This window comes from Metallosphaera sp. D4-4, from assembly GCF_046245145.1.
GTDB lineage: Archaea > Thermoproteota > Thermoprotei_A > Sulfolobales > Sulfolobaceae > Metallosphaera > Metallosphaera sedula.
Genome location: NZ_CP176412.1, coordinates 1,234,508 through 1,688,865 on the forward strand (window position 1 = coordinate 1,234,508; position 454,358 = coordinate 1,688,865).

Consider the following 454,358-nt stretch of genomic DNA (forward strand, 5'->3'; position numbering starts at 1 on the left):
ATATGGACCAGAGGGCCTTTCCCTCCTGGAGAGGTACGACGCGAAGGAAGTGGTGAGGAGGCTCACCGAGGCCGACCCCAAGAGGGAGGTTAGACAGTTAGGTGTGGTTGACTCAAGGGGTGGATCCTACGCATTCACGGGAAGGCAGTGTCATGAGTACGCTGGGCACATAGTTGGAACCTATTTCACTGTCCAGGGAAATATCTTGACGGGAGAAGACGTTCTGGAAGCCATGGCCAGGGTAGCGGAGTCGAGAGGCCCCATTCACAGGAGACTGCTGGAAGCCCTAAAGGCTGGAGAGGCAAAGGGTGGTGATAGGAGAGGTAAACAGAGCGCAGCGATCCTGGTGGTGAAGAATAGCGACGAGGAGACAGGGCCCATGGCTGTAGGGAGATACGTGGATCTAAGGGTGGATGACGATCCTGAACCGTTGAGGAAATTGGAGGAGCTTGTTAGCATGTGGGAGTCCACGTTCATGAGAGATGAGCTCGTCAGCGTGAGTGACCATATTAAGGAGATAGAGGAAGCGTTGAAGAGGCTTGGCTACAGGGATCTAAGAACGTGGGTGGAAGAGAATAACTACGAGAGTAATTTTACTGGTGATAAGATAGGAGTTAACGTGTTAAAGGACTTGCTTAGAAGGAGTGGTTTAAGGTAGATCGTTGACTCAAGTTTTCGAACTGTCTTGGTTTGGTTAATTCTCAAGCCAATAAACAATTGGATCTCGTAAGGACCTTTGATTCTAGAAGGTCTAACACGCATCATGTTCAACAATTCCTGTTGACCTCTGTTTACCAGTGGTAATTTTTCGTGTTGAATCAACTGGGTAACTTCCTACAAAAACCAACAATAACTTAATCTCTTATATAAAAAATGATAAGATGAAAGCCAAAGCCTCAACCACGCCAACGAACGCTAGACCTGCCTCTCCTCCTCCCACGAATAATCCTCCGAGATAGCCTGGGATAAGCGCTACACCAAGGTTTGACACTACACTGAACATTGAAGTAGCTAAACCTGACCTGCTAGGATCGTTCACATACTTATTAAGAGAGGCCATGGCCATGGACCAAAGGGCATTACCGAACAGCCCGTACAGTAGGTATGAAGCCAGGAGAATTATCACGTTAAAGGGATTGATTAACGTGTAAGCAATTAGCACAGCTGAAAGCATGGTGAGAAACCCATTAACTATTAACCCTATCCTGACCGCGTGCAAGTTCTCGAAGACCGTGGGTAGTATTATGGCTCCTAGGGCAGATCCAATGAAGGTTAAACTGCTAGCCTCTCCACCAATAACTTCTGAGTTAGCCAGATGATGGGAACCCAGCACTGCAGAGGCTATTCCGCCCAACCCTACGGAGAGTGACGCGACCGCAAGTCCAATGTACCAATTCATTATCATTCTCGGATTGAAACTACCTCTCAAGGATCTTTGAACCTTGACGTTCTCGTATTTCCTTACAAATGTAAACACTAGTATCAAGGAGATTATGGAGAGAATAAATGACGCAAGGAACGCTTGACTCAGTCCTGAGAAGTATGGGCCAATCAGGGATCCAGCTGACATTCCCCCAAAGAGGATTCCAACGCTTATTCCTATGAGGGTATGGGATCTTCCCTGCATGACACTCTCTACCACTCCGCCCACTGGGGCTATGGCCATGGGATAGCCTATGGCAGATATTGTTTGAAATACTAGTAGCTCTTGATAGTTTGTGGAGAAAATCCTACCTAAGAACCCTAGTGTCGTGAGAATTGCAGAGATATAGAGGGAGAGCCTCACTGAAAACTTTGCTGAAATGAATCCGGCAATCAGTCCTACTATCACGACAGCGTATCCGTAAATGGAGATGAGTAGTATTGCCCCTGATAATGAGGCGTGGAAAGTGGATATCACAGACGGTACCAAAGGAGCTATTATGAACCAGCCGAAACCTATAACGAAGAGTAGAACCCAGTACGGTACCAGGGAAACTATCCTTCCGTTCATGGGATCGAGTTAAGGATTCAAGTTAAAAGCATTCCGGCCCATACATGTTCCTCGCCTAACTTAAAGTCTCAGTTATGGAAGAAGGTTAACGAGAAATGCCAGGATTATACCTAGAGCCAATCCCAACTCTGCCAGGTTCTTCCCAGAGACATTTCCATGCCTCACTATACCCTTGTACATTTCCAGACTGACGAAGAGTATCCCTCCAAGAGCTAAGGAGTTGAAAACTATTACTAGAGGTATAGATGCCACGAAATACGACAACATCGACCCCACAAGAGTTGGTGTCCCCCCTAGAATATACATGGCGAAGAGGTAGGAGTAATTTACCTTACCGCTCCTCAGGAAGGGAGAGAGGATTGGAAAACCCTCTGTAACGTTCTGCAACGTTAACCCTGTCACTAGTGGTATTACCACCGAACTTAATCCTATTCTTAGGGATCCACCGATCGCTAGCCCTTCGGTGAAGTTCTGCAGACCTATTCCTAACGAGATGACAAGGGATAGGGTTCTAGCGTAACTCTCCTCCGTTGTTTTCCCAAGTCTCAAGTTTGAGTAAAAATGGAATCCGAGATACGAGAGCACAAAGGGCATTACTAGTAGAAGGGAAAGGGAAATGTTACCCTCAGCCAAAGGATATGTTCCGGAGAAAATGTCCATAATTAAGTAGATAAGTATCCCAAGTCCCACTCCGGTTAACAGTTGAACTCCTCTTGGAGACAAACCCTTAAACGCTATGGGGAATGTGAGGAAAATGGAGTATGCCACTAGTACTGACATCAATAGTAGCTGAAGAAGCTGATTCATGCTCTATCAAGCTAGTATTGCTAGAAGGCTTAAAAGATTACGCCATGTCGTAAAATCAACTACAAATTGAAATTGTTTTGGGATAGCCTATTACACGTTTGGAAAGAAAAGTTAAAAGGTTGCTATATTAACGAGACATATGCCCAGAATAGAGGATCTTCCATGCTCCGCAAAGTTAGTGTATAAGGTACTCGAGATGAAGGGAAAGGCCACTTTCCAGGAGTTAAAAACTGAGACGTACATGCCAGATAGGACCTTAAGGGAGGCTTTAAGGATATTGAGAGATGCAGAACTGCTTAGCGTGGAACCATGTTTAGGCGATACTAGATCCAGGATATACTCGCTGAACGAAGTATGTGTAGGGCTCAGGGAAGTTGAACGGGGAAAAGACGACTGACTTCCTACCCGCATAGAGGCGAGACTGCCAGTGCTTTTGTTGAGGACTCTCTTCAATACCTTCCTAGAGCGGGTAGATTTAGCTATCTTGCATCCTTGGTTATTACGGCGAAAATGGTCAATATCAAGGAGTATCTTTCCTCACTGCCAACATGATCCCTTAAGATCTGCTTCCTCAGTATCAGAAGCGCTAAGTAAAATAGCCTACGTCCTCTCAATCTTCGAGATCCTCATGCTTTAACAACTGAATTGGCGACCTTGACCAGTTTAGCCCCTCGTTTAGACGTCCTAAGACAATCTTTTAATTATTCTGTATTATCTCAATGGTTATGAAAGGGACGGCGGTGGGATGGTTTGGAACTTTCCTGCAACTCACGGTAAGATTAAGCTGGGGGATCATCGTGGTACCCATTTCGGCTCTCCTTCACCTTAATCCTGTGCAGATGGGGCTCGTTGCCACGTTCTTCTATGTGGGCTACGTTGCTTCCTCTGTTCCTTGGGGGCTAATGATTGACAAAGTGGGCCCAGTCAAGGCCATGCTAATCGCCTCCTTCCCGCTCGCAATCTTGAATCTCTTCCTCTTCTTCTATCTGAGTTATCCGATTCTGCTAGGCGTCTACCTCGTGGAGGGGCTTATTGCTTCAGCTATCTTTCCCTCTGCCATGAAAATTGTGTCTATCCTTCACAGTAAGGATGAAAGACTAACCTTTTACGTGGCACTACTTGAGACGGCATCTCCAATCACCATACTGGTCCTAAGTCTAGTGGCAGGTCTCCTTCTGAACTTCTGGAGATTTTTCTTCCTAGGGATGACGGCGATGTTCCTGGTATTTGCAGGGCTGACCCTGTCCCTCAGAATGAAGATCGAGTCCAGTGAGATAAGGAGATCCTTTAGGGTAATACTTAGAAGGGAAATCTTCCTGGCCACGCTTCTTCGCCTTGGTGAGCTCTGGGCCACATGGGGAACTACCACCTGGATTTTCTCCATGCTCGTGTTATACAGGCACTTTCCCTCAACACTTTCAACGCTCTTCCTCGGACTATTTGGTTTAGGTCAGCTGGTAGGAATAATCTCAGTGGAGAAGGCTGTCAAGAGGATAGGTGACATAAACTTGATCTTCCTCAGTTTGGTTGGATTCATCATCATAAGCCTTTCCATAGTGTTTTCCCCTGAGATAGCGGTGATAGGAGAGGCACTCCTTCTGGGCATATTCTCGTTCTCATATAGACCTCCCACCGATTCCCTCATCATGAAAATAGCTGGGAGCGGAAGTGCTGCAACGTCAATAGGTTACGCGAACGCGGTTTCCCAGGTAGGTACCATGATAGCTCCAGTCTTCATTGGTATTATTCTCTATTTAACCAAGAGCTTCACGCTTTCGGTTCTGGGGCTAGACACGGGTTGCGCCATAGGAATAGCGTCACTGGTGGTCTTGAGTAAGATCCTTAGTGGAAACCTTTCCAACTACAGGTCGGATCGAGAGTGAAACTGGATTCTCGTAAGCTTGAGACGAAGCGTCGAGGCGGTTCTTGCAAATATTGCTTGATATTTCGTTATCTCTAGATTGTGGAGTTTCTCGAGGTCAACCTTGAGACCACATAATATCCACGAATCTCCCCTGAGAATAAGGAGATACACCAGGGATTGTGCGAAGTACGAAACTCATGACCAGTACGAGATTATTCCCCTCACATGTTTGAGCACTGGTACTTCTTGAGGAGGACAGGACGGGAAGACGAGGCCGTATAGGGCGCCCGTCAACGAGTTCCTCACCTTCCTTTACGCGTTCACGTATAGGGGAGAGGGGATAGGGCGCTCCACGGGATGGGGATACCGGTCTACCTCGATTACAGACCTGAGGTTGAGGAAGCCACTGAATTTCGAGACGAGAAAGAGATTGAGCTCGTGAGCGATGGGAATAAGCGGAGCAGGGAGCACATAAGGACAAGTGTGGAGGGGGAGGTTCCTGAAGGTCGTCACATTGACGCTAAGTCCTTTCGTAAAGGCTGAGGTTGAGAACTCCGAGCTTGATTCCGTGAGGAGGCTATCAAGGATGCGAGGAAGGTGGACACTCGCGAAGTTTTACGGTGACAAGGCCTAGACTTAAACGCGATCCACGACCTCGTCCCTGAGGTCGTGATTCCGCCGAAGAAGTCGGCCAACGCCGATAAGACGAACCCGCAGAGGAGGGACAATCTCTCGAGTATGGGGAGTCACACTACTGGAGCAGGAAAAGGGGTTACGGCAAGAGGTGGAGGGTCGAGATCGTGATATCCGCGATCAAGAGGATGTTCAGACGGGATAGGGGCGAGGGGCGTCTTCCAGGGCCTGGCTGCCTTCCAGAAGTTCTGGCTCTATCACCACATGAGAAGGAAGGCCGACTTCCTTGTGGGGGAGGTCCACGCGAACCGCGTGGCGTGAAGTGATTTTGTGAATCAGATCATTTGGGCGAAATTTTGTGAAGCAAATATATAATCTATCAAGAGTGAATTCAGATCATACACACACTAACTCAGTATCATAGATTACTCTTAAATAGCAGAATTTTTATATGAATCAATAAACCCCGTTATAGAATTCAGTAACTATCATTATAGTTCTATATGTCTTTTTCTATAATGAGAACCTTATACAACTATTTAAAGGAGTTTCATTTGTTGAATTTGTTCTTCGTTTAGTTTTTACGCAAATAGAGTGGGAAATGGCTTTAATCAAATATTACGATAACTATCTATGTCCTCTGAAGTTAGCTACGTGAGGATTACTAAGCCTATTATGGTGAAGGAGGTCACTTTAGCCTCTAACGTACTAGAGCGTATGAAAAGGGAGAACAAGTCTATCGCCTTGGTTATGGGGGAGAAGGGGGTAATTGGGAGCCTCTCTAGGGAGAGGATAGAGAGGGCTCTTTCCACGGGGCATGACGTACCAGTCAGGGAGATCATGAGCACAAATATACTCACGGTGACGGGCAATGAAGACTGCCTGGACTTATTGTCTTTGATTGTTAAGAACAAACTTGACTGCGTAGTAGTGATGAGGGGAAAGAAGGTAGATGGTGTCATCACCCTCCACGACGTACTTTACACCATACAGAAAAGGGCCTTAACCTAGTACGGCCTAGATGGGACTATCAAGATGATAATGCATTGACGTTAGAAATGCATGGAATGCGCAACAAGTTTGAGTCTCGCCTAGAGAGGAGCTGAGGTTGTAAGGACAGACGTGCCCTCCAAGCGAATGGCTAGGCTTGAATCTCTTCCTGTATATGGCTTGAGACTTCCCTAGGGAAGGACATGTTAAGGATTTCCTCTATTGGTCTCGAATTTATAATGTCCACCACTACGTCACCTGCCTTCTCCACCACGACATATCTCCATTCCCTTATTCCCTTGAATTTTACGGCAATGATGGGAATACCCTTCATGGGAAACATTGCTAAAAAGTTAAGTAATTTCTCGACTTGAAGAGATCTCACCTTAACCTTGTTCTCCCACGTGCTCTTAGCCTCCACTGCCACCAGTAGGTTTCCCTTCGTTGCAAATAGGTCGGGTAGGGGATTACTCGAAGAGTTGGAGGTGGGTATCCTCACCGCGTTAAATCCGGCCTCCCTGAAAATTGAGACAAGTTCCCTCTCCGCGTTTCTTCCCACTTCCTTATTCATGCCAGATGTGTTGAGAAGTAGGAATAAAAAGACAGAGGGCTACCTCAGGTCAATTGTGGCATCCTAGACGAACCGGTGATTTGCCTACCTAAAAATCGTAAATGAGGGTTACGAGAAAAGAGATGCAAACTTAATTTCAGACCCATGATGTATTACCATGACGACATGACGAGATTTTGGAAACTTTAATCAAGTTTCAAGAAAATGTATTTAATAATATTGCAGTAATCAAGCTCGATATACCTATAATATAAATGTAGTCGAAGTTATATGACGTAATCATCAGCAGTACCCTAGAACTCCTACAGCACAGAACTGTCACCATTTCCTTAACTACAACCGAAATCATTAGAAAAATTATCATGTCAATGACATTCACCGCGTAAATACCCATGGGTAGTATGAAGCTCATTTGCGTTATTGAGTTAATAATTGTCCACTTGCTTAGCTCTAATATTGATGGCCTGAAGCTTCCAGAGTAGTGCAGAAACCTTCCCATGATAACCTTTAAAAACGCGTGAACAATAAGTAGGTAAATGATAATATATTTTATAATATTTGTATTTAGTGGTATTACTAGTAGTGGCATACCCATCGAGTAGTAAAGTAAGGTCACGAGAGGAGGCAGTGCAAATGCCAGCTTTCCCCTTCCGAAGGACCTGAAGAACAATGAAAAAAGAATACCCCTGTGTGGATCCATCCCCTCCACTAGACTAAGAATAACAATAGGAATCAGAGGAAGCGTCTCCACCCTTAAGCCTCACCTGGTGTGCCCTAGCTTCTCCGAAATCCACTAAAAATTCCTTGTCAACTTCTAGTCCACCGTCTTGACTTGAATTTATCTTTACCATCCAGCCCTTCAACCCTTCAGGGTAGAACTGATTGTCCCATGTGCTATATAGGGAATTAGTCACGTATATCCTTCTTCCATCCCTACTTACCTCGAGCATCTGCGGTCCACCAGTTAACCTGAAACCTGAGGGATGATCGGCCCTATGAAGAATTCCCCCTAGCCTAACTTTTCCTGCGAGTCTAGGTCTAAATGGGTCACTAACGTCATATTGCCTAACCTCTCCTATGCCCCACATACTTACGTAAAGGAACTTATCGTCAAGGGATAGATCGATATCGGTCACGAGAGGCGGTACAACCTTAAACTGCTTAATTATCTCGGGTAATCCTTCACCAGGTTCAGCGGGAATCTCTATCACCTTCTCGGCGTTCCACTTTCCATCTTCAAAATACCAAAGCCATATGGAACTACTTAAATCCTTAAGGCTTACAACCATGTTAATGAAACCCATCAACTTTGTGGGATCGTGGAGAGGTCTTAGTTCCAATGCCATTCTGTTTTCTTCCCCCAAGGTTATGGAACTTACCCTTTTCCTTCTCCGTAAGTCCCAGAAGTGAATTCTGTTTCCGTAGCCCTTCTCCAGATGTTCCAACCTTAGGCCATCCTCGATGGTGTTCGGAACTGCCCATTCGCTGGTGACCATGACCTCATTGGGGAGATTCCACCAAAAATCATACGCGAAGTATTGGTCTCCTCTGTTTATCTCCCACTTTCCCAGGGGTTCAAAGGTGAAATGATCTAGTAAAAGTATTCCTCCAGGCCCTTCACCTATCTCGTTCCCGAATGCGCTTATGTAAATACCATCTGGACCGCAGTGTACGGTGTGAAGCCTCGTGTAGCCTGTTACTTTACTAACCTCTGACGGTTCCACAACCTTTACTATCTTGGGCTGTCTGGGATTATCCTTTGTGTCTATGACATGAATTCTTGACGATCTCAGACCTGGCACTATTAGGAACCTTCTTTCCAAGTCTGTCCTGCCGTTGGGACAGAGAGAGGAACTACACGCGTTCCAGCCGAAATGGTGGAGCTCATCGTTGAGATTAGGCATTTCCACTTTACCCACAATCCTAGAGTAAGTTTCGGATTTCGGATTAACATCTACTACAGCTAGAAAATCTGGCCTGTTAATACCAGTACCCGTGTAAAGTGATGCCACGTATGCCAAATCCTCTGGGGGAGAGTTCATGGCCATCCTTGGGGATGGATAGAACGTTGGATCCCTCCTGAATGGTGGCAGTATTCCCATTAAATGATGTATATATCATTATCTAATAAACATGTGTTATAAAATTATGTAACTCTCGGAGAGAGTGTCCGGGCACAAAATTCAGCTTTTTGATTAGCATTGAAATGATCACCTCTCTCGTTGACGCGAAATACTACTGATGGAGACTAACGTGCATTTTAATTTTCTTTCCCATGTATAAGTAAATACTTCGTACTAGATTCTCTACACACTTTATAATAATATTATCAAGATTACTCCTACTATAACAGGAGGCCTTAACAGGAGGCCTTTAAGATATAAGGGAGATTACGTCATTCCCTATCATTGACCATCACATAATTGCATGTAAATGCACATACCATACTTAATAACTTCCTTACTAAAATAATACACATGAAGAGAGTTCTTGTAATTTTAATTATTGGAATAATAGCGGTGGTCGGTATAGTCACATACACGTACGCTAATATTTACCTTCCCAATTACTACTCTCAGCAATCTGTCGCGTACTATAACGGACAACTATCCATGATGGGGTACGGTCCTCAAGGTTCACAAGGGATGATGGGAGGAATGATGGGTGGATATCGCATGATGGGATATCATGAGGGATACGCTTACGGATATCTTGGATCTACCTCCATCCCTCAAGCAGTGCAAGCAATAAGGAGCGTCCAACCATATGCCAGAGTATTCCCACAAAACGACACAATAGTATTCTACTCAACCCAGATCAACCTAGTTGTCTTATCCATGGGACACCAAAGGGCATTCAATTTAACCAATTATACAGCACCTCTCTCAGCCCATGCTCAGGACAACGTCTTTGTTATAGATGGACTAATCAATCCTACCTTAATTATGCCAGGTAGGTCAGTCCTGAACATAGAGCTCATAAACCTAGATGCCGGAGATTTTCATAACCTAGCCATAACTCCAGTACCTCCTCCATATCCCTACTATTCCATGATGTATATTAGAATGAATGTGATGGGAATGACGCCAATGATCCCCTACGCGAATTACAATGATGGGCAAGCTTATGAGTCAAGTTTCAGCGTGTCCCTTCAACCTGGAACCTATTACTATGTATGCGAGTATCCTGGTCACGCCGAAATGGGAATGTACGGGGAGATCGTGGTGACGTAAAAATGGAGACCTATCAAATTCTAGGACTAATAGGTTCCATGTTGCTAGTCATGGCAATTGTAACTCCACTCTTCTTCTACCCACGATACGCTCCTGCCATGATGTTCGGAGGTATGATGGGGTTTGGAATGATGCCCGGAATGGCCTTTTTCCTAGTAATACCGTTCGCACTGGGCGTCGTGGGCTCGCTAATTTCAGACGAAACCACCGCAGGCATACTTCTTATTCTGGCTTCGGTGTTTTCATTAATAGCAGGTTTTATAGGAATTATCTCTTTCATTCTTCTCTTAATATCTGGAATCCTCGCACTGCGTCAGAGAATCTAATTTAGAAGATAAACTTGGAATCGCTATTACGCATTAACAGGTAGTATCCTTAAGCTCCGTAATCGTAGCCATTCTAACAATCTAACAAAATAACTATTATCTCATCTGACTTCCCCCAAAGGGCGAGGGTTCCCCTCATCGATTCGGGACTACATCTCTCATCTGAGGGGCAGTCGAGAGGCTCAGAGAACCCCTCCCACATAGCTTGTACACCGCCACATGATCACGATGAACCTCAAAACTGCATTGAGGGCATTTGAGGGTGCGGTGTCCAGTCTCCTTCATCGCGTGTCCGCACCTGGGGCACGTCGTGGACGACTGAGCTGGATCCACGCAAATCACGTTGAGGCCACGCTTTCTCGCCTGCTACTCGACCCAGTACTGAAGGCGAGCATACTGCATGAGGTACAACTTGTCCCTACTCCTCTTCAACGACTTCACGCGCAGACCATCTTGTTGAGGTCCTCAAGGACGATGTAGTTCGCGCCTAACGTCTCGGCAACGTCGACGATCCACTTCCCGACCTTTCGGGCGAAGTCCGTGAGAATTCTCTTTCCCTTCGTGTGGTAACCCCTGATCCTGTTGAGTATCCTCGGGTTCTGCCACCACCTCCTCGCGTTTCTCTGCAGGCGCCCAACGAGTTTCCTGTGGTGAAGAGCCTCGTGAAGACGCGTGGGTATTTCAACAACTTGTGCATTGTTACCGACGGTGATGAAGTCCATGTTGAGTCCACGGCTACGACGACTTTGGCTTGCGTGTTTTGAATCTACCTCTTCATCACTACGTTGAGGTACCACTCGTGTCTCTTCACGAGCCTGGCCTCCCTCACCTTGAAGTCCCTGTACTCGCATAAGTTCCTTTACCCGACTACCTTGACCTCATGTCTTAGAACCATCGCGGTCATCTTCTCGAAATCGACGTCGTAACTAGCCCCTCGAGTCAACCACAGCAACACGCTTTGCATCACGGGGAATCTCCCTGTCCTCGGTTCCTCTCCCATCCCTTGTAAAGGGAGATCGCGTCGCGATAGCAGTTCTGCGCAAGCTTCGAAGGCAACTGAAACTTCTCCCTTATTGCCCTGTACACTCCACGGTGGACGTCCTTCAAGAACGTCTTCTTATTCTCGTGGATCCATTGAAGAACGTCTCTTTGCCCCCATATAACGATCAGCCACAGGCCCGAGGGCCGCGGAGCTGAGCTTCATCCTAAGCGTTAAGGTCATCTCCGTGATGGAACTACCCTCGCGGGTGGCTCGCTCTCGAGCCCGTGGCATGATGAAAAATTTCTATTCATGTTTTAAAATATTGCGAATATCATCCTCGCCTCGAAGAGGCGAGGCTTTCAGTATTTTTGTAATATCTTTTTAGTATGGAAGCTATCTGTGGCCTAATGATTTCCCTTGGAGGCTCTTCGCCCTGACTTAGTAGTTTTCTTATGAGAGTCATGGATATCTTCTTGCGAGCGTTATGGTCGCAGCTCCTTTCACTCACAATTCCCTCGCAGATGTCACAATAAAATGCTTCTCCTACAGGTATTATCTCCACTCCCAAATCCATCTCCCTTAACATTTTCTGTGCCCCATAGGGATCGTAAAAGTTGCCTACACCTGCCATATCCCTGCCCACCACGAAATGGGTGCAGCCGTAGTTTCTCCTTATGATGGCGTAGAATACTGCGGCCTTTGGGCCAGCATATCTCATGGGTATTGTCAGAGTGTCCAGGAGAGCTCTGTTCTTGGGGAGGTAATTTTTCACAAAGTAGTCATATGCCTCCACAATTGCCTCTGGTGGAAAGTCGTCATTCTTTAGTTCCCCCACCACTGGATGAATAAAGACTCCATCTACAAACTCCATGGCAACCCTTATCACATACTCGTGTGCCCTATGAGGCGGATTTCTGGTTTGGTAACCGGCAACATCCCTCCATCCTAGTTTCTTGAAGATCTCCCTAGTTTCAGCAGGAGTCTTATCTCTACTAACCCTTCTAAATATCCACACCTTGCCCGAGACTGCCGTTTCTGGTTCACTCATTACCTGAGCTACCCCCGGATGTTCAGGAGAAAGGGTTGAGTATACCTTCTCCGCTATCTCCTTCTTGTTAAAACGAAATACTTCCTCGACCTCAAGGAATCCAAACCTGTTCCCATTAAGGTTGAGATATACCCTCTCCCCCTCCTCTGGAGGAGCCATGACTGGAAGAATTATAGGTATCGTCCACGGCAGGCCATTATTTAGCTCGTTTTTATAAAGCACGTTCTCTAAATCAGAGGATCCCATGAAACCTTCCAGGGGAGAGTATGCCCCAATACCTATCTTTTCAGCATCCAATGCATACCTTCTCCCAATTTCCAGCATCGGAAGATCCTCGTGCGGCTCCTCTATCACGTTCTGAATTAGCCTACCCCCATATGGAGATGCGACCATCTCACTCGCCTCCGACATGAATCCCGCATTCCTTGTTCCCTTGCTCCCACCACCACCTTCCAGCCCTGGGATGCTCTCCAGGCCTGACCGGTCTTGTACATGGAAGGCAGCCTATACTCATGTAGCCCTTATTATAAAGGGCGTTATATGGTACGTCTTTCTCTTTTACGTATTTCCACACCTGTTCCCAAGTCCAGTCCGCAAGCGGATTGATCTTGACGATATTTCCGTGAATTGTGTCCACTTCAATCTTCCTCACAGAACTCCTAGTCTCCCACTGTTCTCTTCTTAAACCAGTCATCCACGCGTCTATCCCCTCAAGGGCCCTCTTAAGTGGCTTCACCTTCCTATTCCAGCAGCACATTTGCCTGAGCTTCACGCTATTGTAAAACAGATTTACCCCATGCTCCCTTACCATCTTCTCTACATCCTCAGGTTTAGGGAAAAATACCTCCACTTTGATCCCATATCTTTCCCTGACTACATCGATAAGATCGTAGGTCTCCTGAGGTAGCCTTCCCGTGTCTATGGTGAAAACCCTAACTTTCCCGTACCTTGAGGCTATGTCTAAGATTACCATATCCTCCACCTGAAAGCTAGAGGCTATTGCTAACCTGTCCTGAAAGTTCTCTACTGCCCACCCTATGATGCGTTCTGCACTCATGGTCTCCATTTCGCGAGAAAGCACGGCTATCTCCTCTTCCTTGAATCTAGACATAGGCTAATTGAAAGATGAAAAACTTAAAATCTAGCGATATATGCAAAATTTGCAGTGCAAAAATTGCACGTAAAGGTATCTTTTTTATAGATAATGAGAGTTGTGGGTTATGATATTAAGGGATAGGCTAATAGAGCCTGAGTTTAGGACTTCCCCGGATAGGTGGAGTGAGGAAGAGAAAATCAAGTATAAAACAAGGGGATTTACCGAGATTCCTGACTCGGTCGTCCACGAATTGAAGGACGAGAAGGACGAGTTGAGCTATGAAACCTCGATTATAGCCAAGTCATGTGGAATATACCTTGAGTTCAACAGGGATAAGTTCAGGGAGACCAGAGAGAAGGACTACATCTACATGATAAGGATAGTAATCCCGGGCGGAGGACCAATAACGGCGAAACAGTGGGAAATCCTAGATGAGATAAGCAACAGATATACGATATCTGATGCATACACAGAGGACCCTAAACCCTCATTAAGGCTCACCACGAGGCAGGATATTCAACTCCATCATGTTAAGAAGAGAGACCTGCTCAACGCAATTCAAGATATAGTTAGATCTGGATTTTTCACCCTAAATGGTTGCGGGGATAACGTTAGAAACGTTGTGGCCTGTCCCCTATCCTTCTTTTCCTCAGTATTTAACTCCAATTCTCTCGCAAAGGAAATAGCCAGCTACTTTAGGTTGCCCACTGGACCATATATCCAGGTCTTTGAGCTAGATACTTCAATTGTGCATGAGGAGAGATTCCGTTACTCGGCAAGTCTTCTCAATAGGAAGTTCAAGATTGCGATCTCTGCCCTCCATTTGATGGAGGGAAAGGTAGTGAGGGACAACTGCGTAGAAGCGACCACTAATGACATAGGTATTGTTCCGGTGAATGGAAAGCTCTTTCAGCTATACGTAGGAGGGGGACAGGGGGAGAACCAGGGATTCTCTACTTTTTCCACTCTCGGAAAGCCTCTGGGGGTATTTAACCAAGAGGAATTGGTGAGGGCCCTGGACGTTCTAGTGAACATTCAACAGGAGTGGGGTGATAGGAAAAACAGGCATTGGGCGAGAATGAAGTACCTAGTCTACAAAATGGGGATAGAGTGGTTGAGGGAAAAGATTAGGGAATCAGGTTTAGATCCCGAGCCTCCCTTGGATCTAGACGTGGGGGATAGAATGCTTCACCTGGGGCCTATTAGAACAGAGGTAGAGGCTTACGGAATATTTGTGGAAAACGGTAGAGTAATAGATAGGGAAGATTCCAAGTATAAGACTGGACTCCTAGAGATGGTGAGGAGTTACCCAGATGCCAAGATTTTCATCACGCCAAACCAACATCTCATTGTGACTGATATAGATGATCTTAGGGGATTTGAAGTCTTTATGTCAAGCTTTCTGAAAAAGCCGACTAACCTAAGGATGCACGCTACTGCATGTGTTGGCTTCCCCACCTGCAAGCTATCGTATACTGACAGCGAGAGATTTCTCCCAAGGTTAATTGGGGAGCTCGAGAGGAGATGGGGGGACCTGAAGGAAACCATAGGTGTTTCAGGATGTCTAGCTCAGTGTTCCAGGCCTGGGACCAAGACCTTAGGATGGGTAGGGACTGGATATAATCTGTACATGCTCAAGGTTGGAGGCGATTCGTCTGGGAGATTCCAGGGGAATCCCCTAATTGATCCAGATACAGGGGATGTATACCTTACTCATGTACCTGGAAACAGGTTGGCGGATGTAACTGACGCGCTATTCGAGCTTTACTCGACTCATGGTAATGGAGAGGGAATGGGTCAGTTCCTCAGAAAGTTGGGAAATAAAAGAATCATAGAATATCTGAAGAACAATCCCAGAACATCTGACCTTATGACTCCATCAAAACTAAGGGCGACTTTGGATTGAAGGTATATCTCATTGGAGCAGGCCCAGGAAATCCTGACCTCCTAACCTTAAGGGGGTACAGAATTGCCCAATCAGCAGATATAGTGCTCTGCGATAGGCTCATCCTGGACGAGATGTGCAGGAGCTTTAGGGGCATATCGATTACCACGATAGATGATGTGGTTCAGTTCATAACTGAGGCGAGTAAGATGGGGAAGACTATTGCTTGGTTAAAGAACGGAGATCCCCTTGTGTTCGGTGGAAGTATCGAAATATGTTCCGAACTATTCAAGTTGGGAGTTAGTTGCGAGGTAGTTCCTGGTGTATCTAGCTCGACTGGAGTAGCCTCTGGTGCAGGGATTCCGCTCACTTCCCCAGATACTCCACTGTTTACCGTGATAACCGCTATATCCAAGGACGGAAACCTAGTTGACTTCAATGCTATTCCTAGAAAGGGGACATTAGTTATTGTTATGGGTGGAAAAGTAATCAGTAAACTAAAAGGAGAACTTCTGAAGGTGAGATCTGAAGATGAGCCTGTTGCTGTGATCTCCAAGGGCTCCATGGAGGAAGAGAAAATGAAGATAGGTAAGGTGAGAGAACTGGACCTAATTGCTATGGGATTAGATCCTCCTATCACAATTATTGTTGGAGAAACGATCAGGTGTGCAAACATATTTTCTGTGCACATCGAACCTTAATATCATTTTATATTAAATGAATAAAATTCATTTAATATAAATTATATATTATTAAATATTCTAAAGTATAAATTAAGTTTTCTCGTTATTTTATAGACTTATAGAGAATTTAGTAAAAGACATATACCAATTGTTGTTCTATATAATTACACATTGTTAAAAAGTTCATTGTATCTCCAGTTCTTATCTAAAATTGTTCAATCCATCTAAAGTCATCTCTATAAATAGATAACTTAGATCACGAACTCGTTTGATATTTTCTAGAGAAAGATAAAAATATTTCTTAGCTAATTGAAAGGTAGATAAAACATGTTCGTTCTACCCATAAATCCATCCACGGAAATATATGGTCTACTGGGGTCCCTTTTGGGGTCCCTAGGAAACACCCTAGACGGACTATTGCAAGGCCTAGTTGGTCTTCTAGGCGGTCTTCTATCGACCCTAGGAGGCACATTATCTGGTATATCAGGGGCTCTGGCAACTGCTAATGCAGGCCTGCTTGGATCTCTTCTTGGTTCTGTTGGATCATTATTGGATTCGATACTGCAATCACTGTTGACTCTACTGGGAGATCTCCTAACATCATTGGGGCAAGTAGCCTTAGTATTACCCTCGATGGTTCACTCCCTGTTAGTATGAGATGTAGAGATAAAAAGGTAAATCAAAGCAAAAGTTTTTTTAACATTTTAATTAAATACCTTTATCATTCTATTGGTTATGACTTTTAGGTGAGCTAGATGAAACTCGAAAGAGTATTTTCGACATCTAAACCGACCAGTATTTTAAAAGTCATACTTTCCGATCCAGCGTTCATCATTCCTAAAATATTTAGATCAACTCAAGACTATGAGATCCATGGAAATTCATTCAATATAACTGCAAAATATTCTCTGCTAAGGTATAAGGTTTATGGCAATATATATATTCGCCGCCAAATGAAATCATCTATTCATTTACGTTAGTATTTAGTAATCAATTGGGTTCGGGTAGACTAAAATTTCATATTGGCGAGGGCACACTTACTATTAATGTAGACTACAGAGGCTGGATGGAGAGATATTCAAGCTTTATCTTTAGGCAATGGATAGATGGATTCTGTATAAATTTTTAGAAAACTATTAATAATAAAAGAATTAAAAGAGGGCTTTGATCCTGTTATATAAGAATTATATTACTAAGTAAAAAGATAAATATTATGGATTTTATAGATTCTTTAAAATTTATATATTATTACACCCTATAGATTAATATTTTACATATTATGCAATTAATGCCTTTATGCCCTTTTGGTGGCTAATAACGCCGTTATAAGATAATGAGTAAGATTTTTAAAATATAAATGGGTATATATTTGTAGGTTCTCCATGAATAACCCAATAACCTCGTTTATCTTAGTAGTGATAACTTTGATACTCGCAATCAGCGTGTTCACACTTGCCTCGTTTTATCTTGGGGCTCAGTGTGTGTCCAACAATATTGCTAAATTAGACAAAATAATATTTAAGGGTCAGGACGGGTCTATCACGTGAGCAGACGTGAAGAGGAGCGTACCTCTTCCCGTCCTGACCCAGGTAATGATCTACCTTCTCCAACTTAATAACCTTAAGCCCCGGTTCTGGTCCCTTCAGGAGTTGGCGGAAGCGTTAGCTAGTTATTTCCTTGGACTATCCCTCAGGAGGTTCAGGGTCCCGAGGAGCACGGTTCACTATTATTGGAGAAGAGCGACGAGGACGACGCTCGACCTCCCCTTGACCGGGGAGTACGCGGTGGACGAGACGAAGGTACTTCTGGTGAAGGGGGTGATGTACTACCTGTGGGTCGTGAGGGACGTCAACACGGGAGTTATCCCGTTCTTCATGATCACGAAGGCCAGGTCGGGCCTCGACGTGATTATCCTCGTGAAGCGAGTGAGGCAGGTGGAGATAAGGACGAGAGGAGAGTTCCTGAGGGCCAAGTACATACACGACGGCCTCCCCGCGTACAACTTCCTCTCGATAGCGGGGGTCGACCACGAGCACGTCACCTTCGGGATTAGGAACAGGGTTGAGCAGGTGTTTAGAACCGCGAAGCATAGGCTCTCGACCATGGACTTCCACTTCCCGTGGAACGCGAGCAAGAGAAGCCTTGAATCCTGGTTCTCGGCCTTCTTCACGGTCTACAATCTATTGGAAATTTGGAGGGAGAAATAAATTGTTGGACACACACGGGGCTCAGGCAGTTAATGCAGGAATTGCGCGGGAAGCCGAAAATACAGCCAGTGGTTTTTACATACAAAGAACTCCGTCTGTCATAGTTTCTGGAAATAAGTCTATAGGGGTTAGCTTAACAAATTTCAACTATAATGGTACAATATATCTAACTGCGTTCTACTTTGAACCGTCTTTTTATGGAAATCCCTCCATTAGTCCTCAGTTAGCTATTGGCTATTCATTGGTAAACGGTACTCCAGGAAACACAGCATATGGTAAGTTCTACTCCACATCACTGAGCAATGAAATCTATCAAGGTAATGTAAGAATTTGGGCCTCATCAGCAAATTCTATTTTCAATGTTTCGTTCCCATCTCAATATGATGGAGTTGTACTCCTATTCCAGAAATTTGGAAATAAATATGTGGAGGTAGGTTACGTATGGTTAAGCTAAGAAGTAAGGGATTATCTGAAGCTATAGGCTTCTTAATTATTTTGATATTAATGGTGGCTGTTTTGATCCCTGTGGGATTTTTGATTCTAGGATTACCTTCATCGCAAGTCGAGTCAGTGAACTCAGCTACACAATATAAATCTGTTGCTCAAGAGCAATACCAAGATTTTGAGGTGGATACATTAACAAATACCGGAGGCCCAGCACAGCCTATTTACTTTGTTTACAACGGAACTGGGAAAGCATACATTGTTTTCATAACAGATCAAAATCCTCCTGTTCCCCTTCTAATAAAGTCTTTACTGGTTGACAGTAACGGTTGGAAAATCTTTCACATGAATCTTAATGTGTCATTAGGAAAGGTGAATTCGTCCCTTCTAGGATACAAGGCGATAGAGATCCCTGTACCACTCGATCCAAAGGAAGCCCAAGATGTAGCTATTGTAACTCAATATGGGAACATTTTCTATGCATCTCCCGTCACCATCATTCCATCTCTGGCCCTAAGAGAACCTATAGGTATTGCAGCACTCAGCCTATCTAGCTACGATGTAATACAAGAGCCTAATTTTGTGTCGGCACGAGTTGGAACCAGTTCAAATTCATTCAGTTTAAATCCGCCATCGGAATCACTTTCAACTTTCCTGAAGCAATATGGCGGTAACGGTATCACGTTTACTGATGGAGAACTGATTGCGAGTCATGGTGAGAGCGCAAGTTATAATGGATCTTGGTTTGGTCCGATTGATTTTGTTCCCTCCAACACTTTCTCATTCACTCAACCTCAACCTACGTTTGAAGGTAAAATGCAAGGACAGTTTAGAGACGCAAATCTTACAGTTAATCAGGGTTACTTCGCTGGAACGATGAAGCTAGTACAAGGGTTTTCCTTTTCCCCTAATGGGTTATGGATATCTGATGTATCAACGGACCCAATTTCTATGACTAACCTAGAAATCTGGGGAGATTTTAGTGGTAATTTCAACAACATTAATCTGACACTGATTCCACCATTATTTTTCATCACTCCACCAGCATTGGGTATTCAGTTATCAGGTTTAGGAACATTTTACTTTAATAATGTAAGCGTCTCATCTGCGAAAATTGATGGTAAGTTTACGGGTTATATAAATGGTAAGTTAAACGAACTTACGGGCAATTATAGTATAAATGGTATAATAAATAATGGTACCTTTACAGGAAAGATTGAAAATGCAGATGTTGGATTTGCAGTACAGAATAATTTTTTGCTGACAACAATACTACCAGGTTATATCTCGGGAACTTTCAATGGAAACATAACGTTACCTTCTTCGTCTCTTGGCTATGTGGCACTAAATGGACAATTCGACGGAACTATTAATAATGGATTCTTCGGACCACAAGGAAACGGATATAGTGGATTTAATGGCGAATTGGAGGGGACATTCTCTCTATCTGCAGGATATGGAGATGGTACATTCGGTACATTATCCAATGGACAAATTGATTTTCCCACAAGTAATTTTCTAGGTTCAAGTTTGGCCTTCTCAAGCTTCGATGGTAATATCGATGGGACGTTTGACTTAAACGGTAACTATATCCAGCTAGGTGCTTATGGAACCTTTAACATTATTTCTCTAAATGGGCATACCGACATGAACATTACATCTGGTTCGATCTTCCCCTACGTTTCGATAATCCAGCCGTTAGTAATTAATGTCTCTATGGCTATAGCTAATCCAGGTAATGAAACTCTAATTATCTCTAGTTTAGTAGCAAATATCGAAGAGGAAGCTACTTTCACTCAGTCTGGCGGTTCAAGTTTTAGTGGAACCATTTACGGTTCAGCTAATGACACCTTAAATCCACAAATCGCTGTTCCTCCCATTAATGTCCAATATTATAACATAAAAATTATAATTCCGGTAACCAGCATATTCTCCTCAGGACTAAGCCAACAGAAATACTTTAATGCTTCCTCTTTCTTTTACACACCTGGCTTCATTAAATTAGATCTATCTCTACTTGAGTCCAATGGGTATTCGGTGAGCTATTCTACGATTATTCCACCACTGACTGTACCGGTTCAGACAAACGTAACCGAACCATAACTTTATAATATTTACTCAATAATAGCTTCTCCTTTTTTAGATACTAGATTTACTCAATAATAGCTTCTCCTTTTTTAGATACTAGATTTACTCAATAATAGCTTCTCCTTTTTTAGATACTAGATTTACTCAATAATAGCTTCTCCTTTTTTAGATACTAGATTTACTCAATAATAGCTTCTCCTTTTTTAGATACTAGATTTACTCAATAATAGCTTCTCCTTTTTTAGATACTAGATTTACTCAATAATAGCTTCTCCTTTTTTAGATACTAGATTTACTCAATAATAGCTTCTCCTTTTTTAGATACTAGGAATCTACACATCGGGGAACCAATAACCTGCCTATGAGTGCTCTGCACCTCAGCATCTAGAACTTTGGCAAAGAGGTTTCTTTCAAGTTGGCATGCTTCTCCATAAACAGATGCAACTTTATAAATAGGACAATTAAGCTCTATTAATTCGAAAGAATTTCCCACTCTTTTCACCTCAGCCATATATCCGTCCCTGCATCTAAGCTCTCTTAAGACCTCAACCCTTTCCTCTAGCTCCTTGTTCTTCATTTTCTCCATATATTCCTTCGTCAGATGCCTAATTCTTTCTTGTAGAAATTTTATTACTATATTACCGTAACCTTCCCTTTCTAAGAAATTCAATAATTCATTCAGAATTAATGAGTCTGAATTCTGGAAAAATTGCTTGCCCTTATCTGTTAGTTCGAATACATACTCTGGTCTCCCAATGGGTTTTTTAGTCACTTTCCTTGATACTAGTCCCTCGTCTTCAAGTTTAACCATATGCTTGTAGGCTCCCATCTTCGTCATTCCTAAGTGATCAGCGATAGCTTTCAAATTCGCGCGATTATTCCTCTTAAGGAAAATAATAATCTCTTCACGGGGTAACTGATCATTCATGGTAATATTTTATATCTGGAGGTTTATAAACACATGATAATATCGTTTCCATAGTGACCTAATGATAATGAGGAAGTATATTTCTAAACTTTATAAACGGAAATGTTGAATAAAGTTAGTCTCAACATTAAATCATGAGATGGTTTAAGCGGAACAAAAATGACGGAGTGTCCAAGAGAGATGTCGTGATATGTGATTATCCGATAGAATATATTAGAAACGAGTTTCCTAACGATTATGATTTTTGTAGAAAGATAAGACGCTCTGATAGGTAACATCATCTTCACCGATTAAAACGAGGACCTAATTTATCTAGAGAGAATCTCCATATCTAAAATAACGTATTATATCTTCTTTTTGTTTCGTAGATCCAGTCTTCTTGCTCTGAGTGACACTGGACTCCTAGCTCTTCGCACATTTTCCTGATCTGTTCTTCAAGTTGCTTCCACGTATTTTTGGACACAGACCTGAACGGAAGGCCTGGATAATAATTAAAGACGTCATATATCACCCTAACCCCAATTTTTCCAGCCTCCTCAAGCACTCCAAAGAAGTTGTGTCCCGGTATCACAGGACCAAGAAACATCCAGACCTCCACTCCGTTCTCCTTCAACTCCTTCAAGGTCTCAATCCTAGCCTGGGGGAGAGGAGCTAGTGGCTCAATCTGCCTAGCCTCCTCAGGGCTCATCGTAGTCACGGTCACTCCCACGTCAACTCTTTCCCTATACCTGGTGAGTATGTCGAGATCCCTCAGCACTAGGGGTGACTTGGTCTGTATCGAAACCCTGAACCCACCTTCTAAAAGTAATTTCAAGGACTCCCTGGTTAATCTGAAGTTTCTCTCGACTGGCTGATACGGATCCGTTATGGTAGAGATTCCCACAACGCCCTTCCTCTTTACCTTGACCTCCTTCCTGAGGACCTCCAATAGGTTTTTCTTTACTAGAATCACTTCTCCCCACCTTTCCCCTACTTCCCTTGGGGAGAAGTACCTAGCGTAACAATAACTACATGAAAATCTGCATCCAAGGTATGGGTTGAGGGAGTAATCAAGTTCCCTCAATCCAGATTTAGTGAGAGCGCTCTTTACCTCTATTTCCCTTATCATGGGAACAACCTCGACCTTATCATGGGGATCAATCCCGAATGTTTAGACCACTCGTGAGGACTTACTTTGAGTACTCCCTCAAGGAACTTCAACGCGTCATTAACGGTGTCGAACTTCATGCTCTCACTCTTCAGCAATTCCCTGATGTTTTCTCGGACGAACCATACCCCAACAGGGAAGTAGAAACCGGGATAGATCTCCCTCCACAGGATCGGAATTGCCTGTCTCCTTCTCCTTTCCAGGTGTTCGGCAACAGCCAACCTAGAGGAGTAATAACATCCCCCTATATCAGGGTAGGTTTTTCTCCCTAAATATTCCTCGTAGTCAACTTCGACCTGAGGCGAGCTCCCCCACATGTTCCACGTTGTTGATGGGAACCATGCCTCTCCCCACTCAAATGCCCACTCGCCTGGAACCAGGATTGCCACGAAGGTGTTAAGCCTGAACTTCCTCACGTATACCTCTACCTGATCAATTGATGGGTATTCCTTGATCTTCCTTACAAGGAGGTCTGACAGGGTTTTGTCCACTGCCGTAATACTCCATCTAGTTGGAACAAGTTTCCTCTCCACACCTAGGTTACCCACACTGAGAAGGCGAGCTATCCTCTCCACGGGAATGCCGTCACTGTATAACCTCTCTATTGCCTTTCCTGCTTTCATATCCCTCTCCTGAAAGACTTTCTCCACTACCTTTTCGGGAGGAGGTAAAGTGCCCAGGTTAAGCCTCTTCAGGGGAGCTGAGGGACCGAGAGGGGGAACTGTCTCGCTCAGAACTCTCCCCCTTGGTACGACCTCCAGGTTAAGCTCCATCTCCACAGGCCTAGGTGAGAGGGAGGCCACCTGAACGTCGTATAATTCCCTTCCAGGAGACCTAGCCTCACTAACCTTGAACTGAATACCACCTCGTACCACAGACATTCTCATGGCCAAGAACCTGTTGATGTCCATGGTTAACCAGGCTCGAGGATCCTCGTAAATGGAGGTGTCCCCAAACTCTGGGGGAGTTGAAGGATATACGGTAATCCTGGGATAACCAAACCTGCCCACGAAGACGGAGGGAGGAGAATCTCCGTTGACAATCTTCCCCACCTTTACCTTCATGGAGAGATTTTTAACTAGGATAGGACAATAACCGAGACCGCAAAGGTACTTGGCTCCCCTACAGGCAATACATAGGTGGGGATCCACATACATAAGTACCAATTGGAATCGAAGATTATTAACTATGAGATCATGAACTGGGTATTTTCACCCTGGGGGACATGTCCAACGTCATTAACTCTCGTTAGTAGTAACCTCAGCATGAAAGGGAGCTTAATGATTATACTACGAGGAGCTAAGCAACAGGAGAAAGCCTCTCTCGCTCACATAGAATATCCACCCACCTTAGGTAACTGAAGGTAATACCTCCCAAAACAAGCGGAGATTCGTGTGATGAGGATCCAAGAGATGATAAGGTTAAACCCATGCCATTAGAGATTCCAGTTAAGATGGGCAAGGATTTTGTTAGGAGAAAAAAGCAGGTACTATGTATAGATTTTTATCTTTATCATTGCGAGCTGTGTATTCAGGATTGCTTATACTGGCGCCTCCAGATAAAACAGATCCCGCCAAGTCTCTTATGAACTTAAAAACTCCCTTTGTACCTTACATCACCGTGGTAACCTAACAGCTAAACGTTAACGGAGTATTAATGTTCCAAACTCTTGTCCCTAATATATGGGACTATTCTAATTAGCCCGTTCCTTAGTCCATTGGGCCTGAAAAGGTCATAATAGAACCCAACATCCATATTATTGACTCTTATGTGGAAGTTTCTCCTTTCCACTTCCTTATCCTCATCCAGACTCACAGGCTCGTCACTAACCTTACTTACGCTACTACCCACTGCGTGTGCCAGTTCCTCTACCTGTTCTAAGAACTCCGTCTTTAGATCTTCCAGGATATATAGTTCAGATTCCCAATAAGCCGAACCATTAACGTATAGAACCCCTTCTGTCTCACTTACGTAAACCATAGGGTTTTCAGGTACCTCAAAAGTGAACGTTGCGCCACCTATTGGAACTTCTAGGGATTTACCTACCACCTTTTCCCTCTTCAATTCCTCTAAGGGCAACCATTTCTTTTCAATTATCTGAACGGACATGTATGCTCACAAATAACTCTCTCTTTCATCATAAAAAAGGAAGTACCCTTATCTATAAGGGTATTAATAAAGACACGTTTGTAAAACTACGTAAATCACAGGATTTCTGGAGTAGATATTACTAAAACCATACATGCTTCCAGTTTAACGCTAATTTGAAAGTAGAACCCTTACATTACTTTCCAATTTAAAAAGAATATTTAAGTACTTACATCAATAAGGTAATTCATGAGGCTGTCAATACGTAGCTCAAAGGGTGGAGTTGGAAAGTCCACTGTTGCGATATCGCTCGCTAAGGTCTTCGCATCTGAAGGACATCATGTACTTCTCATGGATAGGGACATTGTGGGTTATGCGTCCTACCTTGCTGGGATAAATGGGTCCGGGTTGGTAGCCAGCCTTGCGGATAGTAAGGACGTTGACGTTATCAGGGAATTCCCCGTAGGGAAAGGGAGTATCACGGTTCTAAAGTACTTTGGGGATGGGCCCAGGTTTAGACCAGATCTGGAGAAAATACATAAGAACAAGGACTTGATGAATCTTGGATGGAAGTACTACAACGAGTTTTTGACCAGAAGGAAATACTCCTACTTTATAGTTGATAATGCTCCCATGGTCATGCCCAATGACGAAATTAGCATTTACGAACATATGCAATTTAGATCTTTGTTTCCTACCATCCCGCTAAAATATCTAATTATATCAGATAGTTTGACTCAGACCATTGAGGATAACTTGAGGTATGCCAAGGCCATAGAATCTCAGGAAACGCAGATCCTGGGTTTCATTATAAACATGATTAAACCACAGGATCTAAAAAGTCATGAAGATATTATAAGAAAAGTAATAAATGAGCTAAAATGTAGAATTGGAGTCTTGATGCCCTTCAACGAGGAGCTCTTTCAGTTTAGCGGTAGTATAGAAGATTTCCCAGTTCCACAGCAGATGAAGGAACTAGCGAAGCGTATAGAGACGGAGGAGCATGGCATTATAGCGTAATTTTAATCGTGATGTTATGAGCTAAGGGATACACGATAGACACGTTGTCACAAAAGTCTCACGAATCCCCCTCCAAGAGGAAGTTATCTCTTGTTGGCAAGGTCGAAGAATGCCCTCCAGAAGGGATCCTCGCTGGGCTTCTCGATCCTCTTTCCATCAACATATACTCCTTCCCCGCTCTCCACTCTCCCAACTATCTCAGCCTCTATTCCGTTTCTGAGTAGCTCCTCCTTCACCTTTTCCTTATCTGTCACAATGACCATGGTTCCCTCACTTATTGACGAGAAGGGGTCGATCCCCACAATCCTCGTAACCTCCCTTACGGCTGGATTAATGAAGAGCCTTTCGCCGTTAACACTTATCCTCTTTCCTGTTACCTCCGAGATCTCAACGAGGGCGTTCCACAGACCTCCCTCAGTGGCGTCGTGCATCATGTGAATCCCTACCTGGCTCGCTATCAGTCCATCCTTCCAGCACGACATCTTCCAATACATGTCCTGGGCCTCCTTGAAGAGGTCAGCCCTCATTCTCTCCCTGAAAAACTCGGGGTAGAGATTCGCAAGTAGGCCAGTGGCCTCTATTGCAGGCCCCTTAGTAACTATGACGTAATCTCCAGGTTTTACCTTGGAGGGATGACCAAGTCTCTCCTTCTCCCCTATACCCATCATGGTAAACCCGCCAACCATGGGGTAGTTGACGCCCTCATACCTACCTGTGTGACCTCCCACTACCATTACCCCAATCTCCAGCAAAGCCTCGTGTATTCCCACCCACATCTCCCTAAATTCCTCGTCTGTCATGGAGGGTGGCAGGTTAAGGTCAAGTAAGGCGTACCTGGGAGGAATACCTGAGGTCATAACATCACTCGCAAGGATGTGAACCGCAAACCAGGAGGCCTTTTTCATCCCAAATTGAGGGACAATGAACACAGGGTCGGTCTTGACAACGAGGACCCTATCCCCCAAGTCTATCGCGCCAGTGTCTACCCCAGTTAGAGGGGGAACTATTACCTCGTCCAGTCTCTTTCCAAGATGGGGATAGATCACCTCGTCGAATATCTTCCTATCTATTTTGCCTAACATGAAAGGAAGTATTGGATCGCGTTAAATATTTCTTTCACTAGTTTTAGGGGTTCAAGTTGTCGTGAACTAAGCCCTTCGACTATCTTAGTCCGTCACTATTATGATGTGAAGTCGAACATCCAGTTCCTGTGAGCTCAAAGCTCACTTTGAACTAGGAATAAATAAGACCTTGGAATTGATGATACACGCCTTTCTCCATCGAGGTGCCCGATAACCAATCCGTTAAGGACTAGACCAGGAGTTTTGAGTTACTTTACATGAACCTACGTTGATCCCAGATGGTGTTCTTCACTCATCGAGGTAGACATATCAAAACATGTGAACTTACCTATTGTCCACCCAAAACGTCCTAACCACCAAACATTCACGCAAAGATCACACGAAACTATCTCGGTAGAGGTAAAAAGGAGACTGCAAGTACCATGAGAAGGACCGTTGTGGTAAGTAAAACCATTCCCACCAATGAGTAGAACCTGAGCCTAGTCTCCAAGATCTTGATCTCGTCAATCTTAGACGGATCCACAGACTTATACAACCTGAACAAGCTCTCAAAGGTAGAGGCAATCTTCACGCCGACCAGAAACCCAACCAGTCCTATTAATGCTCCTGAGAACACGCTAGCCCCCCAGGGTGTCGAAAACAACACGTGATAAACCTCAGCAACTCCTCCTGACCTATAGAACTCGAGCATGTAATAGAGGAACTCTCCCGCGCCAAAAACCATGGTGAGCAACCCTACAGCCTCAGCGAAACTCAGAACTGAGGGGAAAACATCCCTCATGAGCTCAAATACCGTGGAATTCGACAGTTTTGCCAGTTTAGGCGCAAAGACAGCGCCAAATAACATGACTCCACCGAAGTATATGAGTGCGGAGAAGCCGTGTACCACGTTAAGCAGGATTGAGATCGGTACCATTTATGTCATCCTCGGACCTGGAAAAGCTAAAACTGGTAAAATTTAAGCTTTGTTTTAAACTAGTGTAAATTTTTATAATTATTCTAAAATTGTTTTATTAAGATTAAATATTCGTCACCATTTCTTGCCATCGGCGAAGATGTGGGTTACGCCTCTGACGGAGTGATTCGGAGAAGAGACAGGGACGAAGTCAAGGTTATGCGTCCTTAACCAGGCTTCGACGCTTTCCCTGCTAGAGAGTTCACTATAAGATCCTTACTGAACTATGGATGTGAGTCCCTCAACAGGATCGCGAAGTTAACAGTTCGCATGGATCAGCTTTAACTCATCGATGAGCAAATTTACATGAATCTGTGGAACGAATGGCAAAATCTAGGTGAGATCTCCGTAGTAGAAATTTTGTTGACTACATGGTTAAAAATTTATTATGAGAAAGATCATATTAATTCATATGAGCGATATCGTCGATCGGCTGAAGAATGACCCAGAGTTCATAGAGTTCATAAAGAAAGTTGCGGAGTCTGTGAACCAGAACATAGTGATCCCTTACATTAATCAACTTAATGAGAAAATAAATACAGTTATTAGCGATATTGTGGAGATAAAAGAGAGAAGCGGAGAGGGATAATAAAATAGAGGAGTTAACCAAGTCAATAACAGCGATCGTGGAGGAGATGAAGAGGAGGGATGAGGAGCTCAAGGAGGAGAGTAAGAGATTGTGGGAGGAGATGAAAAGGATGAGGGAGGAGAGCGAGAAGAGAAACGAGGAGTTCAAGAGGAACTTTGAAGCAGTTCAGGCTGAAATTAGGAGCACAATCATGAGATATTCCATGAGCCTAGAAGACGAGGCTAAAGCTGCATTGGAGTGGAAACTCATGCCTTGGTTACTCGGTAAAAATCAAGGAACTCGAGATTCCCTTCGTGGCTGATCTATTTGCCGTGTTCGATAACTACGTTCTCATAGGAGAAGTAAAGATCACGGCTAGATCTAGCGTCATAGAACAGTTGGAGATCACGATAGAGTCAATCAGAAGAAATAGGCCAGAACTCCTTGAGAGTAAAAGGATAATCCCAGTGATATTCTCCATGAGACCTAAGTACATTCGGAGGGAATGTGGGGAAAAGGGAATATTCCTGACTGATGGATAACGAATACACAGATCTCAAGAAGATTATGATGAAGTGATGGAAAAACTTACGAAGCCTTGAGCTTGATGTGAGCTCACTTCCGTTACGGTTTTCATGATTTGACTGAACCAGGGGTAATTGAGACCCTCTTCATGCTCTTCTGCGTTTTTACCCTTTTCTGTCATTTTTCTTTATGTTTGAACCAACAATCACAGAGGAAGGAGTCAAGTTCACGCTTTGGGCCCCCTACTGCTCTAAAGTGTCGCTTAAACTGGGACAGGAGATAACACCGATGACCAGGGATGAAAAAGGCTACTTCACCGCAGTGGTTAACGCTAAGCCAGGCACACTGTACAAGTTCGTTACGGATAAGGGCGAGATACCCGATCCGGCCTCTAGATACCAGCCCGAGGGAGTTCATGGGCCCTCACAGTTAATCTCAACCGAATTTCCCTAGGAAGACCAGAACTGGAAGGGGCTGTCCAAGGAAGACCTAGTTATCTACGAACTTCACGTTGGGACTTTCTCGTCCATGGGAACATTTGATGGGGTCGTGGAAAAACTGGATTACCTATCCGAGTTGGGGGTCACTGCCTTGGAGATAATGCCAGTGGCTCAATTCCCAGGGAAAAGGGGGTGGGGCTATGATAGGGTCTATCTGTACGCTGTCCAGAACTCATATGGTGGTCCATCCGGATTAATGAGGCTTGTCAATGAGGCCCATAAACGAAACCTAGGCGTCATTCTAGACGTGGTATATAACCATGTTGGTCCTGAGGGGAACTACATGAGCCTCATTGGGCCCTACTTTTCCTCTAAGTACAGGACTCCCTGGGGGTTGACCTTCAATTACGACGACTATGGAAGTGATGAGGTAAGGAAGTTCATACTGGATAACGTGGAATACTGGATTAGAGAGTTCCACATTGACGGATTTAGACTGGACGCAGTACATGCTATCGTGGATACGTCCCCAAAACACATTTTGGAAGAGATAGCTAACCAGGTTCACAGTCACGGTAAGCTAGTAATAGCGGAGAGTGACCTTAATGATCCAAGGATAGTTAATCCAAAAGAGAAGTGCGGTTACGGAATAGATGCGCAGTGGGTGGACGATTTTCATCACGCGGTTCATGCATACGTGACAGGCGAGAGACAGGGTTATTACACAGACTTTGGTGACGTAGGAGACATTGTGAAGAGCTTGAGGGATGTGTTTGTATATGACGGTAGATACTCTAAGTTCCGGGAAAAATCTCACGGAAGACCTACAGAACTTCCAGGTTGTAGCTTCGTAGTTTATATTCAGAACCATGACCAGGTAGGTAACAGGGGTAGAGGCGAAAGGCTATCGAGACTGGTTGACGTAGAGACATTGAAGATAGTATCGGCTCTCTATCTCCTTTCTCCTTACATTCCCATGATATTTATGGGGGAAGAGTACGGAGAAGAAACCCCCTTCTATTATTTCTCGGACTTCTCTGAACCTGAGTTAGTAAAGGAGGTGAGGGAAGGAAGAAGGAGGGAAAATGGTCAGAGTACTGATCCTCAGTCAGAGACCATCTTTACCTCATCCAAGTTAACATGGAATATCAAAGGTGAGATACTCGCTTTATATAAACAAATGATTAAGGTGAGGAAAGAGTATCTGAATTGCAAGAGAGATAGCATAGTAGACAAAGGAGATAAATGGCTCATTGTTAAAAAAGGCAAAATAATGATCATATATGCATTCGAACAAAGCACCATCAGGGTTAACACAAATGGAAGGTTAATTCTGTCGTCTGTTCCCTTTCCCCAAGAGCTTAATGGAGAAGAAATAAAGGTGAATAGGGGTTTTGGAATTTACGTTACTTGGTAGAAAACTATGTTCGGAGTCAGCTCTGATGATATGCTTTGCTATGTATAAAGAACTATTATCGAACTCGCTCGGATTTTCTCTCATTCAAACAAGCTAGTACCAGTACTTGAACACGATGAAAGGAAACATTATCTCGTACCTCGTCACAAGGTTCTTGTGGTACTTTGATCAATCCTTGTATATCTCCTTTCCTCCGAGGACATTATCACCTGGGTATCACGCTAGCTTAAGGTTGACCCTCGAGATACTTCAGAAACAGAACTAGTGTGTGTAGCATTTGATTACTTAACGCCAATTCTACGAATTGTTCTGATCAAGAGAATGATGTTAATTTTAGAATACCCCACACACTAAAACAGAACTCAAATTATTGAGTTATTAGCGACAAAACTAAGTTATTATACCCGTCTCTCCTCTTTCCATCTTGGAAACAAACTCCTCCAATTGTTGAGGTACTGGAAAGTCCTTAATTTCGCCGCTAAATTGGAATAGTTCTTCCTGGAAAGCTATAAGCACTCCAAGTTTGCAGTTGAGTTCTAACATAATTTCCTCTATCCTACTCCGATAGGAAGGCATGTCATATGGTTTAATCATGTTTATTACAAATGCTAAAATCTCATAACCCTTAGATGCCAACAGTTTGGCATAAGTTACGCTGGTACTTATTGTACCAGCTATACTATCGGAGACAACTATACATTTCATTGAAATTTGAGATAGCCCTCCTCTGCTCTGTTTCGTTATACATTTATTTATTTCCTGGTCAGGTATTACCGCAGGCGGATTATCCAGTATAAAAAAAGAGTATTTCTTTTCAGATAGGAAATTGTTACAATATTTCCTCCATCTTCCCGTTAACTCATCGTCGCGACGGATTATCTCGAGATCAACTCCGTACCTTGGTCCGTCTCCAAGGTACTTTAATATCGTAATGCCTCCGTTTTCTATGTATACTTCCCTCATCACGTCAATGCTCATTGCGCTTATCAAACTTTCAATAAGACCTGGACCGTCTATACCCGCCGAGTAGGATGCATATCCTGCAATATCTTTATCAACGAAAAGTACTTGATGGCCCTTTGAGGCCAAGAGCTTAGCCAGAGATATAGCTATTACCGATTTACCTACTCCACCCTTTAAACTGTGCACAGACAACGCGATCAGACTCTCACCTTAAAGTCTTATTGATGATAAATTTATTGTCTTAATGCTAATCATTCCCAGTTCTTCTATTACTTTTTCTAATTTCTCCGCCTCTCTTGCCACATCCATGACACTGAAGTATTTGTCGTCCCTCTTTATTACGCGGATTTGATCATCAAACTGAACTACGCATAACTTTCTCTGGTTCAAATCCATGTTTTTCACGTTAGAAAATACTAGTCCTGAAAGCAATACGTTTCCCACTAAAGGAAGTGAAGATGGAACACCCAGTCTTAAGGCCTTAGATTTAAGCGCGCATTCCACATGGTAAGTCCAGACTACTTCCTTAAGGTCTGATTTTAAGGATAATCTTCTTATAAAAAAATCAAAGGATTCCTGACATTTATCCTTTTCACTAGAAAAAATAATGGACTTAATATATTTTTGTACTCTCTCGTCTTCTTCTAACGAGATCTCCACTCCTGGCCTTCTCGATTCCTCGATAATGGGGTTAAGCAATTCTTCAGGATAAGGCCTTACGAAAATTATGCCAACTGCGCTTTTAATGATTTCCACTTCTTTTCACCCTGAACCTCTGAGCAATTTCCCATAGTATATCTTCAGGATTTTCCACCTCTATTGGAGTTACGTTAGCAGCCTGTGCTGCTGCTAACCTTCTAAGGTCTACTTGACTTCTTTCACTCCTTTGTACCTTAATTCCCAAGTTTTCTGCGATCTTTAGCATTTCCGAAGTACCATCAATCGGTGGGATTCTTTTATGATATAGTAATTTAAGAACCTCTGGATCGGAACCTATCGCGTCATTCATGGCCTCCTTTATTGTAGAGTCTATCCCCGTATACTTAATCAGGAATCTAAGAAGATTCATCTTTTTATCGCCTTGTCTAGAATGTTAGTGTAATAATATGCGTTTTTAATTCCCTGCGAGTCCCTTATACCATTCCTCATGGATAGTAGGCAATTCGGATCGAACGTAACCACAGACTCGCCCCAACTTGCCAGTTGCTTTATCGAATACGCTCTAGCCCTTTTCACTGTATCAGATTTCTCCTTTATTAACTCTAGGTGATGACCGCAGGTAAATAGGTTATGGGAAGACGGAGAGAACTTTGGTTCCCTGTAGTTGAATATTGAGGCTTTCATGAGTTCCCTTGGAGGCTTCTCCACGCCTCCCAGTTTACTCATGAACTCTGAATCGTGCACTGTAATTTGATCCTTAAAATCCGCAACTTCTATTTTTACCTTACCCTTCTTGTAAGCATCGTAAATTAATTCTGTCAGATGATAGATGGGTATATCAATTTTATGTCCCAAGGTCTTGGGTGCTTGCCATCTGAGGAAGAAGAGTCCAGCTCCGTCCGAGACCACTATTTTCTTTGCTTCAACCTGCTTGGCAATCTCCAAGATCTTGGTAAAGTGGTCACGGGCTGTCTCAAAATCACCTGCCAGGTAGGAATAGTATCCTACATCACTTATCTGTGAACTTGCAGTGAACTTTTCTCCAGTAGCTATTATTGAGTTGGCTACCTGTTGCAAGATCTCTCCTTCCCTTGATTCCAACGCACTCGGCACATACAAGATGTCAGCCTTTTCATTCAGTGGGAGTCCCGCAGATTTAGCTGTCTCTTCCCACTGTTCCGTGGAAATTCCAAGAGGGTTTCCAAGTTTCTTAGTATTATTCGCCCACTCCTCGACTTCCTCAAGGTTCATTCCTGCTAAATGTAACATTCTCCTGAGAAGAATGGCCGTATACCAGTTAGGTATTTCGAGCGGAGAAACATCGGTACATGCCCCGCAAGCTGTGCAGTTGTAGGACGATTCTCTCCATTTTAGAAATTCTGATGACTTAATTCTTCTTAGTCTTAAGAATCTTGCAACGTTCCCATACCCAGTATAATACATCGAGTAAACCTTGTTAACCTCGTATGTTCTCCACGCGGGTATATCGGTTGCCTTTTGGGAATCCAGCCAGAAAGGACAGGCATATCTACATATCCCACACCTCATACATTCCTGTAATCCCCATACATCATACGGAGACAGCTCATCCAGTGCCCTGGATACCATGCGTCTTTCCATTTTCACATTCTTACCTTCCACCCTAAATCCCCCGCAAACCCTATTCTCTCTTTCTCCCGTATCCGTATCCCCTCATTCCCTTTCCAATATAGTATCCGAACATATGCCATCCCTTGCTAAATGGAACGTAACCTATGAATGCTCCGACCAGCGCAATATGTAATCCGTACCAATTGGCCTGATTTGGCACACCTAGATATGGTATCTGGAAATCATACATTGCTGCAAGGCCCGTGATTACAATAGCAGCTAGAAGAATCAAGAACACATAGTCCCCAGAGGAGCTCAGCCTCTTATGCCCAGTAACATCATCCACTATCCTAGTTACCAAGTATCCTAAAATCCCTGCCATGGCAAGTAGTCCCATTACTGTTCCATTAACTAAGACAGCCAAGAAACTCCAAGGATCAAACGTTGAAGTTGAAACCTCCGCCGAGTTCCATGCGCCTAATGGATTTAGTATTCCCCCATGCGAGTAGGAGTTGCTCCCCAACAATCCTAGCTGGTATGCTGAGGTAAACTGCTCTGGAGTGGATATCTTAAACAGGAACCATAGCGGATTGGAGACGCCAAATATCTGACCAAATATGTAGTTCCATGCTAGGATATGTATACCTACGATGACCACTACACCTAACATGAAAACATGCCAGAATATAGTCTCAACAATGATAAAAGGATCCCTCTTAGCGGCAGCTCCGAAGGGTACGGGAATTGCTGAGACTCCCTCCTTGAATTGTGTCCCGAAACCAGCCATAGTAGGTGCAGGAACTCTCCTTCCCAAAAAATACCTAGAAATTCTATATATGGCACCAAACACGAATATTAGCAATCCTAATGGGAAAATTACATTTAGTCCCCACCAATACAGGGAGTCAGAGCCAAGCGAAGCACCTATTGCAAGGACTATTGGTAACATCTACTTCACCTTCATGGCAAACCTGTAGAATGCTTTAATCGCGTTACTTAAATCAACTGGAGCTCCAAGAGTCATGTATCTAGCCCTTCCATTTGGCAATACCATATGCACTCCGCATACAAAACATGGATCAAATGATCGTAGGGTTTGAGCAAACTCGAAGCCATCCCACTGTTCCGTAGGAATAACTGTTAACCTAGGAGTACCAGGCATGTTATAGTCAGGGTTCCCCATTAGCACTTCCTCAAAAGTTCCTGCGCCGTGTGTTGGAGATGCGGGTTTAATTGTTTGAATACCGTCGTCATAGGAATTCTTCACCCTTGGACCGGAGTTCACTGTAGTTGGTTGCATTTGTTGCGGGTTAATTGTTGGGACATTTACGCCAGTTCCGGTAGCGAACACCTCTGAATGATACTGTGCACCTCGTGGGGCCTCTTTCATTCCCACACCTAGTGCTACCCCCGTATTTGTATTGGACTTGTAGGTCCAGCTCGATGGAGGCATAGTACTCACTTGCGTAATGCCCTTCTTCAAGTACGTGATAGCAGACATCCAGGCTATCCACATTCCCATCCCATCTAGACCCGCCTCAAATGCCCTGGCTCTCATCCTTTCTATGGCATTAGTAACTATCTTTCCACCGGAAAGCGCGTATGGTGCCACATACTTGAACTCTATTTCGCTCCCCTGCTGAAACTCAGGAGGCAGTGATATCCTTGGACTGTTCACGGTGGGCAAGTAGAAGGTGGCACTCATCTCGTTACTGTTGTATGAGACTTCAAAGCCCGAGGGATAGCTAGAAGTGTATATAGGTGTAGGGGCCTGTGGCTGAAGAACTTGGGCATACATCACGGCCATGGGATCCGCTTCAACGTTGTAGAAGAGATTAGTAATTGGTTTGTGATTCTGGTACGGAACTATTCTAGGTGAAACCGCCCATGAATAGGGTGCAGGATAGGCCATTGGAACCGGTCTAGGCTGCGGGTTAGGCATAGTCCACTTTCTCCATGGATGGTAGTAACTAACCTTATTTCCAATGGGATCTTCCTCTATTCCGCTCACTGAGGATGGAACTTCACTATTGAAGGATCCATTTTCGTACCACGGCGTGTAGAAGGAGGACTCCACGAACTCCCTTATTCCGAGATTTATGTCAATAAGGCTGTTGGTGACAAGCTGTGGAGGAGAATTGGAATTGGGTTGAATAACCAGTCCAGGTTTCACGACCCTAGCCCTACCCCAAGCGCCCATATTCTCATAGGTGCCATCATAGGGCATCACTGATGTACTGGATGGTGAAACTGAGGGAGCTTCTGAAACGTCGCTCTGACCATAAGAGACAAAGTTTCCAGGTCTGTTTCCCTCCTCAGCAAATCCAAGAGTTCCATTCAATTTGTCATATAGAGCCTGTATTCCGAACGTGTTGTTATAATCTGCAAAGAATAATGTCAAATATTCATATACGGCCATCTGTTTCATTAACCAAGCCGTTCCATCAACCATCCGTTGGAAATATCTTTGTAGGTTTTCCACAGTGGCAGGTACACCAATTCCTCCAGGTACCATTGTTATTGGATGAGGTATTCTGAGATAGTACAGCAATTCAGCCTCGTGAAGTATTCTCCACGAGTAGGCACCCTCAAGGAAGTAAGCGCCAATTATTGGAACTAGCGCATCCATAAGATCTGAAACGGTTTTCAATTTGACGCCTGCCATTTCCAGTTGCGTTGGTGCGCCCATTGGGAATGCCTGAGACTCTTGCGCTACTTTACTCAGAGGTGTTTGCTGAGCTATTTCATAAATTTGGCTTGGGAAATACCCGGCCACCTTGAAGAATAGGGAGCTCCAGTCTGGTCCTCCTAAAGCTGTAAGATGGGCTGTGGCATCGTAGGTCATAGCCGCGTCATTAGCTAGAATAATGGTTTCAAGACCTAACGGTGGAGGAGCGTTACCGCCCTGAGCCATTTCCTGTGCAATTCTTTCAATGAATTGGTGATGTTCTCCACATATTCCACACTCCCTACTGGAAAGCATTATGACGTCTGGTCCTGGCTTATTTCTCATGAATATCTCGAAACCTCTGAACATACCTGCTGCTGCATAGGCGTCCGTAACCCTGTTACTAGAGGAGTCGTAGGTGACTTGTATTCCCAACTCAGGCTTTATCCTCACTATGGGTTCTATGAGAACTGGTTTAGTCCAATCAAACGTGAAATAGTATGGTGAACTACTTGCCATATCTCTCACCTCTTGCCTCCTTGCATCTGAGGTAGTCTCTTCCTCCTAGAGAAGGCATAGCTACCAACACCTACTATTATACCTGCGGCTGCTGCAGCTGCGAACAATGTAGTACTAGGAATTGTGGGAGCGTTTGGTGGAGCATAAAATGGTTCATATAGATCTGGAAATCCTGGAGCAGTACATGCAATGCATACTCCGCCTCTAGTACATCCGCCAACTCCACCCACCCACCCCAGTCTAGGTGCTGGGCTATTGGCCTCAGTACCCTTACACCCAAGGCTGTAGGTGCATTGAGGGTCTCCAAATTCATAGGCAAAAATGCCCTGTGCGAAGAATCCCGCCCTAGGGCAGTTCTGATGGGTCTCATTTCCGTAGAAGAATTTTGGTCTATTGAACACGTCTAGATCATCGGCAGGATTAGGACCTAAACCTCTCAGATAAAGCACTGCGGAGACAAGTGTGCGCATAATCCAATCTCCAGCAGGAGGATCTGCAGCTATGGAAATTATTGGTAGACCCGCGGTAGAAAGCCAGTGATAGCTGGGCCCAGGCCAAGAAGTGTTAACTGGGGAATTCGTGACTGAGTATATGTCTTGGTCGATGATATCTGGTGCTAAATCCTGTGTATAAACTTGGTGAGCATAGTATGGAAAACCATATATCCCTCTGTACGGGTCGTCAAGCATTCCCATGGCATATGTGGGACTTCTCTGCCCTAGCCCATTTGTAGTGGCTGGAATCCCACCATAAGTAGCGCAAGCCCCAGTTGCTACCACAGCCGCAGCTTTCTTCATAAGATTGAAGACGAACTCATCGCATAGCAGAACGCTTCCGTCTGGTTTCCTTCCCGCTGAACACCAGAAGGATCCACTTGGCTTCTTATAGTAAACGCCGAATTCGTCAAACATAGTCCCCTCGACTACCAGGACGAATGGATCTAACTCCCCGTTTAATGCCATCTCCATGGTTGCGTAGGCCATGCTATCCTGAGGCATTAGTATGGGGTGATAAACCAGGTTTATCATTCCTAGGTCCTGAATGCTTGGCTGCCTTAATGTTATGGGCTTGCCGTTAAAGTACACTCCTGTTACCACATCCTCCACTGATGGGTTCATTGCATCTACAAAAGCTATAGTATTTCCTCCACACCACCCATTACCGGTCCATACTATGTTTATCGGTTGGTCTGCTTCCTGAGCCTTAGACAATAGTTCCTCGTATGAGAGACCGGATAAAGCTAGACTTGTACCTAGGGCTGTCACGCCTGAAACTTTTAGGAAGTCTCTTCTCGTTAGACCCATATATACCACTCTATCTGGTATAGTTTGTTATACCATATTTATAAACTTTTTTCATTAAACTTCCCAATAGATCTTTTACATGGTAATTAAGATAATCATGTGTACAACAAGATCAATATTATAGCAAAATTAATGAAAGAGATATAAAGAATCAATTCTTTATGTAACATGGGCCTTATAATGGACGTGACATCAGAATGGAATAGACTCTCTGATATAGCGGGAGAAATTGGAGCTAGAACTGTTATATTATTTGATTCATTTTTCTATCCATTTATGGATAAATATCTTGATATTTTAAAACGCAACTATGTGAAGGCATTCGTAGAATGTTTCCCCTCAGGAATATTGCTTCGACAGATTCTCAACGAGAAGATATCTATTGGAAGACTGGTACTGGATAAAAGCCCCACTATGATCTCCCTCCCCTCTGTGGATATGAAGGTGCTCAAGGAGTGGGATATCTTGCTTGTTAGGAAAACCTTCATGGAAGTGAAACCTGCACTTGTGTTTAAACATGTTGAAAAATGTGAGAAGTTCATGATTCCAGACCCAGAGTATTATGTTCTAGGAAAAGTAGGAATTGATTACATCAAAAGGAAATGCCAAGATAGCGTGGACATAATAATAGCAAAGGATTACAGAGAGATACCGAGAGCAATTTACGAAGGAGTGGCGGAAATGGGAGTTACATGGTCACATGATAACATGAGCTGGGAGTTAAGCAGGAGAACCCTAGAAAAGGGAATAACGATGGAGGTAGGTGTAATAAAGGGTGCTGACGAGATGTCCATGAAGGCATTTAATCTACTCTTCTCAGAAGAGATGATGGAGGTCACCAAGTCCTTTGACGTCAAATGGATTGGGAAATAGATTAGTCCCCCCTCCTAAGGTAGCCGCTGTGGGATATCTATACCAAGGAGATTATGCAATACCTATCTTGGCAATGGAGGAACTGAGAAAAGAGGGAATAGATGTCCTAGACCTCAGTCTCGGTGCACTAAAGGGTAGTTCTGAGTTAGGGTTCCTTAATCCAGGTTCTCTTATTTTAATGGCTGCAGAAAAGAGAGGCAAACAGGAATTGAGAGTCTATAGACCAAGAATAGCTAGGGGAGCAATGGAAACTTGGCTAGAGATATATTCCAATGTCAAGGGATATTACATGGATATAAATTCGTTCCTTAAGGTAGGAAGCTCGCTCGGAGTTCTTCCTGATATGGTTACTGTAGTTGAGTGCGAAGTGAATAATACCGAAGGATTTGAATTGAGCGCTTGGGGTCGCGAGTGTTTAGAATTAATGAAAAATAAGACTAAACAATTACTAAATATCATGGACTACTCAATTTCTGAAATGGAAATAGAGTAAGAAGCTAATCAGATAGTCTGTTTTATCCTATCTTCACAGGCTAAAAGGATACATTATTTTCGGCTTATCATAAAAATAACCTTAGAACATTGGACGAAACATGGGCTATTATGCATGGAAATACACCGAATCTTTTAGATATAATTCCAAGAAGTATTCCTAGTATAAAGGTATAAGCAACGAACACTGGTCCATCGAGAGCGTGATTTAGGGACCATAGAAAGGCCTGAATATAGTTATCATACTTCCCAGTTTCCAATGTGTAGTCTCTATAGATAAGCTCCTCACATATCCCTCCAATAACTCCTGGGGTCACAAGGAGAGGATACCTGAATCCTATTGGTGAGGGAGGAGGAAACGCGATCATGAGTAATATAACTGGAATGGAAAATGTCATTCCTTTATTTATACGAAGATTAGCTTTCCTATGAGTTATCAGCCTAGCAACATAAAGAGCAACCATTTCCCCTACTACGACAACTATGCCTCCTGCGTATAAGCTTCTTGAGAACGAGTATGCTAGGAATTCCCAAGGAATTACAACTAATGGTAAAACCAATCCCGCGAATATGGACGAGACCTTCATCCCTACTTCATCTCTTAATTTCTTCTTTACTCCATTTTCTGAAGAGAAGGAAAACATAGATTAACGGGAGTACATTAAGGACATCGGATATGGACAAGCCTAGGGTAAAGGATTTCAAAATAGGTATATTGTATAGCGATTGAGGAACCTGTAGGAACGTAGATGAAAGGAATCCAGCAGTAAAAAGGACTAGATATATAGCAGTAAGGACAATTTTTCTCTGTTTCGATAAATAATATATCAGTCCTGCCTCGGTTAACTGGCCCAATACTGGTACAAAGAGCAAAATCAGTATATACTTTAATCTAGATGAGATAAACTGCAAAAAATTTAAAATAACAATCGTGTCTATAAAAAATGCAAGTAAATAGTTAATAAAGGAGAAATACTGAAAAAAAGAAATAAATGTATTTGAATAAAACAGAATTAATGTAACTTCAAATACAAATATTCCTTGACCAAGAATAATGGCTATCAAATAAAAGTCACGTATGTTCATTCAACATCCACACCAACAAACCAAAATCTGCTTGATTGAAATATGTAAAATTCCAGTATCTAGTCGAAAAATAACTAGCTATCTGCCTCGCAGGTTCCATTAGACCCAGTTTCACTAACCCTTGGCCTAAAATAGAGTTATCAGTTATTAACTTGAACCTGCCTATTCCGTTTGATAGCGCGTGAGGTAAACTAACGTCATAAAACGCGTCCCCTCCGAAGAACTGATCAAAGGCCACCTTTACTACTTCTTTTCCCTTACCTAGAGAAGAGAGAAATCTGATCAGATACGCTAAGTCTAATAGAAATGGATTCCCATCCCCTATTACGTGGGAAGGTTTGAGCAATAAGGATAGTCTTTCAGCTTCGTCTCTAAAACTTTCATCGTTCGTGAACTCATATAGATAAAACATTGCCTCCCCTATTACGCTGTTAACCGTTAACAGCGGTTTCCCAACCATTCCCTGTGAGGTTTCAGCTATTGGATAGAAGTCTCCTTTTTTACTTCTCATTAGCCACTTGCCGGTTTCCACAGCGTAATCGAGATAGTAAGTATCCTTGGTTTTCGCAAACGTCTCGAGTAAGGCTATTATCATTTCCGCGTTCAGATCTAACAGCTTTACTTTATAGGGGTTTTTCCAGTTATAGGTTTTAGAGAATGCATAAAAACCATTATCCCAAAGATTGTAAATTACAGCATCAAGGGTGTATTTTACAATCTCCATGGAATACGAATCTTTAAATCTGAGAAGAAACCTAAGCACGTTGGGCAAATAATACTTGGGTTCTTTTTCAAATCCACCCTGGTAGATGTCAAAAAACGAGATGCATTTAGACCTGATGTCATTTAATATGTTCTCATGTCTCTCGTTTTGCAAGATATAGTCAGATCTAGGTACCTTACGCAAGTCTCTATTAAATTTAGGAGAAACCAGTTTACCTCCTCCAAGAAATAGGTCTAGTGCCATGAGAAGGGTCTCTCTTATTTTCCACTCTTCGGAGAAACCGTATAATCCGCCCACAACATTTCCCTCCGTCACTATGGCTAAGCTGGGGTAAATCTGTGGTGAGTATCTAATGGCGAGGTCGGGTCTCTCATCAGCATTAACGTTCGCGTATCCAAATCCTTCCCAATCCTCTATCTTGCTTAACTCCTTGTATTGAGCGCCACACTCCTCGCACCAATCTGTCCAGAAGTAAATAACCTTCAACGGACTTGTGTCCTTGACTATCTCGTTCCACTCCCTAAATCGCATTAAAGATAAATCTATTTCTTCGTTTAAATATTTTCATTATCGATATCCAGGCGATATATCCCTGACCTTAATACGAGAACTAACCCTATCGGATTTGAAGAAAAGTTGAAACATGTTACGAGTAAAGTAATCCCGTAATAAACACATTAACGTGATCAGATAGAGCATATCCTTCATCCCGGCAATAATCTCCTGCCTAAGAGAGCCGTCCATATCTAGAAAAGTTCTCCATCTAAGGCTGAGATGGACATTTCATTATATTTTCCTTTTAATTCTTTCCATTCTAACTTTTTCCTCAAGATCATTAGAAAATTTCTTTACCCATCCCCTCAGTAAGCCTCCAGCTAACCTTTCCATCCAACCTTCGTATTCTAGCCTGATCAATACTCTTCCCGGGATCAAATAGAAAGTGAGTTTACCCGCACCTAGATTCTTCCCCTTGGACAGAGTAAATGGATAGGTTACCTCATTCTTGGAGATATAGATGTTTCCGCTAACTTGATGCTCAATGCCTAAGTAGTTGGCGTAGCCTTGAAAGGAACCACCTAGGATCTTCAATCCTTTTATAGAGGGGAATATTGTAGGTAATACAAAGTATGGATCGGAAAGTATAATTCTAAGAGATTCAACGTCATGGCTAGTTCCAACGCTTAACTCCAATATCACAAAAATAACTTGTAACTTTTGAATAAAAACCTTTCTACTTCTTGCTTTCCTCAGATTTAGAACTTGAAGATCGACGCGCGATTAATGAACATGGAACCTCTGTCGATACTATAGACGTATCGTACAAATATTCTTTTTAGAGAAGCTTGATCTTATAGTACACCTAAAATCGTAATGTCTGAATACATTTTACTCTTAACGTCGGTTTTATCGTTAACATAAATATCTTGAAATCATGTAGACAAGTATTAATATCATGAAATACAAGATTTGATTAATGTCGGGAATCACTCCATTCGATGTAAGTCAACAGAAGGGGATTAAATTTGAAAGTATTTCTCTAGAATACCTAAAACTTTATGAAAGGATTTACTCTGAACTTAAAAAAAGAGATGGAAAAGCACTCCTGTATGGGTCGATCGGAATATTTCATAGGGTTGGGGACATCAAGGAGGCTGTAGAGCTCCTGAAACTGTACAGGAAATCCGGTCCTCAAGATGTTAATGTGTTAGTACCAATCAAGTATAGAGATGTCTTTAAGGAAATACTGAGGGAGCAGGGCTGGACCCCCTATTACCATCTAGAGAGGTTAATGGGGGACATTGCTGGAATGTTCTTTTATGAGAGCTTTGTACTTAAGGCCTACTACATGGATAAGGTAAAATTCAACCATGAGTTCGTGGTTGATTGGAATGAGGAATTTTCGATGAATTTGACCGATCTTCTTCTCACGAAACTTCAGATGCATTTTCCCACCGATAAAGACAGCGCCGATATAGGAGCAATACTCATGAAGGCTAACCTCATTGACATTAAAAGAGTAATAGAACAGGTTTCTGCATATGAAGGGTTTTGGAAGGATGCTACTGATAACCTATCTAAAGTGAAGTCGCTTATCGGAAGACTTGAAATGGATAACGTGAAGACAAGAGATCAACTAAGGCAAGTAATAGTAACTGTTACTAAACTTCACGGTGAACTCATGAAAGTGGCTCCTAACCGTCAGTTTAAAGAGGATGAGAAGTACTGGTTGGACTTCTAATGGGATGTATATATGCGTGTAGCAAGCTCCCTTTTCGTCTTGTTTTTCTTAGCATGTTCACTGACCTGTTCTTCATGTGTCGGTGTACTTAAATATACGGTAAATTTGGCAACGTCTACTATAGAAAATGGTGGACCCTATAACACGTTTTCCCAAATTTCTCCTACTAGAATGGTAGCAGACAATGAGGGGAGAATATTCGTTGCTGCGGTCAATACAGTATTCGTGCTAAGTCCCAATGGATCAGTTGTTAAAAACATAAACGTAAGTGGGGCGGAATATATGGCATTTAACAACAGAACAAACATAGTATATGTAACTAGTGGCACGCTTCCAATCCATACCATAACAGAAATAAGCGATGCTAATCTAAGTGTCATTCGACAGCTAACCGTATCCGCTTATCCCCTTGCCTTAGCTACTGACCCAACTACTGGAAAGGTCTTTATAGCGATAGGGAATGAAGTGTATGCTCTTAACTCCACTAAGTTGGTTCCGTTATTTAATTTCCTTGGAGTGCCTACAGATATGGTAGTCTCTCCATCAGGTAATATTCTCGTCTCAGCTTATAATTTTACTGAAAATAAAGGATACATCTTCATGAATTTTCAGGGAAGGACCAATTCCCTCGAGTTGAACACGTTCCCAAACTCTCTCCTTTTAAAGGGGAATGAAATCCTTGTAGGAACAGACGGCTACATCTTGGAAATAAACCTCACCCTAAATATAGTGGGGAATATATCGCTTTACGGTAGCAAGATAGAAGGAATAGCCTACGACAGTAATAATGATCTGGTATACGCTGCCGTGGATAGCCTTTACGGCCAAGACTACGTTTTAGTGCTGAATAATTTATCACCAGCCGGAGAAATAAATGTTGGAATAACTCCCGTTGATATAGTATTTGATCCTGTGAGCAATTACGTCTTTGTAAGCAATTTCTTCGATGGAACCGTAGCTATCATCTCGCAGGGGTGTCCTACTCAGGTAAACTCAAGCGTAAGTTTACCTATAATCAGGTCTCCAACGGTCTCTCCACAAGTGCCTGTCATCTCTTCGTTTCTGCCTTTTTATGTAACTTTTGTATTGTTAGCCTTGTTTTCTGCTTTAATTCTGAGAAAATATATCAGTAAGAATAGAGGAGAATAACATGACAGATGTGGGTCGATGTAATCATTTTTCACGCAGTCTTCCTTGTCTTTCCTCTCTCATTAGCCAAGGAGCAACCACGGTATTGGCCCTATTGCCTCTACGAGAAAAGTAGATTCCACCAATTACAATTAAAACTGAGATAGTTAAAGCATAGATGTCGGCAGGAATTCCAAATGCAGGACCAGCATCAATTATTCCCATAATAACGATAAAGAGCATTCCTCCTGCTGCGACTGGAGATAGTATTCTATAATACCACTCTGTTCTCCCTTCCCACGCTATTTTAGAGGCTGTAATTGAATCCATAGCGAACTCAAGGAGGAGAAACGCCCCTGCACCTGTGAGCACGATTCCGAACAAACTACTGACAGAGGGGAACCCTAGTTCCACTCCTTGGACTAAGATCTCGAGAGACGTCATTACCGCCACTGCTACCCACGGACTTCCATATTTGTTTAGCTTTCCAAAGATATAGGGTAATAATCTCTCCCTGGAGGCCGAATACCAAACTCTACTTAAGATGAAGGCAGTAAGCCAGAGGGAGCTTGCGGTGGAGCAAATTATTGCTATGTCCATTGCCCACGCATAGTTGGGAATAACATATGAGGCCCAACGAGCTAATGGATCTACGGACGATGATATTGCAGATAATGGAGTTTCCATGGTCATGAGAGGCATTACTACCATGTAGATGAAGAATACCGAGATCAATCCTATCACGCCAGCACTACCTGGCCAACTAGTTGGCCTCTTAGACTCTTCCGATGCGTAACTGTCTATTTCCCAACCGTCTAGAATCGTTGCCACAATGACCATACTTGCAGCTAGGCCTAAGAAGAGTGGTAAGGAAGTCAAATCCTTAGCGCTAAAGAACCATGAGAGATTTATCTTATTCACCGTATGAAAAGGGAGAGAAATGAGCCAGATCACTATGAAGCTCACCATAACTATTAATTCGATAACCAAGAAAGTCTCAGTGGTTCTAGCGGTAGGTTTAACTCCTAGGACCAGGGGAATTGCTGCCAAGATTGCCCAAATCATTCCCACTATCGAGTCCCAGAACACGCTTATTTCCATTGACCTTGCAATTAAACCTAGCCTATATAGTAAATCCAAAGTATATTCCCCCGCAGGTATAATGATTGGTGGTAGGGACAAGAAATATGCCAGAGTTATGATCCAGAACTGAAACCCACCATATCTTTTTCCCATGAACTTACTTCCCCAATGATATGAGGCTCCACAGTGAGGAGCTACCCTATTCAGCTTTCTGAAAATGAGAGACGCCATAAGGAAAAGCGGAAAGGAAATAACCACTGACATTATAGCCTGGGGACCGACCAACGCCACCATGCTTCCATAGGCTGCTGCAATACTAAATGCGGGAGCGACGCTAGAGGTAGACATAGGGACGAGGTCCAGAAAGTGAAGCACTTCCCTTTTCAGCCACTGAACACCCATGAGAACACCCTATTTCAGTAATGAGCATGATAATAGATGATATAATACTAATAGAAAGAAGAACTGAATTAAGCTAAAACGCACCAGGTATGAATTGGGTCCCTTATCTATTGCTACCATCACATAGTCGTGTTTTAGTTTATTTATAAACTTTTGGTATAATAGATTGGATCTCATCTATTGAAATAATTCGTTGTGTCGTGATGTAGCAATGAATGAGTTGTCATGAAAATTCGCGTCTAATTACCCGGACGTCTCATCTTTTTCCATGACATATCCGCAAACACTACCCCAGTGTAAATCAAGAACATGGCCGTTCCCATCAGGTACGCCAAGTTGGTCAAGTTGAACCAATAGGCTATTGCCATTCCCCACAGATATTGTGGAACACATGACAATACCACCAGCTTTCTATTCGAGATATTTATCCTTGGATTCTGAAACGACATAAAGAGAGTCACTAACGTGGCCATCCCGTAGGGAATCTCATTCAAGGCAGTTGAATAAAATATTTCGGCTAAACTTAGGATAAAATTGGAAGCCAAGAATATCATGTATCTGGATTCGGTCACTTTGCCAATAATAAACCCGCGGGAAATATAGATAGAAAGGGATAGGGAAAGTAAGGCAATGAATACGCTGGCCTCCCTAATTGGATCATATGGAAGAGGGAGAATTGAGTGAGTCATTTCCGAGGCTATGTTGGGCCCTCCAAGGGCCAACGATGATACAATTAATGGGAAATAATCTTTGTTCTTTATAGAGAAATATATTATCTCTGGGAAGATCATAAGGAAAAACATGAACGAATTAGCAAGTTCAATAACTGCATAGATAACATCCACGGGAGTAAAGGAGATGGAGGGAATGTCTGTCCCGTAAACCTTTAGGGTAACTATCGCGTTTCCGAGACCCCTAAGAAGGACGTAGTAAAGGAGACTCATTAAAAGTTCACTGGTAAGAAGTGCTACAACGCTGGTTACCTGGGACCTCATGCCGACGTTATATAGACTGACAGGAATCACGACCAAAATGATGGAAATAGCTACCGAGACTAGGCTAAGGGAAAAGATTACGAGAAAAGTGGCTGTGGAAATGGATGAAAGAACTAATATCCAGAAATACAACCCCCCACTATGATATGCTCTCTCAAAGGATATGCTTAGGATCACTGTCATTCCCACAACATAAAAAATATACGCTCCCACCACAGGTGAAACCATTAAGGCTCAACAAATATCGACTTACCCATTATTTATACGTTGATGGAAGTTAAAGATGGCATCTACGGTATATTTGAGTATAGCTATTCATTATTGCCCGTGGTGTGGATATGACCTTCACAAAGAGTTACATTTCTTTATTAAATATTTTTTAAAAAAAGAGATGTATGTCATTGGTTATATACATTTATTATCCTCAAAATTAACTATCTATTGATGGAACTGCCCGATAGAAAGAACGTAATTACCCTACTCCACGGGGCTGGAGGGACGTACATGCATTCCCTGATAAGGGACGTCTTTTTGAGACTAAATGACGGATTTGGCGAGGTGGGACTAGAAATGATGGACGATGCAGCCGTGGTTAATGGAATAGTGTTCACTACGGATTCGTTCGTCATTAGGCCCATTTTCTTCAGAGGTGGAGATATAGGAAGATTAAGCGTGAGTGGCACAGTAAATGATATAGCGATGATGGGGGGAGATCCTCAGGCCCTGAGTCTTGGAGTAGTATTGGAGGAAGGATTTGCCAAGGATATGTTGGAGAAGTTAGTTGAAAGCATTAAGAAAACTGCTGAGGAAGCGAACGTCCACGTAGTTACTGGAGACACGAAGGTCATGGAGAGGGGAAACTTAGATAAAATTGTCATTAACACCGCCGGAATAGGTACAAGACCTAGGCAATTGGATCACAACATTGAGACCTTGAGGAAAAGTAGGCAACCTTCCCGCTGGTTAGTTCCCACTAACCTTAGGGATGGAGATAAAATTGTGGTCACCGGTACCCTTGGGGATCATGCCATAGCGGTCCTATCTTCAAGGGAAGGAGTGGGATTTGAGTCAAATGTCATGTCCGATGTTGCCCCTCTCAATAAGATGATCATGAACCTACTGGAAGTAGGAGGAATAGCTGATGCCAAGGATCCAACGAGAGGAGGACTGGCAGATCTGCTTCAGGACTGGTCGGAAAAGTCTGGACTTGGAATCTTCATAAGGGAGAGTGACATCCCAGTGAAGGATGAGGTCAGAGCTGCCGTCGAGTTTCTAGGAATGGACGTTCTAGAGTTGGGTAATGAGGGAAAGGCCGTCTTAGCAGTTTCGCCTGAATATGTTAAGGACGTTATGGACGCGTTACATTCAGATCCGCTTGGGAAGGACGCAACAATAATAGGAGAGGTCAGAAAGGATTTAGAGGGGGTAATAATGGAGACTGTGGTCGGGGGAAACAGGTATGTTGGAAGACCCTTAGGGGATCCAGTTCCTAGAATATGCTAGGTGAGTGAAATGGAGAAGTTGATATGCATTATATGCAAGTCCGAACTTCCGATCCCTACGCATTGTGGAATGAACATGAAATACCTTCAAAGGGGTAACTTCAGAAAGAAGGAAATATTGAGATGTGAAGTATGCGGTAAGGAAATTGAGATGCCTAAACATTGCCACGCTCCGATGATATATTTTGACGAGGACTACTTCCCCCTCTACGAGCTTAGCGAAGCTGAGAAAGAGGAACTTAAATCGGTCTATGGTGAGTGAAATGTGTGTTGCCTTTCCTGGAAAAGTTATCGAAATATCAGGTGATTTTGGGAAGATAGACTTCGGAAACGGAACAATAAGGGACAATATTCTCCTGTCACTGGTTAATGCTCAGATAGGGGACTACGTGCTGGTTCATGCAGGTTATGCCATACAAGTAATAGACGAGGACGAGGCCAGAAGGACGATAGAGATATGGAACGAAATGACCAAGGATCTGTCACACGAGAAGAAGAAACAAGATTTTTACGAAATTATAGGTGGTAGCGAATGAGCGAGTACTTGTCATTGCTAAAGTATTACAGGGATCCGACACTAGCTAAAGCCCTAAGATTGAGAATAGAGGAATTGGCGAAGAAAATCCAGGAAAACATAATGATAATGCACGTGTGTGGAAGCCATGAGTGGACAATAACCCACTATGGTATAAGATCTCTCCTACCTGAAAACGTGGAGGTTAGGGCAGGCCCTGGTTGTCCTGTCTGCATAACGCCTGCTACTGACATAGATGACGCTGTCAAGCTCGCCATGGATGGCGTAGTGGTAACGACCTATGGTGACATGAGCAGAGCCAGGGGTACAAAAATGTCTCTAGAGGAGGCTAGAGCTATGGGAGGAGATGTGAGAGTGATATATGGGGTGCAAGATGCGGTGAAGATGGCTAGAAGGGAACCAAACAAGGATTTCCTTTTCTTCGCAGTGGGAATGGACACTACGGCCCCGGCCACTGCCTTTGAAATGATGAAGGGTGTTCCGGACAACCTGAGCTTCCTTGTTTCCTATAGATATACCCCGGCTATTCAGGGCTCAGTAATGGATTCGAATGTCTTAGGGATAGATGCCTTCATATCTGCGGGTCATTCGGTAACTGTGACTGGACTTAGACCTTATTACGAGTATTTCCTGAGATCTAAAAAACCCATGGTAGCTACTGGGTTTGAACCCATAGATGTACTTATGTCCATTTACATGATTCTAAAGCAAATTGATGAGGGTAAACCAAAGATAGAGAATGAATACACCAGATCAGTAACTTGGGAAGGTAATGTGAAGGCACAACAGGTTATGGAAAGAGTTTTCGATCTAGAGGACGGATATGTTAGAGGAGTTGCGGTTTTCCCTAAGGCGGGATTCAGATTAAAGGAGGAGTTCAGTAAAAAGGATGCCAGAGTTCAATACGGCTTAAAGGACAGGACGAAATCTAAGGACGAATATGTAGCTGGCGCGAGATGTGGAGAGGTCGTTATGGGACTTATAGATCCTCCAGAGTGTCCATTGTATGGGAAAACATGTAAGCCTGAGGATCCGAAGGGAGCTCCAATGGTATCACAGGAAGGAACCTGTTGGATCTGGGCAACGCATAGAATTGTTAATGTTAGCCCTAGATGTAGGAGGTAAAAAAATGGTATACATGTTAGGTAACACGTATTGTAGACTTTGCCAAACTAATGATGAACAGCTTAAACGAGCCCTAGTTCTCAGCGTGAGGACAATGTATTGGAGGGGGATGGTGAGTAATGCGGGGGGTAATCAAAGCGCCAGACTACCAGGTTCGGATAAAATATGGATAACCCCCTCGGGTTATCCCAGATCTGAACTTGAACCTGAGGATCTAGTACAGATTGATTTGGATGGGAATGTTATAAAGGGAGACTTGAGGCCGTCCATTGAAGTAAATATGCACCTCCAGGTTTACAAGAATAGACCAGACGTCAATGCGGTTATTCATGCCCATCCTCCCTATACCATGGGAGCTGCCCTTTCCGGATATCTTGAAATTACACATGGCGAGGCTGCGGCTATACTGGGAGATATAAAGATAATACCGTATTCCCATCCAGGGACAGTGGAGTTGGCTAGAAATGTGGGAGAGGCAGTAAGAGGAGAGGGGGCCAAAGTACCTAGAATCGTGATCCTGATGAATCACGGTATCATTTCAGTGGGCGCTTGTGTTCATGAGGCGCGGGCCTTCGCAGAGATAATGGAAGAATGGTCACGATTTAACGTAGCGTCTTTGGCCTTGGGTGGAATTAAGTACAAGCTTTCGCAAACAGATTTAAGAAAACCTGGAGCTAGGTATATAAGGGCGGTGAAGTTTGGGGGAAGACCTGGATCTCATTGAAGCTTTGAGTCATGTAATAGAGCCTGAGAGCGGGGTTTCTGCCGTTAAACTGGGACTGTTGAGGATAGAAAGATCTGAAAAGCTGAGGATTATTTACACTCCTCCGTCTCCGTTTGTTCCACCTATACTTGTAATAAAGGTGGCAATGGATATAGCCAGGAGGATACAGGGAGCTGAAGTAATTGTAGAGAGATATTTCTTGGGGAAGGAGATAAATGAAAGAATTAAGAGGCTAGGCAACAATGGATCAATATAATTATTTACTGTCTAAATTCATTCTTCAATTTGCCAAGGAAAGCGATGACGAAGTTATCGCCTTATCATTCTTGCTAAGTAGCGTCATAAGATTAGCCTTGGCCATAATGGATATCCTAGATCCGGAAATCGAGTTAAGGGAGGATGTAGTTAAACTGATAGAAGAGTCTGGTCTTTACACAATTTTCTCTGATATCTTAGACGAAATGTTCTCATTAGTTTCCAATGGGAAAACGGAAAGAATCGCTGAAATAGTAAACAGGTTAGACAATATCTTTGCAAAATACTCCGATCTTGATGCAAACAATATCCAGCATTCTCAGCTATAATTTTTAAGCTGTTAACCAGTTGTAACCTATGGATTGTTGCCTCAAAGATGACGGAGATCTTTGCACCACATATACACCCGCAGTATACGATTTGATAACCAAGAAATATACGTTAAGTATCTTAGTACTTCTAGACAAATATGGAAAAATGAGATTTAGCGAAATACTAAGAAAGGTAGATGGATTGACACAAAGGGCTCTATCCATAAGACTCAAGGAGCTAGAACATAACGGTATTGTGCAGAGAGAGGTTGTCAATAGTAGGCCTGTTGCCACTATCTATTCTCTCACTGTCCAAGGAAGGGCAATTAAGAATGCGATGTTAATTCTCTTGGAACTCTCGAACTTGATTAGCCCTAATTCCCCGAAGGACTATTTCTGTTGACCGTTATTAAGCACTGGTTCCGCCGAACTACCAAGTTCCTTTAACATGTACCTCAAATAGGCTAAGGTCTTCTTAACATCTGGATCATCAAGGGACGCTAGGAATTCCACAATGTTAGATTGTCTATTACTCCTAACCATAGCTTCGGCAGCCTTTGAGAGACCTGAAGTTATTACATCTAGTACGCCATTCTTGTCGAGAATTGTTATTACCTTTCCTATCTTGTCTAAGTGCTTAGCGATGGCGATTAACCCGTTGGTAAAGTCCTCAGAGTCTACCTCACCCCTATCTATCATGTCCTTAAGGGTGCCGAGCATTTCGACGATGGCCCTATATGTACTTGATCGCAGAAAAGATCTAACTTTCTCCTCGTCGCTAACAAAATCCAATACACTATCTAGAATTCCTGTCGAATTTAAGTATGCAACTATCTCCTTTAATTTTTCTACTCCTTCCCTGTAGTCATCGTCTCTATTTGACATATAAATATATTCGAACCCTAGTATTTAAAAATTTTCGTCAAAAGAATAAAAGTTGAAACATTTAATGGGGATGCGATAATGTATTCAATAATGATATAGTTTATTCACCGCACCCAGCCAATTTTCACTTTTTAAATCATTGCGTGAATTACCAACACACCTGTCGTTATACATACATAAAATATTAGAAAGACGATATGAGGCAGTTCACATCTAGATAAAAACTAATTCGCATAAAATCACTTGAGTTTATGCACTCCAAATTCTGGTAACATCCCATTAAACTAAACCTTATTATTTTGAGGAGTTAGTAGATAATAATGAAGAACCTCTTGTGGCTACAAGGGGGAGCGTGTGGAGGGAATACTCTCTCTGTCCTAAACGCATCTGATCCCGATATACTATCCTTCCTCTATCAGAACAATGTGAAACTTCTCTGGCATCCGTCGCTCTCACAGGAATGTGGCAGGGATTTAAAGAAAATATTAGAATCGATAATCGAGGGGAAAATAAATCTAGATATTCTCCTTTTTGAGGGTTCTATTGTGAGGGGACCTGCAGGAAAGGGCACATTTAATATGTTTGCTGGAAAGCCAATGATGTGGTGGGTCAGGGAAATTGCACCCCAAGCAAACTACATTGTGGCTGTGGGTGACTGCGCCAGCTTTGGTGGAATACCTGCAGCAGATCCGAATCCAACCGAATCAACCGGGCTGCAATTTCACAGAAAGGAGATGAGCGGTTTCTTAGGAAAGGATTTCAGGTGTAAGTCGGGGCTTCCAGTTATAAATCTCTCAGGTTGTCCAGTTCATCCTGAGTGGCTTATCACTACCTTGACACTCATCCTAAGGGGAGAGATGAATCAAGAAATGTTAGATGAATTTAATAGACCTAGAATATTTTACGCCACAACTACTCAATTCGGTTGTCCCAGACAACCATATTTCACTTATAAAATATCAACTAAGGAATTTGGACATAAAGAAGGATGTCTGTTCTTCGATCTAGGATGTAGGGGATCATACACTAGAAGCTCGTGCAATAACATTCTCTGGAATAATCAGAGCAGTAAGACCAGGGTTGGCACACCGTGTATGGGATGTACAGAATTTGATTTTCCAACCTTTAACTTTTTCAAAACAGAGAAGAACAGATCAGGAATTCCAAGGAGATTACCCTTGGGTGTTTCCAAGGGGGCATATGTAACCTTTGCAGCGATAGCTCGGGGAGCTGCTCCACAGTTCTTGGAGAGACCACTGATAAGAAAGAAGGGAGATTGGATTGAATGAGAAAGTAATAAGTCCACTCAATAGGGTAGAAGGGGACTTGGACCTTAAGGTAGTTTTTGAGGGAAAGAAAGTTGTAAAGGCCTTTCCCATGTCTAGGCTGTTCAGGGGAATAGAGATAATCCTTAAGGGAAAATTCCCCATGGATTCCTTGGTTATAACCCCGAGAATATGTGGTATATGCGGGGGTTCACATCTGCTTTCTGCGGCGAAGGCCCTAGAGATGGCCTATGGGGCGAGTGTTCCGCCCAACGCTGTGAGGTTGAGAAATGTGATGACGTTAGCCGAAATGGGACAAAATGACGTCAGACATACCTACCTCATGTTCCTTATAGATACGGTCAATCTGAAATATGAAAAGATGGGGTTTTACAGGGACATAGTGCTTAGATGGGCTCCATATCTAGGTCAGTCATACAAACAGGCAGTAGCCTGGTCTAAAAGATACACCGAGATCTATGCAATATTTGGTGGACAGTGGCCACATGGTTCAGCTATGGTTCCAGGAGGCGTTACCACTGATCCGCTCAGCAATGACATAATAAAGGCCAAATCTATTCTCGCATCTATTACTGCAGAGTTCCTGGAAAAAGTGATTCTGGGAGGTCCCCTAGACCAGTTTCTCCAAGTGAAGAGCAAAAGGGATCTGGACCAGTGGGCCAAGGACTATCCCAATGGAGATATTTCCAAGATCTGGAACTACGGGCTAGAAATGAAATGGGATAAGATAGGTAGTGGCTCACAGTACCTCATGAGTTACGGACATGTGACGCTTCCAGAACATTATGACCCCGCATCACACGTAGAAAAAAAGAGGTTTAGGGAGGGTTTACTGGATCTTAGGACTCGCGAGATTCATCAAATTAAAGAGGAGAACATAGTGGAGTTTGTTTCCCACTCTTTTTACTCCTATGAACAGGGAGATAAGGTTGGGCTTCATCCTTATAATGGCGAAACAACGCCCCTACCACCGGAATCCAAGGGAAAATACACTTTTACCAAGGCTTTTAGATATAAACTAGGTGGGAAGTACGTGGCTCCGGAAGTTGGAGCCTTAGCAATGATGGTAGTAGCAGGAGACCCATTAATGACAGATCTAGTTTATAGGATTGGAACCAGCGTTCTCGCTAGGGAAATAGCTAGAATTGTTAGACTCGCCCGAATCCATGAGATCATGAGAGAGGAGTTGGAAAGCTACGAGTACGATGAAATTACGTACATAAAACCTGAGGAAAAACTATCTGGAAGAGGTTATGGTCTGGTTGAGGCGTCCAGAGGTTCCCTAGGTCACTGGCTCGTGATAGAAGAGGGAAAAATTAAGAACTACCAGGTCGTTACACCAACTCAGATTAACATGGGGCCAGAAGATCCCTTCGGTAACCCAAGCCATTTATCCATAGCACTTCAGGGAACAGAGGTGGAGAATCCCAACAATCCCATAGAGGTAGCTCATATTGTCAGGTCACATGATGCATGTATGGTATGCAACGTTCATGTCTTAGACGGCGGAAAAGAGATACTCTCGATGAGACTATGAAGCTCGTAGGTATAGGAAACGAGATCTTCGGTGACGATGCGGGGAAGATTGTGGAAGAGTTCGGAGGTACATTTGTTGGATCTAACTTGGAAGCCCTTGAAGGTTTTATGGACGATGAAGTAATTATAGTAGATTCCTCAAAGTCAGTTAAGTTCTTAGTTGTGGGACTCAAGGACCTTTATCCTGGAATACTTTCCTACTCCGAGTTGGAAGACTACTTAATTAGAGCAAGGTTAAGGGGAAGGAAGGGAGCGATAACAATAGTAGCGTTCTCCCCTGAGTACAGGGAGGTGGCAAGATGCTTTCTGAGCTGCTTGCTCTCGAAGAAATAAATGTGGCTCCTAGAAGGAGGGAGGAGCTAGTCATGGAAAAGGTAGATGTGGAAAAGTTGATAGAAGATGGATTAATAAAACAAGAGGGCCAATTTTTATACCTAACCGAAAAGGGACTTAGGGAACTCTCAAAACTCTATGGTCTCCTTGACGCGTTACAGACCATCTATATGAACATGGCATTTAATAAGGAGACTAGAAAGGAAGAGATAGGAGAGAATACCCTCAAGGACTTACTCTCGGCAGGACTAATTGAGGTAAATGAAAACACTATTACGCTTACCTTTGAGGGTATTAAACTGGTTGCTCAGAGAATTGTGGAGAAAATGTCTAGGGCTCACTAGATTTTCACCCCAAAAAAAGGCAACAAGGACCCATACCCTGTATTTCAGGTAAAATTCTAGAGTTAAACTGAGTAATCCAACAAGTCAGCAAAACCCTCCTACTCTCTTGGTAAATAGGTATTTGTCATCCAGATAAACCTCAACATTAGTAATGAAACAGGAATCCAAGGAGCTCACGGCTAGGGAAATCTCCCACGGATTTCTATAGTTACGAACCGGAATTCCCAAAACGGCATTTTCCAACGCTCCTCCAGGAGAGGCATTAAATGTTGTGGGTTGAATCACTCTGTACTCAACCACCTTGTCCTTTACCTTCACCTGATGAACTAGAACTCCCCTTATGGACTCTAGATATCCAATTCCATCTCCGCGTATATGCAATCCTTCGGACTCAATTTCTAGATCCTGTAAACCAAGTATCAATTTAGCTGCTACCCTAACTCTAGCCAATTCCCTCAATAGAGGCGATGGTCCCATATCCCTATGTAGTTTAACTATCATGTCGTCAAATGTGAGAGCTTGTGCCAGCGGTCCAACTTCAACCAATGTCCCGTCATACAATACCCTATCACCCTGGTCATCTATCTTGGAGACATCCAGTTGGGCCCACGCTGACGCGTATCTTCCTAAACCGGCTCTCCAGTACTCCGCATTAAGATATCTAATATCCCCTCTAAGCTCCTCTAGCTCTTTAATACCCAAGAAGTCCTGGAGACTCATGCCCAGCATGTCGCTTTCGAGGAAACTTATTACATCCTTCAGTTCCTCCCTGGTAAAGGATAGCTTAGTGCCCTTTTTGACGTAGTCCACTGAGGGCCATTTTCCGCCTATTTTCTCCATTATAGCCCTTATTTTTCTGCTTGCGTGGGATACCTTCCTGAATTTCTTCCCCCCTGGAAACTCATACTCTACCCCACCCAAATACGGCAGCCAATACGCGTAGGGATGTTTTATGTTACTTTCGATTATCTCTAGACTCACCATTAGATTTCCTATAAGATCCAAGTTATTGTTTCCCACAGCCTTGATGTAGGCAAAGGTATGGGACTGCGCGCATGTAGAGAGTACCCTAGGGATAATATCTGGGAGTTCCCTCGGATCCTTACCGATAAACATCCTTTCGTATCCCCTCAGTTTATTTCCAGATGACTTGGCATATACTACCTTACCATCGCTAATTTTCACCTTTAGATCGATAGTATCTAATGCTAATGGATTTAACATTAAAGTATTATTTGGGAACTATTTTATAAATGTTGGGAATGGCGCCAGTATCTCCTAAACTATACAGTTGGTTTTAAAGGTACTGAAGAAAGATGTTCAACGTTAACTACGATATTTACGCTAAAAAAGATAAGTGTAAGGCGTGGCCTTCGTGACAAAACTAAATATGTATAAGATCGCGAACATAGCTTACCATGTTATTTACTATTTTCTCCTTTACCATTTCTCTGTTAGACCAACTGAACAGAGATGGTTCAAGATAGCAGGCCAGAGCGCATTTGTTACAGTTTTCATATTCACTCCAGGGGTACGTATTCCACAGCTTAACTATGTCTATCTCCCAGACCTTATATTTTCCACTATACTCGTTTAGCACGTAACATGGTTGAACTATTCTTCCTTGAGGATCCACGTTCACGGTCAGCCAAGGCTTACATTTCCACGGTATTCGATTGTACCAAGAGTTAAGTATAGCTTCAAAGTAGTCTAGCGACTCAACTATTGGATAACCTCTTCTTTTCAGCTCGATGAGCATCTTCAGTGCGTCGTAAAGTTGGCTCTTATCCGGGCTCAACTTCTCAGCAGTGGAATAGTCATACTCCACCTGGACGCTTATTCCCACACCGAGCTTTCTCGAGAGTTCCACGACATCCCTGACTTGATCTATGTTCTTTTTGGTTATTGTGAAGCTAATTGACACGGGCAAATATCTTTTGGCCTCCCTTATACCCTCTACAGCTCTCTCAAAGGATCCTGGAATGCCTCTCATCTTATCATGTACTTCACCTATTCCGTCAATGGATACGAATAAATGATCCAGATATTCACTCAAGCTTCTAACCCTTTCCTTTAGTAACCATCCATTGGTCACAAGAGAAGTATGAAACCTTATGTACGACTCCTCCAGAATTTGCTCCAGGTCTTTTCTCAATAACGGTTCCCCTCCCTCAAACCCCATGAATAAGACGCCGGCTCTCTCCAGCGATTTCAACATTAAAATTTCCTCCTCTAGAGAGAGCAGTTTCTCATCCTTTCTTCTCCAGAAGGGACACATCTCACATCTAAGGTTACAAGTGTACAACAGCTTATGCCCGCCTATGAGGGGTAATTTCCTTATTCCAAGGCCCAAAAGACCCCTCTTCAAATTACCTAGAATCATTGGTCTAAAAATAGACATGAATTAACATTAGGCGAAAAGGTAAATTAACGTTTTCTATATGAGATTCGACGAGACTAAAATTGTACACCTATTCTTCTCATAGTGCAGCAAATTTATATTATATTCCTGGCCTTAACACCGTCATAAGCGTAGTTATGTCTCATACATAATGACAGGCTAAAGGTAGTTAATCGACTTTAGACTCTAGATAAAATTTGAAAACAATGTCAGATGATACAACCTCAAAGAAAGCTTTTATCCTTAAACTAGAAGTAAAAAGTAATGTGTCTAAGTTTCCCAGCAAGAGTGGTACAGGTAGAGGATCCTATAGCTTTCGTCGATTATGGAAACAATGTCATTGAACCTGTCTTACTTAACGGTTTTGAAGACATTAAAGAGGGAGATTATGTCGTGGTTAGTTATGGAATGATAATGGAGAAAATAAGCGAGGAAGAGTTTAGAGAGATGCTCAAATATGAGGAAGAATTGGCGAGAGTGGTTCAAGATGTCTGAGTACGACCCCTACGACATGGCTATTGTGGGCTTAATAGTGGAAGCGAACGGCGAGACTGCAGTGGTTGACTTCGGTGGAATTAGAAGGGAAATAGAGTTGGGGCTTGTGGATGCTAAGAAAGGTGATCTCGTACTAGTTCACGGCGGTTACGCCATTAAAAAGATAAGCCCAGATAAGATAGAAGAAAGCCTTCTATCTCTACTAAATCAACTGAAGAGAGATCTAGATTAACCCTTCAAACCCAACAGTTTTGTCCTAGCTTTTTCCAGGTCTATTTCCACATTAAATTTTGAGCCTAACCTTGCGATCTCATCCAACGCCTTAAGACAGTTCGCTGTCATACCCTCCGAAAGACCCATTCTAACCTCCACGCTTATGGGCCTACACCCCACTATTAGGACCTTGGGTTTTCTCTCCCTTATCTTTAAGAAATTAAGTAAATCCATTACCCCCAGACCATGCGATCCCCCGAATAAAAGGGACAGAACTCCTTCCCCTACACTATCTGGGTTCATCTCATCGGTAACTTCTATAACTTTAACATCCTCATCAATTACGGCAGCGTCTACTAGTATAACAACGTCAAAGTTCTCCAAGTAATCCGTGAGCGGAAGTCCACCCGTTCCAATATCAATTACCTCAGCCCCACTAACGCAACCCTTAAGGGCCTCAGCCACGATACTTCCACATCCATCATCTCCCATGAAAATATTTCCAACCCCAGCTATGAGCACTCTCATGAATTATGATGGTGTTTTAAGATTAATTAGCTCTATCCCGCTGCAGTAGATAATGGGCTTGCCCCAATGCAATCCCCCCATCATTAGATGGAACTCTCCTTGGCGTTATCACCTCTATGCCTTCCGAATTTTCTCTTAAGCCCCTTAAAATATACTCATTTACAGCTGCGCCTCCTGAGACCAGGATAACTTGAGGATTTAGCTTCAATGCAGCCTTCGCTAAGGCTTCACCTAGCCTATACTGAACTGTTAACGCAATGTCGTTTACTTTACCCTCTTCAGAGATAAGCCACTCGAACGCCTTGAGAGTGTCTATCTCGTTACCTACTACAGGTATATCCAAGTCCAGCAACTTTCCATTGCTAGCTGAGGCCTCTAACCTTATCGCAGGCTCTCCCTCGTATGTCCTCCTATCACATACGCCAAGGAAGGCCGAAACAGCATCCAGGAATCTACCGGTACTTGAGGTGTATATTCTATTTCCTCTCAGAGAGCTTCTCAGCATTATTACCTCATTCTCATTGAGGCCTGCAATTTTCCCGGCCTCCTCTAATGTCATTACCTGAGAAAGGAATATGGCCAACATTCTCCTAGGTCTCAGCGCATTAACGTCACCCCCAGGATATGGAACGTATTTCAAATGATAGGACCTTTCGTATTCGCTGCCTGTAAATAGCAAAATCTCCCCTCCCCAAGCGTTACCATCGTCTCCGTATCCGACACCGTCAATGGCGATAGCCACACCTTCGTCTGAGCCATGATCTGCAGCCACGCTTAGTGCGTGGGCAAAATGATGTTGTACCTCGACTATTTCAGCCGAGAACTTCTCCGATAACCTATTGGCAACGTATCTAGTCTGATATCCAGGGTTCTTGTCCACAAGGATTACCCTAGGCCTTACATCATACGTGCTCATTAGGAAGTTGAGCATTTTCTCCATTTCTTGAAGATTTTCCAGTTTATCAGTGTCGCCCACATATTGAGTTAATATAACCTTGTCGTCAAACATGAGTGCGCCAGCATTTTGGAGTTCAGCACCTAGGGCTATTGCGGGGGTTTTAAACTTACTTTTCATTCTTATCCAGAGAGGTGCGTAACCCCTTCCTCTCCTCAGAATATGGAGACGATTTCCTGCGAATTTAATGACGCTATCGTCCACCCTGTTCACTATCTCTCTATCATGATAGAGCATGTAGTCTACTATACCACTGAGTTTTTCCTTAACGCAAGACTCGGTAGTACACATGGGATACCCATGTCTGTTGGCACTAGTCATTACCAGCGTGTTACCCTTAACTTCGCTAAGTAACATGTAGTGTAGTGGCGTGTAATATAGGAAAAAGCCTTCCCTATCGAGTCCAGGAGATACGTGCTTGGAGATCGGCGAATCCTCCCTCTTCTTGAGGAGGACTATTGGCCTTTCAGGGGATTCTAGGATATCCTTTTCAAGCGGATTTATTTCAGCGAAATTTGATATAATATCACTGGAAATCGACATAACTGCAAAGGGCTTAGAGGGCCTTCCCTTCCTGGCTCTCAATGTAAGAACAACATCGTCATCAAATGGATCGCATGCTATATGAAATCCTCCTATTCCCTTAATGGCGATGATTTTACCCTCTGTCAATAGCTTTCCAGCAAGTTTTATGGGGTCGCCTTCTAAACGATTACCGCGCATATCCTCTATATAAAGCCTAGGTCCACATTTTGGACAACTTATACCTTGGGCGTCAAATCTCCTTTCATTATCTGGATCATTGTATTCCTGGGCACACTCGTCGCATAGGGGGAACTCCACCATAGCTGTGTTTTCCCTATCATATGGAACCTTCCTCATCATGGAAAATCTAGGGCCACAATTTACGCAACTGTTAAAAGGATATCTATAACGTCTGTTCCCAGGGTCTAAAACCTCCCTGATGCATTCCGAGCACACTGAAAAATCTGGGGGGATTTGACTTGCCTCGTATCTCATTTTCTCGCTCTTTAGTATCTTAAAACCTTGAAGAATATCTCCCTCAAGTGGCGTTATTGTGATTTGCTCTAATCTGGACTGGGGAGGGAGATTTAGGAAGAACAGCGAGAAGAACTTTGAAATACTATCCTGACTTCCCTGGATTACAATTTCCACTTCACTTCCGCTCAGATTTCTTACAAATCCACTTACACCGCTTTTTAATGCAGTCCTAAATACAAATGGCCTAAATCCCACTCCTTGGACTATCCCCGATGCTGTTATTCTAAACGATTTCACATTAAGATTGTATATTTGTGGTAGATAATATAATCAACACTCAGTAAGGAACGTTGTGTCAGTATATCTTAGGAGGCGAGATTAAGCCCCTTTCAAATAGCGCCCAACGCGAGTCCTTCGTTTGAGAAGCTACGAATTCTGTCCAGGGCATATCTAGGTTTGGTGCATTCTCTCGTTTATCATTATACTCAGCTTATTTATTCCATCCAATAGTTCCCCTTTGTACTCATGGATCTTACCTATAAATTCATTTAGAGTTTCATCCATTGGTAGCTCAATTATTTGAGGTTGCTTTCTCCCCATTCCATGTAGACTCAAATTTCCAAAAGGCCTAATTATCTGTGACCCGCATTTAATATATGACATATTCGCAACTAGTAATGGATCTTTTCCCAGTTCGGCTAGGTAATCCAGAAGATACTTCACTACTTTAACTGAGAGCTCTGACGGATTGGTAACAACCACTGGAAGGAAATCCGTAACCTTCTCCAGTACTAAGATTTCGTCCCCTAGACCAGGTGGTAAATCAAAGATTACTAGCTCCTCATTAATGGCCCCTGTTCCCAATAGAGATTCCATAACCTTTTCCTGGTTCCTCCCCGGTAATATCACCGTCTTATTCCTGACCACTCCACCCAACGTTAGTAATTTCAATTTCTCATTTATCGTGAAAGGTACTATACCCTCTTTTCTAACTTCATGAAGCGATCCCTCATATCCGAACAGCTTTGGGAGTGCCATAGTGTGTATGTCAAGATCAATAAGTAAGGTGTTATACTCCCTCGAAAGCGCGATGGCAAGTAAAGAGGAGACTACACTCTTTCCAACTCCTCCCTTAGCACTCATGACTGCGATGGTCTTCCTTCCCTGAAGTTTTTTCCTAGCTAGGTTCAACAGTGGGTTCAAATTCAACCCTCTCCACAACTATGTCATCGTTCCCCGAAATGTCGTGGGAACCACAGTGGGGGCATCTTAAGAACGAAGGGCCTAACATGGGAATGAGATGAAGCGGATACTCCTCGCCAAATTCAGACCTCAAGCCGTCTACTTGAGATTTTATCTCGTCTAAGGAGAAGGTAGATCCACACCTGTGACATGTAAAAACTGGCGCCCTTATCTTAACCTCCAGCCGAGAGTTGCTTAAACTTGTGTTTTTCTTAAGTTCATCAAATGCTTCAGTTAATATCTCCACGTCCAGAAAAGATATGCTAGGAATACCCAGTACTATTTTGGAGACTTTTCCCTCCTTTCCCTCTATCATATCCTCTACCGTACGCAAGATAGCATCAGCTATGGACCACTCATGCATGTCAAGTTCTACAAAGGTGGCCTTTAAGTAATAATGTTTTCTCTAATGTCCTTAGAGTGCGTTCGTAGCATCATAACGCTCATGGTGTCACATTGTTATGGATAAATGCTCACCAAGAAAGGGATGCAATCTGATTGTATTGAAAATATATCACAATGCCGAAGCTATGGAGACGCATACCCATAGAAACTTAGAAAATTCTACATTGAAGGCTGAAATAGAAACATAGCCAAATACCGGAACCGTGACTCCCAAAATTGCGTTAATTTCATGTCCACCGTTGGAAGTGAGAGATCGACCTAAGTCGGAATGCGTTATGATCGGGAGCCCAAAAAGAATTATGGTTCCTCTTGGTTAAAGAGATCAGAGACATAGAAATCCTTTGCCTTACAAGGATCATTGATGAGTCCATAACGAGATCTTAGCTAAAAGTAGAGAAGTTTGCTCTAGATCGTTTACAGTAATTTCGCCCTTCAGACCTCGTACCCTACCCTTACATTGACGGTAATAACATAAATTTAGAAGCTTGAAATGCATTTCATGCTCAAAACTAAGGATAGGCCATTAAGACCTGGAGAACCGTTCCCGCTAGGAGCGAATTGGATCGAGGACGAAGACGGAGTTAATTTCTCAATCCTCTCAGAGAACGCAGAAAAGATAGAGCTAGTCCTCTACCTCTCAGATCAGAGATACCCTAAGGAGGTGATGGAGGTAAGAAATAGGACGGCGGATATTTGGCATACGTTCCTAGGTATAAGGTCTAGTCAGCTTTACGGATACAGGGTCCATGGCCCCTATAAGCCCTAGATGGGGCCCGGGTTTACTCCGCACAAGCTCTTACTGGATCCATAAGCGAGCCTACTCTAAGGTGGATCGTATTCCTTCTAAAGACGAAATTCGTAACGCAGACATGTCTTAACTCGAGAAATTCATAAGTAAAATTTCGCTTTAATGTAATACAATTAGAGAGATTATTCGTAGGAATGTTATAATGAGATCATAAATTCAAACTCACGATATTATACTATTGATTCACTGTTCTAGTCAATATCATTGACGATCATAACTATTCAACGAATAGAATCACGGATAAATGATAAGTTCTAGTTCGAAAATTGATCCATACGAGTTTCATCTCTCGATCTAGTCTAAAGAGTAAACCAGAAAGTTCAAGATCTCCCTCATCCCATTTCTCCCATGATAAAGGCTTTTGAGAAGGAAGGAACTTACCAGTTCCTTATAAACGATCCCTTCCCTCCAGTTGATTTCCAATTTCAGGGAAAGCTTAGCTACAAATCCCTGCAGGATTTCGATCTCGAGCTCGAGGAGGAGGAAGGGCTAACCCTCATCAAACCCCTAGGCATCAAGGATCACGTTTTAGGACACGGAGAGAAGGCCTTTGAACTGGATAGAAAACGAGGTAAATACGTGATGTATAACGTCGATGCTGGGGCATATCACAAGTACTCCGACCCCATGTACGTGAACATTCCCTTCATGATAGTGGTGAGAGGAGGAGTTGCCACAGGCTATTTCGTCAACTCGGCCTCCAGGTTAGTCTTTGACGTGGGAAGGGATCACTACGACGAAATAAGGATAACCATACCCGAGGATTACGTGGAACTCTACGTCTTTGAGGGACCTAGAATAGAACAGGTGATCGAGAGATATGTATCCCTCACGGGGTTACCCTTCCTTCCCCCTGAGTGGGCCCTTGGTTACATGATATCGAGGTACTCATATTACCCTGACACCCACATCCTAGAACTTCTTGACCTACTCAGGAAGGATGGGTTTCCCGTGTCGGCAATCTTCCTGGACATCGATTTCATGGATCAATTCAAGTTGTTTACCTGGCACCCCAAGAGGTTCCCTGACCCGAAGAAATTCCTTGAGGAAGTTCACTCGAGAGGGGTCAAGGTAATCACGATCGTGGACCACAGCGTGAGGGCAGACCAGAACTACGAGGTATTCAAGTTGGGACTCGGTAAGTACTGTGAGACGGAGAACGGAGACCTGTTCGTGGGGAAACTGTGGCCAGGTAACTGTGTGTACCCTGACTTCTTCCGAGAGGATGCCCGAGGGTGGTGGGCAGAACTAGTAAGGGAGTGGGTGGAGCAGGGGATAGACGGAATCTGGTTGGACATGAACGAGCCAACGGACTTCACGGAGCTTTTCAGGTTGAGGCAAGCCTGTAGGGACTTCCAGGTTAGGGAGACTCCTTTCTCCTACGTCTTTCCCGAGAACGTGGTACACGTCCTGAAAGGGAGGAAAGTCAAACACGGGAAGGTCAGGAACGCGTATCCCTATTATGAGGCCATGGCCACCTTTGATGGGGTGTCGAGGGCGAGAAGGGAGATGTTTATCTTAAGTAGGTCGGGCTACGCAGGGATCCAAAGATACGCGGGAATCTGGACAGGGGATAATACCGCCTCCTGGAATCAGCTGAAGTTACAGCTACAGCTAGTTTTAGGGCTTTCGATGTCCGGTGTACCTTACGTCGGAATGGACATAGGAGGATTTCAGGGTAGAGAATTTCCAGAGATCGAGAACTCGCCTGAGATGCTCGTTAGGCACTTTCAGTTGGCGATGTTCTTTCCCTTCTTCAGGACGCATAAGAGCAAGGATGGAGTAGATAGTGAACCTGTGTTCCTACCTAGCATGTACAAGGAGAAGGTGAAGAGGGTCATGGAGACCAGAAAAATGTTCCTGCCCTACCTTTACGCACTGGCTGAGGAGGCGCATAGAACTGGACATCCCATAATCAGGCCTCTCTTTTACGAGTATCAGGAAGACGAGGACACCTACAGGATCGATGACGAGTATCTAGTGGGGAAATTCCTATTGTATGCCCCTCTCATGGGGAGAGAGGATAGCAGGGACGTGTACCTTCCTGAAAAGTGGGCAGACTTCTGGACTGGGGAAGTAATGCAGGGATGGGTAAGATCCAAAGATGAGTTGCCAATCTACGTTAGGGAGGGAGCCATAATTCCCCTGTCAGATCATGGACTGTTAGTGTATGGAAACGGGGAGTACGAGTATTGGGGAACCAAGATAGTTTCCACAGACAACATAGTTACATTCTCACCTCCAGTCTACATCAAGTCGTTGATACGTATTGATGAAAACGGTAGAAGAATGATTAGTGTTAATTCCGAGGTTACAGCAATAAGGATTAAGTAACATAGAACTTGCCTATGCCTTTAGAAGGGAGGGTTTTGATCATGATACTCAAATAATTTCAGTTATGAACATCGACACGACTTTCTATCCCACGCATCATGGTTCAAATTCCTAAAGCTCTACCTAAATAGGAGCCTGCGTACTAAGGTGTATGTAGGTCTTCTATGAAACATAGTAAATAAAAATTATACTAATTAAAAACTGTGAACATACCATTAGTCTTGGAATATTGTTGCAACTCTCAATGCGATCTCTTCAGCTAGAATGGATGAACCCGATAGCATGGCCTCCTTCACCAGTTCCTTAGGATCCTGATCGTATAAGCCAAGATAATGCTCAGAAGGTAAGGCGAGGGACGTCCCCCAGGGCATTGCTGTCCTTACAGAAGTTCTGGCTCTATAACTACATGGGAGAGCCGACTTCCTTGTGGGGTCCATGTAGTTAGCGTGACATGAAGTGATCTTGTGAGTCAATCGGCTAGGCAAAATTTAATGAAGTAAATATATAATCTATCAAAAGCAAATCTGGATAGTACGCTATCAGGCTCTAAAATAGTTTTCATAAGGGATTCTCATGATACAAAAATTTATCCTAGACTATGTTTTCCTGGCCTTTATACATACATAGTCTCCCCTATCATAACCCTGCGAGGGATCCTCTGCCTCATCGTTAGAGTACTTTGGATGTCTCGTTAAGGTCTGCATTATCAACACCTCCTCAAACCCTGCATTCCTGAGAAGTGACCTGACTTCCCCCACTGTTTGCCATTTAGCTTCCCTCACAAATTCGAGAGGATAAGGAGATTTTGGCGAAACTCCCTCTAGCTCTTTCCAACCCACTAGTGACGCCAGCCTATACAGGAGTCCATATGATCCTTCTCCGGCAACCCAGCAGAGGATTAGATGTCCTCCTTCCCTGAGCACCCTGTTAGCCTCAAGTAAGGCCTTCGCTGGATCCCTGAGGTAGTGAATAACCCCGTTCATTAACACCGCGTCATATTTCTCATGGACAGGAAGCTCCTCCGCGTAACCTCTCTTCACCCTCAGGCCCCTAGCCTCGGCAATCTTACCCATCTCTGAGGGTTCCACACAGTCCTCTATCATTATCCCCCTCTCTCTTAGAAGCGATTCAAAGAGCCCGCTACCGCATCCAACGCTGAGTATTTTCCTTTCCCCTCTCAACATTTTCTCGACAAGCAAGAGCTCTGACATTAACACATTCCTGTTATTGAGGAACCACGTGTCGTATTTTTCAGAGAACTTATCAAAGCTGGACATGATATAACTTGCTTTATAACTAGGTTATAACTATTGCTTGCCCTCTAGGGGCACACAAAATCAAGTGGACTTAAATTATCTTAATCATATAATTACATAATGACTTACACTACAATTGCCGTAAGCGAGGACGTGAAGTCACAACTCGAAAAACTAAGGAGGAGAATGGAAATAGAGAGGGGTATGGCCCTTAGCTGGGACGACTTTTTCAGGGAAGTTTTCAAGAACATGATCGCGTCGCCAAATCTTACCCTGAGCGAGAACGAGGCTGAAACCCTGATCCGACTAACTAGAGAGGGAAGGAGATCGTGGAGAAGGAGAAGTGCCTAGACACTGACGCCCTAATACTCGTATACTCAAGGAATCTCAAGGGAAAGGTTTCAGGATACTATACAACTTGTATCTCGCTCTTTGAATTTCTGAGGGGAATAGCGTTCCTGGGAAAGGATGTAGCAGACTTCAAGCGAGATCTCGAGGAGAATTTTACGGTTCTCTGTCTAGATAACAGGTCCGTGATGACGGCCTCCAAAATTTACGCTGAGCTAAGGAGAGAGGGAAGACCCTTAAGCGACCCAGACCTCATCATAGGTAGCATCTGCATCGCAAATGGGCTCACGCTGGTCACGAATAACGCGCGCCACTTTTCTAGGTTGAAGAAATACGGACTAGAGGTTCTCAGCTCAGATGACCTACTCTAATCTCACTTGGCCTCAACTACCACCTCCTTTGTTGGCTTAGCCTGGAACCTATAGTTCTTAACGGTCAAAGATATTAACAGGTTCAGGATTGCCATCCCTATTCCCACGGTAAATATGAGGTCGAAAGCCGTTGAACTTGGGAGTATCTCAACCATGTAAGTCCCGTCGAAGGGAAGAACAAAGGCCCCCTGATAGCTCGACATTATGGAGGTCGTGATCACTGGCCCAACAGCGCTACCTATGTTCCTAATCAACGTGTTCATCCCTATGCCCACTCCCCTATCCTCGGGAGGTAGAGACACGGATATCATGTTCACTATGGGAATCATGAGGCAGAGAAGGCCTAGCATGCCCACCACAGTGTCCATGGTAACGTCTAGGGGAGTTGCCCTATTTACTATTAAGAGATAGAAACCTAGCATCATGACCAGGGAACCCACGGCAATGATGGGTTTCGGCCCAACCCTATTTATCATTCTTCCTAGAATTGGACCCACCACGAACATCACAAGGGTAGAGGGAGCCAGGGTCAACCCGGCTGAGATTATGTCGAGGCCGAGGCCAAAGGGGTGAGGCAGTTGGGTGTAGTATATTATCCCGTAAAACAGGGCCAGGATCATAATCCCGGAGATAAGGCCCGCGATGTTGGCCACCATAACGTTCCTGATCTTAAGGAGCCTAAGCTCTATTACGGGATTCTTAACTCTCTGCTCATACCATCCAAAGAAGCCAAGGAAAACCATACCAGGGATCAAGAGCGACAATGACTGCGGGGAAAACCATCCCCAACTTGACTCCTGGGTTAGGTAAATCAGGATCAGCGTGACACCGGCAGTGAGGGTCCCAAACCCCACGTAATCTATCATCGCCTTCTTTCTAACCCCCGTCTCTGGAACTAACTTCACCGCAGCGAATAGGAGGATGAGGGAAATCACGAACGCGATGTGAAAGGCGTACTGCCAGCCTAGATCCTGATCAATGAAGGCACCCACGACTAGTCCGAGCGCAGTCCCTATCCCCATGGTTCCACTTATGATACCCTGTGCCGTTGCTATCATCTCAGGCGGGAGAATGTCCGTGATTATTGCCAAGCTCAGCGGAAACATGGCGAAACCAAGTCCCTGGATAGCCCTAGCCGCAATCAGAAAGTAAATGTTTGGGGAGAAACCAGCCATTACCACCGCGAAGGTATAGAAAACCATGGAAAGGAGATAAACTCTCCTCTTCCCGTAAAGATCTCCGAGCTTACCGAAAACCGGCGAGACCACTGCCCCCACGATGGTAAATGCCGAGGTTACCCAGGCTACCAGGGTCTCTGTGGTCGCAAAGTCCTGTTGAATTTTGGGGACGGCCGGGACTACCATGGTCTCAACGTAGTTAATGAGAAGCGACACGGATATTAGAATAATTAAGGTCTCCCGAGCTTTCCTGTCCATAGGATTTGCCAGGTAGTCACATATTAATAGTTTTCGATATATCTTTTTAACAGTACATTTAGCCTGGAATAAATTGTAAAAAACTAGTTTGATGATCGTAAGATTTTCCTTAAAATTTAGGTTAGGATTTCGTGAATAGATTCAATTGTCGTATTAATAGCTTGTTGAAAACAGCGTAATTTAAAAAGAATTAATTAGAACTTTTTACTAAGACTTTTCATTGAGATTTTTACTTTTCGATTTAAGGATCATATACATCCTCGACTTTCATAATCTCACATGATTTGAATAGAACCTCCCGTTTTGCATGAAGAACTTGCCCTTGTCCTCCATGTCCTGGTTCAATGAGAAATAAACTATTATCTAATGATCTAACTAGACGATATTCTTATAACTTACTTTATAATGTTATTATATATGACACAAATCCTCGAGGCGAGAAGGGGAAATGTCACCGAGGAGATGAGGAAGATCGCTGAAATCGAGGGAGTATCTCCGGAAAAGATTAGGGATAGGGTCGCTACAGGCAGAGTAGTAATTCTCAAGAACTTGAAAAGAAACTTGAGGAAGTACACCGCAGTAGGGGAGGGGCTCTCAACGAAGGTGAACGTTAATATTGGTGCCTCGACTGATCATTACAATATAGAAGAGGAACTGAGGAAGGTGGAGATAGCGAATAGATACGGAGCGGATTCCCTAATGGACCTAACCGATGGCGGTGACATAGATTCCATGAGGAGGATGGTAATAGAACACGCAGAAATGCCCGTGGGGACGGTCCCCATTTATCAGGTATATTATGAGATGGTCACAAGAAGGAAGTACGTAATCGACTTCACGCCTGATGAACTTTTCAGGGTGATAAGGAAACAGTTAGATGACGGAGTTGACTTCATCACTGTTCACACTGGAATTACCCTCGAGCTCTCCAGAAAACTAGTTGAGAAGAAAAGAGTGGCAGGTATCGTGAGCAGGGGTGGAACTATCATGGCTGCATGGTCCCTACATAATCAAAGGGAGAACCCGCTTTATTCAGAGTTCGATTATCTCCTGGAAATAGCAAGGGAATATGATGTTACCCTGAGCCTTGGAGATGCGCTCAGACCTGGAGGAATTGCTGATGCGCATGACGAGTTCCAGGTAGCTGAGCTCATAAATAACGCTAGGTTGGCCAGGAGGGCGGTCGAAAAGGGAGTCCAGGTAATGATAGAGGGACCTGGTCACATGCCCTTAGATCAGATAGAGATGGACATAAAACTTGAGAAGGAACTCTCTGGAGGAGTTCCATATTACGTCCTAGGAATTTTACCTACCGATATAGCTGCAGGCTATGATCACATTGCCGGAGCCATAGGAGGTGCAGTCGCCTCAGCTCACGGAGCTGATATGTTATGTTATCTTACACCTGCAGAACATCTTTCCTTGCCTACCCCAGAACAAGTGAAGGAGGGACTCATAGCATTTAAGATAGCTGCCCATGTGGGGGATACGATTAAACTCGGGGAGAGGGCTAGGGAAAAGGACAGAGAAATGAGCGTGGCTAGGGCCTCTCTCAATTGGTTGAAGATGTTCTCGCTCACCTTCGATCAGGATAGGGCGAAACAGATCTACACTCAATACAAAGACAAGCCTCTCGGTTCATGCACCATGTGTGGAGACCTTTGCGTCTACCTGGTACTACCCAGAGTTACCGAGAAAATGAAGAGAACTTGACGTGATCATGGAAGAAAACATAGGTCACATTCATTGGATCTTCAACATTATCCTTCCATCCCTACCTCCAGAGTTGAGCTCCCTAAGTGCCTCCGCTGCCTTCTCCAGAGGGTACTCCCTGTGAACCTTAACCTTGCAGTCGGAGCAGATCTCTGCCAACTCCACAAGCTCTGCCCTGGTTCCACCAGTAGTCCCCACAATTTGTCCATGAGCTGAATATACTGCTGATAGGTTGAGCTTGACCTCAGCCCCGGTTAGGGTGCCGAAGACAACCAGTTTCCCCCTTCGTCCCAAGACGCTCATGGAAGCGTCCCAGGCCGAGGTACCCAGCGAGTTAATCACCACGTCGGCCATCCTCCCGTTCGTGGCCTTCTCCACAACCTCTTTCATGTTGGAGTAATCTGCGATCTCGTCTGCCCCAAATTCCTTAAGCCATGACTTTCTTGACACCGCTATCACCCTCGCTCCCATCTTCTTGGCCAACTGAACTGCGAACATACCGGTGTTCCCTGAGGCCCCAAACACTACCACTGTCTTCCCGACTCCAACCTCAGTCTCCTTAAGGGCGTGGTACGAGGTGAGTGCTGCTACGGGTAAGCTTGCGGCCAGTGCCGAATCCAGGTTTACCTTCACGAGGTTCTTCTCCGGTACCACCATCTTTTCTGCCCAGCCCCCTTGGGTCACCAGGCTCATGATTCCACCATTTCTGCACAACATCTCATCCCCGCGTAGGCACATATCACAGTTGCCGTCAAACACCCTGTTATACACCACCACCTTGTCCCCAGGTTTCACGGTCTTCACGTGATCCCCTACCTTCTCTACCTCTCCATACACCTCTGCACCTGGAATGTGGGGCATGGGCTTCACCTGTATACCTGCCACGACAAAGTAGTCGATGGGGTTCACCCCAGATTCCTTTACCCTTATTACAACATCATGTGATCCGGGTTCGGGATCTTTTACCTCACCTACCCTTAGGTTTTCCAATCCAGATTTCTCAAATAGAATAGCTTTCATAAGTAAAGTGTATCCTTGTTGGATAGTTAAAGCTTTCCGCCCTAAAGTTGCTTTTTTCGCCATTTTGTAGTGGGTCCTTCGGGAGACTGCGGAAGGGATTATAGAGACTTTAACGCTTCCCTAAAAGCTGGGAAGTCTACTTCAACCCATGAACAGAGCATTCGTCATTGGGATAACTCTGATATTCTTGGTCTCCGTGATCACAGAAGTTATCGTGACCCACCTTCCCAACCAGGTCCCAGTTCCCTCCAACTCGAGCCTTGGCGGGAACCTCAACGTGACTACCTTGGTTCCGGGAATTTACGCCCATGAGGGGGTGGTTTGCCTGGTGTATTTCAGACCCTTTCAAACCGTGACCATCGAGGGGGTGACCTACGCTCCCATGAATCAGGGTCCTCCGAACGGCGTCTTCAGGCTTCAGAACTCCACTCCCCTGATCCTTCACAAGAACATCACCGTTGAGCTAGTGATAGACAACGTACCGCAAAACGTCACCCTGCCCGTTTTTCTTGAGCCCGTAGGGGTCCAACCTCACTCAATCCTCGTGATGAACGCAAGTAAGTCTTGACTTGAGGAAATTAATGCAATTAGGACATCCCTAAAGAAAGTTTATATAATTTGAAATCAAGCTTTATCCATGAGAAGTCTTCTGGGGTTCTGGTCAACCACTGCGTTTCTGCTGGTTCTCTCCTTCGTGGGTAGGAGCGCGACCTTGGGCTCGGAGTCCCTTCACTCCGTGCTGGATGCGATCGTGGTCACCCTGACCTGGATGGCGTCAAGGGTTCTGGACAGGAGGGACAACATCTACACCTACGGCATGCACAGGCTAGAGGTGCTGTACTCGCTCCTGAACGTGATTACCGTCGTGGTGGGAGTGGTGATCGGTTTAGTGTTCTCCGTGACTCTGCTGGTTCTCAGGGTGAGCGATAACCCGTGGATCGTGATGATGGCCTCCCTCGTGGCGTTGGGATTCTCGATCCTCTCGTCAACGGAACACGGAGATGAGATCAAGGAGGGGATAAGGATTCACGCACTCCTTGACTCCCTTACCTTTGCCTTAGGGGCAGTCGTGGGGTTCGTAGTCCTGATCACTGGACTTCCGTGGGTTGACCCCCTCGGCTCATTCCTAGTACTGGGAGTTTTGGCACTAACTAGCCTTGGAAACGTTAAGGAGGGGATCTACACGTTGATGGAGAGATCTCCCGTGAACGTGAAGGAGGTTGAGGACAGCCTCAAATCAGTTTTCCGGACAGTTCACCACGTTCACGTATGGAATATATGCCCTCACATGAGGGTGGCAACCCTGCACGTCATTGAGGAGCCTAATGTAACCCTTGGACAAATTGACGAAAAGAGAAGGGAGGTCGAGAGGATATTAAGGGACAAGTTCAACGTGACCCACGTGACCATCCAATTTGAGTCTAGGGATGAAGAGATCGAATCAGGTTTTGGTTCCTTAACTGGATGAGCTAAGGACAACGTAAACCCTTACGGATGTCCCATCACTGAGGGTTAGGTCCACGTAGTAGCTACCAGCCATCAACTGTAGGGGACCGAAGTTGACCTCGATAACGTTTGTACCAGGGTTAAGGTTTGACGTGGAAATTGATTGAGCCACGACCTGTTGATTGAGCAACCCAAGCGACGCGGAGGTTATACTCACACTCCTTACAGAGTACAGCGTGAACCTAGCTACCCCGCTCGGTGAGAGGGTGCCCAGGCCTACCTGATAAACCGGTTGAGATTGTTGGGGAGCTTGAAAGGTCCCTGATCTCACCTTGTTAACTGAGTTAGAAAATCCAAGGTAGAGTAGAATATATCCAATAAAATTGAGGAAAGGAATTACCTGAAGGATCGATCCAAGCTTAATGAATCCCTCTCCGTACCTAGTTCCAAGGGAATACTCGCTTATGATGACTAAGACGAGCCCAACAAATCCTACTATAGCGAAGATCAAGAGGGCTATAGCCAAGATTCCCAACAGTATCAGAGATGAGGGTGACGGAGGAGGCCCTGGCCTAACAAAGGTCAGAGATGGTAATGCCACAGATTGTAAAAAGATAAGTGATGGCACCACCCCCAGAAGGCCCACTATGGCAAATATCATGAGGATCGTGGCTCCGGTTATCCCATTCTTGGTTGGAATGTTAAGGCTAGAGAGCCCCTTGAATCCTTGCCTGGCATGATAGAAAACCAGTAGCTGAATTACTCCAGCTATCAGATCAACTACGATGTTAGGGATTATCAGGAACCTTGTGATGGGTAAAGGTTGAACTTGACCTTGGACAAGGGCATTTGGCAGAAATACCAGGTAATACGTTATAGAGTACACTGCCACTATCACTGAGCCCAGAATGCCGAGAAACGCGGAGGTCTTTAGCCTGGAGAGCGATTCCACCTCGATCTGATTAAAATTCACACTTGACTTTACTGCAGACGCGATTTAAAACCTTTCATAAGTCATTAATTAATCAGAGAGCGTGTGAAAACCTGAAATTTATGGCTTTGGAAGACCGGGATCTTCCAGAGTAGATATAATTTTGAGTTAGATTCTTTTGTCTCAATGTCGAAATCATCATGTGGATCCCAAGATAATAATAAGACTACTGGAGGAGAGGCCTAGATATAGAGGTAACAAGGTGTCAGAGGCTGGCCTGAAAAGGCTCGCTAAACTCGCTGAGGAGAACGTGGAGCTTATGAAGGAACTGGGATGTTTCAGGGTTGGCGGGGAAGTGTATTGGAGGACGAACTGTATAGGAGGATATTACTGAGCATTAAGGAGTTAAGGGGAAGCGAGACCGATAGGTTCCTAAAGTTCTTGGCGATCCTTAATTCCTTCCTTGAGGAGAAGGGTGAGGGTAGAGTAACCATTGTTGGAGGATTCGCAGCATAGATATTCTCGGGAAGAGGCTACAGAACCGGGGATGTGGACATCATTGTGGAGGGAAACGTTGAAGTTGTTAGGAGGGTATTGTCCAGGATCTCCGACCTTGGATTGAAGATAATGCTGCCCAGAATTAGAGAGATTTCGGAAAGGGGAATAGACATTGTATCTAACGTTTATGACAGGAGAAAGGAGCCTCTAAAACTGGTGGTGGACGGGTCCTATTGGGTGTATATATCCCCTCCCGAGGAGGTTATTATCAGTTACTTGGAGGCCTGGAAGCTCCAGAGGAGCGAGGAAGACAAGATGAAGGCGGTTCTAGTTTATTGTGCTCAGAGGAATTCCCTGGATCAAGGATATCTCCGTGACGAGTCCAGCAGAAGGAACGTTAATGATTACCTTAGGAAACTTGAGGAATACTGTTGAACTGGCTCCTCATTTCCCAAGTGCCTGTTGAACCGTTATGGCTCCCCTTCTAACCAGGTCATTGTCTTCACTTATTAGCTGAAGTCCTCTCCTCCTACTGAGGTAAAGGTAGACCGCGTCATAGTAGGTTAACCTCTCGTCATTGGCGATCTTGAGGACCTCATGGTTCAACCCAACGCTCTCCAGCGGTATGAACTCAAGGACATGTCTAAATGGCTCCAGAAGTTCAGAGTATCGCGTCTTCCAAAGGAAGTTACCAATCTCGTAAAGCACCAGATCCGCGCTGACGCATTCCTCCAGAAAAGATATGGCATCCTCGCGTAATCTCATCACAACCTCAATGATCGAGCTTGCATCAATCACGTACCTTGCCATCCTTGTCCCTGCTCTCCCTGATTATGCGGATCACGTCTTCCCTTGACACGCTAAGCCTTTCAGCAATTAGGGCAGCGCTCCTTCTGGCCTGTTCCCTCTCCCTCTCCCTCACCTCGTTCTCTAACGCCCTCCTAAGCACTTCAGACACGTTAACTCCGTACTCCTTGGCCTTTTCCAGCAGTTCCCTTCTCACCTTGGTAGACACTGTGACCCAGCTCATATCATTACTACCTCGTGGAAAGTAAAAAGTGTTACTACCTCCCTTGAGATCCCTGGCTCATGTGCACGACGAGAATTTAGCTTTGTCCCACGATGATACAATGTGACCATCAAGGACGAACTTAACAGGATCCTGTGGACAAGGCGGGATCTGGAGAATTACTCGGTGTTGATCGTGGATAGATTCAAGGGGCTGGTGGAAATTCCGTTTCCAAGGATAGAGAGAGTGGATAACACCTACATTTACCTAGATGATGATACCGTGATACCCATTCATAGGGTTATGGAAATCAGGATGAAGGGGCAGGTAATATGGAGCAGAACCGCCAATAGACGGTGAGCAATCACGCGGTCGCAAACCCCGTTTATCCTTTGAGAGCCGAGCTCTCGTGTGGTTACACGGGGAGATCTTTTCGCTCAAGCCGGGAGGCATCCTGTTCTCCGAATCCGCCTGACTACATCGACTGGTCCCCTGTGATTGAGACACTTCACGTGATACGTTGGGTCACCCAGATCCCTCCGGGACACGCTCCCAGGCCTAGCTTACAAACTGGACTAACCTGAAGAAGGACGCCGAGAACAGGTCCTTAACCAGATTAAGCCTGTTCAATCTCCTCAGATTCTCTCCCCTCGTTTCCACGGCCTTTCTCAGGACGTAATCTACCACGTACGAGAAGGGTACCTTCACCAGGGTCCTGTCGTGTTGCCAAACCCTGTACAGGACCTCGTAATACCTCTCAGTTTTGGGAAGTGGCACGATTATGGCCCTATACTCCAGGAACTCGTCGGCCCTTTCCTCATCAACGTAAACCATGGGGTAAATGTAGTTTTTATTCAGGGACTTCAGCACCTCTGCCTCAAGGGAGTACACGCAGGATCCCTGGACGCTGTTGAGGACGGGTGAGATCCAATGGTTCTCATTGAGGTTCAAGGCCTCCCTAATCTTTCCCAGATCGAAGTTCATTGCCGTCAACGAGTTCAGGTTGGAGAAGGTGACCTCCCCGAATCTCCTGGCTCTGAGCAGAAGGTTCACCACTTCCCTCTCCTCCCCGTAGCTCAGGAGGTCAGTCGTGATCAGATTAACCTTTCCGTGGGCCAAACCCTGTATTCTCATCTCCTCCTCGATCACGTGCTCGGGCACTCTTCTATTCCCCCTGTTCACCTCAACTTCCGCTAGTCCTGAGGGTGCCCTTATTGCAACGAAATGTTCAGCCTTCCTCCCGTAAATTATCCCACTCCCCTTCAAGGCCTCCTCCAGGTTCTCCTCGGCCTCTCCAATGAGTATGGAGTCAATCCAATCCTTACCCGTGAGTTGCCATGCCCCGGGTCCCCCAACCACAACCTTCAGGGAATTCCTCTCCTTGATCTCCCTCAATCTCCTCCCAAAGAGCTTGAAGGACTTCACGTAGGGAGGATCGTCCTGAATAACGTAGGATATTGCCTTACCGATCTCCGATTGACCCAGCGGATCGTTCACGTAAAGGCCTAGTATCTCGTTACGATATTTCCCCAGTTGCTCTGGGGGCACTATCTTACCTCCGGAGATCGACTCGACTTTCCTCAGCCCGTAGGGAGGGTACCTTAGCCGACGCCAAGTGCCCCTGAACGTGGAGGGATCGGCAGTGAGAATCATTGAGGAGATGTGGTTTTCACGACTAAATAACCTAGCTTATCCAACTCCCCAACTCCACAGGATCTCGTTACGTGCAACAAACGTGAACATATTTTTACTCCCGGACACATCTACCTTCATGGACTTTCACATCTCTAGGATTTCCCAAGTCCCACGATCAGAGGTCAAGATAAAGGGGTCCAGGGACGCGTTCATTCAATGGTTGGTCACCTCCGATCACGGTGCCCATTACGCTGTGAGGAAGTTCACCCTCCTTCCCCACGGCAGAATTGGAATGCATGTACACAAATATCAAGAGACAGTGGTGATCACGAAGGGGAAATGCGCAGTATGTGTTGGGGACCAGGTATACGAGCTACACGAGGGCGATTTCATTTTCATAAATGGTGGGGTGAAGCACGGTTTCCAGAACAAGGACGAACATCTGGAGTTCTTCTGCATCATAGATTATACCGACGACATGAGCATAACACTCCTTGAGGATGATTGTCCATAATCTTGTTTTTATCAAAACGAGATATTTCCCTTAAAAATGGGAGAAGCTTAATATTTGAAAGAAAGAGTTGATACCATGAGTAACGAACTTCAGGATAGGAAACCAGATGACGTTCTGGACCTGAGGGGGGAGGCATGTCCGGAACCTCAAATTGAGATAGTGAAGAAGTTGAATCACATGAAACCGGGCCAAGTTCTGGAGGTAATTAGCGACGAGGAGCCCATGAACGTGACAATACCAAAGATCTGCGAAAGCAGGGGTTACCCCTGCGTGTCAGTCAAGGAGGGAAACACGTACAGGATCAAGATCCTGAAGACTAAATAGATAAAGGGGAGAATACCTACTGAGTGTATGCCACAATATCAGATAATGGGGGACGATCTCCAGTACCTGAAAGTTCAACTTGCACCTCAGGAGGGTTTTTACGCCGATGCAGGTCACATGATAATGAAGACCGCATCGGTGAACATGCAGACCAGAATGAGGGGAGGTTTCCTTTCAGGTCTTAAGAGGGTGTTGACGGGAGGTTCTTTCTTCGTTACGGAGTTTTACGGACCGGGAGACGTTATACTCTCAGGGATATTTCCCGGGAAGATTGTACCAATACAGTTACAGGGCGGATCAATTCTGGTAGAGGCCCACTCCTTCCTAGGGGCGGAGACTAGCATTGAATATGACGCAACAATGGCCAGACTTACCGCAGGATGGTTAGGTGGAGAGGGGCTTTTCCTAGCTAGATTCAGGGGAGTGGGGAATGTATTCCTTCACTCGTATGGCGGGTTAATTGTGCGTGATCTTGCGCCGGGCGAGACGATCCAGGTGGAGGCCTCGCACCTAATGGCCTTTCAGGAGGGAATGAACTATTCGGTCCAGCTAGTTGGAGGCCTGAGGTCAGTGTTCTTCGCCCACGAGGGACTGTTCTTCGTGACCATTACTGGCCCAGGTAGGGTATGGCTTCACACGCTGACCGCAGAACAGTTAGCTAGCGCCCTAATCCCATACCTTCCCACAGGCCAGCAGGGAGGAATAAACATAAACTTCTGATTTTCTTGGATTTCTGGTCTGTTCACTTCATTTAATTCCCTTCAACAGCTCACCAAGTATCCTCACACCTTCCACTATTTCTTCCTCCTTAGCGAAACTGAAACTAAGTCTAAAGGAATTTCTTCCCTGTTCGCTAGAGTAGAAGAACTTCTCTCCAGGAATGAACTTAACGTCCCTTTTCAAGGCCTCCTTGAGCAGGGATGACGAGTCTAGTGCCTCTTTTCTGCATAGAGTGAAGAAACCTCCCTCTGTGTAACTGCACCCAGTGCTGGACGGGAAATATTCCTCTATTGCGTCGAGCATGACGTTCCTCTTTTTCCTGTAAAGGAGTACGGAGTTCTCGACTACGGCGTCCACGAGGTCTCTCCTGAGCATTTCCCCCACGATAAGTTGATCCAGTGTAGAAACTTGATGATTAATTTCGCTCTTGATAGTAGCTAACTTTTCGATCTCCCTTCCCTCATAGCCTATGAAGCCTACCCTGAGCCCTGGAGAAATGATCTTACTAAAACTTGAGATGTAGATTACTCTTCCTTCCTTATCAAGGGATTTAAGTGCAGGATAGGGAGGATCGTCATACATGTAGAACCCATATATGTCATCCTCAATGATCTGAAAGTTGAAGTCACTGGCCAACTCAAGGAGGTGTTTGCGCCTATCCTTGGTCATGACTCTCCCCGTCGGGTTGTGAACTGGGACTACGTAAAAGTACTTCACTGGGTCTGCCCACATTCGAAGTGCCTTTAACCTCTTCTCGAGGACGTCGGTCATGGGACCGTATTCATCCCAAGGGATTGGATATGCCCTTAACCCTCTGTAACTCATGGTACTTATGAATCCCTGAAACGTGGGTTCCTCAGAGGCTACCATGTTCTGCGAGAAAAGTTCAGAGAGTAAGTATATGGCCTCCTTAGCTCCTCCCGTTATAAGTATCTGATCCTCCTCCAAGGAGAATCCTCTCTTCCTAACAAAATTGGATATCTCTTTCCTGACCTCCTCTATACCTTCACTTGGGGCATACTGCAGGGTTGTTTCGCTCCTTTCTCTGATAAGGTAATCTACAATCTCACCCATACGCTCCCAGGGGAACGTTCTGGGATCAGGCAATCCTCCTCCTATGTTTATTGGCATATCTTTTTTCGATACTATGAATATAAGTTCTTTTTCTGTTGTCAGACTAATTCCAGATGATTCAACATTATTTTTAATTTTTATCCCATCTATATAAGAAGATTTTTATTGATGCAGATGACTGTAAACGAGAACGTGAGGATTCTCCTCACTGTTCAGATAAAAGGGTGAATTTGTTTTTATACTGTTCAATTTACATCTAAACATCTTGAAGAGTTCTCTGCTTTAGGAAAACTACTTACCGCTTTACACCCGGGCGGTTAGGACAGAGAAGGTAACAAGAATCTGCTTCAAGTTTTGCCCTAATCCGAGAGTTACCGTCGTGAGGATCCGTGCCGACCTTGAAACGTCTCAAAATCTGTATAAACGCCTAGATGGAAACGCATAAATTTGTAGAATTTACACTATCTTGCTATTTACACCCTGTTAAGAGTTAAAGTTATTACTAAAATAGTTAATAATTAAGTAGTTAAGTTTTTAAGCTAGTGAGGTCCCCAATTTACTTATGAATAGAACAGTAATCCTTCTAGTACTTGTCCTTGGGACGTTAATGGCCGCGGTTGACGGAACCATTGTTCTCTTGGCCTTACCTCAAATTGCTCAGGATTTACACGCAGATCTCTTTACGGCAATTTGGGTTCTCTTGGCTTACCTGCTGGTAACGGCCATACTCACAACTCAGACTGGAAGAATAGGGGATATTTACGGGAGGGCCAAGATCTTTAACCTGGGTTTCGTAATTTTCACCGTTGCCTCAGCGTTATGTGGATTGTCAAACTCCATTTATCTGTTAATTGCATTTAGACTAATTCAGGGGGTTGGAGGGGCGATGATGACTGCAAACAGCGGGGCAATAGTTGCAGATCACTTTCCCCCTAACATGATGGGGAGGGCTTACGGTTACACTTCACTGGGTTGGAACATAGGAGCCCTTCTAGGAATAGTCTTGGGAGGAACCTTGACCACTTTCTTTGGATGGCCTTACATCTTTTACATTAATGTCCCCATAGGGGTTGTAGCAACTATCCTTGGTGTGAAGTACATTAAGGACGTCAACAAGGTGAAAAGGGAACTTGACGTCACGGGAGCAGTACTCCTTGGAGTTGCACTGGTTCTCGTTTCCTATTCTTCCATTGTAATGGCGAGCGTCGGGGTTGATTCCCTGAATCTGGGAATACTGGTCGTGGGGATAATACTCGTTGGGGCCTTCATCTTTAACGAGAGTAGGGCGAAGAGTCCCGTGATAGACCTAAAGATGTTTAGGTACAGGCTCCTGGGTTACTCCTTGACCGCTACCTTCCTGCAGGCAATAGGGGGACTAGCCATCACCTTTCTCCTCATCATGTACCTTCAGGGCGTAAGGGGGCTATCTCCCCTAGATGCGTCCCTGTTACTTCTTCCAGGTTATGTTGTGGCCAGCTTCCTAGCACCCTACATGGGTAAGTTAACCGATAGGTATGGTTCCAGATGGTTTGCCACCGGAGGGATAGCCATCATCATGCTGTCTGTGATAATGTTCTATTTCGTGCTAACGCCGGAAACTCCTTACACATGGATACTGCTAATTTCTGGGATTAATGGTGTGGGTTCAGGGATGTTCTGGCCATCTAACACCAGTGCCATAATGTCAAGTGCTCCCAAGGGATACTTTGGTTCAGTCTCAGGTCTCTCGAGGACCCTTGGAAACGTGGGAATAATTCTGAGCTACGTGATAACACTTTCGGTGGCAGCGGCTGCAATTCCTAAGGAGGTGGCCTTTAAGATATTCTTGGGAACCTCCAAGTTAGATGGTGGGCTCTCCTCTATTTTCGTGGTAGGGCTTCATTACGCCTTCTTGATCTCGGCAGTGGTGCTGGCTGTGGCCACGTTCTTCTCCTTCCTTAGGGGGAAAGAGATACGTATGGAGGAGAAAGCCTAGAGGGGCCATCTTGGGGGACCGCTAATCCCATGGGAAACGTAAACCCTCTCCACCTTGAACTGCTTCACCTTCTCCACGCTTTTCCTGAGTTGCTCAAGGTCCTCGTAAATCAGGGGTAACCTGAGGCCATTTTTAGTGCCCTGTAGCATGTCTCCGACTAGTAGGGCCTTTTCATCCTCGACGTAGATGGAGATGGAGTCGTCGGTGTGACCTGGGGTATATATCACTATAACTCCCGGGAAGACCTCTCCCTCCTTCAAGGGCTCTGCCCCAAACACGGGGGTGAGCTTGGAGTTGAAGAATGGCGAGCCGAGAGCGAAAGCCAACTTAAGCAGTGAGGAGTGAAGAACTGGTTTTCTTCCCATTCCGTTAGTGAGGTACTTTATCCCGTTCTCATGTATCAGGTTTCTAGATAGCCTCAGTTCCCCCGCACTCCCTATATGATCACCATGGGAGTGAGTGTATATTACTGCCTCAATCCTTTTTGGATCCTTTCCCACTCTTCTTACCTCTTCCAGTATCCTGGCCCCATTACCGCGAGTCCCGGAATCTACCAGTATTAGCTTTCCCCTGACGTCCAGTAGGAATGCCTTAACGAACCTCAAATTAATCTCGTGAATCATATGAAGTGTAGTGTGAGAGGAGTAATTTGTCTAACGGAAATCTGGAGTTGGAGACCAACTAGACGGAGTAACGCACCTATTACGGTCTCGAACTCTAATGTATCAATCTTAAAAATCCCTAAAATCCATGAAAAATACAGCGTAAAATTATGAAAACTACAAGTAAGATCTATTAATCAATCGACTTTCCCACATCTGCCTGTTGTCGACAACAGGAATACTAAGTATCTTGAAAGCCACAGGTATTGGTAAGACTTCGCATGGAAAACTAAAATTCTTCTTAGGGTAATTATTAACTAGTCAATAAAAATGGAAGAATCAATCGCCAACTCACGATTCCTTTGAAGGACAAGGAGCTCAAAAACTTTCCGCGATAGAGGATTGAGGAGTATAAATCAATGGTAGAACATCATTGATCTTCATCATGAGACCCAGAATCGTCAAAGGAGACACGTATCTCCTCCGAAACAATTCTCCAGCCGTATACGAGATAAACTAGATAAAATCATATTATCATTATGTTTAAACTCTTCACTTCCGCTATAATTAATTAGAGATAACAATAGATAGTATTCAATAACTTCACCTTAATAATGAATGTCTTTAATAAATCTACCGTATAATGCTTATTATCTATCAATTATTGACCATATTAACATGGAAACTAAAAATTACTTAAACAGAATCGTAGTAGATAATCCTAATTTTCGTAAGTCAGCGGGACTTCTCTCCATGATAGCCTTTTCCTTGGGCAATATCATAGGATCGGGAATTCTGCTCCTGCCCGCTGTAACCGCATCAATGGCAGGTGGTCTAACTCCACTTGTGTGGTTAGCTGGAGGAATAATGTTACTTCCCTTAGTTTTTGTGTACTCTCAGCTTGCGAAAATGTATCCGGTAGTGGGTAGTAAGGTAAGATTCGTTAATGTAACCCACGGCAAAGTTCTTGCCTCTTCCGTAGGATGGCTCTATCTCATAGGAACGTTGTTTGTGGTACCGATTGAGGCTGAGGCTTCCCTACAGTACCTTTCCTACATCTTTCCATCTTTATGGAGTAACGGTTCCCCAACCTTAGCGGGTGATCTCGTCGAAATAGGCATTGTTTCCGCAATTTACTTCCTAGTTTACATGGGAATTAGAACTCAGTCCCTAAGTGTGAATGTTATAACTTACACCAAGCTTGGGATATTGGCACTTTACGTAGCTCTTGTGGGGATTCTCGCGTTTCATCCTTCAAACTTTACCATTCCAACCCAATCGGGCACATCAACCTTCCTAGATGCCATAGCGTTAACGATGTTCGCGTACGGAGGATTTAGAAGCGCTATGGTATATGCTGGTGAAAGCAAAAACAAGAACCAGACCGGAAAAGCCATACTGATTGCCTTCCTGCTTTCCATGATTGTCTACACCCTTGTTCCCATAGTTTTCATAGGTTCCCTCACGCCTGAAATTCTAGGTCACGGATGGGGATACGTTTCAAAGATGAGTGCGCCTTTAACTCAAAGCGCTTTAATAGCCGGTATACCAGTGCTTGGAGCACTCTTCATCATAGATGGTGTAATCTCGCCCTCCGGTGCATCTTTAATTGGCGCTGGAGACATCAGCAGGTACATGTATGCTCTGGTCAAGGTGGGCAGTGCTCCCAAGGGACTGGGAAAGGTAAGCGAAAAGCGTGGAATTCCTGTTATTCCAACGTTACTCTCCCTCTTAGCTTCGATAGTGCTGTTATTTGTTTCTCCTACGTTTGAGCAGTCAATTGGCTACCTCATTGCAGCTCATGTGCTGGGTTACGCAACAGGGCCTATTAGCCTGTATGTTCTCACTTCCAACAGAGGATATAAGGCCATTTCCATGGTTGGATTTATAACATCTGGCCTCATATATACTTGGCTGGGATTCCCTAAGACTCTATTTGGCACCCTGATCATAGGGGTATCCATGCTAGTAATGGCCATGATAAACAGACCCGTGAAACCAGCATTATGGTACGTGGGATATGCTATGGTATTAACAACTATAAGTGTTCTGGTTTCTAACACCATTTATGAGATTATTGCAACTTTAGCTCTGGCACCCGTATTCTTTGCTCTAGCCATAAAATCGGCTAAGGGATCTGGAGAAGTAGAAGCCTAGATGAAAAATGACCACTCTTTACCCCTTTAGATCTGCCTTGTTAATAGAATCTTTTTAATATAGCGCAACCTCTTTTAAAATAGTTCTAAGAAATTTCCTTTAATATTTATTTTTTGATTGTGTAATCTCCATAATGATCAAAAATGTTTCTCACACCAAGGGAACAGGAAAAACTACTCATCACTGTAGCAGCGGAAGTGGCAAGGAGAAGAAAGGCTAAGGGGCTTAAGCTAAATTATGTGGAGGCTCTCTCGATAATAACGGACTTTGTGCTGGAGAGTGCAAGAGAGGGTAAACCGATGTCTCAAATAATTAAGGAGGCACAGAACCTGCTCACAGAAGATGACGTTATGGAAATGGTACCCTCCATGCTTGAGGTGGTTCAAGTTGAAGCCACTTTCCCCGATGGGACCAAGTTGGTGACCATCAGAAATCCCATACCAGGGAGGTCTAATCACATAATTACCGCTGAAGGAGAGATAGAGATAGCAAAGGACGAAGTAGAGCTAGAGGTAACTAACACGGGAGATAGACCCATTCAAGTGGGCTCCCATTATCACTTCTTTGAGGTCAATAGGGCTTTGAAATTCGATAGGGAAAAGGCATTTGGGATGAGACTGGCCATTCCCTCTGGGACATCTGTGAGATTCGAGCCTGGACAGGCAAGAGTGGTAAAGTTAAGGCCTATAGGTGGGGCCCGCAGGGTCGAGGGTCTGAACGGCCTCACTGAAGGAAGCTTGCATAGCAAGGAGCAGGCAATACAAAGGGCTAAGGAGAGGGGGTTCACTTGAAAATTTCAAGGGAGAGATACGCAGAACTATACGGACCAACAGAGGGGGATAAGATCAGACTGGGTGACACAAACCTAGTTATCACGGTCGAGAAGGACATGATTAGAAAGGGTGATGAACTTGTGTTTGGTGCAGGCAAATCCGCCCGTGACGGATTGGGTCTTCTTCCGACGGTGAAGGAAGAGGAGTCCATGGATCTCGTTATCACAAATGTGGTGATAATGGACCCTTTACTTGGAATAGTTAAAGCCGACATAGGAATAAAGGACGGAGTCATCGTGGGGATAGGTCATGGTGGTAACCCATTTACCATGGATGGAGTTGACTTCGTGCTGGGACCGTCGACCGAGGTAATTTCTGGAGAGGGGTTAATAGCCACTCCAGGTTTCATAGACACTCACGTTCACTGGGTTGCCCCACAGCAGGTATACGATGCGATCTCCGCAGGCTTCACGACCTTAATTGGCGGAGGTACCGGTCCGGCCGAGGGGACCAAGGCAACCACGGTCACCCCAGGATCTTGGAACTTGAGAGTGATATTTTCTGCCCTGGACCAGTATCCCGTAAACTTCGGTCTAACTGCGAAGGCGTCATCAACGTCAGTTAGCATGGAGCAAGTGCTGAACCAGGGCGCGTGTGGATTCAAGATTCATGAGGACTGGGGAGCCATGCCGAGGGTAATTGATGAAACCTTAACCTTGGCTGACCAGAGGGACGTGCAGGTCACTATTCACACAGATACATCTAATGAGAGCGGATTCCTCGAGGACACCTTAAGCGCGATTGGCGGTAGGACTATTCACGCCTATCACGTGGAAGGTGCGGGAGGAGGTCACGCTCCAGACATCATTAAAATTGCAGGAGAACCCAACATACTTCCGTCCTCAACTAATCCCACTAAACCCTTCACAGTCCACACATATGAGGAACACCTGGAGATGCTCATGGCAGTTCATCACCTGAACCCAAAGGTACCTGAGGACGTGTCCTATGCGGAATCCAGAATCAGGGCTGAAACCATGGCTGCCGAGGATTACCTCCACGATCTTGGGGCAATAAGCATGATGTCTTCGGACTCGCAAGCCATGGGAAGGATTGGGGAGACAGGAATTAGGACATTCCAGCTTGCTCATAAGATGAAGGAACTTAACCTGATCCCCATGCCTGACAATCAAAGGGTCCTGAGATATCTCGCAAAAATAACCATAAATCCTGCCATAACCCACGGTATATCAGAGTACGTAGGATCCCTGTCCCCTGGAAAGCTGGCAGATATTGTTCTGTGGGACCCTAGGTTTTTCCCCGCGAAGCCCTACATGGTTATCAAGGGCGGAGCCATCTCATGGGCCCTAATGGGTGAAACCAACGCCTCTATTGCATATGCTCAGCCTGTGCTTTACAAACCCATGTTCGGATTTACAGCGCCGGTATCCCTGCTATTTTCCTCACTGGATGGGGTAAACGAAGCGGGGAAAAATGTCAAGAGGAGAGTGGTACCAGTAAGAAATACTAGGACCATCTCGAAATCTCACATGAAACTTAACGATGCTACGCCTGAGATAGAGGTGGACCCTGACAAATATGAGGTTAAGGTCGATGGGGTAGTCCCGAAGATCCCGCCTTCTAAGGAATTGCCTCTAACCAGATTATACTTCCTGTTTTAGGTGAGGTACATGGAGAACGTGGTGAGAATAACTTCCCTTCCTGTCAGGGAAGAGGTGAGGGAATTGGTGACAGACAGAAGATCAATAGAGATGGGCAGAGTAAAGATCACCCTAGAGGACGGGATACACGTTCTAAACATTAAGGGACTAAAAGACGGGGATGTATTCGAGTTTAAAGGTAAATATTGGAGACTAGTTCAGAGGGAGGAGAAAGTAATACGGATAGTCCTGAGAGAACCTACGGAGAGTTTCAGGGTTGGATTTGCGGTGGGTAACCTTCACATGAAGGCAATGGTGTTGGGAAACGAACTATATATCCCGCTTGAAAATCCCAACCTTCCTAACTTACTCTCTCAATTCAAGCCAGAGGTCACGGAGAAAAAATTCATTCCCAATGTGGAAATACCCATAGAGGGAGAGGTAGTCCAGTTTGTCGATCCCGATCATTAGGGCCTTTCACCTTTTCGACGGTTCACTTCCTCTAGGTGGTTTCAATTACTCCTTCGGGGTTGAGGAAGCCTATTACGAGGGAATCGACGTGGAGGGCTTCATTGTCACAACTTTCAGGAATGTGATTGAGAAGGGAGACATCCCAGTGGCTAGGATTGCCTTCACTGATCCGTGGAAGGCCAACGATATCTCTATTGCATCCAAGCTTACCAGGGAGTTGAGAGAGGCATCAATAAACATGGGCAAGTCCCTAGCCATGTTGGGACTTTGTAATGACGATTTTGTTAATGAAGTTAGAAGAGGTCTAAGGGGAAGCTATCCTGTGGTGATAGCTAGGTGTTGCGTCGCGATGAAGATAGATCAAGTAGCCTGTCTGGCAGGGCTAGCGTATTCTGAGTTAGCACAAATGGTGTACTCGGCGGTCAGATTGGGAGCGCTAAACTTCATACAGGGACAGAAACTGATTACGCGGGTACTGGAGACTGTATCATTACAGGAGGAGTTCGAGCCATTCTCCCCTTTACTTGACGTGTTGTCTAAGAAACATGAGGAAAGGGAGCCAAAGGTGTTCATGTCATGATCAAGGTAGGTATTCTGGGACCTGTTGGATCTGGAAAAACTAGCTTGATTGAGTTTCTCGCTAAGGAGTATTCGGAAAGGGGAATCAAGGTTGGAATCTTGACGAATGACGTGGTATCTGCTTACGATGCCATGAGAATTTACCATAACCTAGTGGAAAGGTTAAGGATTCTACCTAGGGAAAACGTGCTGGGCTTGGTCACCGGAGGGTGCCCACACACTGCCATAAGGGAAGATCCGTCCCTCAACCTCAGGGCTCTAGAAACACTTGAGGAGAGAGCAAATCCAGATCTCGTGTTCATCGAGAGTGGGGGTGATAACGTTATGTCGACCTTCAGTTCGTCATTGGCCGACTTCACAATTTTTGTTTTAGACACGTCGGCAGGAGACAAGTATCCGGGGAAGGGTGGAATTGGGATAACCGAGAGTGATCTCCTAGTGGTCAACAAGATAGATCTTGCCCCATATGTGCAGGCGGATCTAAATAAGATGAGAGAGGACTCACTAAGGGTTAGGAGAGGAAAACCCAGCGTATTTATCAGCCTTAAAACCGGCGAGGGCACACGAGAGCTCATAAGAATACTGGACGAGGAGCTTGGACTTGAAAGGGTATTTGGAAATAAGGGACAATGAAGATAGCCTAATCATAGAAAGGAAGGGCACACTTAACGCTATTCTCACGCAAGATCTTGTGATACTGGTCAATCCTTCGGAAGTGCTGGCCAATGACGACGAGTTGGAATATGACATCGAAGTTAAAAGGAAAAGGGTCACTGATCAAGCATCTACAAAAGTTCTCTCAGACTCAAACGTTAAAATAAGGGCCAAGGTTAGGCTCCTTAACTCGGACTACCTAGTACATCCCTTCATCTTCTACAATAGGGCCAACTTACTAATCGAGAGTGACTTTTACGTTGAGGGAAGTGCCACCATTGTGGAGGCGTATATTCCAGGTAGAAGGGCTACGGGAGAGAGATTCCTTGAGGGAAGTGTTAAATCTGTTACCAGGATATATAGTGGAGATAAACTCTTGATTTACGACGTATTTAGAATGAAGGATGGGGATTACCTTAATCCCTGGCTAATGGGAGACGAGTGTCTCCTGACAATATACACCGTAAAGGATGGGGATTTCTCGTTCTCAAGGGAGATATTGCCATACACCAAAATTTTTCGTAGATGGACTGAGCTCACCAATATCTGGTTCTAGACTAGTCCTACTAAATATACTCGAATCCAGTCTAGATAGGATTTATCTATCTAATGTTCCAAAAACTATACTATCATAAACATATCGTGATAAAATTCAAGCTTTCCTTACAAAGGCCCTCAACATTTTATAGGCTGGTTCCTTGCTCATGGGATCGGCCCTCCAATCCATTATCCTGTTAGCCCTTCCCCAATGAAATGGCATGAAGGCAGTATTATTGGATACCCAGTCAACGCATTTGACCAACGCCTTTATCTGCCCTTCATTAGTATTTATTTCAACTTCCTCTCCACTTTCTACGCTCAATTTGGAACACTCTTCTTGTCCTAGAAAGATGTAATCGTCTTGTCCTAAGCTAGATAGTAACCAGCTCTTAGAGGATCTACTCCTTGTATTCCAATGCATTTTAGTTCTGCCTGTAATAATGAAGAGATTATTTGTTTCTATTTCAAGGTCGGTCTCGTATTCGATCCCCTTGGTTCTAAACAATCTAGGTTGAATTACTGATTGATTATTTGGCCATCTATGCCCATACTTCAAATCGTCGTAAGTCATGTCAGATATATCATCCATTCTTCCTCTCGTGAGCTCCTTGAACTCGTTAAAAATTTGCTCCACTGACCTGTACTCCAATTCAAATCCCATGGCAACACCCAACTCCCTGACTATTTCCCAATCAGGTTTAGCTTCCCCAGGAGGATTTCTCAGCTTGGATAGATATCCTACAGTTCGATCACCTGCAGTATGTATTCCTTCCCTTTCGGACCAAGTAGCTGCAGGAAGAACTATATCTGCCTCCCTCGCCGTTTCTGTAAGGTAAGAGTCCTGTACAATTACCAGATCTAGATAGGAAAGGAGATCCTTAAATTTACTGGCCTCGGGCAAGGAGATAACGGGGTTTGTCCCTATTATCCATAGGGCCCTAATTTTCCTTTCCTCCATTAACTTATACATGTCGGTGATGGTGTTATAGCTTCTAGGTATGGAATACCTTGGTATACCCCAATAATCCTCTACCTCTCTTACTTCCTGCTCGTTATTAACGTACCTTAATCCCGGAAGCATGCCTGCCAACGCGCCCGCTTCCCTGGCTCCCATTGAATTATGTTGTCCAGTCAATGGTAATACACCAGTACCAGGTACGCCTAAGTTACCAGTGATCATGGCGAGAGTTGAGATCAGGATACCAGTATCGACTCCCCTATATGTTTGATTTACCCCCATCCCCCACATAAAGATGGTCTTACTCTCCATTATTCTCTTAGCTATGGATATAATTACATTCTTATCAACACCTAGTAGTTGCGATACCCTTTCCGGTGGAAACATAGTGGCTATCTCTCTGAATTCCTCAAACCCCTCTGGAATAATTTTAGCAGAATCCAATATTACGCTAGCTATGGAATTCAAGAGGACTATGTCCCTTCCTGGTTTAATTTTCACGTGAATGTCTGCCTGTAATGCGGAATCCGTTGTCACAGGATCAACTACTATCACCACTGCTCCCTTCCTTCTTCTAGAGATAATTCTTGTCCATAGAACAGGAAAATTGGATGCTGGATTTACTCCCACCAAAAAGAAAGTCTCGGCTCTCTCTATCTCGTCATATGATGCTGTAGGGGAAGGATCACCGAAGCTAAATTTCAAAGAATGAGCAGCGCTGGCCATGCATAGCCTAACATTCGAGTCGAAGTTAGGGGTTCCAAGAAGGCCTTTCCCCAACTTTACGGTCAGGTATTGATCCTCTGTCGGTATCTGAGCCCCAATGTAAATTCCTAGGGATCCCTTAATTCTCAATATTTTCTTTAATTTTCTTGAAATAATCTCCTTGGCCTCAGACCACGTAATTTCCTTGGAATCTTGAAGGGGATATGTTACTCTTCCCGAGTCTAAGGTATCCAACAGTGTGGCTCCCTTAACACACATGATTCCTCTGTTAGTCACATAATTTTCAGGAATAACCTTTCCATTGACACGAAGTTTGCAGCCCACCCCGCAGTAAGGACATATGGTGCTCATGCCCTCATCGCCTCACTCGCTCTAAGTAGAAGGACCGATAGAACTAAGGAGATGATTGCAAGGATAGTAAAGACTAGGAATGAAGCAGGAAAGTTCAGCAACGTAGCTACGTAACCCATTATGGGTGGAAGGAGGAGACCGCCAGCGGAACCTAATCCGCCCACGAGGCCTGAAGCTCCGCTGACTGCAGTGGGAGAGTACCTAGGAACCAGTTTAAACACTGCGCCGTTAGCCATTCCCATTCCCACAGCAATTATAATTTCCGCAACTACTGCTAGGGAAAGGGAAAACGCGAAGAGGAAGACCAAGCTTCCTACTATCATTGTTAGGTAGGCTATAGTTGACACTAGCTCTCCATTAATCCTATCTGAAATCCAACCTCCTGGTATCCTTACTACAGCAGTCAGTAGCGAGTAAATAGTTCCAGTAAGGATACCAGCTTCCACTGGAGTTAGGTGAAGGAAGCTTTTCCAATATAGGGGAAGCCATTCTGTTAAGGCCTCAAATCCACCGAATGAGGTCAAATACATGAAGACTAGAGCCCATATTCTAGGGCTCCTTAACGCCTTAACCAGGGATCTTGATAAGGAATGAGACGGAACGATGTCCAAACCCATGGATTTAGATAAGGCCTCAGCGTCTTTCCTAGTCTTCCCCTCCTTCAGGAAATGAAGAAATGGAGGATCTATGGATACCAATATGTAAATTAGTATCATTATACTAAGAAAAAGGGCCCAGGCCACATAGGAATATACTAATCCTAGGTATGATAGGGCAAAGGGAAGAAGTGTAGTGAAAATGCCTGGGGCTGTGTTACCCAATCCCGCAAAAATGCCCAGGGCCTTTCCCTGCTCTTTCTGGGGAAAGAAATAGGAAACGTATGTGACGCCACTCGAAAATGTGGAGATTCCAGTCCCCGCCAAGGCACCAAAGAGCAGGAGTAGATAGTAGATAAGTTGGCTGGAGAGAGAATTTAGATGCATTAGAGTGAAGATGATACCCAAGAGACCTAGCAATCCCAAGAGCAACTGTAATAGGATGGTTTTGCGCCCTAAATTATCTACTAGAAGCGAAAAGGGAATTCTCAGGAAGGCACCAGTTAAGGTTGGAATTGCAACCAACCAAGACACTTCAACCAGGTTAAGATGAAGGAGTGGCCCTATCCTTAAGGCTGTCGTTCCAAACAGGGCAACTGCTGCGAAGCCTGCAAAGAAGGCTAAGGTACCTGAAACCAATCCCCTATTCCTCACTCTGACCACCAGCTTTAAAGGAAGGAATTTCCATTAATTTTCTCCTTATTTCTTCAATATTTTCTAAGTCTATCCCCTTTAACTTGTCCACAACTAGAAGGTAATCCTCGTAGTCGACTTCACCTACCACTTTTCCTATGCTATAATTATTGCCATTTACATATATTTTCAGAGCTCTTTTCCCGTTTCTCATAACTGCTCTGAATCCTAAATCCGCAACCTGATGCCTTCCACACGAGTGGGAACAGCCGGAGATATGAATACGCATTTTACTGTCTGAGGCAGTTTTTAACAGATCCTCGGCCATTTTTGTAGTAGAAATTATTGCAGGAGGGCAATAATCATCTCCAATGCATGCCTCGACAACATTTTTAAGGTAAGGATATTCAACGGACTCTGCACCTTTAGGTAACTCCCTGACAGGAATGAATATCGCCTGCGAATTAAAGAGCGAGACAAAACCTAAGTTCTCCCTTGCAATCTTGGCAACTTCTTCGACTTCCTCCCAATTCAGCCAACCACCCCTAGTTCTAACAACCATTAACTTTGCGTTGAGGTGTGAGGATGGTATGCCCTTAATCCGCTCTATCTGAATCTTTTCAATTTCATTCAGGATCATTTCCTTAACCCTTTCGGAACCGTATTTTTGCACTACCCACTTGAATCCCCTTTTCTCATTCTCTCGCTTCAGGATGTTGGTAACCGCTATGGAGATCCTCTTGGCGTCAGCGAGCGTAACTCCCTCAAATAGCTTGATGCCCTGAAAATCATGGTCTCCAATTCCCCCACCCACCCACACGTCGAAGAGATCTTCACCTCTGGCTACAATTCCCACATCCATTATTACGGGAACCGAACATCCCTTTTCACATGCCGAGACAGAGATCTTTACCCTTTTTGGAAGTTTGGGAAATTCGTACTCTGGATTATGTCTGAAGAAGGAAGCTATCTCAAGGGAGGCCTTAATTGCATCTGTCTTAGCAAAGGGGCAAATGTAAGATGGACATGGAAGGACGTTTCTAACCGATGCCCCACAGGAATCCCTTGGATCCAACTCGACACTCTCAAGCTCTCTCAGCACCTTCTCCTTATCAGATAGCTGAATTCCGTAAAGTTCTACATCTCCCCTTGTTGTAAAATGAACTCTTCCATCTCCTTTCTTAGATATATTGGCTAAGACCTCTAGTTGCTGGTACCACCATCTAGAGGGATCCCGTTCTTTTCCTTGCCTTATCCTTATGGAGATAAGATCGTTATCTCCTCTGCTTGAATAAATTCCCTTAAATCTTTCTGGGTAGAGTGATTTAAATTTCTCACTATATTTCATATATAAGCCCTCAACATAAAATAGATTTTATATATTCTCCCCTTTCATAGTAAATACTTTCTAATTATAATGATATTTAACCTTTAATTGCCAAGGCATAAAAGAGTCATGTTTACATTTTATAGTTGGTCAGAACGTTTTGTCCACGTGTCAGTTGTAGACATACTATAAATGTGGAGGACCTGATTCACTTAATTCTCTTTAATCTTCTACGCTGGAAATACTTAAAGTTGTCAGAATCTAGTATGAACATGTGAAAATAAGGAGGATAATTAGAGACAGAACCTACAATGAATTCCTGATGGATCCAATAAATCGCAGACTAATGGATAACATTACCGTCCTAGAGAATAAAATTTTTGATTTAAGCAGGTTGGTGAACTTACAAGCTTACATGGAAGGCTTCACGTTCTATACTTCTTCAAGGTACAGGGGTATACCCATCGACGTTATTCCTAGAGTTATTAGTTCAGATTTTTACTCTAGGATATCCGATTATCTAGTTAAAAGGAACCTAGTTCTTAACCACTTGGTCAAGGAAATTTACCAGGAGAAATCCGTGCACATACCTGATTGGATAGTCAAGACTACACCCTTTTTCAAACCGGAAATGATGGACTTCTCCCCACCCAAGGGAATATACATCTATGTGAATGGTGCTGATATTGTTAGAGTAAATGGTGAACCCTACATTCTTGAGGACAACGTAAGGGTGCCCTCAGGAATAGCCTATTCTTATAGGGCATTCGAATACGTTCATCGATTTTTACCTGAACTATCTCAGGGTTACAGCGTGGAGGAACCATCGGGTTTAGAATATCTTTACGATACACTTCGCTACGCGAGTGGAAGCAAGGATCCCGTAATCGTGCTTTTAACGGACGGTCCCCTAAACTCCGCTTACTTTGAACACAGGTTCATTTCTGACAAACTCGGGTTTGTGTTGGCAGAGCCCAAGGATATACAGGTGAACCAGGGAGAAGTTGTGGTAAAGACGTTAGATGAGGGGGAAGTTCACGTTGACATAATATACAGGAGAATTGAGGACCTTGAGTTGCTCACTCCAGATTTGATGAGGGCATATCTACGCGGGTGGGTTACCATTGCCAATGCCCCAGGCGTCGGAGTAGCTGATGACAAGGCAACCTTCGTTTGGATACCATTCCTAGCTGAGAGATATGGAATTTCCCTTAAAGAGGTTACACAGCCCTTTACCATATGCCTATATGAAAGGGAGAACCTTCAAAGGGTGATTAATAACCCCTCGAGTTACGTGATAAAGAAGAGGGAAGGCTATGGAGGCATTGGTCTCTCCATAATGAAGGATGAGAACGCCAGTGTCCTAAAGGAGTTGGTAAAGGAGTATGAGAACTTCATAGCGCAAGAGGTTCTCGATTTCGACACCGTGGTCTCTGCGATAAATGACTCGTTTTACGAGACTTTTGCAGATTTCCGCTTCTTCACATATTACGATAGGGTGGCCACAGCAGTTTTAAGTCGAGTCGGTGTGGTTGGAAGTAGGGTAACAAATAACTCTTCTGGAGGGATGGTGAAACCGGTGTGGATTACGAGGTAATCTATAGGAGCGTTTACGAGTACGAGGCGGACGTAATCGTGAACGAGAACACCTGTAGGATAGTGCCCTACGACGGTGATAATCAACGGCTTTTGAAGCACGAGGTCGATTCCATTCCACAGGGTTATAAGACGTATTTTAGGGATATTTTTGACAATATAGTTTATAAAATAAAGGTTACAGAAGTCCACAAAAGATTGGAAATTTATTCTGAGAGCCTGGTAAGGGTGGACACCAAGGCGATAAGAGTTAACTACGATTTTCCTTACGATTACGGATTCAATCAATTTCTCTTGCCCACAAAACTTGTGGATCCTGAACCCTTTCAAAAAATCGCTAGTGAACTGACAAAGAATGTTAAGAGCATGGGTGAAGTAATAGAGACCGCCGTGAAGTTTGTAAGGGACAGAATAAAGTATGCCCCTGGAGCAACTGACGTCACCACGACCGCATATGATGCCTTTAAACTGGGTATGGGGGTTTGCCAGGATTACACTCACGTTACCTTAGCGATTTTAAGGGCTCTGAAAATTCCCGCCAGATACGTCATGGGAGTGGTTAACGATAATCCAAGGGCTACTCATGCGTGGGTTGAGGTCATGATGCCAGACGGAACTTACGTGGACGTTGATCCAACAAGAGGAAGGTTTTACAACCTAGGATATGTGAAATTTGCCATAGGAAGAGATTTCGCTGACGTAAGTCCAATAGTTGGGAGCTTCATGAGCTCTGGTAAGGGTCAACTGAAGAATGTGATGATTAAGGTGAGGAAGGTTGCTGACTAAGAGTTTAGCTTACAGAATTTACTGGACGGGAAGGTACCTGGAAAGGATAGAGAACATTTGTAGGATCTCGATAATAGCGGTCAACAATGGCAGCAGTTTGGACTCGATAGCCAAGGGATATGGATTGAAAGGTGAGAAGGAGCTCTTCGAATATGTTAGGATGTCCTTAGAGCTACTTCGGGAGAACATAAGAAGTTTTGCTAATGAGAAACTGATGATCGAGGTTAACGAAATGGAGTCAAGGATAAATTCACCTAAGGATAACCTGGTAAGTTACTTCAGCGATATCATCTCTAGTGCCATGAGGCTGGGGAATAGCTTAGAAGGATACTTCAATGAAAGAATATACAACTTGAGGATGAGATCTCAACAGGAGAATCAGCCTGAACCCAAGTGAATTGTGATCGGGTTCGTAGAACAAAATCTAGAAGTAAGGTCGCGACTAATTGAGTGACTTCGATATAACTACGCTTGAAGGTCATGTGAGTACCTTTCTAAGACGCGGGGACAATTCTTAGCGAACTAGTTTTCATGCCATCTTTCGATCATGGAGTGAACATTTTACATAGACTCTATCCATGAATGAGACTTATCGCCTTTACCTTAAATGACCTCAATAGACCCTTTTCGAGTTGCCTCTCAATAACTACTAAGACTCCCCTAAATATTCCGCTTTGATATTCGCTTCCTGGGTTTGCTATTTTCGTTTCTCCAATCTTGTCTACCCCGGGAGACTCATGAATGTGGCCGTGAAGTCCCACTAAAGGCTGATATTTCTGTATCAGGTCATGCACTGATCTAGAACCTACGTGTGATCTTTCCTTTCTCTCATTTACTGCCAGATCCAATTTTGTATTGAAAGGCGGAACGTGAACATTCAATACCGTTTCCTTAGGATTTACCTTTTCAATTAATCTCTCAAGCCTTATGTAAAGGGTGGAGTCTGGCACTTCCCTGTACGTCTGAAAGGGAGTTGGATTCACAAAACCTTCACATATCATTTTGAGGTCGCCCAACTCTATCACCTTACCCTGACACGTCTCGATGCCATAGGAGTTCAGTAGAGAATCCAACTCCAATGGATCATCATTTCCCAAGTTCCATACTACGAAGAAATTAGAGTTCTCCATTTTCTCCCTCTGTATCTTTACCCACCTATCTACCTGTGCCTCCAGCCTCTCTAGTACTACCTTCCTCAAGGCTTCCCTATTGCCTAGGGTAAAGTCTAGTTCCTCTTTACTCATGATTATGGGCATCCTACCCGTTATCATGTAGTTCTCCTGAAGGGCTTCCAGGTTTACTTTCTTTCCATCAACATAATAATCTCCTCCTTCCCTCATAACAAAAATGAAATCCTTTGAGAACATGTCTCCCCCATATACTAGATAATTTACATCGTACATCTTGGCTGCGTTCAACGATTTTCTAAAGGCAGTTTCTGATCCATGAATGTCACTCGTAAATAGTATTTTAGTTTGCAATGGCATAAGTGTTAAAACGTGGACGTGAATTTAAGCCTTAAAACAAAAAATTATAAATATATAAAAAGTCGTGATAAATCTTAACTTGGAGACGTTAAAATTTTCACGAATGACTAGTTTCGATTTTAAGAGAAATTATGGATTCAATGCATAAGGAGATCAGGATCTTAAGAAAACAGGTCGTTTCCGAATAAAATTTTTACGCTAAGGGTGGGAAAAGGTGTAGAATAGGATATCCCGAATTTCCTTTAACAAAGATCAGCCCACTATAAACTGGTTACCTTTAACTCTCCCATCTTCTAGCAAGATAAGTGTAGAGTGAAGTATGCCCTGGTTAAACTCACTACCTGGATTTATTATCACTGTCCTTCCGATCTTATCAAACGCTCTGGACTCGTGAATATGTCCGTGTATGCCTAGCATTGGTTGATATTCCTCTATTATCTTGCGAATAGCCTTAGAACCTACGTGAGTCATGACCACATCGCCTCCCTTTACTACTGGTTTCAAGTCGGCAGAGAGTAACGGTGCATTATCAAGGGAAGTATTATATGGAGGAGCGTGAAAATTGAAAATTGCCTTTTCTGGCCTCTCTAACTTCTCAGCCATTCCCCTCAGATTATACATCAGCTCGTCCTCGGACATTTCTCTAGGTGTTCTCCAAGGTGTGGGATTAACATATCCGAAGGATATCATCTCGTGACCGCCTATGTCTATTATATTTCCTTCACTTTTTCTCATTAATTCGCTCTCCTCAATAACTTGAAAGAGAAACGAAGGATCATCGTTACCTAGGTTGATGAAGACTGGAATCCGTCTTTCCTTCAGCTTTTCCTGAGCAATCTCAACCCAACTCCTTAGGTTTTCCTTCATCTTTTCGTGAAATAGCTCGTCAAGTTTCTTTTTGTTATTGATTAATTCCTCATGCTCAGCCTTAGAGAGAATCGCATAATACGCGCCGCTCTTTCGGAATTCCGCGACAACGTTGTTAAGAGAGCTACCGCTGATCTCCCTATCCTCAACAACAAAATAACCATTTCCCTTATTTATGATAGGTACCAATGACTTTCCTGCAATATCTCCACCTATGATAAGGCAATCAACTTTCTGCATCACTCCGGCATTCAGAAATTTCCTAAAAGCAGTCTCGGACCCATGAAGGTCGGAGGTGAATAGAATCCTTGTTTTGTTCTTTCCGCCTACACTTTCGTTGTTTCCTCTTCTTTTAAACAGGGGCATGAATTGTCTAAAAGTTATTCTATTAAAAAGGGTTGCTGGCAAAAACATTAATAGTATACTAGGCTAATCGTTAGAACACTCTCTAAAAATTAAAAAGTCTTATTACAACCGTCGTTAACTACTGAAAACTTAATAATTGTACGGGTAACTACAGAACCTTAAGAATTAATTTTCTAATACTAATATTTTATGGAATTTATAGCCTTATTGGATTTATAAAAATATAAAAATAGTTTAGATAATTTTATGATAAAGTGCTTTTGATGTATTGAAGCACTTAGATTTCAATACTTTTGCAGTGGGAGTGTCATGCATCTAGGACCGCTCCGCTCTCCGCCCTCCTTTATAATTTCATTTCCTTTGAATGTTATAATCTCTATACCCGCCTCCGTCATGAGCCTATTGGTCAGTCTGTTATGTTCATAGGCTATGATCTTGTTTTTACCTACTACAATAATATTACTAGCTAGAAGCCAATGTTCCCTCTCTTCAGCATAATATTCAGCATTCCCTATATTGACAATCCTTAGATCGTGACCCAAATAATCCTTCATCACTTCGCTGAGAACCCTATTGTCCCGCACTATCTCCTTCCCTTTATATAGGTAAACGCTCGATTTATCAAGAAGAGACTTGTAATAGACTATAACGTCCTGGGCTGGGATACCCATAACAGTGTCTAAATGACCTATACCCTTGTTGGGATGAAGTTCTGGTGTGTCCAGCTTTACCAGTATAGCCTCATCAATTTCTCCACTCTCCATGAGTTTAGGGACAGTGTAACTAAGTCCTAACCCACTACTTCTGGTTCCAAATCCCATGAGAAGCCTCCCGTCTAGTGGAAAGAAATCTCCTCCCTCGAAGAATCCTTTTTCCACTTTCAATACATTTTTAGGTTTAAGTATCGCGGTGAAGATCTCTGGCTCCCTTCTTCTCGACTCCCATCTCATCTTTCCAGAGACATACGTGCCTCCCAGTACCATCCCTGGATCCCTTGTAAACATGATATTAACTAATGGTTTTACGCAAAATTCTTCATTTTCGGGAATTAAGACGTTGGCTCCCATTTCCTTTGCCTCCTTAGCAGTCAGGCCGGAGATCAGTATCTCGGCCATCAACTCTTTATCGAGGTTGTCTAGTAAAATATCACACTCGCTACTAGACTTTATTAGAGCGACCAATTCTTCCTCCTTAAGCTTCATGACCTCTTCCCTCAGGTTTATGACCTCAGCTCCGTTCTCCCTTAACTTCTTCACAAACTCGTCGTGCTCCAGTTTCAGCTCTACTGGATCGGGAATTTCTGCATATTGTAGCTCGTAAAGCGTCTTTGGAGTTAACCTAGTTTTCTCATTTCCTGGAGTTGCCACGACTACTTTCCTAAGTGGGCTATACTCTGCCTTAACCTGGACCTGTATCATTAAATGGTGCTTTAGGAAAAGGTTAAAATTTATTCCTCTCAATATTCTAATATTTATTCATTATTCAAGATACTGCATCTAGAAAAGGTTAAATATAATTTAGATAACAACGCCATATACTTTAAAATAATTTAGATTCTTTCCCGATATCCATCATGGTAATATGCTAGGAACTCTTATCGTTGTTAAGGAGAATGTGTTACATCTGATTCCATTTAATTAAAACATGTATAGCCAGTTCATTGTTGATCCATTCTTATTAATGAATACTTTTCATATTTCTACTTATATTATTATACTCTTTTTATGTAGAAAATAAAGAACTTTTTAGGGGAGTCAATTGAATTTTGAACCAATGGCAAGCGGTAAAGAAGATCAAAAAGGAATTAAGGGTTCCCTTTTTGCAAGGGAGTCCTCAGGTTTAGTCAGGGAAATAAACTGGCTAACTGCCATGTTTATTAGCATGGGCTTCATTGCATTCTACGTCCTTCCAATATCCTACCTATCGGGTCTCTCAATCTCTCCGAACGGGCTTGTGGTTATTGGCGCCCTACTCAGCTGGATAGTTCTTCTCCCCCACGGTTATTTATGGACAAAAATAAGCGAGAAATTTCAGAGAACTGCTGCAGATTACGTTTTTGCGAGTAGAGTGTTACATCCTGCTATCGGAGTGGGAACAGGGCTTGTCTTCGGCATCTCCCAGATGATATTTGACGCTGCCATAGTTTACGATGGCGTGGGCCAGCTACAGACAGGTTTTTCGGCACTGGGGACAGATTTTGGAGGCTCCTACACGTCATTGGCAACTACCTTAGGGAACCCCTTCACAATTCTCGCGATAGGAGCAATTACCTTCACAGGAGTAATTGCAATAAACATCTTTCTGCCAAAGTATACCAATCAAATAATGGGTGGAATAACTATTGTAGCCTTAGTAACCTTTGTATTAACAGGGATACTGATGCATTACGTTACGCCCGCATCGATAACTGCGTCTGGATACGATTACAGCTCCATAGTGAAGGCGAGTTCTTCTGCGACACCACTCTTCAGCAATCCGATCTTAGCTACAATTGGTCTTATGGTGTTCACTGCGAGTTTCCTTCCATTTGTTAATGGAGCCACTTCAGTCGCTGGGGAGGTCCGAGGGGGAAGTAAGGCGTTCAGGATCGGAGTACTAGCAGCTCTTGTTGTTGCGGGTCTGCTAATAACCTTCTTCATCTCTTCGTCAGTTAGTACGCTTACTTCAGAGTTTTTCATAGGAGCTGGAGTCTTGGGACCGAACTATTCTAATCTCCTAAACCCAATATTTGATGTAGTAGTGAGTTTCAGGAACTTGCCTTTAGATCTCTTTCTTGTGATAGGGTCTTACTTCTGGTACCTTGCCATAATGTTCGCTGTCGCCCTCTTCGTATCTAGGTATTTTATGGCTGTGGCCTTTGACAAGGCCCTACCAACAATTGTCTCATATGTTAGTGAGAGATATCATTCCCCTGTGGTGGCACATCTGATCGACGAAGCAATAACAATTGGTAGTCTCACCGTTATCACTGTCACACCTCTCAGCTCTGCCTTCTTTTATGGCATGGATACTGCTGATGCCATGGCTCTGCTCTTCGGCTTCATAGTGGTCATTCTGGCGTCCATAGTCGCATCAATCAGAAGAAATGGATTAGAACTAAAGGGAAACAGGGCCGTAATACTAGGAATATCCATTGCTGACCTAATAGTCATGAGTGTATACGGTTTCTATTGGTTTGGAAATTCCACAATTTACCTAGGAATAAACATGAATCCGGTCACCTGGCTCATAGTCTCTTCTCCTTTCATTGCGTGTGTGTCCAACAATATTGCTAAATTAGACAAAATAATATTTAAGGGTCAGGACGGGTCTATCACGTGAGCAGACGTGAAGAGGAGCGTACCTCTTCCCGTCCTGACCCAGGTAATGATCTACCTTCTCCAACTTAATAACCTTAAGCCCCGGTTCTGGTCCCTTCAGGAGTTGGCGGAAGCGTTAGCTAGTTATTTCCTTGGACTATCCCTCAGGAGGTTCAGGGTCCCGAGGAGCACGGTTCACTATTATTGGAGAAGAGCGACGAGGACGACGCTCGACCTCCCCTTGACCGGGGAGTACGCGGTGGACGAGACGAAGGTACTTCTGGTGAAGGGGGTGATGTACTACCTGTGGGTCGTGAGGGACGTCAACACGGGAGTTATCCCGTTCTTCATGATCACGAAGGCCAGGTCGGGCCTCGACGTGATTATCCTCGTGAAGCGAGTGAGGCAGGTGGAGATAAGGACGAGAGGAGAGTTCCTGAGGGCCAAGTACATACACGACGGCCTCCCCGCGTACAACTTCCTCTCGATAGCGGGGGTCGACCACGAGCACGTCACCTTCGGGATTAGGAACAGGGTTGAGCAGGTGTTTAGAACCGCGAAGCATAGGCTCTCGACCATGGACTTCCACTTCCCGTGGAACGCGAGCAAGAGAAGCCTTGAATCCTGGTTCTCGGCCTTCTTCACGGTCTACAATCTATTGGAAATTTGGAGGGAGAAATAAATTGTTGGACACACACTTCATTGCTGGAATAATCATTTACTTCGTAATGAGATGGTACAGGCTAAGAAAAGAGGATATCGATATCAAATACTCATTCCAGGAAATTCCGCCAGAGTAGAGAAGAATCTTAATCTTTTTTAATATACATTTCTTACATGCCTCCTGCCTTTTATTATAAGGCTCCTTGTGTACCCGGTTACATGATTCATAGAAAAGGCGCAGATCGTGGTTCAAAATAACTTTAGATCAAAGAAATTAATAATATAATAGAAATTGAGTAACGTCATGATAAAAGAGATTATATTTAAACTATAACTAACAAGGTTTTGGAAATAACCTGATATCTATTTAGTCACGCCGTCCTCTTGTCCAGAGAAAAGATTAAAAGTCATCAATAACTTAATCTTACTTCAGAAAACTATTCATTTGGAATTGTCAGTATATTTTTTAGCTATTTAACAAGATCCCTCTCGAGAAAAAAATGAAAAAAGTCCTGTTAGGTATACTCCTGATTCCTCTCCTGTTAGGTTTAAGTGTTTTAGGGGCTACAAATTCCACCCTAGAACAGTTAAATTCCACAGTTACTGCCTTAGCAAATCACACGGCGGATTATCCTGCAGTGGCAGTTCCCTCCTGGCTAGATACTGGAAGTAACGCATGGATGCTCACCGCAGCGACTTTTGTGGGACTTCAAAGCGTGCCAGGCGTTGCCCTATACTACGCTGGCCTATCCAAGAAAAAGTATTCCATAAATAGTGCGATGATGGTTTTCTACGCCTTCGCTGCAGTTCTAGTAGTGTGGATGATTGCGGGATACAATTTCGGATTTGGAAAGCCTCTCCTCGAGATAAACGGATTTGGAATTCTCGGGTCCCCTACACCTGCAACTTCCGGACTCTATGAGGGTTCTCAGACCATTTATGGGCCTGCAAACACTCCGCTCGACATACCCACCTCGACTTATATCTTCTTCCAGTTCGTCTTCGCGGCCATAACCCCTGTTCTCTTGGCTGGTGGAGTTCTGGAGAGAATGAACTTCAAGGCGTGGATGGTGTTTGTGCCCCTCTGGTCCCTCCTAGTTTACAGCCCTGTAGCTTACTGGCTATTCGCTGGTGGTTGGTTGAACCAGCTCGGTGCTGTGGACTTCTCTGGGGGATACGTTATCCACGTGGATGCTGGCGTGGGAGCTCTCGCGGCTGCTCTGGCAGTAGGACCAAGAGTTGCCTCTGAGAGGAAACTTGAGGCCCACAGCTTACCCCTAATTCTCGCAGGTGCGGGACTTATCTGGCTAGGATGGGATGGATTCAACGGTGGCGATCCAGGAGGGTCCACGATAGATGCCGCAATAGCTGTCCTTAACACTAACATAGCTACTGCAGTGAGTGCCATAACTTGGATGTTGATGGACATGAAGTTCTTTGGAAAGCCTTCCCTCATTGGCGCAACATCCGGTGCCATAACCGGACTGGTGGCGATCACGCCGGCAGCTGGTTACGTCAATGGCTCCTACTCCATGTTAATAGGGATTGCGTCTGGTTCCCTGCCTTGGTTGGCACTATACAAGTTGGAGCCCAGGCTTAAGGTAGATGACAGCCTTGGCGTCTTCTCTACCCACGGTATTGCGGGAATTGTGGGGGGAATACTCACTGGAGTATTCGCTGATCCAAACGTAACTAAGTACGTGGATCCTGCCCTAGTGGGAGCCCTGTATGGCAACGTAGCACAGGTGGGTATTCAGGCTCTTGGTGCACTGGTAGTTTTCGTGTATGACTTCGCCGTAACGTATGGACTCTTGAAGGCTATAGGACTATTCATACCGCTCAGGGCACCTCCAGAGGAGTTGAAGGTCGGAGATTACGCAATGCATGGAGAGAGAGCCTACGCTGAAGTGGTGGCGACTGAGGGAAAGGGAGAGGAAGTCAAGGAGGAAGTTAAGGATAAAGAAGAAAAGAAAGAGTGACGTTTTTTATTTAAGCCCTTTTCCCCTACTTTTCAGTTCCTCTTCCACGTATTCCTTCAACACGACTGCGTTGTTTCTTTCCCTGTCCCTGGCTGAGAATAGGAGCGTCACATCCCTGTTACTGGCAAGCTCCACTAGATCCTTCACGGCGGGGTTGTTTCTCAGCTCATCTAGATATCTTCGCTTGAACTCTTCCCACCTTCTAGGATCGTGACCAAACCACTTCCTCAGCTCATCTGAAGGAGCGACTTGCCTCATCCAGAGGTCAATCTTGGCCTCCTCTTTCCTGAGTCCCCTGGGCCACAGCAAATCAACCAATACCCTGACTCCATCGTCGCTCGAGGCCTCGTCGTATACCCTTTTGATCTTTATCATGTGATGTAAAGAGATGTACAAGTATAAGTTAACCTACCCTCACTGTTTAGTTAATACTCGCTCAAGGTTCCCTTTCTCCTGGACCTGTTAAAGGAGTAAAGGTAGAACCATCCACCCAGCGGTAAGAGAACTGCGTTGAAGAGCACGAGAACTAACACGATCTCCCCCACTCCGCCTATTCCGTAACCGTCTAACATTGTGAGTCTGAGACCGTTTAGGGCCCAGGTTAGGGGTATGGCTAGGCTAATCTCCTTTATCCAGCTTGGCAATACCGTGACTGGAAAAACCGTCCCCGACATCAGCGTGGTAAAGGTAGAGAAGAAGAAGGAGATTGGGTTTCCCTGCTTCACCAACATGGTGAAACCTGCAGAAATCATTGAGAGCCCCAGGGCAGATGACAGGAGTAGGGCGAAAACTACCAAGGTTGATACTGGATTAATCTCGAAGTGAACATGTAGCATCTCCCCAATCCCCAGGATGACTCCCGCATTAACGGAATTTATTGTGAAACCCCACAACGCGGAGTAAACAAGAAAGGAGAGAACTCCACCCTCTGATAGCACGTAGTACTCTATGGTGCCGTAAAGCTGTTCGTTTCTAAGTCTCTGACTTATGGTGGTTATGGTTGATGACACGTAACCTTGAAACGCCAGTCCAATTACCACGAATGCCGTGTAGTTCGTAACGCCCGTGAAGTTCTCAAGGTCTCCGCCCAAGGAAGTGCCCACAAAGTAGTAGGTGAAAACGGGTAGGACCCACGATAGAACGTTTAGAACCATCTGAGTCTTGTAACTGCTCCAGATCCTGAATCCTCTCAGGTAGATGTAGGCATATAACTTGGTTAGGATGCCCATCTTCTCCAACCTCCACCTCCCCTAGATCTGTTGGTCGTGGAATCCGCTTCATCCGTGAGAGACACGAAAACGTCCTCCAACGTGGCGGGTTCCCTTCCAACCTCATCTCCCTCGACGTTGAAGTGCTCCGGGACCCGTACCAAGAAGTACTGATCTGATAGCCCCACAACGAATTTTCTCAGCCTCGCATCGGATGACCTTGTTCTAACCAACTTCATGGTTCCCACCTTCTCCTTTAATTCCTGGGGAGAACCGCTGGCAACTACACGACCCCTGTTCAGGATCACTACCCTCTGGGCAAGGTCCTCTACCTCGGCCATGTTATGCGACGTCATTAGTACGGTCTTTCTCTTGGCTAACCCCTCAACTAGCCTACGAAATTCCCTCGAGGAGATTGGGTCCATTCCTAGAGTTGGCTCGTCCATGAGGATCACGGGAGGGTCGGTGATCAATGCCCTGGCAAGAGCCAGTTTTCTGGCCATCCCAGTACTATACTTCATGTAAGGGATGTCCTTCCACTCCAGGAGTCCTACCATTTCCAAGAGTTCCTTCGCCCTTGACCTTGACTCTCCTAGGGAAAGACCTTGGATCGACGCGAAGAACATGAGGTTCTCTATTCCCGTGAGCCTATAATAGAAGGCCCTCTCGCTGACAGTCATAACGCCCAGTAATTTCCTGACGACGTTGGCCTCTTTAACCACGTCATGACCCTCCACCCTGGCCTCTCCACTATCTGGAATTATTAAGGTGGAAAGGATCTTTACAAGGGTAGTCTTTCCTGCCCCGTTATGTCCCACAAGTCCACATATCTCACCCGTCTTCACCTCGAACGTTACATCGCTCAATGCGTGAATCTCTTTCCCCTTCACTTGGAAGGTCTTCGAGAGGTGGGACACATCTATCACTTGAGAATCGCCTCCATCTCCTCGAGGATCCCCTTCAATTTCTCCTTGAGATCTGGGGTGAGGAGATCCCTATTGTCTAGGAGATACCTAACGTTATACTCCAGGTCTCCTATTACTACCTCCAGGCTTCCCTGAGGCGAGAGCAACCTCCTCCCCTTTTCCGTGATTGCGTAGTAACGCTGTGACCTTTCCACCTTTGATACCGTGATGAGACCCTCTGACTCCATTTTATCCAGTGCCGGATAAACCGCTCCTGGAGAGGGCCTCCAGATACCCTGCGTGACCTTCTCGATCTCCCTCATTATCTGGGCTCCTGTCATCTCCCCCTTAGAGTCCAGAAGCGTTAGAATAAGGTTCGCGAGCCCTCTCTTCCTATGCCATTGGCCAAACATGATATCAAATACGATATCGAAAATATTAACGTTTGAGGGCTAGTACCAGGTAGCAACTCTCGAGTTCTTTTCTCCTTCCCTGAAGGCAACATAGGTAACAATGAAACCTATGGTCAAGGCCAGAGCTGCTATGGCAAGTACGTCCACAATGGAAAAGTCACTGCTGTCGATGGCTCTACGTACGCTCTTCCAGGCAGAGAAAAAGCCTGAGATGTATTCCCAAGCATCAAAGATCGTGACCACTGCGTCATAAATGGTGATAAGACCCGAGGTCCAGCTATGGGTCCTTGAGAATGCCATGGCCGAGGTTACTGTCGCGATAATCCCCCAGATTATGAACGTAAGGCCAAAGAACAGGAAACTGAAGGAAAAGAGGAAAATGAAGGTAGAGAATGAGAGATAACCTAGGTAACCCAGTATTAGGGTAAGGGCGAGCAAGACCATGTAGCCCATGGGAAGGAAACCGCCGAAGAAGTAGAAGATAGAGCCCAACGTCCTCCTTGCCCTAAATATCTGTCCCGCGTTGTAGCTGTTCCATAGGGATATCAGAATATCAATCACGATGAAAATGATTGATATAATGAGACCAATATCCATGACCCTAGACCTGAGCCCTAGAATAAAAGTCTGATCGAGATCTGCGATTTCTCTGTTGAAAATATAGCTTCTAGATCATGATTTTACAAAACCTTTTTGTCCAAGCAGATATCATATACATAAACTATATAGCAACTAGAGAGTTATAGAGTCATATATTGATTATATACAGAATGCTAAAAAATATAGAAAATACGTTAGATGTATGAAGGATGTATTTAAACCGTTAGACGAGAAAAGGCTTTCCTTTTTCCACGTTAAGTCGCTCATAACCACGGGCATGGGTGTTTTCACCGATGGATATGACCTTTCCTCCATTGGTATTGTCCTCCTACTGGTCCTGTCGGAGTTCGGAATAACGTCAAAGAGCCCAGATTACGTTTCCCTTACCGCGGCAATTTCCGGATCTGCGCTGGCAGGGGCTGCAATAGGTGCCATAATGTTTGGTTTGCTGTCTAACCAGGGAAGGAAGAAGTTTTACGGGATCGACGTAGCTCTCATGACAGTGGGGGCCCTCTTACAGGCCTTCGTCACAGATCCTACAGAGTTGATAATAGTTAGGTTCCTTCTAGGAATAGGTGTCGGTGCCGACTACGTTCTATCTCCCATAATCATGGCCGAGCACGCCAACGCTAAGGACAGGGGAAAGATAATTGCTCTAGGCTTTGGTTTGTTTTGGGGGTTTGGCGCGACGCTAGCAGCTATTCTATATCTCGCCCTACAGGCAGCAGGGGTACCTCCTTCACTAGTCTGGAGAATTGTGCTAGCAGCAGGTGCGATACCCTCAGCTTCTGTGATCTATCTACGAAGAAAGATTCCTGAAACTGCTAGGTTCCTTGGGAGGATAAGGGGAGATACTGAAGGTGTTAAGGAAGTGATTAGGGAAGTCACGAGAACTGAGGTAAATCTCACCTCTAATCTCAAGGATAATACTAGCTTCAGCGAATATTTCAGGAGGAACTGGGCACTTTTCCTCTCGGCATGTATGCTTTGGTTCCTCTTTGATATTGTGGCGTACTCGGGAATATTGTTTGGTCCAAGCCTCATTGCGAGCAGCCTAGGAATTAATTCAGGAGTATTTCAACTTTTAATTGAAGGAGCCTTCACCATACCTGGAGGGATAATAGCTCTCTCCTTGATTGACAGAGTTGGAAGGAAACCACTGCAGGTTGTGGGATTCGTGGTAATGGCAGTTGCCTTAATGTCCTTCGCCTTTTACAAGAGTTCAGCTGGGACATCTTTCTCACCTGTTATAGCCTTCTTCCTTTACGGACTGCAGAACTTGGGATCTCAGGCTGGACCTGGCTCAGTATCCGCATCAGGAATTCTTGGGGTAGAGCTTGCCCCAACCAAGGTAAGAGGACTGGTGCAGTCACTAACAGTGGCATCAGGAAGAATAGGAGCTACTCTGACATCCTTCGTCTTTCCATCACTTTTCCATGAGTACGGCGAGTCGTTTGCTGTGTATTTCCTTGCAACCATAGCGGCAATTGCTGCGGTCATAACTTTAGTAGCCATACCTGAAACGAAGAGGAAACCATTGGAAGAGTCTTCTAGGGAAGTAAGTATAGAGACTACGTGATTTTATCGCTTTAGAACTTTTTTGTATTTCCAGTCATGTTCACACATTCTTGGATTGCACGAACTGAAGCATGTCACAGTCAGGCTTCCTTGTCATGAGTCCAACTTTTCTTCACTCTTTAGCAAGACCTTTAACTTAGTCTGACTAATTAACAATGATGAAGACACAAGTAAAATTGGGCAAGAAATACATGATAAGGATTCCCAAGGGGATTGCTGAGGAATTGGATCTCAAGGAAGGGACCAGGTCATTCTTAGGGTGAGGGGAGACGAAATGATCCTGAAACCCATTAGGGATCCTGTGTGGCTGGCAATTCACGGCAAGAAGTTCGCCACCATATCGCCCGAAGAAGTGGAAAGAATTAGTGAGGAAGAACAGTCCAGGACCGAGGGGGAATGAGGGTTCTTCTCGACACCAGCTTCGTTCTCCCCGTGTTGGGGGTTGAGGTTAAGGGCACGGAGAGCTCTCTGGAGAGGTTCTCCTCCCACGAGGTCTTTTTCTCCGAGATATCTATGCTCGAGGCCCTTTGGGTGCTCAAGAAGATGAGCAAATCCGGAACTCGGGTGGACATGAAAAGGGTGAAGGAAGGGCTCCTCAGCCTCTCAGGCTTCAAACGCGTCAAAACTCCCCTTAGGGTGTTCTCTACCTAACGAGGCTGAACCAGGATAGACATAGGGACATGATAGACCTTACCCTTTACTTCACAGCCCTTTCCCTCAACATGAAATTCCTTACCCTGGATAAGGAGCTCGAGAAGATAGACGACAAAGGTGTCATCATCCACGATCTCCCGCCCTAGTACACTAGTGACGTAAAGAAGTTAAAAACCTCTAAGGTACTAGGCCTCTTGTCCCTATTCTCTGACGTCATATCCTTAATGAACTTCACTATCCTTGAGTCTAGACCAACAATCTCAAGGGTAGAGTAATCCCTCAACGTGTACACAGAGTTGTCCAGGCCTCCGCCTCCTAGCGCCTTCTCCATGAAGGGTATCATGGGGGAATTAAGGTACCTTTTCGTGAGAAGGTAATAGATCGTGGCCCCCAGGGAGTACACGTCGTCCCGTGGATTGACCCCACCCTGTCTCGTTGAGGCTACCTGTTCCAACGACGAGTATTCCAGGGTAACTCCTGGAGGAACTCCTCCTATCTTTTAACCGCCGATCCCAGATCTGCGAGCTTGGGGTTGACCTCCCTCCTCTTCATTCTCTCGTATAGCTCGCCCGCTGTAGGGGGAGGTTCCCTGTCTAGAAGGATGTTCGATGGCTTCACGTCACAATGAACGTAACCCTTTTCATGTATTTTGAGCAAACCGCTGGATATCCTTGAAATTATCATGAAAACCGCGGTCTTCCAGTTGTCAGAGTAAAACTGGACGTCGTCCTTAACTAATCTACTCACAGATCCTCCTGCCATGAACTCCATAAGTATCATGGGTGGATACTCTAGATAGTATCTAGGTTCAGTCAAGGCCCTCCTCACTGAGTCCCGATCCAAATGAACGCCAACAAGTTTAACTAGGTAGGGGGAGTCGCTCAACTCTAGGAGGGCACTCTGCTCCTTGAACAGGTCATCTAGGACATTGATCACGTTTCTAGTTAGACCTGAGGTGGAGGACTGGGCCAGTTTTGGTATCTTGAGTGCCACAACTCCTCCGGGAGAGGAGGCTTTCATGACGTAACTGAAACCCCCTTCGCCGAGAAATTCCATCACCTGATAGCCGTAGAGGTTCCTCCCAACCCATACTGACGGATCCCAGTCACTCAAGGATAGGTGTGGCTCCACGTTTATGATCGACCTCTTACAAATTCCCGAGATGCATACCTCAACTTCAGCCACTCCACGCTCGGTGATATCAATCCTATACTCCCCTGGACCTATACGCGATGGGGTTAGAGGAGTTCCGTTCAATTTAACTGAAATCGTGTCAGGGTCACTATATCCTAGAAGCTTGACCAGTAAGGAATTCTTATCCAGGGAGAGGGAAATATCGAAATCTATGAGGGGAACATTTTCCGTCTTCACGATTCTCCTCCCTCCATAAATGGCCTCCACGCTAACCCTGTGAACTCCTGGAGGAGAGGAGACCTTACACAGGTAGTTCCCCCTGGTGCCCGTGGGCAGACATGAGACTAGCTTACCGTCCCAGGTCACAAGAAGTTGATCCACATCAACTGGAATCTCCGTGAACAGGAAGGTGTCACTGAAGAAAAGATGAAGGATGACATCAAATAGATTTCCAAACTTCCTTGAGCTCCATTTAATCCTGGGATTAAGCACCTGATAAAAATAGATGGGCCAAATTTGAGCTAAGCTGTGCTCTCTACAGGGGTTTGCCCTGCACCAGGTAAATCTTGAAGGGGTCTAACTATCTCCCTGAGAATTTCACCATCCCCTCTAAGTATACGCACGGCCTCGAAGGTTGAGATCTCAATTTTGGTCACGGAGCTGGGCACCTTCAACTTGACTGAGTTAGTGATCACGAACCTCTTACCCACGGGATAATTCTTTTTCTCATGCTCCACCGTCCTTACCTCGGATAGAAGGTTGATCTCATCATCGCTCTCCCTGTCATCATTCATGAGCTTTACCTGACCCAGTACCGCCTGTTCGTCCTTCACGAAGAATATCCCCACCACCATGAACTTACCATTGGCCTCAACCCTTTTCCCCCTTGGATGGACGTAAGAGATACCCATCTCCTTTCCCTCGGATGACAGAACCTCCCTCACCATCTTCTCCATCTCCCTTGAGTCTTCTTCAGGGTTCTTAAGGGAGTGTGAGCTTCTCAGTTTCTCCCTGAAACAATCCAGGTTATCCCCACATTCCCTCTCAAAATTCTCAACTTGTGATTTCACGTACTGCAACATGGAACTGACTGTGTTGAGTTCTCCCCCACTCCATAGGGAGTATATGATGGGGAAGAGGTCCTCTGCTAGGGGATGACAGTAAGCATCTATGATTTCCTTGATGTCCTCCTGGGTAAGCACCGTATCGAGGGATACCCTGCTTTCATCCAATCTTCTTCTCACGGCCAAATCGGTAACCTTACTGTAGGAATCTGTGGGAATTGCCATGATCACTGGAATACCGAGACCAGCGTTAATCAGCCTGTGGATCTTGGGTATGTGAGAGTCCCTCACCTCATCTACCATGAGGTTAACGTCAGTCACGTTCTTCAGGTCCCCGAGGAACTTCAACATTCCGTCAAAGTCCTTGGGGTAATTCGAGCAGAATAGCCTGAGATGTATGTCGTCATACTTATTGCAGACCTTGAGTAACCAATCCTCTAGCTTAACACCAGTTAGCCTCTTGAGGAAACCGTAACCTAGCTTGCTAGCTTTGCTCCTAAGAGTGGGGAGAACTAGTTCCCTTATCTTGAATTGGTCCACCTTACCCCAGAACTCGTCCTCAATTTCTGCCTTACTGGCTAGGTCTAGGAAGAAGGTGAGACCTGGAGCTTCCTCCTGAGTCTTCCTGAGGATGGTGGTCTTTCCCATTCCAGGTTGCCCTATCACTGAGGCAATGTCCTTATTCTTGACCGCAAGTAAGGTCTTCTCAAGATATCTCCTGTACGTTGGTCCAGCCAGAACTATGTTCTTAGCGTTCCACGTGGTTACGGTAACCTTGGGTACAGTACATATCATGTTCCTACCTCTTTCTCTTGACTATCCCGTAAATGGAACCCTTTCTTACGTACCCCTCGTCCCCTCCGGCGATTAGGTCATAACGGCTCTCTATGTGGTCGCGGAGGGTCGAGTAGAACTCCTCCTTACCCAAACCCATCTCCACACGAATCGCCTGAAGATGGGCATAGCCCAGGTTATCTCTCACCCTTTCATAGATCTCGTCAAAGGAATCTGTACTAACCTTGGTTCTCTCTAACAGGTATTCTTGTAATTTCCTTATCTCATCCCTCAGGTTAGAGATCTCCTTGAGCACTTGATCCAACTTATCGAGAGATGGCTCGTAAGCTTTCCCACCCTTAACGGGGATAGATCTTATCTTTCCCTGTTCCTCTAGCCTCTTGAGGACTTCCTCTAGTTCCTCTCCCTGGAACTTCTTCTTCAAACGGGACACGGTAACTGGTTTACCGTCGTAGAGTCTCTGGATCTCGTTAAGGACGTCACTATCCTGGACCATGTTAATTAGCTTCATGGAATTACCTTAAATACCGGAGTATACCGTATTACCCCTACCTCCTCACGGTTTCAGGGAGACCGATAACCGAACCTAACACCAGTAAAGACGATGCAATCAACGCAATTCCCAGGTCATCCTTGAGCCCAAAGGGCATCAAAAGGACTATGCTAACCCCGAAACCTCCGCCTACAAGTCTACCCAGGAAAAACACCAGGTTTGTTCCAGTGGCCCTCATCTCAGGCGGAAAGACCTCACTCATCCAGACCCCGAAATACGCGAAGAATGAGGAACCAATCATGAGCATGATCAGGGAAATGCTCAGCAAAAGGGAGTTGGCAGTGAGTAACATTAGGAGAGAGAACGGGACTGAGATAGCGATGAATAGGAAGGTGGTCCGTTTCCTTCCAATCTTGTCCGAGATTCTCCCTGCTATGGTGAAGCTGATCATGCCCACTGCCAACGCAATCGAGATGATAAGAAAGGCATCTAACCTGAGTGAAGAAAGTAGTGTGAAGGAGAGCGAGACCAAGGGAACCACAAAGAGGAAGGAGCCTACGGCAAAAATCGATCCGAGTATAAGCACCTTGAAGATGCTTACCTTTCTTGAGGTAGAGTGACTTCTCCGCGTTGATTCAGGAATAAGAAACCAGAGGATAAACGAGACCAGTGACACGAGTCCTAGAGATAGGAAGTAAATCTCTAGATTCCTAAAGAGAAATGCCCATAGCAGGCCCAAGAGACCCCCTATAAAGTACAATCCCTGCATCACACTCCCCACAAATCCCCTATACCTTGGGGGAGAGAGCTCCGCCGCGTAGGCGTAACTGATTCCGTTTTCACCATTAACGCCAAAACCTATGAGAAACCAGAGGACGTAAATCAGGAACAAGCTCTTCACAAAGGCATTCAAAAGAAGGGGGACCACGAATAAGACGATGGAAACCAGAAGAGAGAGCCTCCTGCTCCACCTATCGGCTAACACGGAGAGGGCAACTCCGCCTATGGAACCCCCTATCCAGCTTAATGGAACGGTAAAGTATACTCCTTGCCCGTAAATCGAGGAAAGAGAGGGCAAGACAAAGCTAATGGAGTAAACGGATAGGGCAGCCAAAAGGAAAATGAAAAGGAGGGAGATAATGGCCTTTAACATATGGACATGAATGAATTATCTCAAGATAAATTTTCGCAATGAGACGCACTGGGCGTTCTCGTTAACTCGTTAATCATCTGAAACCAAAGGATTTAAGGATTGAACTCGAATTAAAGCTATGAATAGATCGATTATTCTCTTTGTCCTAGTGCTGGGAACGTTAATGGCTGCCGTAGATTCAACCGTCGTCCTTTTGGCTCTTCCCACGATCACCACCGACTTAAGGACTAACCTCGATCTCGCCATTTGGACGATCTTAATTTACCTGTTGGTGGTCGCAGTGATGACAACTCAGCTTGGAAGGATTGGGGACATCTTGGGAAGATCTAGGATGTATAATCTAGGTTTCGCAATTTTCACAGTTGGATCTGCACTCTGCGGTTTATCTCCTACCGCCGACACGTTGGTGGTCTTTAGGGCTGTACAGGCCTTTGGAGCCTCCATGCTTCAGGCCAATTCTGGGGCAATCATAGCTGACACCTTCCCTCCAAATCAAAGGGGAAGGGCTTACGGTTACACCTCCATAGGCTGGAACGTGGGGGCAACGCTGGGGATAGTGGTGGGTGGAATCCTGACAACCCTAGTTGGATGGAGATACATCTTTTACATCAATGTTCCCATCGGAATTGTGGCAATCCTTCTAGGGGTAAAATACGTCAAAGACGTTCAAGAGAGAAGGAAGCAAAAACTTGACATTCCAGGAATGGTCCTATTGCTAGCTGGACTTTCAGCAATAACCTATGGAGCGTCTGACATGGCTGGGAGAGGCATAGATCTGTTTAACGGATCTCTAATCGGTGTGGGGGCAATATTAATTGCGGTGATGTTGGCTTACGAGAGGAGGGCTGAGAACCCCATAATTGACCTGAAGGCATTTCAGAACAGGGTGCTCTCCTTTTCCATATTGGCGTCCTTTTTCCAGAGCACCGGATACCTCTCTGTGGTTTTCGTGATCATCATGTACCTCCAGGGAATTAGGGGTTTGAGTCCGCTGAACGCTTCGCTTTTACTTGTCCCAGGTTACGTGGTTGCCAGTGCCCTAGGTCCCATTGCTGGCAGGCTTTCCGATAAAATAGGTGCTAGGATACCGGCTACGCTGGGTATAGCGATGATGATGGGGGCCATACTAGTTTACCTCACACTCACGGTTACTACCCCACTGTACGTAATCATTATAGCCTCAGTTATAGGTGGTTTAGGTACAGCCATGTTCTATCCAGCAAACAACAGTGCAGTTATGGCAAACGCTAGGAGGGGGTTCTACGGAGGGGCTAACGGTCTTCTCAGGACTCTCGCCAATCTAGGAACGCTGTCCAGTTACGTTCTAACCCTAACTGTTGCGTCACTATCAATACCCAGATATGTGGCCTTCGAGGTGTTTCTAGGAACCACGAATCTGTTAGGTGGTGTGGAGCAGTCTTTCCTCAACGGTATTAAGGCAGCATTGGTGGTAGCGCTTTTCATCCTACTCGTGGCCCTAGTACTCTCAGCCTCTAGAGGGAAGGAGGTTAGGGTCGAGAAGATAGAGGGAACAACTAAACCTAGCACAACCTAACCTTTAAGGGTCATGTCTTATCTTTTCCTGCGAGAAAGTTTGCACATGCAGAGGACGAGAAATCACGCTGCATATTTCATGTTACTTTTGACTTACATACTAGCTCTAGCTGGTTCGCCCAAACCATTCCTTCTGCTCTTTGTTCCCCTTGTAGCGCTTCATGCCGTCACTGTGGACCTCACGTACAGTAAAATGTTGGCCAGAAAGCTCGGAAAGTTTGACGTGGGCCTGATGATCATTAATGCGGTTCCTTATCTTTTCTTCTTCAGACCTTACTTCTTGATTCCAGCCACGATATTCCTTCTTTCCATCGCCTTATCATACTCCAAGGTTAACGTGTTACCGCAGGTACTGGGAACGTTGGGTCTGTCCTCCTTGTTGTTACCTTGGATCTCCGTGGTCAAGAACGTGACCCTCCTGGACGTCTCAGTCTACATGGTGTGGTGTGCATACACCCTGGTGGAAGCACTCTACGTCGAGTATAAATTACCGTCCAGGAAAATTGGGGCTAATGTGGTTAGGGGAATGTGGGGCATTTCCCTGATCGTGACAGGAGCCCTCTCCCTTCTCTATCCTCCCCTGGCAATCAGTCTGATCGAGCCTAGCGTTAGATTCTTCAGACCTGGAGAAAAGTTGAGAAGTGCCTCAGAAATAAGGGATCTGGGAAAGAGGGGAAGCAAGAGGACCATAACCCTGTTCACGCTTTTGGTAATCACGTTAATTCTGTATCACGTTGTGGGAATAGTTGGCGCGACTATACCCTCGTTACCTCTTTTATCAGGACTTCATGGCACAGGTTCCTAGACCTCGGGAAACGATAGAACCCTAAAGGTTAAGGGTATTAATAGATATTTTGTTTTTCCCACACTGGACTCATGAAACCAGGATTTATATTGCTGATAATGGGGATCGCCCTCCTCCTTCTGGGCGGAATACCAGCAGTACTTAACTTCATGGATAATCAAGGCTTCCCTTACCCGCTTCCCACAACCTTCTTTCAGGCCCACTGGTTCTTGATGGTCTATGGTTTCTTTCTTCTGCTCATAGGAAACGAGTTACTTGTTGCCTTGAGTAACGAGTGGAGAGGGACCTCAGCTCCCACTTGGTTAATCGTGTCCTTTGGGATATTAACCTTGATATCGAATTTGCTTGACGAACTCAACAATCCTCTGTCCTATTACCTAGTGATCGTTACACTTGTTCTCGCCATGAACTACTCAAGGGTGTACCTCTCTCCCTCAAGGATTGGACTTAAGCCCACGGCCTACAATTACCTCCTTTTCTACACGCTTATCATTACCACGATTATCGTGAGTTTCCAGGCAGTCTTCGGCTTACCTTGGCTAGGATTGACCTTTCCAGCTCTAACCATTTTCGCGGTAATGAGCAGGGACCTGGGGCTCGTTCTTGGGGGAAAGAGAATTAATCAGGATGAAATGATCTTGGCATACGTTTCGCTAGCCCTAGGTATCTTGAGCTACGGTACCGTGGTCTCTCCGGCTCTCGTCGTGATAGGGTGGGCTTTATCACTTCACAGTTCGGGAATTCCTTGGTCAAGGGGGAGGCTCTATCCTAGGATAGCCTTAATCACTGCATGGACATGGCTCTTGATCTCCGCACTTGTGCAGGGAAATTACGACGCCTACATTCACTCCATTGCCCTCGGTTTCCTGTTTAACACGGTTTTTGGGGTCGACTCGGTCCTCATAGACATGCTCGTGGGGATCACGGGGAAGAGACTCAGTGTAAAACCATCTTACGTTCCCCTCATCCTACTCAACATGGGACTCGTAATGAGGGTTGCCTTCGATCTAGGCATAAGCTCACCCCTACTCCTCCTCTCCGCACCCCTACAGGGGATAGGGATACTATCATTTTACGTGCTCACCTTTAGGCAAGTAATTCCGCAGATGAGAAAGGTTGATAAGAATGAGACCCTTATTGTTAAGGGTGAAAGGACCACTAGAAGTTGAGCTATACGTTAGAAGGAGCGATTGCAGAGTAATGCAGGTAATGGGTGAGACGCATACCGTGATAGAGAAGGTATCACCGAGGACCGGGTTTACGGACCACCTCATAAAGACAGAAGTTACTCCAGAGCTTAAGAAGGAGCTAAGAGACAAGGGAGTCAGGGTAATTAACCTAGGGGATTCGAGGATATGGGCGAGGGCACCAAGCTGTTCAGCATGTAGGTTCTTTACGGGATCAGACGCCATGATACTGAACGCCTGGCCCCTAAGTAAGGACGAGATGGTGTATAGGTTACTGGTGCCCTCTATGGGGTACCTGAGGGAGTTACTGTCGGAGCTCAATAAGCTGAACATGAAACCCAGGGTTATGAAGTCGAGGGAGGCAACGGAAAATGATACCGGACTTACCCCAAGACAGTTACAGGCCCTCATGTTGGCCTACAAGAAGGGATTCTTTAACGTGGAGAGGAAGTCCTCCCTCACCGATCTGGCAAAGGTCATGGGAATAAAACCCTCGTCTGCCGAGGAGCTTCTTAGAAGGGCGTTACAAAAGGTCGTGGGGGAGTACCTAAAGAGCCTGGAGAAGGATGGTTCTTAGCCTTAAAGATTAGGGTCCATCCTTATATTCGAGGGAACAGATTAGTCAAGTGTCGTCGCTGTTTGAGAGCATTAATTCCTGGGAGTTCAAGCCGTATAGGAGGATGGGCGTCACCATAGATGAGGAGATGTTTTACGCCAAGATCCTCGCGAGATTTGTGGAGGGCCTAAGCCCTAGGAAAGTCCTGGATGTGGGTTGCGGGAACTGTCTTTTCAGTCTCGTTCTCAAGAAGAGTTTCCCCCACCTCGAGATCACCTCTCTTGATCTATGGAACGATGAGATTTCGGTGACTGAGGTCAGGGGCTATCTTAGGGACGTTGACACCAACCTCGTTCAGAACCTCTTCCCTTTGCCCTTTAGGGACGACCAATTTGACCTGGTATACGCTCCGCTTTACTTCTACAATGTGATAAAGAGCAAAAGGGATGAACTTGCCATGGAAATCTTTAGGGTATTGAGGAAAAACTCCTTCCTAATACTTGTGGACTTAGAAATCGTGAGAAACCTCAGGAGGAGCTTTCTGAAGGCAGGGTTCGTCGAGAGGAACTATTACGCAAATCAGGGAGTATTCTTCTCATTAATGCAAAAGACTTGAGTCAGCCTTCTTTTTCTCCTCACAACTCAGCTGAAACACGGATCATCATTACCCAACTACACATCTTTGCCATAATATTTCTTGCAGATCTCCCTTGCCATCATCTCAGGATCGTCAAAATAGTGGATCTCCCCAAACCCCCTCTCATCGAGTCTGTCTGGAAAGGCTTGAGCCAACCTATCCGTGCTCTGACCGGTTCCGGTCAGAACGTAAACCGCCTTGCCCATGGCGTAGGCCATCATTATCTCGGTCATGGTTCCCGTCTCTCCCCCAAGGCTGACTAGGATATCTCCCGATCTGGCTATGAAAACCGACCTGCACCTGGGATCGCATCCCGTGTCAATCCTGATGACCTCGCTTGGCATAATGACATGCTCGACTCCCTCAGGGATTATTGCGACAACCTTGTGTCCATCACGTATGGCCTCGTCGACAACAACAGCCATCAGACCCCAGTAACCGCCTAGGATAAAGACCTGCCTGTTGCACTTGGTCATGGTACTAACGAACCTTCTTGCCTTCTCCTTGAGCTCATCCTTTGGCTCTGTTCCCAGGGCAGCTATGGCAATTTGCATGGTTATTGAATGTATACTGAATATATAAAAAATAGTGTTTCTAGTATCATCGGACTGCGCGGAAAGGGTCAAGGTGTGAACGCATCTAGGTCTGAACAACATTTAATCCCATGGCTCAACTTCAGGGCATGGACAGGAGATTTTTCCTGGCTACAGGCCTAGTCACAATGCTGTTCAATTCCGTGTATCAGTACTCATGGAACGCCTTCTTTCCGTTGCTCGTGAAGGGTTTCCATGCATCTCCAAGCTCCGTAGAGGTCGGCTTTGCACTGTTCGTGATTTCCTCGACGTCATTTCAAGTGTTAGGTGGAAGGATTTCAGACCTCAGAGGACCTAGAGTGATGGGTTCCCTTGGTGTTCTCGCCTTCTCCTTTGGCCTTATCCTGAGTTCGTTGACACCAAGTCTCCCTCTCTTTTACGCCACCTGGACCCTAGGTAGTGTAGGTGAAGGAGTTCTTTACGGGATTTCCTTGAACCTAGCCATCAAGTGGTACGCGGAAAGAAGGGGGTTGGCCTCAGGTCTAGTTTCCATGGGCTTCGGCTTAGGGGGAGCCCTAGCCAATCCCCTTATTGAGCTCTCCAACAATTTCAGAAGTTCCATGTTAGCAATTGGCGTCGCCTCTTTGATCCTTCTTCCGCTCTTTCTTCTCTCAAGATACCCAAGCGATATGAGGGGTTCACCTCCAGGGGAGACCTTGAGGGAGACCAAGTTTTGGCTCATCTACGTATCCTTCGTTCTAGCCTCTCTTCCCCTACTTGTCACCTCTTCTTCCCTAGGAGAACTGGGTCAGTACCTCAACAGCGTGGAATACACGATTGCCACCGTGTACTTTCCAATAGCTAGCGGAGTGGGAAGGCCTATCATGGGGCACCTCACAGACCGTCTCGGGAGATTAAGGGGAATAGATTACATGACTGCGGGTATCCTGATAGGAACATCCCTCGTGGTTATTGGGTTCCTGGGAAGAAACCTGCTCCTACTGGTAGGGGTAGCCCTGGTGGGAATAATGGGTGGGACTACATACCCCCTTTACTCAGCTCTAGTGGGAGACCTGTACGGGCCTAGATACTCCACCGCAAACACCTCCCTCCTCTACACTGGTAAGATAGTCTCAGGGGTTCTAGGAAGCCTAATCTTCTCCTCGCTATTCCAGTACAGTAATGTCCTTGGATTGAGTTTTATCATGGGGGCGACAGCCCTGTCTACGGTTTCGCTCACACTACTTCATAGGATCACAAGAGGAGCAAGTTAAAGTGAAAAGTGAAAAGAAGGGGAAAAAGAGCTACCTTCTAAAGCCCAGGGCTATCCCGTAACTGGAAATGATCAGCGGGAATAGGAAAGTCGTAGTTAGTACCCTAAGTCTTCCTGACATGACCGTAATTCCCTGAGTTATACCCCTTATCTCAGCTGGGAATAGTTCAACTCCCCAGAAACCGACCACAGTACTAGGTCCCAGCTGGGAAAAGACAGTGCTCAAACCGTAGAGTAGGAGTGACTCCAATGCCTGAGTTCTGCCGAAGAGTAAAGCGAAGAGCAGAGTGAACGTTCCCATCCAGCGAAACCTATAGCCTGCAGGGCTCTCCTTCCAAGTCTGTCGTTTTGGCCTGCACTCACCAGGTTACACGGAACTGCGAAGCCTCCCAGGATAATTAGCTCGAACAAGAGGCCATTAATACCTAGATCCTTGGCTATGTCGCTTGGCCCAAAGAAAATTCCTGAATAGGCAGAAACGTCGAAGAGATACCATGTCACTGAGGCAAGTACCAAGGTTGGGAGGAAGGCCTTGATAACCACCTTTCCTAGGCTGAGGTTGCTGGCGGATAGGTTGTACTTCTCCTCAAGTTCCTTGACGTCCCCCTTTACGAAAGCGAGGTATTGCGGTGTCTCAGGGAACTTCCTCCTCCCGTATATGACAGCTATGGCCGGAATTGCGCCTGAGGCTAGGACTATTCTCCACAACATGTCCTGTGGAACGGCCTGCGACACGGCCAAGGTAACCACGACCGAAACTAGGGCCCCAACGTTCCACATGAAACCGCCCGACAGGGCAGAAGCTTATCCCTATCCTTTCTGTTTGCATATTCCGCGATGATCAGGGGAGATAGAACGTAGTCTGCACCTATTCCTACCCCTAGGAGGAACCTCAGGATCGCCAGCTGATAGGGATCTTGAACGAAGGCTTGAAGGAGGGCCCCGAGTGTCATGAGAGTGGCATCTATCCCGTAAAACCTTTTCCTCCCATGTTTAACCAGATACCCAAAAACTAGTCCTCCAACTAAGTTTCCAAGGGTTATACTAAGGAAAAGAATGAGAGAAACCTCTGCAAGATTGTAACCCGTGAACGAGGCCTCCACTAGTGATAGCACCAGGGCAGCTGCCGTGAGATCGTAACCATCAACTATCTGTCCCGCCCCTGCGAGAAGGGTGGTCTTAAGATGAAAAATTCCGAGCTTCTTTTTCCTCATAATCCCTTAAAGGACTCGTAGGGTTCATATCATCTCTCGTTAACTTATAGAAAAAAGAGTGATCTACATAAAATATTTAGAACTTGTAGGTCTATTTAGTTTACGGAGAGTATATAGTCGTTGTTACGTAAAGTAGTGTGGTTAGTTCTCACGTTACGCGATAGCGCCATACGTGAACTGATCAACTTCATCTATCTAGACTCTATATTTCTATATAGTTTACTGATGCTATTTAGAAAATTCTTTTTAAGACTGATTTTATTCACGCATATGAACGTCGAGCCTAACCTTAATCGAAGCATCTACACACTAGCCCTTGAAATAAGGAATGCGCTCTACGGGAGGTCTCCCGTAGGCATCTCCGACCTCGATAAGGACAGGATAGCCCTCGTCCTTGTGGATGGGCTGGGTTACTCCCTAGCAGAGAAGGTAGGAATAAGGGCAGAGAAAATACATTCAGTCTTTCCCACGATAACAGTCACCGTTCTAACGACGTTATTGACTGCTACCCCACCAGGGATTCACGGGATTATGGGGTGGAGAGTAACAGGAGAGAGGGGAGGATAGATAACCCCCTAGGAAATCAAGACGTTGAGTTAAGGAATCTGGTGCAGGCAGAACCCTATCTCCCGAGGGACTCCGTGATACTGGCACCTGCCGATAAGCCTTCTCCTACCCTGTTTAAGTCATTACTGGGTAACGTAACAGCTTACTACTCACCATGGGACGCGTTCACGCAGGCGAAGGAAATAGCTGAGAGGAGGAATCCAAGGTTCATGTTCATCTATCTACCCTTCGTGGACTCCGTGAGTCATCACTTAGGGCCCTACTCTGAAAACACAATGAGGACTGCAATAGAGGTATATAGACTTGTCGAGACCTTTGGAAGAGATCTCTCAGAGAAGTACAGTGTCGTGATGACTGCAGACCACGGCCACGTGCCCATAGAGGGTAACGTGATGATAGGTAACGACATACTTGACCACGTGGATCTACCGCCCTTTGGGGATCACAGGAACCTGATGTTGATGTCAAGAAGGGATCCTAGTGAATACCTTTCGAAGTATGGCCTAATCACGCTGAACAGGGAAAAGCTAAAGGAGCTAACAAGGGGAGAGAACGTTCCTGATTACGCAGGTGTACCACAGGATAACAGGCTATACTCCTACTGGAGAGACGAGGAGGAGATGGGTTACAGGGGATCCCACGGTGGAATGACTAGGGAAGAGATTGAGATACCCCTCGTCGTGTGGCAAAAATGACACGGGTTTATCCAACCTTTTTCGTGATTAATCAGTCTCGATCCGCTACCTGGGGTCTTGATGATTAACCTTCTGGGGTTAGGGAGGAACCATCTCACGATGTGGATGCTCTGCCTGTATGATGAGTTCACTTAGTCCTAACCTTTAACTCAGGGGTCCTGAGTACTCAGGAGTGCTGAGTAATCCTGTTCAGCGTGAAATCCAGGGATGGTCAGAAGGAGTTGTTCGGAATTAAGAGGCCGATTGAGGAGTCTATTGGAGCAAGTGATATGGACCGTTCTCTCACTTTCTGAGGGACAAGAGGAACAGGGATATGTACCTGGAGATCTTAAAGAGACTGCCGGGTAGATGGGTAGAACTGAGGAAAGGCCTCGAGGCGAGCGATGAGGCTCCGTGCAAGAAGCTAAGGGTACTTCAAGACCTGTTTTACGTAAAGAAGTAAGCAAGTGTACGACTTTCCCGCCAGGATGATCAGATACTGTTCATTGAATGACTTTCTCTGAGCAGATCATACAAGCACTACAATCCTTCAAATCTGCAATCATGAATTCTCTTGTAGCATGTCTCTAGATGCGAAAATAGGTAGGCTTAAGAGACTTTACTTGTCTCGCGAGAAGATGCTACTATACACTAAGCACACGCGATCACGGCATCTAGGAAACTGTTGTCTACCATTATTCGGTTCCAACGCCAATATCCCTCCGAATATCTGTGAACCCGTGAATGTCTACCTTCGCCTACCCCTCTAGGTCCATGAACCCTGAGGCCGGTACCTTGGATACTCCGGGTCCAGGATCACCTAGTCCCCTGGGCCAAGGCATCCCATACTCCCTCCTCAAATCCCTGTAGACCCTGTATAGTTCAAGGTAATATTCGAGCGGAGGCAATGACACTCCGTGAACCCCAAACCATGACCTGGGTTCAAGTCCCCATGTGTCAAACTTCGGGGTCACGTCCCTCGACATCAGGTACTCTATTCCCTCCGCAGTGGACTTGACCGCATCCTCAACCCTCCTGAAACCATAGGGGAAGTCTGGGGAGTAGGCCATCTCTATCCCAGCGACGAAGTTTGGACTCACGTTTCCAACGCCGAACACCCTCACTGCCTCAACTGTCCTCCTTATCCACTCATCCCTTCCCACATTCTGACTCTTACCAGGGGAGATTAGAGAGAACAACCTCTCGTCCCAGACCTCCAGGTTTGGATGGTAGTAATCAACCCCAGCCTCGTAAAACTTGGGTAAGACCTCAACCTGCAAGGCCTGTGTATTCAACCTCGCAGGGAGCGAGGAGGCCCTCTCCTCAACCTGCCTCATGTACTGAAGGTAGAACTCGGCCTCCTTTACCCCATCCCTGATGGTTCCACCAGTGATCAGGTACCTCTTCACGTTGGGATCCCTGGACGCAAGTTCGATGGCCTCCGCCACGAGTTCCTTGGGAACCACGGCACCAATCCCCTTTCTAATGTAACCCCACGCCTTAAAGTTCTCGTTGATATCGCAGAACTTGCACTGCTGATTCACGTTCCAATACTCACAGATACGATAGGCCGTCACGTCGGCCGTCTCTCCCCAATAGATGGCCGGAGCGACCTCCTCTACTCTAGATCCATTGCTCAGGGATTTCCCGTAATAGGAAGGCCTTGAAACGAACTCAACGTTGGCTATGACCTCCTTTCCCACAAAGAGCTTGAGACCATCCTGAAGCTCCACCCTAAAGGGCGAACTTGAGGAGTGCCTGGACTGGATCACTGTTGGCCTCAAACCGAGAGGTCCTCCTGAGACCCGAATCTCCTGCGGTATAACCTTTCGCCTGGCCTTAACTCTCTCAGGGTCGTCTGGGTCGAAGGTGAACAGGAAATAGGCCTTCTCCTGGTAACTGGCCTCTAGGGCCTCTTCGGAAAAACTTGTACCGTGGAGAAGGACGCTTTCCTTCAGGACCACCTCCCTAGGTAGGTCGGGGTAGCGGTCCATAACATCTAGAAGATATTGGAGCATGAGCATGTTGAGATAGAGAACAATTTAAATCAAGATAGAGTAGACAAATATTGCCTTGTAACTTCAGAGGATGAGGCAAATATTGCCTAGGCGACGTTAAGATAGTAGAGCAGTTCATGGTGAATTTGAGAGGTGTATATAGCGAACTTAAATTGTAGTGCCCATCGAGAGTTATCGTAACAACACATGTAAACCATGGAGTTGCATGGAGTTATAATTATTATGGTCGAGATAGTGTCCAGAGTAAGAAAAATTTATTGAATAATCATTTACGTTACTGCATTTTATTAATCACATGAGAATGCTAAAGTAAAGGAATCCAACACCTTATTTCGAGCACAGAAACCGTCCAACAACCAATGCATGGGGTGTACGTAATTCCTTTCGAGAACATATTATCTAGGAAGCCTTTTCCTTTAGCTGATGATAGAGATAACCAGGAAAAGGCTGAGAGATAGATAAACCAGGAAACCATCCTTGGTCTTAACTATCTCCCAGTGACCTAAGAGATCTTGTAGGGAACTGTGTTAACTAAACAGAGTTAGCCACGGATATGCCAGGCCTCAGAGTCTCGTTTGACCTCGTCACGATTGCATTACCTAACTTGCAGTTTCTTCGCCAAGCTTTCGAGGTTGTCCATACAGTTAACTTACTATATTCCCACAATCATAAGGTTAATAACTTTAGGCAAGTTACAAAATTGCCTTATTTTTACTAAAAAGCCTGAAAGTTTCGCATAGCAGTCAAGTAGCTAATTGGGACTTATCGCATGCAATGCAAGGTTCAATAACTCCCCCATATCAAGGCCAGTTGCCAGTTAAAGCTACTATATCGCAATGATCACATCAAAGAAATGTGATGAGCTGTCCCTCACGACACCTCTATTTGCCTCAAACCTAATTGCATTGTTGATGTTCGTATTTTAACTGGTTTGTAAATTCTGATTATGTGAATAAATTACATATAAGATACAAAGTGAAGACGATTTGCCGGAACAGTTTGATGTGCGAAGTCTTGGAGGGATAGAATATCTTATAGGCTCATTACAGATACATGGACAAGTTGTGCCGAATGGAAAGAGGATTAATGGGAAAAAGTTTACTACAATTTACTTTATCTAAGGTATACTAGAGTTTTCTAAGACTCCTTGCAATGTCAATGTAGGGGACAGACTTCCTTCACTTAATTGAATTGTTACGGGTACTGATCCACCTATATTGGCCTTAGATAATGTGCCTGGAGCAGTATTTGCTGTAATGTTGAAGGTTATAGTTAAGAGTCCATCGAAACCTCCTGGAATATTTGACACTTTCGCACCATTATAATATAAGACTGGACTAGTGTTTGTTATACTTCCTATACTAACACTTTCTATGGAGGCTATCGATGACCCACTGTTTTTCAAGTCTACCTTTATAACAACATATGCACTACCTGTGGAGTTATGCTCGTACACCTGTGGAGTTCCGATAGCCTGTATTTGACCTGAGTTGCCGAAGGTTCCGAAGAGGCCGAAGGCGAACACGGCTACTGCTAGAGCTAGTGCTACGCTTACAATTACGAGAATTAGAGCTGTTACTGCGCCTGATATTGCCCTTCTTGACTTAAGATATCTTCTCATAGAGATCTAAAGATAGATAGGGAAAATGTCTATATAAGCTTTATTCATCCCGATAGTGAGGAGTATTACATAATATTCAAAGTGAGTGAATAAAGTGCCGCGACCGGGATTTGAACCCGGGCCACAGGCTTGAGAGGATAAAGTCGATTTCTTCGTCTGTCAGTTTTGCTAGATCTTTCATATCGTTTGTCGCTTCACGCTCTTGTTTTAAGATCAGTCTATTATTTGCTAACTGAAAAGCTTCTCTGCTATATTTGTTCATTTGATAATGTTGAATTAACTGGGTCATCGTGATCATGCTCGTTTTGAGTGCCCTTGCGGTTCGGTAGATTATCGCAATAATTTGAGCGATAGACTCGTTCTCGAACAAGAAGTGAGCCTCGTCAATTAGAAGCATCTTTCTTATGCTTCTATCTAGTCTGTTAATCTGTGAGTAAGCATAAAGCATGAATAAGGATGAAGCAATCCTTTTCTTTCTATTATCCTCAGTCTTAAGACCTATGACCACGAACTCTTTAGCACTTAGGTCTAAGGGGCTGCCTTGATAAATGAATTTGTCCGCTCCATGCTTCATGTTCAATAAGAAATTATGTAACTTCCTGTACTCAGCAGCATTCTTTTGTTTCGCTTTATCTTCAATATTGTCAATCAGCTCGTGAAGATCTTTTGCTTGTTCTAATTCTGCTACTAGAAGTCCTCTAAGTTCCGAGGTGATTCCATAGTTTTCAATAATGAAATCTGCCATGTTCCCTGACGCAATAGTACCATCAGCAACAAGACGAACTGGATCAAGTCCCAGGTAGTCATTGTCAGTGAACACTTTGTTAATCCCAGCGTCTGGGAAGAACTTGTTATAATTTGCCATCGGGTCAATAACATAGATATGAATATCGTCATACACTTTTCTCGAACGATCAATCAGTACAGCCCCCGTTGTGGTTTTCCCTGCGCCTGTAGTACCTGTAATTACCCAGTGCCAATTCTGGCGACCGTTTACTGGGGAGTAAAAGTTTAGTGATATGGGATTACCCTTATCATCGACCCCTAGGTAGATGCCACCGTCCTCTATGAGTGACGTTCCTGAAAGCGGGTACAGTTTCGCTATGCTGATGCCAGACGATATTCGGTAAGAGATGTTTGACTTTAGATGGTATAAATCACCCTGCACACAACATGGTACGTCTAGCAATATCCCATTCTCTTGTGTTTTTTGCAGAATCTCTTTAGTTACACTCTCCAGTTCTTGCTTAGTGTCTGTGTGCACAATAACTACAGCCCTAAATCTAAATGTATCAGATGATAACTCATCAATGTCTTTCTTCAGCCTTTCAGATCTAGTCAACATCTCCTCTATGGCTGTGGACGAACTGGCGTATCTCTGCATTCTCGCTTTCTTTACCTCTAACGACGTTAGGTAGTTTCTTACTGAAGCAGTAGAGATTTTATGAAATTGCAAGAAGACTTCGAGAAGCTTGGGCCTGGTTTTCTCTGGGAAAAGACTCAGTGCTGCTTCACGTATTTTTGTGGAGTATGAATATGCTGTGAAGACCCTTGCAAGTCCCTGGTCAGTCTCTACATATTTCTCATGCTCTCTAACTAACCTAGGTCTTTGGGGCTCATCGGTAAGCTCTAAGTTCGTTTCTTTTTCTGTAGCAAGAACATAACTTGACTGTACTATATCAAAGTGTTCACCTAGGAAATTGTAGTCTGACCTAAACCTCTTAGCATAGATATACCCCCGCTCAGCTTGAGATAATAGACTCGCCAACTCCCTTAGCTTGTTGTCCCTCTCATTCACGTCGAGCAAAAGGTAGGGTACACCACTAAGGCTGTAGTATTTCATTTTTGCTTGTTGCTGCGGTACTTGTTTTTTTAGAAGGGAATTAAGGAAGCTCATTTCACTAATTGCGGTTTTTAAAAGGCCTGTATTTGTAGGGTAAGAATGAAGAAAGCGCTAGTATTAATGGTAGTACTACTGCTTATTCCTGGCGTTACTATTACAGCACTTGCTGCAACTCCAAACCCTCCTTCAAGCAATTTCATCACCACGTTACAACTAGCTCTACCCACAGCTCTCATATTACTTGCTATTCTTGCAAATCGATATGACCAACGATACGCACTGACGCTTTTTGGGGCCGCACTACTCTCAGCAATACTACTGTCTCATGCTTCATTTTCAGCAAATTTGTATGTGCCCGGGGCAACACAGTACATAGAGTTTAACATTACGGGGCCAACAACCGTTTACACCCATCAGTCGTATACTTGGACTATACAATCCGGTGGTTATACACCATCCTGGAAAATAATTAATACAAGTACAGCAAATGTCGTAGCTTCAGGTTCAGGCACTACAATACGCTGGGCACCACCATCGCCAGGGAGGTATGCTATAATTGCAACATATGTACAGACCTCTAATGTAAGTATCTATGGGTACGGTGTACTCGTCGTAGATGCTCAAAATCCTCCTTCGCCACTCGGCTGGATTGAAGGTGCTATTGAATCAGCAATTCAAAGTATAATTCAATCTTTAGTACAAGGATTTGGGGGATTTGGTTCTGTTATAGCCCAGGTTGGAATAGTCCCGATAAATCAATTAGTCTATGCCCCTCTACCCGACACGTTCACAACCACGCTATTTTATCAAATCCAGGGTATCGTTTTTGGGATAGCAGGGTTAATGATCGCCTTTAGCGTAGTATACAATGCGCTGCAGGGAAACTACTATGATATCGTAGATCTGGCTGGAGACGTGTTGTATAAGCTAGGAGTATTTGCGCTATTTGCTGGAGCAGGACTTACCATATATGAATATGCAGCCGGTTGGATCAACTTCTTGATCCAACAGACAATATCTACTCAATTAAATGCTATCGCAGGAGAATTATTCATTTCCCTTATTACGTATCTGGGCTCATGGGTTGTTACGAACGTGATCCCACTGGGATTTGGAACAGCTTTAGCAAATCTTGATACAGATGTAATATTCTTCTATCTCCTCTTCATTGCATTGGCATTTCTAAGATACGCTATTCTAATGGCGACAATATCTCTGATACCGCTCGCAGCAGTAACATGGATTTTTGAGTGGACGCGAAAAATATCTGGTATCATTGTCGATCTAATAGTCGGGCTAGTGATGTCAGGGGTCATCGCAGGTTACACATTAGCATTTCTTGAAGAATTAGGGCTTGGGATAATACTATTCCTAATTGGCCCGGTCCTAATCGGGGTGGATCTTGCAGTAGTGTTGTTCTTAGCGTTTACGTCCCTACGTCCTCAAGGACTAGTTAAAGCATTCAAATCAAAGTAGGAAAAAAGATTCCTATTTAAGGTAAGTCTTTTTTATGAATTCAACTACCGTGCGTGGGCTGACAAAACGAACGACAAGCCTCGCCCTTCAGGGCGGGGTAAAGTTTTTAAAATCTTCTGAATACTTTAGAGTGTGGAATATAAATCAACTAGGCATGTAAAATACCTCTGCAACTACCACTTCGTATGGATACCGAAATACCGCAGGAAATTGTTAGCGAGTGAAGTAGCTGAATATACTAAAGAGGTACTAAAGTCTATTGCTGAGGAGCTTGATTGCGAGGTAATAGCCCTAGAAGTAATGCCAGACCACATCCACCTCTTCGTCAACTGCCCACCGAGATATGCGCCATCATACCTAGCAAACTACTTCAAAGGAAAATCAGCAAGACTAATACTCAAAAAATTCCCAGAGTTGAGGAAGTACACTAACGGGAAGTTGTGGACTAGGAGCTACTTCGTATCAACTGCTGGTAACATATCAAACGAGACAATAAAGAGGTACATAGAAGAGCAATGGGCGAAAGAGGGTGAAGAGGGCTAACGTGGTTAAACTAGTCCTAGACAAGAAAACACACGAAAGGTTAAAGGAGTTAGCAATAGCCACCGCGAAGTGCTGGAACGAAGTTAACTGGCTAAGGATGCAACAGTTCAGGGAAGGGAAGAGGGTGGACTTCAATGAGACTGAGAAGGCTGTGTATGCTAAGTACAGATCTATACTCAAAGTTAACGCACAACAGGTAGCGAAGAAGAACGCCGAGGCTTGGAGGAGCTTCTTCACACTAATAAAGATGAAAAAGGAAGGCAAACTACCGAGCTGGTTCAAACCAAGACCTCCAAGGTACTGGAAGGAAGATGGTAAGTATAAGCTCGTCCTCGTTATTAGGAACGATAGGTACGTGATAAACGAAGAAAGAAGGGAAATCTACCTAAAGGACTTCCACCTCACCCTCAAGTTCAAGGGCAAGCTTAAGTGGAAGGGAAAACAAGGTAGGTTAGAAATAATATACGATGAGGCTAGGAAATCGTGGTATGCTCATATACCCGTAGAGTTTGAACATGAAGCAGAGAAGGGTAATTTAACAGCTTCTATAGACTTAGGGATAGTTAACCTAGCTACCGTCTACGTCGAAGACGGATCATGGTATTTATTCAAAGGTGGCTTAGTCCTATCCCAGTACGAGTATTATAGCAAGAAGATACAAATCATACAAAAGACCCTAGCAAGGCATAAGCAGAGGAGGAGTAGGAAGCTAAAACTCTTATTTGAGAAGAGGAAAAGGTTCCTCAAACACGCTTTGAACAGTATGGTGAGGAAGACAATGGAGCTGTTGAAGGAGAAAGGAGTAGGTAGACTTGTAGTAGGGCATCCGAAAGACATAGCAAGGCGTCGCGGGAACAAACTAACGGTTAACTTCTGGAATTACGGCTATGTTATCAAGAGGTTTAAAGAGGTTGGGGAAGAAGTTGGTATAGATGTGGTTGAGGTTGATGAGGCGTATACTTCAAAAACTTGTTCCCTGTGCGGGGAAGCCCATGAAAATGGGCGTATTAAACGTGGTCTCTTTAAGTGTCCCCGCACGGGGAAGGTAATAAATGCGGACTTAAATGGTGCAATGAATATTCTACATATCCCCGAGTCCCGAGGAGCTAGGGGGAGAGGGCAACCCCTAGCGAGGGATAGGGGTAATGGGCTGAAGGCCCAGCCCGTGGTCTACCGCTGGACGAATGGAGCGGGGTGGGTGTGTAAAGCACCTACTAGCTATGAAGTTGTGAGGGTGAAGGCGGTAAACCACAAACCTATGAACCGCCCTAGGGGAACCCTCGCCCTTTAGGGCGGGGAGGAAGTCAGCTCTTGGACTTAGGTCTGCTTAGCACCTAGGCCTCAGCTGCGCTTGCCCCGGAATCCTGCAGCTGCGAACCTAGACTTGACATCTAAGCCTATCTGGACCTCTTCCGACTCTTGACCTGGGCATATCAGAGCCTGGACCAATCTGGATCTCAGCAGCGCTTAGCCTCCTCTAGGATCTCCTCTAGGCCTGGACCTCCTTAGGCCTACTCAGGCCTCCTCAAACTCAGGCCTCCTCCTCTAACTCTCTCTCGAACTCTCGAACCTTGGGGGGGGGGGGTGAAAGAAGGAAAGAGGATGAGGGCGACCCAGGTTAGGGCTGGCCTCTGGACCTACCTAGAACCTAAGGGCCTCCTTAGGCCTATCTGACCCCGGAGGAGTGAAGATTTAAAAATCTTTCTTATAGAAATAATATTATGGCGATGATGAAAAATGGCGGGCTGAAAATGAAGATGAAGACGACAAGCTGAGCCATGTAATGTTATTTCAGAAGAGTTATTAATGTCTTGAGAATAGAAATAGAAATATTTAAATAGTGGAAGAGATAGAATTAGAAATCGGGGGCCCGATGATGAAGTGCCCAGCAACTGACCTCTGATGACGAGAGGTCAATCTGAGGGCCCCCGTTATCCATCATTTTGCTTCTAGTAAAATAAGCTTGATCATTCCTTTTCTCGTGCCTAGTCTTCTAGTTCTATTTACTCCCCAGTAAATTGAGGAAATTTCGACGACTATTATTACTACTACTCCGCATGGGCGAGACAGAGTGAATTGCAATTGTTTCTGCTTGTTAGGATCCTTGGTAAGGGAAAGAGATTTCTAAAAGATGCTAAAAATTCAATTAGCTTAAAATTAGCTAAAAATTAGCCTGGATAAAGATACGTAAAAATACGTGAAAAATAGAGCTCGCGGATCTTTTTCTATCTCTCTTTAACGTGAGTAGTAGTTATACCAGTTATAGAATTTACCGGGGAGTAAGCCGAAACTAAACGAATGCTAGTATTTTACTCGAAAGAAGACGCTTCTTATTTCATTTGTTTCTCTTGGTTTACTCCCCGATAAACTGAAATAGAAGTGAAAGATAAGGAGCCAAGAATATTTATTACTAATTTGAGAAGAATAGTTGATAGAAATATATATTCGAAATAGAGTATGCTAAACTCGACAGAGACGAGAACGTCGATAAAGTAATAGAGGAATTAAGGCAGCTCATAAAAGAGAAGAGGGAAGGGAAAGGGGAGGAACTTGAGTTCAAGATAGCAGAAAACGTCGTGAAAATCCTGGCACTAGCTTACATGCTCTTCTGGTGAAGGGGAATGAGGGTAATCACGTTCAAAATGGACGAGGATCTATTGATGTCGCTAGACAGGTACGCAATGAAGTACAGACTGAACAGAAGCGAGATGATTAGGAAGGCCATAGAAAAGATGGTCAGGGAAGAGATGAGGAAGGAAAAGGGAAGGGCGAGGGTAAAGGTGGTAAAGGTATGATGAATGCTACAAGGAGGAGGCTCAGAGTACTCTGGTGGCTCCCTACCCCAAAGGGTCTAGGAAAGCTACTTGTTCAGGTGCTGCCTATGGTGGACCGGGTGGAGTATGCTGATGCCGAGGGGGCAATATTCCTGACGCTGCCAATCACGGATGACCAGGTTGAGTGGATACAGGAGCTAGCAAGGGACCTTAAGATAGAGGTTCACTTCGAGGATACTGGGGAGTAAACATGGGCAGAGGGCAACTACGGAGAGAGATTAAGGAGCTGCGGCAAAGAGTGACTCAGCTAGAAACTAGATATTTAGATCTGCTTGAGCAATATATTATGCTAAGGAAGGAATTTGAGGAGACAATGATGGAAGGAGCGAATTATGTAATCGCCGACAGGAAGTTGAAGAGGTTGATGAGATAATGGAGATAGGCAAATTAGTTATACCAGGTGTATCCGTGTCGAAAATGCGATCCGGTAGCAAAGAGATCTATTACGTCTATCTACCGCAGCGGTTCCACAAATACCTCTCGCACGGGAAATGGAACGTGACAGTCATTCTACATGAAAGAGAAATACCCATAGGATTTCGTAGCTTATACCACCACGGTACTAATTTCATTGTAACGTTACCTATCAACTTGAGATACCTCTGGGACGAATACCTAGGGAAAGAAATAGATCTCGTTTTAGAGAAATTTTAACCTAGAAGCTTGGGGGCTTTATCGTCATATATTTTCATGAGCTCAATCTCACTTATCACGAAGTAGTGGTTTTGCAGCAGCTGGAACTGAGACGGCGCTGCTCTGCCTTGGAGTACATTGACAATCATTGGAGAGACTCCATTCATTATGAGGTAAGAAGCGAAGAACGACCTTAAGTCGTAAAGCCTGAACTCCTTCACTTTAACCATTGCTCCCTTTATCGACGCCCTTAAGTCTGCTAGCTGGAATGGAAAGAGCTTCTCCTTCCATTCATCAACGTTTACTCCAATCTGCCTAACCGCACTCTCGTACCTTTTTATGAATTCTTCCCTGTAAGGCAAATAGTTCTTCTTAATCCATTCAGCGCTGCCTCTGTGTAAGAACGATATATACGCTCTCTTTGTCCTACTCTCCTTCATTATTTTGATGATTCTATTCTCTAGGTCTACCTGGTCTATTTTGAGTGAGTACACTTCCCCGACTCTAAGGCCAGTTTCTGCAAGCATAAGGAAAAACGCCTTAGCTCCTAGGTGCTCTATATGATCGAATATTTTCTTTAGATCACCTATTGAGAGGGGTTTAGGCCTATACTTATACACTGACTTTGGAACTCTGAAGGAGTTATAGAGGGTCTGGGCTAACGGTAGATTCTTCTCGGCCACGATCGTTTTAATGAACAACTTGAGGGAGTTAGCAGTATGTCTAGCTATATTTGTGCTCTCTTCCCTAAGCTCCAATAGCAGCTCTCTTATCCCATCAGGGCTTAGTTCATAGCCTAAATTACTCAAAGCTTTCCTCAGATACCTAATTCTCATGTCCTTAGTGCTCTTGCTCCGATCTTCTAGGACCTTCTCAAACTTCTTAACTTCGTTTTCAGAGACAATGTATACGCTGGCCGTTTCCTTTAGGTAATCTCCTAGGTTCTGGTAGAGCAATGAAAGGAAGAAATTGCGGAACTTCTCATCTTTAACCGCCTTTATTATGACTGATATTGCTGTAGTCGCATCTACGTCAACTATCCTTGTCCCATAGATCCCGTCTATTATATCATCTATAGCTAACATCTCCAGAGCACTCTTTATGACGTCCAATGGTACGCCCTGGCTTCCATTTATGTACCGGTAAAGCGTGCTTCTCGATATGCCTAGCTGTCTAGCTGCCTGTGATAGGCCCAATCTCTCTTCCAGTTTCTTTAGTATTCTTCTTCTCTGGCTATCATCAAGCTTGTTGGGATCAACTAGCACAGTAGATCACTCTACTTTTAACAAAGTGACACTGTTCCAAAAATAAGGGATGCTGTTCCATTTACGCCTTTATAAAGAGAACGTAAAGCAGTTTCAAATTAACATAAAATTAGTGCCGCGACCGGGATTTGAACCCGGGCCACAGGCTTGAGAGGCCTGCATACTCTCGGCGCCACGGCTTGACCGGGCTATACTATCGCGGCATAATTAATAATTGATAAGTGCTTTTAAAGTTACCCATCATGGTCGATGTGTCTCCAACAATTTATTTCTCCCTCCAAATTTCCAAGAGCTAGACAACCTCATATGGGTGCTCTTCCATTCATCCTTTCACCAGCTCTGTCTCGCCTCACGAGGAACTTGATGAGGGTCCTCCCTGATAATGTAGCCGAGAAGGTGATGGCCCTAGTTAGTCAGCTCAACCTCACCAGGAACGTCGAGGAGGGGAAGGCAGTCATGTCGTCGCTCAGCCTCATGAACCGATACTTCGCGAAGAGGGCCAAGCGCCTCCTTGACTCGTCCAACAGATGCACCGCCTTCCTGAACTTCCCGCGCGAGGTCAGGTACTACATCAACTAACAACACGTCCGAGAGCTTCAACTCCTACCTTGAGGATGTTCAGTGGGATCTAGGAGGTTACTTCCCCTCACCTCGACTCCTCGACACTTACGCCTTCGTCACAATCACCTGAAACAACTTGCGCTGGAAATCTAGGATGTCAATCATCAGGCCACTCCTACCACCTCAAGCTCCACACCTCTCGCTTCCAGGTGATGGAGGATGAAAGCTTATAACAGGTTCTTTATATCTTCCTACACAAAAATCTTGTGTAGACCCCGTGCTCATCCTCGTGAAGAGAGTGAGGAAGATAGAGAGAAGGGTGAGAGAGATTCTCAAGGCCGAGTACATGATGACCTCTCCGCGTACTTCCTCTCGATCGCGGGAGTTAACCACGAGCACGATTACGAAGCGCAGGGTCTGAGGAATGGGCTTCCTTTTCGCGTGGAACGCAAGCAAGAGAAGACTGGAGTCCGGTCGGCATTCTTCACGGTCTACAATCTATTGGAAATTTGGAGGGGCAAATGTTGGAGACACACATTTTTCACCTCGTAATACAACAAATTGAGGTACTCCCAGGAATCCCATAAAAGGATCAAGCGAGTTGTGTAATCTTGAAATAAGGAAATAATGATTGAATTAAGAAAAATTCTTATTGCTTAGATGTATAGCTATAATGTTATGCAGTAGTACCGTTTAGGACGCCCTGTAGTGTTAGAGTTGGGGATAGACTACCTTCGCTGAAGGTTATTGACACTGGGACACTCCCACCTATATTGCCTTCCTGAAGAACTCCTGGTAAATTAGGCTGATTTGTAATAGTAATATTCAAGGTCCCATCGAAACCTCCAGGAATTGAGGATGGAGTGACCACTAAATTAGCATTACCCGCAGCCACTGTAATATTACCTATTGAAACGCTCTGAACTGAAGCTGCAACTGTACCGGAATTCTTTATTTGAACAGTAAGGATAATATTATAATATCCCTGATTTTTAGCGTTTTTCACGTTCACTACTGGTGTACCTATCGCCTGGACCTGACCGGAGCTGCCGAAGGTTCCGAAGAGGCCGAAGGCGAACACGGCTACTGCTAGAGCTAGTGCTACGCTTACAATTACGAGAATTAGAGCTGTTACTGCGCCTGATATTGCCCTTCTTGACTTAAGATATCTTCTCATAGAGATCTAAAGATAGATAGGGAAAATGTCTATATAAATCTTTCTAGTAAATTTCTGACTAACTCTATCACAACTTCAGGTCTAAAAACGGTAGAGATACGGTTACACCTTAGGCAGTCCAACGCTCTACTTTTAACATGAGTATTATTATACGAGTACTTACTACACCCTCAACTATTCCGCTATGATAATTCACGTCCAGAACTAAAACTCGTGTTATTAACTTAGACCCCAAATCACTCTAATGAAAATCTCAAAAAACGTTGAGGTATTGCCCGGGAGTCCTAACACTCTGATCTACGAAGGAAGAATAGTCATTGACCAGGGAGGTAAAAACTCATCCCTTAACCTTGAGGCAGAGGCCCAGTTGGCAACTCACGGACATATGGACCACATCGCGGGCTTACTAACTAACGCAGGCAAGAAGTATCTCCCGAGGGAGGACATGTGGGCTCTATCCCTTCTTGGAAGGAGGGCTATGACTTACGGTTTCAGCTCTGCCCAATCCCCTCTCTTCACGTACGACCTAGTTAAGGAGGAGATCTCGGTGAACAGTTCCCTCCCCTCAGAGGTTCAGGAAATCAGACTCCCAGGGCATACTCCAGGCCACACTGGTTACATTCTAGGAAATGTCCTCTACGCGGGCGACGCCTTCTTCGGCACTAGGGTTCTAGAGGGTTTCATCTTTCCCTTCTACGTGGATTTCTGGTCAGCTATGGACTCCCTAAAGGTTGTAAAGGATCTACTTAGGTCACTGGATAACGTGGTTATATCCCACGGCCCGATTTACGAGAAGAGGAAGATGGTTGAGGTTCTTGAGTTCAACATCAAGCACGGGGAGAGACTAGTCTCATGGGTGAAGGAAGCGATTTCGCAGGGCGCGACTGCCGAGGAGGTAGTGGTTAAGGTCATGAGCAAGGGGACGGGAGAGATCAAGCCCACAAACGTCATCCTGAACTCGATCACTGCAAAGTCAATCCTGAGTCAGGTAGCCAGGGACATCAGGGTGGAGAGCAGGGGAGTAGTGTACTGGGGATAAACTCTTCATGCCTTCGAGACCGCTCCCATGAAACCCTTTTTAACTTAGGTTTCTAATTAGCTCATGGCCTGGAAATTCAAGTCCGATAAAGTTGAGGTAAAGGATGTCCCCCTCTGCGTTGTCGACGAGATAGAGGAGAGCCCAAGGTTGCGCGAGCTCTTCACCAGGGCAGGGGTCAAGACGGGTCACGGAAGCCCAGCCCATAGGCTAGTGAGCGAGGTTGTCATAAAGGTGTTCCAGGAGAAGAGGGAGACCCTTCAAGACGTTAAGTCCAAGTGGAACCTTGAGGGGATAGACGATATACTGAAGGAGATAGAGACTCAAGCCAGGGAGAGGGGTGTAATTAAGTAATCTCCTATATCACCTGCTCCCGTGCAACTTCCCATGTGACACACTTGACATTAATCCTAGGACACCACGTCACTCAAACTTGAACTTCACCTTTCCGTCCTCTAGGTACACGGTTGCACTGAACCTCTTCCCCGTCCTAGATCTGAACCCCTTCATCTTCAACTCCTTTCCTTGAAATAAGGACTTAGCCTGCCTGAAGGTTATCCTCTTTCCAGCTATTTCCCTCCACACCACTGTCCCGCACTTCCTGCATTTCCACCCTCTTGAAAAGCCCGCTACCTCCCCACCGCACTTACACGTAATCCTCATCTTTGGAAGGTTCTCATCCAGAAACCTCTTTACCTCCTCCATCCCAGTTCCCTCAAGCTTAACCCCGAGGTCCCTGGACACGGCCCTAGCCAGCCTCAGCATTTCAGGGGTTGCCCTCCTCTCCACCTTGAACTCCCTCTTCATGAGCCTCTCGACCTCCTCCCTCGTGAACCTCCTTATCCCCTCCATGAATTCTTGGTACCCCTTCTCCCCCAGTCTCTTCACGTAAATCTCCTCCAGTTGTCTCTCCCACTCCGCCGTCATGTCGGGGCTAACAACCTTGCTATCCCCCAACTTGTCCACGAGTTCTCTCCCCTTGTCCGTGGAGTAAAGGGATTTCCCCCTCCTCTCCACGTAACCCCTCTCGAGGAGTGTCTCTATTATCCCGGCCCTTGTCGCTGGCGTTCCCAGTCCAAGCTTCTCCATTTCCCTTAGAAGGGAGGCCTCGGTGAACCGTGCAGGTGGTTTAGTCTGCCTCTCCTCGGCCTTTACCCACTCCTTCCTCACCTCCCCGCTCGGAATTTTCAGGGGATTATCCTCGTGTGGGTATAACTCCATCCAACCCAGTTGAAGGTTCCTCTTTCCCTCAACCATGAAGAGCTCACCGTCAAGTCTTATGAACACCCTCTGCAACTCATACACGTAGTCGTCCATGAAGGCCCCAACAAACTTTCTGTACACGAGGTCGTACACCTTCCTGTGAATTGACGGAAGGTTCTCAGGTGGCCTATCCAAGGGGATGATTGCGTGGTGGTCAGTGAGCTTCGAGGAGTCAAATACCCTCTTTCCCACGCGATCCACCCTCGGGATTAGCTCGATCTTTCCAAGCTTTCTTAAGATATCCTTCACCAGATCCCTGTTCCCCTCCCCAAGGTAGCGCGCATCAGTCCTCGGGTAACTTATGAGCTTCCACTCCTCATACAGGGATTGGGCCACGTCGAGGGTCCTCTTTGCGGACAGGCCATAAAGCGTATTTGCCTCCCTCTGTAGGGAAGTGAGTGAGTGGAGTAGCGGAGGTCTCTCTTCCTTTCTCTCGACGTCTACTTTCTCAACTCCCCCGCTCTTCACGTTTTTCAAGGTATTCACGACCTGTTCTGCCTCCTCCCTTGAGAGCCTTGCCTCCTCCCCGTTCCTCACCATCACGCCCTTTAACTCGCCCTCAAACCCCGCGAGGACAACGTAGTAGATCTCTGGCTTGAACACCTCTATCTCCCTGTCCCTCTTCACGATCATCGCGAGAGTAGGAGTTTGGACCCTCCCGACGCTCCAGACCTCCCCACTGCCTGCCTTCAACGTGACCAGCCTAGTCAGGTTAATCCCCACGATCCAGTCGCCGTTCTGCCTGGCTAGGGCGCTGTAGTAGAGGCTGTCAAACTCCGAGCTCGGCCTTAACCTCCTGAACTCCCTTAACACAACGTCTCGTGTGAGGGCCTCTGAGGTCCAGAGTCTCAACACTTTCCCGTGATATCCCGTGAACTCGAGGAGTTCCCTCACTATGAGTTCGCCCTCTCTCCCGGCGTCACCGCAGTTTATCACCGCGTCAGCTCCCTCAAGCAGTTTCCTCACGACCCTGAACTGACTCTCCTTACCCTTGATCACGTCGTACTCAAACTTTTCAGGAAAGATCGGAAGATCCTTTAACTCCCACCTCTTCGGCGCAATCTCGCCAATCTCAAGGAGATGACCGTAGGTCCACGTAACTAGGTATTCCCCAACCTCGAGATAACCTTGCCTTCTCGTTGGCTTACCCAGGGCCCTCGCTATATCTAGCGCAACGCTGGGCTTCTCCGTGATTACGAGCTTCATGCGTGACTCTTACCCTTAACGAAGGGAAGATGGAGTTGGTAGTGAAGGGCGATAAGCAGGTCCCTCTCGGTCACAATACCCTTGGCCCTTCCCTCCTTGTCCAGGAGAAGCAGGGCCCCGATCCCCTTCGTGATCATGAGCGCAGCTGCCTCGTTGACTGACCTGTCCTCCTCTACCGTTACCACCGGAGTTTTCATGATATCCCTTATCCTCCTCCCGAAGAAGAGCTCCGGTTCAAGTTTCTCGACGGCCTTCGCTGCTGCCTTCACCGCGTCGGCTGCAGTTACCATGCCAACTACTTTTCCATCCTCGTCAGTCACTGGAAGTCTCCTGAACCCCCTCCTCAGCATCATCCTAACTGCCTGTTCCAGTAGAGTGTCTCGAAACACGGTGTTCACCCTGGGGGTGACGAAACCCGACACGGAAAACATGGGATCAAGGTCCTGAAACATGAGGAGGAAGTCCCTCTCGGTGACCATCCCCACAGGCCTACGTGAGGCATTGACCACAGGGAGAGACCCAAAGTTCCTGGTCACCATGATTGTGATTGCCTCAAGGGCATCCTGGTCCTCTGCAACGGTCATAGGATTCACGGTCATGTAGCCTGAGGCTGGGGTAACTCCCATCTTGTAAAGGTCAGCCTGCGTGCAAGCTGAGGGACAGAAGCTGAGGAGAATTGAGAGGAGGTCCCTCGTGGAAAGGATACCCTTCACAACCTCGTCTGCCACTATGACCCTGCCTAGCCCCCTATCGTTAACCTTCTTAAAGGCCTCCTTGAGTCCATCGCTTACTGAGATTACCGGAGGATTTGGGTTCATGAGCGTTTTAATTATCATGGGATAATCTCGCGTTTTTACCTAAAAGGATTTCCTGTTAAATTAATTGAGTGTCAACGTTAACCTTGTTAAGCTAGTGTGGATTGGTTCACTGGTAGCTGAAACTTGACTTGCCGAAAAGGTTTATCAAGACTGGACCGAGAGGAAAGGCACAAAGATCAACTTGAATCTCCCAATATGAAAACATGAAACCCGTCACCATCTCCCCCGACTGGATTCACTTAACGTGAATCTAACTTTTGCGTATACAGTCCCGACGGCAAACCCAAACTCACTACCTACACGCTAACCTCTACGGGAAGGTTGTAGTCGTACTTGGCCACGTACAGTAACTCCCTCCTTATCTGCTCCATGGTGACGTCTCCCCTAAGTCCGGACAGGATTATCTCCCTGAACTCCTGAGGAACGTAGTCCATCCTTGGCTCAACAGAATAGAAGTCCTTGAGAGCGTCAGCCCTTTTCTCGGGAGAGATAATAGCCTCCTCAAGTTCCCTCTCGAGCCACTCGGGATAGGGGAAGTTGTTGGTCAGGGTAACGTAGAGCGACACAACGAAGGAGTAAACGTCCATGCTGGTCTCGGCTTTCCCTCCAAACCTCTGCTTCGGGTGAGCGTAATAGGGTGTGTAGTGAATAACGGGGGAACCTACCCTGATGGAGCTACCGAAATCAGATAACCTAGGAATTACGTCTCCCCTCAACAGTTGTTGTTCAGCCTCCTCCCCATACTTAGACAGTACCCTGTCAAATAGGATGTTCGAGGGCTTTATGTCAGCGTGGACATATCCCTGCTTGTGGAGGTGAATCACGGCCTCTGCGACCTGAGAGTAGATCAGGGAAACAACCTCTCCCCATCTTACGGAGTGCCTCAGGGAAGAGTACTCCTCATCTGCGAGTATCCTCCTAAGATCACCCCCAGTCATGTACTCCATGACAATTGCAGGCGGAGAACCGTAGTAGTCGGTCCAGTTCTCGTCTATGAAGTTCGCAAGAATTCTCACCATATTCCTAGAACCCTTGGAGATCTCCTGCATCTTTGCGACCTCGTACAGGAACTCGTCCATCCTGTACTCCTTCTTCATTACCTTCATGGCGAACTGCTTCCCGTTCTTCTCAGCAAGCAAGACGTAACCCATCCCCCCTCTCCCAAGGACTGATCTTATCTCGTAGCCATATAGGACGTAACCGATCCACTGGTCTGGGTCGAACTCCTGCCTAGTTGCGGGTATGGCCTTGGAACAGGCCTCGACTACGCCCTCCCTGCAGGCGTAGAGGTACTCCCTCATTGCGTGCGGTGGAGAGTTGAGGGCCTCAAAGGCCTTCCCCCTCAGGTATGCAAGGGGGGCCGTTCTCCTGATCTTCTGGGCCTCATCCAAGACCTCGAGCGCCCTCTTGGGGTCCTTTCTAAGGAGTGCCGATCCCAAGAGGACTAGGTTCTGGAAGTTTCTGTTCCTTCTGAGGGCTTCCTCGAACATGTTCACTGCCTCCTCCACCTTGTTCTTGTTAAGGTAGTGAAGCCCAAGCTTCACAGCCGGAATATCGTACGTGGGTAGAACGTTGAGAGCCTCCATCAACAGTTTGGGATTGCCCTGCTTCTCGAATTCTACGACGAGAGCGTCAGCCTTAGCTATCAACTTACTCTCCAGTTCCCTGTACTTTTCCTCCGAAAAGAATGAGTAAATCTTAAGGGCCTCAAGTTCCTTCCCCGTCTTCTCGTAGCACTCAGCTACCGCAAGCGATTCCTCGGGGTCCTTCTCCTTCAGGGAGGTATACAGGGAAATAGCCTCGTCGCACTTGTCCAGCCTAACCAGAGAGATAACTGCCCTCCTCTTGACCTCCTCATCTCCGTACCTCTCGAGGGCAAACTTAACCACGTCATACTGATCCATGGCCTCCATGACTGACCTCTTATCTCCCCTAAGAAACACCCTCCCGGCAACGAGGTCGTAAGTTAGCCCAGTCTTGAGGGAAGGTGGATTAAACAGGACGCAAGCAGATTCTGAGGACTCAAATACGGCCACAGAACCTTTTAGATAATCCCTCAAAACGCCGGAAAAGTAGGAAAGCCTGGAACAATCGTGAACTGGAACCTTCGTGAACTTTATCTTTCCTCCTTCCTCCGATACGACATATCCCACAACGCTGTCCTTAACCTTCAACCTTTCGTTAATCTCTGTCAACACGCCGTTGGACAGCAAGTAAACCTTGTTATCTCGGATGAAAGCGTAACTCACACAGTAATACTTGTGGTAAAACCTTTTTTATGAATTGGCTCGATATTACCTTACGCCACGTCGTAAGACTGGGCTATCATGAGGTCCGCTTTGGGATCAAACTCCCTGAATTTGCTTACCTTATCCCAAACTTCTTGAATTGAATTACCTATGTTCACGAAGACTCCAGCATCCTTGTCAGATACCTCCCTGAATAAAGTGGATTGGAAGAACTTCTTTGCAATCTCAACCTTACTTGTGAAGACCGCATACATGATAACCCCAGACTTGTCAAGATCGACGATGGGAACTAGCCTAATGAACTCCTTCTTGTAGAGATACCTAAGGTGCCTTCTCACGGTCTTGGAGGAGACCTTTAGCCTCTCACTTAGCTCCACGGGAGTCATCGTGGGGTTTTCCTTAAGCACGGAAAGAAGCCTAAGGTCAAAGGTGGAAGGATTGTAGGGAGTCTGTTCTGGGATGTAGACCATGGTGGGTTCCCCAAGCTTGGAGGACATCTCACTTATCTTGGTCTTCAGCCCTTCCTTGCTCTCGGCCTCAATCTCGTAAACGTTGACGTGCTCGATGCATTTCACCTTAAAGACGTACTCTCCGTCCCAATCCCTCGTGTTCGGGAAGGCCACATAACCGTGATATTTCCCGTAAAAGTTAGGATTAACGTAAAGCGCAACCCTCTTTATGATCAAGTCCTTGGTCATCCTCTCGACCCTATAGTTAACCGCAGGAGGGGATATGTTTAACTCCTTCGCGATCTTCCTTTGCGAGTACCTGTAGTCTCTCATCAGGTACAGAATTATTCTTTTGTTTACATCATCCATGGATAACCATCCTAAACTTGTATAATATGGATTTCCCAAAATATACTTTTCGATTGTGACCAATTTAGCTTCTAGAGTGGAAGCAATCTGAAAATTAACAGCAAAGTGATTGATCGCATTTTGTTTACGAAACTGCTGACTCGTGGCCCTGCAACTGAAGGCTGAACAACGTCAATCCGCATATCGCTGAATTACTCTACCCTCACGGACGGAACATTCCCTCCGGTGGAAGAATTTCCCGCTCTAAGGAACTCGCTGCACACCACGCCGTGAAAGTTGACCATAATGAGTCCAGATAGACCATCAAGTAATCTCCATCCTCATTAGCCCTTGTAGCCTTGTAAGACTAACAAAATGACTAGAGTGTGTGTCCAACAATTTATTTCTCCCTCCAAATTTCCAATAGATTGTAGACCGTGAAGAAGGCCGAGAACCAGGATTCAAGGCTTCTCTTGCTCGCGTTCCACGGGAAGTGGAAGTCCATGGTCGAGAGCCTATGCTTCGCGGTTCTAAACACCTGCTCAACCCTGTTCCTAATCCCGAAGGTGACGTGCTCGTGGTCGACCCCCGCTATCGAGAGGAAGTTGTACGCGGGGAGGCCGTCGTGTATGTACTTGGCCCTCAGGAACTCTCCTCTCGTCCTTATCTCCACCTGCCTCACTCGCTTCACGAGGATAATCACGTCGAGGCCCGACCTGGCCTTCGTGATCATGAAGAACGGGATAACTCCCGTGTTGACGTCCCTCACGACCCACAGGTAGTACATCACCCCCTTCACCAGAAGTACCTTCGTCTCGTCCACCGCGTACTCCCCGGTCAAGGGGAGGTCGAGCGTCGTCCTCGTCGCTCTTCTCCAATAATAGTGAACCGTGCTCCTCGGGACCCTGAACCTCCTGAGGGATAGTCCAAGGAAATAACTAGCTAACGCTTCCGCCAACTCCTGAAGGGACCAGAACCGGGGCTTAAGGTTATTAAGTTGGAGAAGGTAGATCATTACCTGGGTCAGGACGGGAAGAGGTACGCTCCTCTTCACGTCTGCTCACGTGATAGACCCGTCCTGACCCTTAAATATTATTTTGTCTAATTTAGCAATATTGTTGGACACACACTGACTAGAGGTGAAAACGTTTAGAAGGTTGTCCATTCTGACCTTATGGCCAGGAACTTTCGGGCCTCTTATTTGTCATTGTATTACTTATATATATTATTATAATTATTATATATAAACTACCTTCTTATATGATATTACCTAGAAGAATCAAGGTCCTCAGCCTCGCCCCTTTAAAGAGTTTCTAACCTAAACCAACTTCATGGCCAGAAGAACTTGCCCATCGTGCAAGCAAGTGGTCGAGGAGAAGCTCATCAAGGAAGGCAACGTGATTACAAAGTCCTGTCCCAACTGCGGATACACCTTCATCTCCTACGAGAAGGGGAAGGGCTATCTCGTCTATCCGAAACGAAGTTAGGACGAAAAACGAACTATGTTTAATGGAAAGCTTAATTTTTAGCGTATAATACATTGCCTTGATATGACAGGTACATTAACTGAAAAAATACTTTCAAGGGCGTCAGGAAAAACTGTTTCGCCCGGTGACGTCATAGAGGCAAAGACTGACATAGTGGCCTTCCACGACCTAACGGGATATCACGTAATTGAGGTAATGGAGAAGGCTAACATGATGAAGATCTTCGATAAGACAAAAATAGTTGTAGCCTTCGACCACTTGGCACCGCCACCTGACGTCAGAAGCGCAGAGATCCAAGGGAACATAAGGAAGTTCGTGAAGGAGATGAGACTACCTAACTTTCACGATATTAACGTGGGTATTCTTCACGAGCTTCTCATAGAACAATACGCCCTACCTGGTCAGGTGATTGTGGCTGCCGACAGTCACACGACAACCTCTGGTGCCGTGGGGGCATTTGCCCAGGGAATGGGAGCAAGCGACGTTGCTGCCGCCGTGATCACGGGTAAAACTTGGCTAGTGGTTCCTCAACCCTTCAAAGTTACCCTCAAGGGAAACCCAGGTAAGTGGATAAATGGAAAGGATGTAGCCCTAGAGTTGCTGGGTAAGTTCAAGGCTGATTACTTTAACGGAATGTCCATAGAGGTTCACGTCCAGAACCCCAAGGCTTTCCCCATGGACTATAGGGCGACTGTCTCCAACATGGGGATAGAGATGAACGCTGATGCCCTTATGTTTATCCCTGACGTTGAAACCAAGGATTACATAAAGACCATGAGGGGAAAGGAAGTTGAGCTCGTGACCCCAGATCCTGGGGCAAAGTATCTAGATGAGTACACCATTGAGCTAGACAAACTGGAACCGCTTGTGGCTGCGCCCTACAGCGTAGACAACGTTAAGACCGCAAGGGAGGAATCCAAGGTCCCAGTGGACCAGGTCTACATTGGTTCCTGTACCAACGGTAGGCTATCAGACTTCAGGATTGCATCGGAGATCCTCAAGGGAAAGAAGGTTAAGACTAGGTGTATAGCCATTCCCTCTTCCTACACGATGTTTAAGCAGGCCATGGAAATGGGTTACATCGAGGATCTAGTTAATGCTGGATGTGTGGTCACCTATGGTACCTGCGGGCCATGTCTAGGTGGTCACTTCGGGGTTGCTGGTCCAGGGGAGGTTATAGTTTCTACGAGCTCCAGGAACTTCAGGGGTAGGATGGGGAGCAACGAGGCTAAGGTCTACCTGTCCGGGCCTTCAGTTGCAGCTGCCTCAGCAGCTACAGGGTACATAACTGATCCGAGGGATGTGCAATGATCGTGGAAGGCCCTGTCCTAAAGTACGGTGACAAGATAGATACTGACATCATAATCCCAGCCAGGCACTTGAAGTACACGGATCCCGCTTACCTAGCTCAGCATGCCATGGAACCCTTGGACCCAGAGTTCTACAAGAAGGCCTCTAAGGGTGTTGTAATCGTTGCAGGGAAGGTATTTGGTATGGGCTCATCTAGGGAACAGGCTGCAATCGCACTAAAGGCCGCAGGAGTGAAAGCCGTGATAGCTGAAAGTTTCGCAAGGATATTCTACAGGAACTGCATAAACAACGGGCTTCCCCTGATAACCTTACCCAACGCAACCAAGGAAATAAATGAAGGTGATGTCGTTAAGATTAACGTCGAGACAGGGGAGATTACTGTGAACGGCAGAGTCCTGAAGGGTAAGGGAATTACGGGAATGGCACTGGATATCCTAAAGTCCGGCGGTATAATGGAGTACCTCAAGAAAGTTTCAGCCTAAGACGGAGAGTTTACTGAAATAATTTTGTTTTTAACTTCGAGTCTCGAAATTATATTGATGAAGATTACTTACATTCTACTGTCACTCCTATTTTGGGGTTTTGACTACCCCATCAGTTTATTCACGTTTAGAGAAGTGACGGGGCAGATAAATCCCTCGATCTGTGTCGTCCTTGCTGTTGTGGACTATCTTGTGGAGCTTGGCTCCACTCTATTTTTAGTTAGGCTGGGAAAGGAGATAGGAATACTGATTAAACGCTCCACGAAAAAGTTATGAATACGTGAGTTGAACCGCCCTTACTCCCTCACCGACGTTGACGGGTTCACCTAACCTCTTCAGAACCCTTTCCAGCACTGCTATGGTCGTAATTACGTCATTGGGATTAACCCAGCCCATGTGGCCAATCCTGAAGTATTTTCCTGCGAGGGCGGGATGAACCCCAGGTGCAAGTTCCAACCCCTCAGAGATGACCTCCCTCAAGACGTCTCCAGCGTTGGCCTTCTTTAGAAGGACCCCAGTGACGGTGTTGCTGTAGGCCTCAGGTCTCTTGGCCACTATGTCTAGACCCATGCTTTCAATCCCAGCCCTAATGCCCTTGGCCACCTTCTCGTGCCTCTTAATCCTGTTTTCTAGCCCCTCCTTCTCCATGAGTTCAAAGGCCTTGCTTAACATAAAGATGAGGTGAACGGGAAGAGTTGCGAAATATGAACCTTTCCCTTCCTCAAGGTTTCTCATAACGTCAATCCAGTTCTTGAGGTTAAGGTAGTATCCAGCAACTGACTCGTCAGATAGCCTAGATACTGCCCTTTCGGAGAGGACCAGGAGACCCGCACCTGGTGGAACCCCAATGGCCTTCTGGCTCGCGGTGAGATAGATATCTACCTGATAATCCTTAGCCTTCACGGTCTCTGCCCCAACGCTACTTACACCGTCAACCGCGATGAGGTCAACCTTATCCCTGATCCTCTTTGTAACCTCTGGTATGGGTTCCCTAACACCGGTGCTAGTCTCAACATGGGTCATCGCCACGAGAGTGTACTTCTCCTCACTAACCTTTTCCTCAACTTCCTCGGGCTTCACGTATTCACCAGGGTTAGCCTTGATAATGTCTACCGCCACAGCATAGCGGTTGAAGATTGCCTTCCATCTATCTCCAAACACGCCGTTGGATACTACCAAGACCTTGTCTCCGCGTCTCAGGACAGAGGCCACACTCTCCATGGCAGAGGTGCCTCCCCCTGGTATTATGAAGGGTTGGTAGGTCTCATCAGCTCCCATGAGTCTCCTTAGATACTTCAGGGAAAAGGACATGGCATCGATAAATTCCTGCGAGGTGAATCCTGTGTCACCCCTAAGACCCGCAACCAACACGTCGTAGTCTATGGTCACAGGGCCTACGTGCATGAGGAGTTTTCTTGTCATATGGTATAATTAGCTGTTTGCTTTTAACTTATGAGGGTTAGAATCAACGTGAAAGGACCCTTCGCTCAAGGGATCTTTAACTCCCCGGTCAAAGTTGACTACTTAATGAAGGGAATCCCACATCCTTAACTGAATCACGAAGGACTATCTGGATTTAACTTCCTTTGCCTCTCACATGTGAGCACCATCCTCGAAACGAGGCGAAGATTCACGTAAAGGGCCAGAGCTGATAGGACTGGTAGTCCGTAATATACGAAAATGAAGTAGGTAGGCGATGATAAGACTAAAAGAATAGGAGAGGCAATGGAAGGGATTGAGAGTGCAAAGGTGTACAGAATTATTGTGGGAAGTGCAAGGCAACACGATGCCCCAGACACTACACCCACCGAGGGTAAAACCAGAAGGGACCTAGTTATCCCCATCCTTCTCCTCAGGAGGCCGAGCCTGGTGATGTAGGAAACGTTCAATCCCATGAGATTGCCCAGGAGTAAGCCCATGAAAATAGTGTAGGGAACTACGTCGGCCTCGTACCCCCCTACTATGATCCAGAAGGCTGGGGACTGGGATATCCAATAAGGGAAGTATTTAAGTGGAGGAGGGACCTCGAAGCCGTAACCAAGGTGAATCTGACTCACTAACCTTAGGGCAGTTATTCCTCCAGGTTCAATTATGCCAAGAACTAAGGCATAAACCAGTGAGTGATAGATGAAATACGCCAGGAATGTTATCCAGTAGAACTTTCCACCTCCCCACTTAAGCCTTGGGAAAAGAAGAGCTCCTATCCCAGTCCAGAACGCCAGTGCGGAGAGAAGAGATAAAGAGAGCGGAAGATGAAACTTTGAAATGGACAGGAAAATGGCAAAGGACATCAATATCAGAAGGAAGGCCTTGACTTTTGTCATCTATAAACTCTAGGAAACTATCATATTAATTTCATGTCCCAATTCAGGATCAAGTCTCCAAGTAGTTAACGTGGATCGTATGACGTTTTAGGACCTATCACCTTAGTTGCAGGCTCTGGAGAGGACTAAACGGATTTGGGCAAAAGCTTAAAGAGTTACGTATATCTCACAACCTATGAAAGCCTGGCAAATTGGACTAATTATTATAATTATTATATTAATAGGAATTTCGCTATTTGTGATCTCAAGACATACGACTCAACCCCTGACCCCAAGTAACATGTCAGTTAAGGTTAGTAATACATCCGTCACCAACACTACAAAGATGCAGAACACCACTAACATGGTCAACAACACCAGTACAAAGCAGATCACCAACAATACAACTAATGAGACCAAACAAGTTTTACCTCCAGGAGCAGTGAAGCTAAACTATGACGCGCAAAACCATACGGTGTTCATTTATTTATACGCTTCACCCACTGCTTCCAATTTCCTAAACTATAATGGAACCACAAACGGCGAAATGAAGATATATATTCCCGTTAACTGGAGTATCCTCTTCACCTTCTACAATCCGGAACCCACGGGCCATGCCCTCGCGGTGGTTCAGAACAACACTCCTATTCCCAATCAACTAGTCCTTTCTCAGGATGGAAAGGTCATCTTTGAGATAGGTTACAATAATGGAAACGGAATATCTGGAGGAACGTCAGTTTCCGGACTTCTAAAGGATCTTCCCCCTGGATATTACTGGATTGCGTGTCCCATACCTGGACATGCTGAGAACGGAATGTGGATAGACCTCTACTCTGGGAACTTTACAGTCCCCTATGAGATAACCTAGCTAGTAGTTTAAAAAAATTAAGTGAATGAAATCCTAGTCACTAACAACTTAATCAGGTTCAATAACCTAGAAACCAGTCCGTCCACAATCCTCCTGTATAGGAAGAGGATCAGGTATCTCAGCCTTAGAACAGTGAAGATCCTACTTGCCACCCTTTCCTGCTCTGCCAGATTGCTCTTCAGCCAGGATGAAGTTACGCTACTCTTTAGTCCTCTCACAAAGGAAAGAAAGTCCCTGACCACAAGCATTAGCTCCCTCGGTTTGCTCCTTTTGAGAGTCTTCTCATAGTCCTGATATCTCCTTCTCAAGAGATTTGCATCCACAATGTCACTGAACGTAATGTGAGAATCCCCAGAACCGAAATTACAATTCATGTTATTCTATATATTGAGGAGTGATACTATTTAAGATGGAAGAAGTGATACCAATTCATTGGAGTGATAAGGCGAAGATAAAGGAGATGTTTACACATATTAAAAATGGTTGGACACTTACTCTCCTAAAGAGGAATAGCGGGAGATGAGATTCGAGGACAAGATGCTAAGATGGCGGAAGTTTGCAGATATATGTGCGAAGTTTAGCTCTGACACTTTTTACGACTATCCGCTACTTAACGCACTACAGGTTGGAGATATAGAGACGGAGTTAGAGGAGATCGTGAGTCAGTTCTTCGTGGATAAGCTAGAGATGACAGGAAAACCATACAGAGCCAAGCGTGGAACATTCTATTTTGATGATGAGAGGACTACAGAAGGATACGAAAATGACGATATGATGTTCCAGGTGGTGTATAGGGATAGGTCAGAATACCTTGAGGAAAAGGATGAGATAGTGAAGGGTTTACAGCAAGATCCGGAGGAGACCGAGGAGGCTGAGGTTTACGCCTTCATAACTTCCCTGATGGAGTTTACACTCTCTTCCTTTCTCAGGATAAGAAGTAAGGGAGGCGAACCTGACTGCATCTCCAGAAAGAGATGTTTTCTCTCACTGAAGTTCGGACAAAAGGGTTAAGTCTGAATCTCCTTGCGAAAGTATGTATAGCCCACTGGTCTCCAAGATAAAAGGTTTGGTCATCCCAACGTACGCAATTCATCTCTTCCCGTCCTAGGTTACTAAACCTGTCTTCAAATAAATGCGAAATAACTAGATCGTGTCGTATCCCTTAGATGCTGGCCCCTATGCCTCCCACTACCCCGTTAATGATATTGAATGCTATGACCAAGCCTATATACGCCTGAATGAAGGTCGTTGTTATGGCGTAGGGGAGAAGGGAGAGGACCAGGTAACCTATCACAACGAACACTGCTAATTTCCTTACGTTCTTTAGTTCCTTGGAGATGATCTCGCCTCTTATGGGAAAGACAAAGGCCAATAATACTATCAGGATTAGTAACTGGACTACTCCCTCAACTGGCGAAACCACGAGAGACCTCACTGGAGCAATTGAGAACTGGAAAGGTGGGTAAAAGCCCTTGAGTATGAGAGATGACAACGCCATGATTATAGTAAGGATAAATGAGTAACCAATCCCTGCTCCTACACTCCAGCTAAGAGCTCTTGGGTTTATCTTGCTCGTCGCTCTCACCCTCCTTCGCAGACCCCATGGATACCTGGAAGAGCCTCTGAGGTAAGTTAACAAGTGTGGAAAGGTTTGGATAGTAGGGAGTCCCTATTGCCATATTAACACTAGCTGGATTGCCCTGCTCAGTAAGTATCCTCGCTAATCCCATTCTTACAGCCATCTCAACTTCTAAGCCTAAGTCCCTTAGCTGAATTATTCTCCTAAGTTCAGGGTCCTCTGGGATGAGTCTTGTTACCCTAACTGAAATTAGCTCTACTCCAAGTTCTGCCAAGAATTGCTTCAGGGCTGCTGTAACAGCCGTGGAGATATCGCCAAACTTCTTGTAAACATCTACCAGTTTAACCTGGTTCAGAATCGAACTAACCTCTTGATCAATAATAGGCGCTAGGTAAGCTGCTAAGTCTCCGTCCTTGAAGAAAGCGCCTGCGAATTGAATGTTCACTGCCAATTTAGCAGCATCGGTTACTCTATAATACACTGCAACTTCGTAATCTAACGGAACTAGATCGTCTGTCTGGCTCTTGCCTTGGATTCTGACCTCATGCCTTGTCATTGATGTGAACAGCGCAATAGTATCAAATGGTAGCTGATTATACCTGAACCTAGCCATAAACGAGGATAGTGGGTTCTGAGGAGATTGTATATTATGTGTACCAGGAGGTAGTACTGCCTGCACTTGTCCCTGAATGATTACGACGCAGTTCTCCGTAGGTTGAACAATGAAAATAGACTTTGAAGTGACCTGTTCTCTAGGATACCTGAAAACCAGAACGTCTGGAGCCATGAAGGAAGTTCCATCTTCTCTCTCCGTACTAATTACTTGACCTCTAAATTGTAGAGACATATGAATCATTTGCGTACTATATTTTAAACCTTTTCACATTATTTTTCTCCTTGAGTTAAAGTTGCTTTACACATTACATTATTTTGGTATGCAGTAGTCACCGCATGCGACCTTATAGATGTTATGAATCCCAAGTGAGGACTTTCAAGAATCATCTGTATTCCTGCGGGAAGAATAGCTCTTGCCTTCTCACCAACACTTCGCGCAATTGATTAAGCATAGAATCTATGGAGTCGACTCTACCGGCACTTATGTCATTGTAGATTTGATTTGCTATATTTATCATGTTTAGATCATTCTTTACTATCTCATCAAGGGCTTCAGTGGTTATCTTGTATCTTGCATACACATCTGCTCCTCCTCCCTGAGATGCAACCATTTCAGATATTAGGGTTCTGATCTTTGATGCAAGGAACTCAAGCTTCTTGAGCTCTGGAGAGAAGGGAGAGGTGGAAACTATTTGAGCCTCCAGTTCCGCAATCTTACTCAATGCGTTCTCTAGCTTAGTCTTAACTGATGACCTTATTAGGAAGTCGTCTTGCCTGATCAAATCCTTCGCTTTGTAACCTCTGTACCCTGGAACCATTAGCTGGAGTCTCTCGAGAGGAGTTAACTCCTTGGTCATAACAACTATTACTCTTTAGAGATTAAAAATTCTATTTGCTTTCATTTACTTTCTCCTCCCGAGAAAGAGATTTGACTACCCTTGTGACCCTCTTTATTACTTCGCTCCTAATTGGCTCCTCGTACACAGACCTAGCGATCACATCAATTCCAAAGATGAAGGTTGTTTGAGTTGCTTCAAGTACCCTAACAACTGGAGGAGCGAGTAGGTTGTCCATATGGCTCAGTTCTTCCTTTATCTTCTCTGCAACTATGTCTGGGTCGAAATCCTTTGAGATCTCGTACCTAGTCCTCACCTTGCGTTTTTCCTCCTTATCGTGAACAAAGATAGCTGCTTGTATCATGATGCTGTTCGGTATCCTCAACTCCGCTAACTCGTCGGTCTGTATAATGGTGTAGAGGAGAGTAATGTCGACCACCGTCCCTGTGTACCCAGGTATTAGATAGTCTGTGGAAAAGTACTTGGGCGAATAGGTAGGAAAGTCTAGGCCGTATTGCCACGTTGACACTGTTATGCGCTGTCCAACCTTATATGGACGAGATAGGAGGAGCATGATTCCTCCAAATACGTTAGAGAGAACGTCTTGAGATGCAAGTCCAAGAACTAGTCCCGCAAATCCTCCCGCAGCTAACGCCTCACCTAAACCAACCTTAAACACAGACACTGCCCCCGCAAGGGCTAGGGCATAGCCTATGACCCGGATTACGAAACCTAGCGAGGATGCGTTATCTACCCCAATTACAGCGGAGAGACGCCTCCTAACCAAGAGTGAGAAAAGGTAAGTAACTAGAAGAACCCCGACTATCCAGATCACCAACTCGAGATAGAGGATGTAGTTTCCAGGTAGCAACTTCATGGAGCCTAGAACGTAAATCGCTCCCCCTATAACTATCATGGCAATAATAGACGAGATTGTAAGGGCTAGTATTCTACTTTCGTTTCTCGACATAACCATGTTTTAAGATTCCACAAAAATATTACTTTTGGAGTTCCAGGACAAGGAGAGCAGAGTTCTTAATGAGAGTTACGGTATTTAAGGCCTCATTCTTAGTTAAACCCTCAGCAAAAAGAATCCTCGCTATCTGTACGCTCCTAGGGGCCTTCTCGTCAGGGGTAAAAAAGAACTCCACGTTGAGCCTTAACAATTCCCTCTTTATCTGTGACACAAGGTCAGGTCTCTCCTTAAACTTGGACTGATCCAGATCAAGAATAACAGCGACTATGTAGTAAGTTGATTCTGGTGCTGTCCTTATCACTGAGACTGGAAGACCTCCCATGGGAGGTGAGACAGTGAAGTGAAAATATACTCCTCCACTAGTTACCTTGTCCACTTTCATGCCAAGCTCCTTGAACCAGGAGAAGATCTCTGTGTCCGTGACCATCAAGTACACCTCAGCGCCGAGTCTCCCATTGTGGAGTCCACCTTATGTTGTGCAACGCTTTCAGCTAAGGCAACCAAGTCGGGCTTAAACCCAATCCCTAGATCTTGGGGAAGGGTAACCTTGTTCCTGAGTAAAGTCACCTTCAACCCTAACGATCTAGCCTTGATTGCAAATCCCACGCGTGGCGTAACGAAGTTCATTACTCCCAACACGGTATTGGCTCTCCTCGTAGCGTGTGAAAATATCTCTTGCGAGGGTAGATATCTATTCACGTCCTCTGGAGATATAACGTCTTGTACGAACACGTCTAGGTTATGTCTCATGAGCAGGGACTTGATCTCTAACTTTGGAAGGTTAGTGACGAGGAAGATCCTCACCCTATAGTTCAGTTCCTCCAGGAAGAGGGCGTCCTGATAGGGCTTCACCGAGGCGAGATCCAGCTTGCCCAACACAATGTTTGCCAGTTCTTTGGGCGGATAATACCTAGGAATCGAGCTGGCAACCTCGTGATAGAGGTCAATCCCCTTTACCGAAGAGAAATCGAACACGGATTCTACGTCAATGAGATAGGGTATCATCTCTTACCACTTAGAAGTCTATCTAGCCATATTTTAGTTAACTCCTTCTGCTTGCATTCGTTACACACGTCCGTGTATTGTGCCGTTCCCTGAAATCCTTGAGAGATCAACATGGAGTCCACCCTTACCTTGACCTTCTCCGACCCAATGGGTTTTCCGCATATCCTACACTTGGCAACATTGGTCTTGTTCATGAGCTTCTTTTTTAGATCTGAGATCTTTGCGAAACCTGTCACAGAGACCGCATTCTCTGGGCAATTCTTTACACATCTCTCAGAGCCTATACAGTAGGGTATATTGTAGGTTAGTTCCAGAGCGTCATTGCCCTTAAGGTCTGGCACGAGCATTTGACAAGCCCTCACGCAGACTCCGCATAGAACGCATTTATTGGGATCCACGACCACATTGTAGACGCCAGGTACGACGTCGTCCTGATTCATGGAGGCCTTTCTTGACATCTCCTCAATTGACCAGATGAGGAGAGATCTCCTCCTGCTCCTGTGAAGAGTTACGTCAAGGGGAATCTCCGACCTCCCCAGATCTAGGGGAGGTGCCTCGAGCACTTTTCTCAGCTCCTCATCATCCTTGGCCTTCCTCACCTTGAGGTCAGTTCCTGGGAAGTGTGAAGGGATCTCCTCTAGTCTCTTCAGGGCCATATCCCTAGTGCCACAGGTTGACGACACGTGAACTATGGGCGTCAAACCACTCGCGTAACTTGCTAAGATAAAGGAGTCGTGAACTGAGGCTACGCAGGGCATGACAAACGGGAAAACTCCCTCAACTATTTTTGAGGGCATCCCATCTGTGAACAGTAACGAGGCTGGTTTGGAGTAATACTTCACCACTGCATTAATAAATGCAACAACCTGATCTGTTGTGGCCGTTGGAACTTCAAAATATCCTAGAAATGAGGAGGCGCTGCAGTACCCGCAGGCGGTACACTTCTCTGGGGATCCCACTGAGGGTCCCTCAGGCGTCTTCACCACTAGGTTAAGTGGACAGGCCTCGACGGCCCTGTTTATCTCCCGCTCTGCGTGAACCTCATCGTAGAGGACTGGGTAGGGCTTGTATTCATATACCTTCAACTTGATAAGCGATCTCCTTGAGATTGAGGAAGACCTGGTAGGCTGAACCCTGTACACCAAGTCCATGAGTTCAGCCTTAAGAGAGTAACCCATGAGAAGGGCTAACGTGAAATCCCCGCTCTTACCTTCAAACCAGGTGTAGGGTATTGTGATCACGGCTAGCGGAGATATTCCGAGCCTCTGGTCAATGTCCTCCATCCATGTCTCTCTATCTCCGTCATTTATTACCAAGAGGGACTTAACGTCGTTCTGTTTCAGGTCCTCGAAGATAAAATCCCCTATCTCAGCCACATAGGAGAGCTTGGCCTCCTCAAACACCGTTTTGAGAACCTCATCTCCCACTATTTCCCTAGCCCTCTTGGATACTAGGAGTCCCGCGTTGAGCACTACCTTTCACCTAGGAAGTCCTTCTCAAACTTTAACCAGTTACCCAGTTGAGAGCAAACTACCTTGTATATCCTCGATCTTGGATCATGAACAACGTCGTTTATCCAGTCTGGTATCCAAGAGAAGAGGTGCGATGTTGCGAAGTTCTTCTGGTCCTGAACTACCTTAAAAGCATCTTTCCCTGTACTTCTATTGTGAAATTCCTCCTCCACTAGAAGTGACATAAAGGCGAACAGAGAGGAGATGTGATCCGGTTCAGGACTGAACTGCGATCCCAACTTAGGCACCAGTCCCCTCGAGCTGTAAAATCTCACCACGTCATTATACTTGAACGTAGCGACTCTCTCGCCCATGAGGGAGAACAGCCTCTTGCTCTCCACTGGGATAAGGGGCTTCACCCCAACTCCAGCAATGAAAAGGGACGAGTACTCTATTAGGTAGTCGCTCCTCTTGTTCTCCTCCAATACTTTCCTGATCTCCGTGATCTCTACCCCAGTTTCCTCCATGTACTTGCCAAGCTTCTCCTCTAGGGTTCTGATCTTCTCCAGTAATTGCTGGTACTCGTTAACGTCAAACTTGTATAGGAAAAGGTCTGAAAACATGTCATAAGTGGAGTGCCTCACATTTAAAACATCCAAGATAGAAATCGACAGATGGATCACCTAAAAAATCAAGAACTTGAATTGGAGTTTGAACCACTACTCTCCGTGTAGGTCGAGTTGTTCCCCTGTGCGCCTAGCTGAACCACTCCGTTAGAGGTCCAGACATTGTAGTACTGTGACTCGCTTAGCAATTCCACGTCATTGTCAGCTGCATATGCGCTGTGCCAGGGCAGGTAACCGCTAGCTGGGTTAGCTCCTGTCTCTGGTCCAAGGACAAATCCTCCCTTATCCACGAAGAGGATATTCCCTGGGTCTGTGGGGTCTAATCTATTTGCCCATATCCTTGCCTGAACCATACATCCGTGAATGCAGGCGGGTATTCTTTCCTCGGGTGGAAGTGTTGGATCATAAATCCTGTCAAAGCAGTGAGTGCACTTCTTTGTTACGCCCTCAATGTAGTCGAAGAACCTGTTACCGTAGGGGCAGGCGTAAATGCAGTACTTAGTTCCTATGCATTCCTCATAATCCACGAGCACTATTCCGTCCTGCGTCCTCTTGAAGGTAGCGCCAACGGGACAAACCTCTACACAGGGAGCATTCATGCAGTGGAAGCAGTTTATGGGGATGTTGTAAACCTTGGTTTGAGGATAATTACCAACCTCGACGTAGAGTACCCTTAGCCAGAACATGACATCAAGGTTGCCGTAGGGATCCAGGTCAGGTAAGGGTCCGAACATTCCTGAGGTGTTCCACTCCTTACAAGACATCTGACAACCTGCACAACCGAAGCACTTGTTTAGGTCGGTTATGATCGCGTAGTTAGCCACAGGGGTATAGGGCAGAGCCTTCTGGACTCCGCCTTGTCTTATATCTAGTTGAATTTGTGGGGTTTGGGACATTTAGATCACCTCAATCTGAGAAATGAAAAATCACCCTTGACTTGAAGGATCGGTCGCAAAACCGAACCTCACCTTGTAGTTGCCTATGGTGTAACCTGGTGCCAGGGATCCTGGCGATACGTAGCTCCATATACTTGTGGAGGTCATGTTGTTGGCATCAAATCTTAGGTGAGGCACATTCACAGGCTGTGCAAAGGTCGGGGTAGATGGGGAGTTGCTGACAGATATCTGACCTCCCATTTGGTTAAGTATAGTGGATAGAATATCCTGGTTTGAGAAGTCCTGGCCCATGTACACGAACTTGTTAGCTGTGACCTGTACCTGTGTCGCAGAGGACTTACCCACAATCTTTATCCTACTATCGTGCCATGAAGTTTGACCCGTGATCGGATCAAGATACATGATTGGGAACGCCTTGTCCGTTGTTGGAGAGAGTTGTCCTCCCCTAGATGGTGGCATGTAGGAGATATTGGCCCAGTTATTTAGAACGCTATACTTCACCTGCGGAGAGTCAGCAGTCTGTCCCCTGAATCCAGGTAGAGCCTGGGCAGATACTACAACCCAAGCTGCACCGGGCCTGGTAGCGTTATCCAGGAATGCCACAGCTGTCAATGTGGTTCTAAGACCACCGCTCCAAGGTTCGTTTATTGCCTCAAACTGGACCATGTCCCCACTTTGTATCCCCATGCTCTGCACGTAGGGGTCTGCGGAACTTAGCATGACTGGAGTATAGGGCATGATAGCAATTAACCATGGAACATTGAATGACCAAGTGTGATATGTCCTGTCGTGCCTTCTCACAAAGAACGTTAAGGGATACTCGTTCTCATTGATACCATCCGATGTTATATTGGAAGCCCAAGCTGGTGGTGGATAATACCCTCCGAAGGGTCTGTGATAGTCCAGTATATTCTTTGCCAGAGCTTGACCATAGCTGTCATTTGGCAATACGGATTGCACTTTGAAGTTGGAATTTCCAGTTAGCTGGTAGTAGTAATAGTAAGCTGCATTGTATCCTGTCCACTTTCCGGCTGCAGCTAACCTGAACTTCTGGAGGTATTCAAGGTAAATCCTGTGGACATATGGCAGTCCTATGGGTCCATATCCTCCCGGCATGTAAGCGCCCCATCCCAGGAAGTAAAACATGTTTACGTTTCTCATGTACCTTATGGAAGGAGGAAGAACGTACGCTGCGCCTCCCTTTCCTACCTTGACGTATCCAGGATTGATGTCACTAAGGGACATGTTAGGAGCGTACTTGCTGATGATATTCTGTAATTTTGTTTGAAGGCCCGGCTGGAACTTGACCGGAATCCTGAAGTAGTGTTCTGTACCTGAGGACCTGTCGCTTGCCCCAATCTTGTATGTAGGCGCTGTGGAGAAGGTCTGACCAGATGGCACACTACTTAGTATCTGATTAATAACACTCTGCTGATTAGAGGAGGCTGGGACGAAGGAGGCGTAGAGCTTTAGTTGCTGTGGGTTTGGTACCTGTTTACCCTCTGAGTCTGCAAGGATATACTCGAAGTTACTTCCGTATCCCGCCATTAACGTCCCAGACTTCAGAATATACATTGCAGAAGAGATTAGACCAGGTTGACCTTGAGTCAGTATTTGAGTTCCTGTTATTGGGTCCGTAACGGAGACCGGGCTTACCAGATTTCCACCTGTTATTGGATCTTGGGTGGTGTAGTGAGGATTATCGGTAGGTGTTATGGATTTCTGCCCTGGATATGCCCTAAGTAACCATAGAAGGGTCAGTAACGTGTCCCCTGTAGATAGGACCGGATACATGGATGGTAGTGCGGGCCAGTTCAAGGAATCGGAGGGACCTTGTGGTAGACTGGTGGGTCTATCAAAGGTGCTGTGGAAACCATATATCTCGAGGAAGGATAGGTCTGGCATCACCAGGTCTACAACGTTGTTAGTCTCCTGCATGAAGAGATCGAAGCTTATGGTAAATGGAATTACATAATTACCATCGCTACCCTTCTCTGTGACCTTCTGTAATAGGTCGGTCAAATTGTAAGCGTTGTTCCAGTAGGGAGCAGTAATATACCACATCATTACGTTAACTGTGTACGGCATAACCTGGTTGGGATTCTTGTTAGCGAAATATGTTGTGTAAGCAACTGCCGAAATGGACCTCTGCGTGGAAAGAGGCATCTCCCAGCTATAACCTCTGTCGATGAGTAAGGGTCTTCCAGTACTGAATAGTACCAGATCATCTGGTCCATCAGGATATCCGTAGGGACCTGCACCCACGACAGTGACTTTCTTTATGTCAACGGTGCCATCATTATAGATGTACTCCGTCTTGAGGAAGCCAGATCTACCCTTAGGTATCGTAACGTTCATTCCGCTTATAGCTGAAGCTATGTTGGGGTCAATCTGTGGAGAGTTAGCTAAGGGATGCGGAGGTACAGCATGACCAGGGAAGTAGTGCGGATAAGGATACTTATAAAGATCGGCACCAGGGTTGTCCCAGGCACCCAGGGCCAGCACAAGGTAATAGTAGGCAGCTGAGCTCATGAACCCATTGGCATGAGCAGCTAGGCCTCTCATGAAGTAAATTGATACAGGTCTTCCCACAACATGATCGTGATACCTACCTAGGTAGTCAACCCATTGAGCTGGTTCGTAGATCGACTTCTGGAATGCGACAGTCGCAAGCTCATTGGCAATTCTAACTATCGTGTTATGGGGAATACCAGCGAGCTCAGCAACGTTAAGGGCTCCGTATTGTGGTGAGGAAGATGAAGGTGTATATGGATCGTAGTTGAGAAGCTCGGCCCTAAATAGCTCGAACGCAGTCGTAACGGTGAGCGTTATGGTCTCAGAGGAACCTAAGGCCTTGGGAACTGTGACCTGGATAGCTGGTACTTTCACTGACGTTCCATTCTTTAGCTTGTAGGGAACCTGCACAATGCTTGACTGCATGCTTGAGGGAAGCTCATCCATTGTTAGGATTGGCATAACGTTTTTCTGCCATGGAGTGTCCACATAGGAGTAAACGTTGCCATCATTCCCCATAATGGCCTCTAGCCATGGGTGAGCGCTACTGTACTCTGAGTTGTTAACGGGCATCCTCAGGTGTAGCCCCACGTTATTCCCTGCAGTCGGATCTGTGGGATCTAGGGCGTCACCGTTCTGCGGGTTAGGGTTCACTATAACGAGCCAGGACATGTTGGTGTAGTATCTCAAGAACTCCTCGTCAATATGCGGGAATACGGCAGTGCTGGGAATATCACCTAAACTGGGTATAGCCTGCACTTGACCAGATGGGGTAACCGTCTGCATCACTAGTTGGCCAGAGGAGGTGTCGTATGCAGGTTGCACCGGCGTCAGGGTGATCGGGTTAAGGACCGTTGGACCTTGTCCCGTGGAAGCGAGATAAGCCTTATACACGTAATAGTGGAAGTCAATCAAAACCCTTATCCATCCCATAGCCAGTGCTCCGTCCATGGCTGGATTGATGAAGAGGTGTTCATCAGAAACGGAGTAGAAACCGAACCTTTCAGGGGCAATTGTAACAACTTTACCTCCATTCTCCCTTATCCTCGCAATGATCCTTCTCATCCAGTTGGGGAAGTGATCTCCAGCTAGACCTGCCAGAATGAAGTACTGAGCCCTCTCCTCGTCAGGTCCAGCATACTCCCACACTGGAGCACCAGTAACGTAAACTCCTGCAGTGTAGACGTTCATGGAGCAGAATCCACCGTGTGCCCCGGCGTTGGCTGTACCATAATTGCCTGCAAAGAAGCCTGCGGTAATTCCTGGGATTAACTGATCCCTTCCCTGCATGAAGACTAGGGAGTGCGGATTTGTCTCCCTAATCTGCATTAGACCTTGGAAATTAGCAACCCCTAGTTCCTGTGGGGTAATTCCTAAGTTGCTCCAGCTCTTGGCTGAGGCACCATTAACCAGTATGTCGAAAGCAGTGTCGTAATCTATGGCCATCCACTTACCTGAACCCCTATCCCCAGCCCTGAGGAGAGGATACCTTAACCTAGCTGGAGCGAAATAGTAATAGACGTCTGACGCCCCTCTAGGGCATACGCCACCGTCATTTATGTGCCACCCTATGGTACCGGTGATGAACCTCGGGAATCCCGTTGGAGTTCTCACTATCTCTAGGGCGCATCTTCCGAGACACTGGAAGCAGTTGGAGTAGACTATCTCGTCGCTGGGATAATTAAGGGTATAATTTGTCTCAGAGAAAGTATCAAATATTTTCTTAGCCACCGAATTTCCGCCTAGGATGAGAGCCGTTCCTAGAGCAGCCGCACCGCTTACCTTAAGAAAGTCCCTTCTGGACAATTTCAAGTGGCTCATTATTTATCTAAAGTCGATTAACTTGCCTAGATTATTTAAGAACTCACTTCATTTTATCGATATTTCCATCTGGAGATATTTTCACGTTCAAAAGGTTCTCAAGAGTTGACCTAATCGAGGGATCCAGCTCTATCGCAGTCCTAATCTCCTGTGATGGGTCCTTGCCCATCTCCTTAAGTATTGAAGCCTTCAATGCATGATAGGTAGCCTTCTTGCCCTTGGCAATTGCCATATCCACGTAGAGGAGGGCATCATCCATCATCTTCAAGGTGTAGTAACACAAGGCAATGTCGTAATAATGATCTGGGTTGTCAGGTTCGTAATGAGAGGCTATCTTGTACTCGCTCAACGCAAGCTTGTGATAACCGGTCTCGAAGTAAATCTTTCCCTTGAGCGCATGAAGCTTTGGATCGTCCTTCTTGAAGGCGAGTGCCCTGTTAACTTCGGATAGGGCATCTAGCTTGAGTCCCATATTGTAGTAGGAGAAGGCCTTCATGATACGAGCATCCACATTCCTAGGATTTACCCTGAGAACCTCTGCCAGTTCAAGGTTAGCTTCCTCATACCTTCCCAGTTTAAAGAGTAGTCTGGCCTTCACAAAGCGATGTTCAGAGGAGTAGGGTATTATGCTTAGGACTTCATCTATCGTGTTCAGGGCCTCGTCTAGCTTTCCCAAGCTCTCTAGGATTTCTGCCTTCGACGACAAGATCACGTAACTGAAGGGAAATTTTTCCATTCCCTTGTCTAATATTCTTAAGGCCTCATCAACTTTCCCTAATCTACGTAAAATATCTGCCCTCAAGACGAAGGCCTCTACGAGCTCCACATCTCTTAGTATGGAAAGCGCCTCATCCAATCTGTTCTCCTCTATGAGTTCCTCTGCCCTCTCTAGGATATCTTCCACACATAACTCTATTCAAGGGAACAAAAAAGGATTAAGGAAAATATGTTCTAGCGAACATATCGGACACGTGAAATGAAACTTTATTTAAATAATTAATGTAAACCAGAGAATCAGATAAAGATGGGTCTATTTAGCGCGCCTTCTCCAGGGACTTCCTTCGGAATACAAGCACCGATAATACAGATAAATCAGTACCCGTTGTGGAGCGAATACGTAGCTCTCGCGTTGTATTTTACGGAAATCGCGGGAATGCTGATGGCAATTATAGGTCTCATGGAAGTTACAGGGAGGTTCACATCTTTCACTAAGAGGGCTTCGGTGGTTACGTTTATTGCTGCCATTTTGGCTCTAGGTTTCTTCGATATGGATCTAGGGAGACCTTCCGCTGCGATAACCTCGCCAATTGAGGCGTTTGCCAACTTTGGACACTCGTGGATGGCTAGGGGTATAATCTTCGTCGGCGGACTCTTGCTCTTCTCCTTCCTTTACATGGTAGTAAGCCTGGCTAACATGAAGAGCAGGCTGATTAGGGGAGTAATAGCGGTTATAGGAGTTTTCGCAGGTATTTTCTCCACGACGTATAGCGGCTTTGAATTGGCTGCGACCACCGGAGTACCCTTCTGGAATAACGGCGGAATTCCTGCACTGTATCTAGCGGATGGAATATTTGCTGCTACGGGTTTAGCTTACCTTATTGCCTTAGTTGGTAAGAGCGAGGAAATGATTAGGGCTAGGGTAACGTTAACCAAGCTACTTATGTTTTCTAGCGTTGCTGAATTAGCCACGTGGTTCCTCTTCATGGCATCTGTTAACTTCATTTACGTCTTCGATCAGGTTGCCTATAACTACCTAGTCTCCCAGGCATCTTTCTACGCAGACATGGCCCTTACTGCGCTCACATTAGTGATATCTGGAGTAGGCTATCTCAGCATTAGTGGTTTACCAATGATGGGAATGAAGGCACAGGCTCCGTCTAAGGCAGTCGGGCAGATGCCTATCATGGACTTACCCACAGCAGTGAAGTATCTAGTAGTAGTGGCAGCGATATTTGCACTTGTTGCGGGCTACCTAACTAGGGCTGATATACTTTTCGCAGGTCAATACGCCTATCAGCTTGCCCCCATGACTCCGTTCCAGATCGTAACCAACCAACCAGTCCCAATAGGAAGCTTCGGGTGGAGAGGATAGGTTAAGTCAAGTATTATTCTTTTTTACCTTAATATTATTCCCTTTTTCCAAGACTTTTCCAACGAGAAAGGTTGGAAAACCCGCTCTTTCCGCATCATCTAGAGAAGTTTCTACGTCACTCCTATCCCCTATGACAAGGAAGAGTAACTCAGACTGCATAGGATCCTGAACAAAGGGGGATATGGCCTCGACCAGGTCAGTGTACCAGGGAGCGGGTACCTCAATTTCCATGGAATATCCCAGATTAAGGATTCGTGGAAGGTTTAGAATACCACTTCTAGTCAAGTTCACGGGGTAGACCCCTTGCAGTCTTAGGATTTTGGTGGCTCTCTCGAGAGACTCCTCCGCTAGTTTCTCAACATTTTCTATGCTTATACCCTTTCTAGAGAAATATTCCATGGCACCATTCATAGCTCTGTACAATGCCTTAACGGGAGCTAAACCGCCAGGCCTATTTATCATGCCAATAACCATTCCCTCCCTGATTGAGGGAAGCCTATCCACCGTGCCCCACGAGAAACCTGCTAACTCATCCACTATCTCAACCTGAGGATCCATGACCCCAAAAACCGTGACTGTATTGCTTAAGATAGCCCTTAGGATATCCACGTTTCTTTCAGGGCGCAACAAGTCTACAAAGAGAAGACCTTCAACCCCAGCAACCGTTACCCTGCCAGGATCCCCTCGTATTACTTTTTCATGAAGGCCATCCTTAAGGGAAGGATAGAAAAAGGGACATCCCGAATCCTCCTTACTTCCAAGTTTTACGCAGAGCCTTATCTCACCTTCGCCTGGCGAAAGGAAATAAACTGGGGAAGAATGCCTTCTCTGACATCCGCTCAAGATCACAACGGGATGTATACCCTTACGCATCAAGGAAGAGGAATTGGATAAAAACCTTCGTACATCCACTACTTACTACCCTTAACCTCTGCCTTAACAACAGAGTTAATTAAAGCGCACTTGTGAAATAGATGAACCCCATCCTCCTTGCAATCAGCTGCTAACGCATATGGCTCTCCATTCTGATCAAAACTAAGTACTGCCTTGCAACCTGAGGGTAGTACTACTGAGGGGAAAGTGCGGAGGATAAACCTTGCTAGAACGTGTTGACTTGGCTCGTCTAGATCCTTAGCTCTGGGTAGCATGAGGCTTATGACTGAAAGGGGCTGGTTGAAACATATGCTCATGGGAGATATTTCAAACCTTCTCAAGAAGTCTTGAAGTGACCCAAGGAAACTTCTCAACTCCTCAAGAGATCCCTCATATTTCCACGCGTCCTTCAGGTTTTGTAGAGCAGTTTCACGTATGGATTGCCTCTTGGTTAGATAGTAGGCCATTACCAGCCCCCTAGGGGTAATGCTAAACTCTCTGCCATCCTTGGTGATCAGCCCTAGGGACTTCAGTTTAACCAGAACTCTCCACACTGTGGACGCAGGAATCCCAGAGATCTTAGATAGCTTATAAGAGGAGATGTGTAGCATCGCTACCATAAGCTCCAGTACCTCAATGTCCTTGGGATCTAGGAACAATACCGACATTAATAATGAATATTTTGGTCTAACTTATATAGTTTTTATCCTAAGAAGATTAATCAACATAAAAGAATATTTATAGAGAATATTTTCTCCTAAATTATTCACCTTTAAGTACCTGAATCTCCATTCTGTCCATGAAACTAAGGTAAATGGGACATTCCATCTTAACCTTGGCCACTAGGTCCCTTAAATCCTCTTCATCACAGTCCTGGCTACTTACTTCCAGGATTATCTTAGTGAACCTATAGATGCCTGTCTTCAGGAATTTCTCGTCTAGAACATATCTAGCCCTCACCCTGCACTTGAGCTTTAATCCTTCCTTCTCAGCTACAGCGTAGATGGAATTGAAGATGCAATGGGGAATGGAAACTAGAAAGGCCATCAGTGGACCGTCACCATAGAAGTCCTCCACGGGCTTTATTGTGGTTCCAAGTTGAACCGATGGGGAGTCTGGGCTTCCAAAGAGATTAATGGTTATTTCCATAAACTTCTTCTAGAGGAAAACGGTTTAAATTCAACTCATATAATCACTTGCCTACTGCGAAACCATTTGAGTTATTTCCTTGAACTTATCTGGATTGCCCAGTAGGATCAGCGTTTGTCCAGGCTTCAACACTGTATCCTTGGAAAAGTAGGGGTTAAGCTTCCCACTGTCCACAATAATGATGGGCACGACATCGCTGGGAAGGGACGAAATCTTAACCTCTTTTTTAATGTCAAAGAACCCTACCACCATATCAGCCTTTCTGTCCATGGTGAAGATGACTCCACCGACGTTCCTGGCAATCGAGGCAGCTGCAGTTATCCTCCCGATAATGTCCTCGTAGGGGATAACCTCGTCCGCTCCAGCAGTCCTGAACACGTCTATGAGAGAGTCCTGCTTCACTACACAGATAGTATTGAGGGGAGGGTTAATTTTCTGAACCTTTAGGGTAACAAGAAGTGTCTTGGTATCGTCCTCCATGGCAATGACAGCGGAGGAGGCTGAAGGAATTCCGGCGCTCATGAGATCCTTATCGTCCTCGGGGTTTCCAAGGATTACCCTGTCTCCCTTCAATTGTTCCAAGACTTCCTTGGAGCTAGTGAGTACTATATACTCCTTTCCAAGTCTTTCCAACCTTCTGGCCGCGCTCACTATCACCCTTCCAGTTCCTATGAGAACGATGTGATCCTTCAAGTGAGATCCCCTCCATCTTGCCCTGGCATCTGCCCACGAAGACCTTCTAACTACCGTGTTCACCATAGATTGAATAATGCTAGTATAAAGGCCTACTGCCATGATTATAGTCACGACCAGTAGAAGTTTCTCGATGGACGGCATTTGATTAATGTTGGGTGCATAAAGTCCCACCGTGGTAACAACGTTTACTCCAGCGTAAATCGCAGAGATCCAGTCTAGGTGTTGATAAGTCACGAAGATCACGGCATTGGAAAGCACGACTAGAGCTAACATTATGACTTGGGGAAGAATTTTCCTGAGGACCGAATAAGGCGCGACCATGTACTCAAGGATATCTAGGAGGACGGATCTCCATGTCATACTTCATCCCATCAACCCGAGGGTCCAGAAGTCGTGAGCGTTACCTCCACGGTTCTCAAGGCGAAGTCGCTTGAGCTTTCAAGAGCCATAAACTATGACAAAGTTTAGAGGATTTTAAACATTTACGAACTCCACGCTCTTAGGTTCCTTATCCAAAATCCTCCAAATCGAGGTTCAAGTCAAGTTTATATATATGGATAGCCTATCCATCTCCATGAACTCGAGGCTAATTGTTGGAATAGCTGTTGCTGTGGTTGTTCTAGTTGCCTTCTCTACAGCATATCTCTTGAACCGAGGACCTACTTACCTACCTAGCTATCATGTACAAAGAATTGTGTCACTAGCTCCAAGCGATACGCAGATCTTAATCTCATTGGGGCTTGGGAAACAGATTGTGGGAGTTGACTCCTACTCCTATTCCCTCCTAGAACTTGTGAACGCAACGAGGTACTTACCAAGTAATGTTACCGTGTTGAATGAGGGGGAGTCCATTAATGTGAGCGGTTTAATTTTGTTGCATCCGTCCCTTGTGGTGGATGAGGAAGGCCTCCTAGGAAGTAACTTAAACCAGTTGAGGGAAGCTGGTTTGAACGTAACTCTAACCAATAACGATTATGCCCAGAACTTTACTCAGATAGAGAGCTCCATCCTCAACTTGTCGAGTTCGTTAGGGGCTAGAAGCCAGGGTGAAAAGTTAGTTTCCTGGATGAACTCAACCCTGGAGAAATACGTCTCCCACGGAAATACCAGTGTGGCCTACCTGATATGGATATGTCCCAACTACGAGTTCTACACCGCTGGTGGGAACGTTTTCATAAACAGCGTAATAGACGAAGCTGGAGGCGTAAACGTGTTCGCTAACCAGAGCGGATATCCCCTACTGGGCCCCTCATCCTTAACCTTGGCCGATCCACAGGTCATTGTGGTCCAAGAGATTTACAACGTGAGCTATACAACCTACTTGATAAACCACATACCTGGAATTACCTCGACTAGGGCCTATCAAGATCATAGGATATACATCCTGTCCGAGAATTTACCCACAGACCTGCTAAACGAGCCAGGTCCCCTCGCGGTATATGGAGTTGGAATGATGAGGGAGATCATTCAGGGAAACTCGCCCACTTACGTTAACTCGTCCTATGTCATGAGGGAGTTTAACGTGACCCTGCCGGTGTTCTAGGGTGTGGAAAGGGATAACTCTCCTTGCGTTGAACGTGGGGATCTTCTTTCTCGCCTTAGTTCTTGGTGAGGTATACATACCCCTTTCCTACGTCTTTCATCCATCTGGAGCTTACGGTTACATCCTGGTTCAGATACGCATACCTACTGTTCTTGCGTCTGCACTCGTGGGATCAGCCTTGGCTGTTTCCGGGGCAATCATGCAGTTACTTCTGAGAAACCCTCTCATGGATCCCTACATTAGTGGTACAGCTTCAGGTGGTGCCTTTGGGGCAGTTCTTGCGTATTATCTCCTGGCGTTTAACCTGCCTTTCTCCTGGATTGCATACATTTCCCCTGTAGTAGCCTTCCTCTTCTCCATGGTCTCCACGACGATCACCCTGATGATTGGAAGGAAAACCGGAGTGTATGGGATAGTGATTGGAGGGGTAATAGTATCATATGTGTTCTCGTCATTGATCTCCATACTTTTGACGTACCTACAGGAGAAGTTCCCTCAAGTTCCTCCACTAAACTTCTGGTTACTAGGGGAGATAGAGGTCGTCGGATGGACCTATGTAATAATTCTCTTAGTCCTGGTTCTAATCCTAGGAGTTTTAGGAACTTACACTTCCAGGATGATTGATCTAGCATCAATAAGCGATGAGCTAACCTTCTCGAAGGACGTTGATCCCCATAGATTTAGGACAGCATGGATATTGTTAATTAGCCTAACTACAGGGTTTATCGTATCCTTTGCAGGAATAATTGGCTTTGTGGGAATAATAGTTCCACACTTGGTCAGAAGGATCGTCTCTGGAAGCGCGTCCCAGCTAGTTCCCTACTCCCTGGTATTAGGAAGTGTGATCATGATGTCAAGTGAGATAATCTCCAATGGGGCCTTAGGTTTCAAGATTCCTCTCACTGCTATCACCTCTATCTTGGCTTCGCCCATAATGATCTATGTGCTGGTGAAGGGCATTGCTAATACGGGAAGTTAGAGTGAGAGTAGGCAGAAGTCAACTGTCCAGCATGGACATAGAGCTATCTAAGGGTGTAAATCTAGTCCTGGGTCAGAATGGGGCTGGTAAGACAACTCTACTTAGATCGATCATTGAAAGTCTGCGCGGGAGTAGCGTACATAAGGGTTATGTGCCCGCGGAGTTCTCGTCTCCCGAAATACCAGTTAAGGATGTATTGCTGGCAGGTACTAGAAACCCCCTGGAGAATTATCTCGAATTCTCAAAGGAACTGGAGATCACCCACCTTCTGGATAGGACATTCTCGACCCTGAGCACAGGTGAGAAGAAACTAGTTCTCGTTGTTAAGGCCCTAAGTGAGGGTCAACTCGTCCTAATGGATGAGCCAACCTCAGGTCTCGATGTGAGGAACCAGGCCAAGGTAATTTCCTTAGTGTCTAGATTGAGGAGCGAGAAGGACTTTCTAATTGCTACACATGACCTGAACTGGATTGAAAGGGCTGATCAAGTCATTGTCATGAAGAAAGGGAAGATAATATGGCAATCATCTCCGGATTTGCTGAACGAACAGGTGTTGGAAACAGCGTATGAGTGCAGGGTGAAAAAAGTAAATATAGACAATAAAAAGATGTTTATCTTAGATTTTTAGCTAGCGTAAAGTACGTAGTCGGGGTAGATCTGATAGAGTGGGATCGCCACCACCCAGCCGTAACTGTTAGTTAGATACATTGTGCTTCCGACTATCACGGGGTTAACTATGCCGAACCTTCCGCCAACATAGTACTGTTGCAATAGTTCACCGTTGTGGGGGTTCAACACGTAAACGTAAGGACCTCCAGCTACCCACAGCAAGTTGTCGTAATAGGTTGCTCCACCCCTGGGTCCACCAGGAGCCTTTGGTGGTAATCCTATCCCGTTAAGCCTGGTCTGCCACAGTATTTGGCCATTAGTGAGATTTAGGGCAAACTCCTTACCCAGTGAAGGAGCACCTACGTAAACAGTGTTATTGTAAATCATTGGGATTGCCCCTTTGAATGCTGGTGGAGTATAACCTCTGCCCAGATTTGTCACCCACAGAACGTGGCCGTTAGTTGCATTCACCGCAAGAACCATGGTGTCAACTGTTCCATTGGGCTCAGCGTTTGCTACAGTGGATTGGACAACTATACCTGCCTGCTGATCCACAGCTGGGGGTACATCTCCCATCCCTGTGTTGAATGGCTTATTGGGGGCAGGAAGAGATGCATTCCATACCTCTTTCCCTGTCATTCCGTTAACAGCAACCAGAAGTCCATATGGCTCAGTCAGACTTGTGAATCCAGCAATGAATAAGGGAGTGCCGTTAGGCAGAACGTAGTAGTTTACACTACTCATGCTATCAAACAGGCCTGGCATCATATCCTGCCATAGGACCTGTCCTGTGGTCGCATTAACTCCTATGAACTCCCCACCACCGTCTGAATAGGCAAGGATTCCGTTATAAACCGCGGGTGCTGGCATAGCCTCTCCCATCGTGAACCTCATCCATAATAGCTCACCGTCAGTGGCATTAAACGCGTAGATGGCTCCATATGCCATCCCCCTGTGAATCGAGGAGAATTGCCCCTTCTCGTAGTGAACGAAATTCGCGAAATTGAAACCAACATCTCCCACAGTCACGTACACTATCCCGTTGTAAACGATGGGGTTATTCATCGCGTAACTGGCTAGTCCTGTGGCATACCACACTACCTGACCGTTCAGGGGATTTACTGCGAAGATGCTTCCTGGTCCGCTATCCTCTTCCACAAATAGTAAATTATCGGCCAATGTAACGCCCAACGGTTCTCCCACCATCTGAGTTAACATTACCAGTGCGGACCTTGTTCCCATGACGCTAGCACCGGGTAACATACTCTGTGGAGCAGTCATGGGAATGAGGGCTGCGCCAGCCATATGGGCAAAATCCTGTTGCCAGACAACACCCTGAATTAACTCGGTGCATGTGGTCGTAAGGGCCGCATTATGGGACTGACCGCCGTTCGTAACTCCCCAATAACTTGGTAGATCCAGATTCTGACTCGTTGCATTAGCTGGATAATACACGACTTTCACCTCATATGGGAAATAGGTGGTGTTATACATGTCGTAAGTCCTCACAATGGGCTGAGGTATTGGAGTTATCACCGAGGAAAAGAACTGTATCATGGGAGCTCCTAGGAAGGAACCAACTAAAAACACGGAAACTAACGCTATAGCTACGAGTATTCTATTCATTAAGCCTGAATGAATTTTCCTCTTTTTATTCATTATCTATTTAAAAGAGGAGAATTTAGTTTTCATTGAATTGAAGGAAATTAATACCAGAGTATTTAAAGGATCATCGTCCTGTTCATCCATTAGTTCTAGGCTCGTTCACAGGTGATAACTCAACTCGTTAATTTAACACAAGAAAACTTTCACTCCTTCACCCTTAAGAGAAATATCCCTTGAACTATACAGCAAACCTGAGCTAGCGTGCAATATAGACAAATCGAATTCAGAATCACTTCAGTAAAGATTAGGTAACCAGAGAAGATGACCCCGAGTGCCCACCAATATTTCAACACGGACCCAAACTTTAGCCAAAGCGTAATACCCAACGTGAAGAAGAGAACTCCTAGTAATGAGTCTGGAATTCCCAGGAAGTGAGAAAATGGACTGAACTCAACTCTACCACAATCAATGTAGGCAGATACGTTACAGAAGGGAGGGGGTCTTTCGGTCTCTGTAAGATAAAGGAGATAGGAGGAGTCGATTAAACCGACTACTGAAAGTCCTAAACCTATCCTTCTCATTTATTCCACCATTGCACTATTTTCTTAAGATATACCCTTCCATCCTCGATGAAAATATTGTCATGAGGGCATGCTTCAATACACTCCCCTGCTCCAATGCATTTAAAGGCCTTGAACTCTTTCTTCTTTAAAAACGAGGCTCTCATATCTGTGAGTCCTACAGGGCAGGCCTTAGCGCAGTCTACAGTTCTACATTGCAGGCAAGTTATCGGATCCCTTACCTTGAGCTTGAAGGGGCCCAGATATCCAAAAAACAGATTAAATGTTCCCCAAGCGCACAGACCATGGGTTACACAGGAATAGTCTCCTAAGAGCGGGACCAACATGAACTGAATATACCATACAAAGTTGAAGTACAAGGATGTGACAAAGACTGTAGGGTCGTTACCTAGAATGTAAAAGTTTGTAATGTGAACTTGGTTTAGATAGGAGAGTACGGCAAATATTATTAAATCCGCCCAGACTAGGATGGAGGTAATCTTAAACACTGGAGAAAGCCTTGACGTGAGGGTTTTCCTCCCTAGACTGGAGGTCCTATTGAAGGTTTTGAGACCGTCGTGAAAACCCTGTAACATGTAAGGTGCAGTGCATGTTACGGAGCAGATCTGTCTTCCGCCAAAGAGGTAAGAGAGCAATGCAGTTACGGCATAGGTGCCGAGTATCCCGGTGAAGAGAGATGGTGTTACAGGTCCAAAGGTCCCAAAACCATTGAACCATGAGTAGGGTATCTTTGGAAAGATTGACTGAAAGGGTGAGAAGGAGGGCAAATAGATGCTGTATATCCAGTACGAGGCGAACATGAGCAAAAGCCTCACCTTATTCCCTGTCCTTTTTGTCTTAATTATTCTCCAGGTTAGAGGAACGCCAAGCCATAACCCAATCAGAACCATGAAGAATGGCGAGGAGGCTATTGCCTCGAATGAAAGAAGGAAGTTCGACAGGATATTAATTCCTAGCCAGGGACCTATGACTACGCTAGATAGAGAGCTTGGCCCCACTAACACCAATGAAGCAAGGAAAATGGATACAAAGCTCTCCAAAAGTAGGATCAAGGAAACTTTAGCTGAGGAATTGAGCCTTATCATGACTCTTCTTCCAGTAACAAAATAAACCGCGTAGAGGAGGGGTAGCATCAATTGCCAATATGGTAGAAAGGAGTACAGAGTCCAAGATATGGCAGTTAACAAAAACCCTCCTGTTATTCCCAAATCAATTCCTGTTGTCTTATTGACGTTGATGTATAACCTCAGAAAGTAATAACCTAAACATAGGGAGATCGCGATCCAAAACTCGATTTGAAAATCTTCAAGAAAAGGAACCAGGGTAAAGACTAGGGGGAATACACCGCGAATCCATGCTTCTCTAAATCTAGTAGTATAAAGTACAGCCAGAACAATGGAAACGGCTAGATCAATATAATAAAAATCTGTCACGTTATAAAAACTGAAAATAAATGAAGAGAACATAATACTTCAAAGTTAAAGAACCGATTAAAAATGATATAATAGATTTGTTAGAAAACTTCTAACATTTTAATGGATCTGGCAATCCAGTTGTATTCAAAAAATTCTTCTCCATCCTTAATAGGCTAAATCTTTCACGTGGTTTAATGAGTTCCAAAAAAGCAGTCTCAAATGTGATATTCGCGGCCGTAACCATTATCTTGGTTATAGTGGCCGCTATAGGGTTCGGACTCTATGCTACAAAGCCACCAGTAACGAAATACGTCAATGTGACCCAACCAGTATATGTAAATAAGACTGTACCGGTCTACGTAAATAAAACGGTCTACGTAAACAGGACGGTTCAAGTACCTACTCCATTACCTTCTTCAGGAGCATTTTTGAATGGACAGGTAATATCGTTCCACTATACTGCGCAGTTCTCATGCAGTCCTGCACTGACCCAGTTCTTCCCCAATGAGACGCAGGCTAATCAAGTTGCCATGGGTTGTGAGGTAGGTGCAGCACCTAACTCCTCACAATTACCGCCAGGAGCAGCTCCAGTCTACGTGGTAGTTCCGGCTTTTGCCGGACTATCCATTTTCGGAGTTCAGAAGCTAGGAGCTAATCCGCAAGGATTCCCAGTCTTCACGTACAATAACCAAAGCTACACGATCTTAACCCAATGCGGAGCTGCGGATACCGAATCTGCATGTGCTGACCACATGACCTACATATATTCACCAGCATTCACAGTAGTTGAGAAATACCTAGGGATAAATAATGGTGTATTTGGACTTCCTGAGGGAGTTTTACCAACACCTGCCCACGAGCATGTTGTAACGTTCTCCACTAACTCTTCCATACCGTGGTACATTGTAGTGGTACTAGACTTCAATCCCAACATATTTCCCAACCCACTAACTGGGCAATGCCAGGCAATCGTACCGTCAAATCAGAGCGATCCGACAGGGCTATGCCTTAACTCATATCAGAACATTCAGAAGGCAATGGGCACCTATGATAGCGCCGTAATGACAGCAAATCAAGGGAACCCCATATGGGAAGCTCTGGGGAAGCCTGGAGTCGACGTCATATCTGTTCCAAGCAACATGATACTGTACTTCAGCGATCCGAACGTCTATCCGTATCCATCATAAATCTTTTTTACCTTTCTAATAGGGTGAGATAGTGAATAAGAAATTTCTTGTTTTTATTCTTGTAATTGTTATCATTATTGCAGTTCTGGCTATCACCAATCTACGGCAGGTTCAATCTTCAAGCTATGGTATTGGTACATATGTTTCTGCTCCCGTTAACCTTGAGCTTTACGAACTGGCACAGAATCAGAGCGGATTCGTTCAATTCAATAGTACATTTGTATATTCAGTAAAGCAAGGGAATGCTGAACTTACTTACCAGGGTAAGCCAGTTGTTATTTTCGTTGGTGCAGAGTGGTGCCCTTACTGTGGTGCGGAGATGTGGTCTTTCATCATAGCCTTGGATAGATTTGGCAACGTTTCCGGACTGAGGTATATGGAATCCAGCTCCACAGACATTTATCCCAATGTTCTCACTTTCACTCTTGAAAACTTGAGTTACAAGAGCCAATACATCTCCGTTCTTGCTTATGAATTCCAAGATAGGAATCATCAACCCCTTCAAGGTGTTCCCTCTAACATTTACCAATTATGGCAACAACTAGGTAATGGAAGTATACCATTTATAGATGTAGCTGGTATATATTACCAAGTTGGAACGACAAATAATCCTGCACTTCTTCAAATGAAGAATTGGACTTACGTTCTTGACCAACTTCATGCAGAGAACTTAATCTCATACCAAATTTTCTCATCTGCAAATCTACTTACTGCCGAAATCTGCCTATCAGACGGAAATCAGCCATCTCATGTATGCGAACAACCTGCGATAGTTCACTACGAAAATGAATTAAAATCGACTTTTCCAAGCTACATAAGCCTAAACGACTCGCAACAATCCAACATGCTTTATGCCGATCAACCGCTATCTAGACCTCTTTCTGGCCATAAACATGAGATAGAGTTTAGCAGTGTGGGAGCATGGAAAGGATCCACACTCACACTCCCCCGAGACAACATGATTACCTGAGATGATGATCTTGGCCTTAAACCCTCGAATGGAGCATCTTGCTGGTACCGTTCCTACGACCTCGACTTTATCCTCATCTAGCTGTTTTACTATCATTTCAAGGACCTCAGAGAAAGTGCCTCTTCTCCTGTTCTACTATTTCCTTAATAATATCCTCGTTCGGATAATTTTTAACGTAAAAGTTGATTGCTCCCCTTTCTAGGTAGTTCACCACACGTTTAGTTACTCCTAGGCCAAGCATTCCGGTGAGTATTCCTACCACGAGAAGAAGGTAGTAGACTGGCAACTCCAGCCAAGATCTTTTCCTAGAAGCGAAGTATCTCCAGTGGGATAGTTCATCCTTATACGTGTGCCTAAATCTTTCCTCCTTTCTCACAAGAAAAATGCCCTTAGCAAGACCTGTAGCTCCAGCTTCACCAAGTAACGCAAGAAAATCCTTGTCCACTTCATTCATTCACCTAGAAATTCTTGGATTTTGAGGATGTCATTCCTTACACTTTCATCAGGTATCTGCGAGTACATTATTCCTAGTCCCAGAAGTATAGCTCCAAATATCTCAGTCACCTCCATTTCATCCCTAAAGTTCTGGATTTTACCTAGTTTACTTCTCAACTCTCTCATCATTTTCCTTATGGCAAGCATGTCATCCCTATCCTCACCTTGAAGTTTCAGGGCCACGATGCTAGTCATGTATATAGCCTTCTGAACCTTCTCGGCGAAATCCTTTAGTTCACTTGTTTCTGTCCAGTTCATAATAAAACAATGGACTTGGAACACTAAATATCTTTTGTAAATATAGCCTAAACATTTGTACCTTAGGTTAGTATAGTTTACTTTATATTAGTTAAAAAATAATTACTGATCTAAAACTCGTAATGGCGTTGAATTGACATGATATTCGTAAATTATCATCACATCGCTGTCTGGATCCTGCAACCTTGCCGCATTTACGTAGTTTCTAGTCTGTAGCATATTCTCCACTAGACACACGTTTATCCCTGCCTTTCCATCAGTGATCCTGTAGATCGTGCATGATTCTAGAACTCCTGTAATTTTCTTGAGATTCCTCGAGAACATTGAAAACATTATTAGACCAGATTTGGGAATATCCAGGATGGGGAGAACGGAGAACACGCCCTTCTTCGACATTATTTTTAACCTCTTGGAAACTGTCTTCGACGGAATTCCAAGTTCCTGTGCTATTTCGCTCTCTGAAGCTCTAGGATTCTTGGAAAGAGCTGAGAGGACTGAAGCATCTAAGGGCTTTAGCTCCTCGGGGCTCTGTTCAGGTATATACTTGAGCCTGGTCTCTCCCAATGCCTTACTCATTACTTCAATCTTCTCGTCTAAGTCTCTCAAACTCTTTCCCATCACCCCGTAGACGTTGAGCCACTCAACGCACTTGAACTTAAGGAAAATCCAGTCAGAGTCGAAATCCCTTTGATTTATGAAGGCAACGAAGCCATAATACCTGGACATAAAGGAGGGATTCACAAATAGGGTGAATCCCTTGAGTATACCATCCTCTTCCAGCTTTTTGAACCTATAATTAAGGGTAGGTGGCGTCACGTCTAGCTCCTCTGCAAGACTTCTTTGACTTACCCTTCCATCCCTGAAAAGAAGGTACATGATCTTCTTATCAATTTCATCCATGGAATTCTACAGGCATTTTATAGTATCCAAAATTTTTAAATCATTCCTTCTTTAACTCCTATATTTGTCGATACGTACGAAAGAATAACATATCACGTTTTGTCTCCCTTTCCTGGCAAACAAAACTGAGCCTCTATGGTGATATTATCACCTTTCAAGTTCTTTACCTGCGCTCCAATCTCGTCTAGTATCCTTTTTAACAAGGGTAAATACACTCTCTCCGCCATCTGTTTACCGAGCATGGACGAGAAAATGGTGAAGGAACCACAGGTACCATCTTCCTTAACTATCAAATTCTGAGTGGAAAGGGGGGTTATAATAATGAAGAATCTTCTCAAGGAGTCTAGGTGATCCCTCAACGAGCCTGAACCATTGAACATGAATGAGTGTTTGTAGAGGGAGAAGTAGATGGATATGAGCTCGTCAGCCGTCTCTGGACTTCTCTCTACAACCCCTTGGAGAGTACTAAGAGGTAAAGGGACTAGCCCCATGATCCTAGCGCTGTAAAAGTCCCTGAACATGTCTGTTCTTTCCTTAAACGTAAAGTCAGGGGCAGATTTTATCTGCGTAACGAGTGACTCTAGGGCTTCGTCTATAAATGATTTCCAATCTCCATCCTTAGGAAAAAATCCCCTCTCACTCAGAACCCTCATCAATTCCCTGAGTTCGGTTTCATGGCGTTTGCTAACAGGCAATAGAATGCGTCCCTTGGCTTCCTCGTCCCTCCTCTTCTTTGACATCTAAGACACTTTCTCAAGTTTAGATAAAGCTTTTTCCCTAGGTTTTTCTAGGTTCCTCTTGGGAGATTAAGTTCTCCCTTATTCCATCCCCTAACAGGATTAGATCCATGGAGAGGAAAACTCCTACTAGAGCGATCTCCAGCCAAAGCTCCATGAATAATACTCGTCAAACTAACCATTTAAACAATTTGACTTCAAAAATATACAGGAGAAAAATTTAGGAGAATATTTCACGTGTTTAGTATACAGTTATATACCCCAAGATTTCCTCTTCCTCTCAGCTAAGTATGAGGTAGCTACTCCCACAAAGTAAAGGGTGGATAGAGTAACTCCTATTGTGGTTTCAATCACGCCTCCTGTTGTTCCCGGCGAGATAAACCACGCTATTATGAATGCGCCTAGCACACCATATCTCCAGTTCTTCCTCCAGCTCTGTGCCTTCACTACTCCGGCCAATGTAAGCATGCTCATGACAAGGGGGTATTCAAACGCCACCCCCACCGTTAACATAAGTGACATAACAGTATTTATGAAAGCCCTCAAACTTAGAGTGGGTTCCACTCCGAGGGTTGTTGTATATATAAGCACGAACTTCATCATAACTGGAATAATCACAAAGTATGCGAAGCTGGAACCGGCTGCAAAGAGGATAAATGCAGGCAGTACTATCATCTTAGCCATTCTCTTCTCATGTTCATAAAGTCCCGGAGACACGAAACCCCATATTTCATGGACAATGATCGGAAGGGCTATAAAGAGGGAGAGGAAGAACGAAACATAGGCAGCTGAGAATAGGGTATCAAAGGGGTTTAGGTTTAACAACTTCATTTGAGGCGGAAGCTCCGTGTGGATAAACAGTTCAATAAAATGTGACGAGATGCTGTTAAACAGGTTTGGATAGAGGATAGGAAAATTGAAGCCGTCGAAGGATACCTCAGTTATCCCGAAAAAGAAGAAAATGACGAAGGCTATAACAAGGGATATTAGTGCCCTTCTAGCCCTAACAATAAGCTCATTAAGATGTTCCAGTAAGGGTCTTTCCTGAGACTTTGGAAGTTCATTAGTTCTTTCCGTCACCCTTCTTCAACCTCTCTAGCTCCGCCTGCAATCTTTTGATCTGCTCCTCCAATTGTCTTATCCTAGGGTCGTCTGGAACCGTCGATTGAGTAGCTCTGGGCAACGGTCTCACTGCAGGGGTCACATCGCTGTTAAAAGATAGGCTCCGCTTTGCCTCCTGTGTAATGTCCCCAGACTCGGAAAGCTCCCTCATGAGTTCATTCTTGAAATCGTTCTGTCTTTTCCTGAGTTCAGAAAGAGTTCGGCCCAGGTTTTTTACGGTACCGGATAAGTCCTTCTCCCCTCCCAGAAGAAGGATTGCCACAACAACCATTATCAAAAGATCACTAATACTACCTATCATACCTGGGCCCTCTGTTTGACTTTCATTCAAGAAAAAGATTTATTTTGTACCTTGCTGTTTCTTTAGTTGATCCAACTGATTCTGAAGATCCCTAATCTGCTTTTCCAAATCCTCTGCAGAAGTAGTTTTTTGAGACTGCTGTACATTAGGCTGGCTCTGCTGAGTCTGCATCTGGTTTATTTCCATTTCCGCCTCCATTCTCCCCTTTTTGAACTCCCCGAGAGCTCTACCCATGGATCTGAATAGCTCTGGAATCTTACTGCTCCCCACAAACAGTACCAGCGCCACTATAATTATAATGGCGATATCCGAGGGGTTTATTGCGACCATTTTAATACACTCTAAAATTACTTAAGGTAAAAACGAGTTAAAAAAGATTACTTCATTATTTCGCTATTTCGGTTAAGAACACTACTATTAACGTGCATACTAACTAGGAAGGAGGATTAAACCTGCTTAGATATTCCTGAGCTAGCCTGAGGGAGACATCTTCGTGGTAACGTTTAAGCTCAAAGTAGAGGCTGAGCCCCATTGAAATCTTCCAGAACGCTAAGTTAAGGCTTGACCAGCTGAAACTCTCAAGTTTACAGGCTAACTCAACGCCTTCGTCGAGTTCCACGAACTCTAGACCCTCCGACTCAAGGACATTGTTGACAAGGTCTCTTCCCAAGAAGTTCTCTAGCTTAAGATCTGAGGAGGTGATCTGACCTTCCCTGATCCTGAATGTGACAAAGTCCTTCCAATCCATCGGCTTCATCAGGACGTCCCTTAACTTATCCACCGAGGTTAACCTATGATTTAGGGATAGAATGAGCTCTCTGGGAATCCAAGAGATAGGGTAAAGAAGAACAGCGTAGGTCTCAAATTCTCGAGCTAGATACTCACCCTCTTTTCCTGTTAGCCTCAACCAGTTGTCCTCCTCCTCAACCCTGTACCTAGATGTGGTCTCGTGAAACGAGAAGGGGTTAAGGTGAAGCTCGAGTCTTACCTCAGAGGTGGTCCGTTCATCACGATTCATGCAGTGCTCGACCTCATCATTCAAACTAGATGATGTAAACGTGGATTTTATCAGTTTAGTCCTCATGTCACCTTATCCATCACGGGGTAGAACTTCATCATCCATGGGACATTTCCCTGAGGACATAAAAAACCTCTTCCTAATAAGGTGACACATCTCGCAAACGTGATGATATGATGCACTTCCGTCCCTAGCCATCCTGGACAACGTTCTCATGTCTTCCATCAAATCTGGATCTTTCCTTATCATCTCCACTAATCTGTCGTTGTTTCTTGCCCTATACTTTGAAATCGTTGTGGTGGAGATGCCTAAAATCTCAGCAATTTTAGAGTAAGGCACCCCCATAGATAACATCTCCTGTGCAACTACAGTCCTTATCGCTGGAACCACTACCTGAGATCCTAGCTCACATGCTAGTTTCATAACTTGCCTTCTAAATCTAAGAAAGTATAAAAAACTCTCGGTCTTAGATTATACTAACTATTGTAAAACCCTGTTAAAGATTATAGACCCTGTCTCTCCAAACGACTGTCCTTTTCCTGTAGTCAAGGATTAGCTTGATCCACCCGTAATATACACCTAAAATTGACATGACAGATGGGGTATATGAATATTTCCCCAGATTTCTACTTCTGGAGAAATTTTTCAGAATCCATAGAAGCAGAGGAGACAGGTAGAATGGGTTCAAGAAGACAAGGAAAAGGATTGGAAAGGCAAGCATGAGAGCACCTATCACCAGGAAGGCCTTAGCTCCTCTGCTAGAGTACTTGATGATCGTGACGACCTGCCTTGTGGACCATTTCCATAGGTCTCTCTCGTCATAAATGTTGAGTGGGATGGCTTTACCGTCGAAGGCGATACTTCCTCCTCGCTTTTTCACTATCCTAGTGAGGGTGCAGTCGTCACACCATTCACGCGAAAGCTCTTCCAGGACCTCACTATCAAAGAAATCTCTTCTGAAGGCCATGGAGCCTCCCCAGAGGAAGGTCCCACCAGAGGCCTGAGACTCGAATCCCAATGTCCAGAAGCCAGCCCTGATCAGGTTTCTCCACGTTATTTTGAGGGGGGCGGGCCATGAAAACGTGGTTACAGCCATGTGCTTATCAAGGTTCCCCACCATCTCCCTCAACCAGTTCCTAGGATAGAGCGTGTCGGAGTCAGCGAAGACTACTACTTCATTCACGGACTCCTTTAGCCCTGATAGTTGTGCCCTTATTTTACCGCTACATGAACAGGTAGTACTGGTGATCACGACCTTTACCCCAAGCTGTCTCAGACGATCGGCCAACCACGGTTGATCAGGATCCACCACGTATATTATCTCGAAGGGACAGGGAAAGTCTTGATCCTTTAGGGATTCCACGTTCCTCTCTAGTTCGGGATCGAGACCCCTTACGGGAACAATGATGGATGCAGGAGCGCAGAACTTACCGTCAAATTTGAAGATTGAATTTTCCCTCCAGATCTGTAAAAGGAGGACTAGATCTGCCAGTGCAGGCAACACCAGGAGGAACTGGAGTAACACTTGTTGTAGACTCCCGGGAGGTGTAAAAATTCACCTATGGTCAGGGAGAGACAAACGCGTTCATATACTCCCTGATTTCCTGGAAAGCCTGAGAAGTTGGCCTGAATTCCCCCAAGATCCTGCGGAACTCCCCAATGTCCTGCCCCCAGTTCACGCTGTCAGGGCTAGCGTATACCTCCCCTCTACCGCTTTCTAGCCAGTGCACGGTTTTCAAACCCCTACCCTGGACGTGAATGGTAAGCTTAAACCTTCTCTCGCTGGCAAAGCCAGGTCTATCCTTAAGGTATTCACGGCCCAGGTCATACTCGAGGTATGTGGTGGAGAAATCTAGATATCGCCTCTCATCTAGGTAGAGTTTACCCAAATCCTCAATGGAGGTAATGGCCACGATCATCGGTATTCCGGCCTCCCTGGAAACAGAGGATAAGTCTTCCCCAACTTCAGAGATCATGGAGCTTAACATCTCCGTAATCTGTGAGGAGGCCTGTTCCCCCTTTAACACGGTGAGACCGTGAAAGTCGAACAGTTTCCCGTTCTCATAGCTGACTCTCCTCTCATTGGTGAAGTACTTTATGTTGAACCTAGTCGAGACCTTCTGGACCTCGAGGATCTTTCCACGACAGTTACACTGGAGTACTAGGTTACCTTGAGAAGCGACTAGCTTGAAGCTTGTCTCCTTGATCCACTCCCCCATATCCTATCCCCACTTCAGCCTAGTCCCCCCATCCACGGGGATGACAACGCCGTTAACCCACTCCGCGTCATCGCTCATGAGCCAGGAAGCGACTAGGGCAAAATCCTCTGGTGGTGCCTTCTCATCCCCCAATTTCCTTAGCTTTTTCCAATCCCTTTCGGGCACAAAATCACCATCGATCCAGCTAGGGGCTATCCCCACTACCCTTATACCCCTATCCAGGAGTTCCAGTGCCAGGACCTCGACCGCCTTGGCAAGTCCAGCCTTAGCTGAAGCGTAGGAGAGTTGAGTCGAGGCCGGCCTGTCAATGCCCCTCAGGGCTGAAACCAGGAGGATAGTACTCCCCTTCCTCATCATATCCAGTAGCACGGAGACCGCGAGTAGGGGATACCTGAGGTGATTGTTTATCATAGTGTCCAATCCCTTCAGGTCTTCAACTGTGTCCTCTTCATAACCTCCAATCATTACTGCTAGCCCGTCCAGAGCCCCAGTGACCTTCTTCACCTTGGATTTAAGTTCCTCTACAGATTCCCTGGACTTGACCTCACCGGGTATTGCGATCACGTTACCGTACTTCCTGAGAGTTCCCTCAATCTCCTTTAACTTGTCTGAACTCCTAGATGACACAATCACGGTCGCCCCTTCCCTAGCTAGAAAGTAGGCCAGGGCATACCCTAATCCCTTGCTCACTCCAAGAAGAAGAAAGGTTTTTCCCTTGAATTTCATGGTATATTATTGCGGAAGCTTGGATTTAAGTAACAATTTAATCTTTTCAGGCTCCTTCACTGGCATACTACAGGTGTTACCAACACAGACAAAGGCCCTGCTTCCTTCCCCCTGATTTATCATGGACCTTATGAGGGGAACGACTAAGTCCCTATCCTCTTCCTTAACGAGTTCCACGACCTTAAAGGGGTGATATACCAGCATTGACTCCCTGTGCAGAAGTTTAGCCCTTTCGTCAGCGTCGACCACGACGATGTGCGCCATCCCCTTTAGAATGGCCCCCGCACTGAGGATAGAGCCCGCGTAGAAGGGGGGACCTTGCATGTAATCCCCGAGGATCGAGGAGATCACGCTCTCCGGAACCTCGATCTGATCGTCCACAAGGGAGAGAGAAAGAAGTCCTCTCAACGCCAGGGAGTTTGGAGACTCGTTCGGGGTATCCATGTTGGGAACCTCGGATGACCCCTTTTTCTCCACAAAGCCGTTCGGAGTCATGAATCCTAGGACCTCCCTCCCCAGCTCCAGGCTCAAGTCTCTGAACTTGAGGTTCCCCGTTACCTCATACGCCCTCAAGGCTAGGAGAAGAGCGGAGGAGTAATCCTCGAGGAGGCCCTCCCCTCCTCCTTGAAGCCTCCTGGTCACCCTTCCGGAGAGCTTAGATGCAACCCTAAGGCCCTCATCTCTACCCTTCCCGGTAAGCAGAAAGGAAACTAGGAGAGAGTCAGCCATTCTGCAGTTGGGATAGGTGTAGAGGTTCTCGTCCCTGAAGGGCCTCTTCCTGGTGGAGTCTCGATGGATCCTGAGGGTTTCCCTCGCCTTGCGTAGATTCCCTAGGAAAGTCCCGATCTCCATCCCCATCATCTTGGCTATCTCACCTAGGTCATCCTTAGCCCTGATAACCCCTCCCTCGAGGGCTCCCTCACCAACAAGGGTGAAGGTTTTCTCAACCAAGGACTTCCACTCGCCGGAGTGGGAGAGAAGCTCGTCCCAGTCCCACGTGTAGAATCCGCCCTCCTTTTCCTCGACGTCAGCGTCAAGGGAGGAAGCGAAACCTTCCCCTATCCACATGTCCCTGAGTGCGAACTCCGAGGTCATGTCTAGGGCTTCACGAAGTTGAGGATCCCTGCTGGCTAGGTAATTCACGAAATAGTCCTCCAGTAGCTCGGCGTTATCTATTAGCAATTTCTCGAAGTGGGGAACGTTCCATTCCCTATCCACGGTGTACCTGTGAAACCCTCCTCCCAACTGGTCGAAGATACCTCCCTGAAACATCCTTTTCAAGGTGAAGGTGGAAAGCTTGATCCCCACGTGATCCCCTGTCCAGAAGGAATACGCGGTAAGGAACTGGTCCACCATGGGGTGGGGAAACTTCATGTTCCCGGATAGGCCACCCTGCTCAATATCAAAGGTTGACACGATAGACGAGAAGGCAGTGTCCACTACCTCAAATTCCAGGGGAGAGGAGGTTGAGGGTACGTAGTCTGTCAGGGAGAGAGCAGACCTCTTGAGTCTCTCCCTATCCTGGGTCCACAGCCTCACAATCTCTAGGAGAAGCCTTTTCATTCCAACCCTACCATACGAGTCCTCAGGCGGAAAGAAGGTTCCTCCAAAGAAAACCTCTCCCTCAGGGGTCATGAACACCGTGAGGGGCCAACCGGATTCACCCGTGATACTTGATACGGCCCTCTGTAACTTCCTGTCAAGTTCAGGCATCTCATCTCGATCAACCTTGATTGCGACGAAATGCTTGTTCACTATCTCAGCCACATCATGTCTGGAGTAAGTCTCCCTGTCCATCACGTGACACCAGTGGCACCAAACCGCTCCAACGTCAACTAGAACGGGTTTATCCTCCTGCCTTGCCCTCTGAAAGGCCTCATCTGACCATGGGAACCAATCAATCTCTTGTTCAGCCGATTCCCTCAGAAAGGCACTGGTACTATCCTTTAGCCTGTTCATAGGCTTAATGAAACTCTGAGCTTTTAAAGAGGGTTTCCAAAAAACTGCTGATGTTGAGAATTCGGGCTCCGGATAGGTGAGGAGAGTCTTCAGCTCTGAACTATTTTCTTCTAGTAAACCAGTAGACCCCACCTAGAACTGCGAGGAGACCAAGTCCAGAGTAACTAATCGCAGGAGAATTTCTAACCGTGGGTGGTGATTTCACAAAGTACACGGTAATGTTGGTATTGTTGTAGACCATGTACCATACCTGATTTCCCACAAACCCGTTACTCCAGTTCCCTACCGTGTATCCCTGCTTCGGATTGGCTGTGATAGTTAGGAGAGTTCCCTCTTGAACCTGGAGAGAGGTGGATTCATTAACTTTGACCTGGGTTGAGTTGGGAAACTTCAGGACCAATGCGCCTGGGCCTTTCACCGTGATGTTGAACTGGAAAATTACCGGTCTAACTGTGATATTGATCACGTCGTGCCTCCAGGGAGATAGGGAGAGGTTATCTGTCTGAACCCCATTAATGAACACCGTGTAGGGCAAGGGAGACTCAACGTACACCTCTAGGGTGGAATTGGGTACGTTTAACGTTTGATTCCCGTTAACGTAGATAATGCTACCGTTGGTGTAAAGTAGAGCGTCGGCCTGACCGCCATATATGTAAACGTGTATAGTGACACCGTGCATGACCTGAGCCAACAGGAGAGGAATCAACAGGGAGATCCTGTACACGTTGAGAGGAAGCCTAAAAATGGAGGGAGAGGAGGGCGGCACTATCCAAATAACAATATAATGCACAATGTATATCCATCTTCGATGAGGAGCCCAACCTTACCTGAATCGTGATGAGGGGTTGTTTCACCTGATCCTCTTTATTAAAAAAAGTTAAAATCAATACTCCAAAAGAGTGCCCGTGAAGACTAAAGTAACGATAAACGGAAGGGAAATTCCCCTTGACAGAAGGATACTTATCACCGGTAACGGAATGTACATGGTTGGAAGGCTCCTATATTTTGTCCTGAAGACCCTGAATCAGATGCCCAGGTTGTATGGAGTTGCTGAGTCTGACCCGATCTCTGGTTGGAGGAGAAACTTTGAGAACAAGTTCGCCTCGATCATGACCTCCCATCTCGACCCCGGAAAGATAAGGCTTGAGGGGGACTTTGAACTGAACCTGGGAAAGTTCTCGGTTTCCGGGAAGCTGAGCAGGGGGCAGATGAAGGTGACTGTGAACCTTGCTCAGAGACCCGAAAATGTTTCTCCTGGAATCAGGGGAATGGTGGAGGTAGATTCGTTTTACTTCTCCGATTTGGAGAGACCTAAGCCCTTCTTCGTGCCCGGCTCTAAGGATGGCATCTTAGCTGGTTTCCACAGGTTTCTAGTGCTTCAGACCGAGAGTGCATCTGGAGTGCCCAAGACGCTGGGAATGGTCTCCGAGTTCATTAACTCCATAGTTCTCCCGCAGGGATATTCCACCTCATTGAGAGGAAAAGTTTTGTCCACCGACGAGAAGGAGGGCCTCTTCCTCGATGGCGAGCCTCTCTACAACGTGGACCCAGAACTGCTCAGCCTACTCAGCCTAAGGCTATCCCTTGACATGGCTCCAGAAGGATCTCTCCTGATCGTGGAGGACCCAGAGGCCCATCTTTCCTCGGAGGCGATTGAGGAGGTAAAGGGTTGGTTCAGCAGATTTAAGGGTGGTGTCGTTTTCGTGTCTAGGTCTAACCTGCTCGGAGTGGAGGAAATAAGATTTTAACGTAAGTTAAAGCGTGAATACTTTACCATAACCCCTTTTAGCCTCAACTGTGCAAGGACTTCACTCTTGAACATACTCACGACGCCTGATTGTCACCATCTCCTTAAGGAGAAGATCCCTCAACGCATTCTCTAGCTTCTTATAATTATCCCTGATTGACCGTATCCTGATCGACGTCTCCCTGAACTTTTCGCAAGAGAGACATCTAACAAGAAGCTTATCACCTTCACCTCTCACCTCCACCTGTATACGCTGATCCAGTACCTTGAGCTCAAGGGTCACTCCCTTCATCAGCGACTTCATGTTAACTTTCCTCAGTTCGGCCTGAACAGTGTGGGAAAAGTTAACCCTCGAGATGTCATTAACATAGTTTCTAGCCAGTAGGTAGGCCTCCATGGACATTTCCTTGCACCTTTCCAAGTCTTTAATGAGTTTCACGCAGGAAAAGAAGAGGGAGCACTTCCCTGTGGACATAGGAGAAATAAAATCGGTAAAGGAGGGGAATTCCTCCGATATTTCCCTAGGGGATCCACAGTTTAATTGCATGTGAAACCTACCCCCTCTTACCCAGTACCGCCCCACTGGATTACCGTTAAACAGAAAATTTCCATTCACCATCTCAACGTTAACACCTTGCTCCCTGGGCTTAACGGTTCTCTGTTCCACGAGTTTTACCTGGATATCTCTATCGTCGTGGCCGGATCCCACAAAGGTCTCTGTGACCCTTGGGGTGTAATAGCCAAGCTCTCCCAAAGCCACCTGAGTCCAGTTCTCCCTATCCCCATTTCCTCCCAGATCTACAAGCTCTCCTCCGTGAAGGACAGCACTCCTAACCTGTAGGTACTCCAGTTCCCCCATCTGTCTAGCTATTACCAGTTTCCGGGTAGACTTTACTTGGAACAAGTCTGAAACTATGGTCACGCTAGGGGAGAGAACCTTTGCCTCCTCCAAGTTCGCTGGAATCACCGCAACGTCTCCTAGGGAGAGAATAAAATTCAATCTCGCCTTGCACACCCTATGAGGCGGGCAGTCCAGGGCGTAGTTTAGATACCTGAAGGTGGAGAGGTATCCCTCCCTCATTAACTCCTCTGATTTTCTTACAATCACCTTGTCCACTAACTTAATCAGGCTAGGAGTGGCGAAATTGGACACAATGATCAGATTCTCCATTTTATGCAGGTCTGCAGGAAACGGATAGGTAGTTATCCCCACCTTAATTCCCGGAGAATAGCTTGAGACTACCTTGGAGTAGTTTATCTCCTCTTCCAGATAGTCTAGAAACGCCCTATCGTAACCTGGGACCACAAAGAGTGCCTTACCCCCACGATAGAGTGATGAGAGCTCCCTTGCCAGTTTCTTCAATTCAGATCCTGTCACCTCTTTAAACCTTTTATCTTCTGCGTAGCAGAGAAGAGAGGAATGATGAACCTTACAAGGGCAGAAGGGATGAAGACTCAGGCAAGCTGATCCCGTATTGAAGTGAATGTAACTATTTCGCAGTAGGTTTCTACATCCTTTTAATTTCGAGCTACCACCTAAACCTATGAGTTACTCCTATTTTGACCTTCAGACGGCTAGGGAACTACTTCCATGGGTCAAGGAAAAGCTAAAGAAACTGAAAACCGCTGAGATCAACGCGCAGGACGCTCTAATCAATGGAAAGAAGGAGTATATCAGACTTTACTCCATTGAGGTTGAGTCCATTTTGAAGGAACTCACCGAGAAGGGAATAATCGTTAGGGACGTGGAGATGGGACTGGTGGACTTTCCTGCGGTGATTAACGACAGGCCTGCGTACCTTTGCTGGAAGGCCGACGAGGAGGATATCATGTACTGGCATTACGTGGAAGAGGGGTTTAGGGGGAGGAAGAGGATTTCCCCAAGGGACCAGATTCTAAGTTATCAGTGAGAATTTCTCTGTTCAAGTATGCATGGAAACCTAGTCTCATTATAGCTTACATATCCTCATCTTACATGGTGGGGATCTACTAAGGTTAAATACGATCTCTGCTCATGACTAACCCATGACACTTGTGGGATCTAGGATAAGAAGGATTGAGGATCCAAGGTTAATCACTGGAAAGGGTCAATACATAGATGATTTGGATCTGCCTGGTACACTATTTCTCGCCATACTGAGGAGCAATGTAGCACACGCGAAACTGAAAAGGGTTGACGTTTCGGACGCCCTCAAGATGCCAGGCGTGGTTGATGCCTTTTCCGGTCTTAACATTAAAGTGGAGAACAGACCTAGAAACTTTCCCATGGCCTCCACTGAAATCCTTTATGAGGGGCAACCCCTTGCATGTGTCCTCGCCACGGATAGGTACACGGCGTATGACGCGCTAGAGAGAGTTCAGGTTGATTTCGAGGAAATACCTGCAGTGGCGGACCCGCTGGAGGCTGTCAAGGAGAGCGTATCGGCAGTGGAGGGGGAGAAGAACCTTGTTTACACCAAGACCTACTCCTCAGGCAATCCCCAAAGAGCCCTTGATGGATCTGATAGGGTTGTGGAACTTCAGCTGGAAATATCAAGGATTTACCCAGCTGCCATGGAGACCAGGGGTCTCCTGGTTACCTACACCCCAAACCTGATCACGGTCTATGCTCCTACCCAGTCGCCCCACTTCATGAGAAGGTATCTGCTAGAGGCCTTCGGCAAGGACGTACAGGACATAAGGGTGGTTCAGCCTGATGTCGGGGGTGCCTTTGGATCTAAGCTATTCCCTTACCCTGAAGATTACATAACGGTCTACGCTTCCCTCAGAACCAGAAGGTCAGTTAAATGGATATCGACTAGAAGCGAAGACATCAGATCCACTTACCACGGAAGAGGTCAAATTCACAGGGTGAAGGCTGGAGCCAGAAAGGATGGCACATTGACGGGGATAGTGGACGACCTCTACATTGATCTTGGCGCAGCTAGTCATGGAACATATCTCGCTGACATAGCTGCTACCATGCTTCCTGGACCTTACTCCGTGAGGGATGTGCTCGTCAATGTTTACGGGGTTAGGACGAACAAGACTCCCTTGGATCAGTATAGGGGTGCAGGTAGACCTGAAGCATCATTTGTAATAGAGAGAATAATGGATGCCCTAGCCGACGAGATCGGCATGGATCCCATCGAGATGAGGAAAAGGAACCTCCTTAAGGAACTTCCCTATAAGAACCCGTTCGGTCTCCAGTACGACTCGGGTGATTACCTACAGCTCCTGGAGAGGGCTGAAAAGGTATACAGAGAAATGGAGAGCAAGGCAAGGGATCTCCAGAGGACGGGGAGGAGAGTTGGGGTGGGATTCGACTTCTACCTGGAGCAGAACAACTTTGGTCCCTGGGAGAGTGCCTCCATAAGGGTAAGGGGAGATGGGAAAATCATTGTGATAATAGGGGCTGCACCACACGGTCAGGGAACAGCCACAGGCATAGCGCAGATAGTTGCAGATGAACTAGGAGTTAACCTGGAGGACATAGATGTGAGGTGGGGAGATACTTCCATGATAGGGGAGGCCTACGGCACTTACGGTAGCAGGAGCTTAACGCTGGCTGGAAACGCTGCAATAATGGCATCTAGGAAGGTGAAGGAGAAGGCAGTGAGACTGGCTGCCCAGTTCATGAAGAGCGACGTGGAGGAGCTTAGGTATGAGCAAGGTAAGGTTACCAACGTAAAGACGGGCAAGTTCATGACCCTGAAGGAGATAGCATCCAAGTCCATGTCAAGCCTGGGTGGTGTTTGGAGGTATAGGGAGGAACCAGGATTGGAGGCTACTGCCTATTTCGGGCTAAATAATTACACATACCCTTACGGTAGCCATGTGGTCATGGTAGAGATAGTGGACGGAAAACCACGTGTTCTAGATTATTATGCCCTTGACGACATAGGAAAAGTGGTCAACCCCATGCTAGCCGAGGGTCAGGTAAGGGGAGGGGTAATTCAAGGTTTCGGGGAAACTGTCCTGGAGGAAATAGTCTACAGCGAGAACGGTTCACTGCTCACAGGCAATTTCTCCGATTACGCGATTCCTACCGCCGTAGAAAGCTTCAATGTGAAATGGGAGTACTTGGAAACAGGTAAATCTGAGGCACCCCTGCCCTCCAAGGGAATTGGAGAGGGGGCCACAATAGGCACTCCGCCCGCATTACTTAGAGCCATAGAGAAGGCCACTGGCAAAAAACTGACGAGACTCCCTGTCAGGCCTGAGGATCTTTTACCTTAAAGTACTTGAGAATGTTTTCCCTATGTATTAACTTGCACACTTCCCTCTTCACGTAAACTGTTCCATTTCCTTTTCCAATTACCCTTCCTATTATGCTGGGCTCTAGTCCAGCCCTGCTTAGGGACTGAGCAACGTCGTCTATGACCTTCCTAGACGCGAACATGACAATGGCTCCGTTGGTTCCTGCCGTGGAGTTGGGTATGATGAAGTTCTCCGTTGCAAACTCGTTGATTTCCCTGTCAATAACTGGTACGTCATATAGCTCCACGTCCACAGAGGCCTTGTCTGCGAACTCCTTTATCACGAAGATCCCTGGACCTGTGACGTCCGTGGTCATGGCAATGTGGGCCTTAGGGTCAAACTCCTTTCCAAACTCTGGAAGATGTTCATATATCACCTTCGCCGTAGCGAAATTCGGCTTTGTCATGTAATCCAAGGCCCTCTTCTTAGCCTCCTCCACCCTTTGCAACGTGATTCCCCTCTCTTCCAGGGTTTCAAGTAGCTCTGGCACCGTGAGTAACCACATGTGAACGTTAATGGGAGTTAACTCCCCTACGGGCCTGGTAACTAGGATCTCCATGTTTTCATCTACCTTATTGTAAAACACTGGTAACTCGTGGTCAGACTTACCTATTACGGTTGCCCCTATCATCAAGGTCCCTGTCTCCGGTTGAATGTCCTGCAATAACTCCACACCGTACCTCTTGCTGAAGGACTCAAAATTCCTCATCAGGGTCTCCTTGAGTTCCGGATCAGGGGCATCCGCCACCGGTATCATACGTAGTTCCTGGAAGGCTCCCTTAGTGAAGAGGTCGTTCAATGAGTTTGAGATTCCCACATCTACCTGCATCTGTGAACCTGGATCGTCGAGGGGATCTACTATCTGTATGGTATCGTTGTTGGCCAACGTGTACGAGTTTAGTGTCTTTCCATCCAACTTTATGAGATCCAAAACCCCAACCTCGGCCTTTGGGTTGGTGGTCACGATGGAATGACCCTTTCCCACCACGAGTCTCCTTCTTGTCTTCACGCTAGTGTAGATCTTGAGGAGGAAGTTCGCAAATTTCTCGGGATTTCCTGCCGTCTCCTGGTTTACCTGGATTAGACTGACAGCCCTGTCAGCGTCAAACTCCCCTCCATTTATTACCCTCTTTATTACCTCAGATTCCCTGCTAACGAAAATGTCCGTATCCTCCCTTGGCATTACCTCAATGTTGTTCTCCCTGAGTTTATCCTTGAGTTTCTCGAGAGCGGGATACACGGTGTCGATCAAGTCAACCTTAACTGCACATCCTGTAGCCAAGGACAAGGGATTTAAGCCCATCTTCTTGTACTTGTTTAGATTGTTCCTGAACCTTTCAAATAGATCAGTCAAACTTCAACACTAAATTGTAGTGTGGTTTCCATGTTTTAAAAAGTTGCCTTTAATATGAATTCTTTAAATAAAAACATTTAATATAATTTCAAGTATTTTTTAATAGCTCCATTTTAGAATTGAGTAGAAAGTAAATATTTAAACCTCTTTTAACGAAGTTAACCTATGCAGATAATAGAGCAGTACTCAACCCCGTTCTATAAGAACATAATTGATATGCCTCCCTCAATGGTTAGAAAGCTGTGGAAAAGGAACAACATTCTATTGTTGGATATAAGGACGCCACAGGAGTACGTGGAGCACCACATCCCAGGGTCTCTACTCATTCCCATGGATTACCTCGAAGTCCTGCAGGAATACTTCAGTGACAAGGAAGTTGCTGTGGTGTGCGAGCACGGGAATAGAGCTAGATACGCGACTTACGGGATGCCACATCTCTATAAGAAGAAGGCAATTTACATGATAGGCGGTATTGTAGGGTGGATGTCAATGGGTTATGAAGTAGTGAGCGGAATGGATGAGAACGGGACCAAATGGGAACAATGGTTGGATGAGAAGTTAAAGTGAGGGAAGTTTTTAGGCCAAACATTCTAGTTAAAGGTTAGATCACGTCTATGCTCTTGACTAGAGGTAGAAGGCCTTTCTCGTGAGTTAGGCTGTAGAACTTGTTTAAGCCTTCCATAACCTTTTCTTGAGGTACATTGTACTCCTGAATGTCAGCCCATATGGTCTTCTCCACGATCTCTCTGTCCATGTTTACTCCCTGAGCCTCACTCATTATCTCCACGTCCTTAGGAATCACCTTATCAAGGTTCTTCTCCGCGAACTTCTTGCTCCTCTCATATAATTCCTTGAACTTGAGGGCCGTTTCCTTGCCCAGCTCCTTTGATACCACCACCGTCCCCATGGGCATTGGTGCTCCCCCGGAAATCTTAGACCACATATCCCACATGCTTGTAATGACGTAGGGCTTTATGCCCAATTTCCTCATGGCATACATCATCTTTATCTCGTGGACTGCTACCAACACATCACCGCTTTTCCCCAGCGCCTTGATCTCGTCAAGAACCCTTGGAATTATTACAAGTTTCCCGTATTTGCCAACCAGAAGTCTATAGAGAGTAAAGGCAGAGGTGTTGGGCCCGTGGACTATGAGTGTGGACTTCTTTAGGTCATCAAGTCTCATTTCGCTGGTGGAGAGGACTGGCATACCCGTGATCCCGTCAATGGCTGTGGCAACTGCATTGCTTAAAATGAAGTAGTCGTCCTGAATATATGGATACATTGCAGCCGAGGGGACCGAAACATCCACAACCTTGGTGAGCACGCTCATATTGACGTCTTGAACTGTGGGTATTACTTGAAACTCTAGGTTTATCCCGTCTTCCTTAACCCAACCCTCCATCATGGGAATGAAGGGATATAGGTCCCCAGAATCCGCCAGGGCACCAATCTTTATTGTTACCATGCCAAGTCATTTCACCTGGCGGATAAAAATGTTGGTTTGCGTGGGCTCAACAAACCCAGTTAAACTTGAGGCTGTAAGGGATGCAATTAAGGAGATAGGGAAGGAGTGGGAGGTTAAGGGTGTTCAGGTGAGCTCCAATGTCAGTGAACAGCCGTGGTGCAACGAAACTCTTGTTGGGGCAAGAAATAGGGCCATTAATGCGTTAATTCAGGATGGCTGCGATGTGGGAGTAGGAATAGAGGGGGGTGTTTGTTGGGAGAGAGAAAGGATTGTGGCCTTCGCGGCTATATATGTTGTGAACAGGGAGAAGGAGAATTTCTCTTACTCTCCAGCATTCACCCTATCCAACGAGCTTGCAAAGCTTGTGATAAGGGGAAAGGAGCTCGGTGAAGCCACGGACATAGTTTATGGGAAGACCAACACCAAGCATGGGGAGGGAGCTGTTGGTATGCTCACGAGGATCGTGGATAGAAAGAGACTTTACAAGGATGCCGTGATACTTGCGTTATACCCATTTTACATAGAGAGTGAAAGGTAGAGCAGGGAGAAGTGCCTGTTCTCTTGTTATAATCACGCTAAATCACGATAAAACAAGGCTCTACGCTCTTAGTCTATCCCTTAACTAGCTTCAGGAATAGGTAGCCAATTTCTGGTAACTTCACGGTATCATGTTCCGATGGTCTCTGAACTGTTCCTAGGTATATTCCATAATCCTCGTGATCGTTTTCGTTTCCTGATTTGGGTTCACCAAAGGGAGAGAAAAGGATGAACTCGTCCACAGCGTTAACTAACTTTCTCAGCATCGAATCCACCGCCGAATAGGCCTGACACTTATCTCCTCCCCTGTGAAGAAGCACATCCAATCCGCTCACTCCAGCTATCACTGGTCCGTCATCTAGGGAGTTCAGGATACCCTCTGTAACCTTGTTTATTTCCTCTTGTAGGGATAATTCCCCGTATTTTAGACTTAGCTCGCCGTAGGTTGGATTAGATATTGGTAGGTTAATTGGAATAGAGCCAGTTTCCTGAACAAGGGAAGGCTTAGCTGAGATCGAAGTGAAACCGGTCAGAGGCACCTCCTTCATTTCCAATACCGATAACCACGAGGAGGCAGGATGTTGTGGCCTCCTATTAACTACCACTCCCCTAAAGGTACTGCTAAACAATGTGAGGAGAAACCTGGGATTGCACTTCATGAAGCTAGTGTAGCTTAGCCCATCCACGCCCAGCAATAACGCTTTCATTTCAATCGCCTAGCAATGACTTAAGCCTGATCTCCAGTTCCTCCCTAGGAACTGCACCTATTACTTCGTCCACTGGTTCCCCGTTCTTAAAGAATATTACTGTGGGTAGACTCATGACTCCATACCTGCCTGCAATGGTCGGGTTCTCGTCGGAGTTCAGCTTGCCAAAGCCCACCTGTGGATAATCCATTGCCAGTTCCTCTATTATGGGGGCTAGTATAAGACAGGGGGCGCACCATTCAGCCCAGAAATCTACAACCGCCACCTTGTTTCTCCTTATGAACTCGTCAAAATTCCTTGAGTCTAGATGGGCAATTAATTCCCTTTGTTCTTTTTCCATGTCCTTTCCTTGCTTCATCATCTGTTTAATCTTTTTCCGTATTAATGCTTCAAGTTCAGGGTCGTTTTCTACGCTCATAATTCACTTTAATGAAATCGAGTTTAAAAAGTTTATATTGAAGAAAGAAACAAAATCTTATGCAAAGAATAGTTGTGATAGGAGGGGGCATCACGGGGCTCTTAGTGGCTCGTGCCCTAGGGGACGAGGTAACACTTCTCGACAGAGATGTCCCGCCTAAAAACTCGCTGGCCAGTCTGTGGAACGTGATGCCACCGCTTTGCGGGGAATTGAGGAAGGAGTGTGAAGAGTCGGCTAAGGAGTATGAGGAGCTGGCGGAGGAGCTTGGAGTGAAAGCCCACTGGAAGGAGATTATCAGGATTCCACCAAAGGGAGATAAGGTGTTAACTCAGAGGGAGACTGCCGAAATTGAGCCAAATTTACCCTACGAAAGTGAAATTGTGGGAAGAGGACTTCACTTGGATGGAGAGGACTTGATCAGAAAGCTCAGCAAGAACGTAAAAAGAGCTAGAGTGACATCTCTTCTATTTGAGGGTAACACTCTAACCGGGCTGAGGACTGATGAAGGGGTAGTGAAGGGTGACCTCTACGTTTTTGCCATAGGTAACGACCCTGAGGGTGTTCTAAGGGGACTTAGCATTTCGAGCTATAAGGGACACCTTGTGAAATCATCGCCCTTGGGAATAAGGAACATAGTCATGCTAGAGGACAGGCTTGGTGTGGAGGACACATATGCCTTACTGAACGGAGACTCGTATCCTTCCTCAAACCCTAGCGTGGATAGAGAACAGGTAGAGAGGACTCTTGAGGTATTTAGGAGGTACATGGGAAAACCCGTAGAACCATTGGAGATCAGGGTGGGATTCAGGGCAATAACTCCTGAATCTCCGCTTGTCAAGAGAATTTACGATAATGCGATTTTAGTCACAGGTCATAGATTCGGCTGGGCTCTGGCTCCTGTTTTGGCTAAAAAGGTGAAAAATCTGGTGGAAAGATCCCAGTGACCGCGGTAGGGTTATTACAGGGCAGGAGTTATGATCTCGATGGATGTTAGTGTGATCATATCCTCGAAGGATCCCGTGGGTCAAACGGTAAAGAGGTTGGGATATAGTTTCGAGGAGATTGATGAGGACGTAACGGAATTCTCCTATTCTAAGGGGGACTCAATCGTGATGATCTGCAGACATGAGAGCTCCACTAGGACTCCAGCCTTCACCATTCATCATCCTGGTAATCCCGGTAAGAGTGCCATGGGAGGTAAACCGGAAAGCCTAGCGATAGCTAATTCCAGGCTATTAACTTCTATTTTTCGATCCATGACCCATATAGATGCAAACATAGAAAAGGTCATTGAGGCCACGCATCACGGCCCAACTGAAATACCTAAGCCCATCACGTTCGTTGAAATAGGGAGCGACCTGGAGATGTGGAACAATGAGAAACTGGTTGGGAAGCTAGTTGAGGCTGTTCTAAAGGGTATAGAGAGGATGGAGGAAACGGACTGTCAGAACACAACCCTAATATATGGAGGGCCACATTATTCTAAGCTAGCTTCAACTGTAGCTCAGAGTGACTGCATCTCTCATATTATTTCTAAGCATTATATATCAGAATTATCATCGAACATAATAATACAGTCAATAGAACGTAACATTACGAGACCTCGAACCGCAGTTTTAGATAGTATACCAAGAAGTAAGAGGGAAACTCTAACCAGTATCCTGAGCTCTAATAATATATCTATCGAGCTTAGATAACAAAGAAGGGGAAAGTACAGGGGAACCTATGGATAGGATCTTAGGAGAGGAGGAGAACTCGATAACTGTCATGCTAGCGTTTGGTATGGAAATACCGTGAGCTGATATGTCATCTAGGTCGAGTATGTGTCCTATTACCGCCCTGATTGGGTCGTAATGACTCACCGCCACCACAACGCCCTCGTTTTTCAAGGAGGTCACGAACTCAACCATCCTTCTCCTTAGCGAATCCCAGGGCTCGAGGTTCTTCACCTCCAGTTGTCCCCTGATTATTTTCAGCTTCCAATGATCGTTTGGATCGAATCTCTTGTTATTTAACTCTCCCAACCACCTTTCCCTCAACCTCTCATCGATGACTGGGATAATACCGAGCTCGTCGCCTATGATACTTGCAGTCTGATAAGCTCTTAGAATTGGACTGGTGAAGATGGCGTCTATCCTCACGCGTTTAAGCTCCTGGGCTGTTTTCTTGGCTTGTTCTCTCCCCTCATCAGTCAAAGGAAAGTTATTGACGTCATGGGACAGTATTTTGCCAACGTTGGATGTGCTCTGTCCATGCCTTATAAATATTATAATCGTCATTTGTAGATCACTATCGCGGAGAAATTAAAAAGATTAAACAACATGCAGTAGTCCCCCATCATTGTGATCAATCATGTCTTGTCTCTCGTTTTGGTTATAAACTACATGGGTTATAAATAGCATTGACATTATAACCATTTTCTGGAATATTAAACCCAGTTAATTTTGTGACCAGTATTTTCAGTGAATTGTAGGATAATTTTAAAACCTGTCCACCGGAATGATGTACGTGGGCCTGTTTAAGAGAAACAATACACAAGAGACGTCCAATCAAATCAAAATCCTTTACACCACTGACATTCACGGATCTGATGTAATTTTCAAGAAGTTCTTGAATGCGGGAAAAATTTACAAGGTGAACTACCTTATCATAGGCGGAGATATAGCAGGGAAGTCCCTGACCCCTATAGTCGACATCGGGGAAGGCAAATACATGATAGATGACAAGATAGTGGGAAGAGAGGGACTAAGGGAAATAACAGATGAGATAAGAAAACAGGGAAACTATTACGTAATAGTGGATAGGAAAGACCTTCAAGAGATGAAAGACGACAAGCGCAAGGTAGATGAGGCTTTCAAAACATCAATGATAGAGGTAGTAAGAAATTGGTCCAGAATCGCAGAGGAGAAGTTGAAGGACGTGGATATCCCGCTTTATGTAAATCTTGGTAACGATGACCCTCTCTACTTGTTCGATGTAATTGCTGAAAGCAAGGTTATGAGGAAATGTGAGGGAGAGGTTATTCACCTTGGTGAGCATGAGATGATTTCCTTTGGTTACGTGAACCCAACTCCCTGGAACACACCGAGGGAGATGCCAGAGGAGAAAATTTACGAAGTTCTAAAGCAAGAGGCAAAGAAAATATCTGACATGGAGAAGGCCATTTTCAACATTCATGCACCTCCCTACAACACGAACCTTGATAGTGCTCCCTTGCTGACCCCTGACCTGAAGCCTGTTATAAAGGGAGGAGAGATAGTAATGTCACACGTGGGCTCGGTCTCAGTGAGGAAAGTTATCGAAGAGGAGCAACCCCTTCTGGGTCTCCATGGCCACATTCATGAGTCTAGGGGATTCGATAAGTTGGGGAGGACGCTGGTTCTTAACCCAGGTAGTGAGCACAATGAAGGTATCTTACACGCAGCATACATTATTCTAGAGAAAGGTAAAATAAAGGCTCACCAGTTCATTATTGGATGAGATATGGAGCCCTAACCTTAGTTAAGGTCTTTTCACATCCTGTTATTTACAAGTTGTAATCAAGACCCCAAGGATCATTTATTTTTCACATGTTCAAACGAATAATACCCCATGATATTGACTAAATTATTTGATATCAACAAAAAGGTTTTTATGAATCTAAACCCACTTCAAAAGTATGAGCAGAAAAGTTTCTGAAATAGCTACAAAGGTTGTCCATGTGGTTAAGGAATCCGATAATATTAGCGCAGCCGCAATGGAAATGAAGAACCATAACATGGGGTCCATGATGGTTGTTAACGAGAAAAATCAAGTTGTAGGAATAATAACCGAGAGAGACATGGTAAGGGCATTAGCTGATAAACGTCTCGACGCTAAGGTTAAGGACTACATGACCGAGTCAGTTAAGGGAGTCACTGAAGACACAACGGTAGAGGAGGCCTTAAACATCATGCTTGAAAACGGTTTCAGGCATCTTCCCATCATAGGGAAAGACGGAAAGATAATGGGGATAGTCTCCATAAGAGATTTAGCTAGGGCGTTAGCGGATTCCCATTTTTTACAATACGGAAAGGAATGGACTGAGGTTAAAGGGACCGGAGTTGTATGCCCGGTCTGTGGTCTGGAAATTGACGAATACGGATACTGTAATTGCGGTACAGGGTCTAGCTAATTTTTTAAGACGGTTTTAGCTGTTTTCTACATATGATAATATTTTATGCTATAGGAGAAAAAGACCGAGCAAAGGAACTGGTTAGAATAATAACAAAAACTAGATGGAAGACCATCTCGAGACATGCAGTGAAGATATCGAGCTCATCGATAGGACCTTCAATAGTAATTTTTAAACCTACCATGGCAGCCCTAGCTGTGGCCATGTGGTTAAAGGATAGGGCTGAGGAACTTGGAATGTCAACTTCGGTTGGATGGTTTACCCCGATAGCCAACGTCCCAGAGCAGGTTAACGACGCTGTTAGAACCGATCTTAACAAAATGTTAATGAAGAAATTAGAGATACCCTGGAGCCCATAAACCCTTTTATTACTTAGACCTTTCCTACCCCTTAATCTGCCTTGGAAAATTTTCTTTCCATTTGAGTAGAGAGGAGTAAGTATTGTTTGGAGTTATCCTAGAATTGATGTCGTTTTCTAAATCAGAGCTATTCGTGGAATTAACCTTAAACCTTAAGTAATCAAGCACTCCTCACTTTAGAATATAAATCAAAACTGAGATGGAGAAACTTAGAGCTCCTGGAAGATCTAGATAAATGGCTTTGCTTCACTGAGATGGAGAAACCTGAGTCTCGGCCTTCTCCTCTTTGACCAGAGAGACGTTTTCATCGCTTCTGGTAATGATGATGTAGTCCGTGAGACCTGACAGGTAGTTCACCAGTTTCTGGAAACGTCTCTGATCGAAGGTCATGAAGGATTCGTCAACTATGAAGAACGGCGTCTTAAAGTAAGACTTTATCGCAGTGACAACTAGGATAAGGGCTAGGGATGTTCTCTCTGATGACGAGAGCTTTCTAAGGTCCATCAGGGTCCCATTCCTCTTCACGACCAACTGGAAGTCTGGCGTAATCTCTGCCTCTAGGTTGAACTCTAGCTCCCTCATTAGGGAGTTAGCAATCTTCGTAAATTCCTCCTTCGCCACTGACAATCTCCTGATGTATTCACGTTGTAGTTCCTGCGATTGTGCCTCCAGTTCCTCTATCTCCTTCTCCTTTTCCTTGATCTTGTTTAGGGTAGAGGCTGGAATTCCGAGGTTCGCTAGTTCATACTCTAGCTGACTCTTCTTGTTCATTAGCTCGTTTATTCTCTTGGTGATTGCGTTCTCTGGACCTGTAACTCTGATAACTTCTGAATTCTTGTTAAATCTATCCTCCATTTCCCTCTTTTGCCTCTCCAATTCTCCAATCTGCTCCTTCACCATCTCCATCCTATTGAGTAGCTCCTGTTTCTTTGTCTTGAGCTTCACAACCTCATTTCTTATGTTCTCAAACTCTGCCAACTTCCTCGTTATTTCATCCTTCTTCCTGGTTAACTCGTCTATTTCCTTCTTTACGCTTTCGAAGGAATTTTGTCTCATCCTCAACTGCTCTGAAATTACGTCAATCCTGGTCCTCCATATCTCGGGATCCACGTGGCTACCGCAGACATAACAAGTATCTAGGTGGTTCTTCTCAGCGTCCTTGATTTCGTCCATTACCCTTTCGAGAACCCTTATACCTATTTCAGTCTCGTTTCTTAGGGCAGATTTTCTCTGTAGCTCTTGGTTTATCTCGTTTAACTGATCTTCAAAGATCTTCTTTATCTCAGGAGTTATCATGCTCTCCTTTTGTTGGATGTCCAACTCTAGCCTGGTATGCTTAGTTTGAAGGTCTAGAAGCTCCTTCTTTTTCTGCTCTATTTTTGAGTTTAGTTCAGCTAACTTATTCTGCCTCGTGACTGAGATGGACTGTGTTGTGCTGTTAATGAGCCTATCACTCTCGGTCTCCTTCTTGAGGGTCTCTATCTCATTTTCAATGCTCCTTATTTCGGCCTGTATTGTAACTGCATCCTTGTACTTGCTCTTTAGTTCCTCATGTTCCTCCTTAAGGATCTTCAGCCTCTCATCTACGTTCATCTTGAGTTGCTTTACCTTCTCTATCTCAGATGTGGAAGAGATGAACCATTCAATCTGCTCCTGCCCCCCAAGGATCTGATTAAGCAATTTGTTCTCTGGGGAGAAGTAAGAGAGAAGAAGAGCCCTCTTATCATCCATAATCAGTTTGGCGTTTTCAGCGAGCTTGTTTTTTACTCTCTTAATTCTCCTATAATATTCCTTATCGTTGTACCTGACCTCAATGTAACCTGAGTCTGCGAAGACGTTAAGAAGATCCTCTGGCTTGACCTCTGTGGTTAACATCGAGACTAAGGCCCTAGATAGTGAGGTCTTCCCGTAAGCGTTAGGAGCCGTGTAAACGTTGACTCCTTTACTTAGGTCTATATCGAGAGGGCTAGTTATCCCACCTATATTGCTAATTCTAACTCTCATCATACGAAAGCTGTTTTCATACTTTAAAAAAATTATCTCAAAGTTTTCATCCAGTTTAATATGACATTGAAGAATTCTGTAGGTTAAAATTGGATTCCTCAAGGATCATGACTTGATGTACATCTATTTTAACCTGGTAACGTTATTTATGTCATGGCACGTAAGGTAATAGTTGATTCGGACACGGCATCAGATGACACTATCGCCATTTTATTAGCATCGCGACTATTTGATCTCCTTGGGGTAACAATAGTCGCTGGGAACGTTAAGTACGATCATCAGGTTAGGAATGCGTTATTCACGCTGGAGTATATTGGCAAGGAGGATGTCCCGGTTTACTTAGGGCAGGATAGACCAATACTAAACAAGTGGAGAACCGTTGAAGAGGTCCACGGGGAAAATGGCATGGGAGGTTGGAAAATCCCTGAGCCCAAGAAGAAGCCAGAGAAGGAGAAGGCAGTTGACGCGATTGCCAGATTGTCCAGAGAGAATCAAGGGGAGCTAGAAATGCTTGCAATATCCCCCTTGACGAACTTGGCCTTGGCTTACTTGAGAGAACCCTCGATAGTGAAATGGATAAAAAAGGTCTGGATAATGGGTGGAGCATTCACTAGGGGAAACACAACGCCGATTGCAGAGTTCAACTTCTGGGTAGATCCAGAGGCCGCTAAGATAGTGTTAGATGCAGGGTTTGATATCACAATAGTGCCATGGGAGACGACCGAGGAGTATGGAACCCTTGACTCTGATCATTGGAGCAGAATTAAGTCCATGAATACTAAGCTCTCAGAGTTTTTCGTAAACGTGAATAAAACGCTCCTGGAGTTTTCCATGAAGCAAGGAAACAAGGGTAGCGTTCATCCTGACTCCTTGACCACATATCTAGCGTACGATAGTTCGGCCATCCTTGAGGAGAGGAAGTTCAAGGTGGACGTGGAACTATGCTCTATCTCCAGGGGAGCAATGCTTCTAGACTGGTACAGCAAAGGCCGAGAAAACGCTAGCGTGGTACTGAAGGCAGACTCGGAAAAGTTTTACAACGAACTAATCTCTATACTTTCTTCATTTTAGAGCACTCGGCGTACACTATCACGCTTAAATTTTTCGGTTGAATGCCCTTTTCTTCAAGGTTCTTCTCGAGTGATCCTAGATCTAAATCCACGTCCACTATATCGCCCAGATCTTCGCAGAACACGTTTACGTGAGGTTCCATTCGCATTTCGTACCATGTTTTCCCTCCAGCCTCAAAGGATCTTATGATTCCAGCTTTCTCCAAAGTCTCGAGGGCATTATAGACGGTGGAAAGGCTAATACTAGGTTCAGTCTTTTTCAGTTCGCTGAAAATCTGTTCCCCACTAAAATGCCCACCCCTTATCATTGTCTTTATGACAGCTATCCTTTGGGGGGTTACCTTTAAACCCCTTTTCCTCAGCATTTCAGCTATATCGATTTCCATTATATAGTCATTACTAAGTCGGAGTAATTAAAATTAAGCTTATCCAGGAGAGGAAGAGGACTAAAGCGGTCGTAAGCGTAGCTATGAACGAAGTTTTATAGTTAGTGGTTTAACTTCCGGCTTTTCCATGTACGCATAACATTCACTTGACGATGCAAAATTATTTCAAGCTAAATACAATTGAGCGAAAATACAGAAAAGTATCTAAAAGAGGTATTGTACCATTAACACGGGAAGGACGTAAACGCCTATGCTCTCCCAAGAGTCAGAAGGATGACGTATACATTTTGACCTCGTATAAGTACTTTTTAACACTCTGATCCATCATGGCTCTAACAACGTCAGTAGTAGTAACTATACCTCCCAATTTACCGTCCTTATCCATGACAGGAATACCCTTTATCTTCCTTGAAGCCATTAACTTAGCTGCGTTGGCCATGTCCTCATTACCGTTAACTACTATTACGTTAGGGCTCATAACATCCCTCACCTCTATCTTAAGATCCCTATATTTTAACGCCGCGGCCATGTAGAGAAGATCCGTGGTAGTTACTACCCCCAATACCTTGCCTGGGGTGAAGACCACCAGTCTGCTAAGATTGCTCTCCACCATCTTCTCTACTGCCTCCGACAACTTTGCTAGGGGGTCTATGGTCACCACAGGTGAGCTCATATAATCCTTAACCTTTTGTAGGCCCCTAACCTGAGAGGCGTAGAAGTTGCTGAGGTCACTCTTTATAATAATTCCTAAAGCCTTTTCCTGATCATCGCAAACCGCCAGGAGGGGTTGTTTCTTATCTATCATTATTTGAGCAGCATCAAAGGGGTCTATGTTAGGACTGACACAGATAACATCTTTCCGCATTACCTCTGACAACATAACGTTTTCCATGGGCCTATCCTCGCCCATTTGATATACGAACTTCACTATGTCCTTTTGGGTTATGGTGCCCACAGGGACTCCTCTTTCGTCTATAACTATTGACTTTGGGACATGCTCTAATACCATGAGCTTTGAGGCATAGAGGAGCGTATCGAAAGGCCTCAGAACCGCGAATTCACGTACTATTCCCATAATATATGATGGTTTGTCTCTAGCTTAAAATCCTGTCTGAGCTGGTCAGGTACTCATTCTTGCCAAACTACTGGTAGACTCGAGGATCTAACTCTCTGGCTGAATATGCGGTACTTGATCGCCTAACGCCTAATCTGCTAATGGTAGATGTAGAGAATCCACTGGTTTTCAGGGACGTCACGAACCACTTAACCGGCCTTTCAGGAATTAGTGAAGATTAATTTAGTTCCGGGTTAATGTTTATATAGTCATGGATGATTTCAGAGGACTCATAATAGACATTTACCTTTCCTCGAAAATACCCAACTATGAAAGGACAGTACGAGATGGCGAAATAAAGAGAAACAGATGTAATCAGTTTGACGGTAAATACTGTAAACTTATTAAAACAAAGGACTGGGTATTACAAGTCTGGAGTGTGGGCGATAACGTTTCACCCCACCCAATTCTGTGTTATCTATGTCCATACTATGGATCCAACATTGAGGGCTCGGTCAATACCTCACTCCTGCAACTGTTGAGGGAGCACATTTCTATCAAAAATGGAATTGAACGTGAAATCTCCAACCTTGAGAGCAAGATTGGACAGATGCTCTACTCCTCTGTAGTTCTGAGAAGAAGGAGGCAGGAACTTTTGAGTATACTTGACGAAGTTGAGTCCAAGATTAATATAATAAAGGCACTTATTAGATATCAAGATAGCCTTGACCATATTTGATGATCCCAAGGGTTACGTGAGATGGTATCACGAACATCACACCATATACGAGAACGAACGGAGAGCCGTGGAGGAACTGAGACTTCAGAACTGCTTAGACATAGGTTCAGGGCCGTCCATATTTCATGAGGTGATTCAAGGGGACACAGTGTCACTGGATATCTCTGAATTCATGCTTCAGTCAGTGGAGGGTGATAGGGTACAAGGAGATGCCCACCATCTTCCATTCAGGGATAATGCATTTCCATGCGTTTTCTCTTCAGTTACTATCTGTTTCATTGAAAGATTAGATGAGTTCATGGCTGAGGCCAGGAGGGTTTCAAGGAATAGGTTCGTAGGTTGCATTGTAAGGGCTGATTCCAGTTGGGGCGAGTTCTACTCCAATCTGGGAAAAAGGGGCCATAAATATTATTCCAAGGCCCGATTCATCTCAGGACGTGACTTCTTGACCTTGGTGGGTAAGTATTTCAAGGTAAGACGTACAGTCTCGGTACTAAGATATGGACCTACCGACAAGGAGGTTCCAGAGCTTCCCACTGATGATGGTGAAGGTGCTTTCATGTGCGTTGAAGGCATAAAGGAATAGCAGTAAAAACGCGATTGGAGAAACATTTAGAGTCCAGTCTCTAGTTCTAAGGTCCTCGATAAAAACGGTAAACGTGGAGTGTCGGCCTCCTGCTCACGGTTGCCTTGATAGGCACCCTCACAGGAGTGATCCTACCTGCACATATTTTAACTAGCCTATTTTTAACGTTAAGGGAGAGGACCTGCCTAGCAATCCCTAGGGCCAGGCTCAATAAAATTGGCCGGGCCACCATCCAACACTCCTTCTCTTCCTAAGGTTTAACATCTCAATGATCCTCCTCCTATCATTCCCTGAAACCTTAACGTCATAATGGACTCTCACCAGGGGATAAGGATAACCCTTCACCGAAACCGAGTACAGATCGTTAAGTAGGCCCTTGATAAACTCGGTAGTGGGCCTTCCAATCACATCTATCCTCAGTACATTCTCATTGTAATCGAGCCTAGCGTAGAAACTGCACATCTCAATTCCATCTAGAGGCCTTCTCAGATCGCTTTCCTGGATCTCCTCCCTTAACAGGGGCCTACACCTGACGGTGGAGAAACCAGGAGAACTAGTGAAGGTCTCCAGAAGGGTGATATCTGATAGCTCATGGTGAAAGAGATCCCTAGTCCTGCTTACCTTTGAGATCCACACTGTTCTGGAACCGTACCTCTTGAGCAATTCAGAAAGGTAAACCTGTTTTTCATATATCATGTGAAGTAACATTATGTCCTCGTCCTCCTGACTCAAGGAAGTGATCTCGCCTTCCCTGAAATCAAAGTTGCTATCCTGTGCCCTCACCTCTCCTAGCTTCTTCTTTAGGCTACCGTCCATCAAGATCCAATCTCCCCTACTCCCATTTTGAAGTGCCAGCTTTAGCTCCATTATTGCCATGAGCTCACTAACCCTCTCCTTCGCCCTATTTCCGGGTCTAAAGACCCCAGCCTTGACCTCCTGATCTGTGTCCAGTATTTGAACTCCCTCCGTTATCAATGCCTCGGCATTTAACACAAACACTATCCCAGTCCTCAGTTCTTTTACAAATTCTCCACCATCTACTGCTACTATTCTCTTCTTTATCGTAGAGGAGGGGGTGAACTCTTCCCAGTTGTTTTTAACTAAAGATTCCAGTTTTTTATCGAGATCTCCTTGAACAATATTCAGCTTACTCACGAGTTCTGAACGTCTAGTTATCAGTTCCTGATAGACGAGCTCTATCACTGTGCAATCTCCTCCTTCACCCTGCTACTCTCCCCCACTTTCTCCACCCTTATTACGTAATCCGCTATCCTTAATACCTCATCATCGTGGGTTACAACTATAATCTGGGGTACAACGTTCATGGACTCCCTTATCACCGAGAGCAGTTCGGCCCTTCTCATGGAATCTAGATGAACCGTGGGCTCGTCCAATATCATGAAACCTATCTCCCCCGTAAGGGCCCTGGCTATGGCAAGTCTAAGGGCTAGGGCAACCGCGATCTTCTCGCCTCCGCTCAACATCCCTATGGAGAGTTGCTGGCCGGACTGATTCAGGGCCGTGAGCTCAACCTTTCCACTGAGGGTCTTGGTCTGGGTCATGTTTACGAGTATCCTCGTATATGAGATATCAAACATGGAAACTATGTCGTTGAGATTATTCTCTATCCTTCCCTTGAGCGTAGAAATTAGGTAGGACTGAAGCATTCCCTCGGAAAGCACCTTTCTTAGCTTCTCAAGGCGCTCCTTAGCCCTCCTACTCTTCTCCACCTCCTTGACCTTCTCCTGGAGTTGAGCAATCTCGTTCTCAACCTCCTGATGTCTCCCCTTAACCTGGTTAAGTTTACCCTCGAGGTTTCCAAGATCTCCGTGAACTTCCCTGAGCTGTTTACTTAACACCTCGAGGTCTCGCCTCATCTGTTCTAGATCTTGTCTCCTGAACCCAAGGAGCTGAATCCTCCTGGAAAGCTCGTCAACGCTCCTCTTCAGTTCCGCCATTCTGGATTCAAGGTTCGTCTTCTCCCCCCTTTTCCTCTGTAGCTCAGATAGTTCCCTGCGCACTTTTTCCAGCTGACCCTTAGCGCTTTCCACGTCCTGCTTCGTGAGGTTTCCCACTCTCCCCTCTAGCTGATGAATTTCCTCCTCGAGTGTGGAAATGTCGTGGGAATAGGTAGCCATCTGATCCTCTAGCTCCATCACTTCAGCCTCGCTGACCCCCTGTACCTGGAGGTAACTCCTTTCGTCGTTCTCAAGTTCGTCCTTCCTCCTTTGCATGGTCCTGAATTCCTCCTCGAGTTCCTTCAATTGTTTGAGATCCAATTCTAACCGTGCTATATCGCTGGATAGACCCTCCAGATCATTCTCCTTACCCCTTCTCTCCGCGTCTACCCTTATGGCCCTCTTGTGTTCATCCTCCAGACGTGACTTGTCCCTTTTGAGACTTTCCAACTTACCCTCCAGGTCCTTGAGCTCCTTGCTCAACTCCGTCAGACGTTGCTTGTATTTCTGAGTAAGCTCCTGTCTATGGGGTTCGTCCAATGGGCCACCGCATACTGGACACTTCCCCTCTGTAGCTGAAAGGAGAGCGTCTAGGCTTTTCCTTATCTGATCATACTCCACCTTTCTTTCCTTTTGAAGTGAGGCCGCCTCGTCTAGCTCCTTAGAGACCGAGTCAAGCCTCGTCTGAATCTCCTCCACCGCAATCCTTGGAAGCATCCTCACCTCCTGTTCGATTTTATTTTTACGTTCCATTAAGTTCCTGAGAGTTGAGTACAGGCTGGTGAATCTCTCATGGTATTCCTCTAGTTCCTTAAGCCTTGATACAACCCTCTGATACTCTTCGTGTCTAGGCTCTAGCTTTCTCTTCTGCTCAAACTCCTTGCTCTTTTTCTCGAACTGTCTCTTTACCCTTTCAAACTCATTCTTCCTATCCGTTAACCTGGCCCTCTTGCCCTCAAGGTCAAGGATGGTATCACTCAGAGAAACTATTTTCTCTAACTCCTTCTCCTTGTCCTCGAGATTGGAGATCCTACGCTCAAGTCCCTCTAAATTCCTGAGCTCCGCCATTACCCTTTGCAATTCGTCCTCTGCCCGCCTCTTCTCTGAGAGTAGGACGTCATATTCCCTCTGCTTCTCCTCTAGATCCTTTATCTTGTCCTTTAGTTTGGCTTCCTCGCTCTCCAGTTTCTGCAGTTCCTCTCTCGTCTTTTCCATCCTCTCGGTCAGGGAGGAGATTTCCCTTTCGAGGCTTGACTTTTCCTCCTGAAGCCTCCTGAGATTCTCAAGGTAAATCTCATGGGATCTGACCTCCTGGTCATATTTGTCCATGAGTTGCTTGATCTTTCCTCCAGATTCGGTGAGTTTCTCGAGGTTGTCTATCATCATTACCCTCTTGAGCACATCTGTCAATGTGTCAAAGATCGTCTCTATCTCGCCCTGTCTAACTATCATGGTCGAGGTGACCACCTTGCTGTTGAGACCCAGTTCCTCGATCTTCTTTGTCACCTCCTTGGTGCCCCTGGCCGTAAGCTTACCGTTGACATAGAGCTGATCACCAGGAGGTATTTTCCTGAGAACCCTTACCTCGAGGTTGTTGTCCCTGAGAACGAGCTCCAGCTCAGCATTGGCCTTTCCCTTCTTTATCATCTCCTCCTGCTTACCCTTCCCTTCCCTAAAGAGGGCAAAGGTAATTGCCTCAATGATTGAGCTTTTTCCGGCTCCATTCTGTCCCACTATGACGTTAATGTCGCCCTTAAAGGAGACGGTGGTTTTTTCGTGGCTTAGGAAATCTTTCAAGGAAACCTTATCAAGTCTCATCTTTCCATCTCCGCGAACTTCTTGAGGATCTCATCAGCCTCGTCTGAATCATACTTGCCTATGACCTCAAGGATAAGCTTAACTTCCTCGTCATTGTAACCCTGTTTTCTCAGGTACTCTGCTATTAGCTCCGAGATTGTGCCACTCCCACTGGCCTTCACTTCCCTTAACTGCGAATCTGTTGTCTCGTCCTTGTAAATCCTGTAAAACTCTGCAATCTCAGAGAGTTGGCTCAACCTCTTCATGGCGTAACCCCTCTTGGAGGAGTCACCCTCCAAAATAACGTGAAGGATTGGTTTCCTACCCCCACCCAGTTTTTTCCTTATGTTGTCTATGTCCTGATCCACGCTTGCAGTGTTTATCCTAACCACCTCCTGGGGCCTCACATCCACGTTAATCGCATGTATTTCAGCTTCCTTTTTGCTCAGGTCTACCAGATATCCTCCCTTACCATTTTTCCTCCAGCCCTCAATTTCCTCCTCCCTTATTATCTCGGGGGAACCAGCTACCGCAAGTATCCCACCCCAAGGTAACACCCTGACATCTCTCGAATGGAGGTGCCCACAAGCGTAATATTGAAAACCCTTGGGGAGGGAACCTATCTCCAGTTGCCAAGCATTGTCATAGGGCAACATTTCCCTGAAGCCCTGATGGAGCATTAGGATATTTCTCTCTCCCTCCGGCTTAAGCGAGCCAAGGAGATTCAGAAGGTTGTCCCTGAAGACGGTGCTCATGCTCCTTATTCCATACACTCTTATCCTCATTTCACCGTCATCTATTTCCACGAACCTTGGCTCCTGATCCCCCATTAACATCTTGATCAAGCCTAGGGACTCGCCCAGCAATCTTTGGGTGTATATCTCGTCTCTTACCTTGGGCGTATCGTGGTCTCCTGGTATGTTAATGAAATCTATGCCCTTGTCCCTTAGGAGTTTTACCTTATCCACAAAGAACTTGAGGGATTTGTTCCCGGGCTTATACACATCGAAGAGGTCTCCAGAATGAACAATGGCCCTCACGTGCTCCCTTATTGCGAGATCAATTAACTGGGAGAAGACGTCATAAACGTCCTGCTCCCTTGAGTCCCTGTTATATCTTCTGCTACCCAAGTGGGTATCGGAGATGTGGAGAATCAAGATCTCACCCAAACTCGGCGTCAACGTTCCTCGCGTTAAGGAAGTGGCTCCACTCACCCTTAATGTCGGGGTCCGATCCACCTAGCCTACCTGTGAACCTTGAAATCCTTACAAATGCGGGCAACTTAACCAAGTTGCCTATCATTATGGCCTCTCCAACACCTAGCGAGGATAACTGTTCAACGAGATCCTCTGTAAGGTTGTCGCTGGCCTCAAGCACGTACTTCTTATCCGTGGGCTCTACCATCCTCAGAATGATCTTGTTGGTCATTTGACTTAGAATGGTCTCGTCCAGCCCCTTAGGCCTCTGACTCACTATGACCATACTAACCCCGAACTTCCTGCCCTCCCTGGCGATCTTCGAGGCATGGTATTTCGTGAGGGTGTCCTGGTTCTTTGACAGGAACACATGTGCCTCTTCTATTACCGCAACAACTGGAAAACCTAGACCCGTCCCCTTATGTCTAAACTCCTTCCTTGAATCGAGGAGTCTTCTCAAGTAGTGGGACACAACGGCATCCATCGCGTCCTCATCCATGTGACTTATGTCCACCACGTTAACTGAAGAGGGCCTTATTCTAGTGGTGATGTCAGGAACTGTCAGGTCAATTACGTCCCCGTACCTATCAACGAACTCCTCAAGCTTGTTCTTCACCTCGTCCGCAGCTTCTCTTTGAGACCTTTGCTTCTCGTCCTTAAGTTGTTCGTCTATCTCTCTCTCGAGCTCACTTACAAACTCTGAGTTAAGCATGTTATAGTCCACATTCCCTTCCTTCAGTCTTTCCCTCAACCCGTCGATGTAGGATACGAAAGCATTCCTTAAAAATCTATACTGTATAGTGGCATTGGGTCTAATTTCTAAAAGTGTTGCAAACTCCTTGGGTTTTAGATGTAAAGGATTTAGCTTAGGCTCAATATTATTTAGAGGCTTTATATCGGAGCCGTAATACTCGCCATGGTAATCAAAAATGACAACTGAGCCACCAATGGACGCAAGGGACTGGGAAAGAACCGCGACAGTATTCGACTTTCCACTACCTGTGGCAGCGAGGATAGCCAAGTGCCTCGAAAGAGAGTTAACTCTTATCTTCACGGGAATATTCATTCCTATAACAGAACCTATCATTACATCACCATCGGAGAAGATATCCCTGAGCTCGTCTTCCTCGGCGAAACGGACTGGAGTTCCAGGACCTGGCGGAAGGTCTGGTATGGTACCTGACATCATGTCATGGAGGAGCTTTATCTTCGCCTTAACGAACTGAGGAATAGATGTATCCAAGTTCTTCAATTTCTGAACAATCTTGATATCGTTTAGGGTCAGATCGAGCAGGGGGCTTCCCCTGGTCACAGAGGTGACCAGACCTAGGACCTTCACCCCGTCATACTCTAAGACTACATATCTACCCACTCTCACGGGCTTTTCAGCAAGCATTAGGGCTTCCTGAGGAGTGGCCTCACCTATAACGTAGCCAATAACCATTACTAGATAAAGAACTCGGAAGGATAAAAACGATTTCAGCAACTAAAGGGTAATACAGAAGGAAAAATGAAATAGATTTAAAGTGCCTTGGCGACTCTCTTTGTTGCCTCTGCGATGTCCTTCTCTTGCTCAGCGTAGGCGCACAGCATGGCCTCTACGTCCATGTGGCCCTCTGCCTTAGCCTTCATGGCTACGTTGTTGTACTCGCTGACGTGTTCCTCCGCCTCTTCCCTGGTGAACTCGTTGAGCATGGCCGAGACTCTCTTTGTTGCCTCTGCGATGTCCTTCTCTTGCTCAGCGTAGGCGCACAGCATGGCCTCTACGTCCATGTGGCCCTCTGCCTTAGCCTTCATGGCTACGTTGTTGTACTCGCTGACGTGTTCCTCCGCCTCTTCCCTGGTGAACTCGTTGAGCATGGCCGAGACTCTCTTTGTTGCCTCTGCGATGTCCTTCTCTTGCTCAGCGTAGGCGCACAGCATGGCCTCTACGTCCATGTGGCCCTCTGCCTTAGCCTTCATGGCTACGTTGTTGTACTCGCTGACGTGTTCCTCCGCCTCTTCCCTGGTGAACTCGTTGAGCATGGAATTGCCGGCATGCATGTAGAGCTTCTCAAATATCCCTCTAGCGTGTCCAAACTCTACCCTCGCCTTTTCCCTGAGAACCTTAGCCTCCTCCTTCTTGCCTGCAGCCTCCAACTTGTCAGCTAGGAAGCTGAGGAGCATATAATCCTCAGCGTTTGCCTTGAAAAGTTCCTTTAGACCCATTTCGGTTTCCTTTCCCAGAGTCATATGGATCACTATATACACGACTTCGCACAAGCTAATAAACTTTGATTATTGACCATTATAATACATATCCCATAAAATCAGTAATAAGGTTAAAAATCCACAGGAAAGATAAAGATTTTAACAAGCAGACTTAATTTGATGTTGAACTATTTAAACTTAGATGATGAGTGACTCCAATTTTGATTTATGATGAAGTAACTCGAACCTGAAAAAATATTATCCTTAAGGGAGTCATGCTCACATGATCACCTCTTCTCAGATGAGAGTCCTGGAGATTAACTCTGAAGCGTTTGGCGTTTCCACACTACAACTCATGGAAAACGCTGGCAGATCGGTCGCAGACGAGATAGAGAGGGAGATGGGGACAAGTTCCCTGAGCGTCATTGTGTTTGTGGGCCATGGTGGGAAGGGCGGTGATGGGGTGGTTACGGCGAGACATCTGGCCGATAGGGGCGCCAACGTCACAGTGATTACCATGGGCGAAATCAAGCACAGGGACGCTCTAGTGAACTATGGGGCTTTAGAGGAAATGGACTTCTCTGTGAGGGTATTAAGGATAGACGACCTAGATTCCCCACTAAAGGCGGATGTGCTCGTAGATGCCATGCTGGGTACAGGAGTGAGGGGGAGGGTGAGATATCCATTTAATCACGCCATCTCGCTTTTCAATGCGTCCAAAGGTTTCAAGGTGGCAATAGATGTTCCCTCGGGGATAGATCCAGATACTGGAGAGGCCCTAGGAGAGTTTGTCTCGCCAGATCTTGTGGTTACATTCCACGACGTGAAGCCAGGGCTCTTGAAGTACAACTTTAAGTACGTGGTTAAGAAGATAGGTATTCCCCCGGAGGCATCAATTTACATGGGACCGGGAGATCTTTTGACACTTAAGCAAAGAGACATGAGAAGCAGAAAAGGTGTAGGAGGGAGGGTTCTAATTGTGGGGGGAAGCTCAACCTTTTCGGGTGCCCCAGCCCTATCGGCGTTAGCTAGCTTGAGGACTGGGGCAGACCTAGTATACGTGGCCTCTCCCGAGAGAACTGCAGAGGCTATCTCCAGCTACTCTCCGGACCTAATTGCCATTAAGCTCTCTGGGAGGAACTTTAACGAAGGTAACATTAAGGAGCTAGGACCGTGGGTAGAGAAGGCCAACGCTGTGGTTTTCGGGCCTGGCCTGGGCCTGGAGGAGGAGACTGTAAAGGCAACCCCAACATTCGTGGAAATGGTAATGAGACTTGGGAAACCTCTCGTGCTAGACGCTGATGGCCTGAAGATAATGAAGGGTTCAAAGCTTTCAAAGAACGTGGTCGTTACCCCTCATCCAGGGGAATTTAAGATCTTCTTTGGCGAGGAACAGAAGGAGAACGAAAGGGAAAGGATTAACCAGGTCATTGAGAAGGCCAGGAACTGTAACTGCGTTGTACTCCTGAAGGGTTATCTAGACATCATAAGTGACGGGTATTCCTTTAGGCTTAACAAGGCTGGAAATCCTGGAATGACTGCGGGGGGAACAGGGGACACACTTACGGGGATCATTGCGACCTTCATGGCACAGGGGTATTCACCCTACATCTCAGCTGGATTAGGGGCCCTTGTGAATAGCCTCTCAGGCACTCTAGCTTATAGGGAACTGGGAACACATTTGACGGCGTCTGACGTAGTATCTAGAATTCCCAAGGTACTAAATGACCCAATTACAGCCTTTAAGGAGAGGCCGTACAGAAGGGTTATTTCTAGTTGAATGCCCAAAAAACTTGAGGGAAGAGTCCACAGTTTAGCAGGACCCCTGTCATGGAACTCACAAAAAGAGTCACATGTGGGCTCCGCGTTCTAATTTGTCAAGAACTCATATTTTCTTTACTTCTTCAAGTGCCCTATCAGCGTGATCCTCCGCTTTTTTCAAATTCCTAAGAACCGCCCTAATCACGCCTTGGGCGTCTATCACAAAGGTGACCCTCTGTGCGCTCGTGCCCTTTTCGTTGAGGACACCGTAGGACGATGAAATCTTTTTCTCGTGATCGGAAACGACCGGAAACTTTGCACCATACTTCTCGCTAAACCTTTTCTGGGTGCTCACGGAGTCGACACTGACTCCTATGACCTCCGCTCCAGCCTTCACAAACTCGTCATAGAGTTCCACGAACCTTTGTATCTCCCTTGTACATCCAGGCGTAAATGACTTGGGATAGAAGTAGAGTACTACCTTCTTTCCTCTCAGACTGGATAGACTAACCTTTCCCGTTGAACCCTCAGCCTCAAAATCGGGTGCGGGCTGACCTACATCCACCATGAAATCTGTCTTAACTGTAAAACCTTAAAAGCGTTGGTAAGTATTTCTCAAGAAATGCGACCCATACCTAGAACCATGTCTACCCAGCATCCAGATAACGCAACCGTCCCAGAATGGGCTAAAGGCGACGTTATTGAGGGAGAGGCAGAAGTAATAGAGGCATATTACGCGTTCTCCAGGCTTAACGTTCACGAGGTCATGTGGGACGCTGAGGGCAAGGATGTAGACACCCACGTGGTTAGGAAGTTGTTTTCCTCATTTGACGAGTACTTCAAAAGCAACGTCCTGGGTGAGGACATTTTCCTCACGTATAGGTTGCCGAACCCCAAAATAGAGGGGGCAGAGAGGAAGGTTTTCGCAGAGACCATGGAGAGCATACCCATTACCTTTGACGTTGCCGAGAGATTTTACGGCAAGAAAGTAGTCCCGGTGTTTGAGGTTATTCTTCCCTTTACCACAAACGCGAGCGATATCATATCTGTGGCTAGGTATTACGAACGCGCAGTAGCTATGGAGGAAAACATCGAACTTCAGGACGGAGTTTACGTGAGAGATCTAGTGGGGGAGATCTATCCCAAGAGGATAGAGGTTATACCTCTTATAGAGGATAAGGACTCACTCCTTAACACAAGGAACATTATTGAGGGGTACTATCGTGCAATTAAGCCGTCATACATGAGGCTGTTCATTGCCAGATCCGATCCAGCCATGAATTACGGCATGCTGACAGCGGTACTTCTGGCAAAGTACGCCTTAAGCGAGGCTGGGAAGCTCGCAGAGGAGTTGGGAATTCCAATCTTTCCCATCATAGGAGTAGGTTCTTTACCCTTTAGAGGCCACCTAAGCCCCGAGAACTATCAGAGAGTAATGGAAGAGTACGAGGGGGTTTACACGTTTACCATTCAGTCTGCCTTCAAGTACGACTACAGTGAGGAACAGGTGAAGGGGGCAATTTCCCACATAAACAGGGAGGAGGTCAAGGAACCAAGGATCCTAGGTGAGGAGGAAAAGAAGGTTATCAGGGACATCATAGAAACCTACACGTTGTCCTATCAACCCGTGATAGAGAGCTTAGCCAACCTGATCAATACGGTGGCCCTTCATCTGCCCAGGAGGAGGGCAAGGAAACTCCACATCAGTCTGTTTGGATACGCAAGGAGTACAGGAAAGGTGATCTTACCAAGGGCGATCACCTTTGTGGGCTCCCTATATAGCGTCGGTTTACCCCCAGAGGTCATTGGCATTTCCTCACTTAGCAAACTAAACGAGACACAATGGAATATACTGGAGGAGAACTACAAGTTCCTAAAGAATGACCTGCAGAAGGCCTCAGAGTTCATTAATCCTGAAGGGCTCTCAACCCTTGTGTCGTACGGGTATCTAGACGCGGAAATCTCAAAGAAGCTAGAGGAGGACATCAAATATCTGGAGAGCATGGGGGTAAAGATAGGACCCAGAAGTTACGAGTCCAAGAAGCACGCTCTACTATCACAACTACTTATGCTGTCGCTCAAGGAGAAGAAGTATAACGAGGTCAAGCAATACGCGAGGGAAATGGCAGTCATCAGGAAGTCAATTGGCTAAAATCTGCCTCGCTACCTCTAAAACAACGCCGTCCTTGTAGGGCTCGCCACTTATCATGAGACCTAGGGGTAACCCATCTCTCTCAAAAAAGGGAATACTGATGGAAGGAGCGCCGACCAAGTTAAATAGCTCCGTATTGGCCACTAAGTCCTCCCTAAACTCCTTTTCCCTTCCCTGAACCTCTGAGATCTTGGGAGCAGGAATCCTAGTTGTCGGGGAGACTATGACGTCTACATCCTTAAAGACGCTTATATATTCCTCTAGGATAAGTTTCCTTAGCCTTAATGCGTTCACGTAGTCCACTGCATTAATGCTCAGACCAGATTTTAGGATGTCCCTTACATCGGGAAAGTACATCTCCTCCTTGCTCCTGAGCCAAGTCAGGTGATATGACGCCCCTTCACTGGTAGCTATTACCCTCCTCGCCCACCTTCCGTACCTTATCATGTTTGGAAGGTTGATGAGCTTAGCCTGGGGGAAATATTCCATCACTTTCTCCAGGAGATCTTTGGTGGAGTCGTCGAAGAGGAAAACTCCCACCCTAAGTTTGGTTCTAGGAGAGCGAACGTAAGCCTTCTTTCCTTCTGCTGGGGTCAGGGCCATTAGAACCCTCCATAGGGTCTCATAGTCCCTTGTCAGGAAGCCTAGGGTGTCCAGGGACCAACTGAAGGGAATAACACCACTCATGGGGAAAAGACCATACGATGGCTTGAAACCTATAACTCCACAGAGAGAGGCAGGAATCCTAACTGAACCGCCCGTGTCAGTCCCTACTCCCACATCCACCATCTTAAGTGCCACAGCTACCGCGGAACCTCCACTTGAACCCCCACTTATCCTATCCCTGTCCCTGGGATTCCTCGCGGGACCGGCCACGGATGAGGTGTTGGTAGCCCCAACAGCAAACTCATGGGTATTGGTCTTTCCTAGGATAGTCCCACCCGTGCTCAAGATTCTATCTACGATGAGGGCGTTCCTCCTGGGAACGTTCTCCAAGAGTATCCTTGAACCGGCTGTGGTCCTAACTCCTGAGGTCTCAATCACGTCCTTCACTCCAAAGATTAAGCCGGAGAGTGGTCCGTCCTTGCCCCTGATCTCGTGCAGGGTAATGAAGGCGTTATATTGAGAATTCAATCTCTCTAATGACATCTTCATCTATCCTCTGTAGGGGTTCAGGTAACTTTGTTGAGTCTAAGTCTTCTAACGTTCTCCATCACCCTGTTCACGAATTCTTCTACTCTCTCCCTTTTTACTCCTTTCTCCTCTGCCCTCTTCAACACTATCTCTTCTACCTTAGAGTAATCCTTCATCTCCTCGTTGAGCTTCCTCCAAGGTATACCCGCTAACGCCTTTGCTAGTTCCTCGTCATAGGGGAGCCTTCCCTCTAACATTAGTACTGCTATGATGGGGTAACCCACGTAGTTCCTGAACCTTGTCCCGTTGTCGTCACTTGAAACGTTGTTCCCCTCGACAGAGACAGTATATTTTCTGTCCCCTTCAGATGAAATCACCTCATAGTGATCATCAACCTTCCTAACTCTCTGATCGGCTATGGCTCCCAATGCCTCAAGGACCTTTATCCTCGGGGGTTGCCTAAGCCTCATTCTTCACCACCGAAGAACCAAATGAAATAGACCATATTATATCAGGGAGTACAATCATTCTCTCCATTCCACCTGGTCCCAAACCTAGATAGTTATGCGAGATAAAGAGGAATAGGCTGGCCAGGGAAATAAGACCTAACACAGGGTAGGAATATCTCACAGGGGTTTTGGTAAGACGGAAGGCTGGGAAAGAAGCTAGACCTGAGAACAAGAAGGCTATTAATGCAGATACTAGATGCGGTGTTCCTGTAGTTTCGGGAAATAAACCTACTCCCATCATTCCCAGCCCTCCTACCACTAGGAGGGGGGTGAACGATCTCCTTGACATGAGAATTCCGCTAGCTATAACCATTATTCCTAGCAAAATAATTGAAGAATTGAAGATTAATGCTGTTTTCCCAACACCTAGATCACTAATGTAGTTGCTATTTAGGTTATATCCAGGGTATAACTCCTCCGCGATTAACATCAAAATCCAAAACTGCATTACCCCTAAAGCAAGGAGAAGACCTCCAAGGACAGGATTTCTCATTTCGAGTAAACTTCATTTTCAGTAATTATAAATTCTCGGGGTTTCCAACTGATGAGCTACGAAGAACAAGAGGAATGATTATTGGTAATTGGTAATTTATTCAAGGATGATTCATCACGTTGCCAAGGTCGTTCAGCCCATAGATTCTTACCATCACGATCATATGTAGATTTATAAGGTTCTTCTGTTGTTTTCTTTCAGATTAAGTAACAGATTTGGGGGGAGGTGTAAAATGAAAGAGGAAAACATTACATCCGCGAATGAAATAAGAAAGAAGATCGCCGAGAGCACAGGGAAACTGGTTCTCTATATCGTTCTTTTTGTGATTGTTGAGGCTATAGTAAACAACTTTCTTTTTCCATTCCTGGAGTCCATAAAACTTCAGTTGCCCTACATTACCGTCTCAAACCAGTCTATTTCTAGCTATCAGCCCTACGTTAACATTTTGTTATCGCTAGCTTTTGGATACTTAATTATCCAGGGATTTATATCAGTTGTTTACTGGAATTTGAGACTAAAGTACGACCATTCCACCTCGGCATCTATGCGAAGCGTTTTCAGACTTGTGGGAATTGGAGCACTTGTGGCGGCAATAGCTGGGGCGGTCGCTGGTGGAGCCAGCGGTGTAGCTCTGGGCGGATTCATTGGAATAGTTGTGGGCTTTGCATCCCAACAGGTATTGGGACAAGCGGTGGCAGGATTGTTCCTCCTTTTGTCGAGACCATTCAAAATAAAGGATCATATTAGCGTAACAGGAGACGAAGGAGTTGTGGAGGAGATCACAACTCTTTTCACTTATATAACAAAGAACGACAATACAATAGCGATCATTCCCAATAACGTAGTTTTCGGAAATAAGATATATCTATATCCAAAACAAACCCCTTCTCAACCCCAGTCTGGACAAGGGAGTACTCAACAAAGTAAATGATTTTCATACGTTTTATCTAACCTGGAGATCTTGAGAATTTACACCTTTTCAACATCCTTTGTTTTCCAATGGTAAGTCTCATTTAGAAAACCTTCGGACAGTTATGAAACGTGATGTCAAGAAAGGCTTCGTACTCCTTGTCACCTACTCCCAATTTATACGTGAGCCATTCAGGTTAGCCATAAATCGATTTTAAGGAATGCGGGGGGCGGGATTTGAACCCGCGCAGGACTACTCCAGTGGAGCCTCAGTCCACCCCCTTTGGCCTAGCTCGGGCACCCCCGCACTTACTGATTAATCCTTGGAAATCAAATAATAACGTTTTCGTATTTAACGAGTCACGAAGGCGTATTAGGTCATCCACTGATCTGTAAACCAAAATGTCCCTGCCTAGGTTTAAGTCAATGATAAGGTTTTAATCTCTTTCAGAGTAAAATTCAGAGATGCTTAAGTTTCCAGAACTAGTGAAAGCAATGAGGAGATTTGGCCCCAATCTTGACTTACTTGAAAGTCTACTAAAGGAGAGAAAAGAGGTTATCCTGAGCTACCTAGAGTCAGTGAAGGAGTTGTATTTCACTCCAGTTCTAGCTAACAGATTCTTGAGAATTTCCTTTGACCAAGAGATAGACAGACACATTAGACTAAGCCTGAAGGGGAAATCCTACCTTTCCCTCGGTGGAGAGGGAGTACCAGTCACCAAGATCGAGAACTTTTCCGGAAACCCCTATGCTTACAACCACGAGAAGGATCAATGGGACATGACCATTGATGCTACATGGGAGCCCCTAGTCTACGAGTTTCAGTATGAGGGAGAGGCAGAACCTCTTCCCTTCTCCCGATTTAGAAGCTATAAAACCTTGAATGAGATGATGATGGCGTCGTTAAATCTAGGAACAATACAGGGCTTCATAGTGGACTATGGAAGGAGGGACTTTGTACTCTTAGTTAAAACGCCCTACAAGGAGATAAAGGAAAACTTGCAGACTCTACCCTTTATTCGTTACACCGCATGGTTAGGCCTAGAACAGGGAACAACGTTCCTCATGGAGTTTTCGATTCCCGAGGAATATTTGAAGGAGATAATGGAAGTGCTTCACGATTTAAGGCATCACGTAAACGTGCTTCTAACTACTACATCTTTTGAGTATTTTAAACCTCTTTTATAGGATGTTGCATTTGTGTTGAGTAGAGTGAAGTTATACAACACCTAGGATTCACGGTATGGAAGACCTTACCGTTCCGCGTAGTAAACTTGATTAAGGAGTTGAGCAAAAAGGGTAGGGGGTTCCTGAAACCTTGCCTAAAATCCCAGTAAAAGTGGTAACTTGGGAGGAAATAGTTAAGCTTTCCGAAATACTTAGTGAAAAGATTAAGGGCGAATTTTCTCCTGATGTCATCATTGCCGTGGCCAGGGGAGGTCTAGTCCCTGCTCGACTGCTAGCAGATTCATTGGGCGTGGTCGATGTATTATCGCTTAAGGTGGAGCACTGGGTTGTAACTGCTTCCCACACACCTGAGGCCAGAATTAAGTATCCCTACAAGGTTGATCTGAGTGACAAGAAGGTACTTATAGTGGACGACATAACGGACACAGGCGATAGTCTTATCCTAACAAGTAAATACGTTAGCGAGAACTTCTCGCCGAGAGAAATGAAAACTGCTACACTTCAACACATCGAGACCTCGTCCAAGTTCAAACCTGATTTCTACGCTCAGCTTGTTACAGATTGGGCATGGTTTATGTATCCGTGGAATTACTGGGAGGATGAGATCAACCTGGTTAAGAAACTAATAGATGAGAAGCGTTCAGTGGACGGTAAAGTTATAGAGTCCGGGTTCAAGGAGAATTACGGCATTACACCACCCATACCATTACAAAGGATACTATCCGAGATGAAGAGAAGAAAAATGATAGATTAAGCAAAATTAACTTTCACACTTGTTGAGTTTTTCCCTCGAGTTACGAAGAGATAATTGACCCATCAGCAATTCAGATCCTAAACCTAAGCTTCCCCACCATGCCACTGAAGGTTTTCCTTACCCACTCAGCCTCAGGTATCTCATCTCCTACTAGGTAAACCTTAGTTCCATACTTCTCGGCTTCCTGAACCATTTTCTCGTTCTCCTCGGTCCCGTCATCAAATATAATTAACTTGTCTATGGCACCCATCTGCAAGGCCTTGTTTATTTCCTCCTTCCCATAAACCACTAGCCCGTCATCCTTGGCTAGATGATACTTCAATTCCTCTATTAGGTCCTCCACCTCTATGTATTTCTGGTTCTTAAGAACGTCCTTAGACTTCATTACCATTTCCCTAAGCCCTGCCTCTCCTTGGTACCCAATATCAACTAAGGGGAGCAAGATCAGTTTCTTCAATCTGTAGTCAATGTAGTCAGAGTCGTAGAAGTCCTTCTTCGCGTATCCTGGACCTCCCAGGAGAATTCCCTTTAATTTACCGCTTTCGAGGTAGGGCAGGAGATAGTTGTTTACCTTTTCGCCAAAGCTCTTCAAGAAGTCATGATAGAGCTCCTCAATAATCCTGTCAATTCTTCTTTGGCTTTGTCCACCCATCATATGCTTTCCTGGAACGTAGCCTTCCATCTCCTCTAGAACCTCAATCCTTGAACCCCTTAAGACTCCTATGGTTCCCTGATCCCTCTCCACGATCAGTAGGCCGTATACCTCCGATACTTCTACCATATCCTCGAGGAACTCCGTGTGGAACTGCTTGTCTGTTCGGTAGAAGTAGACTGTGACCTTCTCAGGGGGAGAGAACATGTAGCACTTGAACTCTCCTGTATCGAAGTTCTCTCCGCAGAAAAGCACTAAACCATTTTCGGGGATCTTGTTAATACTCACGAGTCTATCTATTGCGGTTGTTATCGCAGATTCCACGGCATCCCTTGTCCTCTTTAACTTGATGTTTTGTGAGATTGATGCCTCTTGCCTCAGCATGTTAACTACATCAGCTACAGGTCTACCTGGCGGGATGTATAGGGAGAGCAAAACCGTCGCAGGTGCACTCCACTTCTTGAGTTCCCTTAGCAGAACCTTGAGTTCCTGTCTACTTATAAGGTACTTGTCAAAGACTCATCCCTGATCGTGAGTAATAGTGCGACAATGATATAAAAAAGTGTTGAAATACCTCACAAATTCGCCCTCAAGAGCGTACTACTCCTCCTCGCTAATGATATTACCGACAACCATGTGGATCGAGTATAGAGAGTTGTGAGCATCACGTGATTGTAGAGCCTGAGAATCCGCTAAGGTTTCACAGGGTTAATAGTGTTATTATAGAAATAATGAGGAAAAGTTTTTAATGAGTCCATCAAAGTATGTCATATGACTGAAAAAAGTAAGAATGAAATAAATGGGATTTTAGATTTGATAAAGGCACTCTTCAAGGATGGTAACTGGTATTTGGGAGGATTCATTATAGCTCTGATATTATTTATTATATTCGATATAATAGCCTTCACACCTCACTAGAGAGGTCTAAACTAGATAGCATTAGTAAAATACATTACAAAGATTTTATAAAGTATCATTATGTACATATTTGTGAACATAGTTGGGCAGAGTAAATATAGCGGCGGATAGTGAGCTGATTAAGGAGATAGAGAAGGAGGCAAAGAGTAGAGGGTATACCATTTACTCCCTAACCAACCTTGCACTAAAGGCAATGCTGGAAATGATAAAGATGGGAGAGGACTCGACGAAACTGCAGGACATAGTTGAGCTATATAAGGTCTTTAAAGACCTAGATATCGTCCCCGTTACCTCATGGTATATTGAAAACTTGGCTAGGCTGGCGTATGAGAAGGATCAGAAAGGATTCCAGTCCATCTGTGAGGGGGCAGGATTACAGGTTGCATCGTATCTGAAGTCGAGGGCGTCAACCCTAGAGGAGTTGATGAGCGTCTACGAGAGTGTTAAATCGGCACTGCCCATAAAGGACTTGAAAATAAGAAAGCTCGAGAATGACGACTTTGAACTTAGGTTAGCAGGAACAGGTTTCAGCCTTGAATCCACCTTCTGCGCATCAATGGTTTTCAAGAAAATAGTGGAAAGTTACGGTTTCACTATCCTTGAGCTAACTCCTTCGCCCGGCGGAATAATTTATGCGAAGGCAAGGATATCTCAATCGTGAATGCAGGCTGAAATCAACCTGCAGAGAACGTTCTGAGTTTCCAACACGTTCAGGCTAATGGAGAAACTTCCCTTGGATAACGTCTTGGTTTCTATGCTAAAGTCTCCATGGGGAAAGGCTCCTATCCCTATGAACTCGTTACGATCACAGAGTGCGGTTCTCGTGACCCTTGTCCCTCGTTCGTCCAGGAGAATCAAACCTCTATCACGGACGAGGTCACTAAGGGAAAGGGAGGTAATTTCCATGAGCGGTTCCCCCTTCAATGGAACTTTGCCATGAACTAGGAGCTGTTCCATCAATCCAACGAAGCGAGAGTAGTTCTTTGGAGGTCTCATCTCCCTGGATACCCTGATCACCCTGGAATCGAGGGTATGAATGTAAAGGTTACCCCTAAAGTCAGGGTCGGTCAGCGTAACTAGTAGTGCTGTATGAACTATGTCTGGCCTTCCTCTCTTCTCCTTGTAGGGCAAATTCCGCATGGCGTGATAGTGAAGCGAAACATCAAGGAGAACGTGAGATGGATCCTTTCCCTGTCTCTCAGCGTTCTTAACAACGCTGGGATGATCCCTAATCTCAGGCGGTACAAGTTCGAGTGAGGACTCCAAGAGAATAATATCCATGTCAACGGATAACGGAAAGATAAAAAATAGTTTGCGAAATAGTGTAATCCATTGAAAAGGGGAGCGGTTCTAGAGAGGGCAATGAAACTTATTGATATGGCGGTTAGTGAAGCATTGGAGGGAAATCTAGACCTGTCCAGGGAATATGTGAAACTCGCAGTTCAGTACACATCGAAGGCCAGGGTAAAATTACCTCTGAAATACAAGAGAAAATACTGCAGGAAGTGCTTAACCCCGCTGATCCCTGGAGTCACGGAAAGAAGAAGAGTAAGATCAAAGATTTTAATTAGAACGTGCCTAGTGTGTGGTTGGATAAGGAGATATGACATCAGAAACAAGGAGAAACTTGAAGGACGTAATCGCCGAAGGGGCAGAAATAAGGATAGGAAAAAGGGGACTCACGGAGGGAGTCAAGGAGGAAATAAGGAGACACCTTAAAGATCATGGTACCGTAAAGGTGAAGTTGCTGGATAAATCGCTCGATAGGAGGGAGATCCCCGAAATTGTGGCAAGAGAAACTGAGAGCGAGCTAGTAGAGGTAAGGGGAAGAACCTTCATACTGAGGAGACATGATAGCTACTGACGTGATTACCTGTTTCGGACATGAAAATGTTCTAGCCAAGCATAGGACAACCCTAGAGATAACCAGGGAGAACTTTCTTACCAAGAGAGGGGATTGTATAATCTGTATTAACTCAGATAAGGGAGCTCTTCATCTATCCAACGAGGTAAAGGATATCCTTAGAAACGAGGGATATGGCTACCTTGTTATCATGAAGGATGGCTTCATGGACATGGTTATGGGGAGAGGGTCTAGGGATTTACCCTTCAGCTCGGATATAAAGATGATAGTTAGGAAGTCCGACTTTATCTCCGACGGTACGATTCTGATTAAGGCCAACAAGTCAGCGAGGGACCTTCGAAGGGACTTGATACCCAGGCTGAGACAGGGTGAGATTAAGGTGCTACTCGTCGCATCTCAGGACCCGCTTCATGATGACGAGATCCTTAGAATAGTCGTTAACCTTTTCCCATCCTTCCTGAATTCTTCCCAGCTTGTACAGGATCACGGATCTTGACACCCTGCAAAGCTCGTCCACAAACTCATCGATCATTGTTGGATTATCACCTATGGCAAGGTCAAAGGCCTTATCCCTGAAAGGAAGGTTGTGGGCGTCAAAGTGAACTAGATCTAGAACTAGCTTACTGGAGTTCAACTTTGCGGACTTTGACGCCATCATGAGTCCATCTAGGTTAAGGTCACCTGCAACGACATAGCCTAGTTTTCTCGCCAGCTGAAGCGCGAGAGCTCCATATCCAGTGAAGGCGTCCAACACCCTACTACCTTGGGGGATGCTGTCCACAATCTTAAGCCTCTCCGTAGCCAAGGAAGGATTTACATAAACCTTTGCCAGATCCACGAAGTATTTCAATCCTCCCTCATTGAAGGTGGTGGTCGTCCTTTTCTCTCCTGCAAGGTGAACCAGTTCGTTCACTCTTAGTTCTCCCGTGACCTTCCTTCTCAGGTAAATTGCTTTCACCCTGTTGTAGGTGCCCATTATCCTCTCTATCTCCTTTTGGGTTAGTTCCCTCTTGGGGGAAATTACCATTATATCGCCCACAATGTAAAAGGAGGAAATTCCAGGGACAATCTCGTTAAGTCTAGGGGTTTCCCTCCTAAGAGGAGGATTGCACTCAACTACTTCCAGTCCTTCGCTTACTTCTGACACAGGAATGAGCGCAAAATCACCTTCGTATAGTATCTCGTACCCAGGGGCCCTCTTGACCCTAACTTTCCCCATGAGCCTCCTGGGTACTTTAACGCATTTCATCTAGAGGGAAAATCACTTCTTGAACTTATCCATTTCGGAGCTGTGGCCTGCGAACACTGAGGCATTAGGATCCACGTACTTCTTCGCTACGCTGGACGCAATTGCTGCCTGTCCGAACCCAACTGCTATTAGGGCCAACTTTGGCATGCCCTCAACTGAGGCTATATCTCCAACCGCGTAAACTCCGGGCAAATTGGTCTCCATTTTACCATTAACTACTATGTCCCTCCCCTTCATGTTAAGGCCCCACTTCAACATGTTCCCCAGATCTCCCTTATGTCCTATACTGATGATTACTGCGTCGACGTTGAGAGTTTTCTCCTCCTTGGTCCTATTGTCAAATATTATCGCCTGAGTGACCTTATTACCATCTCCCTTGACTTCTTTGAGCTCGTGCCAGGTATAGACCTTGGCTACCTCAAACATTTCCTTTACGCTACGCTCATGGGCCCTGAACTGATCCCTTCTGTGGATTAACGTGACCTCCTTGGCTATGGGTGCGAGAGTTAGCGCCCAATCTACCGCAGAGTCGCCACCTCCCACAATGAGAACCCTCTTACCTTGGAACTCACTCTTCCTCCTGACAGTGTAGTAAACTCCCTTGTTCTCGTACTCTACTTCTCCCTTAGCACCTAACCTGCTAGGCGTAATTTTCCCTATTCCTGCTGCAATCATCACTGTCTTAGTCTTATACTCTCCTCCCTTATCCGTTTTAACAACCCACATGCCGTCCTGCGTCTTTTCTAGGGTATCTGCCCATTCACGTGTTCTTATATCAGGACCGAACATTTTTGCCTGTTCAATGAGTCTCTGGGCCAGATCGTATGCCTGTATCCCGGCAAAACCGCCTACGTCATAAACCATCTTCTCTGGATATAGGGTGACCAATTGTCCTCCTAGCTCGTCCTGTGAATCTATAAGTAAAACTTTCATATCCCTGAGACCGCTGTAGAAGGTCCCGAAAAGGCCTACAGGCCCTCCTCCTATTACTATAACGTCGTATTCAGCCATGATAACCATGAGACTCAGACATTTATACTATTTAAACTTTCCGACATTAATCATGAATAGTAATGAAAGCTATCAGGCCCATTTAAAGATGTGTTATCTATCAATTTTTCTAGGAGCGTGTAGTTTTGTACAACTTCGCGTCTAGGTTAATGATATTAGTAAATGATACACTTTTGTTGATGATGTTAGCCGAATTCCTCCTGTTGCTAGTACTTCCATTGATTACCCTGAGTAGCCTGTGGTTAAGATATTACAGAAAAATCATGTTGGAGGCATTGAGCTTTCCGGGAACCAGTTACACCGAGAATTCCATACACCTTATGCCCTCCCAGTCTATAACCTTCAAAGTTGACGGAAAGTGCGTTCTTGTAGTCAACGGAGTTTCAAGCTGGGTTACCATGAGAGTTAACGGCGGTCCTCCGCAGAGAATATTCAAGGTGAGACTACTCAATACAAGGGGAATAGTGGAGGTAAAGAACGAAAGCAAAGTCTTTCAGGTCTCCCTTTTGGTCAGGTGCGAGTCCTAAGGCCCATCAGAAGTAATAGAGGAACAACACCTATTATGGAGATAACTACCCAGGCATAGAAACCAAGATAGCCTGAAAGAAATTCGAGCCATGTTCCAAGGCTGATATTGAGGGAATTGACTACAGCCAAAGTTATACTGGAATTCCTTATCCCTCCCTCTAACGCCGTCACGGAGTATAGGAGGGAGAAGGCGAGCTCATTGAATATTCCAAGGATGACCAGGGCCAATAGATAGAGGGGTGTATAGATGAGAAGCGGAGAAAGGGAAGTTATGACCGCACTCGCTATCATTAGTCTCATCTTGCTCATCCTGTCACCAAGCCAGCCCATGACCCCGCCTAAAGCTGAAAATACTAACAGGAGACTGGTTACAGCTGAACTGGTGAGGACTCTCTGATGCTCATAAAATACCATGAAGGAGGGTAGTAGCTCTCCAACAGCATAATAAACCCCCCACATGCCCGCTGTGGCCACTCCAAGGATGATAACTTTCCTATTCCTTATGGCTCTCCAAGAGGGTCTGGGATTGGGTAACCTTAGATTCAATAGAGCTGACACAAAGGTTAGGCCTCCCACAAGGACTGCGCCTAGGGTAAACCCCACAACATTATAAATTAGTGCCCAGTTTAGTCCCAGGAATCCCCCTACACAAAAAAGGGCGTTATATAGGCCTAGGGAGAAACCTAATCTCTCCCTATTTAGGTCAGAGAGTATTGCCCCACCTGATGAGAAGAACATGGATGCCCCTACGCCCCCCAGAAAATAAGAAAGGAGAATTAAGGTGAAGGAATTTGAGAGTGCCACAGAGAAGGCCGACGCAGACATGATCAGGAGACCTAGGACTAGGGAATTCCTTTGACCAATCTTGGTTCCCAAGTAGGCTGAGGGAATCTGCATGATACCAGATCCCAGAAAGAAGGAAAGGGGTATCACCCCAGAGATAGAGCTTGACTCGTGAAACTCCTCCAGTATTCTAGGTATTTCAGGGGCCAGGTAGAACCAGCTTATGGCATACACTGTCCTTGAAAATAGTATAGTTGTCCCTTTCACATACGCAGTAGGCAAAAAAGAGTTATTATGCGTTGCTGGTGACCATTACAGGAATGAAACTTAAAATCATAAGTAAGGAGTCTCCGCAGGTCTATCCACTGGTTAGTAAGGCTAAGAGCATAGCTGAGTCCCTGGGATACATAATCGACGAAACAAACCCAGATATTGTAATTGCTATCGGAGGGGATGGAACGCTTCTGAGAGCCATAGACTTTGGGAAGCCGATTATTACAGTAAAGGCTGGAAGAAGAAGTTTTCTTATGGACGTTGATCCGCAGGATATGGAGAACGTATTGAAGAGACTTAAGGAGGGAGACTATTACGTCCATGAGTACCCTCTCCTGAGAGTGAGTTACGGGAACATTGCCAAGGAAGTGTTCAACGAGGCAGGAATACTGTACGACGAGCCTGAGAGCATCATCGTAACAGCCCACTTCCAAGAGACCAGTTTCACATCCGAGGGAGATGGAATTCTAGTTTCCACGCCTCAAGGCTCCACTGGATGGAGCATGTCCATCACAGGAGTTTACCTTGGTGTTCCAAATGCCCTTGAAATTTCGCTAGTTAGCCCAATACTCTCGGCAGTAAAATCTTTAATAGTTCCCAGAACTAGGATTAAACTAGTAATGGAAAGCAAAGGTTACGATCAGAAGGCAAGAATCGTGGCAGATGGAAACGTGATAGGACATGTTAAGCCTGGAGATGTGGTTGAGATCACTCCTTCCAGGAACGCGATCGTGTATAGGTTTTTCAAGATAGACCCCCTGAGAGGTATCTCGCCTTGGAGAAAGTGATATTTGATACAGCAGGCTTCCTGAGCGGTCTACAGAACTCCTTTGATAAGGTTTTTACGACACCTCTAGTAATTGAGGAAGTAAGAGATCTTCACTCTATGGGGAACCTGTCCCTGTCAATGATAACCAACAAAATTATCGCCATGGAGCCTTCACCTTCGGCCATGAAGACAGTCGAAAAGGTGTTGAGGGAAATAAACGATCACAGTTTAACTAAGACTGATAAGTCTGTGATAGCTCTAGCCATAGATTTATCTCCAGCGGTGGTTTTTACTGACGATTTCGCTGTCCAAAACGTGTTAATGAAACTAGGTATCAAGTTCAGTGCAGTGAGACTTGGAAGAACTGCACAGGAAATCAAGACGTTCAGTTATGTCTGTGAGGGCTGTGGTAGGACCTTCAAGGAGCCTAAGCAGGAATGCCCTGTCTGTGGTGGTAAGGTGAGAAAGAGCGTAATAAGAACTGAACAAAGGGGGAAATGACGAGGGCTAGCCAGTTTTTGCCCTACTCACTTCAATCCTTGGGTACACCCATCTTCCCTCTCTGAAAATCTCATAGGGTAAGGAGTAGCCCAGAGCATACAAGGGTGACTTAGGTGCAATAATGGTCTCCATCGCTTTATCCCTTACCTTCTCCATGACTACCTCTAACCTTTTCCTGTCAACATGCAACTCGGAGATGAAAATGTCCTCTCCAATTGCCGTCCACATTACTTCAGGGAATTCCTCTGTAATATCTTCCTTGGAGATGACCTGCACAACGAAATCGGACTTTCCAAGCGAATACATGAAACCTGTGACTATCTTGAAAACGTGTTTCCTATGATTAATTAATCTAATATCAGTAAACGGGTTCACCTGTAGCTGAACCACACCCATGATATCCTGTTCATGAGGATTCTCTAGGACTTCACCCGGTCTGATCTCCAGTTTGTCGTCACAAGTCCATCTGTGAAACTTGAAATCGTAACATCTAGGATCCCTCACGAACTTCCTAGTCTGCTTTATGGTAGACGTAATCACCAGGGAGCAGGAAATTGACCTGAGGGCTTCCAACACGTTGTCAACTGTCTCGCCCTCTGCGAAGAGCGTAATAGAGAAGAGGTTACTCTCCATGTCTCCCCTGAACAGGTTCATTATAGGGTGAAATAGCTTAGACGCAGTCTCGTATTTTATGGGGCAATCGCGCGCTAGAATCAGGTACTTACCCAGCCCAAGTCCCTCAGAAAACACTGCTGGAAAGATGGTTAAGTGATGATTCCTCTGCATCTCCAAGATTTCCTTTGCGATGACTCTAGAAGACTCTCCGGTGATGCTAGCTAGACACCTGGGATTGCCACCGTACCTCGTCAGTAGCTCAAGAAGCTGGTTTTTCGCTGACACGGTATAATAACATCTCCTTCTTCATAAGATTTTCTAGTATTACCTCGTTTTATAGGATTCTTTCTCAAAAATAGGACAACAAACTGGATTATAAAGAGAATAAGTTGACTTTTCCCCCACGTTAGAGATCGTGCATAACGTTTTATGACCTGGCTTGATATGAAAGAGTATGAAAGAGTTTAGGGAGCAGATACCTGTAACTAGGGATTACATATATCTTAATCACGCTGCCATCTCTCCAACTCCCATTTTCGCCCTCATGGAAAGCTTTGGTTACCTCTATGGAGTTTCCAGTAGGGGTAGCCTGCACGTGAATAACGTGGAGAAAGATGACTTTCATTCCATGAGAAAGACTATCTCAAATTTCGTCAATTCTTACCCCGAGGAGGTCTCCTTCATTCCCAACACGAGCTACGGAATAAACATGATAGTCCACGGGCTATCCCTCACCAAGGGAGACCAAGTTCTTACGGACAACTTGGAGTTCCCTGCTACGGTATATCCCCTGTATAAGTTGGCTAAACGAGGAGTCGAGATAAGGATGGTAAAATCCTCTCCCGAGAGACTGGAAGATGCCATACTGGAACAGATCACGGATAGTGTGCGACTCATAGTGCTGAGCCACGTGAGCTTTAACACGGGGGTTAGATTGGACGTTAAGAGGATAGCCGACAAGGCCAAGAAGAACGGGTCTCTTCTCCTAGTTGATGCGATACAGTCAGCGGGAGCAATGAAAATCGACGTAAAGGAAATGGGAGTTGATTTCCTTGTGGCTGGAGGATATAAGTGGATGATGTCTCCCCAGGGTTCAGGTTTCATGTACGTGAGAAAGGGATTAATTCCTGATCCTCCCTTTTACGGATGGAAAACCAGTTCCACCTTCATGGAGTTCAACGCAGAGTCTTTTTCCTTGGAGGAGGGACCCAGAAGGTTCGAGATAGGGACTATGGACGTTTCAGCCAACCTAGCCATGACTAAGGTGGCGGAAAGGCTAACCCCCATACGAGATGAGGTGGAGAGGAGGGTACTAGATCTTTCAGCTCGGGTTATTGACCTGGCAGAGGATAAGGGACTTGAGGTAGTTACCCCAAGGGAAAAACGAGCTGGAATAGTTATTGTGAAAACCAAGGATCCCAAGAAGGTGGCAGAGGAACTACTCGCAAAGAGAATAGTGGTATCGCCTAGAGGGTCTGGAGTAAGAATATCGACCCACTTCTATAACGAAGAGGAGGAAGTGGATAGGGCCGTGAGCGAGATCAAGAACCTTCAAGCCTAGCCTTCAAAGTATGATAGGCTTCCTCTATGTCCTCCATTATTCTAACTAGGGAGGCATAAATCAATTCATCAGATCCGGATCTGTACAGGGTAATGACGTCTACCAATTCCTGCGCGAGGGGTGCCTGAATGAAACCCGACTTGGCCAGGTTCCATATCAGGTCTTCTTCATCACTACCGTCAACGACCCTCGATCCCAAGAGATACAGTTCGTTGAGAAGCTCCCCTATGGCTCTCCTCGTATCGTTTCTCAGTCTCTCGTCTCTCATGAAGTCCTCCAGTGTAGTCTTAGAGGCTCTCTCCAAAACTGAATAATGCTCCCTGAAACTCACACCACAAATGATATTAGGGATTTCAAAAATTTTAGCACGTGATAGTGGACCATATAGGTAATCTTTCTGATGCATTAAAAGGAAAGAAAAGCACCTTCGTGTTGGTTATAGGGACAACGGACGTGAGCCTTATACCAGGGATAACCGTGGCTGGAGCAACGCCAGAGCTTACTATGTTTACTCCGGCAGCTGACGCTGAGTATCTCATAACAGGCTCATGCAAGGTAATCAAGGGGGTACCTGTAACTCCTGACGGGATACCCACTCCAGCCCTCTTGTCTAGGGCTTCCCTTTCACTGATAAATGTGAGCAAGATTATTGTTAACGCGGGGGCCAGAGTCGCTCCCAAGATCTCCTTTGTGGATCTCCATGGTGAACCAGGGAGGGATATAAGAAAGGGTGGAGTGAGGAGGGAGGTAGCAGAGAATATAATCACCAATGCCACAGTCCTTGGCGAAAATCTGTCAGAGGAGGTCCTCGTAGTAGGTGAATCCATCCCTGCTGGAACAACTACGGCTGCAGCTGTGCTGACTGGGCTAGGTTTTAATGGGGTTGAGATTGTGAGCTCCTCATCCCCAAACAATCCAAAGGAGCTAAAACGAAAAGTGGTAGAGGAAGCAGTGAGGAGTGCTCCTAAGGACATGACGGAGAGAATTTACTGGCTAGCGGATCCTGTAATTCTAGCTGTAGCTGGACTAGCCATGGGATTCAGGGGACTGACTATACTTGCTGGGGGAACACAGATGGCTGCAGTGTCAGCCGTGATAAAGGAACTTTCACCCGAGAAACTGAATAGTGTTGGAATAATCACCACCAAGTGGATAGTCAACGACACTACAGCTAGGCTCATGGAATTGGTCAAAACCCTGGGAGTTAAGCTATCCCACGCAAACCTAGATCTTTCCCAGAGTCAACACGAGGGACTGAGGGTTTACGAAAGGGGATTTGTCAAGGAAGGAGTGGGTGCAGGGGGAGCAATGGCCCTAGCCATGGCTAACGGTGTCACGTCAGAGAATCTAGTAAAGAAGATAGACGCGTTTTACTCCGATCTTATTAACGCTCAACGTTAATTCAAGTGAATGAAAATTATAGTGACCGACGAAGGGGAAATAGCTAGGGAGATAGCGAAGGACCTTCCAGGGGAGGTATTGGTAACTGACTCACCCTATCGAGTCCTTCAGGAGAGGCCTGACATAGTGATACATACCTATGAAGTTCCATATCAGGAGGCCAATTGGGATAGGGCTAGAGCTTGGAACGTAAACACTTGGCTAGCCATAAACATAGGCAAGGCTGGCCACAAGGTAGGGGCTCTCAACGTCTACCTTTCCTCGTCCATGATATTCAACGGCAGAAGGGGATTTTATGGGGAAACCTCTACCCCAGATCCCTTGAACTATTACGGAGTGACAAAGTTAGCAGGTGAGATTGGCATTGCGTCCATTGGTAATTACCTAGTCCTTAGACTGGGTTTTCCCTTCTCTCTCTCCTACAGGGGGTTACTCTACAATCACCTTAGGAGCCTCGTGTTGAGGGGAAGGGCAGTCTGTAATAGGAATTTTTACCTTTCCATTATATCCACAAGGGGCATAGGCAGAGTTGTTTCCCTCCTCCTTAAGAAGGGTGCCACAGGGGTCATAAACGTGGGTAACAGGGTTAGCGAGTGTGAGGTGGTGGAGGAGATGACCAAATATTTCCCAGGTCAGGTCGTAGAGAAGGATGGAAAGCACTTCGATTTCTCCCTCGACGATTGGCTCCTCAGATCATTTGGTATAAAATTGTCCCCGAGAAATGAATTAAGGGAGCCATTTGCCGGAGGAATATCTTACAACGAGGGAGAGAATACTGTTGTTACTTAGGTCATCTGCGGAGCCCCTAACAGCTAGGGATATTATGCAAGCTACAGGGATAAGGAGGGAGCAGGAGGTTTACGACCACATATATCACATTGCCCTCTCCTCAAAGAGGAAGGATTATGTGGTAATACTTTACCCTCCTAGGTGCGAATCATGCGGTGCTGAGATATCACTTGAGAAACCTAAAAGGCCGAGCAAATGTCCTAGGTGTAAGTCCGAGAGGATTTCACAGCCCAAGTTTTTAATAAGGGGAAGGGATGAGGTCTGATATGACAACGATTTTTGTGGATATGGGAGATACCCTAGTCAAGTTTGTTCCTAGGATGCATGAGAGTATTGCTAAGGCAATGGCAGAGGAGGGATTAGAGGTTAACGAAAGGGAGGTTTACAGGGCTCTCATGAAGCACATGGGGAAGGCAAACTTTCCGCATCCGGATCATGATGGACTCTCGCAACTCGATTTTTATGATATACTATATGAGATGGGAAAACCAGCAGATCCTCAGGTAGTGAAGAGGCTGTCGTCGAAAAACTATCTTTCAGAACACTTTGAGCTCTACGAGGATGCCTTACCCTTCTTGAGGGAGGTTAAGGCCATGGGATTTAAGGTGATCCTCGTTACCAATACCACGAGGAAAGTTCATACCATACTGAAAACCCTAGATCTTTACAGGTACCTAGACGGAGTTATAGCATCCTGTGATGTGGGTGTGATGAAACCCAATCCCAAGATATTCTATCACGCCATTAAGGAGGCTGGGGAGGAAGGGATACACATAGGCGACGTGTATGAGATCGACTACGTGGGTGCAAGGAGAGCTTACCTGAACGCTATCCTCGTGGACAGGTTTGGATTTTACCCGGAGGTAAAGGAGAACAAGGTGAGCGATCTATATCAGGCTTTAGAGTTAATAAAAGAAAAATTGAAATTTTAATGGAGCAGATACCGCCCCATCCTAGTCCTAAGTGGGAGTTAGAGCAGTATCTTACCCCTTCTCCCATAGCCTCTACATTAGTGTGGACCGCCTTTCTACAAGGTGCCATAGAGGGAAAGAAGGTCGCTGACCTGGGTTGTGGAACCGGTCGGCTCTGTGCTGGAGTCGCGGCTTTAGGCGGTGAGTGTACATGCGTCGATGTAGACAGGGAATCGCTTGAGATTGGTAAAGACGCACTAAGGGAACTGGAACTGGAGGCTGATTTCGTAGAGGCTGATTGTTCTGAGTTTCACGGAAGATTTCATACGGTCGTACAGAATCCGCCCTTTGGCCAAGCAAAGAGGGGGATGGACTTGAAGTTCCTGAGAACCGCCCTGAAGATAGCGGAAGCAGTCTACTCCATTCACAAGAGCAATCCCGAGTCCAGGGACCTGATCTTGAGGGAGGCTCGAGCTCACGGTTTCTCCGTGGATGTGGTTCCGCTTTCATACCCCATGACTCCCTACTACCCATGGCACAGGGAAAGGGTACATAGGTTTCTAGTTGACATCTATGTTTTTAGGAAATCTACCGGATAGTATCATGTCAAGGAGCTCGATAACTCCTTCCCCATCCTCCTTTTCCATTACCAGATCGGCCATTCGCTTTATGGACGGGATGGCGTTAGCCACTGCCACCTTTACGTCAGCTACCTTGAAAAGGGATTCGTCGTTCTCCGCATCGCCCACAGCTACAATTTTACCCTCAAGGTGCATCTCCTGAATCGCCCTCCTTAGTCCAGTTCCCTTATCCACATTTCCTGGAAGAATCATGGCGTCTTCTCTGTTCCTTTCAATTCTCACCTCAGGTCCAAGATCCAGTTTTCCGTTCCAAGAATTCACGTAAATGATCACGTCTCCAAAGGAATAGGATATACCAAATTTTGTGAGCTTTTCTCCTATAATTTTCCTAGTCTCGAACCAATCTTCTGGGGCGTTCACTATTCTCCTGTTTTCCAGGAGAAGGAGAGCTCCATTCTCCAGGACCCAGCCAGTAGGCTTAAGATCAGGGGCTAAAATCTTCATGTACCTCTCCTCCCGTCCTGTGACCACGAAAAACCTGTGGATGGTACTAAAGTGGTTTATTTTGCTTGCAACCTCCTTCCTCATTACGAAGGAATCGTCTTCGTGGGAAAGAGTTCTATCGAAATCTGAGGCAACAATCCACAAGCTCTCAACCCAGCTTATACCCCAGGGATTCTAGGACTCCCTTCATTATCAAGGCATCTTCCTCAAGTTTCGGACTCTCACATATAAGGGTGATGGAGATGTCCCTTTTAAGGAGGGCCTTAGCCAATGGCTCGAAGGGTGGAGCGTTCTTACTGATTGGTTCATGAACGTCGACATACTTTCCCTTTCTGACCTGAAGTGACTCGAAGTGGGAGTTTATGTGAGTCAGCCCAAGCTCCCTGGTCAGCCTGTCTAGAATCTCGTCGTAGTCTATGTTACCTCCCTGCCTGGCGAACGTATGGGCCCAGTCAATGTAGGGAATTACTCCTGGGACTTCCTTTGAAATTGAAATAACCTCATCCAGGGTACCAAAGGCCGTTTCCTTGGCCATGGTCTCCACCCCCAACTTGACGGAGTCTATGGAATTCTCCTTCATCTTATCTCTCACCACTAGAAGGGAATCCTTCACAAGGGAATAGCACTGCTCAGGCATATAATCACCGTAGAATCCCACGTGTATGGCTATGGCGTCTGCGCCCATTGCACTTGCCCTCTCGGCCGTGTCCAAGATCCTTTTCTGTGAAGCCCTTACTTTCTCCTGATCGGAGGAACAGAGGTTAATAAAGTAGGGGGCATGAACAGATAACCTCACTCCCAACTCTTCTGCAACACTACCAAGTTCCTTAGCCGTATCCACGGACATCTTGACCCCCTGAACGAATTCCACCTCCATGGCGTTCAGTCCTAGTTCCTTAACTCTTTTAACCCCCTCAATGCTTCCCTTTCCCCTGGTAGATAGGGGAATCCCTGCTGGACCGAGAAATATTTTGACCATCACTTGGTATATAGTTCGTTCCGCTTATAAGTAACTCCAGAGGACGTCATAGGAACTCCTTATCCTCATGATTGTCACGTAGGGAGACCGCTTAACTTTACCTTGACTAATACTTCTCGGGACTGCGTGAGGTTCAGGCCAGACAGCCTAGATCAAGCTCATGGATGAAGTTCCATCCAAGGAATCCATCCCCGATAACTCCTTCGCAATGTTCCCCCTGATCGTGAACTTCACCCTGTGTCCTGGGTTACTTCCAGCCGTGACCAACACCCTCTTCACCCTTCCCTCCCTATTAACCAGGAGCTCCACCTGTGCCTTCGCTTCAACGGGCCTTACCACGTTGTCTGTTGCAAGAATTGTATCTTGGGGCATTAAGCCCGCCATGTCAGCAGGGGAACCGTCCTCCACATAGGTCACTTTGTTACCGTCCATCATGATTCCGAGGTAAGGATTTCCCCTATCCAGAAACTGAAGCTCGGCTACCTCCTTAAGTTTCTCTAGGAGGACAGACGATGGGGAGTACACCATCTCCTCTAGGTCATATATGCCCCTTGATTTCAGGTAATTGTCGATATCGCTAAACGTATACCTGAAAGGTATGTTCTTAAATATGCTAAATATGTTCTCACCGCTTCTCCTAAGCCTCATGTCAAGTATCAGCCCCAGTAATAGTCCTCCATCATAATAGGAAACTGAGGAATTCAGGAAGTTCTCGTCCTGCCTGTAATACTTTATCCATGTGGTTCTAGAGGACTCAGCCAACGACATCCTCCTTGCCCCAGGAAAGGTGAACTTGGAGATAGCGTTAGCCATGTATTTTCCAGAGTCCTCGCTCTTCGCTGCGCCGCTTCTCGTAGAAACTAGCCAAGCCACGTAATCCGTCACCCCCTCAGCAAACCAAAGTAGATCCGAGTAGGTCTCCCTTTCCAAGTCTAGTTCGAGATCCTTTGGCCTATACCTTTTCACGTTCCAGCTGTGAAAATACTCGTGGGCCATCAGCATGACTAGGTCAGATCTCTCCCAGTTTACCACGATCGCCGAGGAGTTGTAGTGCTCAATCCCTCCGTAGTTTCTGTCTGACCTCCTGAAGAAGAAGGTGTACCTATCTGGTGTACCCATCTCCTTGTCTATTTCCTTGATTGCCATGGCTACTCCCGTCAGATCAAGATCATCAACTGTGGATACCTCATGGTGGTCGTCTATAACGAGAGTTTTCAGGTTTGGACTTGCTTGGATTGGTGAGTCCGCAAAAGTTTCGTAGTCGTCCGCGCATAAATAGTCCCCTTCTCTCCTCAGCGTCGTGCTAACGGGCCATCTCAAGTCCAACTTGACACAGTACCTCTCGTTCCAATCCTGAAAGGGAAACACGGCAGGGGGATTTATAAAAAGATAATCGGTGGAGGAGATGGCCTCTCTCTGGTCCTTACTGGACGCGTAAACTAGGTATCTAAAGTTTTCCTTGACGTAAAAACGATTCTTTGAGATCCTAACCCCATCGATCTCAACTATGTTTCTTTCTAGCTCCCTCACCACGTAGGAACCAGGTAGGTACGTGGGAAATATTACAATTCCTTCTCTTCCGTAACCCTCTATTTCTAGATATCTGGGCCTGGGCTTTACAATGAAAAGCATGTTAAGAAAAGGGATTAAAGATAATTATAACCTACGGCTCACGGTAAAAATCCTTTATTGCACCACGTTTGTCCTTATCCTCTCCATTTTCTCTCTCAATAGCTCCAGGAGGACTAGCCCAAGATCTCTCTCCGAGAACTCATCCACAGACTTTGACTTTACCTCGGACACAACACTAGAGACAACCGTATCCAGGGTTAACGACATTAGAATGCTATTGAACTCCCTATAATACTGATTCAGAACAAGTGCCTTCTCTGAGGCATCGTTACCTGTATACTTGCTGGAGGCCATGGAGACTATGACGTTCTTGACGGATGGTGTTGCCTCGTCAATTGCCTCTGTCACTATAGGCTCTATTATCTTTTTGTACTCATCCATTCCTGAGGACATGAAAGACACGGTATCCGCTATCACTGACGCACGCTTCTTTAGACTTTCTGTTAGTGACTGAACCAATACATTTATTATGGCATTTTTATCAGCGTCAGGGATCTTTACTATCTTTTGTTCCACCTTAACTCCCGCTCCCACCTTCTCTGCAAGGAATTCCACGAGTGTTTTAGCGTTTACACCTACGCTCCTGAACTTAACTGCAGCTAGGGGACATAGGGTTACCAAGGTTCCATACCTCTCGCCTAGAGCCTTTGCCATCATGTCCGCCCTCTTTCCTACGTTCTTCTCCAATGTTGCGCCAGAGCACCCCTCAACCTTCCTTACCTTAAACCCTTTCTCCCGGAGTCTCTTCAATATCTCATCTGCATAGGTGTTAGAGAAGCACGCGACATGAAGGTTCAACTCCTCGTTTCCTTCTATCTGCATGGACTTCAGCAACCTCAAATCTAGTGGTACTACCTCGAAGGTCTGGTTAACTCCGCTTAGCCTCGAGTACTCCTGATATCCTTCAGTAAAGGTCTTGTAATCTTCGGGAGACACTGTGATAAGCTCGACCACATTTATATGCTCAGAATTTTTCTTTATCTTTTCGATCAATTCATTACCGTTTCCGCTAATATAGTCATTAAACCCGCTGTCCATAGATGTACCGAATACCTTAACTTTAAGCCCTAGCTTCTTGAACATCTCTAAGGTGGCAAACATTGTTGAGGGATTCTCTGCTAGGTATTTGCCTAGCCACACTCCAATCTCTGCGTCATCTGATATGACGTCCTTATACTTCTCGGGAATTGGGATCTCGGTAACTGTCTCATCTGGGGTCTTCCTAGCTACCATGGAGCTCAGTTTGATCAACATTGATGAGATGGGAATTCTTGCCGGGCAAACACCGTCACATAGACCGCACTTATGACATCCTGAGATCTCAGCAATGGCGCTATCAGGAACGTCAATCCTCCCGTAGAGCTCGAACATGGAAATTAGACCTTTAGTGAAATCGAACATGCCCTTGGGGGCATAGGGCCATTGAGGAATAAGCCTATACTGTGGACAAACTGTGACGCACATGGCACAGTCTATGCATTTTATGGCATAATCTGTGAACACATCAAGATACTTCTTGGTTACCCTGTAACCCTCTATCTCTCCACCAGGTGATATCCTCTTCGCGAAACCTATCCCAAACCTATATCTCATGGCCTCGTTCTGCTTTCTCACTATGTCCAAAACTTCCTTGGCCCTCTTGGTTGGCTCAAAGACCTTACCAGGATTAAATACCTCATTGGGATCCATCTCTTCCTTATACTTCTTCATGACCTCATATCTATCAACGCCCATTTCCTGGAACACTTTACCCATGGCAGTTAGCCTATTCTTAGCGTACTTGTGAACGAATATCCCCACAGATAGCATGGACCCTCCGACCTTAATGTATTGCTCCATCATCAGCGTATTCTTTGCCAGTTCAAAGAGAATCTTCTTATCTGTCGGAGTAAGGGAAACCTGCGTGAAGGCGTTTACCAGGAGAGTTTCCCTTCTCTCCAAGTCTATATCTAGGTCAAACCCTCCATCAGGAGTAAGATCCCCGAGTTTACCCAGATTGTCCTGGATGCCATCAACTAACTCCTTTATCTTTGTGTAATGAATGAGACCATGTTGATGAATTAAGAGCCCCTTAGTTCTAAGGGCAGCATTGACACCGTGGTTAAAGGACCACCAACCAGTCCACTCGCCCTCAAAGGTTTTAGCCCCAGTATTTTGGGCAACCTTATACAGTTTTGGCTCAACTATTGAGGAAACATTAGATGGGTAAAGGACAACCATGTTCCATTTTTCCGGGGCCAGGGACGCCTTGAAGTTCTCCGCAATGTAAGTGGATATTGCGGGTCCTCTAACCTGGATGTGCCAAGCAGGGATAGATTCTCTATAGAACTCTCCTATACCCCTATATGCCTGTTCAAAATTATCATAAGATAGGACTAGGGATTCTGTGGGCGAAAACGGCCTTAACCTCATTCCAACCCTATAAATTAGTCCTGTCGTACCCTCGGCTCCACATACAAGGGCTAGATCTTTCCCCTCGAGTCTAACTAGCTCTCCCTTGGGATTTACCATCTCTACAAACGCTACGTTGTCGCAGATATACCCGTATTGATAAGATCCAACTCCTAAGGCATCACCCGCTACTCCTCCTCCCACTGTGGAGTCGTACGAGGATGGGAACGTTCTAAGCTGAAGTCCCTTGGCCTGAGCAGCTATATCCACGAACTTCCATGTGGCCCCTGCCTCAATCACGGCGATCTTATTAACGTCGTCTATTTGTATTTTGTCCAGTTTAGAGAAATCAACTACTATCCCGCCATCTGCAGGTATGGCGTTTCCATATCTGTTTGTACCCCTGCCGTATGGGGTTATGGGTACGTTATACTTATTGGCTATCCTCACTAGGTCAATTAGATCTTCGACATTTCTGGGATAGACCACGTAGTCGGGGATAATGTTAATTTTCATTCCAGTCCAAACTAATTGGGGTACAAAACCCATATCCGCTGTATGGGAGAAACGTTCCACCAACGAATCTGAGAAACTGTCGCCAAATCGACCCTCAAGCTCTTCTCTAATACCCAAAGGTTTCACCTTAATTAATTTCCTTCTCAAAGCTAGTTTTGATATATTGACTTATAACTTTTTGCAATGACTCATAGTATGATTGGTCTTGAACTCTTCTTGGCTCAAAGTTAGAAAATACCGAGGGGGTGACCTCCCAACTTGGAATGATATGTATATGAGTGTGAAATATAACTTGGCCTGAACTTCTTCCAATATTGGTCAATATTCTGACACCAGAGGCGTTTAATACTTCCTTTATTGCCTTCGCTATTAGGACAGTCTTTTGTACAATAGGTGTTAAAAGAGCTGGATCGGTAACTAGTAGGTCATTATAGTGCCGATTTGGCATGACCAAGGTATGACCAGGTGCCGAGGGATATTTGTCCAGAATGGCTGAAATTTCATTATCCCTGTAGACAAAATATCCATGTTCAGCCCCTGAGATAATACTACAGAATAGACACATGCATGAAAAAAGTCTAATTCTTCATTTAAACCTTTTCGACGAATCCAACATTTAGGTCACTTCAAGAACGAGTTAAAACCTCTATACTCCTTGAATACATCAACAGTTTATAGGACAAACTTGTATCTCTTGTATAACCCTTTCTCTAGTAGAAGTTCTAGAGTATGTTCACCCTTACTATAAAGACCGCCTATCTCTAGGATTATTTTCTTATCCTTCTCTCCATACACGGTATGCTGAAAGTCCATTATAGGTTTACCGTCTACATTTAAGGCAATGAGCTTGGAATTTAACATGTCTGGATCCATGTTGACGACAAGCTTCATTAGTTAATTATTTGTTTCCATAAGGTAAATAAGGCGACTACCCCCGTGTTATCTATGGATTATTACTATCTAGCTCTAATCTTTGCCATCTCCTTCGCCTCCAATGCCACCCCATTCTTTGGTGCTCCCTATACTGTAATATCTTCCACTATCCTTCTAAAATTTGGACTAACCCCCCTGAACTTTGCGGAAGTTGTTGTCGCCTCTGGGATAGGTGCAGGGGTGGCAAAGAGCGTCATGTATGGGATAGGGTACGGGGTTGGAACTAAACTCAGGGATAACAGAAATGTGAGTTTCTTTCACAGAATAATTAAGGGGAGGTCCTTCTATTTAGCGATCTTCATCACTGCAGTAATGCCGTTCTTTCCATTTGACGATTTCGTCTTTCTGATAGGTGGGGCCGGAAAGGCATCTCTTCTCAAGATGCTGGAGATAACGATTCCGTCGAAGGTCCTCAAGAGCTCGTTGGAAATAGGGATTGAGTCAGAAGGCTTACTTCAGATTGGCAAAATTATCAAGATATCTCCTGTGGAGCTCGGTGTGATCTCATCCGTGATTTTCGTGATATTGGGAGTCGTACTATTCAAGATTGACTGGGAAAAACTCTACCTTAGGGTAGAAAGATACTTTAGACAGAGATCGTGGACTAACCCATGAGAATTTTCTCGGGAAAGAAATTTGAGGTGTATGTGGAGAAAGTACCCCTACCAAACGGACGGGAGAGACAACTGGAGTATATTAAACACAGGGGGTCGGTGGTTCTCCTCCCGCTACTTGAGGACAAGATCGTCATGATCTATCAATATAGACCAGTGATCGGGAAGTGGATTTACGAATTGCCTGCAGGCTCTGTCGAGGAGGGAGAGGATCCACTATCTACCGCGAAGAGAGAACTAGTCGAGGAGACAGGCTATGAGGCAGGATCCATTACTGAGGTGATGTCCTTTTACCCGTCACCAGGTATAACCACCGAAGTGATGAGACTATACCTTGCGAGAGATTTGAGGTACGTGGGGGCCAAGCCAGAGGATTACGAGGTGATTGAGGTAAGACCTATGGAGTTTAGTCAAGTCGAGAAATTGATGAACGAGGGAGCTATACAGGACGCTAAGACGTTAATAGGGATATACTACCTCAAGAGTAAAGGAATTCTAGGTCCATGAGCTCCCCAGTTACTAGGGGTTCCTCCTTGGTTATCCACTTCCTAGCTCTAACTTCCCTAAGTGCCTCGACGACCTCTATCCACTCAGGTAGGGACGGGATTTCGTAAATCACCACAAACTCGTAGTCCGCTATTCCAAAGGAGTAAGTTGTGTAGGATCTTATCCCCTTGTTCCCTGGATGCTCCCTAGCGACCTTTATGTGCTCCCTCATGATCTCCTCCCTCTCTTGGAAGGGAATTAGGTACCATTCAACGTCCTTTTTCATGGGGTAGGCGACGAAATACTTCAGGGGAGGAGAGTTAAGCACGTCCTTGGGGTTGAAGTTACCCCTAGTGTAAGGGGATGGCCTGAACACCGAGAAAAGTAACACGTCCTCGTCAGCATACCCTCTGAGGGCAGAGAGAAGGGATGACCTGAACTTCACAAGAGGGGTGGTGGTTTCACTGGACAACCAGTAAACCAAGGAAGAGGAACGGTTTATGGAGGCATATCTCCTAATGGAAATGAAGTTCTTGCCCTCCTGCTCCTCAACTTCTTTGACCAATCCGAGGATCTTCGCCCTCTCCCCTTTACTTAGGGGCCACCATTGAGGGAGAAACCTTATGGATAAAACCTGCATGAAAACCTCATTTGTCACTTCTCATCAGCTCAGATGTAATATCAGTGTAGATTATTAACGCTTCTTCAAGGGTCATGAGGTAGCCAATGAAGTATCCTGATACGGACTTCTTCACTAGCTCATCCAGTATCTCGTATCCGTCCGAAGTTGGCCCATTGGATATTCTCTGGATGGCATGATCAAACTCCTCCTTGTTCCTCGCCACCACAATGAAACCCACAGGAATTACCCTTATTCCTAGGTAGACGTCTCCTGAAGAATACTCTGGCTTGTAATTCCTTAGCTCCCTAACTAGCGGTTCCTCAAAAACCTTTTCTAGCTCGTACATGAGTTTCCTTCTAGTAAGGGTTGCCTTGGCTCTCTCGGAAAGCTTGCTCAGCTCATCAAGGAGTTGATTTAAAGGAACAGCATGACTGCCAATAACTATCTCTACCCCACCTTCCTCACTTAATTTTTCAAGGTAAAGGAGGGCCCTCAAGGTTTTTACCAGTTTTCTCTTACCCTTAACAGGGATCTTTCTGCTGGTCACCTCAGTGACGGAAGAGGAGGGCAGAAAACCTAAGAAGTACTTGAATAGGACGGCCACATAGTACTTGGAACCGTCCTCCGTGGTAATTTCTTTGGGGGAAGGGATATCCATTGCCGATTCTCTGTAGATCACGGTCATATCCTCGGAGGAAACTAGGGACTTCACGTAGGTCTCAAAGTCCTCTACCTTTTCCCTTCTCTCCTCCACTAATTGCCCTAATTCGTTGTAAATTTTTATTAGGGGAAAGTCAGTTGACGCATCCATATAGATCTGAAGTAGGGGAAAGGTATCCTCTTTCCTGATGGCTGTGGCAGCGTAGATGAAGGACGAGAACTTAATGATTCCCAGAATGACCTTCGCATCTATTTCCTCAGAAAGGGCAGCATGTTTCGAAGCTGCTAGGGCTAGGCGCTCAATATCGTACCACGCGTCACTGAGTACTAGGTCGTCTACCTCCTCGGCCTCTTCATCCCCATATCTAAAAACAATGGCATTGGCGTTGAGTTCCTCGGCTACCTCCTCTATGACTTCCCTGATCAGTGCACCTATCTGGGGAACAGGAGGGATAATATAGTGATCATTTTCAAGTTCCTTGTGAACGTGAATTCCATTGTCCTGAAGGAAGATCGTCATAATGCTCCTTTCAGTTCCTGTGGAGTCTATTAACGAGCACTTTACTTTGGGCACCTTCGGATCTGAGATTACCTGTAAAATACTCAATTTCCCTACCTTGATTAAATATCATATCTAGGACATAGGTACAAAAACCTTTTCCGCAGAATACTCTTAGACTAGAGAAATATGCAAAATAGTCCTTGGTTCAAAGAAAATCCCCTAAGGTTATTCATTACGGGTAGACCGGGAGTGGGAAAAACTACCCTTATCAAAGGTCTGGTGAACGAGTTGAGGGAACTAAAAATAGCTGGTTTCTACACAGAGGAGGTAAGGGAGAGGGGAGAGAGAACTGGATTCTTGTTCACAGTAATAGGTGACGGTTCGTGTCCCCTAGCCTCAACCAAACCCATCGGAAAGGAGAGGGTGGGTAGATATTTCATAGTAGATTCACTTCCTCTTCTACCGCAGGTTAAGCAGAGGCTGGAGGTAGCTGACCTTGTAATAATGGATGAAATTGGGCCTATGGAGAAGAAAATAGGAGATCTTTGGAACCTAATACAAGGCGTCCTATCCTCGAATAAACCCGTAGTTGCTTCGGTTCATAGGTCCATGAATATCGAGGGCAAAAGGTATGAACTAACACCAGTTAATAGGGACAGAGTGAGGGAAGATATCCTGAATGAAATACGCAGATATTTCGGAACTAAACAGGGCACTTCCAGCCTGTAATCTTTGCCCGAGGTTAAGGGCTTTTGCCGAGGACGTTGCCCTCAATAGAAGAAAGTTTAACCAAGAATACTGGGGAAAACCCGTTCCAGGATTTGGAGACCCTAAGGCCAAACTACTTATCGTGGGATTGGCTCCAGCCGCCCATGGAGGAAATAGAACGGGGAGACCATTCACAGGGGATGAAACGGGGAAATGGGTCATCGGAGGACTTTACGAACTCGGTCTATCTAACCTAAGGGAAGGTGTAAGCAGAGATGATGGACTGGTCCTGAAGGGGGTATTCCTCACCAACGCCGTGAGTTGTGCACCTCCCAAGAACATGGTGAGAACTCAGGAGATAGTAAACTGCTCCACTCATCTCAGGGAGACAGTGGAACTGCTGAGGGAGCTCAAGGCGATTCTGGCCCTCGGTAGTGTGGCCTTCAGGTCTGTTTCCCTAGTTCTGGGGATTAAGGAAAGCTTTGCCCACCTTAAGGTAATATCAAACAAGGGAATTTACCTCGTGGGAAGTTATCACCCTAGCCCCCTGAATACCAGAACGGGAAGGCTAACCTGGGAGGAATGGTTACGCGTTCTCAGATACTCATGGGAGCTTGCAAACTAGGAAGTCGACAACACTAGTGTCATCTGCGGATCTCCTATCTCGAAGGGCTTCCATGAGTAACCTGAGAGCACATCCACCACCTTGAATCCAGCCCTTTTCGCCATCTTGACTACTTCGTGAAGACTATAGTACCTTTGACTGTACTCCAACGATCCTACCTCATTACCCTTGCTATCCAGATACTTCCTTATCACCTCAACTCTGGAGGTTGTGGGCTCAAACCTGGAGGTGTCAACAACCATGTAAGGCGGGACATAGGAATACCTGATCTCGGGCATGTTAAAAATGACGTAGTCCCTGTTATCCAGATTGAGTACTGCTATTCCCCTTGTAACTGACTTGATAGAGAAGAGAATGTCCATGTCGTCCTCTTCGTTGTAATAACCTAGACTGTTAAACAGGTTTACGACTATGTCGTACTTCTCATTCCCTAAGATCTCGCTGAGCTTTCTCATGTCGCCCTTGATAAATTTCGCGTTAGGAACATTCTTTTTGGCAATCTCCAACATTCTGTCCGAGATGTCAACTCCAGTAACCTCAAATTTTTGTGAGACTAGATAAGAACTTACCCTACCTACCCCGCAGGGAACATCAAGAACCCTTTTGCCTAGACCATAACGGCTAGCGAGTTCTGCTATCCAATCGGCCCACTTCTTTCCCTCCTCCCAGACCTTTACCATCTCGTTAATGTAAAAGTCGGACTCGAAGATCCTAAGAACAGTCTCGTTCCGAGTCTCCATTCCCTACACCTCACACCTTATCGTAGGGCAATCTAACACGCTTGAAAACGTACAGTAACTTGATCCTGAAACTACAACATAACTCATGGTTAATGAATTATAATCATAGATTAAAATATTGTTTGAGATCTCTGATACCATCAAAGGGCAAGAACCAAGGGTAACATGACGGGAATAATCAAGGTAAGTAGGGCACCGCTCATCATTGCACTTACCGAGTACTCTCCCGTAAAGATGGAGGAATATAAGCCTAGGGTTGTATCCATGGAAGTCGCTCCTCCTATGGCAATAGCAGAATAGGGGTTAGGCCTCGCCTTGACCAGAACTGGAACCACTAGAAAGGCCAGCTGTTCCCTGAAAAAATTTGTTAGGAAAGCAATTACCCCGTAAACTGGACCGTAGTAAGTGGAAACGATAGGTCCCGTATAGCTATACCAACCTGCTCCCAAGAACATCACCAGGGCCAACTTCAGGTTAGGTAATAGGCCCAGTCCAAAGGAGGCTAGGGCACAAACCACTGCTCCTATAATTACCACTAAGGTAGTAACAAGGGCCTCCCTAGTTACGTGTAAAATCGCCCTGAACTTAATCTCGCTTCCTATATTGAATCCGATCACCAATGCTAGAATGTAAAGTTCGTATACTATAATCTGGGAATAGTCAAGGGAAGGTTTAACCAAGAACCCCACAGATAGCCCCAGTACTAAGGGTGCTCCGTACTTCAGTTGAGTGTAAACTAGGCTTATTTTGCCCTTAACATTAACCTTTTTATTGAACGTCAGTCCCACGGCGAAAGTGATCAATACAACAAAGACTGAGAGAATCACCGAATCCAGTACAATCCCAGATAAGATACTTCCAGATATGACCTGTGAGCCTCCCCACAGAGCTATTGAGAAAATCAGAACTAGGACTACAGCATCGCCTAGCTTCGGGAATGACTTCCTAAGTACCTTCCCTAACCCCAACGCAACAACGTAAATCAGCATAAACGTTATCGAAAAGTTCACAAAAAATGGTTCAGTTTCTAGTAGCTTAAATTATTTTCAGTACCTCAACGTTCTTAGTTGCAACGTAGACTTGCCTTGATCCCCTCTTCTGATGGTTTACCAAACCGCTCCTTTCGAGCAGATCCAGATGATATCTAACCGTTGAGTAATTTAATTCTAGCTTTTTAGCTAAACTGTATGCAGTAGTTGGTCTCATATATAATTCCTCTAGTATTTTTCTTCTGGTATCCCAACCTTTTCCGCTCATTACCTCGTCTAATTTCCTCATCATAAGCATAACTTGGTGATGTATATCTTAATCCTAAGCATTAGAAACGATATTAAATCCTGTAGAACGGCATTAAAATTCAAGAAAATCTTGTTAATTAAACTAGAGTGTAAGATGAAATTAGAATGGATTTCTTTGAAAGTATTTTAAAAAGTTTAGTACTAAAAAGCCTATGATAAGAATAATACCTATCAAATAAAAGTCTCCATGTAATGCTAACAACATCAGCATAAATAGTGTAATAGGAATGAAAGTCTTACTTAGAAACAGACCAAAACTAGAGAGGAGGATTGCACCAAAGATAGCTAAAGGAAACACAAGTGATACTAGCAATAGGATGATTATCAAAATGAGAACCAGGAAACGGAAAATATCGCTTTTCTGTGAAATCACAACATTATTGTGCGTTAATGGAATTTAAAGATTTCAGTTCACTGAGTGAGCCAGTACCTACTCAAGGCAACTTGAAGATCTCAGGAGGTAATCTCTTATGTTTGGATCTCTCAACCATTGATCGGATCTTTCTAACGAGGTCGGGATTTACTCCTAGCTCTGAGGTTATCTCCAGGTCGCTCTTCCCCTTATCCAGCAGGTAGAGTATGGGATCGGCAACCTCATAGGACACGCCAAGTTCTCCCTCTGCAGTCTGACCTTCCCACAAAGCTGGCGAGCTAGGTTTACTGACGATCCTAGAGGGTAGCTTGAGGTATTCCCCTAGTTTCCTCACTTGAGTCTTAAATAGATCCCCTATGGGCAAGACATCCACTCCCCCATCACCATATTTTGTGAAATACCCCAGGAGGAGCTCAGATTTGTCCCCTGTTCCTACAACGAGATAGTCCATCTTCTGCGCAAATGCGTAAAGAAGGATCATTCTAGTCCTGGCCTTTATGTTTCCCACGATGAGTTTGTCTCGAGTGTTCACGACGTCGGAAAAGTTTTCTACAATGTTATCAATTGAGATAATGGTTCTCTTGTCTTTTCCATTTAGCATCTCAGTTAGGTATAATGCGTCCTCGAGGTCCTGATGTGGGGTGCTATTTGAGGGCATAATTAGAAAGTAGAAGTTTTGAGTTGCCCTAGAAAGCAGTGTGGCAGTGACGGCGGAGTCGACCCCGCCGCTAACCCCCACAACTCCTCCTTTCTTTCCGGAATCGCGAATGTAGTCCCTAAGTTTGTTAACTAGATAATCCGTTACTTTACCATAATCCAAACCCAGGTAATTCTTGAGAGTTGGATTTGATATCATGATTTGTTTATGACCAATGGATTTATTTATTCTTTTCCTAAATCCTGTTTTTCAAACGCAACTGAACAATAACCAAGGATCTCCCTTATTATTTCATCAACGTTGTCTAGAATGTAAAGATGATTCCTGAGAAAATCTCTTCCGTCAGGAGTTACCTTGTAAAAGGTTTTTCCTTCCTTTGTATAGGGCGATAACAATCCGTTCTTTACCATCCTCTTAAGGGTAGTATACATTACTCCATGGGGAATCTTCTTCTTGTGTAGCTTCTCGATGTGAAGTTTGATTTGATATCCGTACATGTCGCCATATCTGCAAAGAATATAGACCACGATAACTTGCAGTAGCCCACGTATTATCATCATCTTCGGCGTTTCCTTGTAGGGCATGCTATCACGTCACATAGTCTGCTACATTTAAAATTATAAACTTATTATATAGTTAAAAAGGACTGGCTTCTAAAAAATTCATTTAACTCCGGTCATATGAGTATTTTAATGTATATTTTATGCTTTCTGATACTCGGTTAAATGAGCCTAATAGACATAAAACCAACACAATTTTCAAGTTATTTAGTCGAGAATCTCCCATGTTTAGGAAGGATGCTTTGTGAGCCATGACTATACGATAAGTTCCCTGACCGACTCGACTAACTTAATAATGATTAAAGTTTGCCCAATTAAGGAACACATTACTAAAAATTGATAAAGTAATATTATAGGTACCAGATATGGAAAGGTACCCTAGAAACTACCAACAAAGCATATAAGCGTTAGAAGTAAAATATTTGTCAAACATGCTAAATAAAAAATACGCGTCCGAGCTAACTAGCGTGTCATCCTGGAGTTTGGACAAAAAAATCGAGGTTATAATGGACGTAAACGACACTTCCATAGTTCTTAGCAAACTGAGATCTTTTAGGGAGGTTACTCTCTATCCATTACCCTCCACCCTTAAGGAGACACTGGAGGTGGGCGGTGGGCTGAGGGAAAGCGGGATCCGGACTTCCATTGAGGGGTTCCCTTTCTCGGTTGAACCTAGAGTTAGGAGGGAAGAAACCCTCACCCTGCCTAACGTTGCGTTGATTTGGGATCCCAAGGAACCCACGTGGAACATGGATACAATGGTCAGCGTTAGCCAAGCCCTTGAACCTAAGGAGGGTCAGTTCGTAATAGGACGCGATTTTCCCATAACAGATCCTAGAACCGGAGTTTTGGCCTATTTCCTAAAAAAGACTACCTTCGTTCAATTCAAGTATCAGAAGGAAACCTTGTCTGTGGGAGAGGTGAACGGAGAGATAAGGGACGAGGAGTATCTAATCAGACCCAACAAGTGGATGACCGATATGGCCGTGGTTAAGATTAAGGAAGTTGAGAAGGGACAAGTTACAGTGGACTCATGGGAGCTGTTCTGTAGACCCTTAGGCTCAATTTTCGTGCCTGTGAATAAGCGGGAGATGTTCGATGTAATGATTGGCCTCAAGATGAGGAGTAGCCATTTCCCCCTGGATTGTATGAAGTACTTTGGTGAAATCAGATGAAGGTATATGTGACTGGTAGAAAAGGAGGAACAGGCAAGACTATCGTTGCGCTTTATCTCATGTACAGGTTGAAGATAATGGGATTCAGGGTTGAGTTCAAGGACCTTTCCGATAACGGGATCGGAGGGAACTATCTAAAGAAAATAGGATTTAGAAGAGATCCGAAACCTCACTACATTATCTACGATATAAAGCCTTCAGCCATAGATGGCTCACAGGACCTGACCATCTTGGTCACAGAGTTTCCCTTTATTAAACTCGAGACCTGGGACTGGCCCACCAAGAAGATACTCGTGTTGAATAAGGCCAACCCATTCCCTGATAAATTCATTCAACAGCTGGAACAAATAAAGTCCCTAGTTCCGGAATTTGACCACGTTGTCGTTGTGCCCTTCAACGGGTTCCTCTTCAACGGGGAGTTAACAAGCGAGCCGGTGTTGGACAAGCTTGGTTTAATAGTGGCAGGAAAGGCCAACGATAAGCTTGTGTTACCCTTCGTTGAGGAAGCTGGTAGAACAACAATTTACTAGCTTTCTCTCATTCTCACCATTGAGGGAAAATGCTCGATCAACTTCTTCACCTTCGGGCTAATTACATACCTGCAGTAGGGATAGTCCCTATTTCTGTCGTAAAACCTAAAGTGGTAGTCCTCGGCCCTATAGAAACCTGTGTAGGGAACAACTTCAGTGACGATCTTTCCATTAAACTTGGTCCTGTTTAGTTCACCTATTACCTCGAGGGCAACGCTTCTCTGTTGTTCGTCGTGGTATAGAATGATGGATCTGTACTGGCTACCGACGTCGTTTCCTTGCCTATTTTTGGTCATGGGATCGTGTATTTCAAAGAAGATCTCAAGCAGTTCCCTGTACGTGATCACATTTGGATCAAACTCGATCTGAACAACCTCTGCATGACCCGTGGTATCAGAACACACCTGTTCGTAAGTGGGGTTGGGAACCCATCCACCTGCGTAACCTGGTTCTACCTTCACGACTCCCTTAACCCTAGAGAATACTGCCTCGGTGCACCAAAAACATCCTCCGCCAAGAGTAGCTATCTCAGTCAATTCATACTTAGTTATGCTGGACCGTTTTAAGAACGCGTTCAAAATTCCCAGTATAGTTTAATCGGATTGAGGGATCTAATGTTCACAAACCTTTCATGTAGAGGAGCCCGATCATCCTGACGTGCAGTCCTCACCCTTCAGTAAAGACCAATCTAATCATTTGCCAAGAATCAACTGTTAAATACCTTTAAAACATTATCCTATTCCGTATGTACGACAAATCGAGATCTAACAAGGTTTATGGTGGTTACGAGAAGGCACCGAATAGAGCCTTCCTTAAGGCAATGGGTCTAACAGACGATGATATTTCTAAACCGCTCGTGGGAGTTGCAGTGGCCTGGAATGAGGCTGGCCCCTGCAATATTCATCTCCTGGGCCTGTCTCAGGTGGTGAAGGAGGGCATAAGGGAACTTGGCGGTACTCCCAGGACTTTCACGGCCCCTGTCCTAATAGATGGAATAGCCATGGGAAGCGAGAGTATGAAGTACTCTCTGGTGAGCAGGGAAGTGATTGCGAACACTGTGGAGCTAACTGTGAATGGGCACGGTTACGACGGGTTTGTGGCACTAGGTGGATGTGACAAGACCCAACCAGGCCTCATGATGTCAATGGCCAGACTGAACATACCCTCGGTTTACATGTATGGGGGAACTACCTTGCCAGGGAATTTCAGGGGTAGGGATATAGCGATTGGAGACGTGTATGAGGCAGTGGGAGCTTTCTCTGCTGGGAAGATAACCGCGGAAGATCTTAGGATCATGGAAGACAACGCTATTCCCGGGCCTGGTGCATGTGGAGGGTTATACACAGCTAATACAATGGCAATGTTATCTGAGGCCCTCGGACTTTCACTTCCTGGAAGCTCAGCACCTCCAGCAGTGAGCTCCGATAGAACCAAGTTCGCCAAGGAGACAGGTAGAACATTAATGAAGGTTATGGAGATTGGTCTCAAGCCTAGGGACATCCTAACCTTTGAGGCCTTTGAGAACGGGATTGCCCTACTCATGGCCAGCGGAGGTTCCACAAACGGAGTCCTCCACCTTTTGGCCATAGCCCATGAGGCAGGCGTGTCTCTAACCTTAGACGACTTCGATAGAATAAGCAAGAAGGTTCCAGAGATAGTTAACATGAAGCCCGGTGGGGACTACGTTATGGCTGACCTCTACAAAGTTGGAGGGGCTCCCGTTATCCTGAAGAAGCTATTGGATCGCGGACTAATTCATGGTGACGCAATCACGGTAACTGGAAAGACCATGGCCCAAAACTTGTCTGAATACAAGATACCAGAGGTTAAACACGACCATATAGTTAGAGACCTCTCCAATCCCTTCCTTCCGGCAGGAGGAATAAGGATTTTGAAGGGTAGTTTAGCACCCGAAGGTTCTGTGGTGAAACTTTCCGCAGCAAAGATCAAGTACCATAGGGGACCGGCCAGGGTGTTCAACTCGGAGGAGGAGGCATTCGAGACAGTGCTGAAGGAGAAGATAAATGAGGGAGACGTCGTGGTAATAAGGTATGAGGGTCCAAAGGGCGGTCCAGGTATGAGGGAAATGCTTGCAGTTACTAGCGCAATAGTGGGACAGGGACTGGGAGAAAAGGTTGCCCTGGTCACTGACGGTAGGTTCTCGGGAGCAACCAGGGGTCTCATGGTAGGACACGTAGCCCCTGAGGCAGCAGTAGGTGGTCCCATAGCGCTTATCAGGGATGGCGACATCATTGTGATAGATGGCGAGAAGGGTAGACTCGACGTGGAACTCTCGGAACAGGAACTTAAGAGTAGAGCAAAGGATTGGATACCCCCTGAGCCTAGGTACAAGACGGGTCTCTTGGCCCAGTACGCCAAATTAGTTACCTCGTCGGCGCGGGGAGCCGTTCTGGTTTAATCCTACCAGTGTAGGACAGGGTCTACGTGAATAAGGGGGCTTAGTTAACTATTGAAAAGTCTTTTTTTCCTTCCAAGACAAACTACATTCATGAACATCACCAGGATAAAGATTTACTTTATACTGCTGATAGTTAACGTCACACTTCTCTTTGTTGTAGCTGCGCTTCCAAGCTCTCCACAGGTGGGCCAGCAGATAATGAACTCACTTAACTCAACCGTTTCTCCTAGTCAAGGCCTAGTGGGAATGGGGACCTCCATTGCAGGACATAACTTCTTCCTCTCCCTGTTCATGTCCCTTCCCTTCGTCGGTATACCAGTAGGACTGTTCATCATGGCTGATACAGGTTACGCGTTCTCGGCGATAGGTTCCTTTGAGGGAATTCCTGGGGTGTCACTTCCAACGCTAGAGGCGTTTCTACCATTTTTCTGGTTGGAATTCGTATCCTATTCAGCAATGATGACTGAAAGTTACTTCATGACTAAGGCCATACTCGACGGTAACTGGAGGAGGGAACTTCCCAACTATGCTCTTGTTATAGGGTTGGTTGCCGTTACCCTAATGATTAGCGGATTCGTTGAGGCATTTTTTATTTCCATAGGAGTATAAACTGTAGAACTTATACGGTTAAAGTAAGTTTATATTCTACAAGTGCAGAATAGTTAGTGATACTTATGAGGAGAACGCTAAAGGCCGCAATTCTCGGGGCCACGGGTCTGGTTGGAATAGAATACGTGAGAATGTTAGCTGATCATCCCTACATAAAGCCAACATATCTTGCAGGAAAGGGTTCTGTGGGAAAGCCCTATGGCGAAATAGTTAGATGGCAAACAGTTGGGAACGTACCCAAAGAAATAGCCAATCAAGAGGTAAAGCCAACGGATCCGAAGCTAATGGATGATGTTGATATAGTTTTCTCCCCATTACCGCAGGGCGCAGCAGGACCTGTCGAGGAGCAATTCGCAAAGCTAGGCTTCAACGTGATCAGCAATTCGCCGGATCACAGGTTTGACATGGATGTTCCCATGATAATACCGGAGGTCAATCCGCATACTGTGACCTTGATCGACGAACAAAGGAAGAGGAGAGACTGGAAGGGATTCATAGTTACCACTCCCTTATGCACGGCCCAGGGAGCTGCAATACCCCTAACGCCCATTTACCAGAACTTCAAGATGAGTGGTGTGATGATAACCACAATGCAATCCCTGTCGGGTGCTGGCTATCCAGGAATCGCCTCCCTAGATATTGTGGACAACGCTCTCCCCCTAGGAGATGGGTACGATGCCAAGACCGTGAAGGAGATAACAAGAATACTATCAGAAGTTAAAAGGAACGTTCAGGAGCCCGGCGTCAACGAAATAACCCTCGATGCTACTACTCATAGGATTGCAACAATTCACGGACACTACGAGGTAGCATACGTGACCTTTAAGGAGGACACAGACGTTAGAAAGGTAATGGACTCGATGGAGTCCTTCAAGGGAGAACCCCAGGACTTAAAGTTGCCAACGGCACCAGAGAAGCCAATCCTAGTTACGACACAGGACGCTAGACCACAGGTATTCTTCGATAGGTGGGCTGGAAATCCGCCGGGAATGAGCATTGTGGTAGGAAGGCTAAAGCAGGTTAACCCAAGGACTATAAGGTTCGTTTCGCTAATTCATAACACAGTTAGGGGAGCAGCTGGAGGCGGTGTGCTGACCGCTGAGCTCTTAGTGGAAAAGGGCTACATAGACAAGAGATAAAGCTCTACTTTTTAATCCATGCGTTCTTTTTCTCTTGATAATCTTGGATTTTATCGAGCTTGCGGTTAGAGCTGGAATAGAGAAGGATAAGGCAGTATATGTGTACAGAAGACTTAACGGCGGTTACTATATGAAAATCTACTACTCCAAGTCTCCCATACTCTTTAACTTAATGAACTGGCCTAACCTCTATTTAAGAAGAAAGTTTTACCCAAAATTGGCTGAACCTGGCTACAGCGAAGCTGTACAACTCCTGGTCGGCCTAGATGTAATATCCATCATTGGAATGTCGTCCGTGATCTTGAACAGGCCTCTTCCCTTGGAATTAACTAGAGAGGATATAGAGGAGGCATTCTCAGCAATTAAAGATGACGCAATGGCGAATTCAATTTACCCTTTCCCTGAAGAAGGAGAAATTAAAATAACTCAGGATTTCTTCCCCTTCATCACTGACCTTGTTAGGAAGAGAAAAGAGGACGACTCTAAGAACATCATTGAGGTTCTGAACGACATAGCATACGAGAGTGAGGCCTTAGAGGAGGTAAAGAAGAAGTATCCATGGGCCAAAACTGTTAACCGGGAGGATTCGCTCAAGGCCCTGGGTTTGGCGGGGAAATTGGAAGAATTCCTTAAGGCTGAGGAGTCGAGGTTGGTCATATTAATGGGGCAGAGGAACCTTCACATAGACAGGCTCCTAGTGGAAAAGGGGATTGCTGGAACTGTGAAATTACTAGGGCACCTTGAGGAACTGGATCCCGATTTCGTGGAAAGCATCGAGAAGGTAAAGAAAATGGTGCTTGAGGTCTCCAACTACGTTTAGGTGTTAATCATAAGCTTAAAGAGTTATAGTTGCGAGTTACTTTAAAGTTCCCACATGAAGACTGTTCAAGTCGCGCTAGTGGTGGATCCCAACGGTTCTCCGCTCTCTCCCGAGAAACAGTTGGCTGTGGCTCTCTCTAAGGCCCTCTCCAAGAGGACTAGAGTTAACTCCATTACCCTGATAGGCTGGCCCATTCTCTTAATGAGAATGGAGGATTCAGGCGGTTATCTTCTCTTTGACGAAACTGGAAGGATAGATACCATGTTTAATAGGACAGTTCTGGGAGACTACGAGCATTATCTTAATTCCTTTTCAAAGATAACCTCCGCGGATGAATTTGTGAACCTAGTTAGAAAGATTCCCTGGACTGAACCCAGGGGAAAGGAGAGCGTTAGGCTTAAGGGAGTAATAAGTGACGACATTACCACTCTTTTAAAGAACCCCTCAATGTCTTTGCCGGTATATATCCTTGAGAGAAAGATTACTGAGGATGTTGCTTCCTTAGAGGTTGAAGAGTGGAAAAGACTTCAGGACATTGTAAACTCTGAGCTAAACAAGATCGATGAATACGTTAAGAGCTTCCTCGCAATATCGGATACTTTCATAGGGAGGATAGCAGAGGAGAGGCGGAGAATAGAGTCCCTATACGACCAGGAAATAGAGAAAACTAGGGCAGAGTTGGAACAACTCTTGAAGCAAAGGAAACCGATTGCCTATGAGGAAGTTAAAAAGAAGGTATCAGAATTCGCCCCTAAGCTCTCGGAGATCTATGGCGTTATAGCCAAGACCCGATTGGACGTAGAGGGTGGATCTGTGTCCCAGAAACAGATTTCCTCCCTTGAGTCTGTAAAGGATAAGCTAATGAAAGACCTTGAGGCTCAGGTGAATCAGGCCCTCGAACCATACAGGGCCGAGATAAGAGTTTACAGGGAGAAGATAGACTCACTTGTCGCAAAGAAGAACCAAGAACTTGCCCAGGTAGATAGCAAATTGGAGGCCTCTAGAAATATCGTGAATGAGGTTAAATCTGCGCTGGAGAGCGTAAAGGAGTTAAAGAAGAGAGAGCTTAATGAATTATCTTCCCTGGCCAGAAGAACCATCTACATTGACGAGAAACTTGAGGTAATGCTTCCTTTCCTTGTGGTTAAAGATGAATACGGCTTCACCCAGGTTATTTCTCCGCTCATGTATAGGGGGAGGAATAGGTCTTTGCTCGGGTTTGGTAGCAAGTTGGATAATATGTACTCTGTCATTGATGAGGAGAAGATAACCTCCTTTTCGATTCCCAGCGTGGACCTACGGGACAATGTGAGGGGGCTTAGGCAAGAGATAGAAAAAGGGATAGACTGGTTAGACGAGGAGGGCTGGAAGGTTAGGAAATTGTTTGAGGACTTCTATTTCTAGCCCGATCGAACCAGGGACATTTTTATTCCCGTGCTACGTATTGAATACCGTGGATGCAAAAACTAGAGGAAAAACAAGAAAGATAAGAATGACCGAAAGCATTTCAGCCTTCAAGGAAGAGTTAAGGGCCATAACCTTTGAACCCATTTACGGAGACTCTGTAAAGGACATAATAACGAGGTTGACCACGAAGATCCAGGAGCTTTCAGAGAAGTATGATTACGTGATCGAGTTTCCCAAGAAGGCTGACGTTGAGACGGATGGTAATATATATTATTTCACCTACAATCTGAGGGTTAGAACCAAGGCGGGAGTAAAAAGAATTCAGGTAAGGGTCCAATACATAATGTATGACCAAGAAGGATGGGTTGGAATGATTACCGAGATCTCTTGAAATCTAAAACTAGGTTTTGCTTGGCTAGTGGTTCTCTACTGGTTCGTGATGGTGTGGTAAACAGTTTTCTGAATTCCTGGAAAGGCTTCCTGGACACACTATTTTCTCCTCCATACATACACGGCTAGAATGAGACCGAACGTGAGGATTACCAACGCTACGATGACTGTTCCATTTTGAGCAGATGTCGATGTGACATTTTTAGTAACTGTGGAGGGGATTACGACACCATGATGACCCACGCTAGTGGTCAGAATCTGAACTGGAGTTATTGCAGTGTTATTGAGGAGGGTACTGTTGGTTAGCGTGTAATGGAAGACCTGGCTATTTATCAAGCTTACTGTTGCATTCACGGCAGTTAGATTGTAGATAACTGAGTTTACTAGGGTTGCGTTATGGTTGATTATGGTGGCGTTAAGTATGTAAAGGTTGTACCCAGAGGTCCCATTAAAGGTCGGTGTTAGAACATAGGGTAGGAGAACGAAGTCAGTGTAAGGTTGAGGTATTACCGAAAGAGTGTTGTAGTCCAGTGATGACTTAAGGGCAGTGGGATAGCCGTCATAGGTTACCCCATCAATATATATTTGCCAAGAACCTGCTAGCCCATAGGGTGAAAGACCCAACCCGTTGGAGCTTCCACCTGAGGGAAGGTTGAAGTAGCCAATCCACGAACCGTTCCTGTACTCCAGGGGAACTGCGTTGGAGATCGCAAGTGTATCGAAGGAGTCCTGAAGATATGAGGGAATAACAATGGCTGTAAAGGTGCCATACTTCACGGGAGTTCCATTGGGATAGGTTATTGAGGCGTTTATAACCAGCGTGGAGTTCTGGAGCATGGTCTCCTGTAGACCGCTCAGGGTAACCTGCACAGGTGAAGGGGAAACGTAAATTTGCGTCACGCCAATCCCAGACGCTGTGTAATTGCTGAAGTTGTAACTGGCATACGCCACGACGTTATAGTACCCCGAGGGTATTCCCTTGGGCAGGGAGAGCTCCTGAACGTAGAACTGTCCCAATGAGGTCTCTACGGAGTTAATAGTTGTGTTAAAATAGGACACCCCATCCTTAACGAAACTCACCGTTATATTGGGCGAACCTAGGGTCTCCGCGAACACAGCAAGTGTAAAGTTCTCACCAGGGGCAACTACCAGTGGCTCTGTGGCTATCCCAGGAACTATGTAGGGGACAACGTAAATTCCTGCAACTATCTCGTCGAACCCATACGTACCTGGGACCTTAACGAGGTATATCCCGCTCACCATGGAGGAATTCAATGGGAAGGTTCCAAACACGTAATCGGACGCGTTAGTTATGGTAATCCCGTACTGGCTAAAATTGAGGACAAGAGGATGGCTAAGCTGTATCGTGGAAATTAGTTTCTCCTGTCCTGTCTCTGGGTTATAGCTATATAGACTTGCAGAGAATTGGGACTTGGGATATGCAGTAGTCCCGTTGGGATATGTCAAGTGAACCAGGACTGGCAAGTTTCCGGGACTCGGGTAAAGCGCTACCTGTGGAAGGAGGTACTGAGCCTGTAGACCTACGGTGAAATAGGAACCTGACACTAGGTTGCCCTGTGTCACTATTACTTCCTGGACTCCCGATCCTGTAGCCTGGAAGTGACCAACCCAGTAAGTCCCGTTGTACGTGAGGGGAACTTGTCCCACGATTGCAGATCCATTATAGATTTGAGCAACCGGTTGAGGTGATGGGGGTGCCTTCACCACAACATTAACCTCTTGATCATCTAGGTAGGTGGTGTTCTGGACCGCCACGGATATCCCATTCCCGGGTTCGATCATAGACACGAAGTAACCTGCGTTTATGTAACCTAGCCCAGTAACAGGGTTAGGAGTTCCATTCACGATGTAGGGGGTGTTATACCCGTATTCAACTGGAGATATGGCCTTCGTACCATTTAGTGAGTAGATCAGTGGGTTTATGAAGCCAAGTTTGCCGTGAACTTGAACAGCCAGAGCTAGAATTCCAGCTACTAGAGGTGAGGCAACTGAGGTCCCCCCTACCAGTTCAGAGATATTGTAATAGTACGTGACCGGAACTCCCGTATATGGGTTGGCGTCAGCTGCCACGTCTGGTACCATCCTAAAACCGTGAGTGCCCTGATACCATGGACTGGGGAATATGACACTATATCCACCAGTGGACGCCCCAAACAAACTTTCGCCACTCCATGCAGTCTGCGTGACGCTTCCGTTAGAGTAGTAGACCGATGTCCCCCCAACAGCGAGCACATAGGGGTCAGAGGCTGGGAGTACCAGGTTACCAAGGGGAGAAAGGTAGAAGTTATACCCGTTTCCACCTGCGTCACCGCTACTAGCCACGAACGTGATTCCCTCAACTTCGCCCAACCAATACTCGTAAGTGAGGGATTGTGCCATGGAGAGGGGTATCAGTCCCAGGGCCACGTACAACTCAGGGATCCCAAAGCTCTGTGAGACCACCGACACCTGGTCCTGTTGGTCTATGTAAGCAATCACCTGAGGGAGGGAGGCGTTGGGGTTAGCCACGTACAGTATTATCCCAGCGCCTGGGGCTAGCACGTGGGCGTATTCCACGTCAAGTGAAATCTCAAGTGCCCATCCGCTGGAGATGCCGTCATTGGGGTTGTAGGCCCCTATACTCTCCACCTTAAAGAATGGAGGATTACTTATGTTATAGTTAGAGTCAAACTCCTGCAGTTGTTGCTGAATGTAGGGATCCCCATAGAAGTCCACTATCCCAATGGTTACGTTAGTCCCGTTTATTCCCTTGTGAAGGAGGGGGGTTACATTGTAGGCGTCCCGGAGTTGCGATGGGGTTACCTGGGAGAACGCGACCGCCTGGGTCACGTTGATGAGAGTGCTTGGCCTCTGAAGGAGTGAGGTCGTCACGTTGGTTGAGAACACCAATGCGTTGGAAACCAGGGGAGAGTTTGCCCCAACGTACTGATAAAAGGTTAGGTTGTGAAACTTTTCGACGTAAAAGGACCCACCTAGCGCCTTCTCAAACTGAGAAACTGTGCCCGTTGCGGTGATAACGTTCAGCGACACGCTGGTGGCGATCCCGTACCCGTGTAGGTAGTTCACGAGCTGTTGTATTTTCTCGGTTGGAACGAACAGAGACTCAACCTGATCCTTGTTGAGTACCTTGTGTTCCTGAACGTATAACTGGAGTAACGCCAAGTTCTGCGGTTTCTCCACTATCGATACCGTGACCAGTTGAGAGGGAGGAAGAGTTGACACCTGATCCTGTCCCAGGTGAAACAGCGGTATTCCCTGGCTTAAGATAAGTGCTATGAGCAGAAGTTCCTTAATCATAGGTTCCCCATGAACGTGTAATATCAAAAACTTTTTCGTGACAGTTTTTGATTTTAGGTTCTGCCCTACCTCGATACTCTTTTAATATTTATCTTTAAATATTAACATTTCCTCTTAACGTAGGATCGTAATATGCCAACTTACTACCCAGTAAGGAGGATGGGCATTACCCTGGACGAACAGAACTTCATTCTAAGGAGACTGGCACAGCTCAAGGTGGAAGGGGAAGTGCTTGACGTGGGGTGCGGTAACTCTCTCATTCCCATTCAGCTATCCAAGGCGTGGAACAGAAAGATAGTCGCCCTTGATATATGGGACGAATTCCCCCTCGAGACAGCAATCAAAAACGCTAAGGAGGAGGGGGCTAATGTGGAGTTCCTAAAGATAGAGAGGCCGACCCTTAAGTTACCGTTTACGGACTCTTCCTTTTCCTTTGTCTACTCGGTGATGTTCGTTTATAACCTTAGGAAACATGAGAGGGAGGCCCTCTTTACCGAGATTAGGAGGGTGTTAAGGGACGGGGGAATGTTCCTTCTCGTGGATCCGGTTATAGTGAGGAGGGAAAGAATGGAGCTAAAGGGCTTTAAGGAGGTCTCCTATAGGGAGGAGAACGCACTCTTTTACTATCTAGCTAGAAAGGAGTAACGAGTTTTAACTCCCCGGTTAATATCTAGTTGTCAACCCCATTATCATCCAAAAAGTTAAAAGTTGTTCGAACTACCTAATTTTCATGTCGCATGTCCCGGACGATGGTGAAAAAATCTCGTTTCAAAACGGGAGATGGATAGTTCCCAACAAGCCTGTCATTCTCTACATCGAGGGGGACGGTATAGGACCAGAGATCGTGGCCTCTGCGAGACAAGTCGTAGACAAGGCTGTGGAAAAGGCCTATGGCTCCAAGAGGGAGATCAAGTGGGTTGAGGTACTAGCTGGCGATAAGGCCTTCGCGAAGACAGGGGATAGGTTTCCCAAGGAGACCCAGGAAATGCTCTTGAACTATAGGGTCGTAGTTAAGGGCCCACTGGAAACTCCCATTGGAAAGGGATGGAAATCCGTGAACGTGGCCATCAGGCTCATGCTTGACCTTTACGCTAACATCAGGCCTGTGAAATATATAGATGGACTCGAGTCTCCTCTAAAGGAACCGAACAAGGTGGACATGATCATTTTCAGGGAAAACACAGACGACCTATACAGGGGTATAGAGTACACATACGACAGCGAGGAGGCTAAGAAGATAAGGTCATTCCTTAGGAACGAGTTACATGTTGATGTTGAGGACGATACCGGAATTGGTATCAAGGTAATAAGCAGGTTCAAGACCGAGAGGATCACGAGGATGGCCATGAATTACGCCATTGAACACGGAAGGAGAAAGTTAACCATAATGCACAAGGGGAACGTGCTCAAGTACACTGAGGGAGCATTTAGGGATTGGGCCTACGACCTCATCAAGAGGGAGTTCAGGGAAAAGGTAGTGACAGAGGAGGAGATCACAAAGGAGTACAACGGTAAAGCTCCTGAGGGGAAGATAGTGGTGAATGACAGGATAGCTGACAACATGTTCCAACAGATTATCACGAGACCAGATGAGTACGACGTCATTCTAGCTCCCAACCTTAATGGAGATTACATATCCGACGCAGCCGGAGCTCTCATAGGAAACATTGGAATGCTTGGTGGGGCCAACATAGGCGACTCGGGTGGCATGTTTGAGGCAATACACGGAACCGCACCCAAGTATGCTGGAAAGAACGTGGCAAATCCCACGGGGATAATTAAGGGATGCGAACTTATGTTAAGGTTCATGGGGTGGAACGAGGCTGCAGATCTAGTGGAGAAGTCCATATTGAGAGCGGTCTCCACCAAGAGGGTTACTCAGGATCTAGCTAGGTTTATGGGAGTTAAGGCCTTGAGCACCACTGAGTTCACAAAGGAACTTGTCAATATCATGGATACTCTCTAATCTATGCCTAGGGCTAGAGAGATTCTGTCCAACACTTTTCTTATTCTTCTCTCCTCCTCCTTGAGCATTGAAAGCTCCCGCTTGAGCTCGGAGGCCCTCTCCACCTGTTCCTTGATCTTGGTAGCCTCCCTTCCCAAATACCTGCTCTTTAGTTTCCCTTCCTCCCAGTACCTAAGGTAGTAATATACATTTCCATTGATGATCTTGGATTCCAGATGACCATTCGGTAGTGCGCTCAATTCCGCCTCTATGTTTTTCCTCCGTTCCTCCAGTTGCAGTAGTCTATCCTCAAGTTCCTTAACTCGTTTCCACATCGGACCCTTCGTCGTATTCATAACCCATCTCTTCCGCTAGGTTCTCGTCAAGTGCTTTCATTATCTTTTCCTTGTCATGAACCTCCACGTACTTCCTTATTCCCCCTGCCCTTCCTCTATTCATGATCTTTATCTTCACTATTCCAAACATATCAAGCTCCGACACAATGTCCGAGAACCTCCTGTAGGATAGGGGCTTCTGCTTGAGCTTGTCGCAATACTTGGAGTAAACCTTATGCGCCGTGACCACATCCTCCGTCGTAACTATGGCCCTTAATGCGAGCTTGTAGTGGAAGGGGAGCGACTTGACGGCCTCAAACAACCTCTCCTGCTCATACTCTACGATGGCCTTATCCACATGCTCCTTCTTGATGAAACCTATCCCTGAGGCCAATTGGGCCGATCTGAAGAGAAGATTGACCGCCTTTCTCGCGTCACCGTGTTCCCTCGCTGATATTGCAGCAATATAGGAAAGTATCTCGTCATTGAAAGTTCCATCAATCAAACCGTACTCGGCATACTTCGCGAGGATCTCCTTTAGCTGGACAGCGTCATAGGGCTTGAAAATAACCGATGGACCTAGCGACGATAAAACCCTGGGCTCCATGTAATCCCTGACGTTAATATCGTTACTGATCATGATTACCGATACGTCTGCGTCCGCCCTCAACAGCTGATAGAGCACGATGTCTCCTCCCCTTCTTTTCACGAGGGTATCAACTTCGTCGAGGTAGATGATGGCCTTCTTTCCCCTTAGGACACTCTTTATCTTGTCAATGTACTCGCCCAGATTAACTCCATGTCTTGGAACGAGGCTATTTGTGAGCTTTTCAGCTATCACTGAGAGGACAGCTTGAGGGGTTCCCCCAACCTCTCTCGAGTTCAGGTAAACCTGTTTTACCCCACTGTAATCTGGATCCTCCTTCTTGACCTCCTCAATCTCGTTATAAATGTACTTAACCACAAAGGTTTTCCCGGTCCCCGTTAAACCCAGAAATAGATTCGAAAACTTAACGTCGTTCTTCACGAAGTACCTAACCGCTATCGCGGCTTCCCTAATTATGTCTTCCCTGAAAGGGATATCCGTGAAGACAGATAGGGGGTCAATGAAGACCTTCGGGTTCTTAATTACTTCACCCTTACCCCCCTTTAAAGCCTCTCTAATCACGGAGTTTCCTAAGTTTCCATAGTTAAATTGAGTTTCATTTTGCAGTATAGTATTATCGCGTTTTAGTGTTACGACGTTATTACCATGGAAAACGGGGATGAACGGATTACAGTATATATGCAGTGTTTCCATTACCCACTTACCCTAAGCGTAATTTTAACGGGCAGAGAGACTGCGAGTGTGCAGAGTTTCCTCCGTTTATCTTAATTACCCCTCCCGACCTGTTTTAGATGTTAATTAGCCAAACAGTAGTAGTAGATGAATAACAACTTTCTCTTGGGAAACATTGCATTTTCACAGTGTCAGTCATACATTCAAATAATACCATTTTCGATGGTATTATCCTTGAACATATAGAAAACTATCGTTCAGTTAATAACTCACCTGTGGAAATTTAGGGAATATCTAGGAGCGAAACATTGCATCTATACTGTAATTCCGTTCAATATTAAGACATAAGAACTCCTGGTGCTATAGACGGATATGCCTAGACTCTCTGCCCAAGAAATAGATCAGGCCCTCAAGGGCTTGCGTAACTGGAGATTTGAGAATGGAGAATTGGTCAAGGAATTTAAGTTCGCTGACTTTGATTCATCCATCAGGTTCTTGAACATGGTTCAGCCGGTTGCTGACTCCCTCGATCATCACCCTGACCTTTGCGTGTATTATAACAGGGTAATAGTTCACCTCACTACCCATGACGAAGGTGGGGTCACAGATTTGGATCTAAAACTAGCTCAGAAATTGGATGAGCTAGAGAAGATGATCCATTAACCGGGGGGTTAAAGCCCTCAGTACTTAAAGGACTCGTCACCAATCGGCCTGGGAAGTAATCATCATAGGCCTGTGCTAACACAGCCCGACTTCCATCTTCTGCTTAGGCCTTTCAAAATGATATTTTTATACTCTTCTGTGGGATTTCCATCTCCCCTGTCTTGATCAGACACATATGCTACAGCAAAGTATTCCCTTTCCTGCTCATCCACCACCTTCAAAGTTCTCCTCACGTATTTTATGAGATGGCCCTCCGCCTTATCCAGCGTGTTAAGGTAATCCTCTAGAAGCGTGTAAACATAACCGCACACTTTCCCATCTGGATCCTCCCTAAGATTGGCGCATAGGCCGTACTTACACGGTACGTTGAATACCATCCTATAACCCTTGAGTATCCCATTAACTTCCCTAAGTATCTCCTTAACTCCCCTCTCACTTAACACGTCATAGTTGGTGTTCTCAGCGTATGCAAATAGATTCGTTATGACCGGCATCCCTATCCAGCGGGAGTAATCCCCCGATGGAATGAGTTCCCTATCCTTGATACTTTGATTATACCTGTAAATGTATACCCCATCTAGTCTGTGGAGTCTCTTCTCGTCAAAGTAAACTGTTGTCGTTTCCCTAATGTATAGGTCGTCCTCCTCTCCCTTGTAGTCCTCAACTTGGTCCAGAACATTAAGCGTGGCCTTATCGATCTCGTAAACTTCACCCCATATTCTGCCTTCGCCCTTCACAACACCCGGGTAACCACCCAGATCATACATGTCGTAATTCTCGGCGTAGCCAAGGCCAACAAACCTAGCTTTCCTCAGGTAATGATGAAGTTCAAACCCATACCTTAGGCTCCCGTAGGCCATGATGTACATGTTCATCCCTCAAGGAATTGGAACCAGAGTTCCAACTCATCTAGCTTGATCTCCCTTAAAACCTCACCATTTTCCTTTACCTCTCCCCCAAGTATCTCGTATCCGTCCTCCACTTTCCTCAGCCTAATCTCCATCGTCCTCACAATGTCAGCGTTTTCACCAGAGGCCTCCTCCACGGAAGGGGGATAATAAACTAGATGGGCCTCTCCATCGCTCTCCACCATCTTGTACTTTCCAGAGTCCTCTAGCCTCCTCACCGTTTCAAACGACAGTTTCATTGATATTCTTCTTGACTAGAAGCTTTAAATCCCTCATGTCCTCTACAACCACAGTTTCATCCTTCTTAATGTCCTCGAGTGCTACTGCCTCCCAGTATTCACCCTCAACGAGGACATAACCCACCTTCCCCTTGGGAATGTCTTCCATTGCCTTTCCTATCTTACCCTTGTATGTGTAAAGGTTCCTCTTTCTCGTCTTCGCAATCACGTAGACTATCCTGTAGGAGAGGAACCCTATGATAGCCAAGGAGGGGACAACCACGATAGGATCGTAGATGTACCCTGTGAGAATCAACGCTATAATTAGAACAAGGATAATTATAACCGGAATTACATAAGCATGTGCCACAAAAATTTTATTGATGTCGGGCATTATAAAACATGTTCATGTATTACGTTTCCATGACTATTTTACTGCTTCTAGCTCTCTCATTGCTGGCACCCCTTGGACTCGTGACTACAGCACAGGCAGGAATCTCTTTTCCCGTGGGAATCAGCTTCTTCTCACTGTTCTCCACCTATTACACGCCGTACGTAATGGGAGTCATGAACCTTTCATCCCTTCAAATTGGGAGGTCCTACATATCCGGTCAGCCCTTTGAGTACGGAAATGCATCCCTCCAGCTCAACGCCATGTTGAACGGTACCTACTGGGCCCAGGACGTGATGCTTTTCCACGAAATCAATAACAGGACCTTCCAGGTTTACATGGTGATTAACTTCTGGAACCTCACAGGTACCTTCGTCTCCCTGGTTCAAAACACGACCACCTTTGACGGCCTTGGGGTTTACTGTTATCAAGGACCAACGTTTAACGTCACTTTACCAGTCTCCCTATCCCTATTCATGAACTCCTCCCAGCATCTTCAGTTCGGATACTCAGTTAACGGGGTAAAGAGGGTGTACCTGACCTTACCCTTCCAAGGCCTGTTCAAGTTAGGTGGCCTCTCCGTGAATGGACTTCCCAACGATCTCGAGATGGTATGGGGTGGTCCAGGTGGCGGAAGCGTTGTAGACATGACAGCCCAGGGATCTGAGGAGCTCTACTTCCTTCAGGGTAATAATTTGACCATAGTTCCCTCTGCGCTGTCCGTGGGTCTAGATACTGCAGAGTCTGCTTACGGTGTCGCCTCGTTCACCAACCTGGAAAACATCCAGAAACCTTTCGCTGACATTAACCGGGGAGTTAATACCCCATCAGTTCTTTGGCCCGTTCCTCCAAAGATTAACGTTACACAGGTGAACAATACCGTACACGTGAAGCTATACTATGGAAATTACACCTTCTCGGGGCAGGAGGTTGAGGTAAAGGTGTTGAAGGGTCTGAACTTGGTCACCTTAAGTCAAGGTACAACCAACACGTCTGGGGAGGTCACCTTCACCAACGTTACCCAATCATTTTACGAGGTTTATTTTCCGGGAAATTACTCCCTCTCGCAGTCTTATGCCCTTTCATCCCCTCAATTAAACCACTTAATAGGCGTGACAACGACCACTTTCGACTCCCTGGTTCATTTCCTTGAGACTTACAACTTTAAGAAGGCTCTAAGTTCGGACTTCAATCACGTCAAGTATCACGGAGAAACCTCAGTAAACTATCTCTTGCTAGAGGTGATAGGCGGACTTACCGCGGGAATTCTGATATCCGCGTTCCTGGTTAGGAAGTACACTTAATCGTAGAAAAAATGTGGAACCAATGTTTTTAACTTTGTAACACCCATTTATCACATGTCTCTAATAGCAGACGCAGTTGGAATAGTCTTTCTCTTGATTATTATTCTGATCTTCGTGGCTCTCTCCTTTAGGATAGTTAGGGAATGGGAAAGGGCAGTTGTCCTTAGGCTAGGTAGAATACTGGCTATGAAGGGGCCCGGGATAATTTTCCTGATACCCTTCGTGGATAAGCCATTGGTCGTGGATCTTAGGGTTAGAACGGTTGATATTCCACCACAGACTACGATTACGCGGGATAACGTTACCGTATCCATAGATGCAGTGGTTTACTACAAAGTTGTGGACCCCATGAAGGCCGTCTCCATGGTTGCCAACTACAACATGGCAGTCCTAAACATTTCACAGACCTCCCTGAGGGATATAATAGGTCAGATGGAGTTGGATGAGGTCCTGAGCAAGAGGGAAGAAATAAACAAAAAGTTACAAGAAATATTGGATTCCTACACCGAGGCGTGGGGAGTCAAGGTCACAGCAGTCACCGTGAGGGACATAAAGCTGTCCCCAGACCTATTAACGGCGATTGCCAAGCAGGCTGAGGCAGAGAGGTTAAGGAGGGCCAAGGTCATTCTCAGTGAGGGTGAGAGACAGGCCTCCACAATATTGGCAGAGGCCTCCAAGTCCTACCAGACTAATCCCATGGCCCTTCAGCTGAGGTTCCTGGAAACCCTGTCAGATATATCTCAGAGGGGAGGACTTATCGTGGTCGTTCCAGCAGAGAAGGAGATATATCCAACTCTCTCGACTTCGCTTGCCCTAGTAAACAGCCTTAAAAAAATGGAGAGCGGTACCAGTAAGGGAGGAAGTTGACTAGCGTCACGATCTTGGGAGTAGGCCCTGGCGACCCAGAACTACTCACCCTCAAGGCATTGAACAGGTTGAGGGAATGTAACATTATTTTTTACACAGGTTCCCTAATTAGCGACGACGTGAAGAAGCTTTTTCAGGGTAAGACAACTTACGATACAGCTACCATGACCATGGAGGAGATAGTCAGGAAGGTGAAGGAGGAAGTTGAACAGGGTAAGAAGGTGTGCATAGCCCACGATGGCGATCCCTCAATTTATGGAGCCATCAGTGAGGAGATCTCCTTTCTGGAGAGGGAGGGAATAGACGCTGAGATAATCCCTGGGATAAGCTCCTTCCAACTCTCTGCATCCCTCCTCGGGATAGAACTGACGTGTCCTGGAGGTCCTCAGTCAATCATAATCACGCGATTGCCGTACAGAACGTCGTACGAGAGGCGGATGGTCCTGGACAGGAACTCGACCGTGGTCATATTCCTGTCAATTCACTTGATAAACCTAGTTCAGGAGGAGCTACTCAAGGTGTTTCCTCCTGACCAACCAGTTGCAGTGGTATATAGGGCAGGTTGGAGAGACCAGTTAATTCTTCGTGGTAAACTTGAGGAGCTAGAACGAATGGTCAAGGAGAGTAAGATAACGAAGACTGCCCTAATCGTGGTGAGCGAATGCCTTAGGTTCCGTGGGGACAGGAGAAGCAACCTCTACTCCCCAGACTTTATTCATTCATATAGGGGATCGAAATGAACCTTTACGGAGTTGGAGTGGGTCCTGGCGACCCGGAACTGCTCACCCTTAAGGCCCTCAGGCTGATCAGGGAGGCAGACCTGGTGGTAATTCCCACTTCCTCAAGGAGGTTCACCCTGAACGCTGTTTTACCACACGTACAGGGAAAGGACGTATTACAGTTTCCTCTACCCGTTAGGAAGGACAGGTCCGCCTACCAGAGCTTGCTGGATCAGATCAAGTCCTACAATAACGTGGTATACGTGACCTTAGGGGATCCGGCCTTCTACAGCTCCCTGTATAGGCTTGGCCAGTTCACCGAGATAAGTGATGTGGTACCTGGAATAACTTCGTTTTCGTGGTGTTCTGCCCTTCACAGAGTCCCTATTGCGCTCGGCAAGGAGAAGGTCTTAATATCACCCGAGCCAGTAAGCGAGTTCAAGGCAGACACACTAGTGCTCATGAAGGGCGAGGCAAACTCACCCATAAGGTGCGGAAACGGTTACTTCACAGTCTCTATAAAAAGGTTAAGCTAGTGCGGACATTGTCACGTATTCATCCAGGTCAAGTGTTGACCTATAATATCTAACGTACATCATTCCAAACTCCTCCAATTGTCTATACCTCCACTAGCAATAAAAGGGTTTGCAAGGGGGACCTATAGACAATAATCTATACAGGATCAGGGCGAGAGCTCAACATCACGGTTCAGGCGGTTTTGCTTCTCCTCATTTCCTGATCTTTTCAAGGAGAAGGTTCACAATGTATTTTGCGGGATTAAGGGAGGTTGCAGTCTGAAACCCCTTCCACATGGGGGCTCCATTAACCTCTAACACCTTATAACCTCCCTCCAGATCCTCCACTATATCCACACCCGAGTAATCTAGTCCCAATGCCTTAGTGGCCTTTACGCTGATTTCCTCAATCTCCTTGAGATCTGCTGAGGATATTGCCTGCACCAGCGCGCCCTGTGCTACGTTAGTTTTCCAGTTTTCTTGGGATATTCTGTAGATGCTCCCCAACAGCCTATCACCGACCACGAAGGCCCTGATGTCCCTATTGGGCTTTTTCACGTATTTTTGAACGTAAACCGGCTGGTTTACTGACAGGATAGACTTAGCTACCCTGAAGGCTATATCAGGGTCTGATACCTTCACGGATCCTAAACCCAGGCTCCCCACAAGGGGCTTTATCACGACCTCTCCCCATTCCTCCACAAGCCTCATGACCTCAAAGGGATCCTCAACTAGAGCCGTGTAGGGAACGGGAATTCCAGCCTTGTGGAGCCTTGAGATGCTCGCGTACTTGTCCCTCGCCAGCAACATCGACCCCACGTTATTCATAGTGACAACCCCACGGCTCTCTATTTCCCTGAGCACGTCCACTCTCCTTATCATCTGCTCTATGGTTGTGAGGAATCCCAGGTTCCTGATAAGCGCCCCATCTATTTCCAGTTTCTTTCCGGCGTAGGATATTCCGAGGTCTTCACCTATGGACGAGTTTATCCTGGAAACCCTAATGTAGTAGGCCGTATGACCCCTCGCCTTTATTTCCAGTAGCAGTTGCTTGGAGGCCTCAGTGACCTTCTGTGATTCATGAACTACCGCTATCTTTGCCAAATTTCTCTCCTGAAGGGGGTAATCCTAAAATATTTTATTCTTTATTCCGGCTTCCCCCATGAGACCAAAGGCCAAAAAGTCAGGGAGAGCAACAAGCTGGTCTAGGTAATCAGGCTTAACTGGAAGCGATCTTAGGAGAGTCTCGTAATGTTCCTTGTACTCCCTATACTTCATCCTAACGAATGACTCGAACTTCCCCGAGGTCAAGGAAAATAGTTGCCTCGCGCTCCCCACTAGCTTGTCCTTGTCCTGCGTAACGCAATCCACGTAATCGTCTATTAGCTGATATATTACACCAAGATCCTTACCAGCCTCCATGAGAGTGTCAAGGAACTCGCTCCTTCCCGAGGAAAAGGAGGAGAGCATTGTTGGAAGTTTAAATAGGGAGGCAGTCTTGAGTTCAATGGTCCTCACGTAGTCCTCGTCTTTCCCGTACATATCCTTAAGGGCTCCCACTGCAGTGTCTTTCCACAGATCCACGCTGATCCTCAGGGCCTTATCCCCGTAGCTCGAGATTATGCTTAGGGCCGTGGGAATGAGGTAATTGGACACGAATATCACCTTCCTGTTCGTGTAGACTGCCCAAGCAGCTTTCATTCCTCTCCTTATTTCGTCATAGTCCACTATGTCATCCAGGGCCAGGGAGGCTGAGTGGAGAATTTCAGTGGCGAGGGCACCAGGATAAGCATCCTTCTCCTCCCCTCCCAGGGCTCCGTTGAAGAGAAACATGAGAGTGCCCCTGAATCTCTTACCGTCCCTCATGATGTATTTCGACATCTCCATGGTTTCCCATTCCTTTGACTCGTCGAGGAACTTCTCCACAAGCTCGTCAATGACTGCCCTGCTCCTAAACCAGAATTCCATCAGGTCCAATCTTGATCAGCTTCCTTTAGTTCTAATCTTAAAAATGTAAGACATTATACTTAAATATATGGGAGCCGTTAGCGGGTCAGTGTCAAGGAGGACCTCCTTCACCCTCTTGCCTTGATTTCTCAACTCATACGCCACTCTTTTCCCGATCAAGGAGTCAACACCAGTATATAGTACGTTAGAGTCGGAAAAGTCCTTTTCGTAAAATGGTTTTACTTTCTTTCCCAGGTTTTGTTTGAGCAGGGTTATGGAAGGTAGGAGCACAGGAGAGATAACTAGATCTAGGGAGGGATCCACATCCTGGAGCTTGCTAGATATCCAATCCTTCAGGTCAGACGTATCAAGCTCCTCTGAAATATGCTTAGATCTAGGCGAAGAAAACTTGGTTAGCCAGGATAAGGTTGATAGGGCCAGGTTGATCTCACATAGATCCCCCTCGAATACCTGAGTCCTTAAGGGAAACTTCTTGCCCCCACAAGTCAGGAGAGTTCCCCTGATCCCGAGAGTCTTAACTACATTCTCCAAGTCCTTCAGCTCAGCCTCGTCGTTCACGAAGAACACGACCTCGCTGTTCTCAGTGTAGGGAGAGTCAAGGAAGGTGAAGTCGTATACCCCCAGGAGCTTCACAGGTTCGCCTGAGAGTGCTACGTATCCCCTGGCCAGGGTGAACGCTGGGAGCTCCATCCCATATCCGTAAACTATCGTGGAGAAGGCAGGCAAGGAGATCTTGGGGGGCCTAAGAAGGCCTATCACACCAAAGCTGTCTTCAGGGAGTGACAACAGGAACACTCTCTCTCGTCAGGCTTCTCAGGAAGCGACCTTATCACTTCCCTTAGTAGGGCCTTCGCCTTAGCCGTGTTCTCCGACATTACCTTGGTAACCTCCTCGGCTGTTACAGGAACCTCCGCGAACACGTCGTAATCCGTGATCATTGCTATTGTGGAGTAACACATCTCTGCCTCACAAGCTAGATTAACTTCAGGGACAAGGGTCATACCAATAATGTCTGCCTTGAAAACATCCTTCCAGACCACGCTTTCGGCCCTCGTTGAGAATCTAGGTCCCTCTATGCAGATGTAAGTTCCCTTGGGATGTGTTGTTATATTCAGTCTCTTGGCGCTCTCTATAATCACTTTCCTAAGGGAGTTGCAGAACGGCTCTGCCATGGATACGTGGGCCACAACTGGACCGTCATAGAAGGTGTATTCCCTTCTCTTGGTCATATCGATGAACTGATCCGGTATGACGAATTCGCCTGGCTTATATCCCAGGTTAAGGCTCCCCACCGCTGAGACTGAAATTACCCATTTTACCCCTAGTTCCTTCAACGCCCATATATTTGCCCTGTAGTTAATCTTGTGCGGAGGAATCCTGTGCCTTCTCCCATGCCTTGGGAGGAACGCGACTACCTTGCCCTCCAGTTCCCCCAACGTGATTAAATCGCTGGGTTCCCCATACGGCGTGTGAACCTTGATCTCCTTCGTGTTTGAGAAGATCTCGGGATCGTATAGACCTGACCCTCCTATTACTGCAATCTGTGCCCTATTTTCCGAGCTCATCGGACATAAAAAGCGGGGAGCGTTAAAAAGTATTTATTGATCTTCCTCGTCTAAGTACTTTTTCTCCTTTATGGTTCTCAGGGCCACCATTGTGTAGGTTGAGGTAACGCCCTCAAGCTTGCCTATATAGTCCAAAACCTTGGCCAGCTCTTCCCTGGATCTAACCCTCACCTTCAACAATGCATAATACTCTCCAGTCACGTCGTATATATCGTAGATCTCATTCATCTCCACTAGCTTCTTGAGTATTTCCTCGTACTTCTTAGGCTCTGCCTTAATGAGGACGAAGGCCAAGACGTTTAGGCCTATCCTATCCAGGTCAATCTCTATTCCAAAGTTCTTGATGACACCTTCCTTTACCAGTCTCTTTACACGCATATGTATTGTGGACTCGCTCAAGTCAAGCATCTTTGCCAGCCTAGAGAAGGGAGTCCTAGAATCCCTCTGTAATATGTTTAGAATTTTCCTGTCCACGTTATCTAGGTAATAATAATCTGTCATAATATAGCACTCCCGAACAGTTTAATAAGGTCTAACTTTCCGAAATCGCCCATGGCGAACTTCACAACCAGTTTCGGATCTGCCCTTAGTAACACCCTCTCCAATCCCTTTACCGAGTTGGATGCCTTGGCTCTCTTTATCACTTCCGCGTGCACCTGAAGGGTCCAGTGAAGCTTGCTCCTCTTGAACTCCCTAGAGAAGTCCTTCCCTTCTAAGAGGGAGTCTGCCATAATCCTTGAGGAGATGATTGATGGCCTTATCCCCTCTCCCGTAACCGCGTATACTGTTCCCAAGGCCTCGCCAATGTATGAGCCGTTCAATCTATCCTCGAAAACTCCGTAGTCAGCGACTCTCGCTCCGTGCTGGGTTATGATCCTACCTGACGTGATGGTCTTTAGTTTCTCCCTTATGAAGTCCACGGAAGCGTAACCTCCTACCCCAATCTTAGCCCCCTTTGGATCGGGGAATATCCATCCATATCCAAGGAGGTCAGAGTAGAAGTACATGTCCACCATTTCGGGATCGTAATTTAGGTCAGTAATGTATTGGAGTGCGGGAATTGTGACATCCTTGGAGAGGGAATAGTGGCCAGTGGCAATTATCACCTTGTCAGCCTCCTCCTCCTTCCCGTTCACCAGGAGCTTGCCCTTGTTCAGGACCACCTTGGAGTTAAGTCTAAGATCAATCTTCTCCCCCAGTTTCCTTAGTAGGAGTGGCTTATCCACGATATACCCAAGCCTCTCCCTCTCCCTAACTTCTGAGATGAGCTTATTGTCTAGGTAGATCCTGAACCCCTTTATCTCGCTGTATATTGCCTCCTTTGGGATGTCCAAGTAGTTCTCTATCCCCTTGAGAACTCCCCACGCACATGGCTTCTTCCCTACGTCATCTAGCCCTTCGTAAACCGTGACGTCAATCTTGGTTCCCCTTAAGAACCATCCCAGTGATATCCCAGCCGGGCCCCCGCCTACCACGGCCACCTTCATGTAAACACCTTACTTTCTAAAGTAGAGCATCAGTATAAAGCCCATTGTAAGAAACCCTGTATAAAGGACAATTAACTCGTAGAAGTTGTGAAGAAATCTGCCTATGATTGCCCCGATCAAGACTGTGAGCACAAAGGCGAAATAACCGTCAGCGAGATAGAGGATATCCTTCTTAAAGAGGGCCTTCCATATATCCCTAGTGGCGAAGTAGAACGAGATGAAGAAGGGTATTGATTCCACGACTGATACAACACCGTATAACCTAGGCTGGAGGGGTAACACGAAGAAGACTCCCAGGGCTAGGCCGAAGGAGAATATCCCAGTGAAATAGAGGGAGACCACCGCGTTGTCCTTTCCGCTCCATGGCTTGTAAGTCCAGAAAAGGTAGAGTACCATGGCAAAGCCCACGATGGAAGCTCCCAGGAAAGCTGGAAAATTATTGGCCAACGCAGGCAACACAGGTAACAGGATAAGTACCAGAGAGACGCCAGCAACTTGCCAGTCCTTCATTTGAACCATCTTAAACCTGTTATCAAAGATAAAAATATCTAATGGTAACATTGACTCAATGAGATACAATTCGCCAGTTCTTGTCATTCACGGAGGAGCGGGCTCTTGGAAAAACATGGAAAGGGATAGGGCTCTGAAGGCCTTGAGGGAGTCCTTGGAGAGGGGATACAGGGAATTCAGGACCGGAAGCTCCTTAGAGGCCGTGGTGGAGGCCATAGCTTCCATGGAAGATAGCGGAGTTTTCAACGCTGGAAGGGGAAGCGTGAAGAACGCCGAGGGAGGAGTGGAGATGGACGCGGGACTGATGCACGGTAAGACCCTATCGGTAGGATCTGTGGCCTCCATTAGGGCCAGAAACCCCATAAGGAGAGCCTATGAGGTTCTGAAACAGGGAAGACACGTTCTCATGGTCAGGACTGTTTGGGAGGAAACGGAGGAGGGAGATAGCTCCAGGGATGGGGATACCGTGGGGGCCGTAGCGTTGGACGAACAGGGGAATCTCTCCGCTGGAACCAGCACCGGTGGAATAAGGGGTAAATTGCCAGGACGAGTGGGTGACTCACCAATACCCGGGGCTGGATTCTACGCCACGGCCAGGGTGGCCGTGTCCTGCACTGGAATAGGGGAACTCATACTAAAACTGCTTCCAGCAAAGGAAATAGACATGCTACGAGCCATGGGATATCCACTTGAGGAATCTGTTAGGGCTGTCATGGGAAAGTTCACTGAAACCTTCGGTAAGGACAACCTCGGTCTGATCGCACTCGACCATCAGGGTTACGCCTCAGCATCATTTAATACTGGCGCAATGCCAAGAGGAATAATGTGGAACGGAGGAGAGAAAGTGTTCTTTGATGAGGTAGATCAGCTATGAAGATACTAGTTCTCAGCAACATTAGGTTTCCTGAGCCCCACATAGAGAGCGTACTGTCAAACGTGATAAAGAAGGAGGAACCAGAGGTCATAGTCCTGAACGGTGACACAACCCAGTGTTACTGGGACTATGAGTGCCCAAGGGTTATAGACGTACTTTACGTCATAAGGAGTATTGCTCCGTGGGCACAGCTCGTGTATATACAGGGAGACATGGATCCCCACGCGTTGAAGTGTATCATGGCTGAACCTAGGTACAGGGAAGAGATCATAGGAACGACAATGTATATAGCGGACGCATCTTCAATAAAATACTACATCATTCACGGGCATCAGGGCGACATTGATCAGCTGAGAAAAACTGTGGGGGCAGGACCCTGGGACTGGCTCGTGATTGGCCAGCATAAAAGACTGGAAGTGGACAAGCTGGCCAGGGTGATCTATGCTGGGGGTATAACTAGGGAGTTCCCCCCAGAGAGTCGCGGATACGTTGTTATCACGGACTCCTCCCATTACACTAGGAGTCTCACGCACTAACCTCAGGATTTATTTCTAACATGCTTTTAATTATTCTAATGTCATAAAACCCCTCCATGGGATCGCCGTCCCCTTCCTTCCATGCGACTAGCCCGTCGACTATTAACATGTTTCTCTCTCCCTTGCTGAAAATTATATCCTCAACTGCCCTCATCTTCCTTAGCCTATTCACGAGTTTTTTGATCTCAGGGGTAAACTTTCTGTAAATTATCTGGACTATCACAATATTATATTGTTTCCTCAAGTTAAAAAACAAAGGAATGGGGTTTTTAGTATCACCTCGGACTGGGCCACATTACTAATATTAACTGAGCTAACCAGGAATAACCCATGGACTTGAGAAATAAGGCAGTCCTAGTTCTGGTACAGGTTAGGGAGGAGACCCTCGCCGAGGTTTTCAGGAAACTCATGAAGGATGCAAGGGCTTCAGGCTTCAGGAAGGTCATCATCAACGTTATATCGCCTCTCCCCCATTGGCAGGTACTCGCTAGCGCTAGGGAAGCTATACTTGACAACATTGACCTCGGTCTTGAAGTCTATACCTGGAAACCGGAAGACGTAAAGAAGATGTTCGAGAAAGCCTCTCAGCTCGGTGTAGACGGTCTCATGACATATTGTGATGAGGATAATAAGTACTCCATGAGCAAGTTAATGTCATCTCTTCCAGATTCTCTAAAGATCTCTATGATAAAGGACAATTGTAAGTAGATTTTTATTTTAGACGGAGAAAAGCTGGCGGGGATATTTTTGAAACAACTAACCTACGATGTATTAATAATTGGTGGAGGATTCGCAGGTTCCACCGCGGCTTGGCATCTGGCGAATAAGGGACTTAGGATACTTCTAATAGACAGTAAGCCGTGGAACAGGATTGGGGACAAGCCTTGCGGGGACGCAGTTAGCAAGGAACACTTTGACAACCTTGGTATGCCCTACCCGGAGGGAGAACAACTTGAACAGAAGATCGATGGAATCAAGTTATATAGCCCCGATATGTCCACAGAGTGGACCGTTAAGGGCGAAGGATTTGAAATAAATGCCCCAGCCTATACACAGAGAATATTGAAGGAGGCCAGGGACAGGGGAGTTGAGGTGATGGACTTAACCACTGCCATGAAGCCTGTCCTAGAGAATGGCTTCGTGAAGGGTGCAGTGATATTTGACAGGAGGAAGGAGGAGCAGATAGAGGTAAAGGCCAAGATGGTTATAGAGGCTACTGGGTACTCAAGAAGCTTCAGGAGCAAACTTCCTCAGGAAATCCCTGTCTCTGAGGACATGGATGAGAGGGACGCGGACATCGCCTATAGGGAAGTGGCCTATACTAGGGAGGATATAGATGAACCTGGTTACTTGAAAATCTTCATCAACCAGACCACCTCACCTGGAGGATATTGGTGGTATTTCCCGAAGGGGAAGGATAAGGTAAACATAGGACTGGGAATACAGGGAGGAATGGGCTACCCCAGCATCTACACCTTCTATGAGAAATATTGGAAGGAGTACGGTGCTGACGTAGATAGAAACAGAATGATAGTAAAGGGAGGAGCCCTTGTGCCCACTAGGAGGCCACTAGACACCTTGGTTTGGAACGGTATAATAGTCATAGGCGATTCTGGATACACGGCTAATCCAGTCCACGGAGGCGGGAAAGGATCAGCAATGATATCAGGGTTCTGCGCAGCTAGGGCCACGCTAAACTCCTTCGAGAAGGGGGACTTCTCGGCTCAATCCCTCTGGGAAACTAACCTGTGTTATAACGAGCGTTATGGCGCAAAACAGGCTAGCTTAGAACTCTTCCGAAGGTTCCTTCAGAAGTTATCAGATGATGACATAAACTACGGAATGAGGAAGAAAGTCATTAGGGAGGAGGATCTTCTAGAGGCGAGTATGACCGGAGATCTTCAACTATCCGTAGCGGATAAGGCAATGAGAGTGATTGCAGGTTTAGGAAGACCTTCTCTACTATACAAACTCAAGAATGTGGCGGAGTACATGAAGGAGATAAAGGCTCTCTACAGAGCTTACCCAGCAGGTCCAGATCAGCTACCAAAGTGGAAAGGGCAAGTAAAGCAACTCATCTTAGAATTTGACAAGGTAATTTCCAAGTAGAAGAATTATAAGGGCTACGTATGGAAAGATCACAGGGATCCAGAACGTTCTCATAGCAAAGCTCCCTACCTGCTCCAGCCCCTCCACCATCAACGAAATAAATTTTCCAATTACCTTCACTTTCGCATCCACTATCATGTAGCTTGCCTCTACTTTCTTGAGGTTTGCTTCAGCATTTTTGATCGCTTTCTCCAGGGCTTCCAGTATCTGTGGGCAAGGCTCTGCTGGAGTGTAGAGGTTTCCAAAGGATGTTCCTGTACATGAATGATCGTCAGGTGTGACGAGGATGACCTTCTCGTAAAGGTTACCAAACTTCTCGCGTAATAACTTCCCAGTCTCCTCATTGGCGTTATTGGCAAACACGTAGGCAATTACTATCTTTTTGTCCCCATCTCCAACTATAAGTGCCTTAACTTTACGACTACAGATCCCCTCACATGTTGAGTTAATTTCAGACTCACCGTATCCCACTAGGAGAGGTCTCTCCTCGGTAGCTGGAATCTTCTTGGAGACGAATTCCCTTAAGGCTCTTTCATCCCTGTGCCCTATTTCCTCCTTTAGAGACTCGTTGTGGCAATCAACTAGGAAATTACCTGTCTTCAGTGATTCGTCCCATAACCCTCCAGGAAGATCATCTATTCCGTAGCCCGGTCTCTCGCTGAAGTTCAGCGTTATATGGTCGAACACGAGGGAGGTCATCCTAAACCTGTCCTCAGATAGGAACTTTATCCCCCCAAACCTTAACTCCTTCCAATTCCCCTCCCTGATCTTCGAGGAGATTATCTGTGCAAGCTTACGTGACTCCTTGCTTGAGGCCAGATCTATCTCGTGGCTTCCAGGACCGTGAAATACCATTACCTTGTTGTTCACCAACTCCTCCAGCTGATAGGGAAATAGGGAACTCCCCACCTTTCCGTACATACCAAAGTGTATTCTGGGTAAAACTAGAAGAACGTCTCCAAGTTTCAGTACAAGTGTGCTTGAGTGAAATTCGGTAGATATCTTTTCCAGGAAGTTTTCAACTTCCTCGTCCCTCCTGTAGCTCATAGCCTTCAGGAAAGGTCTAACAATGTTCAGAGATGGAATGCCTGTGACGCTTTTCCCTTTTCTGTTAACAAGGATCAAGTATAAGTAGGAAAATAGCCCCACGATCAAGTAGAAGGCAATAACTAGTTCAATATTCCTTGGAAACGTGGAAAGTGCCGAGATCAGGCCTATTAGCGTGGTTAGGCCCGGCGAAGTGAAATCCCCGTAATCTATTAACATAACGTAAGTCATAAGGGGAATAAAGAGGCCAAAGGAGAGGGGTATTACCAAAGGAAAGAACGAGATTATCAAGTAGATAATACCAAACATTCCCGCCATTGCAAGGAAAGTTCTAACTCTTCTGTGAAGGGATATTAGGGACAAGGACAAGTACACTAGGAAGCCTGTCAAATACGTGAATCCGTCAGATAGCGACCTCAGAAAGGATAGACCTACTTCCGCTCCCACCCAGATTGAAAGGGCCTCTGTTGATGGTAACCTTATGAGCTTGGAATAGTAATTCCTAGTTAGTTTTTCCGAATCCACGAGTTTACACGAGAGGAGTGGATAAAAAAATGATTGAAATCGATCTAGGTGGAATAAGTCCACAGAAAGTGATCAGGAATAATTTGGGAGAGTGTACCATGTTTTACGTTGATGTTAAGGATCTTGGTGAATTTCTGTTGTTCGCGTTCGAAGGGAGAGTCAATTACGTAAAGATCATGAGGCCCTTTCCCGGGAAATGGTCATGTGAATCCGCCCTTTACAACCCTCAAGGACTCTTCCTCTTTGATCTCGGTCAGGGTATAACCTCTGATGCAATAAGGAACAAGATGGAGATGATTGCAAAATGGTACTAGATTATGATCTAATAATAAGCGACGTTGATGGCGTTATCCTCATGGAAGGTGATCCCATCTGGGACAACATAAATTCGCTCAGGCAAATGATTGAACATGGAAAGAAAGTTATCCTAGTGACCAACAACTCTGGGTTCAGCAGAGTTCTTCTCTCAAGGCAACTCAACTACCTAGGGTTACCAATAGAGCCTAAGGATATAATTACCAGCGGATTAGCTGCAGTACTTTACATGAAAAAGAGTTGGGACGTGAAGAAGGTTTTCGTTATTGGCGAGGAAGGTCTTGTGGAGGAGATTAGAAATGCAGGATACGAGGTATTGATGACAGCTAACGCTGAGAAAGAGATCCCAGATGTGGTTGTGCTTGGACTGGATAGGCTAGTTACCTATGATAAGCTATCCATAGGGATGAGATGTATATGGAAGGGTAGCAAGTTTGTCGTGACTAACATGGATAGGTTGTGGCCCGCCAAGGATGGTTTGAGACTAGGAGCTGGCGCCTTGGCGAGTGCCTTGATATATGCCTTAAAGAGGGAACCGGATTTCGTGGCAGGGAAGCCCAACAAGTGGATAGTTGAGGTAGCAATGGAGCTCACGGGGATAAGCGACTTGAAGAAGGTTCTCGTTATTGGTGACCAACTGGAGACCGACATAAAGATGGGGAACGAACTAGGAGCAGACACTGCTCTAGTTCTTACGGGCATTTCTCAGAGGGCAGACGTGGAAAGGACGGGGATACGCCCTACATTTGTAATTAAGAACCTATCTGAACTACTCTCTTAAAGTAATTCTTAATAACGTATCTATTGCGATTTTTGTATGGACAAACTTCTTTATGACGCAGTAGTTCTTGGAGGAGGATTAGCGGGGTTAATGTCGGCCCATGAAATCGCCTCAGCAGGCTATAGGGTAGCGATCATTTCTAAGGTTTTTCCCACAAGGTCTCACTCCTCCTCCGCGGAAGGTGGAATAGCTGCATATGTCCGGGGTAACTCCGATCCCAACGACAATCCAGACTACATGACCTATGACACGGTCAAGGGAGGAGATTACCTAGTCGATCAGGACGCTGCGGAACTTCTATCTGAAAAATCTGGAGAAATAGTGGAGATAATGGAGAGGTGGGGTACGCTATTCAATAGGCAACCAGACGGGAGGGTAGCTCTGCGTTATTTCGGTGGACAGACCTATCCCAGGACCAGATTCGTTGGGGACAAGACTGGCATGGCCCTTTTGCACACCCTGTTCGAAAGGGTCTCAGGTCTCTCAGTGGATTTCTATAGCGAGTGGTTTGCGGTGGACCTGGTGCTGGACGAGAAGAGGGTAGCTGGAGTTCTGGCCATGGAAATGAAGTCCATGGAACCGGCCCTGTTCAAGGCAAAGGCTGTTGTGCTAGCCACCGGTGGCATGGGGATGCTATACGCGCACACGACCAACGCCTACATAAACACGGGTGACGGTTACTCTATGGCTCTGAGGGCTGGAGCGGCCCTGAAGGATCCCGAATTTGTTCAGTTCCACCCAACTGCGCTCTATCCCTCAGACATTCTGATAAGTGAGGCGGCAAGGGGAGAAGGAGGTATCCTCAAGAACAATAAGGGGGAGAGATTCATGACCAGATATGCTCCCAAGAAGTTGGACCTTGCCCCCAGGGATATTGTCTCTAGGTCCATCACAATAGAGATAAGGGAGGGAAGAGGTTTCCCTGGCGGGTATGTTGGATTGGACCTTACCCATCTGGGAGAGAGCTACATAAAGGAGAGACTTGCGTTGGCTTACGAGGCTGCCATGAGTTTTGCGGGGGTTGATGCTACTAAGGAGCCCATCCCTGTTAGACCTGCACAGCACTACTATATGGGTGGAGTGGACGTGGACATTACTGGAACCAATAGTGATTTGCAAGGACTATTTGCGGCAGGCGAGGTAGCTTGCGTATCTGTCCACGGTGCCAACAGGCTGGGCTCCAACTCCTTGCTAGAAACCCTCGTTTTTGGTAGGGAAACTGGAAGAACTGTAGTGGAGTACCTCAAGAAGCACGAGGAGTCATCCTCAACCACCCTGGAGAAGGAAGCAGAGAAACTTCTAAGCGAGGCCTACACCTTTGTGAAGAGCGAGACCGGAGTCCACTTCGGCGAAATACTCAACAAACTTAGGCAGGTAATGTGGGATGATGTGGGGATTTTCAGGAACGAGGACCTATTAAAGACTGCCCTCTCAGAGGTCGAGAAACTTAGGGCACAGGTCAAGAGCATGTATGTGACTGACAAGAGCAAGACCTACAATACCGAGTTCTTTAACGCATTGGAGCTGAGAAACATGATGGACCTCGCGGTGGTAATAGCCAAGTCAGCGTTAACTAGAACCGAATCAAGAGGAGCTCATTACAGGACGGACTATCCAGAGAGAGATGATAGGAACTGGCTCAAACATACGTTGGCTTACCTCAAGGGTAATCAGGTAGAGATAGGGTTTAAGCCCGTGACCATGACTAGGTGGCAACCAGAGGCAAGGGTGTACTGAAATGGAGAGCCAACTGGAGCAACGGGAGATTGTGGTCAAAGTAAAAAGATATAACCAGGAGAAAGGCGAGTACTGGCAGGAGTACAAACTAGTTGTTGATAGATTCACCCAGATGACTGAGGTCCTTAGGAGAATAAAGTCAGAACAGGACCCAACCCTGGCCTATAGGGCTTCCTGTCACATGGCGGTCTGCGGAAGTTGTGCCATGAGGATTAACGGGGAACCCAGGCTAGCCTGTAAGACCCTTGCCCTGGACATTGTGAAGAAGTATGACAGCAACCAAATAACCGTCGAACCTATGGATTACTTCAAGGTTCAGAAGGACCTCATCGTAGATATGGATGAATTCTACGCCAGGATGTTTAAGGTTAAACCTAGGCTTTACCCAAGCAAGGAAGTGGTGGAGGGGCGTGGAGAGCACAGGTTAAGGCCAGAGGATCAAAGGGAACTCTGGAAGTTCGCCCAATGTATCTGGTGTGGGCTTTGTGTCTCAGCTTGCCCAGCTGTGAGGATAGACGAGGAGTTCCTAGGACCAGCAGCACACGCCAAGGGGTATAGATTCCTGGCGGACCCAAGGGATACCATCTACGATGAAAGGTTGAAGATCTTAGCCGATAGCGCGTGGAGGTGCACGTATTGTTATCAGTGCTTCAACGTATGTCCAAGGGATGTGGAACCTGTTACCACAATTAAGAAAACTAGGGCTCACACACGTTTCCTCAAGGACAAGTCAGAGGTAGCAAAGACCGGCGAGAAGCACGTTAAGGCCATATTTGATAGTATAAGGGAAACGGGTAAACTTGAGGAGGCCAAGGTATACATCACGACCTACGGCCTAGCCGCGGCAATCACTGACATGCTTTACACCATGAGGAACGGGAAGGTTAACCTTGCATTAATTAGGGAAAAGAAGGTAAGTCAGATAGATCAAATTCAGAAGTTAATGGGTGAGAAGGAATGAAAGTAGCATATTATCCGGGATGTGCAACCCACGGCCTATCTAAGGACGTTGATGTGGCCACAAAGAAGGTGGCCGAGGTTCTAGGATTGGAACTAGTGGAAGTAGAGGACTGGAACTGTTGCGGAGGAGGATTCCTGGACGAATATGATCAAAAGGCCCATGCTGCCTTGAACCTGAGAAACTTGTCCCAGGTAGAGAAGATGGGACTCAACAAAATGGCAACTCCCTGTAGTGTTTGCTTGCAAAGTCATAGACTTGCAGTAAACAACTACAAGGAAGACAAGGAGCTTAGGAAAGACGTCGATTCCAGGCTCAAATCCGCCTCTATAGAGTACAAGGGAACCGTGGACGCTGAGCATATTGTGTGGGTTTTGGTGAGGGACGTTGGAATTGAGAGGATAAAGTCCCACGTTACAAGGCCCCTGACCCAGTTGAAGGTCGGAACATATTACGGATGTCAAATGCTAAGGCCTGAGCAGATCATGGGATTTGAGTCCGCATATAAGCCCCACAGTCTAGAGGATCTAGTATCAGCCACTGGAGCAACTCCAGTGAGGTTCCCCATGGCGACAGCTTGTTGTGGTTTCCCCTTAATGGGAAGCAATCCCAAGGGAGGATTGAAGTTGGCCTATAATGTTCTCTCTTCTGCTAAGGGCGCTGGAGCGGATATAATGGTACATCCATGTAGTCTCTGTCATTTACAACTTGATGTTACCCAGTTCAAGGTAATGGACGAGTTTAAGACTGGATGGACCATGCCCACTATGTACGTTACTCAACTCCTGGCAATATCCTTTGGGATAAGTCCAAAGGAGCTGGGGCTTAGTAAGATAGCGATGAAGGCACTGGAGGAGAGGGGAATAACATGATCCAAGATCTCAGCAGTATAGGCGGAGAGTTAGGTCCCTGGAGAGAAGTGTCGGAAAGGCCTGGAAAGGAACCCTTTGCCAAGGAAGCGGAATACAAGGTGAACGATTTATTCTGGGGTAAATTCCATCTCCGTAACACTGGTGAGCTCTACGTTCTTGTGATTTCCAAGATCCCATTTAACTGGAAAGAGAGGGTGAAGGATCTACACTTGAACGGAGAGGTTGTTGATGCAGCGGGCGGTATAATGTGGATTGCGACAGACGAAAAGCATGTGGAATCTGACCTAAGAACAATCAAGGAGTATCTTGTGAAAATAAAGGACTCCTCTAAGAAATGAGAGGAGGCCCTAGCTTCACTCTGCCATGGTTACATGGCTGTAGGCTAGGTATGGCAATTCTTTCTTTTTTAGAGAGAAAATAAATCTTTCTAGATCTTGCTAAGTGCCTTATCCAAGTCTTCTATTAAATCCTCCACGTCTTCTATACCCACGGAAAGCCTAAGAAGCGAATCTCCTATCCCTGAGGCCTTTCTCTCCTCAGGAGATAGTGTCCTATGGCTCATTGTTGCTGGATGGGATATCAAGGAATTCACGCCTCCAAGGCTTTGGGCTGGGATTATGACTGATGTAGATTTCATGACCCTCAGTGCCTCCTGCGCTCCGCCCCTCACCTCAAAACTGACCACGCCACCGAATCCCTTAAGGACTCTCTTAGCAACACTATGGCTTTCATGGCTCTTGAGACCAGGGTAGTAAACCTTTGCAACCTTAGGATGTGCCTCAAGGAACTCTGCGATCTGTTGTGCGTTCCTATTGATTACATCCATTCTGATCTTAAGGGTCTTCATCCCCCTGATGGTAAGATACGCTGGATGAGGATCAAGGGAGGTTCCAAGTGTTCTCCTCATTTGGTCTATTGCCTTCACCAGTTCTCCCTTTCCCGCTATCAACCCTGTAATGACATCGTTATGCCCCGCAATGAACTTCGATGCACTGTGTATGACTAGCGAGGCCCCAAACTCTAGGGGTTTCTGATTAATTGGAGTTGCAAAAGTTGAATCCACAAGTAAGTTAGCCCCCACTTCCGAGCACGCCTTTCCCACCTTTTCCAGGTCTATCACCCTGAGTAGGGGATTCGTAATACTCTCAATCATAACCACGTCATACCCCTTGGTTATCATTTCGAGCATGCCTTGATCGTTGGCTGGGGCCACATCGACCTTCACACCCCACGACGAGAGGTAATCCTTGGCAAACCTCAGGCTCCTTCCGAACATATCCACGTGAACCAGGAGTCTCATCCCGGGGCGGAGCAGAGTTAAGAGGGTGGTGGAGATGGCTCCCATCCCGGAGGAAAACGCGAGCCCAGCCTCTGCACCCTCAAGCTCCGCTATTTTCTTACCCAGTTCTAGGACCGTCGGATTGACCTCTCTGGAATACCTGTATTTCTCACCCTCAGGATAAAGGAAAGCTGACGTCTGATAGATGGGCGTTGTTATAGCCCCTGTGGTGGGATCTATTGATTCCCTTACTGATTTAGTTGAGTCCCTCAACCCTGACTCCCTCCCCTATTTCCGTGGTAATTAAATCGCATTGAAAACCGTGCTGGGCACATACTTTCCCACCCTCCTGTTTGATCTCTCCCAGTTTGGTCGAATCATCGTAAAGGATTAACACCGTAGGTCCGGCTCCACTTACGCAAGCTCCAATAGCATCGTACCTCAGTGCTATTTCCTTCAACTTGGGGTAGTGTGGATACATTGGTTCCCTGGACCTTTCCACAACGGCGTCGTTAAGCCCCTCCCTAACCAGTGCCCTATCTCCCTTAACTAATCCTAGAATGAATGAGGATAGGAACCTTGTGTTTTCGACCATCTTTGAAACCTCTATCTGCTTGGGAACTAGCTCCCTTGCCTTCTTGGTCTTCCCTTCACCCGTATTAACCCTCGGTATGACCAACATTAACCTGAAGTTCAGGTTAATTGGTATCCTCACTACCCTAATGGGATCGTGCGACGTCACTGCCACTATTCCACCAAAGGCACTAGCTGCCACGTTATCTGGGTGAGGGGATCCACTAACGGCTTGTTCCCCAATCACAGCAAACTTCACGATGTCCTCGAGCGTCAGGTGGAGGTTAAGCAGCTCGTTAACCGCAGCCACTGCAGCCACTGCAGATGCTCCGCTACTTCCTAGGCCTAATCCGTGGGGCACTCCCTTTATCACATTCAGTTTTACCGTGTAATTTAATTGAAATTCCTTGAGCAATGCCTCAACTGGTGCGCCTGCTGAGTTTCTAGCTGGATCTAAAGGGACATTCGAGTTGGACTCCATCATGACCCTGCGTTCCTTTTCGTTGATAAGCTCCGCGTAAACAGTGTCACTGAAGGCCAAATGGCTCATGGAAAGCACGTCGTAACCGGCACCAAGGTTAGCAGAAGATGAGAATGCTGTGGCTTTCACTGAACGCATATCCGAGAATAAGGAGATGAAGTAAAAGGCTTTTCCAACTAGGTATCTTCAGAAAATATTCCCTCTAAGAATTGTAGATCCCTGTTTCTCACTACTACTTTTAATTTCTCTTGTGTTACTTTCTCTCCTTCTATGTATCCATGGGGTGCGATCACCTTTCCCTTGCCCAAGAACAGGGGTGCTGTAGAGGGTGATTTCAATTTAACTGCAGGATCCTTCACCAACCTGCTCATTCCTATCCAATCATGATAGCCTATGGGATCTCCGCTTCCATGGGATAGGATCCAACGCTTTACCTCCACCGCCTCAGGCACCTTATCTTCGCAAAGGAAGTCACTCAGTATCAGCGCATCCCCCACATCGTACTTGAGTGCAGCGCAAGCGGGCACTGTTCCCAAGAGTATTTTCCTAGCCTTAACTTCCCTTATTCTCACGTCCTCTTCCCCTATAATGACAGGCCTATTATCAAGGTTTTTCAGGGTTACCTCTATCCTCTCTCCCTCCTTGACTTGCGTACCAGGAGGTAAGGTCACGTAACCATCAGAGCTAGCAAAAGTCCCAACCATGTAACTGTCGAATGGGACCGGGATAGCATAGTGACCCCCTCTCCCTTTAACTATGTAAACGGGGATGTTAGTGACCCTGTACCTATCAGCCTTAATTGGTAAAATGGAGATGGCCGAGACCTTGTCGTGGTAAGCTGTTCTGGTAGCCAGTGATCTCCCTGAGAATTCAGCGACATATCTCTCCACCAACTGGTTAAAGGTCATTATGGTAGCCACAATGTTTCCAGAAAGTCCGAAGACCGGCTTCCCTTGTATCTCCCCCAATATCGTTGGCTTTCCAGGTTTCGTATTCAAACCCTGAATTACGATTCTTCCCATCTCCCTTACCAGCTGATGCACGTAATCCTTTTCACCTGCACTCGTTCCTCCTGTGGTTATTATGAGGTCGGCCTTGTCCACTGCAGTCCTCAAGGAATTCCTGATCTTTTCCTTGTCGTCAGGTAGAACTTCGGCTCCAACCACTTCGCATCCAAGTTGCTTTAGCCTTGATACCAGGAAGTGAACGTTGCTTTCATATATCTTCCCTGGCGCTAGATCTCTTCCAGGTTGAACTAATTCATCACCGGTTGCGATAACGTAAACCTTTGGGAGATCATACACCTCAACTGTCTCTATTCCCACAGACGCAAGTGCCCCAACATCCTCTGGCGTAATTTCCTGGAACTCTCCTATAATTTCCGAGCCCTTGGGTATATCGCTACCAGCCCACGCCACGTTTGCACCAAATCTCAACCTGGAATTTATCTCGACAAAGGGAAGTTCCACACGTGTATCCTCTATCTTAACCACGGCATCAGCTCCCCAAGGTAGTGGGGATCCAGTATCCACCTCTACCGCCTCCCCTGGCCCAATAGTTATATCCTTCCATTCCCCAATGGATATCTTTCCAACTATCCTAAACCTACCTGGGGTAGAAGATGATTTAACAGCGAACCCATCTACAGTTGACCTAGAGAAGGGTGGATAATCGGTTTTAGCAAGTACTGGTGAAGAAGTTATCTTGCCCACGGAATCCAATATTCCAAGAGAGATTGTTCTCCTCTTGGGAGGAAGAGTTCTAAGAAATTGTTCAATGGCCTCTAGGGGAGTGGGTAAGTTCTCCTCGGGAACGAAATTTCTCATGAGAAAAATACACAAAACAAACTTTTAAATGGTTATTAGGGCGGCCTCCTGTAACTGTTCAAGTACCGCGACAATAGGCGCTCTAATCTGTTCCTCTTCGATCTGCGCTTCCTTGCTAATCTCCTGAACTATATCGCCCACTGTTCTCTCTCCATCGCACATGGCCCAGATATAATAGGCTACTGCAGCTACCTCGTAAACCCTGTCTTCAGCTAGCTTAATTATAAACTTCTCACCGTCCTCACTCTTGTCCACGTATTCGCCTTCTCTCCTGGGCTTCCTATCCTTTATCTCCTCATAATCCAACGATGGGTGAAAATGATCGTGTTCCTCTTCTGGTTGCCTATCTTCTTCGAAGTTCACTCTTCTTCCTCTCCGCCCTCTCTAGGCCTTCTCCTGTATCCTCCACCGCCGTAGTTTCCTCCGAAACCGCCGCCGTAATTTCTTCTTCCTCCGCCTCTACCTCTGAATCCACCTCTCCTTGGAGGCGAATCATCGGTAGGAGTGGTTTCAGGAACCTGATCGGCTTCTGGGATAGACTCTTCGGCAGACTCGCTTATCTTGGACCTACTACCTGCGTTAAGCTGAACTTGACCCTTAAAAACTGTGGTCCAAGCGTTTTCCACTTTGATAATTTGGCCTTCCTTGACTTCGTCTCCTTGGTTCCCCCACAGGGTGAGTTTAACTCTCCCTGTGTCGTCTCCAACCATTACTTCACGAATGGTTCTAGGGCCGTTCTTTGTTTGAACGACCTTCTGTTCACCTACTTCCAAAACGCGGGCGGTAACACTTATGTTTTCCATCCCGCCTTTTAGATTTCCTATCTTTTCATCCATGTATCTCGACTCACACGAATTTGTTATTTCAATCTTTGAAATTCGCCTATATAAATTAGTTGGTTAGTTCCATATCCTTCTACATTTCTCGTGTTAAGCTCGATTCTCCGTCTAAAACCCACAGTACTTAAAAATTTCCTATATACAGAATTTAAACTCTCAAGGCCTTTAAATGATTTTTGAAATTTTCTCGATAATATCCTTACATAAAAAAGAATTTTATTCTTTCATGTTTCTTAACCTCTCTTTATAAGCTACAAGATGGTAAACATAATAGGGAGAATAATAGTGAGTTCATCACTCCTTGAACTTCCCAAAAAGTTTTTAGAGTCCCTCTATTCCCCATTCGTGGGAAGGGAAGAGGAGGCTAAGGTCCTAACGCTAGCTCTCCTTACAAAGGAGCACGTAGTGCTAATAGGAGAGCCTGGAACCGCTAAGTCAGCATTGGCTAGAAGGGCTGCCGATCTCCTCAATGCCAGGTTCTTCATGTATTTACTTACGAAATATACCGAACCTGCTGAACTTTTTGGGGCACTGGACGTCAATGCACTGAAACAGGGAGTGTACAAGAGGATAACAAAGGAGAGACTTCCTGAAAGTGAGTTAGCCTTCCTTGATGAGATATTTAATGCCAATTCAGCTATTCTTAATGCCCTTCTTTCACTGTTGAACGAGAGGGTGATTTACGACGGCTACAACGTTATCAAGGTACCACTAAGGACGCTAATCAGCGCAAGTAATAGGGTACCGGACGAGCCAGAACTTGAGGCCCTTTATGATAGGCTTCTTCTAAGGCATTACGCTAAGCCCGTGGGGGAGGATATGTGGAAGGACTTAATAGATTCGTCCTGGGAACTCGAGTTCACAGACAAGTGGAAAGTCAAGGAACCAGTTATGACAGTTCAAGATCTTGACAGGCTTTACAGTATGCTCTCAGAAGTGGACCTGAGCCAGATCAAGTCGAAACTCCTGAAGCTCTACGTAATGTTGGAGGAGAAGGGAGTGCACTTAACTGACAGGAGAAAGGGCAAGGTTCTGAAAATAGTGTCGGCTCACGCACTTCTGAACTCTAGAACAAAGGCTACAGAGGAAGACCTGGTGGTTCTTAAGTATATAGCCCCAAGGGAAATTGACGATTTCGAAAAGGTCTCAGCGCTGCTCTCTGAGGAGTTAAAGACGCCCATCAAGTACATGAGGGAGCTTAACGAGATATTTAATAACATTAAGGAGGCAGGGAAATACGTTGATGCTGCTAACGAGTCTGATCCTAGATTGATCGATTTGATCAGGAGCTTGAGAGCGACAAAGGACAGGGTAATATCTTTAGGAAAGGAGAGCGGTGACGAGAAGGTTGAAGAGTTCTCGCGGGAAGTTGGAGCGGAAATAGATAGATTAGTAGAAAAAGTGGGGAGGAAGCTGGGGATTTACACATGACAGGTCTCCTTAGAGGTGTAGATTACGAAAGCCCCGTTGTAAAGTACAGGGGCGAGAGGATACTCAACACCCTAAGGAGGGTCTCTGGGAAGGAAAGCAATGTAGATCCCCTATTCCTCATTGATACCTATTATGTGCACTATCTCCCCCTACCGATTCTAAAAACAAAGGGGGAAATAGATCAAAGCGACTCCATTAAGTACTCATTGATTGATCTCACCATTTCATCAGAGATTGTAAACAGGAACAGAAACTACTCAATTGCGAACTCCGCAGTAAGCATGGCCCTTTCCGTGAGTTACGTGCAGAACTTGATAGAGGAATTGGAAAGGATTAGGAGAACTTCACAGTCGCAGGAGGAGAGAGAGGCCGCAGAACAGATACTTAACGGTATAATGAAGGGAAGTCAGGGTAAGGAGGGAAAGCAGAATCAGAACCAGCAACAGGAAAACCAGACCACTGGAAAGCTAATGAAGCAGGTTCATGAAAAGGCTATGGCAAAGGCGTCTGAGGATGCTAATTCCGTCAGGAGTATGCAGAGGATAGTTGGAGGTAATGGGGCCGGTACAGGATCGATGATGAACTTTGAGGGAGATATACACGACGTGCTAAGACTAGCTAGGAACACAGAAATCAAAAAGATCCTTGAGTTTCTGAGCGGTATCCCGAAGCTAGGTAGCTTCACCAAGAAGAGGACCACAAGATATGCTAGGGGAGAGCTTTATGGATATGAGGAAGGTTCAGACCTAGAGAGACTGGTTCCCTCAGAACTGGCCTTACCCGAGGAACTCTTTGATGTGAAGCTTGCAGAGAGCCAGCTATTACTATATCAGAAACAGATTAAGGAAACCCTAGGACCCATATATCTACTATTGGACAAGTCAGGTAGCATGGATGGAGAAAAGATCCTGTGGGCTAAGGCTGTAGCACTGGCCCTCTACAGTAGAGCTAGAAGGGAGAACAGGGACTTCTATCTAAGGTTCTTCGATAACATTCCATATCCTCTGATCAAGGTCATAAAGAATGCCAAGAGCAAAGACGTGATCAAGATGGTAGAGTATATTGGGAAGATAAGAGGTGGAGGCGGAACCGATATATCTAGATCTGTAATGTCTGCCTGTGACGATATAAAGGACGGTCATGTTAGGGGTGTAAGCGAGGTCATAATTTTGACGGATGGAGAGGATAAGATCGCTGAAACCACTGTCAGGAGATCCCTTAAAGAGGCAAATGCTACGCTCATTAGCGTCATGATAAGGGGAGATAACGCGGATCTAAAGAGAGTTTCAGATAACTACCTAGTGGTTTATCGTCTAGATCAGGGAGACCTACTTAGGGTAGTTGAATCCTAACTAGAGTATAGCCTTTATTTCTCTTTTTATTTCTTCCTCTAGAAGTAATTTTATTTCTGAGTGATGCATTCTTGTCAGATGAAGAAACATACCTCTCTTAGTAAATGGTCCCTTGTTGCACAACCTGCAATACAATAAAGTGGACTCCTGGTTAACCAGCCAAAAACTTACCCTTGCCACTACTCTTTTTCCCATATCCTTTGAGGAAAACCCAACTGCTCTTATGTATTCGTCCTCCTTGACCGAGATCTGTGAAGCGTACTTAGCAGTAACCTCCACAAGTTTTTCAGCAGTTATTGAGATTCCACTATCCATAATCTATCACGCACTGAAGATATTCCTATGGCCAAGGTAAACAAGGTTACGGTTCTCTTCATTTTTTCCACAATGTTCGAGTTCTCCAAAAATCTTCCAAAGTCATTCATTTCTAGCCCCAGAGCCCTAAAGACCCTTTCAATTCTTACCTCAACCTCTGCGAAATTGAATGGAACGTCGCCCGAGTCGAGAGATTTCTTGGCTAAAGTTATCATCTCTAAGGTCTCTCCCAATTCCTCCTCCGATACATCCTCAAATACGTCCAGAATGGACTTGGTTAGCTTTCCACCTAAATATTCTGCCATGCCAGGGATATAATCTAAAGGAATAATGCTCAGTATCCAATTATCAACATATTTTCTTACGACTTCTAGACTTTCCTCTGTTAACTCGTTCAAGTTCTTGAGTACGGAAGCTGCTGCAATCACGTGCGCTGCCGCCTCTCCCGCGCCTTCCACCGAGTTGAGGGAGAGGAATGGACCACTATCAACATCTATGCTCACTCCTGTTCACTGTTTAACCAATTCAGGAGATCCTAGTTTAAACTCCCCCTACCCAATAATACACGAAAGTCAAAGGTATTAAATCCACAAAAATCTCGGTAATCCACAGACGAAAGAGAGGCACGGTAATGGGCTAATAGATTATAAGACTTTCACGTTAAGTTATTACATATTATTCGTCCTTGAGGCCTCTTTCTCTATCTAGCTCTGTGATTAAACCTAACCTGTGAAGCGCCTCGTTGGCTTCCTCAAGGGAAGAGGAATCTCTCACAGCCTCATACAGTTTAGAGATTGATGCTACAACTCTGGGCTTGAAGCTGAACATGACCGATGTGAGCGGGCTTACGAATACCCTACGCCTACCGTTTCTGATCGGAACCTCACCATAAAGCCCTCTGAAGGCCTTCAAGGGCAGGGCCGAGGCCTCCGTAACGGTAACTTCTAGTACCCTCTCTATTAGAGAGGCAGAACTTTCATCAAATCCAAGGATTTCTATTAATCCATTCAGTGATGCTATTTTGCTTATTCTCTGTAGAAGGTAATCCGGTTTCAATTCCCCATCAGCACCTAAACCGATTACCGATAGTTGTACGTTCATGGAACTTTCCTCTAACTTGGATAGCGAGGCAAGGGCTATGGAATCTGCAAGAGGACTTAAGAGATCATTCTCTGTTCCCTCCGCAAGGATGTCACCTCCAGCGTCCACCCCTATGACTTGATCTATCCCTAGCATGTTGGTTATCTCCATGATATCCCTGTATAGATCACTAACACCTCCAGATATACAGAATGAAACAACATTAATCCCCAATACCTGCGCTACTCTTGCAGCCTGCGGTTTTACTTTCCTTCCTCCTCTTACAGCGAAGGAGTCTGGCCCAAGGATCGCCACTCTCTCGTTTATTACCTGTGCTTCTCTGAGATCGTTAGTGCAGATGGGACCTGGAACTGGATCTTCCACTCTTCTCTCCCATAGCACAGCTCCCAGAGTTACCTTCTCACCTCTTCTTCTCATCCTCTCATAAGGGAGAAGTGCAGATACTACATCTCCACCTCCGCCCGCTCCTAGAACTAACGAATTCATTTCCGATCAAATATAGTTCAAATCTAAAGGGTTATCTTCGCAATAGGTCGCAGGTTAAATTGCATCTCCACGGCGAGGGTCTGCTAGCAAGCTGGTCGTTTCAAGTTACTTAGCGAAGGACATAGTATTGAATGACCTTATCACTAGAAAAATTTTCTATAAGTTGTAACTCTTTTTATTGCTTTCCTGTTATCTCAATTGTCCTGGATATTTGCTCGCTTGTAATATCTAAAATTCTTTCCGTATCAATGTCATACGCGACCGCGACTGCTTCACCAGACTCTAGTATGAGGTTGGCAAGAACGTCATTTCCTGTGATTATCTGGTTTCCCTTGACCATTTTCATTAAACCAGGACGTTTGTTTAGAACCTGAATGCTGGCTCGAACGTTTTTGCCCTTAATTACGATAAATCCAGAATTGATACTATCAATTAATTGTCTGATCTTTGTGATAAGCTCTGCAATATCACCCTCTATTCGCATAACTTCGTTCGCAAATATCCCCTGGTCCTGAGATATTTGTTGTTCCTTGTTAAGATAGAGTTTTAGGTAGGGGATAATGTGGTCTTGAATGATGTGTTGAGCCAGCTCAAAGGGACTTTTCCCTATAAGTCGGTCAAGGGTCGAGGTCTTATAGTTGACTTCAAGGCCAATCTTTATCTTGGAACCAGCTGGTGCATCATCCACGTAAAAGTGGGCCTTCCACTCGAACTTATGATCGTCTGACTTCCCAGAAAAGAGAACAGAGTTACCCTCTAGCTCAGGTCCTTTCATGTATCCAAGTACGGTGTGTAACTTGGTATCCGGCGTCCCGAAGACATAAAGAACCCTATAATCTACTCCTGGTTCAGATAGTTTACCTGGTGCTACATATTCAGCCGTTCTCCTATCTAATACTTGAAGAATGTTGACATGCCCCATAACTCCTGAGAACAGGAATGGATCTATTAGAGCTGTCCTGATCACAGACTTTGACGTTTTTAACTCAATTTCATAGGTCTCTAGCATACTTATCAAGTATAAATTGAAAATACGTTTTTACAAGTTTGTAAGACCATGTCTAAGAAAAGCTTATTATCTAGCTACCTTTCTGCCTCACCCCATCATACGGGGGGGGGGGGTAATTTAGCAAAGTAACTTAGGTCGTGATAGACGAGAGCTTAGTAGTGTCGTTATAATAGCATTATTTTTATCATTATGAACAAATGTCAGTACTTCACGGGAAGCAGTAATAACACGACAATGTGAGAACTGTATTACCTAACATGTATTTCTACAATATCCTTATCCTCTAATACGTGGTCTTCTCCTACTCTCTGCCCAGGGAACCTTGCTGACTTCCCCCACACCCTAGCATATTTGAAGTTCTCGGAAAGTTGGCTGTGGAGCTTCTGAGCAACGTCCATGACAGTTGACCCTCTCTTCATGAACATTGGATCCTTTGTGGGTTCCTCCATGGGCTCCTTGGTGTAAATCCTTATCACATCAAGGCTAAGATATAGTTCCCTTCTCAGGACGTCTAAGTCGGCCACGTTGACAACTGGTATTCCCGGAACTTGGAACGGTCTAACAGAGGCCACTACCGCAGGCTTAAAGGTAATTGCTTCAAAGAGAGATTTCTCTACGTCATCCAGGGTAACCTCTCCCACTATCTTGACCACAGCAGACTTAATACCGAACTCTCGAAGGTAATTCTTAACCTGGTCCTCGGTTGTTCCAGTCAATTTTCCCATCATGACTATCCTGAGTCCCTCCTTGGAGCTCCTGAATCTCTCTATTATGACCTTTCCCTTTGGTTTCCCCAGAAGGATATTGTTATTCTCTAGAAACTCCCTCATCCTAGTGAATTCCTCCTGGTCTTCTACGACGAAAAGGATAGAGTCTGCATTCCTGGCTAACCCAAGGAGCTTACTTACTATGAGCCTAGAATCCAGAATGATCTGAGGAGGATTGACCAGCTGAATCGGTGCGTCCTCAAAGAAAGTCATGGCGGGCACGGGGTAATCTTTAGGATCCTGTTTTACATTGGTGAGTCTGCGCACCAGGGGATTCTTAAGTTCCTCCCTCCCTAGCACGAGGACCTGACCTGCCCCTTCCTTTTCCACGAAAAAGGATAGGCCTCCCCCCTTAGACTTTCTCCTCTGTTTCTCGCTTTCTTCCCTAAGTTCAGATAGTCTTCTCTTGGCCCAGTAGACCAGGTTCTCGGTTCCCTTATGTTTAGGTACGCTACTCAGGAAATCCTGTATGGCCTTAATCTTCTCCTCAGGTGTCTTAGCGTCCATCACTCTTAGCCATTTGGTCTTAGCCTCGGCAGGAAGGTTAGTGACCACTTTCAGCTCACCTTATTCACGTAAAATCCAGGTGCGTATTTTAGTAATAATTTCCACGATCTCCTTATAATATTTGGTGGTTCCTCTCCCCTGGCGACTAAGTCTAGTACCCATTGAACGGTTTTCCTGTCAGATGGGTACCCACTCCCAAAGTCCCCGAACTCCTTCTTTAATGACTCTATTATCCTATCCCTTATTACCTTAGCAATAATGCTGGCAGAGCTAGCCTCAACAAATAGCTCATCAGCCTTATGTATAACGTTCGGTTTGAACCCTAGATCCTCTATCGCTCTTATCACCTCGATCTCTTTCCCCACCCTGTCCACCGTTACAACTTCAGGGTTAAGCCAAGATAGGGCATCAATGATCTCTATCACCTTCGTGTAGGTCAACGAATTCAGATTGTTGTTGTCGATCTCCTCGGGAAGGGCCTTGGCTACAGCCACCCCCTCGCTTTCAGAGAGTATCAAATCAAATAGTTCCTCCCTTTTCTTACGAGTAAGTTTCTTACTATCCTTAACTCCATTCTCCTTCAGAGCTACAATAGACCTCTCGTTCAAGGCAACCCCTACAACTACCATGGGTCCAATCAGGCATCCTCTCCCTGCCTCATCTATCCCTATCCTCATAGCCTCAGGGAGATAACTAGTTTCGCGTCCCTTTTACCTCTTTTTATCCTCTCCCTTTGGTAACTTTCCTTCATCTCTACTTTTACTTCGCTGGCGAACTTAGCTACAAGTCTCTTGGCCACCGTTCTGTTAATGAAATAGTAATCAACTCCCTCCCTTAGTTCCACCACGTCCGAGAGGTTCTCCGCGTCCTCCCTGGAAAAGAAGGACTCGAAAAACCTTTTCTCGTCAAGTCCTAAGTTGCCCTCTCTAGATCTCAGCTGAATTATTGCCTCGTAGTATTTCCCTCTCCTCTTAACGCAGGAATCACATAACGTACTTTCAACTTTGACCGTAACGTCCTTAGTTTCGTCAAACCTCTCTCCTTCAACTGAACCTGAAATCCTTAATGGAAAGTGACTATTACCGTGAGTATCTGACCACATCTGCCCTACGTCCACATGGTACTCCTGAACGTGTTCGTCCAGTTCCAGCGCTGAGATTATTTCCTCCTCTAGTGATGAGGAGATATCCCCCCTGGGAGCTACCCACTTTCCCTTAAGCTTCCTGGAACCACAAATTCTGCAAACCGTGATAGACATGCTCCTGGGTACCCTCACCATCTCCCTCGATTTCACGTAACACGAGGGACACAGTCTACCTATGAGTTTTACGTCCTCCTTTCCACACATTACGCAGAACTTTCCTCCCATTTCCATCACAGATTATAGATCTGTGCAAACTTCACCCCTGAAACGGTCAACACGGCATCCTTGTGGACAAGGCCCCTCTTTATGGCCTCTCCGATTGCCCTCTCCCCAACTATACTCACCACGGTAGCTTCATCCACCAGATCTAAGGCGTAGTTGATGTCCACTTCCTCTCCTCCATAGAACTCGTTGTTCACGTTAAGGACCGCCTTGCTCTCCCTGAACTCCCTTCCAAGGTACTCCTTCTCGCAAATGTTTACGAAGACGTGACCTTCTCCTCTTATGATCTTTAGAATTACTCTCATTATCTCACAGTGGCTTTACGGGGTTTTTGGCACCGCAGGCTAGGCATTGAATATACCATATTTTCTTGTCTTTGACAAGGACGGTGTCTAGGCTCTTGCACGTGGAACATTGAACGTAGGTCTTTAGGAACCTGTCCATGAAGGTATTAACTATGGCATTTGAGAACTTACCTTGAATCATCAACTGTCCGTTTTCAGAAATGGATCCCGCAGCAGCTAGTTCCTTCAGCAGGTATCTCATGCAGATCTTGTCTTCTCTTCTAATTCTATCGCAGTACTCACTGAAGTTCCTTATGATAGTAGTGTTTCCAACGTTGATAATTGAAAGCGTGGGAAGAGTTTGGGTCTCCGACGCTAGGTCCTTTTTGGGCAACTTCGCATAAAGCCTGTCCAGTAGCACGTGATAGAGTTTATCTCTCTCTGACATGAAACTCGATTAACTCTATATAATCACGCGGTTAAATTTGTGACTAGTAACAGCAATGAGAATTTACTTTGAGACGTACGGATGTGCCCTAAATAAGGGTGATACTTACTCAATGATGACATTACTCAAGGGCAGAAACCACGAGATAGTGAATAGTGAAGAGCAGGCTGACGTTCTCGTCATAAACACGTGTGCCGTGAGGATGGAAACAGAGGAGAAGATGAAGAAGAGAATCTTAGAACTCTCAAAGACTGGGAAGAAACTGGTAGTTGCAGGCTGTTTGGCCGGGGCGGAGCCAGGTCTAGTCATGTCATTGGCCCCCCAATCTTCGCTAATAGGGCCCCAATCCATAGGGGATGTAGTTAAGGCAGTGGAATCTCGGGAGAGGATCGTGAGCCTTCATGGGGAACTTCCCTCCGTCTTACCTAGTGTCTTTGAGGGGCTGATCTCAGTTATCCCCATCGCAGATGGATGTGCAGGTAGTTGCAATTTCTGTATCACGAAATTAGCTAGGAAGGAGCTTAGAAGTTATCCTCCCAGGATGATCGTGGAAACGGCGAGAAAGGCCATCGAGAAAGGTGCTAAGGAAATAGAGCTAACGGGACAGGATACGGCTGCCTACGGTTTGGACCTAGGAAGAGATATAAGACTTGCAGATCTTGTTCAGGAGGTCTCTTCCCTAGAAGGGGACTTTATGGTGAGGGTAGGAATGATGACCCCAGAACTTGCCATGAGACAGTTGGACGATCTGTTGGATGCTTGGGATAACCCTAAGGTGTACAAGTTCTTCCATCTGCCTGTGCAGAGCGGTAATGACCAGGTGTTAAGGGCGATGAACAGGAAGTATACAGTGGATGAGTTCAGGGAAATTGTTAGGGAAATAAGGAAGAGGTTTCCCTTGGTAAACATAACCACTGACATTATAGTGGGTCATCCCGGAGAGGATGAAAACGCCTTTGAGGACACCTTAAACCTCATGAAGGAATTAAGGTTTGAGAGGATACATATAGCTATGTACTCGCTAAGGCCTAATACGAGAAGTGCCATGATGACCCAGGTTCCAGGCCCAATTAAGAAGGAGAGACTTAAGAGGGCTGTAACTCTTTATGAGGAGCTCTCAAGGGAGATTCACAGGGAATACGTGGGAAGGAAAATGAAGGTCCTAGTTCTGGAGAACGGAAAGGACAACACAAAGATAGGCAGAACGCTGAACTACATCCCAGTGATAGTTAAGGACACAGACCTTGGGAAGTGGTACGAGGTGGAGATTACGGATTCATCATTCTTTGACTTGAGAGGATCAATTGTTTAAAAAGTTTAAATTCTTCTATACCAACGTGATACTATGCCAGACGTTTACATAGTTTCAGCGGTGAGAACTCCAATAGGTCGCTTTGGAGGATCACTGAAATCAGTGAAACCACAGATGCTAGGGGCAATCGCCATAAAGGAGGCGCTGAGGAGGGCTAACACCGATCCCTCTCGCGTGGAACTTACGATAATGGGCAATGTGTTGAGGTCGGGTCACGGTCAGGATCTGGCTAGGCAGGCTGCCCTCTTGGCTGGTATACCATGGGAAGTGGATGGATATTGTGTGGACATGGTCTGTTCCTCCGGGATGATGGGGGTTACTAACGCGGCACAAATGATCAAGAGCGGTGACGCTGACGTTGTAGTCGCCGGTGGGATGGAATCCATGAGTCAATCCATGCTTGCGGTCAACTCAGAAGTTAGATGGGGTGTTAAGTTTCTATCTGGAAAGAGTTTGAATTTCATTGACACAATGCTGGTTGACGGGCTTACAGACCCCTTCAACCTTAAGCTAATGGGACAAGAGGCTGATATGGTAGCAAGGGAGAGGGACATTTCAAGAAGGGAATTGGACGAGGTGGCGTTTGAGAGTCACAGAAGAGCCCACCAGGCGTGGGAGAAGGGTCTATTCAAGCCGGAAGTTATTCCAGTTAACCTCGATGAGGGTAAATTAGAGAGAGATGAGGGTATCAGGCCAGACACCACCATGGAGAAACTTAGCTCCCTTAAGCCTGCGTTCACAGAAAATGGGTATCACACCGCAGGTAACTCGTCTCAAATTTCAGATGGTGCAGTGGCCATGGTCCTCATGAGCGAGAAGGCAGTGAAGGAATTTGGAGTGGATCCAGTGGCGAAAATATTGGGTTACTCATGGGTTGGTATAGAAAGTTGGCGCTTCACCGAGGCTCCACTTTACTCGGTGAGGAAGTTGCTGACAAGGCTGAACATGAACATTACTCAATTTGATTATTTTGAAAATAACGAGGCCTTTGCAGTAAACAATGTTCTCTTTCACAGATATTTGGGGGTGCCATACGATCAATTGAACGTGTTCGGTGGAGCAATAGCCTTAGGTCACCCAATAGGAGCTAGTGGAGCAAGAATTATGGTCACTCTTCTCAATGTGCTCAGCAAGATGAACGCTACTAGGGGAATTGCGAGTATCTGTCACGGTGTAGGTGGGTCTACAGCAATAGCCCTTGAGCTACTTAGACCCCTTTAAGCTAATCCACTCTGAAGGTAATTGATTTTTAACTCGTGATACCTCTAAGGACGAGAAATAAGCTAAGTTTTTAATATTCAATCATGTTGTTAAGGCAATGGTGTTTCAGTAGTTGCCCAAGAAAGATAGAACAGATCAAGCACCCTCAAAGGATGTTCCTAAACCCGAAGAAGGAGAGGTCATTTGTGTAGTCAAGAAGATGCTGGGAGCCGAACATATAATTATAGCCTGTTTGGACGGCAAGGAAAGGACTGCCAGGATACCTGGCAGGATGAGGAAGAAAACCTGGATAAAGGAGGGTGACGTAGTCTTAGCTGCTCCGTGGGACTTTCAGCCCACCAAGGCAGATATTGTGTATAGGTATATGAATGACGAGATAAGGAAATTAATAGAGGAAAAAGTAATTAGTAGGGACGTAATTGATCAACTTAGAGGTTGAATAGAATAGGTAGAAGGGAAGAAAAAAGGGAAAGAGACGAGGACCTATTTAAGACAATTGACTCTACCTTAGATTCCTCTACTTCCCTGGCGGTAATCCAGGTAATGAGGAAACTGAACATAGAATCTATTCTGGGTGCTATTGCCTCAGGAAAGGAGGCAAAGGTTTATCCTGCGAGAACGAGGGATGGTAAATACATTGCCCTAAAGATCTATTATACCTCTACTGCTTCCCATAAGCGTGCCATAAGGAGGTACGTATCCCTAGATGGAAGGGCAGAAGTCAGATTCTCCAGTACAAAGGAAATGATATATGGATGGGCAAGGAAAGAATTCGGCAATCTTCAGAAAATGTTTGAGGCTGGGGTAAGGGTACCTAAACCTTTCCTCGTTATCAAGAACGTACTAGCCATGGAGTTTGTGGGAGATGGTATAAGTAAGGCGCCCCTCCTGGTAGACCTAGAGGAAGTTACACAGGAGCTCTATGACGAAATTATAAGGCAGATAGAGGTCATGGTGACCAAGGCTCAGCTGATCCATGGTGACCTTAGTGAATTCAATGTGATGGTGAAGGACGAATTACCCTACATAATAGATGTAGGTCAAGCCATTCCGGCATGGGCAGAAAACTCATTGTATCTGTTGGAGAGAGATATAAATAATATTAATAGATTTTTTGAACAAAGGGGGATTGACGTAGTGCCTGTGAAAGAATTATTAAACAGGCTACAGTTATCTAGTTAGGAGCAGTAATGTTTGTGAGTGTGCCAGACGAGAAACTTGATCTCGTGAAGTCCCTCCTTGACGATCTGTCGAGAATGGGAGGGGTAGAAATAATATATGATGAAAAGGTGAAAAATTTCATAGTAGATCCGAAGAACCAGAACCCGTATCAGGCTCTCAAGGTAGTATCCGTTATAAGGGCCATAGGTCTTGGCGTTTCTGTATCAGACGCTCTGAAGTTAATGGGAGAGGAGGTTATGATGGATGTTATAGACCTAAAGGAGATCTCCAACAGCAGAGATAACATGACTAGAGTGAAGGGCAGAATTATAGGCGAAGGTGGAAAAACCAAGAAAATAATCCAAGAATATACAGGAGTAAGCGTAGTAATCTCAGGGCATTATATTACTTTACTGGGTAATTACGAGCAAATACCCATAGCCAAGAAGGCGTTAGAGTTGCTGGTGAAGGGAAGGGAGCATTCAACAGTATACAGATATCTTGACAGAGCAGAACAACAGTTGATCAGATATAGATCATCCTATAAGGGTAAACCTATCCTGTAAAATTAATGTATTACTGTACAGACAGATTCTCAATATTTTCATGAAGCGTGGATAATATAACCCTATCATACGACTGTATAATCTTTCTATTTCTCTCATCTTCTAAGAATTTTCTCAACTCATCTGTTCTCTTGTTGAGAGCTAGCCTAAAGAAATTCAAAAGAATTTTCTTGGGTTCACTTAGTATATCCTCTGTAACCACGAGGCTAGGTCTGGGCATCATCAGAAGGGTGAGGTGCGTTCCAGCCAATCTCGCTATCATGGCTAACTTGTAGGCGCTATACTCCTTTGTAGGTGACCTTTTACTTGCTTTCACTTCTACAAAGTATTTATTACCATCCCTCTCCGCCTCTATATCGTGAGTCGGAAGATCAACGGAGCGTATATTCACGAAATTCATTGACTCTAGGACGATTCTAGCCCTATACTCCATGGCAAACCCCATTATTATCCCCTTAGCCCTATTTACTGCATACTGTAACTCGTCATCTGTAAAACCGTATTCATCCTTTAGGAGTTGAAGGGCATCCACAACACCCTTTCTACATAATTGAATAAAAATATTTCCTAAGTTTGGTCCAATCTTAACATGAGAAGGATTGAATTACACCTGGCCCTTGTTCAGATGTTATTCTATAAACATTTTTTAACCTAGATAGCAATAATTAGATGATGGCATTAAAGGGACTCAGAAGGAATGCGGGTAATAAGAAAGAAGCGAAGCCATCAATCGGGATAATGGGAAACTTTTACGAACTAGGAATAGTTAAGTCTATTGCTAAAAGTATAGAGAAAAAATTACTTTTAGCAGGTCTCAGTACCGATCCTCAGCTCTTTGCCGCTCAAATGTTCTTCTATCTGATGGTATCATCAGTCTTTTCAGCAATTCTTGCCTTTCTAGGAGTTTACGTCCTCGTTAAGCTCTATCTAGTATTCAGGGTAGCTAAGTTTGCAGTCGCAGGTCTAATGTTTATCATTTTCGCAGCCATAATACCTCCAGTTACGTATCTTCTGTTGAATGTGAATATATCTCAGAATATAGAAAACAGGAGAATAGGTATAGATGCCGAAACTGCCGCCTTCTCAGCAGTTTTTACAATTTTCCTCAGATCAGGCTTGAGTCCTAGGATACTTTTCGATAGAATCTCCAGAACCATAGCATTCAATTACATAAATCAGGTCCTTCTTTACGTCTCTAAGAGGATAAACTTTCTTGGAGAAAACGTGGAGGACGCCTTGCTTCACGCAATAAGAATCTCTCCCTCTAAGATTCTGAATGATTTCTTTGTTAGCTATGTTGCAGCAGTGAGAAGCGGTGCGCCTGTCTTAGATGCAGTATCTGCTAAGGCTAAGGATATCCTTAAACAACTCGAGCTGGGCGCTGCCTTGGCTGCGGATAGGCTTTCAGGAGTTGGCGAAACTTACGTAATCTGGCTAGCCTCGGGTTACATCACGTTCTTTCTGATATTATTGTTGCAGGCTCTCTTCCCCAGCATAGTGGGAAGTTCTATCCCCCTTAACGCCTTCGGAGCTATCCTGATTCTGATATTGCCCCTAGTAGATGGGGTTTTCATTTTAATGGCAGAACAGTCACAACTTAGGTTTCCAGAGAGAAAGATCTCATCGTACAAGACGTTCTATATCTCACTAGGTGTGGGTCTTGTTGTAATGTTTGTTCTTCTAGGCGTAACTAAACAACTTATTCCCTTTGTTACACTTACAGGGAATATTAGCAATGTCACGCCAGTAACTATCATCATGCTAATTGGTTTCCTGATAGCGGCCATTCCGCCTGCAATTGTCACGTCTAGAGAGTTGAAAAAGGGAACAGGCTATGACCCTTACGTGGTTAACTTGCTTCGAGCAATTTCTGAAGGCATAAGGGCAGGATTATCACCAGAGACGATAATTAAGAACATAAAAGAGAGCCAGGAGATGGGGAAATTATCGTATATATTGAAAAGGATTTACGCATATATCTCGCTAGGTTACCCGCTTAGAGATGCATTCCTAAAGGGAGCCGAGGAAATAGTCGATTTTACCTCAAGGATTTCTCTAGTTTCTATGGCAGATATGATTGATATAGGTAGCCTCACCCCAGAAAGCATAGAAAGTCTAGCTGAACAGGTAGAGACGCAGATAAAGATAAAGAGAGAATATGAAAGTAAGGTCAAGATACTTCTCTATACTCCCTACATTGGTGTAATTATCTCCATAATAGCGGTAAACCTGCTTTCGGCGGCAATACTAGGCCTTATAACGGGCAACGCATATGCTTTCTCCTCGGGTGCACTTGGAGAGGCTAGAGTCCTCCTACCACAGGCTGTTTACATTACTGCAATAGCCTCAATGATAAACGCGTTCTTTGCAGGACTACTGGTAGGAAAGTTGGGAAAGGGTAAAGTAGCAACAGGTTTCATTCACGCAGCAATTATGGTAGCAATAACTGCAATATTAATGATTATAATAGTTCATGTTCACTTTACTTTCGGACCAACTGTACCTCCTTCAGGATAATTTTTTATTACCTGTAGCTAACAGATAAGAATATTTATAAAGAAGATTTACACTATATTATCTAGTATGAATTTAAGTCTACCGTTGCCATTCCGTAGCAAGCCTTCTCCTAAGACCGAGCAGTTAACCTTTGGGGATCTACCTATAAGCCTCTATCCCATAACATTGCCCTACGAGGAATTACCTGAGATTATGTCTGAGTATGAAGTTGATATGATTAGCTTAATGCCCCGATCAGTTAAATCATCCTTTGAGTCTAACAACGTCGAGTTGTCAATAGCTAATCCTCACACATTCATTGTCTTCGACCAGGACAAGGGGATATTCAGGTATGTCTTGGTAGAGCCGCCAATAGATCAAAACATTTTCAGTGCTTACATTTATCTGATCAAAGAGATAGAAAGGTCACTATTAAGCAAGGAAGACACAGTGGATATAGCTAAAATCCTGCTTCAGGCCAATGCCAAAATGCCCAGCATGGGCCTTGTTCAAGGTCAGGTTGGTGGAATAACCAAGCTTAGTACTAAGGGAAAAGTGGCCCTTTATTACCTCTTAAGAAACATGTTTGGTTATAACGTTCTTACTCCCCTCTTAGCTGATAACAAGGTAGAGGACATCTCATGTAGCGGAATTGGTTTACCTGTATACGTTTATCACAGGGAGTATGATTACGTTCCCACAAATCTTACCATAACTGAGTCGATGAAGGTATTGGACAAGGAGATTAGCGGATCAGAGTTATTGGATCAAATAGTGTTGAGGCTGATCTCCCTATCAGGTAAAACCGTGTCTATAGCTACTCCCATAGCTGACGGTATATTGCCGAAGGGAGACAGAATTGCAGCGACCTTTAGATATGAAGTTAGTGCTAGAGGATCCAGCTTCGTTATAAGGAGATTCAGCGAAAGGCCGATAACTATTCTAGACCTGATAAATAGTGGCGTCATGAGTCCTGAGACTGCAGCCTACCTATGGTATTCCATCGATCTTAGAATGTCGTTCATGGTTATAGGAGTTACAGGCGCTGGAAAGACCACGGTGTTAGGGTCCATCCTGAACCTGGCAAAGGAATCCCTAAAGATAGTGTCCATTGAGGATATCCCAGAGATAAAACTGGCACAGGAGAACTGGGTTCAGCTTTACGCCAGGCAAGCATACGGTGAGTCTAGCAAGGAAATAACCCTTATGGACCTACTAAAGCTCTCCCTGAGGTACAGGCCTGACATAATAGTGGTTGGTGAGATAAGGGGTGCTGAGTCCTATATTCTGTTCCAAGCTCTCTCCACGGGTCACGGTGGTGCCACAACTTTTCACGCCCATGACTCAGAAAGCGCGGTCAAGAGGTTAATGAACCCTCCACTCAATATACCTGCAGCGTGGATACCCATGAACAACATTATCATTAGCGTGAGAAGATTGCCTGTGCTCATAGGAGATAAGATACAGTTAAAGAGAAGGGTCGTAGCCATAGACGAACTGGTGACTGCCTCAGATTTCAGGAGGGTAGTTAATTGGGATCCGAAAGTTGATAACCACGTGGTAGACCTGGATAACGCTAAGGTTCTGAGAAACAGACTGGAGGAGTCTGGAAGATCACTTGAGGAGGTGAAAGAAGAGATACAGAGAAGGGCACTTTACCTGAGGCTAATGGCTACCTCCAAGGACATCGTTCAGAACCCTGAGAGTTATAAGATGGTCAAGAAGTACATTATAAAGTATAGCCTGAGACCTGATGAGGCCATGAAAGAAGTGGCCAGGATGTCCTCAATAAAGGTCACGGTATGATTAGTAAGATAAGGGAAATCGCCAGGAGAATCGTTCCTTGAACTAAATAGCTTTTTAGGGCTAATATTCCGCTCAAGAGAAAAAGATAGGAGATGATATTGGTCTCGAGCGGTATCCATAATCCCTGTTCTCTTTCTACCTTGGGTGTGACTTTCCAGCTAAATTTTGCGTTAAGAAGTCCTAGGAGATAACCAGTTAGGAAGGCTGAGATCATGAGAGCTGGAATCCTTAGGTCATACTCCCTAGTTCTTGATCTCCATGAGAAGACCAGGGATGAGATTAGAAACAGGGTCAAGGACAAGACCCAGGAAAGAAGCGAGGAGGAGAAGACTGGAGAGACAATACCTGCAATCAGTAACATAACAAAGTATGCAGGATAAATTCCCCACTGATTCGCATATATTGCACCTTCTATACCGCTCATACCTCTTCTCAACAGTGAAAGACTGTAGGGGAAAAGTTGTCCAGATCCGTAGGCCCATCGTTTCATCTGTTGGAAAAGATCCTTCCAGGTATAGGGAGCTAACGTCTCCACAACAACGTCGTCGGCGTAACCAACTTTCACTCCATTCAGGAATAGCCTCATCCCTATTTCCAAGTCCTCAGCGACCATTCCCTCTCTCCACCCTCCTATCCTCTTCAGGGTAGAGGATCTAATGGCAAAGGCTGATCCGTTGGGAAATACTGGAAGACCCTTGAGGTATCTTCCCCTAAATAGCGAGTCCATGGAAAACTCAGTTATCTCGGAATAGAGTACCTGAAGCTTGTTCTTCGGATCTCTGACCCTTAGTCTAAGGGCCACTGCCTCCATGTGGCTCAAGTGGGCAGATATCTTGGTCAAGATAGTAGGATCCACTCTGGCCTCGGCATCTAAAAAAACAAGGATTTCCCCCGTTGAAAGGGAAACGCCGTAATTGAGGGCACCAGCCTTCCTACCTTGGGGGACATCCCTCCTAACCAGTTTGAATTTTTCCGGTAGCTCTATTTGCCTTAATCGCTCAAAGTCCTGCTCTGAATCATCTGAAACCAGTATTACCTCGTAATCAGGGTAGTCTAGCCTTGAAAGGTTCTCAACTAACCCCTTCACTACTTCAGGATCTTCATTTTTTATGGCCACCACTATGGACGTCCTATACCTGGGACCATCTGTCCTAGGGACGGAAGGTTTCTCCCGAGTGTAGTAGAACGACTCCAGAAGTATCCATAAGGATGAAAGTATTGCAGATAAAACGATGATAATATCAATAAAAAGCATTACTTGTTCTTCCTCTCTATCGCCTTGGCTATTTTCTCCTTAGCCTCGGAAGCTGATCCCCAGCCAGATATTTTTACCCATTTACCAGGCTCCAACTCCTTGTAATGTTCAAAGAAGTGAACTATCTTGTTCTTGGTAGCGTCGTCTATATCCGTAATGTCTTTAATTCTGGCAAAGGTGGGATCTGTTTTCTCCTTGGGGACCGCTATTATCTTTTCGTCCACCCCTTCCTCGTCTTTCATGTGGACCACTCCCACTGGCCTAACTTCAATGACTGTGCCTGGAAGCAGTGGGTAGTTGGTTAGAACTAGCACGTCTATGGGGTCACCGTCCTCTTCTAGAGTGCCCGGCACGAAACCGTAGTTGAAGGGATAAACCATGGAGGTGTAGAGAACCCTGTCTACCTTGATTACTCCCTCTTCTTCGTCATACTCGTACTTTATGTTGGAACCACTTGGAATCTCCACAAGAACGTTTACTATTTCAGGAGCTTTCTTCCCTGGACCTAGATTCATGGTAATCACATATCTACAGTGGACAAGTCCTTAAATATCATTTGTCTTCGTTAAAGAGAATCTCCTCTATCTCCCTTCTATACAATGAGAAGGGCTCCAATCTCCATATCTCCTCTAATTTTTTACTGTAGGTTTCAATGATTTCATCTACTGGGTAGCCTTGCCTCTTGTATCTCAGTGCCTGCTTGTAAGTAGCCATCATTTCTGAGAACTTCGCTACCGCTCCCTCCAGCGTATCCCTTCTCTCGTACTCCAGGAAGAGTTCCTTTCCAACACCTAGTTCCTCTATCGCAGAGAGCTCTATTCTCTCCTTGCTCGCCCTATCCGTAAACCACTTGGGCAGATCGCCAATTAGACTTTCGCCAACATCGTGAAACAGGGCTATTACGGCTGCCCGGTCTGGGTTCACGTTATGACCCTTCTCCCTTAGTTTTGAGGCAACCACGTAGGCAATGACTCCTGCCTCAAAGCTGTGCCCAGCTACGGTTTCTCCCACACTTGGTGGCACTCCCCTCTGCATCCACCCAGTTCTCACGAGGTTCTTGCATCCCACTATTAGTCTCTCAAGTTTCATTTCCCTATCTCCCTCAAAAGACTGGTCAGGGATTCCATCATTTCCTCTATTGATGACGTCCAGAGTCTTATCATAGCCTCTTTGCCTATCATCCCCCTATCGAAAATCACGTTCGGAATTTTGCCCAAGTTCTCGTAAACGTAATCCACTATCCAACTCATGGTTTTCCCCTCTTGACCTTGGGGCTCTAGCTCCCTATGGACCTCCACAACCTCGTATCCGATTCTCTTTAACGATTCCACAATCTTGGGATCGTATCTAATGTTAATGAGCGTATCCCCAACTCCCTGTTTATTTATTATTGACAATAGTAACCTTGCAGTGTGTGTGGGATAGCCGAAAGCCGCTGGGAACCCCACCCTCACCCTTCCACCCCACTCCCTGATGATCCTTCCCCTGAACGTGGCTATGTCCTCAATTCCAGTAACGTATTTCGGGTCAATGGAATGGGCAAGATTTGACTGAACCTCTGGCACTAGGAGATAGAAGTTTTTTTCTCTCTCAACGAACTCGGCAAAAATCTCCAGATCCTTCATAACCCCTGCCTTCATGGCCATCTTCTCCAGTGGGACCATAGGATCCACTGGCCCTATTCCCCTGCCTATTTCAAGACCATATCGAATACTTTCCTCCGTGATACTCTTGGCCCGTCTTACCGCCTCCTTCATAGGAAACCCCTTGGCTAGCATTCCGGCAATGCTTGATGCGAAAATGCTCCCGGTTCCGTGGGTATTCCTTCCGGGCAATCTTGGGGAACTCAACTGGATCACCTCTCTGCCGTCGTACAGCACATCAACGCTCTCTGAGGACTTCACGTGTCCCCCTTTCACCACCACGTAGGGCACTGAGAACCTCTCGTGAATGAGCTTTGATGCAGTTATCTGATCCTGCAGAGTTTCTACCTTCATCCCGAGGAGTATACCCGCCTCTACAGCGTTGGGAGTTATTACTGTGGCCCGAGGGAGCAGAAACTTTTTGAAGGATTCTAGATCCTCTATGAGCTTTGTCCCATCCTTAGCGTAGATTACCGGATCCACCACCAGTGGGAAATTCGCCGCCTCAAATACGACTTTCATTTGCTCACCGTTAACGATCATTCCAGTCTTACCTGAGCTCACCTTGAAGTCCTCCAGAATGGTCTCAATTTGTTTCTTGAGCGAATTGGAGCCGACAACAGCAATGTCCTTAATTCCCAAGCTGTTCTGAGCCGTGATGGCTGTTATGGCTCCAACCCCATGAACACCTATTGACTCCAAAACCTTAATGTCGCTCTCTACCCCCGCCCCTCCTCCACTGTCAAATCCGCCAATGGCCATAACTACGGGCTTTTTCACTCCCTCTTCACCCTTGTGTTGCCAGCTACAACCCAAAACTCTCCGTCATCCCTGATCTCAAGTTTCCATATCCCTGTGGTATGCTTAACCAGCTCTATTGCCTCCCTGATTGCGTCTATTGAGTCCTTCCTTCCCCGCCCTATGGCCATTATCAGGATAACATCGTCCCCGGGCTTCATGTTATCTATGGCGTGAATGATCCTTATGTCTAGAACGTCCTTGTACCTGCTCTTAATCTCGTTCTCTATCTCTTTCAATCGGGCCTGCGTGTAGCTTTCGTAGGCCTCATAAACTAGATTCTTGACCTGATGACCCTCAACGATTCCCTTCACAAATCCCACGTAGATAACCATGGAGCCGGCCTCAGGTGGCGCTGTCGCCCTGAATCTCCTTATCTCCTCAAGGATGTCCAGTTTTCCTCTCCTCATATCCCCGCCAGCCGGAGGGGGAAGAATTGCTACTTCATCTCCTTCCCTAATTTCCTCGACGTTCATTTTCCCGTTTACGAGAAAGAACACCTTTACGCCTGATACTTGTCCCTGCAACAGGGCCTTAAACCTAGGGCCGTACTTTTCGACCAATTCGTCCAAAAGGCAATTCAATTTACTGCAGCGAGTATCAATCTCTTCGGAGTCCTTCCCCGTAATATCCTTAACCAGCGCGAAGTACCTAACCTTAACCCTCATTTTCCTTAACTACTCACACGCGTTTTTAAGTAGTTGATGAAAATCAACCTGTTTGATGTAAAACTTTTTTCTTATGGAGGTTTTAGGTATCTCATGAAGTATCAAGGTGAGGTAAAACTTAACGTGGATAAGTCAACTATTTGGGGAATACTGAGCAATCCTGAGTCCGTCTCGTCATGTTTTCCGGGAATAAAGAGTATTACTAAGGAAGGTGACGCATACAAGGTAGTTGGATCTGCTGGAATTGGTTTCATTAAGGGAGAATACAAGGCAACCGTGACCTTTACCAACGTTAAGCCCATGGACAGTATGACGATAAGTGCCAAGGGAACAGGATTGAACAGTAACGTAGATATAGTGGCTCAGGTTAAGGTGGATGATGGGAAGCTTACCTATGACGCTGAGGTTAAAGTAGCTGGAGTGCTTGCCTCTGTGGGGGCAAGGCTAATGGATCCTGCTGTGAACAAGCTTATTTCTGATCTTTTTGATTGTATAAAGAACAAGGTAGAGAAGAAATGAATAAGTTAACAGGTCTGGAGAAGATCAAGAGCGAGGATAGGGCCCTCTCCTTCTTCTCAGATGAAGGTAACCTCCTTCAGTGCATACCAGGAGTCAAGAGCATTAACGGTAAGAAGTTTGTGATAGAGGCAAAGCTTGGCCCATTAAGAGCGGAGTTATCCGGTGAGGTGAAGGAGTACGAAGTCAGGGAACATGAGGTGAATAATCTCCTTCAGGTTGATGGCCCAGGTTTAATTGTCTTAATCAGGACTAGGCTTAACATTCAAGGAAGCGAGCTTCATTGGGAGGCAGAGTACTCGATGGAGGGTTCACTGGCCAAGGCCCTAATGAACACAGTCAGTAAACAGGCAGAGGACGTATCAAGGCAGATTATATCCTGCACTTTATCAAAAATTAATCAATCTTAGTTATAATACCTAAACCCCTAGTTCTACCCTCCCTAAATACGAATATCTGCCCTGGCTCCACGTACTCTGATCTGAACATGAAATCTAGCTCTACATCAGAGCTGTCCCCAGTCCTTAGAATTCCCTTCTCTATCTTCACGAACCTTACAGCCTGTCTGATCGTATGAAGGTGAAGCGTGGCCACGTAACCCTCCTTTATGGTTGTTGGGTGATGAAGAAGTATAACTCTGGCCCAGAAACTCTTCACCGCCCTAGGTTTCGCCTTTACTAGCACCATTCCCTTCCTTAGGCTATCCCTTTCTATCCCCTGAAGTGCAAAGGTTGCTATGGATCCTTGATTCACCGAGTCTACGAAAACCCTGTTCAACTGAATGCTTTTTATTCTGACCTCTTTGAACTCGTTATACTTGCTGGGACCAATGAGCAGGCTATCGTTAGTTGAGACCTTTCCCCGGATAACTGAGCCCAGTACCACAGGTCCTACTCCCGGTACATTGTAGGTCTCATCAATATATACCAGGGGGTCTGAGGATGGCGTTGACCTCCTTGGCGGAAGTAGATTGAGGAATTTAATCAGGAGATTTAGGCCTTGACCCGTGACGTTTGAGACCTTGAAGATCGGAACGACCCTTTTCGACCTTATGCCTATAATCCCGTTTAGGACATCTCCCTCGTCTTCAACTTCCATGGCCAGCCTGTTTATTCCCGGTATCTTGAGGACTTCCTTCACTTGGTTCACTATCTCAGCCGTCCTTGACTCCGGGAACTTGTCCACCTTGGTAATCACGACGAAGATTGGGAACTTGAGCACCGTGGAAACAGCCAGGTGCTCTCTACCCATGATACTTAATCCATCGTCTGCCCCCACCACAAGCATCACGTAGTCAACCTCATATCCCAGGAGGCCCTTCAGCGTGGTCCTAAGATATCTTTCGTGGCCCCCAAGGTCAATCAGTCTGATCGTCTTCGCGCTCTTTAGGGTTATTTCTGCCTCATCCGTGGGATCTCTACACTGCGGATTCACAGGGTTACCTGTACTGTCAAAACCAAGAAGCCTCATGGTTATGGATGATGTTCTACCGCTGATCACCTCGTGCAAGTACCTCGCAACGGCACTCCTGAGAGACCCGTTCCCGTCATCAAGTTTTCCCAGGATTAACGTTCCAGTTAGCGTACTCTTCCCAGCATTAACGTGTCCCATCACAGCGACATTGATCTGGATAGGAATTTTATCCCTATGTATTCTCACAAGAAGCTCTCCAACGTAGAGGTCATCCTTTACCTTCACTATCCTCTTATGAGAGATTTTAGCGCTTATCATGGAAGCTATTCTTTCCACAGTGTTTATGGTAGCTTCCAGTTCCTCCATGGAAAGGCCTATGGCTTCACCCTCATCACTAACGCCAACCACGTACAGAGCCTCGCCTCCTCCCTCCTCAAGTCTGTACTTCATTTGTGTAGCTAGTTCTTGGAGTCTTTGTTCGTTAAGATTCGATAGAATAAGTTTATATTCTATCTTCCCAATATCGTTCTCTCGTGGAAATCTCATACCTTGGTTACTCTGAGCATATTATCTGTAATAATACCAAATTAAATTTTGGTTGATCGCCATGGAGCCCGAGCTAATCATGGACCAGGTCTTCAAATGTCCTGTTTGTAAAAAGGATACCTTTCAAGCCAAGGATTACGTGTATGACACACCAACAGGTAAGTTACTTCTATCATACTGGGAATGCACAGCTTGTCATTACCTGTACAGGGACGTTAAGCCCTACGAGACTGGAGTGCCCGTGGAGATTTCGCTCCTTGTGACCTCGGAGGAGGACCTGTCATCCCTAGTGTATAGGTCAGCCTTTGCCGAACTTTACATTCCGGAACTTGGAGTTGAGGTTATTCCCGGCTCGTCCTATCAGGGGGCCGTATCCACGATTAGAGGCCTTCTGGAGATCATAATGGATAACATGGGGTCTCTTTGCAAGAACAAGAAATGCGATAAGATTAGGCAAGCAATGGATGGAAAAATACAGTTTACAGTAATTATCAAGGATTCCTCTGGAACGAGTTTCATAAAAAATGACAAGGCTAAGGTTACTCGACCTTTATATCCTTCCCAGTAGCTACTGCCTTCTTCTTCATTACCACTTCTAGCACGCCGTTCTTGTAGTTAGCCTTAGCTGTGTTTTCGTCAACGGGAGCTGGTAGCTCCACTTCCTTGTAGTACTTCTTGTCCTGAGAGTTTGCCGATATCACCAGTAGATCTCCATTGACCTTAACCTTTATGTCGTTCTTGTCAACACCCGGAACCTCAGCAACTACCCTGATCTCATCGTTCTTCTCGATTACATCAACTAAGGGCTCCCTTTCCTCGCTGAGAAGTGGCCTGTTACCCAGCCTTTTAACGTTGCCAAACTCCTCCACTACGGGTTTACCGTCAGGTCCCACAGTTACCTTGAATCCATAGACGTAAGGTCCATAGCTCTTGACCTCTCCCTTTTCAGCAGCCCTAAAGAACTCCCTCTCCATGGCCTCAAACTCTTCCTCAATTTGCCTTACGAGATCATCAAAGTAACTAAATATATCCTTTGATCTCTTGGTGGGCATGGTGGATCACATTTAAATCTTTGATTGAGAAAATATAAAATTTACGCTTAAAGTTTAAACTGTTTTAATGGGTTTCTTGAACAAGCTCTAGGAGTAGACCCATAACGCTCTTTGGATGAACGAAGGCCACTAGGTGACCTCTGGCCCCCTTTCTACCGTTCTTGTCAATCAAGGTTAATCCCTTCCCCTCTAGGTCTCTCAGGGAGGAATTGATATCCTTTACCTTAACTGCCAGGTGATGCATCCCCTGTCCCCTTGTCTTTAGAAACTTTGCTACAGTGTTGTTTGGATCCTCATGGTTCATGGGCTCCATGAGTTCCACCGCAGTGGTTCCTTCATTTCCTGTAAGGAAGGCCACCTTTATTCCCCTGTCCGGTAAATCCTCCCGATGCACCAGTTTCATTCCCATCTTCTCTGTGTATAACTTTATGGCTTCCTCTAGATTTTCAACTGCAACTCCCACGTGATCTATATCTAAGGTTTCCATGGGAATCTGTGATGATTTTTCCTATATAAGTTTAAGTAAAAAGCAAAGGTTATATACTGTATAAGCAAACTGTAACTGGGTATTTCCTGATGGTTACTCCTGAGAGGGTTAAGGAATGGGAAACTAAATATTTACAGCCTTGGATATCTAAAAGAAAGGAGAGGAAAAACAAGTTCACTACACCCTCTGGAATTGAAATAAAAACACTCTACACTCCCCTGGACCTTAAGGGAGATTATGAGGAGAAGATAGGCTTCCCTGGGGAGTACCCCTACACCAGGGGAATCTACCCCAACATGTATAGGGGAAGGATATGGACTATTAGGCAGTATGCTGGATTTGGGTCAGCCGAGGATACCAACGCTAGGTTCAGGAAACTATTGGAGGCAGGTCAGACCGGGTTGAGCACTGCCTTTGATCTCCCAACACAGCTGGGATTGGACCCAGATAACGAGTTGGCTTACACTGAGGTTGGAGTTGTTGGCGTTTCCATGTTCCACTGGAAAGAGATGGACATCGTTACCAATCAGATACCTCTGAACAAGGTCTCGACGTCAATGACAATTAACGCAACTGCAATGGAGCTTCTTTCTATGTATGTTGCAACTGCAGAGAGCAGAGGTGTTAGCCCCACGGAGATAGACGGAACTGTTCAGAACGATATACTCAAGGAGTACATTGCAAGGAAGAACTACATTTATCCTCCTGAGCCCTCCATGAGGTACGCAATAGACATCATCGAGTACTCCTACAAGAACATACCCAAGTGGCATCCCATCAGCATAAGCGGTTATCACATAAGGGAAGCGGGAGCTGATGCGGTCCTGGAAGTGGCTTTCACGCTGGCTGACGGGATAGAGTACGTGAGGAGAACTGCGGAAAGAGGGATACCTGTTGACGACTTCGCTCCCACTCTCTCCTTCTTCTTCGCAGGTTACACAAATCTTTTCGAGGAAGTAGCTAAGTTTAGGGCTGCCAGGAGGATGTGGGCCAAGATAATGAGGGACATGTTTAACGCCAAGAAGCCAGATTCCATGACCCTGAAGTTTCACACGCAGACTGGAGGAGCAGAACTGACTGCCCAACAACCGGAGATAAACATCATTAGAACTACAATTCAGGCTTTAGCTGCGGCTTTAGGAGGCACGCAGAGCCTGCACGTAAACTCGTATGACGAGGCGGTAGCTCTTCCCAGCGAGAAGGCTGCTAAGATCGCCATAAGGGTACAGCAAATTGTGGCCTATGAGAGCGGATCTACCGAGACAGTGGATCCACTAGCAGGATCATACTACGTGGAATGGTTAACTGACGAAATCGAGGAGAGAGCCTGGAAGATAATCGAAAGGGTTGAAGGTATGGGTGGGATGATGAAGGCGGTTGAGAGGGGATTCCCGCAAGCGGAGATTGCGGAGAGCGCCTATAGGCTTCAGAAAAAGATAGAGGAAGGAGAGATGATCAGGGTAGGAGTTAACATGTCCTACGAGCCTGATTGGATCGGAACAACTGAGGTGTTTAGGGTGAACCCTGAGATCAGGGAGAGGGTTCTTACAAGGCTAAAGAAGTACAAGTCAGAGAGGGATCAAATGAAGGTGAGGGACTCCCTCAATGCCCTGAGAAAGGCTGCAGAAAATTCGTCTGTCAACCTATTCCCATACGTCCTCGACGCCATCAAGAAGGGTTGTACAGTGGGAGAGATAAGTTCAGCGCTCAGGGAAATATGGGGAGAGTATAAGGAACCCATCATATTCTAGCTTTTCATCTTGGAGAAGATTTCGTGTAATTCGAAGTATTTTTCCTTCTTGGCGACTGGTGCCTCAGGGTTAGATCTCACCACGTCCCACTTATCCCACGGAAAGATTATCCACTTCCCGACCTGTTCCCCAAAATAGTCAGGTATCTTTCTGGACCACGGCTTTACGTAGAGGGTTGCCGTCCTTATGAGCCTAGGAGAGAACATGGAAATCACGTTGGTAACTGCCTCGAGTGTTTCGCCAGTGTCCGAGACGTCATCAACTACCAGTACCTTCTTGTTCTCAAGGTCGTTCACGTAAACTGCCCTTATTACTGGTTTGCTCTCTGTCTGGTTCACATCCCTATAGAATTTAATATCAATATACTTTATATTTTTCATGTTAAGTATGTCCGCAAACAACTTTGCTGGAATAACTCCTCCCGTCAGTATTGCCACTATGACGTCAGGGTAAAAGGACTCCGTTGCCATTTTCCTCGCAATCCGAAATATCTGTTCCTCTATGTCGTCCCAGGTAGGACTGAAGAACTCAACCATTAATCATCACCAATGGAACTTCCAACTCTTCTCTTAGGAGGCCACCGTGATGGCCTTTAAGTCTTGTGTAGTTTGATTTCTCCCTGAAGTTAAAGAAATAGGACGAGTAGTCCAGGGGAACGCCCACGAAATCTGGCATACTCTCTGGGACCTTGTCTACCCCTCCCAGGAGCTTAAGGGTCTCATCCCTGTCAAACACCTTGAGGTTATATCTACTCTCTAGGAAGACCTTGAGGTCGTACCTAGACCTCAGAAAGAGGGCCCTGGAGTCCCCGTAGGGAGGTATCTCCAGCATGTTCATGAGTTCTTGGTCCTTATCAATCTCAATTCTCTGCGTCGTATCCACAAGTCCGTGATCCGCAGTTATGATGGAAGTGTAGTCGGTCCTTTCCTTAAGGAGGGAGTAAAATCTCATGAAGATTTCTCTGGTGGCGAGCTTAACTGGGTCTGCATAGGGACCATACTTGTGGGCAAGGGAATCTATGTCAGGGATATAGGCATAGATGAACCTGGTCCCCTTATCCATGAGTTGTTTAAGCGACTCATAGGCGTCCCATACGTTCAGGTAGGTCTTGGTCTCCTGGGTAGTTCCCTGAACTGTGGTAGTGAACTGGGTATTTTCAATTCCCTGTGGTAGAACAGAGGCTGTCCCTTCCTTCACTTGCGAGAGGTAACCCTTTGCCTCTGGGAAAGCTTTCTCAAAGGGAAGCCCGTCGGAGAGGCTGTCCCTCTCATTTAGGGTTGGGTGGGTGTACCTCAAGACGTTTACTATTCCACCCAGTCTTTTCACGTAGGTATTATAGCCAAGGATTCCGTGTTCGGCTGGGGTCTTACCTGTGAATATTGAAGCTAGAGTGGCCGAGGTGGTCGAGGGGAAAACCCCATGTATCTTGATGGTCTCCTTCACTTCGCCCAGTGAGCTTTCCATGATGTTCCATCCAAAACCGTCTAGTATGAGGAGGACCAGCTTTTTCCCGGTCAGGGAGTAGCTGGTGTTACATTGTAACTCAACACCTAACCACTTGGCGATACCGCATCCGAGGGAATATAGGTTCTTGCTATAGTCGGGGTATATCAATGACATACGATTAGTGTTAAAACCCCATTTTATTAAAATAGCTACATGCCAATATCAGAAATTTTAGTGACCATGTCCTACGTGGCCATTGCCTTCATAGCCGTTGGGGTAGCTCTATCCGTTATAGTCTGGCTGGGACAGAGGAAGTGACACCATGTACGACGTGGCCATTGTGGGCGGTGGTCACAACGGTCTTGTCACCGCGTCTTATCTAGCCATGAATGGGCTTAAGGTCGCCGTGTTTGAGAGGAGGGACATCGTTGGAGGCGCCTCCGTTACAGAGGAGTTGTGGCCGGGGGTAAAGGTTTCCACAGGCGCCTACGTTCTCAGCCTTCTGAGACCTAGGATCATAAGGGATCTGAGACTCGAGCAATTTGGACTCGAGGTAATAACTAAGGATCCCGGGCTCTTCGTCCCCTTTGGTAATGGGAGGTCACTTTACATTTGGAGCGATCTCAAGAAGACACAGAAGGAAATAGAGAAATTTTCCAGGAAAGATGCTTTGGCGTACGAGAAGTGGCTCAAGTTCTGGGATCCCTTCTATGAATTGGCGGATCTCCTGATGTTGTCTCCCCCACCCTCTTGGGATGACTTGGATAGTCTCCTCTCCCTAGCCAAGGTTCAGGGTCTAAATCTCTCGGAACTGGCTTTTCCATTAAGGTCAGTGGTTCAGGACGCGTCCTCTCTTCTGAACGAGTTCTTTGAGTCCGAGGAGGTCAAGGCAGCCCTCGTTGAGGACGCCGTAGTGGGGACAATGGCCTCTCCCTCTACCCCTGGGACTGCCTATGTTCTAGCTCATCACGTCCTTGGGGAAGTTAATGGTGTGAAGGGTGCGTGGGGATACGTTAAGGGTGGAATGGGTGGTGTTACTCAAGCGCTCAGGAGGTCGGCTGAGCACCTTGGGGTGGAAATATTCACTGGGGCCGAGGTTGACAGCATTTTAGTAAAGGGAGGGAAAGTGGAAGGTGTTAAACTAACTAACGGCAAAACCGTTTATTCAAGGATTGTTGTGTCCAACGCGGATCCTAAAACCACCTTCCTGAGGCTCCTTCGGGACGCTGAACTGGACGAGGACTTCCTCAGGAGGGTCAGGTCGCTGAAGAGCAGGGGAGTCTCATTCAAGATCGTGGGTTACACCGAGGAACTGCCCAATTTCGGGAACGGGACTACTTTAGGCCCAGAGCACGTGGCGTCTGAGCTTATTCTGCCCTCTGTCGACTACGTTGAGAGGGCCTTCATTGACGCCAAATCCCTTGGTTACTCCAAGGAACCTTGGCTTTCCATAAACATACAGTCCTCAGTGGATCCCACGGTTGCCCCTCCGGGTAAGTTCTCCTTCTCAATCTTCGGTCAGTATCTTCCCTACTCCAAGAACTTGGACGATATGAGGGAACTGGTATATCAGATATCCATAGAGAAAATAAGGGAGTACGCTCCCAATTTCAAGCCAGTTAGATACGAGGTCTTAACCCCACTGGATATAGAGAGAAGGTTTGGAATAACTGAGGGGAATATCTTTCACCTGGACATGACGCCCGATCAGTTATACGTTTTTAGACCTCTACCTGGGTACCACGATTACACCACACCGGTACAGGGACTATATCTATGTGGCTCAGGATCACATCCTGGTGGAGGGGTAACTGGGGCTCCAGGTTTTAACGCCGCTCAAAGGATATTGTCCGACCTCAGGAGTAATCACTAAATCTATTTTACTCCTGCTTATATATGACCAAGTCAAGAATAACTTAGAATGAGCTACATCGAGACAATGCTAATTCTTTTTATAGCACTTGGTATTATAGTCTACATACTTATGGGTCTATTTAAAAGATTTACTACCAATTTCACCACCAGTGACAGGGCTTCCCAGGTTCAGGTAAAGTCTAAGAAGAGAGAGGAAGAGGAGAGAAAGGCTTCCTGGGACGACATTGGAGGTTATGAGGATGTAAAGAAGGAGATAAGGGAGTACATAGAGTTTCCCCTGAAGAACAAGGAGATAGCCAAGACCTATGGGTTAAGGCCTCCAAAGGGAGTATTACTTTTCGGTCCCCCCGGTTGTGGAAAGACTCTAATGATGAGGGCTTTGGCTGGCGAGGCTAAACTGAACTTCATTTACGTGAATGTCAGCGATATCATGAGCAAATGGTACGGGGAAAGCGAGGCCAGGCTCAAGGAGTTGTTCGCTAACGCCAGGAAGAATGCCCCATGTATCCTGTTCTTCGATGAGATAGATACAATTGGTGTAAGGAGGGAAACCCACAGTGGTGATTCAGTTACTCCCAGGTTACTTTCCCTCATGTTGTCGGAGATTGATGGCCTGCACAGCGATGATGGAGTAATAATAGTTGGTTCCACTAACGTGCCCCAGACGTTGGATAAGGCATTACTTAGGGCTGGCAGGTTCGATAAGTTGATCTTCATAGGTCCTCCGAATAAGCAGGCCAGGCTGGAGATACTGAAGGTTCACTGTGCAGGCAAGCCCTTGGCCCCAGACGTGGATCTATCCAAGATAGCAGAGATGACGGAGAGGTATAGTGGCGCCGATCTAGCAAACATATGTCAGGAAGCGGCAAGGAAAGTGGCTGTGGAGGCGTTGGAGAGCAAGACCGAGAGGAAGATAACTATGCAAGACTTTATGGAGATTATTCAGAGATACAAACCAAGTATAACTTTACAGATGCTTGAGGAGTTCGAAAAGTTCAGGCTAGATTACGAGAGAAGATCTAGGAAATCTGAGGATGCTAAGGAGGGAGAGGACAAGATAACTCTGGATGACATAGGTGGCTACACGAAGGTTAAGCAGGAACTAAAGGAGCTCCTAGAACTTCAGCTAAAATACGCTAGACTCATGGAGCAGATGAAGGTTCCACCAATTAGGGGGCTCCTACTTTATGGCCCTCCAGGAGTTGGTAAGACCATGATGGCTAAGGCTCTCGCTAAGACTCTCGATGTCAAGTTGATTTCAGTGAGCGTGGCGGAGATAATGTACAAGGGATATGAGGGAGCAGTTGCCACAATAAAGGAAGTGTTTAACAGAGCGAGGGAGAACAGGCCCGCAATAATTCTCTTGGACGAGCTAGATGCTATTGCATCCAAGAGAACCCAGAGGGGTAACGGCGAATCCTCAAAAATTGTGAACCAGCTTTTGACAGAGATGGACGGAATAAGAAACCTAAAGGAGGTAGTGGTTATTGGTACCACAAACAGGATCAAGGTTATAGATCCCGCGCTACTCAGGCCCGGAAGATTTGACATAGTGATAAAGATGGGTCTTCCCAACCTCGAGGAAAGGCTGGACATTCTGCAAAAGTACCTTGGGGTGGAGAATTGTCAAGAGGTGGACTGCAGGAAGATTGCAGAGCTTACCGAGAATTACACTGGAGCTGATTTGGCAGCAGTTGCTAGGGAGGCGAAGATAAGGGTGCTCAAGGACATTATAAGGGGACAAACTGACAGGAAGTTAACTAAAGAGGATATGTTGGAGTCACTCAAGAAGGTAAGGCCTTCCACGCTGATAAAATCCGTTGAGAAAGCGAAGAGTCAGGAGTAACCAACACGTTCTTAACAACTGAAACCTTTTCTAGATCTATCCTTATTCTTTTCCCTTCAAGGCTGAAGGGGGATATGTTCACCTTCTCGCAGAAATTCAGTGATGAAGCTATATCCACGTTTCTGAGTTTATTTCTAACATCAACAAAGAGATAAGCCCTCCCTGTGCAGACAAGCAACATGTCCAGCGAAGCTGCACCTAGATTTCTGGTTTTATAGTTCCCCTCTATTGCTGAAAGTACCTGGGTGATCTCCCTCAGTCTGCTCCTATCAAAGTAGGGAAGAACTATCCTCTGCTTAGGTGTGGATACCCTCTCAACTCTTTCCCCGTTAATATACGCCCCCGTCTCGTCGTATGAATAGGTCTTTCCAGAGAAAATTTCTCCCACTATACCTGCTACCGGAGCCCCGTTGGAGGAGTAGACTGAGATCGAGACTGCAGCCCAGGTTATACCGTTAAGAAAGTTTGTACTACCATCAAGTGGATCAATTACGGCAACATATTCTGACCCTTCCTTTCTTATGGTTCCAGTTTCCTCAGTAACGTATGTTATTGGGAGACCAGTTTCGTTCAGCTTCTCCAGTATAAAATCCTCTGCAAGTTTATCTATTACCTTTGTGGTATCATCTCCATGTGTACCCAATACCCTGTCTATCCCTTCTCTTCCGCTCATCTCTCGAAGGTACTTTGTTGCCTCTACGGAGATCCTTTCTAGGACAGTTCTCATCATGTTTTACCTTTTCTCTCGTTCAAATAATTATAAGCTGAGTGTGCCGCAACTGCACCCATTGCTGTTGACGTTGCAACCTGTCTAAATCCTATCCACTTGTTGGTGCAGTCCCCTGCAGCGAAAACACCGGGTAGGTTAGTCCTTGTCCAGTCGTCTACCTTTATGTAACCCTGTTCGTCCACCTCTAGTCCGTTAATCTTAGCGAACTCAGTGGGGGGTTCAAACCCTATTTCCACGAATATTCCATTGGCATCTATCTCCCTTACCTCGCCGGTTTTCAGATTCTGCACCACAACTTTCCTGACAAGCTTATCTCCCTTAATTTCCTTGACCACGGAGTTCAGGATCAACTCCACATTTGGTTTCTCCTTAACCAGTTTCACTATTATTGGTTGAGCCCTAAACTCTTCCCTTCTATGCACAAGGTAAACCTTGGTCGCGTACCTGCTAAGTAGCTCGGCCCCGTCCAACGCCGAGTTTCCTCCCCCCACTACAACTACTGGCCTATTCTTGAAGAGTGGGGCGTCACATACGGAGCAGTAGGATACACCTCTACCGGTAAACTCGTTCTCACCTGGAACATTAAGTTTCCTCCTCTTGGTTCCCACTGCTACTATTAGTGTAGAAGCCCTAAACTCTCCCTTTCTCTTGGTTTTGACCACATATTCCTCACCCTCTCTTCTAAAGGACTCTACCCTATCCATGAGAATAGGTACCTTGTATTTCTCTACATGAGCATTGAATAACTTTATCATTTCAGATGCTTGAACGCCAATAAGGCCCAGGTAGTCATCCACTTCTCCTGCCTCAGTTAGCTGACCTCCTGGGGTCTCCCCTATTACAAGCGTCTTTAGCATGTACCTAGCAGCGTATAGTGCAGCACTGTAGGCTGCAGGACCGAGACCAATGATGATGGTGTCAAATTTCTCGTTTGGGTTAATATTCGTTGAGCGTGGAATGAGACTCATAAATCCTCACTATCCCCCAAAATATTAAATGTTGCCTTCATTCTAGTTTAAACTTTTTCTTATAAAAAAGATGTAAACAAGAATATCAAATTATCTAGGAACATGCTAGGCTGTCCCGGACCAACTTAATGTCATTTATTTTAACTTACGATTCTAAGATCTCCAGGATCATGAGAGTACTGCTAATTACAGGTAAATTGGCGAGGCCGATCTTGGAGGAGGCTGTCAAAAACTTGAAAGACGTCTCCATTTTGGCCCTAGATTACCCTGTTGCGTCCCTCATGAGTATAAGGTACATTCTAGAGAGGTTGAAGGAGAGAAAGGAGCTCCTATCTCAATACGACTATCTTGTTTTGCCAGGGCTAGTTTATGGTGACGCAAAGATAATTGAGAAAGAACTCGGAATTAAGACCTACAAGGGAACTGAGAATGCCTGGGACGTGGTGAGAGTGATAGATGCTCTGAGGAATGGTGCAGAGCTATCTACCATATACCCTGCTGACGTCATTCTAAATACCTCGTTGATGGAGGATGCCATGAAAATTCTGGAAAAGATAGAGGCTAACGCTCAGTACGCGTTTGACATAGGTTTCAGGATTCCGATTCGCCCTCCACCTTTTAGGCTTCTCCTCGAACTCGACCCATCACAGCCTCTAGACAAATGGCTTCACGAGATAGGGAGAGTAAAACCATATGTGGATGGTGTGGTGGTAGGGTTTCCGGTAGGTTTCTCGGATCTAGATGAGGTAAGGAGAAGGGTTAAGTCTGTTAGGGACGTGATTTCGGTGGTGGGGATAGACAGTGACTCTCCTCAGATACTAAAGGAGGGAGTAAGGGAAGGCGCGTCTCTAGTCCTCAATCTCAATGAGGACAACATGGAGAAACTTGAGGGACTCAAGAAAGAGAGTGCGTTCGTTGTAGCTCCCTTCTCAACGGAGAATAGGGCCGAGACAACCGTAAATCTGGTGAGAAAGGCGAGGCACATGGGTTTCGATAGGCTCATTGCTGACCCAGTTCTCTCACCCCCTCTCATGGGCTTCACGGAGAGTATCTTGGATTATGCTAGGCTAAGGGTAACTTTACCAGATACACCACTCATGATGGGTACGTTGAATGTTACAGAGTTGATTGATGCTGACAGCCATGGGGTAAACGCACTTCTTTCAGTTATGGGAATGGAGCTAGGTATTTCAGTCTTCTTGACCATGGAGAAGGGAAAGACCAGATGGAGTGTATGGGAATTGAGAGAGGCCACTAAGATGGTTTCCATTGCTCACTCTCAGGGAAAGGTACCCAAGGATGTGGGAATAGATCTTCTCCTCCTTAAGGATAAAAAGAGATTGAAAGCCTTCTCCCCTCAAACAAAAAGGATACCTGCGCGGGAAATCGAACCAGAAATGGACAAGGCTGGCTTCGTTCACATTGTTCTTGAGGATCGAAAAATAGTAGCTTCGTTTAGGGGAAAGAAAGAGGTGTCTGTTGAAGGGCAAGATGGGCTTCTAGTGGGAAGAACGCTCCTAAGGGAAGTAGGGGATATCTCGCCAGAACATGCCCTGTATATAGGGTATGAGCTAGCTAAAGCCGAAATTGCTAGCTATCTGGACAAGAACTACATTCAAGATAAACCCCTTGTAAGGAGGATAGGCCTTGAGGATAGTGGTGCCTAAGGTAACAGTGTTAAATGCCGAGGGTTACAGGGTTTGTATAGCCCATTATCCCCTTCAGGATTCAGGTGAGTGGGTTGAGAGGATCCGTAGTACCATGAGGATTTCATCATGTAGTAGTCCTATTCCTTGTTACTCCCTGATCTATGGTGGCGTCATCCTATTTCAGGGGGAAAAGCCTGTGTGGAGAGGCGAATTTGACGGCTACTTTACCTTGACTGAGGAGACATGTAATGACAGTCTTGAACAGTTTCTAGCTAAGGTTGATAGGGGAGAGGATGCCTGCCTGAAGATCTCAGAGGGAACGCTCAAACTTCTCAGGAAGTGTCAGTCGTGTACGAGGGTAGATCCAATAGGCCTGAGGATGATTGTTGACTGATTCAAGGGTATTCTATCAAGGCATAGGAATCGGATCCCTCATATATTTTGACGAATACCTTGAAATTGCTCCCCAATCTTGTGAAGACGTATTTAGCGATCTCCATACCTATGTACTCTACAGTGGGATAGGGAGCTTCAATTATTTTCACTTCTAACTTGAACGGTGAAGTTATACTAATCTTGTCCATATCTCTCCTGGGAACAATGAACTTGTGATCCCAGGACGAGATGGCCTCCTTTACCAGCTCCCTCAACTTGTTGAAATCCACAACAAAACCATTCTCCTCGTGAACTTCTCCCTCTACTTCCACCGTAACCCGATAGGTATGCCCGTGTAGCTGATTATCCTTGGGAGAGGAAAGTGTGTAATGGGCCGAGTCTATGGAAAAGCCCTCTATTCCAACCCGCACTTTCATTGAATTTTCACCATATTCTTCTCAAAGTGTTCCCACAGGGCCTCGATTAAATATCTAATCTCGTCACAGATGGACTTGATATCTGGGTCCACCCTGATTCTTTCAATGGACTTGTTCACATCAACCAGCTCCTGAAAATTCCCTGAGGATATTATCCTTCCCTCAAAGGTTAGCTTCTCGCCCAGGGAGGTATTCCCCCCATATTCCACCAATCTGTAAACCGTGTAAGTCAAGGAATCTAGATCTCCCTTGAAGTCGCCCACTCTGCCCTGAACCTCTCTCCTGAGAGTCCTAACCTGTTCCCTCACAAGCTCAACGAGGCTATCCACAACCTCCAGCCTTGACCTAAAGGTGTCATTCTCCATTAGGGATCGAAACTCAGTGTTCTCTAGGCACTTGGAGTCGCACGGAACGTCCATATCTATAATCTCGATCTTCATAGCTGGCCTAGCTGACTGGTAACGCTGGATCCAGTAATCCATAACTTTATTTCAGTTTCTTTAAGACTTTAAACATGACCGTTTGGGAATTTGTATCAGATCTATCTGAATCAATCCTGGAGCACTACGGGGACAAACTGAGAGGTCTCGCTTTCCTTCCTTCAGATCCCGTATTAATGCTGGTAGTCCTAGATGGCGTAGATCAAATCTCATTCCTCGCAAGGGGACAAATATTTCACTATTTTTATAAGAAACAAAGAAGGAAAGATAAAGCAAGGAAAATCGTAATTGAAACAGGATCCGATCCTTCAGTCACGGGTATAGTGATAAGCCCCAAGGAACTCGAGCATCATTACCCTGTGGTTCTAAGCATTCTTTCTGCGGGGTATATCCTTTACGATCCTGGTAACATTTTCAAGGAGAAGTGGCGAGTGGTTAACTATCTTGGGAAAAAGCTAATTGATATCAAAAACATCAAGAAAGGCGAGGTGGTTGAAATTTGAATAACAGTGCCCTTGCTTCAGAATATCTACTTCGGGCTACGAGAACCTTGAAGGAGAGCACTGACGCGTTCAATGATGGGGACCTATACTACACTGTGGTGAGGTGCAAGGAGACCCTTGAGAACCTTGCCTCGACCCTGCTTTCCCTCTATGGAATCCTCACCGCAAGCGGATCTCCCGTGGACGTTTTAGGCTATCTAATCGAGACAAGGGAAATCGATCAGACGATTAAGGCAGTCATATCAGAGATTCAGGAAACCTGGAGGGAGATTATCCCCGTGACCTTTATGAATGAGTCTCCAACTAAGGCTCCCTCCGTCACGGCAAGACAGGCTGAGGTAAAGCCCCTTCTAGAGAAGGTCACATCACTTTTCGATAAAACGAGGGAGATATTCGATGGATTTCACAATTGATCTAGACGATTTCACGTGTTCTGGTAACCCCCTGGAGGCACTTGAGTACCTCCTGGGAAGGGAAGTAGTGTTCTCCATATCTAGGGACAGTCCCCTTTTACCCATAATCAGGAGCAAGTATAAGATCAAGGAAATATCTAGGGAGGGTGACATCATATATTTCATGATCAGTTCAGATGGCTCAGGTTCTATGACAGGATAAGAAGCGAGTTCGGCTTCTCCCTCAGAGACGATTACATTTCATCTGTCTTGCTTAACCTAAGAATTAGAGAGGATCTGGAGTATAGACTGGCTAAAATCATAGAAGGAAAGGATGTGGCCCTAGTGGGAGCTGGTCCATCCCTGGAACGTGTTAACGAGGTTAGGGGCGATGTCATAGTCTCAGCTGATGGTGCAACTAATTATCTTGTGAAGAGAGGGATAATCCCGGATGTGGTTGTCACGGATCTAGATGGGTTGATGTCCTTTCCAGACTCAATGTACGTGGTTCATGCCCATGGGGATAACATGCCTCTGCACTGGAAATTAGGGATGATGAGGAGTGTGATAGGCACAACTCAGGTTTACCCCTTTGGAAGACTGAAGTTGTATGGGGGTTTCACAGATGGGGATAGGGCCTTCGTTTTAGCGAAAACCTTCAATGCAAGATCAATTAGGCTCTACGCCATGGATCTGGACTCAGATTTCATAGGCATGTACTCTAAACCCTTTCTAAGGGAGAACGTACCCATGACTCACATAAAGAGAAGAAAACTCCACATAGCAAAAGAAATTATTCATACCCTAACTAGGAAAGATTTATAAAAATAGGGAGTTGTTTATTAATGTGGGTAGAGGGATGAGTGTTCTCCACTAGAAGAGTTAGAATATTTGATACAACTTTGCGTGACGGAGAGCAAGCTCCTGGGATAGATCTTACCATAGATCAGAAGGTGAGGATAGCAAGGCAGTTGCAAAGGCTAGGAGTCGACACGATAGAGGCAGGGTTTCCAGCATCTTCCGAGGGCGAGTTTATCGCAACCAAGAAGATAATAGAGGAAGTGGGAGATTCCGTCGAGGTCACAGGTCTTGCTAGGGCAAATAAGAATGATATTGACAAGGGTATAGAGGCAGGTCTTTCAAGCATTCATGTGTTCATTGCCACGTCGGACGTGCATCTTAAGTATAAGTTGAAAATGACGAGAGACCAGGTAATAGACAGGATCTATGAATCCGTGAGGTATGCAAAATCTCATGGTCTGATAGTGGAGTACAGCCCTGAGGACGCTACGCGAACGGAGGAAGAGTTCCTGTTGCAGGCTGTGAAAACCGCAGTTGAAGCTGGCGCTGATAGGATAAATATACCAGATACCGTGGGAGTGATGCATCCCTTCAAGTTCCAGGAACTAATTAGGAAAGTAGTTTCCGTAGCTTCGGGGAGGATCATAAGTGTTCATTGTCACAATGACTTTGGATTGGCTACAGCGAACTCCATAGCTGGTGTTGTGGGCGGAGCTAGGCAGGTACACGTTACAGTTAACGGTATAGGGGAGAGGGCCGGGAACGCATCCCTTGAGGAAGTGGTGATGGCCCTGAAGAAGCTCCTAGATTACGAGGTTGGAGTCAAGCCCTGGTTACTTTATGACACCAGCAAGCTTGTATCAGAGCTTACCGGTGTCCCAGTCCCGTTCTTCAAGGCGGTAGTAGGGGACAACGCGTTTGGACATGAGGCCGGGATCCACGTTCATGGCGTTATAGAGAATCCGCTCACCTACGAGCCTATGTCACCTGAGGAAGTTGGCAACTTCAGAAGACTTGCCTTGGGTAAACACAGCGGAATACATGGGCTTAGAAAGATCCTTGAGGACCAGGGTATATACCTGGATGACGAAAAGTTAAAGGTAGTGTTGAGCGAAGTTAAGAAGATGGCAGATACTGGTCACAGGGTAAGTGCAGAGGACGCCAAGAGGATAGCATCTAGATTTTTGAGCTCTTGAGCGTCTTTAGCTCCATGATAAGACTCCATGGTCATTCCATGGTATCTATAGGTGACTTTTTGGTCATCGATCCGCATGACGGAGGAAGCATAGGTCTCCCAAGGCCAGCCATTAGGCGGACAGAGTACGTTTTCATGACCCATGATCACTACGACCATAACGCATTTCAAATAATCCAAAGTAAGGAGAAAAGAACTGGTTTCACTGGGATCTTCTCCTCTTCAGGTTACTCGATACAGGGTATACGGGTTAATCACGACGGAAACGGCGGTAAATCCCGCGGAAAGACCAGCATATACACTGTGAAGATCGGGAATCTGTCTTTTGTTCACATGGGAGATATAGGGGAGTATCCGAGGGAGAGCCTGATAAAAGATCTAGCAGCAGACATCTTGGCTTTACCGGTAGGCGGAGTAATAACTATTGACGGGAAAGAGGCATCACAGCTTGTCAAGGAAATATCTCCATCAGTTGTGATCCCAATGCATTATTGGGTTAAGGGACACCTTATGCCATTGGATCCGCCGGACGAATTCCTAAACCTCACAGGGCTACAAGTTTATCTTGAGAACGAGATAGATGAAAACAATCTTAAGAAAGGAATTTACTTGTATAAACCTTAATTTTTACAATTTCATCCTTTCTACTCTCGCAACAGGAACTGTCTCCTTACTCATCTCATCCTTTACCATCTTTTCTATGGCCTTCCTTATGGCCTCACTCCTATTGAGACCATACCTTATTGCATATCTATCTAATAACTCAAGTAGATCTTCTTCTGCCTTGAATGTAATTACTCTCATTGTAGACCTAATACATATCTTGTATCGATAAGGTTTAAGTATATTCTGTAGCGGTAGTACCATCTTCCTATTTCAAGAGGAGTACTTAATGAGCAAGATTAATATAATAGGACTCCCTATACTTTTTATCAGAGGAAACTACAGTGCCAACGATTCACCTCTCCCTTCCCGAATGGATGTATGAGGAACTGAAAAGGAAAGCTGAGGATATGGGAATTCAGGTAACTGATCTAGTTAAGTTCTATATCAAGAACGGGATGGAGGGAGGTAATCAAGAGAATTCTAGGAATGAAAATACAGAGAAGCTTGAGGAGTCAGTAGCCTACCTAGAGGCGAGGGTAGCTCAGCTTGATCTATTGGTCATGGAGTTAGTTAGGAGGTTAAAGGTTATAGAAGAGGGCGCAGACGAGGAGCAGGTCGAGATAGACCAGACTTGAGGAGTAACTGTTTTAAGTTAGCTGTAGACAAGATTAATGGGCCTATGGGATTGTGACCCTGGGTTCCAGGGAAGGATGAGCATAGGTGGGTCCCCTTATACTTATAGTGCTAATAAGTGATGTGGCAGAGACGTTCTGACTCGTGAAGAGAATAAAAAAGCTGATTACATTGAAATGAGAGTTACTGTTCTAATTATATTTGGGTTTCTCCTTATCTGGCTTATTGTTCTGTTGATATCATCCAAATCCTTTCCCTCAATCTCCACCACAACGTCATATTCCCCATATACAGCAGTTCCGTCCTTAACTCCCTCAAGCTTTTTCAATTCGTTTAGAACATCTGTTTCTTTCCCTATAGACGTAATTAATAACACATATGCTTTTAGGCTACCCATACATTAATGTTCTATTTTACAATTAAAAACTTATCACTACTTAAGAAGCAGTCTTTCTGGGTTTAGTATCCTTGACGAGATCACGATTAGGAGGATCGAGGCAGTGAGGGTACCCAGGTAAAGGTAGATCATGGAGAAGGTCAGCCCAAACACTCCATCAAGTAAACCTCCCACAATCTGAACGTAAGGGATAACTAGTATGAATGAAAGGGGACCTAGGGAGCTGAAGTTAAGGACCAGGGAGGAGAAAGATGCCAACATTCCGAAGCCGGTTATAACAAGGTTAATTAGCTGAATGTTCCTTTGGGAGCCTCCTATTAAGATCAACAGTACTAGGGAGATAGAGGCCGTGAGCAAAACCATGAGTAAATAGGCAACAACGACCGAGAGCGAGAAGGTCAGGGTAAGTCCCGCATTTCCGCCCACTATGAAGGGAGCAAATACAGAGAAGGCTATCAACCCCACTAAATCGCCCAAGGAGGAGATAGCGCCAAGGGCCATGGAAATTATTAACTTCGCTGATATAAACTGGAATGGAGAAATCGGAGAGGCAAGTAGAGACTCGAGGGTTTTCCTTTCCTTTTCCCCCAGTATCCCGTCCGTCAGGAAAAAGATTACAGGGGTGGCGGCAGGGAATAGGATGAGAGATATGACCCTCGCCAGCTGCCCCAGCCTGTCAGTGCTGCTTGATGTGGCTTGCTTAGTAGGTTTAATGTAGCCCAATTCCACAACAAGAGGCTCCCTTATGGTAGATGGGGATACATTAACGTGGCTTTCATTGGCCAGGAACGAGATCCTCTCCAGAGACGTGTTGTAGAGGATCTGATATAGACCATTGTTCACTATGTTCTGGGCATTGCTCTGGGACGAGATCAAAACAACCTCCCTCACTATTGCAACCTTGTCTATGTTAGAGATGTTTTCAGCAAACCCTTGGGGGAAAATTATCTCGACGTCTGGGACTATGGTGAAGTTGTTGATGTATACTATCCCTCCATGACTTCTAACGTAACTGGCAAGTTCGTTCACGTAGGGTGCGTTAGACGTGTCGTTATTTATTATCCCAATGGTGGGAGGCTGAGAGGCGACCGACGCGTAGATTATTACCCCTATGAGGGGGAGAAGGAAAAGGGGCAGTAGAATTGAGACAAGAAGGATCTTCCTATCCCTTTTCAGATCTATCCATTCCTTTCTGAGCAGATCGTAAAGCACTACCCTTCACCCACGAGTTTTATGAAGGACTCCTCAAGGTTTCTAGTCCCGGTCTCCTCGATTATCTCCTTTGGTTTACCCAGTTTCACTCCCCTTCCACTGTTTATCATCAGGACCCTATCGCACATGTACTCCACCTCTAGGAGGTTGTGGGAAGATAGGATCAAGGTAGTGTTTCCCTTCATCGACCTGATCATGTCCCTAATTCTAACTGAGGATTCCACGTCGAGAGCAGATGTGGGCTCATCAAGTATTGCCAACTTCGGATTCACCATGAGAGTCCTGGCAATCACTAGGCGTCTCTTCATTCCTCTGCTGTACTCCATGGCCCTATCATAAATTCTATCTCCCAGGGAGGCAATCTTTATCCCTCTCTCTAGATAACTCTCCTCAAGCTTCCTGTCACCCCTAGAGTAAATCCTTGCATAGAACTGAAGGTTCTCTATACCCGTGAGTCTATCATAGGGAAAGGCATCCTCAGGCATATAGGATGTGTATCCCTTTGCCCTGGCAGATCGCGGGTTCTCCCCGAAAACCTTGACATCTCCAGAGTAACTGGTAATGATCCCGCTAAGTACCCTTAACGTGGTGGTCTTTCCAGCACCGTTAGGTCCTATGATACCGAAGACTTCACCCTCCTCCACGTCAAAGCTTAAACCTCTGAGAATCTCCTTCCGTCCTACACTCTTGAATAGCGCTGTAACACTCACAGCAGAATGGCCCGCGATCATACACTATCGTAAGTAGATTGAACTAATAATAATGTTTTCAAGATATCGCATATTGATAGGGGGAATTAAGGATAGACTAACAGAGGCTCTACTGAAGTATGAAAAAGCCTCGATAATTCTGAGGGTAGCTCTATCCATTGTTGAGGAGAGAGGAAGGGGTCAGGTAGGGGACTTCGACTACAAAACCCTAACCTCCAAGTTGCTGGAACTGGGCTACGACTTTGAGCCCAAGATGATCCTTAGGGCCCTGGAAAGGGACTTCGGGATTATCGAGACGTCCTACAAGTCCAGCAACCAACATTGGTGGAGGTTTATTGACCTTGAGTCCGTTAGGGATTCCCTAGATCAGGGGGAAGAAGACCCGGAAATTGTCCTGATTAGAACTCAAGCAACGAGCCTTGGACTGGAAGATATAGAGAGGAAACTCCAACTTCTCCTGCAGAGGGGGATCAGGAGCGACGTCGATAGGGCTATGTTCAAAAGGTTAGCCTTTGAGGATCTCCCCCTACTCCTTGACGTGTACAAAAGATCTGTTCAGTACGAGGAAACCAAGGATATCTCCACAAGGATCAAGAAGATTTTAACACTGGCCTCTAGAATAGCAAGGATAAGCAATGCAAAGGTTAACAATTCGGGATTTCCTGAAAAAGAAGGGGAAAGAAAAGATAACCATGTTGACAGTGTACGACTACTCCATGGCAAAGATCCTGTCGGAGACTGAAGTAGACGGGTTACTGGTTGGGGACTCACTGGGCATGAATGTATTGGGATTTCCCTCTACTCTTCAGGTTACTATGGACCACATGGTTCATCACACTAGGGCTGTAGTGAGGGCCTCCCCAAGGCAGTTAATTGTCGTGGATATGCCCTTCATGAGCTACGAGCCCTCCAATGAAGTCGCTGTTAAGAATGCGGGTATCCTGGCTAGCGAGGGCGCGGATGCCGTGAAGCTTGAGGGAGGAGTAGAGGTTTATGAAAGGGTAGCAAACATCGTTAAGTTCGGGGTTCCCGTTATGGGGCATATAGGCCTTACACCACAGAGGTATCTCACTCTAGGCGGTTACAGAACTGTGAAGGACGAGGCAAAACTGATCTCGGACGCATTGGCCTTGGAAGAGGCAGGGGCGTTCTCCATCGTAATAGAGAACGTTTACGCCGAAATAGCCAAGAAAATAACGGAGAAGGTGTCCATACCCACAATCTGCATAGGTGCAGGTCCCCACTGCGATGGTCAGGTTCTAGTGATACATGACCTCTTAGGAATGGGAGATATACAGCCATATTTCTCCAGGAAGTATCTAGACCTGAAGGCTGAGATACGTGAAGCTGTGAAAAGATACATTAACGACGTAAAAACGGGAACCTTTCCAGGAAGGGAGAACTATAAGTCTAGGGAGAGCTGAGCCAGCCTCTGGGACATGAACTTCATGGCACCCCTTAGGACGTCTCTATTGTTATAACCTTTCAGGAGCTTTTCCCTTTCCTCCCTGCTTAGGCTTTTCATCTTAAGGACCTTCTCCCTCAAGGCTGGTATTGCCCTGATCACGTTGTCCACTATTGTCACACTGGCAGTTAGAGAAGTCCTGGAGAGCGGGTTGAGGTCTATGGCAATGACCTTCTTGCCCATCTTCACCAACGCCTCAGTCCTATCACCGTCCTCAAGTCCCAGGAGAACCACATCTGCGGAGAGAATACCTCTTTTGCTTACCCTCCTTCTCTCGCTAAAGAGTTCTGGTATTGTCTCAGACGCGTCCTCCCCAACTCCAAGTACTTCCCTTGCTCCAGCCTCCCGTAACACCTTCTCGATCGCTCTCTCCCTGATCTCATCCCTATAGAAGAGGTTGACCTCAATCTTAGCTGGGATCGCGTCAGCCAGTTCAACTATCTCCCTTGGCACGAGAGCTGCCATGTTACCGTTTACTGAAATCACGGGGTTTTTGGCTTCAATCAAGAGAACTGCAGCTACCTCTAAGGCTCTCTCGGCAAAATCCCTCGTTTTCTCGCCTATTAGATAGTCGAAGCACTCTCCTCTACCCTGAGCTATCAGTCCCTGAGGGACTACGACTTCCCTCTCCATTGCTTCCACGAGTCTTTCTCTGACCAGTATTGACTCCCTTCTAGGATGATTCTCAGGTACTATTCCACGTATGCTCCTCGACTTGCTATCCTGTGTCTTATCCATGAGTCCGACTCCGGTTTCCCCAATTTAAGTATTAGTCCCTTCTTTCGGAAGGAGTTAGGAAATGGGCTCGTAAATCCCAGAGCCTCGGTAAATTTCCTGGACACCTCAAAAAATTTGTCAATGGATGGGTTACTCAAGAACTCATTAATCAAGGTAAACGAAACATCAAGCGGCTGAAGGATAGACTTAGTGGGAAGTGCCTCCAAAGGTTTAGAATATATATCATCTGAAGATATCTCAAAGATTCTTATTACTCCATATGGCGGAAATCCAGGTCTCTCCCTGTAAACTATGTTTCTGCCAAAGAACTGGGAAACTACATCTCCCAGCCCGTTCCCCGAGATAACTTCACTTTCATGGGCCAACAGAGCTGCCTGTTCCGGATCTATTCCCCTAATCTGCGACGCACCCAAGGCGTATGCGAGACTTATGGATGCGCTCATGCCATATCCAAATCCCAACGGAACTTCGCTTTCCATATTTACTCTAACCTTCCCCATCTTAGCCTCCAGATACTCTAGGTTTTTCATTTTCACTGGGTTTCCGTTGAGATATACACCTTCTCCCTCTGTAACTCTAGCAAAGGAATAAGGCTCCAGGATAACCGTTATCCCTATGGAGCCAGATCGCGTAGGGTTGTCCGAAATAAAAGGACGCCAGATGCCGGAAACACTGATAGGTATTACAACGTCGACCATTAGGGAAGTTAAGGTAAATATATTTAAATGTTCTTACTCTTAATCCAATCGAATGATACTAGACGCTTCCATCTTCAGTAGGGCCATAGCCATTATGGGTATAGAATCCATAAAGAAGCAGATGGTGACCGAAGAGAAGGAAGTAATTATAGGGAGAGGAACCTCGATGTCAGGTTCCATACTCCAATATCTAAACCCCAAGGTTACCATCGCCCCCTCTAGGTTTGAAGATGGAAGCGTCTACAGGGTCGTGGAGAACAAAGGAACCTTTTCAAAACTAGACGTTCCATCTGGTATTACCTTCAAGGAGCTTCTAGATAGACTTTCTAGGGATAATCTCTATCCAGCCCTCTTTCCCATGTACTTGACAGGAACAGTTGGTGGTTTCGTCGCCACCAACGGCTCTGGATTTGGTAGTTATAAATTTGGTTTCGTAAATTATAAGAAAATTGTCCATGAGTTTAAGGATAAATTCACGGTCTCCCTTCTAACTGTAAATTATGGGGAACTAGTGGAGACGTCAGAGGAATCAAAGTTTTCGTGGACTGGGATTTTTAGGGACGGAAAGGAAGTTTACTACGTTCCTTCCATCTATTCCGGGCTCCTTGAGAAGAAGAACGGATCGATTGACACATCTAGTCTAATAAAGGAAATCTCTTCGTCCATGGAAAAACTACTCGGTAATAACAAAATCCCTATTTGCGTGAGGTCAGACAAGCTCGTGGAGATGCCCCAAGTGGAGTGGGGGCCAGGTTACATCATCAATTATAATTCGCCATCTAGGCAAGTAGTGAGATGTGGCTCCATATCTAAGGACGACATGGACGAGTTATTTTCCTTCCTAAAGAAGAATCCTACAGTTCTCCCGTTCCCCAACCTTCAGAGTTACTCAGAGATACAAAAGATAATACTAAATAAATTCGATAAAGATGTAAAAATTCCCAAATATGCAAACCCCATAAAGGCCGAATATCTAGAGGCTCTGAAATGCGTGAATTGTGGCCAATGCCTAGACTCCTGTTTGGCCTATAGAACCACGCAAGATTACTCAAGATCGCCTCCGGGAAAATTTAGCAGGCTATTCACGGGTGAGACTAATTTTGAGGCCTGTTTCGGTTGTATGGAGTGTCAGGAAGCTTGTCCAGTGGGCGTAAATATATCTAGTGTTACCGAAGTTCTACCTAAACTCAAGGAGAAAAAGACTGTTACTCCCGTAGATACTCCTCAAGTCTCATTTAAAATAAGGGAAATGGAGAGGATAGTGGAGGGTAAATATAAAAACAAGCCCCCAGTTATGCTCTTTGCGGGATGCGCTGCGAAATACGATATGCAAGGAATTGAGGGTTTTCTTCAATTCTTACTTGATTACGGCGAAGAACTTAACACGTATTCTCCTAGGGTTAAGATAATGGATGGTTCCTGTTGTGGTTTTGATAAACTGATTGCTGGCGACGTGGAGGGAGCTAAAGCGGACGTCATGAAGATCAAGGAGTTAAAGGAGAAGCAGGGACTAAAGGGGGTTTATTTCCTATGTCCAGAGGCCCTATACGTTTACAATAAACTTAGCGGCGAGCAGGGAGTTCTAGCGTATGACTTACTCAAGGACAAAGTTAATGGTACTATTCACGCAGGTTGCTGGGCTCGAAAATTGGGGTATTCTGGGGAAGATAAGGAGTGTGCCGGATCCTATTTTACTACATATCATGATAAGCTCGTGCAAATAAAGAACAAGAAAGTTCTCACCATTTGCCCGTTCTCGACCTGGAAATTCAACACGGTGTCCGTGTATGGATCTTTCGCTAAGCCTGATTCGACAAGGAAATCTGCGGAGGAGACCAACATGGAAGTTAATGAGGACGAGATTATCGACGTATTCAGAGACGCGCTAAAAAATGCAATCCTAATGTCTGCTGATGACGTAGCAGATAGGGCGAATTCATGGAGCCTGGGAGGTAAGTCCTATTTCGTTCTTCTATCTGTTCCTGTCATAAGAAAAAAGTTCACGAATATATTGATTCAGAGACTTGGGCGTAATACTGAGCTGAAAAACTATTTCAGTAAACTAGTGAACAATCAGATCTCGTTGGATGAGAAGTCTAGCAGGTGGAGTGAAATAGTTAATGGAATGAACTTCGATGAGCTGGCTGACGAACTAATAAAGAGAGTAGCTAACTCAGGGAAGCTTGAATATGAGTCTAGAAACTTGATTAATAAGCCTGAGTTTAGGTCAGCCATACTTGATGATGTTCTAAAGAAGATCGTAACACCAGCAGTTGTCCAAGATATAATAAAGAACATAGCATATATGTGAACGTGATAGGTGTACTTGTTCTTGCGGGAGGAGAAGGGTCTAGATTCAAGGGAAATAAGCTATTGGCTAAAATAGGAGATACCCCTGTACTAGGTTGGGTGTTAAACGCGCTACCTTCTGAGAGGGTAATAGTAGCCGGAAGATATGCTCCCGAGATCATCAACCACTTCCCCGAAGAGGTGATACTATACAACCCTCGCTGGAAAGAGGGAATCTCTACTTCCCTAAAGCTAGGAATTAGGTTCTTCAAGGACGCTGATGGTGTACTAGTCGCGTTGGGAGATATGCCCCTCATCACTAGGGATACTGTTAACAAGATCTTGAGCTCCTTTTATCCTTCATGTAACGCAGTAATCCCTGTTCACAAGGGGGAATGGGGCAATCCAGTCCTCCTCTCGAGGAAGTTGTTTGATCAAGTGGAAAATCTCACCGGAGACATGGGGGCTAAACTCATTCTCAAAAAAAGTTCTGACCTATGTTTCGTAGAGTGCGGGCAAGAAGTGCTTATTGACGTTGATACAGAGGCTGATCTAATCGAAGTTTCTCGGCGGCTGTCTTAATCGCCTCAACAATGTTCTGATATCCTGTACACCTGCAAAGGTTCCCTGAGATGCCTTCCCTAATTTCCTCCTCCGTGGGATTAGGATTCTCCTTGAGGAGCCAGACGCTTTGCATTATCATACCAGGGGTGCAATACCCACACTGTAAGGCATGTTTATCCCAGAAGGCCTCTTGGACTGGGTGAAGCTTTCCATCCTTAGCTAAACCCTCAATTGTGGTTATCTCCGAGTTATTGGCCTCAACTGCGAGAAGGGTGCATGATTTAACGCTCTTTCCATTGAGTAGAACTGTGCATGCTCCGCAGTTTGATGTATCGCAACCTATATGAACTCCGGTGAATCCTAGGTCCCTAAGAACGTGAACAAGTAGTCTACGGGGTTCTACCTCAGTCTCAATTTCCTTACCGTTAACTTTCAGGTTTATTTTAACCTTTTGATCTTTCTCGTAGACCTTCATTCCTCTCACCTCGTCAACGCATCCTGTAAAGCTCTCTTGGTCATAACCTTTGTCATCTTTTTCTTATACTCAGCACTTCCTCTTATATCTGAGGTGGGGTTAGCGTAGCTCATGGCCTTCTCCGCAGCCTCCTCTATGAGCTTCTCGTCTGGCGATCTATCCAGGAGTACCTTCTCCGCTTCGGACGCCCTAACAGCCTTGTTGTTCACCGCCGTGAGACCAATCCTTACGTCCTTCACAACTCCAGTTTCCTTCTTCAGTAGGACAGCCACTCCTACAATGGCGTAATCTCCGGCCCTCCTCTCCAGTTTCTTGTAGGAGAAGGAATAACCCTTGAAGTCAGGTATTATGACCTCCTTTACAAGCTCACCTGGATTTAGGTCTGGTGAAAACATATCCTTTGCGAAATCCTTGAAAGGTTCCTCCCTTTCTCCCCTGGTACCTTTAATCCTCACTACGGCGTCCATTGCAATAAGGGAGGCAGGATAATCAGCTGCAGGATCTAGGTGAGATATTACTCCCCCAATTGTGCCCATGTTTCTGACCTGGGGATCGGCTACGGTGGCACCGGCCTCACTCAACAGGGGTAAATTTGCCTTTACAATCTCATAATGCGTGGTGAGCGCACCTATTCTTATCTTACCCTCTTCTTTCTTGATAAAGTGAAGGTCATTTAAACCCTTTAGCTCCACGAGATATGACGGTCTAAGTATCCTTAGTTTCAACATGGGAATTAGACTATGACCTCCCGCAAGAGCCTTGGCATCTTCATGTTTCTCTAGAAACTCGTTTGCCTCGTCCACTGAATCGGGTATTACATAACCGAACTTTGGCGGGTACATATAACCCAATGATCTACAACGTATAAATGTTTTTCATGTACCCTATTTTACGTACTTTTCTGGTCTCTTTTTAAACTCGGCCATGCACATTGGGCTACAGAAATAGTACGTTTTACCCTTGTACATATATGTATAAGTAGACGTTGAAACTTCTTCCCCACAAACGGGATCCTTCAAATCTTTCAGCCCAATGTATCATGGTAATTTCCACAATTTATTTCTTAACTTGACCACTTCACCCACAACAATTATCGCTGGAGAGGAGATTCCATTCTCCCTGACGCATAAATCAAGTTTTTCTAGTGTACACTCCACAACCCTCTGGGAAGGAGTAGTTCCCCTCTCTATGACCGCAACAGGCTCTCCTGGATCTCTTACCTTTAGAATGGCTCTCTTTACGTCTTCCACCCGTGATACCCCCATCATGATAACGAGTGTTCCCTTCTTGGGGATGTAATCAGGGTCAATGCTTGAACCGTCAGCCTTGGATCCAGTAACCACGCAGAAACCAGAGGAAAACCACCGTGATGTGACAGGGATCCCTGCGTAAGCTGGGACTGCGACAGCGCTCGTTACTCCAGGGACGACCTCACAATCTACACCTCTTTCCAGGAGGAAAGAACATTCCTCCTCCCCGCGACCGAAAACGTAGGGATCTCCGCCCTTCAGCCTAACCACAAATTTTCCCTCGAGTGCCTTCTGAAGCAGTATTTCATTAATGAGGGATTGATTAAGGGACTCGCCTAGGTTCTTACCAGCATATATGAGCTCGGCGTCCTTTCTCGCGAACTTAAGAAGCTCCTCGGATACCAGTCTGTCGTATACTACAACGTCGCAGGATCCCAGAAGTTGAAGGCCTTTGACTGTGATGAGGCCAGGATCTCCAGGTCCAGCACCAACTAGCGCGACTCTTCCCTTCATCTCTCACTAGTATTCTGGCAGTAGTATAAAACGTGACGTTGTGTTCAGGTTGAATAGTAATTAGATCGCGTTAATCCTCCTCACAATATAAACCCCAAACATAATACCTTCCAATAGCTTAACGCCATACACCAAAACCAAGACGTTGTTAAGAAGTACAGTCTGAGATATGTCAAAAAGGTTCGAGTAAACGTAGAGAAGGAGGACGAAAAATAGGTCAGCACCAAATCCAAGAGAGTATAGAATGAATTTTTCCATAAATTTCAGTGAAGGTAGGACGTAGCCAACTATGAATCCTCCTATAAACTGAAAGATAAAGGACATCACAAAGATCATCTGCTCATGAAGAGCTACCGAATAAATTTGAGGTGTAAACCACGGTACCATGAGCATTATGCCCACCAAGATTAGAAGCCAAGCCCTTCCCCTAATCAGAATAGAGGTTACAGGGACCCTCTCCCCATCTTGATCCTCCACATACTTCTCGTTAGGAGTTGAACTATGGAGAACGTACCATCCAAGTAATCCACCTGAAAGAATAGGTCCCTGATAGGAGATCAGTCTGAGAAGTGGATCGCCCAAAATGTATATCACGGCAGAGAAGAAAAGTAGGGCAGTGCCTACAACTTCACCAAGCTTAAGGAAATTCATTGACCATCACGGTAAGTGTATTATGTAAACAACTTTACCGTCTTCATTGTCCTTCTTTAGTATCTTAACCCCTTGGTCACTCATGGCCATGGCCCACATATCAACCTGATCAGCCTGAACTCCTGGGGTTGCAAACACTTTGATATCCCGATTACCCCCAGTTTCTAGCCAGAACTTCATCAAGGTGACAGCCGGCGAGTTAGCCCCACAGCCCCCAGATTGTTTTGTTAGATCTACCTCATCGGTCATTTTCCGCACCTAATATATCATGTTGGAGCTGGTCCTTAAGATATTTTTGTTCTCGAGGTAGTAGATTCTGTCCCATTTTCTGACCTTCATCTCCTGGATCAAGGACAGGATCACAGATTCAGTGTTGCACAAAAGCGTTGTGCACTCAGTTAAGGATACGTTCTTCATTTCACTTGCGAGCCTTTTCTCCCTATCATTTCCTGAACTGAGTAGTATTACCATCCTATTCTCAGTGGAGAATACAGGCGAGTGAAGGAATTGTTCAAACCTCTCTGCGTTACTAACTTCCCCGAAGATTTCAAACATTTTTAAGGACGCGAAGTAGGCGATTCCGTAATTTCCTGCCCTTCCCACGAAGAATGGTTCATGACCTAAGGAAAGCGGTGCGCCTTTTTCATCCCTTTCGTCAATACCAGCTAGGGCATACAAGGTCTTGAGGGTTGAGACAAAGGAAAGAGTTCCGGGGAGCTGTATCTTTGAGGTGTAAGGTATCTCCACCACTTCATTGGCCTGTTTGGCAATACGCGACTCCGTGTTGGCTGTGACCACGTAAATCTTGCTTCTTCCGCTAAATTTATCCAGCAACCATTGGTAAACGATTGGCCTGCCCGATACAGACACTATCACAAGAATGTGAGGAGGGTCCCACTCCAGTAGGTCATAGGGATCGACGCACCTGAACCTCCCCCTGGATATGCCTTCTAGTGCTAGGCATGAGGCGTAGGAATCTCCAGCTCCAGTTATTACTCCGTCCTCAAGGCTGATAGATACATTTGGCCTCACGTCACGAATCCTTTTGGCCTCCTCCTCAAGAGCCTCAATAAACAAGGCGTATTGAAATAGGGTTTCTGAGTTAAAAGTGGTTTGTCTTGCTGAGAAAGTGCCTAGCCTCCTCCTTGGTGTTCGTCTCTTTCCTTATGTTTATAAGTCAAGCGAGCTTTACTCAACTCAAGGAAGAGTCTTGAAAATCTCGATTAAGGCGGGAATTGCGTATGGCAAAACTGGCGTGTTGAGGGATGTCCACCTAGGAATAGATGGATCCAAGCTGGTAGCAATGACGAAGGAAGAGCCTGAAGACTTTGAAGATGCCGAACTAGTTTTAGGGGGAAGGGATAGAATTGTCTCGCCTGGGCTTATCTCAACTCATACCATCCTTTCGCTTTACCCCTTTAGGTATTCAATTGTCTCTGGCAAAAGGAACGCCAATGAGATAGTGTCCTCTATGACTCAAAGTGACGCTTACCATTTCGCTATTCTGGGTGCCTATCATCTTTTGAGGGTTGGTGTTACCAGCGCGGTAACGGCAGATCCCTATCCTGAAAGCGTGGCAAGAGCCATGATTAAGGTAGGGATTAGACCCATAATTGCCGTGAACGTGGGTTGTAGCTGGGGTCCATCTGACTGGAAGAGGGAGTTTAAGGTCCTTCGAGAGAAGTGGAGTGGCGGAGAAACTAGGGTTGTTCTCAAGGTATGTAGTGACGATGATTTGGACGAGGTAATTGCCTTATCCAACGAGTTCAAGGTTCCTGTTCTTGTGGATAGGTCGGTCAGCCTTTCGGGGAACACACCAAACAAAGTCATAGCCCTAGGAGGCGGATCTAGGGGGGACCTGTCTGTAATAAGGCAACGCGGTTTCGGCCTGTCATTTCTCCCGTCAGTGGAGGTATGTAAATTCACGTTAGGGTCCTATTCTCCTTCTATTGCCCTAGATCTTAGTTTGAGATATGATCCAAGGGCAGAACTAGGATTTGCTGTTTCCAGGCTACTTCTTACCCCGGATGAGGCCTTCAAGTCAGCAACACTTTGGGGTTACAATCAACTCCTCATGAATTATCCGCTAGAGATAGGGTCGACCTCAGACTTAGTGATTTACCAGGTGAATGAACCACCATTCTACCCTCTTGATTTGACATCGCCGTACGAGACCCTACTTTTCTCTACCGGAGTACCAGAGACTGTAATTGTGGGTGGCGAGCCAGTTCTTGACGGAACTGTTCCCCTTAACGTAGGTAGCAAGGACATAGAGGAGGTCCAGGAGATTATCAATGAGTTTGGAGAGAGGTCGCATCTGGAAAAGAATTGAGATAGTGGGAGATATAGCGGTAATTCCCATACCCTTTGATTTCGAAATGAACGAGCTTAGGGCCTACGCTGACGGGGTAATGAGAAAGACTAGGGTCAAGTCCGTGTGGGGTAGGAAGAGGGATGTGTCTGGGATATACAGACTTCCCACATACGTCCACCTTGCTGGAGAGAACAGGAGTGATACTATCTACAGGGAACATGGATGTTCCTATTACCTAGATTTGAGGAAGGTCTTCTTCTCGGAGAAGTTATCCTATGAGCACAAGAGGATAGCTGAAAAGGTCAGACCAGGCGAGAGGGTCGCTAACCTCTTCTCAGGATTTGGTCCAATCTCTATTCTAGCCTATAAGCTGAGGAAACCTGCAGTTGTTTACTCCATCGACATTAATCCATATGCCTACTACTTCATGATGGTTAATGTAGAGCTCAATAGCGCTTACGGGGTAATACCCATGTACGGCGACGCCTTTGTCAGGCTGAACCAACTTGAACCCCTGGACAGGATAATCTCCCCGCTACCCGAGAGGGACAGAGAGGCATATGAACTCTCCATGTCAAGGCTAAAACCTGGAGGCTATCTCCATCTCTTCGCCGAAGTGGAGGCAAACCGGGATGAGGACCCTGTGAGTAAGGCTATGGCCTCCTTTCCAGGGGCGGTGGAAGGTAGGGTGGTGAGGAGCGTTAACCCCGGAAAGTATCACGTGATCCTGGACATAAGGAAGAACACCTGATCATATTAGGCTCTTAATCCATGAACCTGCGAACAGGGTAGCGTTTCTGAAATCCGTGAAGATACCTCTGGACTTCAAATGCCCTCTGAACTTGACTTCAACTAGGTATACGGCGTCATCGGAAACCTGCCTAGAGAAGTTAATCTCGTAATTTCCTATTCTAATCACCCTTCTTTGGCAAGCAATGACCCCGAGATTCATTATTTCCAGTTCCTCGAGGTCCATGAGTTATATTGAACCAGAAGGTATTAACTATTGTCTCACCTAATGCTTTTATTTGAGCCGGATCAGTAAACTGCAGATTAAGTTGTCAAGGACAGATCTCATTGAGACCCTTAAGTCTGGCAGGGTCGATTACGTTAGAGTGGAGTTCATAGACATCCTAGGCCATGTTAGAGGAAGGTCTCTTCGAAGGGCAGAGTTTGAGAGAGTCATGGCCCAAGACCTTGGAGTTCCCTACGCCGAGTCACTAGTCATGCTAGATTTTCAAGACAGACCATTAAAGTCAAGATACGAGGACATGATAGCCGTTCCTGACCCGCAGTCCTTTGTGATAATTCCCTACCTTGAGAGGACAGCAAGAGTGCTCTCCTTTCTCTTCTCACCAGACGGTTCCCCATTACCCTTCTGTACAAGAAGCCTTCTACAGAGGGCAGTAAATAAACTAGAGGAGCACGGTCTCAGGTTGGAAACCTCATTTGAACCCACCTTCTACCTGCTTAAGAATAATCAGGGTAACTGGGAGACTGCCGACATGGGAAAGGCATTTTCTCCGGAGGGGTTAATGGATCAGCAAGATTTCCTGAAGGATGTAATCAAGCACCTTGAAATGGTGGGCGTGCAAGTTGAGATGATAAACAAGCATTATGGTCCCGGGCAGTACGAGATCACCTTCTCCTCTGCAGATGTGATGAGTGCATCGGATTACCTGATAACGGCGAGAGAAGTAATCAGGGACGTTGCTAAACTTCACGGGAAGATGGCAACATTCATGCCGAAGCCCTTCGCCAATACACCTGGAAGTAGCATGGACATCTACCTCAAGCTGGTTAAGTCAAACGGTTCCGATGCCATGCTGGACCCCAACGACCCCAAGGGAGTGGGGCTGAGTAGAACAGCTTACGCGTTCTTTGGTGGAATTCTGGAGCACCTGGGATCAATTTTGGCTATAGCCTCTCCCACGATAAATTCCTACAAGAGGTTCAAGGAGTTAGTAACTCCGAACCTAGGTGGTATGGGTTCAGAGAGGCACTTCCTCCTTAGGATACCCAGTAATATAAAGGAGCAAAAGGCAATAGAGTTTCGCCTTGCGGATCCCTTAACCAACTCTTACTTGCTGTTGTCAGCTATCATCATGGCTGGGATTGAGGGCATTGAGAAGAATTTAGACGCCGAGGTCAATAACGTCGTAAAGAGCATTCCCAGAGACTTGAGGGAGGCCTTGAGCAACCTAGAAAGCGACACCTCCCTTAAGTATTCCCTAGGTGAAGAGCTAATAAGGGCCTTCCTTGATCTCAAAACGAGGGAAATAGACGAGTATGAATCGTTTGTAACCCAATGGGAGAGGGACGCCTACCTGAAGGCAGGATGGTAATGCGGGCTGCGGTTCTTAAGGAGTTTGGAAGACCCCTGGTCCTGGAGGACGTTCCTCCTCCAAACGTTTCCATGAGGGTGGGGGCTACTGGCCTATGTCACGGGGATTTACACGTCCTCACGGGTCAGTGGAGTTGGGATGTCCAAACTAGGTTACCCCTAGTCCTTGGGCACGAGATATCAGTGGTGGATGAGACTGGAAATACATTTCTCGTTTACAACGCCAAGGGTTGCGGTACCTGCAGGGAATGCAGATCCGGTTTTCCACAGTTCTGTGAGAGGGTTGAGGTTTTAGGCATTCAAAGAAATGGCGGATTTGCGGAGAGAGTTGACGTCACTGGTTTTCCCCTTGTCCCTGTTAGGGGTTCACCCCTTGAGGTTGCCCCCCTGGCTGACGCCGGTGTGACGGCGATGAGCTCTGTGGAGGGAATAACTGAGGGAAGCAGGGTTGCGGTACTTGGGACGGGAGCAGTGGCTTTACTTTCAATTCAACTTCTCAAGAACCTCAATTCCGAGGTGTGGGTTGTGGGTAGGAACTCACTGAAGCTGAAGAAGGCTAGGGAATTGGGGGCCGACGAGATAGTTTTCACTAAGGGGGAATATTCAACGGATCTCTCCGGTTCGGTGGGGTTGAGGAAGTTCGACTTTATCCTGGACTACGTGGGAAGCGACTTCACGTTGAGGGATTTGCCTTGGCTGTTGAGGAGGATGGGAGAGCTGAGGATAGTTGGCGAGTTTGGCGGGGAGCTATCTATCCCAGATCAGCTCCTAGTTCTCAGGGGGCTCAGGGTGAGGGGAATACTCTACGGTACTATGAAGAATCTAGTGGATGTGGTAAAGTTGTTTGAGGATGGTAAGCTGAAGACCTTAACGGTACCTTACCCTCTAGACGAGGTAAACCAGGCCATAATGGACCTAATGGAGGGGAGAATCGTGGGAAGGGCCGTGATTTATCCTACTTCCTCTTCAACCTAAGCTTGAAGGGAGACCTGCCCTCAATTTTCACGTCAATTTCTAGGAACTTCCTGATCACCTCTATGTTAGTCTCAGTGTGTTGTGTCAACAAGGATCCCGTGTACTCCAGATTCGCGAAGGCCGAGAAGGTCACCAGCATATCTCCCATGTGGGAGTCCACGGCAGCCCCAGTCTTCAACTCCTTAAGTAGTTCTGTGCCTGCCTTTCTACCTACGTTCTCTGCGGTAATTCCTTTCTCGCCTAGGCTACTGGCACCCATGATTGAAAGACCGTGGGCTGACAGCACTATTCCTGTGCCTCTACTTCCTTCATTACTTACCTCCTCCTCTACTTTTACAGGCACATTAAACTCCCTTAGGACTTCCATTGCACCTTGAATTTGCCTCTTCGCTATGTGCGCGGGGAGGGAGGTAACGTGCGAGACCCCTGTAATTTCCCTCAATTCGCCAAAGCTATCTAGCACCAGGTCCCTGGGCTCTCCCCTGAAACCGTAAACCTCGACCTCTCCCCCTCCCTCGGGGTAGTGGCCCCTCCTCTTTACCTCAATTTTCCCAGTGATACCCATCTTTTCCAAGAGGGGGATGAAAACGAGTCGCATGTAATCCACCGGGGGAGAGAGTGGCACGTCGGTCCCACCCCTAATTCTAAGGGAGATCCTCCTGTTAATCATCAGTGGAATACCGGTCATGGCTATTAGGGATACACTCCCCGCAGTCCCCACGTCCACGGTGAAACTCCCCTCCACAACCTCACCAGGCTCAAACTCAAGCTCCGTGGATCCAAGGTAATCTCCCCTGACCCTGGCGTTGGTGAGCATCTTCATTACCCTCACGCTGGTCAGATGTTGAGGTTGAAGGCCTGGATTCTTCCTCTTCGCCCTTATCCCTCTTATCCTAAACCCCTTCCCCGTGAGGGATGACAGGGCTAACGAGGATCTCAGGATCTGTCCACCGCCCTCACCGAAAGACCCATCTATCTCGAGCACGAAAGTAGATTCATGAAGGTCAAAATAAAGCCTATAGCCAACCTCGCTGGTCACGAAAGGCTCGTGGTCATTCCCCTTGCAGTGAGTGGAAAGTATCTCCTTGGACTAAACTTCTATGAGGACGTGGAGGGTGGCAGACTCGCTAGGTTTGTCCTAGTAGAGGACAAATACGGCGAGGTGAATGGCATCAAGTTGGTGGAGGGAGATAAGGTCATGGTAAGGGCAGAAGGTGTAAGGGAGGACATGGATAAACTGTCCAAGACCATAAGGATAGAAAGGTCTAGGGTCACAGAAAATATTCCCCTAATACTTAACCCCAGGATCGACGCAAGGATAGAGGGAGAGGACAGGGGAGTGAGGGGTTATCTCAATTACGTGAACAGATTTGGGAAGCCTGATCCAAGGAAGCTTGAGGGTTTGATAACCCTTTCAGTGGAGGAAGTCCTCTAGGGTTGAGGACTTAGTTATCTTCCCCAGCCTTACCCCTACCCTTCTCAGTTTCCTTTTATCGGACTCGAGAATCTTGTTTAACAACTCCTGAGCCACAGAGAGTGCCCTATCCTGGGAAACCCCGAACTTGAAACTCTTCCCCTTGCTCATTATATCCAAGTCCTCCATGATCGCCACAACGTAAATCTCCATGGGAATACCATCCACCTTGGAGTAGGCCTCCTCTATGGACCTCTTCAACGACGGAAGTATCCTATTTAGGTCCCTGGTATTTTCAGGTAAGGTGACGTATCTCCCCCTATGGGTTATCTCCCTAGATTCAACTGGATCATGATACGTGTTATTTGCCAGGCTCAACAGGTAATTGGCTTTACTCTTCCCCACAAGATTGACGAGTTCCCCCGATTTATTGACGACATCACCTAGTCTATTGATTCCGGCCTTTCTCAGGATCTCTTCAGTTATTTTTCCTACTCCAGGTACCTTGGATATGTCAAGGTTATGGAGGAAATCCTTAACCTCCTCAGGGTAGATAATCCCCAACCCATCTGGTTTATTCATATCTGCAATTATCTTTGCAACAACCTTGTTGGGGCCTATTCCCACGGTTACCCTGAGCCTTTCCTTCTTCAGTACTTCAGCCTTTAACCTCCTCGCCAGCTCCTTCGCCTCGTCAAAGTCCTTCACCCGCCTGGTTATATCCAGGTAGGCCTCGTCAATGCTGGCTATCTCCAGTTTATCCCCGTACCCCGAAATTATGTTCATAACCCTTCGTGATACCTGCTGGTATACTTCCTTTCTCATGGGAAGGAATATAGCATCTTTCCCGATCTCCTTGGCCTTGATTATGGGCATTCCAGCCTTAATTCCCAATTTCCTCGCCTCGTAGTTGGACGTTGCCACTGCTCCGCTGTCCTTCGTCCTCCCTGAGTAGACGCAAACAACCACGGGCTTACCTTTCAACGAGGGATTGAGGATCTCCTCAACCTGAGCAAAGAAATAGTCAAAGTCAACAAATAATACAATCATCTACAAATTACTTTTACTTCACTCTTTTTTAGTCTTTCTTCAACTTGCTCAAGTGTTGGTGAGCCAGTTCCACCAAGCCTTTCTACCTTAAGGGCTGAAGCCGTGATTGCAAATCTTAACGCGTCTTCCACAGGCTCGTCCTGGGAGTACTTTACGTTAAATGCTGCGTCAAACACGTCGCCCGCTCCCGTTGTGTCAACAACGCTAACCCTAAGGCCATTGGCTTCGCATTCAACTCCGTCCCCCAATACTGTGGCTCCTTTACTTCCTCGCTTTATCACCACCAGTTTAGCGTTAACCCTAGATCCTAGTCTCTTGTACTCAGCCTCGTTAGTGTAAATTATATCAACCTTCTCCCCACCGTACTCTGCAGCGTAAGGCCCAGGGTCATAGCTGACCAGTTTAGAGCCCTCGTCATACACAACTGACGTTGGGGGAACAGATGCGAAATGAACAACGTCAAACATTCCCCTCATCTTGCTTACGTCCTCGGCCGTTGGTATTAGTGAGTGGCTTTTCTTTCGGATCATGGATATCCTCCCATCCTCTCTCAAAAAGATGATGGTCAGATTTGGTTCAACGTCCACCTCTTCCACGTAGTCCAGTCCAACTCCCTCCTCTGCCAATTGCGTCATCAATGATTTCACGATGGGGGATCTCCCTATCTTGGCCAGTATCTTAGAACCGTGACCCAACCTGTGTGCACTCAGGGCGTAGTTAGTTGCAGCTCCCCCAGGAAAGATACCCATGGTGTCAGTGTAGAATGGGTGATCCGGTTCAGGTATTCTATCCGCCTTCACTATCACGTCAACGTTAAGCCTTCCTACTGAAAGGTGAACTGGTGTAGTCAGTTAGCCACCACCTCTTCACATTTCTGCCCCAAAGGTTATCATCACAGGGAAAAAGGTTGTTGGCTAGGCTATAAGGTTTCCCTCGCCCTTCACCCACTTCCTAGAAATTCCCGCCAGACCATTTACGCAACTTCAGAAGTTAAATTCAAAAATATCAACGTAAAGATCTAGTAGATGTCCCATGGCCGAGATAAAGGAAGTTAGGAAAGTTGAGACTGGAAGAGCAAGTATACATAGTCATATTACAGGTCTAGGTGTGGACGAAAATGGAAAGGCTAAGTTCAAGGCAGATGGCCTAGTAGGACAGCTCGAGGCTAGGGAAGCCGCCTGGGTGGTTGTGCAGTTAATAAAGCAGGGTAAAATGGCAGGTAAGGGCATCCTCCTCGTGGGGCCACCGGGAACTGGTAAGACGGCTCTCGCCGTGGGCATCGCCAAGGAATTGGGTGAGGATACACCCTTCAACACCCTCAACGCTTCGGAAATTTACTCGGTAGACCTGAAGAAGACCGAGGTTCTCACTCAAGCGTTAAGGAAGTCCATAGGCGTGAGAGTGAGACAAAGAAGGATGGTTTACGAGGGAGTAGTAAAGGACGTTAAGATGAGGATTGCCAGGAGCAGGATAAATCCCTACGTTCAGATTCCTAGGGAGGTGGAATTGAAGCTTGCCACAAAGGACGAGGAGAGGACTCTCACTGCTGGGGAAACCATTGCTGAACAGATTAGCAAGATGGGAATAAGGAAAGGCGACGTAATATGGATAGATGCGGAGACAGGAAACGTAGTCAAGGTGGGAAAGGCTAAGGACGTTGAGGGAGCTAAGACCTTTGACATAGATACCGCAAGGACAGTAGAGATCCCCAGTGGACCGGTCAAGAAGGAGAAGGAGCTCACTAATACGTTTACCCTTTATGACCTAGATCTAACACTCGCAGCCCAGAGCATCTCCATTACAGCGTTGTTTTCCCTTTGGAGCGAGAGGGAGGTGAGCCAGGACATTAGGAAACAGGTAGATGCCTACGTGAAGGACATGATTAACAAGGGTACAGCCGAGCTCATACCTGGGGTGTTGTTCATAGACGACGCGCACATGCTGGATATAGAGACTTTCTCGTTCCTCACTAAGGCTCTGGAAGCGGAGTTGGCTCCCATCCTAGTTTTAGCCACGAATAGGGGAACAACTAAGATAAGGGGTACGGACGTTGAGGCACCTCACGGCATGCCCCTGGATCTGCTTGACAGGCTTCTCATTATAACAACTAGGCCGTACAGTAAGGAAGAGAGCAGGGAAATCATTTCCATACGTGCAGAGGAATTAGACATCGAGCTGGAACCTGCTGCGCTAGACGAGCTCACAAACATGGCTGCTGAGGAAAGCCTCAGATACTCTATCCAGCTACTGGAGCCCTCGCAGGTGATAGCGAGGAAGGCCGGGAGGGGTATAGTTAAGGCAGAAGACGTCAAGGAGGCATCTAGGTTATTCAGTGACTTGAAGAGAAGCGTTAAATATGTAAAGGAGTATGAGAACCTATTCCTTAAGTGATGACTGGTCGACGGCTTGGACTTGATGACTTGATCGTTGCCGGGCTGAAAGGAAGTCCTTTAGTATTCTGTAGGTCATTCCCCAAATGATATAGCTCTGGTAAACAAAGTGATCCTTTTCCTCCTTTAATTCGCTGGGATGAACCCAAAACCACTTGTCCACCTCCCCATCTATCTTTACCTGGGGAGAGGTCGCATGTCCAACGAACACGGCAACCCGCATTTCCCTGTTGTGCGGAGAGTACATTCCAAGATAGCTCAAGTTTGTGGGCGTAATTCCTACCTCCTCCTGCGCCTCCCTCACAGCGGTAGTCTCACAGCTTTCGTTTCCCTCCCTGTGCCCGCCTGGAAGCGCCATGTGTCCGCTCCAAGGATCTCCCTTCTGATCAGCCCTCTTAATTAAGAGGAATCTCCCATCATCCCTGAAAATCAAGACTACTGCCGCATCGCACTCCATAGGTAGAATATTGGTAACATTCGTTATAAAGCATTAAAGTAACAATAGGATCTAAATAAACAAGACAGATGTTTAGATGTAAAACCTTGGGACTATGGCCTTCCTGTGCCTCAGGATCTTTGTGGATATCTGCAAATGTTCCTCCATTACCTGCCTGGTGAAAAGGCTACATATACCAGTGTCCATTACCCGCGTCATTGCTTCTCTAAGCGTCTTAGAGGCCTCATCGACGTTAATACCCTTAACTATTTCCACCCCTTCCTGTAGTGAGTCCCTTGTTGCCCAAAGATCAAACCTTGTTACGGGGTTATAGAGTATCTGTTCCACATAGTAAAGTGGTTTCCAGGCGTCTAAGGTATGACCGTGGTCTATGATTAGACCTTTTCCATCCTTGGCCAACACATGTTCCCTCTTGAGATCCACATTCAGAAGAAACTCTTCGAAGGGTAAGGCCATCCCTAGCTCGAAAAGATTGGTAACGTTATTTCCCTCAAATTCCTCTAGACGATCCATGGAGAGGCCGTATCTACCATCGTCTAATTTAACTAGCTCGACCTCGTTAATTGGAAGGCCAAGGGACTTTCCCAGGGCTGACGAGAAGATCTCTGATGAAATTTCAAGGGCTACGTGAATGTCCTTTTCCCGTTTTGGCATTTTAATAAATTTCACTCGATGCCAACCAACCGAAAGTAGAAAAAATTACTTGTTCTGGTCATGTAGCAGATCCTTTCAACTCTTAAATTATCGAGTTATTCCGTAGAAATGTTTCGGTGTCACTATAACCATGTACTGATCGAGGCATGCCTAAAAGGTAGTAAAAAATAAATGAAATGCTAGCTTAGTGTATTACCCATGAGTTCTACTAGACCACTAATAAGAATCCTTGTTCTGCTAATAATAATTGGAGCCTTAGTTTACATTCTTCATGTTATTTTATCAGCGTTCATCGCTTCTAATTCCAAATTGGTGCCATACGTTAATGATGTGCAGCTCGGATTGGATGCTGCTCTCGTAGGAATAGGAGGCTACGTTGTCATTAGAATCATCAAATACGCTTTAGAGAACTACTTGGCCTCAAGAGCCGATAAGGTGACCATGAGGACCGTATCTCTTGTCGTAGATCTCGTGCTATACACTCTCTTGGTGTTGGCAATCCTCTCAGCCCTAGGGGTGAATCTAACTGGTGCAGCCATAGGCGGTGCGGTGGGCGGTGTGGCCATAGGTTTAGCTGCTCAAACTGTTGTCTCCAACATTCTATCTGGGGTTATGGTCACATCAAGCAGAACCTTGAGACCTGGAGACGCGGTTATACTACAGTCGTGGATTTGGTCTCCACCCATAGTTGGAGAGGCCGAAAGGGTCACCCTTCTCTTTACAGAGGTCAGGACTATCTCGGGAAATTTGGTTAAGGTTCCAAACTCGGCATTCCTTGGAAACACCGTGTTCACCAAGTTAAAGGAGGATGGGTCATTTTCCTATCCCTACGAACTCACGGTTAATGCTGACGTGCCAGGTAACCTTCTGTTGGAGAAAGCACGCAACCTCATCGAGGACGAGTTCAAGAGTATGAAGGCCCAGCCACCGGAGATATCATTCTATAACAAGAATGGTTCAACTAATGTTTTCCTAGTTATGATAAGGCTTGATGAGATGAAGAACCTTACCCGTTACCTTGACGTTGTAAACAAAGCCTTCGAAAGAGCTTACTGGGAACTCAAGGGTAAATAGACCAAAGTATTTCCTGTCTCTTCCTCTAATCGTCTGAAACATTTACCGCTACATGACTTTAAATACTAAAGATATATCTTTAGCAACCATGACATCAAGGTCTTTGTACATTACGTTAATAGCTGGACTATTGCTTCTTGGAACATTTTTCGCGACTGTTCCAGTGGATTACGGAATAGGAATTTCCTCTCCTCAGTTGCACTTTATAATGTACGCCAGACCCCTAGAGGAACCATTGGCTCCTGGAATGACAGATGTCCCAATCAACTTCACTTTGATTAATGCCAACAATTTTGCACTGTATGATGTTAATATCTCAGCATTTAGCGTATATCCCTTCACCCTTATAAATTATTACAATAATACACAAAATACATCAATACTTCAATGGAATCCAGGGCAGGTAATCAACGTAATTTACTACTACAATATTAATACCTCCGCCTCTAACGGAGTCTATAATATAAGCCTGAAGGTCGCAGGACCAATTTCGATATTTCACAAATTCCATGAGACTGTCAATGCCTCTGTCGCCATCCTAGGCTACACCAGGGCATCAGTTCAGGCAGTTTGGGGTTCTCCCTCCTCGCCTCAACTGGTCGCACCTGGTGACAACAACGTTCCCATAACACTCATCATAGACAACCAGGGCAACGTGGAGATGTCCAACGCCTCTCTTCTCCTAACCTCAACCTACCCCATCAAGTTCATGCAGAACTACCTCAACATAGGCTACTTACCGCCAGGACAACCCATTGAGGTCACAACCTATGCCTCGGTTTACCCCAACGCGACCACGGGAGTATACCAGGTCCCCGCCCAAATCCAGTATTTCTCACATTCCAGGATAACTACTACGATATCTATTCCAATTACTGGTTACGCTAATTTCTCCGCCACTACAATCTGGGGAAGTACATCTAATCCCCTGGTGGCCGGAGCTGGGAGTGCGAGGCTTCCGCTCACCATAATACTCAACAACCTGGGCGACGTCAATGTGGACAACGTTTCAATTACCTTCCCTCAGAACGAGTTCCCATTACATTTCCTGCAAACTAGCGGTTACCTTGGCATAATACCTGCAGGACTTTACTCAGAAACTACGCTGACTGTCTCGGTGTACTCTAACGCCTCTCCTGGCGTGTACTATGTTAAGGGAACTATAAACTACTTTGACGAGAAGCAAACCATTTACGTACCTGTCGCCATCCTAGGCTACACCAGGGCATCAGTTCAGGCAGTTTGGGGTTCTCCCTCCTCGCCTCAACTGGTCGCACCTGGTGACAACAACGTTCCCATAACACTCATCATAGACAACCAGGGCAACGTGGAGATGTCCAACGCCTCTCTTCTCCTAACCTCAACCTACCCCATCAAGTTCATGCAGAACTACCTCAACATAGGCTACTTACCGCCAGGACAACCCATTGAGGTCACAACCTATGCCTCGGTTTACCCCAACGCGACCACGGGAGTATACCAGGTCCCCGCCCAAATCCAGTATTTCTCAGGGAAAGAGGTGATCAGTACCTTCATCACTGTTCCCATAGTTGGTTACGAGACTTTCTCAGTATCCAGCGTCTGGGGATCCACCTCTTCACCCTTGACCGCTGCACCAGGTCAAACTAATCTTCCCTTAACCTTCATTGTGAGAAACCTAGGTGATGTAAATGCGCTCAACGTTTCGCTATACGTCAGTAGTTCGGAGTTCCCCATTCAATTCACCCAGAATTCTCTTATGATAGGGATAGTTCCAGCAGGTCAGATTAACGAAGGTACAATAACCGTGAACGTATATCCCAACGCGACGCCTGGGACGTATTACATACCAGTGATTATGCATTATAGTCAAGTTAATGTAACTGAGTACGTTCCGGTTACCGTTTACCCACCTAAGATAGCTCTCTCACTTTTCACCGTGCCACCTCAGGTATTTCCAGGATTTTATGATGTGAGGGTTGAAGGTGTAATCACCAATTACGGAACTGCCACGGCACAGAACTCGTATGTCCTACTACAGTCGCCCTTCCCAGTGGTTTCTCAAGACAATCTGACTATTGGGGCTATCCCTCCCGGTGTGCCCATAAATGTGTCCTTCCTCATTAACGTACCGGACTCTGTCAGCCCAGGGCAGTACCACCTTAATTTCACAGTATTCTACGATGGTGGGAGTTACACCAAATCTTACTCCTTGACAGTATATCCTAAGGCCAATCTAACAATAGTTAAAGTAATATATCCATCCTTACAGGCAGGTGATACTAAAGTCCCCATTACCTTGATTGTTAAGAATGTGGGTAACGCAACTGCCAAGAACGTTAAGGCAATACTTGGAACTTCTGACGTAATATATCCTCACGTGAGTTCATCCAATCCCTTACAGGGCTTGACCGCGTCTGAGTCGAGTTTAGGTGATATAGGTCCTGGACAAGAGATTAACGTTACTTACGTGGTCGACGTAAGCGGAGGAGCATCTGTTGGTTCATATCCATTGACGCTGACACTAGTTTGGAACCAGACAGGATCCCTTGTCCCATTCGTTCAAAATGATCACTTCTTCGTCACTGTAACGCCTCCGTTGACATCAGTGATCGTCCAGAACCCTGCATTTTACATTGCCATTGTTGTAGTGATTATAATCATTATAGTTGTTCTAATTTTGCTCAGAAGGAAGAAGTGACAACATTTTTTATCTTATAATTTCTATTTTTATTCATGGCAGCTGAGTACTTGCTAAAGCTTATGGCATTTATAGCTCCAGCATATCCTAGCCTATCCGTGGTACTTGCATTTCTATTCTACTTTGCCATCATCGCCCTGACTGGGATAGCGGTGTTACTGTCATGTCTCAGAGGGTAATCTTCCTGCTGGTGATGGTCTTGGCATTATTACCAGTTGCAATTTCACAGGTCAGTGCAACATTCTACTATAACGGTACAGTCATACTATATTTTAACAAGCCCGAATGGATTCTCATTCCAAGCAATTGGACCCTCGCCACATCACAGGGAGTAGTGGAAAAGGGGCAATACGTCTACCCTATTAATACCTCGGAGATCGAGTTTCACGTTAAGACCAAGGGAGTTATACAGATCTCTCAACCCAATATAACCTCAGTCTCGGTACTTCTTCCCTTGAACTCCAAGATCACCTATATGTCCCCCACTCCAGTGTCCCTCAATGAGGAAGGACAATACGTAAATATCACGTTTAGTGGGGGTAATGTTACCGTCCTGTACTACGTCATGGATCAGAATCCATTCCTAAACCCTTACATTTATACCACGGGAGTGAGCAGTGGAGTAACAGCTTACTTGGCCTATTTGCTTTGGAGACGAAGACCATCCCCTCAAATTACCCCTCCCAACGAGCTAGATGATAGGGACATGAAGATACTCGATGCCATAAGGGCAGGGGCTGATAACCTAAATAAGATATCAGAGTTGTCACTCCTCCCGAGAACCACGGTGTATAGGAGGGTGAAGAAACTAGTAACACTAGGACTCGTGGAGGAGATCAGGGAGAGGGGAAAGGTTAAGTACGTGATAAAAGGTGGTGCAAAATGAGAACCCTCATTGTGATTGTTCTCTTGGCCATTTCCCTAGGTTTTACAGTGTTCTCCTCGGTGAAATTGATTTCCACGACGACCCCGACTTCAACACCTCAAGGCCACCCCTTCAATCTCAATTTCACCGAAACGTTTGTTGTGGACCATTCTGGAAGATATCTACTGAAATTGAGCACTAACAGTACAATAAAGTCCCTTTATGTTATTGCGATACTAGACCTGTCAAAGGGAGATCATAGGACCGTTGTACTAACTTTATCGTCACCGTCAGATTTGGTGGAGCTTCATAAGGGAATATACGAAGTTCAATTTTACGTTACGGGAATAGCTAACGGGAATGTGACAAAAACGCAACTGGAACAAAGTATTAACTTGTCCATTGTATACCAAGGAGAGCATGACGATTAATAAAGAACAGCTATCTTGCAGTTATTTACGAACTCCTTCACGTATTTTAGATATTCCTGAACATCATCCTGCTGAAGGAACTCGAATATATACCCGTCATAGTGTAGTCTTTTTCCAATCTCCCACGCATTTCCTATCCATTCACCAAGGATGTCCTCTAAGTAGATCGGAAGTTCCCTTAGTTCCTTTCTTATCCCGAAGTAGTCTGCCAAGGCCTTAATGCCCTCAACTATTGCCTTGAACAACATTTCGCTAGCTAAAACATGAGAGGCCTTTAGTGTTTCTCTGGCCTGCTCGACGTAAAATTCAGCGGTATCTAGTCGTATCTTCACGATTTCCTGGACGTCCAGTTTTCCCTCAAGCGCATCATTGGCTTCGTTTCGAGCCTCCTTCCCAATTTCAATTATCGCTTCGGGTAGTTTCACATAAATATAGTTGAATGGCAGGATCTTATAAGAGGGATCATGAAATATTACTCTTTCCCTCCCCTCTTCGGGATATTAGGCCCTGAATCACTCCTACCATGACGAGAACTATACACGCTAAGATCCCCACAACCAGTTCCTCTCCAACCTCAAGGTAAATGGAGTAAAGGCCTACCATCATGAGAAGGGCTGAGAGAATCCCCGGAAAGGACTTGAGAAGGCTTAAGGCTAGCTTATTCCTGATCTTGGGAAGGCCTAGGGAAAGCGAGGCATGTGTGGTGAAGAGTGCGGTTAACGAGCCCAGGAAAAAGTATTGATACCACTGCACTAGATTCCCCAGACCAGCTATTACCCCGTTTATTCCCAGGAAGAGGGAACCCACAATGAGGGTAGACTTTGGTAAGTTGGTTCTAAGCAGGGAAAAGGTCAGTCTAGATAAGGCCACGTAGGCTGCAATTAGGGAGCCAACTAAACTATTCACAGTAAGTAATAGCATTGCTGAGGCAAAGGATTCTCCCATGTACTGATTCGCGACAGTAAGACCGGGAAAGCCGGTATTGGCTAAGTTTTCAACTCCCTGAGTTGAACCTCCAGCTATTACGAGGTAAATCGAGGAGAACACTATGGCTCCGGAGGCAAGGAGAAATGCCAACAGGTAAGACTTGCTTACAGTCTTTCCCTTTCCTCTAGCCTCCTTCCCCAGGAAGAAGGCAGCACCACCACCAGCTATCGAGAAAGAGGTGGCCATGGCCCCGCTTAACACCTGAGACAGTCCCGCGGAGGGCGTTAACGGGACTAGGGAAAGCCCCCTATGTGCAATCACCGTTATGCCCAGAACCACGATTACGGCAATCTCCACCAGTGAAGTTACTAGACTATAGTAAAGCGGTGGCCTGATCCCGGTAATCATGAGCAGTACTATAGCTGATGGAAGCACAACCTCCATTAACCGGTCTATGGAAATCGGTGCTCCTAGAAGAGGGAGAAGCACTCCGGTAGCGTAAGTTGAGGTAGATATCAGGTAAAACATGTAACTCCCCCAGTACATCCATCCCAGAATAGTTGCAACCCTTTCAGGGTACATATGTCTAGAAAAGGTGTAGGTCCCTCCCTCAGATGGGAAAAACCTCGAGAGCTGATATCCCACATAGACCCAAAGGGAGTACATCAACACGCCCAGTATTGAGGCAATACCACTAGAGGTTCCAGCCAGGAGAAGAGTAGCTGTTAGGTAAGCCGCCGTCGAGCTTAGAGGAGCAATGGATGCCAAGGACTGACTGAAAACTAGGTAGGCAGGTAGCGAGGATTCCCTTATTTCGAGCCTTTTGGATAGGCTAGCCATATGATCTAGATCAGGCTCTCCAATATAAATCTTGCTGATAACTATCTCAAGTAAACATTATTTTCTTGGTGGTACAAGTAAAGTTGAGTTGAAGATTTACTCCCTTCTCCTCCTAGGTTCTGCCGTTTGCCTAGCTATCGGAGGATATCTCCTGGTAGGAACTGTACCCTCCCTGTTATCCGTGTCCACCTACGTGGTCGTGTTAGTTCTCTTGATCCTCTCGTATCTTATTGAGAGGGGGATTACATGGGCCCTAAATTTAGGGGTAATCTTGGGTATCATGGCCATACTCTCCTCATCCTTGTCCCAGGCCCATCTACAGGCCCTTTCACAACTAGGTTCTTCTCCTAGGATAACACTCCTAGATATACTCATGGTGATGGGCTTCTATGTTTTCCCCATTGCCTATATTTCGCTCTGGGTTAAGGATAGAGTATTTAGGAGATCTCGAGGGATGCTTGAACAAGCTAAGAAAGATTGAAATATTCAGCTTTACATAAGGTTGTAGTTATGAACGTAATTAGCTCCGATGCTAGAATAGCGGATCTCCTTGGATTACTTTCGATTCTCCAGAATATATTTGGTGGAAAGGCAGACCTATATCAAATAGAGAAGGAGATGGAGGTAGACGTAGACGACCTAATGCCCATTGTTTATGCAGCGAACTCCATGGGCTTTGCCACCGTGGGTGAGGGTGACATCATCATAACGGACAAGGGTGCAGAGTTTCTTAAGTCCAACATCAGAAGAAGGAAGGAGATTCTCAAGGAGAGCTTGGTTAAGACCGAGCCCTTCATGACCGCAGTTGAACTCGGAGAGTTCACGCTAGACACCCTCATGGAGGCCCTGGAAAAGAAGGGAGTTCAGGCGTACAATAAGCCTGAAGGAAAGTATGAACTTCAATTGATTCTGCTTGAATGGGGTGTGTACTCGGGATTGATCTCCAGGGTAGATGAAGATACATATAAGGTGAACTACGATAAATCGTAATTCAAGCAACTCTTTTAAATGAATTAGAATAAATCAGGGTTATGGAACCTAAGGAGGTACAGCATAAGACAGAAGAGGCTGACGTATTCAGAACCAAGGTCTTTGGCGTTCAGGATGGATTAATAGGGGTAGGAAGCATTGCCCTTGGCGCAGCTGGTTTCTCCCACGATTCGCTTCTTGTCCTGGTTACTGGCCTCATAGCTACAATAGCGCAGGCCTTTTCTATGGGCGTGGGTGAGTTCATCTCCACCAGGGTGAGGATGCAGGTGTTCAACAACGAGATAAAGAAGGAAGATTACGAGATCCAAAATTTTCCAGAGAAGGAAAAAGGCGAACTGATCACCTTCTATGAGGAAAAGGGATTCTCTAGGGAAGAGGCCGAGAAAATAGCTGATATACTCATGAGGAACAAGGATGTTGTACTTAACGAAATGATGATTCATGAATTGAAGATCTTTCCAGAGGAATTTGAGAGACCGGCTAAGCTTGGGTTAATCATGGCTATCTACCTTGTGATAGGCGGTGTAATACCCCTAGTTCCCTTTGGAATAGACTTGATGTTCAAGATAGGTTTCGACGTAGCGGTGGTTTTGTCGGTAGCTCTCATTCTGATAACGCTCAGCGTGTTTGGTTCCGCATCGACTAAGTACACTGGTCTACCCAAGTGGAGAGGAGCTATGGAGCAGATAGCCACAGGGCTCCTGGCCTTGATAGGAAGTTACTTGGCGGGATACGCGCTTTCCCTGGTATTTACTATCCCTCCTGGTCTATTCTGAGGAGCGAGGCAAGGTTTCTGGGTATTTTAGCAGGTGAGTTATCCTGGGCAAAGAGCTCCCTTCTTTTGGCCTCCAACTGAAGGGTCTCCCTCCCCAGTATTTCAGCGGCCGTGGTCACCTTTACTCCAGAGGATTTCGCTACGTCATACAACCCTGAGAGTACCTCCCTATATTTTAGGTCCCTGAGAACGTGATGATCCACTACCATGGTTTCCAGCCCTGATTTCGCCAGCCTCTCCATGTTCCTCACCGAGACCTGTAACTGATCCTCGGTAAGGGCTCTGCCAACCAGGTAACTGAGGGGCCCATCTATAACAAGGAAGTTGGGCTTAGTTTCCAGGGTGAACTTTACGTGCTCCTCACTAGGGACTCCCTCGACGTCAGAAGTGAAGAGGACCGATGAGTCACCATCCTTAATGAAAACTTGGATAACGTAACCCAGCCTGACGTCAGCTCCATGCGGAACTGGATGCGAGACCAGGATTCTAGTATTACCGAACCTGTATTCCTTGCCGTCTGCGTAAGATATCTCCTTGGGCAGGTCCTTTATCGCCCTGAGGAACTTAGGTGCCCTGACCTTGCCCTGACTTGGGTTAATGTAGGACTCAGGGTTCTTGACCAGGACCACCTTATCCCTGTATATCTCCTTTGGAACGACGTAGCCTGGATCGTGATGATCGTAATGGTAGTGCGTTACTATCAATACGTCTGCCTCCCTGGCCTTCTCCGTGATTTTCTTAGCAAGTTCCACAAGGGTATCAACCTCGATCCTATGGGGAGGTAGCCCATATCTCCTAGGAGCTAGAGACACTGCGGGGTCTATGAGAATTCTCACGTCCTTAGTCTCCACAAGTGTTGCCTGTGACCTAACCCCTAGACTCTCAAATGCTATTGGCTCTATTTTCATAGTGTAGTGATAACATCAAATAATTTTTAACTTTAGGTCAAGTATTAAATCAGAATCAAGGTTGGTACATCTGAAATATTTTAGGGGTCTGCTCATCTCCGATCACTACGCGCCATCACTGAGTTGGAACGAGGAGTTTAAGGCTTACATTGCCCCAGCCTACAGGTATTATCAGGTGCTTGAGTACTTCAGACAGGGAGGGATAGAGGTCAAGGATGAGGTAATGGACCCCATCCCCTTTCCTCTCGTGAAGGACTCCCTGAAACTTAGGGATTATCAGGAGAGGGCCATGAAGGCTTGGATGTCCAAGAAGAGGGGAGTGTTGGTATTACCCACGGGTGCAGGCAAAACAGCCTTGGGCATAAAGGCTATTGCCAATCTTAGGGTGGCAACACTCGTAGTGGTTCCCACGATAGAGTTACTTCATCAGTGGGGTGATAGGATTAGGGAGTCCCTGGGCGTTGAGCCGGGAATTGTGGGAGGAGGAGAGGAGAACATTCAGGGAATTACCGTGATTACCTACGATTCTGCCTACACAAAGGTGGAGAAGCTGGGTAACAGGTTTCCTCTCGTAATATTTGATGAGGTGCATCATCTTCCCTCAACAGGTTACATTAACATAGGGGAGTTGATGGCCTCACCCTACAGGATGGGACTAACTGCTACTCCGGAGAGGGAAGATGGTAGGCATGTCCTCCTGAGGGAGGTAGTGGGTCCCATCCTAATCAGGCTCTCTCCATCACAGCTAGCAGGGAAGTACCTGGCAGAGTTCAAGGTCGAGAAGATTTATGTGGAGCTAACCCCGGAGGAGAGGGAAATTTACGAGAAGCTAAGGAACAAGTTCACCTCCTTTCTGAAAAGGAGAAAAATAAGGATGGCCGGCCCGAAGGACTTCCAGAGATTCATCTTCATGGCTGGAAGGGATAAGGAAGCTAGGGAGGCCCTACTGGCCTGGAACGAGTCATTGAGGCTTGCTGTGAACTCGGAAAGTAAACTGATCAAGTTAAGGGAGATCCTGAAGGAACGCGCCAATGAGAAGATCATCATCTTCACAAGGGATGTGGACATGGCCTACAGGGTCTCTAGGGAGTTCTTAGTTCCCGCGGTTACCTACCTCACGTCGAAGGACGAAAGGCAGGAGATCCTTTCCAGGTTCAAGAACGGTGATTACAGGGTGATCGTTGCATCCAATGTCTTTGACGAGGGTGTAGACGTTCCCGATGCGAGTGTGGGCATAGTTTTAGGCGGTTACGGAACATCCAGGCAGATGATGCAAAGGTTAGGGAGGATCTTGAGGAAAAAGGAGGGAAAGGTTGCCACTCTCATAGAGATTGTGACCAAGGGTACCACTGATCATAACTTGAGCAGGAGGAGATCCAGTGCTACCAAGTGAACTTGCCAGGTTCAGGATTTACGGAGACGTTATCTATCCCTCATTCGCTGGGGAAAGGGAAGTTGAGCTAGTCAAGGAGATGATTCCCTTCTACAGGGTTGGGATCACGTACGGTGAGGTTGAGGAGAACGTAAAACTCATGGAAAGGATGTACGGTAAGACGACTCAGGGAGCTAAGCTGGTGAGAGGTCTTCATAGGGTCATCTCGAGGTACCTTAACCTATCTGGTGAGTCTCCCGTGGATCCCAGGAAGATAAGGGAGGAGCTCTTTGCTAAGGGACCTGCCCTGACTCCAGAGGAAAGGGAAAGGAGACTAAGGGAGGTAAGCGGAAGGCTAGGGGTAGACGCGGAGAGATTCATGTTTGGGGATATGGACGAGAGCAAGGTAATCTCCAGGGTTGAGATACCGCCTCCGGAGGACATAGTTAAGGAGTATAACCTTTCCCTACTGCAGACAATACTTTTCAGGTCGTACAAGGTAACCTTGACCACTGAGGGGAACTGGAAGGAACTTCTGAGAACTGTAAAGAGGCTTGGGTTGATGTATACTGCGTACTCTAACCCCGTGAGGATAGAGGTGATGGGTCCCTATACCCTTCTGAAGCCCTCAGAGAAATATGGAAGGAACTTGGCCATTCTAGTTCCTTACGTAATTGGGACTGGAGGATGGAGCATTGAGGCTGAAATCATTCTAGGAAAGAGGAAGAGAAGGGTTTACCAGATGAAGGTTAGTAATAATGAATGGATTGGAGGAAGGCCAGAACAGGGAAAGCTCTTTGATAGTTCAGTGGAGGAGGACTTCTACTGGAACTTCAGGGGAACAATCAAGGATTGGAAACTGGAAAGGGAACCTGGACCGCTCGTGGTCAACGGCAGGATATTCCTCCCCGATTTCCTAGCTATCAAGGACGAGATAAGGGTCTACCTTGAGGTTGTGGGCTTTTGGACAGAGGAATACCTAAGGGAGAAGGTTAAGAAGCTTCAGGGAACTCAAGCTCTCGTTATACCCATTGTAAGTGAGGAACTTGGATCAGGTAAGATAGGCGATTTACCAGTTATTACTTTTAAGAGAAAGATTGATCCAACCAAAGTTTACCGTGTTTTAAGGGAAATTGAGCAGTCGCTCCCAACTAAGAAGGTTGAATATGAGCTAGATGGGAGTGACGTAATATCCATAAAGGAGCTGGCGATGAAGTACGGTATTTCTGAGAATCTCCTCCGAAAAAATCTGAGGGAATTTCCAGGTTACGTTCTTCTCAAAAACTACTACGTAAGCCAGAAGCTTATGGAACAACTCTCCAGGGAGAATTTTTCAGGTAGAAAACTTCAGGAAGTCGTGAAGGAGAGAGGAGATTTCATAACTGAGGTCTTGGATAAGCTAGGATATAAGATAAAGTGGATAAACATTGCAGACGCGGTGATCACAAAGTGAAGGCAATGATACTTGACCTTGACGGAACTCTCGCCACAACAGCCCTTCTTCATAAGGAAGCTTGGGAACTGGCCATGAAAAGGTTAGGAATTAACGCAAACGTAAATCTTGATCTGCTCATGGGAAAGAGGACTCTGGACATAGCGAAAACTCTGGCGGGGGAAAGGTACCAGGAGCTTTTCGAGGTTAAAAATGATATATTTGATGAGCTGGTAGCAAGGAAGGCGATGCCTTTGCCCTGTGCTAGGGAGATGGTTGAAAGGGCAAGATCAAAGGGATATTCCATAGCTGTGGTTACCTCGTCACTGAGAAGGTCAGCCTCTAAGAGTTTAGGGGCTATAGGCGTGACCCCAGATTTACTAATAGCTGGGGACGACGTGGAAAAGGGCAAGCCCGATCCCTTCCCAGTTGTTTTGGCACTCCAAAGGCTTAGAGCATTGCCTGAGGTTAGCGTGGGAGTAGGTGATACACTTCACGATTTTCACGCGTTTAAGGGAGCAGGTCTTGGTAGGATCTTCATTCTGAAGGGAGAGTTGGGCTTGGATCTGTCTTGGATAGCGAGTCAGGGAGCCACTCTTGTGGATAGTCCCTGCAACGTGATTAAAGCCCTTGATTTGTGAGGGTGATGAAAGAGTTTTTTATGCTAAGCCAGAGCAATAGCTAATGAATAGAAACATCGTCATAGGTATAATAGCGGTAGTTGTAATAGCACTTGCTGGACTTCTAGCCTTCCAGGAACTTCACCGTGCCCCATCAAATCTTGCCTCTGCCTCGAGCGAGCCAACCCTGCCAACTCAGAGCCAGATAAGTCAGGGCATTGCTGGAAATTGGAAGATAATTTCCATGGGTGAGATCAACTCATCGCAGTTACTTTCCGGGATGTACCCCAATGCCCTTTCACTTTACCAGGAATATGTAGAGCTTGCAGGTTCCAATTCAACGGTAATATCCATTTCCATCGTTGCCTATTCAGGTCAGCCTAACAGCACAACTAGTCTTCCACATGCTGTAGTAGGGCATTACTTGGTTGAGGTAAATGCTACAGGCAACGTTTCTCCAACTATCCAAGAGAGCTTTCTAGCCTTAGCTAAAGCTGATCTCACAGGTGGAAATGGAACTAAGCTATCAGTTCCAAGCTTCATGTATCCTAGCACTTCATCTTTACCCCTAGTTGAGTTCGCAGTCAGCAACCTAACTTCTCAACAGGGAACTTCACCCAATATTCAGCGTATTATCTGGGTACTACATCGACAAGTGGGGAATCCTTGGGGGTTGACATATTACATGGTCCAAACTCCACGGCGCTATATAACTACCTTTATTCCACAACTCTAATACCCTCAAACGGCTCAACCAAGGGATCGTCGCTTGCGGTGAACGGATCCCTAAATGGGATCAAGTACTTCAATCTTTCCGTGAACGGGACCTTTGGGCAAACTTTCTACTATGTTGGACTTAAGGGAGAATACGTAATACTTGTTCAGGCTCAGCCAAGTCAAAACTTCCAGGCGTTTGAGTACATTGTGGACAGGCTCTAAAGCGATCTTTTCTTAACACTTCTTTTCTTTAATCGTCTCTCATTTATTAGTATTACCAATGGAAAGTAGCTACATTTTGACTATAAATAAAAACCTTTTTTTATTCATTACGAGTTGTTATCCAATCTCTCTCGATAAAATTTGGTCCCTTTAAAAGGGGTTTTTAATTAAGGTATTATCATGAGTACTACTTACCTTAGTATCGTAAGGTTTATAAACGTTGATAGCGTATTAACATTCAATGGCAACCAAAATAAAGTTCAAGTATAAGGGTCAAGACCTAGAGGTAGACATAAGCAAAGTAAAGAAGGTCTGGAAAGTAGGCAAGATGGTGTCCTTCACCTACGACGACAACGGCAAGACCGGAAGGGGAGCCGTTAGCGAGAAGGACGCCCCTAAGGAACTACTGAACATGATAGGCAAGAAGTAAAGACCCTTTTGATGAAATATTTCTTTTTCTTTTCTACTTTGGTTTGTTACGTTGCGCTTCTTTGTATCTTTATTATCTCAAGCATTAGATCATTGGATTTATACACTATTTTATAAGCCATGAGTTGAACCTATTTTGATCCAAATGAGAATAGCTCTCACATATGATAAGGAGAGAAATCTAAAACCGTTGGAGGAGTCGGAAATAATTGCTATTATTGATGAAGAAAAGAGGGAAGTGGAGCAATACGAGAATCCTGCCTACGCCATGAGCAAGGAAGCCACAATGGCTGCAATTCTGGAGTTGGAACCTGAGGCGATAATAGTCAAGAATCAGTTCCTTTGCCCAGGCTCTTACATGATGAGCTACGGAAGAATAAAGTATATTCCAACAACTTATAACACCCTGGATGAAATTCTCGAGCATCTAGAAGAGGTAAAGAAGGGAATTAGGGAAGACCTAGACGAAGAAATGTACGCAGAGGCATATCCCGAATAACCTTTTTAAAACATGCTTAAGGATATAACAAGGGTTTAGATGGCTCATCCATTAATTGGAATTTTGATTTTTATTTTATCCTTGATAATCGCGTGGGTTATAGCATCTGTACCTGTGTGGTTATCAGCTAAGCTATTCTCTTCAAAGGCTAGCCTAGGAAAGGCCATGGTTGCCACCTTTGTTGGAATATTGGCATTCTTGATCTTGGATAGACTGATCAGCCCATTCAGTCATCTTATTGCCTTGATTGTGGGTTTCATAGCTGTACTGTGGGTATTCAAGACCATTTTCGACGTAGGTTGGTTAAGCTCGCTGGGTATAGCGATAGTTGCCTTCGTGATCACGATGATTATCCTGGTTATACTGGCAGCGATAGGATTGGGCCTGTCGTTACTATGAAACTAGGATGGGCTAGGCTCTATCTTAGAGATGAAGAAACCTTCAGAATAGTCCAAGTGAGGATAGGTCCTCATGACCCTCATCCACACCTTTGACTTTCTATAACCCATGTGTAGGGGATCGTCAGTTATCTTAACTAGGTATCTCGAGAATTCCTCCATCTGTTTTTCCCCCTCCTCTGGGAATAATGAGCATGTGGAGTACACCACAGGAACGCCAAGCGAGACGGCTCTTTTCAATATCATTTTCTGAATCCTGACCAGTTTAAGGAGTTCCGCCTTGGTTAGACGTAGAGGTATGGATGGATCGACGTTCATAGTTCCGGAGTTGCTACAAGGAGCATCTATGAGGACCTTGTCTGCATGAGTAACCTTCAGCTCCGTTGCATCAGCGATCACAAGCTCAACGTTACTTACACCCCACTTAGCAAGAAGCCTTCTCTGAGCCTCTACCCTCCTCGCGGATATGTCCACCGAGATAACGTAGGATTTGTTGTGTGTGAGCTGTTGTATAAGAGAGGTCTTTGTACCAGGCGCCCCGCCTATCTCCAGGATAGTTTCCTCAGGTTTGGGATCTAGAACATTAACCACCATGACGCTAGCCTTGTCCTGAGGTATCAGGAGTCCCTGCCTGAACTCGGGAATGGAGGAGATCTGGGGGAAGATCCATTCCACAAGGTAATTGAAGTCTCGGTCGGGTACGAAGGAGTACCCCTTCCCCTTCAGCTCATCTAGAATTTTCTGTAAACCTTTCTTCAGGGTGTTTATTCTGACCCACGTTTTCCTCCTCAAGAGATTTCGCAGGCCCTCGTCTCCGAGTAAAGGCCTTACCCTATCGAGAATCCATTTTGGAAGGGAGAAGGGATCAGGGCCTAGGGTAAGGGCTATCTTCACTGCCTCCAGCGAGCTAGGATCCACTAAAGGGTAGATGCGCTTCACGTGCGGTAAGGCCCAAACCACATTCCGATAGGTTTCGAAGCATCCAGGGACACTTTCGCCAACTTCCTTAATGCCCCTCTTGAAACTGGATTCGAGTGAAGACGAATTTAGATATTTCAGGGCCCTCACTATGACCTCAAGGCATTTCCTGTTAGCTCCAACGGGAGACTTCGGGGACTCTCGGAATGTCGTTTCTCATCACTGTCCAACAGTGGGGACTTGTGGACTAACTATAAAAATTGATTATGGGAGTTGAGATAGATCAGAGTCTCATGTAATCTCCTAAGGTAGTTAGCTAGGTATTTGGAACCATTAATCTCAAAATCTTCTGGTTATGCACTTTCAGTTTTTCATAGAGTTCAGGTTTAAGGAGAGACATAAACATGAATTGTCAAGTTCCATAAGTTTTTTAGTTGAACGTTATTCACATTGTTCCATGAAGATAAACTCGTACGATATTCATGTGATCTTCAATTTCAAGGAATCTACCTACAAGGGAACCGAGATCATTAACCTGGATACTGAGGACGGGGTAGAGTTAGATGCGGTAGGACTAGAGATCCACTCGGTGGAGATTGACGGAAGATCAGCTGACTTCAAACTGGAAGACAACAAGGTGAAGGTAAAAACGGGTAAGTTCTCTGGGGACCTGAGGGTAACCTTTTCAGGCAAGGTAAGGGATACCCTCGTCGGGATATACAGGGCCCCCTACAACGGAAGTTACATGTTCTCAACCCAATTTGAATCAAGTCATGCAAGGGAATTCATACCATGCGTGGACCATCCAGCATACAAGGCCAAGTTCAGGCTATCAGTAACAGTAGATAGGGGACTACAGGTAATCTCTAACATGCCCGTTAAGGAGACCAGGGAGGAAGGGGATCAGGTTACCTACGTTTTTCACGAAACTCCTCCCATGTCCACTTACCTCCTATACGTGGGAGTGGGTAAATTCGAGGAATTTAGATTGCAAAACGTTCCCGAGATAATTGTTGCCACAGTTCCAGGAAAGATTAGCAAGGCGAAGTTACCGGCTGAGTTTGCGAGGGATTTCATCAGGAAATATGAAGAGTATTATGGCATAAAGTACCAACTACCTAAGGTTCATCTCATTGCGGTTCCAGAGTTCGCCTTTGGCGCAATGGAGAACTGGGGCGCGATCACCTTTAGGGAAACTGCCCTTCTCGCAGACGAAAAATCTGGCTTCTCCAACATTAGACGCGTAGCCGAGGTAGTAGCACACGAGCTGGCCCATCAATGGTTTGGGAATTTAGTTACCATGAAATGGTGGAACGATTTATGGCTCAATGAGAGCTTTGCCACGTTCATGAGCTACAAGATAATAGACATGTTACATTCGGACTGGTACATGTGGGGGGAGTTCCTACTAGATGAGACTGCTGGTGCACTCCTGAAGGATTCCATTCCCACTACCCATCCCATTGAGACCAAGGTGAATTCCCCCGAGGAGGTTGAACAAATCTTCGACGATATAAGCTATGGGAAGGGTGCGTCAATCCTGAGAATGATAGAGTCCTACATTGGCAAGGATGAATTCAGAAGGGGGATTTCCAAGTACTTGCAGAAGTTCAGTTACGGAAACGCCGAGGGAAAAGACCTATGGAACAGCTTGGAGGAGGCTTCTGGTAAGCCAGTCTCCAAGATAATGCCCCACTGGGTATTGGAGGATGGATACCCCATGGTTAAGGTTCAGATAGTCGGCAACGAGCTTGAACTTACACAGGAGAGGTTTGGCCTTCACCCTGTTCCAGAAAAGACCTATCCCATACCCATAACTCTCATGGTCAACGGAGAGAAGAAAGACCTAGTTATGGAAAGGAAGAGCGTCAGAATCGAGGTGGGCCACGTAAACAAGCTCAAGGTTAACTTGGATAAGGCCGGATTCTACAGGGTCATGTACTTTGATCTGGGACCTGTCCTGGCATCCGAGCTAACACCTGAGGAGCAATGGGGCTTAGCCAACGATTACTTCGCTTTCCTCCTTGCAGGTAAGGTGTCCCGGGATGAGTACTTCAAGGTAGTGAGGAGTTTAATGAGCGCTAAGCATCACCTCCCCGTTCTAGAGCTTGCTGACCAGCTCTCCTTTTTGTATGCCGTAAATAGCCAGAAGTACGGAGAGATAGCGAGGGAGTTCCATTCCAAGCAGGTAAAGGAGTGGAGTACTAGGCAGGATCCAGTGGGTAGGAGGACTTACTCCACGCTGGCCATGAACCTCTCAAAGATGGATCCCAAGTTTGCTACATCTCTCTCAGCCCAATTCAGCCAGTATGACCAACTTGACGGGGACCTGAAGAGCGCGGTTGCAATAGCCTATGCCGTGTCCGCAGGATCGCAGGCGCTTGATCAACTCTTGACCATGTATAGACAGTCAAAGTTTGATGAGGATAAGACTAGGCTCCTCAACGCTATGCTTTCCATGAATTCCCCACACTCGGTAGTTAACGTCCTTAGCATGGTCTTCACCGGGGAGATGAAAAAACAGGACATCATCAGGTCTCTCCAGTACTCACTATTCTATCCCAACGTTAGAGACGCCGTATGGGAATGGATAAAGATACACTCCAAGAAGGTTGCGGAGATCTACCAGGGGACCGGAATATTCGGCAGAGTTATGGCTGATGTAATACCCCTCCTCGGGATAGGCAGGGTAGAGGAAGTAGAAAGGTTCTTCGAGGCCAACCCAATAGAGGGTGCGGAAAAGGGGATAAGACAGGGAATAGAGATTCTCAAGGCCGTTTCAAGGATTGTATAGACGTGATCGAATCAACTATTTTCATTGCTTCTTCAACTTCCAGTTCAGTAAATACGTGATAACCTCTTTCTTTCTCCGTCTCCAATGGAGTAGAAGTTATGATGGCACTGGCGTCTGATATTATTACACTAAAACTTAGTTCAAAATCAATCTCGATAACGTGGAGGTGTTTCGAGAGGCTCTCCCTAACTCCCTTATATTCCTCAGCTATCCTTTCCCTACTCTCCGCCTTCACAGCAATTTCTTCCCTGTAACTCCTTCTTCTCTTGTAAGAATAATACATGATGTAGTAAATAACCCCTAATCCCACAAGTAATGCTGGTATCATTTCTAAACCTCTTAGCCCCCTCACAAGGAGGACAATCCAGACTGCTCCCACAACAACTAGAGCTATCCAGGGTACCCTATTGAAAAACTCGATCTTATTTGACAGCTCCTGAACCTCCTGGGAGATCTTTTCCTCTTCATCCTTCATATAACCCTTAGCCCTGTTCTCCAGCCATCTCGCCCAGTTAAGGTCTGATGTGATTAGCTTAACATCTACTCCGCTTCCAGCCTTCCGCAGAAGATCTTGGGCAATAGAGTCCCTTATCCTATCCGTTAGGACAATCAGCCTTTCTGTCGCGGAATTTATTAGCTGACTAACTCTATCAAATACTTCCTGAGTCTCGATCAACTCCACAATCTCACCTAGATTATCACGATGCCAGGAAGTAGGGGCAGGGCATTACTCTTCTTTCCCTTTATGTCCGGGGCGTTAGCTTCGTCAGACCTATACACCTGGATCTCATCTACGTCGAGCCTCCTAACAAGGAAATTGAGGTTATCCGTGATTGTCTTGAACTCATCTAGTGGATATGTTACGATCAGCTCTCGTAAGATTGGGGGCAAGGATTGAACCCTTTCCACAAGGCTCCTAAGGTATTCCTCCCGTTGGCCTGTAATAGAGCTCAATTCCCTAAGGTTCTTCCTCTCCCTTAATCCTCGCAACACCGCCCTTAGAATTCCGAGTTCGTCAGAGTTCGAAACGTAAATGATTAGTTTCTCGGGTTGCTTATTCGCCATGGAGGATATCTCTTTCACCTGGTTTATCAGATGCCTAATATATTCTAGTTGTATTACGGCCTGTCCGTCCACCTCTAGCTCCTCGGGCACAGGATATCTGGTCAAAGAGACGAAACCTTCATTGAATATGTGCCATATCTCCTCGGCAATATGCGGAGCACCTGGCGATATTAACCTAGCCCAAATTTCGATCGCCTTTCTCAGTACGCTTGTGTTTGGGTTACTAACCATGCTGAGGTAGTCCCTGAGGATCTCATAGTACTCATACAAGATAATGTTGAACGCCTTTCTCAAGTCCAGCGAGTTCATCAGGTCAGAGACCTCCTTCACCTTGTAGTGGATTATTGATAACAACCACTTTTCTGGGAGACCCGTACTTTCGTTTTCCCTTAACTTAGATAAGTTCACGGCCAAGTCGTACATCCTGCGCAATTGATCTGTCACAGCCTTTACTGTGTTCACGTCGAAATCTGTGTCCTCCAGAAGTTCAGAGGATATGGTCAGGGCTAGCCTTACGGGGTCCACTCCATACTCTTCCACTGCCTTGTAGAGCGGGTAAATGTTTCTGAAACTCTTACTCATTTTCTTTCCGCCAACCCTTACGAACCCGTTAACCACAATCTGCCTTGGGAGGAGGCTTTCCCCGAATATGGCTAGATGATTGTAAATCAGGAAGGGGAGATGGTTCTGAACAAGGTCCCTCCCGCTGTGCCTCGAGTCCAGGGGATACCAGTATGAGAACTCGTTTCTGAGATCCTTGAGCTCCTCAACACTAATCCCCGTGACCTTGCTGACCTCTGAGGCATCTCCGTTTCCAAGTAAGACGAAGTCCCAGAATTGGTCATTTAGCTTAGAGGGGTCATGACTCAGTTTATGCGCCACAGTGTAGAACGCCGTGTAAATCGTGGAATCGCTCAGGCTATCTATTATTTGGGACTCATCCCAGGGCAACTTAACCCCAAGTCCCCTGCTCCTGGAGCACGCCCGCCTCTTCATGGAGAATATGGCCTTGGCCATATCCTTTCTTGCTTCCTCAGGGACTATACTGATTCTGTCCAAGGCCTTCATGGTCCACGATTTCCATAATGGGTTATCGTAAGTTATGTACCATTGGTCCCTGATAACCTTCACAACTATCTCTGCCCCACATCTACAGTAGATTGGTCCGTTGGATATCTCGTATATCAAGTCGTGCTTCCCTAGGCTTCTCAGGAGCTCCACAGTCTCCCTTCTAGCCTCTGGTACCCTCTTCCCTGCTATCCTATCCTTGACAATGGATCTCATATAATCTGGGACTAGGTCAACTATGTCCTCCCTCATGACACCCTTATAGTACTCTTCTCGGTACAGGGTATCTATGTAGTCCTTGAGCTCTGCCGGGTTCTTGGTCCCGGCTAGCGCGAGCACCTCGGGTCCTGGGAAATCACCGTAACCCTCTGTGCTGATGACTGGGATAACCTCAACCTCACTCAGGACTTCGGATAGGCCAAGATAATGCAGAGGTTCATGGGCAGGGACAGCCATAACGGAACCAGTGCCCATTTTCGCGTCAACGAACTTACTCCCGTAGACTTTCACGTCCTTCCCTGAGATCGGGTTCTTCACCGTGAGTCCGATTAGGTCCTTTCCTTGAACCTCCCTCTCCGGTACTAGCTCCCTCTGATAACTGAGTTTTCTGAAGGCCTCCTTGGAAAGGACCCAGTTGGAACCCCTTATTAAAACGTAGGTGGCCTCAGGATTTATTAGGACCGCGTTTGCACCAAACACGGTCTCTGGTCTAGATGTCGCAGTGGGAAACACCACGTCCTTACCCTCAAACTCTATCACGTCCATCTCCTGGACTTCGGGTTCCACATCCCCCTTAGTGTCGTGCATCCCCACTGGGAAATTATCGTTTGGACAATATCCCACGGCATCTGTAGCGGTCGTGATGAAACCCTTCTCCTTGAGTTTCCTAAACTGCCATTTGATGAATTGTCCAAACCTTGGATCGATTGTCGTGAACTCCCTCCTCCAATCTACGCTAAGACCCAAGGCCTTAGCCATCCTCTTCATGTCCTCCTTAAAGTACTCAGCCAGTTTCAGAGGGTCTTCAAACTCCTTTACCTTCTCTGGGCTAATCTTGTAGAGGTTAATGAAATCGGAAATTATGTCACTGTCTCCTCTCTTAATCGACTCTGAGATCGAGAGAATCGGAGTTCCAGTGAACTGGAAAGCAAAGGGAAATAGCACATTCTTCCCTATCATCCTTTGATACCTTGCCACAATGTCCGCAGTAATGTATGTCCTTCCGTGACCTATGTGAAGGGGACTGTTGGTGTAGGGAAATGCAACAGTAATAAAGTACTTCTCGGAGTTAGAGGGATTTGCCTCGAATACCTTGTTGTTCTCCCACTTTTCTTGCCATTTTTTTGCGACCTCGTTGAAGAATGCTGAATCCATAGTGATAATACATGGGCAGGTCCTTTATTACTTTGTGGTGTTCTTCACAAAGAGATTAAGGTATTACTTCCGTAGAGTCCTTTGTTGGATCGTAATATAAATCGCGAAGCGAGATTTTTCCTTTCTGAACTAGGGAGTTTACCGTTGGAATGAGCGAAAGCACGGTTCTGAGATATTCCTTGTTAATGTCGTCAACCACCTTGAAACCTTCCTCTCCCCAGTACTTCTCCTGAGATGCATAGAGGCATCTCCCACCACAAACCCTGTTGAACTCACAAGTTTGGCATTCCTTGGGCAGAGGTTCCTCAAGTAACCTGAAGCCCGTGTTGACGTTACCCAACTCAGCCCATTTCTCCCTGACGGCAATGGGACATGATATGATCCTACCGTCAGTGGTAACCGAGACTGAGTTATAACCTGCCCCGCAGGGTGATCCCCTGTAGCCTCCAAAATAGTACGCACTTATAACTCCAAGGATGGGGATGATTTTCAGGATCTTCCCCTCCTTAAGCGAGTCCTCAAATAGCTTCACGAGGGACCTTATTCCTGGGAGGTAGCTATTCTTTGCCCATTCCTCCACGTTCCATCTATCAGTCCAGACCACGTTAAGTTGCCAGTGAATCTTGTCGAAAACTCCCGTATTAAGTAAGTACGTGACCTCTTCAAAAATTTCGCTATCTTGGGTAACTGTCATCCTAGCTATGATCTCCACGCCCAAGGACTTGAGGTAACTTGCATTAGCGACTACCCTGTCATGGATTCCCCTGCCTCTATGCTTGTCCGTGATCTCCTTTCTCCCGTCTATGGACAAAAGGGCTAGATTCATTCTCCTCCAGTAACTCTCTGGAAGGAGCTTCACCATAGTTCCATTGGTCTGTATACCGAACCTAGAGGCCTTCACGGTGTCCATGAACTGGGCAATGAATCTCGGATTGGATAGGGGTTCCCCACCGTAGAAGATAACCGTGGGGTCAGGGTCCCTGGAAATAAGCTCCCTCAATTTGTTGACGTCGTACTTAACCTTCCAGGGCACTACATCTTTCTCAAAGGAACCTCCACAGTAATCGCAGGTTAAGTTGCACTTACCTGAAGTAAAGATTAACCAAAGCACAGTCATGGTGAAAACATTTCGCTTAAAAATTGTAGTATAGACGCTAGAGTTAGCGTACCTTGAGGATCACTCGCTTTAACGTCAATGTTCTTCATCTAGAAACTCCTAATAAATTTGAATTATTAATCTATTTAGATAGTTAACTATTTAACTGATGCAAACTTGATCATCTCATGCACTCAGTTAAGATAGTTTATTGTAGGCCCTGCGGTTATCTGGATAGGGCCCTGGAAGTTTCAAGGGAAGTTCTGTCATATTTTGATGATGTCAAGGTGGAGTTGGAACAGGGAAAGAACGGTATCTTTGACGTCTACGTGGATGGGGAACTTAAGCTCTCAAGATACCAACTGAAAAGGTTTCCAGAAGTTGAGGAAGTTCTAAAAGAAATTGCCAACAAAAAACAAGTGGCTTAAAACTTATTTGATCATTTTTGCCTTGGTGAAGAAGCTCCTTATCTTGTTCTCTTCTGCTCTTATTAGCCCTATCACGCTCGGAGCACTGAAACCAGAGAGCTCTGGAGCTCCCAGTTGCAACGCTACAGTATTTATTGCCTCACCCATGGAAAGACCTTCCAGGTTGGCAGTCCTTCCCTTAAGGAGTGTCAACACCAGATTTCCTAGCCAGGCCAATGTTGCAGCATCAGCAATGAGTGCACCCAGGGCAGATATTATCTCGGGGGTGACGTAGACGGGGGTTCTCGGGAACACCTCAGCCCTTCTGGTGAGCCCTGCTAGGCCAAGAGCATCAAATCCATAGACAACCATTGTGGTTCCTATCATATATCCTACCATGTGTAGCCATCCAATCTTAGAGGAGAACCACATCCTCCCCGTCAGCATGGGTACCATGTAATAGAGAGTGGCAAAACCGGCAGGAACGATGGAGTAGAATATCATTGCGTGGAAGTGTCCCGGAACCCACATGGTGTTATGAATGATTGAGTCAAAGGCTATGTTGGCGTTAGAGATTCCCGTTACGCCTGCCGCAATAGCCCCAGCGAAACTTATACTTATCCACATGGAGATCAAGTTGATCTTAACTGATGCCCCCTTCACCGTAGCCCACAGGTTGAAGAACGTTAGCATGGAGGGCACAACCACGGCATAGGTAAGCACTTCCTGCATCACCTTAACCGAGACTGGGAAGTTTACCATGTAGAGATGGTGAATCGGAACATTGTTGGAAAAGATCAGGTACATGAGTGCAGCTATCCTTGCCATTTTATCGCTGTAAAGTGGCTTGTTAACTAGAAGTGGGATAAGATAGTACATCGACGCTATGGCGGGCATCCAGACTATGTACACGATGGAGTGACCCAGAATCCAGAAGGCAATCTGGTTGGCGATTACGTTCATTCCAGTGATCCCTGCAATTGCGAGGAGGTCCCACGTGTTGGCTGCTGCCTCACCGCTCCACCCAATCGCTATCATTAGCGCAGTCATCAGGGCGTAAACCGTGAAGATGGGTAACTTCTCCTTCGTGGTCTTAGAGGCCAAGTAGAAGTGGTAAATCAGCCAGATCACAAACATGTAGGTACCAATATCTAGGAGCTCCATCCCCACGTACCATAGAGGGCTAAGGACGTACTGTGAATAGTTGGGTAAACCTAGGGGAGCTAAGTAATACCAAGAGCCTGCAGAGAAGTAGTTGTCATTGAAGGTTGGGTAAAGAACTATGGGTCCCTCTAGTAGCATGAAGGAGATATTGAAGATGATAAAGGAAAGATTCATGAACCACTTAGCCCTAGGCTCTAACTTCAAAATCCTGAGGGATAGGAACGCGAACACTGCTATCTCCAGTTGAACAGCGAACCCGAATAGATCCCTGGCACCGTGAAGGGTGATGGATCCATAATATTCCTGCGACGTGAGTATGAAGTTTGAGGAGGTTGCCCAGACCGCCTCTTGTATCCTGGCCATGAGGGCATCAATTATCCCTAACATCCCCCAAATGAGGCTCATCACAATCATTGCCATGGTTATCCTAGATAGCCAATCCTTGTCCAGCTGGAATACTTGTTTAACGAAGTTTACCAGTCCACTTATAGGAGTTTCCATACCATGATTAACGGGGATAACCAATATATACGTTTGTCTTATAAAAGTTAAAATTAGTCCATTTACTCTGACAAGAAATAATTGATAGAAATTTAATAAAATAAAAAACTAAATAAACCAGGTTACTTTAATTTCTCCTTAAGCCATGATCTTATATCATAAAACGAGATGTTGTTGTAGGGACAAGCCTCAGCGCAGTCACCCACGCCAATACATCTCATGGACTTGAACTGCCCACTCCTTATGAAGTTTCCAGGAAGGTCGGTGTTACCAACTGGACAAGCCTCCGCACAAGCCTTGGTCTCGCATTTCACGCAGAGGTCTGGATCCTTGACCTTGAGTTTGAATAATCCAAGTCCTCCAAAGAACTGGTTAAAGGTTCCCCATGAACACCACCCCTGGGTTGCACATGCGTAAGTGCCCATGAACGGGATGGAAATGAACACGACGTACCAAAGGAAGTTAAAGTAGAAGGAGTAGAGAAATACCGTGGGGTCATTCCCAAAAATCGTGAAGTTGAGTAGGCCTTTCTGGTCCAGGAAGGATACCACTGCAAAGGCTAGGAGAGAGGCCCAGACAGTTAGGGCAATAACCTTGTACCAAGGCCTCAATCTACTACCGAGAGTTTTCCTTCCTAGCTTTGACGTTCTGTTAAAGCTCTTTAACGAGTCGTAGAAAGTGCCCTGATACATTGTAGGTGCAGTGCAGGTCACGGAGCAGATCTGTCTCGACCCGAAGAGGAAGGAGAGAATTGCACTTACTACGTAAGTCCCCACTATTCCTGGAATCAAGTAATGGCTCGAAACTGGACCTAGCGTGCCCAGTCCCATGCTCCACATGTAGGGTATGTAAGGAATCTTGGAGGCCAGGGGAGAGAATGAGGGCAAATAAATCGTGTAAATCGCATACGCAGATACCATGAGCGCTAGCCTGATTTTGTTCTCTCTCAGCTTTACCTGGCCTATCCTGAACACAGCAAGCATTCCCATCTCTGTACCCATCATGATTAGAAACCAGATGGAACCTGTTACGGCCCCGAAGATGGAAAGGAAGTCAAACAGGGCCCCAAGTCCAAAGTCCTTCGTCGGGCTCACAAATCCTAGGGGTAGGGAGGAAATAAACCCTGATACCCCAGTGGAGAACGTTCCAGTAACGAAATCTAGAACTCCGCCCATGAACCATTCCATGATAAACGTTACAAGGATGAAGGAGAAAGTCCAGGTAGCATCCCTTATGTAGTTTCCCTTCAAGTGACTTGGTCCCTCAATTGCCCTGTAAATGAACCACGACATTCCAGCTAGCATGGAGAAGTCGAAGACGTACCAGCTCCCCGTCAAGTAATAGGTGAACAAACCCGCCATCATTAGAGTAAACACGAGCATCATCTCGAGGGACGTCATGGTCTCCTGTGTTCTCTTTAGCCTATTCCTGTACAAGGTTTCGTAGATTAGGATAGTTGCAACTATCATCAGACTGGCATTTAGCCATGTGGCGTCGGTCACGAACGTAGGGTTACTGGGTAAAATCATGGGAGAGATCCCCATTATGGGAAGAGCCACAACCAGGTAATTTCTGAGGGTTCTATCCATGCCCTTAAGCGAGTAGACAAGAGTGAAGACCATCTCAGAGATCATGACGCCATAGTACCAATAGTTCTGAACTCCTAGTAGTGGATTACCCAGTTGCTTAGTTAGGATTGAGTCAAAGGTCTCGCCCATCAACGCCTCTGAGACGGCCATGCTCACGGCAAAGAGTAGGACCGTGTACCATCTTCTCGCGTTAGGTTTCCTGTTTATACTGAAGAGAATTGGGATGAGCCCGAAGATCATGTAGGCGGAGTTGGAAGCTAGAGCCAATGCCTCGGTGGTCTGATTGGGCGACGAGAAAAACACAGAGAGGGACGCAAACATTATCACCATACTACCGCTAAGGTAGAGCACCAGGAGGAAGCCAATCCCATTTATGCCCTTCTTCACTAGGTAAATTAGGTAAATGGAGAACGCAGTCATCAGGGAGGCAACAGCGAGAAAAATCGGCAAGTAGTCCATGATAAACCCAAAATAAAATTAATCCACTTTCTTAAAAACTTTTTCAAGAGATCATTAACTTATGTATGAATAGTTGTTCTTGACGCGCTAAATCCAACAATCCCATTAGTGTGGTATGGCTTTTCTTTAATTACGGATTTACGATAAATTAATTACTTTCCCTTTTTCAGATATATCGACTCATGAGAATAGTCGACGTCGAGAACCTATGGAAGGTTTACAACAGGCGCAAGGAGGCCCTGAGGGGGATAAGCTTTCACGTTGAAAGTGGTGAGATCTTTGCCCTGCTAGGACCTAACGGGGCAGGGAAGACCACTACTGTGAAGATACTCTCCTGCATAACCAAGCCAACCAGCGGGAAGGTTGAGGTCATGGGATACAGCGTTCCTGATCAATGTAGTAAGGTTAGGGAGAAAGTTGGGGTTGTCCCACAGGAATTTCAAGGTTTCTCTGATCTCACCGTGGAGGAGAACATCAAGTATTTCGTGAAGCTCTACCGTGGAGAGGAATCTCAGGTTGAGGAACTCATGAAGTCGCTTGATCTCCTAGAATACAGGAAGACAAGGTTCAGAAACCTTTCAGGAGGTTATAAGAGGAGAGTTGCAATTGCGTGTTCCCTGGCAGGAGATCCAAAGTTGCTTTTCATGGACGAGCCAACGGTCGGACTGGATCCTAGGTCAAGGAGGGATGTCTGGAACCTGATAACCGAGGTCAAAAGGAGGGGTATATCTGTACTTCTCACAACCCATTACCTAGATGAGGCACAGAAGTTATCTGACAGAATTGGGATCATCTTTAACGGGAAGATCGTTAGACTATCCACTCCTGGGGAACTGATGGAGGAGTTCAGAAAACAGACTCTCGAGGAGGCGTATCTGGCACTCATGGAATCTCTAGGTGATGTATAATGAGAAACGCACTGATTACTGCGTGGGCCATTATAAAGGATAACCTGAGCAGTAAAACTACCCTGTTCTTCGTAATCTTCTTCCCGCTTTTCCTGACCCTCATTTTCGCGCTAGGATTTGGTGCTGCGGCTGAACCACATGTGGTAGTTGTGGTCAATGGAAACAATTCCCTCGCGGGCTACCTAAATCATACCGAATTGTTTACGGGCGTTGTTGGGTCAAACGAGAGAGAAGCCCTTATCCACAATTATATTTACGTAGAAGTGAACGGAAGTAAGGTAAGCATATTCTACCCACAAGAGGATAACTACCTGGTGCCCTCCCTTGAGGCCATAATCCAGGACTACCTCTCCGATGTAAGTACGGTCTCCTTCAAGATCTCACCACAACAGGGATTTACCTATTACGATTACGTGATCTCCGGCATGATAGGAGTTATTTCCCTTTCAAATGGGGTATTTGGGGTTACGGGGGTAGCCGCAGGATATTATAGGGATAAACTGGTTGATAGGATAGCTGCGTCTCCTCTCAAGAGCTACGAGTGGGTTATGGGTCTCATAATTTACGAGATCGTAATAACCTTAATTTCCACCGTTCCCATCCTTCTCCTGGGCCTCGCCTTTGGATTTCTACCCCTTATCAGTGTATCCTTCGTGGCATTCCTAGCCATCTCTACGCTAATGTTTGCCGGTCTGGGTGCAGTTATATTTGGCCTAAGCCCAAAGGACAAGCTGTTTGTGGCTCAGACCGCGGCTAACGTCCTAGTTTTTCCCCTAATGTTTCTAAGTAATGCCTTCTTCAGCCTCAGTGCATTTCCACCTCTCCTCAAGCCCATAGTAGCCTATCAACCCCTTTCCATAATAAATGACGTCATTAGGGACCTGGTAGTATATAACGTTCTACCTCCCCTGTTTGACGTAGGTTACATTGCAGTTCTCACAGTGGGTTTAGTATATGTGGGAGGTAGGTTAATGAGATTACGAGAAACCGACTGAGGACCATGAGGGAGAGGTTTTCGAGAAGAAGGAACTTATCCCCTCCCTAGCCTCGTCAGAGGTGACCTGTGTAGCCAGTTCATCGAACGCCTTTTCGAGATGTGGTATAAGGCTTTGAAGTATCAGTTTTCTCATTCTCACCTGAGCTGATGGCGACATGACCTTCAGCCTGTTCAGTAGTTCCAGAAGACCCTTTTCTAGGTCGTCTACCTCGTAGTCTATGAGACCTGCGTTTATGGCTCCTTTAGTATCCAGCTCCTCTCCCAACATAGCCAACTTCCTTGATATCCTATGTCCCAGAAGATAGGGACCTATGGAGACTAGAACTGGTGGGAAAACCCCTAACTTTCCTCCTGGGGCGGCAAACTTGGTTCCTCTTTTCGCAATTACTATATCCAGGGCAAGGAGTAGTTCCATGGACGCGCCATATGCAACCCCCTCAACAAGTCCTATTGTGACCTTGTTGAGGGATAGCATTTTCACAAACAGGTCCTTCATGTGTCCGAAATAGACTTTTGCATATTCCTTATCGCCGTTGGCCTTCAGAAGCTCCTTGACGTCAGCGCCAGCCCCAAAATTTCCATTTTCTCCTCTAATAACTAAATAGTGAGGATCTCTAATCTTCTCCACCTCAGACAGAGTATCTATCATTTCTATCATGAACCTAGTTGTGAAAACGTTGTATCTGCCACCTGTGTTAAATATGAGGAGTAGATATCCCTTTCTCTTTTCAAGGGTAACATCCATGGTTGATGTATAGGGTGCGTAATTTTAAGATTATGAGTTGCTAGACCTTAAGTTAGGGCACGTCATGCGTAGGACTCTGTATCCAGGATCCAGGAGGATTCAATACCGTGTCAACTTTCCAACTCTCTAACTAATTAATATTTCAAAAATAAAATAAAAGGAGAGAGAAATAACATGATCTTAATCTCAAATTTACCTCTTGGCTCACGCCTGGACTAGCTCAACTACACATAGAATTATTTTACTCCAATCAAATACACTGTTCTCATGAAGATGAATTTAGAGAGGCTGAGGCGGGGGGCGTTAAAGTTTCTCATAATGGACGCACTTCATCACAAACCTATGCATGCATATGAGATCATGAAGACCATAGAGGGTAAGTTCAATGGAGTCTATAAGCCAAGTCCTGGTTCCCTTTACCCTGTACTCAAAAACTTGATCAGGGAGGGGCTAGTTAAGGTGGAAGAACGTGACGGTAAGAAAGTATACAGTCTAACTGACGAAGGTCTCAAGAAATGGACTGAGGCTAAAGCTAACATAAATTCCATACTTTCAACCCCTGTGGATTACAAGAAGCTGGTAAGCATGCTCTTTGATATTAGTCTAGTTCTTTACAGCTACAGGGACAAAATGTTTGATGAAAAGGTATACAACCAAGTGAGCTCAGCCCTTTTAGAGTGTCGTGCTAAGATTGAGAGGATCTTGGAGTCTCAAAGTAACGAGAGTAGATGAATCGCTTTGCTGATCACCTCAGTGGGAGTTCCTCCTAGGATGAACAGTCCAGGTTCCTTGCCAAAATCCCCCTTATCCACAATGAATTCAGGTACTCTTCCCGTGTCTTGTACAGCCTTCTCTATCATGAAGTTCATGGTCTTTCTCTCTACTGGTTTCTGTCCTGGCGGTTCCTGAGAACGGTCAAAAATGTAGGGGTTTAACTTTAGGAATTGTGGGTAATACGCGAGATTAATGGCGCTTCTCGTTTCAGGATTATATTTCATCGCGGTGAGGATAACTCTCGCTATGTGATCAGACGCACCGAAGGCTGGTGGAAGGCAGTAGATTGCCCTTTGGAACGCTGTGGTTATTCTCCCTGGGATGGCTGCCACGTCATTTGCATCCCTAGCGTTTCTAATCGCGTAACCCACGTTGGTCCTTACCTCCGGTATCAAGAGGTATGTCCGCTCATGGGAAACAAATTCCTTAACTGCTCTGTCTAATTCATCCAGGATCGACTTTCTTTCCTCGTCCATGATTAATTATATAACTTCTGAGATCATAAATAATGATTAATGAAGGCGCTTCATGTCTTTTCTTTGCCTTCAGGAGAGGATGAGAGGAGAGACATAACCATGTTAGAGCAAGTTGCAGAGAAGTTTAGCCTAGGTAGATTAAACTATTATGACAAGATCCGTAAGGGTAAGTACACATTTTTGTACGCCCGTTTCGAAAGAGGAAGAGTTGTGATAAAACATGATGGGAATATTGGGATGGCCCTCGTTAAGGGAAATAAAATAAGGGCTAGGAAAGGAAGGTGATCAGGGTCCCTTTTGCGCTAAAGCTTCGGTTTACTTACCTCGGCTTTAATTTCCTCGTTCAATTTCGATGCGAAATCAGAGAACCACCTGTCTATGAAGAATAGTCCCGATAGTTTCTCCATTTTCCCTGATACTCTAGCTTAAGGTTGACCTCGTTATTGTTAAACGTGAATATGAGCCTACCGTTCCCTTGGCTTCCTCCTGCTGAAAGATAGAAGCCGTATACAATATCGTCCCTCACGATTACTGTTCCGTGCATGTGGAATTTTGTGGTCATAAACCTTCCTTCTCCATCAAAGGAGTTCTCTCCTTTACTTACACTCTTGATAGATGGGAAGAGCCTTGGAAGAACAAAGGTAGGGTCGGAGAGTATAGAAATTAATGATCTTTTATCAAAGGAAGAGAATTGGTTAGGCTCTAATCTGGAGGTTGAAGTAGTACACATGAATTTGTATATCTCTAATTGGATAAATCTCCTATGAATTAATCATTTTAATCAATATAAATATATTAGATCTTTCTTTTTATTCTTTCCATTCTTACATCCTCATCAAGTCTTCGGGCGAAACTGGAGAACCACCTATCCATGAAAAATATACCAGACATTCTCTCCATCCAACCATCATATTCGAATTCTAAATTAATTTCTGTCTCCTTGATTCTCATAGTCAGTTTTCCTTGTCCCTTTCCTCCTCCTGCAGAAAGATAAAATGCATATACTAAATCAGTTCCACGAAGAACGTTCCCATGCATATTAAATGACATAGCCATAAACCTACCGTGAGCATTGAATGAATCATTCTCGACCTCAACCTCCTTGATGGGCGGAAATAGTTTAGGAAGCACGAATTTTGGGTCAGATAGAATAACGAGGAGAGACTGTCGATCATGTGATGTATTAATAGTAATCGATTTGTTCATTTTAAATCCATATATTATCATGGCGTTTTCTACATAAAAACTTTTCGTAAATTTTACATAAAAATTCCTTTTTTAAGTAGTAACATATAAGTCGTATTAATAAGTAAAATCCTAAGAAACGATGCTTTATCACGCTGGAGTGTTAATGTGCTCATAGTGATATCAAAAGCTGGCCTAGAAAGATCGACAACAAACCAGAAATGAATATACCATCAAACGTGCCCATACCGCCTACACTAATAACCTGAGGTCTAGCCTCTAGAATCTTCCTTATGTTCAAAAGGTCTGCCCCCACGAGAGTTCCAATAACACTACTCACGTATGCAGAGAGGGGGACAAGGATTGGCTGGTGAAAGAACAGGATATAGCTTACCAGGACAGAGAAGATTGGTGCTATAAGGGGATTCATTACTACTCCAACTCCATTTACAACTCTCGAGAACAGCTTCGATATAACGATAATGACAACGACGTCCAGGAGAATGAGTAATTTGCCAGGGGAAAGATAAAGGAGCGTGAGAGAAAGAAGTAGGGGAATGACAGCTCCTCCTAAGTTAAATGCCAATAAGGTCGTGAGGTAAGTCCTCTCCAGCTTTGGTAGATATACGGGAAAACCAAAAATGTAAACGACGTCGTATTCTGGCACGATAGCAGGAGTCTTAAATTCCTTTACCACCACGTTGACTGGACTGAGGGCTAGGCTGAGAAATGAGATCTCCACAGCCAGCGCGTAGCCTAAACCAGGGGGAAACCCAGCGTAGACTAGAAGGTCCTTGAAGTAACTAACGGATATAACGAGGAGAAGAAGGCTAAGGATGAGGTATATGGGGAATATTACTCCCCTAACTGGGGATACTATGAGAATTCGTTGCAAGTATATCAAGGAATTTATTCCTTAACATAATTTATTTATTTCCGTAAGGTCGTTCCACGTGTTCACATTAACGATCTTTCTGGGGTAGTCAATCGACTGGTAGTCCTCTAAATCGAGAGCCCTCCAAAGGCTAACACCGACGAATTTCCCTTGACTTAGGAGGGTACATATGGAGGAGTTGCACTCCCTGATCAAGATTTCAATGGTATCCTCACCCAGGAAGGGTACATCGCTTGGAAGAACAAGTGCCGGTAGCTTCACCGAGGAAACGGCCTCTACAACGTCATTCTCGTAACCAAGGCCCGAGGTATATAACACCCTATGTATCTTCCTTAGTTTCTCCTCTGCTGGATGTCCCTTCACCGTTGCAATGTAAACCTGTGACGCATATCTTAGGGCCAGCTCCACTACCCACTGGATCATGGGCTTCCCGCATACTTCCATCATGGGCTTCAGGGGGGAGAGCCTGGTCCCCTTACCCCCGGCCATAATCACTGCGCTCTCAAGCTTCACATGAATCAATTGAATAATTAGGGATTATCTTAAATATTCTTTCTGCAAGATAAACGATGTTAACTATGACTAAAGTAGTCATTGTAGGAGGAGGCAATGGCGGGCTCGTGGTAGCCAATAGGCTTCACGGGAAGGGACTTGACGTGACTGTCGTTGAGCCCTCTGATACCCATCTGTATCAACCAGGTATTGTGGATTATGTCCTGGGACATGAAAGGGAAGAGTCCATAGTGAAGAGTCTAGACTCTCTGTTACCGGTTAAGTGGGTGAAGGGAAGAGCCACTAAGGTAGTGTTTGAGGATCATTACGTCATGGTTGGGGACAAGAGATTGGACTACGATTACCTAGTACTGTCTCCTGGTGTAGTGAGCAAGAAAATTGAGGGAACCATGGGTTGGCATACCCTAGAGGAGGGAAAGAAGCTCAGGGATTTGGTGAACTCGTTCGCTGGAAACTCAATAGTTGTGGGATATTCTGGTGTTATTAAGTGTCCTGCTGCCCCCTTTGAGTTTGCCTTCCTTCTCAAGGAGAAGTTCCCTAAGGCCAAGGTGACTCTGCTTAACCCTGTCTCCAATCCGCCAGAGATCCAGAGGCCCATGTCAGAGGCTTTTGGAAGGAGGGCCAAGGAACTAGGGATCGAGATTAAGAGAGGCTTCAGGATAGCCAAGGTAGATGAGAAGCAGAAAGTGATAGAATCTGAAAGCGGAGAGAAAGTTCAGTACGACCTGGCATTGATTGATCCTCCAGTCACTGTGGGTAACGAGTTCAAGGAGATGACGGATCAAAGCGGTTTCATTCCAGTGGATAGAACCAGCCTAAGGTACAAGAATTACGATAACGTGTTCGTGATAGGTGATGCCAATAATATAATGACACCGCCCAAGACAGGCTCCAAGGCGCATTATGAGGCTAAAGTTGTGTCGGATAACATCATTTCCATGACACAGGCAGGTAGCAGAAAGATATATGATGGAAGCGCAATCTGTGCTGTCTACGCAAGTTCAAAGAAAGGATATCTGGTCAGGATGAACTTTGAGAAAAGTTCAATTTATGGGGCATCTTCATTATTTTACGAAATGAAGAGAGCATTCACCCACCTGTATTGGACTTCATTGAGGGGAGTATTTCCGTGATTAGGCGATCTCCAGTTTAGAAAGTGATTGACCACGGGTTTTATTCTCTAGGAGAAATGGCAAGGGATGTAATACGTATCTCCAGTCTAGGTTCTAGACTGAAGAGAAACAGGAAAGTGAACCTATTCAGCGGAAATTATCCGCTTTGGTTTATCGTTTCAAAATATCTCATTTGATTAGTCCCTTCTGTCTAGCTAAGGACTCGGCTTTAGAGTAGAGATCTGGATAAAGCTGTTTTAATCCTAATTCTAGTGCGTCTTTGGCTACCTTACTCATTCTAAACCCAGGCTTTGTATGATACAGGTACTGTAGTACCGCGTAGCCCGGATAGCTCCAAACTCCTATTTTAGGATCCTTATCTAGGAGTGACTCCATTAGTTGATCAAGACTGGTCTGATCCGCTGAATGATCCACTGAAGTCTGGGTCTTCTGTGTGGTTTGCTCCGTAATTATGTTCTGGTGGTTATCAATCTCTGGAGAGATCTGTATGGACTCTACCCTCTGCCCTGCACTCTCTCCTCCCTGAACTCTACTCTCTACCCTCTGCCCTGCACTCTCTCCTCCCTGAACTCTACTCTCTACCCTCTGCCCTGCACTCTCTCCTCCCTGAACTCTACTCTCTACCCTCTGCCCTGCACTCTCTCCTCCCTGAACTCCTTCAGCCTTCTTCTTTCTCTTCAGTAAAAAATCTAGCTCACTCACTCATAGCCACCTTTCCCAATTCTTCGTAGATCTTGGCTATCTTGGGTTTCTTCAGCTTTACTTCCTCATATCTAGAGGCGGGAACACCGAGTCTAGAGGATTCAGAGAAGAGTTTTGACGGTGGGATGTAAATCTGGACAAACTTCACAGCCTTAAGTTCTATATCCATCGGCTTCTTTGACATGCTGGCGAAGGCTATGGCCCTTTTCTCTAGACTCTGAAGCCTGGAGTCTAGATTCCTTACTGCCTCTATGGCCAAGGGTTGTGGCGTCACGGGTGAAAGAACCCTGTCCGCAGCTATCATGGAGGCAACTGCTAGTGTTCCTAAGTTGGGCGGGGTATCTATCACTAAAACGTCAAAACCTTCTGCAATCGATTTGATCGATTTAACTACTTCCTCAACTTCTCCACCCAGTTCCAGTTTCAATAGCCCTAGGTGGGCAGGGAAAATCTCGATATTAAAGATATTCACGCTTTTTCCCCCCAGGGGGAACTCCTTCTTATCCCTCCTTATGCCAAACGAGAAAGAAGTGCCTCCCTCAGGATCCATGTCAAGAAGACCCACGTTTCTTCCCTTAGACAGGGCATACGCTAGATTCACTGCGGTTGTTGTCTTCCCTACTCCTCCCTTTTGATTGATTACTGTCACAATCATGTCTAGACTATTCCCTGAATACTCTATAAAAGGGACCAAGGGCAGTAATACGGCCAATTGGGTAGTTAAAATAATTAAAATAAGTTAAACTACCATAATGTATATATATCTCTTGTTTAAAGTGTATAAACATGCTTCAACTGGATCGGGAATTCGTGAAGGCCTATTTCGAGGCCCAATGGTTTTCCAGGTTCGTCATGGGAAGAGAATTGGACGCCGACGAAATAGCCGGAATGTATTTGGCAGAAAGGTTTCCTTACCCTGTGGCAGGTAAGAACATAGGAGCAGGTTTTCTTAGGCTGGGGCTCGAGGCCATCAAGTGGTTCCACCCCTCTGGTTCCATAGCTAGGCCAGAGGTTCAGCTCTATGTAGTACCGAGACCCACAAGGAGACAGATATGCGTTAACTGCGACTGGGGAATCTCGATAAGGGTTTCGGAAAACGGTAAGGATCTACAGGATTTAGCAGAGGTTAGGGATTGTCCACGAATATATGTGAAACCAAACTTGGGCGAGGAAGTAATTCACGTGATTCAGGAAAATGGCTTAGATCCAATCGAGGAGAGCAACCTAGCTAGGATTGAGGTTCTCAACTCCCTCCAACACATCAGCTAGATGCACGGGCTTGAATCCCTTAAAGGCTAGTGCGAGGGAGCAGGCTGGATTTGTGGACAGAACGAGATTCTGCCCCGATTTTTTCACCTTTTCAGCCTTAACCTCCATGACCTTGTCAGCTATTTCGGGGTGGTGAATAAAGTATCCCCCTCCTGCTCCGCATTCGAACGATGGTTCGTCCATCTCCACCACCCTTATTCCTAGTTTTTCCACGACCTTTCTTGTAACCTTGGTTATTCCAAGGAGATTGGCGTGGCAGGGATCGTGAACTGTGACGATGAGATCCCTTTTTTCATCCCTTAGCTCCGATAGGGCAAACTCAGAGAAGTCCTCAATCTCGAGGCCCATCTCCCGCATATGGGCACTGCAGTTCGAGGATAGGGAAACTACTCTCTTTCCCTTGAATCTCTCATTGAGTTGTTGAATCAGGAAACTACTTCTTGTCTTATCTCCCTCGCTGTAATGGGACAGACCACAGCACCCGTTGACGATCTCAACCCTGTATCCTCGAGACTTAATGAAGTGAAGGGCGTTATTAACCGTTTTCCTAAATGCCACTGACATGAGACATCCAGGGAAAAGTATAACCTCTGGACTCTCCTCTCTGTACTCTAGAGGCTCATCCATGTTGGGTATGAGCTCGTGAATCCTCCTGACTAGCCGAGAGTTCAATCCCTTACTTGACCTGAAGAGTCTATACGCGAGGTGAGGTTTCTCCATGACTAGGTTTAGGGTCCTTTTCACGGCGTTCTCCTGCCTCACGTTATGTATCAACTTTCCATACTCTACACCACTGGGGCAGGCCAGTTCGCATCTCCTGCAGAACATGCAGGTCTCTATCCCCTCACTGGAGATTCCCAACCTCACTGAGGTTATCCTTCCACGTGGTGAGTGAATCTCTGACCTTGTAACCACGTAGGTGGGACAAGCTTCAAGGCAGAAACCACAATGCACGCATGCATCCTCTAGTCCCATTCCCACATCCACCTCGTAACCTCGTTCCTGGGCTTGCACCCTCCGAGGAGCTTACAGGGATTCAGGAGGTTATCCTGGTCAAATGTCCTCTTGATCCTCCTTTGAACCTGGAGTTCCTCCTCGGTGTAATACATGTCCATGTACTTCAATTTCTCAATCCCTATTCCGTGTTCCCCCGAAGGTACCCCTCCCATTCTCAGGGCAAGTTTCATAATCTCTGCGCTGGTTTCTAGGGCTAACTTTAGGCTTTCTGCCTTATCCGGGTAGTAGGGAATGAGGGGATGAAGATTTCCGTCTCCAGCATGAAAGACGTTTGCAACTAGAACGCCTTTTCTCCTCCCTATTTCCGCTACACCTGCGAGGACATCAGGTAAGGCCTCCCTGGGAACGTTACAGTCTAGGGTTAGGTATGCCGGGGCAACTACCCCCATCGCTGGGAAGGCTCCCTTCCTGGCATTCCAGAGCTTTGTTCCACCGTCATCTGGGTATATTCTCTCTCCGTTGTTATCCTTGATTACCTGGCTCACTAGTATCTCCTGCTCGTTAACTGCCTCTTCACTTCCATCTAGCTCTATGAGGAGTAGAGCCTCCACATCTGGAGCATTGGCCCTGTACCTGCTCCTCTCAACTACCCTTATGGTGTTCCTGTCCATCATCTCCAGCGCGGAGGGTATAACTCCTGCCTTAAATATTCCGACCACAGCTCTCCCAGCATCTCTCACGCTGTCAAATGTGGCAAACATGCTCTTCCTGGTTGCTGGCTTTGGAAAGAGCCTGAGCCTAGCTCTCAAGATCCCCCCTAGAGTCCCCTCGGAGCCCACGAATATGGGTAGGGCTGACAGAAATGGACCATACTCTAGGTCCTCCACCTCCCCATGGGGTAGGATCACCCTTATGCCCAACACACTGTTAACCGTGGGGCCGTACTTTACCACATGAACTCCTCCAGAGTCGTGGGATATGTTACCCCCTATTGAGGATACGGTATAACTGGATGGATCTGGAGCGTAAAACAGGTGTGGAGGCGCGTTCTTAGTTACCATTACATTTGCTATCCCAGGGCCTACCTCAATCTCTAGGCCAGATTGGGAGTACACCCTGTTTAGCCTAGCCATTCCAACCACTACTTCCCCATCCAAGGGAACAGTGGCTCCGCTGAGACTGGTCCCTGTTCCTCTCATGACGAACTTCGCTCCCTTCTCAAGGAGTAATCTCACAACTCTGATTGCCTCCTCCTCGTTACCTGGTAATACCACCATCGAGGGGTCTCCTTCCACTGCGGTAAATCCGTCGTAGGAGTAAAGCTTAGCCTCCTGCCCAGTTATTACCCACTTGTTTCCCACGATGGAGGCCAACTCATCGTGTAGGTTCATCACCTTAAATAGTTCAGTATCCCTATTAAATCGTAATGTGGGTTGACGATCTAGAAAAGATCGCCCCGATCAAGATAATGGAAGACTCTAGAGTCTCCGTCATTGTTGAACCTGCGACCGAGGAGGAGTTCAGGGACGTAGTTAACCTGGTTAGGGGGAGAGGGTTAAAGGCACATGTGGTTGGGACGCGACAAAATCACGTAGGGGAAAAGGTGAGTGCTGACGTTTATCTCTCTACCCTCAGGTACACTGGAGTGTTAGAGAGTTCCATAGGAGATCTTTACGCGATCGTAAGGTCAGGGACCCCATTTCGTGAATTGCTAGAAGTCCTGAGGAGAGAGGGGCTCTGGATCCCCTTTGTGCATGAGGGAAGCGTGGGGGGATTCGCCTCTCTCAACTTACCGTTTCACTTCAGTCTATTTCACGGATATCCAAGAGATTGGCTTCTAGGGGCTAGGGTTCTAACGGGGTTAGGAGAGGTAATCAAGACAGGAAGCAAGACTCCGAAGTTCTCCTCTGGATACAAGATATGGAAGGCCATGTCCGGGGCTCTGGGTAGACTTGGGGTGTATTTGGACGTGATTGTGAGGGTGATCCCATTGCCAGAGGAGATTTTCCCTGCGGAGATAAAACCTGAGCAGATAAATGATGCAATTCTCCGCGGTGCCGTAGGTGTGACCGTGTACAAGAAGGAGAATGAACAGATGATAGCGTGGTTTTTGGGTCACTCTAGCTACGTGAAAAGGGTTACCAAGGATTACAGGCAAGTGGAGGTCCCGGAGTGCTCGGGGGAGAGGGTTTACTCCATCATCTCCACAAGGGGCCTTGAGAGGGAGTCGGTGAAGGAGGTAAAAGCGGAGTGCATAGTTTCCTATTACGGTTCAGGATACTCTAGAGTCTACAACGGAGAGGACATGGATAAACTTAGGGAAAGGGGCCTCAAGGTCCTAGGGGAGAAGGGATGTGAGGTAGAGTGCTTACCTAAACCCACTCAATCGTTTCTAAGGCTAAAGTCAGCTCTCGATCCTGAAGGAATCTTTGTATAGGATGACGTTCTATATTACTGTATATTTATCTAAAGCCATATATACCCTTTTCATTTAATGCATAATCTTTTAAACAAATATTCATGTCTATAAATAATGAATGTAAGGAGATTGCAGAAAATCAAGGGAGGAAGCTACATCATCTCTCTTCCTAGTGATTGGGTAAGAAAGATGAAACTTGATGTTAAGAGCGGATTGAAGGTTTACGAGGTCTATGACGGTCTCAAGATAAGGCCTCCAGTGAAGCCTAACCTTGAGAAGGTCGTTGAGTTGGGCGACCTTGAGACAACGAAGTACCTCATAGTCACTTATTACATGCAGGGACTTGACAGGATAGTGGTAAAATCGGGCTCGGTAATACCCCTTGAAGTGAAGAAGGAACTAAGGGAACTACAGTTACAGTGTTACGGACTCGAGGTCGAGTCAGAGTCATTCGATAGTATCACGTTCAGGGTAAACGTAAACCTGAATGGGAACCTCATAGAATCCATGAGGCAGTTCATCACTAAGATAGAAAACATTCTGAACGACGTAGAACTTCTTCTCGGCAACTTCACGAACGAGATGAGGGAGGACCTCCTAGCCAGGATTTCCATACTGAACAAGGACTACAGGCTCCTCATAAGGATGATCGCAGTCGGAGTGCAGAGGGACGACGAGATTAATTTCCAGTTATATCCTAAAGACGTAATATTATTTGCAATAGCCATGAGGGATCTGGGGAGATTCATCACCCATCTCATGTTCTTCCTGAGGGAAATTAAGAGGGAAGAAGTAGAGAGTATGGCCAGTAACTTCAAGACGTTAAGGGAGATCTTCATTCTAGCAGTAAACATGTTTCTTACAGAGGATCTATCACCCATGGGAAAGATCAGGGAGGGATTCAGGAACTTGGAAAAAGGAGCGCCTAAAAATGAGGCAGGAAAGGAATTGGTGAGGATGGGCTCTTACTGCATAGCCATGATGGATAACGCCGTTAACAAGAGTGTAAGGCTTTACGACTTTTCCAGTTTCGCTACGAGCTCCTGAGTTATGTCCTCCCCAAGGCTATCCTTAACCTTCTCTAATCCATCCTCCCCTAGGAGAAGTATTGTTAAATTGAAACTATCCCCATACTTGTAAACTTCGTCCAGTACCTGATCCACTATCTTTGACTTCTCCCTACAACTCAACTTCCTGATTCCAACCAACGTGTATTGGTCCTCGAGCTTGAATGCCTTGGCTTCTCCCACTAATTCCTTGAGCTTAAGGAAACCTGCAGTTATTCCATCCATATTACAAATTGCGAGAGAAAGGTATTAAATATATCTTAGCATTTGCTTAGTTTTGTGACCTCTTCTTTCAGATTTTCATGACTATAATCTAGTAAGAAGATAAAAATTAACCCCCTTAGAGTTTAAATTGCAATGTTACCGTAAGAATAGGTGGTTGGTTTTAAAAATGACGAATAGTGATGAATCACGATTATTATGAGTGTCATACTGACTTTTTTGTCAATCCTTCTTTTCAGCATCCTAGCGGGTTTTCTAGGGTCACTTACTGGGTTGGGTGGAGGGACGGTCCTGGTACCGATCCTAACTCTCTACCTGGGAATACCCATTATTTACGCAACTGGTTCTAGTCTGATCTCCACAATAGCCACGTCCAGCGGTTCCGCTTCGGCATATGTTAAGGAGAGGATCACTAGCGTTAGAATAGGGATCTCACTGGAGATCGCCACTACCGCGGGGTCAATTGTCGGTTCCTTGACTGTGGCTTACATTTACTCTTTACATCTTCAGTACCTAGTTTATATTGTATTTGGAATAGTTCTCCTTTTCTCCATATATCCCACGCTCAAGAAGATGAAGGGTGAGTTCCCAACTCCTAAACCACCAGATTGGACTACGAAGCTCCTAAACCTTTACGGGGAGTATTTCGACCCTGCAAATAACACTACCGTCAAGTACTGGGGAGTTAGGTGGTGGCTTGGCTTGATCGTAATGTTCTTCGCTGGTTTCATTTCTGGATTACTGGGGATAGGTTCTGGTGCGCTCAAGGTAATAGGAATGGACTACGCCATGAATTTGCCCATGAAGGTCACAACTACTACGAGTAACTTCATGATAGGAGTTACAGCTGCTACTGGGAGTGGAATTTACTGGGCATTGGGTTACATTCAGCCCTTTCTAGCTGCCCCAACTGCCATAGGGGTTCTAATAGGTTCCCTAGTGGGGACTAGGGTCCTTGTCAGGCTGAAGAACAAGAGGATCAGGGCTGTGTTCTTGGTAATACTGGCGTTCCTTGGAATACAAATGATCCTTAGGGGGTTGGGGGTGTTCTGATGGAGATAGAGGACGTAATAAGTTACACGTTAATTGCAGGAGTGGTGATAAGTATAACCTTCGTGGTGACAGGGGTGGCCCTCATCTTCATACATGGAGGAGCCCAGGGTCTAACCCTGGAACAGATTGGGAGTGTTCATTCCCTCGTTAACACCTCCACCACGACGCCTGAGAAGGTGATCCAGGGAATACCCAAGCTTGATGGCCTCTCCTTCATTTACATGGGTCTCATTATCCTTATAGCCACACCAGTGATAAGAGTTGCACTTCTCATAGGAGATTTTGCCAAGAACAAGGACGTTCTCTACACCATACTGTCGTTGATCGTACTTATCAACATCATGATCGCAATATTCCTAGTGCCTGCCCTGATCATCAAGTGACTCGTACTCTACAGGATCCTTGACTCCATTTATCTCGAACGCTACCCTCCTCATGTAACATGGACCGCACTTTCCACAATGTTTCTCTCCTCCCTCGTAACAACTCCAGGTTAGATGAAGTGGTGCACCTATCTCCAGCCCTAACTTGACTATTTCGTGCTTCACCAGATTCCCCACGGGCATTAGTACGTCTACCCTTTTCTCTGGACCTACGGCATAGGGAGAAAGCCTCTGAAACATCCTCACGAACTCCATTTCGTTATCTGGGTAAGCTCCAGCCTCCTCAAGGTTTATCCCTGAAACTATAGCGTCGTAACCCTTGGCCTCAGCTATGGCCATGGCAACCGTGAAGAAGATCGCGTTTCTTGCTGGAACCCACTCGTGGGCGAACTCAGCCCCCTCCTCTCCTTTCCTGTCCTTGACTATCTCCCCTCCTCCCTTGAGTAGGGTGGCATTCCCAATCAAGGAAAATAAATCCGTATTTATCTCCATTAGATCTGCGTTGAGGTATGAGGCTATCTTCCTGACTGCTTCCCTTTCCTTTTCCTCTGCCTTGTGATGGTAGTTAAAGTGAAGGAGTGTAACCTGATAACCTTCCCTGATCATCTTGGTTGCAGCGACGGTAGAGTCTAGACCACCGCTGGCTATAACGAGGGCCCTCCTCCTAGGTGACGGGTGAAGGGACAGTGTCCTGAATTCCTTGTTCAGTGTTACCTCCACCACTGAATATGGTTCCAGCTTCCTAACGTTAACATGATCAAAGGGCTTAACGTCAAAATAGTCATCAAGCGAGGTGAAAAACACAGCGTTCAAATCTACGTCGTAGGCCATGTACAGGGGTTTAAAGTTCTGTGCCAGGAATATCCTGTCAGGTCTCTCTATGTCAGCAATGACCAGAGCGTAGCTCCCCCTCAACTCCTTCAGGATGTCCTTAAGGGTTTCAAGTTTACCATCCCACCTCTTATCAAGGAGGGGAGGGAGGATGGCACTGTCAATCGTGGTGAGTCTCTTTATTTCATACCTTTTCTCAATCTCCTTGTCGTTTGCAATAATGCCGTTATGGGACACAATGAATCTATCCCCAAGGAAAGGCTGGATATCCCTCTCCATCTTGAACCTAACGAACTCGGTAGTTGGCTCTGCCCTGTTATTTGCCACCACAACCCTAGTTTTCTCGGTGATTATTCCATCCAGTTTCTCCTGGTTAAGTGAGGGTCTCCCAAGCGACTTGACAGACCTAACATGTCCGTCTTCCTCAACGGCGACAACCCCAAAACTATCTCTACCCCTATCCTCAGCCCTGATCAGGATTGACTTTAACTTCTGATTAACTTCAGCGTATTTGCTGGGGTCCATGATAAGAACTCCTGTTACGCTACACACTGGTGATCTAACCCGAATGTGAGGCTCACGATTTAACTTTAACTAAGTTGACGTCACGATTAGCGATCCGCGTTGTTAAGTTACCCTGTGACCATGTGAACGTTAACCTATCTCACGCTTTCTCCATCTGGTGGACTATACTCAGTGGTTTCACCATCCATCACTGTTTGAATTAATCTCATGGATTTCTTTCTAGAAAGAACTTTATTGTTGTTTCCACAGTACGGGTCAAATATACACTTGGGGCATCCATCCTCGCAATCACAACCTCTCACTATGTCAAGAGCAATATCGTAGGCTGACTCTAGGCGCTGATACAGGAGACGTGAGACCCCATTACCCCCTATGGTTGAGTCGTAAATCACTACATGCCCTGAGGGATAGCTTATCCCAGATAGGTCGGTGATTGAACCACCCGCCACGACCCTCCCAGCTGCTATTAGAACGTGCTCAGTCGCGTGATATGCCTCCATTGAGGAGAGGAGATCCCAATCCTCCAGGATGGGATGCTTTATCACTAGGCCCTTAGTATCGTAGGTGAACTCTATGGGGTCATCGTACTCCACCTCAGCCCTAGGCTTCTCCCTCTTTGAGTAGTAGTCAAAGATCACGTAGCCCACAACTGAAACTGTGACCTTAATCTCCCCGTATTTTACCGGCAATCCAAGTACCTTTCTGCTCTCAACTTCCCTGAACTCCCTCATGTCCACCTTGTAGAGGGGCTTGGTATAGTAGTCCTGTTCATCTTTAGTCCTCTCTACCTTTGCCTCTAGATTCTTCAAGTCTAGACTCTTCACTTGATAGCTTCTCTTAGAGACCAGATAGGTCGCACCAGGGTATAGGTCAAATAGAGCTGCGGGGAGCTCCCTCTCGCCGATTTTCCTGTTCTCAACGATGTCCACCACCGGACCCGCACTTCTAAGGGAACTCGATCTGACGAAGGACGTGGTTCTGGGGGTGGCGTAGTAAACTCCGTTTCTCTCTGTTACAGCCTTCTCCTTTGCCAGTTCGTCAAGGGCCTTCACCCACAGGGCTGGAAGTTCATCTCTCTTCACAGCGTATTTCTCGACAAGGTAAGCTGCAGCGTGGACCTTAAGGACCTCGAGGTTGGTGTTATCGAAGGTTATGGGAGTGAGTTTCCTATTGAAGAACTCGTGAGGCCTCCTAAGGAAATAGGAATCAATGGGATTATCCCCCATCACTGTGAAGACTAGGCCTAGCTTGTTCCTTCTTCCCGCTCTTCCTGCCCTCTGCAAGTATTTGGGGTAACTGGGCGGATTCTCGCTCATTATCACAACATCCAGGCTACCTATATCAATCCCCAGTTCCAGGGTAGGGGTAGCTACTACTCCCTGAAGTTCTCCCTTTCTCAGTTTCTCCTCAACTTCAACCCTCTCGTTAGCCAAGATACCAGCCCTATGAACCGCTAGATTGGCCCCAAACCTTTCTGCCATCTTTGCCAGTCTCTCTGCCATCTGCTGGGAGTCCACGAAGATCAAGGTCTTCAACCCCTCCTTCACCATTAAGCCTGCTAGGTAAGCCGAAAGGGTCCATCTACTTACACCGTTGGACGCCACGAGGGCGTGAATCGCCATCCCTCGCCTTCTCGGAACCCCTCTAATCACATTCCCCTCAACACCAAAGAGCTCATTAAGGAGCAGGGGTGTAGCTTCCACAGTTCCGCTGGCACCAATAACGTGGATCTCTCGATTAAGTTCCCTTATCCTATCCAAGATTCTACGTAGGTGAGAGCCTAAAACACCGTCATACACGTGCATTTCATCCACTACGTAATGGTCCGCTCCTCTGACGAGTGACCTAAATCTGGGGGAAAGTGAAAGCCCCAAATGAATCATGTCAGGGTTTGTGATCAAGATCTCGGGCGGATTTTCATATATCTCCTCCCTCACCCTTTGGGGCGTATCACCATCTAGGACCGCGATCCTAACGTCGGGGAGATTCTTGGCTAACCACCTCATTCTTACCAGTTGATCCCTTGCCAGGGCCTTGGTAGGGTACACAAGGACGGATCTCTCCCCCTTGAGCGCCAGTTGTAGTAGGGGAACGAAGAAGGCCTCTGTCTTACCTGTTCCTGTGCCTGAGATGATGGCAAGATTTTCGCGGTTGAATATTGACTCCATGGACTCCCACTGATACTTGTAGAACCTCTCAATGCCGGCCTCCCTCAAACTATTTATAATCCTTGGATCAAGGTAGCTCTCCGCGACTAAGGGCCCCATCTCAGGATCGAGCGCCGTCTCAGTGTAAATGTGAGCTATATCAGCACCAAAGACCTTCAAAGATTCTGAGATTCTCTCGAGAAGTTCCATGTACTTTATAAGTCAACAACCACAGCTAAAAAGCATGTCAGAAATAGTAACCAACGAAAGGGATCTGGCCTCACTGTTAGAGAGGGAACGAGGAAAACCAAGGCTAACCATTGTGGTTGATAGTGGACTCATCACAACATGTATTCCGGTAATCAAGAAATATAACTACGCTCTAATTGATGCCGAGGATCTTCCCAACGGCTTTTTCAAGTTGACCTTGGAGCTCAGGAACGGACACTAACTATCCTTTTCAATCTTTTAAGTAGATTATTTTAACTATCAGGTAATAAGTTGAATTCGTGCCAGGTGTTATTTACTCAGCGCTGTCTCGGACCAAGAGGGGTGCCCAACCCAAGAAGGTAATAAGGGTTACGGGAGTTCAGGATCTATTAAGCGGGGGAACGCCCAGATATGAGTACTTTAGAGGGGAACAGGGGGACATAATACTGGACCTAATAGATCAGAGGGGAGTTGAGGATCTGGGAGACAGGGTGAGGGTGTTACCTGGAACCCCCTGGTCCGATCTCCTAAAGTATAACATTGAGGTCTTTGGGTTAGAGGAAGCATCGGTGGGTGGGTCAGTCCATTTTGAGGACGCTGGGTTTGGCTTCAATGAATTTGGTCCCATAAGGAGAAGGGTTGAGGTTGAGGCAGTCATGAATGGCGAGGAATATCGTGGTCCGTTCAGGGGCGGAATAATATCGGCAGTCATTATCAGAAAGGATCCGAGGCCTCTTTCATATATGAAATTAGAAAGGAGCTTTGACTTCGTGATCAACAGGGTGAAGTATTGGTTTAGCACAGGGATACCACCATTTCGTGATATTACAGTGACGAAGAAGGGGAATTCAGCCACCCTTCAAGTTGCCTTTCCGTTAGCTAGACAAGAACTTTTAAGAGACAGACTAGAAGACATGTCTCCCAGCAGGCCCTACTCGTTCTCCATGGGTAGTTATAGGTTCAGGTACTTTGGGAGCGTCAAGACGATGGACCTGGATTATTCCATTTTCCCCGACGTGGAGGAACTTATCCTATTCATCAGAAAGGACGTTACCAAGTTTGTGGCACTTTCCAATAAACCACTTGATCTATCCTCCTTGACCCTTGATCCGTTCTCTGATGAGAATTCCCAGGACCTTTTCTCAGGTTGCATACTTTGTGGGAAGTGCGTTAGTGTTTGCCCCCACGTTGCTCAGAGAGGGGATAAGGATTACTCTCCCCTAGGCTTTTTCGTGTCTGGGATGAGTAAGGAGTACGCTAACTGTCACCTTTGTGGTAAATGCGACGATGTCTGTCCAGTCTCGTTAAACATAGTCCCGAAATTGAGGGAAAAAGCCACATTTAGAAACGTATCGCTCGATTTATCGCTCTCGTTACCAAGCAGGAAGTCTATAGTCATAACGCCAATCTCAAGGGATTTAATGGAAAGTGCCATCAAGGTGATAGGTTTCTTTTATGGAAAAGGGGTTAAGCTTGGGTTGCTCACGCTTAATATTTCTCTAGATGAACTAGTAAGAGGGAAGGAATTGAACCTTCCAGAGGGGGTTGAGGAGCTCTACGTATTAACCCCTGAAGAGCGCCTATACCTTCTTTCATCCAAGCCTAAGAGCGTGACAGACGTCTACTTCCTCTTCGATGTTTTACCCAACGAGATTAAATCCAGAATCCTCGGAAAAAAGGTTCACAAAACGTGTATGTATAAGGGGAATGTGAACGGAGACGAAAGATGTAGTTTTGCCTTCCTTGAGATGTTGAATGGAGAGCCTTCCATCAAGTCTCCTGTCTCCTCTCAGGTAACCCTATGTCCATTAGCCTCTAAGAAGCTTGGTATACCAAGTTATGTTGATGAGCTTGGAGATGTGAAAGCGGAGGATGTCGACAAACTCGTGGAGGAAATCTCGGGCCTTCTTGATAAGAACAAAGCGATTCTTGAGGACCTAACATGGTACGAAGGTTTAGATGATAGCATGAGGGTGGATTTCATCAAGGGTCTTTTGAGGAACTTTGTTACAGGGAAGGATCCGGCAACAGCCATAAAGATTTACGTTAAGCTAGTTCAAGAGAATGCTTTGAACGATGATGAGATAAAATCTATTCTAATGGAAGAAATAAAGAAAACCTTCAGTGATTAATCACTGGCTAGATCTAGCCAGGAACGTTAAGTGAGGTGCCTCAGGGAGAATTAGCTTTTCCATGCCTAGTTTCACCGCATCTGGAGAACCTGGAAGCATGTATATTATTTTCCCGCGGAGGATCCCAGCGCTAGCCTTCGTTAGGTAAGATGCTGGACCCACCTTTGGATCCGAGAGGCTCAAAGCCCTGAACACGTCTCCAAAACCCTCAACTTCCCTGTCTAAAATTCCCCTGACACTTTCAACTGTCACGTCAGAGGGGGTATATCCAGTGCCCCCAGTGGAGACTATCACGTCTACTCCCTCGGTCAGAACGGCATCTATTACTGCCTTCAATATCCTCACCTTCTCATCTGGTACTAGCGCGTAACCTTTCAACTCGTGTCCATTGGAGATAATAAGTTCCTTGATTTTGTCTCCAGACTCGTCCACAACTGGTTCCTTTCTAGACATTTTCTGATACCTGGAGGTACTTACGGTGATTACATAGAAGCCGAGTTTCTTTGGAGCCATTTCCCTATGGCTTTCGTGTGCATGGGTCATTGGAATCAAGTTAAATACCCATCAACTCCATAAAAGGATTATGAACAAGATAGCCGTAATATTGCTTGGAATGATACACTCGGTATCAGGACTATTGGCGTTGTTAAGCATTCCATTTTCCTTACTCGGTGGCTTCACGCTAGGCAAGATCTCGTCACTGGTGGGCCTATTCTTGGCCATTTATTTTATATCAGGTATTGCAATGGTGTATGAAACATACGTAACAGTGATGGAGGCGAGCTCTATCTACTCCTCCGCTTTGGAGAAGTTTAGGACTTACGTGGAGTCGCACCCTGTGAACTCTCCTGTCTACCTTTATGGATACCAGAATCTGAGGATTCTGACCCCTCCACGGGATAACCAATTGAAGATGTTCCTAGTGTTGTTGGTGTTTTCGGTGATTAATCAAGTACCCTTTCTGAACATCATCCCCCTCACCTATTATTTAGGAAGGGAATATAGCAGGATAAGGAACCTCATGTTGCTTCAAAGTCAACTGGGTCTGGGAGGCAAATATGTTCCAGACCAAGTGGGTATGGAAATACTCACAATCATCACAAACGGTTTCACCTTCGGATTCATGGTGTCTAGGTTGCACTCCCTTTCCCAAACTCTAGTATTTTCACCTCCTCCGCAAGGTCAAGGTCCAGGTCTAGGAAACCCCTTCTATGGAGGAGGAACCCCCTCACCTTGAGAACTGTACCCTCTGGTATTTCAGTGAACCTGGTTCTAAAGCTAGTCAGAACTATTCCCTCTGAAGCCAGGTATTTCGCAGGAAGGGAAAACGGCTTTAAGGCCTTCTCTACCCTAAGCACGTTATCAAATCTCTCTGTGTGTGTCACTTCACCAAAATCCTCACATTCCACTATTTTGAAGGTGTAAGGACGCCCCTTGAATTTCCCTTCCAGTACCCTATGTAGCTTTAGGTTGACGAAGTCCTGAGGGTTAAGTCCCTCTACCTCCATGGGATTGAGTTCGTCCAAGGATGTTGTAACCCTCCTCCTTCTAAGCTCAGCTAGAACTTGGTAGTTCTCCAGATTGGTGCTCAACAGGTCAAAGTCTTTCCCCTCCCCTAAGTAGAGGTAACTACCAGTGACTCCAGTATCCCGAAAGAAGGCCAAGAACTCCCGCAATAACTCGTCATCCACTCTCCTAGTAAAGGGGTTCAGGACCTTGCTCTCCCTCAATGGCACTAGAGGGACTTCGAATCCTATTTCGCTTACGTGTTGTAAATAACTCGGAAAGTAAGTCCTCACTATTTCCATTCCCTCCCTCAATGTTTTCACTTTCCTTCCTTGAAAGTACCTGGGCGTTGCAACAGCGTAACCGTCGGGATGGTAGCATCCTTTAACTGACCAGATAACATCCCTGTGCTCAAGCATGAAGCCCTCAAAGACTTCCATAATCTTATATCTCCCAAGGGTTTCAAAAACTCGTTGAAGATCGTAGTAGTTGGAAGAGGTATTCTGGGAAGCTCACTCTATCACCTATTGAGGAGAAAAGGTCACGAGGTCAAGGTGATAGAGTCAGGAGAACGGAGAGTCTTCCCTAGCCTAATACATTCTCTACTTCTTAAGGATAGGGACATTGAGCTTGCAAGGATGAGCCTGGATTTCTACAGAGAGTTTTCAGTCCCGATGAAGGAATTCGTCTCAATAACCCTTGGTAAGGTTGAGAGTCAAATCCTGAATTCCTGGGAAAGAGTAGGCGTAGAGATAAGGGAGGAACACGTGAGCTGGCTCAAAGCTAATGGTATAGTTGCGAGGGGCGGAGATAGGCTTGTTTACGTCTCAAGGCTAATATCCTCAGTTCCGTTTGTGAGGGGAAAGGCTAAGATTGACCTACTTAAGGAGAAAGTCTATTTGGATGGGAAGGAGATTCATGCCGATAAGTATCTAGTAGTTGCGGGACCGTGGAACCCATGTCTCTTGAGGGTGAAAACGAAGAGCTATTACTGTTGGGCGACCCTTGTGGCCAGCGGGGTCAAGGAATTGGGAAATCACTTCGTATATGACTATGAGAAAGGGTTTTACTCTAGACCTCTCCTGGGTCTTGGAACAGGAATAGCCATTGTGGGGGACGGAAGGGCCATAGAGTCTCCCCCTGGGAGAAGGATTCCCGTGGATGAGAATGAAGTCTTGGACAGGGCAAGGGAGAGACTTGGGTCGCTTCATCCCCTTTACACAGCAGGAGAGTTCTGTGAGGGGACGCCAGACATGAGACCAGCTTACGGTCCCATAACGGACAAAATTCTTTACGCAGGCGGTTTAGACGGGTACGGTGCTGAGGTAGGGCCTGGACTGGCCAAGCTTGTCATCAAGTTCATCGAAACAGGGGAGAAGGTTCAGGAGTATTTTCTAGATAGGTTCACTGGGGTCACAGATTTCACCGTAGGGAGGGAGCCTCACGAAATATGACAAGGTAGATCCCTACAACTCTGTTGACTTTCCCCAAGTTATCTTTTCGTGTATGGGTCCATCGCTCCCACATCCAACAATCTCCCTTAAGTAAATTACTAAGGCTCAGCTTTTCTTACCATAACTCCATTACTCAGCTTTTAATTCAAATAGACGAAAAGTTTAAAAAATTTAAATTTTACAATAATTACAATAACTTATTTCTAATTTCCAGAAATATACCGATTACTCGTACTTCCGAGGCTGTTAGAGTAATCCTATCTGGACCTGGGTTTGTCATCCCCAGGATATTCCCGCTAATCAAGAAACTTGAGGTGTCAGGCAAGTCGTTCTCAGATATGGCTAGGTACACGTTTTCGACCACAAAATCAAGGGAAGTGTATTTGTTTCTACAAGGAAGTAACATATCAGTATACCTTGTCCCACAGTAATGATGAGGGTACTCGAGTTTAATTTTCTCCATAGGTCAATGTGTGGTTGAGGTCGGGCTTGAGTATGAGGGCTGGATGTGACTCTTCTCAGCTCCTCTGTTGGAAAAATGGTTAGCTGGTTTCCTCAAGGGACGGGAGAGGACCTAAGATTAGAAAGAATCAAAAGAAAAATTTAGGTAAACTTAACAATTTGCAAAAGGCTCATGGAAGTAGCCAAATCTTTTAATCTCCAATGCTACTTTAGTGTCGGATGCTCTTAACATTCAAGGACGCAATAATAGGAATCATTTATGTGGTTTGGGTAGCGCTGGTGACGCTGAAACTTTCGAAGATTGTTGCTAAGAAAACAAACACGTATGTGGCAAGAAAGTTCATACATATGGCAGGAGGGGGAGTAGTTGCTGTAACATCTCCCTTCCTGCTCTCATCTCCCCTTGTTGTGATAGTTGCCTCTTATCTCATGATGGGTTATCTACTGATCAGGAGATTAAGGCAACCCATGTCGTGGTTCCAAGAGTCTGATAATATGGGCGAGATCTTCTTCTCCTTCTCCTTCGGCACTATTCTCCTGGTAATGTGGATTCTCGAGCCCACCTTCTGGGAGTTGGGTAACAAGTACCTGTATGTGGCGTTGTTACCCCTAATCTTCATGTCCTTCGGGGATGGGGTTACTGGGATAGTGAGAAACTACGTGTATGGAAGGAGGTTTAAGGGATTTTGGGGATCGGTGGGAATGCTTATCCTGACGGCACCCCTAGGATATCTACTTCTGTCGGTACCAGGGCTCCTTTCCGCAGTCATCGCCACCGCGGTGGAAGTACTGCCTATCCTAGATGACAACCTTAGCGTTTCCTTTCTATCCTTCGCATTTTTGCTAGCTGCAGTGAAGCTGGGGTAAACGTGAAGGTCAGGTATGGGAAACGTTCTTCATCGTTCAGTAAACCGTCACGTCATCACTGTTTAACTTTATTGGGTAAAAGGGTTAAAACGGTTCATGATATCATGGCTCCTAGGGTCAAAGCTTCCTGATTGGGATTACCTGAGGGACCTATTTCAGGATGTCGAGAACGTGGCGGTTTATGTGTCCCAGGACAACGTGGTAGAGATTGTGAAGATGTCCGACATAGATCCCATTCACTCTCAGGTCACCATACTAATACATCCAAAGAATCTGGAAAGGATGGGAATCGGTTACCTTAAGCTAAGAGAATATGTGGCCTTTCCGGTCATGGACTTACATGAGTTGAGGGCCATGATCACGAGGAGGGGATGGAGGGCCATAGAGTACTACAATTCGTGGGAATTTCAGGGAGGATGGGTACTATATGATTGTGTTGGTTGCGAGGATGAACAGAGGGAGCAGCTAGGGGTTAGCCTCAGGGATCCAAAGGCTTCGTTAAAGAGGATCAAGATCTGGAGAAAATTCCGCAGAACGGGAGAAGGTGAAACACTTTAAACCGGGGAAAGGATTTATCATGTGCAGGTTTTCAGATACTCGCTTGTTAAGGGGGAACTCTATCCAGACGAGAATGGTCAGGTACTAGTCTTTGTTGAGGGCCCCCTAGTTTCCGTAGTCTCCGGTAACACAAACCTTGAGAATCCTGTCTTTCACCTATCGAGAGAGGAGGCCTCCCTGGTGGAGCAGATTAAAAGACTCTCACAGTTCACGGGTATAGAGGTCAACCTCCTCCCTGCACTTGCCTATCCAGGAAAGGCAAGGATTCTATCCCTGAATAGGGTAATGGGCTACGTTTTCGAGGAGTTTGTGTATAGAACATTATCTTCCCACTTCAAGGTTGAGAGGCATGTAAAGACCTTTGAGTCCCTATTCAAGCTTACGAGAGAAAGATATCACAATACCCCAGACCTGCTGGTGGAAAACAGGATTCCAGTGGAGGCTAAGGTATCGTTTTACAACTATGGACAACTCCTCGAGTACTCCAAGAGGTTTCCCTTAGGCGCACTGGTAACTCCCTTTTCCTCCAATTGTAAGGTACCGCCGAGATGGAGATACTTCACCAATTTTGTTATGGATCAAAGGCCCCTCCTGGGATGGCTCAACTCTCTTTTACATGATTAAGTAAATTCCTGAAGTTAAAGCCGAAACATTTTTATGTTGACCAAGTAATAGCCCACATGGAATTCGGAACCCCATTGGTGGGAAACGGAAAGAAGATTCTCCTTCTTGGTAGCGGTGAACTGGGTAAGGAGATGGTCATAGAGGCACAGAGGATGGGAATAGAGACTGTAGCTGTGGATAGATATGATATGGCACCAGCCATGCATGTTGCACATAGGAAATACGTTGTGGACATGCTCGATGGTGGCGCAATTAGGGCAATAATCAAGAGAGAGAACCCAGACGCGGTGATAGCGGAGATAGAGGCCATTGACACTGACGCATTGCTTGACCTTGAGGATCAGGGAGTCAGGGTGATACCCAACGCAAACGCTGTGAAGACATGTATGAACAGGATGCAGTTAAGGAAGCTGGCTGCGGAAAAGGTAGGCGTGCCCACAACTAGGTACGCCTTCGCAAGTGACGAGGAGGAGGCGAGAAGGGCGTGTAAAGAGGTTGGATTTCCGTGCCTCCTGAAACCCGAGATGAGCTCCAGCGGTCATGGTCACGTTCTGGTGAAATCCGAGGATGAGGTGGAGAAGGGCTTCAGGGAATCGGTGTCCCATGCTAGAGGTAAGAGCAGAACTGTAATAGTTGAAGAGTACGTCAAGGTGGACACCGAGCTCACCGTTCTCACCTATCGTCACATGAATAACGGATCCATAGAGACCAAGACCCTTGAACCCATAGAGCATCAAAGGCCCAGCTACTATTACGTCGAGTCATGGCAACCATCCACGGTGAGCCAAGAGGTTATTGCGAGATCAAGGGAATATGCCACTAGAGTGGTGAACGAGCTGGGCGGTCTCGGGATATTTGGGGTGGAGATAATTGTCTCAGGGAACAGAGTACTTTTCAGTGAGGTATCGCCGAGGCCACATGATACAGGCCTTGTCACCCTGGCCAGTCAAGACATCAGTGAGTTTCAGATTCACGTTAGGGCAGCATTGGGTTTACCTATACCTCAGGTGAGGGTATTAACGCCAGCAGCCTCCCATGTGATCCTCGCCCAATATGAGACTTGGGCTCCATCCTACCTGAACGTGGAGAAGGCCCTCTCTATTCCCGGTGTTCAGGTTAGATTCTTTGGCAAACCTTCAACCTATGACAAGAGGAGAATGGGAGTGGTACTAGCAAACGGAAATGACGTGAACGAGGCAAGGGAGAAGGCGAGAAAGGCTTCCTCCCTCATCCTTGTTAAGTAACTAAATTCCGTGAACTTTTTTCACTTCTTCCACAACCTGCTTAACTCTCTCCATTATGTAGGCACTAGATGAGGTAAGACAGCAGTCATGAAGAGACTCAACCTCCTGATCATCAAGTCCGAGTAACTCAGCTACGGAAACCGTCCACACTCTCGCAGTCGCATCGTAGTTATAACCTCCTCCCCCCAGTAACAGGATCTTTCCAGTGCCCCTGTGGGCTAGATCATGGATCCTCTTGATTAATGCTAGGTAACCCCTGGTGCTCAACTTAAGCTCCACGAGTGGATCGTCGAAATGGGAGTCTCCTCCCTCCTGGATGATTATGGCCTCTGGCTGAAACCTATCCAGAAGGGGTATAACCACGTTATCAAAGGCGTAAATATAGGCATCATCTGCAGTTCCAGGTGGCAGAGGAACGTTAACCGTATACCCCTTTCCCCTACCCGTTCCAATTTCGTTTATCTCCCCCGTACCGGGGAAAAACCCCCTATGATACATATGCAGGGATATCTTCAGAACATTGGGGTCGTCGTAAAGTAACGCTTGAGTTCCGTCGCCGTGATGTCCGTCCACATCAACAATTGCGATCCTTCTGAAGAACTTCTCTCCCTCCTTCGCTGCAATGGCAACATCATTGAACACGCAGAATCCAGATGCTGATCCCCATTGCGCGTGATGTAAACCCCCTCCCAAGTTCACCGCGTGGTCGTAGCCCTGTGCCAGCAACCTAATCCCCGTAACGCTACCCATTACCCTTCTCAGTGCGCTCTCGAAGACACCCTTGAAGGCCGGCGTATCCCCATAATCCAGTAACCCCTCCCCCTCCTGACTCTTCGTCTTCACGAAGTCCACGTAATCCCGAGAGTGAACATTCAAGAGAACACTCTCGTCATCCGGATCCGGCCTCCTCATATCCATGTGATGAAAGAAACCCCTCTCCTCCATGTACTTCTTAGCTCTGCTCTCCCTAAACGACTTAAAGGGATGATCCCCTGGAAAGGAGTAATCCAGGTAAGCATCATCCCACACGAAAACAGTTCTGTGCATCCTAAGTAGCTTTTATAATCAGATCAATAAAAGATTACACGTGACATTATGAGTGCCTCAGAGCTCATGGTGAGCCCATCCCTAGTTGCTAATTCCAATGATAAACTTAGGGATGTGCTCAACAAAATGAAGGAAGCTAACCAGTGGGTTGTCCCAGTTGTTAACAACAAGAAGCTTGTGGGTATTCTCTCCTTCAAGGAACTCATCAGGAGAAGGGTGAACCTGGAGACAAGGATCATAAATGTAGCTTCCCCCGTTATCTCCCTGTCTAAGAATGACGACTTCAATAAGGTGATAGTCAAGTTTTATACGACCAAGGCCAGGGCCATCCCCGTTACTGATGACTCCAGAAACCTTCTGGGGATCATCACAAGGGAACAGGTTCTTTCCTACCTTCTAAACTCAGGTCAATTGGAGACCGGGAGGGCAAGGGAGTTCATGAGTTCCCCGCCTGTTACCCTTTCCCCAGAGGACTCAGTTGCCAAGGCTAGATGGATTATGGTTAGAGACAACATCTCAAGGATTCCAATTGTCCAGGACAAGAAGCTCGTGGGAATAGTTACCACAAGGGACATAGTTAACGCCCTCTACACTCCACTTAGTGAAAGGAAGAGAGCCTCAATCCTAAGCGAAGAGGAGAGGGTTATGGCTAGCCCCCTGAAGGAAATCATGGTTTCCCCTGTGATCACGGTATCTGGAGTTGATCCTCTCAAGGAAGTAGCTCAAAAACTACTGAAGAACAAGATCTCGGGAGCTCCAGTCATGGAGGGTGACTTTCTTTCAGGGGTCATAAGCGGGATAGACATCATAAAGTCCCTTGAGTCCAAGTTCCAGCTCTCTATGCCCATAGAGGCGAAGCTCACCTCAGGCCTCAGGAACAAGGAGCTAAAGGCACAGTTGGACGGCGTTCTAGAGAGGTACCTATCGAAGCTTGAGAAGTTCGTAGATATAAACAACTTCAGGGTTTCCTTCAAGGAGGAAGCCTCTAGTCAGGGCAGGCCTCTCTACAAGGTCTCGGTAAATATCTCAACGAAGATAGGTAATTTCGTGGCAAACGACAGCGACAGGGATCCAGTGGCTGCAGTAAAGAGGGCCGTGGACACGTTGGAGCAAAGGCTGATAAAAAGATTAAAGAGAATCCAGGAGAAAAAGGGTGACAAGGAAGAGGTAATTTGAAAATAGCCATAGTGCAGCCTACCACAGTTGAGTCAGCGCTTCGTAATACAGAGAAGGCACTGGAGAGCGGATCGCAGGTAGTCCTTTTACCTGAGAAGTGGGTGAAGACTCTAGATGACCTTCCCCTAGCCGAGTTTCAGCGATTAGCTGTAAAGTACACCGCCTTCATTGTTCCTGGTGCAGTGGAGGACGAGGTTTCAGTCATTTCTCCCATAATAACGCCCAGGGGGGAGATTGCAGGCATAGCAAAGAAAATCCATCTTTTTGGGAATGAGAAGGGGAAGCTCCTACCCGGAACCACGCTATATTACTTCACCGTGAATGGGGTCAGGATAGGGATAGTCATATGTTACGATCTGGACTTCCCAGAGGTTCCCAGGGCCCTGTTCTCTAAGGGAGTTGAAGTTCTCTTAGTCCCATCCAAGATTCGCAGGGAGGGAATGGATAAGTGGAGGGAATATGTGAGAATGCGTGCCCTGGAGAACAGGATAGCAGTAGTTAACGCAAATGCAGTCGAGCTTCCAAATTTCGTGGGAGGAAGTGTTGCAGTGGTCCCCTACAGGAGGGGAGAAATAGTGGACGTGAAGGCTGTGGCGGAGATGGGAGAAGAGGACGGTTTCGTCACTGTGGACATTGACCCGATGAGTTATTTTCATCTTAGGTTAGATAGATTGAAGGAATTAGTACAGTTCTCGGTGGAGGAGCTAAGCACTGGTTAGATGGTGGTCCTTGGGATCTAGTTATCCTGTCTTTCATGTAAATCTTGTGGGTTATTATGGATCTAAGGGAAATTTCTCGACGCACCAGTGAACTTAAGTGGGGTCTTTGATATGGCGGAACAGTCGGTCTCGTTGCGCTTTTGACATCAGGACAATCTTCATCGTTAAGTTAAGTCCATGTAGTTAATGAGACTTACCTAGTCTGGCACTATAACTTTACCTTCACTACCTAAGAACCTTCACTTCCTCGGTTGTGTAGGACCTTATCTTGGGCTTTAGTAAGCCTATCCAATCCTCCACTAGATTGCAGTACTCTCGAATAACCAGTCCTTTTCCGCATAGCACACTATCCCTTGTAATGCCTGCCACGTAATCTGCGGCCGAGATCCATATATCCCTGTCCTTCCCTGATAGGTCCACAACTACGTGTGGCCTTAAAGATTTCGCGACCTTCATCCATCTGTAAAAATTTGTAGTGATGAATTGCTTGTCACTAGACGTAAATAGGGGGACCCTATCATACACTACTTTTATCTTCGACGAGCCTGGATTGTTCACAATTAATTCGCTTAAGTGATTTGCAATTAACTTGCCGTAAGTCTCTATCACTAGGTTCTTTATGTCCTCGTGCTTCTCTATCACGATCGAGATTGAAGAGACGTAGGGCGAAATCGAGTCTATAAACAAACCCTTTACGTTAACCCCCTTTGGCTCGTCCTTCTTAGGTTTATCGGCTGAATACTTGAAGATCCTCATTTTATTAAACAGCTTTAGTGAGATATTCTCGTATGCCTCCTTGTATCCCTCCTCGTCCTGAATCAAAGCAATGCTCAGCACAAAGGGCAATGGATCGTTAACGGAAGGATTCCCAGATTCGTCGATAGAGGCAATCATCTAGAGAGTGAAGATAAACATGATTTAATTGTATCATCCTGTCCGTATCCCCGGACAGTCCACTGTTTTTTGATCATCCTGTCCGTATCCCCGGACAGTCCCTGATAGTATTTTTACCAGTAAATATATTAAAGTTTTCCCGACGTAGACAACCCTATGTTTGGTTCTCAAGAATTCTTGAGACGTATATAATGAGGAAAAATTAGTTATCAAGAAAAATTATTTTCTTAGCTATCGTTTTGGTCGTCATCTTGATTATCATTTCTACCCTGTGAATTCTGATTTCCATTACCGTGGTCCCCATGGTCATGATTTCCATGGCCATGGTCTCCGTTATCCTTCACGATTCCAGGGTGTATGATCAATAGTGGTTCATTACTAACGTTGAGATCTCCCTTGGGGTTCATGGACACCGTGTAGAATATTTTTATGATCACCTGATAGGTTCCATTCTGGAGCTGTATTACGTGATATGGATTATCCTCGCTCACATTGAAGGTTTGGTTGTCTATGGTGATTTCCACAACGAAACTTGAAAAGTCCTTCTTTAACTTCTCAACGTGTAGTAACATGATAGTATAATTATCTGCCTTGCTCAAAGTTATTGTGGCATTAGCTGTTACATTTCCTTTCATGCCTGGTGTTAAATTCCCTAGATCTATATTTGCAGGTAATATGGTGATATTCTCATTTCCTTGATTTGATATTATATGATACGTTATGTAGGCAATTGGTCCAAATCCTGCAACCGATGAGGCTGCAACCCCGGAGCCCAGTAAGGCTAGAGCTATTAGACCCATGTATAGTGGCTTCATCAAGTAAAAGTGCGTCATTCCTCTATAAAAGATAAATCAGCGAAATCTCCGTGTTCACATCCGTGAACGCATTTGTGAACATCTAAATATCCTGTTCCAGCTAATGAAAATACAGAAAGTATTGCATAATCGGAATCAAACCTTCAAATATTTATTACCACAGTGTTATAGGGCACAATGGAACCCATCTCGCTTAAGGCGTTTCTGCAGAATCCTTCAACAAAATCCATGGCTGAGATAGCATCCAAACTGTCAAAGGAATTGGGTTTAGCCGAGTTAGTCTCTTTTTATTTAGAGGATGATCTTCTTAAATCTCTCATAAAAAGATTAGATTCAAGATTGGAGGATTTATATAAATCATTTAGTAACGATAGGGATAAGTTTATCCAGAGTGCAATTAATAGACTGGGCGGAAAAACTGGGGAGGGAGTTCAGTTCCCATATTACGCAACCCCCGAGACTGACGTAGTGATAACCTTTGTGGAGAACAACTCCGTACCCGCAAAGGTTATGGTAAAGGAGGGTAAAATGAGGCTCACCTTCGTTCCCTACGAGTCTTATGCGAGCCTAGAGGGCGCCATAGCTAGGCAAGGAGAAGATGATATAGTGGCCACGTTCCTAGATGGAAAGGTCGTTAACCTGGAGAAGAAGAGGAATATCTTCATTGAGAATAAATCGGTGGATGCGTTAATGCAGGGTCCAGTTGTGCTCAACTTCTATCCCATGGGGTTAACCCTCTTCTCCTCAGTCTTAGCCATGAACCTAAAGCTTTCGGAGAACAGGGTCAAGGTAACAAGGAACGGCGAAGAGCTCAGGGTGGAGATTCTAGAGGGTAAGGCAAGTCCTGACGAAGTTCTTGCTGGAGATACACTAAGTCCTAGATCTAAGGCATCTCTCTATTATGATTACAAGAAAAAGACGATCTTCAGGAACGAGATTATCGAGGCCCTTGCCAGCAAGCTAATCTAGGATATCCTCTGGCCTCACTGGAACCCTAGTTACTCTCTTGTGTATGGCGTTCTCCACGGCCGAAGTTACAGCTGCTGCCGCGACCCCTACTGGAATCTCCCCTATTCCCTTGGCGCCCATGGGTGTGTAGGGTGAGGGTGTGGGAACAATGTTAATCTCTATCTCAGGAATTTCCACCGCAGTTGGCATGTTGTAATCTGAAAGGCTTGTGGTGAGAAGCTTACCCTCATCGTAGGCATAACTCTCGTAAAGGGCAAGCGATATTCCGATGTATGTACCTCCTATAACCTGCTCCCTTACCAAATCCTCGTCTATGGGTGTACCTGGATCTATGTATACCACGTGTTTTATGGGCTTAACTACTCCAGTATCACGATCCACCTTAACCACTGCCAGATCACATGCGAAGGGGTAGGCGTTAAACCTAGTTTTACCCTGTAACGTGAAAGTGTATTTGGCTTCTTCTTCCACCTGTGTTATGGGTATCTCAGTTCCATCTCCCTTGACCTTGAAAACTCCATTGTGATACGTGACCTCTTTTCCCAGTTCCTTCTCAAGTCTAGTCCTTATCTTCCTAACCAGTTCCTCCGTGGCCCCCTTGATCGCCCCGGCCATGAACACAGCCATCCTGCTACCTCCAGGTCCAAAGCTCGAGCCTATCCTCGACGAGTCTAGGGTCTCAACGGTAACTGAGTTGAGGGGGATTCCCAGGAGCTCTGAGGTGAGTCTCATGGCTGTATGTTCGTTCCCCTGTCCCTCTGGACCATAACCAATACCTACCACGACCTTTCCATTTCTTACGTAGAGATGTACTTCCTCCTGTCCTGAGGGGGTGCTCGGGTCAGTAGAGCAGGCCAGACCAACGCCGTATCCTTTCTCCCTCAACGAGAAGATATCGTTTCTGGACAGGGCTAACTCCAAAAGCTGAAATGGGTTGCCTGAGTCGTAGAAGGCGTAAGGGGCTTCATACGGAAATGTCTTTATGAAATTCCTTTTCCTTACCTCTTCCCTCCCAAGTCCAAGCTCATCTGCTACCGCGTCCATCAACCTTTCGAGGGCCCAAGTGTGCGGAGGTGTTCCAGCCCCCCTAAAGGCACCTGGAGGATTCTTGTTTGTGGCAACCAAGTTAACCTCGTATCTAATGTTCCTAACCGCATAGGGACCTGCTAGAATTCCTGTGGGTTTGAAGGCTTGTCCACCTGAGGTCGCCGCGCCCACGTCCTCCCATATCTTGATATCAAGTCCGGTAACTGTCCCGTCGGGGAGGAATGTGGCTCTAGCCTTAAACTTTCTCTCTGGTCCTGAACTGTTTGATGCCATAAGGTGTTCCGTCCTAGTCTCGATCCACTTAACTGGAGTCTTGAACCTCCAAGCAGCATAGGCAATGATCACAGCATAGTTAAGGACCGAAAACTTAGCCCCAAAGCTACCTCCCTGGCGTAGGGGTTCTGCTACGACCTTCAAGTTGAGGGCTCTTGAGATCTCGCCTGCCAGATAGTTTGGAGCCTGCATGTTAGCAAGTATTCTAATCCCCCAAGACTCTGGAATAGCTACTACCCCAAAGGGTTCAATCGGATTACCAGAGGATCTGGACCAGTATAGATCCAGTGTAACCTCCTTTCCGCCCGTGGGAATACTCCCGTACTCGAAGACCTTATTTCCCACAACGTTGGAACCAAGTTCCTCGAAAACGAGGCTCTCCCCTTCCAGTGCCTGATCTATATCGTTCACGGGCTGAAGTTCCTCGTAATCAACCTGTACCGTCTCAGCGAGGTCTTGTGCCTTATACGGATTTTCTGCGAGTACTAGGGCCACAGGCTCTCCCATATACCTTACTTTCCTGGTGGCAAGCGGAGATTGCCCCAGGGAAGACCCCTCCCTTTCCTCTCCCTCAGTGTCTCCCACAGTCATGTCTCTGCCTGTCAGGACCTTAGCTCCTCTCCTGGTTGCATCGGAGATGTCGACTGACTTGATTATTGCGTGGGGATAGGGGCTCCTGACCAGGACCCCATAATATCCCCTGAAGTGAAGATCATCTACAAATGTCCCCTTCCCTTGAATAAGATCTACTACGTCGAGTCTTCGCATATTCACTTTTGCATTTCGCTAATTAAATGTCTTAGCTCAGTAAGAAGGAGTTTCGCATGCTTCTTCCTGAACTCAAACTCCTCTGGGTTCTGGGGTCTGGGGTGAAACTCTCCGTGAAGCCTTTCGGCATTTAGGAAGCTCACGACAAGTGATCCATTGTTCAGTTTGTAAGAAAGATATTCCACAAGGGAGAAGTGATCCTGATATGTTGTGACGTCAAACCCTATTTTCATGGCTACAGCCCTCATAGCGTAGGAAAGAGCCCTCCAGTAGGCCTCTCCGGCCTCGACCGCATCTCCCTTGGAATGTAGCTCATCGCCCAATTTCTCAAACTCTACACTGAGATCCAACAACGTGCTCAATCTCTCGGCCTCCTCCATCCTATCCAACAGCAGTTCCGCTATCACATCATAGGGTCTTTTTCTGCTCCTCTCGCTGATTTCAAATAGTTTGGTAGCCAAGGTCTCAGGTACTTCTAACGTTTTCATGGGTCTAAACACTGCGTGGGGGTAATTATCCCTTTTTAACCATCTAGCTACAAACTAGTTAATGCGTGTCATGAGTTTTCAACCCTAGACTATAAACTGATACAAATGGAACGAATTATACATTATCTGGTTTCAGAAGTTTAAACCATATCGAACCTGTTTATAATCATCAGGAGATTCACTTTAATACCTTCTGAAGCATATTATCATGAGAGAATAATGAAGATAAGTTGGGAAATTGGAGGAGCCCAAGGTGCAGGTGTTGATACTTCTGCGAACATATTTGGGGCTGCCGTGGCAAGTGCCGGTTACTTCATTTACGGGAACAGGGAGTATTACTCCAACATTAAGGGTAGGCATAGTTACTTTAACTTGACGATTAGCGACAAGAGGGCCAGGAGTATTTCGAGCGTAGTGGACATATTGGCCACCTTTGACGCTGAGACCGTTTTCCAGCATTTCACAGAGGTGAAGGGTGTCATCATATATAACAAGGGAGTTAAGGACACCAAGCTGGACAGGGTTCAGAGCATGGAACCGGAGATACAGGAGAGGGTTAAGGAGTTCCTTGAATCGAAGGGACTTGGAACCACGGTGGGAGACGCTCTCAAGTATGCAGAGAGTAAGGGAGTCAAGTTAATTGAACTTGACTACGACGAGATAGTTAAGAAGACTGCTGACTCAGTCGGAGTCCCCATGTCTGTCGCTGAGAGGGCGAAGAACACCGCAGCCATTGCTGCCTCCTATGCTCTTACAGGACTGAAGAAGGATTACCTTCTGGATGTGCTGAAGAAGACCTTCAAGCAGGAGACTTTCGTTAAGATCAACACAATAGCAGCGGAAATGGTGATGTCTGGGATTAAGCCAATGTTCCAGTTGAAGGAACTTCCTAGGCAGGGCAGAAGAATTCAGGTTGATGGAAATACCGCAGTCGCCATGGGGAAGATATTTGCTGGGCTCAGTTTCCAGAGTTATTACCCTATCACTCCAGCGTCTGACGAGAGCGTCTACATAGAGGCTCACCAAGAGGTTATGTCCATAGATCCCGAGACCGGAGACAAGAGGAAGAGACCCATAGTTGTGGTTCAGTCAGAGGATGAGCTGGCAGCAATTAACATGGCCTCAGGTGCAGCCCTTACGGGAGTGAGGGCAGCCACTGCTACCTCAGGTCCCGGTTTCTCGCTCATGGCCGAGGGAATTGGATGGGCTGGTATGAACGAAGTTCCGGTAGTCGTTACTTACTATATAAGGGGAGGACCCTCAACAGGTCAACCCACAAGGACCTCTCAGGCAGATCTGCTCTTTGCCATGCATGTGGGACATGGCGAATTCCCCAGGATAGTTATAGCCTCAAGCGATCACGTGGAGGCATTCCAGGACGCTGTGTGGGCCTTCAACCTTGCAGAGAGGTATCAGACCCCTGTAATCCACCTAGTGGAGAAGGCCATTGCAAACGCCTACTCTATCTTCGATGTTAGCGAACTGGAACTTGACAAACTGCGTGCAGAAAGGGGTAAACTGGTTGAGGTACCAGACGGGGAGTTTCAGAGGTTTAAGTTCACTGAGGATGGAATATCACCTAGGACCGTGCTAGGTAAGGCTTACATGTTCTACACCGGTGATGAACATAACGAGCTCGGACATATCTCAGAGGACTCGGAAAACAGGATAAAGATGTACGAGAAGAGACTCATTAAGTTGAGGACAGCCGACAGGGAGATACCAGAGGAGGAAAGGGTAAAGGTTTACGGAGACTCCGACTCTAAGGTTGCGATCATAACTTGGGGTTCACCCAAGGGAGCAGTACTGGACGCTGTGGATCAACTGTCCAGTGAGGGAATTAAGGCTCAGGTCATACAGATTAGGATGTTCAATCCATTCCCCAAGAATCTCGTGAAAAAGCTCCTTTCCAATAAGGAGGTGATAATCGACGTCGAGGGCAATTACGAAGGTCAGACCGGGATTATTACGAAGCTTGCCACTGGAATTGAGCCCACAAACTACATCCTGAAGTGGAACGGGAGGCCCATGACGTGGGATGAGGTTTACGATGGGATAAAGTTAGCCTTAAAGGGAGAGAAGAGGGTGGTGTTACATGGCGGTGCCTAAGGTCTGGACTCCTGAGTGGAACGATTGGTGCCCCGGATGCGGGAACTTTGGCATCATAAACGCTGAGCAACAGGCGCTATCAGAACTTGGTCTGACACCTGAGGATGTTGTGGTCGTCTCTGGGATAGGATGCTCGGGAAAGACTCCCCACTTCTTCAGGCTACCGATCTCGGGCGTTCACACACTCCACGGTAGAGCCTTAACCTTCGCCATAGGAATAAAACTCTCTAATCCGGAGCTCACCGTGATTGTGAATGGTGGTGACGGTGATCAGTTAGGTATTGGAGCGGGTCATTTCGTGAATGCTGGAAGAAGAAATGTGGACATGTTAGTAATACTTCACGATAATGGAGTCTATGGATTAACTAAGGGGCAGGCCGCGCCTACTCTTAGAAGGGGAGAAAAGACTAAATCACTTCCAAGACCCAACATCAACGATAACGTCAATCCCATAGCTCTTGCCATATCCTCAGGCTACACCTTCGTGGCCAGATCTTATGCCTACGACGTCAAGCACCTAAAGGAAATGATCAAGGCCGGCATTAAACATAAGGGACTTGCCCTGATTGACGTCCTTCAACCTTGCCCAACCTATAACGATATCCATACTAAGGAGTATTACGACAAGAGGGTGTATAAGCTGGATACTGAACCTGGATGGGATCCCATCGTTAGGAAACCTGAGGAGGAGGGCGAGAAGATGGCTAAGGCCATGCTCAAGTCCCTCGAGTGGGGAGAAAGAATACCCATCGGTCTGTTCTACCAGAACGAGTTAGTGCCATCATACGAGGAGAGAATAGCTGGTAATGCACCATCTTACAAGGACAGGAACCCGTCTAAGATCAGGATAGAGGATGGGGGGAAGTACACCACAATCATAGATGACATCCTGAAGGAGAAGGAGATCTAGGTATCACTAGCGCTCATCCCTTCCAACCAGATCATCAGGAGAATGGTACGCAACTCACCAAAGGTATTCCTTAAGCTATTTATAAAATTTTTATGATATAATCAATTTTTATCTCATCAGGTTCCCATAGAATTCTTCATGACTAGGCCCATGCAATAAGAGTAAAGTTGACGTCACTCCAGTTATTCAGACCCCCGCTAAGGGCCTTAGGAGAAGGTTAGTCAAATCAGACAGCCTTTTATTTCCCTGTTCTTCCTCCTCACAATGTCAGAGGAATATTTCATAGATTACATGGACGACAAGGTCTTCGTTATCCTTCTGGGTAGTTCTGCGGAGAAGACATACCTATACTACCCAAAGGGGGATGCCCTCTTTGTGGTCGGGAGGGATAAGGTGGAACTCATGGAAATAGAGGAGGTAATAGGAAGGGCGCCAGCTGGCTTCAAGTTATCTCCGCCCAAGGAAAGCTGGGAACAAATCAAGTCCAGGAAGGTCACGTGGTACATTCTTGATCAACAGATCGAGGCAGATAACGTCTACCTTGTGATGTCGTCGGAATCAGACTATAGAAAGATAGAGAACACCGCCTCTCCAGACCGCCTCAAGTACTTCATTCTAAAGGACGCTAATCCCCACGAGTACAGGGACTGGTGTTGCGTCCTTATTGCCTCGACCCGCGACATGGACGTTCCCTCGACCTTTAAGAAGGTTTACATGCGAGATCTAGTTAAGAATAATTCTTAAATACGAGTTACTCTAGATATAGTGTATGGAAGAGTTAGTTAACAGAAACTATAGGGCAGAGCTGTTCGGTGAGGAACTTTACTCCGCTCTTGCCAGGGACGAAAAGTCCGAGAAGGTCAGGGAGGTATTACAGGAACTCTCTGAGGGAGAGGGAAGACATGCTAAGTTCTGGGAGAGTATAGCCATGAGTAGAGGGATTAAGCTGAGGGGACTGGGGTTTCTAGATAGGTTGAAACTCTGGATCTTGCGAAGACTCAGGAAAGTTCTGGGTCTAGCCCTAGTCCTAAAGATGGTTGAGGCGGGCGAGGAGAATGACGCTGAGAAATATTATCGCTTCTCCACCTCGCAAGAGTTTACGGACACGGAAAGGCAGGGCTTCAGGGACATCATGATGCAGGAAATGGTCCACGAAGATATGCTCATACAGACGCAGGTGAACGTGGACACTGTTAGGGATACCATCTACGCTATTAGCGATGGCCTAATCGAGGTACTAGCTTCGGTGTCAGGACTTGCAGGTATATTCTCGGTTCCCCTTTACGTAGCACTCGGAGGGCTCATCGTAGGAGTATCGGGAATGATATCCATGAGCATTGGGGCTTATCTTTCGGCGAAATCTGAGGAGGACATAAGGAACAATGCCCTCAGGAAGGCTAGGCTGAGGAGTCTTCTAGAAGGTGAGAAACGTGAGGAGGACCAGGAGGTGTCCAGGACAGGGGAGAGTGTGAGAACCACTGCGATCTCCTATATCATGGGGGCGATAATTCCGATCTTACCCTTTCTCCTGGGTTTAGGCGGTCTCGTTGGTTTGGTTACCTCATATGCCGTGACAGGTGTTGCCACTTTCATAGTGGGAGCGCTCATTGGTATACTCAGCGATGTGAGCCCCTGGAGAAAGGGGGCGGTAATGACTGGGTTAGCGCTGGGAGCCGCACTGGTGACTCACGTTCTGGGACTATTGGCACATCTAGCAGGTTTTTCATAAAGCACGGTAACCTCTTTGGCATATTCTTAATACTCTCAGGTTGGAATCCCGATCAATGGAGACATTAAGGGCAGAGAACGTAGCCAAGCGTTACGGAAACAAACAGGCTTTGGATGGGGTCACGATCTCAGCTGAGAGCGGACTCATAACAGCCATCCTGGGCCCTAACGGTGCAGGAAAGACTACCCTCATAAGGATTACTATGACCCTAATCCATCCTGACAGGGGAAAGATCTCCTTACTCGGAAAGGACCCCTTCAGGGAGAAGGATGTATTTAAGAGGGTAGGATATGTGCAGGAATTGCCGAATTTACCGCCTTTCCTGACAGGAAGGGAGCTTCTGGAACTCTCAGCTAGACTAAAGGGAGTGGAAAGAGGGGACGTCAAGAGAGTTCTAGAACTGGTGGGTATGACAGAGAACGCCGACAGGAAGATAGCTAAGTATAGCAAGGGGATGGTTCAAAGAATTGCCTTAGCTGAAGCCCTTCTGGGCTATCCGGAGTTGCTCGTGATGGACGAACCCAATGTCGGGACAGATCCCATCCTTAATCTCAAGATGAGGGATGTTCTCAACGAGCTTATCAAATCTGGCACCACTGTAGTGATGACCTCCCATGAACTCGAGGAGGTAAGGAAGCTGGCCCACAGGGTTATTTTCATTTACCGCGGGAAGGTGTTTTTCTCTGGGACCACGGAGGAGTTGGTTCTACGCTTCCTGGGAGTTAGGGTAATACTCGAGACCCAGGATAGGGAACAGTTCATGTCACTGGTGAAAGGATTGGATTACGTAAAGTCCGTGGAGGAGAGAAGGGATAAGTACGTGGTGGAACTCAAGAAAGACGCAAGGGAGGAACTACTAAGGGAGTTAGTACTGGGCGGTGTGAGGGTGAAGTCATTTTACCTGGATCAGGACCTGGAACAGGCCTATGAGAGGGCAATTAGGGAGGCTGAGGCAAGGTGATGTGGGATCTAATCTCTTATGAACTTAGGAGGTCAGTGGCAAGGAAGAAGGTGATCTCCCTAATCACGATAACGGTTCTCTTTGAGGTAGGGGTTTATGTGGCTCTATCACAGATCCGAAGTCCAAGGATAGAGGAGTTAATTGCTCCTATATCGCCCATACTCTGGTTGGCCGGAGTTCTCCTACCTCAAAGTTTGCTATTACACTTCATTGCTATCTCGATTGCCTCGGGATCTCTCTCGGAGGAGTACGAACAAGGAACTGTAGACTTCTTTCTTACGAAATCCATGACAAGGTTGAAGTTTGGGTTGAGTAAGTTGGTAGGGGGTTACATTCTAGTTGCAGGAATATATCTCCTGATGGTTCTACTCGCGGTATCACTTTCTAATTTATTATTTGGGGCGCAGACCGACCTTGAATATCTCCCAGGCTTAGTTGGCTCAGTCATATTCTCCTCATTAACCTTCTTCAGTGTCGCCTTCATGGCAGGAGAACTTCTGAGAAGGAGTAGTCTAGCGTTCCTGGTTTCCAGTTCCGTGCTAATAGGTTCCATCCTCATTGGGGCAGTCTTGGTTTTCGTGGCAAGACTCACCCACGATCCAGTGTTCAACTCCATAGCCATAGCTCTTCCCTCGTGGGGAGCCACGGAGTTACCTTTCCTTTACGCTGGGACTATTCCGAACGCCTCACTTATAGTTCAAGCACTTGAAATTTTCCCTGCAATACCTGGAACGGGGATAGATGCAGTGGTATTAACCCTAGGGTATTCCTTGATTTCACTAATCCTTGCATTCATGAGTTTGCTATCGAGGGATATACCCAAGAGAGTCCCGTGACTGGGCAAGCATCTGTCACTAACCTCTCAAGGTTTTCGGTGCAGGATGATTTCGTTCTTGTCGAATTGGGGAGGGAAGTATACATACCTAAAATCATGAGTTTTCTGTCTTCTGAATTAGGTTAACTAGTTCCCTTATTCCATCAACTTCAGGAAGTTGATCTACACTACCATTAAAGGAGAATAGTTCATCCAGAAAGGGAATAAAAATTACTGATAAGAACAAGTTATTTATCCCCTTTACAGCGTCTCTCATTTCCTCCATTTTCGCTACAGGAATCATGTTAATTACTAGGCTTTGCCCTACCACCTTGACTGGTAAATTACTGAGAATCTCCTCTTCATTCAGCTTCTTAGCAAAGGAGATGGTGTTCTCAATATTGAATTGAAAGGGATCCGTGATGAACACCCTATAACTGCGCGCATTGGGGAAAAAGTTAGAGTAGGCAGTTAGCTCCAGCTTTATTTCCTCGTTAGAGGGGAAAGTCGTGCTCTTATTATCTTAGGATAATGAAGTCGTGACCCAACGAGAGAATTTCTTGATATTTCTCGTCGAATATCCTTCTCAGTTTCGAGTCTGAGGTGATCAGTCTAACATCTCCTCTTAATCTGGGACCATCCCCGTAGAATTTGAGAATCTGAAGGTTTCCTTCTCCCAATCTCCTCTGAACAAAATAGTTCCCCTCCTCCCCATCTACCACGCTAGCCACTAGACCCTTTTTCTTGATCCCCACTAGCCAGGAGGCGTAGCCTATCTGATCTCTATCTACAAAAAGGACTGTTTTCCCAAGTTCACATAGCCTCTTTGCTAGGAGCAGACTAATGGTGGACTTCCCTACCCCTCCCTTGTTTCCAAGTATTATTATTCGCAAGTAGCTAAGACACCCGATGTTTTAACCTGTTCCTGATAGAAAATTTAAAAAATTTTCGTTCTTTTGATCCTAGAAGACTGGGACGAAATCGTCTTCCTTAAGATCCTTGATCTCTTGACCTGTTATTCCAAGCTCAGGAATAGCAGGCATCGGAACTCCATACCTACCTAGCGTGGCTCCCACCCTCATTATGGCAGTCCTCCACGCTTCCTCCTTTTCCTTCATTTCCGGAATGTAGAACCCCGCGTTCCTCGCTAGATCCTCCATCTTCTCCGTGACCTCGAGGTACCAAGGAGGGAGTCTCCAGAAGTCCTTTGGAGGCTTGTAGGTTATCAGGGAAAGGAATACGAATCCAGCTCTAACCTGCTTGGACACCAGTTTCTTCCTTTCATCATTCATGGTGGCGGCGTTGCTGGTCATGACGAGGTGAGTAAAGGCGTAATGCCTAGTCTCGTCCACAGCCGTGTTCTTGAAAGCCTTTCCGAATTCCTCGATCTTTGACCCCTTGGACATGGTGGAGAACACTGTTGTAGCTGCAGCCTCTCCCATCATGAAAGAGGTAAAGAGAACATCCATCGTATACTTACTGTAAGCCTCTAGGTAAGCTTTCCAGTACCTGGAACCATTATACCACGCCCATAATGTGTTGAGTTTTACCTTCCTTTCCAGGTCGTCTTGAGGTTTGAAATTGAAGGGATAACCTGGTAATACACTATTTATCGCTAGCCCACACATCACGTTGTGCCTATTCTCGTCGTAGGTGATGGTCGTTAAGACTCCCTTGATTGCGGTGTCCAGGTGAAGCTCGTGGGATTTTACCAGTGCATATGCAAAGACCGGAGTGGCGTTGTCAAAGGTGGAGAGTAGGGACCACCAGTAAGCTATGGCCAATCTCTGCTTTCTGTCCAGTCCTGAGGCAATTTCCTTCACCTTTTCCCAGTCTATGTCCTGTTCATCCCATTGTTCCCTCTTGGCCCTTCTGTAAAGTTGCCATGCCTTCTCGTTATCAAAATTCCACCGCGGAGGATAAACGTTGTAGGGAGGAAATTCAGGCTCCCTGTTGAAATCTAGGGACAACCTTTCACCTATATTATAATGATTATCTAGGGTATATAAATGTTCTATAAAACCTATAATTGATTATTGAAAAAAGTATAGGAAGAAGAGGTATGTCTAACTTACTAAAAAGACTCAGGTAACTTCTACCGGGCTACGATGTTGAGTTCCGAGGCATAATGATATAAAGAAGGCAAACCTAGCCTCTTTGAGGCATGGTGAACTACTCTACCCTCACAAACGGAGGATCCATGCCACGCGGTTAAGGTTTTTTGCTTCTCTAGGAGGAACTTACCATATATAATTCCCGCCCGTGTAATATGTGAACGCATCAGAGAGAGAAGGTTTATATTGAGGAAATATCGGGTAGGGAATCCAATATTACATCACCACATTAAACAGGCTTGGAATGCGCAACAAATCGACTAAATCTCCGTTATCAACTCCAAGAGCAATCCATTGTACACGTAGAGGCGTAACACAAGTTGCCATATAATAGGTGAGTCTTTCCTTGACTTTCCAACTCTGACATAATATTAATAATTCTATCTATTTGATATAAAATGTAAAATCAACGGACCAATTGTTACAAAATTGCGGTTAAAAGATTTAAATCACTATAACACTAAATATACTCAATGAGTAAATCTAACATAGTAAGATTTTCCATTTTCAGCTTAAAGGGTGGAGTAGGAAAGTCTACTATTGCATACTTCTTAGCCAGAAAATTGTCCGAAAAGTATAAGGTTCTTCTGGTCGACAAGGACTACACTAACACAATAGGCAAGATCTTTGGATTGCAGACTGGGTTAATTAACGTCCTCACTGATGACGTCCAAGGCAGATTTGTTGCCGATGAAGGTAACTTAAGGGTACTATCGCTTACATCATTTTCGCCCTCATCTTTACCAAACGTCAAAGACTTCGCTACGAGCTACTCTGAGGTGTTAAAGGGAGTAGAGATACTCATCACAGATAACCCTCCAGGCATTGATGATGTGACTGTCCTAGAGTTTAAGGGATATTATGAGGCAAAGGGGGAAGTTCACTGTAACGGAATCTTCGTAACTACACCGGGTATAGCACTGGATCTGACACTGTCCCATATAAACGAAATAGGAAGAACTTTAAAAAGCGTTGTTCCACAGGCATCCTATTTCCGTGCGGTGGCGCTGGTTGTCAATATGGTTCGGGGAGACTTATCAGACGCTGTTAGGAACGTATCTATCAGGTTACCAAGTCTTAAAGTTGTAGCTATTCCGTTCTATAGGGAACTTCTATTTCAAGGCTTTGATAGGGCTTCCGTTACCCCGGACTTAGCCGAAGTTATATCTATTGTCGAGAGAATTTGGGGGGAGGGGTAGATGATGGAATTATTACGTCAACAGAGTTAATGGTCTAAGGAAATATCTTACTTAAGCAATTTTTAAAGCAGATGCGAAGGACTCATATCATGTTTAACAATGAGAAATACTACACTTCAATTAACGTCTCTCCCGGGAGAAGTTATTCTCTCCATGGCTAAGGACATCAATAACGTCATTGCAGTCATCCCAGGAGTGGTCTCAATTCAAGATAATAGGGTCAGGCTAAAATACAAACGGCTGTTTTTATCTCATGATTCGACCTATACCGTCTCGTTAGCTGCCCACGGTAACAGAATCGTGGAATACAAACTTGTAGATGATAAAGGAAATACGCTAAAGATAATTTTCACATTAAGCGACAACAATGAGTTAACGATTTCATCTAGCTACTCTGGGGAAAGGGAGTGGGTAGTTGGAAAGGCCCTAGATCTAATTGTTAATCAAATCGGTGAAGGGTTGAAAAGGGAGGCGGAAAGAAGGAATGTAGCTCTCAATGGAGATTATTCCCAGTTCCTATCTAAGTTGTCAATACTAACGAAACTGATCATGAAGTCCAAGATGGTAAAATCTGAGGTCGTAACGCTCAAGGAGGGAGAACTGATAGATTACCTTAACGAGATACTTGCGGAGTTTCAACGCTATCCGGTCATTTATGTATCAGGTACGGGAGAGTTCGCGTTCAGGATACTTTTAATTAATGGGGAAGTTAGGGTGTGTGTCCAACAATATTGCTAAATTAGACAAAATAATATTTAAGGGTCAGGACGGGTCTATCACGTGAGCAGACGTGAAGAGGAGCGTACCTCTTCCCGTCCTGACCCAGGTAATGATCTACCTTCTCCAACTTAATAACCTTAAGCCCCGGTTCTGGTCCCTTCAGGAGTTGGCGGAAGCGTTAGCTAGTTATTTCCTTGGACTATCCCTCAGGAGGTTCAGGGTCCCGAGGAGCACGGTTCACTATTATTGGAGAAGAGCGACGAGGACGACGCTCGACCTCCCCTTGACCGGGGAGTACGCGGTGGACGAGACGAAGGTACTTCTGGTGAAGGGGGTGATGTACTACCTGTGGGTCGTGAGGGACGTCAACACGGGAGTTATCCCGTTCTTCATGATCACGAAGGCCAGGTCGGGCCTCGACGTGATTATCCTCGTGAAGCGAGTGAGGCAGGTGGAGATAAGGACGAGAGGAGAGTTCCTGAGGGCCAAGTACATACACGACGGCCTCCCCGCGTACAACTTCCTCTCGATAGCGGGGGTCGACCACGAGCACGTCACCTTCGGGATTAGGAACAGGGTTGAGCAGGTGTTTAGAACCGCGAAGCATAGGCTCTCGACCATGGACTTCCACTTCCCGTGGAACGCGAGCAAGAGAAGCCTTGAATCCTGGTTCTCGGCCTTCTTCACGGTCTACAATCTATTGGAAATTTGGAGGGAGAAATAAATTGTTGGACACACACAAGTTAGGGGAGTGTACATCCTTAAGGAAGGCCGAGAGTATAGGGAAGAGGAGATTCTTAACATGTTGGGGGGCAACTTTAAGATCCACGTATATGTCTCGCTCAATCCCAGGGTTTTGGAGGGATTGGCATGAAGGTCCATAAACCATACGTGATCTATGAAGAAGGGGATCACTCATTTATCTGGCTTGGCCTGGACGAATCAGATAGGGAGAAGGGAGTACTGACAAATCAGTATTTGATAAGAGACGGAGACAGGGGAGCTCTCCTAGACGCAGGAGGATACTTTGTGTTCGAAAGGGTTTTGAATTCTGTTCAAGAGTTCGTTAAGCCTGAAAACGTGGAGCTTCTCCTTTTCAGTCACCAAGATCCTGATGTTGTGGGTGCGCTAAACCTTTGGATCGATATGCTCCCCAACGCGAGGATTTACGTCTCGGAACTATGGGAGAGATTTCTTCCACACCTGGGTTACGATCTAGGGGAGGCCATAAACGATTTACCAGATCAAGGTACAAAAATACCACTTGGGAAGAGTTATATTGAGGCTATCCCTGCACATTTCCTGCATTCGCCTGGGAACTTCCACTTCTACGATCCGGTCTCTAGGGTGTATTTCTCGGGTGATATGGGCGCAGCCATATTTCCCAAGGATAAGTGGTATCTGATCGTGGAGAACTTTGAGGAACACGTAAAGTTAATGGAGGGTTTCCACAGGAGATATATACCCAGTAAGCTAGCCATCGAAAAATGGTTGAATAGGATACGAGGCATGGACATACACATAATCGCACCACAACACGGCTCTATATTTATGGAGAAAGACGTGAAAAAGTTCCTGGACTGGTTAGGAAGCCTCGACAAGGTGGGTCTAGATTTGCTTTAGGCAATAATAAACCGATTCCTCCAGGATCCTAGGACGCGATTTCAAGGGCAACTGAACGTATAGCTCACGATATTTGACACATGTCTTAATCAGACTCTAGAACGAAAGATGCGTCGTGTCGTTAATAGTAAACATCACCTAAGGAAAACATGTTAGTTGAACTACTCATTCACATTTTAGCTGTCATCGGGATCACTTCAAGCCTGACAATCGTTTTTGCAAATATTCCCTTTACCAGTTTGTTCCAAAGCTGAGACGGTATCCTCAAACTCCTAGCTTCCTCGTTATCAACGTTGCCGACCTTTATTCTCATCTCGCTGGCTATCCTCCTTATCCCGTAAACGCATTCCGCGTAAACAGGACATGTTGCGCATTCGTATTTTGAGGACCCCATGTCAATGAAGATCAGGTGGTTATTTGATGTGTAAAGCACGCCAGTGTCGATGTCGAGTGAGCTCTGCCTCGGAATAAAGGGTATAACCGCCTTAAAGGCTATGGCATTGTCCTCTATGAGTCCCATTCTCTTCTATGAGTCCCATTCTCTTCAAGTCCTCCAGGATGTAGTAATAGTAACTCTTGCTTAGTCCTAGGCTGTCTCTCCTATCTGTGGATAGTACCTTTATGTAATTCTCCGTGCCCAACTTGTTGAAGTTCTCCCTTGACAGCATGATTATCTTCTCGCTCTTTTTCACGGGCCTCTCGGTATTGAAGATTCTATAGTCGCACATTGTACTCATTATAACTAGATATTTTAAAGTTTAAAAAATGAAATCTCGCCAAAAGAACTAACTGAACTTTAACGGGGTTTACTGCATTAGAAATCTTAATAGCTTGACTAGTTTTTCATAAGTTTCCTTCCTGCAATCTAGACCGTGGTATCCTTTTCCGTCAAGGACTGAGAGGAACCTACACCCTCCCATACACATGGGAAGATAGGGGCATGACTTGCATTTCTCGTGGATTATGAGGGATTTCCTTCCGGATAGGGACCGATTCAGTGTCTCCACCTCACCTTCCTGCGTGAGCCTTCCCTTCACGTATAGGGGATTCCCTGTGAAGGCCCAACATGGATAGACCTTTCCCTCGGGATCCACGACGATGTCCTCGTCTATATGCGCTGCGCAGATCCCAAGTCTAAAGATGTCATGGGGAATCTCAAATCCGTAACTCCTGGCCTTTTCCCAGAACTTGACTAGGACGTCTGATTCCAGGTCCTTGGGAATCACGTTTTCCCACCATTCGTTCCTAAATAGGTTGGTATGTACGAAGTGAGGATCCAATCTGATCCTAGTTATCCCCTCCTCCACCAATTTAGCCAGAAGAGTGTCTACCTCGTTAAGGTTGTTCACGTCTATGTTTATTCTCAAAACTACCTTCACTAGATCCTGAACCTCTCTCAGGTTTTGTATTATCGTGTTGAAGGAACCTCTACCATCTACGTAAAACCTTCTCTTATCGTGAACTTCCGGGGGTCCATCCAAGGTTATCTGGACATGTGAAAGTCCGTGGGATATCAACCTTTGGGTTACACTTTTGGTCAAGAGGGAACCATTAGTGACAACGCTAAAGGAGTACTTCAGGTCAGAGAGCGATCTAGATATCTCCTCGATCTTCCTGAGCTCTAGGAGAGGCTCGCCCCCAAAGAACGTGACTCTTACCTTTCTACCTCTTTCCCTTTTCCTCACGTAGTTTATGAAACCCTTCATCACCTCTTCCGTGACCGTGACTTCTTTCCTGAATCCCTTCTGAAAACAGTAGGTGCAATTGAAATTGCAGTTGTACGTGAGGAGAAGGGTAGGTTCGAGGACAGGCTTGTTGAGGAGTGGCTCCAACACGCTTTCCAAATCGTCTGTAGTTGAAAATCCCTCCTCCACTACTTCCTTAAGGTGATCAGGTACCTCTCCACCCTTTAACTTCTCTATCTCCCACGGCTCTAGTTCCATGGCATAACCGGTAAGCGTGTTGAAAATTATATTATCAATAAAAATATTGAACTTGGATAGGGCCATTGGGAGGTCACCTCACTCTCCCCAGCTGGGGGAGTAACCGCATCTCCCGGCCCTTCTCTCGATCCGGACTACCTTTTTTGCGGACATTGAGGAAGAGGAGGGCACATGCTCTATTTCTTTTCCCCATATTATTCCATCATAACAGATGGTAAAGGCTGTTAATTGTATAACAAGTTTAAATACAATAAAAATGATCTAAATTTCATGAGGCTCGTTGTAGGAACAAATTTCGACGATGAACTCATAGGGAAAATAAAGGAATACCCAGTTAGCCACGTCTTTGGGAGTCACACAAAAACCTTAACGGGACACGGGAGAGCTTCCTTCATCCTCCCACAGGTTGACGATGAGAGGTTCAAGGCCCATCTCGACGTTGTGCATGAGGCTGGAATAAAGTTCCTTTATACCATGAACACTGCTACGCTAAACGGTGGTGAATACTCTGAGAAGTTCGTGAAGAGGCTATCAGAGGAAATTGAAAGACTCGTGGGTTTCGGAGTAGATGGCTTCGTCGTGGCTCTACCCTTTCTAGTCAGGTTAATAAAGAGGGAGCATCCGGAGTTGGAGGTGTCTATCTCGTCCTACGCAAGAGTCTACAATATCAGGGAGGTTGAGAACTTCATGGAACTTGGGGCGGACACGGTGATACTTCACGAGGACGACAATAGGAACTTCAGGTTGTTGAGATCTCTACAGAAGTTACAGAGGAGGGTTGATTTCGAGCTCATTACCAACAATTCCTGCCTTTGGGGTTGCGTCTATAGGAGAACGCATGATATAGTATCGTCACAGAGCTCAGTTGAGGGTGGAATAGAGGCGTGGTTTGAGTATCCCATTCTCTTCTGTGCTACAGACGTTAGGAACGACTTGGCTAACATCATTAGGATGAGATGGATAAGGCCAGAGGACCTGATAGTATATGAAGGCCTGGGATTTGATAGGTTCAAAATTGCGGGAAGGAACAAGAGGACAGAGTGGTTAGTTAGGGCGGTAAAAGCTTACGCCAACAGGAAGTACGACGGCAACTTGCTGGACATAGTCAGCTACCCTCAGGGAAGGGCTGTCCCGAAGGTAATGGAGAAGGTGGGAGGTCCTAAGGATTATGACGTGCTAAAGGAGGTTTACGTGGATAACACAAAGTTTCCGCCCAATTGGCTGAGCTTTTTCAGGTATAACCAATGCGAGGAGAGATCTTGCTCAGAGTGCGGTTACTGCACTGCAGTGGCAAGGGAAGTTATGAGGGTTGGGGGGAAAGAGATCTCTAAACTTGACTTAGGGAAGATTCAAGCACCCATAGATCTAATTCCGAGGTTTGGTGGAAATGGTTAGCCTTGGTAGGATTAGAATACTTGAACTTGTGGAGCCCGGTTTCTTTGGTGGAGTCCTCAATCATAACGTAGTTGTGGTGGAGAAAGGTCCTTCTGGTGGGCTTATGATGATCGATACAAGTCTACCCATGAATCTCGAGAGGATAGAGCTCTATCTGAGGGCCTGGGGTTACTCCCTTGAGGACGTGTCAGATGTGGTTGTTACGCACTGGCACCATGATCATGCCGGAAATGCCTCGGAGTTGAGGAAGCTTGGGGCGAGGATATATGCACACGAGAATGAGGTGGAGTACTTGAAGAGTCCACCTAGATACGAGATTGCGTATAACGACGTGAACGATGAGCTAAAGGTTTCAGAAGAGGAATTCAAATCCACTGTGAAGAGGATCGCTCAGTTAGAGTACGATCCCGTAACTGTTGACGTCCCACTTAAGGGAGGAGAAGTTCTCTCAGGTTTCAAGGTATTGCACGTCCCTGGACACACTAGGGGTCACATAGCTCTTTTTGACGGGAACTTCCTTGTGACGGGCGATGCGGTGAGGGGAGTAGGAAAGCTTACTCCACCCCTGAGGTTCTTCTCCTGGAATTACGCCGAGGCACTAAACTCTTTTCGGATCCTGATTTCCCTTCCCTATTCCGTAATCATCCCATATCACGGTGAGGTGATTACAAGATGGTAGCTCCATACGTTGTTGTCCTGGAAAGCACAAAGGCATGTGATCTGGCCTGTAAACACTGCAGGGCCAAGGCCATACCCAACAGGTTACCAGGGGAACTAACCACTGAGGAAGTTAAGTCCCTTGTGGATGACCTCACCTCCTCAGGCGTGAAACTCTTCGTAATAAGTGGGGGAGATGCACTGAAGAGAGATGATATCTTTGAAATACTCGAGTACTCCTCAGCGAAGATAACCACAGCCCTATCCCCCAGTGGAAGCAGGATAAACGTGGAGGTGGCCAAACGCATCAAGGACACTGGAGTTAGTATGGTCTCCATTAGCGTAGATGGCCCCGAAGAGATACATGACGAATTCAGGGGAGTTAGGGGAGCCTTCAAAATGGCTAAACAGGCTGTGGATTCCCTACATGAAGTGGGACTACCAGTGCAAATAAACTCCACCATCAGCAGGTATAACGTGAATCACCTGCAGGAGCTTAGAAAGACGGTTGAGGCCCTGAAACCCGTGTACTGGGACGTCTTCATGCTCATCCCTACTGGGAGAGCCACCAAGGAAATGATGATTTCCTCCGAGCAAGCGGAGGAGGTAATGAGGACCATAACCAAGTGGAGGATCGAAGGCCTCAATGTGAGGATGACGTGTGCCCCATATCTGGTGAGGATAATGAATGAGATGGGAGTTGTGAGACCTTTACCTCCAGACAAGAACTATGGAAGAAGAAGCGTGAACGGAGCCAGGGGATGCATGGCTGGAAACGGATATGCCTTCGTCGCATATGACGGTACAGTTTATCCCTGTGGTTTCCTTCCCATTCCAGCAGGGAACGTGAGATTTAGACGGTTTAGCGAGATCTACGAGGAGTCTCCAGTTTTCAAGAGTTTGAGGGAACCGTCGAAACTGGGAGGAAAGTGCGGTGTATGCGAATATAGGTCAGTGTGCGGAGGATGCAGGGCAAGGGCCTTCAGCTTAACCGAGAACTTCATGGATGAAGACCCCTTCTGCACCTACGTTCCCAGAACGCTTAGGGTGAGAGCATGATAAGCATATCCAGGCTGGTGTCTGATAGGAAGGAGGAGGCCGACAGGATAAGGTACGCTGGCCTGAAGGACAGATATCCCTCAGTACTAGTGTTCAACGTAACCAGAAACTGTAACCTGAGATGTCTCCACTGCTATTCCGGATCAGGAACTCAGCTATTTCAGGACCTTCCTCTCTCCACGTGGATTAATGCGGTGAAGCAGGCATCAGATATGGGAGTAAAGCATATCCTTCTCTCAGGAGGGGAACCTTTGGCGAGGAGAGACCTTCACCTGATAGCTAGGGAGGCATGGGAGAGGGGAATAAGGGTGGAGTTGTCCACCAACGGGACCATGTTAACTAGGGAGAGGTTAGAGGAACTCAAGAATTATGTAGACTACGTGGGAGTTAGTTTAGACGGACCAGAGCCCATACACGATAAATTCAGGGGGGTGGAAGGGGCCTTCGCGAAGGCCTTGAAGGGGATTAGGACGGCAAAGGAAATGGGTCTAAAGACGGGACTTAGATTCACCATCACGAGGGAGAATTACGAGTACGTGGACTTCGTGTTTGACTTGATGAGGAAGGAGGGGATTAACAGGATATGCTTTTACCACCTAGCCTATGCTGGAAGGGCAGACAAGAAACTGGACGTGGATAATTTCACTAGATTGAAGGCGGTGAGTAAGATAGTGGAATATGCCAAGTCAGGGGAGTGGGAGGTCCTGACAGCGGATAACCCGGTAGACGGAATCTTAGTGTATCACTTAACGGGAAAGGAGAAGGTCTTAGAGCTACTCAGGAGAAATGGAGGAAACAAGTCAGGTGAGAGGATAGCTGACGTTAACCCAGAGGGTACAGTTTACCCAGATCAGTTCACTCCAGTGAAGATAGGTGACATCACAGACCTGAAAAGAATATGGGACGAACCACATCCCATGGTGAAGAAACTTAGGGAAAGAAAGTCCTTGGTCAAGTGTTCTTCCTGTAAATTCTTCGACGTGTGTAACGGCGGGCTAAGGGGAAGAGCTCTGGCGGTCACAGGTGATATGTGGGAGAAGGATCCGTCGTGCTATCTAGACGAGATAGAGAAAATAAAGGAAAAAGTAGCTTTTTAGAGCATTTTCTTCTAAAAAAGGAATAAAAAAGAATAGGTCCACTTCAGTTTTCCGCCTTTACCAGTTCTTCCCACATCCTATCAACTTCGTCCTGTATCTCCTTTATCTGCTCTTGCGTTAAATTGGCAAATCTTCCCTGTAACTTCAGGTATTCCGTCACAGGTTTCCTCTTTTTCTTGTCAGTTAACGTCTTGCTTATACTCGTTAGCCTGAATTTCCCCCTTTCTATCTCGTAAAGTGGCCAGATCCCAGTTTCCACAGCGAGTTTAGCAACCTCCACGGTTAGGCTCGAATCATGTCTCCACCCTGGAGGGCAGGGAGAGAGAAGGTGGATATATCTAAACCCTACTATATCCTTCGCCTTTCTAACCTTGGCCTGATAGTCGAAGATATACGCAATGGACGCTGTTGCCACGTAGGGTACTCCATGTTCTGCAATTAGCTGGGGAACCGGCTTCTTCCATTCCCTCTTGCCAGAGGGCGTCGTCGTGGTCCACGCACCGAAGGGAGTTAAGCCTGACCTCTGTATTCCAGTGTTCATGTAGGCCTCATTATCGTAACACACGTAGAGGATGTCCTCATTCCTCTCCGCAGCCCCGCTAAGTGAGGCAAAACCAATATCGCCCGTTCCTCCATCTCCTGCCCAGACCACCACGGTGGCCTTCTCTCCCCTGGCCTCCAGGGCAGACTTTAGCCCAGAGGCTATTGCTGGAGAGGCAGCGAAGGCGCTGTGAACCACTGGCACGCGTGATGGCATTCCCCTGCTATCTCCCATGATCACTGTGGAGCAGGATGCAGGAACCACTAGTACGGTCTTTTCACCCGTGACCTCTAGGAGAGCATCTAACTCCCTGGGAATGGGACATCCAGGGCAGGCCGCATTACCGCGCATGAGCATCATAGCAACCACCTTTCCTCCTCCAATCCACCAACGCTTAGATCCTCCAAGGCTTTCCCGATATGTATGGGTCTCACATCCTTTCCTCCCAACCCAGCTATCACGTTATGAATTGGAACGTCGAGTCCATATGAGGCAGACTTCACCTCAATACCCAAAACACCTCCGGAACCATAGGAAACGGCCCTATCTAGGACTATAACTCCCCTCACTTTCCTCACTACGCTCCTAACCACTTCCCTGGGGAAGGGCCTAAAGGTCCTAATCTTCAGAAGACCAGCCCTAATCCCCTTTTCCCTCACCCTATCCACGGCAACCCTTGCGTCTCCGGTCCACGCCCCCATGGATATTACCAGGTAATCCAAATTGTCGCATAGATAGCACTCCGTAGACCCATATCTTCTCCCTGTCAACTCCTCAAATTCCCTTCCCACCTCATCTATGACGCCCTTGGCCCTCTCCATGGCCTTCTGGGCCTGATGCCTGAAGAAGATGTAGTCGTCGGGCGTTGCCACAGGTCCTATTCCCACCGGGTCACTGAAATCCACTAGATTGAATTCCCTTGGAGGGATGAAGGAATCTACCACGTCATCTGGTAACACCTCGACTCTCTCCATGGTATGTGTAAGGATAAAGCCGTCAAACCCCATCATGACTGGAAGGAGAACGTTGCTGTTCTCCGATATTCTGAAGGCCTGAAGTGTCAGGTCGTAAGCCTCCTGGACGTTCTCAGCCATCATTTGAATCCATATGGCATCCCTCTTACTTACGAAGTCTTGATGGTCATCAAGGATAGACCAGGGCGAGGCAATTGCCCTTGTGGCGACAGCTGCAACTATGGGGACCCTCTGACCGCCAGCCCAGTATATCATTTCAGTCATGTATAGTAGACCCTGAGAGGCAGTCGCAGTGAACACCCTCGCTCCCGCTAGTGCAGCCCCGTATATTGAGGCCATAGCAGAGTGCTCGCTCTCTACCCTGATCATTCTGGCCTTTAACTTGCCAGAATCCACGTACTCTGAGAGCTTCTCAAGCATCGTAGTCTGTGGAGTTATTGGGTAAACTGCCAGTACCTGAGGTTTCGCCTGCATAACGGCGTAAGCTACGGCGTGATTTCCCACCATTGCCTTAACCACGTTTTTAGTGGAAGCCTTCTGCATCTACTTCACCTCCTTAATCATCTCGATTGCGGCGGTAGGACATACCTGGGCGCAGACACCACATCCCTTACAATAATCGTAGTCTATCCTGGGATAGAGGTTCTTCTCCAGGTCAATGGTGTTCTCGACGCAATAAAAGAAACAGAGTCTACACCTGGTACATTTGTCGTAGTGTATCACGGGCTTCAGAACCCTCCAGGTCCCGGTCTTTCCTGCAGATCCCAGGGTGGGCCTCGCCAGTGGAATGTCAGTTGGAACTTTAATCAAGGGCCCTCACCTCCCTCGAACCTAGGAGTATCGCCTTGGCGTTAAGTTCCCCAATCTTCCCCGGGAACTCCTCCATGACAGCCTCCTCCAGGAGCTCAGGGTCAGTGATCCCTGTTACCTTGACGAGTGCCCCGAGCATGGCCGTGTTAACCACGCTCCATCCCGCGACAACCAGCCCAAGGCCTCTCGCTATCTCGGTGGCGTTAACATAATATGTATTTTTCCAATACTTCTTAGGGTTATCCGAGTTTATGATGAGAACTCCATTTTCCTTGATGCCCTCCAGGGGGTTAAGTATCTCGAGCAGGGTTGTGTCAAACACCGTCACAACGTCCGGGTTATATACCCTCCTGTGAAGTGGGATTGGTTTGTCCGACACCCTCACTTCACTGCTCACTGGGGCACCTCTCCTCTCCCCTCCAAAGAAGGGGATAGATTGAGCGTATTTTCCCTCTGCTATCACCGCCTTGGTCAATAGCTCTCCGGCCGTGACGACTCCCTGACCTCCTCTGCCCTTTAATGAGATTTCGATCATATGTTAGTATTAAACTCTGAAAATAAGGACATGACTTATCATTCATCCCATTCACTCGCATTAACATGGTTAATACACCTTATTAGAACACCTCTTGTAATAAACCGCCTCGTTTTAGAGAATTAACTTAGTTAATCACGTTTTTTAAAATCTATTTACTTTTACCTATGAAAGACTTTTTTCTTAAGGTTAAGAAATAACTTTATTGGGATCATGTGTTACTTAAATATTTCTAAATTTCTTAAGGTTAAGAAATAACTTTATTGGGATCATGTGTTACTTAAATATTTCTAAAATTGACCGACCTATTATAGAAAAGAATGTTGTTTTGTTACGTAAAGAAAAATTTGATAAAATTGGTAATGACAAGTTCATCAAGGTTTTATCGGCTCACGAAAGAAGTGAGATGAGCAAGAGCTACTTCTATTTCGTTCTCGAGAAGATGAGGGAATTGGGTCTTATGCAAGAGAACGGAATCGCGTTCAAGGCAGTGATATCCTTTGAACCCAAGGGAGAAAAGATGGAGTTGAAGGAGAAGCTCATGTACGTCACTGAGGATAAGGAGCTGGTCTTGATGGACCTGGAAAGAGATGAGTACTCTTGTAGAAGTTGTTCCATCAGATCCATGTGCGTCTCCTACCTGAAACTCGTTGCGAAGGAATCAGGAGCTAAGGTGAGCAAAATGAATCCAAGAGAGGCATGGAGAGAGGTGATGGGTCACATAAGGAAAAACTTAGTTGAGAACGTGTCTTATCTTAAGCTCCCAAGCCATTCCATCTTTGATATGAGAAAGAAGGAAGAGAAAGAAGAGGAAATCGAGATATCCTGTCCAAGGTCCTGATTGGAAAGCTACATTAATCACGGTGAGTAAAGGTTTTTCCATGAGCGACAATGAGACACTGGACTCCCTTCTAAAATCTCTGGACACCACTTTGGACGGGCTAACCTCCGAGGAAGCCAAATCCAGGCTTCTCAAGTTTGGACCCAACGAAGTCAAGGAGAAGAGGAGGAGCCCGGTCATTGAGTTCCTCCTAAAGTTCTGGGCTCCAGTGCCATGGATGTTGGAAGTAACGGTAGTACTTACCTTTATACTTCAGAAATACCTTGATATGTACATTATTCTCTTTCTCCTGGTTTTTAACTCCGTGATAAGTTTCGTCCAAGAGCACAGGGCAGAGAACGCTGTGGAACTCCTAAAACGAAGACTTCAGGTCATGGCTAAGGTAAAGAGAGACGGGAAGTGGATCTCAATCCAAGCCAAGGAGTTGGTACCTGGGGATCTAGTTACCATAAGAATTGGAGACATTGTCCCTGCCGACATTAGGATAGTGGAAGGGGAAGTTCTCGTGGATCAATCGGCCCTGACGGGGGAGTCACAGCCTGTGGAAAGGAAAGTCTTAGACACGGTTTACTCTGGCTCCGTAGTCAAGAGAGGTGAAGCCAAGGGAATAGTGGTAGGCACAGGAGAAAGGACCTATTTCGGCAAGACCACTCAACTAGTTCAGGTAGCTAAGGCCAAATCCCATATTCAGGACATAATCATGAAGATCGTGAGATACCTGATAGTAATTGACGTTACCCTAGTGGTTGCCCTCACTTTATTCGCACTTTTAGCCGGGATAAGACTTGAGGAAGTTTTACCTTTCTCCTTAGTTGTCCTAATAGCCTCAGTGCCAGTGGCTCTTCCTGCAACTTTCACCATAGCCATGGCCTTGGGCGCCGAGGAGCTCTCGAGAAAGGGAATCTTGGTTACAAGGCTTAACGCTTCTGAGGATGCTGCCAGTATGGATGTCCTTAACCTAGATAAGACTGGAACTCTCACCGAGAACAGGCTTAGGGTTGGCGATCCTGTCCCTTCAAAGGGGTACACCGAAAGAGACGTAATTGTTTATGCCCTTCTAGCATCAGATGAGGCAACACAGGATCCCATAGATGTCGCAGTGGCTGAGTGTTCCAGGGAGAGGGGAGTCACATCATCCTACTCCAGGTTGCACTTTGAGCCGTTTGATCCGTCCAAGAAAAGGACGGAAGCCATAATATCTACTCCAGAGGGCGAACTCAAGATTATGAAGGGAGCCCCTCAGGTAATAGAGCAGTTGGCGAGTGTCGATAAGAAATGGCTTGATGAACAGGTAAGTTTACTCTCATCGAAGGGCTTTAGGGTGATCGCTGTGGCTGCTGGGAGGGAAAAACTTGAGGTAGTAGGTCTGCTCCCGCTTTACGATAGACCTAGACCTGACAGTGCGAGATTCATCCAAGAGATAAAGAACCTAGGTGTGTCCCCTAAGATGGTAACAGGCGACAACTCACTGATAGCTGTCGAGGTAGCTAAGGAAGTGGGTATAGGGGATAGGGTTTGCGATATGAGAGAGGTTAGGGAAGCATCTAAACAGGAACGGGTGAAGTACGTTGAGGAATGTCAGGTATTTGCGGAAGTCTTTCCGGAGGATAAGTACACCATCGTTAAGTCGCTTCAGGATTCTGGGCACATAGTGGGAATGACTGGGGACGGGGTAAATGATGCGCCAGCGCTAAAACAGGCAGAGGTAGGTATTGCGGTCTACAATTCCACAGACGTTGCCAAGGCATCTGCAAGCATGGTGCTGACGCATGAGGGACTAACCGATATTGTCGAGGCCATTAAGACGGGTAGAAAGATATATCAAAGGATGCTCACCTACACGATGAACAAGATAATAAAGACGCTCCAGGTTGTCCTTTTTTTAACGCTCTCATTCTTTGTGACAAGGTTCTTCGTGACAACTCCCTTTGATGTAATACTTTTGCTCTTCCTCAACGATTTCGTCACCATGTCGATTGCCACCGACAACGTCACCTACTCCATGAAACCTGAGAGATGGAACGTGGGCAAAATTGTCAGGTCCTCTCTAATATTGGCCTTCCTGGTATTGTTGGAATCCTTCTTTGTCCTCTGGTTTTCAATCTATCTAAGGCTGGACGTAAACCAAATATACACAGCGACTTTCGATATGCTTGTCTTTACCGGTCAGTTCACGATTTACCTCCTTCGAACAAGGGGAAGAATGTGGAGCTCCAGGCCAAGTAAACCGCTTCTAATCTCGTCTATTGCAGACATATTATTTGTACTAATGATCTCCTCTCTTGGAATACTGGTCACGCCTATTCCCATCCAGGTAACCTTACTGATTCTCCTAACTGCATTTACTTTCAACTTAATATTTGATCAGATTAAGGTAAGTTTACTAAGATTAACCTAAAGTTGAATTGACCATGAGTCCAATTTCTTAAGTTTATTATTCTTCCCGAGACTATTTTTTTCGTGGTTAAATTGATGCGCAGGTTAGACAACAGGAAAATCTTGGTAATTCTAGGAGTAGGATTACTGGTCGCCTCACTCATCATGGGTTTTGTCAGCGTTCCCATGGCCCAAACCACGCCCCAGATAGTAGCCTACAAGATCTCAGGTTCAGCGAACCTCAGCGCCCCAGGGACTGAAAGCTTCTGGTCCAAGATTCCATGGGACAACATCTCACTCACGGCCAACATACCCCAGGCCCCAACATCCGGTATAACCCATTACGTCCTGGTGAAGACAGCCTGGAATGGGACTGACCTCATGGTCCTCATGAGCTGGCCAGCCCCAGACCCAGCGTTCGGTGCCTGGTCTGCAGCTGCAGGTGCACTCTATCCTGCTGCCAGTGGTCCAGGTCTATTCAGGCAAATCCTTCTAACTCCAGGAGTTACGTACTCACTGAATAAATCCTTCAGTAATTATTATGCCATTATCAACGGGAAGCAGGAACAAGGGAGGTTAATACTAAATTACTCTGGGATTACCCTACCAACTCCAAACATGACGCAGATTCAGGTCTTACCCAATGGTAGTATTATCCTATATCACTCCCTAAGACCCATGGAGGACCTCCTGTACAACAATGGTATGTTTTATGGTTACTACACAAATAACACTTGGTATTACCCTGACAGGGCTGCAATAATGTGGTACATGGGTAGCGTAATTCCTCCTACAAGTGACTGTATGAACATAGGTGGAAAGGTACCTGGACAGGAGTTTGATGGCTTCACCCTAAAGGATGCAGGTGGTTCACTACAACAGCAGGGAGGCGCAGCCAACATCTGGATGTGGGTCTCCGGCGCCACGTGGAACAACAAGACCTACGACCCCGCATTCGCGGCAAACCTATGGAATAACGAGTCTCTCACGGGCCTACCCTACACGGATCCAGGTAATCAGGGCTTCGCTGTTCCGCTCTACACTAACAACACCAACATGTACGAAGTGGACACAGCAGGCATATGGTACGCTCCCGTGGCCTCCTCAGGCCTCAACGGCTCCCTCTTCTTTGTTAAGACCGGAGCCACTTACTCCAACGGTTTCTGGACCGTGGAGTACGTGAGACCCCTACAGGTACCTCAGGCGTATGCCCAGTGGATGCCCAACTTCACTGTGGGCAACACCTACTACGTTGCTTTCGCTGTGTGGCAGGGCAAACTAGGTGAGACCCTTTTCGACAAGTCCATCACCTCTGGCTTCCTACAGTTCACCCTCTCCAATTCAGCCCCAACCACAACCTCGTCCACTACCACCACCTCCACTACAACCACAACATCAAACACCACCTCCACTACAAGCACTTCCTCCAGTGTGGGGAACGTTACACTAGATGTTACTGTAGTAGGTGCCATTGTAGCAATCATAGCCCTTCTAGCCCTATACGTGGTGTTTAGAAGATGAGCTCCCTAAGGGATGAATCAATTAAGTTAGTTCTAGTTTTTTTGGCTTTAGCCTCTATTTTTCAATTCATTCTGCAGTTTATCTTCTCAGTTTCCTATCTACCCATTCAGATCCCATTCCAGAACGTTCTAACTAAGCTGGGTCAGATCGGCATATATCTGGGGTATCTGTCAATAGGAATTTTCTCTATTCTCTCATGGAAAAAGGTTAAGGCGTTACTACCTCTAGGTATTCTTCTGCTGATCTCCCCAGCTTTTACCCTTATCAATAACTACTTCTCCTCCCCGCTATGGGTAATGTATGAGGTAATAGTTGCCACACTTGGAATACTTGGTATAGTCGAAAGCTTTGTCCAAGCCCCTATTCTTTCCCTAGTAAATCTCCCCACCGCCTTCATGGTGGGTCTGCTGATTGTGGCCGGATTGCTCGTGGATATATCCCATGTGGAGCTCTTACTTAATTACCTTCTAGTATTTGAGGTCTCCCTGGTTAGTTTCCTAGTCTATACTGTGGTCTGGAGTTCCCGCAATCTTAGTCTAAAAAGAGCTTCGATCTCCTACTTGGCATCAATCCCTGCGCTTTTCGTGTTTCTTCCAATCTATTTCCTGGTTTCCAGCAACAGGTTCATGGAAATAATAATGAACATGGTAATGCCCTCAGTTTTCGGTATAGTCCTCACGAATCCGTATTCACTACCCTTATTCGTGATATCCCTTGCGGTGGCCATTTATCTATCAGTCACCATAGCGCTTAGCAGGAATCCATATGCTGGTCTAGGATACTTCATGGTAATAACGACGGTATTTCTAGGGGTGAACGGTTATCATTTGATTCTCTATATGATATACCCGATAATTGGGGTCATCCTAATCAACATGAAAGAAGGAAAGAGCAGGCTATTAGATAGAATTATAAATAAAGAACAAAACAGAACTTAGTTCACTCCTTTACTCCTGCTCTTTTTCAACGTTCTTTAAGTCTCTATTCTTTCATCCGGCTCTCATCCCAATATAATTGTCTCGATATCAAATTATTCTATTACATGCTATGTTATTGGTGCCGATTATTAACTCTAGATGATATAAAAAATGAGAGAGGTTTAAAGGAGTTATAACTAAAAAATTCTTTAAAACTGTTTTAGTTTTCTAAATTTTGACTAATTTTTCATGAGTCCAATTTCTTAAGTTTATTATTCTTCCCGAGACTATTTTTTTCGTGGTTAAATTGATGCGCAGGTTAGACAACAGGAAAATCTTGGTAATTCTAGGAGTAGGATTACTGGTCGCCTCACTCATCATGGGTTTTGTCAGCGTTCCCATGGCCCAAACCACGCCCCAGATAGTAGCCTACAAGATCTCAGGTTCAGCGAACCTCAGCGCCCCAGGGACTGAAAGCTTCTGGTCCAAGATTCCATGGGACAACATCTCACTCACGGCCAACATACCCCAGGCCCCAACATCCGGTATAACCCATTACGTCCTGGTGAAGACAGCCTGGAATGGGACTGACCTCATGGTCCTCATGAGCTGGCCAGCCCCAGACCCAGCGTTCGGTGCCTGGTCTGCAGCTGCAGCGGCAAAGTATCCTGCTGCGAGCGGTCCGGGAGTTGAGCAGCTCCAGGAACTAACTCCGGGAACTACGTACTACATTAACACCTCATACTCGAACTATGTTACCTTCATTAACGGAACTCAAGAAAATGGTCGTCTGGTTCTGAACTACTCTGGTATAACGTTGCCTATGCTTAACGGTACTCAAATATGGGTATTACCTAATGGGATCATCATAACTCCTGACTCGTTGCCGAAGCAGTATCTCTTGTATAACCATGGAATGTTTTACGGTTATTATGTTAATGCGACGCAATACTATCCTGACAGGGCTGCAATAATGTGGTACATGGGTAGCGTAATTCCTCCTACAACTGACTGCATGAACCTAGGAGGCGACTATATAGGTGAAACGCTAAGCGGATATACGTTCACAACTGCAGGTGGTTCACTACAACAGCAGGGAGGCGCAGCCAACATCTGGATGTGGGTCTCCGGCGCCACGTGGAACAACAAGACCTACGACCCCGCATTCGCGGCAAACCTATGGAATAACGAGTCTCTCACGGGCCTACCCTACACGGATCCAGGTAATCAGGGCTTCGCTGTTCCGCTCTACACTAACAACACCAACATGTACGAAGTGGACACAGCAGGCATATGGTACGCTCCCGTGGCCTCCTCAGGCCTCAACGGCTCCCTCTTCTTTGTTAAGACCGGAGCCACTTACTCCAACGGTTTCTGGACCGTGGAGTACGTGAGACCCCTACAGGTACCTCAGGCGTATGCCCAGTGGATGCCCAACTTCACTGTGGGCAACACCTACTACGTTGCTTTCGCTGTGTGGCAGGGCAAACTAGGTGAGACCCTTTTCGACAAGTCCATCACCTCTGGCTTCCTACAGTTCACCCTCTCCAATTCAGCCCCAACCACAACCTCGTCCACTACCACCACCTCCACTACAACCACAACATCAAACACCACCTCCACTACAATTCCGTCGAATGGGAATGGTGTAGCTCTAGATGCTACCATCATCGGAGCCGTAGTCGCTATCATAGTCTTAGTCTCCTTATATGTGGTATTTAGAAGACAGTGACTCTATTTTAACTCCGATACATAAGGAAAAATATTCTTTAAACTACTTCCTTCTCGGTAGCTTCTTTTTACGAACTAAACCACCCTCATATATCAATAGTTAAATTGACAAATAGTCCAACGACAAAGTCTTATTATAAATGTGACAATATAATAGCGATGTGAAGACTAAATGCCGTTAAAAATTAGGTTAGGGAATGGCGAGAAGGGTGTCCTGAAGACTTCAGATCTGTATTTCATACAGAAATTACTTAAGACCATGAGGAATCCCAAGACTAGGTTCGATAGCAGGGAGTTTGTAGAGAAAGGCGAGGATTACCTGTTTAACTACGTGGGGAAAAATGTGGGCGGAATTGATGAGGGGAGAAGGAACTTCCTTAAGGGAATAGTCATAGGTGTAGCTGCCGCGACGGTGGTTGGAATAATCCCCGGGCTAAGAGTTCTTGTTCCGCCAGTGGAGCAGGCCACTGGCTTCCCCAAGTCCCTTCTGGTAGATGTGTCAGGGAACCCGTTGAAGGCGTCCTCTATCCCAGTGAACAGCCCAATAATTACGTTATACGAGTATCCTCTAACAGGTGAACCCAACTTCCTCCTTAATCTAGGCGATAAGTCAGGTAATCCGGTCTCCATTGCCCCCATAGAGGTAACCGTTCCACAAACTGGGAAGACGTACAAGTTCCCAGGGGGTGTTGGGCCAAATAACTCGATTGTATCCTACTCCGCCATATGCCAGCATCTAGGTTGTACGCCTCCATACATACATTTCTATCCCCCCAACTATGTGGGACCATCACAGCTCACCGCTCCAGAGCCTGACACCCTGACCGCTCAGGCCTTGCTGGCCGCAAAGCAGGCCAATATTCCAGCATTGATCCATTGTGACTGCCACGGTTCCACGTACGATCCCTATAAGGGAGGTGCTGTATTAACAGGTCCTACGCAAAGACCGTTACCCTCTGTTATCCTGGAGTATGATAGCTCCACGGACTATCTTTACGCGATAGGAGCCATAGGTGTTGCCACTTACCCAGAGGGATCAGACGGCGTACCATCGCAAGATCCCACTAAGGATCTGGATACCTCACAGTACGGCAGTTCGGTAGGAAGTAAGACACAGGTACAAGCTAGCACGAACCCGTTCTCGGGTTCATGAGTTCAACGGTGAGAGTTTAATTGTATGGTCTCATGAGGTGAAACCATGAGTTTAACAAAAAGGGTTTCAAACTGGTTTTCGGAGAGACTAGGATTAAATGACCTACCTTTCTTCAAGACTCCAGACTACATGTATCACGTTAACGAGTGGTTAGGCGCGTTGGTGGCAGCATCATTTATCTACACCGTGATATCTGGCC

General features: G+C 45.9%; 503 protein-coding genes, 2 tRNA genes and 7 pseudogenes (2 of these 512 running past the window's edge). 258 read left to right on the forward strand and 254 right to left on the reverse strand.

Annotated elements, in window-relative coordinates:
• Positions 1-658, forward strand: partial view of a DUF1028 domain-containing protein gene (locus ACI49J_RS06620; protein WP_240254665.1) — the 3' portion only. Its footprint begins 146 nt before the window's first position; 658 of the gene's 804 nt are visible here — the last part of the coding sequence; the start codon falls outside the window, past its left edge; it ends in the stop codon at positions 656-658.
• A 204-nt stretch (positions 659-862) separates the two neighbouring features.
• Here ACI49J_RS06620 and ACI49J_RS06625 read toward each other — a convergent pair whose 3' ends face one another.
• Together ACI49J_RS06625 and ACI49J_RS06630 are read right to left on the reverse strand one after the other, a co-directional pair.
• Positions 863-1,993 (reverse strand): MFS transporter, encoded by a 1,131-nt coding sequence (locus ACI49J_RS06625; protein ID WP_240254663.1) that lies wholly within the window; start codon positions 1,991-1,993, stop codon positions 863-865.
• 72 nt (positions 1,994-2,065) lie between these two features.
• Positions 2,066-2,800 carry a ZIP family metal transporter gene (locus tag ACI49J_RS06630; RefSeq protein ID WP_012020930.1) on the reverse strand — a complete coding sequence of 245 codons (735 nt, stop codon included), beginning with the start codon at positions 2,798-2,800 and terminating at the stop codon, positions 2,066-2,068.
• A gap of 139 nt (positions 2,801-2,939) precedes the next feature.
• On the opposite strand from ACI49J_RS06630, the gene ACI49J_RS06635 reads away from it, so the two are divergent.
• The 5 genes and pseudogenes from ACI49J_RS06635 to ACI49J_RS06655 all read left to right on the forward strand — a co-directional run bounded on the left by ACI49J_RS06635 (position 2,940) and on the right by ACI49J_RS06655 (position 6,308).
• Entirely contained in the window at positions 2,940-3,197 is a 258-nt protein-coding gene (locus tag ACI49J_RS06635) for a hypothetical protein (protein WP_012020929.1), read from the forward strand.
• A 322-nt stretch (positions 3,198-3,519) separates the two neighbouring features.
• Positions 3,520-4,683, forward strand: coding sequence for an MFS transporter (locus ACI49J_RS06640; protein ID WP_012020928.1), 1,164 nt, complete (start codon positions 3,520-3,522; stop codon positions 4,681-4,683).
• A gap of 338 nt (positions 4,684-5,021) precedes the next feature.
• A complete protein-coding gene (locus ACI49J_RS06645; protein ID WP_144418751.1) occupies positions 5,022-5,207 on the forward strand; it encodes a hypothetical protein in 186 nt (61 codons plus the stop codon).
• Between the two features lie 176 nt (positions 5,208-5,383).
• A pseudogene (locus ACI49J_RS06650) lies at positions 5,384-5,491 on the forward strand (IS5/IS1182 family transposase); the annotation flags it as partial.
• 439 nt (positions 5,492-5,930) lie between these two features.
• Entirely contained in the window at positions 5,931-6,308 is a 378-nt protein-coding gene (locus ACI49J_RS06655) for a CBS domain-containing protein (protein WP_012020927.1), read from the forward strand.
• Positions 6,309-6,438: 130 nt separating this feature from the next.
• Here the strand turns inward: ACI49J_RS06655 and hjc are convergent, their stop codons facing one another.
• From hjc to ACI49J_RS06670, 3 genes are all read right to left on the reverse strand, one after another.
• Positions 6,439-6,858: a Holliday junction resolvase Hjc gene (hjc, locus tag ACI49J_RS06660; protein WP_012020926.1), complete on the reverse strand. Its 420-nt coding sequence runs from the start codon at positions 6,856-6,858 to the stop codon at positions 6,439-6,441.
• A 196-nt stretch (positions 6,859-7,054) separates the two neighbouring features.
• A complete protein-coding gene (locus ACI49J_RS06665) occupies positions 7,055-7,609 on the reverse strand; it encodes a hypothetical protein (protein ID WP_053094450.1) in 555 nt (184 codons plus the stop codon).
• Complete coding sequence (locus tag ACI49J_RS06670) at positions 7,572-8,960, reverse strand: selenium-binding family protein (RefSeq protein WP_012020924.1); 1,389 nt, start codon at positions 8,958-8,960, stop codon at positions 7,572-7,574. The genes ACI49J_RS06665 and ACI49J_RS06670 overlap by 38 nt, the downstream gene beginning before the upstream one ends.
• Before the next feature lie 369 nt (positions 8,961-9,329).
• Between ACI49J_RS06670 and ACI49J_RS06675 the strand changes: the two genes are divergently transcribed.
• Positions 9,330-10,091, forward strand: coding sequence for a plastocyanin/azurin family copper-binding protein (locus ACI49J_RS06675; RefSeq protein WP_144418836.1), 762 nt, complete (start codon positions 9,330-9,332; stop codon positions 10,089-10,091).
• A 2-nt stretch (positions 10,092-10,093) separates the two neighbouring features.
• The gene (locus ACI49J_RS06680) at positions 10,094-10,417 is read left to right on the forward strand and encodes a hypothetical protein (protein ID WP_012020922.1); all 324 of its coding nucleotides are present in this window, start codon (positions 10,094-10,096) and stop codon (positions 10,415-10,417) included.
• 135 nt (positions 10,418-10,552) lie between these two features.
• Here ACI49J_RS06680 and ACI49J_RS06685 read toward each other — a convergent pair whose 3' ends face one another.
• The 5 genes from ACI49J_RS06685 to ACI49J_RS06705 all read right to left on the reverse strand — a co-directional run bounded on the left by ACI49J_RS06685 (position 10,553) and on the right by ACI49J_RS06705 (position 13,558).
• Positions 10,553-10,759, reverse strand: a complete 207-nt coding sequence (locus ACI49J_RS06685; RefSeq protein ID WP_225938861.1) for a zinc ribbon domain-containing protein — start codon at positions 10,757-10,759, stop codon at positions 10,553-10,555.
• Positions 10,760-10,854: 95 nt separating this feature from the next.
• On the reverse strand, positions 10,855-11,139 hold the full coding sequence (locus tag ACI49J_RS06690) for an IS200/IS605 family element transposase accessory protein TnpB (RefSeq protein ID WP_048806954.1): 285 nt from the start codon (positions 11,137-11,139) through the stop codon (positions 10,855-10,857).
• Between the two features lie 241 nt (positions 11,140-11,380).
• Complete coding sequence (locus ACI49J_RS06695) at positions 11,381-11,524, reverse strand: hypothetical protein (protein WP_155464932.1); 144 nt, start codon at positions 11,522-11,524, stop codon at positions 11,381-11,383.
• Between the two features lie 206 nt (positions 11,525-11,730).
• Positions 11,731-12,840, reverse strand: coding sequence for a sulfate adenylyltransferase (locus ACI49J_RS06700; RefSeq protein WP_012020921.1), 1,110 nt, complete (start codon positions 12,838-12,840; stop codon positions 11,731-11,733).
• A gap of 1 nt (position 12,841) precedes the next feature.
• Positions 12,842-13,558, reverse strand: a complete 717-nt coding sequence (locus tag ACI49J_RS06705) for a phosphoadenylyl-sulfate reductase (RefSeq protein ID WP_012020920.1) — start codon at positions 13,556-13,558, stop codon at positions 12,842-12,844.
• A gap of 109 nt (positions 13,559-13,667) precedes the next feature.
• On the opposite strand from ACI49J_RS06705, the gene ACI49J_RS06710 reads away from it, so the two are divergent.
• From ACI49J_RS06710 to ACI49J_RS06745, 8 genes are all read left to right on the forward strand, one after another.
• Complete coding sequence (locus tag ACI49J_RS06710) at positions 13,668-15,449, forward strand: nitrite/sulfite reductase (RefSeq protein WP_240254661.1); 1,782 nt, start codon at positions 13,668-13,670, stop codon at positions 15,447-15,449.
• Positions 15,446-16,129, forward strand: a complete 684-nt coding sequence (locus ACI49J_RS06715; RefSeq protein WP_240254659.1) for a uroporphyrinogen-III C-methyltransferase — start codon at positions 15,446-15,448, stop codon at positions 16,127-16,129. The genes ACI49J_RS06710 and ACI49J_RS06715 overlap by 4 nt, the downstream gene beginning before the upstream one ends.
• A gap of 309 nt (positions 16,130-16,438) precedes the next feature.
• Positions 16,439-16,768 (forward strand): hypothetical protein, encoded by a 330-nt coding sequence (locus ACI49J_RS06720; protein ID WP_193453364.1) that lies wholly within the window; start codon positions 16,439-16,441, stop codon positions 16,766-16,768.
• Positions 16,769-16,866: 98 nt separating this feature from the next.
• Entirely contained in the window at positions 16,867-17,091 is a 225-nt protein-coding gene (locus tag ACI49J_RS06725; protein ID WP_193453365.1) for an STK_08120 family protein, read from the forward strand.
• Between the two features lie 14 nt (positions 17,092-17,105).
• On the forward strand, positions 17,106-17,240 hold the full coding sequence (locus tag ACI49J_RS06730; RefSeq protein WP_404802730.1) for an STK_08120 family protein: 135 nt from the start codon (positions 17,106-17,108) through the stop codon (positions 17,238-17,240).
• A 424-nt stretch (positions 17,241-17,664) separates the two neighbouring features.
• On the forward strand, positions 17,665-18,318 hold the full coding sequence (locus tag ACI49J_RS06735) for an IS6-like element ISSte1 family transposase (protein WP_011182870.1): 654 nt from the start codon (positions 17,665-17,667) through the stop codon (positions 18,316-18,318).
• Between the two features lies 1 nt (position 18,319).
• Entirely contained in the window at positions 18,320-18,772 is a 453-nt protein-coding gene (locus ACI49J_RS06740) for a hypothetical protein (protein ID WP_342813338.1), read from the forward strand.
• Complete coding sequence (locus ACI49J_RS06745; RefSeq protein WP_240254657.1) at positions 18,760-20,865, forward strand: AsmA-like C-terminal region-containing protein; 2,106 nt, start codon at positions 18,760-18,762, stop codon at positions 20,863-20,865. The genes ACI49J_RS06740 and ACI49J_RS06745 overlap by 13 nt, the downstream gene beginning before the upstream one ends.
• A gap of 277 nt (positions 20,866-21,142) precedes the next feature.
• On the opposite strand, the gene ACI49J_RS06750 is transcribed toward ACI49J_RS06745, so the two are convergent.
• The 4 genes from ACI49J_RS06750 to ACI49J_RS06765 form a co-directional block, all read right to left on the reverse strand.
• Positions 21,143-21,778, reverse strand: coding sequence for a metalloregulator ArsR/SmtB family transcription factor (locus ACI49J_RS06750; protein ID WP_193453368.1), 636 nt, complete (start codon positions 21,776-21,778; stop codon positions 21,143-21,145).
• Between the two features lie 331 nt (positions 21,779-22,109).
• Entirely contained in the window at positions 22,110-22,886 is a 777-nt protein-coding gene (locus ACI49J_RS06755; protein ID WP_193453369.1) for a radical SAM protein, read from the reverse strand.
• Entirely contained in the window at positions 22,883-24,082 is a 1,200-nt protein-coding gene (locus ACI49J_RS06760) for an Nre family DNA repair protein (RefSeq protein ID WP_193453370.1), read from the reverse strand. Before ACI49J_RS06760 ends, ACI49J_RS06755 begins: the two co-directional genes overlap by 4 nt.
• A 496-nt stretch (positions 24,083-24,578) precedes the next feature.
• Positions 24,579-25,034, reverse strand: a complete 456-nt coding sequence (locus ACI49J_RS06765; protein ID WP_193453371.1) for a hypothetical protein — start codon at positions 25,032-25,034, stop codon at positions 24,579-24,581.
• A gap of 228 nt (positions 25,035-25,262) precedes the next feature.
• Between ACI49J_RS06765 and ACI49J_RS06770 the strand changes: the two genes are divergently transcribed.
• The gene (locus ACI49J_RS06770) at positions 25,263-26,033 is read left to right on the forward strand and encodes a P-loop NTPase (RefSeq protein ID WP_193453372.1); all 771 of its coding nucleotides are present in this window, start codon (positions 25,263-25,265) and stop codon (positions 26,031-26,033) included.
• Positions 26,034-26,116: 83 nt separating this feature from the next.
• Here the strand turns inward: ACI49J_RS06770 and ACI49J_RS06775 are convergent, their stop codons facing one another.
• Positions 26,117-27,115 (reverse strand): AIR synthase family protein, encoded by a 999-nt coding sequence (locus ACI49J_RS06775; protein WP_193453373.1) that lies wholly within the window; start codon positions 27,113-27,115, stop codon positions 26,117-26,119.
• A 385-nt stretch (positions 27,116-27,500) separates the two neighbouring features.
• Entirely contained in the window at positions 27,501-28,031 is a 531-nt protein-coding gene (locus tag ACI49J_RS06780) for a hypothetical protein (RefSeq protein ID WP_193453374.1), read from the reverse strand.
• Positions 28,032-28,482: 451 nt separating this feature from the next.
• Between ACI49J_RS06780 and ACI49J_RS06785 the strand changes: the two genes are divergently transcribed.
• From ACI49J_RS06785 to treZ, 4 genes and pseudogenes are all read left to right on the forward strand, one after another.
• Entirely contained in the window at positions 28,483-28,659 is a 177-nt protein-coding gene (locus tag ACI49J_RS06785; protein ID WP_193453375.1) for a hypothetical protein, read from the forward strand.
• Between the two features lie 46 nt (positions 28,660-28,705).
• Positions 28,706-28,960, forward strand: a complete 255-nt coding sequence (locus ACI49J_RS06790) for a hypothetical protein (RefSeq protein ID WP_193453376.1) — start codon at positions 28,706-28,708, stop codon at positions 28,958-28,960.
• A complete protein-coding gene (locus ACI49J_RS06795; protein ID WP_193453377.1) occupies positions 28,953-29,180 on the forward strand; it encodes a hypothetical protein in 228 nt (75 codons plus the stop codon). Before ACI49J_RS06790 ends, ACI49J_RS06795 begins: the two co-directional genes overlap by 8 nt.
• Before the next feature lie 172 nt (positions 29,181-29,352).
• Positions 29,353-31,020 (forward strand): annotated as a pseudogene (gene treZ, locus ACI49J_RS06800) (malto-oligosyltrehalose trehalohydrolase).
• 390 nt (positions 31,021-31,410) lie between these two features.
• On the opposite strand, the gene ACI49J_RS06805 reads toward treZ, so the two are convergent.
• From ACI49J_RS06805 to ACI49J_RS06835, 7 genes are read right to left on the reverse strand one after another with little or no spacing between them, the layout of a single operon-like run.
• Positions 31,411-32,169 carry a ParA family protein gene (locus ACI49J_RS06805; protein ID WP_240255255.1) on the reverse strand — a complete coding sequence of 253 codons (759 nt, stop codon included), beginning with the start codon at positions 32,167-32,169 and terminating at the stop codon, positions 31,411-31,413.
• 24 nt (positions 32,170-32,193) lie between these two features.
• Positions 32,194-32,739 (reverse strand): hypothetical protein, encoded by a 546-nt coding sequence (locus ACI49J_RS06810; protein ID WP_240255257.1) that lies wholly within the window; start codon positions 32,737-32,739, stop codon positions 32,194-32,196.
• Complete coding sequence (locus ACI49J_RS06815; RefSeq protein ID WP_240255259.1) at positions 32,726-33,052, reverse strand: hypothetical protein; 327 nt, start codon at positions 33,050-33,052, stop codon at positions 32,726-32,728. The genes ACI49J_RS06810 and ACI49J_RS06815 overlap by 14 nt, the downstream gene beginning before the upstream one ends.
• The gene (locus ACI49J_RS06820; protein WP_240255262.1) at positions 33,049-34,284 is read right to left on the reverse strand and encodes a (Fe-S)-binding protein; all 1,236 of its coding nucleotides are present in this window, start codon (positions 34,282-34,284) and stop codon (positions 33,049-33,051) included. The genes ACI49J_RS06815 and ACI49J_RS06820 overlap by 4 nt, the downstream gene beginning before the upstream one ends.
• Before the next feature lie 19 nt (positions 34,285-34,303).
• Positions 34,304-35,182, reverse strand: a complete 879-nt coding sequence (locus ACI49J_RS06825; protein WP_240255264.1) for a hypothetical protein — start codon at positions 35,180-35,182, stop codon at positions 34,304-34,306.
• The gene (locus ACI49J_RS06830) at positions 35,183-37,420 is read right to left on the reverse strand and encodes a nickel-dependent hydrogenase large subunit (protein WP_240255267.1); all 2,238 of its coding nucleotides are present in this window, start codon (positions 37,418-37,420) and stop codon (positions 35,183-35,185) included.
• 5 nt (positions 37,421-37,425) lie between these two features.
• A complete protein-coding gene (locus ACI49J_RS06835) occupies positions 37,426-38,724 on the reverse strand; it encodes a hydrogenase small subunit (protein WP_240255269.1) in 1,299 nt (432 codons plus the stop codon).
• A 312-nt stretch (positions 38,725-39,036) separates the two neighbouring features.
• Here ACI49J_RS06835 and ACI49J_RS06840 point away from each other — a divergent pair, with 312 nt between their 5' ends.
• Positions 39,037-39,597, forward strand: coding sequence for a hypothetical protein (locus tag ACI49J_RS06840; RefSeq protein WP_240255271.1), 561 nt, complete (start codon positions 39,037-39,039; stop codon positions 39,595-39,597).
• A 28-nt stretch (positions 39,598-39,625) separates the two neighbouring features.
• A complete protein-coding gene (locus ACI49J_RS06845) occupies positions 39,626-40,090 on the forward strand; it encodes a hypothetical protein (protein ID WP_240255273.1) in 465 nt (154 codons plus the stop codon).
• A gap of 67 nt (positions 40,091-40,157) precedes the next feature.
• On the opposite strand, the gene ACI49J_RS06850 is transcribed toward ACI49J_RS06845, so the two are convergent.
• The 3 genes from ACI49J_RS06850 to ACI49J_RS06860 form a co-directional block, all read right to left on the reverse strand.
• The gene (locus ACI49J_RS06850) at positions 40,158-40,676 is read right to left on the reverse strand and encodes a CPBP family intramembrane glutamic endopeptidase (RefSeq protein ID WP_240255275.1); all 519 of its coding nucleotides are present in this window, start codon (positions 40,674-40,676) and stop codon (positions 40,158-40,160) included.
• A gap of 485 nt (positions 40,677-41,161) precedes the next feature.
• Entirely contained in the window at positions 41,162-42,430 is a 1,269-nt protein-coding gene (locus tag ACI49J_RS06855) for a co-chaperone YbbN (RefSeq protein ID WP_240255277.1), read from the reverse strand.
• 255 nt (positions 42,431-42,685) lie between these two features.
• Complete coding sequence (locus ACI49J_RS06860; protein WP_240255279.1) at positions 42,686-43,096, reverse strand: DUF3211 domain-containing protein; 411 nt, start codon at positions 43,094-43,096, stop codon at positions 42,686-42,688.
• 277 nt (positions 43,097-43,373) lie between these two features.
• Between ACI49J_RS06860 and ACI49J_RS06865 the strand changes: the two genes are divergently transcribed.
• Both ACI49J_RS06865 and ACI49J_RS06870 read left to right on the forward strand, forming a co-directional pair.
• Positions 43,374-44,138, forward strand: a complete 765-nt coding sequence (locus ACI49J_RS06865) for a hypothetical protein (RefSeq protein WP_240255281.1) — start codon at positions 43,374-43,376, stop codon at positions 44,136-44,138.
• Positions 44,139-44,309: 171 nt separating this feature from the next.
• Positions 44,310-45,287 carry a hypothetical protein gene (locus tag ACI49J_RS06870; protein ID WP_318552028.1) on the forward strand — a complete coding sequence of 326 codons (978 nt, stop codon included), beginning with the start codon at positions 44,310-44,312 and terminating at the stop codon, positions 45,285-45,287.
• 24 nt (positions 45,288-45,311) lie between these two features.
• Here ACI49J_RS06870 and ACI49J_RS06875 read toward each other — a convergent pair whose 3' ends face one another.
• Together ACI49J_RS06875 and ACI49J_RS06880 are read right to left on the reverse strand one after the other, a co-directional pair.
• Complete coding sequence (locus ACI49J_RS06875) at positions 45,312-46,751, reverse strand: APC family permease (RefSeq protein ID WP_240255285.1); 1,440 nt, start codon at positions 46,749-46,751, stop codon at positions 45,312-45,314.
• 239 nt (positions 46,752-46,990) lie between these two features.
• Positions 46,991-47,974 carry a hypothetical protein gene (locus ACI49J_RS06880; protein WP_240255287.1) on the reverse strand — a complete coding sequence of 328 codons (984 nt, stop codon included), beginning with the start codon at positions 47,972-47,974 and terminating at the stop codon, positions 46,991-46,993.
• A gap of 216 nt (positions 47,975-48,190) precedes the next feature.
• Between ACI49J_RS06880 and hypE the strand changes: the two genes are divergently transcribed.
• From hypE to ACI49J_RS06920, 8 genes are read left to right on the forward strand one after another with little or no spacing between them, the layout of a single operon-like run.
• The gene (gene hypE, locus ACI49J_RS06885; protein WP_240255289.1) at positions 48,191-49,249 is read left to right on the forward strand and encodes a hydrogenase expression/formation protein HypE; all 1,059 of its coding nucleotides are present in this window, start codon (positions 48,191-48,193) and stop codon (positions 49,247-49,249) included.
• A gap of 9 nt (positions 49,250-49,258) precedes the next feature.
• Positions 49,259-49,510 (forward strand): hypothetical protein, encoded by a 252-nt coding sequence (locus tag ACI49J_RS06890; protein WP_048806915.1) that lies wholly within the window; start codon positions 49,259-49,261, stop codon positions 49,508-49,510.
• A gap of 1 nt (position 49,511) precedes the next feature.
• On the forward strand, positions 49,512-49,784 hold the full coding sequence (locus ACI49J_RS06895) for a HypC/HybG/HupF family hydrogenase formation chaperone (RefSeq protein ID WP_012020890.1): 273 nt from the start codon (positions 49,512-49,514) through the stop codon (positions 49,782-49,784).
• Positions 49,781-50,908, forward strand: a complete 1,128-nt coding sequence (gene hypD, locus ACI49J_RS06900) for a hydrogenase formation protein HypD (RefSeq protein ID WP_012020889.1) — start codon at positions 49,781-49,783, stop codon at positions 50,906-50,908. Before ACI49J_RS06895 ends, hypD begins: the two co-directional genes overlap by 4 nt.
• A 4-nt stretch (positions 50,909-50,912) precedes the next feature.
• Positions 50,913-51,632 carry a class II aldolase/adducin family protein gene (locus ACI49J_RS06905; RefSeq protein WP_012020888.1) on the forward strand — a complete coding sequence of 240 codons (720 nt, stop codon included), beginning with the start codon at positions 50,913-50,915 and terminating at the stop codon, positions 51,630-51,632.
• Positions 51,607-51,888: a hypothetical protein gene (locus ACI49J_RS06910; protein ID WP_240255291.1), complete on the forward strand. Its 282-nt coding sequence runs from the start codon at positions 51,607-51,609 to the stop codon at positions 51,886-51,888. The genes ACI49J_RS06905 and ACI49J_RS06910 overlap by 26 nt, the downstream gene beginning before the upstream one ends.
• Positions 51,875-52,216 (forward strand): hypothetical protein, encoded by a 342-nt coding sequence (locus ACI49J_RS06915; protein ID WP_012020886.1) that lies wholly within the window; start codon positions 51,875-51,877, stop codon positions 52,214-52,216. Before ACI49J_RS06910 ends, ACI49J_RS06915 begins: the two co-directional genes overlap by 14 nt.
• Positions 52,217-52,244: 28 nt before the next feature.
• A complete protein-coding gene (locus tag ACI49J_RS06920) occupies positions 52,245-52,601 on the forward strand; it encodes a helix-turn-helix domain-containing protein (protein WP_012020885.1) in 357 nt (118 codons plus the stop codon).
• Here ACI49J_RS06920 and ACI49J_RS06925 read toward each other — a convergent pair.
• Entirely contained in the window at positions 52,589-53,083 is a 495-nt protein-coding gene (locus ACI49J_RS06925) for a hypothetical protein (protein ID WP_012020884.1), read from the reverse strand. The genes ACI49J_RS06920 and ACI49J_RS06925 overlap by 13 nt on opposite strands.
• 320 nt (positions 53,084-53,403) lie before the next feature.
• On the opposite strand from ACI49J_RS06925, the gene ACI49J_RS06930 reads away from it, so the two are divergent.
• The 4 genes from ACI49J_RS06930 to ACI49J_RS06945 are packed head-to-tail and all read left to right on the forward strand — an operon-like array spanning position 53,404 to position 56,582.
• Positions 53,404-54,372, forward strand: a complete 969-nt coding sequence (locus tag ACI49J_RS06930; protein WP_012020883.1) for a hydrogenase — start codon at positions 53,404-53,406, stop codon at positions 54,370-54,372.
• Positions 54,365-55,906: a nickel-dependent hydrogenase large subunit gene (locus ACI49J_RS06935; protein WP_012020882.1), complete on the forward strand. Its 1,542-nt coding sequence runs from the start codon at positions 54,365-54,367 to the stop codon at positions 55,904-55,906. Before ACI49J_RS06930 ends, ACI49J_RS06935 begins: the two co-directional genes overlap by 8 nt.
• On the forward strand, positions 55,903-56,238 hold the full coding sequence (locus ACI49J_RS06940) for a hypothetical protein (protein ID WP_012020881.1): 336 nt from the start codon (positions 55,903-55,905) through the stop codon (positions 56,236-56,238). The genes ACI49J_RS06935 and ACI49J_RS06940 overlap by 4 nt, the downstream gene beginning before the upstream one ends.
• Complete coding sequence (locus tag ACI49J_RS06945; protein ID WP_048060028.1) at positions 56,205-56,582, forward strand: hypothetical protein; 378 nt, start codon at positions 56,205-56,207, stop codon at positions 56,580-56,582. The genes ACI49J_RS06940 and ACI49J_RS06945 overlap by 34 nt, the downstream gene beginning before the upstream one ends.
• 84 nt (positions 56,583-56,666) lie before the next feature.
• Here the strand turns inward: ACI49J_RS06945 and ACI49J_RS06950 are convergent, their stop codons facing one another.
• Both ACI49J_RS06950 and ACI49J_RS06955 read right to left on the reverse strand, forming a co-directional pair.
• On the reverse strand, positions 56,667-57,806 hold the full coding sequence (locus ACI49J_RS06950; protein ID WP_012020879.1) for a nickel-dependent hydrogenase large subunit: 1,140 nt from the start codon (positions 57,804-57,806) through the stop codon (positions 56,667-56,669).
• 160 nt (positions 57,807-57,966) lie between these two features.
• Positions 57,967-58,983, reverse strand: coding sequence for a PTO1314 family radical SAM protein (locus tag ACI49J_RS06955; RefSeq protein ID WP_012020878.1), 1,017 nt, complete (start codon positions 58,981-58,983; stop codon positions 57,967-57,969).
• 264 nt (positions 58,984-59,247) lie between these two features.
• Between ACI49J_RS06955 and ACI49J_RS06960 the strand changes: the two genes are divergently transcribed.
• Both ACI49J_RS06960 and ACI49J_RS06965 read left to right on the forward strand, forming a co-directional pair.
• The gene (locus ACI49J_RS06960) at positions 59,248-59,478 is read left to right on the forward strand and encodes a HypC/HybG/HupF family hydrogenase formation chaperone (protein ID WP_012020877.1); all 231 of its coding nucleotides are present in this window, start codon (positions 59,248-59,250) and stop codon (positions 59,476-59,478) included.
• A complete protein-coding gene (locus tag ACI49J_RS06965) occupies positions 59,471-59,710 on the forward strand; it encodes a HypC/HybG/HupF family hydrogenase formation chaperone (protein WP_012020876.1) in 240 nt (79 codons plus the stop codon). Before ACI49J_RS06960 ends, ACI49J_RS06965 begins: the two co-directional genes overlap by 8 nt.
• On the opposite strand, the gene ACI49J_RS06970 is transcribed toward ACI49J_RS06965, so the two are convergent.
• The 4 genes from ACI49J_RS06970 to ACI49J_RS06985 form a co-directional block, all read right to left on the reverse strand.
• A complete protein-coding gene (locus ACI49J_RS06970) occupies positions 59,707-60,219 on the reverse strand; it encodes a hydrogenase maturation protease (RefSeq protein WP_012020875.1) in 513 nt (170 codons plus the stop codon). The genes ACI49J_RS06965 and ACI49J_RS06970 overlap by 4 nt on opposite strands.
• 22 nt (positions 60,220-60,241) lie before the next feature.
• Positions 60,242-62,473, reverse strand: coding sequence for a carbamoyltransferase HypF (gene hypF / locus ACI49J_RS06975; protein ID WP_012020874.1), 2,232 nt, complete (start codon positions 62,471-62,473; stop codon positions 60,242-60,244).
• A gap of 153 nt (positions 62,474-62,626) precedes the next feature.
• Entirely contained in the window at positions 62,627-63,379 is a 753-nt protein-coding gene (locus ACI49J_RS06980; RefSeq protein WP_144418746.1) for a P-loop NTPase, read from the reverse strand.
• Positions 63,354-63,782 (reverse strand): hydrogenase maturation nickel metallochaperone HypA, encoded by a 429-nt coding sequence (locus ACI49J_RS06985; RefSeq protein ID WP_012020872.1) that lies wholly within the window; start codon positions 63,780-63,782, stop codon positions 63,354-63,356. The genes ACI49J_RS06980 and ACI49J_RS06985 overlap by 26 nt, the downstream gene beginning before the upstream one ends.
• A gap of 531 nt (positions 63,783-64,313) precedes the next feature.
• Between ACI49J_RS06985 and ACI49J_RS06990 the strand changes: the two are divergent.
• Positions 64,314-64,586: pseudogene (locus tag ACI49J_RS06990) on the forward strand (glycogen debranching enzyme GlgX); the annotation flags it as partial.
• 393 nt (positions 64,587-64,979) lie between these two features.
• Positions 64,980-66,965, forward strand: a complete 1,986-nt coding sequence (gene malA / locus ACI49J_RS06995; RefSeq protein ID WP_012020870.1) for an alpha-glucosidase MalA — start codon at positions 64,980-64,982, stop codon at positions 66,963-66,965.
• Between the two features lie 215 nt (positions 66,966-67,180).
• Here malA and ACI49J_RS07000 read toward each other — a convergent pair whose 3' ends face one another.
• Together ACI49J_RS07000 and ACI49J_RS07005 are read right to left on the reverse strand one after the other, a co-directional pair.
• Positions 67,181-67,438, reverse strand: a complete 258-nt coding sequence (locus tag ACI49J_RS07000; protein ID WP_144418745.1) for a hypothetical protein — start codon at positions 67,436-67,438, stop codon at positions 67,181-67,183.
• A gap of 123 nt (positions 67,439-67,561) precedes the next feature.
• Positions 67,562-68,242, reverse strand: a complete 681-nt coding sequence (locus ACI49J_RS07005) for a class I SAM-dependent methyltransferase (protein WP_012020869.1) — start codon at positions 68,240-68,242, stop codon at positions 67,562-67,564.
• Positions 68,243-68,341: 99 nt separating this feature from the next.
• On the opposite strand from ACI49J_RS07005, the gene ACI49J_RS07010 reads away from it, so the two are divergent.
• Together ACI49J_RS07010 and ACI49J_RS07015 are read left to right on the forward strand one after the other, a co-directional pair.
• The gene (locus tag ACI49J_RS07010; protein WP_012020868.1) at positions 68,342-68,572 is read left to right on the forward strand and encodes a hypothetical protein; all 231 of its coding nucleotides are present in this window, start codon (positions 68,342-68,344) and stop codon (positions 68,570-68,572) included.
• Positions 68,551-68,940 carry a type II toxin-antitoxin system VapC family toxin gene (locus tag ACI49J_RS07015; protein ID WP_012020867.1) on the forward strand — a complete coding sequence of 130 codons (390 nt, stop codon included), beginning with the start codon at positions 68,551-68,553 and terminating at the stop codon, positions 68,938-68,940. Before ACI49J_RS07010 ends, ACI49J_RS07015 begins: the two co-directional genes overlap by 22 nt.
• Positions 68,941-68,942: 2 nt before the next feature.
• Here the strand turns inward: ACI49J_RS07015 and ACI49J_RS07020 are convergent, their stop codons facing one another.
• On the reverse strand, positions 68,943-70,376 hold the full coding sequence (locus ACI49J_RS07020; RefSeq protein ID WP_012020866.1) for an MFS transporter: 1,434 nt from the start codon (positions 70,374-70,376) through the stop codon (positions 68,943-68,945).
• A gap of 417 nt (positions 70,377-70,793) precedes the next feature.
• On the opposite strand from ACI49J_RS07020, the gene thiC reads away from it, so the two are divergent.
• On the forward strand, positions 70,794-72,089 hold the full coding sequence (gene thiC, locus ACI49J_RS07025; RefSeq protein ID WP_048060026.1) for a phosphomethylpyrimidine synthase ThiC: 1,296 nt from the start codon (positions 70,794-70,796) through the stop codon (positions 72,087-72,089).
• Positions 72,090-72,119: 30 nt separating this feature from the next.
• Here the strand turns inward: thiC and ACI49J_RS07030 are convergent, their stop codons facing one another.
• The gene (locus ACI49J_RS07030) at positions 72,120-73,109 is read right to left on the reverse strand and encodes an alcohol dehydrogenase catalytic domain-containing protein (RefSeq protein WP_048060025.1); all 990 of its coding nucleotides are present in this window, start codon (positions 73,107-73,109) and stop codon (positions 72,120-72,122) included.
• 148 nt (positions 73,110-73,257) lie between these two features.
• Between ACI49J_RS07030 and ACI49J_RS07035 the strand changes: the two genes are divergently transcribed.
• On the forward strand, positions 73,258-73,677 hold the full coding sequence (locus ACI49J_RS07035; RefSeq protein WP_012020863.1) for a hypothetical protein: 420 nt from the start codon (positions 73,258-73,260) through the stop codon (positions 73,675-73,677).
• A 69-nt stretch (positions 73,678-73,746) separates the two neighbouring features.
• The gene (locus ACI49J_RS07040; RefSeq protein ID WP_012020862.1) at positions 73,747-74,577 is read left to right on the forward strand and encodes a cation diffusion facilitator family transporter; all 831 of its coding nucleotides are present in this window, start codon (positions 73,747-73,749) and stop codon (positions 74,575-74,577) included.
• Here ACI49J_RS07040 and ACI49J_RS07045 read toward each other — a convergent pair.
• Complete coding sequence (locus ACI49J_RS07045; RefSeq protein WP_012020861.1) at positions 74,566-75,528, reverse strand: DUF973 family protein; 963 nt, start codon at positions 75,526-75,528, stop codon at positions 74,566-74,568. The genes ACI49J_RS07040 and ACI49J_RS07045 overlap by 12 nt on opposite strands.
• A 160-nt stretch (positions 75,529-75,688) precedes the next feature.
• Between ACI49J_RS07045 and ACI49J_RS07050 the strand changes: the two genes are divergently transcribed.
• From ACI49J_RS07050 to ACI49J_RS07060, 3 genes are read left to right on the forward strand one after another with little or no spacing between them, the layout of a single operon-like run.
• Positions 75,689-75,880 carry a hypothetical protein gene (locus ACI49J_RS07050; protein ID WP_012020860.1) on the forward strand — a complete coding sequence of 64 codons (192 nt, stop codon included), beginning with the start codon at positions 75,689-75,691 and terminating at the stop codon, positions 75,878-75,880.
• Complete coding sequence (locus ACI49J_RS07055) at positions 75,847-76,002, forward strand: hypothetical protein (RefSeq protein WP_225938864.1); 156 nt, start codon at positions 75,847-75,849, stop codon at positions 76,000-76,002. The genes ACI49J_RS07050 and ACI49J_RS07055 overlap by 34 nt, the downstream gene beginning before the upstream one ends.
• Positions 76,003-76,035: 33 nt before the next feature.
• Positions 76,036-76,419, forward strand: a complete 384-nt coding sequence (locus ACI49J_RS07060) for a hypothetical protein (RefSeq protein ID WP_012020859.1) — start codon at positions 76,036-76,038, stop codon at positions 76,417-76,419.
• A gap of 9 nt (positions 76,420-76,428) precedes the next feature.
• Here the strand turns inward: ACI49J_RS07060 and ACI49J_RS07065 are convergent, their stop codons facing one another.
• Both ACI49J_RS07065 and ACI49J_RS07070 read right to left on the reverse strand, forming a co-directional pair.
• Positions 76,429-76,794 (reverse strand): type II toxin-antitoxin system VapC family toxin, encoded by a 366-nt coding sequence (locus tag ACI49J_RS07065; RefSeq protein WP_012020858.1) that lies wholly within the window; start codon positions 76,792-76,794, stop codon positions 76,429-76,431.
• Complete coding sequence (locus tag ACI49J_RS07070) at positions 76,775-77,014, reverse strand: type II toxin-antitoxin system CcdA family antitoxin (protein ID WP_012020857.1); 240 nt, start codon at positions 77,012-77,014, stop codon at positions 76,775-76,777. The genes ACI49J_RS07065 and ACI49J_RS07070 overlap by 20 nt, the downstream gene beginning before the upstream one ends.
• Positions 77,015-77,116: 102 nt before the next feature.
• Here ACI49J_RS07070 and ACI49J_RS07075 point away from each other — a divergent pair, with 102 nt between their 5' ends.
• Positions 77,117-77,353: a DUF504 domain-containing protein gene (locus ACI49J_RS07075; RefSeq protein ID WP_012020856.1), complete on the forward strand. Its 237-nt coding sequence runs from the start codon at positions 77,117-77,119 to the stop codon at positions 77,351-77,353.
• A gap of 198 nt (positions 77,354-77,551) precedes the next feature.
• Here the strand turns inward: ACI49J_RS07075 and ACI49J_RS07080 are convergent, their stop codons facing one another.
• Positions 77,552-78,646 (reverse strand): hypothetical protein, encoded by a 1,095-nt coding sequence (locus tag ACI49J_RS07080; protein WP_012020855.1) that lies wholly within the window; start codon positions 78,644-78,646, stop codon positions 77,552-77,554.
• Between the two features lie 118 nt (positions 78,647-78,764).
• Between ACI49J_RS07080 and ACI49J_RS07085 the strand changes: the two genes are divergently transcribed.
• The 3 genes from ACI49J_RS07085 to ACI49J_RS07095 all read left to right on the forward strand — a co-directional run bounded on the left by ACI49J_RS07085 (position 78,765) and on the right by ACI49J_RS07095 (position 80,186).
• Positions 78,765-79,142 (forward strand): cupin domain-containing protein, encoded by a 378-nt coding sequence (locus ACI49J_RS07085; RefSeq protein WP_012020854.1) that lies wholly within the window; start codon positions 78,765-78,767, stop codon positions 79,140-79,142.
• Positions 79,143-79,217: 75 nt separating this feature from the next.
• Positions 79,218-79,466 (forward strand): sulfurtransferase TusA family protein, encoded by a 249-nt coding sequence (locus ACI49J_RS07090; RefSeq protein WP_048060024.1) that lies wholly within the window; start codon positions 79,218-79,220, stop codon positions 79,464-79,466.
• A 27-nt stretch (positions 79,467-79,493) separates the two neighbouring features.
• Positions 79,494-80,186 carry a TIGR00266 family protein gene (locus ACI49J_RS07095; protein WP_240255296.1) on the forward strand — a complete coding sequence of 231 codons (693 nt, stop codon included), beginning with the start codon at positions 79,494-79,496 and terminating at the stop codon, positions 80,184-80,186.
• Positions 80,187-80,213: 27 nt separating this feature from the next.
• Here the strand turns inward: ACI49J_RS07095 and ACI49J_RS07100 are convergent, their stop codons facing one another.
• Entirely contained in the window at positions 80,214-81,317 is a 1,104-nt protein-coding gene (locus ACI49J_RS07100; protein ID WP_012020851.1) for a PLP-dependent aminotransferase family protein, read from the reverse strand.
• Positions 81,318-81,822: 505 nt separating this feature from the next.
• On the opposite strand from ACI49J_RS07100, the gene ACI49J_RS07105 reads away from it, so the two are divergent.
• Positions 81,823-83,235 carry an MFS transporter gene (locus ACI49J_RS07105; protein ID WP_012020850.1) on the forward strand — a complete coding sequence of 471 codons (1,413 nt, stop codon included), beginning with the start codon at positions 81,823-81,825 and terminating at the stop codon, positions 83,233-83,235.
• Here the strand turns inward: ACI49J_RS07105 and ACI49J_RS07110 are convergent.
• Positions 83,232-83,858: an MBL fold metallo-hydrolase gene (locus tag ACI49J_RS07110; protein ID WP_012020849.1), complete on the reverse strand. Its 627-nt coding sequence runs from the start codon at positions 83,856-83,858 to the stop codon at positions 83,232-83,234. The two genes, ACI49J_RS07105 and ACI49J_RS07110, sit on opposite strands and share 4 nt — an antisense overlap.
• Before the next feature lie 657 nt (positions 83,859-84,515).
• Here ACI49J_RS07110 and ACI49J_RS07115 point away from each other — a divergent pair.
• The 7 genes from ACI49J_RS07115 (at position 84,516) to ACI49J_RS07145 (ending at position 90,688) form a co-directional block, all read left to right on the forward strand.
• A complete protein-coding gene (locus tag ACI49J_RS07115; protein WP_048060023.1) occupies positions 84,516-85,994 on the forward strand; it encodes an APC family permease in 1,479 nt (492 codons plus the stop codon).
• A gap of 143 nt (positions 85,995-86,137) precedes the next feature.
• Positions 86,138-86,785, forward strand: a complete 648-nt coding sequence (locus ACI49J_RS07120) for an urease subunit gamma (protein WP_012020847.1) — start codon at positions 86,138-86,140, stop codon at positions 86,783-86,785.
• A complete protein-coding gene (ureC, locus tag ACI49J_RS07125) occupies positions 86,782-88,449 on the forward strand; it encodes an urease subunit alpha (protein WP_012020846.1) in 1,668 nt (555 codons plus the stop codon). The genes ACI49J_RS07120 and ureC overlap by 4 nt, the downstream gene beginning before the upstream one ends.
• 9 nt (positions 88,450-88,458) lie before the next feature.
• On the forward strand, positions 88,459-88,899 hold the full coding sequence (locus ACI49J_RS07130) for an urease accessory protein UreE (protein ID WP_012020845.1): 441 nt from the start codon (positions 88,459-88,461) through the stop codon (positions 88,897-88,899).
• Complete coding sequence (locus ACI49J_RS07135) at positions 88,880-89,479, forward strand: urease accessory protein UreF (protein ID WP_012020844.1); 600 nt, start codon at positions 88,880-88,882, stop codon at positions 89,477-89,479. The genes ACI49J_RS07130 and ACI49J_RS07135 overlap by 20 nt, the downstream gene beginning before the upstream one ends.
• Entirely contained in the window at positions 89,476-90,111 is a 636-nt protein-coding gene (gene ureG / locus ACI49J_RS07140) for an urease accessory protein UreG (protein WP_012020843.1), read from the forward strand. The genes ACI49J_RS07135 and ureG overlap by 4 nt, the downstream gene beginning before the upstream one ends.
• Complete coding sequence (locus ACI49J_RS07145) at positions 90,080-90,688, forward strand: urease accessory protein UreD (protein WP_048060021.1); 609 nt, start codon at positions 90,080-90,082, stop codon at positions 90,686-90,688. Before ureG ends, ACI49J_RS07145 begins: the two co-directional genes overlap by 32 nt.
• A 96-nt stretch (positions 90,689-90,784) precedes the next feature.
• On the opposite strand, the gene ACI49J_RS07150 is transcribed toward ACI49J_RS07145, so the two are convergent.
• From ACI49J_RS07150 to ACI49J_RS07165, 4 genes and pseudogenes are all read right to left on the reverse strand, one after another.
• Positions 90,785-92,614, reverse strand: coding sequence for a molybdopterin oxidoreductase family protein (locus ACI49J_RS07150; RefSeq protein WP_048060020.1), 1,830 nt, complete (start codon positions 92,612-92,614; stop codon positions 90,785-90,787).
• Between the two features lie 21 nt (positions 92,615-92,635).
• A pseudogene (locus tag ACI49J_RS07155) lies at positions 92,636-92,707 on the reverse strand (hypothetical protein); the annotation flags it as partial.
• Complete coding sequence (locus ACI49J_RS07160) at positions 92,704-93,957, reverse strand: MFS transporter (protein ID WP_012020840.1); 1,254 nt, start codon at positions 93,955-93,957, stop codon at positions 92,704-92,706. The gene ACI49J_RS07160 and the pseudogene ACI49J_RS07155, both read right to left, overlap by 4 nt.
• Positions 93,947-95,284: a nitrate/sulfite reductase gene (locus ACI49J_RS07165; RefSeq protein ID WP_012020839.1), complete on the reverse strand. Its 1,338-nt coding sequence runs from the start codon at positions 95,282-95,284 to the stop codon at positions 93,947-93,949. Before ACI49J_RS07165 ends, ACI49J_RS07160 begins: the two co-directional genes overlap by 11 nt.
• 253 nt (positions 95,285-95,537) lie before the next feature.
• Between ACI49J_RS07165 and ACI49J_RS07170 the strand changes: the two genes are divergently transcribed.
• From ACI49J_RS07170 to ACI49J_RS07180, 3 genes are read left to right on the forward strand one after another with little or no spacing between them, the layout of a single operon-like run.
• Positions 95,538-96,860 (forward strand): circularly permuted type 2 ATP-grasp protein, encoded by a 1,323-nt coding sequence (locus ACI49J_RS07170; protein ID WP_048060019.1) that lies wholly within the window; start codon positions 95,538-95,540, stop codon positions 96,858-96,860.
• Positions 96,845-97,645: a transglutaminase family protein gene (locus tag ACI49J_RS07175; protein WP_193453382.1), complete on the forward strand. Its 801-nt coding sequence runs from the start codon at positions 96,845-96,847 to the stop codon at positions 97,643-97,645. The genes ACI49J_RS07170 and ACI49J_RS07175 overlap by 16 nt, the downstream gene beginning before the upstream one ends.
• Positions 97,635-98,042: an alpha-E domain-containing protein gene (locus ACI49J_RS07180; RefSeq protein WP_012020836.1), complete on the forward strand. Its 408-nt coding sequence runs from the start codon at positions 97,635-97,637 to the stop codon at positions 98,040-98,042. Before ACI49J_RS07175 ends, ACI49J_RS07180 begins: the two co-directional genes overlap by 11 nt.
• Before the next feature lie 175 nt (positions 98,043-98,217).
• On the opposite strand, the gene ACI49J_RS07185 is transcribed toward ACI49J_RS07180, so the two are convergent.
• The 3 genes from ACI49J_RS07185 to ACI49J_RS07195 all read right to left on the reverse strand — a co-directional run bounded on the left by ACI49J_RS07185 (position 98,218) and on the right by ACI49J_RS07195 (position 101,783).
• A complete protein-coding gene (locus ACI49J_RS07185) occupies positions 98,218-99,132 on the reverse strand; it encodes a metallophosphoesterase (RefSeq protein WP_012020835.1) in 915 nt (304 codons plus the stop codon).
• Between the two features lie 252 nt (positions 99,133-99,384).
• Positions 99,385-100,365 carry a metallophosphoesterase gene (locus ACI49J_RS07190; RefSeq protein ID WP_048060018.1) on the reverse strand — a complete coding sequence of 327 codons (981 nt, stop codon included), beginning with the start codon at positions 100,363-100,365 and terminating at the stop codon, positions 99,385-99,387.
• 284 nt (positions 100,366-100,649) lie between these two features.
• Positions 100,650-101,783: an arginine deiminase family protein gene (locus ACI49J_RS07195; protein ID WP_012020833.1), complete on the reverse strand. Its 1,134-nt coding sequence runs from the start codon at positions 101,781-101,783 to the stop codon at positions 100,650-100,652.
• A 340-nt stretch (positions 101,784-102,123) separates the two neighbouring features.
• Between ACI49J_RS07195 and ACI49J_RS07200 the strand changes: the two genes are divergently transcribed.
• The 3 genes from ACI49J_RS07200 to ACI49J_RS07210 all read left to right on the forward strand — a co-directional run bounded on the left by ACI49J_RS07200 (position 102,124) and on the right by ACI49J_RS07210 (position 106,306).
• On the forward strand, positions 102,124-103,686 hold the full coding sequence (locus ACI49J_RS07200; protein WP_409366327.1) for an APC family permease: 1,563 nt from the start codon (positions 102,124-102,126) through the stop codon (positions 103,684-103,686).
• Between the two features lie 6 nt (positions 103,687-103,692).
• The gene (locus ACI49J_RS07205) at positions 103,693-104,346 is read left to right on the forward strand and encodes an IS6-like element ISSte1 family transposase (protein WP_011182870.1); all 654 of its coding nucleotides are present in this window, start codon (positions 103,693-103,695) and stop codon (positions 104,344-104,346) included.
• A 481-nt stretch (positions 104,347-104,827) separates the two neighbouring features.
• The gene (locus ACI49J_RS07210; protein ID WP_193453384.1) at positions 104,828-106,306 is read left to right on the forward strand and encodes an ammonium transporter; all 1,479 of its coding nucleotides are present in this window, start codon (positions 104,828-104,830) and stop codon (positions 106,304-106,306) included.
• A gap of 6 nt (positions 106,307-106,312) precedes the next feature.
• Here ACI49J_RS07210 and ACI49J_RS07215 read toward each other — a convergent pair whose 3' ends face one another.
• The 5 genes from ACI49J_RS07215 to ACI49J_RS07235 are packed head-to-tail and all read right to left on the reverse strand — an operon-like array spanning position 106,313 to position 109,429.
• Positions 106,313-106,681, reverse strand: coding sequence for a DUF488 domain-containing protein (locus ACI49J_RS07215; RefSeq protein ID WP_048060017.1), 369 nt, complete (start codon positions 106,679-106,681; stop codon positions 106,313-106,315).
• 50 nt (positions 106,682-106,731) lie between these two features.
• Complete coding sequence (locus ACI49J_RS07220; RefSeq protein WP_012020830.1) at positions 106,732-107,535, reverse strand: ABC transporter permease; 804 nt, start codon at positions 107,533-107,535, stop codon at positions 106,732-106,734.
• Entirely contained in the window at positions 107,523-108,440 is a 918-nt protein-coding gene (locus tag ACI49J_RS07225) for an ABC transporter ATP-binding protein (protein ID WP_240255298.1), read from the reverse strand. Before ACI49J_RS07225 ends, ACI49J_RS07220 begins: the two co-directional genes overlap by 13 nt.
• Positions 108,437-108,832 carry a PadR family transcriptional regulator gene (locus ACI49J_RS07230; RefSeq protein WP_240255300.1) on the reverse strand — a complete coding sequence of 132 codons (396 nt, stop codon included), beginning with the start codon at positions 108,830-108,832 and terminating at the stop codon, positions 108,437-108,439. The genes ACI49J_RS07225 and ACI49J_RS07230 overlap by 4 nt, the downstream gene beginning before the upstream one ends.
• A gap of 39 nt (positions 108,833-108,871) precedes the next feature.
• Positions 108,872-109,429, reverse strand: a complete 558-nt coding sequence (locus tag ACI49J_RS07235) for a hypothetical protein (RefSeq protein WP_240255301.1) — start codon at positions 109,427-109,429, stop codon at positions 108,872-108,874.
• 205 nt (positions 109,430-109,634) lie between these two features.
• On the opposite strand from ACI49J_RS07235, the gene ACI49J_RS07240 reads away from it, so the two are divergent.
• The 4 genes from ACI49J_RS07240 to ACI49J_RS07255 all read left to right on the forward strand — a co-directional run bounded on the left by ACI49J_RS07240 (position 109,635) and on the right by ACI49J_RS07255 (position 111,661).
• On the forward strand, positions 109,635-111,011 hold the full coding sequence (locus ACI49J_RS07240) for an MFS transporter (protein WP_240255303.1): 1,377 nt from the start codon (positions 109,635-109,637) through the stop codon (positions 111,009-111,011).
• Positions 111,012-111,168: 157 nt separating this feature from the next.
• A complete protein-coding gene (locus ACI49J_RS07245; protein WP_240255305.1) occupies positions 111,169-111,273 on the forward strand; it encodes an AbrB/MazE/SpoVT family DNA-binding domain-containing protein in 105 nt (34 codons plus the stop codon).
• Between the two features lie 11 nt (positions 111,274-111,284).
• Positions 111,285-111,410 carry a hypothetical protein gene (locus ACI49J_RS07250; RefSeq protein WP_275691997.1) on the forward strand — a complete coding sequence of 42 codons (126 nt, stop codon included), beginning with the start codon at positions 111,285-111,287 and terminating at the stop codon, positions 111,408-111,410.
• Complete coding sequence (locus ACI49J_RS07255) at positions 111,407-111,661, forward strand: PIN domain-containing protein (protein WP_240255307.1); 255 nt, start codon at positions 111,407-111,409, stop codon at positions 111,659-111,661. The genes ACI49J_RS07250 and ACI49J_RS07255 overlap by 4 nt, the downstream gene beginning before the upstream one ends.
• A gap of 145 nt (positions 111,662-111,806) precedes the next feature.
• Here the strand turns inward: ACI49J_RS07255 and ACI49J_RS07260 are convergent, their stop codons facing one another.
• Genes ACI49J_RS07260 through ACI49J_RS07280 form a run of 5 tightly spaced genes read right to left on the reverse strand, consistent with a single transcriptional unit; the run spans position 111,807 to position 116,303 of the window.
• Positions 111,807-112,118, reverse strand: coding sequence for a hypothetical protein (locus ACI49J_RS07260; protein ID WP_240255309.1), 312 nt, complete (start codon positions 112,116-112,118; stop codon positions 111,807-111,809).
• A gap of 38 nt (positions 112,119-112,156) precedes the next feature.
• The gene (locus ACI49J_RS07265) at positions 112,157-113,290 is read right to left on the reverse strand and encodes a protein kinase domain-containing protein (protein WP_240255311.1); all 1,134 of its coding nucleotides are present in this window, start codon (positions 113,288-113,290) and stop codon (positions 112,157-112,159) included.
• A gap of 29 nt (positions 113,291-113,319) precedes the next feature.
• Positions 113,320-114,657: an ATP-binding protein gene (locus ACI49J_RS07270; RefSeq protein ID WP_240255313.1), complete on the reverse strand. Its 1,338-nt coding sequence runs from the start codon at positions 114,655-114,657 to the stop codon at positions 113,320-113,322.
• Positions 114,658-114,661: 4 nt separating this feature from the next.
• Entirely contained in the window at positions 114,662-115,168 is a 507-nt protein-coding gene (locus ACI49J_RS07275) for a hypothetical protein (protein WP_404809761.1), read from the reverse strand.
• A gap of 37 nt (positions 115,169-115,205) precedes the next feature.
• Entirely contained in the window at positions 115,206-116,303 is a 1,098-nt protein-coding gene (locus ACI49J_RS07280; RefSeq protein WP_240255315.1) for an MFS transporter, read from the reverse strand.
• Positions 116,304-116,421: 118 nt separating this feature from the next.
• Between ACI49J_RS07280 and ACI49J_RS07285 the strand changes: the two genes are divergently transcribed.
• The 5 genes from ACI49J_RS07285 to ACI49J_RS07305 all read left to right on the forward strand — a co-directional run bounded on the left by ACI49J_RS07285 (position 116,422) and on the right by ACI49J_RS07305 (position 121,021).
• The gene (locus ACI49J_RS07285; RefSeq protein WP_240255317.1) at positions 116,422-117,858 is read left to right on the forward strand and encodes an MFS transporter; all 1,437 of its coding nucleotides are present in this window, start codon (positions 116,422-116,424) and stop codon (positions 117,856-117,858) included.
• Positions 117,859-117,903: 45 nt separating this feature from the next.
• The gene (locus ACI49J_RS07290) at positions 117,904-118,662 is read left to right on the forward strand and encodes a hypothetical protein (protein ID WP_240255319.1); all 759 of its coding nucleotides are present in this window, start codon (positions 117,904-117,906) and stop codon (positions 118,660-118,662) included.
• Between the two features lie 71 nt (positions 118,663-118,733).
• Positions 118,734-119,831 carry a nitric oxide response protein gene (locus ACI49J_RS07295; protein ID WP_240255321.1) on the forward strand — a complete coding sequence of 366 codons (1,098 nt, stop codon included), beginning with the start codon at positions 118,734-118,736 and terminating at the stop codon, positions 119,829-119,831.
• Positions 119,809-120,426 carry a helix-turn-helix domain-containing protein gene (locus ACI49J_RS07300; protein ID WP_240255323.1) on the forward strand — a complete coding sequence of 206 codons (618 nt, stop codon included), beginning with the start codon at positions 119,809-119,811 and terminating at the stop codon, positions 120,424-120,426. Before ACI49J_RS07295 ends, ACI49J_RS07300 begins: the two co-directional genes overlap by 23 nt.
• 49 nt (positions 120,427-120,475) lie before the next feature.
• Entirely contained in the window at positions 120,476-121,021 is a 546-nt protein-coding gene (locus tag ACI49J_RS07305) for a class I SAM-dependent methyltransferase (protein ID WP_240255325.1), read from the forward strand.
• Positions 121,022-121,077: 56 nt separating this feature from the next.
• On the opposite strand, the gene ACI49J_RS07310 is transcribed toward ACI49J_RS07305, so the two are convergent.
• Positions 121,078-121,596: an LOG family protein gene (locus tag ACI49J_RS07310; RefSeq protein WP_240255327.1), complete on the reverse strand. Its 519-nt coding sequence runs from the start codon at positions 121,594-121,596 to the stop codon at positions 121,078-121,080.
• 110 nt (positions 121,597-121,706) lie between these two features.
• Between ACI49J_RS07310 and ACI49J_RS07315 the strand changes: the two genes are divergently transcribed.
• Complete coding sequence (locus ACI49J_RS07315) at positions 121,707-122,849, forward strand: MFS transporter (RefSeq protein WP_240255330.1); 1,143 nt, start codon at positions 121,707-121,709, stop codon at positions 122,847-122,849.
• Positions 122,850-122,879: 30 nt separating this feature from the next.
• On the opposite strand, the gene ACI49J_RS07320 is transcribed toward ACI49J_RS07315, so the two are convergent.
• From ACI49J_RS07320 to ACI49J_RS07330, 3 genes are read right to left on the reverse strand one after another with little or no spacing between them, the layout of a single operon-like run.
• The gene (locus ACI49J_RS07320) at positions 122,880-123,098 is read right to left on the reverse strand and encodes a hypothetical protein (RefSeq protein ID WP_240255332.1); all 219 of its coding nucleotides are present in this window, start codon (positions 123,096-123,098) and stop codon (positions 122,880-122,882) included.
• Positions 123,071-123,628 carry an MFS transporter gene (locus ACI49J_RS07325; protein ID WP_275692000.1) on the reverse strand — a complete coding sequence of 186 codons (558 nt, stop codon included), beginning with the start codon at positions 123,626-123,628 and terminating at the stop codon, positions 123,071-123,073. The genes ACI49J_RS07320 and ACI49J_RS07325 overlap by 28 nt, the downstream gene beginning before the upstream one ends.
• Complete coding sequence (locus ACI49J_RS07330) at positions 123,607-124,062, reverse strand: MFS transporter (protein WP_275692001.1); 456 nt, start codon at positions 124,060-124,062, stop codon at positions 123,607-123,609. Before ACI49J_RS07330 ends, ACI49J_RS07325 begins: the two co-directional genes overlap by 22 nt.
• A gap of 270 nt (positions 124,063-124,332) precedes the next feature.
• On the opposite strand from ACI49J_RS07330, the gene ACI49J_RS07335 reads away from it, so the two are divergent.
• From ACI49J_RS07335 to ACI49J_RS07345, 3 genes are all read left to right on the forward strand, one after another.
• Positions 124,333-124,629, forward strand: a complete 297-nt coding sequence (locus ACI49J_RS07335) for an alkaline phosphatase family protein (RefSeq protein WP_240255334.1) — start codon at positions 124,333-124,335, stop codon at positions 124,627-124,629.
• Positions 124,599-125,324: an alkaline phosphatase family protein gene (locus ACI49J_RS07340; protein WP_240255337.1), complete on the forward strand. Its 726-nt coding sequence runs from the start codon at positions 124,599-124,601 to the stop codon at positions 125,322-125,324. The genes ACI49J_RS07335 and ACI49J_RS07340 overlap by 31 nt, the downstream gene beginning before the upstream one ends.
• 313 nt (positions 125,325-125,637) lie before the next feature.
• Positions 125,638-125,766: a hypothetical protein gene (locus ACI49J_RS07345; protein ID WP_275692002.1), complete on the forward strand. Its 129-nt coding sequence runs from the start codon at positions 125,638-125,640 to the stop codon at positions 125,764-125,766.
• Between the two features lie 295 nt (positions 125,767-126,061).
• Here ACI49J_RS07345 and ACI49J_RS07350 read toward each other — a convergent pair whose 3' ends face one another.
• The 3 genes from ACI49J_RS07350 to ACI49J_RS07360 all read right to left on the reverse strand — a co-directional run bounded on the left by ACI49J_RS07350 (position 126,062) and on the right by ACI49J_RS07360 (position 130,839).
• On the reverse strand, positions 126,062-127,321 hold the full coding sequence (locus ACI49J_RS07350; RefSeq protein WP_240255339.1) for a radical SAM protein: 1,260 nt from the start codon (positions 127,319-127,321) through the stop codon (positions 126,062-126,064).
• A 1,117-nt stretch (positions 127,322-128,438) separates the two neighbouring features.
• Positions 128,439-128,942, reverse strand: coding sequence for a hypothetical protein (locus ACI49J_RS07355; RefSeq protein WP_240255341.1), 504 nt, complete (start codon positions 128,940-128,942; stop codon positions 128,439-128,441).
• 76 nt (positions 128,943-129,018) lie between these two features.
• The gene (locus ACI49J_RS07360) at positions 129,019-130,839 is read right to left on the reverse strand and encodes an AAA family ATPase (protein ID WP_240255343.1); all 1,821 of its coding nucleotides are present in this window, start codon (positions 130,837-130,839) and stop codon (positions 129,019-129,021) included.
• A gap of 45 nt (positions 130,840-130,884) precedes the next feature.
• Here ACI49J_RS07360 and ACI49J_RS07365 point away from each other — a divergent pair, with 45 nt between their 5' ends.
• The 5 genes from ACI49J_RS07365 (at position 130,885) to ACI49J_RS07385 (ending at position 135,826) form a co-directional block, all read left to right on the forward strand.
• Positions 130,885-132,261 (forward strand): hypothetical protein, encoded by a 1,377-nt coding sequence (locus tag ACI49J_RS07365; RefSeq protein WP_011182883.1) that lies wholly within the window; start codon positions 130,885-130,887, stop codon positions 132,259-132,261.
• A 132-nt stretch (positions 132,262-132,393) separates the two neighbouring features.
• Positions 132,394-132,804, forward strand: a complete 411-nt coding sequence (gene tnpA, locus ACI49J_RS07370; protein ID WP_338601252.1) for an IS200/IS605 family transposase — start codon at positions 132,394-132,396, stop codon at positions 132,802-132,804.
• Positions 132,791-134,095, forward strand: coding sequence for a transposase (locus ACI49J_RS07375; RefSeq protein ID WP_338601254.1), 1,305 nt, complete (start codon positions 132,791-132,793; stop codon positions 134,093-134,095). The genes tnpA and ACI49J_RS07375 overlap by 14 nt, the downstream gene beginning before the upstream one ends.
• Positions 134,096-135,425: 1,330 nt before the next feature.
• A complete protein-coding gene (locus ACI49J_RS07380) occupies positions 135,426-135,599 on the forward strand; it encodes a ribbon-helix-helix protein, CopG family (protein WP_318552020.1) in 174 nt (57 codons plus the stop codon).
• A 98-nt stretch (positions 135,600-135,697) separates the two neighbouring features.
• Complete coding sequence (locus ACI49J_RS07385; RefSeq protein WP_318552019.1) at positions 135,698-135,826, forward strand: hypothetical protein; 129 nt, start codon at positions 135,698-135,700, stop codon at positions 135,824-135,826.
• 462 nt (positions 135,827-136,288) lie between these two features.
• Here the strand turns inward: ACI49J_RS07385 and ACI49J_RS07390 are convergent, their stop codons facing one another.
• On the reverse strand, positions 136,289-137,536 hold the full coding sequence (locus ACI49J_RS07390; RefSeq protein WP_318552017.1) for a tyrosine-type recombinase/integrase: 1,248 nt from the start codon (positions 137,534-137,536) through the stop codon (positions 136,289-136,291).
• A 113-nt stretch (positions 137,537-137,649) separates the two neighbouring features.
• Positions 137,650-137,739: transfer RNA gene (locus ACI49J_RS07395), tRNA-Glu, on the reverse strand.
• A gap of 103 nt (positions 137,740-137,842) precedes the next feature.
• Between ACI49J_RS07395 and ACI49J_RS07400 the strand changes: the two genes are divergently transcribed.
• Positions 137,843-138,115 (forward strand): hypothetical protein, encoded by a 273-nt coding sequence (locus ACI49J_RS07400; RefSeq protein ID WP_342791616.1) that lies wholly within the window; start codon positions 137,843-137,845, stop codon positions 138,113-138,115.
• A 259-nt stretch (positions 138,116-138,374) separates the two neighbouring features.
• Positions 138,375-138,649: pseudogene (locus tag ACI49J_RS07405) on the forward strand (IS6 family transposase); the annotation flags it as partial.
• Between the two features lie 124 nt (positions 138,650-138,773).
• On the opposite strand, the gene ACI49J_RS07410 reads toward ACI49J_RS07405, so the two are convergent.
• A complete protein-coding gene (locus ACI49J_RS07410; RefSeq protein ID WP_409366328.1) occupies positions 138,774-139,274 on the reverse strand; it encodes a hypothetical protein in 501 nt (166 codons plus the stop codon).
• Positions 139,275-139,518: 244 nt separating this feature from the next.
• On the opposite strand from ACI49J_RS07410, the gene ACI49J_RS07415 reads away from it, so the two are divergent.
• Positions 139,519-140,313, forward strand: coding sequence for an MBL fold metallo-hydrolase (locus ACI49J_RS07415; RefSeq protein ID WP_240255680.1), 795 nt, complete (start codon positions 139,519-139,521; stop codon positions 140,311-140,313).
• A gap of 63 nt (positions 140,314-140,376) precedes the next feature.
• Positions 140,377-140,664 (forward strand): hypothetical protein, encoded by a 288-nt coding sequence (locus tag ACI49J_RS07420; RefSeq protein ID WP_240255682.1) that lies wholly within the window; start codon positions 140,377-140,379, stop codon positions 140,662-140,664.
• Positions 140,665-140,733: 69 nt separating this feature from the next.
• Here the strand turns inward: ACI49J_RS07420 and ACI49J_RS07425 are convergent, their stop codons facing one another.
• From ACI49J_RS07425 to ACI49J_RS07445, 5 genes are all read right to left on the reverse strand, one after another.
• Positions 140,734-142,779, reverse strand: a complete 2,046-nt coding sequence (locus ACI49J_RS07425) for a type IA DNA topoisomerase (protein WP_240255685.1) — start codon at positions 142,777-142,779, stop codon at positions 140,734-140,736.
• Positions 142,776-143,615: a CBS domain-containing protein gene (locus ACI49J_RS07430; protein WP_240255687.1), complete on the reverse strand. Its 840-nt coding sequence runs from the start codon at positions 143,613-143,615 to the stop codon at positions 142,776-142,778. Before ACI49J_RS07430 ends, ACI49J_RS07425 begins: the two co-directional genes overlap by 4 nt.
• A 278-nt stretch (positions 143,616-143,893) precedes the next feature.
• Positions 143,894-145,846 carry a protein kinase domain-containing protein gene (locus ACI49J_RS07435; protein ID WP_240255689.1) on the reverse strand — a complete coding sequence of 651 codons (1,953 nt, stop codon included), beginning with the start codon at positions 145,844-145,846 and terminating at the stop codon, positions 143,894-143,896.
• A gap of 50 nt (positions 145,847-145,896) precedes the next feature.
• Positions 145,897-146,664, reverse strand: coding sequence for a winged helix-turn-helix transcriptional regulator (locus ACI49J_RS07440; protein WP_240255691.1), 768 nt, complete (start codon positions 146,662-146,664; stop codon positions 145,897-145,899).
• Between the two features lie 379 nt (positions 146,665-147,043).
• Positions 147,044-147,697, reverse strand: a complete 654-nt coding sequence (locus ACI49J_RS07445; RefSeq protein ID WP_011182870.1) for an IS6-like element ISSte1 family transposase — start codon at positions 147,695-147,697, stop codon at positions 147,044-147,046.
• Between the two features lie 277 nt (positions 147,698-147,974).
• Here ACI49J_RS07445 and ACI49J_RS07450 point away from each other — a divergent pair, with 277 nt between their 5' ends.
• The 4 genes from ACI49J_RS07450 to ACI49J_RS07465 all read left to right on the forward strand — a co-directional run bounded on the left by ACI49J_RS07450 (position 147,975) and on the right by ACI49J_RS07465 (position 150,199).
• On the forward strand, positions 147,975-148,130 hold the full coding sequence (locus ACI49J_RS07450; RefSeq protein WP_012020793.1) for a hypothetical protein: 156 nt from the start codon (positions 147,975-147,977) through the stop codon (positions 148,128-148,130).
• A 63-nt stretch (positions 148,131-148,193) separates the two neighbouring features.
• Positions 148,194-149,441: a 3-isopropylmalate dehydratase large subunit gene (locus ACI49J_RS07455; RefSeq protein ID WP_240255693.1), complete on the forward strand. Its 1,248-nt coding sequence runs from the start codon at positions 148,194-148,196 to the stop codon at positions 149,439-149,441.
• Complete coding sequence (locus ACI49J_RS07460; protein WP_012020791.1) at positions 149,438-149,923, forward strand: 3-isopropylmalate dehydratase small subunit; 486 nt, start codon at positions 149,438-149,440, stop codon at positions 149,921-149,923. The genes ACI49J_RS07455 and ACI49J_RS07460 overlap by 4 nt, the downstream gene beginning before the upstream one ends.
• Before the next feature lie 57 nt (positions 149,924-149,980).
• Positions 149,981-150,199 (forward strand): hypothetical protein, encoded by a 219-nt coding sequence (locus ACI49J_RS07465; RefSeq protein ID WP_048060011.1) that lies wholly within the window; start codon positions 149,981-149,983, stop codon positions 150,197-150,199.
• Here ACI49J_RS07465 and ACI49J_RS07470 read toward each other — a convergent pair.
• Complete coding sequence (locus ACI49J_RS07470) at positions 150,194-151,345, reverse strand: alanine--glyoxylate aminotransferase family protein (protein ID WP_240255695.1); 1,152 nt, start codon at positions 151,343-151,345, stop codon at positions 150,194-150,196. The genes ACI49J_RS07465 and ACI49J_RS07470 overlap by 6 nt on opposite strands.
• Positions 151,346-151,479: 134 nt before the next feature.
• Entirely contained in the window at positions 151,480-152,247 is a 768-nt protein-coding gene (locus tag ACI49J_RS07475; RefSeq protein ID WP_240255697.1) for a hypothetical protein, read from the reverse strand.
• A 175-nt stretch (positions 152,248-152,422) separates the two neighbouring features.
• On the opposite strand from ACI49J_RS07475, the gene ACI49J_RS07480 reads away from it, so the two are divergent.
• A complete protein-coding gene (locus ACI49J_RS07480; RefSeq protein ID WP_240255699.1) occupies positions 152,423-153,094 on the forward strand; it encodes a sulfocyanin-like copper-binding protein in 672 nt (223 codons plus the stop codon).
• 17 nt (positions 153,095-153,111) lie between these two features.
• Here the strand turns inward: ACI49J_RS07480 and ACI49J_RS07485 are convergent, their stop codons facing one another.
• Positions 153,112-153,468 (reverse strand): hypothetical protein, encoded by a 357-nt coding sequence (locus ACI49J_RS07485; protein ID WP_240255701.1) that lies wholly within the window; start codon positions 153,466-153,468, stop codon positions 153,112-153,114.
• Positions 153,469-153,613: 145 nt separating this feature from the next.
• Here ACI49J_RS07485 and ACI49J_RS07490 point away from each other — a divergent pair, with 145 nt between their 5' ends.
• Positions 153,614-154,105, forward strand: coding sequence for a hypothetical protein (locus ACI49J_RS07490; protein ID WP_248547458.1), 492 nt, complete (start codon positions 153,614-153,616; stop codon positions 154,103-154,105).
• A 151-nt stretch (positions 154,106-154,256) separates the two neighbouring features.
• Here the strand turns inward: ACI49J_RS07490 and ACI49J_RS07495 are convergent, their stop codons facing one another.
• The 11 genes from ACI49J_RS07495 to ACI49J_RS07545 all read right to left on the reverse strand — a co-directional run bounded on the left by ACI49J_RS07495 (position 154,257) and on the right by ACI49J_RS07545 (position 166,317).
• A complete protein-coding gene (locus tag ACI49J_RS07495; protein WP_240255705.1) occupies positions 154,257-154,679 on the reverse strand; it encodes a hypothetical protein in 423 nt (140 codons plus the stop codon).
• The gene (locus tag ACI49J_RS07500; RefSeq protein WP_240255707.1) at positions 154,642-155,520 is read right to left on the reverse strand and encodes an SPFH domain-containing protein; all 879 of its coding nucleotides are present in this window, start codon (positions 155,518-155,520) and stop codon (positions 154,642-154,644) included. Before ACI49J_RS07500 ends, ACI49J_RS07495 begins: the two co-directional genes overlap by 38 nt.
• A gap of 151 nt (positions 155,521-155,671) precedes the next feature.
• Positions 155,672-156,145, reverse strand: a complete 474-nt coding sequence (locus ACI49J_RS07505; protein WP_240255709.1) for a hypothetical protein — start codon at positions 156,143-156,145, stop codon at positions 155,672-155,674.
• Positions 156,146-156,176: 31 nt separating this feature from the next.
• Positions 156,177-157,094, reverse strand: coding sequence for a mechanosensitive ion channel family protein (locus tag ACI49J_RS07510; protein ID WP_240255711.1), 918 nt, complete (start codon positions 157,092-157,094; stop codon positions 156,177-156,179).
• A gap of 28 nt (positions 157,095-157,122) precedes the next feature.
• Positions 157,123-157,527, reverse strand: a complete 405-nt coding sequence (locus ACI49J_RS07515) for a DUF2299 domain-containing protein (protein ID WP_240255713.1) — start codon at positions 157,525-157,527, stop codon at positions 157,123-157,125.
• Entirely contained in the window at positions 157,527-158,105 is a 579-nt protein-coding gene (locus ACI49J_RS07520) for an HAD family hydrolase (protein WP_240255715.1), read from the reverse strand. The genes ACI49J_RS07515 and ACI49J_RS07520 overlap by 1 nt, the downstream gene beginning before the upstream one ends.
• Positions 158,102-159,577, reverse strand: a complete 1,476-nt coding sequence (locus ACI49J_RS07525) for a 4Fe-4S binding protein (protein ID WP_240255717.1) — start codon at positions 159,575-159,577, stop codon at positions 158,102-158,104. The genes ACI49J_RS07520 and ACI49J_RS07525 overlap by 4 nt, the downstream gene beginning before the upstream one ends.
• Positions 159,577-160,230 carry a molecular chaperone gene (locus ACI49J_RS07530; protein ID WP_240255809.1) on the reverse strand — a complete coding sequence of 218 codons (654 nt, stop codon included), beginning with the start codon at positions 160,228-160,230 and terminating at the stop codon, positions 159,577-159,579. Before ACI49J_RS07530 ends, ACI49J_RS07525 begins: the two co-directional genes overlap by 1 nt.
• A gap of 17 nt (positions 160,231-160,247) precedes the next feature.
• Positions 160,248-161,078 (reverse strand): 4Fe-4S dicluster domain-containing protein, encoded by an 831-nt coding sequence (locus ACI49J_RS07535; protein ID WP_240255719.1) that lies wholly within the window; start codon positions 161,076-161,078, stop codon positions 160,248-160,250.
• A 30-nt stretch (positions 161,079-161,108) separates the two neighbouring features.
• Positions 161,109-165,413: a twin-arginine translocation signal domain-containing protein gene (locus ACI49J_RS07540; protein WP_240255721.1), complete on the reverse strand. Its 4,305-nt coding sequence runs from the start codon at positions 165,411-165,413 to the stop codon at positions 161,109-161,111.
• 43 nt (positions 165,414-165,456) lie between these two features.
• Positions 165,457-166,317, reverse strand: coding sequence for a lipopolysaccharide assembly protein LapB (locus ACI49J_RS07545; RefSeq protein WP_240255723.1), 861 nt, complete (start codon positions 166,315-166,317; stop codon positions 165,457-165,459).
• A 120-nt stretch (positions 166,318-166,437) separates the two neighbouring features.
• On the opposite strand from ACI49J_RS07545, the gene nrfD reads away from it, so the two are divergent.
• Positions 166,438-167,505, forward strand: coding sequence for an NrfD/PsrC family molybdoenzyme membrane anchor subunit (gene nrfD / locus ACI49J_RS07550; RefSeq protein WP_012020774.1), 1,068 nt, complete (start codon positions 166,438-166,440; stop codon positions 167,503-167,505).
• A gap of 6 nt (positions 167,506-167,511) precedes the next feature.
• Here the strand turns inward: nrfD and ACI49J_RS07555 are convergent, their stop codons facing one another.
• The 4 genes from ACI49J_RS07555 to ACI49J_RS07570 all read right to left on the reverse strand — a co-directional run bounded on the left by ACI49J_RS07555 (position 167,512) and on the right by ACI49J_RS07570 (position 170,583).
• A complete protein-coding gene (locus ACI49J_RS07555; RefSeq protein ID WP_240255725.1) occupies positions 167,512-168,378 on the reverse strand; it encodes a hypothetical protein in 867 nt (288 codons plus the stop codon).
• 38 nt (positions 168,379-168,416) lie between these two features.
• Positions 168,417-169,046: a hypothetical protein gene (locus ACI49J_RS07560; RefSeq protein WP_240255727.1), complete on the reverse strand. Its 630-nt coding sequence runs from the start codon at positions 169,044-169,046 to the stop codon at positions 168,417-168,419.
• A gap of 94 nt (positions 169,047-169,140) precedes the next feature.
• Positions 169,141-169,527 carry an OsmC family protein gene (locus ACI49J_RS07565; RefSeq protein ID WP_240255729.1) on the reverse strand — a complete coding sequence of 129 codons (387 nt, stop codon included), beginning with the start codon at positions 169,525-169,527 and terminating at the stop codon, positions 169,141-169,143.
• 51 nt (positions 169,528-169,578) lie between these two features.
• Positions 169,579-170,583, reverse strand: a complete 1,005-nt coding sequence (locus tag ACI49J_RS07570) for a TrkA family potassium uptake protein (RefSeq protein WP_240255731.1) — start codon at positions 170,581-170,583, stop codon at positions 169,579-169,581.
• Positions 170,584-170,797: 214 nt separating this feature from the next.
• On the opposite strand from ACI49J_RS07570, the gene ACI49J_RS07575 reads away from it, so the two are divergent.
• Genes ACI49J_RS07575 through ACI49J_RS07585 form a run of 3 tightly spaced genes read left to right on the forward strand, consistent with a single transcriptional unit; the run spans position 170,798 to position 173,373 of the window.
• Positions 170,798-171,766, forward strand: a complete 969-nt coding sequence (locus ACI49J_RS07575; RefSeq protein ID WP_240255733.1) for an ABC transporter substrate-binding protein — start codon at positions 170,798-170,800, stop codon at positions 171,764-171,766.
• 1 nt (position 171,767) lies between these two features.
• On the forward strand, positions 171,768-172,745 hold the full coding sequence (locus ACI49J_RS07580) for an iron ABC transporter permease (protein WP_240255735.1): 978 nt from the start codon (positions 171,768-171,770) through the stop codon (positions 172,743-172,745).
• Entirely contained in the window at positions 172,726-173,373 is a 648-nt protein-coding gene (locus ACI49J_RS07585; RefSeq protein ID WP_240255737.1) for an ABC transporter ATP-binding protein, read from the forward strand. Before ACI49J_RS07580 ends, ACI49J_RS07585 begins: the two co-directional genes overlap by 20 nt.
• Here the strand turns inward: ACI49J_RS07585 and ACI49J_RS07590 are convergent.
• The 3 genes from ACI49J_RS07590 to ACI49J_RS07600 all read right to left on the reverse strand — a co-directional run bounded on the left by ACI49J_RS07590 (position 173,370) and on the right by ACI49J_RS07600 (position 176,727).
• On the reverse strand, positions 173,370-174,980 hold the full coding sequence (locus tag ACI49J_RS07590; protein ID WP_240255739.1) for a PQQ-binding-like beta-propeller repeat protein: 1,611 nt from the start codon (positions 174,978-174,980) through the stop codon (positions 173,370-173,372). The two genes, ACI49J_RS07585 and ACI49J_RS07590, sit on opposite strands and share 4 nt — an antisense overlap.
• Positions 174,981-175,162: 182 nt before the next feature.
• Complete coding sequence (locus ACI49J_RS07595; protein WP_240255741.1) at positions 175,163-175,540, reverse strand: vitamin K epoxide reductase family protein; 378 nt, start codon at positions 175,538-175,540, stop codon at positions 175,163-175,165.
• A complete protein-coding gene (locus ACI49J_RS07600; RefSeq protein WP_240255743.1) occupies positions 175,537-176,727 on the reverse strand; it encodes a 4Fe-4S binding protein in 1,191 nt (396 codons plus the stop codon). Before ACI49J_RS07600 ends, ACI49J_RS07595 begins: the two co-directional genes overlap by 4 nt.
• Before the next feature lie 422 nt (positions 176,728-177,149).
• Between ACI49J_RS07600 and ACI49J_RS07605 the strand changes: the two genes are divergently transcribed.
• Both ACI49J_RS07605 and ACI49J_RS07610 read left to right on the forward strand, forming a co-directional pair.
• Positions 177,150-178,142: a hypothetical protein gene (locus ACI49J_RS07605; RefSeq protein ID WP_240255745.1), complete on the forward strand. Its 993-nt coding sequence runs from the start codon at positions 177,150-177,152 to the stop codon at positions 178,140-178,142.
• A 31-nt stretch (positions 178,143-178,173) separates the two neighbouring features.
• Positions 178,174-179,112, forward strand: coding sequence for a DUF929 family protein (locus ACI49J_RS07610; RefSeq protein ID WP_240255747.1), 939 nt, complete (start codon positions 178,174-178,176; stop codon positions 179,110-179,112).
• Between the two features lie 106 nt (positions 179,113-179,218).
• On the opposite strand, the gene ACI49J_RS07615 is transcribed toward ACI49J_RS07610, so the two are convergent.
• From ACI49J_RS07615 to ACI49J_RS07680, 14 genes are all read right to left on the reverse strand, one after another.
• Entirely contained in the window at positions 179,219-179,566 is a 348-nt protein-coding gene (locus tag ACI49J_RS07615) for a hypothetical protein (RefSeq protein WP_012020761.1), read from the reverse strand.
• Positions 179,563-179,865: a hypothetical protein gene (locus tag ACI49J_RS07620; protein WP_012020760.1), complete on the reverse strand. Its 303-nt coding sequence runs from the start codon at positions 179,863-179,865 to the stop codon at positions 179,563-179,565. The genes ACI49J_RS07615 and ACI49J_RS07620 overlap by 4 nt, the downstream gene beginning before the upstream one ends.
• Before the next feature lie 102 nt (positions 179,866-179,967).
• Positions 179,968-180,765: a winged helix-turn-helix transcriptional regulator gene (locus ACI49J_RS07625; RefSeq protein ID WP_240255749.1), complete on the reverse strand. Its 798-nt coding sequence runs from the start codon at positions 180,763-180,765 to the stop codon at positions 179,968-179,970.
• 92 nt (positions 180,766-180,857) lie between these two features.
• A complete protein-coding gene (locus ACI49J_RS07630) occupies positions 180,858-181,505 on the reverse strand; it encodes a hypothetical protein (RefSeq protein ID WP_240255751.1) in 648 nt (215 codons plus the stop codon).
• A gap of 249 nt (positions 181,506-181,754) precedes the next feature.
• Entirely contained in the window at positions 181,755-182,582 is an 828-nt protein-coding gene (gene tatC, locus ACI49J_RS07635) for a twin-arginine translocase subunit TatC (RefSeq protein ID WP_012020757.1), read from the reverse strand.
• Positions 182,566-182,925: a twin-arginine translocase TatA/TatE family subunit gene (locus tag ACI49J_RS07640; RefSeq protein ID WP_012020756.1), complete on the reverse strand. Its 360-nt coding sequence runs from the start codon at positions 182,923-182,925 to the stop codon at positions 182,566-182,568. The genes tatC and ACI49J_RS07640 overlap by 17 nt, the downstream gene beginning before the upstream one ends.
• A gap of 39 nt (positions 182,926-182,964) precedes the next feature.
• Positions 182,965-183,255 (reverse strand): twin-arginine translocase TatA/TatE family subunit, encoded by a 291-nt coding sequence (locus ACI49J_RS07645; protein WP_012020755.1) that lies wholly within the window; start codon positions 183,253-183,255, stop codon positions 182,965-182,967.
• 103 nt (positions 183,256-183,358) lie between these two features.
• Positions 183,359-183,967, reverse strand: a complete 609-nt coding sequence (locus tag ACI49J_RS07650) for a hypothetical protein (RefSeq protein WP_240255753.1) — start codon at positions 183,965-183,967, stop codon at positions 183,359-183,361.
• A gap of 48 nt (positions 183,968-184,015) precedes the next feature.
• Positions 184,016-184,366, reverse strand: a complete 351-nt coding sequence (locus ACI49J_RS07655; protein ID WP_240255755.1) for a transcriptional regulator — start codon at positions 184,364-184,366, stop codon at positions 184,016-184,018.
• A 73-nt stretch (positions 184,367-184,439) separates the two neighbouring features.
• Complete coding sequence (locus ACI49J_RS07660; RefSeq protein WP_240255757.1) at positions 184,440-185,468, reverse strand: glycosyltransferase family 2 protein; 1,029 nt, start codon at positions 185,466-185,468, stop codon at positions 184,440-184,442.
• A 40-nt stretch (positions 185,469-185,508) separates the two neighbouring features.
• Positions 185,509-186,162: a hypothetical protein gene (locus tag ACI49J_RS07665; protein ID WP_240255760.1), complete on the reverse strand. Its 654-nt coding sequence runs from the start codon at positions 186,160-186,162 to the stop codon at positions 185,509-185,511.
• A gap of 3 nt (positions 186,163-186,165) precedes the next feature.
• Positions 186,166-186,888, reverse strand: a complete 723-nt coding sequence (locus tag ACI49J_RS07670; protein ID WP_012020750.1) for an SDR family NAD(P)-dependent oxidoreductase — start codon at positions 186,886-186,888, stop codon at positions 186,166-186,168.
• A 6-nt stretch (positions 186,889-186,894) separates the two neighbouring features.
• On the reverse strand, positions 186,895-188,847 hold the full coding sequence (locus ACI49J_RS07675) for a thioredoxin domain-containing protein (RefSeq protein WP_240255762.1): 1,953 nt from the start codon (positions 188,845-188,847) through the stop codon (positions 186,895-186,897).
• Between the two features lie 100 nt (positions 188,848-188,947).
• Positions 188,948-189,613 (reverse strand): InlB B-repeat-containing protein, encoded by a 666-nt coding sequence (locus tag ACI49J_RS07680; RefSeq protein ID WP_318552011.1) that lies wholly within the window; start codon positions 189,611-189,613, stop codon positions 188,948-188,950.
• Positions 189,614-189,752: 139 nt separating this feature from the next.
• Here ACI49J_RS07680 and ACI49J_RS07685 point away from each other — a divergent pair, with 139 nt between their 5' ends.
• Positions 189,753-190,595 carry a hypothetical protein gene (locus ACI49J_RS07685; RefSeq protein WP_230842403.1) on the forward strand — a complete coding sequence of 281 codons (843 nt, stop codon included), beginning with the start codon at positions 189,753-189,755 and terminating at the stop codon, positions 190,593-190,595.
• A gap of 60 nt (positions 190,596-190,655) precedes the next feature.
• On the opposite strand, the gene ACI49J_RS07690 is transcribed toward ACI49J_RS07685, so the two are convergent.
• The gene (locus ACI49J_RS07690) at positions 190,656-191,972 is read right to left on the reverse strand and encodes a hypothetical protein (RefSeq protein WP_318552010.1); all 1,317 of its coding nucleotides are present in this window, start codon (positions 191,970-191,972) and stop codon (positions 190,656-190,658) included.
• Positions 191,973-192,138: 166 nt separating this feature from the next.
• On the opposite strand from ACI49J_RS07690, the gene ACI49J_RS07695 reads away from it, so the two are divergent.
• Both ACI49J_RS07695 and cutA read left to right on the forward strand, forming a co-directional pair.
• Positions 192,139-192,504, forward strand: coding sequence for a DUF2203 domain-containing protein (locus tag ACI49J_RS07695; protein WP_012020745.1), 366 nt, complete (start codon positions 192,139-192,141; stop codon positions 192,502-192,504).
• Positions 192,505-192,619: 115 nt separating this feature from the next.
• A complete protein-coding gene (cutA, locus tag ACI49J_RS07700; RefSeq protein WP_240255768.1) occupies positions 192,620-194,812 on the forward strand; it encodes a glyceraldehyde dehydrogenase subunit alpha in 2,193 nt (730 codons plus the stop codon).
• Here the strand turns inward: cutA and ACI49J_RS07705 are convergent.
• The gene (locus ACI49J_RS07705) at positions 194,787-196,136 is read right to left on the reverse strand and encodes a SelD-related putative sulfur metabolism protein (protein WP_240255811.1); all 1,350 of its coding nucleotides are present in this window, start codon (positions 196,134-196,136) and stop codon (positions 194,787-194,789) included. The two genes, cutA and ACI49J_RS07705, sit on opposite strands and share 26 nt — an antisense overlap.
• A 216-nt stretch (positions 196,137-196,352) precedes the next feature.
• Here ACI49J_RS07705 and ACI49J_RS07710 point away from each other — a divergent pair, with 216 nt between their 5' ends.
• Positions 196,353-196,754: a rhodanese-like domain-containing protein gene (locus tag ACI49J_RS07710; RefSeq protein ID WP_240255770.1), complete on the forward strand. Its 402-nt coding sequence runs from the start codon at positions 196,353-196,355 to the stop codon at positions 196,752-196,754.
• Positions 196,755-196,788: 34 nt separating this feature from the next.
• Here the strand turns inward: ACI49J_RS07710 and ACI49J_RS07715 are convergent, their stop codons facing one another.
• Positions 196,789-197,655 carry a menaquinone biosynthesis family protein gene (locus tag ACI49J_RS07715; protein WP_240255772.1) on the reverse strand — a complete coding sequence of 289 codons (867 nt, stop codon included), beginning with the start codon at positions 197,653-197,655 and terminating at the stop codon, positions 196,789-196,791.
• Positions 197,656-197,683: 28 nt separating this feature from the next.
• Between ACI49J_RS07715 and ACI49J_RS07720 the strand changes: the two genes are divergently transcribed.
• Positions 197,684-198,193: a DUF84 family protein gene (locus tag ACI49J_RS07720; RefSeq protein ID WP_240255774.1), complete on the forward strand. Its 510-nt coding sequence runs from the start codon at positions 197,684-197,686 to the stop codon at positions 198,191-198,193.
• A 73-nt stretch (positions 198,194-198,266) separates the two neighbouring features.
• Here the strand turns inward: ACI49J_RS07720 and ACI49J_RS07725 are convergent, their stop codons facing one another.
• Positions 198,267-198,899 carry a hypothetical protein gene (locus ACI49J_RS07725; protein ID WP_240255776.1) on the reverse strand — a complete coding sequence of 211 codons (633 nt, stop codon included), beginning with the start codon at positions 198,897-198,899 and terminating at the stop codon, positions 198,267-198,269.
• 1 nt (position 198,900) lies between these two features.
• A complete protein-coding gene (gene trxA / locus ACI49J_RS07730) occupies positions 198,901-199,317 on the reverse strand; it encodes a thioredoxin (RefSeq protein ID WP_240255778.1) in 417 nt (138 codons plus the stop codon).
• Between the two features lie 59 nt (positions 199,318-199,376).
• Between trxA and ACI49J_RS07735 the strand changes: the two genes are divergently transcribed.
• Positions 199,377-200,261, forward strand: coding sequence for an FAD-binding oxidoreductase (locus tag ACI49J_RS07735; protein WP_240255781.1), 885 nt, complete (start codon positions 199,377-199,379; stop codon positions 200,259-200,261).
• A 39-nt stretch (positions 200,262-200,300) separates the two neighbouring features.
• Positions 200,301-201,014: a D-aminoacyl-tRNA deacylase gene (locus ACI49J_RS07740; RefSeq protein WP_240255783.1), complete on the forward strand. Its 714-nt coding sequence runs from the start codon at positions 200,301-200,303 to the stop codon at positions 201,012-201,014.
• Here the strand turns inward: ACI49J_RS07740 and ACI49J_RS07745 are convergent.
• Positions 200,967-201,596 (reverse strand): 2,3-diphosphoglycerate-dependent phosphoglycerate mutase, encoded by a 630-nt coding sequence (locus tag ACI49J_RS07745; RefSeq protein ID WP_240255785.1) that lies wholly within the window; start codon positions 201,594-201,596, stop codon positions 200,967-200,969. The two genes, ACI49J_RS07740 and ACI49J_RS07745, sit on opposite strands and share 48 nt — an antisense overlap.
• Before the next feature lie 220 nt (positions 201,597-201,816).
• On the opposite strand from ACI49J_RS07745, the gene ACI49J_RS07750 reads away from it, so the two are divergent.
• The 3 genes from ACI49J_RS07750 (at position 201,817) to ACI49J_RS07760 (ending at position 203,829) form a co-directional block, all read left to right on the forward strand.
• Positions 201,817-202,797: a hypothetical protein gene (locus ACI49J_RS07750; protein WP_275692031.1), complete on the forward strand. Its 981-nt coding sequence runs from the start codon at positions 201,817-201,819 to the stop codon at positions 202,795-202,797.
• A 178-nt stretch (positions 202,798-202,975) separates the two neighbouring features.
• Positions 202,976-203,470 (forward strand): CBS domain-containing protein, encoded by a 495-nt coding sequence (locus ACI49J_RS07755; protein ID WP_240255788.1) that lies wholly within the window; start codon positions 202,976-202,978, stop codon positions 203,468-203,470.
• Between the two features lie 32 nt (positions 203,471-203,502).
• Positions 203,503-203,829 carry a hypothetical protein gene (locus ACI49J_RS07760; protein WP_012020732.1) on the forward strand — a complete coding sequence of 109 codons (327 nt, stop codon included), beginning with the start codon at positions 203,503-203,505 and terminating at the stop codon, positions 203,827-203,829.
• Between the two features lie 246 nt (positions 203,830-204,075).
• On the opposite strand, the gene ACI49J_RS07765 is transcribed toward ACI49J_RS07760, so the two are convergent.
• Positions 204,076-205,833, reverse strand: a complete 1,758-nt coding sequence (locus ACI49J_RS07765) for an archaea-specific SMC-related protein (protein WP_240255790.1) — start codon at positions 205,831-205,833, stop codon at positions 204,076-204,078.
• A 153-nt stretch (positions 205,834-205,986) separates the two neighbouring features.
• Between ACI49J_RS07765 and ACI49J_RS07770 the strand changes: the two genes are divergently transcribed.
• On the forward strand, positions 205,987-206,904 hold the full coding sequence (locus ACI49J_RS07770) for a nucleoside hydrolase (RefSeq protein WP_240255792.1): 918 nt from the start codon (positions 205,987-205,989) through the stop codon (positions 206,902-206,904).
• Here the strand turns inward: ACI49J_RS07770 and ACI49J_RS07775 are convergent.
• Together ACI49J_RS07775 and ACI49J_RS07780 are read right to left on the reverse strand one after the other, a co-directional pair.
• A complete protein-coding gene (locus tag ACI49J_RS07775; RefSeq protein ID WP_012020729.1) occupies positions 206,885-207,289 on the reverse strand; it encodes a Fur family transcriptional regulator in 405 nt (134 codons plus the stop codon). The two genes, ACI49J_RS07770 and ACI49J_RS07775, sit on opposite strands and share 20 nt — an antisense overlap.
• Positions 207,290-207,554: 265 nt before the next feature.
• Complete coding sequence (locus ACI49J_RS07780) at positions 207,555-208,364, reverse strand: CBS domain-containing protein (protein WP_240255794.1); 810 nt, start codon at positions 208,362-208,364, stop codon at positions 207,555-207,557.
• Positions 208,365-208,614: 250 nt separating this feature from the next.
• On the opposite strand from ACI49J_RS07780, the gene ACI49J_RS07785 reads away from it, so the two are divergent.
• Together ACI49J_RS07785 and ACI49J_RS07790 are read left to right on the forward strand one after the other, a co-directional pair.
• A complete protein-coding gene (locus tag ACI49J_RS07785) occupies positions 208,615-209,082 on the forward strand; it encodes a hypothetical protein (protein WP_240255796.1) in 468 nt (155 codons plus the stop codon).
• The gene (locus tag ACI49J_RS07790) at positions 209,069-209,668 is read left to right on the forward strand and encodes a class I SAM-dependent methyltransferase (protein ID WP_240255798.1); all 600 of its coding nucleotides are present in this window, start codon (positions 209,069-209,071) and stop codon (positions 209,666-209,668) included. Before ACI49J_RS07785 ends, ACI49J_RS07790 begins: the two co-directional genes overlap by 14 nt.
• 207 nt (positions 209,669-209,875) lie before the next feature.
• Here the strand turns inward: ACI49J_RS07790 and nurA are convergent, their stop codons facing one another.
• From nurA to ACI49J_RS07815, 5 genes and pseudogenes are all read right to left on the reverse strand, one after another.
• On the reverse strand, positions 209,876-210,871 hold the full coding sequence (gene nurA / locus ACI49J_RS07795) for a DNA double-strand break repair nuclease NurA (RefSeq protein ID WP_240255801.1): 996 nt from the start codon (positions 210,869-210,871) through the stop codon (positions 209,876-209,878).
• Positions 210,868-213,444, reverse strand: coding sequence for an AAA family ATPase (locus ACI49J_RS07800; protein WP_240255803.1), 2,577 nt, complete (start codon positions 213,442-213,444; stop codon positions 210,868-210,870). Before ACI49J_RS07800 ends, nurA begins: the two co-directional genes overlap by 4 nt.
• A complete protein-coding gene (gene mre11 / locus ACI49J_RS07805) occupies positions 213,441-214,580 on the reverse strand; it encodes a DNA double-strand break repair protein Mre11 (RefSeq protein ID WP_240255805.1) in 1,140 nt (379 codons plus the stop codon). Before mre11 ends, ACI49J_RS07800 begins: the two co-directional genes overlap by 4 nt.
• Positions 214,581-214,584: 4 nt before the next feature.
• A complete protein-coding gene (herA, locus tag ACI49J_RS07810; RefSeq protein WP_240255807.1) occupies positions 214,585-216,063 on the reverse strand; it encodes a DNA double-strand break repair helicase HerA in 1,479 nt (492 codons plus the stop codon).
• A gap of 245 nt (positions 216,064-216,308) precedes the next feature.
• Positions 216,309-216,851, reverse strand: a pseudogene (locus tag ACI49J_RS07815) (rubrerythrin); the annotation flags it as partial.
• Positions 216,852-217,092: 241 nt separating this feature from the next.
• On the opposite strand from ACI49J_RS07815, the gene ACI49J_RS07820 reads away from it, so the two are divergent.
• Positions 217,093-218,589 carry an NAD(P)H-hydrate dehydratase gene (locus ACI49J_RS07820; protein WP_240255088.1) on the forward strand — a complete coding sequence of 499 codons (1,497 nt, stop codon included), beginning with the start codon at positions 217,093-217,095 and terminating at the stop codon, positions 218,587-218,589.
• A gap of 105 nt (positions 218,590-218,694) precedes the next feature.
• Here the strand turns inward: ACI49J_RS07820 and ACI49J_RS07825 are convergent, their stop codons facing one another.
• On the reverse strand, positions 218,695-219,135 hold the full coding sequence (locus tag ACI49J_RS07825; RefSeq protein WP_240255110.1) for a peroxiredoxin: 441 nt from the start codon (positions 219,133-219,135) through the stop codon (positions 218,695-218,697).
• A gap of 57 nt (positions 219,136-219,192) precedes the next feature.
• On the opposite strand from ACI49J_RS07825, the gene ppcA reads away from it, so the two are divergent.
• On the forward strand, positions 219,193-220,722 hold the full coding sequence (ppcA, locus tag ACI49J_RS07830; RefSeq protein WP_240255086.1) for a phosphoenolpyruvate carboxylase: 1,530 nt from the start codon (positions 219,193-219,195) through the stop codon (positions 220,720-220,722).
• Here the strand turns inward: ppcA and ACI49J_RS07835 are convergent.
• The 3 genes from ACI49J_RS07835 to ACI49J_RS07845 are packed head-to-tail and all read right to left on the reverse strand — an operon-like array spanning position 220,711 to position 222,858.
• A complete protein-coding gene (locus ACI49J_RS07835; protein ID WP_240255108.1) occupies positions 220,711-221,871 on the reverse strand; it encodes an amidase in 1,161 nt (386 codons plus the stop codon). The two genes, ppcA and ACI49J_RS07835, sit on opposite strands and share 12 nt — an antisense overlap.
• A 23-nt stretch (positions 221,872-221,894) precedes the next feature.
• On the reverse strand, positions 221,895-222,326 hold the full coding sequence (locus tag ACI49J_RS07840) for a hypothetical protein (protein WP_240255084.1): 432 nt from the start codon (positions 222,324-222,326) through the stop codon (positions 221,895-221,897).
• Positions 222,316-222,858, reverse strand: coding sequence for a DUF998 domain-containing protein (locus tag ACI49J_RS07845; RefSeq protein WP_240255082.1), 543 nt, complete (start codon positions 222,856-222,858; stop codon positions 222,316-222,318). Before ACI49J_RS07845 ends, ACI49J_RS07840 begins: the two co-directional genes overlap by 11 nt.
• Before the next feature lie 232 nt (positions 222,859-223,090).
• Here ACI49J_RS07845 and ACI49J_RS07850 point away from each other — a divergent pair, with 232 nt between their 5' ends.
• Positions 223,091-223,789 carry a mechanosensitive ion channel domain-containing protein gene (locus ACI49J_RS07850; RefSeq protein ID WP_240255080.1) on the forward strand — a complete coding sequence of 233 codons (699 nt, stop codon included), beginning with the start codon at positions 223,091-223,093 and terminating at the stop codon, positions 223,787-223,789.
• A gap of 200 nt (positions 223,790-223,989) precedes the next feature.
• Here ACI49J_RS07850 and ACI49J_RS07855 read toward each other — a convergent pair.
• Positions 223,990-224,074 (reverse strand) — tRNA-Leu (locus ACI49J_RS07855).
• A 158-nt stretch (positions 224,075-224,232) separates the two neighbouring features.
• Between ACI49J_RS07855 and ACI49J_RS07860 the strand changes: the two genes are divergently transcribed.
• Both ACI49J_RS07860 and ACI49J_RS07865 read left to right on the forward strand, forming a co-directional pair.
• Complete coding sequence (locus ACI49J_RS07860; RefSeq protein WP_240255078.1) at positions 224,233-224,955, forward strand: hypothetical protein; 723 nt, start codon at positions 224,233-224,235, stop codon at positions 224,953-224,955.
• 130 nt (positions 224,956-225,085) lie between these two features.
• Positions 225,086-225,709: a phosphoribosyltransferase gene (locus tag ACI49J_RS07865; RefSeq protein WP_240255076.1), complete on the forward strand. Its 624-nt coding sequence runs from the start codon at positions 225,086-225,088 to the stop codon at positions 225,707-225,709.
• A gap of 70 nt (positions 225,710-225,779) precedes the next feature.
• Here the strand turns inward: ACI49J_RS07865 and prf1 are convergent, their stop codons facing one another.
• Complete coding sequence (prf1, locus tag ACI49J_RS07870; RefSeq protein ID WP_240255074.1) at positions 225,780-226,796, reverse strand: peptide chain release factor aRF-1; 1,017 nt, start codon at positions 226,794-226,796, stop codon at positions 225,780-225,782.
• Positions 226,797-227,132: 336 nt separating this feature from the next.
• Between prf1 and ACI49J_RS07875 the strand changes: the two genes are divergently transcribed.
• Entirely contained in the window at positions 227,133-227,279 is a 147-nt protein-coding gene (locus tag ACI49J_RS07875) for a hypothetical protein (protein WP_187146788.1), read from the forward strand.
• An 82-nt stretch (positions 227,280-227,361) separates the two neighbouring features.
• Positions 227,362-227,940 (forward strand): hypothetical protein, encoded by a 579-nt coding sequence (locus ACI49J_RS07880; protein ID WP_240255073.1) that lies wholly within the window; start codon positions 227,362-227,364, stop codon positions 227,938-227,940.
• Here the strand turns inward: ACI49J_RS07880 and ACI49J_RS07885 are convergent.
• Positions 227,931-228,560: a 16S rRNA methyltransferase gene (locus ACI49J_RS07885; protein WP_240255071.1), complete on the reverse strand. Its 630-nt coding sequence runs from the start codon at positions 228,558-228,560 to the stop codon at positions 227,931-227,933. The genes ACI49J_RS07880 and ACI49J_RS07885 overlap by 10 nt on opposite strands.
• 81 nt (positions 228,561-228,641) lie before the next feature.
• Between ACI49J_RS07885 and ACI49J_RS07890 the strand changes: the two genes are divergently transcribed.
• The 3 genes from ACI49J_RS07890 to ACI49J_RS07900 are packed head-to-tail and all read left to right on the forward strand — an operon-like array spanning position 228,642 to position 229,639.
• Positions 228,642-228,998 (forward strand): ribonuclease P protein component 4, encoded by a 357-nt coding sequence (locus tag ACI49J_RS07890; RefSeq protein WP_240255106.1) that lies wholly within the window; start codon positions 228,642-228,644, stop codon positions 228,996-228,998.
• Entirely contained in the window at positions 228,883-229,143 is a 261-nt protein-coding gene (locus ACI49J_RS07895; RefSeq protein ID WP_240255069.1) for a YhbY family RNA-binding protein, read from the forward strand. The genes ACI49J_RS07890 and ACI49J_RS07895 overlap by 116 nt, the downstream gene beginning before the upstream one ends.
• The gene (locus ACI49J_RS07900; RefSeq protein WP_012020707.1) at positions 229,130-229,639 is read left to right on the forward strand and encodes a DUF371 domain-containing protein; all 510 of its coding nucleotides are present in this window, start codon (positions 229,130-229,132) and stop codon (positions 229,637-229,639) included. Before ACI49J_RS07895 ends, ACI49J_RS07900 begins: the two co-directional genes overlap by 14 nt.
• Here ACI49J_RS07900 and ACI49J_RS07905 read toward each other — a convergent pair.
• Positions 229,526-230,392 carry a class I SAM-dependent methyltransferase family protein gene (locus ACI49J_RS07905; protein WP_240255067.1) on the reverse strand — a complete coding sequence of 289 codons (867 nt, stop codon included), beginning with the start codon at positions 230,390-230,392 and terminating at the stop codon, positions 229,526-229,528. The two genes, ACI49J_RS07900 and ACI49J_RS07905, sit on opposite strands and share 114 nt — an antisense overlap.
• 12 nt (positions 230,393-230,404) lie before the next feature.
• A complete protein-coding gene (locus ACI49J_RS07910) occupies positions 230,405-231,403 on the reverse strand; it encodes an NAD(P)/FAD-dependent oxidoreductase (RefSeq protein ID WP_240255065.1) in 999 nt (332 codons plus the stop codon).
• A gap of 179 nt (positions 231,404-231,582) precedes the next feature.
• Here ACI49J_RS07910 and ACI49J_RS07915 point away from each other — a divergent pair, with 179 nt between their 5' ends.
• Positions 231,583-231,930 (forward strand): hypothetical protein, encoded by a 348-nt coding sequence (locus ACI49J_RS07915; RefSeq protein ID WP_225938873.1) that lies wholly within the window; start codon positions 231,583-231,585, stop codon positions 231,928-231,930.
• Here the strand turns inward: ACI49J_RS07915 and ACI49J_RS07920 are convergent.
• Positions 231,914-232,981 carry an MFS transporter gene (locus tag ACI49J_RS07920; protein WP_240255063.1) on the reverse strand — a complete coding sequence of 356 codons (1,068 nt, stop codon included), beginning with the start codon at positions 232,979-232,981 and terminating at the stop codon, positions 231,914-231,916. The two genes, ACI49J_RS07915 and ACI49J_RS07920, sit on opposite strands and share 17 nt — an antisense overlap.
• Positions 232,982-233,034: 53 nt before the next feature.
• On the opposite strand from ACI49J_RS07920, the gene ACI49J_RS07925 reads away from it, so the two are divergent.
• Both ACI49J_RS07925 and ACI49J_RS07930 read left to right on the forward strand, forming a co-directional pair.
• Positions 233,035-233,775 carry an NAD(+)/NADH kinase gene (locus ACI49J_RS07925; RefSeq protein WP_240255061.1) on the forward strand — a complete coding sequence of 247 codons (741 nt, stop codon included), beginning with the start codon at positions 233,035-233,037 and terminating at the stop codon, positions 233,773-233,775.
• Positions 233,772-234,257 carry an NOB1 family endonuclease gene (locus tag ACI49J_RS07930; protein ID WP_240255104.1) on the forward strand — a complete coding sequence of 162 codons (486 nt, stop codon included), beginning with the start codon at positions 233,772-233,774 and terminating at the stop codon, positions 234,255-234,257. The genes ACI49J_RS07925 and ACI49J_RS07930 overlap by 4 nt, the downstream gene beginning before the upstream one ends.
• 6 nt (positions 234,258-234,263) lie before the next feature.
• Here the strand turns inward: ACI49J_RS07930 and ACI49J_RS07935 are convergent, their stop codons facing one another.
• Positions 234,264-235,157 carry a hypothetical protein gene (locus ACI49J_RS07935; RefSeq protein ID WP_318552009.1) on the reverse strand — a complete coding sequence of 298 codons (894 nt, stop codon included), beginning with the start codon at positions 235,155-235,157 and terminating at the stop codon, positions 234,264-234,266.
• 169 nt (positions 235,158-235,326) lie between these two features.
• Here ACI49J_RS07935 and ACI49J_RS07940 point away from each other — a divergent pair, with 169 nt between their 5' ends.
• On the forward strand, positions 235,327-236,433 hold the full coding sequence (locus ACI49J_RS07940) for an aminotransferase class V-fold PLP-dependent enzyme (RefSeq protein WP_240255057.1): 1,107 nt from the start codon (positions 235,327-235,329) through the stop codon (positions 236,431-236,433).
• On the opposite strand, the gene ACI49J_RS07945 is transcribed toward ACI49J_RS07940, so the two are convergent.
• Positions 236,414-236,764 (reverse strand): hypothetical protein, encoded by a 351-nt coding sequence (locus ACI49J_RS07945; protein WP_240255055.1) that lies wholly within the window; start codon positions 236,762-236,764, stop codon positions 236,414-236,416. The genes ACI49J_RS07940 and ACI49J_RS07945 overlap by 20 nt on opposite strands.
• A 38-nt stretch (positions 236,765-236,802) precedes the next feature.
• On the opposite strand from ACI49J_RS07945, the gene cobT reads away from it, so the two are divergent.
• Genes cobT through ACI49J_RS07970 form a run of 5 tightly spaced genes read left to right on the forward strand, consistent with a single transcriptional unit; the run spans position 236,803 to position 240,133 of the window.
• The gene (gene cobT / locus ACI49J_RS07950) at positions 236,803-237,834 is read left to right on the forward strand and encodes a nicotinate mononucleotide-dependent phosphoribosyltransferase CobT (RefSeq protein WP_404809760.1); all 1,032 of its coding nucleotides are present in this window, start codon (positions 236,803-236,805) and stop codon (positions 237,832-237,834) included.
• A 9-nt stretch (positions 237,835-237,843) separates the two neighbouring features.
• Entirely contained in the window at positions 237,844-238,623 is a 780-nt protein-coding gene (locus ACI49J_RS07955) for a sugar nucleotide-binding protein (protein WP_240255053.1), read from the forward strand.
• Positions 238,574-238,888, forward strand: coding sequence for a transcriptional regulator (locus ACI49J_RS07960; protein ID WP_240255051.1), 315 nt, complete (start codon positions 238,574-238,576; stop codon positions 238,886-238,888). Before ACI49J_RS07955 ends, ACI49J_RS07960 begins: the two co-directional genes overlap by 50 nt.
• 1 nt (position 238,889) lies before the next feature.
• A complete protein-coding gene (locus ACI49J_RS07965) occupies positions 238,890-239,555 on the forward strand; it encodes an HAD family hydrolase (RefSeq protein ID WP_240255049.1) in 666 nt (221 codons plus the stop codon).
• Positions 239,555-240,133, forward strand: a complete 579-nt coding sequence (locus ACI49J_RS07970) for an METTL5 family protein (protein WP_240255047.1) — start codon at positions 239,555-239,557, stop codon at positions 240,131-240,133. Before ACI49J_RS07965 ends, ACI49J_RS07970 begins: the two co-directional genes overlap by 1 nt.
• Here ACI49J_RS07970 and ACI49J_RS07975 read toward each other — a convergent pair.
• The 6 genes from ACI49J_RS07975 to ACI49J_RS08000 form a co-directional block, all read right to left on the reverse strand.
• Positions 240,095-240,703 (reverse strand): HAD hydrolase family protein, encoded by a 609-nt coding sequence (locus ACI49J_RS07975; protein WP_240255100.1) that lies wholly within the window; start codon positions 240,701-240,703, stop codon positions 240,095-240,097. The genes ACI49J_RS07970 and ACI49J_RS07975 overlap by 39 nt on opposite strands.
• A 64-nt stretch (positions 240,704-240,767) precedes the next feature.
• The gene (locus ACI49J_RS07980) at positions 240,768-241,598 is read right to left on the reverse strand and encodes a TIM barrel protein (RefSeq protein WP_240255045.1); all 831 of its coding nucleotides are present in this window, start codon (positions 241,596-241,598) and stop codon (positions 240,768-240,770) included.
• 147 nt (positions 241,599-241,745) lie between these two features.
• The gene (locus ACI49J_RS07985; RefSeq protein WP_240255043.1) at positions 241,746-243,230 is read right to left on the reverse strand and encodes a M61 family peptidase; all 1,485 of its coding nucleotides are present in this window, start codon (positions 243,228-243,230) and stop codon (positions 241,746-241,748) included.
• 54 nt (positions 243,231-243,284) lie between these two features.
• The gene (locus ACI49J_RS07990) at positions 243,285-246,254 is read right to left on the reverse strand and encodes an FAD-binding and (Fe-S)-binding domain-containing protein (protein WP_342780676.1); all 2,970 of its coding nucleotides are present in this window, start codon (positions 246,252-246,254) and stop codon (positions 243,285-243,287) included.
• A 10-nt stretch (positions 246,255-246,264) separates the two neighbouring features.
• Positions 246,265-246,702: an HIT family protein gene (locus ACI49J_RS07995; protein WP_240255039.1), complete on the reverse strand. Its 438-nt coding sequence runs from the start codon at positions 246,700-246,702 to the stop codon at positions 246,265-246,267.
• Positions 246,703-246,809: 107 nt separating this feature from the next.
• Entirely contained in the window at positions 246,810-247,028 is a 219-nt protein-coding gene (locus tag ACI49J_RS08000; RefSeq protein ID WP_048059999.1) for a hypothetical protein, read from the reverse strand.
• 54 nt (positions 247,029-247,082) lie between these two features.
• Between ACI49J_RS08000 and ACI49J_RS08005 the strand changes: the two genes are divergently transcribed.
• Together ACI49J_RS08005 and ACI49J_RS08010 are read left to right on the forward strand one after the other, a co-directional pair.
• Positions 247,083-247,685 (forward strand): hypothetical protein, encoded by a 603-nt coding sequence (locus tag ACI49J_RS08005; RefSeq protein ID WP_240255037.1) that lies wholly within the window; start codon positions 247,083-247,085, stop codon positions 247,683-247,685.
• Positions 247,682-248,191: an NUDIX hydrolase gene (locus tag ACI49J_RS08010; RefSeq protein WP_240255036.1), complete on the forward strand. Its 510-nt coding sequence runs from the start codon at positions 247,682-247,684 to the stop codon at positions 248,189-248,191. The genes ACI49J_RS08005 and ACI49J_RS08010 overlap by 4 nt, the downstream gene beginning before the upstream one ends.
• On the opposite strand, the gene ACI49J_RS08015 is transcribed toward ACI49J_RS08010, so the two are convergent.
• Both ACI49J_RS08015 and ACI49J_RS08020 read right to left on the reverse strand, forming a co-directional pair.
• Positions 248,163-248,810 carry a chlorite dismutase family protein gene (locus ACI49J_RS08015; RefSeq protein ID WP_275691977.1) on the reverse strand — a complete coding sequence of 216 codons (648 nt, stop codon included), beginning with the start codon at positions 248,808-248,810 and terminating at the stop codon, positions 248,163-248,165. The genes ACI49J_RS08010 and ACI49J_RS08015 overlap by 29 nt on opposite strands.
• Positions 248,811-248,817: 7 nt before the next feature.
• A complete protein-coding gene (locus ACI49J_RS08020) occupies positions 248,818-250,026 on the reverse strand; it encodes a hypothetical protein (protein WP_240255032.1) in 1,209 nt (402 codons plus the stop codon).
• Positions 250,027-250,140: 114 nt separating this feature from the next.
• Between ACI49J_RS08020 and ACI49J_RS08025 the strand changes: the two genes are divergently transcribed.
• On the forward strand, positions 250,141-250,683 hold the full coding sequence (locus ACI49J_RS08025) for a nucleoside-triphosphatase (protein WP_240255030.1): 543 nt from the start codon (positions 250,141-250,143) through the stop codon (positions 250,681-250,683).
• Entirely contained in the window at positions 250,634-251,287 is a 654-nt protein-coding gene (locus ACI49J_RS08030) for a uracil-DNA glycosylase (RefSeq protein WP_240255028.1), read from the forward strand. The genes ACI49J_RS08025 and ACI49J_RS08030 overlap by 50 nt, the downstream gene beginning before the upstream one ends.
• Here ACI49J_RS08030 and ACI49J_RS08035 read toward each other — a convergent pair.
• From ACI49J_RS08035 to ACI49J_RS08055, 5 genes are all read right to left on the reverse strand, one after another.
• Positions 251,284-252,027 (reverse strand): bifunctional 2-polyprenyl-6-hydroxyphenol methylase/3-demethylubiquinol 3-O-methyltransferase UbiG, encoded by a 744-nt coding sequence (locus tag ACI49J_RS08035; protein WP_240255026.1) that lies wholly within the window; start codon positions 252,025-252,027, stop codon positions 251,284-251,286. The two genes, ACI49J_RS08030 and ACI49J_RS08035, sit on opposite strands and share 4 nt — an antisense overlap.
• A gap of 140 nt (positions 252,028-252,167) precedes the next feature.
• On the reverse strand, positions 252,168-253,016 hold the full coding sequence (locus ACI49J_RS08040) for a lysine exporter LysO family protein (protein WP_240255024.1): 849 nt from the start codon (positions 253,014-253,016) through the stop codon (positions 252,168-252,170).
• 46 nt (positions 253,017-253,062) lie between these two features.
• Positions 253,063-253,308, reverse strand: coding sequence for an ArsR/SmtB family transcription factor (locus tag ACI49J_RS08045; RefSeq protein ID WP_012020679.1), 246 nt, complete (start codon positions 253,306-253,308; stop codon positions 253,063-253,065).
• A gap of 451 nt (positions 253,309-253,759) precedes the next feature.
• Complete coding sequence (locus tag ACI49J_RS08050) at positions 253,760-254,554, reverse strand: NAD+ synthase (protein ID WP_240255022.1); 795 nt, start codon at positions 254,552-254,554, stop codon at positions 253,760-253,762.
• A 26-nt stretch (positions 254,555-254,580) separates the two neighbouring features.
• Positions 254,581-254,940, reverse strand: a complete 360-nt coding sequence (locus tag ACI49J_RS08055) for a PadR family transcriptional regulator (RefSeq protein WP_240255020.1) — start codon at positions 254,938-254,940, stop codon at positions 254,581-254,583.
• Between the two features lie 407 nt (positions 254,941-255,347).
• Between ACI49J_RS08055 and ACI49J_RS08060 the strand changes: the two genes are divergently transcribed.
• Both ACI49J_RS08060 and ACI49J_RS08065 read left to right on the forward strand, forming a co-directional pair.
• Positions 255,348-256,091 (forward strand): hypothetical protein, encoded by a 744-nt coding sequence (locus ACI49J_RS08060; RefSeq protein ID WP_240255018.1) that lies wholly within the window; start codon positions 255,348-255,350, stop codon positions 256,089-256,091.
• Positions 256,088-256,621, forward strand: coding sequence for a hypothetical protein (locus ACI49J_RS08065; protein ID WP_240255016.1), 534 nt, complete (start codon positions 256,088-256,090; stop codon positions 256,619-256,621). The genes ACI49J_RS08060 and ACI49J_RS08065 overlap by 4 nt, the downstream gene beginning before the upstream one ends.
• Here ACI49J_RS08065 and msrA read toward each other — a convergent pair.
• Positions 256,618-257,157, reverse strand: a complete 540-nt coding sequence (msrA, locus tag ACI49J_RS08070) for a peptide-methionine (S)-S-oxide reductase MsrA (RefSeq protein WP_240255014.1) — start codon at positions 257,155-257,157, stop codon at positions 256,618-256,620. The genes ACI49J_RS08065 and msrA overlap by 4 nt on opposite strands.
• A gap of 209 nt (positions 257,158-257,366) precedes the next feature.
• Between msrA and ilvD the strand changes: the two genes are divergently transcribed.
• The 6 genes from ilvD to ACI49J_RS08100 all read left to right on the forward strand — a co-directional run bounded on the left by ilvD (position 257,367) and on the right by ACI49J_RS08100 (position 263,406).
• Complete coding sequence (gene ilvD / locus ACI49J_RS08075) at positions 257,367-259,040, forward strand: dihydroxy-acid dehydratase (protein ID WP_240255012.1); 1,674 nt, start codon at positions 257,367-257,369, stop codon at positions 259,038-259,040.
• Positions 259,041-259,130: 90 nt separating this feature from the next.
• On the forward strand, positions 259,131-259,649 hold the full coding sequence (locus tag ACI49J_RS08080; protein ID WP_240255010.1) for a hypothetical protein: 519 nt from the start codon (positions 259,131-259,133) through the stop codon (positions 259,647-259,649).
• A gap of 65 nt (positions 259,650-259,714) precedes the next feature.
• Positions 259,715-260,788: an aspartate-semialdehyde dehydrogenase gene (gene asd, locus ACI49J_RS08085; protein WP_240255008.1), complete on the forward strand. Its 1,074-nt coding sequence runs from the start codon at positions 259,715-259,717 to the stop codon at positions 260,786-260,788.
• 34 nt (positions 260,789-260,822) lie between these two features.
• A complete protein-coding gene (locus ACI49J_RS08090) occupies positions 260,823-261,608 on the forward strand; it encodes a hypothetical protein (RefSeq protein ID WP_342780967.1) in 786 nt (261 codons plus the stop codon).
• A gap of 54 nt (positions 261,609-261,662) precedes the next feature.
• The gene (locus ACI49J_RS08095; protein WP_240255004.1) at positions 261,663-263,012 is read left to right on the forward strand and encodes a hypothetical protein; all 1,350 of its coding nucleotides are present in this window, start codon (positions 261,663-261,665) and stop codon (positions 263,010-263,012) included.
• Between the two features lie 88 nt (positions 263,013-263,100).
• Entirely contained in the window at positions 263,101-263,406 is a 306-nt protein-coding gene (locus ACI49J_RS08100) for a hypothetical protein (RefSeq protein ID WP_240255098.1), read from the forward strand.
• A 98-nt stretch (positions 263,407-263,504) separates the two neighbouring features.
• Here the strand turns inward: ACI49J_RS08100 and ACI49J_RS08105 are convergent, their stop codons facing one another.
• Positions 263,505-266,723 carry a protease pro-enzyme activation domain-containing protein gene (locus ACI49J_RS08105; RefSeq protein ID WP_240255002.1) on the reverse strand — a complete coding sequence of 1,073 codons (3,219 nt, stop codon included), beginning with the start codon at positions 266,721-266,723 and terminating at the stop codon, positions 263,505-263,507.
• A 132-nt stretch (positions 266,724-266,855) separates the two neighbouring features.
• Here ACI49J_RS08105 and ACI49J_RS08110 point away from each other — a divergent pair, with 132 nt between their 5' ends.
• Together ACI49J_RS08110 and ACI49J_RS08115 are read left to right on the forward strand one after the other, a co-directional pair.
• Entirely contained in the window at positions 266,856-267,368 is a 513-nt protein-coding gene (locus ACI49J_RS08110) for a class I SAM-dependent methyltransferase (RefSeq protein ID WP_240255000.1), read from the forward strand.
• A gap of 85 nt (positions 267,369-267,453) precedes the next feature.
• Complete coding sequence (locus ACI49J_RS08115; RefSeq protein ID WP_240254998.1) at positions 267,454-268,689, forward strand: NADP-dependent isocitrate dehydrogenase; 1,236 nt, start codon at positions 267,454-267,456, stop codon at positions 268,687-268,689.
• Here ACI49J_RS08115 and ACI49J_RS08120 read toward each other — a convergent pair.
• Both ACI49J_RS08120 and ACI49J_RS08125 read right to left on the reverse strand, forming a co-directional pair.
• Positions 268,686-269,024, reverse strand: coding sequence for a hypothetical protein (locus ACI49J_RS08120; protein WP_240254996.1), 339 nt, complete (start codon positions 269,022-269,024; stop codon positions 268,686-268,688). The two genes, ACI49J_RS08115 and ACI49J_RS08120, sit on opposite strands and share 4 nt — an antisense overlap.
• Positions 268,987-270,171, reverse strand: a complete 1,185-nt coding sequence (locus tag ACI49J_RS08125) for a Cdc6/Cdc18 family protein (protein ID WP_240254994.1) — start codon at positions 270,169-270,171, stop codon at positions 268,987-268,989. Before ACI49J_RS08125 ends, ACI49J_RS08120 begins: the two co-directional genes overlap by 38 nt.
• Positions 270,172-270,654: 483 nt before the next feature.
• Here ACI49J_RS08125 and ACI49J_RS08130 point away from each other — a divergent pair, with 483 nt between their 5' ends.
• A complete protein-coding gene (locus tag ACI49J_RS08130; protein WP_240254992.1) occupies positions 270,655-270,945 on the forward strand; it encodes a 4a-hydroxytetrahydrobiopterin dehydratase in 291 nt (96 codons plus the stop codon).
• Between the two features lie 62 nt (positions 270,946-271,007).
• Here ACI49J_RS08130 and ACI49J_RS08135 read toward each other — a convergent pair whose 3' ends face one another.
• From ACI49J_RS08135 to ACI49J_RS08145, 3 genes are read right to left on the reverse strand one after another with little or no spacing between them, the layout of a single operon-like run.
• Entirely contained in the window at positions 271,008-271,814 is an 807-nt protein-coding gene (locus ACI49J_RS08135) for a gamma-glutamylcyclotransferase (RefSeq protein WP_240254990.1), read from the reverse strand.
• A 2-nt stretch (positions 271,815-271,816) separates the two neighbouring features.
• Complete coding sequence (locus ACI49J_RS08140; protein ID WP_240254988.1) at positions 271,817-272,092, reverse strand: hypothetical protein; 276 nt, start codon at positions 272,090-272,092, stop codon at positions 271,817-271,819.
• On the reverse strand, positions 272,076-272,441 hold the full coding sequence (locus ACI49J_RS08145; RefSeq protein WP_240254986.1) for an NfeD family protein: 366 nt from the start codon (positions 272,439-272,441) through the stop codon (positions 272,076-272,078). Before ACI49J_RS08145 ends, ACI49J_RS08140 begins: the two co-directional genes overlap by 17 nt.
• 32 nt (positions 272,442-272,473) lie before the next feature.
• Between ACI49J_RS08145 and ACI49J_RS08150 the strand changes: the two genes are divergently transcribed.
• From ACI49J_RS08150 to ACI49J_RS08165, 4 genes are read left to right on the forward strand one after another with little or no spacing between them, the layout of a single operon-like run.
• Entirely contained in the window at positions 272,474-273,766 is a 1,293-nt protein-coding gene (locus ACI49J_RS08150; protein ID WP_240254984.1) for a thermopsin family protease, read from the forward strand.
• Between the two features lie 54 nt (positions 273,767-273,820).
• A complete protein-coding gene (locus tag ACI49J_RS08155) occupies positions 273,821-274,633 on the forward strand; it encodes a slipin family protein (RefSeq protein ID WP_240254982.1) in 813 nt (270 codons plus the stop codon).
• Positions 274,630-275,373 (forward strand): cobalt-precorrin-4/precorrin-4 C(11)-methyltransferase, encoded by a 744-nt coding sequence (locus ACI49J_RS08160; protein ID WP_240254980.1) that lies wholly within the window; start codon positions 274,630-274,632, stop codon positions 275,371-275,373. The genes ACI49J_RS08155 and ACI49J_RS08160 overlap by 4 nt, the downstream gene beginning before the upstream one ends.
• Entirely contained in the window at positions 275,370-275,888 is a 519-nt protein-coding gene (locus tag ACI49J_RS08165; RefSeq protein ID WP_240254979.1) for an SAM-dependent methyltransferase, read from the forward strand. The genes ACI49J_RS08160 and ACI49J_RS08165 overlap by 4 nt, the downstream gene beginning before the upstream one ends.
• A gap of 192 nt (positions 275,889-276,080) precedes the next feature.
• Here ACI49J_RS08165 and ACI49J_RS08170 read toward each other — a convergent pair whose 3' ends face one another.
• From ACI49J_RS08170 to ACI49J_RS08200, 7 genes are read right to left on the reverse strand one after another with little or no spacing between them, the layout of a single operon-like run.
• On the reverse strand, positions 276,081-276,971 hold the full coding sequence (locus ACI49J_RS08170; protein WP_275691962.1) for a RimK family alpha-L-glutamate ligase: 891 nt from the start codon (positions 276,969-276,971) through the stop codon (positions 276,081-276,083).
• 24 nt (positions 276,972-276,995) lie between these two features.
• Entirely contained in the window at positions 276,996-277,844 is an 849-nt protein-coding gene (gene gdS-2, locus ACI49J_RS08175; protein ID WP_240254978.1) for a hexaprenyl pyrophosphate synthase, read from the reverse strand.
• A 6-nt stretch (positions 277,845-277,850) separates the two neighbouring features.
• Positions 277,851-278,621: a hypothetical protein gene (locus ACI49J_RS08180; RefSeq protein WP_240254976.1), complete on the reverse strand. Its 771-nt coding sequence runs from the start codon at positions 278,619-278,621 to the stop codon at positions 277,851-277,853.
• A complete protein-coding gene (locus ACI49J_RS08185) occupies positions 278,591-279,400 on the reverse strand; it encodes an S-methyl-5'-thioadenosine phosphorylase (RefSeq protein WP_240254974.1) in 810 nt (269 codons plus the stop codon). Before ACI49J_RS08185 ends, ACI49J_RS08180 begins: the two co-directional genes overlap by 31 nt.
• A 33-nt stretch (positions 279,401-279,433) precedes the next feature.
• The gene (locus ACI49J_RS08190) at positions 279,434-279,901 is read right to left on the reverse strand and encodes an Lrp/AsnC family transcriptional regulator (protein WP_012020650.1); all 468 of its coding nucleotides are present in this window, start codon (positions 279,899-279,901) and stop codon (positions 279,434-279,436) included.
• Complete coding sequence (locus ACI49J_RS08195) at positions 279,898-280,887, reverse strand: NAD(P)/FAD-dependent oxidoreductase (protein WP_240254972.1); 990 nt, start codon at positions 280,885-280,887, stop codon at positions 279,898-279,900. The genes ACI49J_RS08190 and ACI49J_RS08195 overlap by 4 nt, the downstream gene beginning before the upstream one ends.
• 9 nt (positions 280,888-280,896) lie before the next feature.
• On the reverse strand, positions 280,897-281,397 hold the full coding sequence (locus ACI49J_RS08200) for a hypothetical protein (RefSeq protein WP_240254970.1): 501 nt from the start codon (positions 281,395-281,397) through the stop codon (positions 280,897-280,899).
• 58 nt (positions 281,398-281,455) lie between these two features.
• Between ACI49J_RS08200 and ACI49J_RS08205 the strand changes: the two genes are divergently transcribed.
• Both ACI49J_RS08205 and ACI49J_RS08210 read left to right on the forward strand, forming a co-directional pair.
• On the forward strand, positions 281,456-282,271 hold the full coding sequence (locus ACI49J_RS08205) for an isoaspartyl peptidase/L-asparaginase (protein ID WP_240254968.1): 816 nt from the start codon (positions 281,456-281,458) through the stop codon (positions 282,269-282,271).
• The gene (locus ACI49J_RS08210; protein WP_012020646.1) at positions 282,268-282,807 is read left to right on the forward strand and encodes a phosphoesterase; all 540 of its coding nucleotides are present in this window, start codon (positions 282,268-282,270) and stop codon (positions 282,805-282,807) included. Before ACI49J_RS08205 ends, ACI49J_RS08210 begins: the two co-directional genes overlap by 4 nt.
• On the opposite strand, the gene ACI49J_RS08215 is transcribed toward ACI49J_RS08210, so the two are convergent.
• Positions 282,797-283,051 carry a hypothetical protein gene (locus ACI49J_RS08215; RefSeq protein WP_275691961.1) on the reverse strand — a complete coding sequence of 85 codons (255 nt, stop codon included), beginning with the start codon at positions 283,049-283,051 and terminating at the stop codon, positions 282,797-282,799. The genes ACI49J_RS08210 and ACI49J_RS08215 overlap by 11 nt on opposite strands.
• 86 nt (positions 283,052-283,137) lie before the next feature.
• Here ACI49J_RS08215 and ACI49J_RS08220 point away from each other — a divergent pair, with 86 nt between their 5' ends.
• Positions 283,138-283,515, forward strand: a complete 378-nt coding sequence (locus ACI49J_RS08220) for a DUF5751 family protein (protein ID WP_240254964.1) — start codon at positions 283,138-283,140, stop codon at positions 283,513-283,515.
• A 39-nt stretch (positions 283,516-283,554) separates the two neighbouring features.
• On the forward strand, positions 283,555-284,916 hold the full coding sequence (locus ACI49J_RS08225; protein WP_240254962.1) for a digeranylgeranylglycerophospholipid reductase: 1,362 nt from the start codon (positions 283,555-283,557) through the stop codon (positions 284,914-284,916).
• Here the strand turns inward: ACI49J_RS08225 and ACI49J_RS08230 are convergent.
• Positions 284,887-286,488 carry a DUF2070 family protein gene (locus tag ACI49J_RS08230; protein ID WP_240254960.1) on the reverse strand — a complete coding sequence of 534 codons (1,602 nt, stop codon included), beginning with the start codon at positions 286,486-286,488 and terminating at the stop codon, positions 284,887-284,889. The two genes, ACI49J_RS08225 and ACI49J_RS08230, sit on opposite strands and share 30 nt — an antisense overlap.
• Positions 286,489-286,517: 29 nt before the next feature.
• On the opposite strand from ACI49J_RS08230, the gene ACI49J_RS08235 reads away from it, so the two are divergent.
• From ACI49J_RS08235 to ACI49J_RS08260, 6 genes are read left to right on the forward strand one after another with little or no spacing between them, the layout of a single operon-like run.
• Positions 286,518-286,802, forward strand: coding sequence for a hypothetical protein (locus ACI49J_RS08235; protein WP_012020641.1), 285 nt, complete (start codon positions 286,518-286,520; stop codon positions 286,800-286,802).
• A complete protein-coding gene (locus tag ACI49J_RS08240) occupies positions 286,793-287,584 on the forward strand; it encodes an HAD-IIA family hydrolase (protein WP_012020640.1) in 792 nt (263 codons plus the stop codon). Before ACI49J_RS08235 ends, ACI49J_RS08240 begins: the two co-directional genes overlap by 10 nt.
• A gap of 36 nt (positions 287,585-287,620) precedes the next feature.
• Entirely contained in the window at positions 287,621-289,321 is a 1,701-nt protein-coding gene (locus tag ACI49J_RS08245; protein WP_012020639.1) for a succinate dehydrogenase flavoprotein subunit, read from the forward strand.
• 1 nt (position 289,322) lies between these two features.
• On the forward strand, positions 289,323-290,282 hold the full coding sequence (locus ACI49J_RS08250; RefSeq protein ID WP_012020638.1) for a succinate dehydrogenase/fumarate reductase iron-sulfur subunit: 960 nt from the start codon (positions 289,323-289,325) through the stop codon (positions 290,280-290,282).
• A complete protein-coding gene (locus ACI49J_RS08255; RefSeq protein WP_012020637.1) occupies positions 290,279-291,151 on the forward strand; it encodes a CoB--CoM heterodisulfide reductase iron-sulfur subunit B family protein in 873 nt (290 codons plus the stop codon). The genes ACI49J_RS08250 and ACI49J_RS08255 overlap by 4 nt, the downstream gene beginning before the upstream one ends.
• On the forward strand, positions 291,148-291,489 hold the full coding sequence (locus tag ACI49J_RS08260) for a succinate dehydrogenase (RefSeq protein ID WP_240254958.1): 342 nt from the start codon (positions 291,148-291,150) through the stop codon (positions 291,487-291,489). The genes ACI49J_RS08255 and ACI49J_RS08260 overlap by 4 nt, the downstream gene beginning before the upstream one ends.
• Positions 291,490-291,578: 89 nt before the next feature.
• Here ACI49J_RS08260 and ACI49J_RS08265 read toward each other — a convergent pair whose 3' ends face one another.
• From ACI49J_RS08265 to ACI49J_RS08285, 5 genes are read right to left on the reverse strand one after another with little or no spacing between them, the layout of a single operon-like run.
• Positions 291,579-292,703, reverse strand: coding sequence for a PLP-dependent transferase (locus tag ACI49J_RS08265; RefSeq protein ID WP_240254956.1), 1,125 nt, complete (start codon positions 292,701-292,703; stop codon positions 291,579-291,581).
• Positions 292,687-293,622: a homoserine kinase gene (locus ACI49J_RS08270; protein WP_240254954.1), complete on the reverse strand. Its 936-nt coding sequence runs from the start codon at positions 293,620-293,622 to the stop codon at positions 292,687-292,689. Before ACI49J_RS08270 ends, ACI49J_RS08265 begins: the two co-directional genes overlap by 17 nt.
• Positions 293,623-293,660: 38 nt before the next feature.
• Positions 293,661-295,310, reverse strand: coding sequence for a molybdopterin molybdotransferase MoeA (locus ACI49J_RS08275; protein ID WP_240254952.1), 1,650 nt, complete (start codon positions 295,308-295,310; stop codon positions 293,661-293,663).
• Positions 295,311-295,334: 24 nt separating this feature from the next.
• The gene (locus ACI49J_RS08280; RefSeq protein WP_240255094.1) at positions 295,335-295,616 is read right to left on the reverse strand and encodes a PqqD family protein; all 282 of its coding nucleotides are present in this window, start codon (positions 295,614-295,616) and stop codon (positions 295,335-295,337) included.
• A gap of 53 nt (positions 295,617-295,669) precedes the next feature.
• On the reverse strand, positions 295,670-296,146 hold the full coding sequence (locus ACI49J_RS08285) for a single-stranded DNA-binding protein (RefSeq protein WP_012020631.1): 477 nt from the start codon (positions 296,144-296,146) through the stop codon (positions 295,670-295,672).
• 261 nt (positions 296,147-296,407) lie between these two features.
• Between ACI49J_RS08285 and ACI49J_RS08290 the strand changes: the two genes are divergently transcribed.
• Positions 296,408-297,580 carry an AAA family ATPase gene (locus ACI49J_RS08290; protein ID WP_012020630.1) on the forward strand — a complete coding sequence of 391 codons (1,173 nt, stop codon included), beginning with the start codon at positions 296,408-296,410 and terminating at the stop codon, positions 297,578-297,580.
• Positions 297,577-298,932 (forward strand): vWA domain-containing protein, encoded by a 1,356-nt coding sequence (locus ACI49J_RS08295; protein WP_012020629.1) that lies wholly within the window; start codon positions 297,577-297,579, stop codon positions 298,930-298,932. The genes ACI49J_RS08290 and ACI49J_RS08295 overlap by 4 nt, the downstream gene beginning before the upstream one ends.
• Here the strand turns inward: ACI49J_RS08295 and ACI49J_RS08300 are convergent, their stop codons facing one another.
• The 9 genes from ACI49J_RS08300 to ACI49J_RS08340 all read right to left on the reverse strand — a co-directional run bounded on the left by ACI49J_RS08300 (position 298,933) and on the right by ACI49J_RS08340 (position 305,215).
• A complete protein-coding gene (locus ACI49J_RS08300) occupies positions 298,933-299,247 on the reverse strand; it encodes a hypothetical protein (protein ID WP_012020628.1) in 315 nt (104 codons plus the stop codon).
• On the reverse strand, positions 299,226-299,750 hold the full coding sequence (locus ACI49J_RS08305; protein WP_240254950.1) for a hypothetical protein: 525 nt from the start codon (positions 299,748-299,750) through the stop codon (positions 299,226-299,228). The genes ACI49J_RS08300 and ACI49J_RS08305 overlap by 22 nt, the downstream gene beginning before the upstream one ends.
• 172 nt (positions 299,751-299,922) lie before the next feature.
• Positions 299,923-300,834, reverse strand: coding sequence for a DUF1152 domain-containing protein (locus ACI49J_RS08310; protein WP_240254948.1), 912 nt, complete (start codon positions 300,832-300,834; stop codon positions 299,923-299,925).
• Between the two features lie 175 nt (positions 300,835-301,009).
• Entirely contained in the window at positions 301,010-301,843 is an 834-nt protein-coding gene (locus tag ACI49J_RS08315; RefSeq protein ID WP_240254946.1) for a hypothetical protein, read from the reverse strand.
• Positions 301,844-302,091: 248 nt separating this feature from the next.
• The gene (locus ACI49J_RS08320) at positions 302,092-303,165 is read right to left on the reverse strand and encodes a TGS domain-containing protein (protein WP_240254944.1); all 1,074 of its coding nucleotides are present in this window, start codon (positions 303,163-303,165) and stop codon (positions 302,092-302,094) included.
• Between the two features lie 2 nt (positions 303,166-303,167).
• Positions 303,168-303,794 (reverse strand): ribonuclease HII, encoded by a 627-nt coding sequence (rnhB, locus tag ACI49J_RS08325; protein WP_240254942.1) that lies wholly within the window; start codon positions 303,792-303,794, stop codon positions 303,168-303,170.
• Positions 303,791-304,465: a 60S ribosomal export protein NMD3 gene (locus ACI49J_RS08330; protein ID WP_240254940.1), complete on the reverse strand. Its 675-nt coding sequence runs from the start codon at positions 304,463-304,465 to the stop codon at positions 303,791-303,793. Before ACI49J_RS08330 ends, rnhB begins: the two co-directional genes overlap by 4 nt.
• 26 nt (positions 304,466-304,491) lie before the next feature.
• Positions 304,492-304,788, reverse strand: coding sequence for a DUF424 domain-containing protein (locus ACI49J_RS08335; protein WP_012020621.1), 297 nt, complete (start codon positions 304,786-304,788; stop codon positions 304,492-304,494).
• Positions 304,789-304,792: 4 nt separating this feature from the next.
• A complete protein-coding gene (locus ACI49J_RS08340; RefSeq protein ID WP_012020620.1) occupies positions 304,793-305,215 on the reverse strand; it encodes a translation initiation factor IF-2 subunit beta in 423 nt (140 codons plus the stop codon).
• Positions 305,216-305,270: 55 nt separating this feature from the next.
• On the opposite strand from ACI49J_RS08340, the gene ACI49J_RS08345 reads away from it, so the two are divergent.
• The 5 genes from ACI49J_RS08345 (at position 305,271) to ACI49J_RS08365 (ending at position 309,475) form a co-directional block, all read left to right on the forward strand.
• Positions 305,271-306,527: a tRNA (N(6)-L-threonylcarbamoyladenosine(37)-C(2))-methylthiotransferase gene (locus tag ACI49J_RS08345; RefSeq protein WP_240254938.1), complete on the forward strand. Its 1,257-nt coding sequence runs from the start codon at positions 305,271-305,273 to the stop codon at positions 306,525-306,527.
• 33 nt (positions 306,528-306,560) lie between these two features.
• Positions 306,561-307,748 (forward strand): thiolase family protein, encoded by a 1,188-nt coding sequence (locus ACI49J_RS08350; RefSeq protein ID WP_240254936.1) that lies wholly within the window; start codon positions 306,561-306,563, stop codon positions 307,746-307,748.
• A gap of 112 nt (positions 307,749-307,860) precedes the next feature.
• Positions 307,861-308,187: a translation initiation factor aIF-1A gene (locus ACI49J_RS08355; protein ID WP_012020617.1), complete on the forward strand. Its 327-nt coding sequence runs from the start codon at positions 307,861-307,863 to the stop codon at positions 308,185-308,187.
• Positions 308,184-308,930, forward strand: coding sequence for a serine protein kinase RIO (locus ACI49J_RS08360; protein ID WP_240254934.1), 747 nt, complete (start codon positions 308,184-308,186; stop codon positions 308,928-308,930). The genes ACI49J_RS08355 and ACI49J_RS08360 overlap by 4 nt, the downstream gene beginning before the upstream one ends.
• An 8-nt stretch (positions 308,931-308,938) precedes the next feature.
• Positions 308,939-309,475 carry a KH domain-containing protein gene (locus ACI49J_RS08365; RefSeq protein WP_012020615.1) on the forward strand — a complete coding sequence of 179 codons (537 nt, stop codon included), beginning with the start codon at positions 308,939-308,941 and terminating at the stop codon, positions 309,473-309,475.
• A 10-nt stretch (positions 309,476-309,485) separates the two neighbouring features.
• Here ACI49J_RS08365 and ACI49J_RS08370 read toward each other — a convergent pair whose 3' ends face one another.
• Positions 309,486-310,007: a hypothetical protein gene (locus ACI49J_RS08370; RefSeq protein WP_012020614.1), complete on the reverse strand. Its 522-nt coding sequence runs from the start codon at positions 310,005-310,007 to the stop codon at positions 309,486-309,488.
• A gap of 140 nt (positions 310,008-310,147) precedes the next feature.
• Between ACI49J_RS08370 and ACI49J_RS08375 the strand changes: the two genes are divergently transcribed.
• Positions 310,148-311,992, forward strand: a complete 1,845-nt coding sequence (locus ACI49J_RS08375) for a type II secretion system F family protein (RefSeq protein WP_240254932.1) — start codon at positions 310,148-310,150, stop codon at positions 311,990-311,992.
• 66 nt (positions 311,993-312,058) lie between these two features.
• Positions 312,059-313,777 carry a type II/IV secretion system ATPase subunit gene (locus ACI49J_RS08380; RefSeq protein ID WP_342811013.1) on the forward strand — a complete coding sequence of 573 codons (1,719 nt, stop codon included), beginning with the start codon at positions 312,059-312,061 and terminating at the stop codon, positions 313,775-313,777.
• Here the strand turns inward: ACI49J_RS08380 and ACI49J_RS08385 are convergent.
• From ACI49J_RS08385 to ACI49J_RS08405, 5 genes are read right to left on the reverse strand one after another with little or no spacing between them, the layout of a single operon-like run.
• Complete coding sequence (locus tag ACI49J_RS08385) at positions 313,767-315,032, reverse strand: glycosyltransferase family 2 protein (protein WP_240254927.1); 1,266 nt, start codon at positions 315,030-315,032, stop codon at positions 313,767-313,769. The two genes, ACI49J_RS08380 and ACI49J_RS08385, sit on opposite strands and share 11 nt — an antisense overlap.
• Entirely contained in the window at positions 315,032-315,547 is a 516-nt protein-coding gene (gene ppa / locus ACI49J_RS08390) for an inorganic diphosphatase (RefSeq protein ID WP_240254925.1), read from the reverse strand. Before ppa ends, ACI49J_RS08385 begins: the two co-directional genes overlap by 1 nt.
• Before the next feature lie 37 nt (positions 315,548-315,584).
• Positions 315,585-316,121, reverse strand: a complete 537-nt coding sequence (locus tag ACI49J_RS08395) for an HD family hydrolase (RefSeq protein ID WP_240254923.1) — start codon at positions 316,119-316,121, stop codon at positions 315,585-315,587.
• Complete coding sequence (gene thiD, locus ACI49J_RS08400) at positions 316,118-317,455, reverse strand: bifunctional hydroxymethylpyrimidine kinase/phosphomethylpyrimidine kinase (protein ID WP_240254921.1); 1,338 nt, start codon at positions 317,453-317,455, stop codon at positions 316,118-316,120. Before thiD ends, ACI49J_RS08395 begins: the two co-directional genes overlap by 4 nt.
• Positions 317,452-318,141 (reverse strand): MoaD family protein, encoded by a 690-nt coding sequence (locus ACI49J_RS08405; protein ID WP_240254919.1) that lies wholly within the window; start codon positions 318,139-318,141, stop codon positions 317,452-317,454. Before ACI49J_RS08405 ends, thiD begins: the two co-directional genes overlap by 4 nt.
• 93 nt (positions 318,142-318,234) lie before the next feature.
• On the opposite strand from ACI49J_RS08405, the gene ACI49J_RS08410 reads away from it, so the two are divergent.
• Positions 318,235-318,660, forward strand: a complete 426-nt coding sequence (locus tag ACI49J_RS08410; protein ID WP_012020606.1) for a CoxG family protein — start codon at positions 318,235-318,237, stop codon at positions 318,658-318,660.
• Positions 318,657-319,067, forward strand: coding sequence for an SRPBCC domain-containing protein (locus tag ACI49J_RS08415; protein WP_240254915.1), 411 nt, complete (start codon positions 318,657-318,659; stop codon positions 319,065-319,067). The genes ACI49J_RS08410 and ACI49J_RS08415 overlap by 4 nt, the downstream gene beginning before the upstream one ends.
• Here the strand turns inward: ACI49J_RS08415 and ACI49J_RS08420 are convergent.
• Positions 319,054-320,616 carry a GTPBP1 family GTP-binding protein gene (locus ACI49J_RS08420; protein WP_240254914.1) on the reverse strand — a complete coding sequence of 521 codons (1,563 nt, stop codon included), beginning with the start codon at positions 320,614-320,616 and terminating at the stop codon, positions 319,054-319,056. The genes ACI49J_RS08415 and ACI49J_RS08420 overlap by 14 nt on opposite strands.
• A 61-nt stretch (positions 320,617-320,677) precedes the next feature.
• Between ACI49J_RS08420 and ACI49J_RS08425 the strand changes: the two genes are divergently transcribed.
• Positions 320,678-321,184 (forward strand): ZPR1 zinc finger domain-containing protein, encoded by a 507-nt coding sequence (locus ACI49J_RS08425; protein ID WP_240254913.1) that lies wholly within the window; start codon positions 320,678-320,680, stop codon positions 321,182-321,184.
• Here ACI49J_RS08425 and hsp20 read toward each other — a convergent pair.
• Together hsp20 and mce are read right to left on the reverse strand one after the other, a co-directional pair.
• Positions 321,156-321,668, reverse strand: a complete 513-nt coding sequence (gene hsp20, locus ACI49J_RS08430; protein WP_240254912.1) for an archaeal heat shock protein Hsp20 — start codon at positions 321,666-321,668, stop codon at positions 321,156-321,158. The genes ACI49J_RS08425 and hsp20 overlap by 29 nt on opposite strands.
• A 64-nt stretch (positions 321,669-321,732) precedes the next feature.
• Positions 321,733-322,155: a methylmalonyl-CoA epimerase gene (gene mce, locus ACI49J_RS08435; RefSeq protein WP_012020601.1), complete on the reverse strand. Its 423-nt coding sequence runs from the start codon at positions 322,153-322,155 to the stop codon at positions 321,733-321,735.
• An 89-nt stretch (positions 322,156-322,244) separates the two neighbouring features.
• Between mce and ACI49J_RS08440 the strand changes: the two genes are divergently transcribed.
• On the forward strand, positions 322,245-323,906 hold the full coding sequence (locus ACI49J_RS08440) for a methylmalonyl-CoA mutase (RefSeq protein WP_240254911.1): 1,662 nt from the start codon (positions 322,245-322,247) through the stop codon (positions 323,904-323,906).
• Here ACI49J_RS08440 and ACI49J_RS08445 read toward each other — a convergent pair.
• Both ACI49J_RS08445 and ACI49J_RS08450 read right to left on the reverse strand, forming a co-directional pair.
• The gene (locus ACI49J_RS08445) at positions 323,903-324,442 is read right to left on the reverse strand and encodes a phosphoribosyltransferase (protein ID WP_240254910.1); all 540 of its coding nucleotides are present in this window, start codon (positions 324,440-324,442) and stop codon (positions 323,903-323,905) included. The two genes, ACI49J_RS08440 and ACI49J_RS08445, sit on opposite strands and share 4 nt — an antisense overlap.
• The gene (locus tag ACI49J_RS08450; RefSeq protein ID WP_240254909.1) at positions 324,435-325,526 is read right to left on the reverse strand and encodes an alkaline phosphatase family protein; all 1,092 of its coding nucleotides are present in this window, start codon (positions 325,524-325,526) and stop codon (positions 324,435-324,437) included. Before ACI49J_RS08450 ends, ACI49J_RS08445 begins: the two co-directional genes overlap by 8 nt.
• 148 nt (positions 325,527-325,674) lie before the next feature.
• On the opposite strand from ACI49J_RS08450, the gene ACI49J_RS08455 reads away from it, so the two are divergent.
• Positions 325,675-327,225: an NAD(P)/FAD-dependent oxidoreductase gene (locus ACI49J_RS08455; protein ID WP_240254908.1), complete on the forward strand. Its 1,551-nt coding sequence runs from the start codon at positions 325,675-325,677 to the stop codon at positions 327,223-327,225.
• 48 nt (positions 327,226-327,273) lie between these two features.
• A complete protein-coding gene (locus ACI49J_RS08460; RefSeq protein ID WP_240254907.1) occupies positions 327,274-329,073 on the forward strand; it encodes an AAA family ATPase in 1,800 nt (599 codons plus the stop codon).
• Here the strand turns inward: ACI49J_RS08460 and ACI49J_RS08465 are convergent.
• Together ACI49J_RS08465 and trxB are read right to left on the reverse strand one after the other, a co-directional pair.
• Positions 329,012-329,800, reverse strand: coding sequence for an inositol monophosphatase family protein (locus ACI49J_RS08465; RefSeq protein ID WP_240254906.1), 789 nt, complete (start codon positions 329,798-329,800; stop codon positions 329,012-329,014). The genes ACI49J_RS08460 and ACI49J_RS08465 overlap by 62 nt on opposite strands.
• Entirely contained in the window at positions 329,800-330,771 is a 972-nt protein-coding gene (trxB, locus tag ACI49J_RS08470) for a thioredoxin-disulfide reductase (RefSeq protein ID WP_240254905.1), read from the reverse strand. Before trxB ends, ACI49J_RS08465 begins: the two co-directional genes overlap by 1 nt.
• A gap of 170 nt (positions 330,772-330,941) precedes the next feature.
• Here trxB and ACI49J_RS08475 point away from each other — a divergent pair, with 170 nt between their 5' ends.
• Positions 330,942-332,438, forward strand: a complete 1,497-nt coding sequence (locus ACI49J_RS08475) for a dihydropteroate synthase-like protein (protein ID WP_240254904.1) — start codon at positions 330,942-330,944, stop codon at positions 332,436-332,438.
• Positions 332,419-332,814 (forward strand): hypothetical protein, encoded by a 396-nt coding sequence (locus tag ACI49J_RS08480; RefSeq protein ID WP_240254903.1) that lies wholly within the window; start codon positions 332,419-332,421, stop codon positions 332,812-332,814. The genes ACI49J_RS08475 and ACI49J_RS08480 overlap by 20 nt, the downstream gene beginning before the upstream one ends.
• A gap of 1 nt (position 332,815) precedes the next feature.
• On the opposite strand, the gene ACI49J_RS08485 is transcribed toward ACI49J_RS08480, so the two are convergent.
• Complete coding sequence (locus tag ACI49J_RS08485; protein WP_240254902.1) at positions 332,816-333,232, reverse strand: 6-carboxytetrahydropterin synthase; 417 nt, start codon at positions 333,230-333,232, stop codon at positions 332,816-332,818.
• Positions 333,229-333,714, reverse strand: coding sequence for a hypothetical protein (locus ACI49J_RS08490; RefSeq protein WP_240254901.1), 486 nt, complete (start codon positions 333,712-333,714; stop codon positions 333,229-333,231). The genes ACI49J_RS08485 and ACI49J_RS08490 overlap by 4 nt, the downstream gene beginning before the upstream one ends.
• 32 nt (positions 333,715-333,746) lie before the next feature.
• Between ACI49J_RS08490 and ACI49J_RS08495 the strand changes: the two genes are divergently transcribed.
• The 6 genes from ACI49J_RS08495 to ACI49J_RS08520 all read left to right on the forward strand — a co-directional run bounded on the left by ACI49J_RS08495 (position 333,747) and on the right by ACI49J_RS08520 (position 337,187).
• Complete coding sequence (locus ACI49J_RS08495; protein ID WP_240254900.1) at positions 333,747-334,175, forward strand: hypothetical protein; 429 nt, start codon at positions 333,747-333,749, stop codon at positions 334,173-334,175.
• Complete coding sequence (locus tag ACI49J_RS08500; RefSeq protein WP_012020588.1) at positions 334,172-334,588, forward strand: HEPN domain-containing protein; 417 nt, start codon at positions 334,172-334,174, stop codon at positions 334,586-334,588. The genes ACI49J_RS08495 and ACI49J_RS08500 overlap by 4 nt, the downstream gene beginning before the upstream one ends.
• Positions 334,572-334,790, forward strand: coding sequence for a hypothetical protein (locus ACI49J_RS08505; RefSeq protein ID WP_240254899.1), 219 nt, complete (start codon positions 334,572-334,574; stop codon positions 334,788-334,790). The genes ACI49J_RS08500 and ACI49J_RS08505 overlap by 17 nt, the downstream gene beginning before the upstream one ends.
• Positions 334,745-335,392: a 6-hydroxymethylpterin diphosphokinase MptE-like protein gene (locus ACI49J_RS08510; RefSeq protein WP_404809767.1), complete on the forward strand. Its 648-nt coding sequence runs from the start codon at positions 334,745-334,747 to the stop codon at positions 335,390-335,392. The genes ACI49J_RS08505 and ACI49J_RS08510 overlap by 46 nt, the downstream gene beginning before the upstream one ends.
• A gap of 77 nt (positions 335,393-335,469) precedes the next feature.
• Positions 335,470-336,564: an isopropylmalate synthase gene (locus tag ACI49J_RS08515; RefSeq protein WP_240255090.1), complete on the forward strand. Its 1,095-nt coding sequence runs from the start codon at positions 335,470-335,472 to the stop codon at positions 336,562-336,564.
• 59 nt (positions 336,565-336,623) lie between these two features.
• A complete protein-coding gene (locus tag ACI49J_RS08520) occupies positions 336,624-337,187 on the forward strand; it encodes an MBL fold metallo-hydrolase (RefSeq protein ID WP_240254897.1) in 564 nt (187 codons plus the stop codon).
• 3 nt (positions 337,188-337,190) lie between these two features.
• Here ACI49J_RS08520 and ACI49J_RS08525 read toward each other — a convergent pair whose 3' ends face one another.
• Positions 337,191-337,367, reverse strand: a complete 177-nt coding sequence (locus ACI49J_RS08525) for a ribbon-helix-helix protein, CopG family (protein WP_012020583.1) — start codon at positions 337,365-337,367, stop codon at positions 337,191-337,193.
• Between the two features lie 143 nt (positions 337,368-337,510).
• Between ACI49J_RS08525 and ACI49J_RS08530 the strand changes: the two genes are divergently transcribed.
• Complete coding sequence (locus ACI49J_RS08530; RefSeq protein WP_012020582.1) at positions 337,511-337,804, forward strand: hypothetical protein; 294 nt, start codon at positions 337,511-337,513, stop codon at positions 337,802-337,804.
• A 164-nt stretch (positions 337,805-337,968) separates the two neighbouring features.
• Here ACI49J_RS08530 and ACI49J_RS08535 read toward each other — a convergent pair whose 3' ends face one another.
• From ACI49J_RS08535 to ACI49J_RS08545, 3 genes are read right to left on the reverse strand one after another with little or no spacing between them, the layout of a single operon-like run.
• The gene (locus ACI49J_RS08535) at positions 337,969-338,199 is read right to left on the reverse strand and encodes an Lrp/AsnC ligand binding domain-containing protein (protein WP_012020581.1); all 231 of its coding nucleotides are present in this window, start codon (positions 338,197-338,199) and stop codon (positions 337,969-337,971) included.
• 36 nt (positions 338,200-338,235) lie between these two features.
• Positions 338,236-339,411 (reverse strand): ABC transporter permease, encoded by a 1,176-nt coding sequence (locus ACI49J_RS08540; RefSeq protein ID WP_240254895.1) that lies wholly within the window; start codon positions 339,409-339,411, stop codon positions 338,236-338,238.
• The gene (locus ACI49J_RS08545; protein ID WP_240254893.1) at positions 339,411-340,142 is read right to left on the reverse strand and encodes an ABC transporter ATP-binding protein; all 732 of its coding nucleotides are present in this window, start codon (positions 340,140-340,142) and stop codon (positions 339,411-339,413) included. Before ACI49J_RS08545 ends, ACI49J_RS08540 begins: the two co-directional genes overlap by 1 nt.
• Before the next feature lie 52 nt (positions 340,143-340,194).
• On the opposite strand from ACI49J_RS08545, the gene ACI49J_RS08550 reads away from it, so the two are divergent.
• On the forward strand, positions 340,195-340,863 hold the full coding sequence (locus ACI49J_RS08550; RefSeq protein ID WP_240254891.1) for a hypothetical protein: 669 nt from the start codon (positions 340,195-340,197) through the stop codon (positions 340,861-340,863).
• The gene (panB, locus tag ACI49J_RS08555) at positions 340,757-341,545 is read left to right on the forward strand and encodes a 3-methyl-2-oxobutanoate hydroxymethyltransferase (RefSeq protein ID WP_240254888.1); all 789 of its coding nucleotides are present in this window, start codon (positions 340,757-340,759) and stop codon (positions 341,543-341,545) included. Before ACI49J_RS08550 ends, panB begins: the two co-directional genes overlap by 107 nt.
• Here the strand turns inward: panB and ACI49J_RS08560 are convergent.
• Together ACI49J_RS08560 and ACI49J_RS08565 are read right to left on the reverse strand one after the other, a co-directional pair.
• Positions 341,524-342,324 carry a 4-phosphopantoate--beta-alanine ligase gene (locus ACI49J_RS08560; protein WP_318551999.1) on the reverse strand — a complete coding sequence of 267 codons (801 nt, stop codon included), beginning with the start codon at positions 342,322-342,324 and terminating at the stop codon, positions 341,524-341,526. The two genes, panB and ACI49J_RS08560, sit on opposite strands and share 22 nt — an antisense overlap.
• Positions 342,279-343,022, reverse strand: coding sequence for a GHMP kinase (locus tag ACI49J_RS08565; RefSeq protein WP_240254884.1), 744 nt, complete (start codon positions 343,020-343,022; stop codon positions 342,279-342,281). The genes ACI49J_RS08560 and ACI49J_RS08565 overlap by 46 nt, the downstream gene beginning before the upstream one ends.
• A 52-nt stretch (positions 343,023-343,074) precedes the next feature.
• On the opposite strand from ACI49J_RS08565, the gene ACI49J_RS08570 reads away from it, so the two are divergent.
• Both ACI49J_RS08570 and ACI49J_RS08575 read left to right on the forward strand, forming a co-directional pair.
• Positions 343,075-345,333 (forward strand): 4Fe-4S dicluster domain-containing protein, encoded by a 2,259-nt coding sequence (locus ACI49J_RS08570; RefSeq protein ID WP_342811015.1) that lies wholly within the window; start codon positions 343,075-343,077, stop codon positions 345,331-345,333.
• Positions 345,330-345,893: an NTP transferase domain-containing protein gene (locus ACI49J_RS08575; RefSeq protein WP_240254881.1), complete on the forward strand. Its 564-nt coding sequence runs from the start codon at positions 345,330-345,332 to the stop codon at positions 345,891-345,893. The genes ACI49J_RS08570 and ACI49J_RS08575 overlap by 4 nt, the downstream gene beginning before the upstream one ends.
• Here ACI49J_RS08575 and cutC read toward each other — a convergent pair.
• Genes cutC through ACI49J_RS08610 form a run of 7 tightly spaced genes read right to left on the reverse strand, consistent with a single transcriptional unit; the run spans position 345,838 to position 349,841 of the window.
• Complete coding sequence (gene cutC / locus ACI49J_RS08580) at positions 345,838-346,350, reverse strand: glyceraldehyde dehydrogenase subunit gamma (protein WP_012020572.1); 513 nt, start codon at positions 346,348-346,350, stop codon at positions 345,838-345,840. The two genes, ACI49J_RS08575 and cutC, sit on opposite strands and share 56 nt — an antisense overlap.
• Before the next feature lie 5 nt (positions 346,351-346,355).
• Entirely contained in the window at positions 346,356-347,192 is an 837-nt protein-coding gene (cutB, locus tag ACI49J_RS08585) for a glyceraldehyde dehydrogenase subunit beta (protein WP_240254880.1), read from the reverse strand.
• 42 nt (positions 347,193-347,234) lie between these two features.
• Entirely contained in the window at positions 347,235-347,369 is a 135-nt protein-coding gene (locus tag ACI49J_RS08590; protein WP_080512754.1) for a YHS domain-containing protein, read from the reverse strand.
• Positions 347,370-347,387: 18 nt separating this feature from the next.
• On the reverse strand, positions 347,388-348,113 hold the full coding sequence (cobA, locus tag ACI49J_RS08595; protein ID WP_240254879.1) for a uroporphyrinogen-III C-methyltransferase: 726 nt from the start codon (positions 348,111-348,113) through the stop codon (positions 347,388-347,390).
• A 60-nt stretch (positions 348,114-348,173) separates the two neighbouring features.
• Positions 348,174-348,764 carry a hypothetical protein gene (locus ACI49J_RS08600; protein WP_240254878.1) on the reverse strand — a complete coding sequence of 197 codons (591 nt, stop codon included), beginning with the start codon at positions 348,762-348,764 and terminating at the stop codon, positions 348,174-348,176.
• Between the two features lie 6 nt (positions 348,765-348,770).
• Positions 348,771-349,013, reverse strand: a complete 243-nt coding sequence (locus tag ACI49J_RS08605) for a hypothetical protein (protein ID WP_012020568.1) — start codon at positions 349,011-349,013, stop codon at positions 348,771-348,773.
• 9 nt (positions 349,014-349,022) lie between these two features.
• Complete coding sequence (locus ACI49J_RS08610; RefSeq protein WP_240254877.1) at positions 349,023-349,841, reverse strand: hypothetical protein; 819 nt, start codon at positions 349,839-349,841, stop codon at positions 349,023-349,025.
• 133 nt (positions 349,842-349,974) lie between these two features.
• Between ACI49J_RS08610 and ACI49J_RS08615 the strand changes: the two genes are divergently transcribed.
• Positions 349,975-351,096, forward strand: a complete 1,122-nt coding sequence (locus ACI49J_RS08615; RefSeq protein WP_240254876.1) for an amidohydrolase — start codon at positions 349,975-349,977, stop codon at positions 351,094-351,096.
• Complete coding sequence (gene taw21, locus ACI49J_RS08620) at positions 351,059-351,829, forward strand: tRNA 4-demethylwyosine(37)-methyltransferase Taw21 (RefSeq protein ID WP_240254874.1); 771 nt, start codon at positions 351,059-351,061, stop codon at positions 351,827-351,829. Before ACI49J_RS08615 ends, taw21 begins: the two co-directional genes overlap by 38 nt.
• On the opposite strand, the gene ACI49J_RS08625 is transcribed toward taw21, so the two are convergent.
• The gene (locus tag ACI49J_RS08625) at positions 351,830-352,054 is read right to left on the reverse strand and encodes a hypothetical protein (RefSeq protein WP_240254872.1); all 225 of its coding nucleotides are present in this window, start codon (positions 352,052-352,054) and stop codon (positions 351,830-351,832) included.
• 82 nt (positions 352,055-352,136) lie between these two features.
• On the opposite strand from ACI49J_RS08625, the gene ACI49J_RS08630 reads away from it, so the two are divergent.
• Both ACI49J_RS08630 and ACI49J_RS08635 read left to right on the forward strand, forming a co-directional pair.
• Positions 352,137-353,423 (forward strand): glutamine synthetase family protein, encoded by a 1,287-nt coding sequence (locus tag ACI49J_RS08630; protein WP_240254870.1) that lies wholly within the window; start codon positions 352,137-352,139, stop codon positions 353,421-353,423.
• A complete protein-coding gene (locus ACI49J_RS08635; protein WP_240254868.1) occupies positions 353,423-354,397 on the forward strand; it encodes an alcohol dehydrogenase catalytic domain-containing protein in 975 nt (324 codons plus the stop codon). The genes ACI49J_RS08630 and ACI49J_RS08635 overlap by 1 nt, the downstream gene beginning before the upstream one ends.
• On the opposite strand, the gene rtcA is transcribed toward ACI49J_RS08635, so the two are convergent.
• Positions 354,378-355,382 carry an RNA 3'-terminal phosphate cyclase gene (gene rtcA / locus ACI49J_RS08640; protein WP_240254865.1) on the reverse strand — a complete coding sequence of 335 codons (1,005 nt, stop codon included), beginning with the start codon at positions 355,380-355,382 and terminating at the stop codon, positions 354,378-354,380. The genes ACI49J_RS08635 and rtcA overlap by 20 nt on opposite strands.
• 12 nt (positions 355,383-355,394) lie before the next feature.
• On the opposite strand from rtcA, the gene ACI49J_RS08645 reads away from it, so the two are divergent.
• A complete protein-coding gene (locus ACI49J_RS08645) occupies positions 355,395-355,832 on the forward strand; it encodes a hypothetical protein (protein WP_240254863.1) in 438 nt (145 codons plus the stop codon).
• On the opposite strand, the gene ACI49J_RS08650 is transcribed toward ACI49J_RS08645, so the two are convergent.
• Positions 355,812-356,861, reverse strand: coding sequence for a DNA polymerase IV (locus ACI49J_RS08650; protein WP_409366329.1), 1,050 nt, complete (start codon positions 356,859-356,861; stop codon positions 355,812-355,814). The two genes, ACI49J_RS08645 and ACI49J_RS08650, sit on opposite strands and share 21 nt — an antisense overlap.
• The gene (locus ACI49J_RS08655; protein WP_012020559.1) at positions 356,858-357,667 is read right to left on the reverse strand and encodes a PfkB family carbohydrate kinase; all 810 of its coding nucleotides are present in this window, start codon (positions 357,665-357,667) and stop codon (positions 356,858-356,860) included. Before ACI49J_RS08655 ends, ACI49J_RS08650 begins: the two co-directional genes overlap by 4 nt.
• 226 nt (positions 357,668-357,893) lie before the next feature.
• Between ACI49J_RS08655 and ACI49J_RS08660 the strand changes: the two genes are divergently transcribed.
• Positions 357,894-359,252: a RuvB-like helicase gene (locus ACI49J_RS08660; RefSeq protein ID WP_240254859.1), complete on the forward strand. Its 1,359-nt coding sequence runs from the start codon at positions 357,894-357,896 to the stop codon at positions 359,250-359,252.
• Here the strand turns inward: ACI49J_RS08660 and ACI49J_RS08665 are convergent.
• Positions 359,238-359,708: a CoA pyrophosphatase gene (locus ACI49J_RS08665; protein WP_240254857.1), complete on the reverse strand. Its 471-nt coding sequence runs from the start codon at positions 359,706-359,708 to the stop codon at positions 359,238-359,240. The two genes, ACI49J_RS08660 and ACI49J_RS08665, sit on opposite strands and share 15 nt — an antisense overlap.
• A 72-nt stretch (positions 359,709-359,780) precedes the next feature.
• Complete coding sequence (locus tag ACI49J_RS08670) at positions 359,781-360,362, reverse strand: hypothetical protein (protein ID WP_240254855.1); 582 nt, start codon at positions 360,360-360,362, stop codon at positions 359,781-359,783.
• Positions 360,363-360,674: 312 nt separating this feature from the next.
• On the opposite strand from ACI49J_RS08670, the gene ACI49J_RS08675 reads away from it, so the two are divergent.
• The 5 genes from ACI49J_RS08675 (at position 360,675) to ACI49J_RS08695 (ending at position 365,412) form a co-directional block, all read left to right on the forward strand.
• Entirely contained in the window at positions 360,675-361,436 is a 762-nt protein-coding gene (locus tag ACI49J_RS08675; RefSeq protein WP_240254853.1) for a mechanosensitive ion channel family protein, read from the forward strand.
• Positions 361,437-361,524: 88 nt separating this feature from the next.
• Entirely contained in the window at positions 361,525-364,116 is a 2,592-nt protein-coding gene (locus ACI49J_RS08680) for an S-layer protein (RefSeq protein WP_342780681.1), read from the forward strand.
• Positions 364,117-364,151: 35 nt separating this feature from the next.
• On the forward strand, positions 364,152-364,295 hold the full coding sequence (locus ACI49J_RS08685) for a hypothetical protein (RefSeq protein WP_155464922.1): 144 nt from the start codon (positions 364,152-364,154) through the stop codon (positions 364,293-364,295).
• Entirely contained in the window at positions 364,280-365,002 is a 723-nt protein-coding gene (locus ACI49J_RS08690; RefSeq protein WP_240255510.1) for a transcriptional regulator, read from the forward strand. Before ACI49J_RS08685 ends, ACI49J_RS08690 begins: the two co-directional genes overlap by 16 nt.
• Positions 364,999-365,412 carry a hypothetical protein gene (locus tag ACI49J_RS08695; protein WP_012020552.1) on the forward strand — a complete coding sequence of 138 codons (414 nt, stop codon included), beginning with the start codon at positions 364,999-365,001 and terminating at the stop codon, positions 365,410-365,412. Before ACI49J_RS08690 ends, ACI49J_RS08695 begins: the two co-directional genes overlap by 4 nt.
• On the opposite strand, the gene ACI49J_RS08700 is transcribed toward ACI49J_RS08695, so the two are convergent.
• Both ACI49J_RS08700 and ACI49J_RS08705 read right to left on the reverse strand, forming a co-directional pair.
• Positions 365,409-365,837, reverse strand: coding sequence for a PaREP1 family protein (locus tag ACI49J_RS08700; protein ID WP_240255507.1), 429 nt, complete (start codon positions 365,835-365,837; stop codon positions 365,409-365,411). The genes ACI49J_RS08695 and ACI49J_RS08700 overlap by 4 nt on opposite strands.
• A 37-nt stretch (positions 365,838-365,874) precedes the next feature.
• On the reverse strand, positions 365,875-367,179 hold the full coding sequence (locus tag ACI49J_RS08705; protein ID WP_240255505.1) for an APC family permease: 1,305 nt from the start codon (positions 367,177-367,179) through the stop codon (positions 365,875-365,877).
• 88 nt (positions 367,180-367,267) lie between these two features.
• Here ACI49J_RS08705 and ACI49J_RS08710 point away from each other — a divergent pair, with 88 nt between their 5' ends.
• From ACI49J_RS08710 to ACI49J_RS08720, 3 genes are read left to right on the forward strand one after another with little or no spacing between them, the layout of a single operon-like run.
• Complete coding sequence (locus ACI49J_RS08710) at positions 367,268-367,660, forward strand: hypothetical protein (protein WP_240255503.1); 393 nt, start codon at positions 367,268-367,270, stop codon at positions 367,658-367,660.
• Positions 367,661-367,689: 29 nt separating this feature from the next.
• Positions 367,690-368,169, forward strand: a complete 480-nt coding sequence (locus ACI49J_RS08715) for an AAA-associated domain-containing protein (RefSeq protein WP_012020548.1) — start codon at positions 367,690-367,692, stop codon at positions 368,167-368,169.
• Between the two features lie 41 nt (positions 368,170-368,210).
• A complete protein-coding gene (locus tag ACI49J_RS08720; protein ID WP_240255501.1) occupies positions 368,211-368,945 on the forward strand; it encodes a VIT1/CCC1 transporter family protein in 735 nt (244 codons plus the stop codon).
• On the opposite strand, the gene ACI49J_RS08725 is transcribed toward ACI49J_RS08720, so the two are convergent.
• Positions 368,923-369,852: an MBL fold metallo-hydrolase gene (locus tag ACI49J_RS08725; RefSeq protein WP_240255499.1), complete on the reverse strand. Its 930-nt coding sequence runs from the start codon at positions 369,850-369,852 to the stop codon at positions 368,923-368,925. The genes ACI49J_RS08720 and ACI49J_RS08725 overlap by 23 nt on opposite strands.
• A 61-nt stretch (positions 369,853-369,913) precedes the next feature.
• Here ACI49J_RS08725 and ACI49J_RS08730 point away from each other — a divergent pair, with 61 nt between their 5' ends.
• From ACI49J_RS08730 to ACI49J_RS08765, 8 genes are all read left to right on the forward strand, one after another.
• The gene (locus ACI49J_RS08730) at positions 369,914-371,245 is read left to right on the forward strand and encodes a DEAD/DEAH box helicase family protein (RefSeq protein WP_240255496.1); all 1,332 of its coding nucleotides are present in this window, start codon (positions 369,914-369,916) and stop codon (positions 371,243-371,245) included.
• Positions 371,232-372,677 carry a DUF790 family protein gene (locus tag ACI49J_RS08735; RefSeq protein ID WP_240255494.1) on the forward strand — a complete coding sequence of 482 codons (1,446 nt, stop codon included), beginning with the start codon at positions 371,232-371,234 and terminating at the stop codon, positions 372,675-372,677. The genes ACI49J_RS08730 and ACI49J_RS08735 overlap by 14 nt, the downstream gene beginning before the upstream one ends.
• A 5-nt stretch (positions 372,678-372,682) precedes the next feature.
• The gene (locus tag ACI49J_RS08740) at positions 372,683-373,297 is read left to right on the forward strand and encodes an HAD family phosphatase (RefSeq protein WP_240255518.1); all 615 of its coding nucleotides are present in this window, start codon (positions 372,683-372,685) and stop codon (positions 373,295-373,297) included.
• Between the two features lie 43 nt (positions 373,298-373,340).
• Positions 373,341-374,012: a hypothetical protein gene (locus tag ACI49J_RS08745; protein ID WP_342811016.1), complete on the forward strand. Its 672-nt coding sequence runs from the start codon at positions 373,341-373,343 to the stop codon at positions 374,010-374,012.
• Positions 373,943-374,215: a hypothetical protein gene (locus ACI49J_RS08750; protein ID WP_342811017.1), complete on the forward strand. Its 273-nt coding sequence runs from the start codon at positions 373,943-373,945 to the stop codon at positions 374,213-374,215. Before ACI49J_RS08745 ends, ACI49J_RS08750 begins: the two co-directional genes overlap by 70 nt.
• 241 nt (positions 374,216-374,456) lie before the next feature.
• Positions 374,457-374,645 (forward strand): DNA-binding protein Mcu7, encoded by a 189-nt coding sequence (mcu7, locus tag ACI49J_RS08755; protein WP_009071314.1) that lies wholly within the window; start codon positions 374,457-374,459, stop codon positions 374,643-374,645.
• A gap of 144 nt (positions 374,646-374,789) precedes the next feature.
• On the forward strand, positions 374,790-375,143 hold the full coding sequence (locus ACI49J_RS08760; protein ID WP_012020541.1) for a hypothetical protein: 354 nt from the start codon (positions 374,790-374,792) through the stop codon (positions 375,141-375,143).
• Between the two features lie 39 nt (positions 375,144-375,182).
• A complete protein-coding gene (locus tag ACI49J_RS08765) occupies positions 375,183-375,542 on the forward strand; it encodes a hypothetical protein (protein WP_012020540.1) in 360 nt (119 codons plus the stop codon).
• 2 nt (positions 375,543-375,544) lie between these two features.
• Here the strand turns inward: ACI49J_RS08765 and ACI49J_RS08770 are convergent, their stop codons facing one another.
• Positions 375,545-376,609, reverse strand: coding sequence for an RsmB/NOP family class I SAM-dependent RNA methyltransferase (locus ACI49J_RS08770; protein WP_240255487.1), 1,065 nt, complete (start codon positions 376,607-376,609; stop codon positions 375,545-375,547).
• Positions 376,610-376,916: 307 nt separating this feature from the next.
• Between ACI49J_RS08770 and ACI49J_RS08775 the strand changes: the two genes are divergently transcribed.
• Positions 376,917-379,253 (forward strand): M1 family metallopeptidase, encoded by a 2,337-nt coding sequence (locus ACI49J_RS08775; protein WP_240255485.1) that lies wholly within the window; start codon positions 376,917-376,919, stop codon positions 379,251-379,253.
• Here the strand turns inward: ACI49J_RS08775 and ACI49J_RS08780 are convergent.
• From ACI49J_RS08780 to ACI49J_RS08790, 3 genes are read right to left on the reverse strand one after another with little or no spacing between them, the layout of a single operon-like run.
• On the reverse strand, positions 379,228-379,935 hold the full coding sequence (locus ACI49J_RS08780; RefSeq protein WP_240255483.1) for a hypothetical protein: 708 nt from the start codon (positions 379,933-379,935) through the stop codon (positions 379,228-379,230). The two genes, ACI49J_RS08775 and ACI49J_RS08780, sit on opposite strands and share 26 nt — an antisense overlap.
• A gap of 8 nt (positions 379,936-379,943) precedes the next feature.
• Positions 379,944-382,760, reverse strand: a complete 2,817-nt coding sequence (gene leuS / locus ACI49J_RS08785; RefSeq protein WP_240255481.1) for a leucine--tRNA ligase — start codon at positions 382,758-382,760, stop codon at positions 379,944-379,946.
• 55 nt (positions 382,761-382,815) lie between these two features.
• Positions 382,816-383,871, reverse strand: a complete 1,056-nt coding sequence (locus tag ACI49J_RS08790) for a radical SAM/SPASM domain-containing protein (RefSeq protein ID WP_240255479.1) — start codon at positions 383,869-383,871, stop codon at positions 382,816-382,818.
• Between the two features lie 173 nt (positions 383,872-384,044).
• On the opposite strand from ACI49J_RS08790, the gene ACI49J_RS08795 reads away from it, so the two are divergent.
• Positions 384,045-384,284: a SelT/SelW/SelH family protein gene (locus tag ACI49J_RS08795; RefSeq protein ID WP_012020534.1), complete on the forward strand. Its 240-nt coding sequence runs from the start codon at positions 384,045-384,047 to the stop codon at positions 384,282-384,284.
• Between the two features lie 3 nt (positions 384,285-384,287).
• On the opposite strand, the gene ACI49J_RS08800 is transcribed toward ACI49J_RS08795, so the two are convergent.
• The gene (locus ACI49J_RS08800) at positions 384,288-385,928 is read right to left on the reverse strand and encodes a cbb3-type cytochrome c oxidase subunit I (protein WP_240255477.1); all 1,641 of its coding nucleotides are present in this window, start codon (positions 385,926-385,928) and stop codon (positions 384,288-384,290) included.
• Between the two features lie 122 nt (positions 385,929-386,050).
• Complete coding sequence (locus ACI49J_RS08805; RefSeq protein ID WP_240255475.1) at positions 386,051-387,976, reverse strand: 4Fe-4S binding protein; 1,926 nt, start codon at positions 387,974-387,976, stop codon at positions 386,051-386,053.
• Positions 387,977-388,158: 182 nt separating this feature from the next.
• Between ACI49J_RS08805 and ACI49J_RS08810 the strand changes: the two genes are divergently transcribed.
• Both ACI49J_RS08810 and ACI49J_RS08815 read left to right on the forward strand, forming a co-directional pair.
• Positions 388,159-388,884: an ABC transporter ATP-binding protein gene (locus ACI49J_RS08810; RefSeq protein ID WP_240255473.1), complete on the forward strand. Its 726-nt coding sequence runs from the start codon at positions 388,159-388,161 to the stop codon at positions 388,882-388,884.
• Positions 388,884-389,879, forward strand: a complete 996-nt coding sequence (locus ACI49J_RS08815; protein ID WP_240255471.1) for an ABC transporter permease — start codon at positions 388,884-388,886, stop codon at positions 389,877-389,879. The genes ACI49J_RS08810 and ACI49J_RS08815 overlap by 1 nt, the downstream gene beginning before the upstream one ends.
• On the opposite strand, the gene ACI49J_RS08820 is transcribed toward ACI49J_RS08815, so the two are convergent.
• Positions 389,862-390,626, reverse strand: a complete 765-nt coding sequence (locus ACI49J_RS08820) for an enoyl-CoA hydratase/isomerase family protein (RefSeq protein ID WP_240255469.1) — start codon at positions 390,624-390,626, stop codon at positions 389,862-389,864. The genes ACI49J_RS08815 and ACI49J_RS08820 overlap by 18 nt on opposite strands.
• A gap of 267 nt (positions 390,627-390,893) precedes the next feature.
• Here ACI49J_RS08820 and ACI49J_RS08825 point away from each other — a divergent pair, with 267 nt between their 5' ends.
• On the forward strand, positions 390,894-391,358 hold the full coding sequence (locus ACI49J_RS08825) for a PadR family transcriptional regulator (RefSeq protein WP_012020528.1): 465 nt from the start codon (positions 390,894-390,896) through the stop codon (positions 391,356-391,358).
• On the opposite strand, the gene ACI49J_RS08830 is transcribed toward ACI49J_RS08825, so the two are convergent.
• Positions 391,337-391,876 carry a thiamine-phosphate synthase family protein gene (locus ACI49J_RS08830; RefSeq protein ID WP_240255468.1) on the reverse strand — a complete coding sequence of 180 codons (540 nt, stop codon included), beginning with the start codon at positions 391,874-391,876 and terminating at the stop codon, positions 391,337-391,339. The genes ACI49J_RS08825 and ACI49J_RS08830 overlap by 22 nt on opposite strands.
• Positions 391,877-391,915: 39 nt before the next feature.
• Here ACI49J_RS08830 and ACI49J_RS08835 point away from each other — a divergent pair, with 39 nt between their 5' ends.
• Complete coding sequence (locus ACI49J_RS08835; protein WP_240255466.1) at positions 391,916-392,161, forward strand: hypothetical protein; 246 nt, start codon at positions 391,916-391,918, stop codon at positions 392,159-392,161.
• A gap of 17 nt (positions 392,162-392,178) precedes the next feature.
• Here the strand turns inward: ACI49J_RS08835 and ACI49J_RS08840 are convergent.
• The 4 genes and pseudogenes from ACI49J_RS08840 to ACI49J_RS08855 form a co-directional block, all read right to left on the reverse strand.
• Positions 392,179-392,606: pseudogene (locus ACI49J_RS08840) on the reverse strand (DUF3211 domain-containing protein).
• Between the two features lie 65 nt (positions 392,607-392,671).
• On the reverse strand, positions 392,672-393,103 hold the full coding sequence (locus tag ACI49J_RS08845; RefSeq protein WP_240255464.1) for a DUF3211 domain-containing protein: 432 nt from the start codon (positions 393,101-393,103) through the stop codon (positions 392,672-392,674).
• A 130-nt stretch (positions 393,104-393,233) separates the two neighbouring features.
• Entirely contained in the window at positions 393,234-393,965 is a 732-nt protein-coding gene (locus ACI49J_RS08850; protein ID WP_342780685.1) for a DUF1614 domain-containing protein, read from the reverse strand.
• Positions 393,966-393,977: 12 nt separating this feature from the next.
• Entirely contained in the window at positions 393,978-394,469 is a 492-nt protein-coding gene (locus ACI49J_RS08855; protein WP_240255460.1) for an NTP transferase domain-containing protein, read from the reverse strand.
• Between the two features lie 65 nt (positions 394,470-394,534).
• Between ACI49J_RS08855 and ACI49J_RS08860 the strand changes: the two genes are divergently transcribed.
• The gene (locus ACI49J_RS08860) at positions 394,535-395,602 is read left to right on the forward strand and encodes an NAD(P)/FAD-dependent oxidoreductase (protein WP_240255457.1); all 1,068 of its coding nucleotides are present in this window, start codon (positions 394,535-394,537) and stop codon (positions 395,600-395,602) included.
• A gap of 168 nt (positions 395,603-395,770) precedes the next feature.
• On the opposite strand, the gene ACI49J_RS08865 is transcribed toward ACI49J_RS08860, so the two are convergent.
• Positions 395,771-396,304 carry a hypothetical protein gene (locus ACI49J_RS08865; protein ID WP_342791575.1) on the reverse strand — a complete coding sequence of 178 codons (534 nt, stop codon included), beginning with the start codon at positions 396,302-396,304 and terminating at the stop codon, positions 395,771-395,773.
• Positions 396,297-396,959, reverse strand: coding sequence for a ParA family protein (locus tag ACI49J_RS08870; protein WP_240255453.1), 663 nt, complete (start codon positions 396,957-396,959; stop codon positions 396,297-396,299). Before ACI49J_RS08870 ends, ACI49J_RS08865 begins: the two co-directional genes overlap by 8 nt.
• Positions 396,960-397,090: 131 nt before the next feature.
• Between ACI49J_RS08870 and ACI49J_RS08875 the strand changes: the two genes are divergently transcribed.
• Positions 397,091-397,573 (forward strand): hypothetical protein, encoded by a 483-nt coding sequence (locus ACI49J_RS08875; RefSeq protein ID WP_240255450.1) that lies wholly within the window; start codon positions 397,091-397,093, stop codon positions 397,571-397,573.
• Here ACI49J_RS08875 and ACI49J_RS08880 read toward each other — a convergent pair.
• Both ACI49J_RS08880 and ACI49J_RS08885 read right to left on the reverse strand, forming a co-directional pair.
• The gene (locus ACI49J_RS08880; RefSeq protein WP_318552120.1) at positions 397,529-398,587 is read right to left on the reverse strand and encodes a (Fe-S)-binding protein; all 1,059 of its coding nucleotides are present in this window, start codon (positions 398,585-398,587) and stop codon (positions 397,529-397,531) included. The genes ACI49J_RS08875 and ACI49J_RS08880 overlap by 45 nt on opposite strands.
• Positions 398,539-399,921 (reverse strand): FAD-binding oxidoreductase, encoded by a 1,383-nt coding sequence (locus tag ACI49J_RS08885; protein ID WP_240255448.1) that lies wholly within the window; start codon positions 399,919-399,921, stop codon positions 398,539-398,541. Before ACI49J_RS08885 ends, ACI49J_RS08880 begins: the two co-directional genes overlap by 49 nt.
• A 35-nt stretch (positions 399,922-399,956) precedes the next feature.
• On the opposite strand from ACI49J_RS08885, the gene ACI49J_RS08890 reads away from it, so the two are divergent.
• Together ACI49J_RS08890 and ACI49J_RS08895 are read left to right on the forward strand one after the other, a co-directional pair.
• Positions 399,957-400,967, forward strand: coding sequence for an FAD-binding oxidoreductase (locus tag ACI49J_RS08890; RefSeq protein WP_240255446.1), 1,011 nt, complete (start codon positions 399,957-399,959; stop codon positions 400,965-400,967).
• A 96-nt stretch (positions 400,968-401,063) separates the two neighbouring features.
• On the forward strand, positions 401,064-401,996 hold the full coding sequence (locus ACI49J_RS08895; protein WP_240255444.1) for an AbrB/MazE/SpoVT family DNA-binding domain-containing protein: 933 nt from the start codon (positions 401,064-401,066) through the stop codon (positions 401,994-401,996).
• Here ACI49J_RS08895 and ACI49J_RS08900 read toward each other — a convergent pair.
• Complete coding sequence (locus tag ACI49J_RS08900) at positions 401,963-402,241, reverse strand: hypothetical protein (RefSeq protein WP_240255441.1); 279 nt, start codon at positions 402,239-402,241, stop codon at positions 401,963-401,965. The genes ACI49J_RS08895 and ACI49J_RS08900 overlap by 34 nt on opposite strands.
• A 195-nt stretch (positions 402,242-402,436) precedes the next feature.
• Here ACI49J_RS08900 and ACI49J_RS08905 point away from each other — a divergent pair, with 195 nt between their 5' ends.
• Entirely contained in the window at positions 402,437-403,291 is an 855-nt protein-coding gene (locus tag ACI49J_RS08905; RefSeq protein WP_012020512.1) for a sulfite exporter TauE/SafE family protein, read from the forward strand.
• Positions 403,291-403,674 carry a DUF1634 domain-containing protein gene (locus ACI49J_RS08910; protein ID WP_240255439.1) on the forward strand — a complete coding sequence of 128 codons (384 nt, stop codon included), beginning with the start codon at positions 403,291-403,293 and terminating at the stop codon, positions 403,672-403,674. Before ACI49J_RS08905 ends, ACI49J_RS08910 begins: the two co-directional genes overlap by 1 nt.
• On the opposite strand, the gene queC is transcribed toward ACI49J_RS08910, so the two are convergent.
• Both queC and ACI49J_RS08920 read right to left on the reverse strand, forming a co-directional pair.
• Positions 403,648-405,057 (reverse strand): 7-cyano-7-deazaguanine synthase QueC, encoded by a 1,410-nt coding sequence (gene queC, locus ACI49J_RS08915; RefSeq protein WP_240255437.1) that lies wholly within the window; start codon positions 405,055-405,057, stop codon positions 403,648-403,650. The two genes, ACI49J_RS08910 and queC, sit on opposite strands and share 27 nt — an antisense overlap.
• A gap of 107 nt (positions 405,058-405,164) precedes the next feature.
• Positions 405,165-407,387: a DEAD/DEAH box helicase gene (locus ACI49J_RS08920; RefSeq protein ID WP_240255435.1), complete on the reverse strand. Its 2,223-nt coding sequence runs from the start codon at positions 407,385-407,387 to the stop codon at positions 405,165-405,167.
• A 34-nt stretch (positions 407,388-407,421) separates the two neighbouring features.
• On the opposite strand from ACI49J_RS08920, the gene ACI49J_RS08925 reads away from it, so the two are divergent.
• Complete coding sequence (locus tag ACI49J_RS08925) at positions 407,422-407,628, forward strand: hypothetical protein (protein ID WP_240255433.1); 207 nt, start codon at positions 407,422-407,424, stop codon at positions 407,626-407,628.
• 58 nt (positions 407,629-407,686) lie between these two features.
• A complete protein-coding gene (locus ACI49J_RS08930) occupies positions 407,687-409,519 on the forward strand; it encodes a 4Fe-4S dicluster domain-containing protein (RefSeq protein ID WP_240255431.1) in 1,833 nt (610 codons plus the stop codon).
• On the opposite strand, the gene ACI49J_RS08935 is transcribed toward ACI49J_RS08930, so the two are convergent.
• Positions 409,520-410,062, reverse strand: coding sequence for a molybdenum cofactor biosynthesis protein B (locus tag ACI49J_RS08935; protein WP_240255429.1), 543 nt, complete (start codon positions 410,060-410,062; stop codon positions 409,520-409,522).
• A gap of 40 nt (positions 410,063-410,102) precedes the next feature.
• Here ACI49J_RS08935 and ACI49J_RS08940 point away from each other — a divergent pair, with 40 nt between their 5' ends.
• Positions 410,103-410,756 (forward strand): hypothetical protein, encoded by a 654-nt coding sequence (locus tag ACI49J_RS08940; RefSeq protein ID WP_240255427.1) that lies wholly within the window; start codon positions 410,103-410,105, stop codon positions 410,754-410,756.
• Here the strand turns inward: ACI49J_RS08940 and ACI49J_RS08945 are convergent.
• Positions 410,650-411,465 carry a hypothetical protein gene (locus ACI49J_RS08945; RefSeq protein WP_240255424.1) on the reverse strand — a complete coding sequence of 272 codons (816 nt, stop codon included), beginning with the start codon at positions 411,463-411,465 and terminating at the stop codon, positions 410,650-410,652. The genes ACI49J_RS08940 and ACI49J_RS08945 overlap by 107 nt on opposite strands.
• A gap of 33 nt (positions 411,466-411,498) precedes the next feature.
• On the opposite strand from ACI49J_RS08945, the gene ACI49J_RS08950 reads away from it, so the two are divergent.
• The 6 genes from ACI49J_RS08950 (at position 411,499) to purT (ending at position 416,234) form a co-directional block, all read left to right on the forward strand.
• Positions 411,499-412,479, forward strand: coding sequence for an FAD-binding oxidoreductase (locus ACI49J_RS08950; protein WP_240255422.1), 981 nt, complete (start codon positions 411,499-411,501; stop codon positions 412,477-412,479).
• Positions 412,480-412,502: 23 nt separating this feature from the next.
• Positions 412,503-412,910, forward strand: a complete 408-nt coding sequence (locus ACI49J_RS08955; RefSeq protein ID WP_404809779.1) for an STK_08120 family protein — start codon at positions 412,503-412,505, stop codon at positions 412,908-412,910.
• A gap of 250 nt (positions 412,911-413,160) precedes the next feature.
• Positions 413,161-413,808 (forward strand): phosphatidate cytidylyltransferase, encoded by a 648-nt coding sequence (locus ACI49J_RS08960; RefSeq protein WP_240255418.1) that lies wholly within the window; start codon positions 413,161-413,163, stop codon positions 413,806-413,808.
• A gap of 96 nt (positions 413,809-413,904) precedes the next feature.
• Complete coding sequence (locus ACI49J_RS08965; RefSeq protein ID WP_240255416.1) at positions 413,905-414,366, forward strand: hypothetical protein; 462 nt, start codon at positions 413,905-413,907, stop codon at positions 414,364-414,366.
• A 21-nt stretch (positions 414,367-414,387) separates the two neighbouring features.
• Positions 414,388-414,990 (forward strand): hypothetical protein, encoded by a 603-nt coding sequence (locus ACI49J_RS08970; protein ID WP_240255414.1) that lies wholly within the window; start codon positions 414,388-414,390, stop codon positions 414,988-414,990.
• A 56-nt stretch (positions 414,991-415,046) separates the two neighbouring features.
• Positions 415,047-416,234, forward strand: coding sequence for a formate-dependent phosphoribosylglycinamide formyltransferase (purT, locus tag ACI49J_RS08975; protein WP_240255412.1), 1,188 nt, complete (start codon positions 415,047-415,049; stop codon positions 416,232-416,234).
• On the opposite strand, the gene ACI49J_RS08980 is transcribed toward purT, so the two are convergent.
• On the reverse strand, positions 416,235-417,281 hold the full coding sequence (locus ACI49J_RS08980) for an acetoin utilization protein AcuC (protein WP_240255410.1): 1,047 nt from the start codon (positions 417,279-417,281) through the stop codon (positions 416,235-416,237).
• A 48-nt stretch (positions 417,282-417,329) separates the two neighbouring features.
• Here ACI49J_RS08980 and ACI49J_RS08985 point away from each other — a divergent pair, with 48 nt between their 5' ends.
• Positions 417,330-418,457, forward strand: coding sequence for a CBS domain-containing protein (locus ACI49J_RS08985; protein WP_240255408.1), 1,128 nt, complete (start codon positions 417,330-417,332; stop codon positions 418,455-418,457).
• Positions 418,454-419,176 carry a carbon-nitrogen hydrolase family protein gene (locus ACI49J_RS08990; protein ID WP_240255406.1) on the forward strand — a complete coding sequence of 241 codons (723 nt, stop codon included), beginning with the start codon at positions 418,454-418,456 and terminating at the stop codon, positions 419,174-419,176. Before ACI49J_RS08985 ends, ACI49J_RS08990 begins: the two co-directional genes overlap by 4 nt.
• Before the next feature lie 225 nt (positions 419,177-419,401).
• On the opposite strand, the gene ACI49J_RS08995 is transcribed toward ACI49J_RS08990, so the two are convergent.
• The gene (locus ACI49J_RS08995; protein WP_240255404.1) at positions 419,402-420,070 is read right to left on the reverse strand and encodes a hypothetical protein; all 669 of its coding nucleotides are present in this window, start codon (positions 420,068-420,070) and stop codon (positions 419,402-419,404) included.
• A 227-nt stretch (positions 420,071-420,297) separates the two neighbouring features.
• Positions 420,298-420,885 carry a hypothetical protein gene (locus tag ACI49J_RS09000; protein WP_240255402.1) on the reverse strand — a complete coding sequence of 196 codons (588 nt, stop codon included), beginning with the start codon at positions 420,883-420,885 and terminating at the stop codon, positions 420,298-420,300.
• A gap of 177 nt (positions 420,886-421,062) precedes the next feature.
• Between ACI49J_RS09000 and ACI49J_RS09005 the strand changes: the two genes are divergently transcribed.
• On the forward strand, positions 421,063-421,854 hold the full coding sequence (locus ACI49J_RS09005; RefSeq protein WP_240255400.1) for a hypothetical protein: 792 nt from the start codon (positions 421,063-421,065) through the stop codon (positions 421,852-421,854).
• Here ACI49J_RS09005 and ACI49J_RS09010 read toward each other — a convergent pair.
• Together ACI49J_RS09010 and ACI49J_RS09015 are read right to left on the reverse strand one after the other, a co-directional pair.
• Complete coding sequence (locus ACI49J_RS09010; RefSeq protein WP_240255398.1) at positions 421,846-423,942, reverse strand: xanthine dehydrogenase family protein molybdopterin-binding subunit; 2,097 nt, start codon at positions 423,940-423,942, stop codon at positions 421,846-421,848. The two genes, ACI49J_RS09005 and ACI49J_RS09010, sit on opposite strands and share 9 nt — an antisense overlap.
• Positions 423,943-423,944: 2 nt before the next feature.
• A complete protein-coding gene (locus ACI49J_RS09015) occupies positions 423,945-424,430 on the reverse strand; it encodes a PaREP1 family protein (protein WP_240255396.1) in 486 nt (161 codons plus the stop codon).
• A 219-nt stretch (positions 424,431-424,649) separates the two neighbouring features.
• Between ACI49J_RS09015 and ACI49J_RS09020 the strand changes: the two genes are divergently transcribed.
• The 6 genes from ACI49J_RS09020 to ACI49J_RS09045 all read left to right on the forward strand — a co-directional run bounded on the left by ACI49J_RS09020 (position 424,650) and on the right by ACI49J_RS09045 (position 430,975).
• Positions 424,650-426,539: a 2-oxoacid:ferredoxin oxidoreductase subunit alpha gene (locus ACI49J_RS09020; protein WP_240255394.1), complete on the forward strand. Its 1,890-nt coding sequence runs from the start codon at positions 424,650-424,652 to the stop codon at positions 426,537-426,539.
• Positions 426,526-427,449 carry a 2-oxoacid:ferredoxin oxidoreductase subunit beta gene (locus tag ACI49J_RS09025; protein ID WP_012020487.1) on the forward strand — a complete coding sequence of 308 codons (924 nt, stop codon included), beginning with the start codon at positions 426,526-426,528 and terminating at the stop codon, positions 427,447-427,449. The genes ACI49J_RS09020 and ACI49J_RS09025 overlap by 14 nt, the downstream gene beginning before the upstream one ends.
• 264 nt (positions 427,450-427,713) lie before the next feature.
• On the forward strand, positions 427,714-428,193 hold the full coding sequence (locus ACI49J_RS09030; protein ID WP_240255392.1) for a hypothetical protein: 480 nt from the start codon (positions 427,714-427,716) through the stop codon (positions 428,191-428,193).
• Positions 428,194-428,218: 25 nt separating this feature from the next.
• Positions 428,219-429,178 (forward strand): VIT1/CCC1 family protein, encoded by a 960-nt coding sequence (locus ACI49J_RS09035; RefSeq protein ID WP_240255389.1) that lies wholly within the window; start codon positions 428,219-428,221, stop codon positions 429,176-429,178.
• 55 nt (positions 429,179-429,233) lie between these two features.
• Positions 429,234-430,139, forward strand: a complete 906-nt coding sequence (locus tag ACI49J_RS09040) for an ABC transporter ATP-binding protein (RefSeq protein ID WP_240255387.1) — start codon at positions 429,234-429,236, stop codon at positions 430,137-430,139.
• On the forward strand, positions 430,139-430,975 hold the full coding sequence (locus ACI49J_RS09045; protein WP_240255514.1) for an ABC transporter permease: 837 nt from the start codon (positions 430,139-430,141) through the stop codon (positions 430,973-430,975). Before ACI49J_RS09040 ends, ACI49J_RS09045 begins: the two co-directional genes overlap by 1 nt.
• Positions 430,976-431,068: 93 nt before the next feature.
• Here ACI49J_RS09045 and ACI49J_RS09050 read toward each other — a convergent pair whose 3' ends face one another.
• The 3 genes from ACI49J_RS09050 to ACI49J_RS09060 all read right to left on the reverse strand — a co-directional run bounded on the left by ACI49J_RS09050 (position 431,069) and on the right by ACI49J_RS09060 (position 432,923).
• On the reverse strand, positions 431,069-431,383 hold the full coding sequence (locus ACI49J_RS09050) for a hypothetical protein (protein WP_342811251.1): 315 nt from the start codon (positions 431,381-431,383) through the stop codon (positions 431,069-431,071).
• A gap of 88 nt (positions 431,384-431,471) precedes the next feature.
• Positions 431,472-431,846 (reverse strand): AAA family ATPase, encoded by a 375-nt coding sequence (locus ACI49J_RS09055; RefSeq protein ID WP_342811250.1) that lies wholly within the window; start codon positions 431,844-431,846, stop codon positions 431,472-431,474.
• A 69-nt stretch (positions 431,847-431,915) separates the two neighbouring features.
• Positions 431,916-432,923, reverse strand: coding sequence for an aminobenzoate oxygenase (locus ACI49J_RS09060; protein WP_240255383.1), 1,008 nt, complete (start codon positions 432,921-432,923; stop codon positions 431,916-431,918).
• Positions 432,924-433,540: 617 nt separating this feature from the next.
• Between ACI49J_RS09060 and ACI49J_RS09065 the strand changes: the two genes are divergently transcribed.
• The 5 genes from ACI49J_RS09065 to ACI49J_RS09085 all read left to right on the forward strand — a co-directional run bounded on the left by ACI49J_RS09065 (position 433,541) and on the right by ACI49J_RS09085 (position 436,609).
• A complete protein-coding gene (locus ACI49J_RS09065; protein ID WP_240255381.1) occupies positions 433,541-434,266 on the forward strand; it encodes a ParA family protein in 726 nt (241 codons plus the stop codon).
• A 153-nt stretch (positions 434,267-434,419) separates the two neighbouring features.
• Complete coding sequence (locus ACI49J_RS09070) at positions 434,420-435,004, forward strand: hypothetical protein (RefSeq protein ID WP_409366330.1); 585 nt, start codon at positions 434,420-434,422, stop codon at positions 435,002-435,004.
• Positions 435,005-435,056: 52 nt separating this feature from the next.
• A complete protein-coding gene (locus ACI49J_RS09075; protein ID WP_011182870.1) occupies positions 435,057-435,710 on the forward strand; it encodes an IS6-like element ISSte1 family transposase in 654 nt (217 codons plus the stop codon).
• Between the two features lie 27 nt (positions 435,711-435,737).
• The gene (locus ACI49J_RS09080; protein WP_409366331.1) at positions 435,738-435,860 is read left to right on the forward strand and encodes a hypothetical protein; all 123 of its coding nucleotides are present in this window, start codon (positions 435,738-435,740) and stop codon (positions 435,858-435,860) included.
• Positions 435,857-436,609 (forward strand): MBL fold metallo-hydrolase, encoded by a 753-nt coding sequence (locus ACI49J_RS09085; RefSeq protein WP_240255377.1) that lies wholly within the window; start codon positions 435,857-435,859, stop codon positions 436,607-436,609. The genes ACI49J_RS09080 and ACI49J_RS09085 overlap by 4 nt, the downstream gene beginning before the upstream one ends.
• A 169-nt stretch (positions 436,610-436,778) precedes the next feature.
• Here ACI49J_RS09085 and ACI49J_RS09090 read toward each other — a convergent pair whose 3' ends face one another.
• The 3 genes from ACI49J_RS09090 to ACI49J_RS09100 all read right to left on the reverse strand — a co-directional run bounded on the left by ACI49J_RS09090 (position 436,779) and on the right by ACI49J_RS09100 (position 438,618).
• On the reverse strand, positions 436,779-437,129 hold the full coding sequence (locus tag ACI49J_RS09090) for a hypothetical protein (RefSeq protein WP_409366332.1): 351 nt from the start codon (positions 437,127-437,129) through the stop codon (positions 436,779-436,781).
• On the reverse strand, positions 437,095-437,337 hold the full coding sequence (locus ACI49J_RS09095; RefSeq protein ID WP_409366333.1) for a hypothetical protein: 243 nt from the start codon (positions 437,335-437,337) through the stop codon (positions 437,095-437,097). The genes ACI49J_RS09090 and ACI49J_RS09095 overlap by 35 nt, the downstream gene beginning before the upstream one ends.
• Before the next feature lie 78 nt (positions 437,338-437,415).
• Positions 437,416-438,618 carry a radical SAM/SPASM domain-containing protein gene (locus ACI49J_RS09100; RefSeq protein ID WP_240255373.1) on the reverse strand — a complete coding sequence of 401 codons (1,203 nt, stop codon included), beginning with the start codon at positions 438,616-438,618 and terminating at the stop codon, positions 437,416-437,418.
• Between the two features lie 204 nt (positions 438,619-438,822).
• Here ACI49J_RS09100 and ACI49J_RS09105 point away from each other — a divergent pair, with 204 nt between their 5' ends.
• From ACI49J_RS09105 to ACI49J_RS09120, 4 genes are read left to right on the forward strand one after another with little or no spacing between them, the layout of a single operon-like run.
• Positions 438,823-439,947: a peptidase U32 family protein gene (locus tag ACI49J_RS09105; RefSeq protein ID WP_240255371.1), complete on the forward strand. Its 1,125-nt coding sequence runs from the start codon at positions 438,823-438,825 to the stop codon at positions 439,945-439,947.
• Positions 439,940-440,626, forward strand: a complete 687-nt coding sequence (locus tag ACI49J_RS09110) for an MBL fold metallo-hydrolase (RefSeq protein ID WP_240255369.1) — start codon at positions 439,940-439,942, stop codon at positions 440,624-440,626. Before ACI49J_RS09105 ends, ACI49J_RS09110 begins: the two co-directional genes overlap by 8 nt.
• On the forward strand, positions 440,620-441,663 hold the full coding sequence (locus ACI49J_RS09115; RefSeq protein WP_240255367.1) for a radical SAM/SPASM domain-containing protein: 1,044 nt from the start codon (positions 440,620-440,622) through the stop codon (positions 441,661-441,663). Before ACI49J_RS09110 ends, ACI49J_RS09115 begins: the two co-directional genes overlap by 7 nt.
• Positions 441,660-442,760 (forward strand): radical SAM/SPASM domain-containing protein, encoded by a 1,101-nt coding sequence (locus ACI49J_RS09120; RefSeq protein WP_240255365.1) that lies wholly within the window; start codon positions 441,660-441,662, stop codon positions 442,758-442,760. Before ACI49J_RS09115 ends, ACI49J_RS09120 begins: the two co-directional genes overlap by 4 nt.
• 43 nt (positions 442,761-442,803) lie before the next feature.
• Here ACI49J_RS09120 and ACI49J_RS09125 read toward each other — a convergent pair whose 3' ends face one another.
• From ACI49J_RS09125 to ACI49J_RS09140, 4 genes are read right to left on the reverse strand one after another with little or no spacing between them, the layout of a single operon-like run.
• The gene (locus ACI49J_RS09125; RefSeq protein ID WP_240255363.1) at positions 442,804-443,661 is read right to left on the reverse strand and encodes a 3-methyl-2-oxobutanoate dehydrogenase subunit beta; all 858 of its coding nucleotides are present in this window, start codon (positions 443,659-443,661) and stop codon (positions 442,804-442,806) included.
• Positions 443,658-444,818, reverse strand: coding sequence for a transketolase C-terminal domain-containing protein (locus ACI49J_RS09130; RefSeq protein ID WP_240255361.1), 1,161 nt, complete (start codon positions 444,816-444,818; stop codon positions 443,658-443,660). The genes ACI49J_RS09125 and ACI49J_RS09130 overlap by 4 nt, the downstream gene beginning before the upstream one ends.
• On the reverse strand, positions 444,819-445,085 hold the full coding sequence (locus ACI49J_RS09135; protein WP_240255359.1) for a 4Fe-4S binding protein: 267 nt from the start codon (positions 445,083-445,085) through the stop codon (positions 444,819-444,821).
• Positions 445,078-445,620 carry a 2-oxoacid:acceptor oxidoreductase family protein gene (locus ACI49J_RS09140; RefSeq protein ID WP_240255357.1) on the reverse strand — a complete coding sequence of 181 codons (543 nt, stop codon included), beginning with the start codon at positions 445,618-445,620 and terminating at the stop codon, positions 445,078-445,080. Before ACI49J_RS09140 ends, ACI49J_RS09135 begins: the two co-directional genes overlap by 8 nt.
• A 406-nt stretch (positions 445,621-446,026) precedes the next feature.
• Between ACI49J_RS09140 and ACI49J_RS09145 the strand changes: the two genes are divergently transcribed.
• The 7 genes from ACI49J_RS09145 to soxC form a co-directional block, all read left to right on the forward strand.
• Complete coding sequence (locus tag ACI49J_RS09145) at positions 446,027-446,461, forward strand: hypothetical protein (RefSeq protein WP_240255355.1); 435 nt, start codon at positions 446,027-446,029, stop codon at positions 446,459-446,461.
• Between the two features lie 40 nt (positions 446,462-446,501).
• Positions 446,502-448,859: a plasma-membrane proton-efflux P-type ATPase gene (locus ACI49J_RS09150; RefSeq protein WP_240255353.1), complete on the forward strand. Its 2,358-nt coding sequence runs from the start codon at positions 446,502-446,504 to the stop codon at positions 448,857-448,859.
• Between the two features lie 74 nt (positions 448,860-448,933).
• On the forward strand, positions 448,934-450,358 hold the full coding sequence (cbsA, locus tag ACI49J_RS09155) for a cytochrome b558/566 subunit A (protein ID WP_248547298.1): 1,425 nt from the start codon (positions 448,934-448,936) through the stop codon (positions 450,356-450,358).
• Entirely contained in the window at positions 450,355-451,296 is a 942-nt protein-coding gene (gene cbsB, locus ACI49J_RS09160) for a cytochrome b558/566 subunit B (RefSeq protein WP_248547297.1), read from the forward strand. Before cbsA (ACI49J_RS09155) ends, cbsB begins: the two co-directional genes overlap by 4 nt.
• Before the next feature lie 289 nt (positions 451,297-451,585).
• Positions 451,586-453,007 carry a cytochrome b558/566 subunit A gene (cbsA, locus tag ACI49J_RS09165; RefSeq protein WP_342780695.1) on the forward strand — a complete coding sequence of 474 codons (1,422 nt, stop codon included), beginning with the start codon at positions 451,586-451,588 and terminating at the stop codon, positions 453,005-453,007.
• A gap of 171 nt (positions 453,008-453,178) precedes the next feature.
• Positions 453,179-454,159 carry a Rieske iron-sulfur protein SoxL2 gene (gene soxL2 / locus ACI49J_RS09170; protein WP_248547295.1) on the forward strand — a complete coding sequence of 327 codons (981 nt, stop codon included), beginning with the start codon at positions 453,179-453,181 and terminating at the stop codon, positions 454,157-454,159.
• Positions 454,160-454,204: 45 nt separating this feature from the next.
• Positions 454,205-454,358 carry the start of a proton pump complex cytochrome B SoxC gene (gene soxC, locus ACI49J_RS09175; protein WP_248547294.1) on the forward strand. Its footprint extends 1,493 nt past the window's final position, so the window shows 154 of its 1,647 coding nt (coding positions 1-154); it begins with the start codon at positions 454,205-454,207; its stop codon lies beyond the right edge, outside the window.

Coding starts and splice junctions, on each gene's coding strand:
- ACI49J_RS08135 (WP_240254990.1), bottom strand. CDS start 271,814: ATGTACATCATGGCCTACGGGAGCCTAAGGTATGGGTTTGAACTTCAT.
- ACI49J_RS06895 (WP_012020890.1), top strand. CDS start 49,512: ATGTGTGTTGCCTTTCCTGGAAAAGTTATCGAAATATCAGGTGATTTT.
- ACI49J_RS08905 (WP_012020512.1), top strand. CDS start 402,437: ATGAGTGTCATACTGACTTTTTTGTCAATCCTTCTTTTCAGCATCCTA.
- ACI49J_RS08925 (WP_240255433.1), top strand. CDS start 407,422: ATGTCAGAAATAGTAACCAACGAAAGGGATCTGGCCTCACTGTTAGAG.
- ACI49J_RS08310 (WP_240254948.1), bottom strand. CDS start 300,834: ATGAATTCGTTAGTTCTAGGAGCGGGCGGAGGTGGAGATGTAGTATCT.
- ACI49J_RS08110 (WP_240255000.1), top strand. CDS start 266,856: ATGCCAACTTACTACCCAGTAAGGAGGATGGGCATTACCCTGGACGAA.
- ACI49J_RS07575 (WP_240255733.1), top strand. CDS start 170,798: ATGAACTCGAGGCTAATTGTTGGAATAGCTGTTGCTGTGGTTGTTCTA.
- ACI49J_RS07885 (WP_240255071.1), bottom strand. CDS start 228,560: ATGGATATTATTCTCTTGGAGTCCTCACTCGAACTTGTACCGCCTGAG.
- ACI49J_RS07085 (WP_012020854.1), top strand. CDS start 78,765: ATGGACTTTCACATCTCTAGGATTTCCCAAGTCCCACGATCAGAGGTC.
- ACI49J_RS08875 (WP_240255450.1), top strand. CDS start 397,091: ATGCTTCAACTGGATCGGGAATTCGTGAAGGCCTATTTCGAGGCCCAA.
- ACI49J_RS08965 (WP_240255416.1), top strand. CDS start 413,905: ATGATATCATGGCTCCTAGGGTCAAAGCTTCCTGATTGGGATTACCTG.
- ACI49J_RS08680 (WP_342780681.1), top strand. CDS start 361,525: ATGACATCAAGGTCTTTGTACATTACGTTAATAGCTGGACTATTGCTT.
- ACI49J_RS07245 (WP_240255305.1), top strand. CDS start 111,169: ATGAAGACACAAGTAAAATTGGGCAAGAAATACATGATAAGGATTCCC.
- ACI49J_RS06690 (WP_048806954.1), bottom strand. CDS start 11,139: ATGGACTTCATCACCGTCGGTAACAATGCACAAGTTGTTGAAATACCC.
- ACI49J_RS06835 (WP_240255269.1), bottom strand. CDS start 38,724: ATGGGTCTAACGAGAAGAGACTTCCTAAAAGTTTCAGGCGTGACAGCC.
- malA (WP_012020870.1), top strand. CDS start 64,980: ATGATAAAGGCTTTTGAGAAGGAAGGAACTTACCAGTTCCTTATAAAC.
- ACI49J_RS08695 (WP_012020552.1), top strand. CDS start 364,999: ATGAGAACCCTCATTGTGATTGTTCTCTTGGCCATTTCCCTAGGTTTT.
- cbsA (WP_342780695.1), top strand. CDS start 451,586: ATGCGCAGGTTAGACAACAGGAAAATCTTGGTAATTCTAGGAGTAGGA.
- ACI49J_RS08525 (WP_012020583.1), bottom strand. CDS start 337,367: ATGAGAGTAATTACATTCAAGGCAGAAGAAGATCTACTTGAGTTATTA.
- ACI49J_RS08560 (WP_318551999.1), bottom strand. CDS start 342,324: ATGGATAAGACACAGGATAGCAAGTCGAGGAGCATACGTGGAATAGTA.
- cobA (WP_240254879.1), bottom strand. CDS start 348,113: ATGAAGGGAAGAGTCGCGCTAGTTGGTGCTGGACCTGGAGATCCTGGC.
- ACI49J_RS08255 (WP_012020637.1), top strand. CDS start 290,279: ATGAAAGTAGCATATTATCCGGGATGTGCAACCCACGGCCTATCTAAG.
- ACI49J_RS08565 (WP_240254884.1), bottom strand. CDS start 343,022: ATGGTCGACGTTGTAATACCTATCAGTGTTTCCGGCATCTGGCGTCCT.
- ACI49J_RS07490 (WP_248547458.1), top strand. CDS start 153,614: ATGAGATTCGAGGACAAGATGCTAAGATGGCGGAAGTTTGCAGATATA.
- ACI49J_RS08010 (WP_240255036.1), top strand. CDS start 247,682: ATGAGAATTTTCTCGGGAAAGAAATTTGAGGTGTATGTGGAGAAAGTA.
- ACI49J_RS07640 (WP_012020756.1), bottom strand. CDS start 182,925: ATGATAGGTAGTATTAGTGATCTTTTGATAATGGTTGTTGTGGCAATC.
- ACI49J_RS07450 (WP_012020793.1), top strand. CDS start 147,975: ATGGCCAGAAGAACTTGCCCATCGTGCAAGCAAGTGGTCGAGGAGAAG.
- ACI49J_RS08645 (WP_240254863.1), top strand. CDS start 355,395: ATGAAGGTCAAAATAAAGCCTATAGCCAACCTCGCTGGTCACGAAAGG.
- ACI49J_RS07755 (WP_240255788.1), top strand. CDS start 202,976: ATGAGCAGAAAAGTTTCTGAAATAGCTACAAAGGTTGTCCATGTGGTT.
- ACI49J_RS08120 (WP_240254996.1), bottom strand. CDS start 269,024: ATGAATACGACGAAGGGTCCGATGTGGAAACGAGTTAAGGAACTTGAG.
- ACI49J_RS08625 (WP_240254872.1), bottom strand. CDS start 352,054: ATGGACCTCGAGGAACTGGAAATAATGAATCTCGGGGTCATTGCTTGC.
- ACI49J_RS07115 (WP_048060023.1), top strand. CDS start 84,516: ATGGAAACTAAAAATTACTTAAACAGAATCGTAGTAGATAATCCTAAT.
- mce (WP_012020601.1), bottom strand. CDS start 322,155: ATGGAAACCTTAGATATAGATCACGTGGGAGTTGCAGTTGAAAATCTA.
- hypE (WP_240255289.1), top strand. CDS start 48,191: ATGGAACTGCCCGATAGAAAGAACGTAATTACCCTACTCCACGGGGCT.
- ACI49J_RS07655 (WP_240255755.1), bottom strand. CDS start 184,366: ATGAAACTAGCATGTGAGCTAGGATCTCAGGTAGTGGTTCCAGCGATA.
- ACI49J_RS08725 (WP_240255499.1), bottom strand. CDS start 369,852: ATGAAAATAGAGCCAATAGCATTTGAGAGTCTAGGGGTTAGGTCACAG.
- ACI49J_RS07130 (WP_012020845.1), top strand. CDS start 88,459: ATGGAGAACGTGGTGAGAATAACTTCCCTTCCTGTCAGGGAAGAGGTG.
- ACI49J_RS07975 (WP_240255100.1), bottom strand. CDS start 240,703: ATGAGGAAGGAGGTTGCAAGCAAAATAAACCACTTTAGTACCATCCAC.
- ACI49J_RS08275 (WP_240254952.1), bottom strand. CDS start 295,310: ATGAGAAATTTCGTTCCCGAGGAGAACTTACCCACTCCCCTAGAGGCC.
- ACI49J_RS07270 (WP_240255313.1), bottom strand. CDS start 114,657: ATGATATGTACTGTACCCAAGGTTACCGTAACCACGTGGAACGCTAAG.
- ACI49J_RS08805 (WP_240255475.1), bottom strand. CDS start 387,976: ATGGACTACTTGCCGATTTTTCTCGCTGTTGCCTCCCTGATGACTGCG.
- ACI49J_RS08000 (WP_048059999.1), bottom strand. CDS start 247,028: ATGAAGCTTGTCGTCAACATGGATCCAGACATGTTAAATTCCAAGCTC.
- ACI49J_RS07820 (WP_240255088.1), top strand. CDS start 217,093: ATGATCACCTCTTCTCAGATGAGAGTCCTGGAGATTAACTCTGAAGCG.
- ACI49J_RS06775 (WP_193453373.1), bottom strand. CDS start 27,115: ATGTTAGGCAAAATAGATAGGAAGATATTCGACGAGGTGATCTATCCC.
- ACI49J_RS08450 (WP_240254909.1), bottom strand. CDS start 325,526: ATGTCATTGATATACCCCGACTATAGCAAGAACCTATATTCCCTCGGA.
- cutC (WP_012020572.1), bottom strand. CDS start 346,350: ATGAAGGTCTACGAGAAAGATCAAAAGGTTAAAATAAACCTGAAAGTT.
- ACI49J_RS07110 (WP_012020849.1), bottom strand. CDS start 83,858: ATGATTCACGAGATTAATTTGAGGTTCGTTAAGGCATTCCTACTGGAC.
- ACI49J_RS08190 (WP_012020650.1), bottom strand. CDS start 279,901: ATGACAGATTATTATTACCTAGATAACGTGGACAGGAAAATTCTAAAC.
- ACI49J_RS07915 (WP_225938873.1), top strand. CDS start 231,583: ATGATGTTAGCCGAATTCCTCCTGTTGCTAGTACTTCCATTGATTACC.
- ACI49J_RS07185 (WP_012020835.1), bottom strand. CDS start 99,132: ATGCCATTGCAAACTAAAATACTATTTACGAGTGACATTCATGGATCA.
- ACI49J_RS07310 (WP_240255327.1), bottom strand. CDS start 121,596: ATGCAAATTGCCATAGCTGCCCTGGGAACAGAGCCAAAGGATGAGCTC.
- ACI49J_RS07500 (WP_240255707.1), bottom strand. CDS start 155,520: ATGTCTCTACAATTTAGAGGTCAAGTAATTAGTACGGAGAGAGAAGAT.
- ACI49J_RS08895 (WP_240255444.1), top strand. CDS start 401,064: ATGAATGTAAGGAGATTGCAGAAAATCAAGGGAGGAAGCTACATCATC.
- ACI49J_RS07565 (WP_240255729.1), bottom strand. CDS start 169,527: ATGGAAATAACCATTAATCTCTTTGGAAGCCCAGACTCCCCATCGGTT.
- trxA (WP_240255778.1), bottom strand. CDS start 199,317: ATGAGCGTAGAAAACGACCCTGAACTTGAAGCATTAATACGGAAAAAG.
- ACI49J_RS09115 (WP_240255367.1), top strand. CDS start 440,620: ATGGTAGCTCCATACGTTGTTGTCCTGGAAAGCACAAAGGCATGTGAT.
- ACI49J_RS06750 (WP_193453368.1), bottom strand. CDS start 21,778: ATGAATGATCAGTTACCCCGTGAAGAGATTATTATTTTCCTTAAGAGG.
- ACI49J_RS08210 (WP_012020646.1), top strand. CDS start 282,268: ATGAAGATACTAGTTCTCAGCAACATTAGGTTTCCTGAGCCCCACATA.
- ACI49J_RS06765 (WP_193453371.1), bottom strand. CDS start 25,034: ATGTCCGTTCAGATAATTGAAAAGAAATGGTTGCCCTTAGAGGAATTG.
- ACI49J_RS06940 (WP_012020881.1), top strand. CDS start 55,903: ATGAAGCTCGTAGGTATAGGAAACGAGATCTTCGGTGACGATGCGGGG.
- ACI49J_RS09040 (WP_240255387.1), top strand. CDS start 429,234: ATGGAGACATTAAGGGCAGAGAACGTAGCCAAGCGTTACGGAAACAAA.
- ACI49J_RS08220 (WP_240254964.1), top strand. CDS start 283,138: ATGGACTTGAGAAATAAGGCAGTCCTAGTTCTGGTACAGGTTAGGGAG.
- ACI49J_RS07290 (WP_240255319.1), top strand. CDS start 117,904: ATGCAGAGGACGAGAAATCACGCTGCATATTTCATGTTACTTTTGACT.
- taw21 (WP_240254874.1), top strand. CDS start 351,059: ATGAGTTTGGAGAGAGGTCGCATCTGGAAAAGAATTGAGATAGTGGGA.
- ACI49J_RS06760 (WP_193453370.1), bottom strand. CDS start 24,082: ATGTATGTGGATCCCCACCTATGTATTGCCTGTAGGGGAGCCAAGTAC.
- ACI49J_RS08050 (WP_240255022.1), bottom strand. CDS start 254,554: ATGATATCAAATCCAACTCTCAAGAATTACCTGGGTTTGGATTATGGT.
- ACI49J_RS07925 (WP_240255061.1), top strand. CDS start 233,035: ATGAAACTTAAAATCATAAGTAAGGAGTCTCCGCAGGTCTATCCACTG.
- ACI49J_RS08095 (WP_240255004.1), top strand. CDS start 261,663: ATGAAGACTGTTCAAGTCGCGCTAGTGGTGGATCCCAACGGTTCTCCG.
- ACI49J_RS07695 (WP_012020745.1), top strand. CDS start 192,139: ATGAGTTACTCCTATTTTGACCTTCAGACGGCTAGGGAACTACTTCCA.
- ACI49J_RS07040 (WP_012020862.1), top strand. CDS start 73,747: ATGAGAAGTCTTCTGGGGTTCTGGTCAACCACTGCGTTTCTGCTGGTT.
- ACI49J_RS06930 (WP_012020883.1), top strand. CDS start 53,404: ATGAAGAACCTCTTGTGGCTACAAGGGGGAGCGTGTGGAGGGAATACT.
- ACI49J_RS07995 (WP_240255039.1), bottom strand. CDS start 246,702: ATGTGTCTATTCTGTAGTATTATCTCAGGGGCTGAACATGGATATTTT.
- ACI49J_RS09095 (WP_409366333.1), bottom strand. CDS start 437,337: ATGTGCGACTATAGAATCTTCAATACCGAGAGGCCCGTGAAAAAGAGC.
- ACI49J_RS08105 (WP_240255002.1), bottom strand. CDS start 266,723: ATGATTAAGGAACTTCTGCTCATAGCACTTATCTTAAGCCAGGGAATA.
- ACI49J_RS07010 (WP_012020868.1), top strand. CDS start 68,342: ATGACTTACACTACAATTGCCGTAAGCGAGGACGTGAAGTCACAACTC.
- ACI49J_RS08015 (WP_275691977.1), bottom strand. CDS start 248,810: ATGCAGGTTTTATCCATAAGGTTTCTCCCTCAATGGTGGCCCCTAAGT.
- ACI49J_RS07765 (WP_240255790.1), bottom strand. CDS start 205,833: ATGAGAGTTAGAATTAGCAATATAGGTGGGATAACTAGCCCTCTCGAT.
- ACI49J_RS07415 (WP_240255680.1), top strand. CDS start 139,519: ATGAAAATCTCAAAAAACGTTGAGGTATTGCCCGGGAGTCCTAACACT.
- ACI49J_RS08920 (WP_240255435.1), bottom strand. CDS start 407,387: ATGGAACTTCTCGAGAGAATCTCAGAATCTTTGAAGGTCTTTGGTGCT.
- ACI49J_RS06865 (WP_240255281.1), top strand. CDS start 43,374: ATGTCGGGAATCACTCCATTCGATGTAAGTCAACAGAAGGGGATTAAA.
- ACI49J_RS07475 (WP_240255697.1), bottom strand. CDS start 152,247: ATGACAAAAGTCAAGGCCTTCCTTCTGATATTGATGTCCTTTGCCATT.
- ACI49J_RS09085 (WP_240255377.1), top strand. CDS start 435,857: ATGAAGGTCCATAAACCATACGTGATCTATGAAGAAGGGGATCACTCA.
- ACI49J_RS09010 (WP_240255398.1), bottom strand. CDS start 423,942: ATGCGAAGACTCGACGTAGTAGATCTTATTCAAGGGAAGGGGACATTT.
- ACI49J_RS08900 (WP_240255441.1), bottom strand. CDS start 402,241: ATGGATGGAATAACTGCAGGTTTCCTTAAGCTCAAGGAATTAGTGGGA.
- ACI49J_RS08025 (WP_240255030.1), top strand. CDS start 250,141: ATGCAAAATAGTCCTTGGTTCAAAGAAAATCCCCTAAGGTTATTCATT.
- ACI49J_RS06970 (WP_012020875.1), bottom strand. CDS start 60,219: ATGAGAGTGCTCATAGCTGGGGTTGGAAATATTTTCATGGGAGATGAT.
- ACI49J_RS07515 (WP_240255713.1), bottom strand. CDS start 157,527: ATGGTCACGGACACAGAGATCTTCTCCTGGTTCAAGGAGCTTGGCATG.
- ACI49J_RS09015 (WP_240255396.1), bottom strand. CDS start 424,430: ATGAAAACGTTAGAAGTACCTGAGACCTTGGCTACCAAACTATTTGAA.
- ACI49J_RS07710 (WP_240255770.1), top strand. CDS start 196,353: ATGCAGATAATAGAGCAGTACTCAACCCCGTTCTATAAGAACATAATT.
- ACI49J_RS07080 (WP_012020855.1), bottom strand. CDS start 78,646: ATGATTCTCACTGCCGATCCCTCCACGTTCAGGGGCACTTGGCGTCGG.
- leuS (WP_240255481.1), bottom strand. CDS start 382,760: ATGGATTCAGCATTCTTCAACGAGGTCGCAAAAAAATGGCAAGAAAAG.
- ACI49J_RS08475 (WP_240254904.1), top strand. CDS start 330,942: ATGAGAGTACTGCTAATTACAGGTAAATTGGCGAGGCCGATCTTGGAG.
- nrfD (WP_012020774.1), top strand. CDS start 166,438: ATGGGTCTATTTAGCGCGCCTTCTCCAGGGACTTCCTTCGGAATACAA.
- ACI49J_RS07615 (WP_012020761.1), bottom strand. CDS start 179,566: ATGAATGAAGTGGACAAGGATTTTCTTGCGTTACTTGGTGAAGCTGGA.
- ACI49J_RS08270 (WP_240254954.1), bottom strand. CDS start 293,622: ATGCGTTCAGTGAAAGCCACAGCATTCTCATCTTCTGCTAACCTTGGT.
- ACI49J_RS08165 (WP_240254979.1), top strand. CDS start 275,370: ATGAACCTTTACGGAGTTGGAGTGGGTCCTGGCGACCCGGAACTGCTC.
- ACI49J_RS07070 (WP_012020857.1), bottom strand. CDS start 77,014: ATGAGCTGGGTCACAGTGTCTACCAAGGTGAGAAGGGAACTGCTGGAA.
- ACI49J_RS07760 (WP_012020732.1), top strand. CDS start 203,503: ATGATAATATTTTATGCTATAGGAGAAAAAGACCGAGCAAAGGAACTG.
- ACI49J_RS08300 (WP_012020628.1), bottom strand. CDS start 299,247: ATGGATAGTGGAATCTCAATAACTGCTGAAAAACTTGTGGAGGTTACT.
- ACI49J_RS06965 (WP_012020876.1), top strand. CDS start 59,471: ATGTCTGAGTACGACCCCTACGACATGGCTATTGTGGGCTTAATAGTG.
- ACI49J_RS08810 (WP_240255473.1), top strand. CDS start 388,159: ATGAGAATAGTCGACGTCGAGAACCTATGGAAGGTTTACAACAGGCGC.
- ACI49J_RS08795 (WP_012020534.1), top strand. CDS start 384,045: ATGCACTCAGTTAAGATAGTTTATTGTAGGCCCTGCGGTTATCTGGAT.
- ACI49J_RS07910 (WP_240255065.1), bottom strand. CDS start 231,403: ATGGCTGAATACGACGTTATAGTAATAGGAGGAGGGCCTGTAGGCCTT.
- ACI49J_RS07335 (WP_240255334.1), top strand. CDS start 124,333: ATGAACGTCGAGCCTAACCTTAATCGAAGCATCTACACACTAGCCCTT.
- ACI49J_RS08440 (WP_240254911.1), top strand. CDS start 322,245: ATGGTTACTCCTGAGAGGGTTAAGGAATGGGAAACTAAATATTTACAG.
- ACI49J_RS09030 (WP_240255392.1), top strand. CDS start 427,714: ATGTCAGAGGAATATTTCATAGATTACATGGACGACAAGGTCTTCGTT.
- ACI49J_RS07895 (WP_240255069.1), top strand. CDS start 228,883: ATGACATCAGAAACAAGGAGAAACTTGAAGGACGTAATCGCCGAAGGG.
- ACI49J_RS07630 (WP_240255751.1), bottom strand. CDS start 181,505: ATGTCAAAGAAGAGGAGGGACGAGGAAGCCAAGGGACGCATTCTATTG.
- ACI49J_RS07860 (WP_240255078.1), top strand. CDS start 224,233: ATGCTTAAGTTTCCAGAACTAGTGAAAGCAATGAGGAGATTTGGCCCC.
- ACI49J_RS08340 (WP_012020620.1), bottom strand. CDS start 305,215: ATGTCAGAGAGAGATAAACTCTATCACGTGCTACTGGACAGGCTTTAT.
- ACI49J_RS06780 (WP_193453374.1), bottom strand. CDS start 28,031: ATGGTACCGATCTCAATCCTGCTTAACGTGGTACACGGCTTCTCCGCA.
- ACI49J_RS07220 (WP_012020830.1), bottom strand. CDS start 107,535: ATGGGCATCCTAACCAAGTTATATGCCTACATCTACCTGAGAGGATTC.
- ACI49J_RS08485 (WP_240254902.1), bottom strand. CDS start 333,232: ATGAAAGTGCGGGTTGGAATAGAGGGCTTTTCCATAGACTCGGCCCAT.
- ACI49J_RS07780 (WP_240255794.1), bottom strand. CDS start 208,364: ATGGGAATAGTACGTGAATTCGCGGTTCTGAGGCCTTTCGATACGCTC.
- cutA (WP_240255768.1), top strand. CDS start 192,620: ATGACACTTGTGGGATCTAGGATAAGAAGGATTGAGGATCCAAGGTTA.
- thiC (WP_048060026.1), top strand. CDS start 70,794: ATGACACAAATCCTCGAGGCGAGAAGGGGAAATGTCACCGAGGAGATG.
- ACI49J_RS07030 (WP_048060025.1), bottom strand. CDS start 73,109: ATGAAAGCTATTCTATTTGAGAAATCTGGATTGGAAAACCTAAGGGTA.
- ACI49J_RS06915 (WP_012020886.1), top strand. CDS start 51,875: ATGGATCAATATAATTATTTACTGTCTAAATTCATTCTTCAATTTGCC.
- ACI49J_RS07165 (WP_012020839.1), bottom strand. CDS start 95,284: ATGAAATATAGTGAGAAATTTAAATCACTCTACCCAGAAAGATTTAAG.
- ACI49J_RS07330 (WP_275692001.1), bottom strand. CDS start 124,062: ATGAGGAAAAAGAAGCTCGGAATTTTTCATCTTAAGACCACCCTTCTC.
- ACI49J_RS08130 (WP_240254992.1), top strand. CDS start 270,655: ATGCCTAGACTCTCTGCCCAAGAAATAGATCAGGCCCTCAAGGGCTTG.
- ACI49J_RS07280 (WP_240255315.1), bottom strand. CDS start 116,303: ATGTTAAAGGCCATTATCTCCCTCCTTTTCATTTTCCTTTTGGCTGCC.
- ACI49J_RS08395 (WP_240254923.1), bottom strand. CDS start 316,121: ATGAAACTTGAGAGACTAATAGTGGGATGCAAGAACCTCGTGAGAACT.
- mcu7 (WP_009071314.1), top strand. CDS start 374,457: ATGGCAACCAAAATAAAGTTCAAGTATAAGGGTCAAGACCTAGAGGTA.
- ACI49J_RS08315 (WP_240254946.1), bottom strand. CDS start 301,843: ATGCTAGAGACCTATGAAATTGAGTTAAAAACGTCAAAGTCTGTGATC.
- ACI49J_RS07540 (WP_240255721.1), bottom strand. CDS start 165,413: ATGAGCCACTTGAAATTGTCCAGAAGGGACTTTCTTAAGGTAAGCGGT.
- ACI49J_RS09120 (WP_240255365.1), top strand. CDS start 441,660: ATGATAAGCATATCCAGGCTGGTGTCTGATAGGAAGGAGGAGGCCGAC.
- ACI49J_RS08940 (WP_240255427.1), top strand. CDS start 410,103: ATGAACAAGATAGCCGTAATATTGCTTGGAATGATACACTCGGTATCA.
- ACI49J_RS07800 (WP_240255803.1), bottom strand. CDS start 213,444: ATGAGACTTGATAAGGTTTCCTTGAAAGATTTCCTAAGCCACGAAAAA.
- ACI49J_RS08495 (WP_240254900.1), top strand. CDS start 333,747: ATGACCGTTTGGGAATTTGTATCAGATCTATCTGAATCAATCCTGGAG.
- ACI49J_RS06785 (WP_193453375.1), top strand. CDS start 28,483: ATGAGCGATATCGTCGATCGGCTGAAGAATGACCCAGAGTTCATAGAG.
- ACI49J_RS07775 (WP_012020729.1), bottom strand. CDS start 207,289: ATGGAAATCGATATAGCTGAAATGCTGAGGAAAAGGGGTTTAAAGGTA.
- ACI49J_RS07940 (WP_240255057.1), top strand. CDS start 235,327: ATGAAAGAGTTTAGGGAGCAGATACCTGTAACTAGGGATTACATATAT.
- ACI49J_RS08815 (WP_240255471.1), top strand. CDS start 388,884: ATGAGAAACGCACTGATTACTGCGTGGGCCATTATAAAGGATAACCTG.
- ACI49J_RS08665 (WP_240254857.1), bottom strand. CDS start 359,708: ATGGAGTGCGATGCGGCAGTAGTCTTGATTTTCAGGGATGATGGGAGA.
- ACI49J_RS08055 (WP_240255020.1), bottom strand. CDS start 254,940: ATGCCCTACAAGGAAACGCCGAAGATGATGATAATACGTGGGCTACTG.
- ACI49J_RS07095 (WP_240255296.1), top strand. CDS start 79,494: ATGCCACAATATCAGATAATGGGGGACGATCTCCAGTACCTGAAAGTT.
- ACI49J_RS08505 (WP_240254899.1), top strand. CDS start 334,572: ATGGATTTCACAATTGATCTAGACGATTTCACGTGTTCTGGTAACCCC.
- ACI49J_RS07090 (WP_048060024.1), top strand. CDS start 79,218: ATGAGTAACGAACTTCAGGATAGGAAACCAGATGACGTTCTGGACCTG.
- ACI49J_RS08890 (WP_240255446.1), top strand. CDS start 399,957: ATGTGGGTTGACGATCTAGAAAAGATCGCCCCGATCAAGATAATGGAA.
- ACI49J_RS08995 (WP_240255404.1), bottom strand. CDS start 420,070: ATGATTGCCTCTATCGACGAATCTGGGAATCCTTCCGTTAACGATCCA.
- ACI49J_RS07285 (WP_240255317.1), top strand. CDS start 116,422: ATGAATAGATCGATTATTCTCTTTGTCCTAGTGCTGGGAACGTTAATG.
- ACI49J_RS07275 (WP_404809761.1), bottom strand. CDS start 115,168: ATGAAGCTAATTAACATGGTCCAGGATAGTGACGTCCTTAACGAGATC.
- ACI49J_RS08570 (WP_342811015.1), top strand. CDS start 343,075: ATGATACTAGACGCTTCCATCTTCAGTAGGGCCATAGCCATTATGGGT.
- ACI49J_RS09110 (WP_240255369.1), top strand. CDS start 439,940: ATGGTTAGCCTTGGTAGGATTAGAATACTTGAACTTGTGGAGCCCGGT.
- ACI49J_RS08545 (WP_240254893.1), bottom strand. CDS start 340,142: ATGATCGCGGGCCATTCTGCTGTGAGTGTTACAGCGCTATTCAAGAGT.
- ACI49J_RS07355 (WP_240255341.1), bottom strand. CDS start 128,942: ATGAGAAGATATCTTAAGTCAAGAAGGGCAATATCAGGCGCAGTAACA.
- ACI49J_RS07365 (WP_011182883.1), top strand. CDS start 130,885: ATGAAGAAAGCGCTAGTATTAATGGTAGTACTACTGCTTATTCCTGGC.
- ureG (WP_012020843.1), top strand. CDS start 89,476: ATGATCAAGGTAGGTATTCTGGGACCTGTTGGATCTGGAAAAACTAGC.
- ACI49J_RS08600 (WP_240254878.1), bottom strand. CDS start 348,764: ATGAATTTCCTTAAGCTTGGTGAAGTTGTAGGCACTGCCCTACTTTTC.
- ACI49J_RS07510 (WP_240255711.1), bottom strand. CDS start 157,094: ATGTCGAGAAACGAAAGTAGAATACTAGCCCTTACAATCTCGTCTATT.
- ACI49J_RS06645 (WP_144418751.1), top strand. CDS start 5,022: ATGGGGATACCGGTCTACCTCGATTACAGACCTGAGGTTGAGGAAGCC.
- ACI49J_RS07890 (WP_240255106.1), top strand. CDS start 228,642: ATGAAACTTATTGATATGGCGGTTAGTGAAGCATTGGAGGGAAATCTA.
- ACI49J_RS06635 (WP_012020929.1), top strand. CDS start 2,940: ATGCCCAGAATAGAGGATCTTCCATGCTCCGCAAAGTTAGTGTATAAG.
- cbsB (WP_248547297.1), top strand. CDS start 450,355: ATGAGCTCCCTAAGGGATGAATCAATTAAGTTAGTTCTAGTTTTTTTG.
- ACI49J_RS08330 (WP_240254940.1), bottom strand. CDS start 304,465: ATGTGTGGAAAGGAGGACGTAAAACTCATAGGTAGACTGTGTCCCTCG.
- ACI49J_RS09130 (WP_240255361.1), bottom strand. CDS start 444,818: ATGCAGAAGGCTTCCACTAAAAACGTGGTTAAGGCAATGGTGGGAAAT.
- ACI49J_RS07665 (WP_240255760.1), bottom strand. CDS start 186,162: ATGGGGGAGTGGATCAAGGAGACAAGCTTCAAGCTAGTCGCTTCTCAA.
- ACI49J_RS08720 (WP_240255501.1), top strand. CDS start 368,211: ATGGAACCTAAGGAGGTACAGCATAAGACAGAAGAGGCTGACGTATTC.
- ACI49J_RS07210 (WP_193453384.1), top strand. CDS start 104,828: ATGAAAAAAGTCCTGTTAGGTATACTCCTGATTCCTCTCCTGTTAGGT.
- ACI49J_RS08535 (WP_012020581.1), bottom strand. CDS start 338,199: ATGGGTAGCCTAAAAGCATATGTGTTATTAATTACGTCTATAGGGAAA.
- ACI49J_RS08060 (WP_240255018.1), top strand. CDS start 255,348: ATGCTAAATAAAAAATACGCGTCCGAGCTAACTAGCGTGTCATCCTGG.
- ACI49J_RS07005 (WP_012020869.1), bottom strand. CDS start 68,242: ATGTCCAGCTTTGATAAGTTCTCTGAAAAATACGACACGTGGTTCCTC.
- ACI49J_RS07470 (WP_240255695.1), bottom strand. CDS start 151,345: ATGACAAGAAAACTCCTCATGCACGTAGGCCCTGTGACCATAGACTAC.
- ACI49J_RS06705 (WP_012020920.1), bottom strand. CDS start 13,558: ATGTCTAGATTCAAGGAAGAGGAGATAGCCGTGCTTTCTCGCGAAATG.
- ACI49J_RS08115 (WP_240254998.1), top strand. CDS start 267,454: ATGTCGCATGTCCCGGACGATGGTGAAAAAATCTCGTTTCAAAACGGG.
- ACI49J_RS06855 (WP_240255277.1), bottom strand. CDS start 42,430: ATGCGATTTAGGGAGTGGAACGAGATAGTCAAGGACACAAGTCCGTTG.
- ACI49J_RS09025 (WP_012020487.1), top strand. CDS start 426,526: ATGGCGGTGCCTAAGGTCTGGACTCCTGAGTGGAACGATTGGTGCCCC.
- ACI49J_RS06745 (WP_240254657.1), top strand. CDS start 18,760: ATGGTTAAGCTAAGAAGTAAGGGATTATCTGAAGCTATAGGCTTCTTA.
- ACI49J_RS08345 (WP_240254938.1), top strand. CDS start 305,271: ATGAGAATTTACTTTGAGACGTACGGATGTGCCCTAAATAAGGGTGAT.
- ACI49J_RS08155 (WP_240254982.1), top strand. CDS start 273,821: ATGTCTCTAATAGCAGACGCAGTTGGAATAGTCTTTCTCTTGATTATT.
- ACI49J_RS08005 (WP_240255037.1), top strand. CDS start 247,083: ATGGATTATTACTATCTAGCTCTAATCTTTGCCATCTCCTTCGCCTCC.
- ACI49J_RS08455 (WP_240254908.1), top strand. CDS start 325,675: ATGTACGACGTGGCCATTGTGGGCGGTGGTCACAACGGTCTTGTCACC.
- ACI49J_RS06790 (WP_193453376.1), top strand. CDS start 28,706: ATGAAGAGGAGGGATGAGGAGCTCAAGGAGGAGAGTAAGAGATTGTGG.
- ACI49J_RS08910 (WP_240255439.1), top strand. CDS start 403,291: ATGGAGATAGAGGACGTAATAAGTTACACGTTAATTGCAGGAGTGGTG.
- ACI49J_RS06925 (WP_012020884.1), bottom strand. CDS start 53,083: ATGTCAAATAGAGACGATGACTACAGGGAAGGAGTAGAAAAATTAAAG.
- ACI49J_RS08350 (WP_240254936.1), top strand. CDS start 306,561: ATGCCAGACGTTTACATAGTTTCAGCGGTGAGAACTCCAATAGGTCGC.
- ACI49J_RS08290 (WP_012020630.1), top strand. CDS start 296,408: ATGGTAAACATAATAGGGAGAATAATAGTGAGTTCATCACTCCTTGAA.
- ACI49J_RS06655 (WP_012020927.1), top strand. CDS start 5,931: ATGTCCTCTGAAGTTAGCTACGTGAGGATTACTAAGCCTATTATGGTG.
- ACI49J_RS08960 (WP_240255418.1), top strand. CDS start 413,161: ATGCTCTTAACATTCAAGGACGCAATAATAGGAATCATTTATGTGGTT.
- ACI49J_RS06700 (WP_012020921.1), bottom strand. CDS start 12,840: ATGGTCGCATCTCCATATGGGGGTAGGCTAATTCAGAACGTGATAGAG.
- ACI49J_RS06755 (WP_193453369.1), bottom strand. CDS start 22,886: ATGATAAGGGAAATAGAGGTAAAGAGCGCTCTCACTAAATCTGGATTG.
- ACI49J_RS07595 (WP_240255741.1), bottom strand. CDS start 175,540: ATGAGAAGGATAGGTTTAGGACTTTCAGTAGTCGGTTTAATCGACTCC.
- ACI49J_RS08705 (WP_240255505.1), bottom strand. CDS start 367,179: ATGGCTAGCCTATCCAAAAGGCTCGAAATAAGGGAATCCTCGCTACCT.
- ACI49J_RS08825 (WP_012020528.1), top strand. CDS start 390,894: ATGAAGATGAATTTAGAGAGGCTGAGGCGGGGGGCGTTAAAGTTTCTC.
- ACI49J_RS07620 (WP_012020760.1), bottom strand. CDS start 179,865: ATGAACTGGACAGAAACAAGTGAACTAAAGGATTTCGCCGAGAAGGTT.
- ACI49J_RS07035 (WP_012020863.1), top strand. CDS start 73,258: ATGAACAGAGCATTCGTCATTGGGATAACTCTGATATTCTTGGTCTCC.
- ACI49J_RS07460 (WP_012020791.1), top strand. CDS start 149,438: ATGATCGTGGAAGGCCCTGTCCTAAAGTACGGTGACAAGATAGATACT.
- ACI49J_RS08195 (WP_240254972.1), bottom strand. CDS start 280,887: ATGAAGGTGGCCGTGGTAGGCGGGGGCCCGGCTGGGATATCACTGGGA.
- ACI49J_RS07120 (WP_012020847.1), top strand. CDS start 86,138: ATGTTTCTCACACCAAGGGAACAGGAAAAACTACTCATCACTGTAGCA.
- ACI49J_RS06625 (WP_240254663.1), bottom strand. CDS start 1,993: ATGAACGGAAGGATAGTTTCCCTGGTACCGTACTGGGTTCTACTCTTC.
- ACI49J_RS07875 (WP_187146788.1), top strand. CDS start 227,133: ATGACTGAAAAAAGTAAGAATGAAATAAATGGGATTTTAGATTTGATA.
- ACI49J_RS07325 (WP_275692000.1), bottom strand. CDS start 123,628: ATGTGGAACGTTGGGGCCCTAGTTTCGGTCGTGGTTACCTTGGCCGTG.
- ACI49J_RS08650 (WP_409366329.1), bottom strand. CDS start 356,861: ATGATTGTATTATTTGTTGACTTTGACTATTTCTTTGCTCAGGTTGAG.
- ACI49J_RS08460 (WP_240254907.1), top strand. CDS start 327,274: ATGAGCTACATCGAGACAATGCTAATTCTTTTTATAGCACTTGGTATT.
- ACI49J_RS07750 (WP_275692031.1), top strand. CDS start 201,817: ATGATGTACGTGGGCCTGTTTAAGAGAAACAATACACAAGAGACGTCC.
- ACI49J_RS07360 (WP_240255343.1), bottom strand. CDS start 130,839: ATGAGCTTCCTTAATTCCCTTCTAAAAAAACAAGTACCGCAGCAACAA.
- ACI49J_RS09150 (WP_240255353.1), top strand. CDS start 446,502: ATGAGCGACAATGAGACACTGGACTCCCTTCTAAAATCTCTGGACACC.
- ACI49J_RS08830 (WP_240255468.1), bottom strand. CDS start 391,876: ATGGACGAGGAAAGAAAGTCGATCCTGGATGAATTAGACAGAGCAGTT.
- ACI49J_RS09005 (WP_240255400.1), top strand. CDS start 421,063: ATGGAACCCATCTCGCTTAAGGCGTTTCTGCAGAATCCTTCAACAAAA.
- ACI49J_RS09100 (WP_240255373.1), bottom strand. CDS start 438,618: ATGGCCCTATCCAAGTTCAATATTTTTATTGATAATATAATTTTCAAC.
- ACI49J_RS08235 (WP_012020641.1), top strand. CDS start 286,518: ATGATTGAAATCGATCTAGGTGGAATAAGTCCACAGAAAGTGATCAGG.
- ACI49J_RS09140 (WP_240255357.1), bottom strand. CDS start 445,620: ATGATCGAAATCTCATTAAAGGGCAGAGGAGGTCAGGGAGTCGTCACG.
- ACI49J_RS08845 (WP_240255464.1), bottom strand. CDS start 393,103: ATGATAATATATGGATTTAAAATGAACAAATCGATTACTATTAATACA.
- ACI49J_RS08820 (WP_240255469.1), bottom strand. CDS start 390,626: ATGGATGTTACCCTTGAAAAGAGAAAGGGATATCTACTCCTCATATTT.
- ACI49J_RS06985 (WP_012020872.1), bottom strand. CDS start 63,782: ATGCATGAGTGGTCCATAGCTGATGCTATCTTGCGTACGGTAGAGGAT.
- ACI49J_RS07845 (WP_240255082.1), bottom strand. CDS start 222,858: ATGAGAAATCCTGTCCTTGGAGGTCTTCTCCTTGCTTTAGGGGTAATG.
- ACI49J_RS07720 (WP_240255774.1), top strand. CDS start 197,684: ATGTTGGTTTGCGTGGGCTCAACAAACCCAGTTAAACTTGAGGCTGTA.
- ACI49J_RS06955 (WP_012020878.1), bottom strand. CDS start 58,983: ATGTCTATTTTTAGACCAATGATTCTAGGTAATTTGAAGAGGGGTCTT.
- ACI49J_RS08240 (WP_012020640.1), top strand. CDS start 286,793: ATGGTACTAGATTATGATCTAATAATAAGCGACGTTGATGGCGTTATC.
- ACI49J_RS08860 (WP_240255457.1), top strand. CDS start 394,535: ATGACTAAAGTAGTCATTGTAGGAGGAGGCAATGGCGGGCTCGTGGTA.
- ACI49J_RS08260 (WP_240254958.1), top strand. CDS start 291,148: ATGATCCAAGATCTCAGCAGTATAGGCGGAGAGTTAGGTCCCTGGAGA.
- ACI49J_RS08375 (WP_240254932.1), top strand. CDS start 310,148: ATGGCATTAAAGGGACTCAGAAGGAATGCGGGTAATAAGAAAGAAGCG.
- ACI49J_RS06825 (WP_240255264.1), bottom strand. CDS start 35,182: ATGTTACCAATAGTCCTTGCAATAGGTGCTTCGCTTGGCTCTGACTCC.
- ACI49J_RS07380 (WP_318552020.1), top strand. CDS start 135,426: ATGAGGGTAATCACGTTCAAAATGGACGAGGATCTATTGATGTCGCTA.
- ACI49J_RS09105 (WP_240255371.1), top strand. CDS start 438,823: ATGAGGCTCGTTGTAGGAACAAATTTCGACGATGAACTCATAGGGAAA.
- ACI49J_RS07970 (WP_240255047.1), top strand. CDS start 239,555: ATGGAGCAGATACCGCCCCATCCTAGTCCTAAGTGGGAGTTAGAGCAG.
- ACI49J_RS07420 (WP_240255682.1), top strand. CDS start 140,377: ATGGCCTGGAAATTCAAGTCCGATAAAGTTGAGGTAAAGGATGTCCCC.
- ACI49J_RS06960 (WP_012020877.1), top strand. CDS start 59,248: ATGTGTCTAAGTTTCCCAGCAAGAGTGGTACAGGTAGAGGATCCTATA.
- ACI49J_RS08885 (WP_240255448.1), bottom strand. CDS start 399,921: ATGAACCTACACGATGAGTTGGCCTCCATCGTGGGAAACAAGTGGGTA.
- ACI49J_RS08605 (WP_012020568.1), bottom strand. CDS start 349,013: ATGACCGATGAGGTAGATCTAACAAAACAATCTGGGGGCTGTGGGGCT.
- ACI49J_RS07955 (WP_240255053.1), top strand. CDS start 237,844: ATGAAAATTATAGTGACCGACGAAGGGGAAATAGCTAGGGAGATAGCG.
- ACI49J_RS08760 (WP_012020541.1), top strand. CDS start 374,790: ATGAGAATAGCTCTCACATATGATAAGGAGAGAAATCTAAAACCGTTG.
- ppcA (WP_240255086.1), top strand. CDS start 219,193: ATGCGACCCATACCTAGAACCATGTCTACCCAGCATCCAGATAACGCA.
- ACI49J_RS08870 (WP_240255453.1), bottom strand. CDS start 396,959: ATGATTGTGACAGTAATCAATCAAAAGGGAGGAGTAGGGAAGACAACA.
- ACI49J_RS07480 (WP_240255699.1), top strand. CDS start 152,423: ATGAAAGCCTGGCAAATTGGACTAATTATTATAATTATTATATTAATA.
- ACI49J_RS09020 (WP_240255394.1), top strand. CDS start 424,650: ATGAAGATAAGTTGGGAAATTGGAGGAGCCCAAGGTGCAGGTGTTGAT.
- ACI49J_RS09125 (WP_240255363.1), bottom strand. CDS start 443,661: ATGATGCTCATGCGCGGTAATGCGGCCTGCCCTGGATGTCCCATTCCC.
- ACI49J_RS08380 (WP_342811013.1), top strand. CDS start 312,059: ATGAATTTAAGTCTACCGTTGCCATTCCGTAGCAAGCCTTCTCCTAAG.
- ACI49J_RS07410 (WP_409366328.1), bottom strand. CDS start 139,274: ATGAGAAGATATCTTAAGTCAAGAAGGGCAATATCAGGCGCAGTAACA.
- ACI49J_RS07465 (WP_048060011.1), top strand. CDS start 149,981: ATGAAGATTACTTACATTCTACTGTCACTCCTATTTTGGGGTTTTGAC.
- ACI49J_RS07905 (WP_240255067.1), bottom strand. CDS start 230,392: ATGAAATGCGTTAAAGTACCCAGGAGGCTCATGGGGAAAGTTAGGGTC.
- ACI49J_RS06670 (WP_012020924.1), bottom strand. CDS start 8,960: ATGGGAATACTGCCACCATTCAGGAGGGATCCAACGTTCTATCCATCC.
- ACI49J_RS07105 (WP_012020850.1), top strand. CDS start 81,823: ATGAATAGAACAGTAATCCTTCTAGTACTTGTCCTTGGGACGTTAATG.
- ACI49J_RS07350 (WP_240255339.1), bottom strand. CDS start 127,321: ATGCTCCAATATCTTCTAGATGTTATGGACCGCTACCCCGACCTACCT.
- ACI49J_RS08415 (WP_240254915.1), top strand. CDS start 318,657: ATGAATAAGTTAACAGGTCTGGAGAAGATCAAGAGCGAGGATAGGGCC.
- ACI49J_RS08245 (WP_012020639.1), top strand. CDS start 287,621: ATGGACAAACTTCTTTATGACGCAGTAGTTCTTGGAGGAGGATTAGCG.
- ACI49J_RS06815 (WP_240255259.1), bottom strand. CDS start 33,052: ATGAATCTTCTTAGATTCCTGATTAAGTATACGGGGATAGACTCTACA.
- ACI49J_RS08985 (WP_240255408.1), top strand. CDS start 417,330: ATGAGTGCCTCAGAGCTCATGGTGAGCCCATCCCTAGTTGCTAATTCC.
- ACI49J_RS06945 (WP_048060028.1), top strand. CDS start 56,205: ATGCTTTCTGAGCTGCTTGCTCTCGAAGAAATAAATGTGGCTCCTAGA.
- ACI49J_RS07985 (WP_240255043.1), bottom strand. CDS start 243,230: ATGCTTTTCATTGTAAAGCCCAGGCCCAGATATCTAGAAATAGAGGGT.
- ACI49J_RS06950 (WP_012020879.1), bottom strand. CDS start 57,806: ATGTTAAATCCATTAGCATTAGATACTATCGATCTAAAGGTGAAAATT.
- ACI49J_RS08365 (WP_012020615.1), top strand. CDS start 308,939: ATGTTTGTGAGTGTGCCAGACGAGAAACTTGATCTCGTGAAGTCCCTC.
- ACI49J_RS07605 (WP_240255745.1), top strand. CDS start 177,150: ATGAGTTCCAAAAAAGCAGTCTCAAATGTGATATTCGCGGCCGTAACC.
- ACI49J_RS07345 (WP_275692002.1), top strand. CDS start 125,638: ATGTACCTGGAGATCTTAAAGAGACTGCCGGGTAGATGGGTAGAACTG.
- ACI49J_RS08715 (WP_012020548.1), top strand. CDS start 367,690: ATGAACGTAATTAGCTCCGATGCTAGAATAGCGGATCTCCTTGGATTA.
- ACI49J_RS07240 (WP_240255303.1), top strand. CDS start 109,635: ATGAAGGATGTATTTAAACCGTTAGACGAGAAAAGGCTTTCCTTTTTC.
- trxB (WP_240254905.1), bottom strand. CDS start 330,771: ATGAGTCTCATTCCACGCTCAACGAATATTAACCCAAACGAGAAATTT.
- ACI49J_RS07725 (WP_240255776.1), bottom strand. CDS start 198,899: ATGAAAGCGTTATTGCTGGGCGTGGATGGGCTAAGCTACACTAGCTTC.
- ACI49J_RS08765 (WP_012020540.1), top strand. CDS start 375,183: ATGGCTCATCCATTAATTGGAATTTTGATTTTTATTTTATCCTTGATA.
- ACI49J_RS08045 (WP_012020679.1), bottom strand. CDS start 253,308: ATGATGAGGAAATTAGACGAGGTAATGAGCGGAAAAGGTTGGGATACC.
- ACI49J_RS07770 (WP_240255792.1), top strand. CDS start 205,987: ATGGCACGTAAGGTAATAGTTGATTCGGACACGGCATCAGATGACACT.
- ACI49J_RS08670 (WP_240254855.1), bottom strand. CDS start 360,362: ATGCCAAAACGGGAAAAGGACATTCACGTAGCCCTTGAAATTTCATCA.
- ACI49J_RS06905 (WP_012020888.1), top strand. CDS start 50,913: ATGGTATACATGTTAGGTAACACGTATTGTAGACTTTGCCAAACTAAT.
- ACI49J_RS08285 (WP_012020631.1), bottom strand. CDS start 296,146: ATGGATGAAAAGATAGGAAATCTAAAAGGCGGGATGGAAAACATAAGT.
- ACI49J_RS07215 (WP_048060017.1), bottom strand. CDS start 106,681: ATGATAAAGATCAAAAGGGTATACGACGAGGCCTCGAGCGACGATGGA.
- hsp20 (WP_240254912.1), bottom strand. CDS start 321,668: ATGCCCACCAAGAGATCAAAGGATATATTTAGTTACTTTGATGATCTC.
- ACI49J_RS07850 (WP_240255080.1), top strand. CDS start 223,091: ATGAAAGAGGAAAACATTACATCCGCGAATGAAATAAGAAAGAAGATC.
- ACI49J_RS07900 (WP_012020707.1), top strand. CDS start 229,130: ATGATAGCTACTGACGTGATTACCTGTTTCGGACATGAAAATGTTCTA.
- ACI49J_RS07485 (WP_240255701.1), bottom strand. CDS start 153,468: ATGAATTGTAATTTCGGTTCTGGGGATTCTCACATTACGTTCAGTGAC.
- ACI49J_RS06680 (WP_012020922.1), top strand. CDS start 10,094: ATGGAGACCTATCAAATTCTAGGACTAATAGGTTCCATGTTGCTAGTC.
- ACI49J_RS07190 (WP_048060018.1), bottom strand. CDS start 100,365: ATGCCCCTGTTTAAAAGAAGAGGAAACAACGAAAGTGTAGGCGGAAAG.
- ACI49J_RS07065 (WP_012020858.1), bottom strand. CDS start 76,794: ATGGCAAGGTACGTGATTGATGCAAGCTCGATCATTGAGGTTGTGATG.
- ACI49J_RS08040 (WP_240255024.1), bottom strand. CDS start 253,016: ATGCTGATTTACGTTGTTGCGTTGGGGTTAGGGAAGGTACTTAGGAAG.
- ACI49J_RS07230 (WP_240255300.1), bottom strand. CDS start 108,832: ATGTTTGGCCAATGGCATAGGAAGAGAGGGCTCGCGAACCTTATTCTA.
- ACI49J_RS07455 (WP_240255693.1), top strand. CDS start 148,194: ATGACAGGTACATTAACTGAAAAAATACTTTCAAGGGCGTCAGGAAAA.
- ACI49J_RS07675 (WP_240255762.1), bottom strand. CDS start 188,847: ATGAACAGGCTAAAGGATAGTACCAGTGCCTTTCTGAGGGAATCGGCT.
- ACI49J_RS08385 (WP_240254927.1), bottom strand. CDS start 315,032: ATGCTTTTTATTGATATTATCATCGTTTTATCTGCAATACTTTCATCC.
- ACI49J_RS07740 (WP_240255783.1), top strand. CDS start 200,301: ATGGATGTTAGTGTGATCATATCCTCGAAGGATCCCGTGGGTCAAACG.
- ACI49J_RS07965 (WP_240255049.1), top strand. CDS start 238,890: ATGACAACGATTTTTGTGGATATGGGAGATACCCTAGTCAAGTTTGTT.
- ACI49J_RS08295 (WP_012020629.1), top strand. CDS start 297,577: ATGACAGGTCTCCTTAGAGGTGTAGATTACGAAAGCCCCGTTGTAAAG.
- ACI49J_RS07980 (WP_240255045.1), bottom strand. CDS start 241,598: ATGGTCAAAATATTTCTCGGTCCAGCAGGGATTCCCCTATCTACCAGG.
- ACI49J_RS08030 (WP_240255028.1), top strand. CDS start 250,634: ATGAAATACGCAGATATTTCGGAACTAAACAGGGCACTTCCAGCCTGT.
- ACI49J_RS09145 (WP_240255355.1), top strand. CDS start 446,027: ATGAGCAAGAGCTACTTCTATTTCGTTCTCGAGAAGATGAGGGAATTG.
- ACI49J_RS06640 (WP_012020928.1), top strand. CDS start 3,520: ATGGTTATGAAAGGGACGGCGGTGGGATGGTTTGGAACTTTCCTGCAA.
- purT (WP_240255412.1), top strand. CDS start 415,047: ATGGAATTCGGAACCCCATTGGTGGGAAACGGAAAGAAGATTCTCCTT.
- ACI49J_RS07735 (WP_240255781.1), top strand. CDS start 199,377: ATGCAAAGAATAGTTGTGATAGGAGGGGGCATCACGGGGCTCTTAGTG.
- soxL2 (WP_248547295.1), top strand. CDS start 453,179: ATGCCGTTAAAAATTAGGTTAGGGAATGGCGAGAAGGGTGTCCTGAAG.
- ACI49J_RS09090 (WP_409366332.1), bottom strand. CDS start 437,129: ATGGGACTCATAGAGGACAATGCCATAGCCTTTAAGGCGGTTATACCC.
- ACI49J_RS07520 (WP_240255715.1), bottom strand. CDS start 158,105: ATGATACCCTATCTCATTGACGTAGAATCCGTGTTCGATTTCTCTTCG.
- ACI49J_RS09045 (WP_240255514.1), top strand. CDS start 430,139: ATGTGGGATCTAATCTCTTATGAACTTAGGAGGTCAGTGGCAAGGAAG.
- ACI49J_RS06830 (WP_240255267.1), bottom strand. CDS start 37,420: ATGGCAAGTAGTTCACCATACTATTTCACGTTTGATTGGACTAAACCA.
- ACI49J_RS07590 (WP_240255739.1), bottom strand. CDS start 174,980: ATGAATAGAATACTCGTAGCTATAGCGTTAGTTTCCGTGTTTTTAGTT.
- ACI49J_RS07235 (WP_240255301.1), bottom strand. CDS start 109,429: ATGGATATTGGTCTCATTATATCAATCATTTTCATCGTGATTGATATT.
- ACI49J_RS07555 (WP_240255725.1), bottom strand. CDS start 168,378: ATGCGTAAGGGTATACATCCCGTTGTGATCTTGAGCGGATGTCAGAGA.
- ACI49J_RS09035 (WP_240255389.1), top strand. CDS start 428,219: ATGGAAGAGTTAGTTAACAGAAACTATAGGGCAGAGCTGTTCGGTGAG.
- cbsA (WP_248547298.1), top strand. CDS start 448,934: ATGCGCAGGTTAGACAACAGGAAAATCTTGGTAATTCTAGGAGTAGGA.
- herA (WP_240255807.1), bottom strand. CDS start 216,063: ATGGTTATTGGCTACGTTATAGGTGAGGCCACTCCTCAGGAAGCCCTA.
- ACI49J_RS07625 (WP_240255749.1), bottom strand. CDS start 180,765: ATGGATGAAATTGATAAGAAGATCATGTACCTTCTTTTCAGGGATGGA.
- ACI49J_RS08490 (WP_240254901.1), bottom strand. CDS start 333,714: ATGGATTACTGGATCCAGCGTTACCAGTCAGCTAGGCCAGCTATGAAG.
- ACI49J_RS08740 (WP_240255518.1), top strand. CDS start 372,683: ATGATACTTGACCTTGACGGAACTCTCGCCACAACAGCCCTTCTTCAT.
- ACI49J_RS08690 (WP_240255510.1), top strand. CDS start 364,280: ATGTCTCAGAGGGTAATCTTCCTGCTGGTGATGGTCTTGGCATTATTA.
- ACI49J_RS08420 (WP_240254914.1), bottom strand. CDS start 320,616: ATGAGATTTCCACGAGAGAACGATATTGGGAAGATAGAATATAAACTT.
- ACI49J_RS09070 (WP_409366330.1), top strand. CDS start 434,420: ATGGCTAAGGACATCAATAACGTCATTGCAGTCATCCCAGGAGTGGTC.
- hjc (WP_012020926.1), bottom strand. CDS start 6,858: ATGAATAAGGAAGTGGGAAGAAACGCGGAGAGGGAACTTGTCTCAATT.
- ACI49J_RS08140 (WP_240254988.1), bottom strand. CDS start 272,092: ATGAAACTGTCGTTTGAAACGGTGAGGAGGCTAGAGGACTCTGGAAAG.
- ilvD (WP_240255012.1), top strand. CDS start 257,367: ATGTACGACAAATCGAGATCTAACAAGGTTTATGGTGGTTACGAGAAG.
- ACI49J_RS07315 (WP_240255330.1), top strand. CDS start 121,707: ATGGCTCAACTTCAGGGCATGGACAGGAGATTTTTCCTGGCTACAGGC.
- ACI49J_RS07255 (WP_240255307.1), top strand. CDS start 111,407: ATGAGGGTTCTTCTCGACACCAGCTTCGTTCTCCCCGTGTTGGGGGTT.
- ACI49J_RS07840 (WP_240255084.1), bottom strand. CDS start 222,326: ATGAGGCTTAGGCAACCCCCGAGGATAAAGGTCCTTGAGGCATTGGGA.
- ACI49J_RS06875 (WP_240255285.1), bottom strand. CDS start 46,751: ATGGGTGTTCAGTGGCTGAAAAGGGAAGTGCTTCACTTTCTGGACCTC.
- ACI49J_RS08835 (WP_240255466.1), top strand. CDS start 391,916: ATGAAGGCGCTTCATGTCTTTTCTTTGCCTTCAGGAGAGGATGAGAGG.
- ACI49J_RS08080 (WP_240255010.1), top strand. CDS start 259,131: ATGAACATCACCAGGATAAAGATTTACTTTATACTGCTGATAGTTAAC.
- ppa (WP_240254925.1), bottom strand. CDS start 315,547: ATGAATCTAGGTCCAGGGAAGAAAGCTCCTGAAATAGTAAACGTTCTT.
- ACI49J_RS08685 (WP_155464922.1), top strand. CDS start 364,152: ATGGCAGCTGAGTACTTGCTAAAGCTTATGGCATTTATAGCTCCAGCA.
- cutB (WP_240254880.1), bottom strand. CDS start 347,192: ATGTACCCGCCAAAGTTCGGTTATGTAATACCCGATTCAGTGGACGAG.
- ACI49J_RS08635 (WP_240254868.1), top strand. CDS start 353,423: ATGCGGGCTGCGGTTCTTAAGGAGTTTGGAAGACCCCTGGTCCTGGAG.
- ACI49J_RS07425 (WP_240255685.1), bottom strand. CDS start 142,779: ATGAAGCTCGTAATCACGGAGAAGCCCAGCGTTGCGCTAGATATAGCG.
- ACI49J_RS08980 (WP_240255410.1), bottom strand. CDS start 417,281: ATGCACAGAACTGTTTTCGTGTGGGATGATGCTTACCTGGATTACTCC.
- ACI49J_RS07560 (WP_240255727.1), bottom strand. CDS start 169,046: ATGTCGGTATTGTTCCTAGATCCCAAGGACATTGAGGTACTGGAGCTT.
- ACI49J_RS07020 (WP_012020866.1), bottom strand. CDS start 70,376: ATGGACAGGAAAGCTCGGGAGACCTTAATTATTCTAATATCCGTGTCG.
- ACI49J_RS08410 (WP_012020606.1), top strand. CDS start 318,235: ATGAAGTATCAAGGTGAGGTAAAACTTAACGTGGATAAGTCAACTATT.
- ACI49J_RS07295 (WP_240255321.1), top strand. CDS start 118,734: ATGAAACCAGGATTTATATTGCTGATAATGGGGATCGCCCTCCTCCTT.
- ACI49J_RS07645 (WP_012020755.1), bottom strand. CDS start 183,255: ATGGTCGCAATAAACCCCTCGGATATCGCCATTATAATTATAGTGGCG.
- ACI49J_RS08100 (WP_240255098.1), top strand. CDS start 263,101: ATGACCGAAAGCATTTCAGCCTTCAAGGAAGAGTTAAGGGCCATAACC.
- asd (WP_240255008.1), top strand. CDS start 259,715: ATGAGGAGAACGCTAAAGGCCGCAATTCTCGGGGCCACGGGTCTGGTT.
- ACI49J_RS08945 (WP_240255424.1), bottom strand. CDS start 411,465: ATGGAAGTCTTTGAGGGCTTCATGCTTGAGCACAGGGATGTTATCTGG.
- ACI49J_RS08445 (WP_240254910.1), bottom strand. CDS start 324,442: ATGGTTGAGTTCTTCAGTCCTACCTGGGACGACATAGAGGAACAGATA.
- ACI49J_RS08150 (WP_240254984.1), top strand. CDS start 272,474: ATGTTCATGTATTACGTTTCCATGACTATTTTACTGCTTCTAGCTCTC.
- ACI49J_RS07150 (WP_048060020.1), bottom strand. CDS start 92,614: ATGTGTGTTAAGGGAGCCACACTGTTGGATACCTTAGACTCGGGAAGA.
- ACI49J_RS08035 (WP_240255026.1), bottom strand. CDS start 252,027: ATGGAGACTCGGAACGAGACTGTTCTTAGGATCTTCGAGTCCGACTTT.
- ACI49J_RS08775 (WP_240255485.1), top strand. CDS start 376,917: ATGAAGATAAACTCGTACGATATTCATGTGATCTTCAATTTCAAGGAA.
- ACI49J_RS06720 (WP_193453364.1), top strand. CDS start 16,439: ATGTTCGTTCTACCCATAAATCCATCCACGGAAATATATGGTCTACTG.
- ACI49J_RS06880 (WP_240255287.1), bottom strand. CDS start 47,974: ATGGTTTCACCTGTGGTGGGAGCGTATATTTTTTATGTTGTGGGAATG.
- ACI49J_RS08200 (WP_240254970.1), bottom strand. CDS start 281,397: ATGAAGGACTGGCAAGTTGCTGGCGTCTCTCTGGTACTTATCCTGTTA.
- ACI49J_RS06920 (WP_012020885.1), top strand. CDS start 52,245: ATGGATTGTTGCCTCAAAGATGACGGAGATCTTTGCACCACATATACA.
- ACI49J_RS08935 (WP_240255429.1), bottom strand. CDS start 410,062: ATGACCCATGCACACGAAAGCCATAGGGAAATGGCTCCAAAGAAACTC.
- ACI49J_RS08745 (WP_342811016.1), top strand. CDS start 373,341: ATGAATAGAAACATCGTCATAGGTATAATAGCGGTAGTTGTAATAGCA.
- panB (WP_240254888.1), top strand. CDS start 340,757: ATGCAAAGGTTAACAATTCGGGATTTCCTGAAAAAGAAGGGGAAAGAA.
- ACI49J_RS06630 (WP_012020930.1), bottom strand. CDS start 2,800: ATGAATCAGCTTCTTCAGCTACTATTGATGTCAGTACTAGTGGCATAC.
- ACI49J_RS08065 (WP_240255016.1), top strand. CDS start 256,088: ATGAAGGTATATGTGACTGGTAGAAAAGGAGGAACAGGCAAGACTATC.
- ACI49J_RS06770 (WP_193453372.1), top strand. CDS start 25,263: ATGAGGCTGTCAATACGTAGCTCAAAGGGTGGAGTTGGAAAGTCCACT.
- ACI49J_RS08425 (WP_240254913.1), top strand. CDS start 320,678: ATGGAGCCCGAGCTAATCATGGACCAGGTCTTCAAATGTCCTGTTTGT.
- ACI49J_RS08185 (WP_240254974.1), bottom strand. CDS start 279,400: ATGAGCTCGGAAAATAGGGCACAGATTGCAGTAATAGGAGGGTCAGGT.
- hypD (WP_012020889.1), top strand. CDS start 49,781: ATGAGCGAGTACTTGTCATTGCTAAAGTATTACAGGGATCCGACACTA.
- ACI49J_RS08250 (WP_012020638.1), top strand. CDS start 289,323: ATGGAGAGCCAACTGGAGCAACGGGAGATTGTGGTCAAAGTAAAAAGA.
- ACI49J_RS07250 (WP_275691997.1), top strand. CDS start 111,285: ATGATCCTGAAACCCATTAGGGATCCTGTGTGGCTGGCAATTCACGGC.
- ACI49J_RS07535 (WP_240255719.1), bottom strand. CDS start 161,078: ATGTCCCAAACCCCACAAATTCAACTAGATATAAGACAAGGCGGAGTC.
- ACI49J_RS06710 (WP_240254661.1), top strand. CDS start 13,668: ATGATATTAAGGGATAGGCTAATAGAGCCTGAGTTTAGGACTTCCCCG.
- ACI49J_RS06890 (WP_048806915.1), top strand. CDS start 49,259: ATGGAGAAGTTGATATGCATTATATGCAAGTCCGAACTTCCGATCCCT.
- ACI49J_RS07400 (WP_342791616.1), top strand. CDS start 137,843: ATGGGTGCTCTTCCATTCATCCTTTCACCAGCTCTGTCTCGCCTCACG.
- ACI49J_RS07835 (WP_240255108.1), bottom strand. CDS start 221,871: ATGTCATTAGAGAGATTGAATTCTCAATATAACGCCTTCATTACCCTG.
- ACI49J_RS06870 (WP_318552028.1), top strand. CDS start 44,310: ATGGTAGCAGACAATGAGGGGAGAATATTCGTTGCTGCGGTCAATACA.
- ACI49J_RS08205 (WP_240254968.1), top strand. CDS start 281,456: ATGAGATACAATTCGCCAGTTCTTGTCATTCACGGAGGAGCGGGCTCT.
- ACI49J_RS07195 (WP_012020833.1), bottom strand. CDS start 101,783: ATGATACAGGTCCAGGTTAAGGCAGAGTATAGCCCACTTAGGAAAGTA.
- ACI49J_RS08335 (WP_012020621.1), bottom strand. CDS start 304,788: ATGAGAGTAATTCTAAAGATCATAAGAGGAGAAGGTCACGTCTTCGTA.
- ACI49J_RS07705 (WP_240255811.1), bottom strand. CDS start 196,136: ATGGGCTTAAATCCCTTGTCCTTGGCTACAGGATGTGCAGTTAAGGTT.
- ACI49J_RS07430 (WP_240255687.1), bottom strand. CDS start 143,615: ATGATAATTAAAACGCTCATGAACCCAAATCCTCCGGTAATCTCAGTA.
- ACI49J_RS06725 (WP_193453365.1), top strand. CDS start 16,867: ATGAAACTCGAAAGAGTATTTTCGACATCTAAACCGACCAGTATTTTA.
- ACI49J_RS07505 (WP_240255709.1), bottom strand. CDS start 156,145: ATGACCAAGGAGTTAACTCCTCTCGAGAGACTCCAGCTAATGGTTCCA.
- ACI49J_RS07100 (WP_012020851.1), bottom strand. CDS start 81,317: ATGCCAATAAACATAGGAGGAGGATTGCCTGATCCCAGAACGTTCCCC.
- ACI49J_RS09065 (WP_240255381.1), top strand. CDS start 433,541: ATGAGTAAATCTAACATAGTAAGATTTTCCATTTTCAGCTTAAAGGGT.
- ACI49J_RS08405 (WP_240254919.1), bottom strand. CDS start 318,141: ATGAGGGTTAAGGTTAGGTACTTCGCGCTGGTTAAGGATATTACGGGG.
- ACI49J_RS08800 (WP_240255477.1), bottom strand. CDS start 385,928: ATGGAAACTCCTATAAGTGGACTGGTAAACTTCGTTAAACAAGTATTC.
- ACI49J_RS07670 (WP_012020750.1), bottom strand. CDS start 186,888: ATGAAATTCAAGGGAAAAACCTTTCTTCTTCTTGGAGTGAGCAAGGGA.
- ACI49J_RS07785 (WP_240255796.1), top strand. CDS start 208,615: ATGGATGATTTCAGAGGACTCATAATAGACATTTACCTTTCCTCGAAA.
- ACI49J_RS07715 (WP_240255772.1), bottom strand. CDS start 197,655: ATGGTAACAATAAAGATTGGTGCCCTGGCGGATTCTGGGGACCTATAT.
- rnhB (WP_240254942.1), bottom strand. CDS start 303,794: ATGAGGATAGGGATAGATGAGGCAGGGAGAGGATGCCTGATTGGACCC.
- ACI49J_RS07570 (WP_240255731.1), bottom strand. CDS start 170,583: ATGACATGGAGATCCGTCCTCCTAGATATCCTTGAGTACATGGTCGCG.
- ACI49J_RS06850 (WP_240255275.1), bottom strand. CDS start 40,676: ATGAAGGTCTCGTCCATATTCGCGGGATTGGTTTTACCATTAGTTGTA.
- ACI49J_RS09000 (WP_240255402.1), bottom strand. CDS start 420,885: ATGAAGCCACTATACATGGGTCTAATAGCTCTAGCCTTACTGGGCTCC.
- ACI49J_RS08660 (WP_240254859.1), top strand. CDS start 357,894: ATGGCCGAGATAAAGGAAGTTAGGAAAGTTGAGACTGGAAGAGCAAGT.
- ACI49J_RS07745 (WP_240255785.1), bottom strand. CDS start 201,596: ATGACGATTATAATATTTATAAGGCATGGACAGAGCACATCCAACGTT.
- ACI49J_RS08465 (WP_240254906.1), bottom strand. CDS start 329,800: ATGAGAACTGTCCTAGAAAGGATCTCCGTAGAGGCAACAAAGTACCTT.
- ACI49J_RS07440 (WP_240255691.1), bottom strand. CDS start 146,664: ATGGATGATGTAAACAAAAGAATAATTCTGTACCTGATGAGAGACTAC.